Annotated in this window: 399 protein-coding genes, 3 tRNA genes and 2 riboswitches (2 of these 404 only partly in view); of the genes, 259 read left to right on the top strand and 143 right to left on the bottom strand. The window is 67.6% G+C overall.

Going from position 1 to position 461,373, the window contains the following annotated elements:
- A protein-coding gene (locus tag ASD42_RS08525; protein ID WP_056812415.1) for a WD40 repeat domain-containing protein crosses the window boundary here: on the top strand, nt 1-842 show its end. Its footprint begins 2,518 nt before the window's first position; 842 of the gene's 3,360 nt are visible here — the last part of the coding sequence; its start codon lies off the left edge, out of view; the stop codon is at nt 840-842.
- Between the two features lie 511 nt (nt 843-1,353).
- On the opposite strand, the gene ASD42_RS08520 is transcribed toward ASD42_RS08525, so the two are convergent.
- The gene (locus ASD42_RS08520) at nt 1,354-2,322 is read right to left on the bottom strand and encodes a cation diffusion facilitator family transporter (protein WP_056812412.1); all 969 of its coding nucleotides are present in this window, start codon (nt 2,320-2,322) and stop codon (nt 1,354-1,356) included.
- Nucleotides 2,323-2,536: 214 nt separating this feature from the next.
- Here ASD42_RS08520 and ASD42_RS08515 point away from each other — a divergent pair, with 214 nt between their 5' ends.
- From ASD42_RS08515 to ASD42_RS08505, 3 genes are all read left to right on the top strand, one after another.
- Nucleotides 2,537-3,634, top strand: coding sequence for a sensor histidine kinase (locus ASD42_RS08515; protein WP_200950392.1), 1,098 nt, complete (start codon nt 2,537-2,539; stop codon nt 3,632-3,634).
- Nucleotides 3,631-4,311: a response regulator gene (locus ASD42_RS08510; RefSeq protein ID WP_082843884.1), complete on the top strand. Its 681-nt coding sequence runs from the start codon at nt 3,631-3,633 to the stop codon at nt 4,309-4,311. The genes ASD42_RS08515 and ASD42_RS08510 overlap by 4 nt, the downstream gene beginning before the upstream one ends.
- Before the next feature lie 76 nt (nt 4,312-4,387).
- The gene (locus ASD42_RS08505; RefSeq protein ID WP_156677400.1) at nt 4,388-5,890 is read left to right on the top strand and encodes a nitrilase-related carbon-nitrogen hydrolase; all 1,503 of its coding nucleotides are present in this window, start codon (nt 4,388-4,390) and stop codon (nt 5,888-5,890) included.
- Here the strand turns inward: ASD42_RS08505 and ASD42_RS08500 are convergent.
- Entirely contained in the window at nt 5,881-6,216 is a 336-nt protein-coding gene (locus tag ASD42_RS08500; RefSeq protein WP_056812400.1) for a hypothetical protein, read from the bottom strand. The genes ASD42_RS08505 and ASD42_RS08500 overlap by 10 nt on opposite strands.
- A 229-nt stretch (nt 6,217-6,445) precedes the next feature.
- Between ASD42_RS08500 and ASD42_RS08495 the strand changes: the two genes are divergently transcribed.
- The 3 genes from ASD42_RS08495 to ASD42_RS08485 all read left to right on the top strand — a co-directional run bounded on the left by ASD42_RS08495 (nt 6,446) and on the right by ASD42_RS08485 (nt 9,841).
- Complete coding sequence (locus ASD42_RS08495; protein ID WP_056812397.1) at nt 6,446-6,982, top strand: sigma-70 family RNA polymerase sigma factor; 537 nt, start codon at nt 6,446-6,448, stop codon at nt 6,980-6,982.
- 187 nt (nt 6,983-7,169) lie between these two features.
- Nucleotides 7,170-8,732 (top strand): N-acetylmuramoyl-L-alanine amidase, encoded by a 1,563-nt coding sequence (locus ASD42_RS33705; RefSeq protein WP_056812395.1) that lies wholly within the window; start codon nt 7,170-7,172, stop codon nt 8,730-8,732.
- Nucleotides 8,733-8,809: 77 nt separating this feature from the next.
- The gene (locus tag ASD42_RS08485) at nt 8,810-9,841 is read left to right on the top strand and encodes a CobW family GTP-binding protein (RefSeq protein WP_056812392.1); all 1,032 of its coding nucleotides are present in this window, start codon (nt 8,810-8,812) and stop codon (nt 9,839-9,841) included.
- Nucleotides 9,842-9,844: 3 nt separating this feature from the next.
- Here the strand turns inward: ASD42_RS08485 and ASD42_RS08480 are convergent, their stop codons facing one another.
- From ASD42_RS08480 to ASD42_RS08470, 3 genes are read right to left on the bottom strand one after another with little or no spacing between them, the layout of a single operon-like run.
- Nucleotides 9,845-10,276 carry a molybdenum cofactor biosynthesis protein MoaE gene (locus ASD42_RS08480; protein ID WP_056812389.1) on the bottom strand — a complete coding sequence of 144 codons (432 nt, stop codon included), beginning with the start codon at nt 10,274-10,276 and terminating at the stop codon, nt 9,845-9,847.
- Nucleotides 10,269-11,339, bottom strand: a complete 1,071-nt coding sequence (gene moaCB / locus ASD42_RS08475) for a bifunctional molybdenum cofactor biosynthesis protein MoaC/MoaB (RefSeq protein WP_056812386.1) — start codon at nt 11,337-11,339, stop codon at nt 10,269-10,271. The genes ASD42_RS08480 and moaCB overlap by 8 nt, the downstream gene beginning before the upstream one ends.
- Nucleotides 11,336-12,541 (bottom strand): molybdopterin molybdotransferase MoeA, encoded by a 1,206-nt coding sequence (locus ASD42_RS08470; protein ID WP_056812383.1) that lies wholly within the window; start codon nt 12,539-12,541, stop codon nt 11,336-11,338. The genes moaCB and ASD42_RS08470 overlap by 4 nt, the downstream gene beginning before the upstream one ends.
- 142 nt (nt 12,542-12,683) lie before the next feature.
- On the opposite strand from ASD42_RS08470, the gene moaA reads away from it, so the two are divergent.
- Genes moaA through ASD42_RS08455 form a run of 3 tightly spaced genes read left to right on the top strand, consistent with a single transcriptional unit; the run spans nt 12,684 to nt 14,339 of the window.
- Nucleotides 12,684-13,742, top strand: a complete 1,059-nt coding sequence (gene moaA / locus ASD42_RS08465; protein WP_056812380.1) for a GTP 3',8-cyclase MoaA — start codon at nt 12,684-12,686, stop codon at nt 13,740-13,742.
- Complete coding sequence (locus tag ASD42_RS08460; protein ID WP_056812377.1) at nt 13,735-13,977, top strand: MoaD/ThiS family protein; 243 nt, start codon at nt 13,735-13,737, stop codon at nt 13,975-13,977. The genes moaA and ASD42_RS08460 overlap by 8 nt, the downstream gene beginning before the upstream one ends.
- A gap of 2 nt (nt 13,978-13,979) precedes the next feature.
- Nucleotides 13,980-14,339 (top strand): iron chaperone, encoded by a 360-nt coding sequence (locus ASD42_RS08455; protein WP_056812374.1) that lies wholly within the window; start codon nt 13,980-13,982, stop codon nt 14,337-14,339.
- 162 nt (nt 14,340-14,501) lie between these two features.
- Here ASD42_RS08455 and nadE read toward each other — a convergent pair whose 3' ends face one another.
- Nucleotides 14,502-15,326 (bottom strand): ammonia-dependent NAD(+) synthetase, encoded by an 825-nt coding sequence (nadE, locus tag ASD42_RS08450; RefSeq protein ID WP_056812371.1) that lies wholly within the window; start codon nt 15,324-15,326, stop codon nt 14,502-14,504.
- Between the two features lie 6 nt (nt 15,327-15,332).
- Nucleotides 15,333-15,980, bottom strand: coding sequence for a TetR/AcrR family transcriptional regulator (locus ASD42_RS08445; RefSeq protein WP_371852075.1), 648 nt, complete (start codon nt 15,978-15,980; stop codon nt 15,333-15,335).
- Nucleotides 15,981-16,076: 96 nt separating this feature from the next.
- Between ASD42_RS08445 and ASD42_RS08440 the strand changes: the two genes are divergently transcribed.
- The 4 genes from ASD42_RS08440 (at nt 16,077) to nrdE (ending at nt 19,912) form a co-directional block, all read left to right on the top strand.
- Entirely contained in the window at nt 16,077-16,646 is a 570-nt protein-coding gene (locus ASD42_RS08440) for an NAD(P)H-dependent oxidoreductase (RefSeq protein WP_056812368.1), read from the top strand.
- A gap of 387 nt (nt 16,647-17,033) precedes the next feature.
- Nucleotides 17,034-17,267: a glutaredoxin-like protein NrdH gene (nrdH, locus tag ASD42_RS08435; protein ID WP_056812365.1), complete on the top strand. Its 234-nt coding sequence runs from the start codon at nt 17,034-17,036 to the stop codon at nt 17,265-17,267.
- A gap of 30 nt (nt 17,268-17,297) precedes the next feature.
- Nucleotides 17,298-17,771: a class Ib ribonucleoside-diphosphate reductase assembly flavoprotein NrdI gene (gene nrdI / locus ASD42_RS08430; RefSeq protein ID WP_082843882.1), complete on the top strand. Its 474-nt coding sequence runs from the start codon at nt 17,298-17,300 to the stop codon at nt 17,769-17,771.
- A gap of 11 nt (nt 17,772-17,782) precedes the next feature.
- Nucleotides 17,783-19,912, top strand: a complete 2,130-nt coding sequence (nrdE, locus tag ASD42_RS08425) for a class 1b ribonucleoside-diphosphate reductase subunit alpha (protein WP_056812364.1) — start codon at nt 17,783-17,785, stop codon at nt 19,910-19,912.
- 50 nt (nt 19,913-19,962) lie between these two features.
- Here the strand turns inward: nrdE and ASD42_RS08420 are convergent, their stop codons facing one another.
- On the bottom strand, nt 19,963-20,499 hold the full coding sequence (locus ASD42_RS08420; RefSeq protein ID WP_056812361.1) for a hypothetical protein: 537 nt from the start codon (nt 20,497-20,499) through the stop codon (nt 19,963-19,965).
- 38 nt (nt 20,500-20,537) lie between these two features.
- Here ASD42_RS08420 and pnuC point away from each other — a divergent pair, with 38 nt between their 5' ends.
- The 3 genes from pnuC (at nt 20,538) to ASD42_RS08405 (ending at nt 22,885) form a co-directional block, all read left to right on the top strand.
- Entirely contained in the window at nt 20,538-21,179 is a 642-nt protein-coding gene (gene pnuC / locus ASD42_RS08415; protein WP_056812359.1) for a nicotinamide riboside transporter PnuC, read from the top strand.
- Entirely contained in the window at nt 21,176-22,240 is a 1,065-nt protein-coding gene (locus tag ASD42_RS08410; RefSeq protein WP_056812356.1) for an AAA family ATPase, read from the top strand. Before pnuC ends, ASD42_RS08410 begins: the two co-directional genes overlap by 4 nt.
- A 150-nt stretch (nt 22,241-22,390) precedes the next feature.
- The gene (locus tag ASD42_RS08405; protein WP_056812353.1) at nt 22,391-22,885 is read left to right on the top strand and encodes a DUF3558 family protein; all 495 of its coding nucleotides are present in this window, start codon (nt 22,391-22,393) and stop codon (nt 22,883-22,885) included.
- A gap of 32 nt (nt 22,886-22,917) precedes the next feature.
- On the opposite strand, the gene ASD42_RS08400 is transcribed toward ASD42_RS08405, so the two are convergent.
- Complete coding sequence (locus ASD42_RS08400; protein WP_056812349.1) at nt 22,918-23,910, bottom strand: LLM class F420-dependent oxidoreductase; 993 nt, start codon at nt 23,908-23,910, stop codon at nt 22,918-22,920.
- Between the two features lie 183 nt (nt 23,911-24,093).
- On the opposite strand from ASD42_RS08400, the gene ASD42_RS08395 reads away from it, so the two are divergent.
- On the top strand, nt 24,094-24,621 hold the full coding sequence (locus ASD42_RS08395; RefSeq protein ID WP_056812348.1) for a hypothetical protein: 528 nt from the start codon (nt 24,094-24,096) through the stop codon (nt 24,619-24,621).
- On the opposite strand, the gene ASD42_RS08390 is transcribed toward ASD42_RS08395, so the two are convergent.
- A complete protein-coding gene (locus ASD42_RS08390) occupies nt 24,600-25,286 on the bottom strand; it encodes a DUF899 family protein (protein ID WP_056812345.1) in 687 nt (228 codons plus the stop codon). The genes ASD42_RS08395 and ASD42_RS08390 overlap by 22 nt on opposite strands.
- A gap of 80 nt (nt 25,287-25,366) precedes the next feature.
- Between ASD42_RS08390 and ASD42_RS08385 the strand changes: the two genes are divergently transcribed.
- Both ASD42_RS08385 and mgtE read left to right on the top strand, forming a co-directional pair.
- Nucleotides 25,367-25,942 carry a TetR/AcrR family transcriptional regulator gene (locus tag ASD42_RS08385; RefSeq protein WP_056812342.1) on the top strand — a complete coding sequence of 192 codons (576 nt, stop codon included), beginning with the start codon at nt 25,367-25,369 and terminating at the stop codon, nt 25,940-25,942.
- Nucleotides 25,943-26,299: 357 nt separating this feature from the next.
- Nucleotides 26,300-27,748 (top strand): magnesium transporter, encoded by a 1,449-nt coding sequence (gene mgtE, locus ASD42_RS08380; protein WP_235569347.1) that lies wholly within the window; start codon nt 26,300-26,302, stop codon nt 27,746-27,748.
- On the opposite strand, the gene ASD42_RS08375 is transcribed toward mgtE, so the two are convergent.
- Both ASD42_RS08375 and ASD42_RS08370 read right to left on the bottom strand, forming a co-directional pair.
- Nucleotides 27,745-28,725: a hypothetical protein gene (locus ASD42_RS08375; RefSeq protein WP_056812341.1), complete on the bottom strand. Its 981-nt coding sequence runs from the start codon at nt 28,723-28,725 to the stop codon at nt 27,745-27,747. The two genes, mgtE and ASD42_RS08375, sit on opposite strands and share 4 nt — an antisense overlap.
- Nucleotides 28,726-28,839: 114 nt before the next feature.
- Entirely contained in the window at nt 28,840-29,784 is a 945-nt protein-coding gene (locus tag ASD42_RS08370) for a hypothetical protein (RefSeq protein WP_056812337.1), read from the bottom strand.
- 493 nt (nt 29,785-30,277) lie between these two features.
- On the opposite strand from ASD42_RS08370, the gene nrdF reads away from it, so the two are divergent.
- Nucleotides 30,278-31,240, top strand: coding sequence for a class 1b ribonucleoside-diphosphate reductase subunit beta (gene nrdF, locus ASD42_RS08365; RefSeq protein WP_056812336.1), 963 nt, complete (start codon nt 30,278-30,280; stop codon nt 31,238-31,240).
- A 29-nt stretch (nt 31,241-31,269) separates the two neighbouring features.
- Here the strand turns inward: nrdF and ASD42_RS08360 are convergent, their stop codons facing one another.
- On the bottom strand, nt 31,270-32,244 hold the full coding sequence (locus tag ASD42_RS08360) for a helix-turn-helix transcriptional regulator (RefSeq protein ID WP_056812333.1): 975 nt from the start codon (nt 32,242-32,244) through the stop codon (nt 31,270-31,272).
- A gap of 63 nt (nt 32,245-32,307) precedes the next feature.
- On the opposite strand from ASD42_RS08360, the gene ASD42_RS08355 reads away from it, so the two are divergent.
- Nucleotides 32,308-33,465, top strand: a complete 1,158-nt coding sequence (locus ASD42_RS08355; protein ID WP_056812331.1) for an epoxide hydrolase family protein — start codon at nt 32,308-32,310, stop codon at nt 33,463-33,465.
- 78 nt (nt 33,466-33,543) lie between these two features.
- Here ASD42_RS08355 and ASD42_RS08350 read toward each other — a convergent pair whose 3' ends face one another.
- A complete protein-coding gene (locus tag ASD42_RS08350) occupies nt 33,544-35,097 on the bottom strand; it encodes an AMP-binding protein (protein ID WP_056812328.1) in 1,554 nt (517 codons plus the stop codon).
- A complete protein-coding gene (locus tag ASD42_RS08345) occupies nt 35,091-36,383 on the bottom strand; it encodes a lipase family protein (RefSeq protein ID WP_056812325.1) in 1,293 nt (430 codons plus the stop codon). The genes ASD42_RS08350 and ASD42_RS08345 overlap by 7 nt, the downstream gene beginning before the upstream one ends.
- A 95-nt stretch (nt 36,384-36,478) precedes the next feature.
- Between ASD42_RS08345 and ASD42_RS08340 the strand changes: the two genes are divergently transcribed.
- The 3 genes from ASD42_RS08340 to ASD42_RS08330 all read left to right on the top strand — a co-directional run bounded on the left by ASD42_RS08340 (nt 36,479) and on the right by ASD42_RS08330 (nt 38,830).
- Complete coding sequence (locus ASD42_RS08340) at nt 36,479-37,156, top strand: TetR/AcrR family transcriptional regulator (RefSeq protein WP_056812323.1); 678 nt, start codon at nt 36,479-36,481, stop codon at nt 37,154-37,156.
- Nucleotides 37,157-37,256: 100 nt separating this feature from the next.
- Nucleotides 37,257-37,550: a helix-turn-helix domain-containing protein gene (locus ASD42_RS08335; RefSeq protein WP_056812320.1), complete on the top strand. Its 294-nt coding sequence runs from the start codon at nt 37,257-37,259 to the stop codon at nt 37,548-37,550.
- Nucleotides 37,547-38,830 (top strand): type II toxin-antitoxin system HipA family toxin, encoded by a 1,284-nt coding sequence (locus ASD42_RS08330; RefSeq protein WP_056812317.1) that lies wholly within the window; start codon nt 37,547-37,549, stop codon nt 38,828-38,830. The genes ASD42_RS08335 and ASD42_RS08330 overlap by 4 nt, the downstream gene beginning before the upstream one ends.
- A gap of 20 nt (nt 38,831-38,850) precedes the next feature.
- On the opposite strand, the gene ASD42_RS08325 is transcribed toward ASD42_RS08330, so the two are convergent.
- The 9 genes from ASD42_RS08325 to ASD42_RS08285 form a co-directional block, all read right to left on the bottom strand.
- On the bottom strand, nt 38,851-40,578 hold the full coding sequence (locus ASD42_RS08325; RefSeq protein ID WP_084787045.1) for an outer membrane protein assembly factor BamB family protein: 1,728 nt from the start codon (nt 40,576-40,578) through the stop codon (nt 38,851-38,853).
- Between the two features lie 93 nt (nt 40,579-40,671).
- Complete coding sequence (locus tag ASD42_RS08320; RefSeq protein ID WP_056812312.1) at nt 40,672-41,574, bottom strand: dioxygenase family protein; 903 nt, start codon at nt 41,572-41,574, stop codon at nt 40,672-40,674.
- Nucleotides 41,575-41,663: 89 nt separating this feature from the next.
- Entirely contained in the window at nt 41,664-42,749 is a 1,086-nt protein-coding gene (locus tag ASD42_RS08315) for an ABC transporter substrate-binding protein (protein ID WP_056812308.1), read from the bottom strand.
- A 56-nt stretch (nt 42,750-42,805) separates the two neighbouring features.
- The gene (locus ASD42_RS08310; protein WP_056812306.1) at nt 42,806-43,594 is read right to left on the bottom strand and encodes an ABC transporter permease; all 789 of its coding nucleotides are present in this window, start codon (nt 43,592-43,594) and stop codon (nt 42,806-42,808) included.
- On the bottom strand, nt 43,594-44,412 hold the full coding sequence (locus ASD42_RS08305) for an ABC transporter permease (RefSeq protein ID WP_056812303.1): 819 nt from the start codon (nt 44,410-44,412) through the stop codon (nt 43,594-43,596). The genes ASD42_RS08310 and ASD42_RS08305 overlap by 1 nt, the downstream gene beginning before the upstream one ends.
- On the bottom strand, nt 44,409-45,419 hold the full coding sequence (locus tag ASD42_RS08300) for a daunorubicin/doxorubicin resistance ABC transporter ATP-binding protein DrrA (RefSeq protein WP_056812300.1): 1,011 nt from the start codon (nt 45,417-45,419) through the stop codon (nt 44,409-44,411). Before ASD42_RS08300 ends, ASD42_RS08305 begins: the two co-directional genes overlap by 4 nt.
- Nucleotides 45,416-58,636, bottom strand: a complete 13,221-nt coding sequence (locus ASD42_RS08295) for a non-ribosomal peptide synthetase (protein WP_056812297.1) — start codon at nt 58,634-58,636, stop codon at nt 45,416-45,418. The genes ASD42_RS08300 and ASD42_RS08295 overlap by 4 nt, the downstream gene beginning before the upstream one ends.
- Nucleotides 58,637-58,779: 143 nt before the next feature.
- Nucleotides 58,780-59,190 (bottom strand): AMP-binding protein, encoded by a 411-nt coding sequence (locus ASD42_RS08290; protein WP_056812294.1) that lies wholly within the window; start codon nt 59,188-59,190, stop codon nt 58,780-58,782.
- Between the two features lie 145 nt (nt 59,191-59,335).
- Nucleotides 59,336-60,139, bottom strand: a complete 804-nt coding sequence (locus ASD42_RS08285; RefSeq protein WP_056812292.1) for a VOC family protein — start codon at nt 60,137-60,139, stop codon at nt 59,336-59,338.
- A gap of 298 nt (nt 60,140-60,437) precedes the next feature.
- Between ASD42_RS08285 and ctaD the strand changes: the two genes are divergently transcribed.
- The 11 genes from ctaD to ASD42_RS08235 all read left to right on the top strand — a co-directional run bounded on the left by ctaD (nt 60,438) and on the right by ASD42_RS08235 (nt 70,280).
- Nucleotides 60,438-62,180 carry an aa3-type cytochrome oxidase subunit I gene (gene ctaD, locus ASD42_RS08280; protein ID WP_056812289.1) on the top strand — a complete coding sequence of 581 codons (1,743 nt, stop codon included), beginning with the start codon at nt 60,438-60,440 and terminating at the stop codon, nt 62,178-62,180.
- Nucleotides 62,181-62,261: 81 nt separating this feature from the next.
- Nucleotides 62,262-63,491, top strand: coding sequence for a phosphoserine phosphatase SerB (serB, locus tag ASD42_RS08275; RefSeq protein ID WP_131816594.1), 1,230 nt, complete (start codon nt 62,262-62,264; stop codon nt 63,489-63,491).
- Nucleotides 63,492-63,570: 79 nt separating this feature from the next.
- Complete coding sequence (locus ASD42_RS08270; protein ID WP_056812287.1) at nt 63,571-63,996, top strand: protease inhibitor I42 family protein; 426 nt, start codon at nt 63,571-63,573, stop codon at nt 63,994-63,996.
- Between the two features lie 71 nt (nt 63,997-64,067).
- Nucleotides 64,068-64,850, top strand: coding sequence for an aminoacyl-tRNA hydrolase (locus tag ASD42_RS08265; protein WP_056812284.1), 783 nt, complete (start codon nt 64,068-64,070; stop codon nt 64,848-64,850).
- Between the two features lie 138 nt (nt 64,851-64,988).
- Nucleotides 64,989-65,147 carry a hypothetical protein gene (locus ASD42_RS34295; protein ID WP_156677399.1) on the top strand — a complete coding sequence of 53 codons (159 nt, stop codon included), beginning with the start codon at nt 64,989-64,991 and terminating at the stop codon, nt 65,145-65,147.
- Between the two features lie 18 nt (nt 65,148-65,165).
- Nucleotides 65,166-66,002, top strand: a complete 837-nt coding sequence (locus ASD42_RS08260; protein ID WP_056812283.1) for an ABC transporter ATP-binding protein — start codon at nt 65,166-65,168, stop codon at nt 66,000-66,002.
- Between the two features lie 146 nt (nt 66,003-66,148).
- Nucleotides 66,149-66,955, top strand: coding sequence for an NUDIX hydrolase (locus tag ASD42_RS08255; RefSeq protein WP_056812280.1), 807 nt, complete (start codon nt 66,149-66,151; stop codon nt 66,953-66,955).
- A gap of 10 nt (nt 66,956-66,965) precedes the next feature.
- Nucleotides 66,966-67,742, top strand: a complete 777-nt coding sequence (locus ASD42_RS08250; RefSeq protein WP_056815776.1) for an enoyl-CoA hydratase-related protein — start codon at nt 66,966-66,968, stop codon at nt 67,740-67,742.
- A gap of 107 nt (nt 67,743-67,849) precedes the next feature.
- Nucleotides 67,850-68,827, top strand: coding sequence for a class I SAM-dependent methyltransferase (locus ASD42_RS08245; protein WP_056812277.1), 978 nt, complete (start codon nt 67,850-67,852; stop codon nt 68,825-68,827).
- Nucleotides 68,828-70,006: a THUMP-like domain-containing protein gene (locus ASD42_RS08240; RefSeq protein WP_056812274.1), complete on the top strand. Its 1,179-nt coding sequence runs from the start codon at nt 68,828-68,830 to the stop codon at nt 70,004-70,006. It abuts the gene before it with no gap.
- A gap of 67 nt (nt 70,007-70,073) precedes the next feature.
- On the top strand, nt 70,074-70,280 hold the full coding sequence (locus tag ASD42_RS08235) for a helix-hairpin-helix domain-containing protein (protein WP_056812271.1): 207 nt from the start codon (nt 70,074-70,076) through the stop codon (nt 70,278-70,280).
- Between the two features lie 8 nt (nt 70,281-70,288).
- On the opposite strand, the gene ASD42_RS08230 is transcribed toward ASD42_RS08235, so the two are convergent.
- Both ASD42_RS08230 and ASD42_RS08225 read right to left on the bottom strand, forming a co-directional pair.
- Nucleotides 70,289-70,828, bottom strand: coding sequence for a DUF1697 domain-containing protein (locus ASD42_RS08230; protein WP_082843880.1), 540 nt, complete (start codon nt 70,826-70,828; stop codon nt 70,289-70,291).
- A 63-nt stretch (nt 70,829-70,891) separates the two neighbouring features.
- Nucleotides 70,892-71,638, bottom strand: a complete 747-nt coding sequence (locus ASD42_RS08225; protein WP_056812268.1) for an acyltransferase — start codon at nt 71,636-71,638, stop codon at nt 70,892-70,894.
- Nucleotides 71,639-71,759: 121 nt separating this feature from the next.
- On the opposite strand from ASD42_RS08225, the gene ASD42_RS08220 reads away from it, so the two are divergent.
- On the top strand, nt 71,760-73,052 hold the full coding sequence (locus ASD42_RS08220) for an outer membrane protein assembly factor BamB family protein (RefSeq protein ID WP_056812265.1): 1,293 nt from the start codon (nt 71,760-71,762) through the stop codon (nt 73,050-73,052).
- An 11-nt stretch (nt 73,053-73,063) separates the two neighbouring features.
- On the opposite strand, the gene ASD42_RS08215 is transcribed toward ASD42_RS08220, so the two are convergent.
- Nucleotides 73,064-74,077: a polysaccharide deacetylase family protein gene (locus tag ASD42_RS08215; RefSeq protein WP_056812262.1), complete on the bottom strand. Its 1,014-nt coding sequence runs from the start codon at nt 74,075-74,077 to the stop codon at nt 73,064-73,066.
- A gap of 163 nt (nt 74,078-74,240) precedes the next feature.
- On the opposite strand from ASD42_RS08215, the gene ASD42_RS08210 reads away from it, so the two are divergent.
- Nucleotides 74,241-75,554 (top strand): putative glycoside hydrolase, encoded by a 1,314-nt coding sequence (locus ASD42_RS08210; protein ID WP_235569346.1) that lies wholly within the window; start codon nt 74,241-74,243, stop codon nt 75,552-75,554.
- A 475-nt stretch (nt 75,555-76,029) separates the two neighbouring features.
- Here ASD42_RS08210 and ASD42_RS08200 read toward each other — a convergent pair whose 3' ends face one another.
- From ASD42_RS08200 to ASD42_RS08190, 3 genes are read right to left on the bottom strand one after another with little or no spacing between them, the layout of a single operon-like run.
- The gene (locus ASD42_RS08200; RefSeq protein ID WP_056812252.1) at nt 76,030-77,283 is read right to left on the bottom strand and encodes a glycosyltransferase family 4 protein; all 1,254 of its coding nucleotides are present in this window, start codon (nt 77,281-77,283) and stop codon (nt 76,030-76,032) included.
- Nucleotides 77,280-78,824, bottom strand: a complete 1,545-nt coding sequence (locus ASD42_RS08195) for a 1,4-alpha-glucan branching protein domain-containing protein (protein WP_056812250.1) — start codon at nt 78,822-78,824, stop codon at nt 77,280-77,282. The genes ASD42_RS08200 and ASD42_RS08195 overlap by 4 nt, the downstream gene beginning before the upstream one ends.
- On the bottom strand, nt 78,821-79,624 hold the full coding sequence (locus ASD42_RS08190) for a class I SAM-dependent methyltransferase (RefSeq protein ID WP_056812247.1): 804 nt from the start codon (nt 79,622-79,624) through the stop codon (nt 78,821-78,823). Before ASD42_RS08190 ends, ASD42_RS08195 begins: the two co-directional genes overlap by 4 nt.
- Nucleotides 79,625-79,811: 187 nt before the next feature.
- On the opposite strand from ASD42_RS08190, the gene ASD42_RS08185 reads away from it, so the two are divergent.
- The 5 genes from ASD42_RS08185 (at nt 79,812) to ASD42_RS08165 (ending at nt 84,777) form a co-directional block, all read left to right on the top strand.
- Nucleotides 79,812-80,597 (top strand): electron transfer flavoprotein subunit beta/FixA family protein, encoded by a 786-nt coding sequence (locus ASD42_RS08185; RefSeq protein ID WP_056812244.1) that lies wholly within the window; start codon nt 79,812-79,814, stop codon nt 80,595-80,597.
- Between the two features lie 37 nt (nt 80,598-80,634).
- The gene (locus tag ASD42_RS08180; protein WP_056812241.1) at nt 80,635-81,591 is read left to right on the top strand and encodes an electron transfer flavoprotein subunit alpha/FixB family protein; all 957 of its coding nucleotides are present in this window, start codon (nt 80,635-80,637) and stop codon (nt 81,589-81,591) included.
- A 170-nt stretch (nt 81,592-81,761) separates the two neighbouring features.
- Nucleotides 81,762-82,064 (top strand): Uma2 family endonuclease, encoded by a 303-nt coding sequence (locus tag ASD42_RS08175; protein WP_268793523.1) that lies wholly within the window; start codon nt 81,762-81,764, stop codon nt 82,062-82,064.
- Between the two features lie 113 nt (nt 82,065-82,177).
- Complete coding sequence (locus tag ASD42_RS08170; protein WP_084787118.1) at nt 82,178-83,752, top strand: protein kinase domain-containing protein; 1,575 nt, start codon at nt 82,178-82,180, stop codon at nt 83,750-83,752.
- A gap of 38 nt (nt 83,753-83,790) precedes the next feature.
- Nucleotides 83,791-84,777, top strand: coding sequence for an aminoglycoside phosphotransferase family protein (locus tag ASD42_RS08165; RefSeq protein ID WP_235569344.1), 987 nt, complete (start codon nt 83,791-83,793; stop codon nt 84,775-84,777).
- A gap of 25 nt (nt 84,778-84,802) precedes the next feature.
- On the opposite strand, the gene ASD42_RS08160 is transcribed toward ASD42_RS08165, so the two are convergent.
- Complete coding sequence (locus ASD42_RS08160) at nt 84,803-85,657, bottom strand: LysR family transcriptional regulator (protein WP_056812236.1); 855 nt, start codon at nt 85,655-85,657, stop codon at nt 84,803-84,805.
- 145 nt (nt 85,658-85,802) lie between these two features.
- On the opposite strand from ASD42_RS08160, the gene ASD42_RS08155 reads away from it, so the two are divergent.
- The 4 genes from ASD42_RS08155 to ASD42_RS08140 all read left to right on the top strand — a co-directional run bounded on the left by ASD42_RS08155 (nt 85,803) and on the right by ASD42_RS08140 (nt 95,701).
- Complete coding sequence (locus ASD42_RS08155) at nt 85,803-87,140, top strand: NAD(P)/FAD-dependent oxidoreductase (protein ID WP_084787042.1); 1,338 nt, start codon at nt 85,803-85,805, stop codon at nt 87,138-87,140.
- Nucleotides 87,141-87,389: 249 nt separating this feature from the next.
- Complete coding sequence (locus ASD42_RS08150) at nt 87,390-88,208, top strand: GNAT family N-acetyltransferase (RefSeq protein ID WP_056812233.1); 819 nt, start codon at nt 87,390-87,392, stop codon at nt 88,206-88,208.
- Nucleotides 88,209-88,254: 46 nt separating this feature from the next.
- Nucleotides 88,255-89,169 (top strand): lysophospholipid acyltransferase family protein, encoded by a 915-nt coding sequence (locus ASD42_RS08145; protein WP_235569343.1) that lies wholly within the window; start codon nt 88,255-88,257, stop codon nt 89,167-89,169.
- Nucleotides 89,170-89,548: 379 nt separating this feature from the next.
- The gene (locus ASD42_RS08140; protein WP_084787041.1) at nt 89,549-95,701 is read left to right on the top strand and encodes a non-ribosomal peptide synthetase; all 6,153 of its coding nucleotides are present in this window, start codon (nt 89,549-89,551) and stop codon (nt 95,699-95,701) included.
- 63 nt (nt 95,702-95,764) lie between these two features.
- Here ASD42_RS08140 and ASD42_RS08135 read toward each other — a convergent pair whose 3' ends face one another.
- The 3 genes from ASD42_RS08135 to ASD42_RS08125 form a co-directional block, all read right to left on the bottom strand.
- A complete protein-coding gene (locus tag ASD42_RS08135) occupies nt 95,765-96,616 on the bottom strand; it encodes a 3-hydroxybutyryl-CoA dehydrogenase (protein ID WP_056812222.1) in 852 nt (283 codons plus the stop codon).
- 145 nt (nt 96,617-96,761) lie between these two features.
- Nucleotides 96,762-97,406 carry a Rid family hydrolase gene (locus ASD42_RS08130; RefSeq protein WP_056812218.1) on the bottom strand — a complete coding sequence of 215 codons (645 nt, stop codon included), beginning with the start codon at nt 97,404-97,406 and terminating at the stop codon, nt 96,762-96,764.
- Between the two features lie 29 nt (nt 97,407-97,435).
- Complete coding sequence (locus ASD42_RS08125; RefSeq protein ID WP_056812216.1) at nt 97,436-99,001, bottom strand: flavin monoamine oxidase family protein; 1,566 nt, start codon at nt 98,999-99,001, stop codon at nt 97,436-97,438.
- A gap of 235 nt (nt 99,002-99,236) precedes the next feature.
- Here ASD42_RS08125 and ASD42_RS08120 point away from each other — a divergent pair, with 235 nt between their 5' ends.
- Both ASD42_RS08120 and ASD42_RS08115 read left to right on the top strand, forming a co-directional pair.
- Nucleotides 99,237-100,730: an APC family permease gene (locus tag ASD42_RS08120; protein WP_056815768.1), complete on the top strand. Its 1,494-nt coding sequence runs from the start codon at nt 99,237-99,239 to the stop codon at nt 100,728-100,730.
- Entirely contained in the window at nt 100,727-101,467 is a 741-nt protein-coding gene (locus ASD42_RS08115; protein WP_056812213.1) for an IclR family transcriptional regulator, read from the top strand. The genes ASD42_RS08120 and ASD42_RS08115 overlap by 4 nt, the downstream gene beginning before the upstream one ends.
- Before the next feature lie 8 nt (nt 101,468-101,475).
- Here ASD42_RS08115 and ASD42_RS08110 read toward each other — a convergent pair whose 3' ends face one another.
- Entirely contained in the window at nt 101,476-102,288 is an 813-nt protein-coding gene (locus ASD42_RS08110) for a thioesterase family protein (protein WP_056812210.1), read from the bottom strand.
- Between the two features lie 85 nt (nt 102,289-102,373).
- On the opposite strand from ASD42_RS08110, the gene ASD42_RS08105 reads away from it, so the two are divergent.
- Nucleotides 102,374-103,045 carry a TetR/AcrR family transcriptional regulator gene (locus tag ASD42_RS08105; protein WP_084787039.1) on the top strand — a complete coding sequence of 224 codons (672 nt, stop codon included), beginning with the start codon at nt 102,374-102,376 and terminating at the stop codon, nt 103,043-103,045.
- 77 nt (nt 103,046-103,122) lie between these two features.
- Here ASD42_RS08105 and ASD42_RS08100 read toward each other — a convergent pair whose 3' ends face one another.
- From ASD42_RS08100 to ASD42_RS08075, 6 genes are all read right to left on the bottom strand, one after another.
- Entirely contained in the window at nt 103,123-104,616 is a 1,494-nt protein-coding gene (locus tag ASD42_RS08100; protein ID WP_056812203.1) for an APC family permease, read from the bottom strand.
- Nucleotides 104,613-105,695 (bottom strand): Glu/Leu/Phe/Val dehydrogenase dimerization domain-containing protein, encoded by a 1,083-nt coding sequence (locus ASD42_RS08095; RefSeq protein WP_056812200.1) that lies wholly within the window; start codon nt 105,693-105,695, stop codon nt 104,613-104,615. Before ASD42_RS08095 ends, ASD42_RS08100 begins: the two co-directional genes overlap by 4 nt.
- A 114-nt stretch (nt 105,696-105,809) precedes the next feature.
- Nucleotides 105,810-109,283: an indolepyruvate ferredoxin oxidoreductase family protein gene (locus ASD42_RS08090; RefSeq protein ID WP_056815765.1), complete on the bottom strand. Its 3,474-nt coding sequence runs from the start codon at nt 109,281-109,283 to the stop codon at nt 105,810-105,812.
- A 156-nt stretch (nt 109,284-109,439) separates the two neighbouring features.
- Complete coding sequence (locus tag ASD42_RS08085; protein WP_056812198.1) at nt 109,440-109,925, bottom strand: Lrp/AsnC family transcriptional regulator; 486 nt, start codon at nt 109,923-109,925, stop codon at nt 109,440-109,442.
- 45 nt (nt 109,926-109,970) lie between these two features.
- The gene (locus tag ASD42_RS08080) at nt 109,971-110,552 is read right to left on the bottom strand and encodes a dihydrofolate reductase family protein (RefSeq protein WP_056812196.1); all 582 of its coding nucleotides are present in this window, start codon (nt 110,550-110,552) and stop codon (nt 109,971-109,973) included.
- A 93-nt stretch (nt 110,553-110,645) separates the two neighbouring features.
- Complete coding sequence (locus tag ASD42_RS08075) at nt 110,646-111,836, bottom strand: PucR family transcriptional regulator (protein WP_084787038.1); 1,191 nt, start codon at nt 111,834-111,836, stop codon at nt 110,646-110,648.
- A 288-nt stretch (nt 111,837-112,124) separates the two neighbouring features.
- On the opposite strand from ASD42_RS08075, the gene ASD42_RS08070 reads away from it, so the two are divergent.
- Both ASD42_RS08070 and ASD42_RS08065 read left to right on the top strand, forming a co-directional pair.
- Complete coding sequence (locus tag ASD42_RS08070; RefSeq protein WP_056812193.1) at nt 112,125-113,840, top strand: aldehyde dehydrogenase family protein; 1,716 nt, start codon at nt 112,125-112,127, stop codon at nt 113,838-113,840.
- Nucleotides 113,841-113,863: 23 nt separating this feature from the next.
- Nucleotides 113,864-115,438: a GMC family oxidoreductase gene (locus tag ASD42_RS08065; RefSeq protein ID WP_056815759.1), complete on the top strand. Its 1,575-nt coding sequence runs from the start codon at nt 113,864-113,866 to the stop codon at nt 115,436-115,438.
- A 12-nt stretch (nt 115,439-115,450) separates the two neighbouring features.
- Here the strand turns inward: ASD42_RS08065 and ASD42_RS08060 are convergent, their stop codons facing one another.
- Nucleotides 115,451-116,548, bottom strand: a complete 1,098-nt coding sequence (locus tag ASD42_RS08060) for an MBL fold metallo-hydrolase (RefSeq protein WP_056812190.1) — start codon at nt 116,546-116,548, stop codon at nt 115,451-115,453.
- Between the two features lie 102 nt (nt 116,549-116,650).
- Between ASD42_RS08060 and ASD42_RS08055 the strand changes: the two genes are divergently transcribed.
- Both ASD42_RS08055 and ASD42_RS08050 read left to right on the top strand, forming a co-directional pair.
- A complete protein-coding gene (locus tag ASD42_RS08055) occupies nt 116,651-117,274 on the top strand; it encodes a TetR/AcrR family transcriptional regulator (RefSeq protein WP_056812187.1) in 624 nt (207 codons plus the stop codon).
- Nucleotides 117,271-118,944: an FAD-binding dehydrogenase gene (locus ASD42_RS08050; RefSeq protein ID WP_056812184.1), complete on the top strand. Its 1,674-nt coding sequence runs from the start codon at nt 117,271-117,273 to the stop codon at nt 118,942-118,944. The genes ASD42_RS08055 and ASD42_RS08050 overlap by 4 nt, the downstream gene beginning before the upstream one ends.
- 110 nt (nt 118,945-119,054) lie before the next feature.
- Here the strand turns inward: ASD42_RS08050 and ASD42_RS08045 are convergent, their stop codons facing one another.
- Nucleotides 119,055-120,197, bottom strand: coding sequence for an epoxide hydrolase family protein (locus ASD42_RS08045; RefSeq protein ID WP_056812181.1), 1,143 nt, complete (start codon nt 120,195-120,197; stop codon nt 119,055-119,057).
- Between the two features lie 63 nt (nt 120,198-120,260).
- Here ASD42_RS08045 and ASD42_RS08040 point away from each other — a divergent pair, with 63 nt between their 5' ends.
- A complete protein-coding gene (locus ASD42_RS08040) occupies nt 120,261-121,244 on the top strand; it encodes a helix-turn-helix transcriptional regulator (RefSeq protein WP_056815756.1) in 984 nt (327 codons plus the stop codon).
- Nucleotides 121,245-121,453: 209 nt separating this feature from the next.
- Entirely contained in the window at nt 121,454-121,888 is a 435-nt protein-coding gene (locus ASD42_RS08035; RefSeq protein WP_056812178.1) for an ester cyclase, read from the top strand.
- A 53-nt stretch (nt 121,889-121,941) separates the two neighbouring features.
- Here ASD42_RS08035 and ASD42_RS33700 read toward each other — a convergent pair whose 3' ends face one another.
- A complete protein-coding gene (locus ASD42_RS33700) occupies nt 121,942-122,700 on the bottom strand; it encodes an alpha/beta fold hydrolase (protein WP_235569452.1) in 759 nt (252 codons plus the stop codon).
- A 153-nt stretch (nt 122,701-122,853) separates the two neighbouring features.
- Entirely contained in the window at nt 122,854-123,168 is a 315-nt protein-coding gene (locus ASD42_RS08025) for a DMT family transporter (protein ID WP_056812172.1), read from the bottom strand.
- Between the two features lie 10 nt (nt 123,169-123,178).
- A riboswitch (guanidine-III (ykkC-III) riboswitch) is annotated at nt 123,179-123,243 on the bottom strand.
- Nucleotides 123,244-124,014: 771 nt separating this feature from the next.
- Between ASD42_RS08025 and ASD42_RS08020 the strand changes: the two genes are divergently transcribed.
- The 4 genes from ASD42_RS08020 (at nt 124,015) to ligA (ending at nt 129,761) form a co-directional block, all read left to right on the top strand.
- Nucleotides 124,015-125,238 carry a cysteine desulfurase family protein gene (locus ASD42_RS08020; protein WP_056812168.1) on the top strand — a complete coding sequence of 408 codons (1,224 nt, stop codon included), beginning with the start codon at nt 124,015-124,017 and terminating at the stop codon, nt 125,236-125,238.
- Entirely contained in the window at nt 125,235-126,353 is a 1,119-nt protein-coding gene (gene mnmA / locus ASD42_RS08015; RefSeq protein ID WP_056812166.1) for a tRNA 2-thiouridine(34) synthase MnmA, read from the top strand. Before ASD42_RS08020 ends, mnmA begins: the two co-directional genes overlap by 4 nt.
- 142 nt (nt 126,354-126,495) lie before the next feature.
- Nucleotides 126,496-127,548: a methionine synthase gene (locus tag ASD42_RS08010; RefSeq protein WP_056815754.1), complete on the top strand. Its 1,053-nt coding sequence runs from the start codon at nt 126,496-126,498 to the stop codon at nt 127,546-127,548.
- A gap of 89 nt (nt 127,549-127,637) precedes the next feature.
- Entirely contained in the window at nt 127,638-129,761 is a 2,124-nt protein-coding gene (ligA, locus tag ASD42_RS08005; protein WP_442938640.1) for an NAD-dependent DNA ligase LigA, read from the top strand.
- A 23-nt stretch (nt 129,762-129,784) separates the two neighbouring features.
- Here the strand turns inward: ligA and ASD42_RS08000 are convergent, their stop codons facing one another.
- Entirely contained in the window at nt 129,785-130,138 is a 354-nt protein-coding gene (locus ASD42_RS08000) for a hypothetical protein (protein ID WP_131816591.1), read from the bottom strand.
- Between the two features lie 169 nt (nt 130,139-130,307).
- Between ASD42_RS08000 and ASD42_RS07995 the strand changes: the two genes are divergently transcribed.
- The 3 genes from ASD42_RS07995 (at nt 130,308) to ASD42_RS07985 (ending at nt 132,440) form a co-directional block, all read left to right on the top strand.
- Complete coding sequence (locus ASD42_RS07995) at nt 130,308-131,486, top strand: AAA family ATPase (RefSeq protein ID WP_235569341.1); 1,179 nt, start codon at nt 130,308-130,310, stop codon at nt 131,484-131,486.
- A 22-nt stretch (nt 131,487-131,508) separates the two neighbouring features.
- Nucleotides 131,509-131,853 (top strand): hypothetical protein, encoded by a 345-nt coding sequence (locus tag ASD42_RS07990; RefSeq protein ID WP_056812158.1) that lies wholly within the window; start codon nt 131,509-131,511, stop codon nt 131,851-131,853.
- Between the two features lie 71 nt (nt 131,854-131,924).
- Nucleotides 131,925-132,440 (top strand): GNAT family N-acetyltransferase, encoded by a 516-nt coding sequence (locus tag ASD42_RS07985; protein ID WP_056812155.1) that lies wholly within the window; start codon nt 131,925-131,927, stop codon nt 132,438-132,440.
- 4 nt (nt 132,441-132,444) lie between these two features.
- Here ASD42_RS07985 and ASD42_RS07980 read toward each other — a convergent pair whose 3' ends face one another.
- Nucleotides 132,445-133,095: a hypothetical protein gene (locus tag ASD42_RS07980; protein WP_056812152.1), complete on the bottom strand. Its 651-nt coding sequence runs from the start codon at nt 133,093-133,095 to the stop codon at nt 132,445-132,447.
- Between the two features lie 233 nt (nt 133,096-133,328).
- Between ASD42_RS07980 and gatC the strand changes: the two genes are divergently transcribed.
- Both gatC and gatA read left to right on the top strand, forming a co-directional pair.
- Nucleotides 133,329-133,625: an Asp-tRNA(Asn)/Glu-tRNA(Gln) amidotransferase subunit GatC gene (gatC, locus tag ASD42_RS07975; RefSeq protein ID WP_056812149.1), complete on the top strand. Its 297-nt coding sequence runs from the start codon at nt 133,329-133,331 to the stop codon at nt 133,623-133,625.
- Nucleotides 133,622-135,109 (top strand): Asp-tRNA(Asn)/Glu-tRNA(Gln) amidotransferase subunit GatA, encoded by a 1,488-nt coding sequence (gene gatA / locus ASD42_RS07970; RefSeq protein WP_056812146.1) that lies wholly within the window; start codon nt 133,622-133,624, stop codon nt 135,107-135,109. The genes gatC and gatA overlap by 4 nt, the downstream gene beginning before the upstream one ends.
- An 85-nt stretch (nt 135,110-135,194) precedes the next feature.
- On the opposite strand, the gene ASD42_RS07965 is transcribed toward gatA, so the two are convergent.
- Nucleotides 135,195-135,626, bottom strand: a complete 432-nt coding sequence (locus ASD42_RS07965) for an SRPBCC domain-containing protein (protein WP_056812143.1) — start codon at nt 135,624-135,626, stop codon at nt 135,195-135,197.
- A 40-nt stretch (nt 135,627-135,666) separates the two neighbouring features.
- Nucleotides 135,667-136,425: a hypothetical protein gene (locus ASD42_RS07960; protein ID WP_063893576.1), complete on the bottom strand. Its 759-nt coding sequence runs from the start codon at nt 136,423-136,425 to the stop codon at nt 135,667-135,669.
- A 167-nt stretch (nt 136,426-136,592) separates the two neighbouring features.
- Between ASD42_RS07960 and ASD42_RS07955 the strand changes: the two genes are divergently transcribed.
- Both ASD42_RS07955 and ASD42_RS07950 read left to right on the top strand, forming a co-directional pair.
- Nucleotides 136,593-137,756: a sensor histidine kinase gene (locus ASD42_RS07955; protein ID WP_056812137.1), complete on the top strand. Its 1,164-nt coding sequence runs from the start codon at nt 136,593-136,595 to the stop codon at nt 137,754-137,756.
- A 78-nt stretch (nt 137,757-137,834) separates the two neighbouring features.
- Nucleotides 137,835-138,500, top strand: a complete 666-nt coding sequence (locus tag ASD42_RS07950) for a response regulator (protein WP_056812133.1) — start codon at nt 137,835-137,837, stop codon at nt 138,498-138,500.
- Nucleotides 138,501-138,510: 10 nt separating this feature from the next.
- Here ASD42_RS07950 and ASD42_RS07945 read toward each other — a convergent pair whose 3' ends face one another.
- Nucleotides 138,511-139,407 (bottom strand): hypothetical protein, encoded by an 897-nt coding sequence (locus ASD42_RS07945; protein WP_235569340.1) that lies wholly within the window; start codon nt 139,405-139,407, stop codon nt 138,511-138,513.
- A gap of 155 nt (nt 139,408-139,562) precedes the next feature.
- Here ASD42_RS07945 and ASD42_RS35690 point away from each other — a divergent pair, with 155 nt between their 5' ends.
- Complete coding sequence (locus ASD42_RS35690) at nt 139,563-142,058, top strand: serine/threonine-protein kinase (RefSeq protein ID WP_327152866.1); 2,496 nt, start codon at nt 139,563-139,565, stop codon at nt 142,056-142,058.
- 59 nt (nt 142,059-142,117) lie between these two features.
- Here the strand turns inward: ASD42_RS35690 and ASD42_RS07935 are convergent, their stop codons facing one another.
- From ASD42_RS07935 to ASD42_RS07925, 3 genes are read right to left on the bottom strand one after another with little or no spacing between them, the layout of a single operon-like run.
- A complete protein-coding gene (locus ASD42_RS07935) occupies nt 142,118-144,610 on the bottom strand; it encodes an ABC transporter permease (RefSeq protein ID WP_056812128.1) in 2,493 nt (830 codons plus the stop codon).
- Entirely contained in the window at nt 144,607-145,329 is a 723-nt protein-coding gene (locus ASD42_RS07930; RefSeq protein WP_062986861.1) for an ABC transporter ATP-binding protein, read from the bottom strand. The genes ASD42_RS07935 and ASD42_RS07930 overlap by 4 nt, the downstream gene beginning before the upstream one ends.
- Before the next feature lie 27 nt (nt 145,330-145,356).
- The gene (locus ASD42_RS07925; protein ID WP_056812125.1) at nt 145,357-145,680 is read right to left on the bottom strand and encodes a hypothetical protein; all 324 of its coding nucleotides are present in this window, start codon (nt 145,678-145,680) and stop codon (nt 145,357-145,359) included.
- A 157-nt stretch (nt 145,681-145,837) separates the two neighbouring features.
- Here ASD42_RS07925 and ASD42_RS07920 point away from each other — a divergent pair, with 157 nt between their 5' ends.
- The 3 genes from ASD42_RS07920 to ASD42_RS35815 all read left to right on the top strand — a co-directional run bounded on the left by ASD42_RS07920 (nt 145,838) and on the right by ASD42_RS35815 (nt 150,728).
- Entirely contained in the window at nt 145,838-147,157 is a 1,320-nt protein-coding gene (locus ASD42_RS07920) for a sensor histidine kinase (protein ID WP_084465452.1), read from the top strand.
- Nucleotides 147,154-147,843: a response regulator gene (locus ASD42_RS07915; protein WP_131816592.1), complete on the top strand. Its 690-nt coding sequence runs from the start codon at nt 147,154-147,156 to the stop codon at nt 147,841-147,843. Before ASD42_RS07920 ends, ASD42_RS07915 begins: the two co-directional genes overlap by 4 nt.
- A 101-nt stretch (nt 147,844-147,944) precedes the next feature.
- On the top strand, nt 147,945-150,728 hold the full coding sequence (locus tag ASD42_RS35815) for a serine/threonine-protein kinase (RefSeq protein ID WP_200950433.1): 2,784 nt from the start codon (nt 147,945-147,947) through the stop codon (nt 150,726-150,728).
- Nucleotides 150,729-150,776: 48 nt separating this feature from the next.
- On the opposite strand, the gene ASD42_RS07905 is transcribed toward ASD42_RS35815, so the two are convergent.
- Both ASD42_RS07905 and ASD42_RS07900 read right to left on the bottom strand, forming a co-directional pair.
- Nucleotides 150,777-151,277, bottom strand: coding sequence for an NADPH-dependent FMN reductase (locus ASD42_RS07905; RefSeq protein WP_056812117.1), 501 nt, complete (start codon nt 151,275-151,277; stop codon nt 150,777-150,779).
- Nucleotides 151,277-153,604: an FdhF/YdeP family oxidoreductase gene (locus tag ASD42_RS07900; RefSeq protein ID WP_084787035.1), complete on the bottom strand. Its 2,328-nt coding sequence runs from the start codon at nt 153,602-153,604 to the stop codon at nt 151,277-151,279. Before ASD42_RS07900 ends, ASD42_RS07905 begins: the two co-directional genes overlap by 1 nt.
- Before the next feature lie 146 nt (nt 153,605-153,750).
- Between ASD42_RS07900 and ASD42_RS34870 the strand changes: the two genes are divergently transcribed.
- The 6 genes from ASD42_RS34870 to gatB all read left to right on the top strand — a co-directional run bounded on the left by ASD42_RS34870 (nt 153,751) and on the right by gatB (nt 159,780).
- A complete protein-coding gene (locus ASD42_RS34870) occupies nt 153,751-153,921 on the top strand; it encodes a hypothetical protein (protein WP_165610217.1) in 171 nt (56 codons plus the stop codon).
- 25 nt (nt 153,922-153,946) lie between these two features.
- Nucleotides 153,947-154,756, top strand: coding sequence for a formate dehydrogenase accessory sulfurtransferase FdhD (gene fdhD, locus ASD42_RS07895; RefSeq protein WP_056812114.1), 810 nt, complete (start codon nt 153,947-153,949; stop codon nt 154,754-154,756).
- 108 nt (nt 154,757-154,864) lie between these two features.
- Complete coding sequence (locus ASD42_RS07890; protein WP_056815736.1) at nt 154,865-155,749, top strand: hypothetical protein; 885 nt, start codon at nt 154,865-154,867, stop codon at nt 155,747-155,749.
- Between the two features lie 28 nt (nt 155,750-155,777).
- The gene (locus tag ASD42_RS07885) at nt 155,778-156,812 is read left to right on the top strand and encodes an ATP-dependent 6-phosphofructokinase (protein WP_056815734.1); all 1,035 of its coding nucleotides are present in this window, start codon (nt 155,778-155,780) and stop codon (nt 156,810-156,812) included.
- A gap of 38 nt (nt 156,813-156,850) precedes the next feature.
- Nucleotides 156,851-158,230, top strand: coding sequence for an alpha/beta hydrolase family protein (locus ASD42_RS07880; RefSeq protein ID WP_056812111.1), 1,380 nt, complete (start codon nt 156,851-156,853; stop codon nt 158,228-158,230).
- 44 nt (nt 158,231-158,274) lie between these two features.
- Nucleotides 158,275-159,780: an Asp-tRNA(Asn)/Glu-tRNA(Gln) amidotransferase subunit GatB gene (gatB, locus tag ASD42_RS07875; RefSeq protein WP_056812108.1), complete on the top strand. Its 1,506-nt coding sequence runs from the start codon at nt 158,275-158,277 to the stop codon at nt 159,778-159,780.
- Between the two features lie 55 nt (nt 159,781-159,835).
- Here gatB and ASD42_RS07870 read toward each other — a convergent pair whose 3' ends face one another.
- Nucleotides 159,836-160,957 carry a PQQ-dependent sugar dehydrogenase gene (locus ASD42_RS07870; RefSeq protein WP_056812105.1) on the bottom strand — a complete coding sequence of 374 codons (1,122 nt, stop codon included), beginning with the start codon at nt 160,955-160,957 and terminating at the stop codon, nt 159,836-159,838.
- Nucleotides 160,958-161,098: 141 nt separating this feature from the next.
- On the opposite strand from ASD42_RS07870, the gene ASD42_RS07865 reads away from it, so the two are divergent.
- Nucleotides 161,099-161,950, top strand: coding sequence for a DoxX family protein (locus ASD42_RS07865; protein ID WP_056812101.1), 852 nt, complete (start codon nt 161,099-161,101; stop codon nt 161,948-161,950).
- On the opposite strand, the gene ASD42_RS07860 is transcribed toward ASD42_RS07865, so the two are convergent.
- Nucleotides 161,943-162,434: a MarR family winged helix-turn-helix transcriptional regulator gene (locus ASD42_RS07860; protein WP_056812097.1), complete on the bottom strand. Its 492-nt coding sequence runs from the start codon at nt 162,432-162,434 to the stop codon at nt 161,943-161,945. The genes ASD42_RS07865 and ASD42_RS07860 overlap by 8 nt on opposite strands.
- 86 nt (nt 162,435-162,520) lie before the next feature.
- On the opposite strand from ASD42_RS07860, the gene ASD42_RS07855 reads away from it, so the two are divergent.
- Nucleotides 162,521-164,140 (top strand): DHA2 family efflux MFS transporter permease subunit, encoded by a 1,620-nt coding sequence (locus ASD42_RS07855; RefSeq protein WP_056812093.1) that lies wholly within the window; start codon nt 162,521-162,523, stop codon nt 164,138-164,140.
- Nucleotides 164,141-164,210: 70 nt separating this feature from the next.
- Here ASD42_RS07855 and ilvD read toward each other — a convergent pair whose 3' ends face one another.
- Nucleotides 164,211-166,052 (bottom strand): dihydroxy-acid dehydratase, encoded by a 1,842-nt coding sequence (gene ilvD / locus ASD42_RS07850; protein WP_056812090.1) that lies wholly within the window; start codon nt 166,050-166,052, stop codon nt 164,211-164,213.
- A gap of 291 nt (nt 166,053-166,343) precedes the next feature.
- On the bottom strand, nt 166,344-167,108 hold the full coding sequence (locus tag ASD42_RS07845) for a PH domain-containing protein (RefSeq protein WP_235569339.1): 765 nt from the start codon (nt 167,106-167,108) through the stop codon (nt 166,344-166,346).
- Between the two features lie 315 nt (nt 167,109-167,423).
- Between ASD42_RS07845 and ASD42_RS07840 the strand changes: the two genes are divergently transcribed.
- The 5 genes from ASD42_RS07840 to ASD42_RS07820 all read left to right on the top strand — a co-directional run bounded on the left by ASD42_RS07840 (nt 167,424) and on the right by ASD42_RS07820 (nt 173,653).
- Nucleotides 167,424-169,352: an acetolactate synthase large subunit gene (locus tag ASD42_RS07840; protein WP_056812088.1), complete on the top strand. Its 1,929-nt coding sequence runs from the start codon at nt 167,424-167,426 to the stop codon at nt 169,350-169,352.
- Nucleotides 169,349-169,852, top strand: a complete 504-nt coding sequence (ilvN, locus tag ASD42_RS07835) for an acetolactate synthase small subunit (protein WP_019048314.1) — start codon at nt 169,349-169,351, stop codon at nt 169,850-169,852. Before ASD42_RS07840 ends, ilvN begins: the two co-directional genes overlap by 4 nt.
- 75 nt (nt 169,853-169,927) lie before the next feature.
- Entirely contained in the window at nt 169,928-170,929 is a 1,002-nt protein-coding gene (gene ilvC, locus ASD42_RS07830; RefSeq protein WP_174551969.1) for a ketol-acid reductoisomerase, read from the top strand.
- Nucleotides 170,930-171,087: 158 nt separating this feature from the next.
- Nucleotides 171,088-172,185 carry a DUF4185 domain-containing protein gene (locus ASD42_RS07825; RefSeq protein WP_056812083.1) on the top strand — a complete coding sequence of 366 codons (1,098 nt, stop codon included), beginning with the start codon at nt 171,088-171,090 and terminating at the stop codon, nt 172,183-172,185.
- Nucleotides 172,186-172,294: 109 nt separating this feature from the next.
- Entirely contained in the window at nt 172,295-173,653 is a 1,359-nt protein-coding gene (locus tag ASD42_RS07820; protein WP_056812079.1) for a DUF2252 domain-containing protein, read from the top strand.
- Here ASD42_RS07820 and ASD42_RS07815 read toward each other — a convergent pair.
- Nucleotides 173,623-174,285, bottom strand: coding sequence for a hypothetical protein (locus ASD42_RS07815; RefSeq protein WP_200950391.1), 663 nt, complete (start codon nt 174,283-174,285; stop codon nt 173,623-173,625). The genes ASD42_RS07820 and ASD42_RS07815 overlap by 31 nt on opposite strands.
- A 109-nt stretch (nt 174,286-174,394) precedes the next feature.
- On the opposite strand from ASD42_RS07815, the gene ASD42_RS07810 reads away from it, so the two are divergent.
- Genes ASD42_RS07810 through ASD42_RS07800 form a run of 3 tightly spaced genes read left to right on the top strand, consistent with a single transcriptional unit; the run spans nt 174,395 to nt 177,432 of the window.
- Entirely contained in the window at nt 174,395-175,120 is a 726-nt protein-coding gene (locus ASD42_RS07810; RefSeq protein ID WP_056812076.1) for a TetR/AcrR family transcriptional regulator, read from the top strand.
- A 54-nt stretch (nt 175,121-175,174) separates the two neighbouring features.
- Nucleotides 175,175-176,062 (top strand): AAA family ATPase, encoded by an 888-nt coding sequence (locus tag ASD42_RS07805; RefSeq protein WP_056812073.1) that lies wholly within the window; start codon nt 175,175-175,177, stop codon nt 176,060-176,062.
- On the top strand, nt 176,056-177,432 hold the full coding sequence (locus ASD42_RS07800; RefSeq protein WP_235569338.1) for a vWA domain-containing protein: 1,377 nt from the start codon (nt 176,056-176,058) through the stop codon (nt 177,430-177,432). Before ASD42_RS07805 ends, ASD42_RS07800 begins: the two co-directional genes overlap by 7 nt.
- Nucleotide 177,433: 1 nt before the next feature.
- Here ASD42_RS07800 and ASD42_RS07795 read toward each other — a convergent pair whose 3' ends face one another.
- The 3 genes from ASD42_RS07795 to ASD42_RS07785 form a co-directional block, all read right to left on the bottom strand.
- Nucleotides 177,434-178,087, bottom strand: a complete 654-nt coding sequence (locus ASD42_RS07795; protein ID WP_056812070.1) for a hypothetical protein — start codon at nt 178,085-178,087, stop codon at nt 177,434-177,436.
- Nucleotides 178,088-178,212: 125 nt separating this feature from the next.
- A complete protein-coding gene (locus ASD42_RS07790) occupies nt 178,213-178,668 on the bottom strand; it encodes a nitroreductase family deazaflavin-dependent oxidoreductase (RefSeq protein ID WP_056815723.1) in 456 nt (151 codons plus the stop codon).
- A gap of 32 nt (nt 178,669-178,700) precedes the next feature.
- The gene (locus ASD42_RS07785; RefSeq protein ID WP_056812067.1) at nt 178,701-179,156 is read right to left on the bottom strand and encodes a carboxymuconolactone decarboxylase family protein; all 456 of its coding nucleotides are present in this window, start codon (nt 179,154-179,156) and stop codon (nt 178,701-178,703) included.
- 176 nt (nt 179,157-179,332) lie between these two features.
- Here ASD42_RS07785 and ASD42_RS07780 point away from each other — a divergent pair, with 176 nt between their 5' ends.
- The gene (locus ASD42_RS07780) at nt 179,333-181,822 is read left to right on the top strand and encodes a tetratricopeptide repeat protein (protein WP_056812064.1); all 2,490 of its coding nucleotides are present in this window, start codon (nt 179,333-179,335) and stop codon (nt 181,820-181,822) included.
- On the opposite strand, the gene ASD42_RS07775 is transcribed toward ASD42_RS07780, so the two are convergent.
- Nucleotides 181,782-182,309, bottom strand: coding sequence for a DinB family protein (locus tag ASD42_RS07775; RefSeq protein WP_056812061.1), 528 nt, complete (start codon nt 182,307-182,309; stop codon nt 181,782-181,784). The two genes, ASD42_RS07780 and ASD42_RS07775, sit on opposite strands and share 41 nt — an antisense overlap.
- A gap of 89 nt (nt 182,310-182,398) precedes the next feature.
- On the opposite strand from ASD42_RS07775, the gene ASD42_RS07770 reads away from it, so the two are divergent.
- Both ASD42_RS07770 and ASD42_RS07765 read left to right on the top strand, forming a co-directional pair.
- Entirely contained in the window at nt 182,399-183,358 is a 960-nt protein-coding gene (locus tag ASD42_RS07770) for a helix-turn-helix transcriptional regulator (RefSeq protein ID WP_056812058.1), read from the top strand.
- A gap of 37 nt (nt 183,359-183,395) precedes the next feature.
- A complete protein-coding gene (locus ASD42_RS07765; RefSeq protein WP_056812055.1) occupies nt 183,396-183,773 on the top strand; it encodes a hypothetical protein in 378 nt (125 codons plus the stop codon).
- Nucleotides 183,774-183,779: 6 nt separating this feature from the next.
- Here ASD42_RS07765 and ASD42_RS07760 read toward each other — a convergent pair whose 3' ends face one another.
- Complete coding sequence (locus ASD42_RS07760; protein ID WP_056812054.1) at nt 183,780-185,051, bottom strand: hypothetical protein; 1,272 nt, start codon at nt 185,049-185,051, stop codon at nt 183,780-183,782.
- A complete protein-coding gene (locus ASD42_RS07755) occupies nt 185,048-185,263 on the bottom strand; it encodes a hypothetical protein (protein WP_056812051.1) in 216 nt (71 codons plus the stop codon). The genes ASD42_RS07760 and ASD42_RS07755 overlap by 4 nt, the downstream gene beginning before the upstream one ends.
- A 970-nt stretch (nt 185,264-186,233) precedes the next feature.
- Here ASD42_RS07755 and ASD42_RS07750 point away from each other — a divergent pair.
- From ASD42_RS07750 to ASD42_RS34290, 4 genes are all read left to right on the top strand, one after another.
- The gene (locus tag ASD42_RS07750) at nt 186,234-186,932 is read left to right on the top strand and encodes a hypothetical protein (protein WP_056812048.1); all 699 of its coding nucleotides are present in this window, start codon (nt 186,234-186,236) and stop codon (nt 186,930-186,932) included.
- Nucleotides 186,929-188,206: a BREX system ATP-binding protein BrxD gene (gene brxD / locus ASD42_RS07745; protein WP_056812046.1), complete on the top strand. Its 1,278-nt coding sequence runs from the start codon at nt 186,929-186,931 to the stop codon at nt 188,204-188,206. The genes ASD42_RS07750 and brxD overlap by 4 nt, the downstream gene beginning before the upstream one ends.
- Nucleotides 188,203-190,311: a DEAD/DEAH box helicase gene (locus tag ASD42_RS07740; protein ID WP_056812043.1), complete on the top strand. Its 2,109-nt coding sequence runs from the start codon at nt 188,203-188,205 to the stop codon at nt 190,309-190,311. The genes brxD and ASD42_RS07740 overlap by 4 nt, the downstream gene beginning before the upstream one ends.
- 869 nt (nt 190,312-191,180) lie before the next feature.
- On the top strand, nt 191,181-192,770 hold the full coding sequence (locus ASD42_RS34290) for an ORC-CDC6 family AAA ATPase (protein WP_063893574.1): 1,590 nt from the start codon (nt 191,181-191,183) through the stop codon (nt 192,768-192,770).
- A gap of 361 nt (nt 192,771-193,131) precedes the next feature.
- On the opposite strand, the gene ASD42_RS07730 is transcribed toward ASD42_RS34290, so the two are convergent.
- Genes ASD42_RS07730 through ASD42_RS07715 form a run of 4 tightly spaced genes read right to left on the bottom strand, consistent with a single transcriptional unit; the run spans nt 193,132 to nt 195,798 of the window.
- Nucleotides 193,132-193,737, bottom strand: a complete 606-nt coding sequence (locus ASD42_RS07730) for a class IV adenylate cyclase (protein ID WP_200950390.1) — start codon at nt 193,735-193,737, stop codon at nt 193,132-193,134.
- Nucleotides 193,676-194,356, bottom strand: a complete 681-nt coding sequence (locus ASD42_RS07725; protein ID WP_056812034.1) for an SAM-dependent methyltransferase — start codon at nt 194,354-194,356, stop codon at nt 193,676-193,678. The genes ASD42_RS07730 and ASD42_RS07725 overlap by 62 nt, the downstream gene beginning before the upstream one ends.
- A complete protein-coding gene (locus tag ASD42_RS07720; RefSeq protein WP_084787033.1) occupies nt 194,343-194,912 on the bottom strand; it encodes an AAA family ATPase in 570 nt (189 codons plus the stop codon). The genes ASD42_RS07725 and ASD42_RS07720 overlap by 14 nt, the downstream gene beginning before the upstream one ends.
- Complete coding sequence (locus ASD42_RS07715) at nt 194,905-195,798, bottom strand: radical SAM protein (protein ID WP_056812031.1); 894 nt, start codon at nt 195,796-195,798, stop codon at nt 194,905-194,907. Before ASD42_RS07715 ends, ASD42_RS07720 begins: the two co-directional genes overlap by 8 nt.
- Nucleotides 195,799-195,955: 157 nt before the next feature.
- Between ASD42_RS07715 and ASD42_RS07710 the strand changes: the two genes are divergently transcribed.
- Together ASD42_RS07710 and ASD42_RS07705 are read left to right on the top strand one after the other, a co-directional pair.
- On the top strand, nt 195,956-196,693 hold the full coding sequence (locus tag ASD42_RS07710; protein WP_200950389.1) for an XRE family transcriptional regulator: 738 nt from the start codon (nt 195,956-195,958) through the stop codon (nt 196,691-196,693).
- Nucleotides 196,694-196,703: 10 nt separating this feature from the next.
- Complete coding sequence (locus ASD42_RS07705) at nt 196,704-197,171, top strand: NUDIX hydrolase (RefSeq protein ID WP_056812029.1); 468 nt, start codon at nt 196,704-196,706, stop codon at nt 197,169-197,171.
- On the opposite strand, the gene ASD42_RS07700 is transcribed toward ASD42_RS07705, so the two are convergent.
- Together ASD42_RS07700 and ASD42_RS07695 are read right to left on the bottom strand one after the other, a co-directional pair.
- On the bottom strand, nt 197,153-197,725 hold the full coding sequence (locus tag ASD42_RS07700; RefSeq protein ID WP_200950388.1) for an HD domain-containing protein: 573 nt from the start codon (nt 197,723-197,725) through the stop codon (nt 197,153-197,155). The two genes, ASD42_RS07705 and ASD42_RS07700, sit on opposite strands and share 19 nt — an antisense overlap.
- A 137-nt stretch (nt 197,726-197,862) precedes the next feature.
- Nucleotides 197,863-198,606 (bottom strand): AraC family transcriptional regulator, encoded by a 744-nt coding sequence (locus ASD42_RS07695; protein ID WP_056812026.1) that lies wholly within the window; start codon nt 198,604-198,606, stop codon nt 197,863-197,865.
- Nucleotides 198,607-198,660: 54 nt separating this feature from the next.
- On the opposite strand from ASD42_RS07695, the gene ASD42_RS07690 reads away from it, so the two are divergent.
- A complete protein-coding gene (locus tag ASD42_RS07690) occupies nt 198,661-199,866 on the top strand; it encodes an MFS transporter (RefSeq protein WP_056812022.1) in 1,206 nt (401 codons plus the stop codon).
- Nucleotides 199,867-199,907: 41 nt separating this feature from the next.
- Here the strand turns inward: ASD42_RS07690 and ASD42_RS07685 are convergent, their stop codons facing one another.
- Nucleotides 199,908-200,426 carry a hemerythrin domain-containing protein gene (locus ASD42_RS07685; protein ID WP_056812020.1) on the bottom strand — a complete coding sequence of 173 codons (519 nt, stop codon included), beginning with the start codon at nt 200,424-200,426 and terminating at the stop codon, nt 199,908-199,910.
- A 224-nt stretch (nt 200,427-200,650) separates the two neighbouring features.
- On the opposite strand from ASD42_RS07685, the gene ASD42_RS07680 reads away from it, so the two are divergent.
- Complete coding sequence (locus ASD42_RS07680) at nt 200,651-201,553, top strand: hypothetical protein (protein WP_056812017.1); 903 nt, start codon at nt 200,651-200,653, stop codon at nt 201,551-201,553.
- Nucleotides 201,554-201,570: 17 nt separating this feature from the next.
- On the opposite strand, the gene ASD42_RS07675 is transcribed toward ASD42_RS07680, so the two are convergent.
- A complete protein-coding gene (locus tag ASD42_RS07675) occupies nt 201,571-202,215 on the bottom strand; it encodes a hypothetical protein (protein ID WP_056812014.1) in 645 nt (214 codons plus the stop codon).
- 82 nt (nt 202,216-202,297) lie between these two features.
- Here ASD42_RS07675 and ASD42_RS07670 point away from each other — a divergent pair, with 82 nt between their 5' ends.
- Complete coding sequence (locus ASD42_RS07670; protein ID WP_063893617.1) at nt 202,298-202,735, top strand: NUDIX hydrolase; 438 nt, start codon at nt 202,298-202,300, stop codon at nt 202,733-202,735.
- Here ASD42_RS07670 and ASD42_RS07665 read toward each other — a convergent pair.
- Nucleotides 202,725-204,017, bottom strand: coding sequence for a hypothetical protein (locus tag ASD42_RS07665; protein ID WP_056812008.1), 1,293 nt, complete (start codon nt 204,015-204,017; stop codon nt 202,725-202,727). The two genes, ASD42_RS07670 and ASD42_RS07665, sit on opposite strands and share 11 nt — an antisense overlap.
- Before the next feature lie 168 nt (nt 204,018-204,185).
- Here ASD42_RS07665 and ASD42_RS07660 point away from each other — a divergent pair, with 168 nt between their 5' ends.
- Nucleotides 204,186-204,389, top strand: a complete 204-nt coding sequence (locus ASD42_RS07660) for a cold-shock protein (RefSeq protein WP_056815711.1) — start codon at nt 204,186-204,188, stop codon at nt 204,387-204,389.
- On the opposite strand, the gene ASD42_RS07655 is transcribed toward ASD42_RS07660, so the two are convergent.
- The gene (locus ASD42_RS07655) at nt 204,390-204,659 is read right to left on the bottom strand and encodes a hypothetical protein (protein WP_131816598.1); all 270 of its coding nucleotides are present in this window, start codon (nt 204,657-204,659) and stop codon (nt 204,390-204,392) included. It abuts the gene before it with no gap.
- Nucleotides 204,660-204,746: 87 nt separating this feature from the next.
- Nucleotides 204,747-205,529, bottom strand: coding sequence for an MHYT domain-containing protein (locus ASD42_RS07650; RefSeq protein WP_056812002.1), 783 nt, complete (start codon nt 205,527-205,529; stop codon nt 204,747-204,749).
- 421 nt (nt 205,530-205,950) lie between these two features.
- Between ASD42_RS07650 and ASD42_RS07645 the strand changes: the two genes are divergently transcribed.
- Nucleotides 205,951-206,154 (top strand): cold-shock protein, encoded by a 204-nt coding sequence (locus ASD42_RS07645; protein ID WP_056812000.1) that lies wholly within the window; start codon nt 205,951-205,953, stop codon nt 206,152-206,154.
- A 72-nt stretch (nt 206,155-206,226) separates the two neighbouring features.
- Here the strand turns inward: ASD42_RS07645 and ASD42_RS07640 are convergent, their stop codons facing one another.
- The gene (locus ASD42_RS07640; protein ID WP_200950387.1) at nt 206,227-207,030 is read right to left on the bottom strand and encodes a nucleotidyltransferase domain-containing protein; all 804 of its coding nucleotides are present in this window, start codon (nt 207,028-207,030) and stop codon (nt 206,227-206,229) included.
- Nucleotides 207,031-207,165: 135 nt separating this feature from the next.
- Here ASD42_RS07640 and serA point away from each other — a divergent pair, with 135 nt between their 5' ends.
- Nucleotides 207,166-208,764, top strand: coding sequence for a phosphoglycerate dehydrogenase (gene serA, locus ASD42_RS07635; protein ID WP_056811996.1), 1,599 nt, complete (start codon nt 207,166-207,168; stop codon nt 208,762-208,764).
- A 230-nt stretch (nt 208,765-208,994) separates the two neighbouring features.
- On the top strand, nt 208,995-210,002 hold the full coding sequence (locus tag ASD42_RS07630) for a 3-isopropylmalate dehydrogenase (protein WP_056811993.1): 1,008 nt from the start codon (nt 208,995-208,997) through the stop codon (nt 210,000-210,002).
- Nucleotides 210,003-210,156: 154 nt separating this feature from the next.
- On the opposite strand, the gene ASD42_RS07625 is transcribed toward ASD42_RS07630, so the two are convergent.
- Nucleotides 210,157-211,332, bottom strand: a complete 1,176-nt coding sequence (locus ASD42_RS07625; protein ID WP_056811990.1) for an MFS transporter — start codon at nt 211,330-211,332, stop codon at nt 210,157-210,159.
- Between the two features lie 301 nt (nt 211,333-211,633).
- Here ASD42_RS07625 and ASD42_RS07620 point away from each other — a divergent pair, with 301 nt between their 5' ends.
- From ASD42_RS07620 to ASD42_RS07605, 4 genes are all read left to right on the top strand, one after another.
- Nucleotides 211,634-212,407 (top strand): fumarylacetoacetate hydrolase family protein, encoded by a 774-nt coding sequence (locus tag ASD42_RS07620; RefSeq protein WP_056811986.1) that lies wholly within the window; start codon nt 211,634-211,636, stop codon nt 212,405-212,407.
- A 19-nt stretch (nt 212,408-212,426) separates the two neighbouring features.
- Nucleotides 212,427-213,902: a glutamate--tRNA ligase gene (gene gltX, locus ASD42_RS07615; protein WP_056811984.1), complete on the top strand. Its 1,476-nt coding sequence runs from the start codon at nt 212,427-212,429 to the stop codon at nt 213,900-213,902.
- A gap of 192 nt (nt 213,903-214,094) precedes the next feature.
- Nucleotides 214,095-214,166 (top strand) — tRNA-Gln (locus tag ASD42_RS07610).
- Between the two features lie 27 nt (nt 214,167-214,193).
- Nucleotides 214,194-214,266, top strand: a tRNA-Glu gene (locus ASD42_RS07605).
- A gap of 51 nt (nt 214,267-214,317) precedes the next feature.
- Here ASD42_RS07605 and ASD42_RS07600 read toward each other — a convergent pair.
- Complete coding sequence (locus ASD42_RS07600) at nt 214,318-215,019, bottom strand: IclR family transcriptional regulator (protein WP_056811980.1); 702 nt, start codon at nt 215,017-215,019, stop codon at nt 214,318-214,320.
- Nucleotides 215,020-215,082: 63 nt separating this feature from the next.
- Here ASD42_RS07600 and leuC point away from each other — a divergent pair, with 63 nt between their 5' ends.
- The 3 genes from leuC to ASD42_RS07585 all read left to right on the top strand — a co-directional run bounded on the left by leuC (nt 215,083) and on the right by ASD42_RS07585 (nt 217,954).
- A complete protein-coding gene (gene leuC / locus ASD42_RS07595) occupies nt 215,083-216,507 on the top strand; it encodes a 3-isopropylmalate dehydratase large subunit (RefSeq protein WP_056811977.1) in 1,425 nt (474 codons plus the stop codon).
- 34 nt (nt 216,508-216,541) lie between these two features.
- Entirely contained in the window at nt 216,542-217,150 is a 609-nt protein-coding gene (leuD, locus tag ASD42_RS07590) for a 3-isopropylmalate dehydratase small subunit (protein ID WP_056811976.1), read from the top strand.
- 156 nt (nt 217,151-217,306) lie between these two features.
- Complete coding sequence (locus tag ASD42_RS07585) at nt 217,307-217,954, top strand: HU family DNA-binding protein (RefSeq protein WP_056811975.1); 648 nt, start codon at nt 217,307-217,309, stop codon at nt 217,952-217,954.
- A 121-nt stretch (nt 217,955-218,075) separates the two neighbouring features.
- On the opposite strand, the gene ASD42_RS07580 is transcribed toward ASD42_RS07585, so the two are convergent.
- From ASD42_RS07580 to cofC, 3 genes are all read right to left on the bottom strand, one after another.
- Nucleotides 218,076-219,023 carry an NUDIX hydrolase gene (locus tag ASD42_RS07580; RefSeq protein WP_056811974.1) on the bottom strand — a complete coding sequence of 316 codons (948 nt, stop codon included), beginning with the start codon at nt 219,021-219,023 and terminating at the stop codon, nt 218,076-218,078.
- Complete coding sequence (locus ASD42_RS07575) at nt 219,020-221,188, bottom strand: RNA degradosome polyphosphate kinase (protein ID WP_056811970.1); 2,169 nt, start codon at nt 221,186-221,188, stop codon at nt 219,020-219,022. The genes ASD42_RS07580 and ASD42_RS07575 overlap by 4 nt, the downstream gene beginning before the upstream one ends.
- A gap of 72 nt (nt 221,189-221,260) precedes the next feature.
- Nucleotides 221,261-221,932, bottom strand: coding sequence for a 2-phospho-L-lactate guanylyltransferase (gene cofC, locus ASD42_RS07570; RefSeq protein ID WP_056811967.1), 672 nt, complete (start codon nt 221,930-221,932; stop codon nt 221,261-221,263).
- A gap of 31 nt (nt 221,933-221,963) precedes the next feature.
- On the opposite strand from cofC, the gene ASD42_RS07565 reads away from it, so the two are divergent.
- Together ASD42_RS07565 and ASD42_RS07560 are read left to right on the top strand one after the other, a co-directional pair.
- Complete coding sequence (locus ASD42_RS07565; protein ID WP_056811965.1) at nt 221,964-222,959, top strand: NAD(P)H-dependent glycerol-3-phosphate dehydrogenase; 996 nt, start codon at nt 221,964-221,966, stop codon at nt 222,957-222,959.
- Between the two features lie 44 nt (nt 222,960-223,003).
- Nucleotides 223,004-224,095, top strand: a complete 1,092-nt coding sequence (locus ASD42_RS07560; protein WP_063893616.1) for a D-alanine--D-alanine ligase family protein — start codon at nt 223,004-223,006, stop codon at nt 224,093-224,095.
- A 69-nt stretch (nt 224,096-224,164) separates the two neighbouring features.
- On the opposite strand, the gene ASD42_RS07555 is transcribed toward ASD42_RS07560, so the two are convergent.
- A complete protein-coding gene (locus tag ASD42_RS07555) occupies nt 224,165-224,917 on the bottom strand; it encodes a DUF3515 domain-containing protein (RefSeq protein WP_056811963.1) in 753 nt (250 codons plus the stop codon).
- 119 nt (nt 224,918-225,036) lie between these two features.
- Here ASD42_RS07555 and ASD42_RS07550 point away from each other — a divergent pair, with 119 nt between their 5' ends.
- Genes ASD42_RS07550 through ASD42_RS07540 form a run of 3 tightly spaced genes read left to right on the top strand, consistent with a single transcriptional unit; the run spans nt 225,037 to nt 227,037 of the window.
- Nucleotides 225,037-226,041, top strand: coding sequence for a thiamine-phosphate kinase (locus ASD42_RS07550; RefSeq protein WP_084465462.1), 1,005 nt, complete (start codon nt 225,037-225,039; stop codon nt 226,039-226,041).
- Nucleotides 226,042-226,052: 11 nt separating this feature from the next.
- The gene (locus tag ASD42_RS07545; RefSeq protein WP_056811958.1) at nt 226,053-226,736 is read left to right on the top strand and encodes a uracil-DNA glycosylase; all 684 of its coding nucleotides are present in this window, start codon (nt 226,053-226,055) and stop codon (nt 226,734-226,736) included.
- 49 nt (nt 226,737-226,785) lie between these two features.
- The gene (locus ASD42_RS07540) at nt 226,786-227,037 is read left to right on the top strand and encodes a hypothetical protein (protein ID WP_056815699.1); all 252 of its coding nucleotides are present in this window, start codon (nt 226,786-226,788) and stop codon (nt 227,035-227,037) included.
- A 202-nt stretch (nt 227,038-227,239) separates the two neighbouring features.
- Here ASD42_RS07540 and ASD42_RS07535 read toward each other — a convergent pair whose 3' ends face one another.
- The 3 genes from ASD42_RS07535 to rpmB form a co-directional block, all read right to left on the bottom strand.
- Nucleotides 227,240-228,028 carry an enoyl-CoA hydratase/isomerase family protein gene (locus ASD42_RS07535; RefSeq protein WP_056811955.1) on the bottom strand — a complete coding sequence of 263 codons (789 nt, stop codon included), beginning with the start codon at nt 228,026-228,028 and terminating at the stop codon, nt 227,240-227,242.
- A gap of 91 nt (nt 228,029-228,119) precedes the next feature.
- The gene (locus ASD42_RS07530; protein WP_056811952.1) at nt 228,120-228,620 is read right to left on the bottom strand and encodes a GNAT family N-acetyltransferase; all 501 of its coding nucleotides are present in this window, start codon (nt 228,618-228,620) and stop codon (nt 228,120-228,122) included.
- 96 nt (nt 228,621-228,716) lie between these two features.
- Nucleotides 228,717-228,908 (bottom strand): 50S ribosomal protein L28, encoded by a 192-nt coding sequence (gene rpmB, locus ASD42_RS07525; protein ID WP_039799620.1) that lies wholly within the window; start codon nt 228,906-228,908, stop codon nt 228,717-228,719.
- Between the two features lie 315 nt (nt 228,909-229,223).
- On the opposite strand from rpmB, the gene ASD42_RS07520 reads away from it, so the two are divergent.
- Nucleotides 229,224-231,068: a DAK2 domain-containing protein gene (locus ASD42_RS07520; RefSeq protein WP_056815696.1), complete on the top strand. Its 1,845-nt coding sequence runs from the start codon at nt 229,224-229,226 to the stop codon at nt 231,066-231,068.
- Nucleotides 231,069-233,327, top strand: coding sequence for an ATP-dependent DNA helicase RecG (gene recG / locus ASD42_RS07515; protein ID WP_056811949.1), 2,259 nt, complete (start codon nt 231,069-231,071; stop codon nt 233,325-233,327).
- A gap of 6 nt (nt 233,328-233,333) precedes the next feature.
- On the opposite strand, the gene ASD42_RS07510 is transcribed toward recG, so the two are convergent.
- On the bottom strand, nt 233,334-234,758 hold the full coding sequence (locus ASD42_RS07510; protein ID WP_200950386.1) for a short-chain fatty acyl-CoA regulator family protein: 1,425 nt from the start codon (nt 234,756-234,758) through the stop codon (nt 233,334-233,336).
- 348 nt (nt 234,759-235,106) lie between these two features.
- Between ASD42_RS07510 and ASD42_RS07505 the strand changes: the two genes are divergently transcribed.
- The 3 genes from ASD42_RS07505 to ASD42_RS07495 are packed head-to-tail and all read left to right on the top strand — an operon-like array spanning nt 235,107 to nt 238,689.
- Nucleotides 235,107-236,630, top strand: a complete 1,524-nt coding sequence (locus ASD42_RS07505; RefSeq protein ID WP_056811945.1) for an MmgE/PrpD family protein — start codon at nt 235,107-235,109, stop codon at nt 236,628-236,630.
- Complete coding sequence (gene prpB / locus ASD42_RS07500) at nt 236,630-237,544, top strand: methylisocitrate lyase (protein ID WP_056811942.1); 915 nt, start codon at nt 236,630-236,632, stop codon at nt 237,542-237,544. The genes ASD42_RS07505 and prpB overlap by 1 nt, the downstream gene beginning before the upstream one ends.
- Nucleotides 237,545-237,546: 2 nt before the next feature.
- The gene (locus ASD42_RS07495) at nt 237,547-238,689 is read left to right on the top strand and encodes a bifunctional 2-methylcitrate synthase/citrate synthase (RefSeq protein WP_056811938.1); all 1,143 of its coding nucleotides are present in this window, start codon (nt 237,547-237,549) and stop codon (nt 238,687-238,689) included.
- Nucleotides 238,690-238,759: 70 nt separating this feature from the next.
- On the opposite strand, the gene metE is transcribed toward ASD42_RS07495, so the two are convergent.
- Nucleotides 238,760-241,024: a 5-methyltetrahydropteroyltriglutamate--homocysteine S-methyltransferase gene (gene metE / locus ASD42_RS07490; RefSeq protein WP_056811935.1), complete on the bottom strand. Its 2,265-nt coding sequence runs from the start codon at nt 241,022-241,024 to the stop codon at nt 238,760-238,762.
- Nucleotides 241,025-241,165: 141 nt separating this feature from the next.
- Nucleotides 241,166-241,351, bottom strand: a riboswitch (cobalamin riboswitch).
- 301 nt (nt 241,352-241,652) lie between these two features.
- Between metE and ASD42_RS07485 the strand changes: the two genes are divergently transcribed.
- The 3 genes from ASD42_RS07485 to coaD are packed head-to-tail and all read left to right on the top strand — an operon-like array spanning nt 241,653 to nt 246,100.
- The gene (locus tag ASD42_RS07485) at nt 241,653-245,051 is read left to right on the top strand and encodes a pyruvate carboxylase (protein ID WP_056811932.1); all 3,399 of its coding nucleotides are present in this window, start codon (nt 241,653-241,655) and stop codon (nt 245,049-245,051) included.
- A complete protein-coding gene (gene rsmD, locus ASD42_RS07480; protein ID WP_056811929.1) occupies nt 245,048-245,611 on the top strand; it encodes a 16S rRNA (guanine(966)-N(2))-methyltransferase RsmD in 564 nt (187 codons plus the stop codon). The genes ASD42_RS07485 and rsmD overlap by 4 nt, the downstream gene beginning before the upstream one ends.
- A 3-nt stretch (nt 245,612-245,614) precedes the next feature.
- On the top strand, nt 245,615-246,100 hold the full coding sequence (coaD, locus tag ASD42_RS07475; protein ID WP_056811926.1) for a pantetheine-phosphate adenylyltransferase: 486 nt from the start codon (nt 245,615-245,617) through the stop codon (nt 246,098-246,100).
- On the opposite strand, the gene ASD42_RS07470 is transcribed toward coaD, so the two are convergent.
- Nucleotides 246,097-246,642 carry a GtrA family protein gene (locus ASD42_RS07470; RefSeq protein ID WP_056811923.1) on the bottom strand — a complete coding sequence of 182 codons (546 nt, stop codon included), beginning with the start codon at nt 246,640-246,642 and terminating at the stop codon, nt 246,097-246,099. The two genes, coaD and ASD42_RS07470, sit on opposite strands and share 4 nt — an antisense overlap.
- A gap of 252 nt (nt 246,643-246,894) precedes the next feature.
- Between ASD42_RS07470 and ASD42_RS07465 the strand changes: the two genes are divergently transcribed.
- The 10 genes from ASD42_RS07465 (at nt 246,895) to ASD42_RS07425 (ending at nt 257,135) form a co-directional block, all read left to right on the top strand.
- Complete coding sequence (locus ASD42_RS07465; protein ID WP_056811920.1) at nt 246,895-247,668, top strand: DivIVA domain-containing protein; 774 nt, start codon at nt 246,895-246,897, stop codon at nt 247,666-247,668.
- A gap of 87 nt (nt 247,669-247,755) precedes the next feature.
- Complete coding sequence (locus ASD42_RS07460) at nt 247,756-248,361, top strand: YceD family protein (protein WP_056811917.1); 606 nt, start codon at nt 247,756-247,758, stop codon at nt 248,359-248,361.
- An 80-nt stretch (nt 248,362-248,441) separates the two neighbouring features.
- Nucleotides 248,442-248,624, top strand: a complete 183-nt coding sequence (rpmF, locus tag ASD42_RS33685) for a 50S ribosomal protein L32 (protein ID WP_040708879.1) — start codon at nt 248,442-248,444, stop codon at nt 248,622-248,624.
- A gap of 24 nt (nt 248,625-248,648) precedes the next feature.
- Entirely contained in the window at nt 248,649-249,380 is a 732-nt protein-coding gene (gene rnc / locus ASD42_RS07455; protein ID WP_056811913.1) for a ribonuclease III, read from the top strand.
- Nucleotides 249,381-249,383: 3 nt separating this feature from the next.
- Entirely contained in the window at nt 249,384-250,244 is an 861-nt protein-coding gene (mutM, locus tag ASD42_RS07450; protein ID WP_056811911.1) for a bifunctional DNA-formamidopyrimidine glycosylase/DNA-(apurinic or apyrimidinic site) lyase, read from the top strand.
- 64 nt (nt 250,245-250,308) lie between these two features.
- Nucleotides 250,309-250,890, top strand: a complete 582-nt coding sequence (locus ASD42_RS07445) for a dihydrofolate reductase family protein (protein WP_056811908.1) — start codon at nt 250,309-250,311, stop codon at nt 250,888-250,890.
- A gap of 5 nt (nt 250,891-250,895) precedes the next feature.
- Nucleotides 250,896-251,933: a PHP domain-containing protein gene (locus tag ASD42_RS07440; RefSeq protein WP_056811905.1), complete on the top strand. Its 1,038-nt coding sequence runs from the start codon at nt 250,896-250,898 to the stop codon at nt 251,931-251,933.
- A 93-nt stretch (nt 251,934-252,026) separates the two neighbouring features.
- Nucleotides 252,027-253,538 (top strand): PstS family phosphate ABC transporter substrate-binding protein, encoded by a 1,512-nt coding sequence (locus ASD42_RS07435; RefSeq protein ID WP_056811902.1) that lies wholly within the window; start codon nt 252,027-252,029, stop codon nt 253,536-253,538.
- Nucleotides 253,539-253,824: 286 nt separating this feature from the next.
- On the top strand, nt 253,825-254,994 hold the full coding sequence (locus tag ASD42_RS07430; RefSeq protein WP_056811899.1) for a glycosyltransferase family 4 protein: 1,170 nt from the start codon (nt 253,825-253,827) through the stop codon (nt 254,992-254,994).
- Nucleotides 254,991-257,135: an amylo-alpha-1,6-glucosidase gene (locus tag ASD42_RS07425; protein ID WP_056811896.1), complete on the top strand. Its 2,145-nt coding sequence runs from the start codon at nt 254,991-254,993 to the stop codon at nt 257,133-257,135. The genes ASD42_RS07430 and ASD42_RS07425 overlap by 4 nt, the downstream gene beginning before the upstream one ends.
- Nucleotides 257,136-257,190: 55 nt before the next feature.
- Here the strand turns inward: ASD42_RS07425 and ASD42_RS07420 are convergent, their stop codons facing one another.
- From ASD42_RS07420 to ASD42_RS34280, 4 genes are all read right to left on the bottom strand, one after another.
- Nucleotides 257,191-258,060, bottom strand: a complete 870-nt coding sequence (locus tag ASD42_RS07420; protein WP_056811894.1) for a potassium-transporting ATPase subunit C — start codon at nt 258,058-258,060, stop codon at nt 257,191-257,193.
- A 1-nt stretch (nt 258,061) separates the two neighbouring features.
- Complete coding sequence (gene kdpB / locus ASD42_RS07415) at nt 258,062-260,197, bottom strand: potassium-transporting ATPase subunit KdpB (protein WP_056811891.1); 2,136 nt, start codon at nt 260,195-260,197, stop codon at nt 258,062-258,064.
- 1 nt (nt 260,198) lies between these two features.
- Nucleotides 260,199-261,869: a potassium-transporting ATPase subunit KdpA gene (kdpA, locus tag ASD42_RS07410; RefSeq protein ID WP_056811888.1), complete on the bottom strand. Its 1,671-nt coding sequence runs from the start codon at nt 261,867-261,869 to the stop codon at nt 260,199-260,201.
- An 83-nt stretch (nt 261,870-261,952) separates the two neighbouring features.
- Nucleotides 261,953-262,036, bottom strand: coding sequence for a potassium-transporting ATPase (locus ASD42_RS34280; protein ID WP_067449012.1), 84 nt, complete (start codon nt 262,034-262,036; stop codon nt 261,953-261,955).
- A 279-nt stretch (nt 262,037-262,315) separates the two neighbouring features.
- On the opposite strand from ASD42_RS34280, the gene ASD42_RS07400 reads away from it, so the two are divergent.
- The 10 genes from ASD42_RS07400 (at nt 262,316) to smc (ending at nt 273,444) form a co-directional block, all read left to right on the top strand.
- On the top strand, nt 262,316-262,480 hold the full coding sequence (locus ASD42_RS07400; RefSeq protein WP_156677398.1) for a hypothetical protein: 165 nt from the start codon (nt 262,316-262,318) through the stop codon (nt 262,478-262,480).
- On the top strand, nt 262,477-264,999 hold the full coding sequence (locus tag ASD42_RS07395) for a sensor histidine kinase (protein ID WP_056811882.1): 2,523 nt from the start codon (nt 262,477-262,479) through the stop codon (nt 264,997-264,999). The genes ASD42_RS07400 and ASD42_RS07395 overlap by 4 nt, the downstream gene beginning before the upstream one ends.
- Nucleotides 265,000-265,129: 130 nt before the next feature.
- On the top strand, nt 265,130-265,801 hold the full coding sequence (locus tag ASD42_RS07390; RefSeq protein WP_235569449.1) for a response regulator: 672 nt from the start codon (nt 265,130-265,132) through the stop codon (nt 265,799-265,801).
- Between the two features lie 90 nt (nt 265,802-265,891).
- Nucleotides 265,892-266,335, top strand: a complete 444-nt coding sequence (locus ASD42_RS07385) for an OsmC family protein (protein WP_056811880.1) — start codon at nt 265,892-265,894, stop codon at nt 266,333-266,335.
- A complete protein-coding gene (locus tag ASD42_RS07380; protein WP_056811877.1) occupies nt 266,332-266,667 on the top strand; it encodes an acylphosphatase in 336 nt (111 codons plus the stop codon). The genes ASD42_RS07385 and ASD42_RS07380 overlap by 4 nt, the downstream gene beginning before the upstream one ends.
- 30 nt (nt 266,668-266,697) lie before the next feature.
- Nucleotides 266,698-267,441 (top strand): hypothetical protein, encoded by a 744-nt coding sequence (locus ASD42_RS07375; RefSeq protein ID WP_056811874.1) that lies wholly within the window; start codon nt 266,698-266,700, stop codon nt 267,439-267,441.
- Nucleotides 267,442-268,605, top strand: a complete 1,164-nt coding sequence (locus ASD42_RS07370) for a glutathionylspermidine synthase family protein (RefSeq protein ID WP_056811869.1) — start codon at nt 267,442-267,444, stop codon at nt 268,603-268,605.
- Between the two features lie 37 nt (nt 268,606-268,642).
- The gene (locus tag ASD42_RS07365) at nt 268,643-269,098 is read left to right on the top strand and encodes a DUF350 domain-containing protein (RefSeq protein WP_056811866.1); all 456 of its coding nucleotides are present in this window, start codon (nt 268,643-268,645) and stop codon (nt 269,096-269,098) included.
- Nucleotides 269,099-269,185: 87 nt separating this feature from the next.
- Nucleotides 269,186-269,662, top strand: coding sequence for a DUF1707 SHOCT-like domain-containing protein (locus ASD42_RS07360; RefSeq protein ID WP_063893571.1), 477 nt, complete (start codon nt 269,186-269,188; stop codon nt 269,660-269,662).
- Nucleotides 269,663-269,817: 155 nt separating this feature from the next.
- Entirely contained in the window at nt 269,818-273,444 is a 3,627-nt protein-coding gene (gene smc / locus ASD42_RS07355) for a chromosome segregation protein SMC (protein ID WP_056811863.1), read from the top strand.
- Between the two features lie 22 nt (nt 273,445-273,466).
- Here smc and ASD42_RS07350 read toward each other — a convergent pair whose 3' ends face one another.
- The gene (locus tag ASD42_RS07350) at nt 273,467-274,387 is read right to left on the bottom strand and encodes an NmrA/HSCARG family protein (RefSeq protein WP_056811861.1); all 921 of its coding nucleotides are present in this window, start codon (nt 274,385-274,387) and stop codon (nt 273,467-273,469) included.
- Nucleotides 274,388-274,510: 123 nt separating this feature from the next.
- On the opposite strand from ASD42_RS07350, the gene ASD42_RS07345 reads away from it, so the two are divergent.
- Entirely contained in the window at nt 274,511-275,299 is a 789-nt protein-coding gene (locus ASD42_RS07345; RefSeq protein ID WP_056811857.1) for a TetR family transcriptional regulator, read from the top strand.
- Here ASD42_RS07345 and ASD42_RS07340 read toward each other — a convergent pair.
- Nucleotides 275,283-275,672 (bottom strand): DUF2237 family protein, encoded by a 390-nt coding sequence (locus ASD42_RS07340; RefSeq protein WP_014987060.1) that lies wholly within the window; start codon nt 275,670-275,672, stop codon nt 275,283-275,285. The two genes, ASD42_RS07345 and ASD42_RS07340, sit on opposite strands and share 17 nt — an antisense overlap.
- Nucleotides 275,673-275,826: 154 nt before the next feature.
- Here ASD42_RS07340 and ftsY point away from each other — a divergent pair, with 154 nt between their 5' ends.
- The 6 genes from ftsY to ffh all read left to right on the top strand — a co-directional run bounded on the left by ftsY (nt 275,827) and on the right by ffh (nt 283,917).
- Nucleotides 275,827-277,284: a signal recognition particle-docking protein FtsY gene (gene ftsY / locus ASD42_RS07335; protein WP_056811854.1), complete on the top strand. Its 1,458-nt coding sequence runs from the start codon at nt 275,827-275,829 to the stop codon at nt 277,282-277,284.
- A gap of 315 nt (nt 277,285-277,599) precedes the next feature.
- Nucleotides 277,600-278,946: an ammonium transporter gene (locus tag ASD42_RS07330; protein WP_056811851.1), complete on the top strand. Its 1,347-nt coding sequence runs from the start codon at nt 277,600-277,602 to the stop codon at nt 278,944-278,946.
- Between the two features lie 5 nt (nt 278,947-278,951).
- Complete coding sequence (locus ASD42_RS07325; protein ID WP_056815692.1) at nt 278,952-279,290, top strand: P-II family nitrogen regulator; 339 nt, start codon at nt 278,952-278,954, stop codon at nt 279,288-279,290.
- Between the two features lie 89 nt (nt 279,291-279,379).
- Nucleotides 279,380-281,824 (top strand): [protein-PII] uridylyltransferase, encoded by a 2,445-nt coding sequence (locus ASD42_RS07320; protein ID WP_056811848.1) that lies wholly within the window; start codon nt 279,380-279,382, stop codon nt 281,822-281,824.
- 132 nt (nt 281,825-281,956) lie between these two features.
- Nucleotides 281,957-282,271 (top strand): hypothetical protein, encoded by a 315-nt coding sequence (locus tag ASD42_RS07315; protein ID WP_235569337.1) that lies wholly within the window; start codon nt 281,957-281,959, stop codon nt 282,269-282,271.
- A gap of 80 nt (nt 282,272-282,351) precedes the next feature.
- Nucleotides 282,352-283,917: a signal recognition particle protein gene (gene ffh / locus ASD42_RS07310; protein ID WP_056811842.1), complete on the top strand. Its 1,566-nt coding sequence runs from the start codon at nt 282,352-282,354 to the stop codon at nt 283,915-283,917.
- Nucleotides 283,918-283,979: 62 nt separating this feature from the next.
- Here the strand turns inward: ffh and ASD42_RS07305 are convergent, their stop codons facing one another.
- The gene (locus tag ASD42_RS07305; protein WP_056815689.1) at nt 283,980-284,771 is read right to left on the bottom strand and encodes a 3-oxo-5-alpha-steroid 4-dehydrogenase; all 792 of its coding nucleotides are present in this window, start codon (nt 284,769-284,771) and stop codon (nt 283,980-283,982) included.
- Between the two features lie 104 nt (nt 284,772-284,875).
- Here ASD42_RS07305 and ASD42_RS07300 point away from each other — a divergent pair, with 104 nt between their 5' ends.
- The 6 genes from ASD42_RS07300 to trmD all read left to right on the top strand — a co-directional run bounded on the left by ASD42_RS07300 (nt 284,876) and on the right by trmD (nt 288,983).
- Complete coding sequence (locus ASD42_RS07300) at nt 284,876-285,694, top strand: nuclear transport factor 2 family protein (RefSeq protein ID WP_056811839.1); 819 nt, start codon at nt 284,876-284,878, stop codon at nt 285,692-285,694.
- 100 nt (nt 285,695-285,794) lie between these two features.
- A complete protein-coding gene (locus ASD42_RS07295) occupies nt 285,795-286,889 on the top strand; it encodes a metal-dependent hydrolase family protein (protein ID WP_056811838.1) in 1,095 nt (364 codons plus the stop codon).
- A gap of 208 nt (nt 286,890-287,097) precedes the next feature.
- The gene (gene rpsP / locus ASD42_RS07290; RefSeq protein WP_056811836.1) at nt 287,098-287,535 is read left to right on the top strand and encodes a 30S ribosomal protein S16; all 438 of its coding nucleotides are present in this window, start codon (nt 287,098-287,100) and stop codon (nt 287,533-287,535) included.
- The gene (locus tag ASD42_RS07285) at nt 287,535-287,777 is read left to right on the top strand and encodes an RNA-binding protein (protein ID WP_056811833.1); all 243 of its coding nucleotides are present in this window, start codon (nt 287,535-287,537) and stop codon (nt 287,775-287,777) included. Before rpsP ends, ASD42_RS07285 begins: the two co-directional genes overlap by 1 nt.
- Nucleotides 287,778-288,302 (top strand): ribosome maturation factor RimM, encoded by a 525-nt coding sequence (gene rimM, locus ASD42_RS07280; protein WP_056811830.1) that lies wholly within the window; start codon nt 287,778-287,780, stop codon nt 288,300-288,302.
- A gap of 3 nt (nt 288,303-288,305) precedes the next feature.
- Nucleotides 288,306-288,983 carry a tRNA (guanosine(37)-N1)-methyltransferase TrmD gene (gene trmD / locus ASD42_RS07275; protein ID WP_056811827.1) on the top strand — a complete coding sequence of 226 codons (678 nt, stop codon included), beginning with the start codon at nt 288,306-288,308 and terminating at the stop codon, nt 288,981-288,983.
- Nucleotide 288,984: 1 nt separating this feature from the next.
- On the opposite strand, the gene ASD42_RS07270 is transcribed toward trmD, so the two are convergent.
- Together ASD42_RS07270 and ASD42_RS07265 are read right to left on the bottom strand one after the other, a co-directional pair.
- Nucleotides 288,985-289,353 carry a VOC family protein gene (locus tag ASD42_RS07270; RefSeq protein ID WP_056811825.1) on the bottom strand — a complete coding sequence of 123 codons (369 nt, stop codon included), beginning with the start codon at nt 289,351-289,353 and terminating at the stop codon, nt 288,985-288,987.
- 402 nt (nt 289,354-289,755) lie between these two features.
- Entirely contained in the window at nt 289,756-290,601 is an 846-nt protein-coding gene (locus tag ASD42_RS07265) for a helix-turn-helix transcriptional regulator (RefSeq protein ID WP_056811823.1), read from the bottom strand.
- 97 nt (nt 290,602-290,698) lie between these two features.
- Here ASD42_RS07265 and ASD42_RS07260 point away from each other — a divergent pair, with 97 nt between their 5' ends.
- The 14 genes from ASD42_RS07260 (at nt 290,699) to ASD42_RS07195 (ending at nt 305,044) form a co-directional block, all read left to right on the top strand.
- Nucleotides 290,699-292,312 carry an AMP-binding protein gene (locus tag ASD42_RS07260; protein ID WP_056811820.1) on the top strand — a complete coding sequence of 538 codons (1,614 nt, stop codon included), beginning with the start codon at nt 290,699-290,701 and terminating at the stop codon, nt 292,310-292,312.
- Nucleotides 292,312-293,925 carry an AMP-binding protein gene (locus tag ASD42_RS07255; protein ID WP_056811817.1) on the top strand — a complete coding sequence of 538 codons (1,614 nt, stop codon included), beginning with the start codon at nt 292,312-292,314 and terminating at the stop codon, nt 293,923-293,925. Before ASD42_RS07260 ends, ASD42_RS07255 begins: the two co-directional genes overlap by 1 nt.
- 206 nt (nt 293,926-294,131) lie before the next feature.
- A complete protein-coding gene (locus tag ASD42_RS07250; RefSeq protein ID WP_082843970.1) occupies nt 294,132-296,513 on the top strand; it encodes a Tex family protein in 2,382 nt (793 codons plus the stop codon).
- Between the two features lie 28 nt (nt 296,514-296,541).
- Nucleotides 296,542-297,429, top strand: coding sequence for a hypothetical protein (locus ASD42_RS07245; protein WP_056811815.1), 888 nt, complete (start codon nt 296,542-296,544; stop codon nt 297,427-297,429).
- Nucleotides 297,430-297,586: 157 nt separating this feature from the next.
- Nucleotides 297,587-297,928 (top strand): 50S ribosomal protein L19, encoded by a 342-nt coding sequence (gene rplS, locus ASD42_RS07240; RefSeq protein WP_056811812.1) that lies wholly within the window; start codon nt 297,587-297,589, stop codon nt 297,926-297,928.
- Between the two features lie 86 nt (nt 297,929-298,014).
- Complete coding sequence (gene lepB, locus ASD42_RS07235; RefSeq protein WP_373864353.1) at nt 298,015-298,779, top strand: signal peptidase I; 765 nt, start codon at nt 298,015-298,017, stop codon at nt 298,777-298,779.
- A 78-nt stretch (nt 298,780-298,857) separates the two neighbouring features.
- On the top strand, nt 298,858-299,562 hold the full coding sequence (locus ASD42_RS07230; RefSeq protein ID WP_084787031.1) for a ribonuclease HII: 705 nt from the start codon (nt 298,858-298,860) through the stop codon (nt 299,560-299,562).
- 46 nt (nt 299,563-299,608) lie between these two features.
- A complete protein-coding gene (locus tag ASD42_RS07225) occupies nt 299,609-299,914 on the top strand; it encodes a DUF2469 domain-containing protein (protein WP_011210678.1) in 306 nt (101 codons plus the stop codon).
- 91 nt (nt 299,915-300,005) lie between these two features.
- Nucleotides 300,006-300,362 carry a YraN family protein gene (locus ASD42_RS07220; RefSeq protein ID WP_056811805.1) on the top strand — a complete coding sequence of 119 codons (357 nt, stop codon included), beginning with the start codon at nt 300,006-300,008 and terminating at the stop codon, nt 300,360-300,362.
- Nucleotides 300,362-301,870, top strand: coding sequence for a YifB family Mg chelatase-like AAA ATPase (locus tag ASD42_RS07215; RefSeq protein ID WP_056811802.1), 1,509 nt, complete (start codon nt 300,362-300,364; stop codon nt 301,868-301,870). The genes ASD42_RS07220 and ASD42_RS07215 overlap by 1 nt, the downstream gene beginning before the upstream one ends.
- Nucleotides 301,867-303,048: a DNA-processing protein DprA gene (gene dprA, locus ASD42_RS07210; RefSeq protein WP_084787030.1), complete on the top strand. Its 1,182-nt coding sequence runs from the start codon at nt 301,867-301,869 to the stop codon at nt 303,046-303,048. Before ASD42_RS07215 ends, dprA begins: the two co-directional genes overlap by 4 nt.
- A 66-nt stretch (nt 303,049-303,114) precedes the next feature.
- Nucleotides 303,115-304,038, top strand: a complete 924-nt coding sequence (locus ASD42_RS07205) for a tyrosine recombinase XerC (protein WP_056811800.1) — start codon at nt 303,115-303,117, stop codon at nt 304,036-304,038.
- Nucleotides 304,039-304,382: 344 nt separating this feature from the next.
- Nucleotides 304,383-304,748: a YidH family protein gene (locus ASD42_RS07200; protein WP_056811797.1), complete on the top strand. Its 366-nt coding sequence runs from the start codon at nt 304,383-304,385 to the stop codon at nt 304,746-304,748.
- On the top strand, nt 304,745-305,044 hold the full coding sequence (locus tag ASD42_RS07195) for a DUF202 domain-containing protein (RefSeq protein WP_056811794.1): 300 nt from the start codon (nt 304,745-304,747) through the stop codon (nt 305,042-305,044). The genes ASD42_RS07200 and ASD42_RS07195 overlap by 4 nt, the downstream gene beginning before the upstream one ends.
- A 539-nt stretch (nt 305,045-305,583) precedes the next feature.
- On the opposite strand, the gene ASD42_RS07190 is transcribed toward ASD42_RS07195, so the two are convergent.
- The 3 genes from ASD42_RS07190 to ASD42_RS07180 form a co-directional block, all read right to left on the bottom strand.
- Nucleotides 305,584-306,096 carry a DUF1990 family protein gene (locus ASD42_RS07190; RefSeq protein WP_056811791.1) on the bottom strand — a complete coding sequence of 171 codons (513 nt, stop codon included), beginning with the start codon at nt 306,094-306,096 and terminating at the stop codon, nt 305,584-305,586.
- Nucleotides 306,097-306,157: 61 nt separating this feature from the next.
- Nucleotides 306,158-306,640, bottom strand: coding sequence for a M23 family metallopeptidase (locus ASD42_RS07185; RefSeq protein ID WP_371852086.1), 483 nt, complete (start codon nt 306,638-306,640; stop codon nt 306,158-306,160).
- 295 nt (nt 306,641-306,935) lie between these two features.
- Complete coding sequence (locus tag ASD42_RS07180; RefSeq protein ID WP_156677397.1) at nt 306,936-307,382, bottom strand: hypothetical protein; 447 nt, start codon at nt 307,380-307,382, stop codon at nt 306,936-306,938.
- A gap of 586 nt (nt 307,383-307,968) precedes the next feature.
- On the opposite strand from ASD42_RS07180, the gene rpsB reads away from it, so the two are divergent.
- The 5 genes from rpsB to ASD42_RS07155 all read left to right on the top strand — a co-directional run bounded on the left by rpsB (nt 307,969) and on the right by ASD42_RS07155 (nt 312,438).
- Nucleotides 307,969-308,865 (top strand): 30S ribosomal protein S2, encoded by an 897-nt coding sequence (gene rpsB / locus ASD42_RS07175; RefSeq protein ID WP_056811784.1) that lies wholly within the window; start codon nt 307,969-307,971, stop codon nt 308,863-308,865.
- Between the two features lie 248 nt (nt 308,866-309,113).
- On the top strand, nt 309,114-309,938 hold the full coding sequence (gene tsf, locus ASD42_RS07170; RefSeq protein WP_056811781.1) for a translation elongation factor Ts: 825 nt from the start codon (nt 309,114-309,116) through the stop codon (nt 309,936-309,938).
- Nucleotides 309,939-310,106: 168 nt separating this feature from the next.
- Nucleotides 310,107-310,835, top strand: a complete 729-nt coding sequence (gene pyrH / locus ASD42_RS07165; RefSeq protein WP_056811778.1) for a UMP kinase — start codon at nt 310,107-310,109, stop codon at nt 310,833-310,835.
- Between the two features lie 49 nt (nt 310,836-310,884).
- A complete protein-coding gene (frr, locus tag ASD42_RS07160) occupies nt 310,885-311,442 on the top strand; it encodes a ribosome recycling factor (protein WP_056815675.1) in 558 nt (185 codons plus the stop codon).
- Nucleotides 311,443-311,553: 111 nt separating this feature from the next.
- Entirely contained in the window at nt 311,554-312,438 is an 885-nt protein-coding gene (locus tag ASD42_RS07155) for a phosphatidate cytidylyltransferase (protein WP_056815673.1), read from the top strand.
- Between the two features lie 3 nt (nt 312,439-312,441).
- Here ASD42_RS07155 and ASD42_RS07150 read toward each other — a convergent pair whose 3' ends face one another.
- Nucleotides 312,442-312,813 carry a LapA family protein gene (locus tag ASD42_RS07150; RefSeq protein ID WP_056811775.1) on the bottom strand — a complete coding sequence of 124 codons (372 nt, stop codon included), beginning with the start codon at nt 312,811-312,813 and terminating at the stop codon, nt 312,442-312,444.
- A gap of 101 nt (nt 312,814-312,914) precedes the next feature.
- Here ASD42_RS07150 and rlmN point away from each other — a divergent pair, with 101 nt between their 5' ends.
- Nucleotides 312,915-314,024: a 23S rRNA (adenine(2503)-C(2))-methyltransferase RlmN gene (gene rlmN / locus ASD42_RS07145; protein ID WP_056811772.1), complete on the top strand. Its 1,110-nt coding sequence runs from the start codon at nt 312,915-312,917 to the stop codon at nt 314,022-314,024.
- A 12-nt stretch (nt 314,025-314,036) separates the two neighbouring features.
- Here the strand turns inward: rlmN and ASD42_RS07140 are convergent, their stop codons facing one another.
- A complete protein-coding gene (locus ASD42_RS07140) occupies nt 314,037-314,840 on the bottom strand; it encodes a transglutaminase-like domain-containing protein (protein ID WP_056811769.1) in 804 nt (267 codons plus the stop codon).
- A 115-nt stretch (nt 314,841-314,955) separates the two neighbouring features.
- Here ASD42_RS07140 and ASD42_RS07135 point away from each other — a divergent pair, with 115 nt between their 5' ends.
- From ASD42_RS07135 to ASD42_RS07120, 4 genes are all read left to right on the top strand, one after another.
- Nucleotides 314,956-315,378 (top strand): uL11 family ribosomal protein, encoded by a 423-nt coding sequence (locus ASD42_RS07135; RefSeq protein ID WP_056811765.1) that lies wholly within the window; start codon nt 314,956-314,958, stop codon nt 315,376-315,378.
- Between the two features lie 113 nt (nt 315,379-315,491).
- Entirely contained in the window at nt 315,492-317,108 is a 1,617-nt protein-coding gene (locus tag ASD42_RS33680) for a serine/threonine-protein kinase (protein WP_084787029.1), read from the top strand.
- Between the two features lie 98 nt (nt 317,109-317,206).
- Nucleotides 317,207-318,346, top strand: coding sequence for a serine/threonine-protein kinase (locus ASD42_RS07125; RefSeq protein WP_082843975.1), 1,140 nt, complete (start codon nt 317,207-317,209; stop codon nt 318,344-318,346).
- A gap of 43 nt (nt 318,347-318,389) precedes the next feature.
- Complete coding sequence (locus ASD42_RS07120; RefSeq protein WP_056811762.1) at nt 318,390-319,352, top strand: LysR family transcriptional regulator; 963 nt, start codon at nt 318,390-318,392, stop codon at nt 319,350-319,352.
- A 62-nt stretch (nt 319,353-319,414) separates the two neighbouring features.
- On the opposite strand, the gene ASD42_RS07115 is transcribed toward ASD42_RS07120, so the two are convergent.
- Nucleotides 319,415-319,684 carry a DUF2631 domain-containing protein gene (locus ASD42_RS07115; RefSeq protein WP_056811759.1) on the bottom strand — a complete coding sequence of 90 codons (270 nt, stop codon included), beginning with the start codon at nt 319,682-319,684 and terminating at the stop codon, nt 319,415-319,417.
- 95 nt (nt 319,685-319,779) lie between these two features.
- Between ASD42_RS07115 and dxr the strand changes: the two genes are divergently transcribed.
- The 5 genes from dxr to ASD42_RS07090 all read left to right on the top strand — a co-directional run bounded on the left by dxr (nt 319,780) and on the right by ASD42_RS07090 (nt 326,369).
- Nucleotides 319,780-320,973 (top strand): 1-deoxy-D-xylulose-5-phosphate reductoisomerase, encoded by a 1,194-nt coding sequence (dxr, locus tag ASD42_RS07110; RefSeq protein WP_235569335.1) that lies wholly within the window; start codon nt 319,780-319,782, stop codon nt 320,971-320,973.
- Between the two features lie 147 nt (nt 320,974-321,120).
- Entirely contained in the window at nt 321,121-322,317 is a 1,197-nt protein-coding gene (locus ASD42_RS07105; protein WP_056811755.1) for a M50 family metallopeptidase, read from the top strand.
- Between the two features lie 108 nt (nt 322,318-322,425).
- Nucleotides 322,426-323,580 carry a flavodoxin-dependent (E)-4-hydroxy-3-methylbut-2-enyl-diphosphate synthase gene (gene ispG, locus ASD42_RS07100; RefSeq protein ID WP_056811752.1) on the top strand — a complete coding sequence of 385 codons (1,155 nt, stop codon included), beginning with the start codon at nt 322,426-322,428 and terminating at the stop codon, nt 323,578-323,580.
- Between the two features lie 87 nt (nt 323,581-323,667).
- Nucleotides 323,668-324,522 carry a GNAT family N-acetyltransferase gene (locus ASD42_RS07095; RefSeq protein WP_371852087.1) on the top strand — a complete coding sequence of 285 codons (855 nt, stop codon included), beginning with the start codon at nt 323,668-323,670 and terminating at the stop codon, nt 324,520-324,522.
- Between the two features lie 56 nt (nt 324,523-324,578).
- Complete coding sequence (locus tag ASD42_RS07090) at nt 324,579-326,369, top strand: penicillin-binding transpeptidase domain-containing protein (RefSeq protein WP_056811749.1); 1,791 nt, start codon at nt 324,579-324,581, stop codon at nt 326,367-326,369.
- Here ASD42_RS07090 and ASD42_RS07085 read toward each other — a convergent pair.
- Both ASD42_RS07085 and ASD42_RS07080 read right to left on the bottom strand, forming a co-directional pair.
- Nucleotides 326,363-326,521, bottom strand: a complete 159-nt coding sequence (locus ASD42_RS07085; protein ID WP_156677396.1) for a hypothetical protein — start codon at nt 326,519-326,521, stop codon at nt 326,363-326,365. The two genes, ASD42_RS07090 and ASD42_RS07085, sit on opposite strands and share 7 nt — an antisense overlap.
- Nucleotides 326,522-326,822: 301 nt before the next feature.
- Nucleotides 326,823-327,320: a peroxynitrite isomerase gene (locus ASD42_RS07080; protein WP_056811743.1), complete on the bottom strand. Its 498-nt coding sequence runs from the start codon at nt 327,318-327,320 to the stop codon at nt 326,823-326,825.
- 116 nt (nt 327,321-327,436) lie between these two features.
- Here ASD42_RS07080 and ASD42_RS07075 point away from each other — a divergent pair, with 116 nt between their 5' ends.
- From ASD42_RS07075 to ASD42_RS07055, 5 genes are all read left to right on the top strand, one after another.
- A complete protein-coding gene (locus ASD42_RS07075) occupies nt 327,437-328,783 on the top strand; it encodes a TIGR03118 family protein (protein WP_235569334.1) in 1,347 nt (448 codons plus the stop codon).
- A 257-nt stretch (nt 328,784-329,040) separates the two neighbouring features.
- Nucleotides 329,041-329,484 (top strand): hypothetical protein, encoded by a 444-nt coding sequence (locus ASD42_RS07070; protein WP_056811738.1) that lies wholly within the window; start codon nt 329,041-329,043, stop codon nt 329,482-329,484.
- Nucleotides 329,485-329,710: 226 nt separating this feature from the next.
- The gene (locus ASD42_RS07065) at nt 329,711-330,622 is read left to right on the top strand and encodes a thioesterase domain-containing protein (RefSeq protein WP_162256195.1); all 912 of its coding nucleotides are present in this window, start codon (nt 329,711-329,713) and stop codon (nt 330,620-330,622) included.
- The gene (locus ASD42_RS07060; protein WP_084787027.1) at nt 330,616-331,488 is read left to right on the top strand and encodes an ABC transporter permease; all 873 of its coding nucleotides are present in this window, start codon (nt 330,616-330,618) and stop codon (nt 331,486-331,488) included. The genes ASD42_RS07065 and ASD42_RS07060 overlap by 7 nt, the downstream gene beginning before the upstream one ends.
- Entirely contained in the window at nt 331,485-332,294 is an 810-nt protein-coding gene (locus ASD42_RS07055) for an ABC transporter permease (RefSeq protein WP_056811730.1), read from the top strand. The genes ASD42_RS07060 and ASD42_RS07055 overlap by 4 nt, the downstream gene beginning before the upstream one ends.
- Here ASD42_RS07055 and ASD42_RS07050 read toward each other — a convergent pair.
- A complete protein-coding gene (locus ASD42_RS07050; RefSeq protein WP_056815662.1) occupies nt 332,288-333,166 on the bottom strand; it encodes a helix-turn-helix domain-containing protein in 879 nt (292 codons plus the stop codon). The genes ASD42_RS07055 and ASD42_RS07050 overlap by 7 nt on opposite strands.
- Before the next feature lie 398 nt (nt 333,167-333,564).
- On the opposite strand from ASD42_RS07050, the gene ASD42_RS07045 reads away from it, so the two are divergent.
- Nucleotides 333,565-333,924, top strand: a complete 360-nt coding sequence (locus ASD42_RS07045; RefSeq protein ID WP_056811727.1) for a DUF4254 domain-containing protein — start codon at nt 333,565-333,567, stop codon at nt 333,922-333,924.
- 4 nt (nt 333,925-333,928) lie between these two features.
- On the opposite strand, the gene ASD42_RS07040 is transcribed toward ASD42_RS07045, so the two are convergent.
- Nucleotides 333,929-334,651, bottom strand: a complete 723-nt coding sequence (locus tag ASD42_RS07040) for a GntR family transcriptional regulator (protein WP_056811724.1) — start codon at nt 334,649-334,651, stop codon at nt 333,929-333,931.
- A 97-nt stretch (nt 334,652-334,748) separates the two neighbouring features.
- Here ASD42_RS07040 and ASD42_RS07035 point away from each other — a divergent pair, with 97 nt between their 5' ends.
- The 6 genes from ASD42_RS07035 (at nt 334,749) to ASD42_RS07010 (ending at nt 340,687) form a co-directional block, all read left to right on the top strand.
- Nucleotides 334,749-335,876, top strand: a complete 1,128-nt coding sequence (locus ASD42_RS07035) for a TIGR03364 family FAD-dependent oxidoreductase (protein WP_056811720.1) — start codon at nt 334,749-334,751, stop codon at nt 335,874-335,876.
- A 9-nt stretch (nt 335,877-335,885) separates the two neighbouring features.
- On the top strand, nt 335,886-336,572 hold the full coding sequence (locus ASD42_RS07030; RefSeq protein ID WP_056811718.1) for a phosphonatase-like hydrolase: 687 nt from the start codon (nt 335,886-335,888) through the stop codon (nt 336,570-336,572).
- Between the two features lie 91 nt (nt 336,573-336,663).
- Nucleotides 336,664-337,710, top strand: a complete 1,047-nt coding sequence (locus ASD42_RS07025; protein ID WP_056811714.1) for a 2-aminoethylphosphonate ABC transporter substrate-binding protein — start codon at nt 336,664-336,666, stop codon at nt 337,708-337,710.
- A 28-nt stretch (nt 337,711-337,738) separates the two neighbouring features.
- Nucleotides 337,739-338,938 carry an ABC transporter ATP-binding protein gene (locus ASD42_RS07020; protein ID WP_056811711.1) on the top strand — a complete coding sequence of 400 codons (1,200 nt, stop codon included), beginning with the start codon at nt 337,739-337,741 and terminating at the stop codon, nt 338,936-338,938.
- A 52-nt stretch (nt 338,939-338,990) separates the two neighbouring features.
- On the top strand, nt 338,991-339,887 hold the full coding sequence (locus tag ASD42_RS07015; RefSeq protein WP_056811708.1) for a 2-aminoethylphosphonate ABC transporter permease subunit: 897 nt from the start codon (nt 338,991-338,993) through the stop codon (nt 339,885-339,887).
- A gap of 2 nt (nt 339,888-339,889) precedes the next feature.
- Nucleotides 339,890-340,687, top strand: coding sequence for an ABC transporter permease (locus ASD42_RS07010; protein ID WP_056811706.1), 798 nt, complete (start codon nt 339,890-339,892; stop codon nt 340,685-340,687).
- Between the two features lie 45 nt (nt 340,688-340,732).
- Here the strand turns inward: ASD42_RS07010 and ASD42_RS07005 are convergent, their stop codons facing one another.
- Both ASD42_RS07005 and ASD42_RS07000 read right to left on the bottom strand, forming a co-directional pair.
- Nucleotides 340,733-341,497, bottom strand: coding sequence for a glucose 1-dehydrogenase (locus ASD42_RS07005; RefSeq protein WP_056811703.1), 765 nt, complete (start codon nt 341,495-341,497; stop codon nt 340,733-340,735).
- Between the two features lie 116 nt (nt 341,498-341,613).
- Nucleotides 341,614-342,474 (bottom strand): helix-turn-helix transcriptional regulator, encoded by an 861-nt coding sequence (locus ASD42_RS07000; protein WP_056815659.1) that lies wholly within the window; start codon nt 342,472-342,474, stop codon nt 341,614-341,616.
- 104 nt (nt 342,475-342,578) lie between these two features.
- Here ASD42_RS07000 and ASD42_RS06995 point away from each other — a divergent pair, with 104 nt between their 5' ends.
- Nucleotides 342,579-343,265: a TetR/AcrR family transcriptional regulator C-terminal domain-containing protein gene (locus ASD42_RS06995; RefSeq protein ID WP_056811700.1), complete on the top strand. Its 687-nt coding sequence runs from the start codon at nt 342,579-342,581 to the stop codon at nt 343,263-343,265.
- A gap of 29 nt (nt 343,266-343,294) precedes the next feature.
- Here the strand turns inward: ASD42_RS06995 and ASD42_RS06990 are convergent, their stop codons facing one another.
- On the bottom strand, nt 343,295-344,356 hold the full coding sequence (locus ASD42_RS06990) for an NAD(P)H-dependent amine dehydrogenase family protein (RefSeq protein WP_056811697.1): 1,062 nt from the start codon (nt 344,354-344,356) through the stop codon (nt 343,295-343,297).
- Between the two features lie 287 nt (nt 344,357-344,643).
- Complete coding sequence (locus ASD42_RS06985) at nt 344,644-345,249, bottom strand: DUF6461 domain-containing protein (protein ID WP_056811694.1); 606 nt, start codon at nt 345,247-345,249, stop codon at nt 344,644-344,646.
- A gap of 206 nt (nt 345,250-345,455) precedes the next feature.
- On the opposite strand from ASD42_RS06985, the gene ASD42_RS06980 reads away from it, so the two are divergent.
- Nucleotides 345,456-346,508 carry a hypothetical protein gene (locus ASD42_RS06980; protein ID WP_056811690.1) on the top strand — a complete coding sequence of 351 codons (1,053 nt, stop codon included), beginning with the start codon at nt 345,456-345,458 and terminating at the stop codon, nt 346,506-346,508.
- Between the two features lie 32 nt (nt 346,509-346,540).
- Here ASD42_RS06980 and ASD42_RS06975 read toward each other — a convergent pair whose 3' ends face one another.
- Complete coding sequence (locus tag ASD42_RS06975) at nt 346,541-346,891, bottom strand: HNH endonuclease (RefSeq protein WP_056811687.1); 351 nt, start codon at nt 346,889-346,891, stop codon at nt 346,541-346,543.
- A gap of 117 nt (nt 346,892-347,008) precedes the next feature.
- On the opposite strand from ASD42_RS06975, the gene ASD42_RS06970 reads away from it, so the two are divergent.
- From ASD42_RS06970 to ASD42_RS06960, 3 genes are all read left to right on the top strand, one after another.
- Entirely contained in the window at nt 347,009-347,368 is a 360-nt protein-coding gene (locus ASD42_RS06970; protein ID WP_056811683.1) for a VOC family protein, read from the top strand.
- A 195-nt stretch (nt 347,369-347,563) separates the two neighbouring features.
- The gene (locus tag ASD42_RS06965) at nt 347,564-348,535 is read left to right on the top strand and encodes a DUF6630 family protein (RefSeq protein WP_131816602.1); all 972 of its coding nucleotides are present in this window, start codon (nt 347,564-347,566) and stop codon (nt 348,533-348,535) included.
- Between the two features lie 146 nt (nt 348,536-348,681).
- Nucleotides 348,682-349,362: an AIM24 family protein gene (locus ASD42_RS06960; protein ID WP_056811677.1), complete on the top strand. Its 681-nt coding sequence runs from the start codon at nt 348,682-348,684 to the stop codon at nt 349,360-349,362.
- Between the two features lie 10 nt (nt 349,363-349,372).
- Here the strand turns inward: ASD42_RS06960 and ASD42_RS06955 are convergent, their stop codons facing one another.
- Together ASD42_RS06955 and ASD42_RS35155 are read right to left on the bottom strand one after the other, a co-directional pair.
- Nucleotides 349,373-349,690 (bottom strand): hypothetical protein, encoded by a 318-nt coding sequence (locus ASD42_RS06955; protein ID WP_056811674.1) that lies wholly within the window; start codon nt 349,688-349,690, stop codon nt 349,373-349,375.
- Nucleotide 349,691: 1 nt separating this feature from the next.
- On the bottom strand, nt 349,692-349,760 hold the full coding sequence (locus ASD42_RS35155; protein WP_235569441.1) for a TetR family transcriptional regulator: 69 nt from the start codon (nt 349,758-349,760) through the stop codon (nt 349,692-349,694).
- Between the two features lie 321 nt (nt 349,761-350,081).
- Here ASD42_RS35155 and ASD42_RS06950 point away from each other — a divergent pair, with 321 nt between their 5' ends.
- Nucleotides 350,082-351,020 (top strand): PE-PGRS family protein, encoded by a 939-nt coding sequence (locus tag ASD42_RS06950; RefSeq protein WP_156677395.1) that lies wholly within the window; start codon nt 350,082-350,084, stop codon nt 351,018-351,020.
- A gap of 132 nt (nt 351,021-351,152) precedes the next feature.
- Here the strand turns inward: ASD42_RS06950 and ASD42_RS06945 are convergent, their stop codons facing one another.
- Complete coding sequence (locus ASD42_RS06945) at nt 351,153-352,286, bottom strand: protein kinase family protein (RefSeq protein ID WP_235569333.1); 1,134 nt, start codon at nt 352,284-352,286, stop codon at nt 351,153-351,155.
- A gap of 205 nt (nt 352,287-352,491) precedes the next feature.
- Between ASD42_RS06945 and ASD42_RS06940 the strand changes: the two genes are divergently transcribed.
- Both ASD42_RS06940 and ASD42_RS06935 read left to right on the top strand, forming a co-directional pair.
- Nucleotides 352,492-353,421 carry an SDR family NAD(P)-dependent oxidoreductase gene (locus ASD42_RS06940; RefSeq protein WP_056811669.1) on the top strand — a complete coding sequence of 310 codons (930 nt, stop codon included), beginning with the start codon at nt 352,492-352,494 and terminating at the stop codon, nt 353,419-353,421.
- A 76-nt stretch (nt 353,422-353,497) separates the two neighbouring features.
- A complete protein-coding gene (locus ASD42_RS06935) occupies nt 353,498-354,106 on the top strand; it encodes a DUF4126 domain-containing protein (protein WP_056811666.1) in 609 nt (202 codons plus the stop codon).
- Nucleotides 354,107-354,117: 11 nt separating this feature from the next.
- On the opposite strand, the gene ASD42_RS06930 is transcribed toward ASD42_RS06935, so the two are convergent.
- Nucleotides 354,118-355,128, bottom strand: a complete 1,011-nt coding sequence (locus ASD42_RS06930; RefSeq protein WP_056811663.1) for an LLM class flavin-dependent oxidoreductase — start codon at nt 355,126-355,128, stop codon at nt 354,118-354,120.
- Between the two features lie 114 nt (nt 355,129-355,242).
- On the opposite strand from ASD42_RS06930, the gene ASD42_RS06925 reads away from it, so the two are divergent.
- From ASD42_RS06925 to ASD42_RS06910, 4 genes are all read left to right on the top strand, one after another.
- A complete protein-coding gene (locus ASD42_RS06925) occupies nt 355,243-355,719 on the top strand; it encodes a MarR family winged helix-turn-helix transcriptional regulator (protein ID WP_056811660.1) in 477 nt (158 codons plus the stop codon).
- Between the two features lie 72 nt (nt 355,720-355,791).
- The gene (locus ASD42_RS06920) at nt 355,792-357,222 is read left to right on the top strand and encodes a DHA2 family efflux MFS transporter permease subunit (RefSeq protein ID WP_056811658.1); all 1,431 of its coding nucleotides are present in this window, start codon (nt 355,792-355,794) and stop codon (nt 357,220-357,222) included.
- An 80-nt stretch (nt 357,223-357,302) separates the two neighbouring features.
- Nucleotides 357,303-358,382: a class 1 fructose-bisphosphatase gene (locus ASD42_RS06915; protein WP_056811655.1), complete on the top strand. Its 1,080-nt coding sequence runs from the start codon at nt 357,303-357,305 to the stop codon at nt 358,380-358,382.
- Nucleotides 358,383-358,393: 11 nt separating this feature from the next.
- A complete protein-coding gene (locus ASD42_RS06910; RefSeq protein ID WP_056811652.1) occupies nt 358,394-359,269 on the top strand; it encodes a phosphoribulokinase in 876 nt (291 codons plus the stop codon).
- Nucleotides 359,270-359,288: 19 nt separating this feature from the next.
- On the opposite strand, the gene ASD42_RS06905 is transcribed toward ASD42_RS06910, so the two are convergent.
- From ASD42_RS06905 to rpe, 3 genes are read right to left on the bottom strand one after another with little or no spacing between them, the layout of a single operon-like run.
- Nucleotides 359,289-359,978: an HAD-IA family hydrolase gene (locus tag ASD42_RS06905; protein ID WP_056811648.1), complete on the bottom strand. Its 690-nt coding sequence runs from the start codon at nt 359,976-359,978 to the stop codon at nt 359,289-359,291.
- Nucleotides 359,975-361,954 carry a transketolase gene (gene tkt, locus ASD42_RS06900; RefSeq protein ID WP_056811646.1) on the bottom strand — a complete coding sequence of 660 codons (1,980 nt, stop codon included), beginning with the start codon at nt 361,952-361,954 and terminating at the stop codon, nt 359,975-359,977. Before tkt ends, ASD42_RS06905 begins: the two co-directional genes overlap by 4 nt.
- Complete coding sequence (gene rpe / locus ASD42_RS06895; RefSeq protein WP_056811644.1) at nt 361,951-362,649, bottom strand: ribulose-phosphate 3-epimerase; 699 nt, start codon at nt 362,647-362,649, stop codon at nt 361,951-361,953. Before rpe ends, tkt begins: the two co-directional genes overlap by 4 nt.
- A 134-nt stretch (nt 362,650-362,783) precedes the next feature.
- Here rpe and ASD42_RS06890 point away from each other — a divergent pair, with 134 nt between their 5' ends.
- Both ASD42_RS06890 and ASD42_RS06885 read left to right on the top strand, forming a co-directional pair.
- Nucleotides 362,784-363,452 (top strand): response regulator, encoded by a 669-nt coding sequence (locus ASD42_RS06890; protein ID WP_056811641.1) that lies wholly within the window; start codon nt 362,784-362,786, stop codon nt 363,450-363,452.
- A complete protein-coding gene (locus ASD42_RS06885; protein WP_056811638.1) occupies nt 363,449-364,621 on the top strand; it encodes a GAF domain-containing sensor histidine kinase in 1,173 nt (390 codons plus the stop codon). Before ASD42_RS06890 ends, ASD42_RS06885 begins: the two co-directional genes overlap by 4 nt.
- Before the next feature lie 84 nt (nt 364,622-364,705).
- Here the strand turns inward: ASD42_RS06885 and ASD42_RS06880 are convergent, their stop codons facing one another.
- Complete coding sequence (locus ASD42_RS06880; RefSeq protein WP_056815655.1) at nt 364,706-365,701, bottom strand: class I fructose-bisphosphate aldolase; 996 nt, start codon at nt 365,699-365,701, stop codon at nt 364,706-364,708.
- Between the two features lie 36 nt (nt 365,702-365,737).
- Entirely contained in the window at nt 365,738-366,649 is a 912-nt protein-coding gene (locus ASD42_RS06875; protein ID WP_063893570.1) for a LysR family transcriptional regulator, read from the bottom strand.
- Between the two features lie 105 nt (nt 366,650-366,754).
- Between ASD42_RS06875 and ASD42_RS06870 the strand changes: the two genes are divergently transcribed.
- The 8 genes from ASD42_RS06870 to ASD42_RS06835 all read left to right on the top strand — a co-directional run bounded on the left by ASD42_RS06870 (nt 366,755) and on the right by ASD42_RS06835 (nt 377,231).
- The gene (locus ASD42_RS06870) at nt 366,755-368,218 is read left to right on the top strand and encodes a form I ribulose bisphosphate carboxylase large subunit (protein ID WP_235569332.1); all 1,464 of its coding nucleotides are present in this window, start codon (nt 366,755-366,757) and stop codon (nt 368,216-368,218) included.
- A gap of 13 nt (nt 368,219-368,231) precedes the next feature.
- Nucleotides 368,232-368,657 (top strand): ribulose bisphosphate carboxylase small subunit, encoded by a 426-nt coding sequence (locus tag ASD42_RS06865; protein ID WP_056811635.1) that lies wholly within the window; start codon nt 368,232-368,234, stop codon nt 368,655-368,657.
- Between the two features lie 4 nt (nt 368,658-368,661).
- Entirely contained in the window at nt 368,662-369,639 is a 978-nt protein-coding gene (locus ASD42_RS06860) for an AAA family ATPase (RefSeq protein ID WP_056811632.1), read from the top strand.
- 144 nt (nt 369,640-369,783) lie between these two features.
- Entirely contained in the window at nt 369,784-372,060 is a 2,277-nt protein-coding gene (locus ASD42_RS06855; protein WP_056811630.1) for an FdhF/YdeP family oxidoreductase, read from the top strand.
- Between the two features lie 89 nt (nt 372,061-372,149).
- Nucleotides 372,150-373,013, top strand: a complete 864-nt coding sequence (gene map, locus ASD42_RS06850) for a type I methionyl aminopeptidase (protein WP_056811628.1) — start codon at nt 372,150-372,152, stop codon at nt 373,011-373,013.
- Nucleotides 373,010-374,635 (top strand): cobyric acid synthase, encoded by a 1,626-nt coding sequence (locus tag ASD42_RS06845; RefSeq protein WP_056811625.1) that lies wholly within the window; start codon nt 373,010-373,012, stop codon nt 374,633-374,635. The genes map and ASD42_RS06845 overlap by 4 nt, the downstream gene beginning before the upstream one ends.
- 209 nt (nt 374,636-374,844) lie before the next feature.
- Nucleotides 374,845-376,482 carry an AMP-binding protein gene (locus tag ASD42_RS06840; protein ID WP_056815647.1) on the top strand — a complete coding sequence of 546 codons (1,638 nt, stop codon included), beginning with the start codon at nt 374,845-374,847 and terminating at the stop codon, nt 376,480-376,482.
- 185 nt (nt 376,483-376,667) lie between these two features.
- Nucleotides 376,668-377,231 (top strand): hypothetical protein, encoded by a 564-nt coding sequence (locus ASD42_RS06835; RefSeq protein ID WP_056811621.1) that lies wholly within the window; start codon nt 376,668-376,670, stop codon nt 377,229-377,231.
- Nucleotides 377,232-377,290: 59 nt separating this feature from the next.
- Here ASD42_RS06835 and ASD42_RS06830 read toward each other — a convergent pair whose 3' ends face one another.
- The gene (locus tag ASD42_RS06830; RefSeq protein WP_056811618.1) at nt 377,291-378,313 is read right to left on the bottom strand and encodes an alpha/beta hydrolase; all 1,023 of its coding nucleotides are present in this window, start codon (nt 378,311-378,313) and stop codon (nt 377,291-377,293) included.
- 234 nt (nt 378,314-378,547) lie between these two features.
- Here ASD42_RS06830 and mqo point away from each other — a divergent pair, with 234 nt between their 5' ends.
- From mqo to ASD42_RS06795, 8 genes are all read left to right on the top strand, one after another.
- Complete coding sequence (gene mqo / locus ASD42_RS06825; RefSeq protein ID WP_084787025.1) at nt 378,548-380,077, top strand: malate dehydrogenase (quinone); 1,530 nt, start codon at nt 378,548-378,550, stop codon at nt 380,075-380,077.
- Nucleotides 380,074-380,514 carry a GNAT family N-acetyltransferase gene (locus tag ASD42_RS06820; RefSeq protein ID WP_056811615.1) on the top strand — a complete coding sequence of 147 codons (441 nt, stop codon included), beginning with the start codon at nt 380,074-380,076 and terminating at the stop codon, nt 380,512-380,514. The genes mqo and ASD42_RS06820 overlap by 4 nt, the downstream gene beginning before the upstream one ends.
- Before the next feature lie 208 nt (nt 380,515-380,722).
- Nucleotides 380,723-382,792 carry a magnesium chelatase subunit D family protein gene (locus tag ASD42_RS06815; RefSeq protein WP_056811612.1) on the top strand — a complete coding sequence of 690 codons (2,070 nt, stop codon included), beginning with the start codon at nt 380,723-380,725 and terminating at the stop codon, nt 382,790-382,792.
- A gap of 120 nt (nt 382,793-382,912) precedes the next feature.
- The gene (gene cobO / locus ASD42_RS06810) at nt 382,913-383,527 is read left to right on the top strand and encodes a cob(I)yrinic acid a,c-diamide adenosyltransferase (RefSeq protein ID WP_056811609.1); all 615 of its coding nucleotides are present in this window, start codon (nt 382,913-382,915) and stop codon (nt 383,525-383,527) included.
- Nucleotides 383,521-384,975 (top strand): cobyrinate a,c-diamide synthase, encoded by a 1,455-nt coding sequence (locus tag ASD42_RS06805; protein ID WP_056811607.1) that lies wholly within the window; start codon nt 383,521-383,523, stop codon nt 384,973-384,975. Before cobO ends, ASD42_RS06805 begins: the two co-directional genes overlap by 7 nt.
- 22 nt (nt 384,976-384,997) lie before the next feature.
- The gene (locus ASD42_RS06800) at nt 384,998-385,417 is read left to right on the top strand and encodes a cobalamin biosynthesis protein (protein ID WP_084787023.1); all 420 of its coding nucleotides are present in this window, start codon (nt 384,998-385,000) and stop codon (nt 385,415-385,417) included.
- Between the two features lie 64 nt (nt 385,418-385,481).
- Nucleotides 385,482-385,547, top strand: a tRNA-Pro gene (locus ASD42_RS34275).
- 274 nt (nt 385,548-385,821) lie between these two features.
- On the top strand, nt 385,822-387,420 hold the full coding sequence (locus ASD42_RS06795; protein WP_056811604.1) for a TROVE domain-containing protein: 1,599 nt from the start codon (nt 385,822-385,824) through the stop codon (nt 387,418-387,420).
- Between the two features lie 65 nt (nt 387,421-387,485).
- Here ASD42_RS06795 and ASD42_RS06790 read toward each other — a convergent pair whose 3' ends face one another.
- Nucleotides 387,486-388,577 carry a hypothetical protein gene (locus ASD42_RS06790; RefSeq protein ID WP_056815640.1) on the bottom strand — a complete coding sequence of 364 codons (1,092 nt, stop codon included), beginning with the start codon at nt 388,575-388,577 and terminating at the stop codon, nt 387,486-387,488.
- Nucleotides 388,578-388,591: 14 nt separating this feature from the next.
- A complete protein-coding gene (locus ASD42_RS06785; RefSeq protein WP_056811601.1) occupies nt 388,592-389,716 on the bottom strand; it encodes a phosphotransferase family protein in 1,125 nt (374 codons plus the stop codon).
- A gap of 194 nt (nt 389,717-389,910) precedes the next feature.
- On the opposite strand from ASD42_RS06785, the gene ASD42_RS06780 reads away from it, so the two are divergent.
- Nucleotides 389,911-391,266, top strand: coding sequence for a hypothetical protein (locus tag ASD42_RS06780; protein ID WP_056811598.1), 1,356 nt, complete (start codon nt 389,911-389,913; stop codon nt 391,264-391,266).
- A gap of 10 nt (nt 391,267-391,276) precedes the next feature.
- On the opposite strand, the gene ASD42_RS06775 is transcribed toward ASD42_RS06780, so the two are convergent.
- On the bottom strand, nt 391,277-391,723 hold the full coding sequence (locus ASD42_RS06775) for a nucleoside deaminase (RefSeq protein WP_056815638.1): 447 nt from the start codon (nt 391,721-391,723) through the stop codon (nt 391,277-391,279).
- A gap of 175 nt (nt 391,724-391,898) precedes the next feature.
- On the opposite strand from ASD42_RS06775, the gene cobA reads away from it, so the two are divergent.
- On the top strand, nt 391,899-393,140 hold the full coding sequence (gene cobA, locus ASD42_RS06770) for a uroporphyrinogen-III C-methyltransferase (RefSeq protein WP_056811595.1): 1,242 nt from the start codon (nt 391,899-391,901) through the stop codon (nt 393,138-393,140).
- A 78-nt stretch (nt 393,141-393,218) separates the two neighbouring features.
- Nucleotides 393,219-394,679 carry an MFS transporter gene (locus tag ASD42_RS06765; RefSeq protein ID WP_056811592.1) on the top strand — a complete coding sequence of 487 codons (1,461 nt, stop codon included), beginning with the start codon at nt 393,219-393,221 and terminating at the stop codon, nt 394,677-394,679.
- 18 nt (nt 394,680-394,697) lie between these two features.
- Here the strand turns inward: ASD42_RS06765 and ASD42_RS06760 are convergent, their stop codons facing one another.
- The 3 genes from ASD42_RS06760 to ASD42_RS06750 are packed head-to-tail and all read right to left on the bottom strand — an operon-like array spanning nt 394,698 to nt 398,010.
- A complete protein-coding gene (locus ASD42_RS06760) occupies nt 394,698-395,111 on the bottom strand; it encodes a PPOX class F420-dependent oxidoreductase (protein ID WP_235569331.1) in 414 nt (137 codons plus the stop codon).
- 53 nt (nt 395,112-395,164) lie between these two features.
- A complete protein-coding gene (locus tag ASD42_RS06755; protein ID WP_056811585.1) occupies nt 395,165-396,502 on the bottom strand; it encodes an aspartate aminotransferase family protein in 1,338 nt (445 codons plus the stop codon).
- A 17-nt stretch (nt 396,503-396,519) separates the two neighbouring features.
- Nucleotides 396,520-398,010 carry a CoA-acylating methylmalonate-semialdehyde dehydrogenase gene (locus tag ASD42_RS06750; RefSeq protein ID WP_056811582.1) on the bottom strand — a complete coding sequence of 497 codons (1,491 nt, stop codon included), beginning with the start codon at nt 398,008-398,010 and terminating at the stop codon, nt 396,520-396,522.
- Nucleotides 398,011-398,119: 109 nt separating this feature from the next.
- On the opposite strand from ASD42_RS06750, the gene ASD42_RS06745 reads away from it, so the two are divergent.
- On the top strand, nt 398,120-399,745 hold the full coding sequence (locus tag ASD42_RS06745; protein ID WP_056811580.1) for a PucR family transcriptional regulator: 1,626 nt from the start codon (nt 398,120-398,122) through the stop codon (nt 399,743-399,745).
- Nucleotides 399,746-399,792: 47 nt separating this feature from the next.
- Here ASD42_RS06745 and ASD42_RS06740 read toward each other — a convergent pair whose 3' ends face one another.
- Nucleotides 399,793-400,434, bottom strand: coding sequence for a LysE family translocator (locus ASD42_RS06740; protein ID WP_056811577.1), 642 nt, complete (start codon nt 400,432-400,434; stop codon nt 399,793-399,795).
- A 45-nt stretch (nt 400,435-400,479) separates the two neighbouring features.
- Between ASD42_RS06740 and ASD42_RS06735 the strand changes: the two genes are divergently transcribed.
- Nucleotides 400,480-401,193: an NADPH-dependent F420 reductase gene (locus ASD42_RS06735; protein WP_327152864.1), complete on the top strand. Its 714-nt coding sequence runs from the start codon at nt 400,480-400,482 to the stop codon at nt 401,191-401,193.
- Between the two features lie 127 nt (nt 401,194-401,320).
- Nucleotides 401,321-401,953 (top strand): HD domain-containing protein, encoded by a 633-nt coding sequence (locus ASD42_RS06730; protein ID WP_056811572.1) that lies wholly within the window; start codon nt 401,321-401,323, stop codon nt 401,951-401,953.
- Between the two features lie 15 nt (nt 401,954-401,968).
- On the opposite strand, the gene ASD42_RS06725 is transcribed toward ASD42_RS06730, so the two are convergent.
- Nucleotides 401,969-402,658, bottom strand: coding sequence for a type 1 glutamine amidotransferase domain-containing protein (locus ASD42_RS06725; protein ID WP_056811569.1), 690 nt, complete (start codon nt 402,656-402,658; stop codon nt 401,969-401,971).
- Between the two features lie 50 nt (nt 402,659-402,708).
- Between ASD42_RS06725 and ASD42_RS06720 the strand changes: the two genes are divergently transcribed.
- The 3 genes from ASD42_RS06720 (at nt 402,709) to ASD42_RS06710 (ending at nt 404,405) form a co-directional block, all read left to right on the top strand.
- Entirely contained in the window at nt 402,709-403,656 is a 948-nt protein-coding gene (locus tag ASD42_RS06720) for a LysR family transcriptional regulator (RefSeq protein ID WP_056811566.1), read from the top strand.
- 75 nt (nt 403,657-403,731) lie between these two features.
- Nucleotides 403,732-404,013, top strand: coding sequence for an ArsR/SmtB family transcription factor (locus ASD42_RS06715; protein WP_056811563.1), 282 nt, complete (start codon nt 403,732-403,734; stop codon nt 404,011-404,013).
- The gene (locus ASD42_RS06710; RefSeq protein ID WP_056815635.1) at nt 404,013-404,405 is read left to right on the top strand and encodes a VOC family protein; all 393 of its coding nucleotides are present in this window, start codon (nt 404,013-404,015) and stop codon (nt 404,403-404,405) included. Before ASD42_RS06715 ends, ASD42_RS06710 begins: the two co-directional genes overlap by 1 nt.
- Here the strand turns inward: ASD42_RS06710 and yaaA are convergent.
- Genes yaaA through ehuB form a run of 5 tightly spaced genes read right to left on the bottom strand, consistent with a single transcriptional unit; the run spans nt 404,395 to nt 408,196 of the window.
- On the bottom strand, nt 404,395-405,141 hold the full coding sequence (gene yaaA, locus ASD42_RS06705; protein ID WP_056815633.1) for a peroxide stress protein YaaA: 747 nt from the start codon (nt 405,139-405,141) through the stop codon (nt 404,395-404,397). The two genes, ASD42_RS06710 and yaaA, sit on opposite strands and share 11 nt — an antisense overlap.
- 57 nt (nt 405,142-405,198) lie before the next feature.
- Complete coding sequence (gene ehuA, locus ASD42_RS06700) at nt 405,199-405,954, bottom strand: ectoine/hydroxyectoine ABC transporter ATP-binding protein EhuA (RefSeq protein ID WP_056811559.1); 756 nt, start codon at nt 405,952-405,954, stop codon at nt 405,199-405,201.
- Between the two features lie 4 nt (nt 405,955-405,958).
- A complete protein-coding gene (gene ehuD, locus ASD42_RS06695) occupies nt 405,959-406,606 on the bottom strand; it encodes an ectoine/hydroxyectoine ABC transporter permease subunit EhuD (RefSeq protein WP_056811556.1) in 648 nt (215 codons plus the stop codon).
- Nucleotides 406,603-407,319 carry an ectoine/hydroxyectoine ABC transporter permease subunit EhuC gene (gene ehuC, locus ASD42_RS06690; RefSeq protein WP_056811553.1) on the bottom strand — a complete coding sequence of 239 codons (717 nt, stop codon included), beginning with the start codon at nt 407,317-407,319 and terminating at the stop codon, nt 406,603-406,605. The genes ehuD and ehuC overlap by 4 nt, the downstream gene beginning before the upstream one ends.
- A gap of 7 nt (nt 407,320-407,326) precedes the next feature.
- Entirely contained in the window at nt 407,327-408,196 is an 870-nt protein-coding gene (gene ehuB / locus ASD42_RS06685; RefSeq protein ID WP_056811552.1) for an ectoine/hydroxyectoine ABC transporter substrate-binding protein EhuB, read from the bottom strand.
- A 274-nt stretch (nt 408,197-408,470) separates the two neighbouring features.
- Between ehuB and ASD42_RS06680 the strand changes: the two genes are divergently transcribed.
- A complete protein-coding gene (locus tag ASD42_RS06680) occupies nt 408,471-410,219 on the top strand; it encodes a proline--tRNA ligase (protein WP_056811549.1) in 1,749 nt (582 codons plus the stop codon).
- A 258-nt stretch (nt 410,220-410,477) separates the two neighbouring features.
- Nucleotides 410,478-412,229 carry an acyl-CoA dehydrogenase family protein gene (locus ASD42_RS06675; protein WP_056811546.1) on the top strand — a complete coding sequence of 584 codons (1,752 nt, stop codon included), beginning with the start codon at nt 410,478-410,480 and terminating at the stop codon, nt 412,227-412,229.
- 51 nt (nt 412,230-412,280) lie between these two features.
- Here ASD42_RS06675 and ASD42_RS06670 read toward each other — a convergent pair whose 3' ends face one another.
- Nucleotides 412,281-412,712 carry a ferritin-like domain-containing protein gene (locus ASD42_RS06670; protein WP_056811543.1) on the bottom strand — a complete coding sequence of 144 codons (432 nt, stop codon included), beginning with the start codon at nt 412,710-412,712 and terminating at the stop codon, nt 412,281-412,283.
- Nucleotides 412,709-413,464 carry a hypothetical protein gene (locus tag ASD42_RS06665; protein WP_235569330.1) on the bottom strand — a complete coding sequence of 252 codons (756 nt, stop codon included), beginning with the start codon at nt 413,462-413,464 and terminating at the stop codon, nt 412,709-412,711. The genes ASD42_RS06670 and ASD42_RS06665 overlap by 4 nt, the downstream gene beginning before the upstream one ends.
- Nucleotides 413,465-413,621: 157 nt before the next feature.
- Here ASD42_RS06665 and rimP point away from each other — a divergent pair, with 157 nt between their 5' ends.
- The 7 genes from rimP (at nt 413,622) to ASD42_RS06635 (ending at nt 420,845) form a co-directional block, all read left to right on the top strand.
- Nucleotides 413,622-414,266, top strand: a complete 645-nt coding sequence (gene rimP / locus ASD42_RS06660) for a ribosome maturation factor RimP (protein WP_056811542.1) — start codon at nt 413,622-413,624, stop codon at nt 414,264-414,266.
- Nucleotides 414,263-415,291 carry a transcription termination factor NusA gene (gene nusA, locus ASD42_RS06655; protein ID WP_056811539.1) on the top strand — a complete coding sequence of 343 codons (1,029 nt, stop codon included), beginning with the start codon at nt 414,263-414,265 and terminating at the stop codon, nt 415,289-415,291. Before rimP ends, nusA begins: the two co-directional genes overlap by 4 nt.
- A gap of 70 nt (nt 415,292-415,361) precedes the next feature.
- Entirely contained in the window at nt 415,362-415,673 is a 312-nt protein-coding gene (locus ASD42_RS33670; RefSeq protein WP_084787114.1) for a YlxR family protein, read from the top strand.
- A gap of 108 nt (nt 415,674-415,781) precedes the next feature.
- Nucleotides 415,782-418,811: a translation initiation factor IF-2 gene (gene infB / locus ASD42_RS06650; RefSeq protein WP_056811537.1), complete on the top strand. Its 3,030-nt coding sequence runs from the start codon at nt 415,782-415,784 to the stop codon at nt 418,809-418,811.
- A gap of 93 nt (nt 418,812-418,904) precedes the next feature.
- A complete protein-coding gene (locus ASD42_RS06645) occupies nt 418,905-419,198 on the top strand; it encodes a DUF503 domain-containing protein (protein ID WP_056811534.1) in 294 nt (97 codons plus the stop codon).
- An 82-nt stretch (nt 419,199-419,280) separates the two neighbouring features.
- Nucleotides 419,281-419,727, top strand: a complete 447-nt coding sequence (gene rbfA, locus ASD42_RS06640; RefSeq protein ID WP_056811530.1) for a 30S ribosome-binding factor RbfA — start codon at nt 419,281-419,283, stop codon at nt 419,725-419,727.
- A 119-nt stretch (nt 419,728-419,846) separates the two neighbouring features.
- Complete coding sequence (locus ASD42_RS06635; protein WP_056811527.1) at nt 419,847-420,845, top strand: DHH family phosphoesterase; 999 nt, start codon at nt 419,847-419,849, stop codon at nt 420,843-420,845.
- Nucleotides 420,846-420,847: 2 nt separating this feature from the next.
- On the opposite strand, the gene ASD42_RS06630 is transcribed toward ASD42_RS06635, so the two are convergent.
- Nucleotides 420,848-422,014 carry an MFS transporter gene (locus tag ASD42_RS06630; protein WP_056811523.1) on the bottom strand — a complete coding sequence of 389 codons (1,167 nt, stop codon included), beginning with the start codon at nt 422,012-422,014 and terminating at the stop codon, nt 420,848-420,850.
- A 311-nt stretch (nt 422,015-422,325) separates the two neighbouring features.
- Between ASD42_RS06630 and ASD42_RS06625 the strand changes: the two genes are divergently transcribed.
- Nucleotides 422,326-423,678: an MATE family efflux transporter gene (locus ASD42_RS06625; RefSeq protein ID WP_056815628.1), complete on the top strand. Its 1,353-nt coding sequence runs from the start codon at nt 422,326-422,328 to the stop codon at nt 423,676-423,678.
- 1 nt (nt 423,679) lies between these two features.
- Here ASD42_RS06625 and ASD42_RS06620 read toward each other — a convergent pair whose 3' ends face one another.
- Nucleotides 423,680-423,988, bottom strand: a complete 309-nt coding sequence (locus tag ASD42_RS06620; RefSeq protein ID WP_056811520.1) for a putative quinol monooxygenase — start codon at nt 423,986-423,988, stop codon at nt 423,680-423,682.
- 90 nt (nt 423,989-424,078) lie between these two features.
- On the opposite strand from ASD42_RS06620, the gene ASD42_RS06615 reads away from it, so the two are divergent.
- The 4 genes from ASD42_RS06615 to truB all read left to right on the top strand — a co-directional run bounded on the left by ASD42_RS06615 (nt 424,079) and on the right by truB (nt 427,135).
- Nucleotides 424,079-424,381 (top strand): ArsR/SmtB family transcription factor, encoded by a 303-nt coding sequence (locus tag ASD42_RS06615; RefSeq protein WP_056811517.1) that lies wholly within the window; start codon nt 424,079-424,081, stop codon nt 424,379-424,381.
- A gap of 42 nt (nt 424,382-424,423) precedes the next feature.
- The gene (locus ASD42_RS06610) at nt 424,424-425,380 is read left to right on the top strand and encodes a metallophosphoesterase family protein (RefSeq protein ID WP_131816633.1); all 957 of its coding nucleotides are present in this window, start codon (nt 424,424-424,426) and stop codon (nt 425,378-425,380) included.
- 151 nt (nt 425,381-425,531) lie between these two features.
- Nucleotides 425,532-426,203, top strand: coding sequence for a 4'-phosphopantetheinyl transferase Npt (npt, locus tag ASD42_RS06605; protein WP_056811511.1), 672 nt, complete (start codon nt 425,532-425,534; stop codon nt 426,201-426,203).
- On the top strand, nt 426,203-427,135 hold the full coding sequence (gene truB, locus ASD42_RS06600; RefSeq protein ID WP_056811508.1) for a tRNA pseudouridine(55) synthase TruB: 933 nt from the start codon (nt 426,203-426,205) through the stop codon (nt 427,133-427,135). The genes npt and truB overlap by 1 nt, the downstream gene beginning before the upstream one ends.
- A gap of 92 nt (nt 427,136-427,227) precedes the next feature.
- On the opposite strand, the gene ASD42_RS06595 is transcribed toward truB, so the two are convergent.
- The gene (locus ASD42_RS06595) at nt 427,228-428,688 is read right to left on the bottom strand and encodes an FAD/NAD(P)-binding protein (RefSeq protein ID WP_056811505.1); all 1,461 of its coding nucleotides are present in this window, start codon (nt 428,686-428,688) and stop codon (nt 427,228-427,230) included.
- 159 nt (nt 428,689-428,847) lie between these two features.
- Between ASD42_RS06595 and ASD42_RS06590 the strand changes: the two genes are divergently transcribed.
- From ASD42_RS06590 to ASD42_RS06580, 3 genes are all read left to right on the top strand, one after another.
- Nucleotides 428,848-429,963, top strand: a complete 1,116-nt coding sequence (locus tag ASD42_RS06590) for a helix-turn-helix domain-containing protein (RefSeq protein ID WP_056815626.1) — start codon at nt 428,848-428,850, stop codon at nt 429,961-429,963.
- 93 nt (nt 429,964-430,056) lie between these two features.
- Nucleotides 430,057-430,479 carry an EF-hand domain-containing protein gene (locus ASD42_RS33665; RefSeq protein ID WP_056811502.1) on the top strand — a complete coding sequence of 141 codons (423 nt, stop codon included), beginning with the start codon at nt 430,057-430,059 and terminating at the stop codon, nt 430,477-430,479.
- 115 nt (nt 430,480-430,594) lie between these two features.
- The gene (locus tag ASD42_RS06580) at nt 430,595-431,437 is read left to right on the top strand and encodes a hypothetical protein (protein WP_056811498.1); all 843 of its coding nucleotides are present in this window, start codon (nt 430,595-430,597) and stop codon (nt 431,435-431,437) included.
- Nucleotides 431,438-431,456: 19 nt separating this feature from the next.
- On the opposite strand, the gene ASD42_RS06575 is transcribed toward ASD42_RS06580, so the two are convergent.
- On the bottom strand, nt 431,457-432,218 hold the full coding sequence (locus ASD42_RS06575) for a metal-dependent transcriptional regulator (RefSeq protein ID WP_235569328.1): 762 nt from the start codon (nt 432,216-432,218) through the stop codon (nt 431,457-431,459).
- Between the two features lie 101 nt (nt 432,219-432,319).
- On the opposite strand from ASD42_RS06575, the gene ASD42_RS06570 reads away from it, so the two are divergent.
- From ASD42_RS06570 to ASD42_RS06545, 6 genes are all read left to right on the top strand, one after another.
- Nucleotides 432,320-433,288 carry a bifunctional riboflavin kinase/FAD synthetase gene (locus ASD42_RS06570; RefSeq protein ID WP_056811495.1) on the top strand — a complete coding sequence of 323 codons (969 nt, stop codon included), beginning with the start codon at nt 432,320-432,322 and terminating at the stop codon, nt 433,286-433,288.
- A gap of 127 nt (nt 433,289-433,415) precedes the next feature.
- Nucleotides 433,416-433,685: a 30S ribosomal protein S15 gene (gene rpsO, locus ASD42_RS06565; protein ID WP_056811493.1), complete on the top strand. Its 270-nt coding sequence runs from the start codon at nt 433,416-433,418 to the stop codon at nt 433,683-433,685.
- A gap of 399 nt (nt 433,686-434,084) precedes the next feature.
- Nucleotides 434,085-436,361: a polyribonucleotide nucleotidyltransferase gene (locus tag ASD42_RS06560; protein ID WP_056811491.1), complete on the top strand. Its 2,277-nt coding sequence runs from the start codon at nt 434,085-434,087 to the stop codon at nt 436,359-436,361.
- A 588-nt stretch (nt 436,362-436,949) separates the two neighbouring features.
- Complete coding sequence (locus ASD42_RS06555) at nt 436,950-459,428, top strand: non-ribosomal peptide synthetase (protein WP_056811488.1); 22,479 nt, start codon at nt 436,950-436,952, stop codon at nt 459,426-459,428.
- A gap of 198 nt (nt 459,429-459,626) precedes the next feature.
- Nucleotides 459,627-460,958: a M16 family metallopeptidase gene (locus tag ASD42_RS06550; RefSeq protein WP_056815619.1), complete on the top strand. Its 1,332-nt coding sequence runs from the start codon at nt 459,627-459,629 to the stop codon at nt 460,956-460,958.
- A 47-nt stretch (nt 460,959-461,005) separates the two neighbouring features.
- Nucleotides 461,006-461,373: the start of a tetratricopeptide repeat protein gene (locus tag ASD42_RS06545; protein WP_056811485.1), read on the top strand. 1,150 nt of this gene lie beyond the right edge of the window; the window shows 368 of its 1,518 coding nt (coding positions 1-368); its start codon is at nt 461,006-461,008; its stop codon lies off the right edge, out of view.

Below are 461,373 nucleotides of genomic sequence, written 5' to 3'. Positions count from 1 at the left end.
GGGCGGTGACCAGAACCGAATCCACGATCCAGGTCTGGGACATCGCCGACCCGGTGAATCCGCGCCGCGTCGGCGTGCCGCTCAGCGCGGCAGGCGTCGACATCCGCGCCATCACGTTCAGCCCTGACGGTGCCTTGGCCATCGGTCGCAGCATGACCCAGACCGTCGAGATCTTCGATGTCTCCGGCGAACCCCGATTGCTGTCGAATATCCGATTCGGCCGCGGCTACCCGACCTCGCTCGCCTTCAGTCCGGACGGCAGCATGCTCGCCGTCGGCAGCCACCGTACCGGCAACGTCAGCGTCTTCGCGACCACATCCGATGCGCCGCCGATCGCGGAACTGTCCGATCTGCAAACCCCGGGCCAGACCATGTCGCTGGCCCTGAGCTCGCGCAATACCCTCGCTGTCGGCACTCTCACCGGCGCGTTCGTCTACGAGATCGGCAAGCCGGGTCGTCCGCCGCGCGCCCTCACCGTTCCGGTCGGCGCCAACGGCTCGGCGGGTTCGGTGGCCTTCGATCCGGGCGGAACCCGACTCGCCGTCGACGACATCCTCAGCGGCACCATTCTGCTCTGGGATTACAGCGACCCCGCGAACCCCACCGCTTACGCCACGATCACTCGCGGTCAACGCCACCGCCAACCCACGATGCTGGCATTCGCCGCGAACGGGGCCGTCCTCACCGAATCCGCCGTCGACGGCACCCTGCGTCGATGGCGCACCGACGCCGCCGTCGAGGCCGACCGGATCTGTGCCAGCGGCACCACCCCGATCACCCGCGAGGAATGGGCAGGCGCTCTTCCCGGCCACGCCTATGTGAACACCTGCCCTGTGCGCTGATACATAGCAGCTCTACCGGCGGTTTTCACATTTGTCTGTGACAGTATGTAGCGGTGCCCCTATTTCTTGGGGCAATGGAAATGCGGCCTTATCGGATGTCGCAATACAATTCTCATCGAGTTCTCAGAATTAATTAAGACACAGTGGGTATCGCGCGAAAATGCCAGCTGGGGGCGGCGTTGTGGCCGAACTGTTACCAGTGTCACTAAATCAAGAAATCCGTAACCCGCGATGTTCGGGCGTCGATATGCCATTCGTAAGCCAGCTCCGGCTGGGCCTATGCGAGAAACAGAGGAATTACTATGATCCCCGTTATCATCGACACCGGTAGCGCTGCCCTCGGCGGCCTCTTCAATACCTTCGGCGCAGCACTGCAGGGCCTGGTCGACACCCTGTGGACCGGTTCCTTCGGCGGCTGATACAGCCCCATAGGTCGATGAAACGACCTGGTCCTCGCTAGCGCGTGACCGACGAGAAGGCCTCGCACCTGACGGTGTGGGGCCTTCCCTCGTCAGTGGGTGTGGGGGGCCGGTTCGGGCACATGCTTCGGGCCGTGCGAGTCGGCGCACGGGTGGGAGTCGCGGTTGCCGATGTCGAGGAGTTTCGGGCTGGCGTGGTCGACCTGCAGCGTGACGTGCTCGATGTGGTGGTCGTGGTCGAGCATGTGCGCGATGTCCTCGCGGACCGCGTGGCAATCGCGACCGGGCTGCACGAGAACATGGGCCGACAGGGCGGGGGAGCCGGACGTGATTTCCCAGATGTGCAGGTCGTGAACCTCGGTGACGCCCTCGCGCGCGGCCATGTCGCGGCCGATCTGCGCGGGGTCGAGGTTCTCGGGCGCGGCCTCGAGGAAGATCCGGCTCGACGCCTTGATCAGGCCGATTCCGGCCTTGATCATCAGCACCACCACGATCAGCGTGGCGACCACGTCGGCCTGGACCCAGCCGGTCAGGACGATGATCAGACCGGCCACGGCGGTGGCGATGAACGCGAACAGGTCGTTGAGGATGTGCTGGTAGGCGCCTTCGACATTGAGGCTGGTGCGATCGGCGCGGCTGATCATCCAGGTGGCGAGCACGTTCACGACGATGCCGACCAGTGCGGTGATCAGCACCAGCCAGCCGTGCACCTCCGGCGGCTCGAACAGTCGGCGGATCGCCTCGTAGCCGAGCCAGAGTGCCAGCAGCAGCAGCGTCAGCCCGTTGGCCTGGGCCGACAGGATCTCGGCCCGCTTCCAGCCGAACGTCATCCGCCCGCTCGCCGGTCGCGCCGCGAGCCGAATGGCCCACAGCGCCAGCGCGATCGAGGCGGCATCGGTGGTCATATGCGCCGCGTCGGAGAGCAGTGCGAGCGAATCGGCGATGATGCCGACGATCACCTCGCCGATCAAGAAGGTGACGATCACCGCCAAGGCCCCCGCCAGCCAGCGTCGATCGCTGTCGGCCGATACCCCGTGGTCGTGCCCGTGCCCTGCGCCCATCACGTTCCCCTCTTCTGCGGTTCGATCGGTCGCAATCATATGCACACATCGCTATGTATGCAATTCGTTCTTGGTCGGGGGTGATCGTCGCTGGTCACCGGATGTTGCCGCGTCGGATTCCAGCCTATGCCTGAGCGTACGGGCGCGGTAACGCGCGCCGAATCACTCTCGAGAGTGAGGTGCGACGGACTGTTTCCGGACAGACTGGCACGTCGTGGGACTACCTCGGGAACATCCATCACCGCTCGACGCGCTGATCGCCGCCATGGTGACGGCCGCGACGGTGGTGCCCGCGCTCGCGGTCGCAGCCTCATGGTGGATCGTCGGGCTGTCGGTCCTCGCGTCGGTGCCGGTGTTGTGGCGGCGTCGGGCTCCGGTGGGTGTGCTGTTCGTGGTCGGTCCGGCGATCACCGCGCTCGGCTGCGTGCACGCGTTGCCGATCCTGCCGTTCGGCACGGTCGTCTGTGTGTACACGATCGCGGCGTACTGTTCCGCGCGGCAACGACGTACGACCTTTGTGCTGGTCGTGGTGGGAATTCTGGTGTCGCTACTGGTGCCACGCGAGACCGCCGACTCGTACGCCTATGCCGCGATGTCGTTCATGACGGCATGGGCACTCGGGTCGGGGGTCCGTGCGAAGCAGGCGCAGATCGACGCACTCGCCGAACGGACGCGCCGCCTCGACGACGAACGCCAGGCCGCTGTGGTTCGTGAGCGGCTGCGGATCGCCCGGGATATGCACGACGGGCTCGCCCATGCGGTCGGTGCGATGATCGTGCGCGCCGAGACCGGTCCGCTGCTCGATCGGGCCGATGCCGACGCGGCGTTCGCGGCGATCGCCGACGGTGGGCGTGCTGCCTTGCGGGAACTGCGCCACAGTATCGGTGCGCTGCGCGAGGACGATCCGCCGCATCAACCAGGGGTGGCCGCCATCGCCGATCTTGTCGCGCTCGCCGAACATCGGGGTCTGGTCGCCCGTTTCACCGAACACGGAGCCCGCGTGCCGATCTCACCGCAAGCCGACGCCGCCGCGTATCGGATCGTGCAGGAGGCGCTGACCAATACGGGCAAGCATGCGAAGGCGACGCGGGTCGACGTGGCGCTGAGCTGGTCATCGGGTCGGCTCGGGGTGCGAATCGCCGACGACGGCACCGCGGTGGAAGGCGGTCGGGTGGGTGACGCCGACACCACGGGCTTCGGCTTGGTCGGGATGCGGGAACGGGTGCACGCGTGCGGTGGCGTGTTGCGGGTGGAGCCCACACGGTCTGGGTTCGTGGTATCGGCCGATCTGCCTCTGGCACAGGGGAGTTGACGATGCGAGTACTCGTCGTCGACGACCAGGAATTGTTCCGCACCGGGTTTCGGCTCATCCTGGAATCCGAACCCGACATCGAGGTGGTGGGGGAGGCTTGCGATGGTGTGGACGCGGTGACGGCGGCCCGGCGGCTCACCCCCGATGTGGTGGTCATGGACGTGCGGATGCCGCGGCTGGACGGAGTGGCCGCCACTGCGCGGATCTGCGCGGAGACGGCGGCAAAGGTGCTGGTACTCACCATGTTCGACATCGATGAGTACGTTTACGCCGCACTGCGGGCCGGGGCGAGCGGGTTCCTGCTCAAGGACGCGCGCAGGGCCGAATTGATCGGTGGGGTCAGAGTTGTCGCCGCCGGTGACGCGCTGCTGGCCCCCTCGGTGACGAGGCGGCTGATCGCCGAGGTCACCGCGCGTGCGAGTCCGCATCCGGTAGCGTCCACGCAGTTGGCCACGCTGACTCCGCGGGAACGCGACATTCTGCGAGAACTCGCCGCGGGCCGCTCGAATACCGAACTCGCGGCTCGGCTGGTCGTCACCGAACACACCGTGAAAACCCATGTCAGTTCCGTTCTTTCGAAGCTGGGACTGCGCGACCGGGCCCAGGCGGTGGTCTTCGCCTATGAATCCGGGATGGTGGCTCGGGGGGACAACCAATTGCCGGGCGGTGCGAGGTGATCTCACTCGCGTGAGGGAGGCGGGTTCGCTCGTACGGGCGATGTGCTGAAGCCGCCTCCACCGCGACGATCAAGGGGTGACATCTACTGAAGAGGCTGTGCGCGAGGGGTTCTCCGGGCGAATCGAACGTCGATGGCTCGGGCCGTCGACGATCTGGTTGGTCGCCACCATCGGCTCGGCGGTGTTGTGGAGTATCGGCACCGGCCTGCATCCGATTCCCGGAATCGCCCTGCTCGCACCACTTCCGGTGTTGTGGCTGGCCCCGCGGCAATCCGCGTCGGTGGTGTACGCGGCAGCGGCGCTGTCGTGGTTCGGCGGTAACGCGAGGTACTGGTCCTACTTCATCGATACCCTGGACCAACCTGCGACTATCCCTGTAATTCTGCTTGTCGGCGGCGCACTGACCTTCGGGGCGTGCATCGCCCTCTTTCGAAAGCTACTGATACAGGGCAGGTTTGGATGGGCCGTGCTCGCCCTACCCGCCCTGTGGACCTCGGTGGAGTTCCTGGTCAGCATGGTCGGCGGGATCGGCGCGTGGTGGAGCATCGCGTACTCCCAGGCCGAGGTGGCGGCGATCGTGCGCGTCGCATCGATCACCGGCGTGTGGGGGATCAGCTTCCTGCTCCTTGCGGTGCCCAGCGCCGTTGCCGCGCTGATGGCCCCCGGAATCCGAACGGCACGCGGGTTGACGGTGGTCGGTGTGGCGGCGGGAGCGGTGATCGTCGCCATCGGTGCAGGTCAGTGGTGTTCCGAGGCGGCAAGCGGCGGCCCGGTGACGAGGGTGGGTTTGGTCGCCGTCGCGCAGCCGCCGATGTACGTTCCGGTCGCCACGCCCGATGGTGCGCGGATGATCACCGAAGCGGTCGCCGCCGTCGACCAGCTCGCCGACCAGGGCGCCGAAGTCATCGTCTTCACCGAGAAGGCTTGGCATGCGAGACAATCCGAGCTCTGGTTGTTGCGCGACCCACTCAGCGCCGTTGCTGCTCGCCGTGGCGTCCATCTGGTCGTAGGTCTGGAACTCGAACAACCCAACGGCACTGTCAACGCCGCCATCGCCTATCCAGGCGAAACTGTCTACGCGAAGCGCTTTCTCGTCCCCGGCCTCGAATCCTCGCTCCAGCCAGGAACGACCTCGGTCCGGATTCCTGGTCGTTCCTGGGCGCTGGCGATCTGCTTCGACCTCGATCGTCCTGCCCTCGTCCGCCAGAACCGCACCGACGGCGCGACGCTGATCCTCGCTCCCGCACTGGATTTCACCGTCGACCACTGGTTACACAGCCGAATGGCAGTGCTACGAGCCGCCGAGTCAGGCATCGCCATCGCCCGCCCCGCCCAGCTCGGCGAACTGGTCGCCGTCGACGCACAGGGCGCCGTGCAGGCGTCGGTCCGCACCGACCTCACCGAAACCCGCATGGCGCTCGCCGACATCCGTACCGCCGGGGATCGCACGCCTTACGTTCGCTGGGGCGACTGGTTCGCAGGATTGTCGATCATGCTCGCCGTGGCCGGTGGACTCGCTGCCCTCCGTCGTCCGGTCGCTCAACCGAGGAGGCCTCGTGAATCGGTCGATCAGTCCTGATCGGGCCAGGTATCGGCGACGACCAACTTGCCCGCCGCCAGGATCAGCGCGTAGTGCTCGGCGACCACGCCGGACGGATAGGTCGGCCAGAACGACACCGCCCCGGTCGCCTTGTCGATGACGTACACCGAGCCGCCGATCGGGATCGGCCGATCCGGGGGCGCGTGCAACGGCGCGATCGCGAAAACGGTGAATCCGTCGGCGAATTCGACGATCTGCCGATCGTGCCCCGGTTGCTCGGCGGGTAGGTGTTCGGCCGCGAGGCGGGTGGCCTCGGCCCGGTCGACCGGCGTCTGCGCGTCGGTCGGATATGCATGGATGTCCACGGTGTTCGCTCCTCGTGGCGATTGTCGTCGCCCTGGTGCGATCGTGCTCGACTTCGCTCGAATGCGCGAGCCCGGAAAATAGAACGAGCCCGGCGTCCCTGCTCCCCCCTCCTGGAGCAGGCCCTGCCGGGCTCGCAAGAACTACTCTCCGGTATCGGCCCAGCAGGATCCTGAAGAGTCGCTTAACGCGCGGCGTTGTCATCGACGCGGTCCACCGCGATAACCCCATATGAAGGACAACTCCTGCGGTGCGCACTGTGCGCGCCTGTGTACCAGGGACGGGCTGGCCGAGGTGCTTGCCACCGATCGCGGTCTGCTGCACTGGCGGGCTGTGCGCAGTCTCGGCGATGCGGGCCTGGCCGAGCACGCGGTGCAGGAGACCCTGCTGCGCGGCTGGCGTTCCTGTCAGGACTTCGACGATCGCAAAGGCAGCGTGCGAACCTGGCTGCTGGCGATCGAACGCAACGTCGTCATCGACATCCTGCGGGCCCGAGCCATTCGGCCCGGTGATGTGGGCTGGGACGACATCACCGAGGTATCGGTCTGTGGCAGACCGGATTTCGCCGACGGACTGGTCGACGGGCTGCTCGTCGACGACCTGCTGGCCAGGCTCCCGGAACCGCAGCGCGCGGCGGTGACCGAGGTGATTCTGCACGACCGCGGGTACCGGGAGGTCGCCGCGGATTTCGGTGTTCCGGTCGGCACTGTGAAGACCCGGGTGCACTACGCGTTGCGGTCTCTGCGGCAATTGCCAGAAGTTGCCTGAGAGTCGTCGCTGAGCGCTCATCTGGGCATCCGAACAGCGTCTTTTCATACTTCCATCCAGTTACATTTCGGTAACTGTGCTTGCCCTGTGGTTGCCAACGTTGCAAGAGTGAACCACTGGGTTTGGTGTTACCAGGTGTTACCAATGGGAAGGGAGGGGTGCTCCGGTCCCGGAGCACCGACCGAACATGCAACCAAACATCATCAAGGCCGGAATCTGCTCTACCGTCTCCGCCGCGGTGGTGGTGTCGCTGTCGGGATTGATCCCCGTGACCGCCCACGCCGCTCCTGAACCGGCGACCAGCGCGCAGCTCGCCGGTAAGACGATCTTCCTCGACCCCGGTCACCAGGGGTCGGCGCATTCGGAGGACCTGAGCCGCCAGGTCGACAACGGCCGCGGCGGTACCAAAGACTGCCAGACCACCGGCATGACCTCACTCAACGGCATCCCCGAGCACACCATCAACTGGGATGTCGCCCAGCTCGTGCGGGCGTCCCTGGAGGCGCTGGGCGCCGAAGTGGTGCTGAGTCGTGCCGACGACACCGGGTGGGGCGGCTGCGTCGACGATCGCGCCCGCGCCGCCAACCAGTCCGGCGCCGACGTGGCGGTGAGCATTCATGCCGACAGCGCGGGCCCCGACCAGCACGGATTCCACATCATCGTGCCGCAGCTCCCCATCCCCGACTCGATCGCCGACAAGGCGCAGTCCGGCGGCGGGCGACTCGTGTCGAGCGCGGTCCGTGACGCCTACCTGGCGGCCGGCTTCTCGCCCGCGAACTACGCGGGCGTCAAAGGGGGTCTGCAGACCCGCGAGGATGTGGCAGGCCCGGCGCTGACGCAGGTGCCGCTGGTGTTCGTCGAGATGGGCAACGGCGCCAATGTCGGCGATGCCGCTCGGCTGGAATCGCGCGAAGGCCAGCTCGAGCACGCGGTCGCCATCGCGACCGGCGTCGTCGGGTTCCTGCTGAACAAGCCGATCCCCGCCTACGCCGCCGCACCGGGTCGGGTGCCGGTCGCGACCACCACACAGACACCGAAGCGCGCACCCGCAGCCGAGCCGGCGCCGACCACTGACCCACCCGCGCCGCCGGCCGCGAACCAGAACGGCGCGTCCGTCCCTGACGAGGACCCCAGCGGTGCCGGAACGCCCGCCGAGGGCACGAATGGGGCTTCGGCGCCCACCACCGCCCCGGCTGACTCCTCACAGCCCTCGAAGAAGCCCGGAGGGACCACCGCGTCGACCCCGGAGTCCGAGGCGCCGGCTCCGACCTCGACGACAGCGGCACCCCACGCGGTCGCCCCGGCGCAGGTTCCCGCACCCGAGCAGGCACCGGCTGATCCGCCCGCGCTGCCCAGTGGCGCGAGCGACCAGACGGCGCCGACCGAGGATCCGGCCCCCGCCGACGCCAACGGTCCCGCGACCGGCGCACCGATCCCCGCACGATCCCCGATCGCCGATCCGGTACCGGTGGCCCCCGTCCGCACCGCGGCCCCCGGCGACCCGCCCCGCACGGCGTCACCCCAGGCGCCCGCCGCACCCGCTCCGAAGAAGCGCGGCACCACACCCAAAACCGAGGCCGCGCCCGAAGAGTCCGAGCTCGATCTGAGTACCCTCGGCGGCCCGATCACCACCGTCATGACGCTGCTCATGCCTTTGGCCCAGGCCCTCGGCATGGACGAATCAACCATTCCCGGCCAGCTGATAAATCTGGTGTACACCCTGGTTGGCATGGTTTTCGGTCCGTCCTGACAGTTCATCGCACCTACGCCGCCCACTCCTGATCCAGGGGTGGGCGGCGTGCTGTGTGGCCGGGGGTAGGTGGCACCATGGGTGCGGTGATTCCTGTCGTGATCGTTGCTGGGTTTCTCGGTTCGGGGAAGACGACCCTGCTCAACTACCTGCTGCGCAACAATCGGGGAACCCGGATCGGGGTGGTGGTCAACGACTTCGGGGCCGTGAACATCGACGCGATGCTGGTGGCGGGGCAGGTCGACGCGATGGTGTCGCTCGGCAACGGGTGCGTGTGCTGCGCGGTGGACGTGTCCGAACTCGACGATCTGTTCGCGCAGCTGGCGCAACCGCGCAGTGCGGTGGATGTGATCGTGGTGGAGGCGAGCGGGCTGGCCGAGCCGCGCAACCTGATCCGCATGGTGATCGCCAACCCGAACCCGCGTATCGCCTACGGCGGATTGGTCGAAGTGGTCGATGCCGAGCAGTTCACCGCCACCAGCACGCAGCATCCCGAGCTGGTGACCCATCTGCGGATGGCGGATCTGGTGCTGGTGAACAAGGCGGACCGCGTCGGAGCCGAGGCGCTGGCCGGTCTGCGGGCGCAGTTGGCCGACTGGGTCGGGCAGGTACCGGTCTATGCGACGACGCACGGCCGTATCGATCCGGGCCTGCTGTTCGACGATCGGGCGCCCGATCAGCCGAGGGTGGCCGAGCAGCTGAGTTTCGACACACTGCTCGACGAGCACGACCACGATGATCCCGAGCACCGGCACCTCCACGATGACTACGTCTCGGTGTCGTTCACGACCGAACGCGCCTTGAATCCCCGTGCGCTGGTGGGCTTTCTGGAGGATCCGCCGCCAGGTCTGTTCCGCGCCAAGGGGTATGTGACGTTCGCGGTGGCGGGCGAGCGACGCAAGTTCGAAGTCCACCTGGTCGGCAGACACGTGGTCTTCACCCCCGGCAGCTGGGCGCGCGGCGAGCAGCGCGTCTCGAACCTGGTACTGATCGGCGCGGGGCTCGACGCGGACGGGGCGCTGAAACGCTTGCACGACACCGTGTTCGACGGTGAGACGCTCTTGGACGAGCAGGAGATGCTCGGTGTATGGCGCTACACCGTGCAGTGACCGTCAGCCGCAGGCGTTGACCCACTCCGAAAGCCCGTCTGCGAACAACTGCCGCTTCCAGATCGGCACCTCGTGCTTGATCCGATCGACGAGCTCGGCGCACACCGTGAACGCCTCGGCCCGATGCGGCGCGGCCACCGCGACGACGATCGCCAACCCACCGATCGTGAGCGACCCGATTCGATGTGTCGCCGCGACCGGAAGTCCGCTCGCCTGCGCCACTTCCGTGCAGATCGCGTGGAGGAACCGCTCGGCCTGGGGGTGTGCGGAGTACTCCAGCGACGTCACCGCCTGCCCACCGTCGTGGTTGCGCACCTTGCCGGTGAACACCACCACCGCGCCGAATTCCGGTCCGTCGACAGCGTTTTCGACGGTGAGGGGGTCGAGGTCCTGATCGCTGATGGTCGCCAGCCGAACGGCACCGAAGTCACTCATGGTTGCCGCCTCCGGCTACTTGCGCGAGCAGATGATCCAACAGCGGTTCCAGCACCGCGATCCCGTCTTTCACCCCGCCGGGTGAACCGGGCAGGTTCACGACAACGGTGCGACCGGCCAGCCCGGCGACGCCGCGACTCAGTGCGGCCAGGGGGAACTTCGCGGTCCCACGCTGCCGGATCGCATCGGCGACACCCGGCAGCTCACGATCGAGCACGGCGCGGGTGGCCTCGGGCGTCGCATCGGTGGGGGAGGCGCCGGTGCCGCCGGTGGTCACCACCAGCGCGGGCGCCGCGCTCAGTGCGTCGGCCAGCCCGGCGGCGATCTCCGCATCGGCGTAGACCAGCGGCCCACGGACCGAAAACCCTTGTGCGGTCAGCCAATCGACGAGGACGGGACCGGTGGTGTCGGTGCGGGTTCCCGCCGCGGTGCCGGTGGACGCGACGACCACGACGGCTGTCCGTGAAAAGTCCTGGGAGTCAGCCGATTCCGTCGCAGCATCGGTCCGCGTCGACAATGTGGGCTCGACACCGGCACCCGCGTTCACCTGCGCCAACCGATCGAGCGCCGGTGCGCCGGTCTCGGAACGACTCTCCGGCCGAACCCAATGCCCGTGCTTTCCACCCTCTTTGGTGACAAGCCGGACCCCGTTCATCACCGCGGCGGGGTCCACCGCCTTCACCATGTCGTGCAAGGTGAGCCCCGCGACGGCCACCGCCGTCAGCGCTTCCATCTCGACGCCGGTCGGACCCTTCGTCTTGGCGGTCGCCTCGACGGTGATGGTCGTCTCGGTGAACCCGAACTCCACCTTCACCGATGACAGCGCCAGCTGATGACACAGCGGGATCAGCTCGGAAGTCTTTTTCGCACCGGCGATTCCGGCCAACCGCGCAGTCGACAACACGTCGGCCTTCGGCATGCCCTCGGCCCGCACCAACGCGATCACCTCGGCGGTGGTCTGCAATTCGCCTGCGGCGACAGCGATCCGGGTGGTGTCGGCTTTCGCGCTGACATCGACCATGCGCGCGCGACCCTCGCGGTCGACGTGGGACAACTCGCTCATAACGACAAGATTCGCACAGGGACACCGGCGGCCAGCGAGGTGACCTCGGCGGGAACATCGACGAGCACATCGGCCCACGCCATCGCCGCGATGAGATGTGAGCCGGGCCCCGAGATCACTTCGACTCCGTCCTCGGTCAACAGGCCGCGCAGGTATTGGCGACGACCGGCAGGGGAGCGCAGCGGCGTGCGCAGGGTCGTTTCGCCGCTCACGAGTTCCGGCAGTCCGGCCAGCGCGCGCACGGCGGGGCGCGCGAACACCGCGTACGACACCATCGTGCTCACCGGATTGCCGGGGAAGCTGAGCACGGGGACCTCGTCGACCACCGTGTAGCCCTGTGGTCCGCCGGGTTGCACCGCGACCGAGCCGAACGTCCCGCCGAGCGGACCCAGCACATCCTTGACGACCTCGAAGTCGCCCTTGGACACGCCACCGGAGGTGAAGACCACGTCGGCGGCGGCGGTCGCGGCGTTCAGCACCGAGGTGAACACCGCGGGGTCGTCGGTGCTGTGCGCGACCTCGACCACCTCGACACCGTCGGCTCGCAGTGCCGCGGCCAGGGCGATGCCGTTCGAGTTGTAGATCTGACCCGGCGCCAACACGCTGCCCGCGGGCTGGAGTTCGTCACCGGTCGTGATGCAGACCGCGCGTAATCGACTCAGCACCGACACGGCAGGCAGGCCGACAGCGGCCAGCGCCGCGATATGGCGGGGGGCGAGTACCGTGCCCGCCCGCGCGACGAGCTCACCGGTCCGCACATCGGTGCCCGCCTCGCGCACGAATTCGCCGCGCCCACGTCCACGTTCGACCACGATCCGACCGTCTCCGGCCTGTACATCCTCGACCGGCACCACACAATCGGCACCGGGCGGTATCGGCGCACCGGTCATCACCTTCACCGCCGAGCCGACGGGCAGCGCGTCGGTGCCCGGCTTACCCGCCGCCACCACGCCGACAACAGGCAGCGTGACCGGCGTGACGGCCACATCGGCCGCGCGCACCGCGTATCCGTCCATCGCCGAGTTACGGAACACCGGCAGGTCGATCGGCGACACCACATCAGCCGACAGCGTGCGGCCGAGCGCGTCGGGCACCGCCACCTGTTCATCGGGGCGGTCGGCGAGCGGGGCCAGCAGCGCGGCGACGGTGTCGCGGTACTCGTCGACGCTGCGTGCCGACGCGGTAGCGGGCCGGGGAGTCATGCTGCCAGCTTAATCTCCGCCGTCCGGGCCGGTCGGGGTCGCGTTGCTCACGGTGGGGGCTTGCCTGTGGTGAGCTGACGAGTTCGCGAAGAATCGGCCCGGCGCAGGGAATGTGACGGGCCTTACGGGTCATACTGTAGAGATGACGCTGGTCGAGATGGGGATACCCGCCGTGCGATCGGAGCGGCCGTCCCTGGACGGCAGGCCCGAGACGCCGTTCCTCGTCGACCGTTTCGGCCGGATCGCCCGCGATCTACGCGTGTCCATCACCGAGAAATGCTCGCTGCGCTGCACCTATTGCATGCCGGAGGAGGGCCTGCCGCCGATTCCGCGCCAGGAACTGCTCACCGCCGACGAGATCGTGCGGCTGGTGTCGCTGGCCGTGCGCGAGCTGGGTGTGCGGGAGGTGCGGTTCACCGGCGGCGAACCGCTGATGCGCCGCGAGCTGGAACAGATCATCGCGGGCTGTCACGCGGCGGTGCCCGGCACCCCGCTGGCCATGACCACCAACGGCGTCGGCCTCGAACATCGCATCCACAAGCTCGCTGCGGCTGGCCTGACCAGGGTGAATGTCTCCCTCGATACCGTCGACCGGGAGGATTTCACCCGTCTCACCCGCCGCGACCGCCTGGAATCGGTGCTCAACGGCATCCGTGCCGCGCGCGACGCGGGCATGGCGCCGGTGAAGGTCAACGCCGTGCTGATGCGCCAGAATCTGGCGGGCGCGGCCGACCTGCTCGCGTGGTGCCTGGCCGAACAGTGCGAGCTGCGCTTCATCGAGGAAATGCCCCTCGACGCCGACCACGAGTGGGCCCGCGATCACATGGTGACCGCCGCCGACCTCCTCGACGTCCTCGGCGAGCGCTTCACCCTGACTCCCACCACCCGCGCCGACCCCTCGGCTCCGGCCGAGAAATGGCTGGTCGACGGCGGACCGGCGACCGTCGGCATCATCGCCACGGTCACCCGCAAGTTCTGCGACAGCTGCGACCGTACCCGGCTCACCGCCGATGGCATGCTGCGCTCGTGCCTGTTCAGCGACCAGGAGTTCGACGTGCGCAGCGCGCTGCGGGCAGGCGCCGACGACGACGAGGTCGCCGAGCTGTGGCGCGGTGCGATGTGGCAGAAATGGGCCGGTCACGGTATCGACGCCGCCGGTTTCGTCCCCCCGGAACGCACGATGGGAGCCATCGGTGGTTGAGGTCCGCTATTTCGCCGCCATCGCCGACGCGGTCGGCAAGAACACCGAATCCCTCGACCTACCCGACGGCGCCACCGTCGCCGACCTGCGCGCCACCCTCGCTGCCACCTACGGCTCCGACATCGACAGCCTCGTCGGCGTCTGTGCCTTCCTCATCGGCGACGAGCTCACCCGCGATCCGTCGGCCATGCTCCGCGACCGAGTCGACGTTCTCCCGCCTTTCGCGGGCGGCTAGTCGTGGTCCAGAGCAAGGCCGCCGACGTAGCGACCTACCTCGCCGAACTCCCGCAGGATCGCCGCGAGGCGCTCACCAGGCTGCGCGACCTGTGCCTCCAGGAGCTGCCGGGCTTCACCGAGGTGATGTCCTACGGCATGCCCGCCTACGAACGCGACGGCACCGGCGAGGTCGCCTTCGCCAGTCAGAAGCAGTACATCTCTGTCTACGTACTCCGCTCCGACGTCCGCGCAGCCTTCGCCGACCGCCTCGCGGGCCGAGACATGGGCAAAGGCTGCCTACGCTTCCGCAAAGAACCGGACTACACCCTCGTCCGAGACTTGTTGCGCGCCACAGCATCCAGCGAAGGCGCAGTCTGCTGATCTAGTTGACTCAGTCGCCCGACCCGTGACACCTGATCTCGTAAGAACATGGGTAACTCCCCGGGAACACCCAAAACAGCACCCACGCCCCACCGCATGCCCGATCAGCAACCCACCCACCACCACAGCCGTCGGCAAAATACCCGGAGAGGCGGCGGAGCCCTAGCGCCACCAGGTGTCGAGCGGGGTGACCGGGACGGTGCGCTTGTGGCGGGTGTTGGTGAAGATCGACTCCACCCGCGTGGCCACCTCGGGGGTGACGTCCTTGCCCTCGAGGTAGTCGTCGATCTCGGCGTAGCGCAGGCCGAGCGCGTCCTCGTCGGCGAGGGCGGGACGGTCGTCCTCGAGGTCGGCGGTGGGGACCTTGGACCAGATGCTCGACGGGGCGCCCAGTTCTTGCAGCAGGGCCGCGCCCTGACGCTTGGTGAGACCGGTGAGGGGCGTCAGGTCGACACCGCCGTCGCCGAACTTGGTGAAGAATCCGGTGACCGCTTCGGCTGCGTGATCGGTGCCGACCACCAGCAGGCTTTCCTGGCCCGCGAGGGCGTACTGGGCGACCATCCGCTCGCGCGCCTTGATGTTGCCGCGCACGAAGTCGCGCAACCGCTCGTGATCCAGCGCGCCCGCGACCTCGATGCCCACGGCGTCGGCGCTGGGGCGGATGTTCACCACGACCGTGCGATCGGGGTCGACGAAGTTCAACGCGATCTGCGCGTCGTGCTCGTCGGCCTGCATGCCGTAGGGCAGCCGCACCGCCAGGAATTTCGCCTCGACGCCCTCGGCCCGCAGCTCCTCGACGGCGAGCTGGCACAGCCGACCGGCCAGCGCGCTGTCCTGTCCGCCACTGATCCCTAGGGCGAACCCTTTGGCCGGGGTGGTGGCCAGGTAGTCCTTCAGGAAGTCGACGCGCTGCCGGACCTCCTGCTTCGGCTCGATCTCGGGCTGTACACCCAATTCGGCAATGATCTGTTCACGCAGTGTCCCCATGCCGTCTCACTCTACTTGTGGGGCAGGGGAAATGACCCGGCGAACCAGCCATTCCCAGTTGTCGCCGATCTGCTCGCGCGAGTAACCCAGCACCTCGACCTGGTGGATGATCAGCGCCGCCGACAGCGTGGACAGCAGCGAGTCGGCGATCAGCGCGACTTCACCGTCGACCCCGGCCGCGCGCAGCAGCAGCGTGACGTGCGCCTTGTGCAGGGCGTACGGCCCGCCGCCGAAACGCCCGTTCTCTTCGGCGGCCCGATGCAGATCGCCCTCGACCTCGACATCGAGCAGCCGAGTCCGCCCGAACGCGATCAGCCGCTCGACCGGGTTCGCCTCGGGGCCGAGCGGCGCCGGGCCGAACATGAACGCGGCCTGGAACTTCTGCTCGGAATGATCCAGCAGCGCCAGCATCAGCCCGGTGCGATTGCCGAATCGGCGAAAGACCGTGCCCTTGCCCACTCCCGCGCGCTTGGCCAGGGCGTCCATCGTCAGACCGTCGACGCCGTGCTCACGCACCAACTGCTGGGCCGCGTCGAGCAGTAGCGCGCGATTGCGCGCGGCATCGGCACGTTCGACGGGTTCCGCGCTGCCGGGCAGCGGCTGTCCGATCCCCAGCAGGGGCGGCTCGTCGGATCTGGGTGTGCCGTAGCTCACGCCGCTCACACGTCCTCCGCGGGAAGTAATCGGACCGAGGTCCGGTTAATGTCGGATGAAACTTGGATCATTCCACTGAGTACACCAGGAGTCGCAATGAGCGAGACCCGCATCCTTACTCTCGTCGGAAGCCTGCGCGCGGGCTCCATCAATCGCCGCCTGGCCGAGGCTGCCGTGCAGACCGCGCCCGCCGACGTCGACATCACCATCTACGAGGGTCTCGGCGAGATCCCGTTCTACAACGAAGACCTCGATGTGCCCGACGCCGTGCCCGCGCAGGCCGCCGCGCTGCGTGCCGCCGTCGCCGCGGCCGATGCCGTCCTGCTGGTCACTCCCGAATACAACGGCACCCTGCCCGCCGTGCTGAAGAACGCCATCGACTGGGCCTCGCGGCCGTACGGCGCCGGCTCGATCAAGGGTAAGCCGGTCGCCGTGGTGAGCGCGTCGATCAGCCCGAACGCCGCGGCGTGGGCGCACGGCGACACCGTCAAATCCGTGGGCGTAGCGGGCGGCGTCGTCGTCGAGTCGGCGCACGCGCAGTTCGCGACCATCGGCGAGCGTTTCGCGCAGACTCATCCGACCGAGGACGCCGAGGCGCTGACCCAGCTCGGCGCGACCGTCCACGAGTTGGTCGCCGCAGTGAACGGCACTTTGGTCTCGGCGTAAGCTGAGCGTTCGGCAGGGCGTCGCATCCGTCACGGATGCGACGCCCTTCGGCTGTCCACGGGGTTTGCTGAAGACTCGCCGGTAGATGAAATCGTGATCTGAACCACTGTTTTCCCTGCTGGCCGGTGGCCCGTCCTGGGACTTACCGCGTGGGAATTACATCCGTGCGACTCGCAACACCTTGTGTTGTTCCCATCTGTCGGACACTAGGTGTAGTGTCTGTCGTACTGGAAGACGGTGTGAAGCCACCACTGATCGGGCCCAAGGGAAGGGGTTGCGAGCAGGGCTTTCTTCGCTAGATCCAGGAGTTTGCGCAGCATCACCCGTTCGTGCATTGCATACGGATCACAGGCTGTGGATCAGGCATAGGAGAGAGGGACTTCCATCATGACCATCACCGTGTACACCAAGCCCGCTTGCGTGCAGTGCAACGCCACCTACAAGGCGCTCGACAAGGTCGGGGTGGACTACGACGTCATCGACATCTCGGAGAACGACGAGGCGCGTGATTTCGTCATGGCACTGGGCTACCTGCAGGCGCCGGTCGTCGTCGCGGGTGAGGATCACTGGTCGGGCTTCCGTCCCGACCGCATCAAGTCGCTCGCCGTCGCGGCTGCGTAGTTCGCGCCGGTTCGCCGGTAAGGAGGCGCCATGCCCGAGCAGATGTCTCCGGGCGGGCTGGTCTACTTCTCCAGCGCCTCGGAGAACACCCATCGTTTCGTCGAGAAGCTCGGTCTCCCGGCTACTCGACTTCCACTGCACACATCATCTGATCCGCCGCGGATCGACGAACCCTACGTGCTGATCACCCCCACCTATGGCGGTGGTCGGCACGTCATGGGTGGACAGCGTCCCGACAAGGACCTCGTTCCGCGGCAAGTCGCCAAGTTCCTCAACGACCCACACAACCGCGCGCTGCTGCGCGGGGTGATCGCGGCCGGCAACACGAACTTCGGCGATACCTATTGCGTTGCAGGAGACATCATCTCGCAAAAATGCGGGGTGCCGTATCTGTATCGCTTCGAACTCATGGGAACCGCTGAGGACGTCGCGCGCGTCCGAGAGGGATTGGGATTGTTTTGGCAACAGCAACCACAGCACCGGCAGGCAAGTCAGCACGCCTAGAGCAGTCGGCGGTGCGCGGCGAGGCGGGCGAGGTGCTCGACTACCACGCCCTCAACGCGATGTTGAACCTGTACGGCCCCAACGGTGAGATCCAGTTCGACAAGGATCGAGAGGCCGCGAACCAGTACTTCCTCCAGCACGTGAACCAGAACACGGTCTTCTTCCACAACCTGGACGAGAAGCTGGATTACCTGGTCAAGGAGAACTACTACGAGACCGAGGTGCTCGACCAGTACGGTCGCGCCTTCGTCAAGCAGCTGTTCCAGCAGGCCTACGCCAAGAAGTTCCGGTTCCCGACCTTCCTCGGCGCGTTCAAGTACTACACCTCGTACACGCTCAAGACCTTCGACGGTAAGCGCTACCTGGAGCGGTTCGAAGATCGCGTCTGCATGGTCGCGCTGACGCTGGCCGCCGGTGACGAGGTGCTGGCGAGCAACCTGGTCGACGAGATCATCGACGGCCGGTTCCAGCCCGCCACCCCCACCTTCCTCAACTCCGGCAAGAAGCAGCGCGGCGAGCCCGTGTCCTGCTTCCTGCTGCGCATCGAGGACAACATGGAGTCCATCGGGCGCTCCATCAACTCCGCGCTGCAGCTGTCCAAGCGCGGCGGCGGCGTCGCCCTGCTGCTCAGCAACATTCGTGAGCACGGAGCCCCGATCAAGAAGATCGAGAACCAGAGCTCGGGTGTCATCCCGATCATGAAGCTGCTCGAGGACTCGTTCTCCTACGCCAACCAGTTGGGTGCGCGTCAGGGCGCGGGCGCGGTGTACCTGCACGCGCACCACCCCGACATCTACCGCTTCCTCGACACCAAGCGCGAGAACGCCGACGAGAAGATCCGCATCAAGACGCTGTCGCTGGGTGTGGTGATCCCCGACATCACCTTCGAGCTGGCGAAGAAGAACGAGGACATGTACCTGTTCTCGCCGTACGACGTCGAGCGCATCTACGGTGTGCCGTTCGCCGATGTGAACGTCACCGAGAAGTACTACGAGATGGTCGACGACAAGCGCATCCGCAAGTCGAAGATCAAGGCGCGCGAGTTCTTCCAGACCATCGCCGAGCTGCAGTTCGAGTCGGGCTACCCCTACATCATGTTCGAGGACACGGTGAACCGGGCCAACCCGATCAAGGGCAAGATCACCCACTCGAACCTGTGCTCGGAGATCCTGCAGGTCTCCACCCCCTCGGAATTCAACGACGATCTGTCCTATTCCAAGGTGGGCAAGGACATTTCGTGCAACCTCGGTTCGCTCAACATCGCCAAGGCGATGGACTCGCCCGACTTCGGTCAGACCATCGAGACCTCGATCCGCGCGCTCACCGCTGTCTCGGATCAGACCCACATCTTCTCGGTGCCCTCGATCGAGCAGGGCAACAACGAGTCCCACGCCATCGGCCTCGGCCAGATGAACCTGCACGGATACCTGGCGCGTGAGCGGGTCCACTACGGCTCCGAAGAAGGTGTGGATTTCACCAACATCTACTTCTACACCGTGGTCTACCACGCGATTCGGTCCTCGAACCTGATCGCCAAGGAGCGCGGCTCCTCGTTCGGTGGGTTCGCCGAATCCAAGTACGCCAGCGGCGAGTACTTCGACAAGTACACCGAGCAGGCGTGGGTGCCCAAGACCGACAAGGTGGCGCAGATGTTCGCCGAGGCCGGCGTGCGCATCCCCACCCAGGACGACTGGCGTCTGCTGAAGGCCTCGGTGCAGGAATACGGCATCTACAACCAGAACCTGCAGGCCGTGCCGCCGACGGGTTCGATCTCCTACATCAACCACTCCACCAGCTCGATCCACCCGGTGGCGTCGAAGATCGAGATCCGCAAGGAAGGCAAGATCGGCCGCGTCTACTACCCGGCCCCTTACCTGGACAACGACAATCTCGAGTACTACGACGACGCTTACGAAATCGGCTACGAGAAGATCATCGACACCTATGCCGCGGCCACCCAGCACGTGGACCAGGGCTTGTCGCTGACGCTGTTCTTCAAGGACACCGCCACCACCCGAGACCTGAACAAGGCGCAGATCTACGCATGGCGCAAGGGCATCAAGACGCTCTACTACATCCGCCTGCGCCAGATGGCCCTCGAGGGGACTGAAGTCGAGGGTTGCGTGTCGTGCATGTTGTGAGCTGAGCTGACGATAAAGGGCGGTCTCCCTGGGAGACCGCCCTTTTCGCGTCAGGGGGCACTGTCGAAGAGGTCGAAGCAGGACCAGCCGCCGCGGAACCACTGGCCGATCAGCTGCCAGGTCGACGGGTAGGTGCCGTCGGCGTACCGCAGTCGGAGTCCGTATGAGCACTTGCCGATCGTCGTCCGGGTGAGCCGTTGGACGATCGTGCGGTGCAGGAAGGACGCGCCGAGCCAGGCGAGGATGCCGTACAGAACGGCCGTCGTGCCGGACGCGATGTACCAGGCGGTGGCGCCGATCGCGGCGTGCAATGCCATATCGATGAGGAACGCGGGTATCACGCCGGTCTCGTCGCCGCTGGAAGTGCTTCCGGTGAGCGGGAATTCGTCCGTCGGGCGCCGACGTGGCTCGCGAGCGGTGCGCGTCGGTTGCGCGTCGGCGCCACGGAGTATCCGCCGTTCCTTGCCGCGTGCCGGGGCGGTGCTGCGTTGCTCATAGGGCTCAGCGTGGTCGACGCCGCTTAACAAGCACCCGCTGCCGACCTTGTCGACCTGATCACCGGGGTCTCTTGCGGCCGAGCCTCGCATGAATTATGGTCAATCTGACTAATAGTCAGGGGTGGGAGATGAACGTGCTGGATCTGGTTGCCGCACTGCAGCAGCCGTTGTTCACGGTGCTCGGTACGGCGGTGAGTTGGACCGAGGTGCTCGGGTTCGGCAGCGGAGCGCTGTGCGTGTGGTTGGTCGCTCGCCAGCACATCGCGAACTGGCCGATCGGCATCGCCAACAATGTGTTCTTCATTCTGTTGTTCACCCAGGCCGGGCTTTTCGCTGATGCGGGGTTGCAGGTGGTGTTCATCGCGCTGGCCGGGTACGGGTGGTGGACGTGGGTGCACGGGTCCTCGCGCACCGAGCCGCTGCCGGTGCGTCGGACGACGCGGGTCGAATGGCTGTGGCTCGCGGCGTGCGGGGTGCTCGGTACCGCCGCGATCACCGTGCTGCTCGACACGGCCACCGAGTCCACCGTGCCGTTCTGGGACGCGCTCACCACCGCGCTGTCGCTGATGGCGACCTACGGGCAGTGCCGTAAACGGCTGGAGTCGTGGTGGTTGTGGATCGCGGCCGACATCGTCTACATCCCGCTGTATGCCTACAAGGGCTTGTTCCTGACGGCGCTGTTGTACCTCGGATTCCTCGCGTTGTGTGTTCGGGGGTTGATCGCTTGGCGTCGTGATGTGGTCGAGGTCCCGGTGGCGGTCGCGGCATGACGCGGTATGGGCACGGGCTGGTTCTCGGCAAGTTCTATCCGCCGCACGCGGGTCATCACCACCTGGTTCACACCGCCGCCGCCCGCTGTGAGCGGCTGACCGTGCTGGTCTGCGCGTCGTCGGTGGAGTCGATCCCGCTCGCCGACCGCGTGGCCTGGATGCGCGAAATGCATTCTGATCCAGCTATTTCCGTCGTCGGCGCCGTTGACGACGTGCCGATGGACATCACCGACCCCGCCATCTGGGACGCCCACATGGCGGTGTTCTTCGCCGCTGTCGCAGACCCCGTCGACGCGGTCTTCACCTCGGAGGCTTACGGCGACGAGCTGGGCCGACGCTTCGGCGCCGACGCGATCTGCGTCGACCCGCGGCGACTGCGCCACCCGATCTCGGCGACCGAGATCCGCCGAAACCCCCTCGCGCACTGGGACTTCCTGTCCCCACCGGTCCGCGCCGCGATGACCAAGCGGGTGGTGGTGCTCGGTGCGGAATCGACCGGAACCACGACCGTCGCGCACGCGCTCGCCGCGCACTACGGCGCCCGCTACGTCCCCGAGTACGGCCGCGAATACAGCGAACGAAAGCTGGCCGGACTCGGTCCCGGCGGGCACTGGTCCGATATCGAATTCACCTCGCCGGAATTCCCGCTGATCGCCGCGCACCAGCAGGCGGGCGAGGATCGCGCGGCCCGCGAAACCGGCCCGGTACTCGTCTGCGATACCGATGCCTTCGCCACGACCATCTGGCACGAACGCTATCTCGGCTATACCCATCCCGGCATCGTCGCCGAGCACCGCCAGCACCTGTGGCTGCTCACCGACCATGTCGGTGTCGCGTTCGAAGACGACGGTCTGCGCGACGGCGAGCACCTGCGGCCGTGGATGACCGAGCGTTTCCGTGCCGAACTCACCCGCACCGGCCGGCGATTCACGATGCTGACCGGGCCACCCGAAGAGCGCCTCGCCACCGCCGTGGCCGCTGTCGACGCGCTGCTGGCCGAAGGCTGGAACATCGCGGACCCGCTGCCGGAGCGCGCCACAAACGAACGGGCGTGCACCTAGGACGCGGACCGAGCGCAACGTGCGAGTTCGTCACAGCATCGGGTGCGGGGTTGTGGTGATCGGCCCAGGCTTGGCGAACGACGGCTCGGGGCGGCCGCGAACCTTGTTACCGTGGCCGCGTTTTGCGATGCACGGTGAGAGGGAACACGGATGAAGCGCGCGCTCATGACGGTGGCGACCGGGGGATTGGCGTTGGCGGCGCTCGTCGGATGTTCGAGCGAAGGGCAGGAGCCGACGGCAACGACAGCGTTGTTCGAACCGTGCACCGGAGTAACCGCGGACGCTCTGCACAAGGCCGGTGTCGACCCCGTGACGAAGGTCGCCGCCGGCTCTGTGTCCGCAGGCTGGCAGACCTGTGAGTGGACCGGCGACACCGCCTACCTGCGAGTGTTCTCCACCTCGCGAACCCTGAAGGAATTCGAATCGGAATCGGGCGAAACAGCTTTCGCCGACTACACAGTCGCGGGCCGTACCGGACGTCGCCTCGGAGGCGCTCCCACTACCGGCTCCTGCGACGTCCTCTTCGCCGCGGACCAGGGCGTGATCCGCCTGGTCGTAGTGAACAACCCCGCCCACCAGAGCGACGACGCCTGCGCGACTCTGCGCCAGATGGGTGAGTCGATCGTCCCGAACTTTCCCGCCTGAACCAGCGGGAAGTCGGGTCACCGGGTCGCTCATTACGCCAATGCCGGGATCACCTCGCGTTCGAAGAGTTCGATGCCGGAGGTGTCGTAGGCGGCTTCGGGGAAGTTGACGATGGTGTAGGCGAGGCCGAGATCCTTGACCTTCGTGAGGCGTTCGACGATCTGCTCCGGGGTGCCGACGGCCGCGCTGGTGGCGAACTGTTCGTGCACACGGGCTTTGGCCACATCGGCGCCGAGGAAGGGGGTGAAGCGGTCGACGATCGTCGAGAGCCGTTCCTGCACTTCGGTTTCGGTGGCGCCGACGATGGCGTTGAAGTTCGAGCTGCGGGTGATGTCGGAGAAATCGGTGCCGACCTCCTCGCAGTGCTGACGCAGGATGTCGGACTTGCGGGCGAACTCGTCGGGGTCGCCGCTGAAGTTGGTGTAGTCGGCGTATTTCGCGGCGATGCGCAGGGTCTTCTTCTCGCCGCCACCGGCGATCCAGATCGGGATGCCGTTCTCCTGCAACGGTCGTGGGTGCACGATGGCGTCATCGACCTCGTAGTACTTGCCGTTCAACGTTGCCCGGCCGGTCTGCCACGCCTGGCGGAAGATCTGCACGCCCTCGTCGAGGCGGCCGAGCCGCTCACCGGCGGACGGGAAGCCGTAACCGTAAGCGCGCCATTCGTGTTCGTACCAGCCGCCGCCGATGCCCATCTCCACCCGGCCGCCCGAGATGAGGTCGACGGTCGCGGCCACCTTGGCCAGGTAGGCGGGGTTGCGGTAGCTCATGGCAGTACACATCTGCCCCAGCCGCACGCGCGACGTGGTGGCCGCGAACGCCGCCATCAACGACCACGCCTCATGGGTGGCCTCGTCGGTGGGAACGGGCGTGGTGTGGAAGTGGTCGTAGACCCAGATCGACTCCCAGTCGGTGCCGGTGTCGAACCGCTGGGCGAGCTCGCGCATCACCGACCACTGGTCGGCCGGTTCGATACCGACCAGATCCAGCCGCCAGCCCTGGGGAACGAAGATGCCGAAGCGCACAGGTTTTCTCCTGGATTGAGTAGAACTCGAGCGGCGCCACACGCCGCGGGTGTCGAGAACCACTGTTCCACTTCTGCGCGCTCAGGCAACTATTGTGCGCGCACCGCGCTGAACCCTGGACCGGCCGTTATGCACCGAAATTCGGTTGGCACGCGGGGCGAACCCGGGCATGCTGGCAGGCGTATGAACAATATTTCTCCACCCCGCCTCGGCGTCGACTTCGGCCGGGTGATCCAGGGGGCCGCGCTCACCCCGGGCGCCGCGGACACCGTATTCCTGTCGGGCGGCTTCGACGAAGCGATGAGCACCCCGCCGAGTCCCGACGCCTTCGCAGTGCTCAACCGGCTGGTGAGCGGTTTCGACGGCAACGCCTGGGTGATCTCGAAGTGCGGTCCGCGCATCGAGCAACGCACCAGGCAATGGCTCGACCACCACGACTTCGCCGCCCGCACCGGAATCCCCCGAGAACACTTGCGCTTCTGCAGAACTCGCGCAGGCAAGGCGCCGCACTGCACCGAACTCGGTATCACGCACATGATCGACGACCGGCTCGACGTGCACGCGATCCTGCGTGATCTGGTGCCCCGGCTGTACCTGTTCGGCGCGCAGAAGGGGCCGATCCCATCATGGCTGACCCACACGCCCGACTGGCCCGCGGTCGAGCGTGCGGTCGGTGCGGATCTCGCGGGTCAGGCGCTCGGGTCGCCGTAGGACGCGGCGATGTCCTTGCTGCTCGGCCAGCCGCTGTAGGTCGGTGATTGCGGCCAGCCCTCGGGGCTGTCCTGCCATTCCTCCTGGCGGCCGTAGGGGAGCGCGTCGATGAGGCCGAAGGTGTAGGCGAGTTGTTCGGTGCCACGGCCGTCGGTGTGCCAGCTGCGGTAGACGGTGTCGCCGTCGCGCAGGAAGGTGTTCACGGCGAAGCCCGCGTCGGGGCCGGCGCCCATGTCCGCGCCGAACGGGCTGTCGGCGGTCGAATACCAGGTCATCGCGTTGCCGACGCGCTTCTTGTACGCGAGTACCTCGTCGATTGGCCCCTGCGTCACGATGACGAATCGCGCGTCGTAGCCGTCGAGGAAGTCCAGCCGGGCCCACTGCGCGGTGAGGCCGGTGCAGCCGGGGCACTGCCAGGTGTTTCCCGGCGTCCACATGTGGTGATAGGTGATCAGCTGGGAGTGTCCGTCGAAGACCTCGGCGAGCGAGACATCGCTGCCGTCTTCGGCTTTCAACGTGTAGTCGGGCAGGCGGACGGCGGGCATGCGCCTGCGCTGGGCGGCGACGGCGTCGAGTTCGCGGGTCGCGGCCTTTTCCCGGAGCCGGAGCTGATCGAGTTCGGCCTGCCAGGCGTCCTGATCGACGATGGTGGGCAATGCGGGCATAGTGAGCCACCCTTCGATGTGTACGGCGTGCACATTTGATATGTTCACACCGTATACTTCATCGAAAGGGAGTTCAAGGGTTGGCCTATCACCACGGTGACCTCGCGGCGGCATTGGTCGAGGCCGGGCTGGAGCTCACCCGATCCGGCGGCCCCGACGCGCTGACGATCCGCGAAGTCACCCGTCGGGTCGGCGTCACGCCGAATGCCGCCTACCGGCACTTTCCTGACCGGCGAGCGCTGTTGCGCGCGGTCTCGGCCGCGATCGAGTCCAGGATGGCCGAGGGTATGGAGCGCAGCCCGGCGGCGCCGCGTGCGAGTCTGCGCGCGGTCGGGCTCGGCTATATCGGCTTCGCGCTGCTCGAACCGGGCTGGTTCGCGGTCGCGTTCTTCGGCGCCGGTGACATCTCGCCGGAGTCGGTGGTCGACTCGCCCGCCTACCTCGCCCTCGCCGACGCGCTCGACATGATGGTGCACGTCGGCGACCTCGCTCCCGTGGCGCGCCCCGGCGCGACCTGGAGTTGCTGGTCGACCGTGCACGGATTCGCGGAACTGGCGTTGCGCGGGCCGTTGCGGCACCTGGACCGCGCCGAGCTGTGGCCGCTCGCCGAACAGGCCGTCGACACGGTTATCGCGGGGCTGCCGTCGGCGGTGTGATCGGTGTCACTGTGACCAGTGGTACGCAAGCTGAAGGTGAAACAAGTGTGGCCCGCATGTATTCTCATGGGCGGAAGGGTGTGCCCGTGTGGGTGCTCCAAGCGATTCGCGGAGAGATCACCCGCGGCGACTGCGAGGAGGTGGGGTTGTCATGCACAACGAACCTCCCAGTCGAAGGCCGCGCGGCGTCGCCCCTTCGTCCTTGCACCACACATCCTGACCTGTTCGGTCCGGTCTGTGCGTGTCGGCCTCGGCGGTGGACGCCCCGCGGTGTGAACCACCGTCACTCGTTCCCCTTCTCGCACATCCTGTAGCTGTGCCGCAGGCGTGTGCGCTGTCACGCCAGAGGACTCGATCATGTCGAACGTCGATCTCGTTACCGCCCGTCATGTACCCGCCGAAACCGTTGTGCCCGAAGTGATTTCGCCGCGCCGCAGGGCCGTCGAAGACCATGCGGTCACCGAGGCGCTCGAAATCCTGTCCGAGTCGGTGCGCGACATCGTCGAGACCCATCGGGTCTGTAGCGGCCTCGACTGGCTCGACAACCGTCCGCCGCACGTCATCGCCGACGCGCTGGCGCGCATGGACGCCGTGCAGGCCGGTGTCGTGTTCCGGTTGCTCGACAAGGAGCGCGCGCTCAGTGTGTTCGAGGAGCTCGAGCCGGTCGACCAGCAGCAGATCCTGCAGGGACTGCGCGAGAAGAGCTTTCGCGATCTCGTCGAGGCGATGGACCCCGACGACCGCGCCCGCATGCTGCACGAAGCACCCGCCAAGGTCGCCAAGAAGGTACTCGCCGGGCTGAGCCCGCGCGAGCGCCGGATGACGGCCACGCTGCTCGGCTACCCCGAGGGCTCGGTCGGGCTGTACATGACGCCGGAAGTCGTTGCGCTGCCGGACAATCTGACCGTCGCGCAGGCGCTGGGTTGTGTGCGCGCCAAGGGCGGCAACGCCGAGACGGTGTACACGCTGCCCGTGGTCGATCGCGGCCGCCGCCTCACCGGCATCGTCGAACTGCGCGAGCTGGTGCTGCACTCCCCGGACGCGATGGTGTCCGAACTCGTCGTCACCGAGCCGCCGTTCGTGCGGGCCACCGATGCCGCGGAGAAGGCCGCCCGGCTGATGAGTTCCACCAACCTCATCAACCTGGTGGTCGTCGACAGCGAGGATCGAGTGGTCGGGCTGCTCACCATCGACGACGCGATGGAGGTGCTCGAGGCCGCCGACAGCGAGGACGTCGCCAAGCAGGCCGGTTCGGCGCCGTGGGAAGGCCATTACATGGCCGCCAAGGTGTTCCAGCTGGCGCGCTACCGCGCGCTGTGGCTGACGCTGCTGCTGTTCGCGGCCACGCTGACCGTGAGCGTCACCGACATGTTCGCCTCGACCCTCGAACAGGCCGCGAGTCTGGCGCTGTTCATTCCGCTGCTGATCGGTGCGGGCGGCAACGCCGGTGCGCAAGCGGCGACGGCGTGCGTGCGCGCGCTGGCGGTCGGCGAGGTGCGCGTCTCGGATCTGTTCAAGGTGATCTGGCGCGAATGCCGGGTCGGGCTGGTGCTCGGCACCATGCTGGCCGCGGCGGGCCTGCTGATCGGCACGGTGTTCGTCGGGCCGAAGATCGCCATCGTCGTGGCCATCACCCTGGTGGTCATCTGCGGTTGGGCGGCGACCATCGGCGGCACGATGCCGTTGCTGGCCAAGAAGTTCCGGATCGACCCCGCGGTGGTGTCGGCGCCGATGGTGACCACGCTGGTCGACGCGACCGGGCTGATCATCTACTTCACCACCGCGAAGCTGGTGCTGGGAATCTAGCGCTGCGGGAAGAGCGTGAGCGTCTGCGCCATGACGTCCTTGGCGACGTCGTCGGTGGCGGCGACCACCTCGACAACCGGAATACGCCTGCCGAACGCGGTGGATTCGGCGGGCAGTTCCGGGCCGACAGCCGCGGTGTAGATCGGGATCGAGCTGTCGTACACCGAGACCGAGCGGTGCACCGTGCGGCCGTCGATTCGGTCCTCGGTGCTGTTGGCGGCCAGATATTCGGGCACGCGGTACTCGTAGCTCACGGTGATCTTCTCGCCGCGGTAATTGAACAGGCACTGGGTGAGTCGCAGTTCGTCGTCCGGGACGGCGCCTGCCAGTTTGCCCCGGACCGTGCACGGATCGGCGCCGAGCAGCACGGTCGGTGTGGTGTCGGGGGAGGTGCCCTGCGGCGGTGATTGCCGCCAGCGGTCGACCATGCCTGGCATCAGTTCGTCGGCGACGATGCAGGGGTTCTTGCCCGGGGTGGAAAGGCCGAGGTAGAAGGCCGCGCTGGACGGGAACTGGGCGGTCGCACCGCAGGCGCGTGGTTCGCCGGTCTCGCGGTCGGGAACCGTGCGGACGGTCGCATCGCCGATCTGCCTCATGATGCCTCGGCCGCTCGTGGACACACTGCTCAGCAGGGTGGCGTGCCAGGTCAGGGTCGAGCCCTCACCGGCTTTGTCGCTGCCGAGAAGGGCCCGGCACGAATCCAATCCGACGGTCACGCTCTTGACCTCGCCGAGCTTCGCCAGGACGTCGCGCGGTAGCAGCGCGCAGACGTCGACCTGGCGGGTCGCCTGGGCTACCTCGGCGCGCTGGTTCGGATCCTGAGGAACCTTCGACCAGAACTCGGGGGGCTGGGCGGGAATCACCGGTGCGGGCGGCGGCGGCAGTTCCCCGTAGTCGGGGGGTTTGCCCGCGTCGTCACTCCCACATGCGGCGCACACGAGCAACGCGGCAGCGGCCAGCGCCATCCTGCGATACATTGGCACCCCTGTCCTCGACAGATCCGGGCCCGGACTCGCGCCCGACCACCGAGTCTGCCCGCGACGGCAACATTCGTGCAAACATCGTGCCGGGTCGTTCTCAGAACGTTGTCGTCAGCGCACCAGCGGCAGGGTTTCGCGCATGACCTTCTCCGCGATCGCCGAATGGGCCGTGACCGAAACCGTCGGCACGCGCCGACCGAGCAGCGCGTCGGTCGGCCCTGGCGCGAGGCCGGGGCCGACGACGGCCGACAGCGACGCCATGTCGGCCTGGGCCGTGTCGAATCGGTACACCTGGCGGGAACCCACGGTGAAGGCCGGGGTGTCGTCGATGATCGAGCGTTCCTCGTTGTAGTCGTAGGTGACGATCGCATCGCGCCCGTCGACATTCAATTTGCACGTGGTGACACCCTGATCGGCCACCGGCACCCGGACACCGAGCAGCGGCGCGACCGCGCACGGATCGGCCCCGGTGACCACCGCCCGGTCCGAATCCGGCGAGGTACCCTGCGCGGGCTCCTTGCGCCACTCGGTCAACGCGATCCGCACCAGCGTCCGCGCCGACGTGCACGCGTCCTGCGGCGCCCGCACGCTGAACGACAGATCGGCCCCCGCCACGAACCGCGCCCATGCCTGGCAAGCCCCGCGCACCTGTGGATCAGCCGACGCCGCCGGCTCGTCGTTGAACTGCACCCGCACGTCTCCCATGGACTCCTCGTCGACCGGCCCGTCCATGCTCGGCTCACCCTCGAACATCACCCCGGTACTCCAGGTCGCGTCGATGCCGGTGAGATGACCCGGTACGGAGATGCTGAGTCGGCACTGATTCGGATGCACGTTCTCGATATCGCGCACGGTGCCGAGGGTGCCGAGCGCCGCGCGGGGGAGCAAGGCGCACACATCGATCGCCCTGACCTTGCGCAATGTCGCGATCTTCTCCTGATCGGAAACCGCTGCGGTGGACCAGAAACCACCCTCGGGCATGGAGTCCGGTGCGGGTTCGCTCCCGCAGGCGACCATCGTCAGCACTGCGGCGGAGAGCAGGATGAGCTGTCGCACAGGGGTTCTCCTTGTCCGGTTCAGGTGGCGGGAAATTCGGGGCCGACCACCACGGTGTAGCTCGTGCCGTCGATCACGTGGGCGGCCCGGCCGTCGAGTCCACGCAATCGCATCGGAAATCCCCCTCGCGCGAGACAGTTCCCGCTCCTACAGACCCGCTTCGAATGCCAGTGTGCCGGAATTGGCGCCCCGCACCCGCACCGGGCCCGGGCGTGCCGGGCAGTGGCGGCGCTCACCGGCGAAGTGGGAGTCGGCACACATGTGGCGAATCACTGGCGATGCGATGGTGGTGAGATCGCGATCGTGCCGCACAATGGGGGCCGCGTGTGTGGTGTGGGTGTTCGGCCGGTCGGGTCGAGTTCTCCGCGCCGCAACACAAGCTGTAGTGCTCCCCGAGGTTGTCACCCACTACGAGTAGTGTTCGTGGGTGAAGGGCTTCGCGCACGGCGGCGGGTGCGGGTCAACAGGTCTGGCGGAAAGGTGTGGAGGCGGAATGAAGCTCATCGATCGGGCGTCGGCCATCAATTGGAATCGGGTGCCCGATGAGAAGGATGCCGAGGTCTGGGATCGGCTGACCGGCAACTTCTGGTTGCCAGAGAAGGTCCCGGTGTCCAACGACATCCCGTCCTGGAACACCCTCACCCCGGACGAGAAGCAGCTCACCATGCGGGTCTTCACCGGCCTGACGCTGCTCGACACGATCCAGGGCACTGTCGGCGCGGTCTCGCTGATCCCCGACGCGATCACCCCGCACGAGCAGGCGGTGTACACCAACATCGCGTTCATGGAGTCGGTGCACGCCAAGAGCTACAGCTCGATCTTCTCCACCCTGTGCTCCACCAAGGAGATCGACGAGGCGTTCCGCTGGTCGGAGGAGAACCGCAACCTGCAGCGCAAGGCCGAGATCGTCCTGGGCTACTACAACGGTGACGACCCGCTCAAGCGCAAGGTCGCCTCCACGCTGCTGGAGAGCTTCCTGTTCTACTCCGGCTTCTACCTGCCGATGCACTGGTCCTCGCGGGCCAAGCTCACCAACACCGCCGACATGATCCGCCTGATCATTCGCGACGAGGCCGTGCACGGGTACTACATCGGCTACAAGTACCAGAAGGGTCTGGAGCTGGTCTCCCAGGCCGAGCGCGACGAGCTGAAGAACTACACCTTCGAGCTGCTCTTCGAGCTCTACGACAACGAGGTCGACTACACCCAGGACCTCTACGACGAGGTCGGCCTCACCGAGGACGTCAAGAAGTTCCTGCGCTACAACGCCAACAAGGCGCTGATGAACCTCGGCTACGAGGGCCTGTTCCCGAAGGACGAGTGCGAGGTGAACCCGGCCATCCTGTCGGCGCTGTCGCCCAACGCCGACGAGAACCACGACTTCTTCTCCGGCTCGGGCTCGAGCTACGTCATCGGCAAGGCGATCAACACCGAGGACGAGGACTGGGAGTTCTGAGCGAACTCGACTGGAACGGCGGCGGAGCGTTATCCGCCGCCGTTCTGCTGTTCCGGGGTGGTCGCGCGGGTGAATCGCGCGGCGAGCAGGCGCAGGTGCTCGACCAGTTCGGGGCCGTGTTCGATCTCGAAATCGGTGTCGAGGGCGCCGAGCAGGAAGGTCAGGCCGCGCGGGTTGTCGGCGCCGATCTCCAGGCGGCAGGTGTCGGCGTCGATCGGTTCGACGGTGCCGTAGGTGGCCGCGGAGCGGGCCGGTTCGGAGTCGGCGGGTACGTGTAGTCGCACAACGGCGCGGTAGGGCCACAGCTGGGCGACGCCGTTCGCCACGTGCGCCGCGGCGTCGCCACCGGGGATCTCGCGCGGCGAAAAGCGTGGGCCCACGGGAATTCTGGGCTGCATCCGGTCCACGCGGAAGGTGCGCCAGTCGTGGCGGTCGATATCCCAGGCGACGAGATACCAGCGCGGGCCCCAGGTGACGAGTTCGTGCGGTTCGGTTTCGCGACGGGTTTCGCGCCCACCGCTGCGATAGTCGAATCGCAGGCGTTGACGGTCGCGGCACGCGGCCGCGATGGCGGACAACACCGCCGGATCGACATCGACGCGGGCCCGGCCGGGGGTCTGGACGGTCGAGACCTGCATGGCGTGCACGCGATGCCGCAACCGGGCCGGCAGCACCTGCTCGAGTTTGACCAGGGCGCTGAGCGCGGTCTCGCCGATATCGCTCACCCCGCTGATCGAGGCCGTGCGCAGGGCGATCGCCATCGCGACGGCTTCCTCGTCGTCGAGCTGCAACGGCGGCAGCTGCGCGCCCGCCTCGAGGTGGTAGCCGCCGTCGATGCCCTTCACCGCGCGCACCGGGTAGTCCAGCGCGCGCAGTTTGTCGACATCGCGGCGCACCGTGCGGGTGCTGACCTCCAGGCGCTCGGCGAGCTCGTCGCCGGACCATTCGCGCCGGGTTTGCAGCAGTGCGAGCAGCCGAAGTAGCCGCGCCGAAGTTTCTTTCACGAATTCGACTCTGCCAGTTCTATAGGACAGAAGGTGTCCGCTTGTGCTCATAGTGTTGTTCTTATGAGCAACGAGATCACCCCGTTCCAGATCGAGATCCCGCAGTCCGAGCTGGACTACCTCCAGGCCCGGCTGACCGACGCCCGCTGGCCCGCCGAGCAGCCGGGCGCCGAGTGGAGCCGCGGTGTGCCGGTCGCGTATCTGCGCGAGTTGGCCGAATACTGGCGGACCTCCTACGACTGGCGCGCCGCCGAGGCGGAGCTGAACAAGTTCGCGCAGTTCACCACCGAGATCGACGGCCAGCGCATCCACTTCCTGCACGTTCGATCGGCGAATCCCGATGCCACGCCGCTGATCCTGACGCACGGCTGGCCGGGTTCGGTCGTCGAGTTCCTCGATGTGATCGGCCCGCTCACCGACCCCGCGGCTTACGGCGGCGATCCGGCCGACGCCTTCCACCTGGTGATTCCGTCGCTGCCCGGCTTCGGGTTCTCCGGACCGGTCACCGAGGAGGGCTGGGATCCGGCCCGCATCGGCAAGGCGTGGGTCGAGTTGATGAGCAGGCTCGGCTACGACAGCTACGGTGCGCAGGGTGGTGACTGGGGTGCGTTCGTCACGCCCGAAGTGGGACGCGCGGGCGGCGACAAGGTGATCGGCGTGCACGTCAACGCCGCGACCTTCGGGTACATCCCGTTCGGCCCGGTCTCCGACGAGGAGAAGGCGACGATGACCGCGTCCGAACTGGCCCGGCTCGATCGCCTCGCGCTGTTCAAGAGCGAGGGCAACGGCTACTTCCGGATCCAGGCGTCCCGCCCGCAGACCGTGGCCTACGGCCTGCACGATTCCCCGATCGGCCAGCTCGCGTGGATCGTGGAGAAGTTCAAGGAGTGGACGTTCCCTGCCGCCGGCCTGCCGGAGGACGCCGTGGATCGGGATCGGCTCCTGACCAACGTGATGCTCTACTGGCTCACCGGCACCGCGGGTTCGTCGGCCGCGCTGTACTACGAGGCCACCCACGTCCGCTCCTGGCAGACCACGCCGCTCACCACGCCCACCGGCGTCGCTGTGTTCGCCGAGGACGTCGCGATCCGGCGCTACGCCTCCGCGGACACCGACATCGTGCACTGGTCGGAGTTCGACCGGGGCGGCCACTTCGCGGCGATGGAAGTGCCGGACCTGCTGGTCGACGACATCCGCGCGTTCTTCCGCGGACTGCGCTAGTCGCCCGCAGCGACGGGTCGGCGCGGTTTCTCGGCAGAGCGGGCGGCGCCGACCCCTCGTCGGCGCCGCCGAGTTCGGTCAGCCCAGCGCAGCCAGGCCGCGGCGGTCGATCTTGCCGGTCGGGGTGCGCGGTAGTTCGTCGACGAACAACACATCGCGGGGGGCTTTGAAACGGGCGAGGTGGGTTTTCACGTAGGTGCGGACGGTGTCGGCGTCCAGCTCGGCTGCGGCGACGACGAACGCGGCGAGCCGCTGGCCGAATTCCTCGTCGGGCACACCGATCACGGCCGCTTCGGTGATCGACGGGTGCTGGTAGAGCAGGTCCTCGATCTCGCCGGGGAAGACGTTCTCCCCACCGGAGACGATCATGTCGTCATCGCGTCCGTCGATGAAAAGCCTTCCACCGGAATCGAAGTGACCGAGGTCGCCGGTGCTCATCAGGCCACCACGGATCTGCTTTGACCCGCCGCCGGAGTAGCCGTCGAAGGCGATGGTGTTGCCCACATAGACGGTGCCGACCGCGCCGGGCTCGCTGATCCGGGCGCCGTCGGCGTCGTAGAGCGCGACGGTGATCCCGACCGGCGCCTTCCCCACGGTGCCGGGGGCGGCGATCCAGTCCTGCGGGGTGGCGATGGTGGCTGTGCCGGTTTCGGTGCAACCGTAGAAGTTGTAGACGACCGGGCCGAAGGTCTCGATCGCCTTGGTACCCAACGACGAGGGCAACGCCGCCCCGGCGGTGAACACGATCCGCAGAGAGCTGGTGTCGTTGGCGGACAACAACTTCGGGTCCAGATCGAGGATGCGACGCAGCATGGTGGGCACCAGCACCACCATGTCGGCGCGATGCTCGGCGATCTGGGCGAGCGCGCGGGCGGCGTCGAACCGGCCGTGCAGCACGATCGTCGATCCCAGATTCAGCGAGAGGATGAACTGGGACAGCGCGGTGCCGTGGAACAGTGGCGCGCACAGCAGCACTGTCTGCCCGCGTCGCAGGGGCACCCGGTCCACGAATTGCGCTGCGGCCAATGGGGATTCCACTCGTCGCGGTGCGCCCTTGGGGGTGCCCGTCGTTCCGCCGGTGAGCAGGACGAAGCCACCCTGCTGTGCGGGCGGCCGTAGCGGTGCGGTGCTGGGTCGAATCATGTTGTCCAGCAGCTTGATCCGTTCGGGCAGATCCTCGGCAGCCACGGCCGAGGCCGGGTCGAGCACGAGAGCCTTGACGCCTTCGCGTTCCAGTACGTCACGCAGCTGTGCCGCACCGAACCCGGTATTGAGCAACACCAGGCGCGCGCCGAGTTTCGCTGTGGCAGCCATGGATTCGACGAGTCGCACCCCATCGGGGCAGAGCACGCCGACCGTGTCGTCTGGGCCGAGGCCCTCGGCGTGCCAGGTGGCGGCGAGCGCATCGGTGCGTTGGTCCAGCTCGCGGTAGGTGATCCGCTCGTCGCCGCAGATCAGTGCGATGCGGTCGGGTGTGCGCCGTGCCGAGGATCTGATCCCACCGGCGATCGGGCCGAACGCGCGCATGGTGCGGGCGGTGCGCAGGATCTGTGCGGGGTTTCGCGGATCGATGATCCCGGCCCTCGCCAAGGCGCGGATCTGGCGCAGCGAGGTCGTGGCGGCGCTCAACATACTCGCGGCCCCGGGTCGGCGCCCGCGGCGACCGCGAGCAACCAGGCGACAGTGCCCAGCTCGGGGACGATCTCGGCGCTGATGTGCTCCGAGAACGGCACTCGGATCATCCGCATGTTCACGCCGCGCGCGCAGTAGTCCGCGGAGATCTTGTCGATCGCCAGTTCGGCGGGCAACAACTGGTCGGTGGTCGAATGCCACATCAACAGCGGCATATCGGGGGTGTTCTCCGGTGCGCCGAAACTCGCGGCGGTCAGGGCGGGCAGTGCGGCGGCCAGTGCGGCATCGGGGTGGGTCAGATACTCCGCCATCGGGCGGAGCAGGGTGGTTGCCACGGAGGTGTAGAGACAGCGTTCCCGCAGGTCTTCGGCAACTCGCCGACCCTCCGGAGTCAAGTACTGCTGCAGTTGCTGTTCGAACTCGGGGTATTCGCGCGCCAGTCCGAGCACGGCCAGCCAGCCGGTGAAGTTGGCTTGCGGCTGTCGGCCCGAGATCGCGAACGGTGCGATCGCGACTTTGTCGCCCGGGATGCCGCCCTGCACACTGCCCTTGATCTCGAGTTCGGGAGCGTAGTGGCGACGTTGCTCGGCAGCCGACGCGGACGCATTGCCGCCACCGGAATAGCCCCACAATCCCACCGGTGCGGCCTCGAGCCCGAGTCCGCCGCGCTTGGCCGCGCGGATGCCGTCGAGCACCATCCGGCCCTCGCTGGGCGACATGATCGTGTTCTCTTTACCGTCGAAATCGGTGGTCACCACCGCGGCGCCCGCGGAAAGGAACTGGCCCATGATGGCCACCTCCTTCTGGATTCCCGCGCGCAGGGTGTAGGACGGATTGCACTGCTGGCCGAGGCTGTCGATCGCCTCCTGATACGAAATCAGTGGGCGCGCACCGGGGCCCAGCCACGGGATGCCCGGTATCAGCACGGTGGTCGCGGTCGCGATCGGGTTGTCGTGCACGTCGGAGGTGCGCAGCAGCAATTGCGTGGTGTGCACCGGGGCGGGAATGCCGAGCACGTGGGTCTGCACGACCCGGCTGCGGATCACCTCGCCGTTGGCATAACCGGTGAGATCAACCGGATCGGCGTACCAGGGGTCGTGCTTCGGTGTGGGGATCGGCACGACCGCCGGATACACCTGCGCCTCGTTCGGCAGTGGGGGCAGTTCGAAATCCTCGGCGTTCACGGGCCCCGCTGCCACCAGCGCTGTTATCGCGAGCAGAGGCAGGGCTCGGGCACCGAGCCGTGGGAGCCGGGGCGACCGGCAGGTGGCCGTGCTGCGCTGCATGGCATCTCCTTCGATTGGTGATGCTGATTACAGCACGACGTCTTGTTAAGAACAAGAGTCCTTGTTTTTATTTGGCAATCTGTAGGCTGAGCTGCGTGACGTCGACCGACAAGAGCCAAGTCCGCTCCCGGCGCATCCAGGGCCTGGACGCCGAGCAGCGCCGTGCGCGCAGGCGTGAACAGATCCTGGCCGCCGCCTTCGACCTGATCGCCGCCGACGGTTACGTCAACACCGCGATCGAGCAGATCTGCCAGACCGCCTTCGTCGGCAACAAGGCCTTCTACGAGCTCTTCGACAGCAAAGAAGACTGCTACCTGGCGCTGCTGCAGCAGCAGAGCGAGCTCTCCAAGGACAGGGTCGCCGCCGCGCTGTCGGCCTCCTCGGGCGCCCGCGACGACGTGGTCGCCGCCGTCATCGGCGCCTTCGCCCACTCGATGGTCGACGACCCCCGCGTGGCGAAGGTGACTTTCGGTGAGGCCAGCGGCATTTCGGCCAAAGTCGAACAGCAGCGCCGAGCCAACCGCCGCTGGGCCGCCCAGTTCCTCGAAACCCTGTGGCGCGAATACGGATTCGTCCCCCCCGAAGGCATCGGCATCGACCTGCACGCGCTGGCCGTCTCCGCGATCGGCGGCCTGTTCGAAACCGTCGCCGACTGGCTCCACACCGACGCCGGTGCGACAGGCGACATCGACGTGCTGATCAGAGACCTCACAGCTTTCATCGAAATCGTGCACCTGGGACTAGCCGCCGCCGCGAACGGTCCAGGGCGCTGAGGGTGCAGTCCTGAGGACAAATTTTCCGCGCCACGGAGGACGACTTCGGTGAGGGTTCGCCCTCTTGTCGTTGTATGGCGACAAATGATATTGTCTTCATATGGCGACAATCGAGGTATTCCGAGCGGACGACCTCGGCCCTGCCCTACGTGAGGCGCGAATTGCCGAAGATCTGACTCAGCAGGGCCTGGCCTCGATCGCCGGAGTCGGTCGCCAATGGCTCAATGCGTTCGAGGCCGGGCAGAAGGGCTCCGCCCCGCTGGACATGGTCATGCGTGTGATATCCGCCCTCGGTGTATCAGTGACGCTGTCCCGCCGAGCACCGGAACTCTCATTCCAGGTCGATGACGAGCCCATCGACCTCGACTCTCTTGTCGACGGCCCGCACCAATGACGCAATCGAACGATCACGTCCTCTATGTGGTGATGAACGGCCGGGTGATCGGCGATATTCAGCGCTCGAGTCAACGCAGAATGAGACTCCGTTACGCGGAACATGTGCCAGGCCGATTCACTCCGCTGTCTGTGTCGATGCGGGGTCCCATGGGCCGCTATCGGGAGAGCGTCCTGGCACCTTGGCTGGAAGGGCTGCTTCCGGACCGTCCAGAAACCTTGCGCCAGTGGCGCCGTCGATTCGGTATCGCCGGTGACAACAGTTCCTTCTCGCTGCTCCGACACGTCGGCGAGGACGTTGCCGGCGCTGCCCAGTTCGTCCGACCGGACCGGCTCGACTTCATCCAGGAACGGCAAGGTGAGCTCGGTGAACTGGGGCCGACTCAGATCGCGGAAATGCTGCGCCGAGCGAAGGCTGACCTCCCGATCTCGGCCGCTGACGACACGTCCGGCAAGTTCTCGCTCGCTGGAGCCCAAGCAAAGATCGCCCTCCACCGGACCCTCGATGGCTGGAGCGACCCGGCTGGTGCCATCCCGTCGACACACATCATCAAACCTCCCGTCCCCAACATGCTCGACCAGGACTTAGCAGAGGCGGTCACTCTGAGAACTGCGGCCGACCTCGGTCTTCGCGCCGCGTCTTGCGCCATCGAGGAGTTCGATGACGAGCGCGCCATCGTCGTCGCCCGCTACGACCGAATTCTGCGTAACGACCAGTGGCAACGCGTCCATCAGGAGGATATGTGCCAAGCGATGGCGATCTGGCCGATTCACAAGTACCAAAGTCAGGGCGGCCCAGGCGCCGAGACGATTGCGGACCTCATCCGCACCAGTAGTCATCGCCCTGAGGAGGACAACCGCCGTTTCGCGCAGGCACTCGTCTTCAATTGGCTGATCTGCGGCACCGACGCGCACGCGAGAAACTATTCACTGTTGCTCAGCGGTGAATCGGTACGACTCGCACCGCTCTACGACCTGAACTCGCACCTTGCTTACTCTGACGGCACAGGCAACGACCTGTCCATGAGCATGCATCAGCAGTTCCGCGCCGAACAGATGACCGTGACCGACTGGCTTCGATTCGCGTCCGCCATTCACGTCGAGCCGGACTGGCTGCGCGAGGAGATCGACCGCCAGTCCGACGGGTTGATGAATGCCATGACGACTGCTACCCAGCAAGACGACATCGCGCGATACAACAGCCCGACGATCACGAGACTCCTCAGCAATACAGAACGATGGATCGACAGGGTGGTTTCGGGACCGCGATTTCAGCGCTGACCGACGTGCAAAGCCGTTGGTCAGGGTGCGAATCCGATCAGCTGTAGGCCTGCGGATTTGTCGTCGAAGGGGATCAGGATGATGCCGGGGGCGGCGATGATCTGGGAGGCCTGTCCGGATCCGAGGGGTACCAGGGGCGTGTTCTCGATGAGGTCGGCGCGTCGCCACGTACGCAATTGCGCATCACCGACAGCGATCAGTTCGTCGGTGAGCAGTTTCGAGTCGAACGGTGAGACACCGCCCAGCCCGGCATCGGGGTCGGTGAGCGACCGGTATGACGCTCCGCCCTGCGACAGCGTGATCCCAGTACTCCAGGAGTTGGTGACGAGGGTGCCGGTGGCCGGATCGTTGGCGATCACCTTGACATAGTCGGCTGCGACGGGGGCAGTACCGAGCAGTCCAGGAGCCGAGACGACCAGGTGGTCGAGTGGTGCGTTCCGGTAGGCCCAGTCAACCGACAGCGCATCCTCCTGTACAGAAACCTTCGGTGCGCGATCGGGGTCGGGATTAGGGAGATCACGCTTCGCCGTCTCCGCGCCCGTGGCTGGATCGAGCGCGAGGACGGTAGTCCACGCGGACAGCTCATTTCGGCATACCCGCACCTGGTAAACCGCAAGCGAGGTGATGGCGATCCGCGACTTCATGTTGTCGCAGCCATCCGGTGTGGCGGGCTCGGACCACATGTGTCGCCCGGTGCGCGCGTCATACCGGGCGAAGTTGCCGTACGAACTGCCGAAGAGTTCGTCGTCGACCAAGGCCAGCATCGGTTCGCTCGAGGCGCCGAAGCCGCTTGCGACTCGCATCGCGGATCTGCTGTCGTCGGCGAATTCGGATTCGGTCCAGAGCTTTTCGCCAGTGGTGGCGTCGAATGCGATCCACCCGAGGTGGTTCCAGCTGGTGAGGACGGTGTTCTCGGAGGGGATGGAGAGCAAGTTGCTTTCCTCGTGGTGCACGCCGTCTTCGGCTGCGTCCGGTCGTAGGTAGTGCCAGCGGGCGCTGCCGGTTGCTCCGTCGTAGGCGGTGATGCCGGTCGGCGTGCCGATGATGAAGCCGGGTCCACCGACGACCACCGTGCTCTCTTTTGGTAGAGCGATGCGAAATCGCTCCTGCCCGAGTCGATTCGGGATCTGCGGCGCGACTACCGAAGCGGCGGTGCGATGGTCGATGAACCGGTCGTCGTCACCGACCCACAGCGCCCCGCCGGTGGCAAGCGCGCACAGCAGCAAGCCGATCGTGGCAGGCACCGCGATCGTGCGCGCCGTCGGTGTGAAACGTGGTACGGCGGTGAGGGGATAACTGATGACAAGGATGCCGAGGCACACGAGAACCCAGGCGGCGAGCGCGGTGGGCAGCTGGGGAAAGGCCGCGTAGTGCTCGAATATCTGCTCAGCGACGGACGGGACGTGTAGTTGCATCGTGCGCACGATGGCGGCGGCCAGGACCAGATATATCGTCATGCCGGGGTTGCCGAAACCCGCTGCGCGCAGTCGTCGCGCCGACAGCAGAACGGCAGCAATGATGAGCAGTGCCACGACGCCGACCACGATGGCGGACATTCCCAGGGCATCGGGTAGCTCGGCTCGCGCCTCGTCTCCTGGCGTGACCGGGTTCGCGGCGGCGAGGAACCGACTGTAGAGGCCGAGAGCGACACCACCGATCAGTACCGCGGTACCGAGGGCTGCGGTAATCGTCGCCGACCGCGAATAGTCCGGTAGCCGTGGCAAAGACGTAGTCCGGCTGTTGTTCATCGACCCTCCCCAGCGATGTCGCGACGAAGTCGCGTCCTGAGGATAGCGGGCTCACGGCTACCGGTCGTTCGGGAGTCCGTACCCGCGGACTCTTCAGCGGGGTGCTGGGCCGCCGGGGGGTGGGCCGCCCGGTGCGCCGTTGCCCGGGGGCAGCGAGCCCGGGAAACCGTTGTCGGACTGGGTGTTCTGGGATTTCGCTGCTACGCTGACGGTGAGGGAGACCGACATGGTGGTGGTGGGTGTGCCGGTGACCGTGGCGAGTTCGGCGTCCCAGCCGTCGCCGAAGACGCCGTCGGAGGACAGGGTGACGCCGGACAGGTTGCGGGTGCTGTTCACGTATCCGGGGTCGGCGTCGAAGACCGCGGTGCACGCGTCCTGGGGGAGGGCGATCTGGGAGGTGAGGCGGGCGTTGTCGCCTGCGACCGCGGTGGAAAGGGAGTCGTAGACCTCGAAGTGGATGTGAGGCCAGCGGCCGGCGTAGCAGGCGGGGAAGATCGAGGTGAAACGTACGGTGCCGTTGTCGTCGGCCACTTGGACGCCGCGCAGGTAGTTCTGTTCGGTGGCGCCCTCGGTGTAGAGGGAATAGCGGCCCTCACGGTCGCAATGCCACACGTAGACCGCCATTCCGGCGCCTGCCGCGTTCTTCACGAGGTCGCGCAGGTTCAGGGTGAGCGTCATCGGAACACCCTGGGCGGTACCGGAATACGCGCCGAAGCTGGTGGTGATGTCGGAGCGCACCACGCCGGATTCGATCAGGACATTGGGTCCGTTGGAACCGTCACCGGGATAGGGGCCCGCCGTTTCCTGCGGCGCCGCCGCGGGGGTTTCCGCTGACGCGGAGGTGGTGGCCTCGGCCGAGCTCGAGTCCTTGCTGTCCGTTGAGGTCGCGCAGCCCGCCGCCGCTGCCGCGACCCCGGCGACGCCGAGAAAACTCAGCGCCCGCCGACGTGACATCACTCGGAGATCGTGCCCGAGTCCCAGATCGTGCTCACCCATCGCTGCTCCTTCGCCGGTGTCGTGTTGTCGACCACGCTAAGTACGTGGACTGCGCCGCGACTGCGAATACGCTGGGAGTTAGCTGCGAGTCAATCGGTGACGTAGCCGTTGAGGCTGTTGCGGAGGTCGGTGAGGACCGCGCGGGCCGCGGTGAGACCTGTCGTGTGCCAGACGTTGTTGTCCACCGCGAAGACGCGCTTGTCGGTGGAGGCGCTGAGTTCCTCGAAGGGAGTCGAGCGCAGGACCTGTTCGCCGTGCTCCTCGCCGTCGGGGCCGTCGAACATCACGTAGATGACATCGCCCTCGGCTTTGGTGGCGAGGTCGGCTTCGGTGATGTCGAAGGACCGGCCGCGCTGAGCGGTCGGGCGTTGCACCCCGACATCGGAAAGGACCTGGGCCGCAAAGGTTTCCGAGCCCTGGACCTGGGTGGCGTCAGCGGTGAAGCGCAGCACCGAGGCCTGCGACTGGGTCGCGTTGAGGGCGGGGCCGAGGTCGTGGGCCTCGGTGAGGTAGTTCCGCAGGGCGGTGTCGGCGGCGTCGTCGCGGTTCATGCCCGCGGAGTAGGCGGCGAAATCGGACTGCCAGCTACCGCCCGCGCCGATCAAGACCGTAGGGGCGATCTTGCTCAGTGCCTCGTAACCGCCGGCGGCCGGGGCGACGTCGCCGAGGATCAGGTCGGGCTTCAGTTCGGCGATCCGCGCCGGATCGGGCTGACCGATCGGGCCGACGCTCGGCACCTTCACCACGCCGTACCCCAGATACATCGGCTGCGAACGATCGCCGTCGAGGGTGACCGCGCCCGCGACCCGCTCCCACAGGCCCAGCGCGCAGGCCGCGTCGAGTGCCGAGGTGGTGAGGACGACGATGCGCTTCGGGTCGGCGGGAACCTGCGAGACCCCGGCGGTATGGGTGACCGTGCGGGTCGCGCCGGAGCCCGCATCGGGCGCGCTGGGCAGCGGGCACGCGGTCGCGGTGTCGCGATCGGTGCCGACCACCCCCGCACCCGCGATATTCGTAGTGGTGCGGATGATCGTGCTCGCGTCGTCGTGCTTGTCCGCGCACCCCGTGGCGAGCAGTGCGGCACACAGCAACGCGGCAGCCGCGACGACACCGCGCGAGCGGACAGCCTCGGCGGTGCGACTCAATCGGGTGCGGTCTCGGGCGCTCACCGGCATGCGCACGAGGGTACTGCGTTGCTCCAGGTGCGAGTGCCGCGGGTTCGCGGGCCGGACTACCGGCGGCTCGCGCGCCGGAAGCCGATGGCCGCGGGCACGGCGAACAACAGCAGGGCCGCGCCGGACCAGGCGAGGGTGAGCAGCAGGGGCCGGGCGATGGGACCCTCATCGGCCAGGCCGCGCATCGCGTCGACGGCAACCGACATCGGCTGGTTGGCGACCACCGGCTGAATCCAGGTCGGGAAGGCGACGAGCGGCACGAATCCGGTGCTGAAGAACATCATCAGCGAGGCGAGGATCGTGATGCCCTCGACCAGTGAGGCCTTCGCGCTGTAGACGGCGACGGCGGTGACCATGGTGGCGAAGGCGAGTCCGAACACCACGGGGATCGCCAGGAATACCAAGGCGGCCAGTGGACCGTGGTGGAAGCGGAAGCCGAGCAGATAGCCGACGATCAGCACCGTCAGGGTGCCGAGCAGGATGCGGCAGCCCTCGGCGAGGATGCGCGAGATCAGGCCCGAGGCACGATGCACGGGCAGCACCCAGAATTTGGCCAGCAGGCCGGCGTCGCGTTCCCGGCCGAGCAGCACGCCACTGGCCACGGCGCCGGACAGCGCGCCGACGAGGGCGACCATCGGGACCGAGCCGTAGAGGGCATCGTCACCGGTGAACTTCTCGATCTGACCGCCCACCACGATGTTGAGCATCATCAGCAGCAGACACGGGATGAACAGGGTCTCCAGTAGCGTGACCGGGTTGCGTGCCCAGCGCACCAGCAGCCGTTCGGTCTGGATCAGCGTGTGCCGCAGCAGCGACACCGCCGAGGTCTCGACTTGTTCTGCCATCAGGCCCTCCTCGAACTCAGCCGGATGGCCACCGGCGTGCAGATCGCCAGCATCCCGGCAAGCCACAGCAGCGACGGGGTCACCAGCGACCAGGTCACCGTCCCGGCATTGCCCAGGGTGTCACCGGCCAGCGCGCGCAACACGATCGCGAACTGGGAGACCGGTTGATTGCGGACGAACCACTGGATCCACTCCGGGAACTGGCTGGCGGGGGCGAGACCGGTCGAGAGCATGCCGAAGATCAGCGGGGGTAGCAGCAGTGCCTGCGAGGTGGCTTCGGGGCTCTTGGACAGCGTGCCGATCACATCCGCGCCGAGGGTGAACGCGAGTCCGATGAGGACCGAGAACGCCAGATATCCGAGAGTGTGCATGGCGTCGAGCCGGAACCGGAAACCGATCACATAGCCCGCGGCGATCCCCGCGGCCAACGAGATGAGCAGCCGGAACAGGTTGGCCGACATCCGCGCCGCGACCGGAACCAGCGGGCGCAGCGGCATCGCGCCGAAACGGCGGTTGAGGCCGGCCACGGAATCGGTGGCCGAACGGAACGCCGCCGAGATGGCGGTGAACGCGGCGGCCTGCAGGATCACCAGCGGCATCATGTACTGGGCATAGCTGCTGAAACCGTTGCCGGAGAACGTCATCACGGTTTTCAGCGGGATATAGAAGCTGGCCGTGAAGGCCGCGGGTGCGAGTACCGAGGCGAGGAACTCGCCGGATTTGATCGAGGGCACGATCAGCCGGGTGCTCAGGACCCACCACTGCTGCACTGTCTCCGGTGTCGCGCGCGCGGAGGTGTTCCAGGTGGCGGCGGTCATGCCGTGGCCTTCGATTCGTCCTCGTTCGAGGCCAGGTGACCGGTGAGCTGCAGGAACACATCGTCGAGCGAGGGCCTGCGCAGGGCGATGTCGACGAGTTCGACCGAGGCGTTGTCGAGTCGGCGCAGTGCCTCGGCGAGCGTTTTGGCACCGTCGGGCGCGGGGATGGTGATGCGGTCCGATTCGGGAGTGAGTGCGGCCAGGTTCTCCGCGGGAAGCAGCGAGCCGAGCGCGGCGACGATGGTCGGCAACCCTTCCAGATCCAGCGGCACGATCTCGCAGTAGCTGCCGCCGGTGCGATGTTTCAGCTCGTCCGCGGTGCCGGAGGCGATCACCACGCCGTGATCGATCACGATGATCTGATCGCTGAGCGCATCGGCTTCCTCCAGATACTGGGTGGTGAGCAGGGTGGTGATGCCCGCCGCCTTGAAGCCGCGCACCAGGTCCCAGACGCCCTGCCGGCTGCGGGGGTCGAGTCCGGTGGTCGGCTCGTCGAGGAAGACGACGTCGGGTCGCACCACCAGCCCGCAGGCGATGTCGATGCGGCGGCGCATGCCGCCCGAGTAGGTGCCGACGCGCCGGTTCGCCGCCTTCTCCAGGTCGAATTCGCCGAGCAGTTCTCTGGCCCTGGCCTGCGCCGCCGGTTTGCGCAGCCCCATCAGTCTGCCGAACATGACCAGGTTCTCGTAGCCGCTGAGCATGTCGTCGAGCGCGGCGTACTGCCCGGTCAGCATGATGCGTTTGCGGACCGCGGCCGGGTCGTCGACGACATCGTGTCCGGCGACCACCGCCCGACCGCTGTCGGGCGTGACGAGGGTGGACAGGATATTCACCATGGTCGTCTTGCCCGCGCCGTTGGGACCGAGGATGCCGAGCACCTCACCGGGGGCGGCCTCGAAATCGACACCGCGTAGGGCGTGGACGTCGCCGAAGGACTTCTCGATCCCTTCGACCACGACACCGCCGGTGCGCGGGTTGCTCTGCACGAGAGTGTTTTCGACGCTCATATCCGGTCTCCTGCTTCCAAGTGGTCGTCGAGCAATGGTGAGATCACCGACAGTGCATAGGGATTGGTCAGTTCGTCGTGGGTCACATCGACGTCGTGGTTGGTGATGTCGCCGGTGACGTAGGCCCGCCAACCGTCGGGCCCCATCCATTCGGCGGGGTTCACCGTGGCGCTGAAATAGACGACGTCACCGTGGTAGACCGGTCGCTGATATCCGGTCCGCGTGCCCGCGGAGGCGTTGTAGGAGCCCGCCATTCGCTCGATCGTCGCCGCGTCGACGAGTTCGACCCCGCCGAGCCGGGCGGTGATCAGCTCGGCCGCCTCCTCGGCGCTCGATTCGGCGGGGACGTCGTCGATGCCGAAGACGGCGCCGAAGGTGTTGATGAACGCGCCCGCCGACAACCGCTCGATGGTGTCGCCGTCGATATCGGCGGTGTCGGTGTCCAGGAGCGCGACGACCCCCACCTGCTCGCCCGCGGCGGACAGTTCCACCGCCATCGCCTGGGCGATGAGACCACCGAACGACCAACCGAGCAGGTGATAGGGGCCCCTCGGCTGCACCGCGCGGATCTCGCGCACGTAGCGCTGGGCGAATTCCTCGATCGAGCGTGCCGACGGCTCGCGACCGCTGAGGTCGGGGGCCTGGAGCCCGTAGATCGGTCGCCCCGGTCGTAGCTGTTCGGCCAATCCCAGGTAGCTCCACGACATTCCGGAGGAGGAGTGGACGCAGAACAGCGCGGGTCGATCCCCGCCGGGGCGGATCGGAAGCAGCACATCGAGGCCGAGACCGCTCGGCCCCGGCTCCGTGATCGCCGCCGTGTGCGCGGTCATGGCGGCGGCTTCGTCGGCCGAAGCAGCTTGGGCAGCAGGGGTTTCGGCGAATCGTGCTGCCGCGCCGAGCGCCTCGACCCACAGATCCGCGAGTTCGGCGACATCGTCGCGGGCCAAAAGCCGAGCCGCGTAACCGAAGTCGGCCTGGAGGCGGTCGCCGACCACCATCGCGTTGATATCGATCGCCGACATGATCGGTACCTCTGGGTGTTCGGCCGCCTCGAGATCGCCGAGCGCGTCGGTGGGTAGCCAGCCCAAGCCCTCCAGTCCGGCGGGTGTGTCGACCGAGGTGTGCCTGCCGAGATAGTTCACGCAGATCTGACCGGGGAGCCGCGCCGGGAGTTGTTCGGCTGCTTCGGGATTCAGATAGCGCAGCAGACCGAATCCGATGCCCTTGTCCGGAACCGCGGCGAGGTCGTGCTTGGCTCGGCGGATGGCCGTGCCCATGGCGGGTCCGCCGGACAGGGCGTCCTCGACGTCGATGTCGGCGAGGTCGAGCCGTACCGGGTACAGGTTCGTGAACCAGCCGATGGTCCGTGACAGGTCGGCGCCGGGCACGACTTCCTCCTGCCTGCCATGGCCTTCCAGGCGCAGCAGCGCCGAGGGCTCGTCCACGCCTCGGCGGGCACGCCATCGCACCAGCGCCAGGGCCAGGGTGGCGAACAGCGCGTCGGTGACGCTGCCGTGGAACAAACGGGGCAGGGTGGTGAGCAGAGCTGTGGTGGTGTTCTCGTCGACCTCGATGTCGAGGCGGCGGACCGTCCGCCCCTGGTCGATGGCCGGATCGAGGTGGCGGGCGCCGAGCAGCGGGTCGGGGCCGTTCACCACCTGTTGCCAGTACGGGAGTTCGGCCAGGCGCCCCTCGGACCGGGCCTGCTCGGTCAGCGCATGCGACCAGCGCCGCATCGAGGTGCCGATCTCGGGCAGCGCCGGGGTGGCGCCCGCCGCTACCTGGGCCCAGGCGGTGATCAAGTCCTGCACCAGAATCCGCCAGGAGACGCTGTCGATCGCGAGGTGGTGTGCGACGACGATCAGGCGTCCCGGTCGGGTGTGCGAACCGGCGTCGCCGACGGGATCGAGCCAGACGAATTGGAGTACGACGCCGTCGGCGGGATGCAGGCGGTTCATCGCGGAGTCGAGTTCGGTCTGCGCGTATTCGCGCAGGTCGATCGAGTCGGTGGCGTCGAAGGCCGTGCGGTGCACGAGTGCGTCGACGTTCACCGAGCCGGGGTCGGCCACCCGCAGCCACCAGCCGTCGTCGTCTGCCCACAGTCGCGCTCGCAGCATGTCGTGTCGGTCGATCGCGGCGGTAAGTGTGGTGACGAGTTGCGCGCGGTCGATGCCGACCGGCAGCTCCAAGACCGCTGTTTGGGCGAACCGGTCGAAATCGCCGCCGCGTTCGATCATGTACCGGACGATCGGGGTGAGTGGCAGGTCGCCGGTGCCGCCGCCGGGCAGTTCCTCGAGTGCCTCGAACGTCTCGGCGGCATCGACAACCGCGCCCAGCGCCGCGACCGTGCGGTGTTCGAACACCTGCAGCGGTGTGCAGTGCACCCCGCGCAGCTTCGCCTGGGTGACCAGCTGGATGGCGAGGATGCTGTCGCCGCCGAGGGCGAAGAAGGAGTCGTCGATGCCGACCTGCGCGCGGCCGAGCAGTTCGGCGAAGACCTCGGCGAGCACCAGTTCGGTCGGCGTCTCCGGTGCGCGGTACGGGGTGTCGTCGGTGACGAACACCGGTTCCGGCAGTACTTTTCGATCGAGCTTGCCGACCGCGTTGATGGGGATCTCGTCCAGGACGACAAAGGCGGCGGGGACCATATAGGCGGGCAGGGCGTCGGCCGCCGTGGCACGGATGTGCGCGATATCGAGCTCGGCGCCGGGCATCCGCACCAGGTAGGCGGCGAGGGCGGTGGCACCGGTCGGACCCGGAACACCCAGTGTCACAGCGAGATCGACACCATCGATGGCGCCGAGCACCGCGTCGATCTCGCCGAGTTCGATGCGCTGGCCACGTACCTTCACCTGGAAGTCGGTGCGACCGAGGTATTCCAGCGCCAATCCGGCGGGCGTGCGAATCCACCGCACCAGATCGCCTGTGCGATAAAGGAGTTCACCGGAGCCGCCGAACGGGTCGGCGACGAATCGCGCTGCGGTCAAGCTCGGCCGGGCGTGGTAGCACCGCGCGAGGGCGGTGCCCGTGAGGTACAGCTCGCCCGCGACGCCGACCGGTACGGGGCGCAGTCGGTCGTCGAGGACCAGCACCGCCGCACCGCGAACGGGAGTGCCGATGGTGACCGGTGCGGTGGCCGAGAGCGGCTCGGATCCTGTTGCCCAGATGGTGTATTCGGTCGGGCCGTACAGGTTGACCATCGTGCGCCCGCCTGCGTCGCCGCACCAGCGGGCGACCAGATCGGGGCCGACCGCCTCACCCGCGACCGCGAGGACCCGAAGGCTCGACACCTCGGAGGGATCGATGGTGGCCAGTGCCGACGGCGTGATCACCATGTGGGTGACCGACTCGGCGGCGATCAGTTCCGCGAGCGGTGCGCCGCCGAAGACCTCCGGTGGGGCGATCACCGAGGCACCACCGCCGCCGAATGCCATGAGCGCCTCGAAGATCGACGCGTCGAAACTCGGTGAGGCGACCTGCAATACCCGGGCGTGTTCGTCGAGGGTGAGGTCGGCGCGCTGGGCGGCGACCAGGTCGGCCAGGCCGCGATGGGTGACGGTGACGCCCTTGGGAGTGCCGGTGGAGCCGGAGGTGTAGATCATCCAGGCCGGGTTCTCGACCCTGATCGGGACCGGCAGTTCCTCGGTGGTGAGGTCGGCGTCATCGGTGGCGTCCAGGCGCGCGGCGAACTCGGCGTCGTCGAGGATCAACCAGCGGGTGGTGTCGGAAAGTTGTGGTCGGTATTCGGCGAGGGTGATCCCGACCTGGGCACCGGAATCGGTGAGCATGTGGTCGATGCGGTCCGCCGGATGCTTCGGGTCGACCGGCAGGAAGGCCGCGCCCACCTTCGCCGCCGCCCAGATGCCGGTGTGCAGCTCGGCGCAGCGGGGCAGGCCCAGCGCTACCACGGTTTCGGTATGGGCCCCCGTCTCGATCAGCAGCCTGGCCAGCTGGTTCGATCGGGCATGCAGCGCGCGGTAGGTGGTGGTGCCGGGTATCCGCGCGGTGGTGTCGGTGACCAGCGCGGGCCGGTCGGGGAAGGCGGTGGCGGTGGCGGTGAGCAGCTCGGCCAGGGTGGTCGTTCCCGCGGTGGCGGGACCGCGGACCGGAATCAGCTCCGCGCGTTCGGTTTCGGCGAGGATGTCGATATCGGCGAGGCGGATGTCGATGTCGGCGAGGACGGTGGACAGGACCTGCCGCCATCGGGTCGCGAACGCGGTGACCGTGCTCGCGTCGAACAGGTCCGTCGCGTAGGTCAGGACGCCGTCGATGCCTTCGGGTCCTGTTTCGCCGAACCGTTCGCGCAGGTCGAGGGTGAGGTCGAAGGCCGAGGAGCGGCGGTCGAAGTCCTCGACTTCGAAGCGGAGTCCGGGCAGTTCCAGCACCGGCTCGATGAAGTTCTGCAGCGACAGCGATACCTGGAACAGCGGGTGGTGGGCGGTCGACCGGGTGGGGTCGAGTGCCCCGACGAGCTGCTCGAACGGCACGTCGGCGTGGGCGAAGGCGTCGAGATCGGTGGAGCGGACCGACGCGAGCAGTTGCCGGAAGCCGGTGCCGGGATCGACCGGCGTGCGCAGGGCCAGAGTGTTCACGAACATGCCGACGAGATCGTCGAGGGCGGCTTCGCCGCGACCCGCGATCGGGGTGCCGATCACGACATCGCCGGTGCCGCCGAGCCGGGCCAGCAGGACCGCGAGTGCGGCGTGGACCACCATGAACACGCTGACGTTGTTCGCGGCGGCGAAGTCGATCAACGCGCGATGGGTCTGTGCGTCGACGGTGAAGTCGACGTCGTCGCTGCGCATCGACTGCACCGCGGGGCGGGGGCGATCGCTGGGCAGTTCCAGGGCATCCGGGGCGTCGGCGAGGTTCTCGCGCCAATACTGGATCTGCTGTGCGGCGACGGAGTCTGCCTCCGTGCCGGCGCCGAGCAGTTCGCGATGCCACAGGGCGAAGTCGGCGTACTGCACGGTGAGTGGAGGTCGGCTGGGTGCCGCGCCCGATACCCGCGCCGAGTACGCGGCCACCAAGTCGGTGGCCAACGGCGCCATCGACGCGCCGTCGGCGCTGATGTGGTGCACCACGAGGACGACAACATGCTGCTGGGCGGCATGGGACCCGTTGGTGGAGCTAGTGGAGTCCGCACCGGCGAGGCGGTACAGGCCGACCCGCAACGGGAGCTCACGGGTGAGATCGAATCCGGTTCCCGCCAGTTCGTTGATCCGATCCCGCAGTGGCGCACCGTCTTCGGTATCGATCAGTGGCATCGCTGGGGTGGAACTGTCGATGCCGACGACGACCTGGCGTGGGCCTTCGGCGTCGGCGGGGTAGCGCGTACGGAGACTTTCCTGGCGTTCGACCACGTCGGCGAGTGCCTGGCGCATGGCCTCCACGTCCAGGGATCCGGTGAGGCGAAGGGCGATCGCGATGTTGTAGGCCGACGACTCCGGGTCGAGCTGGTTGAGCACCCACATGCGCTGCTGGGCGGGGGACAGCGGGACGCGGTCGGGGCGCGGGCGCGGGGCGAGGGCCGGGCGACCCGCGCTGCCCTCGGCGGCGGGGACGACCCGTGAGGACAGCTGGGCGACGCTCGGTGCGTCGAACAGATCACGCAGGGCGATGCCGGACCCGAGTGCCGAATTGACCCGGGCCACCACCTTTGTCGCGCTCAGCGAGTTGCCGCCGAGCTCGAAGAAGGACTGGTCGACGCTCACCCGCTCGCTGCCGAGTACCTCGGCGAACACCTCGGCGACGGCCTGTTCGATCGGCGTGCGCGGCGCGAGATAGGACTGCTGAGTCACCGAGAAGTCAGGTATCGGAAGGGCTTTGCGGTCCAGCTTGCCGACGGGGGTGAGCGGGATGTCTTCCAGGACAACGACATAGGCGGGCACCATGTACCCGGGCAGTTCCGCCGCCACCTGCGCGCGCAGTCGCTCGGTGTCGAGTTCGACAGTCGGCACGGGAAGCACGTAGGACACGAGCACGGTGGCGCCCGCCGGTCCTTCACGACCGATCGTCACCGCGTAGTCCACCTCGTCGACGCGCGAGAGCACCGCGTCGATCTCGCCGAGTTCGATCCGCAGGCCGCGAATCTTGACCTGGAAGTCGCTACGGCCCAGGTATTCCAGGGTGAGCGCGGCGTTCTCGCCCGCGACCCAGCGCACCATGTCGCCGGTCCGGTACATGCGTTCCCCGGCGATGCCGAAGGGGTTGGCGACGAACCGGCTCGCGGTCATCTCGAACCGGTTGAAGTAGCCACGCGCCAGCGCGGGACCTGCCAGATACAGTTCGCCCGCGATGCCGATCGGCACCGGCCGCAACCAGCTGTCCAGCACCACCAGCGCCGCACCGCGAATCGGTCCGCCGATGGTCACCGGCTCGCCCGCGACCAGCTCGGCGGGGCCGGTCGCCCAGATGCTGAATTCGGTGGGGCCGTACAGGTTCACCATCCGCCTGCCCTCGGCCCACTTCTCGATGAGCTCGGGGGTGGCCGCCTCGCCTGCCACCGACAGCACCCGCAGATCGGTGAGATCGGTGGGTTCCATCGTTGCCAGCGCCGACGGGGTGATCACCGCGTGGGTAACCCGCTCGGTGCGCAGCAGCGTCTCGAGCTCGGTGCCGCCGTAGACCTCCGGCGGCGATACGACCAGGCGTCCACCCGCCGCGTGCGCGGTCAGCATTTCGAAGACGGAGGCGTCGAAACTGGGGGAGGCGACCTGCAGCGCGCTGGCCGACGGGTCGAGTGCCAGGGTTTCCCGCTGGGCGGTGATGAGATTCGCGATGCCGCGGTGGCTGAGCAATACCGCCTTGGGCTTGCCGGTGGAACCGGAGGTGTAGATCAGGTAGGCGGTGTGATCGATATCGATTGCGCCGCCGCGTTCGTCATCGGTGATCGGCGCGTCGGAGACCAGCATGGCGCGGCGCATGGTGTTCAGGTCGTCGAGCAGCAGCCAGTCGATGGAGCCGGGCAGGTCGTCGCCGGTGGCCGTCACTGTGACGCCGATCGGGGCCTTCGAATCGGTGAGCATGTGCTCGATCCGTTCCACCGGATAGCTCGGATCCAGCGGAACGAAAGCCGCACCGGTCTTGGCCAGCGCCCACACGGCGACTACCGATTCCAGCGACCGGGTCAGCGCGAGCACCACGAACACCTCGGGGCCGATCCCGCGACGGAGCAGGACCCGGGCGAACCGATTGGACCAGGCGTCGAGTTCGCCGTAGCTCATCCGCAGCTCGCCCGCGCTGACCGCGATCGCGTCGGGATCTATGCGCGCGCCCGCCGTGAGGACGTCGGCCAGCGTGCGCATCGGCAGCGGCGGTGGGCCGTGAACCGGTGCGAGCGCGGCCGTTTCGGCATCGCTGCAGTACCGCAGCTGCGACACCATCGCATGCGGGTTCTCGCCGAGTTGCGCGAGGAGTCGGATGAAGCGGTCGAGGAGTGACTGCGCCGCAGTGTGTTCCAGCTGATCGGCCATGAACTTCACCGTGATGCGCAGGGCATCACCGGCACCGGCCTCGCCGCGCAGCGGAATCACCATGAGGTTCAACGGGTACGGCGTCGCGTCGGTGCCCTCGATGTCGAGCACCCGCATGCCCGCGATATCCAGGGCCTGGGACAGCGCTTCGCGATCGATGGGGTAGGACTCGAAAACGGTGAGGGTGTCGAACAATTCGGCCAGACCGACGGCGCGGTGGATGGCGGCGAGGCCGACGTGCTGATGGTCCATGAGCCGAGCCTGTTCGGCCTGCACGCGGGCGAGCAGGTCGGAAACCCGCTCCGACGGATCCAGCGTCACCCGCACCGGCACGGTGTTGATGAACAGCCCGACCATCTCCTCGACCCCGGGCAGTTCCGGCGGCCGACCGGACACCGTGGCGCCGAACACCACATCGGTGCGGCCGGTGAGCATGGACAGCAGCATCGACCAGCCGGCCTGGACCAGGGTGTTCACGGTCGCACCCGCTGCCCTGGCGGCCGACTCGAGTACCGCGACCGTGTCGGCGGACAGATCGTGCGAGAGCATCCCGGTCTCGGTCGACTCGATCCCCGCGAGCGTGGGGACGGCTCGGGTCGGCGTGTCGATCCCGGAGAGGGCCAGTTTCCACGTGTCCAGCGAGGCTTGGGCGTCCTGGTCTTCGAGCCAGGACAGGAATTCGCGGTAGGACCGGGCGGGCGGCAACATCGACGCGTCGCCCGCGGTGACGTACAGCGTGAGCAGTTCCCGAACCAGCAGCGGTGTCGACCAACCGTCGAGCACCAGATGGTGATTGGTCATCACGAGCCGGAAGTGCTCCGGGGCGGTCCTGATCAGCGTGAAGCGCAGCAGCGGGGGATTGGTCAGGTCGAAGCGGGTCAGCGCGTCGAGTTCGATCACCCGGTCGAGTTCGCGCGCTCGCTGCTCGTCGTCGGCGATCTCGGTGAGATCGATGTCGTTCCAGCGGATCTCGGCCGACGACAGGACCAGTTGGCGGGGTCCGTCGTCGGTCTCGACGAAGGCCACGCGCAGATTCTCGTGCCGATCGATCAGCGCCTGTGCCGCGCCGCGCAGCCGGGTGGCGTCGACCGTGCCCGCCAGGGTGAGCAGCGATTGGACCGTGTAGCCGTCGGCGGTGTCGGAGTCGTAGAGCGCGTGGAAGAGCAGGCCGTATTGCAGCGGCGACAGCGGCCAGACGTCGGTGAGCTTCGGGTAGGCGTGCTCCCAGCGTTCGATCTGAGGCTGATCGACCGTGACGAGCTCGAAGTCCGAGGGGGTCCGGCCACCCGCGTCGCCGGATCCGGCGTGGGTGACCAGCGCGCCCAGGGCCTGCGACCACAGCTCGGCCAACTCGCGCACCTCGGCCTCGTCGAGCAACCTGCTCGCGTAGGCCCAGGTGACCTCCAGTCCGGCATCGGTGAGCACCGCGTTGATGTCGACGACAGCGGCCAGCGGCGCGCGGTCGTCGTTGGTCGCGGCGAAGCGTTGCGGTACCCAGGGATCGCTGCCGGTTACCGCCCTGCCGAGATAGTTGAAGCTCAGCTGGGGTGTCGGCGCGTCCGCCAGCACCGCGGCGGTCTCGTCGTCCAGATAGCGCAGCAGGCCGAAGCCGACACCGCGATCGGGGACCGACCGCAACTGCTCCTTGGTCACCTTGATCGCCGAACCCGCCGCGCGTCCACCGGCGAACGCGTCGCCGAGATCGATCTCGGTCAGGTCGAGCGCGACCGGATACACGCTGGTGAACCAGCCGACGGTGCGCGCGACATCGGCGCCGGGTAGCAGGGATTCACTGCGGCCGTGGCCCTCCAATGTCAGCAGGGCGCCGGTGCGTTCGCGCCACCGGCACACGGCCATGGCGAGCGCCGCGAGTAGTACTTCGTCCGCGCCGCAATGGAATTGCTCGGGCACCGCGTGCAGCACGGTGTGTGCGAGGTCGGCCGGCACCGTCGTCTGCCATTGCGCCATGGTGGTGACCACGTCGACGGCCGGATCGAAGGTGGCGGGCTGTGAGGCGAGGGCGAAGGACGGATCGGGTGTGGCCAGGATTCGCTGCCAGATCGGCAGTTCGTCGATGCGCGAGGCGGCGTTCTCGACCTGGCCGTGCGCCCAGCGGCGGAAGGAGGTGCCGACGGGGTCGAGTGCGCCGCCGAAGGCCGCGGTGGCCAAGTCCGGCAGCAGGATTCGCCACGAGACGCCATCGGTGACCAGGTGGTGCAGGACCAGCCAGCACAGTGGGTCGGCGTCGGCGCGCTCGATCATGACGAACCGGGCAACAGCGCCCACGGTGGGATCAAGGTGATCCGCGGCATCCTGTAGGGCCCGGTCGACCGCGTCGTCGGTGTCGGCTCGGACCACGTCGATCAGCGTCGCGGCGTCGACCGAACCACGTTCGGCGACAATCCATTCCCAGCCGTCCGGGGTTCGGCGCAGCGACGAACGGAGCAGATCGTGGTGTTCGAACAGGACCTGTAGCGCCGCGGCGAGCCTCGGGCGGTCGAAGTCGGCGGGCAGCCCGATGAGCACGGCCTGTCCGTAGCGACCCCAGGTGTCGCCGTGCTCGACCATCGCGTGCACGATCGGGGTGAGCTCCACCGCGCCGACGCCGCCACCCGGCAGTTCGTCCACCACCACGACCTCGGCCTCGTCCGCGACCGCGGCCAGCGCGGCGACCGTCTTGCGTTCGAAGACATCGCGGGCGCTGAACGAGATACCGGCGGCCTTCGCGCGCGAGACCAGCTGGATGGAAACGATGCTGTCGCCACCGAGGGCGAAGAAACTCTCGTCGACCCCGACGGTATCGAGTCCGAGCACTTCGGCGAACAGGGCGGCCAGAGTCTGCTCGCGCGGCGTGGACGGCGCGCGGCTCGTGACGGTGCGGGCGGTGAAATCCGGTGCGGGCAAAGCCTTTCGGTCCACCTTGCCGAGTGGGGTGAGCGGAACCTCGTCGAGCACCATCACCACAGCGGGCACCATGTAGGCCGGAAGACGTTCACCGACAGCGGCTTTCACCGCTTCGGGATGGACCTCCGCGCCCGGCTCGGTCGTGACGTAGGACACGAGCGCGGTCGCGCCGGTGGCGGTCTCGACGCCGAGGGTGATCGCGAAATCGATCTCGGGAAGCCGCTGCAACGCGGCGTCGATCTCGCCCAGCTCGATCCGGTAGCCGCGCACCTTCACCTGGAAGTCGCTGCGGCCCTGGTATTCCAGCGTGAATCGCCGGTCGCGGTCGGCCCATCGCACCAGATCGCCGGTGCGATACATCCGCTCGCCGGGCGCGTGCGGATTCGCGACGAACCGGCTCGCGGTCAAGCCGCTGCGCCGGTGGTAGCCACGCGCGACGCCCGGCCCGGCGAGATACAGCTCGCCCACGGTTCCCGCGGGGACCGATCGCAGCCAGGAGTCGAGCACCAGACCCGACACGCCACGGACGAGGCTGCCGATCGTCACCGGGGCGCCGGGGACCAGCGGTTCGGTCAGGGTCGTGGTGACGGTGGTTTCGGTGGGGCCGTAGCCGTTGATCAGGGCGCGCCCTGCCCACTTCGACACCAGCTCCGGCGGGCAGGCGTCGCCGCCGACAACGATCGTGCGCAGATCGGGCAGGGTCGCCGGGTCCAGGGAACCGACGACGGCCGGGGTGACATTGAGATGGGTGACGCGATGCGTGCGCAACACCTGCGCCATGTCCTCGCCCGCGTACGCCGACGGCGGGACCACCGCGAGGGTGGCACCGGCCGCCAGGGTCACCAGGATCTCCTCGACGGAGATATCGAAGCTCGGCGACACCGCGTGGGCGACCACGGAGTCGGCGTCGACGCCGAATCCGGCCCCCGAACTCGCGGCGAGATTCGCCAGGCCGCGATGTGAGACCAGGACGCCCTTGGGTAGCCCGGTCGACCCGGAGGTGTAGATGATGTAGGCGACCTGATCGAGCCCGATCGCGGCGATTCGCTCGGCATCGGTGATCGGGGCGACGTCCTGTGCGGCGAGGTCCGCGACAGTGGCTTCGGCGTCGAGGGCGAGCCAATCGACCTTGTCGGGCAGGGACTTACGGACCTGGGTGACGGTCAAGCCGGTGACGACACCGCTGTCGTCGATCATGTGCTCGATCCGGTCATCGGGATAGGTCGGATCGATCGGGACGAACGGCGCGCCCGTCTTGGCCACCGCGATCGTGGCGAGCGCCGATTCCGCGGAGCGTGGAATAGACAGTGCGACACCGTGTTCGGGGCCGGCTCCCGCGTCGATCAGCAGGCGGGCCAGCCGATTCGTGTAGTCGTCGACCTCGCGGTAGCTCAGGGTGTCGTCGGTACCCCAGCGCAGGGCGACAGCGTCCGGATCGATCGAGGCGCCCGCGGCGAGGATCTCGGGCAGGGTCTTCGGCTCGACTCCGGCCGGACCACGCGCGGGCACCGAGGCCGCCTGTTCGGCGGCCGAGAGGACCGGCACCGTCGACAGTGGGGCATCGGGTCCGGCGACGAGGAATCGGTGCAGGAACATCAGGAAGCGAGCGTGGTGGGCCGCCAGCTCGGCGTCGCTGTAGAGGTTGCCGTTGCCCTGCAGGTCGATGTGGGTGCTCTCGCCGCCCACGCCGGGGTACAGGTTGACGAACAGGTCGTCGATCAGGCCCGAGGTGAGCACATTGAGCCGTCCGACCACCGGACCGAGCGCGATCCTGGTGTCCACCATCATCAGATTCACCGCAGGACCGAACGACGCCGCCTCGTCCATCGCCCAGCCGAGATCGCGGACGATGTCCTCCTGGCGATAGCGCTGACGCCGCAACGCGCCGGTCAGTTCGGCCTGCACCGCCAGGATCGCCGCGCCGACGGTCGTCGTGGGATCGAGGGTGACCCGCAGCGGCACGACATTGGCGAGCATGCCGCCCGAACGGCGCAGGGTCGCCGAGGTCCGCGCGGACACCGGCAGGCTCAAGACCACCTCCGGTGCGCCGGTCATCGCGGCGAGATAGGCGCCGAACGCGGCGACCACCGTGGGCGCGACGCCCGAGTTCACCGCGGCGGCAACAGAATCCAGCAGGGCGGTCGTCTCCGCGGGCAGGGCGCCGGAGACCCGGTTGGGGTGGCCGTCGACCTCGGCGTCACGGCCGGCGAGGGTGACCGGATCGGCGAGCTCGGCCAGGTGATCGCGCCAGTACTCGCGGTCGGTCGCGAAGCGGGTCGAGGTCCGGTAGGCCAGATCGGCCTCGACGATCTTCTGCAACGGCTCGGCCTTGGTCGGCGGCGGCTCGCGGCCGTCGAAGGCGGCGTTGTAGAGCTCGCCGGTGCGCTGGACGAGGGCGAGCGCGCCCATCCCGTCCAACACGATGTGGTGCATGCGCGCATACCAGAACCAGCGGTCCTCGGCGACCCGCAGCATGGCGAGGCGGACCAATCGGTCGCGCATCACGTCCAGCGGTGCGGTGTACTCGGCCCGCATCCAGGCGTGCGCGGCGGCTTCCGGGTCGGGTCGGTCGCGCAGATCCACTCGGGCGATCTCGTCGTCGAGGGACAGGTCGACGATCTGATGCGGCCGGCCGTCGACGTCGACCAGTCGCAGGTATCCGGTGCCGAACTCACGGCCGGTCTGCCGGACCGCCTCGGTGAGCAGCGTGTGGTCGATCTCGCCGGACAATTCGACGTATTGGGCGATGGAGATGGGCGTATCGCCCGCGATGTGCTGGGCGAACCAGATGCCGCGCTGGGCGGCGGACAGCGGAAAAGGTCCTTCTGGTGCGATCATGAGCGAACCTGCGTTCTCATGTCTCGAGCTCGGTGTTCACGATGTGTCCCGACCGTCGGGTAGCTACCTGGGTGGTAGTACTCGCCGTTGCGTACTGCGCTCTATGTTCATTCTGAACCAGCGCGGACCACATCGGAATGGGTTCAGGAGACTGCGGCCAGTTCGATGGCCGCCAGCGGCGCGTCGGAGCTGACCAGATAGCGCTGCAGGGTCGAGCGATCATCGAGCACCAGCCAGTTGCCGCTGTCGGCGAGCTGGGCCCGAGTCGCCTTGGTGGTGATCCCGAAACCGGTCGCGGCACCGTTGGCCGGCGACACCGGGATCGCGCCGATCTTGCGCACCGCGGCCTCGGCGACGACCGCCTCGATCCGGGGATCGACCGCGACGGCGATCCGGTCGCCCGCCTCGGCGCCGCGACCGAGCAGCACGCGGGCCAGGCGGTTCGCCCAACGATCCAGATCGGCGTCGGCGAGCTGCCCCGCGACGATCGGCGCGTCGGAACGGCGACGCAGCTGGATGACGTTGTCGGCGGGTGCGGTGACCACGGTGCTCATCGGATTCCCCTTGAAGGCTTGTCGGCGGGTGCTTTTTGCTACACCTCTAATCTCGTCTTCGAGAGGGGAACCCGACAGCAACCCCAGCGTTGGTGGGCCGACTCCAAGGGGGATCGATTACCACCCCTAGGGGGTCGAACCTCGGTCAGCGGGCGTTTCCGCCGATGCTGAAATGCGCGCCCGTGGGGTCGATCAGGCCGGCTAGGCGGCCGTAGGGGGTGTTCATGGGTTCGAAGGCGACGGTGCCGCCGAGGGCCACCGCGTGTTCGGCGGACTTGTCGACGTCGTCGGCGCCGAAATAGACCGTCCACGAGCCGGGGATGCCCTCGGCGAGGTGGCCGCCCGCGTCGAGGACGCCGCCGCCCATGGGCGGGACGGCGTGAATGGTGGTGTAGCGGAAGTCCGCGGTGTCGGCGATCGTCAGGGTGTCGGCCCAGCCGAAGACGTCGCGGTAGAAGACCAGGGACTCGTCGTAGGCGCGGGTCGTCAGCTCGAACCAGGACGGCACGCCGACATGGTCGGTCCAGGTGCCGTCGGCGACGAGGCCGACCGCTTCGAAGCCGGCGAAGGTGTCGGCCTGCCAGACCCCGACACCGATACCGCCGACATCGGCGAGCACCGCCATCGATCCGAGATCGGCGACCGCCATCGGCTCGACGATCACGTTGCCGCCCGCCGCGCTCGTCTTCGCCGTCGTCGCCAGCGCATCGGGGGAGTTCAGATAGACGGTCCAGCGGTCGGGATAGGGGTCGCCGGGATCGTCGTGGCGGCCCATCGCGCCCGCCACCGCCCGACCGTCCTTGCGCAGGGTGGTGTAGCCGCCGAATTCCTCGCCGCCGCGATCGGCGGTCCAACCGAACAGTTCGCCGTAGAAGGCGATCGCGCGGTCGAGATCGGTGGTGTAGAGATCGACCCAGGTGGGATCACCGGGTTTCGGGGTCAACGACATGACTTCTCCTCGGCTGAAGGGGGAGCTCGATCGAGACGCTGGCACGTTCGTGTGTCGGCATCGATCATGACGCGCCGACCGCCGAAAAGTCATCGCCGACAACCATTGCACCCACGCGACCTGCGGAGGAAGATCGGGATCGCGAACTACGGCGCGCCGAATACGACACAGAGTAGGACCCGCGCGGAATGCTGCGGCAGCACGGTTTACGATTCACTCCAACGCATGTCTGCTGCTGTCCGTCCTTTCAGGCGCGGCCGACGCTGCGAGTGACGTACAGGCATCTTCAGGAGGATCAGTGACTGCGGTAGAGCCCAGGCCAGTCCCTCAGTTGGAAGCGACTCGACCGTATCCGGCCCGGACCGGGCCGAAGGGCTCGTTCCTCTACAAGGCGGTCACCACCACCGACCCCAAGGTGCTCGGCACCATGTACTTGGTGACGGCGATCAGCTTCTTCATGATCGGCGGCCTCATGGCGCTGCTCATGCGTGGTGAGCTCGCACGTCCGGGTCTGCAGTTCCTCTCGCCCGAACAGTTCAACCAGCTGTTCACCATGCACGGCACGATCATGCTGCTGTTCTACGCGACGGCGATCGTGTTCGGCTTCGCCAACATCGTCCTGCCGCTGCAGATCGGCGCTCCCGACGTCGCCTTCCCGCGACTGAACGCGTTCAGCTACTGGCTGTACCTGTTCGGCGCCTCCATGGCGACCGCGGGCTTCGTGACCCCCGGCGGTGCGGCGGACTTCGGCTGGACGGCCTACGTGCCGCTCACCGACATCCTGCACTCGCCCGGTGTCGGCACCGACCTGTGGATCCTGGGTCTGGCCGTGTCGGGTCTGGGCACCATCCTCGGTGGCGTCAACATGCTCACCACCGTGGTCTGCCTGCGCGCACCCGGTATGACCATGTTCCGCATGCCGATCTTCACCTGGAACATCGCGGTCACCTCCGTGCTGGTGCTGCTCGCGTTCCCGCTGCTCACCGCGGCGCTGTTCGGTCTGGCCTACGACCGCCACCTGGGCGGTCACATCTACGACCCGGCCACCGGCGGCATCCTGCTCTACCAGCACCTGTTCTGGTTCTTCGGCCACCCCGAGGTCTACATCATCGCGTTGCCGTTCTTCGGCATCGTGTCGGAGATCTTCCCGGTGTTCAGCCGTAAGCCGATCTTCGGTTACACCACGCTGGTCTACGCGACGCTGGGTATCGCGGCGCTGTCGATCGCGGTGTGGGCGCACCACATGTACGCCACCGGCGCGGTGCTGCTGCCGTACTTCTCCTTCATGACCTTCCTCATCGCAGTCCCGACCGGTGTGAAGTTCTTCAACTGGATCGGCACCATGTGGCGCGGACAGTTGACGTTCGAGACACCGATGCTGTGGTCGATCGGCTTCCTGGTGACCTTCCTCTTCGGTGGTCTGTCGGGCGTCATCCTGGCCTCGCCGCCGCTGGACTTCCAGGTCACCGACTCGTACTTCGTCGTCGCGCACTTCCACTACGTGCTCTTCGGCACCATCGTGTTCGCGACCTTCGCGGGTATCTACTTCTGGTTCCCGAAGATCACCGGCCGCATGATGGACGAGCGTCTGGGCAAGTGGCACTTCTGGACCACCTTCGTCGGCTTCCACACCACCTTCCTGGTCCAGCACTGGCTGGGCGCCGAGGGCATGCCGCGTCGCTACGCCGACTACCTGCCGTCCGACGGTTTCACCACGCTGAACACGATCTCCACGATCGGTGCGTTCATCCTGGGCTCGTCGATGCTGCCGTTCATCTGGAACGTCTTCAAGAGCTTCCGCTACGGCGAGGTCGTCACGGTCGACGATCCGTGGGGCTACGGCAACTCCCTCGAGTGGGCCACCACCTGCCCGCCGCCGCGCCACAACTTCTACGAGCTGCCGCGCATCCGGTCCGAGCGTCCCGCGTTCGAGCTGCACTACCCGCACATGGTCGAGCGTATGAAGGCCGAGGCGCACGTCGGCTGGGGCTCGGGTAAGCACAGCACGCACGTGTCAGAAGGCGCGCTCGCGAAGAAGTAGGACACCACCGAACGACAGGGTGTGCACCTGCTGGGTGACCAGCGGGTGCACACTCTTTTTGTGGGTAATCGAACGGAGCAGATCGACTTGGCCGACACCACAGTTCTCGTGACCGTCACCGGCCCCGACCGACCGGGCGTCACGTCGGTGCTGCTGGCGACGTTGTCGCGGCACCAGGTGAGCTTGCTGGACGTGGAGCAGGTGGTCATCAGGGGACGGCTCACCCTCGGGGTGCTGGTGTCGTGCCCCAACGACCCCGAGGCGTTGCAGGACGAGCTCGAAGAGGCCATGAACACCGTCGGCATGCAGGTCGACGTGTCCGTGGACGCGCAGATCGGCAAGCCGCCGATGTCGACCCACGCGGTCGTGGTGCTCGGCGCCCCGGTCACCGCGAAGGCCTTCAGCGCGATCTCGCGGGAACTGGCCACCGGCGGCGCCAATATCGACTCCATCCGTGGCATCGCCGACTACCCGGTGACCGGCATGGAACTGATGGTCACCGCGACCGACACCAGCGACGAAGGCGACGCGCGGCTGCGAACGGCCCTGGCCGAGGTCGCGGTCGCCGAGCGGGTCGACATCGCGGTGGAACGGGCGGGGCTGGCCCGCCGGGCCAAGCGCCTCATCGTGTTCGACGTCGACTCCACCCTGATCACGGGCGAAGTGATCGAGATGCTGGCCGCGCACGCCGGTGTGGAGGACCAGGTCCGCGAGGTCACCGAGGCCGCGATGCGCGGCGAGCTCGACTTCGCCGAATCGCTGCGTCAGCGCGTGGCCACCCTCGAAGGTCTCGACGAGTCGGTGATCGAGGAGGTCGCCGACCGGATCGAGCTCACCCCGGGCGCGCGCACCACGATTCGCACCCTGCGCAGGCTCGGCTTCCGCTGCGGCGTGGTCTCCGGTGGGTTCCGGCAGGTGATCGAGCCGCTCGCGCACGAGCTGGAACTCGATTTCGTTCAGGCCAACACCCTGGAGATCATCGACGGCAAGCTCACCGGGCGGGTCGTCGGCGAGATCGTCGACCGGGCGTTCAAGGCGACCGCGCTACGCAAGTTCGCCGCCGAGGCGGGGGTGCCGATGGAGCAGACCGTCGCGGTCGGTGACGGCGCCAACGACATCGACATGCTCAACGCGGCCGGGCTAGGCGTGGCGTTCAACGCCAAGCCCGCGCTGCGCGAGGTGGCCGACACGGCGCTGTCGCATCCGTACCTGGACGCGGTCCTGTTCATCCTCGGCGTCACCCGCGACGAGGTGGAAGCGGCCGACGCGCGTGACGGTGGCGTACGCCGGGTTCCACTGCTCGGCCGGTAGCGTCACGCGGAATCGCGACCTCACCGACGTAGAGTGACCGCACAGGCACGTCGTCACCGCTCGTCATCGGGAGGTTGTTGTGCGCAGGTCATTTCTCGTCCTGGTCGCCCTGGCGGGTCTCGGCGGATTGACGGCCGGATGCGGTGGCGACGAGACCGAACCCTATGACGTCACCCTCCAGCCGACCGCCGTTCCGCAGTCCGCGGTCGAACCGCTGACGATCGAGCTGGCCGCCAACGGCAGCACGGTCGTGGCCACGGTGGGCCAGCGCCTGCTGGTGCGTCTACCGCGGGATCCCGCGTCGACCGGTGAGTGGGGCCTGGTCAACGCCGAGAAGGGCATCCTGATCGCCGACGGTGGGCCGACCAGTGAGGGCAACGCCACAGTGTGGCCGTTCCGGGCGATCGAGCGGGGCGTGACCGCGCTGCAGTTCACCTACGGGCCGTCCAACGAACCGTCGATCGGCCCCGAGCCGACCTTCATGGTGGATGTCCGGGTGAGCTGAACGCGGTAAGGCCACGCCCCCCGCGATTAGGCTGGCGGGCGGACCGGTGTCGATCGAACGGGTGTTGTGGCATGAGTAGTGGGTTGGAAACCGAGGAGCAGGCCGAGGCGACGGTTCGCGACGAGGCGGCCGAATTCGCCGCTGCGCATGCGGAATTGGCACAGGGCTACGGTGGCATCGGCGACCCCGACGATCCGGCGATGGTGCAGGCGATGCAGATGGTGTTGCACATTCCCAAGGTCGATCCGCCCGCCCGCAGCGCCCTGCTGGAAGCCGCCGCCGCCGCGGCCGTCGCGGTGTGCCTCGACCCACGTTCGGGGCCGGGTGGGGAGTGGGAGCCGCGGTATCTCGCGTGGAAGCGGTCGCGGATCAGGAAGGTCGCCCGGCGCGCGCGTGGCGCCCAGTGGGTGGCCGCGGGTGACGTCGACGGGGTGACTGTCGATGTCGACGGCGCGCAGGCCCGTGCGTTCGTCCCCGGTCCGGTCGGGGAGATCGATCAGCGTGTCCGCAAACTCCAGATCGGCGGAACCGATCTCGAACACGACGAGCCCGGCCCGGTGGATCCGACGTTGCCGGTGCTGTGGGTGAACGCGGCGTTGAAGATGTCGGTGGGCAAGGCGGCCGCGCAGGTCGGGCATGCGAGCATGTTGCTGGCGGGTGCGCTGCCCGTGGACGAGGCGGCCGCGTGGGCAGGGCGCGGGTTCCGGTGCGCTGTGCGCGACGCGGACGAACAGCAGTGGGTGGGCTTGGTGGCCGAGGTGGCGGCGGGTCGTGCGGTGGCTGTGCGCGACGCCGGTTTCACCGAGGTGGCACCGGGCTCGATGACGGTGATCGGGGTGCCCTCACGGGAGTGATCGCAGCCGCATACCAGACGAATCCGGCAGCTACGTTGCGGTTTTCGCGACTCGCCGCGATAACGCGGTGTGGCGTGGGTGCCTCGGGGGTATACGTAACGGACAGCTTGGCACGTCGAGGTACAGGGAGGTTCCGCGATGATGACGACAATTGTGGTGATCCTGATCGTCTGGGTCGCGCTGTCGGTGCCTGTCTCTTTTGTCGCCGCGCGGATGTTGCGTAGCGAAGTTCGCACTGCGAATGACCCGTTGACGACCAGGATCGACGAATCTCGTACGGGCCGGTCGCTGCGCTGAGAGCCCACGTGGGCCAAGATGGAGCGCGTGTCGCAACCCGATCCCGATTTGCTCATCGACTTCTCCGACGTGACCATCCGCCGCTCGGGCCGAACCCTGGTCGGCCCTGTCTCTTGGCAAGTAGAGCTCGACGAACGCTGGGTGGTGCTCGGCCCGAACGGCGCGGGCAAGACCTCGCTGTTGAGAATGGCCGCCGCCGAACTCCACCCGACCTCTGGTAACGCGAATCTGTTGGGGGAGACGCTCGGTCGCGTCGACGTCAGCGAACTGCGACCACGCATCGGCTTGTCCTCGGCGGCGGTGGCCAGCCGGATCCCGGTGGACGAGAAGGTCAGCGACCTCGTGGTCTCGGCCGGCTACGCGGTGCTCGGCCGCTGGCGCGAGCGCTACGAGGACATCGATACCGAACGTGCCGTCGACATGCTGGAAACCCTGGGCGCCGAACATCTTTCCGACCGCACCTACGGCACCCTGTCCGAAGGCGAACGCAAGCGGGTGCTGATCGCGCGCGCACTGATGACCGATCCGGAACTGCTGCTGCTCGACGAACCGGCCGCAGGCCTGGACCTGGGCGGGCGCGAGGAACTCGTCGAGCGTCTCGGCGATCTCGCCGCCGACCCCGACGCGCCCGCGATGGTGTTGGTGACCCATCACGTCGAGGAGATCCCGCCCGGCTTCACCCATGCGCTGCTCCTCAAGGAGGGTGAGGTGGTCGGCCAGGGGCTCCTGGGCGACGTGGTCACCGCCGAGAATCTGAGCAGAGCCTTCAGCCAGTCGATCGCCCTCGACCGGATCGACGGTCGCTGGTTCGCGCGGCGGGCGCGCCGTTCGGGCGGGCATCGGCGCCGGAACTGACCGCTGAGGGGAATCTCTCCGCACCGTCGACCAAGCGGGCGTTAGGGTGCTGAGAGGTCGGCTGCGCTCGCGGAGGTAGCCGAGTGCGGCCGGGAGGCCGCGGTGTCGGTCGCCGAGCAGTCGGTTCGGTGGTGGAGAGGAACGGTATGAGTGAGTCCGGGGTCCCCGCGCGGGACGCGTCGACCGTGATGCTGGTGCGTGACGGCGAGGCCGGTATCGAGGTGTTCCTGCAGCGTCGAGTCAAGGCGATGGCGTTCGCCGCGGGGGTGACGGTGTTCCCCGGCGGTGGTGTCGACGCTGCCGACGGAACAGCCGATATCGCCTGGACGGGCCCCGAACCCGCATGGTGGGCGAAGCGTTTCGCCACCGACGAACAGACCGCGCAGGCGCTCGTCGCCGCTGCCGTGCGAGAAACGTTCGAGGAATGCGGAGTGCTGCTCGCCGGTCCGACCGCGGACACCGTCGTCGACGACTCGGCGCGCTATCGCGAGGCGCGGGGCAAGCTCGAGCGCCGCGAACTGTCGCTCGCCGATTTCCTCGCGAGCGAGGACCTGGTGTTGCGCGCCGATCTGCTGCGGCCGTGGTCGAACTGGATCACTCCCGAGGCCGAACCCCGCCGCTACGACACGCGCTTCTTCGTCGCGGTGCTCCCGCAGGGCCAGATCGCCGACGGCGCCACCTCCGAGGCCTCCCAGGTGATCTGGCGGACCCCGCAGGACGCCCTGGCGAACTGGCGCGAGGGCGAACATGTGCTGATGCCACCGACGTGGTCGCAGCTCGACGCGCTGTGCGGGTTCGCCGACACCGCGGCCGTGCTGGCCGCCGAACGCGTCATCGAGTCGATCATGCCGAAGTACTCGCCGGGAGCGGGCGGTCGTCCGCTGTCGGACTTCCCCGACAGTGAACGGTATTTCGACGAACTGCCGCAGTTGGGTGCGTTCGGCGGCCGGTAGGTTGTGGCCCATGGCCGAATTCGTGACCCTCGAACTGCCCGCCGAGCCGACCACCCGTGGCGTCGCGCTGCTGCGCATCGATCGTCCGCCGCTGAACCTCGTCGACGCCCAGCTGGCCCGTGAGGTGGCGGCCGCGGCGGCCACGGTGGCCCAGCATCCCGGGGTCTCTGCCCTGATCGTCTACGGCGACGAGCGGGTGTTCAGCGCGGGCGACGAGATGTCGGAGCTGGCCGCGCTCGACGCCGGACAGGCCGCCGCCATGGCCGCCGATCTCCAGGCCGCGCTCGGTTGTCTCTCGCGGGTTCCGCAGCCGACGGTCGCCGCGATCACCGGCTACTGCCTCGGCGCCGGTCTCGAACTCGCGCTCGGCGCCGACCACCGGATCATCGGCGACAACGTGAAGCTGGGTCTTCCGCAGATCAAAGCCGGACTGATCCCGCTCTCCGGCATCCGCAGGCTCTCACTTCTCATCGGCGCCAGCCGCGCCAAGGACATCGTCTATACCGGCCGTTTCGTGGATGCCGAGGAAGCCGCGAAGATCGGGCTGGTCGACGAGGTGGTAGCCCCCGACGACGTTCTCACCGCCGCCCGCGCCTGGGCCGCCCAGTTCGTCACCGCCGCCCCGCGCGCCCTCGCCGCCGCCAAGGCGGTCTTCGAATCCGGGCCGCACGGCCACTCCACCGCCGTCACCGAGTGGTCGGCCCTGTTCGACACCGACGACGCCCGCCTCGGCACCCGCACGTTCGCGGCCGACGGTCCGAACAGCGCTACCTTCACCGGAAAGTAGCAACTTACCGATAAGTTAATACCCGTTCCGGGCCGACCGGACGAGTGAAAGGGCCGTCCCTCGTCCCAGCAGCGGCGTGCCGAGACACACATATTAGGCTGGCCTCTATGACGGTCCATCCCGACGACCCGGCGCCGAACCCCCACGCCACCGCGGCCCAGGTCGAAGCAGCGCGCAAAGACACCAAACTCGCCCAGGTCCTGTACCACGACTGGGAAGCGGAGACCTACGACGACAAGTGGTCGATCTCCTATGACGAACGCTGTATCGCGTATGCGCGCGGCCGGTTCGACCTCGCCGTCGGCCCGGCTCCGCTGCCGTACGAGCGCGCGCTCGAGCTGGGCTGTGGCACCGGATTCTTCCTCCTCAACCTGATGCAGGGCGGCGTCGCCAAGTCCGGTTCGGTCACCGACCTCTCGCCCGGCATGGTGAAGGTCGCGCTGCGCAACGCCGAGCACCTCGGTCTGGATGTCGACGGTCGCGTCGCCGACGCCGAGACCATCCCGTACGACGACGACACCTTCGATCTGGTCTGTGGCCACGCCGTGCTGCACCACATCCCCGACGTGGAGCTGGCGCTCAAGGAGTGCCTGCGCGTGCTCAAGCCGGGCGGACGCTTCGTGTTCGCCGGTGAGCCGACCACCATCGGCAACATCTACGCCCGTCGCCTCGGCCAGGCCACCTGGAAGGTGACCACCGAGATCACCAAGCTGCCGTTCCTGTCCGGCTGGCGTCGTCCGCAGACCGAGCTGGACGAGTCCTCGCGCGCCGCCGCGCTCGAGGCCGTCGTCGACCTGCACACCTTCGACCCGAGCGATCTCGAGAAGAAGGCGAAGTCCGCGGGTGCCGTCGATGTGAAGGCCACCACCGAGGAACTCGCCGCCGCCCTGTGGGGCTGGCCGGTGCGCACCTTCGAGGCCGCCGTTCCCGACGAGAAGCTGACCATGCCGTACCGCCTGGCGCAGTACCGCGCGTGGCTGGGCCTGAGCTGGCTGGACGAGAACGTGCTGCGCAAGGTCGTGCCGCGCGAGTTCTTCTACAACGCGATGATCACCGGCGTGAAGCCGGGCGCGGCGCAGAAGTAGGTGGGCTACCGCTTCGGCCGCGACGATGTCGCCCATCTCGGCAGTGCGGCAGGCCGTGCCGCGCTCGCCGAGGTCGACCGGCTGGAGCTGACCCCCGCGACGCACCTGCGCGATATCGAGCAGGTGCGTCGTTCGCACGGTGACTCGGCGCCCGCGCTGATCGAGACCGTGCGCTTGCGTCGCAAGGCTGTGGTGAAGCTGCCCGCGGCGGGCGAGTGGTTGTTCACCGACGACTCGCTGCAACAGGCGACACCCGCGCTGGTGGCCCGGCATCGGGCCGCTCGATTGGCCGGTCGCGCGGTCCACGACGTGACCTGCTCGATCGGTGCGGAACTGTCCGAGCTGGCGGCGGCCTGTCCGGCGGTGGTCGGCAGCGATCTCGACGATGTCCGCTTGGCCATGGCCGCCCACAATCTCGCAGCGGTCGGTCGAAACATTGTGTTGGCCAAGGCCGATGCCCTCGTCCCGACCACTCGCGACACCGTGATCATCGCCGATCCGGCTCGTCGAGCAGACGGTCGCCGGACCTACGATCCCGCGAAGCTCCAACCCCCGCTGCCGGATCTGCTCGCCGCCTACGCGGGCCGCGATATCGCCGTGAAGTGCGCTCCCGGTCTGGATTTCGATCGCCTCGGCTGGGACGGCGAAGTAGAGGTCGTCTCCCTCGACGGCGCCGTGCGCGAAGCCTGCCTCTGGTCACCCGGCCTCACCGAGCCCGGCGTCACCCGCCGCGCCACCGTCCTGGACTCCCGTGGCGGCGCGACAACTCTCACCGATGCCGCCCCCGACGACATCCCCGATCGCGCCCCCGGCGAGTGGATCATCGACCCCGACGGCGCTGTCGTCCGCGCCGGTCTCGTTCGCCACTACGCCGCGAAACACGGTCTCTGGCAACTGGACCCACAGATCGCCTACCTCACCGGCGACGCGGTCCCCACGGGCACGCGCGGCTTTCGCATCGAAGGCCGCTTCGAGCTCCGCGAGAAGACCCTGCGCCAGGAGCTCGCCCGCCGCGACTGCGGCTCCCTGGAAATCCTCATCCGCGGCGTGGACGTCGATCCCGATGCCCTGCGCAAGAAGCTCAAGCAGCGGGGCTCGACGCCGTACACCCTGGTGATCACCCGTATCGGCCGCGCCGGCGTCGTGTTCCTCTGCCGAGCAGTCGCGCCCACCCGCTGACAGCTCACGTGTCGGTGCCCGCACCTAGTCTGTCGTCAGAGACAGCCGGACACGAAAGGTGCGCACAATGGCGGATGCGGTGGCCGAGACAGAATTCCCCCGGGGGATCGGCAAGGTAGCGACGCGAGAGCTGGCGGCGCACGGCTATACCAGCTACGCACAGCTCACCCAGGTCAGTGCGAAACAACTGCTGGCTATCCACGGCGTCGGACCCAAGTCCATCCGCATCCTCGGCGAGGAACTGGCGGCCCGTGGGCTCGCCTTCGCCGACTGAGGTGCCGGTCAGGCTTCCATCTTCTTCACCACGCGCTGCACCGTGAGCCAGGTGCGGGTGGTGATGTCCTTGCCGTAGGTCTTCTCCAGCCGGGCCATGAAGTCGGGGGTTGCGCCGGTGCTGTTGTCGAGGACGGTGAGGAAGGCGCGGGCCTTGCGGTCGTAGCCGATGACGCGGGTGAGGGGGTCGTCGTCGAAGGCTTTGGTATCGGCTTCGCGCATCTTCGCCTTGAAGAAGGTGACGGTGAGGTAGGAGCCGCGTTCGTGGGGGAGGCCTTCGAAGGGGTCGCGGTCGAGGAGCGCGCGCAGTTCGGAATGACTGCGGATGATGGTGCCGCCGGGGATGCCGAGTTCGGCGTTGAGTGCCTGCTGAATGCGGGCTTCCAGGTCGGCGGGGTCGTCAGCGGTGCGGAAGACGACATTGCCGCTCGTGAGCACCGAGGCGACCTTCTCGAAGCCCAGCCCCTCGAACACCCCCCGCAATTTCTCGTTGCGCATGTTCGGGTTGGTCGGCATGATCCCCCGCAGCAACGCCGCATAACTCTCCACGGGCTGACCGTACCGACCCCCACCGACAGACACTTCGCTTCCGACGCCCGTGTCCGCGAAATGCTAGGTCTCGGCCGCAGCCTTCTTCTTGCGCTCGATATCGGCCAGCGCCGCCATGTAGGCCTCGCGCTCCTCGGCGCTCGCATCCCAGGCGACCTTGCGGTTCTTCACGACCTTGGCGGGAGCGCCGACGGCGATGCTGAAGTCGGGGACGTCCCCACGCACCACCGCGTGCGCGCCGAGCACGCACCCACGCCCCACCCTGGTATCGCGCAGCACGGTGACCTTGGCCGCGATCCAGGTGTCGGGACCGATGCGCACGGGGCTCTTCACGATGCCCTGGTCCTTGATGGGCATGTTGATGTCGTCCATGCGATGGTCGAAGTCGCAGATGTAGCACCAGTCGGCGACCAGGGTCGACTCACCGATCTCGATGTCGAGGTAGGTGTTGACGACGTTGTCCTTGCCGAACACCACCTTGTCGCCGATGCGCAGCGAGCCCTCGTGGCAGCGCAGGGCGTTGCCGTCACCGATGTGTACCCAGCGGCCGATCTCCATGCGCGCGAAGTCCGGGGTCGCGTGGATCTCCACATTGCGGCCGAGGAAGACCATTCCGCGCAGCACGATATGCGGGTTGGCCAGGCGGAACTTGGCAAGGCGGTAGTAACGCACCAGGTACCAGGGCGTGTAGGCGCGGTTGGCGAGCACCCAGCGCAGCGAATCCCTGGTCAGAAATCGGGCCTGCTGCGGATCGCGGCGGCGTGATCCACGCCAGCGCGCGCTCAGCGGCGCGCCCCACATGCTCGTCACGAACTACTCTCCCGTCATGATCCGCCGGGCCTGCCCCGGGGATTCGGTCGTCGGGTACACAGAGTACTTTCGCAGGGCACACTTACCGTGCCATACCCCGATAACACAGGGAGATCAGCAGGTGCGAACTCGGACTCGCGTCGTTGCCTCGCTCGCTGCCGCCGGTGTGGTGGCGCTGGCCGGGTGCGGTACGGATGTGGACGACATCACCGTCGGTGCCGGAAAGGGTTGGCCCGCAACGCATCACGACGGCGGCAATGCGAGCAGCAGTCCGGTGTCGGGGGCGGAGTCGGTGTCGCTGAGCTGGTCACGTCCGGTGGGTGGCCCGATCGCCCAGCCGTTGACGATCGGCGCCGACGGCCAGATGTTCGTCACCACGAGCACCGGCAACTGCGCGATCTTCTCGTTCCAGATGCTCACCGGCCGCAAACGCTTCTGCAACCCGCTCGGACCGTCGACGATCGAAGCGCCGACCGTGCTCGACGGGGTCAGCAATGTCTACGTCGGTGACGACGGCGCGGTGAATTCGTTCAACTACCTCGGCCAGCCGCGCTGGCGCACCCCCGTCGCGGGCGTCCCGGTGGCCATCCAGTTCACCGGCGACGGCAAGCTGCTGACGGTGACCCAGTCCGGCCAGGTCGACGTCCTCAGCCGTCAGACCGGCGGTCGTGAGGTGCCCACGGTGCAGTTGCTCGGCGAACCCGACTTCCTGAAATACCCCGGTCTCACCCGCCCCGCCTCCGGCGACGGCCTCGACGACTGCCAGGTCGGCGGCCCCCGCTGCGCCGTCGCGAATACCACCGCCGTCGACCCGTCGACCGGCCGCTTCTTCGTCACCGTCTGGGAGCCGGGCAAGCAGGCCGCCGCCCTGCGCGCGATGCGCTACGGCAACGGCACCGTGACCCAGGAGTGGAGCGCCGAGATCCTCACCGGTGGCAGCGCGACCAGCCCGACCCTGTCCGCCGACGGCGACACCGTCTACATCGGCGACAACAGCAAGCGCCTGATCGCCCTCGACACCGCCGATGGCGCCACCCGCTGGGTTCAGCCCCTGCCGTGGGCCCCTCGCGGTGGCATCTCCGTCGCGGGCGATCTGATCATCCCGGCGGGCGACGACGGCTACCTGACCGCACTGCGCGACAACGGTGACAAGGGCGAGATCGTCTGGGAGCGCAAGGATCTCACCCTCCGCGGCACCCCGGCGCAAACCGCGGGCGACATCGGCTACACCGTCGCCGCCATCGGCGCGGGTCTGAATCTCATCACCTTCGACACCGGCACCGGCAACACCGTCGACTCCGACCCACTTCCGGCGGCCACCGGCACCACCACGGGTACCTCCATCGGCCCCGAAGGCGAAGTCGTCGTCGCCACCCGCCTCGGCGAGATCTTCGCCTTCACGCCGGACGCCTGACCGGGTCCACCTCAGTACGGGTTGGCTCGGTCCTGCCAGCGCGCGTCGAGTTCTGTCGCGCGCTGCCGGGTGAAGGAGATGCGCGTGGGGTCGCCGTCGGCGGTGTAGCGCTGGTCCGGGTTCGCGGCGAGCCAGTCCAGCCAATAGACCGAATCGAACGGGACCGCACCCCGGCCCGATCGGATGCGCGGCACCGCGCCGGGGTCGACCGCGCCGTACGGGGCCGGGGCGGGGTTGGAGCCCACCAGCATCACGGCGTCGAAGCGGTAGGGGGTGCCGTCCCAGGCGCCCGCCGTGGCCAGCGCGTGATCGCGGGGAAAGACGCCGAGCGGTAGCGCCATGGTGCGTACGGTGACGCCGGGCGCGGCCGTGGTCACCGCGCGCACGTTCTGCACGAGTTCGCGTTGCACGTTGTCGGCGTCCAGGCTCGCGAGGTTGGCGTGATCGGCGGTGTGCGCGCCTATTTCGTGGCCGTTGGCGATCAGCCATGGCAGCGCGCGCGGGTCGCCGCCGAAGGGTTCGTTGTTGACGTAGAAGGTGGCCACCGGCCGGAAGTCCGGGTAGCGGGCGCCGAATTCGGCGAGGATGCCCGCGGCACTGTCCGGGGCCACCGCGCCGGAGTCGGTGAAACCGACTTGGCTGCTGGTGGAATCGTCGAAGGTGAGCACCACCGGGTGGGTACCGGCAGGCAGGTCGAGGTCGCCCGCGATGTAGTGCGCGGCGGTCACCGGGCGATAGTTCTCGCGGTACAGCCGTTCCAGTTCGTCGCGGAACTCCGCCGGGGTCTGGTCGTATTCGCCTGCCGGGTTCGGTGCGATCTGGTGGTACATCAGCACCGGAACGAATCCCAGTTCGTTGGCGGCGATCTCGGCCGGATTCGGTGGTGCGGGTTTCGCTGTGGTCACGGGCGCGGCCGGTTGACCCGTCGACACCGCTCCGTTGTCCACCCCGGCACAGGCCGTGAGTGCGGCGGCCAGCGTTATCGCCGACGCGAGCCACAACATTGTGTTCGAACCGCCCATCATCAATGCGATATTACGCCGCGGCGACGGATTACAGTCGATCTATCGATACCGAGTACACCCTCTCGGAACTGCGAAATAGTTGGCGCGTCAATGTTTTTGGAAGGCGGTGTTGACGTTGGGATTGCAGCTCCGATGGGCCGATCGACGGCGATGGATGGCCCCGGTGATCGGTGTCGGTCTCGCGGCGTTGATCGTCTCCCTGGTGGCCGGATTCGCACTGAGTAGATCGGCCGAGTTGCCGTCCGCGGATACCGTGCCGCCGACGCTCCGGATGGCGCCGCCCGAGCCAGTGAGCTCCTATCGCGCGCCGGTCGTGGTGCGCGGCACCGCCGTCGACGCGGTGCGCGTATCCATCGGACCGGATTCGGTGGTCCCCGCCGCCGACGGGACATTCGAGCTCTCGGTGCGATGGGCCCCGGCTTTCGAGGTCGTCGCGGTGGACGCCCAGGGCAATCAGGCCAGCAGCACCCTGGTCACGCAGAGCGCGCTGCCGAGGATGCGCGCGGTGCACGTCACCGCGCACGCCTGGTCGCACGAGGGCCTGCGCGAAGCTGTCCTCGACCTCGCCCGCGAAGGCCGTATCGATACCGTGCAGCTCGATATCAAAGACGAGGACGGCGTGGTCGGCTACGCCTCCCAGGTACCACTGGCTGTCGAATCCGGCGCCACCGCAGCAATTTACGATGCCCCGGCGGCCCTGCGGCAATTGCACGACATGGGCCTGCAGGTGGTCGGCCGCATCGTCGCGTTCCGCGACCCGACTCTCGCGAGCTGGGCCTGGCACAACGGACGGCCCGACTGGGTTGTCCAGAATCCGTCCGGGCAACCCTATTCCAGCCACTACGGACCGGTCGCGTTCACCAATTTCGCCGATCCCGAAGTGCGGCAATACAACATCGCTCTCGCGGTGGAAGCCGCACAGCTCGGCTTCGACGGCATCATGTACGACTACGTCCGCCGCCCGGACGGCAGCCTGACCAGCATGAATTTCGCCGGACTCGCCACCACGCCCGCCACCGCGGTCGCGGACTTCCTCGCCGAGAGCCGCTACCCCGTGCACCTGGCGGGCGCGCACCTGAGCGCCGCGGTCTACGGAATCGCCTCCACCCGCCCCGACGAGATCGCCCAGGACATCCCCCTGATGTCGCGTAGCGTCGACTTCGTGGCGCCCATGATCTACCCATCGCACTGGGGCGCCGGCGAATACGGCGTCGCGAACCCCAACGCCCAGCCCTACGACATCGTCTTCCGCTCACTGCAAGACTTCCGAGCGGCCACTGCGGGCACCGGCGCGAAAGTAGCCCCCTGGCTTCAAGACTTCAGCCTCGGCGTCACCTACGGCGACGCCGAACTCCGCGCCCAGATCGACGCCACCCGAGACGCGGGCATCGACAGCTTCTTCCTCTGGAACGCCGCCACCCGCTACCACGGCGGCGGCCTTGTCCCTACCTTTCCTGACCCGCTCCCACCCCGATGACCGAGAACAAGCGAGCGGGTTGCCAGGTATTTGACGCGGCCCACTTGAATCCGATCGGGTCGGTCTTGCGCACCACGCGCCTGGTGGTCGCTACGCTGCGGGTCGGCGCCAGCGCTGTCGCTTCGGCACAATGAGTCCGGCGCGACGGTCGTGGGGGTTCGGTGTTCTCGTCCAAGACCCGAAATCGGTTGCCGCCCGGACAATCCGGACTACCGGGACTATGTCAGGCCTTTCCGAATCGCTGGAACGCAGCCTGGCGGGTTGTGTCCAATGCCGTGCCGATGACGGTCCAGGAGTTACCCTCCGTGTGCGCATCCCGCAGTTCTGCCTCGGCTTCGGCGATTCTCTTCCGTGCGGCGATGATGCGGCGGAACTGAGTCGCGTCGGTCGCGGGGGTGGTGGCCGGATACAACTGATCGAGGCCGGTGTCGTCGTTACGGGGCGCGGTGGTAAGGCTTTCGCCGGGATCCGGGCGCTACTTCGGATCTCGTTCCGGGAGTGGGCGTTCCACGATGTCGGGGCGGCCGAGGGAGGTGCGGACTCGGCGTTTGGCGGCGGAGTAGACCTGGGCGGTTTCGGCGGCCACTACGTCCCAGGCGAAGTCGGCGGTGAGGCGTGCTCGGGCCGTGCGGGCGCGGGCCTGGGCGGTGGCCGGGTCGTCGAGGACGGCGCGGGTGGCGTCTACCAGGCCGTCGATGTCGGCGGGGGCGAAGGAGGCGCCGGTGACGCCGTCGATCACGGCTTCGCCGAGGCCGCCCGCGGTGGAGGCGATCAGCGGTACGCCCGCGGCGGCGGCTTCCAGGGCGACGATGCCGAAGGGTTCGTAGCGGCTCGGCAGGACGATGGCGTCGGCGCCGTGCAGCCAGCCCAGGAGTTGTTCGTGGCCGAGGCTGCCGACGAAGTGGACCGCGCGGGCGACGCGGTGGACGCGGGCGCGTTCACGCAGCCACTCGAACTGGGTGCCGATGCCGGCGATGGTGAGCGTGGTGCCGGGGTGGGCGCGGCGGATGCGGGGGAGCGCGGCGATCGCGTCCTGCACGCCCTTCTCGTACTCGAGGCGGCCGACGTAGAGCAGACGCGGCGGACCGGAGCGGGGCGCGCGAGGACGGAAGGTCCACGAGCCGACGTCGATACCGTTGCGGATCACCGTGATCGGGGGAAGTTCGGGTCCGTAGAGGCGTTCGACCTCGTCCTCCATGGAGGACGAACAGGTGATGAGCTGATCGGATTCGTTGGTCAGCCACCACTCGACCGAGTGAACCTGCTTGTTGACCCGGCCCGAGACCCAGCCGCTGTGCCGCCCGGCCTCGGTGGCGTGGATCGTCGAGACGAGCGGCACGTCGTAGTACTCGGCGAGCGCGATCGAGGGGTGCGCGACGAGCCAGTCGTGCGCGTGCACCACATCGGGCGTCCAGCCCTCGCCCACACCGGGCTTGCCCAGTGCCACTCCGGCACGCACCATCGCGTGCCCCATCGCCAGCGTCCAGGCGAGCATGTCCTCGCCGAAGTCGAAGCACGGCGGGTCCTCGGCCACCGCGACGACGAGCACGCCGTCGGCGATGTAGGAGTGCGTGGGGTGGGTGACCGAGTCGGTGCCCGTCGGCCGGCGTGCCAGGACGACGACCTCGTGACCGGCCGCGGCCAGCTCGACGGCCAGGTGATGCACATGCCGACCGAGCCCACCGACCACGACCGGCGGGTACTCCCACGACACCATCAAAATCTTCATGCGGATCCTTCAACGGCGGCCGACGGGACAGCGGTCGGCAACCGCCGCGCGTCCAGACCAGGGAAGAATCCGTCGGCCATCGCCCATCCTGCCGCGAGACGGGTCGCTTTGGCGAACTGTCCGGCGCCGATCGCCTCGGCGAGCTCGCGGACGGCGTGCGCGTGTTCATGCGCCCGGTCGCGGGCGTACCCGGCGGCGGAGTCCTTGCTGACCATGAACGCCCAGTCACTGGACACGGTGAGGATCGCCTCACGCAGCAACTGATCGGCGACCGGGTCGCGCAGGGAGCCGTCGCGACGCACCTTGTCGAGGGTGTCCAAAGCCAGGCGAACGATGTCGGCGTTGAGCTCGACGAGGTCGGCCACCTGGTCGCCCGCCCACACCCGCCAGTCCTTGCCTGAACCCCACGAAGAGTCGTTGAGCTGCACGGGTTCGCCGACGAAGCCGTTCTCGCGGGCATCGGCGAGGGTGCCGACCCGCACGCCCGCTTCGGGCAGAGCGCGCAGCACCTGCTCGAGCCACTGCGGCCCCTCGTGCCACCAGTGCCCGAACAGTTCGGTGTCGAAAGCGGCCACCACGAGGGCGGGCCTGCCGATCCGCGCGGACTCCTCGATCAGCCGCGCGCGGACGGTCTCGACGAAGTCGGCGACGTCGCGGGTGACCGCTTCGGCCGCCAGTTCGGGATCGTAAGGGGCCTTGTCAGGACCGTCGACGGTCTTGCCGGTGACGCGGGAGGGTTTGAGCCCGGTCGCGTGGTCGTAGTGATGGAAATCGCGGTAGGCGCTCTGGCCGGGGTAGCCCTGTTTCGGCGACCAGACCCGGTAACTCACGGCCAGGTCGCGCCCGAAGGCGAGGACCTCGGAATCGCGGACCGGCCTGCCGAGCGAGGTGTCACCGCGCAGCGACGGACCGTCGACCATGAAGTGGGTGATGCCCGCGGCGTCGTAACCGCGTTCCATGCCGGGGGTGTAGCCGCATTCCGGCGCCCAGATGCCCGTCGGCGTGGTGCCCCAGCGCAGTCGCGCGTCGGCCAGGCCCTCGGTGAGCTGGAACTGGCGCAGGCGTGGGTCGAGCAGCGGCTGGAACGGGTGCGCGAGGGGTCCGCCGAGCAGTTCGATCGCGTCGGCGTCGATCAGCGAACGCCATACCGGCGAACCGCCGTGCTTCCAGTTCTGTTCGAAATCGGCCAGCGCTGTCGCGGCGAGCCGATGTTCGTGACGACCCAGCGCCACGTTGCCCGACATCGACGCCTCGTCGGCGCGCAGCTGCCAGTTGCCCAGCCAGTGGTGCATGCCCGCGAGGCAGTGCGGATCGTCGAGCTGCGCGGCGAGCACCGGCGTGATGCCGAGGCTGAGCAGATGCGAACGCCCTTCGGCGGCAAGATTTTTCAGCGCCCGAACCAACGGCAGATAAGACGCGGCCCAGGACTGGTAGAGCCATTCCTCGCCGACCGGCCAGCGCCCGTGATGGGCGAGCCAGGGCAAGTGGGAGTGCAGGACCAGCGTGAACTGACCCGGCACGGCGGAGCGGGAATCGGTCAATTTCTTGCCTGCCCGACCTCTGCCTTTGCGGCGATCGCGACCAGATCCAAGCTCGCGTCGATATCGCCTTCGCGCAGGTCGAAATCGTCGATGGTGACGGCGGCGACGTCGGCGGTGAGGTCGGCGGGCCACGGCTCACCGGCCAGCGCGCGCTCGATCTGGGCGTCGATGAACGACCCACCGTGCTTGGCGTCCAAGGCTTTCAGGCTCGCGCCGTGGTGCACGCCCAGCATCTCGGAGACGGTGAACCCGGCCTCGACGAGCAGTTCGGTCAGCTCGGCGGCACTGAGTTCGCGGGTGTGGAACGGGTTGAGCGGGGTGTCGCGACCGGGGGAGAAGGTGATCCGATTCGGGGTGCTGATCAGCAGCACGCCGCCGGGGCGGAGCACGCGCAGGCATTCGCGCAGGAACTGTCCCTGGTCCCAGAGGTGTTCGATGACTTGGAAATTCACCACGACGTCGACGGATTCGTCGTCGAGGGGCAGCGCGGCCAGGTTGCCCTGGATCATCTCCACGCGCGGGTAGCGCGCGCGAACGTGCGCGACGGCGCTCTCGTCGTAGTCCAGACCCGTGACGCGCTGGGCGACGCCCGCGATCATGTCGGCGCCGTAGCCCTCGCCCGCGCCCGCCTCGAGCACGATCTTGTCGATGCAGCGGTCGAGCAGCCGGGCATAGGCGATCTCGTGCCGACGGAACCAGTAGTTCTCCTCGGCGATGCCGGGCACCGTCCGCTCGCCGGTCAACGGCAGTGGTTCATGTGTTGCGGCCACGGGTGCGGCAGGGATCACAGCCTCGCTCATTGGTCCGAGGTTACTGGTACCGCCGGTTCACGCAGGAGTCAGGGACCTCTTGCGCAGGTAGGTTACCCACGAGTAACTTAGCGTAGGGTAGTGTTCCGATCTGAGCTAGATATCTCACACGGACGTACGGCTGAGCTCGTGCGGCCCCACCACACACGTGTCCCCAGAAGGAGGTCGACGAAGACCGATGCCGAACATCGTCGTACTCATCAAGCAGGTCCCCGACACCTGGTCCGAGCGCAAGCTGACCGATGGTGACTACACCCTCGATCGCGAGGCCGCCGACGCGGTGCTCGACGAGATCAACGAGCGCGCCGTCGAGGAAGCGCTGCTGATCAAGGAGGCTCAGGGCGGTGAGGTCACCGTGCTGGCCGCCGGTCCCGACCGCGCCAACGAGGCCATCCGCAAGGCGCTGTCCATGGGCGCCGACAAGGCCATCCACATCAACGACCCGGCGATCCACGGCTCCGACGCCGTGCAGACCGCCTACGTGCTGGCCGCCGCGCTCGGCCAGGTCGAGGGTGTCGAGCTGGTCATCGCCGGTAACGAGGCCACCGACGGCCGCGCCGGTGCCGTGCCCGCGATCATCGCGGAGTACATCGGCATCCCGCAGCTGACGCACCTGCGCAAGCTCACCGTCGACGGCGACAAGATCACCGGCGAGCGGGAGACCGACGAGGGTGTCTTCAAGCTCGAGGCGTCCCTGCCCGCGATCGTCTCGGTCACCGAGAAGATCAACGAGCCTCGCTTCCCCTCCTTCAAGGGCATCATGGCCGCGAAGAAGAAGGAAGTTCTGGTCTTCACCCTGGCCGACCTGGGCGTCGACCCGGAGACCGTCGGTGTCGCCAACGCGGGCACCAAGGTCACCAGCGCCACCCCGAAGCCGGCTCGCACCGCGGGCGAGAAGATCGCGGACGAGGGCGAGGGCGGCAACCAGATCGCGTCCTACCTCATCGGTCAGAAGATCATCTGATCCGGCGCCGTCCGAGACTTCTAAGGAGAAAGAACTAATGGCTGAAGTACTTGTGCTCATCGAGCACGCCGACGGTGCCGTGAAGAAGGTCAGCACCGAACTGCTCACCGCCGCCCGTGCGCTGGGCGAGCCCGCCGCCGTCGTGACCGGCCCCGCCGGTACCGCCGACAAGCTGGCCGCCGCGCTGGCCGCCGGTGGCGCCGAGAAGATCTATGTCGCCGAGTCCGACGACATCGAAGGCTTCCTGGTCACCCCGAAGGTCGACGTCCTGGCCGGCCTGGTCGATTCCGCCGCGCCCGCCGCCGTGCTGGTCGCCGCCACCGCCGAGGGCAAGGAGGTGTCGGGCCGCCTCGCCGCGCGCATCGGCTCCGGTCTGCTCGTCGACGTCATCGGCGTCAACGCCGACGGCACTGCCGTGCACTCCATCTTCGGTGGCGCGTTCACCGTGGAGGCCAAGGCCACCGGCGACGTGCCGGTGATCTCGATCCGTCCGGGCGCCATCGAGTCCGCTCCGCAGGCCGGCGCGGGCGAGCAGGTCGTCGTCGAGGTTCCGGCGCAGGAAGACGGCGTCGTGAAGGTCATCTCGCGTGACCCGATCGTCGGTGGCGACCGCCCCGATCTCGCCGAGGCGAGCATCGTGGTCTCCGGTGGCCGCGGTGTCGGTTCCGCCGACAACTTCTCGGTCGTCGAGGCGCTGGCCGACTCGCTGGGTGCCGCTGTCGGCGCCTCGCGTGCCGCCGTCGACTCGGGCTACTACCCGGGCCAGTTCCAGGTGGGTCAGACCGGTAAGACCGTCTCCCCCCAGCTCTACATCGCACTCGGCATCTCCGGCGCTATCCAGCACCGCGCCGGCATGCAGACCTCGAAGACCATCGTCGCTGTCAACAAGGACGAGGAAGCACCCATCTTCGAGATCGCCGACTACGGCATCGTGGGCGACCTGTTCAACGTCTCCCCGCAGCTGACCGAAGCGGTCAAGTCCCACAAGGGCTGACCACCGTCCGGTCGATTCGACCTCGGCCCGCGAAACCTGTTGCTGCGCCAGCGCAGCCCGGTTTCGCGGGCCGTTGTCGTATGCGGTGGACTAGCATATGCGTATGTCCCCGCCCGATGTCGAGCGTGCTGACCTGCCGGAATACATGACTTCGTGCCGCCGACACGGTTCTGGTCGGCGAGGTGCTGTCGCCGTCGAACACCCCTGCCGAAATGGAAGCGAAGAAGGCTCGATATGCGGGTGCCGGAATCCCGTCGTATTGGGAAGTCGACCTGACGCCGGATCTGACCGGTATCGGAGCCCTTCGCGTGTACGTCCTCGAGGTCGGTCACGCCGAACTCCCACCCGGCGTACGCCCGCTCCGCAACGCGAACTATCTATTGGCAGGCCAATGGACCCCCGATTCCTGCGCGGGCATTTCCTTCCCGTACCCCTTCTCGCTCGAGATCCCTTGGACCGCACTGGCCTTCTGAGTGGTCGACTTCGGAACATCGAGCGGTGACTGTGCCGAAGTCCGCCACTGTCGCGAATGCGTGTGGCGCAGGTACTTCGGTGGACCTCGCCGTCGGCGGGTAGCGTGCGAGTCGTGTTGGAATCGGGGGCGGGCTTCGCTGGATATCGCTTGGAGCGGGTGCTCGGGCGAGGGGGGATGGGGACGGTCTATCTGGCCGAGCATCCTCGGTTGCCGCGCAGTGTCGCGCTGAAATTGTTGAATCGGGAGTTCTCGGCCGATCAGGAATTGCAGCGGCGGTTCGAGCGGGAGGCCGATGTTGTCGCGCAGCTGGATCATCCGAGCATCGTGGGGGTGTACGACCGCGGCCGCGACGACGGGTATCTGTGGATCGCGATGCAGTTCATTCGCGGAACCGATGCCGCCACATGGGATTCGCGTGCGCACGAGCCCGGGGTCACCGCACGCCTGATCGGCGAGACGGCGTCGGCGCTCGACTACGCCAACCAGCACGGAGTGCTGCACCGCGACGTCAAGCCGGGCAATATCCTGATCGCCGAGGCCGAGCACGGACGCGAAATCCGTGCGGTACTCACCGATTTCGGGATCGCTCGGGTCGCCACCGCCAACACCCAACTCACCGCCACCGGAACCTTCACCGCCACCCTCGCCTACGCCTCACCCGAACAACTCTCCGGCGAGCTCGTCGACCACCGCAGTGACCAGTACTCGCTGGCCTGCACCCTGTTCGCGATGTATGCCGGGCATCCGCCCTACACCGCGACCAACCCCGGCCAGGTAGTAGCGGGACACCTGTCGCACCCGGTACCGCGACTCACCACGGTCCGAACCGATCTGCCGCCCGCGGTCGACGATGTCATCGCCCGCGCGATGGCCAAGCGGCGTGACGAGCGCTTCAGCAGCGCAACGGAATTCACCGATGCGATCCGGGATGCCCTCGAGGGCAAACATGTCGCCGCGCGGACCCTGCGTCAGCCGTGGACCGCCCCCGCGCACCAGGTCCCCGGATCCGGTGAACACGCGCAGCGACCGTGGACCGATCCTGCCCAACAGTGGCACGGCTCCAGCGGACATCCGCAGCAGCCCGCCCTCCCGGCGCATGGTCACGATGTACGGCAACACAGTCCACAGGCGCAGGGCTCCGGTGGGCACCTGCAACCGGGCTGGGGGCCTGCGGAATACGGTGCACCGGTGGGTGATCCGCGGATGTACCCGATGGCGGCGGGCCCTCAGTGGTACCCGACGCCGGTCGGTGGCCCGGAGCCGTCGAAGGCCACCGCGTTCTTCGTCGGCATCGTGACACTGCTGTTCAGTCTGGCGATCGCCGCCTTCCTGGTCTACGGCATCACCGAGACACTCGAGGAGATCGACGAGGGCAAGGATCCGAGCGGATCCTTCATGGCGATCGCGATTCTCACGGTCGTCGTCGCGTTCACCGGCAGTGGCGCCGTCCTGCTGCTCTGCGCACGCACCGCCGGTCGTGTCATGTCGATCATCTCGGCGGTGCTCGTCGGGCTCTTCGCCCTCTTCGGGGTCATCGGGTCCGCAATCGGCGAGGTCTATGCCGCGACCGCAGCCGCCGCCGCGGTGTTCGTGCTCGCGGCGGCGTTGGTCGGTTTCGCTGCGTCATCGTCGACCGGGCGCTGGATCCGGTACCGCAAGGCGGTGCGCGAAAGTCGGTGGCGATGAGGGGAAGCGGCGTGCGCGGTGGTCAGTAGGGTGGGTTGATGTCGTTGGGGCGTCTGCCGGTGGTGTTGCCGTCCTCGGTCGAGGACACGGTTCGCGCGGTGTTCGGGGCTGCCGGGGCACGATGGATCGATGAGTTGCCCGGTGTCGTGGCGGGGTTGGCGGCTCGGTGGGGGCTGACGGAGTTCTCCGCGCCGTTCGGTGGCGGAACGCATGCCTATGTCGCGTCCGCGCGGCGCGAGGACGGCGCGTGGGCGGTGTTGAAGGTGCCGATGGTCGACGAGGAGAACCTCGCCGAGGCCACCGCCCTGCACAGCTATGACGGCGACGGTGCGGTCCGGCTGCTCGATTTCGATCCGGACAGCGGTGCGCTCCTGCTCGAATGGGCGCGTCCGGGAACAGAATTGCTCACGCAGCCGGGGTTCCCCAGCCTGGAGGGTCGACCGGAGAACGCCGACAAGGTGGCGTTCGCCTGTGGGCTGTATCGCCGACTGCGGCGACCCCCGACCGCGACTCCTGTCGGCTTCCCGGAACTACCAGAGGTCACCGACATCGTGGCAGGTCTCCGCGCACGCCTGGCCGATCCGGAACCCGCACTGGCCGAACATATCTCACCGCTGCTCAGAGAGCGGGTAGCGCACTGGTGTGCCGAATTGAGTGAGCCGACCGGCGACCTGCTGATCGTCAACCGCGACACCCACCTCGGCAATATCGTTGCCGCCGAACGCGAACCGTGGCTCCTGATCGATCCGAAACCCTGTCTTGGCGAAGCCGCCTTCGACGCGGGCTTCCTGATCATGATCCAGGTGCAGTCCACGCCGACCCCCGAGCACGCGGGCGCCGTCGTCGCCACGACCGCGCGGCACCTCGATGTCCCGGTCGACCGCGCGGGCGGCTGGGCCTTCCTGCGTGCGATCGAGGAGATCGTCTGGTCGGTCGAGGACGGCGACGACGAAACTCTGGCACTGCACCTGGCGGTCGCGACGGCGCTGGCCGACGATCCATGGCGATCCGGCGACCCGACCTGAGCGGCCGGACCACACGCGAGGTCGCTCACGGTCGGTGCAGAGCGTCCAGCAGGGTCTGCACGATCGGATTCTCCCTGGCCTCCTCGCGCAGGACAGCCGACACCGGGATGCGCAGGCGGTGGTCGGTGAGGTCGAGGGTGAGCAAACCCTTCGTCGGGCCCTCGTAGAGGATCGTCCAGGATTCGGGACGGTTGAGCAGTTCCATCGTGGCGGTGTGGTCGGGCGGGATCGGCGGGCCGAAGGTGGGGCCGGTCGGGAGGTCGGCGAACGCCGAGCGGATCAGTGTGTGCAACAACACCTGTTCCTGCTCGGGCGGGAGCAGCAGGGGATAGGGGCTCAGATCGGCGAGGGTGACCGCGCCGCGCTCGGCCAGCGGATGACTGCTCGAGATGGCGATCACCAGGTCCTCGACCCACAGCTGCTCCACCGCGAGACCGGGCTGGTCGACACTGCCGCGGATCAGCGCCAGATCGCAGTCACCGTCGGACACCGCCGTGATCCGCTGACGGAACGGTTTAATCACGTACTCGATCTCGGCGTCGGGGTGCGCGGCCCGCGCGGTGGCGATCGCCGACAGCGACGGCGCGGCGAAAGACATGTTCGCGGCCAGGCGAATGCGCGGTCCGGTGGTGCGCACGGCGGCCCGGATCGCCGATTCCAGACTCAGCATCTGCTTGGCCAGCGGCAGCAGCCGCAGGGTCGCGTCGGTGGGGACCACGGCGCGGGTAGTGCGCTCGAACAGTTGCGCGCCGAGGTCACGTTCCAGTCTCGCGATCTGATGGCTGATCGCGGACTGGGAGATGAAGCACCGGTTGGCCGCGCGGCTGAAACTGAGCTCCTCGCAGACGGCCACGAAGTAGGCCAACTGTCGAAGTTCCACCAGGTACCTCCCATTGATTAGTTATGCAGATAAGAGTCATCTCTATTATGCGCCCAGGCAGTGGAAACATCTTCGTTCCGCATCGCGTTTACTCATAGGAAAGGATTTATTACCGATCTGGAACGCGATCTTGGAGCGAGTGATCATGGAACACACAGATGTCGTCATCGTCGGCTCGGGCTTCGGAGGCCTGGCCGCAGCCAAGCAACTGGCCAAGTCACGAGTCGGTGTCGTGCTGATCTCGAGCACACCCGAGCACCTGTTCCAGCCGCTGCTCTATCAGGTGGCGACCGGTGTGCTCGCACCCGAGGAGATCGCGCCGCCGATCAAGAACGTACTGCGCCGCCACCCCGAGATCGACGTCCGGCTCGGCAAGGTCACCGGCATCGACGCCGACAACGCGGTCCTCACCTACGAGACCGCCGACGGCCCTCGGCAGATCGCCTACGCCTCGCTGATCGCCGCCACCGGCGCCAGCCAGAGCTACTTCGGCCGCGACGACTTCGCCGAGAAGACCTACTCGCTCAAGACCATCGACGACGCTCAGCGCCTGCGCGACCAGATCGCCCACGTGTTCGCCCTGGCCGAGAACGCCGACGAGGTGACCAGGCACCGGCTGCTCAGCTTCGTGGTGGTCGGCGCGGGCGCGACCGGCGTCGAGGTGGCGGGCCAGATCAAGGAACTCGCGAAAAGGCACTTCCACCAGCAGGTTTCGGTAACGCTGGTCGAGGGCGCCGACACGGTGCTGCCGCCCTTCGGCGGAGGGCTCTCGGAATACGCGAAGCGCTCGCTCACCGACAGCGGCGTGGAGGTGCTGCTCGGCACCTTCGTCACCGATATCGACGAGGGCAAGGTGACGGTCAAGGACAAGGAGGGCATGGAGCGCCGGATCGCCGCCGAGACCGTGGTGTGGTCGGCGGGCGTGCAGGTCGGCGGCTTCGCGACCCTGCTGGCCGAGGCCACCGGCGCCGAGACCGACCGCGCGGGCCGCATCCTGATCAACCCCGACCTGACCGTCGGCGGCCACGCCGACATCTACGCCATCGGCGACATGACCTCGCTCAACGGCTACCCCGGCCAGTCGCCGGTCGCCATGCAGGAAGGTCGCCACGCCGCCGACATCATCCGTCGCAAGAAGGACGCGGGCACGCCGTTCGTCTACTGGGACAAGGGCAGCATGGCCGTGATCAGCCGCTTCAGCGCGGTGGTGAAGCTCAACGAGCGCGTCACGTTCAAGGGCACCATCGCCTGGGCGATGTGGCTGGCCGTGCATCTGATGTACCTGGTCGGCTTCCGCAACCGCTTCGCGGCGGTGGCGGGCTGGCTGGTCGCGTTCATCGGAACAGCGCGCCCGGGCTTCGACGAGATCGAGCGCGCGGAGGTCGATCGTACGAAGGTCGAGCCCGTCAAGGCTGCGCCGGCGAAGGCCGATCGCACGGATGACGCCGCCGAGGTGACCGACAAGGAGCGGGTGCACGTCTGATCCGGCCCACGAAACAGCCCGCCGAGGAATCGGCGGGCTGTTGTCGTCGCGCGACCCTCGAAATACCCGATCGCGCACCGGGTCCAGCGCCGAAATCGGTCGTGTTCGGCTAGAAACCCGCAGGTGGGCGAACGATGGGCAGCGGGTCGGTAAACGCCCGGTGTGACCCCCATCTCGTTCACCGAACGGGCATCGGCACGACACTGAAGTGTCGCTCCGATGCCAGCTCGGGCTGGCTTCATCAGCAGTATGACAATTTCGTCCGTGTTGACCGCCCCGGCGCCGGACTCCGGGGTGGGGAAATCTCGGTACTCCTTGGTCGTCGCGTCTGATGCCGAGCACCGGGAAGCCGCGCAGCGACTGCGCTACCAGGTGTTCGCCTCCGAACCCGGTTTCCAGATGCCGGAGAACAGCACCGGCCTCGATGCCGACAGGTTCGACGAGCACTGTGACCACCTGCTGGTTCGGGACGAGTTCTCCGAACAGTTCGTCGGCTGCTACCGCATGCTGCCGCCGGACAAGGTCGACGCGGCGGGCGGGTACTACACCGCCACCGAGTTCGATCTGACCCAGCTCGATCCCACGGGCAACCGGATCGTGGAGATGGGCCGGGCCTGTGTGGTGCCCGATCACCGCAACGGCTCGGTGCTCACCCTCATGTGGGCGGGCATCCTGCACTACATCCAGCTCACCGGCTACGACTGGGTGATGGGCTGCGTGTCGGTGCCGATGCAGGATTCGCCCACCGATCCGGCCGGGGTGAACGTGCGCGGCGTGCGCGACCAGCTGCTCGGCCGCCACGCCTGCGACCCCGAGCGTCGCGTGCACCCGTACAACCCGGTGATCGTCGACGGACTCTCGCTCGACCAGATGATCCCGCCGAGTCGTCCCAAGATGCCGCCGCTGTTGCGCGGCTACTTACGCCTCGGCGCCGAGATCTGCGGCGAACCGGCACACGATCCCGATTTCGCCGTCGCCGACTTCGTCGCGCTGCTCGGCATGGAAACCATCAACACCCGGTATCTGGAGCGGCTGCAGAGCGCGGCCGCCAATTTCGACGGGAAGTAAAACCATGGTGTTCGACGCGCCGCCCGCAACGCACTCTCATTCGTGGATGCCGTCGAGCCCCTGTGGTTCCGGCTGCATCGAGCCGATCGACGAGGTCGGCACCGCCAGGATGTTCGCCCGCCTGGCCGGAATCGCCGGGCTGGTGCTCAGCTTCCCGGTGTTGACCGTGGCCACCCCGAAGTCGCGCCGCGAACAGGTGCAGCGTCGCTACGCCAGGGCGGCGCTGGGTTGCCTCGGGATGCGGCTGCGCATCATCGACAACCGTGCGCCCGAGCAGGGCGCGTCGGCGGAGGGCTTCGCCGATACCGGCACCGCGGTGATGATCGTGGCCGGGCACATCGGCTGGGCGGATGTGGTGGCGCTGGCCGCGGTCCAGCCGGTCAGCTTCGTCGCCCGCGCCGACATGGTCGAATGGCCGCTGCTGGGCAAGCTGGCGAAGCTCACCCGCGTCATCCCGATCGAGCGGGCACGTCTGCGTGAGCTGCCCGGCGTGGTCGCGCAGGTGGCCGATCGGCTGGCCTCCGGTAACCGGATCGTGGTGTTCCCCGAGGGTACGACGTGGTGTGGCCGGGCCTACGGCTCGATGCGGCCCGCCATGTTCCAGGCCGCCGTCGACACCACCACCCCGGTCCAGCCGGTGCGTCTGCGCTACCTGGACAGCGACGGAATGCCCTGCACCGTACCGGGTTTCGTGGGCAGCGATACCTTCGCCGATTCCGCGAAGCGAGTACTGCGCAGCAAGGGCATGGTCGTCGAGATCGTGCTCGAGCCGCTCGAACATCCCGGAGTCGACCGCCGGGACCTGGCCCGGCGCTGCGAGACGGCGGTGCGCGGCACCGACCGTTCCCGCCACGGGGTAGCCGATACCCAGTGGATCGAAGCGGGCAACACCCGCGTGCAGGACCCCTCGATGGCGGAGCAGGAGCAGATTCGCCGACCGGTAAGGGCTACTGCCTGGTAACCATTTCTGGTCGCATTCATCGACTGCCGGAGGCCGTGTGCGCGGTCTCCGGTTTTGTCGTTTGTGTCGGGCGAATCGTCACAGATAGCCAGGTCCATGGTGAGGCGGCGCCTCGGCGGAATGTGAAAATCTCGCGTCCGCTCGAATGTCCTTCGCCCCGCGTATGACCTGCGTATGAGCTGTGTAACAAACTGTTCAGTCGGCTATACCCAGCGATTTGTGAGTTGAAACGACCAAATTGCCACGACGTCAAAATTGATGAGATATTTGCGGTACCGTCACGCAGGATTTTTCCGATACCCCCGTGTAGCCGAAAATCCAGGCGACGTGAGAGATGCGCGATCGCATGCTTGATCCATGGTGAAGGGAAGCGTTTCCGGTGACTGAGCAAGCTCCTGGCGTCCGCCGACGAGCCACGCGCCGGGTTCGCCGTGCGCCGGTGTCGTCCACGCTGCCGCGGCTGCTGCTGGCCGCCGTCGAGCGAGCCCCGGAAGCGCCCGCGCTGCGGTTCGACGGGCAGACCCTCACCTACACCGAACTCGACCAGTGGTCCTCGCGCCTGGCCAGGGTGCTGATCGCGCGCGGCCTCGGGCCCGGCGACCGCTTCGTCCTCGCGCTGACCCGCTCGATCGAGTCCGTGGTCGCGGTGTGGGCGGCGGCCAAGACCGGGGCCACCTTCGTGCCGGTCGATCCGCGGTACCCGGCCGAACGAGTTGCCCACATGCTCACTGATTCCGGTGCCGGGTTCGGGCTGGCGAAGGCGGCGGACGCGGCACGTCTCGACGCGGGAATCCAGTGGCTCTCCATCGATTCCGACGAGTTCCACGCCGAGTCGGCCGCGATGTCGGACCAACCGGTGAGCGCGGGCGAACGCCTGCGCAGGCTCTCCCCGGACGATCTCGCCTACATCATCTACACCTCCGGCTCGACCGGCGTCCCCAAGGGCGTCGCGGTCACCCACACCGGTCTGGCCGGGCTGTGCGCCGAGCAGGTCCGCCGCTTCGGTATCACCGGCGACTCGCGCACCCTGCACTTCGCCTCGCCCAGCTTCGACGCCAGCATGTTGGAGATGCTCCTGGCGATCGGGGCGAGCGCGACGATGGTGATCGCACCGCCCGATGTCTACGGCGGCGACGAACTGACCGAACTACTGCGCGCCGAACGCGTGACCCATGCCTTCATCACCCCCGCGGCCCTGGCCGGGCTCGACGCGGCGGCGCTGCCGGAACTGACCGCGCTCGCCGTCGGCGGCGAGGCGTATCCGCCCGAGTTGATCGCACAGTGGGCGCCGGGCCGCGCGTTCTTCAATGTGTACGGCCCGACCGAGACCACCATCGTCTGCGCGATGAGCGATCGACTGACCGCCGACGACGTGATCACCATGGGCGACACGATCCCGGGAATGACGGCACTGGTCCTCGACGGCCGATTGCGTCCGGTTCCGGACCGTGTGCCCGGTGAGCTCTACCTCGCGGGCGAAGGTCTGGCCCGCGGCTATCACGACCGGGCCGGGCTCACCGCGAGCCGGTTCGTGGCCGACCCGCTCGGTCGCGGCAGGCTCTATCGCACCGGCGACCTGGTGCAATGGGTTCCGGTGCCCGGCGGGGTCGGCCTGAAATTCCTCGGTCGCACCGACGCGCAGGTGAAACTGCGAGGCTTCCGCATCGAACTCGGCGAGATCGACGCGTTGTTCGCCGCCGACGACACGGTGCGCTTCTGCGCCACCCTCATCCGCACGCTGCCCAGCGGGGAGAGCGCGCTCGTCTCCTATCTCGTCGCGGCCGCGGGCGCCACCATCGACACGGCGGCGCTGACCAGGTTGGCCGAGCAGCACCTGCCCCAGCACGCGGTGCCCGCCGCGATCGTGGTGCTCGACGAGGTTCCGCTGACGCCGGTCGGCAAACTCGATCACCGGGCACTGCCCGCGCCGGAACTTGTCGCGCGCGAGTTCGTCGCGCCACGCGGCGCCACCGAACTCACGGTGGCGGAAGTCTTCGCCGAGCTGCTCGGCGCGGACCCGATCGGGCGCGGCGACGATTTCTTCGCCCTCGGTGGCAATTCACTGCTCGCCACCCAGCTGGCTGGTCGTCTCGGTGCCGCGGTCGGTGTGCGAGTCCCGGCCCGCACCGTTTTCGAACACGGCACGGTGGCCGAGCTGGCGACCGCGCTCGACGCGCTGGTCGGTGACGCGTCGGTACGCGTGCCGCTGACCCGGCGTGACCGCGGAGCGCACGTCCCGCTGTCGCTCGCCCAGCAGCGCATGTGGTTCCTGGCGCGACTGGATCCCGAATCCAGCGCCTACAACATCCCGGTCGCGCTTCGCCTGTCCGGCCGACTCGACACCGCCGCGCTCACCGCCGCGCTCGACGACGTGCTCGAACGGCACGAGGTGCTGCGCACGGTGTACCCCGAGCACGAGGGCGCGGGCTTCCAGCAGGTGCTGCCCCTGGCCCAGGCAGGTCTCGACGTGCTGGTCGACCCGATCGCGGAATCCGACCTGCCGAGCGAACTGGCCCGGCTGACCTTCGGTGGGTTCGATGTGTGCCGTCGAGTTCCCGTGCGCGCGGCCGTGTTCCAGCTCTCCGCGACCGACCACGTGCTGGCCGTCGTGGTGCACCACATCGCCACCGACGGCTTCTCGCTCGGCCCGCTGACGCGCGACCTGATGACCGCCTATGCCGCCCGTGCCGGCGGCGTCGCGCCGGGCTGGGAGCCGTTACCCGTGCAGTACGCCGACTACACGCTCTGGCAGCAGGAAATGCTCGGCGCGGCAGACGATTCCAGCTCACTGCTGGCCGCGCAGCTCGGGTTCTGGCGCACGGCGCTCGCCGGTGCCCCCGCTCTGCTCGAGCTGCCCACCGACCGCCCGCGTCCACCGGTCGCGGGCACCCGCGGTGCCGCACAGGACTTCGCTGTTTCCGCGCAGGTGCATACCGCACTGGAAACCCTTGCGCGCGAACACAACGCCTCGCTGTTCATGGTGGTGCGTGCCGCGCTGTCGGTGCTGCTGGCGCGGGTCGCCGGGACCGATGACGTCACCGTCGGCGCTCCCGTCGCGGGCCGTGGTGAACCCGAGCTCGACGATCTCGTCGGCATGTTCGTCAACACCGTCGTCCTGCGCACCCGTATCGACGCCGCCGAATCCTTCGCGGCCCTGCTCGATCGGGTCCGCGATATCGACTTGGCCGCCTTCGCCCACGCCGATGTGCCCTTCGAACGGCTTGTCGCCGAACTGGATCCGCCGCGCACCCAGGCCCACCACCCGCTGTACCAGGTGGCGCTGTCGTTCCAGAACTTCGGCGCCACCCGCCTCGAGCTGCCCGAGTTGACGGTGTCGGCGGTCGATCTGGGTGAGGAAGCCGCGCCGGTGGACCTGCAGCTCACCGTCGTTCCGCTCGAGGACAGCGACGGACCCGCCGGTCTGCGCTGCTCCTGGCGCTACGCCACCGACCTGTTCGACGCCTCGACCATGGAGACGCTCGGCACCCGCCTGGCCGGGCTGCTCGCCGCGGCCGTCGCCGCTCCGCACCGGCCCGTCGGCGACCTGCCGCTGCTGACGGCCGCCGAGCTGACCGAGCCCTCGGGCGAACTCCGCCCCGTCGCGGACTCGACGTTGCTCGACGAATTCCGGGCCCGTGCACAGCATCGTCCGGACGCGCCCGCGGTCACCTTCGGCGAGGTCACGCTGAGCTACGGCGAGCTGGCCCGTCGCGTCAACCGACTGGCCCGGCTGCTCGTCGCCGACGGCGTGGGTCCCGGAAGCACTGTGGGCGTGGCGATTCGGCCGTCGATCGAGCTCGTCGTGGCCATGTACGCGGTCTTCGCGGCCGGTGGCGCCTACGTGCCGCTCGATCCCGATTCACCCGCCGAACGTCGCGCCGATATCCTCGCCGCCGCGCAGCCGGTGTGCCTGCTGACCACCACCGCCGACGCGATCGAAGCCGACGGCCTGCCGGTCGTGTCGGTGGACCGGGTCGCGCTGTCGGCCTTCTCCGACACCTGGCTGACCGATGCCGACCGCCTGCGCCCGCTGCGCACCCTCGACCTGGCGTATGTGATCTTCACGTCCGGCTCGACGGGCAAGCCCAAGGGCGTCAGCGTACCGCATTCGGCGATCGTCAACCAGGCCGCGTTCATGGTCGGCGAGTACGGCGTGGGGGAGTCCGACACTGTCCTGCAGTCGATTCCGTTCACCTTCGACGCCTCGATGATCGGTTTCGCCACCCCGTTGCGCGCGGGCGCGCACATGATCGTGGCCGCCTCACACGGGCTCACCGATCCGGCCTATCTCGCCGAACTCATTGCCCGCCACCGTGTTACCGGCACCACGATCGTGCCCTCGGTGCTCCAGATGCTCCTGGATTCCGCGCCGACCGGCGCGCTGCGGTCGGTGCGCGCGGTATGGGTCGGCGGTGAAGCACTGCCGAACGCCACCATCGAACGCTTCACCACCGTCACCGCGGGCCGTCTGCACAACCTGTACGGTCCCACCGAGGCCACCGTGTCGATCACCGGCGCCGACGTGACCGAGGTGGGCGACGGCATCGTTCCGATCGGCCTGCCGCACTGGAACTCTCGCGCCTACGTACTCGACGCGCGGCTGCGGCCGGTGCCCGTCGGCACGCCCGGCGAGCTGTATCTTGCCGGTGCGCAACTGGCCCGCGGCTACCTCGGCAGCCCCGACAAGACGATGGAACGATTCGTCGCCGACCCGTACGGTCCGGTCGGCGAACGCATGTACCGCACCGGCGATCTGGTGCGCAGGCTGCCGTCCGGTGACCTGACCTACCTGGGCCGCACCGACGTTCAGCTCAAATTGCACGGCCTGCGCATCGAACCCGGTGAGATCGAGGCGGCGCTGCGCACGCATCCGGCGGTCGCGGGTGCGGCGGTCGCGGTGCACCACGAGCAGCTGGTCGGCTACGTGACGCCCCTCGATGCCGCGGTGGACACCGCCGAGGTGCTGGCCACCATCCGAACCCTGCTGCCCCCGTACATGATTCCGCACCGCCTGCTGGTGCTCGACGAGTTCCCGCTCGGTGCCACCGGCAAGCTCGACCGCAAGGCGCTGCCCGCGCCCACCGTGGAGATCCGCGAATACCAGGCGCCTGCCACCGCCGACGAGCAGATCGTCGCGACGGCGATCGCCGAGGTTCTCGACCTCGAACGGGTCGGCCGCGACGACGACTTCTTCGTGCTCGGCGGCACCTCCCTCGCGGCGATCCGGGTGCGCGCCACCCTCGCCGAGCAACTGGGCATCGAGGTGCCGCTGCGCCTGCTGTTCAGCTATCCGCTGGTCAGCGACCTGGCACTGGCCCTGCGCGACGAGTCCTCGGCCTCGGCCGCCGGGCCGGATCCGGCCGTCGACGCGATTCTCGACCCGTCGATCGACCTCACCGGCTGCGCACCGCAGCGCATCGGCGCACCGGCCACGCTGCTGCTCACCGGCGCCACCGGATTCCTCGGCAGCTTCCTGCTGCGGGAACTCCTGGAGCAGACCTCCGCGACCATCCACTGCCTGGTCCGCGCCACCGATGACGCGGGCGCGGTGGATCGCATCGTCTCGACCGCCGCGAAGTACCGCATCGACCTGACGCCCTACGTCGACCGAATCGTCGGCGTACCCGGCGATCTCGCGCAACCGAACCTCGGCATGGACCCGCTGCGTTTCGCCGAGCTCGCGGCGAGGGCCGACGCGATCTATCACAACGGCGCGCTGGTGAACCACCTCGAACCGTATGCGCGGATGCGGGCGGCCAATGTCGGCGGCACCACCGAGGTGTTGCGCCTGGCCACCACCACCCGGGTCAAGCCGATCCACTATGTGTCGACCCTGTCGGTGCTGGCGGGGGTCCCGCAGGCCAACGGTGTGCCCGCCGGTCTGCCCGGTTACGCGATGACCAAGTGGGTCGCCGAGCAGCTGGTGCACACCGCGATCGAGCGCGGCGTTCCCATCGCCGTCTACCGCCCCGGCCTGATCACCGGCGACTCCCGCACGGGCGTGGCCCCTTCCGAAGACGCCTGGTGGACGATGTTGCGGTCCATGCTGGTGCTCGGGGTGGCTGTCGATGTGCGCGCGATCGCCATCGAGATGGCCCCGGTCGACCATGTCGCGGCGGGGATCGTCAGCCGATCCCGCCAGGCGGCGGCCATCGGCAATATCTTCCGGGCCGCTGGTGCGCAGGTGCCGCTGCAGGTCGTCTACGAGGAAATCCGCAGCCGCGGTTACCGTTTCGACTTCATCGACCCGATGGAATTCGGCCTGCAGCTCTCCACTGCCGCCGAACGCCCCGACGCGGACCCCATCCTGGCTCGGGCCTCCGCGCTGAGCGGCAACTACGCGGCCGCTCTCGCCAAGGCGAACCCGGTGGCGGTGCTGAGTGAGGTGGAATCGGCCCCGGTCGAGCCCTTCCGCGGCCTGCCGATCGAGTTCCCCGCGGTCGACGCCGAGGTCATCGCCCGCTACTTCGACCACTACATCGACATCGGCTTCTTCCCCGCGCCCGATGCCGAGAACCTGGCGCGGGCCTGAATCCAGGACCACTGCTGTGGCGGAGGCGTCCCGCAGGAGCACGAGCTCCTGCGGGACAGCGGATCACTTCGCGTAGTCGTAGAACCCACGCCCGGTCTTGCGGCCCAGTCGGCCCGCGTCCACCATCCGGCGCAGCAGTGCCGGCGGCGCGTAGTGCGGCTCGGCGAACTCCGCGTACAGCGACTCCGACGCCGCGAGGGCGATGTCGAGGCCGACGGTGTCGAGCAGCGTCAGCGGGCCCATCGGGTAGCCACAGCCGCCCTTCATCGCCGCGTCGATGTCCTCGGCGGTGGCGTAGCCCGACTCGAGCATCCGAATCGCGGAACAGAGGTAGGGGATGAGCAGCGCGTTGACGATGAACCCGGAGCGGTCACCGGCCTGCACGGCCATCTTGCCGAGGGTGTTCTTCACGTAGTCGGTGACGGCCGCGGCCGCTTCCGGCGCGGTCACCAGGGTCGAGATGATCTCGACCAGCGGCATCACCGGCACGGGGTTGAAGAAGTGCACACCGACGACCCGCTCGGGCCGCTCGGTCGCGCCCGCCACCTTGATCACGGGGATCGAGGAGGTGTTGGTGGCCAGGATGCCCTCGGGCTTGACGATCTTGTCCAGCTTGCCGAAGATCTCGTACTTGAGCGCCTCGATCTCCGGCGCCGCCTCGATCACCAGGTCGCGATCGGCGAACTCGTCCATGTCCAGGGTCACGCGCACCCGCGCGAGCACGGCGTCGGCCTCGTCCTGGGTGATCTTGCCCTTGGCGACGCCGCGGGCGATCGAGGTGGCGATCCGGTTCTGCGCCGCCTCGGCGAACTCCGGCTTCGTCTCGAGCACGAGCACCGAGCTGCCCGCCTTGGCGCACACCTCCGCGATACCCGCACCCATCGTGCCGCCGCCGATTACACCGATCAACTCCATTGCCGAACTCCCAACATCGCATTGCCCTGGTTGTCCCGGGGATTATTTCACCCGGGCTGGCACTCAGTGCCACAGGCTGCCGGAACGTGAGCTATCGCACGGGCCGGACATGCCCCTGAACAGGGAATTCGTCAGGCGAGCCGATTCACTTACTCGTTGGGTACACCGCGTCGACTTCGACTTCGACCAGCCATCCCGCCACCGGCAGACTCGCTACTTCAAGGGCGAAGCGGCTCGGCCGTGCCGCGTTGCGGACCAGGGGCGCGGCCGGTGCCGCGGTGCCGAGGGGGACCAGCTCGGTGTCGCCGGTGGTGAGATTCGTATTGGCGAAGAACTGCCGGTAGGCGCGGTTCCAGCCGGCGTAGTCGGCGCGGTCGGTGCCGGGGGCGTTGTCGAGGAACACGCGCATGCTGATCACGTTGTCCAGCGTCAGGCCCTGCGCTTCGAGGTTCTCCCGGATTCTGGCCAGCACCGACATGCCCTGTGCTTCGGTGACGGTGACACCGGCGGGCAGCTTCGCGTCGGCGAACTGCTGGGTGTCGATGAAGGATTCGGGGCTGCCGGTGGGGGCGGCTTTGTTGGTGGCGGTGGGGCCAAGGCCGCTGGTCTTGTAGACGGCGGCGTCGGCGGCGATCGTCACGCCCTGGGCGATCATCGGATTCGCCTGTCCCACTTCGAGAACCGACGTACTCGGCGCGCCGGTCGGCTTCGACTCGACCGGATCGGCCGAACAGGACGTGAGGGCGAGCGCTGCGAGGGTTGTCACGGCCAGGGTGATCGTCGTCTTCATGGTCGATACTCCTTGTCGGGGTGAGAGATTCAGGCGGCGACGCGAGCATGCAGCGCGGTCACCACATCGCGGGCGGAGGTGAAGGCGCCGTGCTGCCAGGCGATCGCATTGGACAGGTGGTCGCCGGCGAAGTAGATGCGCTCCACGGGGGCAAGGAGTTTCGTGTACTCGGCGGTGGCCTCGCCGCCGTGGGAACCGCTGCCCGACCAGCCGACCCACGCGCCCTCGGAGTACTTCGTTCGTCGCCAGCTGCCGGAGAACGACGAGGCGATGTCGCTGCGGTACCTGTCGCCGTGGATCGCCGCGCCTTCGTCGACGGCTTTCGCCAAACGTTGCCGGTGCGTGAGTGATTCGAACCCTTGATGGCGTTTGCCGGTGTTGTAGTAGCCGACCACCACGCCACGGTCGCCGTTGTAGTGGTCGTACGGGAACATGATCTGTGCGATGTCTTTGTCGGTGTTGCTGGAGCCGCCGTAGATCCGGTCGTCGAGCTCCCACCAGCGGCGCGAGTATTCGATGCCGAGCTTGCCGGAGGACACCGGGATCGCGGCCTTCAGCGCGGTGAGTACGTCAGCGGGCAGGTTGTTGGCGAGGCGACCGACGAGATTGGGCGGCAGCGTGCAGATGCAGTAGTCGGCATCGAGGGACTTGTTCGTGCCGTCCTGGGTGTATTCGATCCGCACACCGTCGGGGGTGTTCTTCATCGCCGACACCTCGGCGCCGAAATGGATGCGCTCCTTACCGATTTCGCGCTGGAAGGCGGCGTAGATGCGGTCCATGCCGCCGACCGGAGTCATCATCATCATGGCCTGGTCGTAGCCGAATTCGAAGCTGAAATTGCGGCCGAGGCCGCTGCGGATCGTGTCCGACAGGGGGAACGGCGCCGGCTGTTCGCCGAAGTTCAGGCCCGCACCGGGCTCGGAGGTGTAGCCGCGCCGGGTCGAGCCGAGATAGCGGCCGTCACTGGAGAGGTCACCGAAATCGCGCAGGAACGAGGACAGCGCCTCCTTGTCGGCGCCGGAGAGTACATCGTCGAGTGCGCCACGCGACGCGGCCTTTTGCAGCAGTTCGGACATGTAGCCGTACATATCCGCTTTGGCCGCGCGGTATTGCACCGACTGACCGGAGATCGAGGTGCCGCTCTGGTAATTCACGAGGGTGTTGGCGTTCTGATTGCCGAACGGCTGGATCTCGACACCGAGTTCGCGACAGTAGTCGAGGGTGATGTGGCTCTGCGGGATTCGCGTGGCGCCCAGGTTGAAGTAGTGCCCTTCGGCGAAGGTGCAACTCTGGGTTTCGCCGTTGAGATCGGTTTCGGTGGTGCCGTTGCGCACCGACCACACCCGCCCGCCCGCGCGCTTCCTGGCTTCGAGCACGGTCACGTCGTAACCGGCTTTGCCCAGTTCGTAGGCCGCGCACAACCCCGAGGGCCCGCCGCCGAGGATCGCCACCTTCGCGCCACCGTCGGCCTTGCCGATGAGGTCGCCCATGGCGGGCGAGCGGAACGACACCTGCGCCGTCGCGGGCGCGAGGCCGAGGGTCGACATCGCGCCGTAGGCGAGACCGGCACCACCGGTGATGCCGAGACTCTGCATGAATGATCTTCTGGTGACTGCCATGGGAAGCTCCGTCCGCCGCGATATCCGTTCTGCGACAGCGTCCGTCGAGGGTGGGTCGTGGCCGCTACGCCGTGGAAAACGTTCACCGATCGGTGAGTGAGATCGCCGTCGGCACTTTCTCGCTCGGTGTCCATCGCTTGACTCGCGCCCGCAATACCCCCGAAACCAGCTCTGGTTAACCTCGCCCGCACCGGCAACTGGGAGGTGTGTGGTGACGGCATTGGCCGACGCGGTCGCGCGGTCGTTCGCGGCGGGGGAGCCCGAGCGACCTGCCGTGTCGCCGTTGCGCGCGCTCGGGCGCAGGCAACTGTCCGGGGTGGCGCTGCTCGGTCAGTCGGTGGCCACCACCGCGCCCGCCGCGTCGATGGTGCTGTTGCCGGTCACCATGCTCACCCACGACACGCTGCTGCCCGGGGTGGTGACGATCATCGTGGCCACTCTGGTCGTCACCCTGATCGCGTTCTGCGTCGCACAGTTCACCCGGCGGCTGTCCGCGGCGGGCGGCCTGTATACCTTCGTCAGCCATGGCGCGGGACCGCGTGCGGCGCTGACGTGTGGTGTCGGAATGCTCGTGAAGTATCTGGGCAGTGCGTCTTTGACGATGTATCACGGGTCGCAGACCGCGCTCGCGTTGGCGGCGCAACTGGGAATCACGCTACGCGGCTGGCAGATCGGGGCGGTCTACCTCGGCATCGCGGTGCTGGTCGGGGCGGTGCTCGTGCGCGGCGTGCGGTTCGCCGCGATCGCGATTCTGGCGGTCGAGGCGTGTTCGCTGGCCTTCATCATCGGCCTCATGCTGGTATCGGGGCCCGCCGTCGCGATCACGCCGACCGCACCGAATGTTCCCGCGGTGCTGGCGATCGCCATGTCGGCGCTGTTCGCGCTCGCGGGCTTCGAGAGCGCCACCTTCTTCGCACCGGAGACGCGACGTCCGCTGGTCACCGTTACCCGCACCGTGCTGCTCACCCCGGTCCTGTGCGGGGCACTGTTCATCTTCGCGTCGTGGGCGGCCTGGTCCGGGCATGCGGGAGCGGTGGTCAACGCGTATCTGCACGGGACGGCCAGTGGGTCGAGTCTGCTCGTGGTGATCTTGCTCGACGCGGGGCTGACGTGCTCGTGGCTCGGATCGTCGATGGCTTCGTCCAACGCGGCGTCGCGACTGGTGTATTCGATGAGTGTGGAAGGTGTGTTGCCACGGCTTTTCAGCCGGGTCGGGACTCGATTGCGGACCCCGCACGTGGCGTTGGTGGTGATCATCGGAATCGTAGCGACGGTCGGTTCGGGCTTCGTCGCGCTCGACGGTGTGCCCGCCGTGGCCAAGACCGTCATGCGCACGGCGCTGGCGCTGTCCTACATCCTCGTCGCGGTGGGCGCTGTGCTGTTCCTCGGCCGTATTCACGAGCTGAGCCGGGCCGACCGTTTCGCCGGGTGGATCGGCAGTGGCGTACTCGCCGCGGTGCTGGTCTGTCTGACGGTGTCGGATGCGAGCGACGGTGTGGTGGTCGCGCCCACGACCGTGCTCGCGGTGCTGGTGGTCGGTGCCGCCTGGTACCGGTATCTGCGCGACGCCCGTCCCCGAACGCTCACGGCCATCGGTGTTTTCGACAGTCCCGAATCCGCTGACGTGCTGCCCGGTGCCGGGGTGTTCGCCGTCAACGCCCGCGGCGCGATGGCGCTGGTGGGGGCGGACCGCGGCCAACAGTGACAACGACGACCCGCCGCGACGGCCCGACCGGGCACGAGCCGAGGGCTGTCCAGAAGGCACTGGCCCTGCTCGAAGCGGTGGCGCAACTCGGCTCGGGCGCCACCGCGAAAGACATCGCCGCGCAGACCGGCATCGCCCCCGCGACCGCGTACCGCCTCCTGAATCTCCTTGTCGCCGACGGCTATCTGGTGCGGATCGAGGACCTGTCCGGCTTCGCCCTCGGCCGCCGTACCCGCGAACTCGCCGGGGCGGCCGCGCCGGAGCCTGCCTCAGGCAATTCCCGCATCCTCGGCGAACTACGTGCCCAGCTGCGCTTCGGCATCCATCTCGCCTCCTTCGCCTGCGGCCGGATCAGGATGATCGACAAGGACCCCGACCACGAGCTGAGCGGGGAGAAGGTGCTGGTCAACTATCCGCACGCCTCCGCGATCGGCAAGATACTGATGGTGCGGCACCCCGAATTCGCTGCCGAGGCAACCCTGCGCAAGGTCACCACCTTCACCATCACCGAAGCTGCCGACCTCGCCGCCGAACTTCGCCGAGTCGCCGTGAACGCCGTCGCTGTCGAGGTGAACGAATGCCGCCTCGGCCGCAGCGCCGTCGCCGTTCCGATCCGCACCGCCGACGGCACCATCACCGGCGCCCTGGCCGCGATCGGCAAGACCGGCCGTCTGCCCGTGCACGACCGCGACCTCATCGACCTGCTCACGTCCTCCGCTGACCAGCTGACGCTGTGACAGCGGCGCTATTTCTCGCTGTCCGGCTGTGGTCGAACGGTGAGGATCTGCTCGGCGCGCCCGACGGGACCGCGAATGTCGTGCAAGACGGTGCTCGTGATGCCTTGGCCGGTGTGGCCGAAGGTGACAGTGGTGTCGAGGCCCGTCCACCCCGCCTCGGGTTGCCGGTAGAGGTGAATGGTCAGATCCAGGTTGGGGAACATCCATTTGGTGGGTTCTTGGCGGACCGCGATGCCGTTGGCCGTGTCGACCAGGGCTACATACGACGCCAGGGCGCTTGCCTTTTCGCCCGCGACCAGATCGAGAGGTGTGGACAGCCACGCCGTGGTGCGTCCGGGCTGGGGGATACCGACCGGCCGAGTCTCGAGTGAAGCGACGTATCCGCCGGGCCACACGGAACCGAGCGGCCACGGCGACAGCGATTCCGGCGCGGGGAGTCGGTCCGGCTCTCCGCCCGCGACGGCGCAGGTGTCCTCGGCCGTCATCAGCCAGGCGCGCGCCGACACAGTGACACTGCCCGCGATGGTGACCGTCGCCTCGACGAGTTCGATCGTTCGACCCGGACGGATGGTTTCGACGTGAATATCGAACTGCTCGAACGTGTTTCGTCCGAGGATATCGAAACTCAAGCGGCTGATCAGTAGCTCGGCTCGTCCTTCGTCGGCTCGCGCTCGTTCGATCTCGTGGACCAGCAGCCCGCCGAGCGGGCTGAAGTGCTGCTCATCGACAGCCCAGGCCCCTCTGGCGTGAACCGTCGGCACGAAGCTGTGCGCACCGACCCGTTCGAAATAACTGGGTCGCGGTTGCGCCGTATACGTCACCGGGTTGCGCCTTTCGATCAATTCTCGTTCTCGCCACCGATATGACCACGCGGTCATATCGGTGACTCGACTGTAAGCTGGGGCGGTGCGTCAGGCAACCGGATCGGGGACCAAAGGGGTGCCGCGTCAGGAACGGGAGCGACGAATACTGGCCGCTGCCACGCTCCGTTTCGGCACCGACGGATATCGGCGAACGTCATTGGAGGCTGTCGCCGCGGAGACCGACATTTCCAAGGCGCTGATCTTGAGCTTGTTCGGCAGCAAGGACGCCCTGCATCTGCGGTGCGTGCAGGAGGCTGGTGAGGTGCTGGTCACCGCGATCACCGGAGTGCTCGCCACCAGTCCGGCCGAATACATGGCTTCCGACACCCTCCGGTGCATCTTCGAATCACTGCGTGACCGGCGATACGACTGGGAACTGCTCCACGACACGACGGTGCTGGAGACCACGGCCGGCGGGCGGGCAGCGCTGACCTACCGCGCGTCGATCCGCGCACTCGCGATGGACGGAACCTTGGCGTTGCTCGGTCCTCGGGGCCCGGTGGATCCGACCGACCGCGAGATCCTCGCCGACGTGTGGCTGGGGATCCTGTCGGCACTGGTGAGCTGGTACCAACGCCATATCGATGAGGTGAGCATCCCCGAGATGCTGGTGCGGTGCACCACGGTCGCGACAACCGTCGGTGATGTCGCGTCGATCGCGGGCCGCGAATCCTTCAGCCCTCGGGTCGACAGCGATGCCCGGAACGCGTTCTGACCGAACGGTTTCCGGAACGCTCGGGGGTCGGCGATCCGGTGGGAGCGCCGACCCCGACGAGCGTGCAGCGGTTTCGGTTATCTGACCGGCGTCAACTCCGGCTCCGCGGATTCTGGTTGTCCGCGTCCGAGGATCGAGTGCCTGCGACCGTACGCGAAGTAGACGATGACACCGAGTGCCATCCAGATCACGAAGCGCAGCCAGGTCTCGATCGAGAGGTTGACCATCAGCCACAGGCAGGCCAGGGCGCCCAGGATGGGAACCACCGGTACGAACGGGACGCGGAATCCGCGCGGCAGATCCGGACGGGTCCGGCGCAGCACCAGCACCCCGATCGACACCAGCACGAAGGCGACCAACGTGCCGATATTGACCATTTCCTCCAGCGTGCCGAACTCGACGAAGCCGGCCAGCAGCGCGCACACCACACCGACGAGCACGGTCAGCCGAACCGGCGTGCCCTTCTTGCCGGTCTTGGCCAGACCTCGGGGCAGCAGACCGTCACGGGCCATGGCGAACAACACCCGGGTCTGCCCGAGGAACATCACCATCACCACGGTCGACAGCCCGGCCAGCGCGCCGATGGCGATGATGTTCTTCACCCAGGTCGCGCCCTGGATGGCGAAGGCGGTGGCGAGCGTGGCGTTGCCGTCGGCGAGTTCGGTGTAGGACACCATGCCGGTGAGGACCACCGAGACCGCGATGTAGAGCACCGTCACGATCGCCAGCGACGCCAGGATGCCGCGCGGGATGTCGCGCTGTGGGTTGCGCGTCTCCTCGGCGGTGGTGGCCACCACGTCGAAGCCGATGAAGGCGAAGAACACCAGGCTGGCCGCGGCGAGCAGTCCGTACCAGCCGTAGCTGGTGCCACCGGATCCGGTGAGGAAGGCGAACAGCGACTGGTGCATACCCTCGGCCTTCTCCGACGGTTGCGCGGGCGGGATGTAGGGCGTCAGGTTCGACGGCTTGAAGTAGGTCGCGCCGACGACCAGCACCAGCGCGATCACACCCAGTTTGATCGCGACGGCGACGGCCGAGACCCGCGACGACAACTTGGTCCCGGTCGCCAGCAGCACGCCGACCACCGCGATGATCAGCACCGCGCCCCAGTCGAAGGTCACCGATCCGAGGTGGACCACCGGCGCCGACGACCCGAGCACTTCGCCGAGGTATTGCGACCAGCCCTTGGCGACCACCGACACCGCGAGCGCGAACTCCAGGATCAGATCCCAGCCGATGATCCAGGCGATCACCTCACCGAAGGTGGCGTAGGCGAAGGTGTACGCGCTGCCCGCCACCGGCACGGTCGAGGCGAACTCCGCGTAACACAGGGCCGTGAGCCCGCAGGCGATCGCGGCGAAGACGAAGGCCAGCGAGACCGCGGGTCCCGCCACCGTGCCCGCGGTGCGCGCGGTGAGGGTGAAGATGCCCGCGCCGATCACCACCGCTACACCGAAGATCGTCAGGTCCTTGGCCGTCAGATCCTTACGCAGCTTGGCATCCGGATCGTCGGTGTCGCGGATCGACTGTTCGACGGACTTGGTGCGGAACAGTCCGCTCTTCGACATCATCGCAGCGACCTCGGAATGGCATCGAGACGGCGCTCGGCGAAGCGGTTGGCGGCGGCGCCGGTCCCGATTCCCTCGGTGACGGCGGCGGCGATGATCTCGCGGCAACGCGGGTAGATGTCGGCGACCTCGGCTTCGACCTCGGCGGGCGAGGCGGCGCGCAGTTCACCGGCCACCTGGATGAGGCCACCGGCATTGGCGACGAAATCGGGCACCCAGATGATGCCGCGCTCGGTGAGCGCCCGCTCGACTTCGGGGGTCGCGAGTTGGTTGTTGGCCGCGCCGCAGATCAGCTTCGCCTCGATCGTCGCGGCGCTGGCCGCGGTGAGGGTGGCGCCCATGGCGCACGGTGCGTACACGTCGACCGGTGCGGTGGACACCGCCGACAGCAGCCGCACGGCGGGCAGTTCGTCGGTGATGCGCGCCAGCGCCGCCTCGTTCACATCGGTCACGCAGACCTCGGCGCCGTCGGCGAGCAGCAGGGCCGTGAGCTCGCGGCCGACCTTGCCGACGCCCTCGACGCCGACCGTGCGACCGGCCAGTGTGGGTGCACCCCAAACGAATTCGGCACCGGACCGCATCGCGTGGAACACGCCGAGCGCGGTCAGTCGGGCGCTGTCACCGCTGCCGCCCGCGCCGACGCTGCGGCCGGTGACATGGCGGGTGTGCCTGCCGATGACGTCGAGATCGTCGGTGTCGGTGCCCACGTCACCGGCGGTGATGTAGCGCCCACCGAGGGTTTCGACGAAGCGCCCGTAGGCGGCGAGCAGGTCCTCGCTCTTCATGGTGGCCGGATCGCCGATGATCACCGCTTTGCCGCCACCGAGATCCACCCCCGCCGCCGCGGCCTTGTAGGTCATGCCCCACGACAGTCGCAGCACGTCCTGCAACGCGGCGGATTCGTCGGCGTAGGGGTAGAAGCGGGTACCGCCGAGGGCGGGGCCGAGCGCGGTCGAGTGGATGGCGATGATCGCCTTCAGCCCGGACCTGTCGTCCTCGCAGAACACGACCTGCTCGTGGGCGCGGGCACTGAGCTCGTGCGATCGGCCGAAGACTCCTGCCTCGGTGTGCACAACGGTCACTGTCGATTTCCTTTCTTGTTACCGCGCAGCAAGGGTCGTGCCCGGCGTGCGACGGTGTTGTGGTGGTGCCGCGGGTATGCGGCGGTGTGGGTGCGCGGCAGGTGCCGGAGGGCTTCAGTCCTCGATGCCGAGATCGCGCAGTCCGGCGCGGTACAGCTCGACGTTGCCGAGTTTGATGTCCTCGTAACCGCGCACTACATCGGTCAGTGCGGCTGCTGCGGTGGCTGTGTCGTAGTTCTCGGTGGTCAGGCCATCAGCCAGTCGTCGCACCATGTCGGTGTAGTGGGCCAGCAGTTCGCGTTCGACCTTGCGGACGTGGGCGTAGCCGAAGGGGTCGAGCAAGGTGCCGCGCAGGAACTTCCCCTTGGCCAGAACCTTCAGCGCCACATGCGACTTCGGCGTGAGTCCGATCTTCTTGTCCCGACCCAGTGCGCGCAGCATCGGCGGGTGCAGCTTGTAGGTGAGCTTCTCGCCACCCGGCACCTGGGCTTGCACGTCGGCGAGGAAGTCCGGGTCCACGAGCAGTCGGGCCACCTCGTACTCGTCCTTGTACGCCGTGAACTTGAACAGCCCGCGTGCGACCGCCTCACTGAACTCGGTGCGCTCGGTGACAAAACGTTCTGCCGCCCAGACTGATTCGACCGTCTCGAGGTAGCGGCGCGCCACCTTCGCGTTCTGGTAGCCGATCAGCTGCGCTGCTCGCAGTTCCGCGAGCCGGCGCACCTCGCCCTCGAAGCTGGTGTGTGCCAGCAACTCCGCGGGCGCCACCGGCTGGGTGCGCCGCGGCCGACCTGTTGCGACCGCCGCCGCGAAGGCCGCCGGATCGGCGACGGCGACCCGCCCCCACCGGAACGCCGCGATGGTGGCGTTCACCGCGACACCGTTGATCCCGATGGCTTCCTCGATCGCCGCGACGGGCAGTCGCAGCCCGCCGGTCTGCACGGCCGCGCCGACGATGAGGAAGTTCGCCGCCGCTGTATTCCCGAACAGGGTCAGCGCCGCCGCGAGCGCGTCGAAGTGACTGATCGAATTCGTTGCCGTGGCAAGCCGATCCAGCAGCGTGTCCGTCGCGGGGTAGGTCACCGACTTGTCGAAGACCATCTCACCGGTCGGGGTCTGGCTCGTCGACGCGACCGCCACCGTGCTCGCCGCATCGCCGTACTGGAGGTAGCGGGGGTCGGTGGCGGTCAGCAGGTCGACGGCGAGCAGACAGTCCGCGCTGCCCGGGGTGAGCCGGTTGGCGGGCTCCAATTCCGTTGCGGAGAAACGCAGGTGCGACAGCACCGGACCGGCCTTCTGGCTCAGGCCGATCTGGTCCAGGCTCTCCACCTCGTAGCCGGCGCGCAGGGCGGCGGTGGCCAGCACCTGGTTCACCGTCACGATGCCGGTGCCGCCGATGCCGGCGATCAGTACGTTCTGGGTGCGTTGCGGTGCGTCCACGGCCGGATCGGTCACCGCGGGCGGCTCGATGGTCTTGCGCCGCTCGGCTTTCCCCTTGTCCGGAACCACTTCCACCGTCACGAACGACGGGCAATCGCCGTCCAGGCAGCTGTAATCGGTGTTGCACGAGGTCTGGTCGATGCGGGTCTTGCGCCCGAATTCCGTCTCGACCGGCTGCACGGACAGGCAGTTCGACTTGGCGCCGCAGTCGCCGCAGCCCTCACAGACGGCCTCGTTGATGACCACCCGGGTGTTGCGGACCGGCAGCGTTCCGCGCTTGCGCTGCCTGCGGGCGTCGGCGGCGCAGTGCTGGTCGTAGATCAGCACGGTGACGCCCTCGATCTCACGCAGCATCCGCTGCGCCTCGTCGAGCCGGTCGCGATGCCACAGCAGCGTGCCCTTGGCCAGTGCCCGCTTGTGGTGGCGCTTGGGATCATCGGCGCAGATGATGATCTGTCCGACGCCCTCGGTGGTGAGCTTGTGGGTGAGCTGGGCGACGGTGATCCCGCCCTCCACGTCCTGGGCGCCGGTCATCGCGACGACCTCGTTCCAGAGCAGCTTGTAGGTGATGTTCACCTTGGCCGCCACGCATGCCTGCACGGCCAGCTGGCCGGAATGGAAGAAGGTGCCGTCGCCGATGTTCTGGAACAGATGCGGGACGTCGGTGAACGGCGCCTGCCCGATCCACTGGCTGCCCTCACCGCCCATCTGGGTCAGCCCGGTGACCGCGCTGTCGGTGCGCCCGGACATGGTGACCAGCGTGTGGCAGCCGATGCCGCCGCCGCCGATCGAGCCGTCGGGCAGGGCGGTGGAGCGGTTGTGCGGGCACCCGCTGCAGAAGTAGGGGGTCCGCTTGGCGGAGAGGACTTCGAGCGGAAGTGCCGGTGGCGCTGCCCTTTTCAGTTCGACCCGCCCGCGCAGCACCCGGCGCAGCGGGGCGAGCAGACGTCCGGCGGTGAGTTCGCCGTCGACCGGCATCAGTCGCGCGCCGCGCTCGTCCTGCTTGCCGAGTACCCGCGGCGCGTCCGTGGTGCCGTAGAGGATCTCGCGGACCTGGGTTTCGATGAACGCGGTCTTGTCCTCGACGACGATCAGTTGCTCCAACCCGCGGGCGAACTCGGTGAGTGCGGCCGAGCCGAGCGGATACGGCATGCCGATGCGCAACAACCGGATTCCGGCCTGGTGCATGGTTGCCTCGTCGACACCCAGATCCAACAGTGCCTGGCGGACGGCATCGAAGGTGGTGCCGGTGGCCGCGATCCCCACCTTCGCCTCGGCCGGGTCCACCTCGATCACGTCGAGGGCGTTGGCCGCGCCGTAGGCGTGCACCGTGGCCCAGCGCGGTCCGTACAGGTCCGCCTCGGCGAGCACGCTGTCGGTCGGCGCCGCCATCGGCCGCTGCCGGTAGACGAAAGGCTTTCCCTCCCACTGCACTTCGGGCACCGTCACGGCCAGATCGGCCACGCCCGCGTCGACCGTCCAGGCGCCGTCGGCGACATCGGCGACGATCTTCAGCGCCACCACACAGCCCGACGCCCGCGACAGCGCGATGCCCTGCATGCCCAGGGTGATGATCTCCTCGGCATTGCGCGGGAACAGCACCGGAACGCCCATGGCGGCCAGCGAGCGTTCGCTCACCGCGGGCACGGTCGACGACTTCGAGGCCGGATCGTCGCCCACCAGCAGCAGCACGCCGCCGCGCGGGTTCACCCCATACATGTTGGCGTGCCGGATGGCGTCGGTCGCGCGGTCGACGCCGGGGCCCTTGCCGTACCAGACGCCGACCACGCCGTCGTGGGTCGGCCGTCCGGCGGGCAGCTCGGCCTGGCTACCCCAGACCGAGGTGGCCGCCAGCTCCTCGTTGAACCCGGGAACGAAGGTGATGTCGTGCTCGGTGAGCACCTCCGGCATGCCGAGCAGCATCTTGTCCACCCCGCCCAGCGGGCTGCCCTGGTAGCCGGAGACGAATGTGGCGACGCGGCGACCGGCACGGATATCGCGCACGTGCTGTTCCACCATCAGCCGGGCGATGGCCTGGACCCCGGTCAGCAGCACCGGGCCCGCGCCGGAGCGGTAGCGATCGGCGAGGTCGTAGGGTGCGGCCGGGTCGGCCAGCGGTCGGGCGGTGGAACAGACGACGCTGGTCATGATCACCTCACTGCGCGAAGGAACTTGCTATCGGTGCAGCGAAATGTGCCGGTGATGGGTGATCTGTGTCAACAGTCGGCCGAAAAGTTGATCAGACTGCTCAAAAGTGATCTGCGCCACTGACTCGAATGCGTCAATCTGCTCGAGTCGCGAGACCTAGGTCACATCGCGGGTGTTCGTCAGATGCTCGACCAGGGGCAGGCTCCGGTACCCGATCGGGGTGGCCAGCGCGAGCATCGTCTCGGTGTGTTTCACGCCCTCGATGGCGTGGACCCGCTGGATGATCTCCAGCAGGTCCTGCTGGGATCGTGCGGCGATGCGGACCAGCAGATCGGCGCGGCCGGTGGTGGCATGCACCTCGAGTACGTGCGGGAACCCGCGCAACGTCTCGATGATCGGATCCATCTTGTTCTGGTCGAGTTCGATGCCGAGGAACGCGTGCACCGCGAACCCGATCGCCTGCACATCGATATCGGGCGGATACCCCCGCACGGCGCCCGAGGCCTCGAGCCTGCGCATCCGCGCCTGCACGGTATTGCGGGCGACCCCGAGCCGTTGCGCCAGCTCGAGGATCGGCGCCCGCGGATCACGGGCCAGTTCGGCCAGCAACGCGGCATCGAGTGCGTCGAACTTGATGGTCATGGGCGCATTCTGACACGCCGCGAACCGGCTGACTTCACACCGGACTCAGCCGTGCAGGGTCGGTCGGTAGACGAGTTCCTGGATGTCGCCGTCGAGCGTGCGGTGCTCGAGCAGTTCGAGGTCGAAGTCGGCCGCGCCCCGGAAGATCGGGTCGTCACCGGTCTGTCCGGTGATCACCGGGAACAGCGTCACCTGGACTCGGTCTACGAGTCCCGCGGCCATCAGCGCCCGGTTCATCGACACACTGCCGTGGGAGCGCAACGGCACCGCGGACTCCTCCTTGAGCCGGGCGACGACATCGACCGCGTCACCGCGCACGAGGGTTCCGTCCGGCCAGTCGAGCGGCCCCTCGAGGGTGTTCGACACCACCGTCGCCGGGAGATCGCGCATCCGGGTGACCCAGGGGTCGCGCACCTCGTCCACGTCGCCCGCGGCCAGCATGTCCGCGAACGCCCGATAGGTGTTGGGCCCGAAGATCATTCGCTGCTCCACCTCGAACTGGGCGAGGCGGTGTTCGAGCAATCCGGGGCCTTGCTTGCCCCAGTACCCACCCCAGTCACCATTACCGTTGTAGCTGCCGAAGCCGTCGAGGCTGGAAAAGACATCGAAGGTGTAAGTGGTCGCCATCGGGTTCTCCTGATCGTCTGCGGGTTGTATCGATGCAGACGAGCTCACCCGGGCAAACTCATCGCCCGATGCCGCGTTCCCCGGCCGATCGGGTTACGACGGCCCGAGGAGGGTGACCGCTTGCAGCGCCAGATGCAGCTCCGCCGACTGCACCGGGTCGGCGGTGTCGCGGCCGGTGAGGTCGCGGATCTTGCGCAGGCGGTAGCGCACCGTATTGCGGTGACAGTGCAGCTGTTCGGCGGCGGCGGCGGTCGATCCGCGGCAGTGATACCAGGCATCGAGCGCCCCGATCAGATCGTCGCGTTCGGCTGCGGGCAGTCGAAGTACGGGCCCGAGGATCTGGGTCGTGGCACGCCGACTCGCCTCGGGCACCGTGACGAGCAGGTGGGCCACGGGCTCGCTGCCGAACCGGACGACGGTGTGCGCGCCGGGTCGCGCGCTGCGGGCGGCGAGGCGTGCCTCGGTCAGTGCGCCGGGAATGAAGGTCGGGCTGGTGAAGGGGGCGCTGAGGCCGGTCCGCCCGTCGACGAGCTCGGCCAATGCGATGGCGGCCCGTTCGACCGCGGCGGGCGTCGCCGAGGACAGCAGCCCGGTGTGTGAGTCGATCTGCGAATCCCACACGGATCTGGCGCCGATATCTCGCAACGCACCGACCAGGCTGCCGGGGAGGGTGGCGCCGGGGTCGGTGGTCTCTATCGACACGACAGCGAACGTGCCGCTCTCGGACAGGCCCAAGGTGCGCAGCGCGGTCAAGGTGTGCGCGGGATTGTCGGAGTGGTCGTCGAAAAGCGTACGTACCAAACGGTTCTGGGATTGCGCGTCGACATGCGCGAGCATGATCTCGGTCTCGCGGTAGGCCTCGACCGCCGCGTCGGAGAACGAGTCGATCAGTTCCCACAGTGCGGTGGCGAGGTCGTGCAGGCGCGGATCGCCCGGACCGGTGGACCGGGCCGTGAGTTCCTCCCAGAGCAATCGGCCGCCGAGCCGGAAGGCGTGCAGCAGCGCGGCGATCGGGACTCCACGCTCGGCCTTGAGTCGTCCGACCGCGCGCGCGGTGTGCAGCCGCGTCGGCTCGGCTCCGGACAGGGTGGTGATGATCGCCGTGAGGTTGTCCAGGCATGCCTGCTGGAGTTCCTCGGCCGTGAGCAGCCCCGGATCGGCATAGGAACGGTCCGCGGCGGCGATGCGACTCACCAACTCCTCGGCCAGCTGCTCGACCGAGTCGAGCAGCTGTGCGGCCGGCTCGAAGGTCGACGTGGCGGTGGTCGGCAGTGGTGCGGTCACCCCTCGATGTTAGGTGACACGACATGATCCACGCCACCATAGATTTGTGCACGGGCACATCAAGTGAATCGACCAGCGGAGTCGACATCGGCCGTACTCGGGATCGATGGCCAGAGCGCGCGGATCTCGACATGACCCGCATCACGTCGTCGTTGTGCCCGCACACAACTGAGGTGGGGGTCGATCCGCAACGAGCGCACATGGTGCGCGCCGGGTCGGCGGCGAGAGAATTGATCCATCTCGTCCGCTGCGCCGTGGACCGTACCGAACAGTTGTGGAGGATCGTCAGTGGTCACCAAGAAGGCAGAGTCCGCCCGTGCCGCGGTGGATATCGCGTTGTCCGAACTCGCCGAAGGCGAGAAGAAGTGGGCGGCCACCTCGCTGCCCGGCAGGCGCGCACTGCTGGATCGGGTGCGTGAGCTCACCGGGCGGCACGGTCAGGAGTGGGTCGACGCCGCCGTCGGCATCAAGGGGCTCGACGCTTCCTCGCCGTTGGTCGGTGAGGAGTGGATCTCGGGACCGTATGTGATGGCCGCCGCACTCGGCGCGCTGGCGAAGACGCTCGACGTCCTCGCCCGCGGCGAAAGTCCGCTCCACAACGCCTCTTTCGGTAGCGCGGGCGACCGGACCACCGTCGATGTGCTGCCCGCGAGCCCGTTCGACGCGCTGCTGCTCAACGGTTTCAGCGCCGAGGTGTGGTTGCAGCGCGGCGTCAGCAGTGCCGCCGCGAAGGCGAATGCCGGTCTGGCCCAATTGGATCCGAGCCGAACGCAGGGGATCGGAGCGGTGCTCGGCGCGGGCAACATCACCTCGATCGCGCCGTTGGACGTCCTCTACGAGCTCATCGCGCACAACCGGGTGGTCGCGCTCAAGCTCAATCCGATCACCGATCCGATGCTGCCGGTGTTCACCAAGATCCTGGCCCCGCTGATCGAGCTCGGCGCGGTGCGGCTGCTCACCGGTGGCGCCGAGGTGGGCGGCTATCTGGTCGACAACGATCTCGTCGACCACGTGCACATGACCGGCAGCGCGCGCACCCACGACGCGATCGTCTGGGGCGCCGATGCCGAGGCGGCCGAGCGGAAGCTGGCGGGCACGCCGAAGCTCACCAAGCCGGTCACCAGCGAGCTCGGCGGCGTGTCGCCGACGATCGTGCTGCCGGGCGACTGGAACGCGGCCGATATCGGCTACCAGGCCGAGCACGTCGCCACCCAGCGCCTGCACAACGGCGGCTACAACTGCGTCGCCGCCCAGGCGCTGATCATCTCCGCCGATTGGGCGCAGAAGGACCAGTTCCTCGCCGCGCTGCGCGACGCGCTCGCGAAGGCGCCCGCCCGTCGCGCGTACTACCCGGGCAGCGACGATCGCGTGGCGCGGGCCTTCGAGTCCTATCCCGGGGCCGAGCGGCTCGGACCGAGCGGTGAGCGGCTGCTGGTCACCGGGGTGGCGCCGTCGCCGGTCGAGCCGCTGCTGGCCGAGGAATACTTCGCGCCGGTGCTCGGCGTAGTCGAATTGCCCGGAACCGGAGCGGAATTCACCTACGCGGCGGCTCGCGCCGCGAACGAGGCCTTCGTCGGCACGCTCGGCGTCAACGTGATCGCCGCGCCCGCCACGATCTCCGAGCTCGGTACGGCCTTCGACGAAATGATCGAGGATCTGCGCTACGGCACGGTGGCGATCAACGCGTGGACCGGCGTCGGCTACCTGACGCCGACCGCGTCGTGGGGCGCCTTCCCCGGCCACACCGTCGACGACGTGCAGAGCGGCATCGGCGTCGTCCACAACGCGTGGTTGATCGACCGGGTGGAACGCACCGTCGTGCGCGGCCCGTTCCGTCCCGCGCCGCGGTCGCTGCTGCGCGGCGAACTCGCGATCTCGCCGAAGCCGCCGTGGTTCGTGGGCAACAAGACCGCCGCGAGTACGGGCAGATTGCTCGCCGGGTTCGGCGCCGACCCCGGCTGGCTGCGCCTGCCCCAGATCTTCGCTTCCGCCCTGCGCGGCTGAGCCCGACTTCCTTGGAGAATCAGATGAACAACAGCATCGCCGACTACGTCGTCGTCGGCACCGGTTCCTCGGGCGCGGTGCTCGCCGCACGGCTCAGCGAGCGCTCGGCCACCAGCGTCATCGCCCTGGAAGCCGGTCCCGAGGACAAGAATCAGGCCGTCCACATTCCGGCAGCGTTCTCCAAGCTGTTCCAGACCGACCTCGACTGGAACTACCTGACCACCCCGCAGTCCGAACTCGGTGAGCGCCAGATCTTCTGGCCGCGCGGCAAAATGCTCGGTGGGTCCTCGTCGATGAACGCGATGATGTGGGTCCGTGGTTTCGCGGCCGACTACGACGAGTGGGCGCGCGCCGCCGGGCCGGACTGGTCGTTCGCGAACGTGGTCGAGTACTTCCGGCGCATCGAGTCCGTCGAGGACGCCACCGAACCCGACGAGGGTCGCTCCGGACCGCTGCGGATCTCGCACCAGCGCAGCGCGCGCCGGTGGACCGACGACTTCCTCGCCGCGGCCGAGCACGCCGGTTTCAAGCGAGAGCGCGCGAATCTGCCCCAGCCCGAAGGTTTCACGCAAACCATGGTGAGTCAGAAACGCGGCGCCCGGTGGAGCACCGCGGATGCCTATCTGAAGCCGGCGCGCAAGCGTTCGAATCTGACCGTGCTCACCGGCGCGCAGGCGACGCGGATCCTGTTCGAGGGCACCCGGGCTGTCGGCGTCGAATACCGCAAGGACGGCATCACCCAGATCGTGCGCGCGAGTAAGGAAGTGGTGCTGTGTGGTGGGGCGATCAACAGCCCGCAGCTGCTGCAGCTCTCCGGTATCGGTGACCGGGAAGAGCTCGGCCGCCACGGCATTCCGGTGGTGCACCACCTGCCCGAGGTCGGCCGCAACCTCACCGATCACCTCATCTCGCTGCTCGGCTTCGCCGTCGACTCCGACACGCTGTTCGACGCGGAGAAGCCGTGGGAGTTGCTCAACTACCTCGCCCGCCGCAAGGGCATGCTCACGTCCAATGTCGGTGAGGCGTACGGCTTCGTGCGCAGCAGCCCCGAACTCGAACTGCCGGATCTCGAGATCATCTTCGGGCCCGCACCGTTCTACGACGAGGGGATCGGCGTCGCGCCCGGCCACGGGATCGCGGTGGGCCCGATCCTGCTCCAGCCACGCAGCCGCGGCACGGTGACCCTGGCCTCTGCCGACCCGACGGCCAAGGCGCTCATCGACCCCAGGTACCTGTCCGACCCCGACGGCGCCGACCGCGCCGCGCTGCTCGCCGGCCTGCGGATCTCCCACCGCATCGCGACCGCCGAGCCACTGGGCTCCCGAATCGGCGGATTCCTCCGGCCCAGACGCGAGCAGTCGACGCTCGCGGAAACCCTCGAAGAGGCCCTGACTTGGCAGTCTCACACTCTTTACCACCCCACCAGCACCTGTCGGATGGGTACCGACGCAGCCAGTGTCGTCACCCCTGACCTGAAGATCCGCGGCCTCGATGGTCTGCGCGTGGCCGACGCCTCGGTGATGCCGACCATCATCCGCGGCCACACCCACGCGCCGTCGGTGGTCATCGGTGAGAGGGCAGCCGATCTCCTCCGCTGAAACCGCCGTCGCTCAGAGGGCGAACGTCAGGGCGTCCGGTCGAAGGTAGTCGCCGGGATCGGAGAGGAAACGCAAGGTCGGGCGCCCCTGCGCGGGAATGCGTTCCAGCTCGCCGCGCAAGGTCTGCTCATAGGTGTCACCACGCGCGGTGAAGCCGGGAAGCCAGTTGTCGTGATGGCTGGGCACGAACATCGCCGGTCTGATCGCCTCGATGTACTGGCGCACATCGCGTAAACCGTTGAGCGGCTGGTTGAAACCCTGGATGGCGCCCAGTTGCACGTCGCTGCCGGGCAGCGCTCGCAGAACGTCGAACACCTCGGGTGCGGCTTCGGTGAGCGGCCCGGCGGAGTCGTGCCAGGTGAGGGTGAAGCCACCCACCCGGAACTGGTAGAGCAGGCTGCCGCCTTCCTGATCGGACAGCGAGGACCCGAGTGCGACGAGATCGCACAGTTGCGGCGGGTTCGCGATCGAATCACGAATGTCGGGCACCGGAAAGAACGGCGCGGAACCCTCGCCGCTGCGGTCGGGAGGTTTCGGTCCCGAGTGCACATGCCGGACCGCTGTCACCTCGACCGGTCCGACCGAATGGTGATAGGTCTGGCCGAGCGCCGACGTAGCGTCACCGAGCACTACGGTGCGCAGGGCCGTCGCCCCGACCTGGCGCTGGACCTGGGCACAGTGCTCGGCCGTGCCGAACAGCACCGCGCCGGAGGCCTGCGCCAGAGCGGCCGCGTCACCGGCGTGGTCGAAGTGTCCGTGGCCGAGGAAGATCGCCTCCGGGCGGAGCTCGCCCACCTGCGCCACGGTGGTCGGGACGTATCCGCTGTGGGCGCCCCGGGGAACCCACGCGTCGAGCAGGACCACGGTCCCGCCCAGTGCCGCGGCGAAACTCGTGCATCCGAACCAGGACAGGATCACTCGATCGCCGCGTACCGCGCCGGTCGCCGGATCGACGTTGTCAGCGCCGAAGAAGCGGGTGCGCGCGGCGATCATGCGCTCGCCCGGATCCGCGAGGGCCCGGCCCGCTGTCGCGACCAGCCCGGCGGCGATCGCGCCGCCGAGGAGAGTGCGCCGGGCGAGGGGGCGCGGACTGTGTGAGAACTCTGACACGTGGTCATCCTGACAGCTGTCGGAAACGGGCACCGGCCTTCGGGCAGTTCGCCGTTGACCTCATTGAATACTAAAAGGTATCCGATACTTTATAGTATCCACATGGTAGAGAAGTCCCCTCCGATCAGTCGCCGTCGCCAAGAGACGCGTCGGCGACTGATCGAAGCCGCGCTGGACGTCTTCGCTGAACGCGGCTTCGGCAGCAGCACGGTGGATCAGGTGTGCGAACGAGCCCAGTTCACCAAGGGCGCCTTCTACTCCAACTTCGCGGCATTGGACGAACTGTTCCTCGCCGCGTGGGAGCAGCGCTCGGCGCAGATGCTGGCCGCTGTCGAGGCGTTGGTCGCCGATCGGGTGTGCGCACGGGTCTCATCGACGCGCGATGTCGTCGAGCAGGTGCTCGAAACGATTCCCGTCGACGACAAGTGGTATCGCCTCACGGCCGAATTCACCGCCCACGCTCTGCGTAACCCGTCGCTCAAGCGGGTGGTGGCCGCACGTGAGGAGACCATCCTCGCGACACTGATGCCCCTGCTCGAGCTGCTTGTCGCGCAATTGGGGCGCGAAATCACCGACGCCGCGGCGTTCGGTTCCGCCTTGGTCGCGGTGCACGACGGCACGACCGTGCAGTGCCTCATCGACTCCGATACCGACGCCGCGCGAGCCCGTCGGACCGATCTGTTCGTCCTGCTCGTCGAGCACCACACCAGGGAGATCCGTTCATGACCGACACATTCGAACCCGATGTCATCGTGGTCGGCGCGGGCCTGGCCGGCTTGGTCGCCACCCACGAGCTGGCCGCCGCGGGGCGCCGGGTGCTGGTCCTCGACCAGGAGAACCGCGACAACTTGGGCGGGCAGGCGTTCTGGTCTCTCGGTGGACTGTTCCTGGTCGACAGCCCCGAGCAACGCCGCATGGGCATCAAGGACTCCTACGAACTCGCACTCCAGGATTGGCTGGGTTCGGCGGCCTTCGACCGGCTCGACGGCGAGGACATCTGGCCGCGCCGGTGGGCGGAGGCGTATGTCCGTTTCGCGGCGACCGAGAAGCGTCGATACCTGCACGACCTCGGGCTGCGGTTGGTGCCGTTGGTGGGGTGGGCGGAGCGAGGCTCCGGGTCGGCCACCGGTCACGGCAACTCGGTGCCTCGGTTCCACCTCACGTGGGGAACCGGTCCGGAGGTCGTTCGGGTGTTTCGCGAACCCGTCGAACGCGCCGAGCGGGCCGGGCTCGTCCGATTCGCGTTTCGGCATCAGGTCGACGAGCTCCTCGTCGAGGGTGAAGCCTGCGTCGGCGTCCGCGGCACCATCCTGGAAAGCAGTGCCACGGCACGCGGCGTCGCATCGTCGCGATCCGAGGCCGGATCTTTCGAATACCGCGCACCGGCCGTTATCGTCACCTCCGGGGGTATCGGCCACAACCACGACCTGATTCGGAAGAACTGGCCGACCGAACGCCTCGGCGCCGCGCCGAAGCACCTGATCTCGGGGGTCCCCGCGCATGTGGACGGACGGATGCTCGCGATCAGTGAGCAGGCCGGGGCCAGCATCGTCAATCGCGACCGTCTGTGGGCCTACACCGAAGGCATCCACAACTGGGATCCGGTCTGGCCCGACCACGCGATCCGGATCATCCCCGGTCCGTCGTCGTTGTGGTTCGACGCGACCGGACAGCGCATGCCTGCACCACATTTCCCCGGTTTCGACAGCCTCGCCACGATGAAGCAGATCCTGGCGACGGGGCACGACTACTCCTGGTTCGTGCTCACCCAAACCATCATCGAAAAAGAGTTCGCGCTGTCGGGATCCGAACAGAACCCCGACATCACCGGCAAGAGCATTCGCCAAGTCCTCAGCAATCGTCTCGCCAAGGGTGCGCCGGGACCGGTGGAGAAGTTCAAGCAGAACGGGCAGGACTTCGTGGTGGCCGATACCCTCGCCGAACTCGTCGAAGGCATGAACAAGTTGGCCCGGGGGCCGCAACTGGACGCCGCCGACATAGAACGTCAGATCGTGGCCCGCGATCGCGAACTGGACAATCCCTTCAGCAAAGACCTTCAACTGATGGCGATCGAGAACGCCCGCCGATCACGCAGCGACCGACTGGCGCGGGTCGCCGCACCGCATCGGATCCTGGACCCGGCGCACGGCCCGCTCATCGCTGTCCGCCTCAATATCCTGACCCGAAAGACCTTGGGCGGTATCGAAACCGACCTCGACAGCCAGGTGCTCCGCCCCGACGGCACGCCACTGACAGGGCTCTACGCCGCCGGCGAGGTAGCGGGCTTCGGCGGGGGTGGTGTCCACGGTTACAACGCACTCGAAGGCACGTTCCTGGGCGGATGCATCTTCTCCGGTCGCGCGGCCGGTCGCGCACTCGCCCGAAAATCGGTGTGAGCGTGCGCCGACGCCCTATGCGGCTATAACTACGGAACCGAGGTCCTCGATGCGCCGATCCGGCCGGGCCTCGATTGAGCCTTCGTGGCCCGGCCGACTTTGACATGGGGTCAGGAGATGCCCCGGAAGAACGTGCGGATGTCGTCGGCGAGCAGTTCTGTCTCCTCCATCGCGGGGAAGTGACCGCCCTCGGTGAACTCGCTCCAGTGATCGACCGCCTTCCACGGGTCCAACGCACGGCGCATGAGCGGGTGGGTGTCGAACACGGCCCATCCTGACGGCACGCCGGAGGCCATGACCCAGTCGAGTCCGGAGTGCTCGCCCTCGTAGTAGAACTGCGCGCTCGACGCACCGCTGCGGGTGAACCAGTACAGGCTGATGTTGGTGAGGAGCTGGTCGCGGTCGACCGACTCGTCCGGCGTCCGGAAGGTCCCGCCGGTCCTGGTCTTGAACTTCTCGGCGATCCATGCGAGCTGACCGACCGGTGAGTCGGTGAGCGCCGCACCGATCGTGTCGGGACGGTGGTTCTGCATCTCGAGATATCCGCGCTCGGCCGCGTCCTCGGCGCGCACTGCCTCGATCTGGGCGATCTCGTCCTCGGACAGATCCTCGGGGTAAGGGAACTTGTCGCCGACCAACCCGAGCCACCGGGGGTCGGCGCCGATGTGCGTGCCGATGACGCGCTCCGGGTAGATCGCCGCGAGGCGACCGGTGGTGCCCGAACCGATGTCGGTGCCGTGGGCAGCGAACCTCTCGTAGCTCAGACGCGTCATGATCTCGGCATAGGCCTCCGTCGTCCGCGCCAGCTCCCAGCCGGTCCCGGACAGTGGGGTGGAGAACCCGAAGCCGGGCAGTGCCGGGACGACCACGTGGAACTCGTTGGTCAGCAGCGGGATGAGGTGCTGGTACTCGACGAACGAGCCCGGCCAGCCGTGGTTCAGGATCAGCGGGATGGCCTCAGGGTTCGCCGATCGCGCGTGGACGACGTGGAACGTCTGGCCGTCGACGACTGTCGTGAACTGTTCGTACTCGTTGAGCTTCGCTTCCTGCGCACGCCAGTCGAACCCGTCGCGCCAGTACTCGGCGAGCTCCTGCAGATACCCCAGCGGAATGCCCCGGCTGAAGTCGGAGCGATCGTCACGGCCCGGCACGGGGATCGGCCAGCGCGTGCGTGCCAGCCGGTCGCGCAGGTCGTCGACGTCGGCCTGCGGGATGTCGATGCGAAACGGTGTGAGTGCGTTGTTCTCGGTCATGACATCCACGTTCCGGGGTAATGCGGCGGGTTAGCTTCCGCAATTGCTGAAATGATCGAGAACATGTTGGAGACCTCGGCCCGCCTGCTCGAACTGCTGTCGTTGCTCCAGCTCAAGCGCGACTGGACGAGCTCCGAGCTCGCCGGTCGGCTCGAGGTGAGCACCAGGACCGTGCGCGCCGACATCGGCAAGCTGCGCTCGCTCGGCTATCCCGTGAACGCGCGCCCCGGCGTCGCGGGCGGGTACCGGCTGGCCGCCGGCACGGCGATGCCCCCACTCCTGCTCGACGACGACGAGGCCGTCGCCGTGGCGGTTGGACTGGGTGCGGTCGCGACCCAGCGGCTCGGTGTCGAGGAGACATCGCTCACCGCGCTCGCGAAGCTGGAGCAAGTGCTGCCCTCGCGCCTGCGTCGGCGCGTCGAGGCGGTCCGCGAGGCGACGAGCGTCGTGCCAGGGGCTGAGCCGCCGCTCGATCTCTCGGTTCTCGGCGCGGTCGCCGCCGCGATCCGCGGCCACGAACGGATCCGGTTCGGCTACACCAAGTACGGGGGCGGCGAAGGCGCCCGCCACACCGAACCGCAACGGCTGGTGAGCTGGGGGCCGTTCTGGTACCTGCTCGCGTGGGATATCGACCGGGACGACTGGCGGGTCTTCCGTGTCGACCGCATGGTTCCGCGCGCGCCGACGGGTGCGCGGTTCCAGCCGCGGGTGATCCCGGCCGACGATGCCGTCTCCTACGTCGTCGGACGCGTCAGCAAAGCGGGCTGGAAATACCGCGCCCGGGTACTCGTGCATGCCCCCGCCGCTGAGGTCGCCGCGAAGATCACCATCCCGGTCGATATCGAGGCGGTCGACGAGTCCACGTGCCGTGTCGAGCTGGGTTCCGACGACCCGGACCGGCTCGCGCTGTGGCTGACACAGCTCGACGTCGACATCGAGGTGATCGACGGAGACGAGCTCGCCATGGCCTTCGATCGCCTCGCGACGAGATTGCGTCGCGCGGCCGGCGCCGGCCCTTACCTTGTCGGCGAAAAAGGCGCAGAATGATGTGCGTATACCGGCTTCAAGGTTTGCGACCGGTGGGCACTGAATGCCTACCGGGCACCGCCGGGGCGGGCATCCTGCCGCGATCGCAGCGCTCTACTGCATCGCCCCCGAGCGTCACACCATGCTGAATGCCGGGCGCGGCGAAGGCTGCCTGTGGTGATTGCGAGCCCCCTCCGCCGGTTCGGCGTAACTATTAGTTGGGAAACGCCATGTCAGAGCAGAACAAAGCTACAGCCAAGCGCCTTTTCGACGCGTGGAACGCGCGAGACCTCGATGTATTCGACGAGCTGATGTCCGCCGACGCCATCGACCACGATCCGCAGAATCCGTTCGCCGAGGTCCATGGTCCCGACGGCATCAAACGACTCGTGCAGATGTATCTCGCCGCTTTCTCGGATCAACGATTCCTTGTCAACGAACAAATCGCCGAAGGCGACTTCGTCACTACCCGTTGGACGGGAACAGGAACCAATGACGGCGAAATGATGGGTATGCCCGCCACCGGCAAATCGGCAGTCGTTCAAGGAATTACGATCAATCGTTTCCGCGACGGCAAGATCGTCGAGAGTTGGGCGACCTGGGACACGCTCGGGATGATGCAGCAACTCGGAGTCGTCCCGTCGGCACACTCTGCGACAACCTGACCCGTGACAGGGCGCTGAGCCGCAGCCCGGCGCGCTGGACTCGCGGGTGTTCCCTAGGTGAGAAAGGCGCTGATTTCCGCTGCTGTCTCTGCCGGACGTTCGAGGTGTGCCAGATGCCCGGTATCGGGTAGGTCTACGCGGCGAACGTCGGGAACCATCGCCGCGACGATCTCGGCGATGACGCGAAAGTCCTCCACATCGTCGGCGCCGGTGATCAGTAGCACCGGCATGGCCAGATCTGGCAAGCACTCGATGTGGGGTCGCGCCAGTGGTATCTCTCGATCGGCGTCCACCCAGACGCGGCAGGCATCCGCGGCGATGGTTGTCCGCAGTTGGGCGGCCATCCCCGGATCGCGGCGGGTAGTGGTGAACAACGGGTGGTGGAACCACATGTCCCTGGCACGTTCGAGGTCTCCACTGCGGGCGGCCCGGCTCAACTCGAGCCAGTGCGCCCGCCACTTGTCCGACCAGTCCCAGTCGGCAAGTCCTGGACTGATCAGCACCAGGCGATCGACCCGATCCGGATAGGTGAGTGCGAAGTCGACAGCGATCCTGCCCCCCATGGAGGCACCGGTCAGTGAGGTTCGCTCGATGCTCAGTCCGTCGAGCAGTGCGGCCAAGTCGTCGGCATGACGAAACTCCGCGGTAGTTCGGTCCTCTGATGCGCCACAGCCGCGGAGGTCATACCGCACGCAGTGGTGTGTCGCCGTGAGCTGTGGCCACAGCGGGTCCCAAGTCGCATGGTCTCCCCCCGCTCCGGGTACGAGGACATGCGGTGGGCCTTCCCCGGTGACTTCGGCCCATAGTTCCACGCCCGATGCCGCTGTGATCCGATGTACTTCCGGCACGGCATCTCCTTGACGTAACCCTCGCGGATTCGCAATCTCGTTGTCCCGCAAACTGATCAGAGGCGGGCCACCTGCAAGACTGACAAGCGATCGTCGCACAACTGCGCGGGGTTCGCGTCAGTGCGCCATTTTGAGCCCGACCACACCGGCAACGATCATCACCAGGAACACGGCCTTCACTACCGAGAACGCCTCCGCGCCGGTGACCATGGCATAGGTGACCGTCAGGACCGCGCCGATCCCCACCCAGACCGCGTACGCGGTGCCGAGGGGGAGATCGCGCATGGCCAGCGCCAGCCCGGCCATGCTGGCTGCCAGGGCAACACCGAACACCACGGTCGGGACGATTCGGGTGAACCCTTCGGTCCGACCCAGCGCGGTGGCCCACACTGCTTCCAGCACACCGGAGATGACGAGCAGAATCCATGACATGACGAGCCTCCTGTGGCCGTCTTGTCGCGTTCCGGGTACGGCTACCCTCGTCCGGGACCCCTGTTCGGGCTCATTGCCAAGCTGTCACACCGGCAATCTCTTGGCAAGCGGGTGGTGGGTGAAGTCACCACCCGCCGCGACAGCTCAGCCAGGCACGGGCGTTCTGCGTCTGAGGGGCAGGACACGATCGTCCCGGAACGCGGTCCCCGGGTTCACCATGATGGCTGGCGCACCCGGAACCTGTTGTGTGACAAGGGAAATGGCACAGGGAGTGTCCTGTCGTGACCGAGAAGACCAAGTATCCGCGATCGCCGAACGCGCGATCGGCGATCGCATCATCGGTGACTCGTTCTTCCGGGAGGGCGCCGACGCGCTGCGGTGTCGGAGCCGACAACGACACCAACGACGGTCGACCTCGATGACACGGATACCCCTCGGTCAATCCTGACGGGAGTGCCGCGGTCGCGTCCGAGCCGCAGCCGTCATGGCAGCTCATGAGTCCTCGACTGCGGGCGATGCGAGCGTTCGGTGCGGTCGAACGCGGCAGCCGAAGGATCGTGCGGGGACCGTGTGGCAAGAAGGGCCAGTCTCGTTGTCGTGCGTTCGAAGGAAGCTGATGGTCCCGGATGCGATGTTTCGGATGAGTCGCGCCGGGTGTAGTAGCGGTTCTGACGTGTGCGCTCCATGCCTGCTCTGGGTGGTTATCGACCCGTTGTGGGACGCGTCGGGGAATATTCGGCAGCGGCGCTCGGGTTGAGGATCCTGGGTAAATCGTCGAAAAATCGTAGAAAGGTGGGGTGGACCCCGAAGATGACCAGGTCAGCGGTGGTATAGGCTTTGTCGGTCATGAAGTCGGCTTATTCGGGTCCGGTCAACGGTGCGCCCAGGACGGTCTACCTCGATCACGCGGCGACCACTCCGATGTTGCCCGCCGCCGTCGAGGCGATGACGGCTGCCCTCGGGGCGGTCGGCAACGCGTCGTCGCTGCACGGGTCGGGGCGAGCGGCGCGGCGGTCGTTGGAAGAGGCGCGCGAGTCCATCGCTGCTGATCTGGGTGCTCGACCGTCCGAAGTGATCTTCACTTCCGGGGGCACCGAGAGCGACAACCTGGCCGTGAAGGGGATCTTCTGGGGGCGTCGCGCGGCTGATCCGCGGCGCACCAGGATCGTCACCAGCGAAGTCGAGCATCACGCGGTGCTCGATGCCGTCGAGTGGCTGGAGAAGCACGAGGGCGCGCAGGTGAGCTGGCTGCCGGTCGACGCCGAGGGCGTCGTCTCGCCGCAGGTGCTGCGCGAGGTGCTCGCCGCGCATGCCGACGAGGTGGCGCTGGTCAGTGTGATGTGGGCCAACAACGAGGTCGGCACCATCGAGCCGATCACCGAATTGGCCGCTGTCGCACAGGAATTCGATATCCCGATGCACAGCGACGCCATTCAGGCGGTGACCCAGATCCCGGTCGACTTCGCCGCAAGCGGCCTGGCCGCGCTCAGTGTGGCCGGGCACAAGGTCGGCGGTCCGCACGGAATCGGTGTGCTGCTGCTGGGCCGCAGTGTGCCGTGTGTGCCGCTGGTCCACGGCGGCGGACACGAACGCGACCTGCGCTCCGGCACCTCCGATGTGGCCGCGGCGATCGGGATGGCCGCCGCGCTGCGCGATGCCGTCGGTGAGCTGCCCGCGCGCACCGAACAGTTGCGGGTGCTGCGCGACAAGCTGGTCACCGGTGTCCAGGTGGCTGTGGCCGACGCCGTGCTCAACGGTCCGGCCGAACGACTGCCCGGTAACGCCCACTTCACGTTCCCCGGTTGCGAGGGTGACTCGCTGCTGATGCTGCTCGACGCCGCCGGTATCGAGTGCTCGACCGGTTCGGCCTGCAACGCGGGGGTCGCCTCGCCCAGTCACGTGCTGATCGCGATGGGTGTGCAACCGTGGCAGGCGCGCAGTTCGCTGCGCTTCACCCTCGGTCACACGTCGACCGAGGCCGATGTCGAAACACTGTTGACCGTGCTGCCGCAGGTCATCGATCGAGCCAGGGCCGCGGGCCTGGCCGGCGCTAGAGGAGGTGTCAGATGAGAGTTCTCGCCGCGATGAGTGGTGGTGTCGATTCGGCGGTGGCCGCGGCGCGGGCCGTGGACGCGGGCCACGAGGTGGTCGGGGTGCATCTGGCGCTGTCGGCGAACCCGGGCACGCTGCGTACCGGGTCGCGCGGTTGTTGCTCCAAGGAGGACGCCGGTGACGCGCGACGCGCCGCCGACGTGCTCGGAATCCCGTTCTACGTCTGGGATTTCGCCGACCGCTTCAAGGAAGACGTGATCGACGATTTCGTCGCCGCCTACGCCGCGGGGGAGACCCCGAACCCGTGCTTGCGCTGCAACGAGAAGATCAAGTTCTCCGCGCTGGCCGACCGCGCGCAGGCCCTCGGCTTCGACGCCGTGGTCACCGGGCACTACGCCCGGCTCGACGAGGGCGTGCTGCGTCGTGCCGTCGACGCCGACAAGGATCAGTCCTACGTGCTGGCGGTGCTCACCGCCGAGCAGCTCGCGCGGGCGATGTTCCCGGTCGGTGACACCCCGAAGCCGCGGATCCGCGAGGAAGCCGCCGAGCGCGGGCTGGCGGTGGCCAACAAGCCCGACAGCCACGACATCTGCTTCATCCCCTCCGGTGATACCCGCGCGTTCCTCGGCGCCAAGATCGGCATCCGGCCCGGCGCCCTGGTCGATTCCGACGGCACGGTGCTCGGCAATCACGAGGGTGTGCACGGATTCACCGTCGGCCAGCGCAAGGGCCTCGGCCTGAGCCACACCGCCGCCGACGGCAAGCCCCGCTACGTCACCGGGATCGACCCAGATTCGGGCACCGTCAAGGTCGGTTCGGTCGAGGATCTGCAGGTCGACGTCATCACCGCCGACCGCGCGATCTGGACCTCCGGCGTTCGCCCCACCGCGTCGGTCGAATGCGTCGTGCAGGTTCGCGCGCACGGTGGGACCGCGCCCGCCGTCGTCGAGCCCGAGGGCGACGGCTTCGTCGCCAGGCTGGGCGAGCCGCTCACCGGCGTCGCGAAGGGCCAGGCCATCGTGCTGTACCTGCCCGATGACGAGGGCGCCGACACCGTGATCGGCAGCGGCACCATCAACGGCACCGACCGCACCGCGGGCATCGCGTCCGATTCGTCGGCGGCCTCGGCCTGATCGCGTCGTGGCGGGTGCGCCGAACTGCGGGGCACACGGCAGGATGACCACCGACCCATACGACACGAAAGGTGTTGAGCGCGTGACGTTGTGGCGTGGCAGCGAGCAGTCCGACGACCCGGCCGCAGCGGAGCCGGTCGACCTGCTCGCCGGGGCGTTCGCCACCGGCATCGGTTCCTGGCCGGGCACCGACCCACTCGAAGCGGCGACCACCATCATCGGTGAACTGCCGGAACTGCCCCACCTCGTCGAACTTCCCGAACGCGGGATCGGCGCCGATATGATCGGCCGCGCCTCCGCGCTCCTGGTCGACCTGCGTTTCGACGCGACCACCCGCGGCTACCGGCTCGCCGACCGACCGGGTTCGATCTCTCGCAAGGCTCGTGACTTCGTGCGGGTGGATCTCGATGCGATCGAGGAAGCCTGGGAGACAGCGGGTCTCGTCGGCTCCGGTCGAGCGATCAAGATCCAGTCGGTCGGACCGCTCACCCTCGCCGCCGAAGTCGAACTGCCCGGCGGTCATCGCATCCTCACCGATCGCGGTGCGCTGCGCGACCTCGTGGACTCGCTGGCCGAGGGCTTGGCCCTGCACGCTGCCGAGATCGGTAAACGACTCGGAGCGAAAGTGGTTGTGCAGCTGGATGAACCGCAGCTGACAACGGTGCTCGATGGATCGCTGACCGGCCCGAGCGTCCTCAATACCGTCCGCGCTCTGCCCGGCCCCGAGGCGATCCACTTCCTCGACGTCGTGATCGACGCCCTGCCTGGCCCGGTCATCCTGCACACCTGCGCCTCCCGCCCCGCCTTGGCCACCCTGCGCCGCACCGCGGCCACCGCCCTGTCCTTCGACGCGGCCACCATCACCACCGCCGATTTCGACGACATCGGCGAGGCCGTGGACTCGGGCAAGAAGCTGGCTCTCGGCCTCGTCCCCACCGAACCGCCCACGAGCCCGCTCACCTGGCGCGCTGTCGCCGAACCCGCGGTCCGACTCGTGGACGACCTCGGTTTCCCGCGTTCGGCTCTCACCCAGGTTCTCGTCACCCCCACCTGTGGCCTGGCGGGGGCCCCGCTCGCCTGGTCTCGCAAGGCCCTCGCCCTGGCCGCCGACGTTGCCCGCGCGTTCGCCGAAGACCCGGAGTCGCTCACCGTCGAGCGCCCGGAACAGTCGCGGGCGGGTCGGAATCGTCGGTGACGCGGTCCCGGTCGCACTGCACGAAAACTCGCTGCGACGTGCGGGAACGTTCGGCGGATGTGTCGGTGGGCTCGACTAACCTCTAGTGGGTGAGTGACAGCGACAGCGTGGTTTCCGCGAGTGCCGAAGCGGCTACGCCCGAGCAGCGGGTGCGGTGGCAGCAGTTGGCCGACGAGGTGCGGGGGCATCAGTTCCGCTACTACGTGCGGGACGCGCCGATCATCACCGACGGTGAGTTCGACGCCCTATTGCGCGAGTTGCAGGCTCTCGAGGACGCCCAGCCGGATCTGCGGACTCCCGATTCGCCCACCCAGTTGGTCGGCGGCGGCTTCGCGACCGAGTTCACCGCGGTCGATCATCTCGAGCGGATGCTGTCGCTGGACAATGTGTTCGACTACGACGAGCTGCGCGCCTGGGCGAGCAGGGTGGAAGCCGAGACCGGGTCCGCCCTGCACTATCTGTGCGAAGTCAAGATCGATGGCGTCGCGTTGAACCTCGTGTACGAGAACGGCAAGTTGGTGCGCGGCGCGACGCGCGGCGACGGGCGCACGGGGGAGGACGTCACCCTCAACGCGCGCACCATCGAAGACATCCCCGCCGAGCTCACGCCGACCGAGGAATTCCCGATCCCGGAGCTGCTCGAAGTACGCGGCGAGGTGTATTTCCGGCTCGAGGATTTCGAGACGTTGAATGCCCAGATCGTCGCCGAAGGCAAACCGCCGTACGCGAATCCGCGCAATACCGCCGCCGGTTCGCTGCGTCAGAAGAACCCCGCGATCACCGCCCAGCGCAGGCTGCGGATGATCTGCCACGGCTTCGGCCGCATCGAGGGTTACCGCCCGTCTTCTCAGCACGAGGCGTACCAGGCGCTCGCCGCGTGGGGCCTGCCGGTCTCGGCGCACACCCGCCTGGTCGAGGGCATCGACGCGGTGGTCGAGCGGGTCGCCTACTGGGGCGAACACCGCCACGACATCGAGCACGAGATCGACGGTCAGGTGATCAAGGTCGACGAGACGGCCCTGCAACGCCGCCTCGGCTCCACCTCACGCGCCCCACGCTGGGCCATCGCCTACAAGTACCCGCCGGAAGAGGCCACTACCACCCTGCTCGATATCGCGGTGAACGTCGGCCGTACCGGTCGGGTCACCCCGTTCGCGGTGATGGCGCCGGTCTCGATCGCCGGTTCGACCGTGTCGATGGCCACCTTGCACAACGCCTCCGAGGTGAAGCGCAAAGGCGTGCTGATCGGCGACACTGTCACCATCCGCAAGGCCGGTGATGTGATTCCCGAGGTCCTCGGGCCCGTCGTCGACGCGCGAACCGGCGCTGAACGCGAATTCGTCATGCCGACGCACTGCCCCGAGTGCGCCACCGAACTCGCACCGGCGAAGGAAGGCGACGCCGACATCCGCTGCCCCAACCAGCGGCACTGCCCCGCCCAGCTGCGTGAACGCGTCTTCCACCTGGCCGGTCGCGGCGCCTTCGACATCGAAGCCCTCGGCTACGAAGCCGCCAACGCCCTGCTCACCTCGGGCGCGATCACCGACGAAGGCGACCTGTTCGCCCTCGACGCCCAGGATCTGCTCGGCGTGCCGCTGTTCACCAAACAGGACGGCGCCCTCTCGGCCAACGGCGCCCGCCTGCTCGACAACCTGCACGCCGCCAAGGACACTCCGCTGTGGCGGGTGCTCGTCGCACTGTCCATTCGCCACGTCGGTCCGACCGCGGCCCGCGCGTTGGCCGCCGAGTTCGCCAGCCTCGAGCGCATCGAATCCGCGACAGCAGAAGAACTGTCAGCCACCGACGGCGTCGGCCCCACCATCGCCGCGGCGGTGCTGGAATGGTTCACCGTCGACTGGCATCGCGCGATCGTGGACAAGTGGCGAGCGGCCGGGGTGCGGATGGAGGACGAGCGCGATCAATCCATCGAACGCAACCTCGACGGCCTGTCGATCGTCGTCACCGGTTCCCTGCAGACCTTCACCCGCGACGGCGCGAAGGAAGCGATCCTCGTCCGCGGCGGCAAGGCTGCCGGCTCGGTCTCGAAGAAGACCGCGTTCGTCGTGATCGGCGAGGCGCCCGGTTCGAAAGCCGCCAAGGCGGAGGAACTCGGCGTCCGGATCCTGGACGAAGACGGCTTCCGACTGCTGCTCGACGGCGGTCCCGACGCGGTCAGGATCGACCCGGTCGAGGATTCGGGCGTTAAGGACTAGCCGGTCGCGCCGCCGCGGAACGCTCAGTTCGGCGTCACCGTGACGGTGTTGCCGATCTGGGTCTTCATATCGAACGACGCGCACTGCCCGTTGCTGAGCTCCTGGGTGCGCAGGGGCCGCTTCTTGATGTTGGTCTGGATTTCGACCGTCACGTCGGTGCTGGTCATCGAGCACACCTTCGACACCGGCGCCTCGGCGTAGGACACCGTCCCCGCACCCTGACAGGAGTTGGTCGAGTTACCCAGGAACACCCGTGCGGTTCCGGTCGGGCACGGATCGGCCATTGCACTCGGTGCGCTGAGCAGCGCGGCCGGAACCAGCGCTCCCGCCGTCACTGCCGCAACGACAACTCCGCGAACCACCACTCGAACGGCCATCACACTGTCCTGCCTCTCCGCGAATTTTGGTCAGCCTACGGGACCGGGCGACCTCATGGTGCGTCAAGCGGTGCGCAGACACGGTGACTCGGCCGCGTCGGCGAGAACCCGCGTCGCCTAGTCTTTCCAAGAATCTCGGAGAGGCGGACCCTTGCTGCGCAGTTTTCAGGTGACGAACCACGGATCGCTGGCTCGAGCTCAGCAACTGCGGCTGACCAAAGGCGCGGGCGGCCCGTTGGCGGTGCCGGTGACTGCGGTGCACGGGGTGGCCGCCGCGGGGAAGACGAGCTTGATCGACGCGCTCGGGCAGATGCGCGACGCGGTGCTGAACTCGGTGAGCGGGTGGGACCCGTACGCGGGCCCGGTGCGCCGACCGCATCTCGGGTTCGCCGATAGCCCAACGGAATTCGTCGCGGGGTTCGTTGCCGAAGGTGTGCCTTATACCTATGGGTTCCGGCTCGACAACGCGGATGTGGTCGCGGAGTGGTTGTATACCCATCCTCGGTCGCGCAAGCGGATCGTGTTCGAACGTATCGGTGACGAGGTGAAGATCGGGCCGATGTTCGAGGCGGCTCGTTACGGTGTGGCGGCGCTGGTGCCGTTGCTGCGGCCGAACGCCCTGCTGTTGAGTCTGGCGGGGCAGCTGTACGCCGAGGCGCTGGTGCCCGCGTATCGGTGGTTCGCGGCGAATCTGGCTGTGCAGCAGGGTGATGTCGACACCGACACGCTCGCGCACGACCTCGGCAGCCACATCTCCCGTTCGCCCGACAACGCGGCGCGTCTGTTGATGCTGCTGCGCACGGCCGATCTGGGGATCGAGGACCTGCTCGTCGCCGAACACGATCCGATGTACGCGGACTACCTGCGGGATCTGGATGCCGAAATCGGTGCGCTGGCAGGTCATCTCGACCACCCCGAGCAGATTCTGGTCGACCGCGAACTGAGCACCCTTCGGGCGGCTCGGGACGCGCTGTACCGACGGATGGTCGACCGTCGCGGCGCGGGGCTGAGCCTGGTGCACGAAGGCATCGACGTCCCGTTCGAGCTGGCCGACGAATCTACCGCCACGCGTTCGCTGCTGCGCGTGCTGCCCGCGATGCTGGAAGCCCTCGACGCCGGCCAGGTGCTCGCGGTCGATGATCTGGGCGTGGGCCTGCCGGTCGAGGAGACCGACCGGCTCGTCCAGTTGTTCCAGAACCCGGAGACCAATGCCCGTGGCGCACAGCTGATCTACACCACCGCCGATCGGGCGCTGATCGACCGCGGCAACGGACGCTCCCAGCGCACCCGCACCGCCGTGTGGCAGGTGCGTCGCGAGCGGGGGGTCAGCGAGCTCACACCCCTGTAGGAGGGGGGCCTAGCATGGGCGCATGCTCGAAGTGGTGATGGCGGCAGCGCTGGTGACGATGCTGGTGGTGACGATCGGCGCCGTCGTCGCCGGACGGACCGGCCGGGGGAGGGCGAACCTCGAACACGGGTCGCTGTATGTGACCGGGGTCAGCCCGCTGCCCGCGATGACCGGCGAGCACTACGTGACGATCACCGGCACCGTCACCGGCCCGTCGATCACCGGCAAGGTCGTCTACCGCCGCTTCGCCTGGGACGCCGCCCACTGGCCCGCCCCCGGCGACCACCTCGCCATCGCCTACCCGCCCCACAACCCCGACGACTGGCACGCCGAGCACCCCGGTCTTCGCCCCTACCTCGGCTCCTGAGCGACCTCACCGGGCTCTCCCAGGTGTGGGTGAGTTGGAGCTCACAAACGTCCAGGTGGGATCATTTCGGGATGCACGGTACCGACGACCAGACCACCGGACTCCTGATCCGCCCCGCTCACTCCGACGAGTACGACGCGGTCGCCGCGCTGACCGTCGATGTGTACGTGGGTGACGGCTACGTCACCGAGCGCGACGACTACGTGCGCGAACTCGCCGACGTCGCGCGCCGGGCGACCGAGTCCGAGATACTCGTCGCCGTGCACGACGGCCTGGTCGTCGGCTCGCTCACTGTCGCGAAGCCCGGCACGCGGTACGCGGAGATCGCCCAGCCCGGTGAACTCGAGTTCCGCATGCTCGCGGTATCGAAGCAGGCGCGCGGACTCGGTGTCGGCACCGCGCTGGTTCGCGCCGTCATCGACGAGGCGAAATCGAGCGGCTTCGAAGCGGTCGCGCTCACCACCATGTTCTCGATGGTCGACGCCCACCGAATCTACGAGCGGCTCGGCTTTGTCGGTGTCCCCGAACGCGATTGGGCCACCCACGACGGACTGCAGCTGTTCGTGATGCGGCTCGCGCTGAGCTGAGCGATCAGTTCAGCACGGTGGCGACGATGCCGGCGAGGTAGCCGAGCCGCGCCACTTCCGACGGCCGGAAGTCGGGTCCGCCGGGGCGGCCGAGCAACAGCGATCTGCCGGTGTTGCCCAGCGGAGCGGCGGCGAGTTTGGTGTCCATGTCGCGCCAGATCTCCGGCACCCAGTCGGCCTCGCCGTCGAGCCACATCGGCTTCTCGATGGGCATCCACGGGGCCGAACCCGCTTGTGTCTCAGGGGCACTCGGGCTGCCGACGATGCGGTAGGCGCCCGCGGGGCCCAAGCCGATGATCGTGGACCAACCGACGCGCAGCACGCGGGGGCAGCCGTCGACGAGAACCTGGAGGCGGTCGTCACGGGCGCTGGCGACCTGGTCGATCAGTTCGAGTTCGCGGTGGGTGTCGAGGACGCCGGAGTACGGGCGAATGGAGTCGACGCTCACATCGCGCACCGATTCCGCGGCGGTGATGAGGGTGTCGGGCAGTGCGCCGGTGGGGACTTCGACGACGAGATCGTCGATCGCGAAGCCGGCGCCGCGTTCCACGACATCGAGCGAGAGGATGTCCGCGCCGACCCCGCCGAGGGCGAGTGCGAGGGAGCCGAGGCTTCCCGGTCGATCCGGAAGTTGCACGCGGAGCAGGTATGACACGTGCGTTCCTTTCCATAACGGCCGGGGTTGTTCGAGACGAATACCCGGTGAAGCAATACTTACACCCCTGAACGCGGGTTCTCGACCCGAAGTATGACCCCATCGGCGCGACATGCGCGAACTTTCGTGTGAGCGGGTGCGTCCGAGGTGCGGGGACGGGCGCGTAAAAACCTCGAGGACCCGCCAATTAGGCTGTACCGATACTGCCCACCGAAGCCGAAAGGGGTCCCGCGGTGCCCGCAATCTCCCGCGACGAGGTCGCTCACCTCGCCCGGCTGTCCCGGCTGGCGTTGACCGACGCCGAACTCGACCAGTTCGCCGGTCAGCTGGATTCGATCCTCAGCCACGTGCAGACCATCACCGAGGTCGCCGCCGATGTCCCCGCCACCGCGTCGCCGAACCCGACGACCAATGTGACCAGGCCCGATGTGGTCGTCACCGGCCTCACTCCCGAGCAGGCGCTGGACCAGGCGCCCGCGGTGGAAGAACAGCGTTTCCTGGTCCCGCAGATCCTGGGAGAGGGCGAATGACCGAGTTGACCCAGTTGTCGGCTGCGGAGCTGGCGAGCAAGATCCACGGCGGCGAGGTGTCCTCCACCGAGGTCACCCAGGCGCATCTGGATCGCATCGGCAAGGTCGACGGTGAGCTCAACGCCTTCCTGCACGTCGCGGGTGAGGAGGCACTGGCCGCGGCCGCCGTGGTCGACGCCGCGCTCGCCGCGGGCGATAGCCCTGCCTCGTCGCTGGCGGGAGTTCCGTTGGCGCTCAAGGACGTTTTCACCACCACCGACATGCCGACCACCTGCGCCTCGAAGATCCTCGAAGGCTGGATGTCGCCGTACGACGCGACGGTCACCTCCCGGCTGCGCGCCGCGGGCATCCCGATTCTCGGCAAGACCAACATGGACGAGTTCGCGATGGGCTCCTCCACCGAGAACTCCGCCTACGGCCCCACCCGCAACCCCTGGGACACCACCCGCATCCCCGGCGGTTCCGGCGGCGGTTCGGCGGCGGCACTGGCCTCGTTCCAGGCGCCGCTGGCCATCGGCACCGATACCGGTGGCTCGATTCGTCAGCCCGCCGCGGTCACCGCGACGGTCGGCGTGAAGCCCACCTACGGCACCGTCTCCCGGTACGGCCTCGTCGCCTGCGCATCGTCGCTGGATCAGGGTGGCCCGTGTGGTCGCACCGTGCTCGACACCGCGCTGCTGCACGAGGTGATCGCCGGGTACGACCCGCGTGACTCCACCTCCCGCAACGTCGCGGTGGCGCCCGTCGTCGAGGCTGCCAAACAGGGCGCCAACGGTGACCTGACCGGCGTGCGCGTCGGTGTGGTGCGCGAATTGCACTCCGACAGTTACCAATCCGGCGTGCTCGCCTCCTTCGACGCCGCGGTCGCGGTGCTGAAGGAACTGGGCGCCGAGGTGGTCGAGGTGTCGTGCCCGAGCTTCGAGTACGCGCTGTCCTCGTACTACCTGGTGATGCCCTCGGAGGTGTCGTCGAACCTGGCGCGCTTCGATGCCATGCGCTACGGCCTGCGCGTCGGTGACGACGGCAGCCACAGCGCCGACCAGGTGATGTCGCTGACCCGTGAGGCCGGTTTCGGCCCGGAGGTCAAGCGCCGCATCATGATCGGCACCTACGCGCTGTCGGCGGGCTACTACGACGCCTACTACGGTCAGGCCCTCAAGGTCCGCACGATGATCGCGCGCGACTTCGACGCCGCCTACGAGCAGGTCGACGTGCTCGTCTCGCCGACCAGCCCGTTCACGCCGTGGAAGCTGGGCGAGAAGGTCGACGACCCGCTGGCCATGTACCTGTCGGACCTGTGCACCCTGCCGACCAACCTGGCGGGCCACCCCGGCATGTCGGTGCCGTCGGGTCTGTCGGCCGACGACAACCTGCCGGTGGGTCTGCAGATCATGGCGCCCGCGCTGGCCGATGACCGCCTGTACCGGGTGGGCGCGGCCTACGAGGTGGCGCGCGGCGCGCTGCCGATCCCGAGCGCTGTCTGAGAGAAGTCGCACAAGCGGGGCGCGCCGATTCGAAAGAATCCGGCGCGCCCCGCTTGTTTGTCGGTTGCCTGTCGGTGATGGGCGCCTACGCCACCGCGCGCTTGCCCACGCCCGCCGTCATCGCGGTGAAACCGGCCCGCAGATCCTTGCCGAGCGCCAACGTGACGACGGGGCTCAACCAGCCCGCGAGGGTGAATCGGGACTCGTAGCGGCACCGGTCGGGGCCGAGCGGCACGACGGTGTGCGAGCGCAGGCTGTGCAGTGCGCCCAGCGGCACCGGCTTCATCGTGTAGCTGAACTCGACGCCCGGGGTGTGGGTGCGAATCCATTCCCGCTGTGGCCGGCGGTTGTTGCCCAGCTTGACCTGCATGTCGATGGTCGAGCCCGGTTCCAGCGTGCTCGACGCCTCGTAACAGAAGGTGTTCCATTCGCCGTAGCGCTCGAAATCCGTGAGCACCTCCCACACCTTCGCGGCGGGGGCGTCGATCTCGATCGTTTCGTCGATGACTAGAGACATGCGTGAAAACTAGGACATGTTCTAGTTTTCGGCAACTGCATCACGCGAACCGGCGGCGTAGTTTGCGCATCGCGTCGATGATCACGGCCGAGGCCGCCGTCACCGCGAACAAACCGAGGACCGTGCGGGCGAGCGGCCAGAGGTTGGGCCGGTCGGCCGGGTCGGTCTGGGCGAAGACGTTCTCCACCACCGGTGCGCCGTACTCCTGGCGTCGTGAGTTCACGTCCACGGCGGTGAACGCGATATCGGCCATCACGCCGCAGCGGGCCCGGGAGAACTCGTCGTCGCGCTGCTGGCAGGAGGCGTGGATGCGCCGGTTCAGCGCCGCGTCCACCGAGCGGCGCGCCCATCCACCGAGGGGTTGGTCGAGCCGCTCGGCGTAGCGCAGCACGTCGTAGCCCAGGTCGTGAGCCTTGCACGCCGACTCGAACTCGGCGGGCAGCGTCACCGGCGAGGAACAGCCGCCGTTCGGGTTCACCAGCAGACCGTCCAGCGGCGCGGGGTCGTAGCCGAACTTGTAGCCGAAATCGCGGGGGATGAGCGAGGTGGCGTCCGGGCTGTCGTCGATGAGCGCGCGTACCGCGGCGGCGGCCGCGACGTTCTCGGTGCCGCCCGGGGTGGTGCCCATGGCGCCCGGCGCCGACATGACCACAGCGGCGGCCATGGCCAGCCCGGCTGTGCACAGCGCGACACCGCTACGACGGCGGTGCTGCGAGGCAGCGGGGGACGGCGCGGAGGCGGCGGAATCTGCGGTACGGGCCCGAGCGGCGGCGGGTACCGGGCGAAGCGGGGTGTTCATGGCCTCCGACAGTAAGGAGCGGGTCTCGCCGCGGGTATCCCGCTGCGGACCGGTTTATCGGGGCGCGCGGGTGGCATGCCCGGCGCCGGGGTCACACCAGGGTAGGGGGTCGTATTCGGTTCGTGGGTATGAGGTCCGGTGACCGGACGGTTCGTAGGCTGACTGTCATGTCCGCACCACCACGCTCCGCCGCGCGAGGAATACCCGCGCGCACCTGGTTCGACTTCGCAACGGTGCTGGTAGCGCTGATTTTGTACAGCATCGCGTGGCCGACGCTGTTCGTGACCCACGAGGTCTCGCCGGTTGTGGCGCCACTGCTGTCGGCACTGGCGGCCTTGCCGATCCTGTTCGTGCGGGTCAACCCGGCGATGGGCTGGGCGATCTCCGCGGGGGCCGCGCTGCTGTTCTCGATCGGCCTGCAGCCGAGCGCGGACAACGACCTGCCCTTCCAGGTCGTCCACGTCATCGTGCTGTTCGTGCTGCTGTTCGCGGTGGCGTTGCGAGCCTCGGTGCCGATCGTGGTCGTCGCCTGGGCGGCCACCTCGATGCTGTTCGCCACGACCATGCCCGGGTCGCAGAGCGGTCCGCTCTGGGGCTGGGCGATGGGGTTCGGCGCGCTGGCGCTGTTCGGCTATCTCGTGCGGATCCTGCTGGCCTCGCGGCGCAAGCTGGAGCGGCAGGAAGAGGTCACCGAACTCGAGCGCGCGCGTCGGGCGATCCTCGAGGAGAAGGCGCGCATCGCCCGTGACCTGCACGATGTGGTCGCCCACCACATGTCCATGGTGGTGGTGCAGGCGCAGACAGCGCCGTACCGGATCACCGACCTCGACCAGGCCTCGCGGGCCGAATTCGAATCCATCGGCGCGACCGCCCGCACCGCGCTCAACGAGATCCGTGGCCTGCTCGGGGTGTTGCGCAGCGATGGCCAGTTGCCCGAACACGCGCCGCAGCCGCGTGCCTCGGACGTGCTCGCCCTGTGCGCGTCGGCGCTGCGCGCGGGTCTGCCGGTCGACTGGACGGTGACCGGGGATCTGGATTCGGTGCCGGAGACGACCGGGTTGGTCATCTATCGCGTGGTACAGGAGTCGATGGCCAACTGCGCCCGGCACGCACCGGGCGCGGCGGTGCAGGTCGCGGTGGCGGTCGAGCCCGGCGTGGTGAGCGTGACCGTGCACAACGCCGCCACCGCCACCGTGCCGCAGCCCGGCGCGGGCGGCGGTCACGGCATCGACGGCATGCGCACCCGCGTTGTCGCGGTCGGCGGTGAACTCCACGCGGCGCCCACCCTCACCGGCGGATTCGAGGTCTCCGTGAAACTGCCCATCCACTAGGGCGTACCTCCGCCTTCGCTCCGAACGTGCGCGAAAGACCGAGGAACGCTTCGTGTCTGCGCCCTCTAAGGTGGTTGGGTGGCTATTACCGTGTTGATCGCCGACGACCAGGCGATGGTTCGCCAGGGTTTCGGTGCCCTGCTGGGCGCGCAGACCGATATCAGCGTCGTCGGCGACGCACCCGACGGCAAAGTGGCGGTGGCCGAGGCCAAGCGGCTGCGTCCCGATGTGGTGCTGATGGATGTGCGGATGCCGCAGATGAACGGTCTCGACGCCGCCCGTGCGATCCTGACCGCGAATTTCGATCCGCCGGTGCGGGTGCTCATGCTCACCACCTTCGACATCGACGACTACGTCTACGAGGCGCTGAGCATCGGCGCGAGCGGATTCCTGCTCAAGGACGCGCCCGCCGAGGAATTGGTGCGCGCGGTACGGGTGGTCGCCGACGGTGAGGCGCTGCTCGCGCCCACCATCACCCGCAGGCTCATCGCCGACGTCACCCGCAGGCGCAATTCGGTACGCGCAGCCCCGGCGCCCGCGCTCGGCACGCTGACCCCGCGCGAACGCGAGGTGCTCGAGCTGGTGGCCAAGGGGTTGTCGAACACCGAGATCGCCGCGGCGCTGTTCGTGGCCGAGCAGACCGTGAAAACCCATGTCTCCAAGGTGTTCTCGAAGCTCGGGCTGCGCGACCGCGCCCAGGCCGTGGTCCTGGCCTATGAATCCGGCCTGGTCGTTCCCGGCTGAGCCGGCGCGCTCAGCGCGGGCAGACCCCGCCGCGCAGTTCCGGCAGGTGCCGGGCCAGCAGCAGCGCCAGCCGGTCGAGCAGCGCGGTGGTGTCGTCGAACGATCCCGAATCAGCTTGCGCGGCAAGGGCTACCGCGAGCTGACCGCTGCCGACGGGCACCAGTCCGAACTGGCGCACGGTGTAGATTCCGGTGATGTCGTCGGGGCCCCAGCCGCCTTTGAACTCGGTGTCGTCGAGCAGACCGAGACCCCAGCCCTGTTCTTCGGTGATCTCGCCCATCAGCGTGGTGACGACCTCGGCGTGCGGCAGGCACGGCAGCCGCGACGCGAACCGCACCTGGTTGGCCAGCGACCACTCGGTGCCACCGAAGGAGGTGCCGTCGAGTTCGGTGCGGGTGCCCGTCTTTCCGGTGGCCGCGTCGCCCGCCTCGTCGAGGATCTGCTGCACGGCGTCGGCGGCCTCCGGTGCGTCACCCAGGGATTCCCACAGACCTTCGGCCGCGTCGTTGTCCGACACCGTGATCGCGGCCTGCGCCATCTCGAAGATCGACTGGTCCTGATCGTGGCGCAACGCGGCGACCGCGAGCGGGATCTTGATGGTGGACCAGGCGATGCCGGTGGTCCAGTCGCCGTAGATCGTCATCCGGCCGCCACCGACCGGCATCAAGGCCATGCCCACCTGTCCGGGGAGATTCGATTGCAGCTGGGTGAACTCGGCGGCCAGCGAATCGGGCAGCACGATGGACAGTCCCGGATGCCAGGCGTCTTCGCTGTTGACGGTGACCGTGGGCGCGCTCACTGCCGTCGGGGTGCCGGGCGTGGCACACGAGGTGGCCAGCGCGGCCGTTGCCAGCGCCCCACAGAGCAGCAGCCTGCGACAGGCAGCCGCCTTTCCGGTCGACTTCACCACCGAATCCTCCCCACCACCCAGTGCGCGTGTGCTTCGGCGGTGCAAACTTCTCGTCGAGCGCGTCCGGACGCTACCGGACGACTGTTAGCAAGTTTCACCGATTTTCGGCGAGAATTCGAATGAGCGTGGTCACACGGTCGGAAGGGGGTCACATGCACGACATCGGTGAGGTGTTCGCCGGGTTCACCATCGAGGCGATGTTGGGCCAGGGCGGCATGGGCACGGTGTATCTGGCCCGGCATCCGCGCCTGGATCGGCTGACCGCGCTCAAGCTGCTCAACCGGGATCTGTTCGCCGACGAACGAGTTCGCGCGCGGTTCGAACGGGAGGCCGACCTCGCCGCCCAGCTCGACCATCCCGGCATCGTCACCGTCTACGACCGGGGGACCGAGGGCGAACAACTCTGGATCAGCATGCAGTACGTCGACGGGATCGACGCCGCGACCGTCGACCCGATGGCGTTGCCGCCCGAGCGGGCCGTGCAGATCATCGAGGGGGTCGCCGACGCGCTGGATTACGCGCACGGCAGGGGAGTGCTGCACCGCGATGTGAAGCCCGCCAACATCCTGCTGGCCCGCTCCACCAGTGGCCAGGGCGAACGCGTCTTCCTCACCGATTTCGGCATCGCCCGCCTGCGCGCCGACTCCACCCACCTCACTCAGCAGGGAATGTTCACCGCGACACTGGCGTACGCGTCGCCGGAACAGATGACCGGCGCCGACCTCGACCACCGCTCCGACCAGTACTCGCTCGCGTGTTCGCTGTACTGGTTGTTCACCGGGTTGGCGCCCTTCGACTCCGCCGACCCGAACGAGATCATCCGCGGAACCCTCTACGCCGCGCCGCCGCCCCTCGCGCTGCGCCGTGCGGGTCTACCGCCGATCATGGACGCTGTTCTCGCCGCCGCGATGGCGAAACATCCTGCGGCCCGCTTCGATTCCTGCGCGTCGTTCGCCAAGGCGGCCCGCCAAGCGCTGACTTCCACGACGCCACCGGTCCTGCCGCGCCCACCCGCCAACCCTGCGCCCGGCTATTACCCACCGGTTCCACAGCAGGCGCCTGTCGCGCCTTTCGCTCAGCCAGGCATGGCCCAGCCCGGCTACCAAGCTCCGCCGATGCCGCCTGCGCCACAACCTCATTGGCAACCGCCCTCCCGGCCGTTCGGGGCCGTCCCGCCGGTCGTCCAGCGCCCAGCCGCGCCCAGCCCCGCGGCGCCGCCTGGAGAGGTGCCTCCGGTGGTCCAGCGTGCGGTGGCGGGTCCCGTTGCCGCACAGCCGAATGTGGGGCAGTCTGCGCCTGCTCCCGGTGCGACGCCCATGCCCGCTGCTTCGTCAGCGGTCGCGCCGTCAGCTGCGGCACCGTCATCGGTCGGCGCACAGTCTGCCCCGGTGGCCGCCGAAGCGACTCCGGTGCCGGGGGAGGATTCCGGAATACGTTCCAGCCCAGTGTCTCTCGACAAGCGGCCTGTCGAAGCGGCTCGATCGGATAGCGGGGAGGCGTCCGCCGACGAGGTATCAGCCACCGCGGCAACCGATGTGGTGTCCATGCGCGATGCGGGCGAGTTGGACGCGGCGAACGCGGCGGCCCTGACCGAGGTGACGTCGATCGTCGGGGCATCCAACGCGGCCTCAGCGGGGCCCGCGGCGCCGGACGCGGCGGCAGGGCAGTCCAGCCAGGCAAACCAGCCGGGCAGTGCACCGCAGACCCATCCGGGTCAGCCGGGCGGTGCGGGGCAGCCAGGCAGTGCCGCTCAGCTGGGTGGTCCAGCTCAGTCAGGTGGCGCGGGGCAGCCGAGCGGTGCGGGTCAGCCGGGCGGTGCGGGCTCACATGGTGAGGGCGGCCGGCCGGTTGCGGCGGGGCAGCCCGGTGGGGCGGTTGTGCCGGGGGGCCCGGGTCCGCAGCCGGGTGTGGCGCGACCCGGTCAGCGAGGGCCTTTTATGGTGCCCCATCGGGGGTATTGGCCGGTGCCTCGGCGGATGTCGGGGATACAGCGGTTCGGGTGGGTGTTGTTGGTGGCGCTGGTACTGGTGCTGGTGGCGTTGGTCGTCGCGCTGGTTGTGGTGGTGTTGCCGGGGGACGGCGACGATCTCGACGCGGAGGGTGGCGCGAACGGTCCGTCGAATTCGGTGGCGGAGGTCGCGGATTCGTTCGCGGAGAGCCGACGGGTCTTTCCGACCTTGGTTCCGCAGGGGGAGATGAGCGACGGTGTGGGGTATCGGGGGGCGCGGTGTGTGGGGGTGCGCAATGTCAGTGAACTGGCGTGGAAAGAGCCTGCGCTGCAATGGACTCCGATCACGACCGGGTGGCAGTGCGAGCGCGCCGACAATCAGGTGGGTGCGGTGAGCTACCTGGTGCTGGAGTACGCGAACACGAGCCAGGCGCGGTCGGTGTTGGAGGCGCTGCCCTCGACGGTTCGCTACGCGGGGGACAAGGACGGCGTGCCGTTCTCGTTGCAGCGGTGGGTGGTTCAGGATCCGGCGAGCACCCGCACGCAGACCGCGCATCAGGTGCTGAGCTTCCCCGACGACTCGGTCCGCGCGAATTACCTTGTCGTGGTGAGTCGCCGGGGCAGCAGCGGCATCGGCGGAGCCCCGCGCCCCTCCGCGCAGGACGAAGTCGTCGCGTGGTGGGACGAAGTGCCCCTCTGATCTACCGCGCCGGTCGCTGCGGCGCCGGGCAGACCCGCCCGACGCCGCAGCGACCTACCTCAGTCGACGGCCAGGGCGGCCACGATCGGCATCCTGGCCGCGCGCAAGGCAGGCGGGATCGATCCCAGCAGTGCCAGTACCAGCGCGACCGCACCGTAGACCGCGATCAGCGGGCTCGGGCGGTAGACGATGTCGATGGTCATCGCGTGGCCGATCGCCACGGTGGCCAGATACTGCACCGCGATGCCGACGACGAGACCGATTGCCGCGCCGATGAATCCGATGCCTGCGGCTTCGGCCAGCACCGAGCGCAGCAGGAACTTGCGGTTGGTGCCCATGGCCCGCAGCACCCCCAACTCTCGACGTCGCTCCAGCACCGACAGCATCAGGGTGTTCAGCAACGCCACCGTCGCCACCAGCACGACGATCCACAGGATCATGTTGCTCATCGCCGCACCCTGCTGGACGCTCGACGAGATCGCATCGACCATGTCCGCGCCGGTGTCGACATGGATTTCCTGGGGCACCATCGCGCGGACCGCGGCGTGCACCGTGTCGGGGTCCGCGCCGGGCGCGTAGTGGATCGACAGGATCGTCTCGCCGGGCCGCTGATACCACTCCCGCATCTGATCGAGGTTCATCATCACCACGCCGGAGACCGCGGTGAAATACGGAATCACCTGCAGCACCGACGTTTTACGCTCGCCGGAAGGGGTGGGCATGGTGATCTCGTCGCCGACGGCGAGCGAGAGCGAGCGTGCCACGTCACGGGTGATGACAACGCCTTCGCGCCGCTCCATCCGATCGATCACCGCCCGGTCCACCGCGCCGAGGCGAGTGTCGGCGGTGCTCGGCGGATAACCCTGCAACATCACCCGACCGCTGCCGATGGTCGCGAAGGCCATCTGGCTGGGGTTCACCCGTTCGACACCGGGCACCGTCGCCACCCGGGCTGCCAGGCCGTCGGGCAGCACGGGGCCGGTCGGGAACTGTTCGACGGGGCTCGGGCTCACGTAAAGGTCGCTGTCGCCGAGGCTTTCGAACGAATCGGTCGCCGACTTCACCATGTTGCCCGACGCTCCACCGAGCGCGACCACCGCCGCGACCCCGATCATCACCGTCATCGCGGTCGCCCACACGCGGCGGGGCGCGCGTTCCAGCGTCGTCGCCCCGAGCGCGCCCGGCGCACCGAACCAGCGGGCGATCGCCGCGGACCCGCGCACGATCGGCCCCGTCGCGGCGAAACACAGGAACACCGTCGCGGTGAACGACATCGTGATCGCGGCCAGCGAGAGCCGCCCGAGATCGAGGAACGCGACAGCGACCGCCCCGGCGCCGAGGAGCAGCCCGGTGGCCAGCCCCACCCAGCGCAGCGTCGAACCGGTGGCTGCGGCATCGCTGGCCTCGACGGGGGCCAGTGCCTCGACCGGGGCCACCTTGTACACCTGCCTGGCCGCGATCGACGCCGCCAGTACCGTCGCCACCACACACGCGGTGATCGCCACGGGAATCGCGTAGTTCGGCACCTGGAATTCGGTGCGCGCCTCGACCGATTGCACGATCGCGGCGGGCAGCCTGCCGATCGCGAACCGGCCCATCAGCGCACCGATCCCGGCGCCGATCGCCCCACCGATCAGCCCGAGCAGCGCCGCTTCGACGAGCAGATCGCGCACCATCGGCGCACGCTTGCCGCCGATCGCGCGCAGCAGCGACAGCGTCGGCCTGCGTTGCGCCACCGCCATACTCATCGCGTTGTAGATCAGGAAGGCCGACACGATCAGTGCCGCCGCCGAGGACATCAGCGTGGAATACCGCATGATCTGGATCGCGCCACCGGCCTGCGCGGTGCGCAGGCTCGGCTCGGCCACCACGGCACGCCCGTCCACCGCTTCGGTGAGCGCGGTGCGCAGGGCCTCCACGTCGGTGCCGGGCCGCACGACGATCTGCACCGAATCGAGCTTGCCGACCCGGTCGGTGAGGATCTGGATCAGCGGCAGCGGCCCGGCCACCACGTGGCCGCTGTTGAGCCGGTCGGTCGCCTCGGAGTCGAGGACGGCGGCCACCTTGGCCGTGCCTGCCCCGATCCGCACCGGGTCACCCTCGCGCAGGCCCATGGCCGCGCCGACCAGCACGCCGCGCTCTGTGCTGAGCAGCTTGGTGGTGTAGTGCGACATCGGCCCGGCCAGATCGCTGCCGAGTGCGCCCATCGTCTGATCGGCCCCGATCAGCAGTGCCCGATCGGGGCCGGCGCCCAGCGTCCCGCGCAGCATCGGCACCGCTGTCGCCACCCCGGGCGTCGCCGCGATCCGGGGGAGCAGGGACTGTTCGAATCCCGCGTCGGTGATGCCGGTGACCTCGAGCTCGGCGGTGCCCGCCAGGCCCTTGGTGAGTTTGTCGACCGATCCGGTGACCGAGCCGGAAATGCTCAGCACCGCCACGATCAACGCCGCCGATACCCCCATCACCGCCCCGGACATGAGGGTGCGGCCGGGATGGCGGATCAGTTCACCGAAGTTGAACAGCCGCAGCCGATCCCATGCTGCGCCGATCACGCGTCGACCCGCGCGGAGGACAGCTCGTCGGCGCCGATCCGGCCGTCGCGCAACGTGATCACCCGGTCGCAATAGTCGATCGAACTCATGTCGTGGGTCACCATCACCACCGAATTGCCTTGCGCCGTGATGTCACCGAGCAGGGCGAGGATCGCGGCGCCGGTCTTGGAGTCGAGGTTGCCGGTCGGCTCGTCGGCCAGAATCAGCGGCGGATCCATGATCAATGCCCGGGCCACCGCCACCCGCTGCATCTGCCCACCGGACAGTTCCCCCGGCCGATGCTGAGCCCGATCGCCGAGGCCGACGAGGTCGAGGAGTTCCAGTGCGCGCGGCTTCGCCTTGCGTAATCCGGTGCCGTCCAACAATTTCGGGACGGCCACGTTCTCCCACGCCGACAGGGTCGGCAGCAGGTTGAAGAACTGGAAGACGAAGCCGACCTGTTCGAGCCGGAACGCGGCCTGCTTGTCCTCGTCGAGATCGCCGATCTCGGCGCCGCGGAAGCGGATCGAGCCCTCGTCGGGGCGGTCGAGCGCGCCGAGCAGGTGCAGCAGGGTGCTCTTACCGGAACCCGAAGGCCCGATGATCGAGGTGAACTGGCCTGCTTCGATGCGCATGCTCACCTCGTCGAGCGCGCGTACCTCCTGATCGCCGACCCGGTACTGCTTGACCACCCGGGTCAACTCCAGCATCGGCTGCTGCGGCGATTCGATGTCGGGCATATCTTGTCCCCCAGGGAGTTTCGGATTTCAGCGTACGAGTGCGCGGTCGCGGGTAGTCTGCCCGATCGCCGTGCGTGCGTCGAGAATTGCACGCAGCGCCGGTTGTTCGGCGGCCAGCTCGAGATAGGCCTCCATCGGGGTGCGGCCGTCGATCTCGGCCAGTTCGAGCTTGACGCGCAGATGGTTGTCCCAGCGGTTGGCCAGGGCTTGCAGTAGTCCGTCGACGCCGCCGAAGAGTGTGTCCAGTTCGGCGATGTCGGCGAACAGCGCCGGGTCGTTCGGGTCGATCGTGGCCCTGGCGAGCACGGTGTGCACGATCTCGGTGCGGTGGTGCAGATCGGTCCAGGTCATGGGCTTCACCTTCCGTGAGCGGGTGAACCGAACGCTACGGGCGGTGAGAGGTCGAATCGTCGTGCCGGGGACCCGACTTCTTCTCCTACTGCGGTAGGAGATCGGTACCGTTCGCGGGACGATGCTACGCCCGGTCGGTGGCGACTAGCCTTGGATCATGGATGTGAGCCACGCCATCCCCGCGAAGGCGACGGGCCGTGCGAGCCTGCGGCAGCGGTTCGTGGCCAAGGCCGAGGCGTCACGTCTGTTCACCACGGTCCGCGAGCGCATCGAATCGTTGCCCTATGACTATCCGCCCGCGGTGATCGTCGGCGCCGACCTCGCACTGCTGGTGGTCACCGGTGCGGCGGTGATCCAGCGACATTCCTACTTCCCGAGCCCGCTGCCGTTGCTGGCGATGGCCGCCGCGTTCCTGCCGATCCCCCTGTTCGCGATCTTCGGCGTGAAACCGCACCCCTTCCTGTTGAAGTCGAGCGCGCTGCTGTCGTGCGGCTTGTTCCTCTTGCAGCCGGTCAACGCCGACTTCGCGCCGTTCGTGCTGGTGATCGTCGCCGGTGAGGTGGCCGCGGTCGCCTCGCGTGGGATGACGGTGGGGTTCACCCTGCTCGCGATCCTCGAACTGGTCGCCTTCGACCTCGCCGGGCATGTGCACTGGGGTGAGCCGGGGCAGCGGTTGCAAGGGCTGCCGATGTACGTCATCGGCATCCTGCTCGGCATGTTCGTCGGGGTGCTGCTGCAGTATCAGCGGCGGTTTCTGTACCAGGAACGGGAGAATCAAGCCATTCGCTCCGGCAAGGCCGCCGACGAGGAACGGCGCCGGATCGCTCGCGAAGTCCACGATGTGATCGCGCATTCGCTCTCGATCACCCTGCTGCACCTGACCGCCGCCCGGCGCGCACTACAGACCGACGACGATCCCACCGAGGCGGTGGAAGCGCTCGTCGAGGCCGAACGCCTCGGCCGCCAGGCGATGGCCGACATCCGGCGCACCGTCGGCATGCTCGACGCGGGCCCGGCGCAGATGGCCCCCGAGCCGGGCGCCGCCGATATCGACGAGCTCGTCGGCGACTTCCGCCGCGCCGGGCTCACCGTCGACTACGCGCGCACCGGTGAGCTGGCCACCGTCACCGGCGCCATCGGCCACGCGCTCTACCGGATCGGCCAGGAATCGCTGGCCAACGTCACCAAACACGCGCCGGGCACCGCCGCCACGGTCCGCCTCGAGGTCACCGCCGACGCGGCGGTGCTGGTCGTGTCGAATCCGCTTCCGCTCGGGCCCGCGCCGCGCCGCGACACCGGGATGGGACTGCGCGGCATGCGCAAACGCACCGAACTGCTCGGTGGGAAGATCACCGCGGGAAACGGCGACGACGGCTGGACGGTGCGAGTCGGCTTCCCGCTGCGATCGGGCGCGTGCACCGCCATCTCGACCATGCTGCCGGGCAAGCTCTGGAACAAACCCCAGGAGGACACGTGACGACCGCCTCGCCGATCGAGCAGTTGGTGACAGTGCTCGTGGTCGACGATCAGGAACTCGTGCGCGGTGGATTGCGCCGCATCCTGCGCCGTCGCGACGGTTTCACCATCAACGAGTGCGCCGACGGCGACGAGGTCGCTGCCGCCGTCGCCACCCAGCGGCCCGATGTGGTGCTGATGGATCTGCGGATGAAGCGGGTCGGCGGCATAGATGCGACCCGGTTGCTGCGCGCCCGTCCCGACGCTCCGCCGGTCCTCGTGCTCACCACCTTCGACGACGATCAGCTGCTCTCGGGTGCCTTGCGCGCGGGCGCCGCGGGATTCCTGCTCAAGGATTCGCCCGCGGAGGATCTCATCCGCGCGGTCCGCACCGTGGCAGGCGGGGGCGCGTGGCTCGATCCCTCGGTGACCGGACGGGTGCTCACGGCCTACAGAACAGTGAAACCGGTCGGTACCCGAACCGACCGCCGACTCGGCGAACTCACCGCCCGCGAGTACGAAGTGCTCGAATTGATCGCCTCGGGCCGGGTCAACAGCGAGATAGCCGCCGAACTCGGGATCTCGGAAGTCACCGTGAAAAGCCACGTCGGACACATATTCGGCAAGTTGGACCTACGTGACCGGGCCGCCGCGATCGTGTTCGCGTTTGACCACGGCGTAGTGACACCGGGAGAATCTTCCTACTGAGAAGCAGGCCCGGCGGACCTGCCAGAAGTGGGAGGCGGACGCTGGTGCAAGCACCTGGGTCACGGGCGGGGACCAGATTCGGCCCGTACGAGTTGCGGTCGATGCTGGGCAAGGGCGGGATGGGCGAGGTCTACGAGGCCTACGACACCGGCAAAGATCGAGTGGTCGCTCTGAAGTTGCTGTCGCAGGAGCTCGCGCAGGACCCGGCCTATCAGGTCCGGTTCCGCCGCGAATCCCAAGCCGCGGCCAAGCTGGCCGAACCGCATGTCATCCCGATCCACGACTGGGGTGTGATCGACGGGGTCCTCTTCATCGACATGCGCTTGGTGCCCGGCAACGACCTGCGGACTGTGCTGCGCGGGGGCGGGCCGATGAGCCCGGACCGCGCGGTCGCTGTCGTCGAGCAGATCGCCGCGGCGCTGGACGCCGCCCACGCCGGCGGCCTGGTGCATCGCGATGTGAAGCCCGCCAACATCCTGGTCACGCCCGCCGATTTCGCCTACCTCGCCGACTTCGGCATCGCGCACACCGAGGGTGACAGCGCGGTGACCCAGGCCGGGATGGCGGTCGGCTCCTATATCTACATGGCGCCCGAACGCTTCGACGTCGGCCCGATCTCGCATCGCGCCGACGTGTACTCGCTGGCCTGTGTGCTGCACGAATGCCTCACCGGCGCTTCGCCTTTCCCCGCCGCGAGCATGAGCGTGCTGGTTCGCGCGCACCTGTCCGAGGCGCCGCCGCGGCCGAGTGAGTTACTCCACGGGATACCCGTCGCACTCGACGACGTCATCGCGACCGGCATGGCCAAGGACCCGGCCGATCGGTATGCGTCGGCCGGTGAGTTGGCTGTCGCCGCTCGCCGAGCGCTGGCTTCGGCCGTGCGCGACGGTGGCGCGCCCGCACCCGCACCGTCGGGTGCTTTCGCGTCGTACGCCGGGGCCCGCCGAGTCCCCGGTGGGCATGATGTAACTCCGGGTTCTGCGCAAGGGCCCACGCTCCGTGGGCCCGCTGGTGCTCCGGGCCGAGCGCCCGCTGGTTCAGGCTCCGCGCCCGGGGCCGGACGCGGGTTCGCCGCCGCGGCCGGGTTCGCCGCCGGTGCGGGACGTGGTGCCGCCGGATCGCCGCCCGGTGTCCCTGGCGCCGAGCGTGGCGTCCCCTCCGCGCCCGGTCCGGCGCGGGCTGTGCCCATCGGTTCCGCGAGTGGCGCCCGCAAAGCAACGCCCGACTCGGACGAGCCGCACAACGTCGAACAGGTGCCGACGCCGACGGGGGAGTTCCGAGTGATCGGCGCGGTGACCGCGACCGGTGGCGTGGAGACCTCGCGCAGCCAGTCGGCCGCGACCGGCGCTCAGCCGACGTTGATCATCCGCCCACCCGCCGAGACACGTCCCGGGGCAAACGACACCACCGGTTTCCGCCGCATTCCCGCCGAGGGCACGGGCGAGATCTCGATTCCCGCGGTGATCCAGCCGACGGGCCCCGCCGAAATCCGGCCCGCCGACACCCACTTCACCCCCCTCCCGTCGGCCGATGAGCCGGAAGCTCCCGAGCCGCCCCCGGCCTACACACCCGACCAGGGCCTCCCACGGATGCGCCCGTTCCCGGACGCGCACCTCTACGACGGCGCGCAGCCGGGCGAAACGTCGGCACCCCTCCTGCAACCACCGCGGCCCACCGGGGCCACCCCCTACCCGGCGCCCACCGGCCCGCACCGCCTCCCGCCTCAGCATGTCGTCCAGGAGCCCCACCGGGCAGCCCCTACTCAGCGCTACTCCGCCGAACAGCCCCTCCCCGCCGCGTACACCCCGCCGACCGAGCAATACAACGCCCCGGCCTCGAACCCCGACCCCCGGTTCCCCGCCCCGGCGCCGTTCGGCCCGCCGACCGAGCAATTCACCGCCCCCGCGTCGAATCCGCCGGCGGGCTTCGCGCCGCCGACGCAGAAATTCGGTGCCGACCTCGACGATCCACACGACCGATTCGGCGGTCCCGCCGAGCATTTCGACGATTACTCCGAGGACCGGTTCGGCGGCCCGCCCGGGCAGTTCAGTCCGCCGACCGAACAGTACGACCCCGCCGAGATGCAACGATCGGCACCGACCCAGCATTACGGCGCCGACGAACCGGATCCGCAGCGCTCGCAGCCGACGCACCGATACCGTGGCGGCGCGGCACCTTTCGCCGCGCATCAGGCCCCGCCGGAGTTCGACGATCCGGCGCGCTCGGCCGCGACCCGGCAGTACGTGGGTCAGGAGAACGCGTACTCCAACTACGACGAACCGCCCAGTGCCTACGGTGATCACGCCTACCGCGACCAGGCCTACGATCCCGGATACGGTCCCGATCCCGCCTATGGCCCCGACCCGGCGTATGGTCCCGATCCGGCCTGGGCGCACGAGGATTCGGGTCGCCGTCGATCGGTCCTGCTGCCGGTACTGGCCGGCGTCCTCGGCGTGGTGGTACTGGCGGTCGCCGGTGCGATCGGCTGGCACATGATGTCGGCCGTCGAACCCGACCAGACCTCTACCGCGGCAGCGACTTCGCAGGCGCCGGGTGGTTCCGGCCAACCCGCGGGCACCACCCCCCGCGCGACCACCGCCGCTCCCACCACCTCGGCGGGACCGGTCACCCTGCCTGCGGGCGCGCAGCTCTGTGAATCAGGTTCTGGCACAGGCTCTTACAGCAAGGTCGCGGTCGGTAGCGGGGTCACCAGTTGCGGTTTCGCCGAGGCGGTCCGGGAGGCCTACGCCGGTGGCGGCTCGGGAGCGCGGTCGGTGGTGGCGACTAGCCCGGTGACCGGACGCACCTACACGATGACGTGCGCCCCGGAAGGCAAGCTCGTCACCTGCACCGGTGGCGAGAATGCCGTGGTCTACGTCTACTGACGTCCAACGGCCGCGGCTCCGACTTCGGGGCCGCGGCCGACAACGATCTCAGCTCGCCGAAGCGACCGCGACCACCGTGTCCCCGAGCAGACTCACCGTGTCCGGATCACTCCACGACCCGGTGATCGACACACCGTCGGCCACCACCTCGGCGCCTGCCTCTCGCAACTCGTCGGCCAGGTCCTGATTGACCGCCTCGCCGGGTCCCACCGTGATCACCGCGACCGGTTTGCCCGCGACAGTCGCCGCCGACTGGGGATTGGCCAGCCAGGCGATCACATTCGCCGCCAGCGGCGGCACGCTCGCCGCCTCGGCCGCGAACAGCAGCACACCGTCGGCTTCCAGGGCGGAGCGGCGCAGCTGGTTCGCGATCAGCGGTCGCTCGTCCTCGGTATCGATCGCGGGACGGTAGGTCGGCAGGGTGTCGAGCTCGGCCAGGCTCACCACGTCGACGTTGTTGCGGATCGCGACCCGCTGGGTCTCGCTCGCCAACTGTTGCACGGTGGAGTTCTCGCCGGGTTCGGCGACGAGTGCGAGCAGATATGCCATCAGTTGTCCTTCGACGGTGTGACAGTCACTTTCACGCTTTTCATCATCGGCTGATCGCTCTCGGTGCTGTAATCGCCGATCGCACACAGCACGTTCATCTCCGGCATGTACCCGGCGGCGCATCCCGGCGGAATGTCGTAGGTGACGACCTTGTACTTGTAGAGCGACCGCGTCGACCCGTCACGGGCGGTGCTGGTGATGTCGACCTCGTCGAACTCTGTCAAGCCGCGGTCGTGCATGTCGCGAGAGTTCATGAAGACCAGCGTGCGCAGGTTCTTCACTCCGCGATAGCGATCGTTGTTGGAGTAGATGGTGGTGTTCCATTGGTCGTGCGAACGCTGTGTCGCCAGGGTGAGCACCCCGGCCGGGTTGGTCGTATCGGGCAGTGTCGCCGCGGAGAACTCCGCCTTGCTCGACGGGGTGAGGAAGATCAGCTCACGCGCGGGCTGGCGGATCCGGAATCCGAGCCCGAGCCGCACCCGCCGGTTGTAGTCCTCGAAACCGTCGAGGACCTTCGACATGGTGTCGCGGATGCGGTCGTAGTCCTCGACGTAGTACTCCCACGGCGTCTTCGTCCGCGGCAGTGCGGCTTTGGCGATACCGGCCAGAATCGCGGGCTCCGACAACAGATGCGGCGACGCGGGCTTCTTCATGCCCTTGGACAGGTGCACCACGGCCATGCCGTTCTCCATGGAGACCACCTGCGGGCCACTGCGTTGCTCGTCGTATTCGGTGCGCGCGAGGCAGGGCAGAATCAGCGCCCGCTTGCCGTGCACGACGTGGCTGCGGTTGAGCTTGGTGGAGACCATGACGGTGAAGTCGGCCTTCTGGAACGCCTCGAAGGTGTAGGCGCTGTCGGGTGCGGCCTGGACGAGGTTGCCGCCCATGCTCATGAAGAACTTCAGCGTGCCCTTGTGCATCGCCTCGATGGCGCCGACCACGTCGTAGCCGTTGGCGCGTGGCACGTCGATCCCGCACACCGCGGCCAGCCGGTCGAGGAATGCGGCGGGCGGATTGTTGTCGATGCCGCAGGTGCGGTTGCCCTGCACATTGCTGTGTCCGCGCACCGGCGACGGGCCCGCGCCCTCGCGACCGAGGTTGCCGCGCAGGAGAAGCAGATTGACGATCTCGCGGATCGTCTCCACGCCGTGCTCGTGCTGGGTGACGCCGAGACACCAGCTGATGATGCTGCGGTCGGAGTCGCAGTAGATGCGGGCGGCCTTGCGGACCTCGGCTTCACCGAGTCCCGACTCGGTCTGGATATCGGCCCAGGTGGTCGCCTCCACCTCGCGCACGTACGCCTCGAAGCCCACGGTGTAGCGCTCGATGAACTCGTGATCGAGGGCCTTGTGGTCGGTCGCGGACTCCTCGAGGACGGCTTTGGCCATGCCGCGGATCAGCGCGAAGTCGCCGCCGATGCGCACCTGCAGGTTGAGCGTGCCGGTCTTGGTGGGGTGGAAGGTGGCCATCGCGAGGAAGTCGTGCGGGATGATCGTGTTGCGCGAGCCCGCTTCGATCAGCGGATTGACGTGCACCACCTGGGCGCCGCGCTGATAGGCCTCGGCGAGCGAGGTCAGCATGCGTGGCGCGTTCGAGGCGACGTTGAGGCCCATGACGAACAGGGCGTCGGCCTTGGCCCAGTCCTCGAGGTCGCAGGTGCCCTTGCCCGTGCCGATCGCGGCCTGTAGCGCGCGGCCACTGGCTTCGTGGCACATGTTGGAACAGTCGGGCAGATTGTTGGTGCCGTACTCGCGCACCATCAACTGGTAGAGGAAGGTGGCCTCGTTCGCGAGTCGGCCGGAGGTGTAGAACGCGGCCTCGTTCGGGTCCGCGAGCTCGCGCAGCGCCTTGCCCGTCATCTCGAACGCGTCGGCCCAGCTGATCGGCACATAGTGGTCGGTCTCGGGGTCGTAGACCATCGGCTCGGTGAGCCTGCCCTGGTCTTCGAGATCGAAGGAACTCCAGGTGGCCAGCTCGGTGACGGTGTGCTGGGCGAAGAACTCGGGGGAGCAGCGCTTGTGCGTCATCTCCCAGGTGACGTGCTTGATGCCGTTCTCGCACACATCGAGGACCAGGCCGTCGGTCGCGTCGGGCCACGCGCAGCCGGGGCAGTCGAAGCCGCGCTCCTGATGGTTCATCTTCAGGATGGCCTTGGTGCCGATGAACGGCTCGTGCTCCTTGCCGACCATGAATTTCCCGACCGCGATCGCCGCGCCCCAGCCCGCGGCGGGGTGACGGTAGGGCTTGGCTTTCGGCACGGCCGCCCGGTCGGCTTCTCCGCTCGGACCTCGATCAGGATCCCAGGTGGTGTACGGACCGTCAGCCATGACAAATCTTCCCTTCGCGTGCATGCGGGTCGAGAAAGATGAGCTCTGTCCAGTGCCTCGCTTGGATTCTCTACCGCCGAGATCACGAAAAGGCTCAGGTACCCACCTTCGAGACGTCGGTATGCGAAACGTTGCATACTGTCGGCATGGCTGACGACAACGAGTGGTACTACTGCCTCAAGCACCACAAGGCCGAACAGGGCAAGGCCTGCTGGTACGGCGACCGCATGGGCCCCTACCCGGACCAGGCCACCGCGGAGAAGGCGCTCGAGATCGCGAAGGCGCGCAATAAAGCGGCCGACGACCAGGACGACTGACCCACACAGTGAGCAGAGTCATGGGATGAGCAGAGTCACCGCACGGCGCAAGACGACCCGCCTTTCCCCGGCCGGGCGGATCGAGCGACCCGACACGCTCGCCGTCGAGGAACCACTCGAAATCCGGGTCGACGGGCGATCGCTCACCGTCACGATGCGCACCCCCGGCAACGACATCGACCTCGTCCACGGCTTCCTGTTCGGTGAGGACATCATCGGTTCGGCCGATGACATCGTCACCGCCCGTTACTGCGCGGGTACCGACAGCGAAGGCCGCAATACCTACAACGTCCTCGACCTGCGCCTCCGTAACCCGGTGCCGATCCACCCGCGCAAATTCCTCACCACCGGCGCGTGCGGGCTCTGTGGCAAGAGCGCCCTGGACGAAGTGCGCACCCGCAGCCGCTTCCCGATCCCGCACGAGTCCGTGTCGATCGGCACCGGCACCCTCGGCGAGCTGCCGAAACACCTGCGCGCCGGGCAGAAGTTGTTCGACGCCACCGGTGGACTGCACGCGGCGGGTCTGTTCACCGCCGACGGCACTCTGCTCGCCCTGCGCGAGGACATCGGCAGACATAACGCCGTCGACAAGGTGATCGGCTGGGCGGTGCGCGAGAACCGCGTGCCCGCACACGATCTGGTGCTGGTCGTGAGCAGTCGGGCGTCGTTCGAACTGGCGCAGAAGGCGGTGATGGCCGGGATCCCGATCCTGGCCGCGGTGTCGGCGCCCAGCTCGCTCGCCGTCGACCTGGCAGCCGAGTCCGACCTCACACTGGTCGGCTTCCTTCGCGGCGAAACGATGAATATCTATACAGGCGAACACCGTCTGACCTGAGGTTCGGTGCTCGAAGTGGGCGATCGGCATATGTCGCAGTACGGTAACGGTACGGGTCGCCAGCACCGAACGCCCCGGGGGAGTTTACAAAAGAAAATGCTTCAGATAATGAACAATGAACGACGCCACCGCGTCCGGGTGGCGCTGTCCGCGTTGCTGGGCGCGGTCGCGCTCCTTACCGCGGGTTGCGGTAGTGAGCCGAAAGCCGCTCGACCGAGCGTGACGACGACTGTCGCCGTCGCCGATCCCGGCGTCGACAGCGGAGCTATTTCCGTCGCGGTGCCGGGCAGCCTGGCCGCCGATTTCACCGAACTCCAGCAAGGATTCCGCGGTAGCGCGGGGTTGGCGATCATGCCGGTGGGCGGCAAGAAAATGGTGACCTTCGGCAACTGGTCCTCCGGTCCGGCCTGGTCGACGATCAAGGTGCCGCTCGCCATCGCGGCCCTGCGCAACAGCGCCTCCTACGCCACCTATGCCTCCGCTGCCATCACCGCGTCGGACAACGGCGCCGCCGACACCCTCTGGGACTCACTCGGCGGCGGCGGCGCCGCGGCCCAGGCAGTGCAGAATGTGCTGCGCGAAGGCGGCGACGTCCGTACCACCGTGCCGCCGACCCGCACCCGAGCCGACGCGTCGATCTACGGCCAGGCCGAATGGACCCTGGCCGATCAGGTGCGCTTCGCCTCGCAACTGCCGTGCATACCGCAGAGCGAGCGCGTGGTCGGGCTGATGCAGCAGATCATCGCGAGCCACCACTGGGGTCTCGGCGCGTTCGGCAGCGCCGAGTTCAAGGGCGGGTGGGGTCCCGACCCGGCGGGCAAGTACCTGGTCCGCCAGTTCGGCCTGATCGATTCGCCCACCGGCCGGATCGCGATCGCCTTCGCCGCGCAACCGGATTCGGGTGGTTTCAGCGACGGAACGGCCATGCTCGACAAGATGGCGACGCTCATCTCGGGGCACCTGAGCGAGCTCGCCGGAGGTCACTGCTCCTGATCGGCGCCGGTGCGGCAAGATGAACAGCATGCGCATCGGAGTCTTGACCGGAGGCGGGGACTGTCCAGGTCTGAACGCGGTGATCCGGGCTGTGGTCCGCACCGCGAACGGACGCTACGGCGATGCCGTCGTCGGTTTCGAGGACGGCTGGCGCGGCCTACTCGAGGATCGAAAGATCCGCATCCACAACGACGATCGCACCGACCGCCTGCTCACCAAGGGCGGCACCATGCTCGGCACCGCACGGACCAACCCCGACATGCTGCGCGCGGGTCTGCCACGGATCCAGCAGACCCTCGACGACAACGGCATCGAAGCGCTGATCCCCATCGGGGGCGAAGGCACCCTCACCGCCGCGAGCTGGCTCGCCGACGAGGGCGTGCCGGTGGTCGGCGTGCCCAAGACCATCGACAACGACATCGACTGCACCGACGTCACATTCGGCCACGACACCGCGCTCTCGATCGCCACCGAGGCGATCGACCGCCTGCACACCACCGCCGAATCCCACCAGCGGGTGATGCTGGTCGAGGTGATGGGCCGCCACGCCGGCTGGATCGCGCTGAATTCCGGAATCGCCGCCGGCGCCCATCTCACCCTGGTGCCCGAGGAACCGTTCGACGTGTCCCAGGTGTGCGCGATGATCAAGGCCCGCTTCCAGCGCGGTGACAAGAGCTTCATCTGCGTGGTCGCCGAGGGCGCGCATCCCGCGCCGGATTCCGGATTCGCGTTGCGCGAGGGCGGGATCGACGAGTTCGGGCACGAGCGGTTCACCGGGGTCGCCCAGCAGCTGGGCTCGGAGATCGAGCGCCGCATCGGCAAGGAGGTCCGAACGACGGTGCTGGGCCACATCCAGCGCGGCGGCAGCCCGACGCCCTACGACCGGATCCTGGCCACGCGGTTCGGGGTGCATGCGGCCGAGGCGGTGCATGCTGGGCATTTCGGTCAGATGGTGGCGCTGCACGGCACCAATATCGGGCTGGTTCCCCTGTCGGAGGCGACCAAGCAGCTCAAACGCGTTCCGCCGGAACGGCTCCGTGAGGCGTCGGCCTTCTTCGGCTGAGCGCGGCTCGGTTCTCGCACAGTCGGTACGGTGGGTTCATGCGCACCGGTCGAGTGGTCGTCTCGGTTCTGTTCGTCGTCGCCGCACTGGTCGCGGGGTGCTCGCAGGCCTCGGACGACGCGGCGGCCCCCACGGTGTACGGCAGCTGGCACGGTGACATCGAGGTGCCGGGGCAGCCGATCGCGATCGGGGTGAATTTCGCCGAGGACGGGTCGGCCACCATCGACATCCCGATCCAGGGTGTGCGCGAGGCGCCGTTGAAAGACGTTCGCACCGAACCCGACCGCGTGGAGTTCGATCTGCCCGACGTGCCGGGCGAGCCGGGTTTCCGCGGCAAGCTCGACGGTGACCGGATCACCGGCGACTGGGTCCAGTCCGGGGAGAAAGCGCCGGTCACGCTGCAGCGCGGCAAGATCGAGGGCCCCGCCCGCCCCCAGGACCCGAAACCGCCGTACCCCTACCGCAGCGAGGACATCACCTATCGCAACGGCGACATCACCATCGCGGGCACCCTCACCGAACCCGAAGGCACCGGCCCGTTCCCGGCGATGCTGCTCATCACCGGCAGCGGCCCGCAGGACCGCAACGAAGAGCTGATGGGCCACCGCCCGTTCCAGCTGCTGGCCGACACCTTCACCCGCGCGGGCTATGCCGTGCTGCGCGCCGACGACCGTGGTGTCGGCGGCACCGGCGGCACCCTCGACGACACCACCTACCCCGAACTCGCCGCCGACGCGGCCGCGGGCGTCGCGTTCCTGCGCACCCGCGCCGAGATCGATCCGGCTCGGGTCGGTCTGTTCGGGCACAGTGAAGGCGGCTACCTCGCGCCGATGGTCGCCGCGCTGCCCGGCACCGATATCGCGTTCGCGGTCCTGATGGCGGGCCCGTCGGTGCCGGGCGCCGACGTGCTGATCGAGCAGAACAAAGTGATCATGGCCTCGTCGGGCGCACCGCAGGACCAGATCGACCAGCAGGTCGCCTACGTCACCACCTGGTCGACGCTGCTGCGCTCGGGCGACATCGAGGGCGCGAAGGCCTTCACCCAGCGGCACAACGATTCCCTGCCGGAGGCCGAACGCGCGCCACAGCAGGTGGTCGACGGGTTCAACACCGCATACATGACCTCGTTCATCACCCACGACCCGAAGCCGACGTTGCAGGCGCTGCGCGTGCCGGTGCTGGCGTTCTTCGGCGACAAGGACCAGCAGGTCCTCGCCACCCAGAACGAGGGCCCGATGCGGGAGAACCTCGCCGGCGCCCCCGACGCGACCGTGCACACCTTCCCCGGCCTCAACCACCTGATGCAGCCCACCGCGACCGGCAAACCCAGCGAATACTCCACCATCGAGACGACCGTCGACCCCGCCGTGCTCACCTACGTCACCGGCTGGCTCACCCAGCGCGTTCCGCCTCGCTAGGACCACCGGCCGAGTGCGTCGGCGGGCTTACCTAGACTGCTCGTATGAGCGCACCCACGGTCGAGTTGATGGATTACGCCGATGTCATCTCCCGGTACGAGCCGGTGCTCGGCATGGAGGTCCACGTCGAGTTGTCCACGGCGACCAAGATGTTCTGCGGTTGCCCCACCGAGTTCGGCGCCGAACCCAATACCCAGGTGTGCCCGGTGTGCCTCGGTCTGCCCGGCTCGCTGCCCGTGGTGAACGAGAAGGCCATCGAATCGGCTATCCGCATCGGCCTCGCGCTGAACTGTTCGATCACCCCGTGGGGCCGGTTCGCGCGCAAGAACTACTTCTACCCCGACCAGCCGAAGAACTACCAGATCAGCCAGTACGACGAGCCGATCGCCACCGAGGGCTACCTCGACGTGACCCTCGACGACGGGTCCATCTTCCGTGTCGAGATCGAGCGCGCGCACATGGAGGAAGACACCGGCAAGTCCCTGCACGTCGGCGGCGCGACCGGTCGTATCCACGGCGCCAGCCACTCGCTGCTCGACTTCAACCGCGCGGGTGTGCCGCTGATCGAGATCGTCACCAAGACGATCACCGGTGCCGGTGAGCGCGCCCCCGAGGTCGCTCGCGCCTATGTCACCGCGCTGCGCGAGGTGCTGCGTTCGCTCGACGTCTCCGATGTGAAGATGGAGCAGGGTTCGCTGCGCTGCGACGCCAACGTGTCGCTGATGCCGATCGGCGCCAAGGAATTCGGCACCCGCACCGAAACCAAGAACGTGAACTCGCTCAAGAGCGTCGAGGTCGCGGTGCGCTACGAGATGCGCCGCCAGGCCGCCGTGCTCACCGCGGGCGGCGAGATCATCCAGGAGACCCGCCACTTCCAGGAGGCCGACGGTTCCACCGCGGCCGGTCGCCGCAAGGAGACCGCCGAGGACTACCGCTACTTCCCCGAGCCCGACCTCGAGCCCGTCGCCCCGGCGGCCGAGTGGGTCGAGGAACTGCGCTCCACCATCCCCGAGTACCCGTGGCTGGTGCGCGCCCGCATCCAGGCCGACTGGGGCCTGTCCGACGAGGTCATGCGCGACCTCGTCAACGCCGGCGCCCTCGACCTCATCATCGCCACCGTCGAGGCGGGCGCGCCCGCCAACGAGGCGCGCTCCTGGTGGGTCGCCTACCTGACCGAGAAGGCCAAGGAACGCGACATCGCCCTCGCCGACCTGCCCATCACCCCCGCCCAGGTCGCTGCGGTGATCGCGCTGGTGGAGGCCAAGACCGTCAACAACAAGGTCGCCAAGCAGGTCGTCGACTTCGTCCTCGCCGGTGAAGGCGAACCCGCCGCCATCGTCGAAGCCAAGGGCCTCGGCATGGTCAGCGACGACTCGGCCCTGCAGGCCGAAGTCGAGAAGGCCCTCGCCGCGAACCCCGACATCGCCGAGAAGATCCGCTCCGGCAAGGTCGCCGCCGCGGGCAAGATCGTCGGCGACGTCATGAAGGCCACCCGCGGCCAGGCCGACGCCGCCCGGGTCCGAGACCTGGTTATCGCGGCTTGTAGTTGAGGATGAGAAGCGGCCGCCCGTCCTGCGTTCGCAGGACGGGCGGCCGCTTCGTTTCCTAGTCCGGGCCGCCTGCTCCGCCCTGGGGCGGTGGGATGCGGACGACGCGGTCGTCGAATTCGCCTGGCTCGCCGTCGGTTTTGTTGGTGGTGGTCACCCAGATGCTGCCGTCGGCGCTGGCGGTGGCGCCGAGGAGCTTGCCGTACTTGTCCTGGGCGATCAGGGTGGGGGCGGTGGTGACGGCGAAGGTGGTGGGGTCGGCGGCGACGGCGGCCAGCGCCTTGCCTTCGTTCAGTGCGATGCCGACACCGTCGCCGGTGGCCGTGCAGCCGCCGACGCCGGGGCGGTCGGGCCAGGTCCAGGAGACGCTGAGAGTGCCGTCGGCGCCCAGGTGTTGGAGACGGTCCTCGGCGGCGGTGCGGTCGGTGACCCACATGCCGTCTTTGCCGTCGCGGCAGATGTCACCGGCCGAGCCGATGCCCGACGCCACCACCTGCGGTTTGTTCGCACCCGCCGACGGCGATTCCAAGCGAAGCAGTTTGCCGCCGAGCGAGCCGGGATCGGCTGCGGCGCCGGGGTTTCCGGCGTCGCCGGTGAGGATCATCAGCTGCGTCGGCGTCGCCCATTCCAGCGCGCCGCGATTTCCGCTGGCGCCCTTGGGAATTCCGGTGAGGATCGGCTTGGCCGCCCCGCCCTTGGACAGTCGGACGACCCGATTGTCGCTACCGGTGGTGATGTAGGCGTACATCAGCCCGTCCTCACCGAAGGTGGGGGAGAGCGCGATATCGGAGATGCCGCCGTCGGTCGACCCGTCGACGGGCACGCTGGCGATCTCCACCGGCGTCTCCTGTGGTGTGCTCGCGTCGACCGGCTTCACCTGCAGGATCCGCCCGGTCTTGCGCTCCGCTACGAAGGCGCCCTCGCCCACGGTGATCAGCCCGGCGCCCGATTCCATGCAGGTCGCGATGACGTTGGGATCGGGATCGATACACGGCCCGGTCGGACGCGGCGGCTGTGACGGCTCGTCCTGCGGCTTCTTCGGCTCCGCACCGGACCCGCCCAGCTGCGGTTCGGTGGTGAACGGACTCGAGGCCGACTCGTCGAAACGGGCGCACCCGGCTAGCAAAACGGTGCTGAGTGCCACCCCGACTGCCACGCGGCCCGCGATTCCCGAACTCATACGTCAGACGTTACCGGCACCAGTGCGGGCCCGACGCGCCCGTAGCGTCCGGATGCATCTGCCACCGGTAGTCGAGCGGGGCTGACACGCCCGTTGCCACGAAGGGCGGCACACCGCGACCACACGTCATAAGGTGAGTCGGTGACCGACAAGTCGAATGACACTCCGAAGGCCGAAGGTTCGGCACCGGCCGGGCAGGGCCCGTCGGCGGCGGGTCGCCCGGTGACCAGCCCGTTCGATTCGCCGACGACGCAGATGCGCAAGCCGGATCCGAAGGACGTTCCACGCACCGACGAGGACCTCGGTCTCGACCCCGGTGACGAGGTTCCCGGCGCGAGCACCGCCAAAACCGGTCCTGGTGGCGGCGACGACGCAAACGGGTACGCGACGATTCCGCCCGCGTCCGCGGCCTCGGCGGCCACCGTCCGTTTGCAGCGCCGCAACCGTGAGGCCCGCCGCGGCACCCTGGATCTCGGCCTGTTCGTGCTGCGCCTGGTCGTCGGCTACACCTTCATCTACCACGGCCTGCAGAAGCTGACCGGCTGGTTCCACGGCCCCGGCCTCGACGGCACCGAAGCCATGATGGAAAGCGGCGGCTGGGACTACCCGTCACTGTCGACCGCGCTGGTGATCGCCGGTGAACTCGGCGGCGGCATCCTGCTGGTGATCGGCCTGGCCACCCCGCTCGCCGCGGGCGCCGTCCTGGCCACGATCTTGAACGCGTGGATGTGGAAGCAAGGGATGGTCCCGGGCTTCCAGTACAACGCGGGCACCCCCACCGGCGTCGAACTCGACTCCGTCCTGGCCGGTTCCGCCCTGGCGATCATCCTCACCGGCCCCGGCCGCTGGTCCTTCGACCGCACCCGAGGCTGGGCCACCCGCCCCTCCTACGGTTCCTTCGTGGTGGTCCTACTCGCCATCGCCGCCGCCATCCTCACCTTCTGGTTCCTGCACGGCGGCAATCCGCTGAAGGGCATCGGCCCGTTCAACTGACCTGTGGCTGCGGCGGGGCCGGTTCGGTCAGGTGGGCGGTCATCGTGGCTTGTAGCTCGGTCACGAACGCCTCGAACCGCCGCAGTTCCTCGGGGGAGTAGTTGCCCATGACCGTGTCGACCTTCGCGCCGAGCGGACCGAAGAATTCGTCGGCGAGGGTGTGGATGCGCGGTGTGCTGCGCAGCGTGATGACGCGACGGTCGTCGTGCTCTCTGCTGCGCACGATGTGACCCGCCTGTTCGAGCCGGTTCAGCAGCGCGGTGGTCGCGCTGTTGGACAACGAGATCCGTTCACTGAGTCGTGCCGGTGAGAGCGTGCTCCCGCGTTCCTCCGCGGTGAGGATCTCGATCAGCGCCTCGGCGTCGGTGGAGTGCAACCCGAGCCAGGTCGCGAACCGGCGGGTGAACTCCCGATAGTTCGCGCCGTAGGCGCGCAGGCCTTCGTCGAGCCGTTCGTGCTGGGCCCGAGCGTCCGTCTGGCTCATAGGTTCCTTTCGCATCGTTTGACATCCTATTGCTCCGAAGATATTTTGACCATGGAAATATTCCACCATGGAACTAGGAGTGTGCGATGAGTCAAGAGTCGTCCATCCGCCGATGGCTCGGCTTGATCGCCATCGCCCTCGGCGTGGCGCTGATCGTGGTCGACACCACGATCGTGAACGTGATCATCCCGTCGATCATCAGTGACCTGGATACGGGTTCCACCGAGGCGCAATGGATTCAGGAGTCCTACGCGATCGTCTTCGCGGCCCTGCTCTTGGTGGTCGGCCGGATCGCCGACATGGTCGGGGCGCGCCGGGTGTTCGTCGCCGGTGTCGTGGTGTTCGGCGCGACCAGCATCCTGGCCGGGCTCGCCCCCGACGGGGGACTGCTCGTCATCGCCCGATTCCTGCAGGGTGCGGGCGCGGCGATGATCCTGCCGACCTCCCTGGCCCTGCTCAATGCCAACTTCACCGGCAAAGCCCGTGGTCAAGCGTTCGCGGTGTGGGGTTCCACGATCGGCGCGGCTGCCGCACTCGGTCCGCTGCTCGGTGGCTGGCTGGCCGAGCATGTGTCGTGGCGCTGGGCGTTCGGCATCAATGTGCCGCTGGCCGTGTTGATCGTGGTCGGTGTGCTGGCGTGCATCGCGCCGTCGCCGAAGGTCGCGGGCCGACTCGATGTGCTCGGGTCGATCCTGTCGGTGCTCGGTCTCGGGCTGCTCGCCTTCGGGCTGGTCGAGGGACGTACCTACGGCTGGATCACCACTATCCATCCATTGGGCATCGCCGGATTCACCTGGGGGAGTGGGCCTTCGCCGGTGTTGGTCGCGCTCGTGCTGAGCGTGCTGGCGTTGGGCGGTTTCGTCGTCCGGCAGGTGCTGTTGCGCCGCGGCGGCAATGCCGACAAGGCGCTGATGGACCTGAGCCTGTTCTCGCTCGCCTCGTTCCGCAACGGCAATATCGCCACGCTGATCATCGGTCTCGGCGAGTTCGGCATCGTCGCGGTGCTGCCGCTGTGGTTGCAGTTCACCCTCGGTTACAGCGCCCTGCAGGCCGGTCTCGCCCTGGTGCCGATCGCCATCGGCAGCTTCATCGCCAGCGGCGCCAGCTTCGGCATGGCGGGCAAGGCGTCGCCGCTGAACATGGTCCGCCTCGGCCTCGGACTCGAGGTCGTCGGTCTGGCGGCGCTCGGCTTCTTCGCCGCCACCGACAGCTCGTGGTGGTCGATCGCGCTGGTCCTGTGCGTGTACGGCATCGGCGTCGGCTTCGCCACGGCCCAGGTGACCAATGTCGTCCTGGCCGACATCCCCGAAGCCGACAACGGTCAGGCCTCCGGCATCCAGAGCGCGTTCCGCCAACTGGGTTCCGCCCTCGGCATCGCCCTGCTCACCACCATCTTCTTCACCACACTGAGCTCGAACGTCGATGACGACCTCACCGCCACCGGCACTCCACCGGCCCAAGCCCAGCAGTACGCCCACGCCATCACCGGCAGCGCGGGCGCGGCGATCGAAGGTTTCGCCGCCCAACCGGATACGCAAGAGGTAGCCACCGCAGGCCGATCCGCCATGACCGCCGGCGTCAACCTCGGCGCCTACCTGGCCGCGGGTTTCGTCCTGCTCGGCCTCGTCGCCACTGCCCTGATTCCCTCCAGAACAGGCCGCGACGACGAGTCGTCGACGTCGACAACACAACCCGCCCTCGTCTGATCCAGATCCCGGAGAAGACGCGAACGGCGTCCCTCGAATTCGAGGGACGCCGTTCGTCTTTCGGCATTTTCTACGGCACGTGCCGGACCGCGCCCTTGTCGGCGGAGGTGGCGAGCGCCGCGTAGGCGCGCAGGGCGGTGGTGACCGTGCGCTCGCGGTTGAGCGGCTGCCACGGGCGCTCCGAGGCTTCCATCTTCGCGCGGCGTTCGGCCAGGACCTCGTCGGAGACAAGGACTTCCAGCGCGCGGGTGTGCACATCGATGCGGATGCGGTCACCGTTCTGGACCAGGCCGATCACGCCACCGGACGCGGCCTCGGGCGAGACGTGCCCGATCGACAGACCCGAGGTGCCGCCGGAGAAGCGTCCGTCGGTGATCAGCGCGCAGACCTTGCCGAGGCCGAGGCCCTTGAGGAACGACGTCGGGTGCAGCATCTCCTGCATGCCCGGACCACCCGCGGGGCCTTCGTAGCGGACGACGACCACGTCACCGGGCTGGATCTTCTTGCCCAGGATCATCGACACCGCCTCCTCCTGTGACTCGACCACCACGGCCGGGCCTTCGAAGGTGAACAGGTCTTCGTCGATGCCCGCGGTCTTGAGGATCGCGCCGTCGGGGGCGATATTGCCGCGCAGCACGCACAGCCCGCCCTCGACGGTGTAGGCGTTCTCGATGTCACGGATGCAGCCGCCCGCGGCATCGGTGTCGAGCGAGGACCAGCGGTTGCTGGTGGAGAAGGGTTCCACCGTGCGCACGCCACCGGGGGCCGCGTGGAAGAGCTCGACGGCCTCCTCGGAGGCCTTGCCCGAGCGCACATCCCAGGTGTCGAGGTACTCCTCGAACGAGGTGGTGTGCACGGTGGTGACGTCGGTCTCCAGCAGCCCGCCACGACGCAGCTCACCGAGGATGGCGGGGATGCCGCCGGCGCGGTGCACGTCTTCCATGTGGTAATCGGAGTTCGGCGACACCTTCGCCAGGCACGGCACCCGGCGGCTGATCTCGTCGATGCTCTGCAGATCGAAGTCGATCTCGCCCTCCTGCGCGGCGGCGAGGGTGTGCAGCACGGTGTTGGTCGAGCCGCCCATGGCGACGTCGAGCGCCATCGCGTTGCGGAAAGCCTTGGCGTTGGCCACGTTTCGCGGCAGCACCGAGGCGTCGTCGTCCTGGTACCAGCGCTTGGCGATATCGACGATCACCGTGCCCGCCCGCTCGAACAGCGCACGTCGCGCGGAGTGGGTGGCCAGGGTGGAACCGTTGCCGGGCAACGCGAGTCCGAGCGCCTCGGTCAGGCAGTTCATCGAGTTCGCGGTGAACATGCCCGAACACGAACCACAGGTCGGGCACGCGGACCGTTCGACCTCGTCCAGTCCTTCGTCGGACACGGCCTGGCTCGCGCTCGCGGAAATCGCGGTGATCAGGTCGGTCGGCGCCTGGGCGACACCGTCGACGATCACGGCCTTGCCCGCCTCCATCGGTCCACCGGAGACGAACACGGCGGGGATGTTGAGGCGCATCGCGGCGTTGAGCATGCCGGGAGTGATCTTGTCGCAGTTGGAGATACACACCAGCGCGTCGGCGGTGTGGGCGTTGGCCATGTACTCCACGGAGTCGGCGATGATCTCGCGCGAGGGCAGCGAGTAGAGCATGCCGCCGTGACCCATGGCGATGCCGTCGTCGACGGCGATGGTGTGGAACTCGCGCGCGATGCCACCGGCGGCGGCCACCGCCTCGGCGACGATCTCGCCCATGTTCTTGAGGTGCACGTGACCCGGAACGAACTGCGTGTACGAGTTCGCGATCGCGATGATCGGCTTGCCGAAGTCGGAATCGGTCATGCCGGTCGCGCGCCAGAGCGAGCGCGCGCCCGCGGCATTGCGGCCGATGGTGGTGGTGCGTGAACGAAGCGGTGGCATTGAAGTCCTCGTAGTGTCGCTGGGTGCGTGGCAGGCGTGCGAGCAGGGGGCTGACCTGCGTGGCACGTGCGTGTACGCGGTGCGTCCGGCAAGCCGCAACGTTACTCCGGCGGGCGATGGTCGCGTCGCGCCGGTGGTAGGTCCGCGGATGATGGAACCGGGGCTCGAGGCGGGAGTGTCGCTCCGTGAGGTGTCGCCGCGGTGGTGCCGTCGGCGCGGGGTTGCCCGGTCGCCGTCAGCTTACCGCTACAACGGCCGACGCCGTCGAGCTGATTCCCGCAGTGCCCACGGTCACTGCTCGGACTTCGGCTCCGCGTCCGGTTCGGCCTTCGCGTCGGCCTCGGCCTTCGCGTCCGATTCCGCCTTCGCCGTAGCCCGCTCGGCGGCAAGGCGTTCGGCCTCGGCCGCCTCGGCGGCGGCGAACACATCGGGCAGCCGACCCCCGGACGCCTCGATCAGCTCACGCAGCCGGTCGTACCCGACCGCGGGCAACTTCACCTCGGAGTCGTCGTCGAGCCGGGCTCGCACGTATCCGCGCTTGGGAATGCTGATCCCCTTGACCCTCGCCCAGTCGAGGTGCTTCTTCTTGGTCATCGAGCTCAGGTCCAGCCCGGCCTCGGACACGGTCGTGTGCGTGCGCACGACCCACCACACCGCGACGACCGGGGCCAGCAGCAGCGGCCACAGCGCCACCGGCCACCCGACGAACGGGAAGAACACGCAGAACGCCAGCACCAGCACGCCGATATAGGCCAACCGGGGAACACCGATCACGTGCACACCGGGGGTCGGCGTGTTCGTATTGCGCGGAACCAGCAGCCAGACGATCACGGCGACGGGCACGATCAACCCGATCCGCACCCCCAGCGACCAGTCCTGCACGGTCCCGACGACGACGAAGATCAGGTACGCGAGTACCACTGCTCCGATCGCTGCGAGCCGCCCCGTGCCGGCCGCGCGCAGGCCGCCGGGTCGCGACGGGCGACCCGTATCGGTTCCCTCGTCGGTGGTGTGGGACGATTTAGCCGGTGGCACGGACTGATGCGGTGATGACACCCTCCTATCCTCGCATCTTGGTACACGGACCCACGCAACCACTCGAGTCCCACAGAATGGGACCGGAGCGGAAAGCCTGTTTGACTCGACGCAGTACGCGCGCCTAACGTCGTACGTGTGATTCGAAACGAGCTCGTAATCGGCCGGCGCGTCCAGCGTCGAGCCTGACTGTCTAGTCAATACGTCAGCTCGCGTTTGCGACGCGCCACCCTCGAACAGCCATGTGCTGGGCGGGGGCTTTTTTGTGTTCGGGCGAATGCCAGCGGCCCTTCCGGGCCAGTCCGAGTCAGAACGAGACAGTGAGGAACCAAGACGGTGAGTGCACCAACCGCACGACCCGGGCCATCGGCCCGCAGGTCAGCGCCTTCAGCTACCCCCGGTAGTACGGCTACCGACCCCGCCCGTCGTCAGGTCGCGCCCGAGCGCGTCACCGGCGCGCAGTCGGTGGTCCGGTCGCTCGAAGAGCTCGACGTCGACACGGTATTCGGCATTCCCGGCGGCGCGGTCCTTCCTGTCTACGACCCGCTGTTCGACTCGAAGAAGGTCCGTCACGTCCTGGTGCGCCACGAGCAGGGCGCCGGTCACGCGGCGACCGGTTACGCGCAGGCCTCGGGCAAGGTCGGTGTGTGTATGGCCACATCCGGCCCCGGCGCCACCAACCTGGTGACCCCGCTGGCGGATGCCCAGATGGACTCGGTCCCGATCGTGGCGATCACCGGTCAGGTGCCGTCGAGCCTGGTCGGCACCGACGCGTTCCAGGAAGCCGACATCTCCGGCATCACCATGCCGATCACCAAGCACAACTTCCTCGTCAAGGACGCCGCCGACATCCCGCGCACCCTGGCCGAGGCGTTCTACCTCGCCGCCTCCGGTCGCCCCGGCGCCGTCCTGGTCGACATCACCAAGGACGCCCTGCAGGCCCAGACCACGTTCTCGTGGCCGCCGGAGATGCGTCTGCCCGGCTACCGCCCGGTCACCAAGCCGCACGGCAAGCAGGTGCGCGAGGCCGCCAGGATGATCCTGGAGTCCAAGCAGCCCGTGCTCTACGTCGGTGGCGGCGTCATCAAGTCCGACGCCTCGGCCGAACTGCTCGAGCTGGCCGAACTCACCGGCATCCCGGTGGTCACCACCCTGATGGCGCGGGGCGCGTTCCCCGACAGCCACACCCTCAACATGGGCATGCCCGGCATGCACGGCACCGTCGGTGCGGTGGCCGCGCTGCAGAAGTCCGATCTGCTGATCACCCTCGGCGCTCGTTTCGACGACCGCGTCACCGGTCAGCTGGACTCCTTCGCCCCCGACGCGAAGGTCATCCACGCCGACATCGACCCGGCCGAGATCGGCAAGAACCGCCACGCCGACGTCCCGATCGTGGGCGACGCGCGTGAGGTCATCGTCGAGCTGATCGAGACCCTCAAGGCAGATCCGCAGTCCGGTGCCGCACCGCTGCTGACCCTCACCGAATGGTGGGCCTACCTCAGCGGCATCCGCGAGAACTACCCGCTCGGCTGGAAGACCCCCAGCGACGGCTCGGTCTCGCCGGAGTACGTCATCGAGACCCTCGGTCGCCTCGCGGGCCCCGAGGCCGTCTACTGCGCCGGCGTCGGCCAGCACCAGATGTGGGCCGCGCAGTTCATCAAGTACGAGAACCCGCGCACCTGGCTCAACTCGGGCGGTCTCGGCACCATGGGTTACGCGGTTCCCGCGGCCATGGGCGCCAAGATGGGCGCGCCGGAGAAAGAGGTCTGGGCGGTCGACGGTGACGGCTGCTTCCAGATGACCAACCAGGAACTGGCCACCTGTGCGATCGAGGGCGTGCCGATCAAGGTCGCCCTGATCAACAACGGCAACCTGGGCATGGTTCGCCAGTGGCAGACCCTGTTCTACGAAAAGCGCTATTCCAACACCGATCTCGGCACGCACTCGCTGCGCATCCCCGACTTCGTGAAGCTGGCCGAGGCGCTCGGTTGCGTCGGCATCCGGGTGGAGAAGGAGTCCGAGGTCGAGGACGCGATCCGTCAGGCCCAGGCCATCACCGACCGCCCGGTCGTCATCGACTTCATCGTCGGCAAGGACGCCCAGGTCTGGCCGATGGTCGCCTCGGGCACCAGCAACGACGAGATCATGTTCGCCCGCGGTATCCGTCCGCTCTTCGACGAGGACGAGTCGGTGTCCGAACCGGCCGTCATCCACGAGGCGATGGAACGCGAGCAGGCCGCATTCGAGAAGGGCGACGACGAATGAGCACCACCCACACCCTGAGCGTCCTTGTCGAGGACAAGCCGGGCGTGCTGGCGCGAGTCGCGAGCCTGTTCTCGCGCCGTGGCTTCAACATCGAATCCCTCGCCGTCGGTGGCACCGAGATCCCCGAGATCTCGCGCATGACGATCGTCGTCACCGTCGATGATCTGCCGCTCGAGCAGGTCACCAAGCAGCTCAACAAGCTGATCAACGTCATCAAGATCGTGGAGCAGGACGCCGACGCCTCGGTGGCCCGCGAACTGATCCTGGTGAAGGTGCGTGCCGACGCGTCGGTGCGCACGCAGGTGATCGAGGCCGTGCAGTTGTTCCGCGCCAAGGTGATCGACGTCTCGCCCGACGCGCTGACCATCGAAGCGACCGGCACCCGCTCCAAGCTCGACGCGCTGCTGCGCATGGTCGAGCCGTACGGGATCCGCGAGATCGTGCAGTCGGGAGTCGTGGCCGTCGGCCGCGGGCCCAAGTCGATCACCGCGACCCGCTGAATCGCCCCCAGCAACCTCCGCGATAACTTTTCCTAACCATCATTTTCAGAAGGGACCAATCAAGTGGCAGTCGAGATGTTCTACGACGACGACGCTGACCTGTCGATCATCCAGGGCCGCAAGGTCGCCGTGATCGGTTACGGCAGCCAGGGCCACGCGCACTCGCTGAGCCTGCGCGACTCCGGCGTCGACGTCCGCGTCGGCCTGGCCGAGGGTTCGAAGTCTCGCCCGAAGGCCGAAGAGGCCGGTCTGACCGTCGGCACCCCCGCCGAAGTCTCCGCGTGGGCCGACGTGATCATGGTGCTGGCGCCCGACACCGCGCAGGCGTCGATCTTCACCAACGACATCGAGCCCAACCTGAAGGACGGCGACGCGCTGTTCTTCGGCCACGGCCTCAACATCCACTTCGGTCTCGTCAAGGCTCCGGCCGGCGTCACCGTCGCGATGGTCGCCCCCAAGGGCCCCGGCCACCTGGTGCGTCGTCAGTTCGTCGACGGTAAGGGCGTTCCGGCTCTGATCGCCGTCGATCAGGACCCGACCGGCGAGGGCCAGGCGCTGGCGCTGTCCTACGCCAAGGGCATCGGCGGCACCCGCGCCGGCGTCATCAAGACCACCTTCAAGGAAGAGACCGAGACCGACCTCTTCGGTGAGCAGGCCGTGCTCTGCGGTGGCACCGAGGAACTGGTCAAGATCGGTTTCGAGGTCATGGTCGAGGCGGGCTACGCCCCCGAGATGGCCTACTTCGAGGTCCTGCACGAGCTCAAGCTGATCGTCGACCTGATGTACGAGGGCGGCATCGCCCGCATGAACTACTCGGTCTCCGACACCGCCGAGTTCGGTGGCTACCTGTCGGGCCCGCGCGTCATCGACGCCGGCACCAAGGAGCGCATGAAGGCGATCCTGACCGACATCCAGGACGGCACCTTCGTCAAGCGCCTCGTCGCCAACGTCGAAGGCGGCAACAAGGAGCTCGAGGGTCTGCGCAAGGAGAACGCCGAGCACCCCATCGAGGTCACCGGCGCCAAGCTGCGCGGCCTGATGAGCTGGGTCGACCGCCCGATCACCGAAACCGCCTAAGGTTTCACCGCGTCTCGAAAGGCCCGTTCGCCACGTGCGAGCGGGCCTTTCGGCATGCTGACGTAACCTGGTGGCGTGACGGAAACAACACCGGCCCAACGACTTCGGCTCGAGCCGACCGGGGTGGGTGTGTCATCCGCATCACGGATCTGAACCCTGTGCCTTCGGCTGACCTCGGCGGTGGCGATCTCGCGATTCCGTTCGAGCTGCCCAACGGCGATGTCGGCTTCATCTGGGGCGACTCGTTCTCCGGGGACGGCCCGTACGGCCCACCGATGGGTGGCATCGGGAACTGGCGTTCCCCCATCATCACGCGCACATCTCAGCGCGACCCCGCCGAGCCGATCGTCATGGCCATCTCGCCGGGCACCGACGGTCGCCAGCTGTGGGACTACCAGCACGACAACGCCGAATACTCCACCGTCCTGCCGTGCGACGCGATGACCGTCGACGGCCGGATCTACCTGTGGGTCATGTACACCCAGGGCCTGGGCAACGAGAAGTGGTGCGAGGTCTGGACATCCGACGACAGCGGCATCACCTGGGCGCGCAGCGGTTCGAAGTTCTGGTGCGGCGCCTTCGCCGGCAAGCGGGTCATGATCTCCTGGGCCAAGGACCCGCACAGCGACTGGGTGCACATCATCTCCACCGGCGGCCTGGCCAGGAACAAGGACATGCTGCTGTGGCGCGCGACGGTCGACGGCCTGTCCGATCCGCACGCCTGGCAGGGCTGGGGCTGGGACGGCGACAACTGGGCCTGGAACCGTGAGCCGACGCCGATCCTGCCCGGTTGGCAGTTCGGCGAGATCTGCCTGCGCTATGTCGAGAACAGGGCCGTGATCTCCGGATTCGACGCGGGGGACTACTCGATCTTCGTCAAGGTCGGCGACCGGATCGACAACACGAACTGGATCACGACCCACACCCATCGGCCGATCACCGGGATGCCGCGCGGTGTCGACACGGTCCCGCGCCTGTACGGCGGCTACATACACCCCTACAGCAGGCTCGAGGACGGCAAGTTCACCCTCATCGTCTCCGAGTGGGCGCAGAACGGGAATCCCTATCGGGCGACCCAATTCACCTGCACCGGGATTCGCCGCAAGGTGCTGGTCCCGGTACCCGACCCCGAACCGACCCCGGAGCCCCAGCCGACGCCCGATCCTCGGCCGACCCCACCACCGGACCCGCATCGGACCTGGTGGCAGGAGCTCGTCCGCCGAGTCGACGAGTGGCGCAGGCGGCTCGGTCCGTAGCGCCACCCCTTGCTGTCGGCGGTCGATAGCTGGGCGGTGGCGCACTCTGTCACCGCATGGTTATCCGCTGGTCCTTGCCGTAGCGGCCCGGTAGCGCGAGACTTGCTCGATGACGACGGTTGAGGATTTCGATCGGCAGGCGGCGGAGATCGGCAAAGCGGCGCGGAAGCGGGTTTCTCGTACCGCGTTGGGGGAGTGGAAGCCGGGTCCGGGGCGGGAGGACCCGGTGGCGATTCTGTTGAAACAGAACGAGAGCCGGGTGCCGTCGCTGGTGCCGATCCGGATGGCGCGAATGGCGGTGTCGCCGTTCACCTTTCTGCGGGGTGCCGCGGCGGTCCTGGCCAGTGACCTGGGGAGCGGTCCGGATACGGGGCTCATCACGCAACTGTGCGGCGACGCGCATCTGTCGAACTTCGGGCTCTTCGGCACTCCTGAACGCAATCTCGTGTTCGATGTGAACGACTTCGACGAGACGCTGCCCGGCCCGTTCGAGTGGGACGTCAAACGCCTGGTCGCCAGTGTCGCGGTCGCGGCGCTCAATAACGGCTGTTCCGATGAGGACGCGGCATCGGCGGCGGAGGCGACCGCCCGCGGCTATCGCGAGGGCATCGAGGCGATGACAGAGCAGGACAGTCTGGAGATCTGGTACGACCGGGTCGACTCCGACAAGGTTCTCGAGCTGGTCCAGAAGAAGAAGGGCCGCAAGCTGGCTGAGAAGACGATCGCCTCGGCCAAGAAGCGCACCAGTCTGCAAGCACTGGACAAACTCACCGAACCCGATGCCGACGGCATTCCGCGGATCAAGAATCAGCCGCCGCTGCTGGTACCCATCACCTCCCCCGACGCGGCGACCGTCAAGTCGGTGTTCGCCGAATACCGGCGCACGCTGCCCGACCACATGCGCGTGCTGCTCAACCGCTACACCTTCGTCGAGGCCGCCGTGAAGGTTGTCGGTGTGGGCAGCGTCGGTACCCGATGCTTCATCGCGCTGCTGATGGACAAGGAGTCCGGCACTCCGCTGTTCCTGCAGTTGAAGGAGGCCGACATCTCGGTGCTGGCGCCGTATCAGAAGGCGAGCCGATACAAGCACCAGGGACATCGCGTCGTCGCCGGTCAGCGCCTGATGCAGGCGTCGAGCGATATCTTCCTCGGCTGGGCCACCGGGCCTGCGGGCGTGCACTACTACTGGCGTCAGTTCCGCGACATGAAGGGCTCCGTCGAGATCGACAATCTCACCCACGGGCAACTGGCCAACTATGGCGCCGCCTGCGGCGGGGTGCTGGCTCGCGCCCACTGCCGCTCCGGCGATCCGCTGGCGATCGATACCTATATCGGCGGCAGCGAGAAGTTCGATACGGCTCTGAGCGATTTCGCGATGTCGTATTCGGATCAGAGCTTGGCCGACTACCGCCTGCTGCTGGCCGCGATCAAGGACGGTCAGGTGGAAGTGGCCGACAACCCGTACTGATCGGCCCGGTTCGGGCTCGACCGAAACAGCGCGATCCCGATCGCGAACAACCACAGCATGGTGAGCCCGCCGACGGTCGCCGTGGTGCCCCACCCGTTGGCCGCATAGAACTCGGCCGGCACGTTCCCGAAGAACAGCGACGGCACGAACGCGAAGTTCACCGCCGCGAGCGCCCAACTGGTCACGGTGCACCAGCGGGGCAGTAGCCGTGCGGCGGCGATGGCGAAGGCCACGAGGAACAGTCCTTCCAGCAGGCGCGAGACGGTTCCGTACAGGATGTAGGTCCCGGTGACGGTGATGGTGGGATCGATCGGTTCGGGCGCCGCGATCACCGCACCGACTTCGAGGCCGGTCGACACGAGAACGGCGGTGAGCCAAGCGGTTCCGGCCGCGGCGGCCAGCGCCCCGAACCACTCACGTTCCGGGTCGCGGTGTCGCACCACAGCGGCGAGCCCGCTCATGAACACCACGAACAGCGTCACGCCGATCAGTCCGAGCAGGCATCGGGTGAGCACATTCGCGTCCGGCGGTGCCCCCGAGTACACGAAGTACAGCGGCAGTTCGATCAGCGTGCATGCGGCTCCAGCGAAAGCAGCTGCTCCGGTGACGCGCTGAATCTGGTTGATGTCCACAGTTGTTCGCCCCTCGCCTCCGAGCCACCCTGCTCGGTCAGAATTAGTATAAGACTTAAACTATAACCCCTATGTTAAGTTGGGGGAACCCCGAACGAATGAGGAGACGGTGACCAGTAAGCAGTCAGGTCCGGCTCGACCGCGCGTCGGACGTCCGGCCGAACTGGACGCGGACCGCATCGTCGCAACGGCCATCGCGCTCGCCGATCGCGAAGGTTTGCGCGCCGCTTCGCTGACGAAAGTGGCTGCCGCGCTGGGTGTCACACCGATGTCGCTCTACCGCCACATCGGCTCGAAAGACGGCCTCACCGACCTGATGGCCGACACCGCCTTCGGCCCGCCGCCCGTCATCGGTCCGGGCTGGCGTCCTGCCCTGCGCGCGTGGGCGACCGGTCAGCGAACAGTGTTCGCCCGCCATCCGTGGCTGACCCAGATCCCCATCACAGGCCCACCCCGGGGTCCCAACGCCCTCGCGTGGATGAATGCCGGCCTCGCCGCCTTGCGGGAGACCCGGCTGGACTGGGGCGCCAAGATCGGTGCGATCACCGTGATCGGTGGCTACGTCCGTCAGGCGTTCGTCACCGACCGTCACATGGCCGAGCAGCGCGGCGCCGAACAGCGCAGCGAGGCTCAATCCCTCGAGGTCTACCAGCGCGACGTGTCGACCCTCGACCTGTCCGGCTTGCCCGAGATCGCCGCCCTCTTCGCGGATCAGGCTTTCGCCGAGGTCCCCCCGGACGAAGAATCGGCGGCCGGTGATTTCGCCTTCGGTCTCGACCTCATCCTGGACGGCGTCGCCGCCGCAGTCGTCACGGCCGAAAAGCCGCGGTCGTAGTCACCGGGACTCGCATCGCCGCCGTGTGGGCGGCAGTGGATACACTCATTACCGATGAGTAACTTCTTTTCCTCGGTGGACCAGGTAACCGACAGGCTGACAGCCGCCGGTTACCTGCCGTCCCTCGATATCGCGACCGCGGTCTTCCTCGCCGACCGCCTCGGCAAACCCTTGCTGATCGAGGGACCGGCGGGCGTCGGTAAGACCGAGCTCGCCAAGGCTGTCGCCGCCGCGGTGCGCGCCGAGCTCATCCGCCTGCAGTGCTACGAGGGCGTGGACGAGGCCCGTGCCCTGTACGAGTGGAACCATGCCAAGCAACTGCTCCGGATCACCGCCACCTCCGGCGAGGACTGGGACAGCGCCCGCGACCACGTCTTCACCGAGGAGTTCCTGCTCGCGCGTCCGCTGCTGGCAGGCATCCGCAACCCCGACCCCACGGTCCTGCTCATCGACGAACTCGACAAGGCCGACGTGGAGCTCGAGGGTCTGCTGCTGGAAGTCCTCGGCGACTTCCAGGTGAGCATCCCCGAACTCGGCACCGTCACCGCCGTCCGCAAGCCGTTCGTCATCCTCACCTCCAACGCCCACCGCGACCTGTCCGAAGCGCTGAAGCGTCGCTGCCTGTATCTCCATATCGACTATCCGACAGCGGAATTGGAGAAGGCGATCGTCGCGCTCAAAGTTCCCGAGCTCGACGCCGCGCTGGCCGAACCGGTGGTGGCGACGGTGAGCGCGCTACGGCAACTCTCGCTGCGCAAGGCGCCCTCGATCGCCGAAACCGTGGACTGGGCTAGGACTTTGGTCGCGTTGGGAACGCGGACACTGGCCGGCGGTGTGGTTCGCTCGACACTCGGGGTGCTGCTGAAGTACCAGTCGGACCATCGCATCGCCATCGATCGGCTCGGTCTCGACGACCAGTCAGACGGCAGCGTGCGGTGCTGAGCCCTTCGCGCGTCGTTCCCACGAGCGCTCGGCTCGTCGATTTCGTCACCCTGCTGCGCGAGCACAACATTCACGCGGGTCCCAGCGAAACTATCGACGCGGCAGCCGCGATCGTAGCCCTCGGTGACGCCGACCCCCGCGTCCTGCGCGCGGGTCTGGCCGCGTGCCTGCTCCGCCGCAACGGCCAACGCAAAGTCTTCGACCAACTCTTCGACCTGTACTTCCTCGGCGTCTCGCTGCCACCCGCACGCCCGAGCGAGAACGCCGAAGACCTGCGCGAACGTCTGATCGCCACCCTCGTCCAGGGTGAGGACACCGCCGAACTGGCCCGCGAAGCACTCAACACCTTCGGCGCCTACGGCGGTGCGGGGGAGAGCGCGGGCCGGGTCACCCAGGCCTCCGGCGCGGGCTGGTCCTCATACCTGACCATGAAATCGCTACGCCCGGATGAGATCTCCGAGCAACTCGCTCAAACCATGGGTGGCACAGGGCAGTTCGACACCGCGGTGCGCACCATCGAGGCCCGTCGCCGCGTCGATCAGTTCCGTACCGATGTGCAAACCGAGGCGCGCCTGCGCTCGGCCGAATTGCGCGGCACCGACTACATCGCCCGCCGCGGCGTCGAGAACTCCGCGGACCGCACGGATTTCCTCGGTGCCCGCGAACAGGACCTCGCCGAGATGCGCCGCCTCGTGCACCCACTGGCCCGCAAACTCGCCACCCGACTGGCGGTGCGCCGCAAGAAGGCGGTCCGCGGCCAGATAGATCTGCGCCGCACCCTGCGTCGTTCCATGGCCACCGGTGGTGTCCCGGTCGATCCGGTACTGCGCGCCCGCAAACGCGGTCGCCCCGATCTCGTTGTGCTGGCCGATGTTTCGGGCTCGGTCAGTGGTTTCGCCGAATTCACCCTGCAATTGGTGCAGGCCCTGCAGGACCAGTTCAGCAAGGTCCGCAGCTTCGGCTTCGTCGACACCTGCGCCGAGATCACCCAGTACTTCACCCCCGGCGAACCGCCACCGCCGGGCTTCGCGCAGAACATCGTGCGCGAAGGCGGCGTCGCCCGGTTCGGATCCAGCAATTACGGCGAGGTCCTCCAGGGTTTCGTCGACCATTACCTCGACGCGGTCGGCCCACGCACCTGCGTGCTGATCCTCGGTGATGCCCGCACCAACCGCACCGACCCGAATCTCGCCGCGCTGCAAGCGATCACCGAGCGCGCGAAGGCGGTCTACTGGCTCAACCCGGAGCCGTCGCGCTCGTGGTCGACCGGTGACTCGGCCGCCGAGGACTACACCGAGATCGTCACCATGCACGAATGTCGCAATGTCGCCCAGCTCGCCGAGGTGATCGGCAGACTGCTGCCCGCCTGATTCAGCGGTACTTCGTGGTGCCTGCCGAGGTGCGCGAATTGCTGACGAGTTTCGCGAAGCACTCGTCGACGGGGATCGCCCTGGCATCGCACCAGACATTGGCAGAGTCGGGATCGCTGTAGGTTGTTCCGGCCAGCGTTATCCACCATCCCTGCAGGTCGAACGTGGCCCAGTCGTCGCTCCAGACCAGTCGCGCCCCGGGATACTGGGCGCGCATCCGTTGATGTTGGGCGAGGATCTCGCTGCTGGTCCAGTTCACCATGTGCCCGTCGACGTCGGGCGCGACCAATCCCGGCTGTTTGGCCGAGAGCTGAGGCACCCACCGGTTGGCCACCCCCGCACTGACGAAGGGCTGGTCGGCATCGGCTTGTGCGCGCAAGGTAGCGAGAGCCTGGGCTTGGAGGTCTATGGGGGCGGGCGCCGGGACAGGGGCAGGCACCGGCACGGGTGCCGAGGCCGCAATGGTCGCGGCGGTGGGGGAAGGGGCGGCGGTCGAGGAGTTGCGGTCCTGTTGCAGAACGATGATTCCCGCCGCGATCACGCCGACTCCCAACGCCATGACAACCACCAGTGCCCCCAGAATCCACGGCCACGGTGACGGCCGTTGCGGCGGTGGCATGGCTTGCTGGTATCCGGGATAGCCGGGATAGCCCATGTTCGCCTCCGCTCTCGCAGCGGCCGAACGGTCCCCATCAGGCGCTCGGTCGCCCGTGCCTGCTGAGCAGTCTATGACTGTTCAGCAGGTCATTCGGCTTCCGTTGCGCAACCGACATCCGTATTTCAGGCGCTCAGCCGCACGACGGCGTACTCGCGCCCGGCCTTGGTCTGGTACTTGTCGTAGCGCGGTTGGGCGGTGGTGATGTGTTCCCAGGCGGTTGCCCGCTCGGCACCGTCGAGCACGTGCGGTGTCACCGCGACGGCATCTCCGCCTGGTAGCTGAATAGTTGCCTGATCGGGCTGATTCATCAGGTTGAGGAACCAGTCGGGGTGACCGTCCTTGCCGCCGGAGGCGACGAGCAGCCAGGACTCGTCCTCGCCGGGGAACCAGGAGATCGGGGTGTCGCGCGGCTGGCCACTGCGGCGGCCGACCGTGTGCAGGATCAGCACATCCATCCCCATGAAGGTGCCTTTACCGCGGCGGATCTTGCGGTTCATCCGCGCGTTCATCCTGTGCTGCATCCAGCGCGAGAACCCGCTGTGTGAGTTGCTCTTGCTCGCTTGCTGATTCGAAGACATGGTGACATTTCCTTTCACGGGGAGGGGGAGCCTCAGCCCCAGGCGCCGGCGATCTGACGGGTGCTGGCATTGAGCCGGTTGAACATGTTGGTGACGCCGATCATCAGCACGATCGAGGCGAGCTGCTTCTCGTCGAAGTAGCTGGCGGCGCTGTCCCAGATCTCGTCGGTGACCGCGTCGGGACGGTCGGCCATCCGGGTGGCGGCCTCGGCGAGTTCGAGGGCGGCGCGCTCCTCCTCGGAGAAGAACGGGGTCTCGCGCCAGGCCACCACCGTGGCGAGGCGGTCTTCGCTGACGCCCGCCTTGCGCGCGGTGGTGGTGCCACCGAGTACGCAGGCGCTGCAGCCGTTGATCTGGCTCACCCGCAGGTGCACCAGCTCCAGGATCTCGCCGTCCACGCCACCGGTCTCCACGGCCTTGAGGACCTGCTGGATCGGGCCCATCGCGTCGGTGAGGACCATGGCCGGGTTCTTCATCCGAGACTGCATGTCGTTCTCCTTGTTCGTTGCTTGTCCGCTGCTTGCGGTGTGTCTCAATAACAGCCCGTGCGAGGCTGGAACAGAATGGCTGTGGGACACTGTGGGACAGCGAAAAACGGCCCTGACCACCGGCTTGTCGGTCGTGAGATTTCTGGTGCAGGCCGGGACAACGGGAGTGGAACACGGTGGTTGCGCAACGGCAGACGGCACGGGCATACCCGCAGGACGAGCTCGCTTCGCGCCTGCGACTGATCCAGGAACTCTCCGGCCGTGGCGTGCGCGCCCTGGCCCGCGACACCGGCCTGAGCTCGTCCTCGCTCTCGCGCTACCTCAGCGGCCAGACGGTCCCGCCGTGGCCCGCGGTCCTCGAGCTGTGCCGCCTGGTCAAACGCGACCCGCGCCCGCTGCGCCCGCTCTGGGAGCGCGCCAACAACCCCCTGCCCGCCCCGCCGAAGACCAGCCGTCAGCCCGCCCCGCCGAGCCCACCGGCCGACGCCCCACCCCCGCCACGCAACGACCTGCCCCGCGACGTGCCCGACTTCACCGGCCGCGAGCAGGCGCTGGCCGACGTGCTCGCCGCCGTCCGTGCCGACCGCGTGGTCGCGATCGACGGCATGGCAGGCGTCGGGAAAACCTCCCTCGCCGTGCACGCCGCGCATCAACTCACCGCCGAATACCCTGACGCCCAGCTGTATCTGGACCTGCACGGCTTCACCGACGGACGGCAACCGCTCGACCCCGACGCCGCCCTTCGTGCGCTGCTGGCCGCCTTGCAGGTGCCCTCGGAGAAGGTGCCCCAGGACGGGGAAGTCGAACTGCGAGCGGCCTGTTGGCGTTCGGAGCTCGCCCGGTTGCGCGCTGTCGTCGTGCTCGACAATGTCGCCGATGCCGCGCAGGTCAGCCACCTGTTGCCGGGCGCGGGCGAGTCGGTGGCCATCATCACCAGTCGCAACCGGTTGCTCGAACTCGACGAGGTCCCGCCGGTGACCCTCGACGTGCTCACGCCGGAGGAGAGCGCCGAACTGCTGGTGCGGGCCAGCGGCGACGCTCGCGTCGGACGACTGGCCAAGGAGCCCGAGCAAGCCGCCGAAGTGCTGCGCCTGTGCGGCAACCTACCCCTGGCGCTGCGCTTGGCGGCCGCTCGTCTCCGGCATCGCCCGGGCTGGTCGGTCGGCATCCTCGTGGAGCGAATGGCCGAGGGCGCCAGCGAATTCGACACCGCCTTCGGCATGTCGGTCCGCCAGCTCAACCGCGACCAGCGCCGCCTGTTCCGGCTGCTCGGCCTGATCCCCGGCTCCACGTTCACCGATTACGTCGCCGCCGCGGTGGCCGACGTCTCGCTGCGCAGCGCCCGCGCCATGGTCGAGGACCTCCTCGACGCGCATCTCGTCCAGCAACCCGCCGACGGTCGCTACCGCCTCCATGACCTGGTCCGCCAACACGCCCGCACCGCGACCTTCGAGCACGACACCCCCGCCGACCGCGAACGAGCCCTGCACCGCGTCCTCGACTACTACGTACACACCGCGGCCGCCGCCGACGCCGCCATGCCGTTCCTGTCGCCGACCCGCCCCGTCTCCGCCGGTTCGCCGCCCGCCGAACTCCCGCATTTCCCCGGTCGTGACGCCGCGTTCTTCTGGTTCGTCTCCGAGTACACCAACCTGATGGCTGTGTTCTACGCCGCCGTCGAAGCCGGCGCCGACACCCACGTGTGCGAACTGCCCCGCTTCATGCGGGCCTTCTTCGCCCGCCGTTGTGGGACCACGCATCTCAACGCGCTGTTCGAGCAATCCCTCACCGCCGCACAGAATCTCGGCGATCCACGGCAACTCGCCGAAGCGCACAGCGATCTGGGTTTCGCCCGCTACAATGCGGGCCGCATGACCGAAGCGGCCGCCGCCTACGCCGCCGCCGCGCCCCTGGTCGTCGAAGTGGGTGACCCGCTGCCCCGCGCCGAACTGACGATGCGCTGCGCCCAATTACGCTGGGACGAAGGCAGTATCGAAGAACCGCTGGAACTGTTCCGGCAAGCCCGCGACCTCTACACCACCGGCGGTTGCCCGACCAGCGCCGCCGATGCCATCGCCGGCGAAGCCTGGGCCATGCTCCAGCTGGGGCAGCGCGACCGGGCCGCCCAACTGGCCCGCGAAGCCCTCGCCGTCCCCACCGTCCACCCGTCGCTCCAGGCCCAGATCACCCTCGGCGTGGCGATCGCGGCCGACGAACCCGAAGAAGCCCTCGGCCACCTGGACCGCGCCCTCGCCCTCGCCCGCGAGGACGGCCACAAACACAACGAAGCCTGGTGCCTGAACTGCCGGGGTGTCGCCCTGCGTGAAATGGGTCGCTACGAAGAAGCACTCGCCAGCCACCGAGAAGCCTTCGCCCTGTTGGACGCCCTCTTCGAAGACCACTGGAAGATCCACTTCCTCAACAGCTACGCCGAAACCTGCCGTCTCGCAGGACTACCCGACGAAGCTCTTGATCTCTATCGCCAAACCCTCACCCTGGCACCGGAACTGGGCCATCGCTTCGAGGAGGCGACAGCCCACCAGGGCATCGCCGACGTCCTCGACGCGACCGACCCGGCCGCCGCCACCGAACACCGCGCGGCAGCCGAGTCCCTCTTCGCCGACATCACCCCATCGACTTCGCTCCATCCAGCGACTCCCGGATGATGTCGGCGTGGCCGGAGTGCTGGGCGGTCTCGGTCATGATGTGCATCAGCGTGCGGCGCGCGGTCCAGCGTCCCCCGGGCTCGAACCACGGCGCCTCCGGCAGGGGCTGACTCACGTTCAGATCCGGGAGGGTGCGCACGAGCTCATCGGTGCGTGCGGCCACCTGCTCGTATTCGGCCAACACACCCTCGAGCGTGTCGCCGGGCAGCATCCGGAAGATATCGCTCCACTGCGCGATCTGCTCCTCGGTCATCGAGTCGAAGTCGGGGGCTTTCGCGGGCCCGTCGATGATGAAACCCGCCCAATTCGCTTCCACCGCGGCCACATGCTTGATCAGTCCACCCAGGCACAGCTCGCTGGCCGTCGTGCGCAGACCCGCCTGCTCGTCGGTGAGGTCGCGGACGGTGTAGCGCAGGAAGTGCCGGTGCTTGGCGAGCATCTCGAGGATGTCGGTGCGCTCGGTATCGATCTGGGTGCTCGTGGTCATGTCCGGATCCTTTGCTTGTCGGTGTTGTGAAACCCAAGGTAGAACCCATTGCGGCCAGTTTCTGACCGCAATTGCGAGATAATCGGAATATGGCCGATACGAGCGCACGCACCCTTCGACTGCTGTCGTTGCTGCAGACCCACCGCTATTGGTCCGGAACGGAACTCACTGAGCGCCTTCGTGTTTCGGCCCGCACCCTGCGCCGCGACATCGACCGCCTTCGTGAACTCGGCTACCCGGTCGACGCCCGCCCCGGTGTCGACGGCGGCTATCAACTGGCTGCGGGCGCCGCCCTGCCACCCCTGGTCCTCGACGACGACGAGGCCGTAGCCATCACCGTCTGCCTGCAAGCAGGCTCCCAGGGTGCGGGCGACGGCCTGGCCGAACCCTCGATCCGCGCACTCGGCAAATTGGTCACCGTCCTACCCACCCGCCTACGCAGTCGCGTCGATGCCCTGCGCGCCATGACCGAATCCTCGGCCTGGACCGCCGTCCCCCTCTCCGACGTCGACCCCGCCGTCCTCACCGACCTGGCCCTCACCTGCCGCCGCGAAGAACGCCTCACCTTCACCTACACCGCCGCGGACGGCCGAACCAGCACCCGAGAAGTGGAACCCCACCGCCTCGTCTCCCTCGGCCGCCGCTGGTACCTCGTCGCCTACGACCTCACCCGCCACGACTGGCGCACCTTCCGCGTAGACCGCCTCACCGCCTCCGCGACCACCGGCGCCCGCTTCCGCCCCCGCACCCTCCCGGCCCCCGACGCCGCCACCTTCGTCCGAAACGCCGTCGGCGCCCGCCGCTCCGGCTACACCGTCACCGCTGAGATAGAAGCCCCCGCCACCGACGTCCACACCCGAGTAGGCCGCTGGTGCACCATCACCGCCCTCCCCGGCGACCGCACCCACATAGAATTGACCGTAGACAGCCTCGACTGGCCGATTCTGTTGCTGGGCAGGGTAGAAGCGGATTTCCGCGTCCTCGGCCCACCGGAACTGGTTACGCAGCTGCGGGAGTGGGGGAACCGCTTCACCCGCACTCAGCCATGAGTTCGCCCTGTCTGCCTCGGCGCGCTATACCTAACCCATGAATCTGTCCCAGCTGAGCTCGGCGATCGAGGCGGCTGTCGCCCAACATCTCAACGAACTCGGCAAAGCCGTCGGATTGCTGCCCTTGACCTGGTTCGTCGCGCCGTCGGTGACCAGCGACGACAGCATGGAGGCCGTCCTGTCCGTCGAAGGTCAAGCCGGTAGCCATCTTTCGCAACACCCGGGCCGGGTGGTCGATCAATGGGCCAACGTCCTCGGACTACGCCGGGTGTTCTCTCCGACCCCCGGGGTGCACGCGGTGGAAGGTCTCCTCGAGCCTCAGCCCGGGGAATATCGGTTCGAGATCCGCATCTGGGGTGTCGTCGACCCCGCTGTGCTGCACGCTCAACGGGATTGGGGCCGGTGGCAGGGCTGACCCGGGTCAGCCGCGATACCGCCCCTTCTGCCGCCGCTGATAGAACAGCAGATCCACCTCCACCGGCTCGACCAAAGCCGTGATCTCGGCCAACCTGGTGTCGTACCGGAGCTCGGTGATGCACCGATGCAGATAAGCCCGCCGCTCCGGGCCCAACTGCGCCCAGATCGCCCCGAACCGCGACTGCCCCCGCTCCCCGGAGACCGCAACGAGATCGAGTAACGCAGGCCAGCAACCGGTTTCGGTCGCCCGCGCGGGCAACTCCGCCACCGCCGACTCCGAGAGCAAAGCTAGCGCGTACCCCACAGCGCTCCTGACATCGTCGTCCATCCGAGACATCAGCGTGAACAGCCCACGCCAACTCTCCGCATCCTCACGCCCGTCCATCGGCGCGACCAGATCGACCCCCACATCCGGATCGTTGAACACGGGATTGCCGACCAACGTCCACAGCCCCAGCGGCGTGAGATATCCGGCCAGCGTGAGGAATTCGGGCACCGCGCCGAGGGCGAGCGCGTTGCGCACCAGCCGGGCGACATCGCCGGGCTGCGCATTCCCGAACAGGATGTCGCCCACCCGGCGGATCACATCGGGCGCGCACCGCGAAAACACCGACAGCGCAGCGTGTTGCAGGTCGGAAGAACCCGACAACACCGTCTGCGCCATCCGCGGAACCCGCTTATGTGGCCCATCGAGCAGCTGACGAATAACCGCACTCAGTACGTCCACGTCATAGGAAAACGCCGCCGAGAAGATCAGCCCGGCATCATCCCGCACCCCCACCTCGACAGCGGCGAGCACTTCCGGTGTGGCACAGGCCAAGAACGGCCCCACCGTGACGTAGTCGCGCCGCCGCAGCAACTCGTTGAGGATCCCGACGATCGGCCCCGGCGCCATTCGATCGACCAACTGCTCGATGGCCCGTGGATCGAGATAGGGCGCACAATCGGCCGCATACCCCGCATCGAGCAGCATCAACGTCTCAGCGGCCTTGCCCGGATGATCCAGCCCCACCGACCCCGCTGCCCGCCCCGTCATCATCGGCGGAACCAGCTTCTGCACCAACGGAATCGAGATCGTCAACGGAATGAACGGCACCAACGCGCTGATCCGCCGAAACGTCTCCGTGTGCTGATCGAACAACACCCCCGAAATCTGCTGATTCAGCGCATGCAACCGATCGGCCCCGAGATACCGCAGGTGATCCAACCGCTGAGGATGGACATGCAACGTGCGAGCCAACAGAATCAACTGCGCCCGAGTGATCAGGTCGGTCATCTGCCGCCGAACATGATCTTCTTCGTCACCCGGCGCAACGGCCGAGGCAACGCGGAGACCATCGAATCGATGGACTTGTCCAACGCGGCCGCCTCGAACGTACTCGCGGCCCTCATCAACTCGAACAGATCCCGAGCCTCATCCGCCGGCAGCTGCTCCAACGCGGGCAGTGTCTCCGGCAAGCCACCTTCACGGTCACTTCTGACAGTCATGCGGCTCCTGGGTAACGCGATCCTCTCCTCCGAGGGTCCCCTGTCCCTCTGTTCCGCGCTACAACTTCGCCGAATCACTGTGCATGACAACGAAAACCCCAGCCCAGGTACATGTAAACCGACGTACCACTTTTGGTGACGCGCGGGTGTGATTCCGCTGGGAGTGGGAGAGCGGGGAGTGCAGGGGCACCCCGGTACCGCGAGGTACGGATGCACCCTGACGTGAGCTCCGCCGGTCGGTCGTCGCTGAGTCGTTTGGTGATGCACGCCCGCCGGGCATTACTCGGCCGGGGCCGGGACTGGGTTGCTGCACAGAGTCAGGAACACCCAGGGAAGTCCTGGTATCCACGCCACCAACCACGGTGGAGCCGTCCGAGTCCGCCTTTACCGGCCGACTCTGTGTCATCGGAATGGTTGCAGCGGCCCCTCTGACGGGCGACGACTGCGCGAGTAAGGCGCATCACCCGCACAACTCGCCCGGGCGCACAGCGGCAAGGGGGGAGGTTGGCGGAGACGCCAGAATCATCGGTAGGCTTCCTGCCTACGGCGGTGAGTCTGCTAGTACCAGATTCTCGCCCAGGGCCTCGGCGGTGTTACAGCACCTCCGGGGCCTGACTTGTGCGCCGACCGTACCATAGCCGTCGGCTATCCAAGAAACGTCGTCAAATCCCCAGACCACTGATCCTGTTCTGACACAGCCCTTTTCCACCCTTTCAGTGGCGGCCATGGAACACCCCAGCCTGCCAGCACGGTTCGAGTGAACCCGCCCTTCGGTGTCTGGTTCGCAGTCAACTCCTCTGGGGAGACGTACCGTGTGGGCACCCAATCGGTCACGCATCGATTATGCGGAGTTCGGTCGAGCGTCGAGCGGTAGCGAACTACGGTGGCGCCGTCTGGGTTCAGGCGATCTGGCGGCGGTAACCTAGCTCGTAGTTGACGACCGAGGCACGTGATGGGGGTGTAGGCCGCGATGGCGCGCATTTCGAAGGTCCTGCCGAGCATGCAGCAGATCAGGCCTCACAATGTCGAGGACCAGGTCGAATGCGAGTGGAAGATCATCGTCGACACCGACGGCTCTCCGTTGCTGCATCTGAGCACATTCGGATCGAGCAACCGCGCGTCCAAACGCAAAAGCAGTCAGTCGATTCAACTCAGCGCGGGGGTGGGCCATGCCCTGATCGCGATTCTCGTCGAAGCTTTCGGCACCGAGCAGAGCTCGTCGTTGGGAGCTCTGTTGTCGGATACACGAAATGGGCTGGAGGTGCCTGCGAGTGATCCGGCCAGTGAGCAAGCGGTGGAGCGGGGTGTCTCGACCAGCGCGCCCGCGCGCGATCCAGTCGAGGTCCCGTCGACCGAGCATCCCCTTGTCGCGGAACTGCTGAACAGCGAGACATTCGACCTTCAACGGCGACTTGCTGGTCGTGTGTCGGTGCCTGATGCGAAGATCGGTGACCTGGTTGGTGCGCTCCTGAACACACGGTTCCGCGAGGTGACTCGCCTCCAGGCTGCGACTCTCTTGGGTGTTCCGCTGGGTCGGGTGAGCGGCGCTCTGTCTCAAGCGCAGAAGATTCTCGATGTGGAGGGGTATGAGGTGTTGATCCTCGGGAATGACGACGTGGTGCACCTTGATAAGGGTGCGATGGTCGAGCAGTTCGGGTTGAGCCGGTGAGCCAGGTCTCGCACCGGAGGCGCCGCGAGATCCTGGACGCGCTACGGGTCGGCACCGTTCCGGCAAACGGCCTCGATCAACTGGCGGTCGGACTCGAGAAGTTCGACGTGGGGGTCACTCAGGACCTCGGCACCCTTGCTCAGGGCGGTTCGGTATTCAAAGCTGTTCGCGGTGATTACGGGTCGGGAAAGACCTTCTTCTCCCGATGGATCGGCGATCGCGCTCTGAAGATGGGCTACGCGGTGGCCGAGGTCCAGATCAATGAGTCCGACACTCCGCTGTACAAGCTGGATTCGGTCTACCGCCGGGCGATCGAATCGCTGCGCATGGCCAGCGTTCAGCCGAGTGCGCTGCGGACGCTCTTGGACGCATGGCTGTACACGGTCCAGGATGAAGCCGACGAGCAGGGGATAGGTGTCGATATTCTTATCGACCGCCGGCTCGCCGCGGTTAGCGACAAGGCGCCGATCTTTCCTTTGGCGATCCGGGCGTACCGAAAAATGGTCGAGGTTGAAGACCGCACCGGCGCCGATGCGATGGTGGCCTGGATCGGGGGCCAACCCAACGTGGCCGCAACGATCAAGCGACAGGCCAATATCCGCGGTGATCTGACCAACGAACTCGCACCGAGCTTCTTTCGCGGGCTCCTTGCCGTGCTCAAGGATGCTGGACACCCCGGCCTGATCCTTGTCCTCGACGAGGTGGAGACGGTTCAACGCATGCGTTCTGATACGCGTATGAAGGCGCTCAACACCCTCCGTCAATTCATCGACGAGGTTCATAAGGGCGAGTACCCGGGCCTATATTTGCTGGTGACCGGGACACCTGCACTGTTCGAGGGGCGTCAGGGAATTCGACTTCTGCAACCACTCGCGGAACGGCTGCATACGGACTTCTCGCCGGATCCACGTTTCGACAACGTGCGCGCGCCTCAGCTGCGTTTGACCGCATTCGACCTCGAGAAGCTGATCGAACTCGGTACTCGGGTACGTGAACTTTACGCGTCAGGCGCGGACAACCAGGATCGGGTTCGCTCAGTTGCCACCGACGTCTTCATCAAGCAGCTGGCGACTGCTGTGGCTGGCCGACTGGGTGCCCAGGTGGGAACCGCGCCCCGGATCTTCTTGCGCAAGTTGGTCGACGTGCTCGACAAAGTCGACCAGTTCGAAGCATTTGATCCGATGAGTGACTACGAGCTCCAAATTTCGGACTCAGAGTTGGATGACGCGGAGAAGGCCGCTGTGAGTGCGAATGATGTGCAGTTGGACCTATGACCGTCGATAGCTCCGACGAGGCGTTTTTACTGCTTCATCCAGATGTCCAACACCACATCGCAAACACGCTGCGGTGGGACGGGCTGCGGGAGTCTCAATCTGCTGCGATCGCCCCCGTACTTTCCGGCCAGGACTTGGTGATCGTGGCGGCGACTGCCGGAGGAAAAACGGAAGCTGTTGTCTTTCCGCTACTTTCGCGAATGGCGTGGGGGGGCTGGCAAGGTGTTTCGGTCATCTACGTGTGCCCACTTCGTGCGTTGTTGAACAACCTCGGCCCCCGGGTTGCGGAGTACGCGACCTGGTTGGGCCGAACGGCCGCAATCTGGCACGGCGATGTCAGCCAACCCGAACGTCAGCGAATCGTCGCAACTCGTCCAGACATCCTGTTGACCACGCCCGAATCCCTCGAAGCGGTTCTCGTCTCGACAAGAACGGACCACGGCGCTCTCTTCGCTGATCTGCGGGTTGTCGTTGTCGACGAAGTGCATTCCTTTGCTGGCGACGACCGAGGCTGGCACCTGCTCGCAGTGTTGGAGCGGATGTCCCGCCTTGCGAAGCGTCCTCTTCAGCGGATCGGACTGTCGGCGACAATCGGAAATCCGGCGGAGATGGTCGAGTGGCTCCAAGGGGGGAGCAAAAACCGTCCGCGGGCTGTCGTCGAGCCGGCACCTCAGAGTCCACTGGTACAACCAGTGGTCGAAGCCGATTACGTGGGTTCGATCCCGAACGCCGCCAGGGTGATTGCCGCCTTGCATCGTGGCGAGAAGCGACTGGTGTTCGTCGACAGTAGGCGGCGAGCCGAGGAACTCGGTGCTACGCTCCGTGAGGTGGGTGTCGAAACCTACCTGTCTCATTCCTCGTTGTCGGCGGCAGAACGCCGACGATCCGAGGCCGCGTTCGCGGACTCGCGCGATACGGTCATCGTCGCGACGTCAACCCTCGAATTGGGTATTGATATCGGCGACCTTGACAGGGTGATTCAGGTCGGGCCGCCTCGAACGGTCGCATCATTTCTCCAGCGACTGGGCCGTACAGGTCGCAGAACCGGTTCAGTCCGCAATTGTTTGTTCCTCGCGATCGACAGCGAGGAGGTCTTGCCAACCTTCGGCATGCTGCATTGTTGGGCCAGCGGTTGGGTAGAGCAAGTCGTGCCGCCGCCTGTACCGCGACATATCGTCGCGCAACAACTCCTCGCTCTGTGCTTGCAAGAGAGGAAGCTGACATTCGACAGCGCGAGCCACTGGTGGGGATCGCTCTCGGTCTTCGACGATGACACTGCAGCCGTCCTCGACCACCTCCTACGAGCGGGTTTCTTGGTCCGTGACGGGAACTATCTCATCGTCGGGCCCGAGGCAGAACGACGCTTCGGCCACCGGTACTTCTCGGATTTAACCGCGGTTTTCAGCGCACCACCGGAGTTCGTTGTCCTCGCCGGCAATGACGAAATTGGAACTGTCGGAACAGATTTGCTCGCTGAACGCCGAGACGATGCGACGGTGTTGCTGCTAGCGGGGCGGTCGTGGCAGGTGGAGAACATAGACTGGCGGCGTCGACGATGCTGGGTTGTAGAGGTCGGTGACGGTGGCCGGGCGAAATGGTCGGGAACGGCGTCCGATTGGGCATATGAATTGGCCCGCGGAATGCGAGCGGTACTCCTGGGACAAGACGTACCCGGAGTTCAGGTAACTGATCGGGCGGCGCGGGTACTTGCCGCCCAACGCTCCACATTCTCGCAGGCCGTTTCACCGGACCGACTGATCGTCACCATGTCGGACGAGGAAGGCGCCCGATGGTGGACGTGGGCCGGCACCGCTGCGAACCGCACCCTGCACGCCTCGTTCCCAGACCTCTTCGAACCTGCTCAGCGGATCAACGAGAAGGCGATTCGGCTTCGTAGCGGTCTGGAACTCGAAGACTTGGCAGCGCTACGGGGTGGACGGAAACTGGTTCTACCGCGCGTGGATAGGAATGCGCTTGCAGGACTGAAGTTCTCGACGGCACTTCCCGAGGCCCTCGCTATGGATACGCTCGCACGTCGGCTGGGCAACCTGTTGGTCGCACAGTCAGTGATCGCTGAACGCCGGCAGATTCGTTCGGACTGCTGACTGGCACTACAGTGCCGGTCAGCCGGTCAGCCACCACCGACCTTCCGGTATGAAAATGACTGTGCTACATCTGCTTTGAGGTCGCACCGGTCGATATAGAGCCACAAAGATGTTACCTTATGGCCATGCAGAGGCGGGGTGAAGAACATGCCTTGGACGTTGAAAAATCAATGCTTAGGCTTCATGAATCATGCAGAAGGCACATCGAGCAGGCGACGAGCGCTGACAGGACAGGAATCGGGCGAGTCCTACATCTAGAGGCTGATCTGGCTACTTGGTTAGAAGTGCTTGAACCGCGACCCGAGGTTCGTCAACTACAGTCTGCGCATCGCGATTTCGGATTCGGATTCTACGCAGCGATGACTGGGCTTTATCGCCAGGCATTCTCAAGTCTCCGATCGTTCCTTGAGGTTTCGGTTGGCGCTGCCTTCTTGAGCGCACATGAGCTGCGACGGCGCCAATGGGTAGATGGAGTTATTGATATTAGTTGGTCGGCGATCACATCCACCGATGAAGGATTGTACTCGCCGGCGTTTCTGAAGCAGTTTTGTCCGGAGTCGATGGACGAACGCGGAGAAATGTTACAAGCAGTCAAGGAATCGTACCGAGAATGTTCGGAATACATTCATGGGAATGTATCGACATCGGAGCTATTGCCTCAAAGTATCTCATATAAGGGCGCGATCGTTAGCGAGTGGATCATGGCCGCAGAGTCAACCCTCTCTAGCGTCTTGTATTGCTTCATGATTCGGTACTACAAAGATCTTGAGTCATCGGCTAAAGGCTCTGTCGAAGGGCTGATCGAGGACCATTTCTCACATTTAGTCTCGGCTCGGTATTTGCTCGGGCTTCCAGTCGAAGGACAGTAATTGAACGGGAATGAGCTTCACTTCCGAACCGAAGATCTCACTTTGGAAGATGTGGGCAAATATTTCGTGGAAACAGAGTTTGACAGATCGGCAATAGATTCTTTGAAGAGCAAAAAGACGGTAATTCTTCAAGGTGCTCGCGGTGTCGGCAAGTCGTTTCTACTAAAGATGGCACAGAAGGAGATTAACGAGGACTTTGCGAATTCAAAAGTTCTCGCAATTTACATAACCTTTAACAAAGCGGGGCTGCTTCAGACATCTGATCCAGACCGGTTCAAAAACTGGATGCTCGCAAAGATTTGTGACAGAATAATTCGAGAGGCGCGAAAGCAAAAATTGCTGCCCTCAAGGAGTAGTATATTTACGATTCTGGCTAGTGATCAGAATGACGACGGCACGGCTTCCCGGCTAGAATCACTTTGGATGAGCTTGGAGGACTCGTGGAAAGCTGATTCTGAATCGCTGGATTCGGATTCAGGTATCGACCCGGGGCGGATAAAAGACGCGGTCGAAGATCTTTGTGATCAGTCCGGGTGTAATCGAATCGTACTGCTTATAGATGAAGCCGCACACGTCTTCATCCCTGAGCAGCAGCGTCAGTTCTTCACCGTAATGAGGGATCTGCGTAGTCCCTATCTCTCTGTTAAGGCCGCCGTCTACCCTGGCGTCACGTATTTCGGGGACTCCTTTCAGCTAAGCCACGACGCAGAGTTGATCAGTGTGAATCGAAATATTCTCGACGCGGAGTATTTAAAGTCTATGCGCGAGATTGTTATTCGACAAGATCCAAGGCTGGAGGATTCAATACTGCGGAATGGTGCGGTATTCGATGCTATGGCCTTCGCGTCTAGTGGCAATCCTCGTACGCTGTTGAAAACCATATCCGGGGCCGCTCCGCTTAATACAGCACGAGCGCAATCTGTTATGAAAGAATACTATCGGGAAACGATCTGGGGTGAGCATTCAGCCTTGGGTGAGCGCTATATTGGACACCGTCAGGTAATTGACTGGGGTAGGGATTTCATTCAGGTCCATGTCATTCCGATGTTGCGGAAGCGCCACGAGGATCGACGAGTTTACATATGGATTCACCGGGACGCCCCCGTCGCAGTAAAGGAAGCGCTTCGCCTGCTGTGCTATAGCGGCATTTTGCATGAGGCTGGGAGCGGATTGGTTGCGACACGCGGGCTCACGGGTACCAGGTACATGCTTAATGTGGGAACCAGAACGGTGGTCGAAGCCGATCCGATTGCTGCTACCAATACGTTGCGAAAATCGGTGTCAATTAAGAGGATGATCGAATTTGGCGCAAATCATGAATTGTACGAAGGGATCGCTCGGCTGGACATCGAGAAACTCGACGAAGAGCGGCAGCAATTTATAAAATCGCAATTGGGACGATCTGTCGACGAACTAGAGATGACCGCCTTCGCGCGCCGGGCCCTAAAAAAGATCGGCTGCGATACAGTCGGCAAAATTCTAGCGGCGTCGGAAGCTGATTTTCAGAGGGTGAAATGGGTTGGTGAGGTTAGGTCACGGAATATGATGAATATCGCAACCGCTGCAGTGATGGAGTACCTTTCTGGCTAGTTTCAGTGATTCAGCCATTACGCCCCGTGTGACATCTATGGCTATTTTAGACTTGATCGGTGGACCTCGTTCGTATTGCACGGCTTGGACATGACCGGCCGTGTCGAATCGAGGTCCTTGGGTCCCGCGTGTGCGATCGATAAGCTGAATCGAGAGATCCCCGACCTCAAACTCTATAATCGGTCTGAGTGACTGAACCCCCCGTTCCTCCAACCAACCGGCCTGGGCGCGTTTTCAGCAAACTGGCAAAACTGATGCGCTATATGCAAGATTTTCGAACGAAGCGCGCGCCCAGGCCCGCGCTCCACAACTGAAGTGTGTCACGGCATACGACAGGATTCGGGTGGATGAGCGGGGCGGTCTACTCGGCGAAATCGTTGAACAGCAGGGTCGGCTCAGAGAGGATGTCGCGGCCTGTCTCTACTCGGTAAATGGTGTCGACACTGCCGAACTTCGCCTGGCTGTAGTCGAGTCCGAGGTCTGCCGCGGCTCGGCGGACCGCAGACTCGTTGGGTCCCTCGATTTCGAGAAAGGTAGGTAGATCAGGCCAGGTGTCCAGGTCGAAGATGACGTCGCCGAGGCGCCACTCTTCACGGTAGTTCTCCTGGTAGCGGACCTCTCTCAGTCCGATGGTGACGAGGAATTCGGCCATCGAGTCGAGATCGCCGACCACGGTCTCGATCTCTGTGGTGCCGTCGATGGTGGTGGAGTCGGTGACTTGTTTGAGCGTCAACGTTGTGTGGGGACCTTCGTCTCTGAGGCGAACCCAAGCGCCGATGGGCAGCGCATCGCCGTCGAAGATTTTGCGGGTCAACAGGGTTCGAGGGAAGGCCTGGATCGCGCCGAGCGCAGTCAGTTGTGCCCTGATCGCTTCTACGTCGATCGCCAAGAAGGTCGCTTCGTATTCATGCTTCATCGAGCTCGCGCCCTTCGTCGAGGTGTTCGCGCTTTGCAGCGAAAAATACACCAATGCGATGCGTGTGGTCGTGGAGCTGTCCGACATGTGGTCGTTCGATGAAGGGGTCGGTGCGCAAGGTGAGCAGTACCTCCCAAGTGTCACAGGGGAAGCGGCGGAACAGCTTGTCCGGCGTTGTGTAATGCTCGATGAGGTAGTGGTGGTCCTCGACCGGCATCATGAATTCGGCGCCGAGAAGCCCGCCCGGCTCGAGGAGATCCTGCAGCCGTCCGATGAATTCGCGAAGGGGACGGCGGTAGTTGACGCTGTAGTGCCACGAGCAACTCGTCCAGACCGCGTCGGCTTGAAGTTCCGTCAGAGTGACGTCGAAGAAGTCGTGCGGTTCGATCCTCACCTGACTTGTCAGCCCGGCTTCTTCTACGCGTTCGGCCAGGCTGGGCGCATAGGCGAAACCGGCGACCGGCAGGAGCACATCGCCACCGTGCAGCGCTTGCGGATCGTTCTCGACCGCGATGACGCGGTAGCCTGCGGCTGCGAGTGGCAAGACGAATTTGCCATCACTGGCGCCGATTACGGTCACAGTCGAGCCTGGCGCGCAGCGATCATTCAGTTCACGGACGAACTGTGGAAAGAACGTCAGGGTCTGCTCCCACAGGCTAGCGGTCTGCATGTTCTACCTCGCTTAGATCGAGTGACAGGATTGTTCGGACAACCTCGGCCGGGGTTGTCGCCGTGGTGTCGATGTAGTGCGTGGTCCATGCGTTGGTCGCTTCGGTGAGGCTCTGGGCCTTTTGCTCGGCCAAAACGTCCCATTTGGTCATCGGCTTGTCGCGCTGGGCTAGCCGACGAAGTCGTTCGTGAGGTGCGCATGTCAGCTGATAGGTCACTGGCTCGGGAAGGTCGGAGGGGAGCGCGATGCCGAGCCGGGCACCGAACTCCCGGTGGGTGGTGAGGCAGCGGGCGAAGTAGCTTTCGACAACGACAGGGATCCCCGCATCGAGGTAGCGAAGGATCTGGTCCGTCGCAGTGAAGAGTGCGGATAGGAACAGGCACATGCGCGCGTCAGGGTTGCTCGCGTGGTCCAGTTCCCGGCGTAGCGGCTGAAAATTCGGCGGAACTGTCCGGACCAGAACCGCCTGGCGGGCCTCGGCAAGTAGAGGTGCGACGGTGGTCTTGCCGGTCCCGGCGATTCCCTCGATGCTTTCGAACATGCGGCGATCAGACATGGCCGTACACCACGTCGGGAATTCCGAGAGCGATCTCATCGTGCGCAGAGGGCCGGTATTCGATGCGGTCGTACGCCTTGTCGTACCAGAAGGCGTGTGAGTCGTTGCCCACTGCCTTGCAGGACATAGTGAGTGCGCCGCGAGGATCTGACTCGATACGGTCAATTGTGTCGTTGACGCTCGAGGGCGCGCAGGCGGGCTCTTCATTGAGGTCGTCGTCGAGGATCACTTCGATACCCAGTCGGGCCTCGCCGAGTTTACGGCGGAGCCGGGTGTAGGCAGCGGAATCGGCGATCAGCATGTCCGGGTGTTGTTTTGCGTGGCCGACCGGTCGGAGTTGGTGCAGCTTGAGTTGAGTCACTTGGAGGGATTGAAGAGTCTCGGCGAGGCGGACTACTTCATCGACGTTGTATCGGTTCACGGTGAGGGTCGCGCCGGTCGGTATACCTAGGGTGTTCGCGAGCGCGATGGACTCCATCGCAGCGTCGTAGCTTCCTGCACGGCGGATACGATCGTTGGTCGCGCCGATCCCTTCGAGCGAAATTCTCAGCAGGTCGATGCAAGGCGCGACCTCGCGCAGCTGTCGGCCGATCCGGTACCCGTTTGTACAGATTTCGACTTTCATTCGCAGCGTGTGCTTGGCGTAGCGCACCACCCGGGGCAGATCCTTGTACACGAACGGCTCGCCGCCCAGCAGGACCACCTCTTCCGTGGCGTACTCGCGCTGCATACGTCCGATCAGGTTGCACGCCTGTGCGGCGGTGAAGGCATCGGCATGTTCGAGTCGCTCGCCGTGAAAACAGTGCAAGCACTCGAAGTTGCAGCGATAGAGCAACTGCAGGTACAGCCGTCGGATGCTGAGTATCCCGGTTCGCTCGTTGATCATGCTGGCTCCCTTGGGTTTCGGCGAGGTCAACATCGTGGCTGTCGGGCATTGGACTGCGTAACCGCGTTTGGGACGTCAGCGGGGACGTCCCGGGACGTTTCGTGGTCACGCCCGCGTGTGCTTGCTCGCGTCCGTTTCTTCGGCTTCTATTGGAAGCGTGAATGTCCGGCTGCAGACCGTGCTCCACCAGCGGGGGATCGCACCCGAGTCGCTTGCCGATGTCTGTGAGGTTGATCCGAAGACGGTCGGGCGCTGGCTCGGTGGTCGCGTACCTCACCCGCGGCACCGGCGACGGGTCGCGCATCACCTGCGGGTAGAGGAAGGATTCCTTTGGCCGCCAGTCTTGGACGAGAGAGCCGCACCGGCGAATGTCGAACTCGTCGCTACCTACCTCAACCGTGCTGAGGTACCACGCGAGACGTGGTTGTCATTGTTGGACAACGCAACTGAGCAGATCGATGTGCTCGTGTTCTCGGGCACCTTCTTTGCTCAATCCAACCCGCGGGTCGCCCATTCGCTTGTCGAACGAGCAAGACAAGGTGTGCGGATTCGGCTATGTTTCGGCAATCCGTGCAGCAGGGTAGTCGTCGACCGTGGCGGTGAAGAGGGGCTCGGCCCGGACACTCTTGCCGCGAAGATCCGCGCCTCGCTCACCTACTACCGTCCACTGCTATCGGTCGATCGATGTGAGGTCCGACTGCACGAGACAACTCTCTACAACTCGTTGTTTCGCTACGACGACACTCTGCTGGTCAATCCCCACATCTGGGGTCAGCCGGCTAGCGCCAATCCCGTCTTTCAGCTCAGGCGAGTCAATGATGTCGGCTGGTTCGACAACTATGCCGAAAGTTTCGACGCGATCTGGGCTGACGCGCAGCCCTGGATTCCGGACTGAGAGGTCAACGATGGGCAGAATCGAGTACTACCACGATCCAAAAGCTCCGAAGCCGAATTCTCTTGTGGTGGCATGCAATCTGCTGGTAGCTGATGGGTCAGGGGCGATCCTTTTGCAGCGGCGGCGTGATACCGGGCAATGGGCGCTGCCCGGTGGAGCCATGGACTTCGGCGAAACTGCTGCCGAATGTGCTATCCGGGAATGCCGGGAGGAAACGGGTATCACAGCTCAGATCACCGGATTCCTAGGCATTTACAGCAATCCGCACCACATCGTGGCCTACACCGATGGTGAGGTGCGGCAGCAGTACGAGAACACTTACATCGGGCGACCGGTGTCAGGCGAACCGACGATCAATGATGAAGCCGATGGTGTTGTCTTCGTTGCTCCGGATGATTTGGGCGACTACGACATCCACCCGAGTATGCGCCAGCAGATCGGTGACTTCGTGTCTGGCAGCTACCCGTATCTGGGCTGATTCGCCATCGCTTGTTCGATTCTCGTCGCGGCTGCCATGATTTCTGGTTCGGCGCGTTGAATGAACTTGCCCACCAAGGTATCCGGTCCGTAGCGGCCGATGATCTCGGCGATCCGCGCGGAGGGGGCCGTCGGACTTCCGTCGGGTGTTGTGGTCATGTCGGCGTAGATCAGTGCGTCTACCAGGAGATCATTGTCGGGGAGCGGGAACTCGCTCTCCAACTCGCGGCGTAGTCCGCGCTCCTCGGCCTCGAGCAACGCGCAACTGTGGTTGGCGACCAGCCGCGTCAACTGTTCGTCGGCGCCGTGCTGGTCACGGAGGAATCGAGCGCCGTCGAGTGGGTGAAATCCGGTCAGTGCCAGGTCAGGGGCGTAGCCGACATCGTGCAGAACGGCGGCTGCCCACAGTAGGTCGTTGTCGTTGCCCACGATCGCGGCCAGAGATTCAGCTGCGCGAGCGACGCCTTGGGAGTGGGACCAGCGACGAGGCAACGCATGCTGCAACTTTGACCGTGCGGTGGACTGCGCCCACTCGACGTCGATGCGACAAGCCACAGGAAAGAAAACTACCGGAGTGCTGTTCGGAAATGGGGTCGACCAGTCGAATCCGAGACCTTGCAGCATTCGAGCTCGGCGCGCGTCGGAGGTTTGCGAACCGAGGTGGGTGGGTTCGCGCGGTGATCGACGACCCCTCAGCGTGGTTGGCGCGTGCCGGGGGTGTGTCCGAAGGTGCGGCGGAAGACATCGATGAACGCGCTGGCGGAGGACCAGCCGCAGAGGTGCGCCACTTTGGTCACCGGAGTGTTCTCGGCGAGTAGGACGAGGGCGTGATAGAGGCGCAGTTGGGTGCGCCATTGCGGAAAGCTCATCCCGAGATCGGCTTTGAAGAGGCGGGACAGCGTGCGGTCACTGGCACCGATCTGTCTGCCCAGCGCGGCCAGGCTGCGGTCGTCGGCAGGGTTCGCGTGCAGGAGCTCGCACAGTGCTTGCAGCTGAGGGGTAGTCGGTGTGGGCAGATGCAGGGGCTGCTGGGTTGAGGCTCGCAGTTGATCGAGCAGTACCGCGCGCAGTCGTTCGCGTTCGGGGTTGTCGTCGTCCGGGTTGTGGGTGTAGGCGAGGATCAGGTCCCGGAGGAGGGGGCTGACGGCGAGGACGGTCGGGTCGTCCAGGCCGAGCGGGTTGTCGGCGGCGGGTAGGCCGACTAGGTGCAGTTCGAGCTCGCCATGAGCCCGGTGCGCGTGCGTAGTGCCCGCGGGCACCCAGATGGCGCGCGTGCTCGGCGCGATCCATGAACCAGCGTCGGTCGTCACGGCCAGTACGCCGCGGCCCGCGTAAATGATCTGGTGGTCGTCGTGACGGTGCGCGTCGATGGCGCCTCCGGGCATCAGCCATTGAGTGCGGGTCGGTGCTACTGGCGTGTGGCGGATTTCTGACATTTATTGGCAGTTTATCGGAAGCGCGACACGTCGCTCGTCGATGAGCATGGTGACGTGGCAAAGAACCGCTCGATCATCATGCTCTCGACCTGCCACGCATGCGTGGACATCTACCAGGGTTCGGTCGCCGCGCTCGTGCCGTTCTTCGTCGCAGAGCATGCTTACAGCTACGCCGCGGTGTCGGGCATCGTGCTCGCTGCGACGCTGCTGTCCTCGGTTGCCCAGCCGACGTTCGGTCTGCTCACGGACAGATGGGCGATGCCCTGGCTCCTTCCGGTCAGCACCATCGTCGCCGGGCTTGGCATCGCGCTGAGCGGACTGAGTGGCTCGTACGCGCTGACGCTGGCGCTCGTGGCCGTGTCAGGGGTAGGAGTAGCGGCTTACCACCCGGAGTCCGCTCGCGTCGCGCGGCTCGTCAGCCAGGGCAGACACAGCGCGATGGGTTGGTTCGCTCTCGGCGGCAACCTCGGCTTCGCGGCGGCGCCGCTCATCGTCACTGCCGTCGTTGTTTCCGGCGGCCTGCGCTTCTCGCCGCTGCTGATGGTGCCGGCGTTGGCAGGCAGTGTGCTGTGTCTGCCTGTCCTACGCGCATTGCGCAAGCCGGCCTTCGTCGTTTCCGGTAACGCTGTCGGCGCGGGTACCGACGACAAGGCGTCGTTCGTGAAACTGCCACTCGCCGTGGTCTTTCGATCCATCGCATTCGTCGGCCTGAGCACGTTCATCTCGTTGTACGCCCAGCAACGTATGGGCGGGGACGTGGCGGCGGGTACCGCGGCGCTGTTTGTGCTCTACCTCGGTGGCGCGGTGGGCTCGGTGCTGGGCGGCGCGCTGGCCGACCGATGGGAACGGGTCACCGTCGCCCGCTGGTCCTATCTGCTGACCGTCGCCGCCATCGCCGGGATCGTGTTCGTTCCCGGACCGGCGATGTACCTTTTCGTCGCGCTGACCTCTGTCGGCCTATATATCCCGTTCTCCCTGCAAGTGACCCTCGGCCAGGACTACCTGCCTACACGCGTGGGCACCGCCAGCGGCATCACCCTCGGGCTGACCGTCAGTATCGGCGGCTTGGCCACGCCCGTTATCGGCAGCATTGCCGACGCAACGTCCCTCCGAACCGCGCTGACCCCACTGATTCTGATGCCCGCCCTGAGCTGTCTGCTGTTGCGCACACTGCCCGAACCTGCTGCGCCGAAATCCGTGTCCGCAGTGGAGCGTCCGAGCCCACCAGCGACATCACCGATACCGAGGTATCAACCATGAACGTTTGGGGAGCGCAGCTTCTGGGCGACGCAACTTTTCGTCTACGAGATCACCAGGCGGAGTGGGCGGGGAATCGTGGTCAGCACCTTGCGGCGGCGTTCACCCTCAATGTCCCGCAGCAGCCACGAGTAGTAGGACCGAATACCGCGGAGTCCGATGCGGCGGCGCATCTCTCGGTCGAGCAGCGACCATTCTCGGTCGTTGATCAAAGGCAGAGTTTCTTGCTCTTCGTGCCGCAAGTGGTTGTGCAACAGCTCGGACAGTGCCACAAGCGTCGGTCGCGCGGCGTCCGGCCCCGCGGTATCGAATGTCCGATTCACCTGTGCCAGTAGGGGATCGATCCGGTCGTGTTCAGCGGCCATCTGCTCGACCAACCGCGCGTCCACGCCGCGGCGGCGCAGACTCGGCCAGAGCACGACGTCCTCCGCAGTGTGGTGGACGGACAGTTGGGTACGAAACTGCGTCCAGCGCTCACGATCCGGGGCGGCGGTAAGCGCTCGGAGATCGCGCCGGAACGCGTCGTGTGCTGCGTACATCATGGCCACATCGCGTTCGGACATCTACCTGACCTTTCGTCTTGCGGGTGATCCGCGTCTTGGATCAATTACATCCACGCGAGACGAGGCGGAACATCGTTCATTCACCCAAGTCCATACGCGAGCGTCTCCGGACTCGAGCCGACGATTCTCAGCGACCAAGTGTTGAAGCGCCTGTGCCGCAAGGCAGTCTGTGTGTGCCCATTGTCCGATTCGAACTCTCGTTCGAAGATTGATAGCCTTCGCGCATGGTCAGCTCATCGCATGAAGCGATGCATGGGATCTTCACTCACAACGCCGCGGCGGTCGGTCATGCCTTCCGTGTGCTCGACCTTCCGTTCCCTGATCCCGTTGCAGTGGAACAGATTTCGGTCGACCTGACGGAGACGGCGCCGGTTGAACGGCGGGCGGACACGATCCTGCGGGTCACGACCGCGGTGGATGAGTTTTTGCTCATCGTGGAGGCACAATCGAGCAGCGACAACTCGCGGGTAGCCGCGTGGTCGTACTACGTGACTTTCCTGCACAACAAGTATCGGTTGCCTGTTGTGTTGGTGGTCGTCTGCCATGACAAAGAGACCGCCACCTGGGCGAGCAAGCCGTTGACGCTCACGTATCGGGGCTGGACGTGCTTCACTCTGCTGCCCATCGTCCTCGGCCCACACAACGTGCCTGCCATCACTGACCCGGCGGATGTCCTCGCCGACCTGCCTCTTGCTGCGCTGTCGGCAATTACTCACGCCCGTGAGCCCGAGATCGGTGCGATACTGGAGTCGATCATCATCGCTTTCCGGCGACACGGATTAGATGGTGAGACCGCGTTCTACGCTGAACTTATCGAACAGGGAATTTCACATACCGACGCAGCCCAGCTTTGGAGGGACAAAATGGAAACGGATCTGTCGTTCTTCCGTTCGGAATCTGCTCAGCGGCTGCGCGCCCAGGGACGCGCCCAGGGACGCGAGGAGGGCCTCGAAGCGGGGGTCGGTTTGGGAGTCGCACGCTCGGTGCTGACGGTACTCACTGGTCGCGGAATCGAGCTCTCGGCGGCCCAGCGCGAGCTGCTCGCCGGCACGACCGACCTCGACCAGCTCAACGCTTGGTTGTTGCAGGCAGTGACCGCGACCAGGGCCAGCGAACTCTTCGACTGAGCGGTTTCCCGCGCGGATCAGTCCGTCTGGCGGACCTTGATGGCGTCTCGGGAGATGTAGACGTCGTATTCGCCGGGGGTGGCGATGGTGGCGTTGCCGTAGGCGGAGCGGACGAAGGGGTTGGTGTACCAGCGGTCTTCGTTCATGTCTTCGAAGAAGTCGCGGTCGCCGCCGTTGAGGAAGGTGTGGTCTTGGGCGGGGGACTTGCCGTCGAGGCGTTGGCCGTACAGGCGGCTGAGCTTGTAGCCGGAGTGGAAGCCGAGGGCGTTGACCCACGGTTCGAGTTCGACGATGTTGGACTGTAGGGCGAACATGTCGCCCTCGATGCGATGGGTTGTCGGCTCACCCGCGTTTCCGTCTTCGTCGAACTGGGTGAGGACGAGATCGAGTTGGTGTTCTTGGCCGGCAACGGGTTTGGCGACTACGTGGGCGGCTTTGATTTCGCCGGTGAGGCCGAGGTAGGTCTGGAGGAGAGTGGCGATCCAGAGTAGGAGGACCGCGACCACGAGGATGGCGGCGCCGGGGACCGCGCGGCCGAGAACGGCTCTGGGTCCGCGACGGCGGGTGGCGGCCAGTGCGGCCGTGATCAGCAGGACGACGGCGAGGGCGATCATGGCCAGGAGACCGACCTGGGCCAACCCGAAGGACACCGGGAAACTCATGATGTGGGTATACCCCGAAACTACTGTGGCAGTCGCGGTCTCGAAGTTCTCGGGTGGGGAATTCGATCAAGGAGGGGTGACGGTGGACAAGTATCGGGTGCTGGTGGGGGTTCATCTGGTGTTGGTCGATGTGGCGGGGCGGGTGTTGTTGGGGCGCAGGGCGAATACGGGGTTCGGGGACGGGTTGTTCCATGTGCCCGCGGGGCATCTGGAGGCGGGGGAGTCGGCGGTGGCCGGGTTGATCAGGGAGGCGCGCGAGGAGGTGGGCATCGACATCGATGCTCGCGATGTGGAATTCGCGCATGTGTTGCTCAGTGACGAGCGGGTGCAGATGTTCTTCACCGTGCGGCGCTGGACGGGTCCGGTCACCAATCGCGAGCCCGAGAAGTGTTCGGAACTCGCATGGTTCGATCCCGCGGGCTTGCCCGGCGAGATCGTCGACTACTGCCGGGTGGGCATCGGCAAGGTGGTGGTGGGGCAGGCGTTTTCGGAATACGGGTGGGAATCGACTACGGGCTGACGGTCGGGGTCGCGGCGCGGCGGCGCATCAGGGCCAGGACCGCGATCGCGCAGCCGAGGGCCACGACGATCGCGACCACGCCGGGACCGGCACCTCGGTCGACGTCCGCGGTGCGGTACCAGGACGACGAATAGGCGAGGTGGCCGAAATTGCTGTCGCTCAGGGCGACTCCGACCGAGGGCACGAACAGGATCGCCAGGCCGACGGTCGCGGACGGGGGGCTCTGCGGAACCGACGTGCCGAGACAGTATCCGGCGACCGAGCCGAGGGCGAGGCAGCCGAAAGCGGCGGTGAGAGTGGCGGGTGGGGCGAAGACGTCGGCGGCGAGGACGAAGCAGGCCAGGGCGAGCACGCTCATGGCGGCTACCAGCGGACGTGGTGTGCGCATGCCGATCAGGAGGCCGGCGGCCGTGGCTGCCAGCGTGGCGAGGTCGATCCAGCCCGAGCGCGGCAGCGTGATCACGAGGCTGCCCGCGACGGAGAAACTGCTCATCAGCAGGACCAGAAGGCCGTCGCGTCCCGGCAGGATCAGCGCGGCGGCGACCGCGGTCGCGATGGCGGCGATCGAGGCGATGATCAGATAGGGGGCGCTGGTCTTGTGGGAGGCCACGGCGAGTGCGGTGATGATGGTCGCCGTGTAGGCGACGACGGCGGCGAACACAGGAGCCAGCGGGATGGCGGTTTCGGTGCTCCAGCGGGGCGAGGCCGCGGTGGTGAGCGCGAAGTAGGCGAGGGCGAGCACGCTGGCCGCGATGAACCACAGGGGCAGCGTGCCGCCGAGCGCGCTGCTGAAACCGTCGGAGTTCGGGTCGGTGGGCGACTGGGTCAGGTCGCCGAGGATGGTGCCGCCGAGCGTGCCGAACAGGTAGACGGTTCGCAGCAGTGGTTCGTTCCAGACCGCGATCGCGAGCGCGCCGATGACAACACCCGCGAGCAGCGCGTCGATGAACTTCAAGGTGGGCAGCGACAGGACGTCGAGGTGACCGTCGGCGCTGTCCGGAATCAACGCGAGATGGTTCACCAAGATGCCGACCAGCGCGGTCAGCGCGGTCCAGCGGGCCGTTCGCGGGCTGCCGATGGCCACCGTGACGGCGGCGGTGATCACCGCGATGAACGCCGCTCCGGTCATCGCCCGCGGAACGTTGAACACCAGCAGGTCGACATGCAGTGATGCCGCCAACGACGAGAAACTGATCGGCAGCATGATCGCGAGCGCCGCGACCGAGGTGGCGACGAAGATCGTGACGGTTTCGGCCGCGCGGCGAACGGTCGAAGGCTGCACCGAATCCCCGTTCTCGCGGCTGACCCGATCCGGGCGGACCGTGTCCGGAGCATAGCCATTTCGTCACCGGGCGATCGGCTCCTCGAATCGAATGCCGTTCGTGTCGCGGGCGCCGGCATGCGACGATTGACGAATCAGGTTGGCAGGCACAGGAGTCGGAGGCCGATGATGCCAAGCGGGGTTGTGACCTGGTTCGACAGCGGCAAGGGTTTCGGGTTCATCACTCCCGACGCCGGTGGACCAGACGTGTTCGTCGAGTACACCGAGCTGGCCGGCGGGGGATGGCGCACGCTGCGCGACGGTCAGCGGGTGGAATACACCGTCACCGAGACTCGGCGCGGACCCGAAGCGCACGATGTGCGGGCCGGGTGATCAGAAGACAGCCACCGCGTAGACGGCCAAGCCCGTTGCCGCCAGCGAGACGACCGCGCTCAGGATCAGCAGCTGATTGTTGAGGCGGTGCAGACGGTCGTGCCTGGCGCGGTGCGCGAAAAAGGAGTTCGTGGGGTTGCCGTCGCCGACGAAGCACGACCGGGAGTCGTGCAAGGCGCGGTGGGCGCGGGTTTCGGCGACCGTGGCGGCGAACAGGCTGAGGGCGGCGAGGACCGCGCAGATTATGGCGACGACAATGACAATCGGCATCTGAAACTCCCCCGTGAATTCGGCATAGCCGCAGCTCATGCCGGTGTTTTCTACCTCCCTTATTGTCTCATCGGGGTCTGACAGGTTTCAGTTCTGGCCGCTCGGCCAGAAGCGGCTCGCGCGCTGACCGTGGACCGGGCGGGTGAGGTTGGGATCCTCGGCCTCGGTGATGCCGACCTGCATCAGCAAGATCATGGTCACCATGCTGATACCGATGATCAGCGGCGTGAGCAGCTGGGCGGCGCTGGCGCCGGCGGCGTGGGCGGCGTGGGCGCTGGTGTGCGCGCTCATCGAGAACATGCCGGTGTAGTGCATGCCGGTGACGGCCACGCCCATCAGCAGGGCGGCGCCGATGGTGGCGAGGAAGCCGTGGATGTGCAGGGCGAACCACAGTGCCGCGATCGAGGCGATCACCGCGATGGCGAGCGACGCGGCGACCACGACGGGGTCGTAGATGATCTCGGCGTCGGTTTTCATCGCGTACATGCCCGCGTAGTGCATGGCCCCGACGCCGAGTCCGGTGATCGTGCCGCCGACCGGTAACGCGACGCTGTCCCAGCTGCGGCGCACCACGATCGACAATCCGAGCCACACCACACCCATGGCCACGGCGGCGCTGAACAAGGTGATGGGGACGTTGTAGCGGATGGTCACGCCGTGCACCGAAAAACCGAGCATCGCGATGAAATGCATGACCCAGATACCGGTACCACCGAGTGCGATCGCGGCCGCGGTGAGCCAGCCGCCGTGCATGCCTGATGCGCGCGAGCGAACCATGCAACGCAGCGCCAGCATCGACCCGACGACCGACATGACATAGGCCAGCAGGGGGGTCACCCAGCCGTAAGTGAAATGGTTGATATCCAGCACCGTCTACTCCTTGCGTGATTTCTCGGCGAGGCGTGCGAGCCCTCACGAACTCGGAAAATACGCTGGTAGAGAATTTGCCGTACTGGGTTTATCGAAAATGTAAAGGGTTGCTGACGGTGTCTCGTCACAAATACGTAGGGTGCTCGATGGTGAAGCGTTCCAGTCGGTTCGGTACGTGCGTCCACAGCGGATCCGGCATCCGCGGAGCAACTACCTCGGCATACGCTGAGCATCCGCCCGAAAAAGCGGGCTGCGTCACGTCCGTGGCAGCGCCGGCCGGCGGCATCCGAGGGTTGCGTTCCTCACAGTTCGCACACTTCGCACTGTGCGATGTGGCCGAATTCGTCGGATCATGGCATGGTGGACACCGAGACCAGGGCCGGACTATTAGGACCTAGCTCATCTACAGAAGGTTTTTGAAATGGCACAGGGTGTTGTTAAGTGGTTCAACGGCGAAAAGGGCTTCGGCTTCATCGCCCAAGACGGAGGCGGCCCGGACGTCTTCGTTCATTACTCCGCGATCGGCGGCTCCGGCTTCAAGTCCCTCGAAGAGGGCCAGCGCGTGGAGTTCGAAGTTGGTCAGGGTCAGAAGGGCCCGCAGGCGCAGGACGTTCGCGCCATCTGATTCTGCGCTGACCAGCGTACGAATGTGAAGCTCCGCACCGGATGGTGCGGAGTTTCTGCTATTCAGGGGTAGTCACCGCAGCGCTTCGGCGCGGAAGAACTCACCGGTGACGGCCATCGATGCGGTGAGATCGCGTGGTCCGCGCGCGGCGAATTCCACTCTGGCTGTCTCGAATTCGGCGTCGATGAACGCCGTGATCAGCGCGGGCGGGGCCGCCGAACCCATCTCTCGCGTCTGCGACTTGAGATCTGTCAGCTCGGTGATCGCGGACACTAGGTCGGTCGGCAGCGCGCACTCGGCGATCAGCGTCGGCAGGTGCATCGGCGCCACCGCGGCACCGGGGTGCTCGCGCAACCAACGCAGCGCCATCGCGGGCCGCAGCGCGTAGAACACCTTCTTCAAGCCGCCGTTGCGCTCGAACAGCGCCCACTGGCGCGCGCCCAGGTGCAGGTAGTGCCGGGCGATCCGGTCGCGATCGGCGACCTCCGTGGCCACCTCGCGCAGTCGGGTGCGAAACGACTCGTCGCCGCGGTAGACGATCGGCGACATCAACCATTCGACGAGCACCGCGTTGCCCGCCACCAACAGACGCAGCGCCTTCGCCAGATCCCAGCCGTTCACGTCGAGCAGGCCGACCAGCGGTGTTTCGATCACATCGCGGGTGCGCCACGGGGACAGGTAGGTGTCCAGGCCGGCCACATACACGAAACGGCAGTCGTAGTCGGAGTCCGGCGAGGGGAAACCCCAAGCACGGCTGCCGCTTTCGATGGCGAGCCGGATGGACACGTTGTGCTCGGCCGCCACCCGATCGAGCTCGGTGTCGACGGCGGCCACCACGGCCGGGTCCATCGATTCGGGGACGGTGCGCAAGGACATGCGGTGATGGTAGAGGGGGCGGCGCCCAGGGTTCACCCGGTTTTCGGGCAGGGGGGTAAGGGCAGCCGAAGTTCGGGCGACTATTCTGGTCGGCGGTAACTGCCGACCCCCATTCTTCCCCAGGAGTACCCCACAGTGAGCCAAGCAGGCCGTCCTGTAGTTCTGATCGCCGACAAGCTCGCCCAGTCGACCGTCGACGCACTCGGTGACGGTGTCGAGGTTCGCTGGGTCGACGGACCCGACCGCCCGGCGCTGCTCGCCGCGGTCCCCGAGGCCGACGCGCTGCTCGTGCGCTCGGCCACCACTGTCGACGCCGAGGTGCTCGACGCGGGCAAGAAGCTGCAGATCGTCGCCCGGGCCGGTGTCGGCCTCGACAATGTCGACGTGCCCGCCGCCACCGAGCGTGGCGTGATGGTCGTCAACGCGCCGACCTCCAACATCCACACCGCCGCCGAGCACGCCGTCACGCTGCTGCTCTCGGCCGCGCGCCAGATTCCGGCCGCCGACGCGACCCTGCGGGAGAAGACCTGGGCGCGCAGCAAGTTCAACGGCGTCGAGATCTTCGGCAAGACCGTCGGCGTGATCGGCCTCGGCCGCATCGGTCAGCTGTTCGCGCAGCGTCTGGCCGCTTTCGAGACCAAGATCATCGCCTACGACCCCTACACCTCGCCCGCTCGTGCCGCCCAGCTCGGTATCGAGCTGCTGAGCCTGGAGGAGGTGCTCGAGCGCGCCGACTTCATCTCCATCCACCTGCCGAAGACGCCCGAGACCAAGGGCATGCTCAACGCCGAGACGCTGGCCAAGACCAAGCCGGGCGTCATCATCGTCAACGCCGCCCGTGGTGGGCTGATCGACGAGCAGGCGCTCGCTGACGCCATCAAGTCCGGCCACGTGCGGGCCGCCGGTCTGGATGTGTTCGAGACCGAGCCGTGCACCGACTCGCCGCTGTTCGACCTCCCGCAGGTCGTCGTGACGCCGCACCTCGGCGCTTCCACCTCGGAAGCCCAGGACCGCGCGGGCACCGATGTCGCCAAGTCCGTGCTGCTGTCGCTGGCCGGTGAGTTCGTGCCGGGCGCGGTGAACGTCACCGGTGGCGCCGTGAACGACGAGGTCGCCCCCTGGCTCGACGTCGTCCGCAAGCAGGGCGCGTTGCTGGGCGCCATCGCCAGCGAGCTGCCCGTCAGTGTCGAGGTGCAGGTCCGTGGCGAGCTGTCCGCGCAGGACGTCGCCGTGCTGGAACTGTCCGCGCTGCGCGGGGTGTTCTCGGCGCTGGTCGAGGACCAGGTCACCTTCGTCAACGCCCCGGCGCTGGCCAAGGAGCGTGGCATCACCGCCACCGTCACCACCGCTTCGGAGAGCCCGACCCACCGCAGCGTTGTCGACCTGCGCGCCGTGTTCGGCGACGGTTCGACGCTGAACGTGGCAGGCACCCTGACCGAGCCGAACCTGGTCGAGAAGATCGTCAACATCAACGGCCGCAACTACGACATGCGCGCCGAGGGCCTGAACCTGGCCGTGCTGAACTACAGCGACAAGCCGGGCGCGCTGGGCAAGATCGGCACCCTGCTTGGCGAGGCCGAGATCGACATCCTGGCCGCGCAGCTGAGCCAGGACGTGGATGCCGAAGGCGCCACCGTGGTGCTGCGGGTCAATGCCGAGGTTTCCGCCGACGTGCAGACCGCGATCGCCGAGGCCGTCGGCGCCTCGAAGGTCGTCCTCGTAGACCTGGTCTGATTTATCGGAGCGCTGGCGCGCTCGAGTCGCGGCCGTCCCGACGAAATGCGGGGCGATACTCGCGCCTTCGGCGCATTGTCTCGCCCCGCATTTCGTCGAGACGGCCGCGACGCCCGCTGCGCGGGCAAGCCTCCTCGGGGTCGGCCTCGACGGGGCTGGGTCGGTGCGTAACGGCACCGCTTACGGTTGGTCGTGGCGACCGCCGATTCTCTGAACGGGAGCTGGACTTCATGAAACTCGCAGTTATCGCCGGTGACGGCATCGGTCCCGAGGTCATCGCCGAGGCGCTCAAGGTGCTCGACGTGGTGGTGCCCGGTGTCGAGAAGACCGAATACGACCTGGGCGCCGCGCGCTACCACCGCACCGGGGAGATCCTGCCGGAGTCGGTGCTGCCCGAGCTCAAGCAGCACGACGCGATCCTGCTCGGCGCGATCGGCGATCCGTCGGTGCCCAGCGGTGTGCTCGAGCGTGGGCTGCTGCTCAAGACCCGTTTCGCGCTGGATCACCACGTGAACCTGCGTCCGTCGAAGCTGCACGTCGGTGTCACCAGCCCGCTGTCGGGCAACCCGAATATCGACTTCGTGGTTGTGCGGGAGGGCACCGAGGGTCCGTACACCGGCACCGGCGGCGCGATCCGCGTCGGCACGCCGCACGAGGTGGCGACCGAGGTCTCCAACAACACCCGCTTCGGCATCGAGCGGGTGGTGCGCTACGCCTTCGCTACCGCACAGGCCCGCCGCAAGCACCTCACCCTGGTGCACAAGAACAATGTGCTCACCTTCGCCGGCTCGCTGTGGCAGCGCACCGTCGACGAGGTCGCCGTCGAATTCCCCGAGGTGACCACGGCTTACCAGCACATCGACGCTGCCACCATCCACATGGTGACCGACCCGGGCCGTTTCGACGTGATCGTCACCGACAACCTGTTCGGCGACATCATCACCGACCTCGCCGCCGCCGTCAGCGGTGGCATCGGCTTGGCCGCCTCGGGCAACATCGACGCCTCGGGCGTCAATCCGTCGATGTTCGAGCCGGTCCACGGCAGTGCCCCCGACATCGCGGGCCAGTCCAAGGCCGACCCGACCGCCGCCATCCTCTCGGTGTCGCTGCTGCTCAACCACCTCGGCAACACCGAGGGCGCGGCCCGCATCGAATCCGCTGTGGCCAAGGACCTTGCCTCGCGTACCGGTACCGCCTCCACCGTGGAGGTCGGCAACCGCATCGCGGCCATCGTCTGATTCCACCGCACGTAAAAGGCTCGCTCCGGCTGAATGTCGGAGCGAGCCTTTGTCATCTGCGGGTAGGAACGGAACTCGTTCGGCGAGTGGGGAATACAGGTGTTCGGTTGTGCCGGAACGCAATTCGCGGGCCGGGATGCCCCCTGTCGCGCAGCTACCCTCGGGGTCCTCGGGGTACCAAGGGCACCGCTGCCAGCGCGGCGACCGCCGCCAAGGCGTACACCACGGGGAAGCCGGTTGCTGTGATGACGGCACCGAAAAGTGGTGGGACGGCCGCTATTGCGAGGTTCTGGCCGGTGTTCTGGACGCCGAGACCTCGGCCGCTCCAGAACGGGCCCGCGATTTCGGCCACGGCGGTGAAGGCCAAGCCGTTGTCGGACACCGAGATCACCGAAGCCGCGACCATCAACGGGACAGCGGCCCACCACCAGTCGGTCCAGGCGGTGATCGTCAGGGCGGCCATGGCGACCGCGGCGGCGACGGCTACCTGGCGCAGGGGGCCGAGGCGGGAGCCGACGCGGTCCGACCAGGCTCCCGCGCCGATTCTTCCCGCGGCGCCCAGGAACTGGGTGGCGGTCATCAGCGCGCCCGCGGCGGCCAGTGACCAGCCCAGGTCGACGTGCAGCCACAGCAGGCCGAAGGTCCACAGGGTGGCCTGGGGGACGACCAGCAGGATCGAGACGCCGTGGATGCGCCACAGGGTGGAGTCCCCGCGATAGGGGTTGGCGCGGTCGGCTGCCTTCGCCGCCGGTCGCGGTGGGTCGACGATGCCGACCAGGCAGCCGATCGCGGCGACACCGGCCATCAGCGCGGGCACCAACAGGGCCGCGGGGATGCTGTGGTGCGCGGCCACCCACGGGATGGTGAGGGCGCCGATGCCGACACCCAGCGGTTGCGCGGTCTGGCGGATACCCATGGCCAGACCACGCCGATCCGGCGGGAACCAGCCGACGATCACGCGGCCACTGGCGCCGTTGGAGCTGGCAGCGCCGATACCGCCCACGAACAGCAGCACGCCGAACGCGACCGGGTTGTCCACCACGGCCGCGCCGACGCCTGCCGCGAACATCAGCAGCGTTCCCGCTACCAGCACGATGCGTTCGCCGATCCGGTCGACCACGTACCCCCACGCGATCAGGGTGCAGACCAGACCTACGGTCGGTAGTGCCACCAGCGCGCCGGCGGACGCGAGCGAATTGCCACGAGCGGTGAGCGCGGGCAGCAGAAACGGGGTGCCGTGGATGAAGATCGAACTCGAGGTCTGCGCGAAGACGCCGAGGGCGAGCATCGACCAGCGTCTGCCGTCACCGATCTGCGTTACTTCGGCCATCGGCCGCGCGTCTGTCACGATTCTCACCTCGCCGGATTGCACGATTGCATCTCACTATCTGAGATTGATGTCTCATTGCTTGAACATTGATGATTACGCTACACCTGTGACCCGTGGATGTTGCCCACCGAAGAGGTGTCTGACGGGTCACATCGCGGCGCGCGAATCCCGCACGCGGGCAGTGGCTTCGAATCACATCGGTGTGAGCTTGTCCACACTTTTCCCGAACCGCTATCGAGCGGCTCCGGTCGCATCACGGGCGCGTTCGGGCAGGTAGCCCCGTCTCGATAGACTCCGGGGCATGCGCTTAGGTCGAGTTGCCAGTCCCGATGGAGTCGCTTTCGTGAGCATCGAGGGTGACGGAAGCGATGCCGTCGCCAAGGAGATCGCCGAACATCCGTTCGGCTCGCCGACGTTCACCGGGCGGAGCTGGCCGCTGGCCGATATCCGCCTGCTGGCGCCGATCCTGGCGAGCAAAGTGATCTGCATCGGCAAGAACTACGCCGCACACGCGGCCGAGATGGGCGGCGAGGCGCCGGTGGACCCGGTGATCTTCATCAAGCCGAACACCTCGATCATCGGCCCGAACGCATCGATCATCCTGCCGCCCAGCTCTTCTCAGGTCGATTTCGAGGGCGAGCTGGCCGTGGTGATCGGCCGTCCGTGCAAGGACGTCTCGGCGGCGAAGGCATCCGAGGTGATCCTCGGCTACACCGTCGCCAACGATGTCACCGCTCGTGATCAACAGCGCCACGACGGCCAGTGGACCAGGGCCAAGGGCTACGACACGTTCTGCCCGCTCGGCCCGTGGATCGAAACCGCGCTGGATCCAAGCGATCTGGAGATCACGACCGAAGTCGACGGTGAGGTCCGCCAGCGCAGCCGCACTTCGCTGTTCCTGCACGATATTCCGAAGATCATCGAATGGATCAGCTCGGTGATGACCCTGCTGCCCGGTGACGTGATCCTCACCGGCACACCGGAAGGCGTCGGTCCGCTGCAGGCTGGGCAGAACGTGTCGGTCACCGTCGAGGGCATCGGCACCCTCACCAATCCTGTTGCCACCAAGCGCTGATACAGCGGAGAAGAGAGTCATGACTGAAGTCCGGGTTCGTTTCTGCCCGTCGCCGACCGGCACGCCGCACGTCGGCCTGGTGCGCACGGCGCTGTTCAACTGGGCGTACGCGCGCCACCACGGCGGCAAGTTCGTGTTCCGCATCGAAGACACCGACGCCGCACGCGATTCCGAGGATTCCTACCGCGCGCTGCTCGACGCGCTGCGCTGGCTCGGGCTCATCTGGGACGAGGGCCCCGAGGTCGGCGGACCCTACGAGCCCTACCGGCAGTCGCTGCGCCGCGATCAGCACCTCGACGTGGTGCGCAAGCTGCTGGAGGCGGGCGAGGCGTATGAAGCGTTCTCGACGCCGGAGGAGGTCGAGGCCCGGCACCGGGCGGTCGGTCGCGATCCGAAACTCGGCTACGACAATTTCGATCGCGATCTCAGCGCCGAGCAGATCGCGGCGTACAAAGCCGAGGGTCGCCCCGCCGTGGTCCGACTGCGGATGCCCGACGAAGATCTCGGATGGAACGATCTCGTTCGCGGGGAAACCACCTTCAAAGCCGGTACCGTTCCCGATTTCGCCCTCACCCGTGGCAATGGCGACCCGCTCTACACATTGGTGAATCCGGTCGACGACGCGATGATGAGGATCACCCATGTGTTGCGGGGCGAGGATCTGCTCTCCTCGACGCCGCGTCAGCTCGCGTTGTATGCCGCGCTGCAGCGTATCGGGGTCGCCGAGTTCACGCCCGAGTTCGGGCATCTGCCGTTCGTGATGGGCCAGGGCAACAAGAAACTGTCCAAGCGCGACCCGGAATCGAATCTGTTTCTGCACCGCGACCGCGGATTCATCCCCGAGGGTTTGCTGAATTACCTCGCCCTGCTCGGCTGGAGCATCGGCGAGGACCGCGATGTGTTCTCCATGCTGGAAATGGTCGCGGCTTTCGACATTTCCTCGGTGAATTCGAATCCGGCCCGCTTCGATCAGAAGAAGGCCGACGCGATCAACGCCGAGCAGATTCGACTTCTCGAGCCCGGCGATTTCGGTCACCGTTTGCGTGAGTTCCTCACCGCGCAGGGCCACATCGGCGCCGAAATCGACGAGAAGACCTTCCTGGTCGCCGCCGAACTCGTGCAGACCCGCATCGTGGTGCTCGGTGACGCGTGGGACCTGCTGAAATTCCTGTTCGTCGCGCCCGAGGAGTTCGCGATCGACCAGGCGGCGGGCACCAAGAACCTCGGCGCCGAGGCCGACCCGGTGCTCGACGCCGCGATCGCCGCTGTGGAGCCGCTGAGCGAGTGGACCACCCCGGCACTGGAGGAGGCGCTGAAAAAGGCGCTGATCGACGATCTGGGGCTCAAGCCGCGCAAGGCATTCGCGCCGGTGCGGGTCGCGGTGACGGGCTCGCACATCAGCCCGCCGCTGTACGAGTCGATGGAATTGCTCGGCCGCGAGGCCTCGCTCGACCGGCTGCGTGCCGCGCGTGGTTGGGCTCCTGCCGCGCAGTAGCTGTGCGGAGCGGGTGCGGCCACTGCGCCGCATCCGCTCCCAAGGGCGCGAAAACAGCCGAAAAGTGGGTTCTGACCAGGCGATTTGTAGTTTACCCCCTAGTGTTTGGTAATCTTCTCATCGCCGCGGAACACGGCCTCGCAACACCGACAACCACTCGGTGGAGATTGCAAGGTCGGGCGTTTCGGTCTTTGGGGTATGGTGTAATTGGCAACACAGCTGTTTCTGGTACAGCCATTCTAGGTTCGAGTCCTGGTACCCCAGCAAGGTTTCACACTGTGAGATCGTCCTGGCCCCGTCGTCTAGCGGCCTAGGACGCCGCCCTCTCAAGGCGGTAGCGCGGGTTCGAATCCCGTCGGGGCTACAAAGCAAAGTAAGGCTCCCGGTCGAATCCGACCGGGGGCCTTCTTCGTTTCTACAATCGCTTGTGCAATGCCTCGGCGGCCGCGACGAGATCGGCGGCCCAGCGCGCGCCCGGCCTGCGGCCCATTCGATCGATCGGTCCGGATACCGAAACGGCGGCCACGATCACCCCACCGGCATCGCGCACCGGCGCCGACACACTCGCCACACCCTGCGCGCGCTCGGCGGCGCTCTGCGCCCAGCCCCGCTTGCGTACCTCGGCCAGTGCCCGGTCGCCGAACACCGCGTCGGCGAGGACCGTGCGCTGCAACTCGGGATCGGCCCACGCCAGCAACACCTTCGCCGCCGAACCCGCGGTGAGCGGTAGCCGCGAACCGATCGGCACGGTGTCGCGCAGGCCGACCGGCGGCTCCAGCGCCGCGACGCAGACGCGTGCGTGTCCGTCGCGGCAGTACAGCTGGACGCTTTCGCCGGTGATCTCGCGCAGACGGGGCAGAATGGCAGCGGCGGCCTCCACCAGTGGATCGGCCGCCCCCGCCGACAGCTCGGTGAGCGCGGGCCCCGGCCGCCACAGTCCGTTGCCGTCGCGCGCCAGCAGCCGGTGCGTTTCCAGCCCGACCGCCAGCCGGTGCGCGGTGGCACGCGGCAGGCCGGTGCGGGTGCACAGGTCATTGAGACCGCAGGGCTCGTCGGCGACGGCGTAGAGCACCGCCACGGCTTTGTCGAGAACACCGATACCGCTATGCTGTCTCATAGAACGATACTAACGTCTCAAATGCTGAGATACCAAGTATGCCCGTCGAAAGGTGATCAAGCAATGGCCGAGCGCGCTCGCACACTGGCCGAGAAGGTGTGGGAACAGCACGTCGTCGCCAAAGGCGAAGGCGATGGTTCCTCCCGTGAACCGGACCTGATCTACATCGATCTGCACCTCGTGCACGAGGTGACCAGCCCGCAGGCCTTCGACGGGCTACGCGCGGCGGGCCGTCCGGTGCGCCGAACCGATCTCACCATCGCCACCGAGGACCACAACGTCCCCACCGCCGATATCGACAAGCCGATCGCCGACCCGATCTCGCGCACCCAGGTGGACACGCTGCGCCGCAACTGTGCCGAATTCGGCGTGCGCCTGCATTCGATGGGCGATGTGGAGCAGGGCATCGTGCACGTCGTCGGCCCGCAGCTGGGCCTCACCCAACCCGGCATGACCGTCGTCTGTGGCGACAGCCATACCTCCACCCACGGCGCGTTCGGCGCACTGGCGATGGGCATCGGCACCAGTGAGGTCGAGCACGTGCTCGCCACCCAGACGTTGTCGCTGCGCCCGTTCAAGACGATGGCCATCACCGTCGACGGCGAATTGGCGCCCGGCGTCACGAGCAAGGACCTGATCCTGGCCGTGATCGCCGAGATCGGCACCGGCGGCGGTCAGGGCTATGTGCTGGAGTACCGCGGCGAGGCGATTCGCAAGCTCTCGATGGAAGCGCGGATGACGATCTGCAACATGTCGATCGAAGCGGGCGCTCGCGCCGGCATGATCGGCCCCGACGAGGTGACCTACGAATTCCTGAAGGGCCGCCCGCACGCTCCGCAGGGAGCCGACTGGGATGCCGCAGTGGCCTCCTGGGACGCGCTGGTCACCGAGGAAGGCGCGGAGTTCGACGCCGAGGTCCACATCGACGCGAACACGCTGACCCCGTTCGTCACGTGGGGCACCAATCCCGGCCAGGGCCTGCCGCTGGGCGCGAATGTGCCCGACCCGGCCCAGATCACCGACGAGAACGAGCGTGAATCCGCCGAGAAGGCGTTGCGCTACATGGACCTGACGCCGGGAATGCCGCTGCGTGAGGTGAGTGTGGACACCGTATTCGTCGGCTCCTGCACCAACGGCCGGATCGAGGATCTGCGCGCCGTCGCCGATGTTTTGAAGGGCCGCCAGGTCGCCGACGGCGTGCGAATGCTGGTTGTGCCGGGCTCGATGCGGGTGCGCGCGCAGGCGGAAAAAGAAGGACTCGGCGAGATTTTCACCGCCGCGGGCGCGGAATGGCGTCAGGCGGGCTGCTCGATGTGCCTCGGGATGAATCCCGATCAGCTCGAACCGGGCCAGCGCTGCGCCTCGACCTCGAACCGCAATTTCGAGGGCAGGCAGGGCAAGGGCGGTCGCACGCACCTGGTCTCACCGCTGGTCGCGGCCGCCACGGCGGTCCGTGGAACCCTGTCCTCGCCCGCTGATCTGGCCTGAGCCACCGATCACCGCAGATCGAAAGGGAATCGTTATGGAAGCCTTCACCGTTCACAAAGGCATCGGTGTGCCGCTGCGCAGGTCCAATGTCGACACCGATCAGATCATCCCCGCCGTTTACCTGAAGCGCGTGACCCGTACGGGTTTCGAGGACGGCTTGTTCGCCGGTTGGCGTACCGATCCGGAGTTCATTCTCAACAACGAGCCGTTCAACCGCGGCAGCGTGCTGGTGGCGGGCCCGGATTTCGGCACCGGCTCTTCGCGAGAGCACGCTGTGTGGGCGCTGTCGGACTACGGCTTTCGGGTGGTCATCTCGTCTCGTTTCGCAGACATCTTCCGTGGAAATGCGGGTAAGGGCGGGTTGTTGGCCGCACAGATGTCACAGAACGATGTCGAAATGCTCTGGAAGCTGATCGAGGAACAGCCCGGCATCGAATTGGTTGTCGACCTGTCCGCTCGCACCGTCACAGCGGGAACCGTCGTGTTGCCGTTCGATATTGACGACTACACCCGCTGGCGTCTGCTGGAGGGTTTGGACGACATCGGCCTCACGCTGCGACAGGCCGACGTCATCGGCGAGTTCGAAAAGGGAAGGCCGTCATGGAAACCCGTGACGCTGCCGGAGCCTATTTCACGGGCGTAATCAGCTGGGGCGCTTAGGCGGGCTTCCCGGGCGGCGGTAGCTGGACGTGTGCTAAACCACATGAATTTTGGCGTGGCACATAGACTCTTGCTCAAACTGGGTTTACCGTGGTACCTAGTCGGTCCGACGACGGGCCATTAGTCTGCGGAGGATTCAATGAACAAGGCGGAACTGATCGACGTTCTGACCGAAAAGTTGGGTACGGACAGGCGGACGGCTACTGCGGCTGTCGAGAATGTTGTCGACACCATCGTCCGTGCCGTGCACAAGGGTCAAAGCGTCACCATCACCGGATTCGGTGTGTTCGAACAGCGCAAGCGTGCTCCCCGGGTTGCCCGTAACCCCCGTACCGGTGAAACCGTGAAGGTGAAGGCCACTTCGGTGCCTGCCTTCCGACCGGGCGCACAGTTCAAGGCGGTCATCGCGGGTAAGCAGAAGCTGGCCTCGTCCGGGCCTGCCGTCAAGCGAGGCGTGAATGCCCCGGTGGCGGCGAAGAAGGCGGCAGCCAAGAAGACCGCGGCGAAGAAGACCGCGGCCAAGAAGGCGACGCCGTCGAAGGGTCCCGCGAAGACCACGGCCCGCAAAGCCGCCACCAAGGCACCTGCCGCCAAGAAGACCACGGCGGCAAAGAAAGTGACGGCGGCCAAGAAGGCGCCCGCCAAGAAGGTGACGGCGGCCAAGAAGGCGCCCGCCAAGAAGGTCACAGCCGCCAAGACCACGGCGGTCAAGAAGACCACTGCTGCGAAGAAGGCTCCCGCTAAGAAGACTGCTGCTAAGAAGACTGCCGCCCGTCGTGCTCGTTGATCCTGCCGCAGCGGGATCAGGTCGGGGAATGTGCACGTAGGCCGCATCACCCACCACTGGACCGAGAACGGCCCCGGGAATCCCGGGGCCGTTTCGGCTGTTTCGAGCCCGTCCGATGGACTCAGGTGGTGACGATTGCCGTCGACAGCGAACGGTCCATATGGTTCGCGGCGACCAATCGGTCCCCGACGAACGACAATGCCCAGACGCTGCCCTTGCGATTGCGTGCCGAGGGCAGCGTGAGCCCGCCCTGCTCGGCCAGCCACTGTGTCAGATCGGGAATCACCCCGCCCTGACTACATACCACCGGCACCCCTCGATCGGTTACCAACGACAGAAATCGTTGTCGCGCGGCGTTTTTCGCTGAATCGTAACCTTGCTCGGAAAACATTGGCTCGCAATTGATTTCGGCATCGAGCTGTTCCGCCAACGGGGTCACGGTTTGGACGCAGCGCAGTGGATCGGCGGAATAGATCTCGGATGCGCCGAACGCCAACAGATTCGGCGTCAATCCCTTCGCCTGCTGTTCCCCGGAGGCTTCGAGCGGACGCAACTCGTCGGGTCCGTCGAAGCGGTTGCGCTTGCCGGCCTTCGCGTGGCGCACCAGCAGCACCGTGTTGGTGCGGGCGGGCAGCCGAGCGAAGATCCGGACGATCTGGCGATCCATCGGATACGACAACTGGTCCATCACCTCGGCGAGGGGGAACCACCGCATCTGGTCGACTTCGTTGTTGACGGCGAAGTCGCCGTCGGCGGCCTCGGCGGCCCAGTAGTCGACCCGCTTGAGCTGACGGTGGCCCGGGATCGGATAGGTGACATGGCCGAGATAGCGCCCCAGCGTGGCCGGTAGACCGGTTTCCTCACCTACCTCACGCACAGCCGCGACCACCGGGGTCTCGCCGGGATCGAGCTTGCCCTTGGGCAGCGACCAGTCACCGTACTTCGGCCGGTGGATGACGCCGATCTCCGGGCCGACAGCGCCCGCACGCCACAGGACCGCTCCTGCCGCGTGAATATTGGGCCTTACCCGCGGGTCTCGCAACGACGCGTCCTTGCTCTGCGCGCTCATGGCTGGTCGGGGCGACGCAAACGCATGAGGAAGGCTTGGTGGTCACGTACCTGGTCGGCTTCGACATCGGTCGGACTGGCCTGCCAGGTTCCGTCCGGGAGCAGGATCCAGCAGCGAGTGGCCGGATCGAGCGCGGAATCGAACACCTTCCCGAGTTGGTCGACCAGCTTGGGATCTTTCACCTGCACCATCACTTCGACCCGGCGGTCGAGATTGCGGTGCATCATGTCGGCGCTGCCGATCCACGTCTGTTCCTGCGCGCCGAATTCCATCACCCGGGAATGTTCGAGGAACCGGCCGAGGATCGAGCGCACCTCGATGTTCTCGCTCAGGCCGGGCACACCGGCGCGCAGGCCACAGATGCCGCGCACCACGATCTGCACCGGCACCCCCGCCAGCGAGGCGCGGTAGAGCGCGTCGATGATCTGCTCGTCGACGATCGCGTTGGCCTTGATCCGGATCCGGGCGGCCGAACCTTGACCGGCCAGCTCGATTTCGCGATCGATCCGCTCGATGATGCCCGCGCGCACGCCGAGCGGCGCCACCATCAGGTTGCGATAGTCCTCCTTGCGGGAGTATCCGGTCAGCGAATTGAACAGGTCGGTGAGATCGGCGCCGATTTCCGGTGCGGCGGTGAACAGACCGACGTCTTCGTAGAGGCGTGCGGTCTTGGGGTTGTAGTTGCCGGTGCCGATGTGGCAGTAGCGCCGGATCGTCGAACCCTCGCGACGCACCACCAGGCAGGTCTTGCAGTGGGTCTTGAGGCCGACCAGACCGTAGACCACGTGCACGCCGGCCTGTTCCAGTTCGCGCGCCCACTTGATGTTGGCCTGCTCGTCGAAGCGGGCCTTGATCTCTACCAGCGCGACGACCTGCTTGCCCGCCTCGGCGGCCTCGATCAGCGAGTTGATGATGGGGGAGTCGCCGGAGGTGCGGTAGAGCGTCTGCTTGATCGCGAGCACCTGCGGGTCGGCGGCGGCCTGTTCGATGAAGCGCTGCACGCTGGTGGAGAAGGAGTCGTAGGGGTGGTGCACCAGCACGTCGCCCTCGCGCAGTGCGGCGAAGACATTGCGCGGGGTCTCGCGCTCGCCGAAGGCCGCCGGGGTGGCGGGCACATACGGCGCGTCCTTGAGCTCGGGTCGGTCGACGCCGTAGACCTGCCACAGGCAGGACAGGTCGAGCAGTCCGGGCACCTGGATGACATCGGCGGGGTCGACCTCGAGCTCACGTAATAGAAGCTCCAGCATGTGCTCGGTCATGTCGTCGGAGACCTCGAGGCGCACCGGCTTGCCGAAGCGGCGGCGGGCGAGTTCGCGCTCCATCGCCTGCAGCAGGTCTTCGTCGCGATCCTCGTCGACCTCGAAATCGGCGTTGCGGGTGATCCGGAACGAATGCGTCTCCACCACGGTCAGACCGGGGAACAACAGGTCGAGGTGGGCGGCGATGAGGTCTTCCATCGGCAGGAACGCCGCGATCGCCGACGGCGCGCCGGTGCGGCGCACACGCACGAAGCGGTCGACGTTGTCGGGCACCTTCACGCGGGCGAAGTGCTCGCCGCCGGTGCCGGTGTCGCGCACGGTCACGGCGAGATTGAGGCTCAGGCCGGAGATGTAGGGGAACGGGTGCGCCGGGTCGACGGCGAGCGGTGTGAGGACCGGGAACACCTGGTCGGTGAAGTAGTTGGAAAGGCGTTGGCGCTCATCGTCGTCGAGATCGCTCCAGCCGATGATGTCGATGCCCTCGGCGGCCAGTGCCGGGTTCACCTCGTGGATGAAGACGTTGGCGTGCCGCTCGGCGAGTTCTTGGGCGCGGGCGGTGATCATCTCCAGTTGCTCCGACGGTGAGCGACCGTCGGCCGAGCGCACCGACAGGCCGGTTTCGGCCCGGCGTTTCAAACCGGCGACGCGCACCATGTAGAACTCGTCGAGGTTGGACGCGAAGATCGCGAGGAACTTGGCCCGCTCCAGCAACGGCAGCGAGGCGTCCTCGGCCAGCGCCAGGACGCGGGCATTGAAGTCGAGCCAGCTCAGCTCGCGGTTGAGGTAGCGATCTCGCGGCAACCGCTGCGTGCTCGCGTCACCGCCCGAGGCGAGGGCGGCCGCAGGTGGCGGGGAAATCGGGGGCAGCTGCTTGATGGTTTCCGTATCGCTCACGAGATCAATCATCCCTCGAGGAAGGGCCGCCGCGCATCACGACATCGCACGGATCGTTCCGCTCGGTCCGAACGTGGCGATCAGCTAGCACACACTGCGAACGGGATCACTTCTGTGCGGCGAGAATCCGATCTCGCGCAGCGTCGAGGTGGTGAATTCACCGACGCCGAGCGCGCGGACGATCTCCAGATCCTCGGGGGTGTCGACATCGCAGCGCAGGCCGGGCCAGTGCCCGGACAGCGGCACGGCACCGCCGTCGCGGTGTGCGCGGGCGGAATCGGCGCCGAAGCGGGGCGACAGCAACGCGGCGGTATCGCGGACCAGCAATGCGGCGGTGCCGGTGCCAGTGTGGTCGATCACCACCGATCGAGCGCCGACGGCGACGGTGAGCACGTCGGCCAGCTCGGACGGGCGAAGGGCGGGCAGGTCGGCCTGCAGCGCGAGCAGGTGGGTGGGGCCGTAGCGATCGCGCACGTCGGCGGCGCCGGCGGCGAGCGCGGTATTGAGCGGATCGGCACCGGCCGCGGGCTCGTCGATCACGTGCGCGCCGAGCTCACGGGCACGGTCGGCGACCAGGGGATCGGGGGTGACCACGGTCAGCGACGACAGCTCGGGTACGGCGGAAGCGGCCACGACAGTGTCGGTGAACATGGCCAGCACGAGCTGGGCGCGCTGCTCGGTGCTCAGCAGGCTCGCCAGCCTGCTCTTGGCCCGGCCGATGTGTTTGACCGCCATCACGGCGTGCACGGTGTGCATGGCTTCGATCCTTGCATGGCATATTGGGCTGATGACGAGGGCGGCGGTTATGGGTGCGGGGTCGTGGGGTACGGCGTTCGCGAAGGTGTTGGCCGAAGCAGGGACCGACGTGACGATCTGGGCCCGGCGCGACGAGGTGGCGCGGGCGCTCGATACCGAGCACCGCAATCCGTTCTACCTACCCGGCGTTCAGCTGCCGCCGGTGCGGGGAACCGATGATCACCGGGTCGCTCTCGACGGGGCCGACCTGGTGGTGCTCGCGGTTCCGTCGCAGTCGCTGCGGGCGAATCTGGATCTGTGGAAGGGCGATATCGGATCCGACGCCACCCTGCTGAGTCTGGCCAAGGGAATCGAGACCGGGACACTGCTGCGGATGAGTCAGGTGATCGCGGAGGTCACCGGGGCCGAGCCGGGGCGCATCGCGGTGTTGTCGGGTCCGAATCTGGCGCACGAGATCGTCGAACGTCAGCCCGCTGCGACGGTGATCGCCTGCACCGATACCGAGCGTGCCGGAGTCGCGCAGCGGGCGTGTGCCACCGGATATTTCCGGCCGTACACCAACACCGATGTGATCGGCTGCGAGATCGGTGGTGCGTGCAAGAACGTCATCGCGCTCGCGTGCGGCATCGCTTCGGGAATGGGACTGGGCGACAACACGGTGGCCAGCCTCATCACGCGCGGGCTCGCCGAGGTGATCCGGCTCGGTGTGGCGCTCGGCGCGCAACCGGTGACGCTGGCCGGGCTCGCGGGCGTCGGCGATCTGGTGGCTACCTGTACATCGCCGTTGTCGCGCAACCGGTCCTTCGGGTACGCGCTCGGCGCCGGTGGCACGATGACCGCCGCGCAGGAAGCGACCAATGGGCAGGTGGCCGAAGGTGTGAAGTCGTGCACATCGGTGCGGGCCCTTGCCGCCGAGCACGGGGTGGAGATGCCGCTCACCGACGCGGTGCACAGGGTGTGCCATGAGGGGCTATCGGTGAGCGAGGCGGTCGGCAGCCTGCTCGGTAGGCGGATCAAGCCCGAATAAGGGCGATAGCGCCATGGCGGCGAGAACCTACTACGGTGACGTTCATGACGGAACGGATCAGGGTGGCTGTGGTGTTCGGCGGGCGCAGCAGCGAGCACGCCGTCTCGTGTGTGTCGGCGAGCAGCGTGCTGCGCAACCTCGATCCGACGCGCTACGAGGTGGTGCCGATCGGCATCACCCCCACCGGCGGCTGGGTGCTGGCCGACGGGATCGGCGATTTGGCGCTGAGCCACGGTGTGCAACCGCAGGTCGACGCGTCGGGAACCGCCCTCACGCTGGCCGCTGACCCCGGTCGCTCCGGCGCGCTGGTCGCGCTCGACTCGAGCGCCGTGCTCGGCAACGTCGATGTCGTGTTCCCGATTCTGCACGGTCCCTTCGGGGAGGACGGCACGTTGCAGGGGATGCTCGAACTGGCCGGGCTTCCCTATGTCGGCGCGGGCGTGCTTGCCAGCGCGGCGGGCATGGACAAGGAGTTCACCAAGAAGTTGCTGGCGGCCGAATCGTTGCCCGTCGGCGTGCAGGTTGTGCTGCGTCCCGGCGTCGAAACGCTGGCCGAGACCGACCGGGCCCGGATCGGTCTGCCCGCCTTCGTGAAGCCCGCGCGCGGTGGTTCCTCGATCGGCATCACCAAGATCACCGACTGGGCCGATCTCGATGCGGCCATCGCCGTCGCCCGTGCGCACGACCCGAAGGTGATCATCGAAGCGGGCATCGTCGGACGCGAAGTCGAGTGCGGCGTACTGGAATTCGCCGACGGCGAGGTGCGTGGCAGCGTCGTCTCCGAGATCCGGATGCCCGATGCCGACGCCGCCGCGCCCGAGTTCTACGACTTCGCCACCAAATACCTCGATGACGTGTGCGAATTCGATGTGCCCGCCAAGCTCGACGACGATGTCGCCGACGAGATCCGTGAGCTGTCGGTGCGCGCGTTCCGCGCGCTGGACTGCCAGGGGCTGGCGCGCGTCGACTTCTTCGTCACCGAGAACGGTCCGGTGATCAACGAGATCAACACGATGCCCGGCTTCACGCCGATCTCGCAGTACCCGCGGATGTGGGAAGCCACCGGCATCGACTACCCGACGCTGGTGTCGACGCTGATCGAGACGGCGGTCACCCGCGGAACCGGTCTGCGGTAGGAGTTCTGTTCGGCCGCAGGGCTTTCGGCGGGGTCGTGCTCGAAAGCCCTACGGCGCCAGCTGGTTAGCTCAGAGTTCGCCCGGAGTCGGTTCGCGGGCAGGCAGATTCGCAGTGATGGTGTCGGATACGTTCTGCACGGCGCTGGTGCCGGAGCCGTCGGGGACGGTCAGGGCGATGTAGGTCTCGCGGTCGACGGCGAACCAGGTGCCGGTCTTGCCGACCTCGTCGCGGACCTGGAACCACTTCACGCCGTCGATCACCGTCAGCGGGGACGCGCGGTTGAATTCGAGGGGACGGTCGAGGCCGCAGCGCAGCGTGATCGGGTCGCCGCCGTCGGGGAGCTGCCAGGCGCGGGTGGCGGGCGGGCTGGGTTCGACGAGGGTGGCCTTGGTGTAGTCGCCGAGTTCGGCGGGCAGGGCGGGGAGCAGGGCCTGGCAGGCGGGACCGTCGGCGGCGGGGGCAGGCACGGGTCCGAGGGCGAGGGGTTCGCGTTCGACGGGGGCGCGCAGGGCGATGAAGGCGGCGACCAGCACGGCGACGATCAACACGACGGGCAGGGCGACCGCGGTGGCGATGAGCGCGGGGGAGTGATGCGACTCGAAGTCGTCATCGTCATCGTCATCGTCGGAGTCCGCGTCCGGCTCGGCGTCGGAGTCCGCGTTCGAGCCGTCGTCGGCCGGGGCGGAATCCTCGGCGGTCGCGTCGGCTGATCGCGCGGTGGTGGCGGACGTCGGCTCGTCGCCCGACGATGCCGCGTCGGCAGTGGCGGTGTCGTCGGGGGTGCTCGCCTCGTCGCGATCCTCCGGTGTCGAGTCCGCCATAGCTGTGTGGTCCTTCCGTTCGCGGGTTCGCCTGCGCCGTCGGTGGTGCCCGATCGCCTTCGAAAGGGTACCGTCGGGGCGATTTCGTCGGTCACCAGCACAGCGGGAAGGGGTCGGTCATCAGCGAGGACAGCCGTCCGCAGACGGTGCGTGAGCTGGGCGAATTCGCCCTGATCGACCGGATCAACGCCGGTCGGGAGCAGGCCGCGCACGTACTGATCGGACCCGGTGACGATGCCGCGCTGGTCGCCGCGCCCGACGGTCGGTTCGTGGTGAGCACCGACATGCTCGTCGAAGGCAGACACTTCCGGCTCGACTGGTCCTCGCCCGTCGACATCGGCCGCAAGGCCATCGCGCAGAACGCCGCCGACGTGGTGGCGATGGGCGCGCGGCCGACGGCGTTCGTGGTCGCGCTCGGCTGCCCCGCCGACACCCCCGTGTCGGTGATCGAAGGGATCGCCGACGGGATGTGGATCGAGGCGAGCCGCGCCGGGGGTTCCATCGCGGGCGGCGATCTGGTGCGCAGCGAACAACTGGTCGTCTCGGTGACCGCGTTCGGCGACCTCGGTGGGCAGAACGCGATCACTCGATCCGGCGCCGCCGTCGGCGATATCGTCGCGGTGGCAGGCGAACTCGGCTGGTCCGGTGCCGGGCTGGCCGTATTGACCGGTGGCGCGGACACATCCGATCCGGACTTCACCTATGCCCTTGCGACCCATCGTGTTCCGCAACCGCCCTACGCCGCGGTCCTCGACGCCTTCGGCACGCACACCCCGACCGCGCTCACCGATGTCTCCGACGGCTTGCTCGCCGACCTCGGCCACCTCGCCGCCGCCTCGAACGTCGCCATCGACGTCCACCGCGCGGCACTGACCGACCCCGATCTGGACGCTGTCGCGAAATTGCTCGATGCCGATGCGGCGCAATGGATTCTGGCCGGCGGCGAAGACCACGCCTTCGTCGGAACCTGGCCCGCCGGTGTCTCGGTTCCCGCGGGCTGGCGGCCGATCGGCGTAGTAACCGCAGGCAGTGGCGTCACCGTCGACGGCGTGTCGCCCACCGGTGGCACCGGCTGGGAATCGTTCCGTGGGGTGGACGCCATACCCACCGACGACGAACGATAGGTTGTGCGGTCATGGGTGCGAAACCACTGTCGGAGATCATCGATCCGGGCTGGGCCCGGGCACTGGAGCCGGTCACCGACCGCATCAGTGAAATGGGCGAGTTCTTACGTGAAGAGAACGCGGCGGGCCGCGGCTACCTCCCCGAAGGGGAGAACGTATTGCGCGCCTTCCAGCGTCCGTTCGACGCGGTGCGCGTGCTCATCGTCGGCCAGGACCCGTACCCCACGCCCGGCCACGCGATGGGACTGAGTTTCTCTGTCACGCCACAGGTTTCGCCGGTGCCGCGCAGCCTGTCCAACATCTTCGCCGAATACAGCAAAGACCTCGGCTTCGATACCCCGACCTGTGGTGACCTGAGCCCCTGGTCGGATCAGGGTGTGCTGCTGCTGAACCGAGTACTCACCGTCGCCCCCGGCGCGCCCGCCTCCCATCGCGGCAAAGGCTGGGAAGCGGTCACCGAGCAGGCGATCGGGGCACTGGTCGCCCGCGACGAGCCGCTCGTAGCCGTGCTGTGGGGCAACGACGCTCGTTCGCTGAAGCCCACCCTCGTCGCCGCCGAGGTGCCCTACGTCGAATCGGCGCACCCCTCACCGCTTTCCGCCTCGCGCGGGTTCTTCGGTTCCCGACCCTTCTCCCGGGTCAACGAACTGCTCGACGAACTCGGCGCCGATCCTGTCGACTGGCGGCTGCCCTGACCCGGGGCGTCGCCCGCACCAGAAGAGAATGATGAAGGAGCACAACCCGATGCACATCTCCACCGTTCGCGTTGCCCTCGCGACCGCCGCCGTGGCCGCCGCCATCACCGCGGGCGCAGGCTCGGCCACCGCCGCAGGCCTGCAGCTCGAGCCCTACGACGAGCAGGCCGCCCCGGTGGCCACCACCCAGGTCGGCGAGGAATGGACCTCTACCGGCACCTCCACCATCTCGTCCGGCGTGAACGCGAAGGTGACCTGCCTGCTGCAGAACACCTTCAGCGCCCTCGGCGCTGCGTGCTGAGTTATTAGCGGCTGGCGCCGCGGGGTTTTCGGCCCTGCGGGCCTCGCATCCGAAGGGCGATACTGCGCCTTCGGCGTTCCGTCTCGCCCTTCGGATGCGAGGCGGCCGAAAACCCGTGGTGGCTGAGTTCCGGCGTGGCGTTGGTCGCGCCGGGATGGTCAGTTCAGTCGCTGGAGTGGGGGCTTCTGAGTGAGTCCCACTTCTATGTGAGGCCGACGTAGTTCGGCTTGCGCTTGCCTACGAAGGCGTCTACGCCTTCGCGGCCGGTGTCGCTGTTCGCGGCGGCGGAGATGCTGTCGCGTTCGGAATCGAGCTGCTGGTCCAATGTCGCCGTCGGTGACTGGGCCAGCAGCTTTTTCATGGCAGTGTAGGTGGGGCGGGGGCCCGTGACGAAGGTCTGCGCCACGCGGAACGCTTCGGCGCGGATGTCCTCGTCGGCGACCGTGCGGCTCAGGACGCCGAGGCGCACTGCCTCTTCGGCGTCGAGTACGGCGTCGGTGAGCAGGATCTCGGTCGCCCGGCTCCGGCCGACGATGCGGGGCAGCGACCAGGACATGCCGCCGTCGGGGGACAGGCCGATGCCGGGGTAGGCGGGGCGCAGCTTCGTCGAGGGGCCACCGATCGCGATGTCGGCGGCACAGACCAGGCTCATGCCCGCACCCGCCGCCCAGCCCTGTACGGCGGCGATCACGGGGACAGGGGCGTCCGCGAGCGCGCGGACGAAATCGTGGAGTTGGTCGGCCAGCTCGTGCAGGTAGGCACCGCGGTCATCGGAGGCGGCGAAATTGCGGACATTGCCGCCCGCGCAGAAGTTCGCGCCCGCGCCGGTGAGCAGCACGGCCCCGACCGACGGGTCGAGTGCGCGCAGGGCGGCGGTGCCCGCGTTGATCAGGTCGAAATCCATCGAGGTGCCTGCGGCGGCGGTGGCGATGGTCAGCTGCAGGACGCCGTCGATGACCTCGGCGGCAAGGACCGGTTCGGTGGTACTCATGGGCGTCACCTTAATCGGGCCCGCACGCGCGGCGTTCCGCAGCCTTTGCGCACGGCCGAAGGTACGCCCCCCGGTGCGGCAGCAGCGTTTCTCAGTCGCGGCGCCACAATTGTTCGGGCAGCAGGGTGAACGGATCGGTTCGTCGGATGCCGGTGTCGGTGAAACCGTGCCTGCGGTAGAAGGCGTGGGCGCGCGGATAGTCGGCGAAGACCCACAGGGTGCACGGTGATCCGGGGGTGGCGGCTTCGATCAGAGCGTCGGCGATACCGGTGCCGTGCCAGGCGCTGCGGACGTAGAGCGCTTCGAGTTCATCCTCGGTGGACGCCGACCGGCCCGGCTGTCGACCGGGGACGGACGACTTCGTCCCGGAGGCGAAGCCGATCAGCCGGTCGCCGACCAGCGCGACCGGCAACTGGTGGATCCCGTCGACGCGACGACGTTCCCAGGTGAGCGCGGAGCGTTCGAGGTCGAAGCCGTCGAGGATGTGACCGGGGACGAGCGTTCCATAGGCTTCGCGCCAGCTGGCGATGTGACAGGCGGCGAGTTCGGTGACCCGGGTCGCCGTCAGCGGCGCGATTCGCCAGTCAGACACGGCGAGCCCGTTCGATGCTCGGCGGTTGTACGACAAAGCCCCGGATCACCCGCGAGGGGTGCCGGGGCACTGTCGGCAGAATGTACGGGCTGAAAATCAGCCGCGGGCGACCTTGCCCGCCTTCAGGCAGGAGGTGCACACGTTCATCCGGCGGGTGTTGCCAGGGGCAACCTGCGCACGCACGGTCTGGATGTTCGGGTTCCAGCGACGGTTGGTGCGCCGGTGCGAGTGCGAGACCGACTTCCCGAAACCGGGGCCCTTGGCGCAGACGTCGCAAACGGCAGCCATGTCGCGAGCTCCTTCATGTCATAAGCGGACAGCGGCGCACGTATGCCCGCTGAACCGGAAACTGATGTCGTCAAATGCCTTGCCGACTGATGTCGGCCAGCGCAGACCCACGTGGGCCGCACGAGGCAACCCTGCAAGACTAGCGGGCCGGGCCTCGAACTTCCAAACCGGGGTATCCCGGTCGACAGGCCGAGCGTAGCCCGGATGAGGGCCCTTCCGAGGTCAGCATAGCGCTGTCGGTCGCTGGCGCTAACCTGGCGTGCGTGCTCGGCGCGCGAGCACGCAGAACGGGGAAGCGAGGTGGCGGTGTCGCACGTGCGGGAGTCTCTCGACGGCCCCGATCTGCTGGTCTGGGCTCGCGGTTGCCGCACCGACCTGGAACTACGCCGCGCCGAGATCGACGCGCTCAACGTGTTCCCCATCGCCGACGCCGACACCGGTACCAATCTGCTCGCCACCATGCGAGCGGCCGTCGCGACGGCCGATCAGATCACCGACCACGCACCTTCCGCTCATCTGATCGCGCAGGGCTTGGCCCGCGGCGCGACGACGGGCGCGCGGGGAAACTCGGGGATCATCCTGTCCCAGGTCCTGCGGGGCATCGCCGAGGCCGTCACCGCCGGTCCGCTGACCGGTGAACGTCTGCAGGTGGCACTGCGGCGCTCGGCGGTGCTCGTCCGGACCGGGCTGAGTGCCCCGGTCGAGGGCACCATTCTGACCGTGCTCGAGCGTGCCGCGGTCGCCGCGGCCGAGTCGGCCGATCAGTCGCTCGTGACCGTCGCCCGCCGCGCCGCCGACGGCGCCGCGCGCGCGTTGAGCGAGACGCCGGCCCAGTTGGGTGTGCTTCGCGCGGCGGGGGTGGTCGACGCCGGGGCGCGGGGACTGCTGGTGCTGCTGGACTGTCTCGTGGCCGAAGTCTGCGGTGAACCGACCGACCGGGTCAGGTACACGCGGGGCGAACGACCCGACCACGGGCCGCATCGGCGACCGGTCGACGGACACGACGAGAGCGACCCCGGTGAGATCGGTCACGACGACGAAGCGGACAGTCGACGCGCGATGGCGGACGGTCACGAGCGCCGGACCGCCGACGCCCGCGTCGACAACGATCACCGGGATCAGGACGCCGATCCGCACTTCGAGGTCATGTACGTGATCTCCGGCACCGACGACACGGCCGCGAGCGGGTTGCGCGATCGGCTCGCGGTGCTCGGGGACTCCGTGGTGGTGGTCGGCGATGGTGCGACCACCTGGTCGGCCCATGTGCACTGCCGCGACGCGGGGGCTGCCATCGAGGCGGGCCTCGCGGTGGGCACCGTGACGGGCATCCGGATCGAGAGTTTCGCCGTGACCGCGCCCCACAGCGGCAACCACGGGCACGGCGCCGACGCGCTCGGCCTCACCCACCACACGCACGTCGACACGGTGACGATCGAGCCGCGCACGCACCACGACGGCGACCGGCCACCCGGTCTCACGGACCGAGACGTCGCCACCCCCGACGCGGACCGCGGCGTGCTGGCGGTGGTGGGTGGTGCCGCCGCCGCGCGCCTGTTCGAGGACGCGGGCGCGGTGGTGTTGCGAGGGGATCGGCAGCTCGACACGAACACCCTGCTGCGGGCGATCCGCAGTATGCCCAATCGTGAGGTGCTGGTCCTGCCCAACGGGGCCCTGCCCGCGCAGGAACTCGTCGCGGTCGGTGCGGCCGCGCGTGACGGGTCGCGTGATGTGTTGTTGCTGCCGAGCGCGTCGATGGTGCAGGGCCTCGCGGCCTTGGCCGTGCACGATCGGGGACGGATCGCGGTCGACGACGCGTTCGCGATGTCGGAGGCGGCCGCGACCACCCGGTGGGGTGCGCTGCGCGCGGCGCGGGTGCGGGCGCTGACGATGGTCGGAATGTGTTCTCCGGGCGACGGATTGGGTCTGGTCGGCCACGATGTGGTGGTGATCGACCCCGACGTGGTCGGCGCGGGAAGCATCCTGCTGGACCGAATGCTCGGTCTCGGTGGGGAATTGGTGACATTGCTGATGGGCGTCGACGCGGGGCCCGAGTTGGCGCAGGTGCTCGCCGATCATGTGCGAGCCGGTTTCCCCGGTGTCGAGGTGGTCGTGTATTCCGGTGGACAGCAGGCGGATCTGGTGCAGATAGGGGTCGAGTAGATGGCGACGTTGAGTGACCGGCTCGACCACGTGCTCGGCGTCAAGGCGGCCGACCGGCTGACCGAGGCGTTCGACATGACCACCGTCGAGGATCTGTTGCGCCACTATCCGGTGCGCTACGCGACCCAGGGGCAGCCCCTCACCGAGGAGGAACCCGAAGAGGGCGCGCACATCACCGTGATCGGCCGCATCGCGAAAACCGAACTGCGCCCGATGAAGAATCGCCGTGGCTCGCTGTTGAAGGTGCAGCTCGACACCGGCGCCCAGCGTCCGCTCGAGGCGACTTTCTTCAATGGCGACAAGGTGCGCTACCTGGTGAAAGAGGGTGTGCGAGCGATGATGTCGGGCACCGTGCACTGGTGGCGCCCCGACCGCTGGAACCTCTCGCACCCCGACTATCTGATCCTGCCCGACAAGCCGGAAGCCGGCGTGGAGGAACTCACGTCCGTGCGTGGCAGCGGTGCGCTGCGCGGCCTCGCGCAGAGCGCGAAAGGCGCGGGGGGAGTGGATGCCTCGTTCTTCGAACGCGAATTCGTACCCGTGTATCCGGCGACCGCCAAGGTCCAGAGCTGGGACCTGTTGGCCTGCATCCGCCAGGTGCTCGACCAGCTCGACCCCATCGAGGACCCGCTGCCCGCCGACCTGCGCGAGGAACGCCAACTCCTCCCGTTGTCGGAAGCGCTGCGCCTGATCCACCTTCCCGAGCACAAGCTGGACATCGAGAAGGCAAGGGACCGGCTCCGTTTCGACGAGGCGCTCGCCCTGCAGCTCGTGCTGGCCGAGCGCCGTCACGAGGTGGAGGGCCGCACCGCCCCGGCCTGTCCGCCGTCGACCGAGGGAATCGCCGCCGCCTTCGACGAACGGTTGCCCTTCGAGCTCACCGAAGGTCAGCAGCAGGTGCTCGCGGAGATCTCGCGAGACCTGTCGCGTACCCGCCCCATGCACCGGCTGCTCCAGGGCGAGGTGGGCTCGGGCAAGACGATCGTGGCGCTGAACGCCATGCTGCAGGTGGTGGACTCGGGCCGCCAGTGCGCGCTGCTCGCACCGACCGAAGTCCTCGCCGCGCAGCACTATCGGTCGCTGCGCGCCATGCTCGGTGACCTCGGCAACGCGGGCGAACTCGGCGCCGCCGAGAACTCGACCAAGGTCGTCCTGCTCACCGGATCGATGTCGACGGCCGCGAAGAAGGCGGCGCTGCTGGACGCGATGACCGGTGAGGCGGGCATCGTCATCGGCACCCACGCGCTCATCCAGGACGCGGTCGAGTTCTACGACCTCGGCCTCGTGGTGGTCGACGAACAGCACCGCTTCGGCGTCGAGCAGCGAGATGCGTTGCGCGCCAAAGCGAAAGACGGCATCAGCCCGCATCTGTTGGTGATGACGGCGACGCCGATCCCGCGCACCATCGCGATGACCACCCTCGGCGACCTCGAAACCTCCACTCTCACCCAGCTGCCCAAGGGCCGCTCGCCGATCGTGTCGAAAGTCGTTCCGCGCAAACTGCATCCGGGGTGGGTGGATCGCGCCTGGGAACGCATCGTCGAGGAGGTCGGCCAGGGCCGACAGGCCTATGTCGTGTGCTCGCGCATCGGCGAGGACCCGGACGCGCCACCGGCCAAGGGCAAGAAGGCGGAGAAGGAAGGCCCCACCACTGCGGCCGCTGTCGAGATGTACGAGACGCTGGGCGCCGGTCCGCTCGCCGGTGTGCGTGTGGGCCTGTTGCACGGCAGGCTGCCCTCCGACGAAAAAGACCACGTGATGCGCCAATTCAACGACGGCGCGATCGACGTCCTGGTCTGCACCACTGTCGTCGAGGTCGGTGTCGACGTGCCGAACGCGACCGTGATGGTGATCGTCGACGCCGACCGCTTCGGCGTGAGTCAGCTGCACCAGTTGCGCGGTCGCATCGGCCGTGGCGAGCATCCCGGTCTGTGCCTGCTGGTCACCGATGCCGCGCCCGGCGGGACGGCGATGGCGCGGCTCGAGGCGGTGGCGGCGACCACCGACGGCTTCGAACTCTCGGTGCTCGATCTGCGCCAGCGTCGCGAAGGTGATGTCCTCGGCTCGGCGCAGTCCGGTACCGCCCGGTCGCTGCGCCTGCTCTCGCTGCTCGACGACCTCGAGGTGATCACCGCCGCACAGGAACTCGCTCGCCAGGTCGTCGCCGAGGACCCCGGTCTGGTGAACCACCCGGGCTTGGCGGGCATGATGTCCGCCGCCGTCGACGGCGAACGCATCGAATACCTCGCCAAGTCCTAGACGAGGTCAGCGAGGTACGCGCGGGTACGGCAGGTCGGTGCTGGTGTGTTCGGTCACGGCCAGTGGACGCCCGATCTGCGGGAACGCGCGCTGTGGGCACGCGGGCCGCTCACACACCTTGCACCCGGCCCCGATCGGCACCGCCACCTGCGGATCGTCCAGCTGCAGCCCCTGCGAATACACCAGCCGGTCGGCGTATTCGATATCGCAGCCGAGCCCGATGACGAAGTTCTTCGACGCCGCCCCGAACCCCTGCGCGGCGGCGGGGGTGGTGCGCGCGATCCACAGATACCGGCGCCCGTCGGGCATCTCCGAGACCTGGGTGAGGATGCGGCCGGGGTGCGCGAAGGCCTCGTGGGTGACCCACAGCGGGCAACTGCCGCCCACGCGGGAGAAGTGGAACGCGGTGGCGGACTGCCGCTTCGAGATATTGCCCGCCCGATCGGTGCGCACCAGGAAGAACGGCACACCGCGCTGACCCTGCCGCTGCAGGGTGCTGAGCCGATGGCAGACCGTCTCGAAGCCGACTTCGAAACGCAGCGCGAGCAGGTCTACGTCGTAGCGCAGTTCCTCGGCCGAGCGCAGGAATCGCCCGTAGGGCAGGATCAACGCCCCGGCGAAGTAGTTGGCCAGCCCGACCCTGGCCAGCGTGCGGGATTCGCCGGTGAGCACCCGGGATTCGGCGAGCACGTTGTCGATCTCGCGGCCGTAGAGCAGCAGACCGAGAGTGGTCGCGATCTGGAAGGCGCGCTGCCCCGGGCGCAGTCGCCTGGCCAGCGTGAGGGTGCGGGTATCGGGGTCGTAGTGGCGTTTCGGGATGGCAGGGTCGGCGCCGTCCCCACGTACCAGCACCGTGACGCCCGCGCGTTCCTCGGCGATCCTGGCCAGTTGACGATCCAGCGAGCCGATGCTCAGCCCGGATTCCTCGAACAGCTGCTCGGCGGCGTGGTCGAGGGTCGAGATGTGGTTGCGATGGTCGTAGAAGAAGTCGCGCACGTCCTCGTACGGCATGGGTGTGCCCGGCGCGCCCGCGGGCGTGTCGACGCGCGAGGACAGCAGGTCGAGCTGGTCGGTGGCCGCGCGCAGCCGCCGGTGCATCGCGATCACGATGCGCGCCACCTCGGGCAGTCTGGTCGCCAGTTCCTCGACCTCGGTGATCGGTGCGGTATCGCCGCCGCCCGCGGCTTCGACCAGCACCTCGTGCAGGTCCGAGACCAGCCGCGCATCGGAATCGGCGGCGAAGAACTGCACGTCGAGGTCGAAGGTCGAGTTGAGTTTCAGTAGAACGGGAATGGTCAGCGGACGCTGATCACGCTCTAGCTGGTTGAGATAGCTGGGTGAGAGGTCCAGCGATTTCGCGAGCGCTGCCTGGGTCATCCGCCGTTCTTCGCGCAGCCTTCGTAGCCTGGCCCCCGCGTACATCTTCCGCACGTCGCAGATCCTAACGCGAGCTGTTCGCAATGTTTGCTGAAAGTGGCGAATGCCTCGGGAGAAGTCCAGTGCTGCAAGGGATTTTACCTGTGACTACCCGTGCGTAACATGCGAAGGAGTAGGCGGGGGCATGAGAAAGTTTCGCTCGCGACAACGGAATCATCGAGAGAAAATCACCATAGCGCTTCGGTATCACTGATTCGAGGCTGATCGAAAATCTTCGCAATAGTTGCTGATCTGTCGTCCATCGCACACAAAAATACGCTTGTTCAGCCTATATCCAGTGGTTTCTCCGATGCGTAGCGTGCGAATCATGGCTGGGATCGACCGGCTGGAATCGGAGGATCAATGAAAACCCATATCGTGCGCAGCGTCGGGGCCGCCGAGGACTTCCCGCGGTCGCAGCATCTGGCCACGCTGATCGCGGAGGTGGCTGCCGATCCGGTGGCGGTGTCCGGCGAGGTCACCGAGATGATCGTGAACCGAATCATCGACAACGCCGCGGTGGCCGCGGCGTCGGTGCTGCGCGGTCCGGTCCGTACCGCCCGCGCGCAAGCGTCGGCGCATCCGCTGTCCGCCGCCTCGTCACGCCATGGCGCCACCGTGTTCGGACTGCCCGGCGCGCAGCGTGTTTCGCCCGAGTGGGCGGCATGGGCGAACGGGGTGGCGGTGCGCGAGCTCGACTTCCACGACACCTTTCTCGCGGCGGAGTACTCGCATCCGGGCGACAACATCGCGCCGATTCTGGCCGTCGCCCAGCACGCGGGGCGCGGCGGCGCCGAGCTGATCCGCGGTCTCGCCACCGGCTACGAGATCCAGATCGACCTGGTGCGCGCCATCTGCCTGCACGAACACAAGATCGACCACGTCGCTCACCTCGGCCCTTCGGCCGCCGCGGGCATCGGTACCGTGCTCGGTCTCGACCCCGAAACCATCTATCACGCCGTCGGCCAGGCGCTGCACACCACGACCGCGACCCGGCAGTCGCGCAAAGGCGAGATCTCCAGCTGGAAGGCATACGCGCCCGCGTTCGCCGGGAAGATGGCCGTCGAGGCGGTCGACCGGGCGATGCGCGGTGAAGGTGCGCCCGCGCCCATCTGGGAGGGCGCCGACGGAGTGATCGCGTGGCTGCTCGGCGGCACGGACGCCGAGTACCAGGTGCCGCTGCCGAGTCCGGGCGAGGCCAAGCGCGCCATTCTGGACAGCTACACCAAGGAGCACTCGGCCGAATACCAGAGCCAGGCCCCGATCGATCTCGCGCGTCGACTGCGCGACCGGATCACCGATACCGCCCGCATCGCCTCGATCGTGCTGCACACCAGCCATCACACGCACTCCGTGATCGGCACCGGATCCGGCGACCCGCAGAAGTTCGATCCGCACGCCAGCCGCGAGACCCTCGACCACTCGCTGCCCTATATCTTCGCGGTCGCCTTGCAGGACGGCACCTGGCACCACGAACGCTCCTACGCGCCAGAGCGTGCCCAGCGGCCCGACACCGTGGCGCTGTGGCGCAAGATCGCCACGGTCGAAGATCCCGAGTGGACCCGCCGCTATCACGCGACCGATCCGGCCGAGAAGGCCTTCGGCGCCCGCGCGGTGGTGACCCTGGACGACGGTGAGGTGATCGTCGACGAACTGGCGGTCGCCGACGCGCATCCGCTGGGCGCGCGGCCGTTCGCGCGCGAGCAGTACCTCGAGAAGTTCCGCGTCCTCGCCGACGGTGTGGTCACGCCCGCCGAACAGGACCGCTTCCTCGATGTCGCCCAGCGCACACCGGAACTCGGCGCCGGTGAGCTCGATCAGCTGAGCTTCGCGGTCGACCCCGCGCTGTTCGACCGGCTGCCCGCCGCGCGGGAAGGGCTGTTCTGATGACTGTTTCGGGACTGCTCGCCGCGCACACCACCGACGCGCAGAAGCGCGCGACCTTCCGTACCGGGCTGGCTTCCGGTCGGCTGCAACGGCTGCCCGGAGCGGTGAACCCGCTGGTGGCCAAGCTGATCCAGGAGATCGGGTTCGAGGGCGTCTATGTGTCGGGCGCGGTGATCTCGGCCGAGCTCGCCCTGCCCGATATCGGTCTGACCACGCTCACCGAGGTCGTCGAACGTGGCCGCCAGATCGCGCGCGCCACCGATCTGCCCGTTCTCATCGATGCCGACACCGGCTTCGGTGAACCGATGAACGCGGCCCGCACGGTGACCCTGCTCGAAGACGCCGGCCTGGCCGGATGTCATCTCGAGGACCAGGTCAACCCGAAACGATGCGGACACCTCGACGGCAAGGCCGTCGTCGACACCGCCGAGATGGTGCGCCGCATCCGCGCCGCCGTGGCGGTGCGCCGCGATCCGGACTTCGTGATCTGCGCCCGCACCGACGCGCGCGCGATCGAGGGTCTCGACGCGGCGATCGAGCGGGCCAGGGCCTATGCCGACGCGGGCGCGGATCTGATCTTCACCGAGGCGCTGGCCGAGGAAGCCGAGTTCGCGAAGTTCCGCGCCGCCGTGGATATCCCACTGCTCGCGAACATGACCGAATTCGGCAAGACCCCGCTGCTGAGCGCGCGGACACTGACCGATCTCGGCTACAACGCGGTGATCTACCCGGTCACCACGTTGCGACTGGCGATGGGCGCGATCGAGGACGGCCTGCGCGAGATAGCCACGGCTGGAACGCAATCGGCATTGCTTGATCGCATGCAGCACCGGTCGCGGCTCTATGAACTGCTCGGCTACCGGCACTACAGCGAATTCGACTCCGGCATCTTCGATTTCACGGTGGGTGAGTGAGCATGACCAGTGGACAAGCAACGCCCTCCGTCATCGCCAAGGGTCTGGCCGGGGTGGTGGTCGACACGACGAGCATCTCCAAGGTGGTCGCCGAGACCAACTCGCTGACCTACCGCGGCTACCCGGTGCAGGACCTGGCCGCGCGGTGCGGTTTCGAGGAGGTCGCCTACCTGCTGTGGCACGGCGAACTCCCCGACGACGACCAGCTGCAACTGCTCTGCCAGCGAGAACGCGCCCAGCGCCGGATCGACCGGTCGGTGCTCGCGCTGCTGGAGAAGATGCCCGACACCTGCCACCCGATGGACGCGGTTCGCACGGTCGTGAGCTACCTGGGCACCGAGGACGCCGCCTCGGAAAGCGAGAGCGAGCGCGAAAGGCTCGACGCCGCACTGCGATTGACCGCTCTGCTGCCGACGGTGATCGCGACGGCGATGCGCAGGCGGCGCGGGCTCGACCCGATCGCACCGCATTCCCAGCTCGGCTTCGCCGAGAACTTCCTGTACATGTGCTTCGGCGCGGTTCCGGAACCACGGATCGTGCGCGCGTTCGAGATCTCGCTGATCCTCTACGCCGAGCACGGGTTCAACGCCTCGACCTTCGCCGCGCGCGTGGTGACCTCCACCGGCTCGGATATGTACAGCGCGATCACCGCGGCGATCGGCGCGCTGAAGGGTCGCCTGCACGGCGGCGCCAACGAGGCGGTGATGCACACGATGCTGGAGATCGCTGATCCCGCTCTAGCGAAGCTCTGGGTCGCCGAAACACTCACCGCCAAGCGCAAAGTGATGGGCTTCGGGCATCGCGTGTATCGCAACGGCGACTCCAGGGTGCCGACCATGAAGGCCGCCCTCGACGAAGTCGCGGCGGTGACCGGTGGACAGCAGTGGGTCCGTATGTACGACGAACTCGCCGCCGCGATGGACGACAAGACCGGCATCGCGCCGAATCTCGACTTTCCCGCGGGACCGGCCTACTACCTGATGGGCTTCGATATCGAGATGTTCACGCCGATCTTCGTGATGAGCCGGATCACCGGCTGGACCGCGCATATCGCCGAGCAGTCGGCCGCCAACGCGCTGATCCGGCCGCTGTCGGAGTATCGCGGCGTGGCGCAGCGCCCGGTTCCGGTCGCCCGGGCGAGCTGAGTCGCCGACCACACTGCCCCGGACGGAGATCCTTCGTCCGGGGCAGTGGTCTATGGACTGATCCGGTCGGTCAGCGCAGTGCCGCGGCGGCTGTCACCAGATTCCGCAGCGACGCTTCGACCTCCACCGGTCCGCGAGTTTTCAGTCCGCAGTCCGGGTTCACCCAGAGGCGCTCGGCCGGAACAGCTTTCAACGCCGCTGACAGCGAGGCCGTGATCTCCTCGACCGACGGCACCCGCGGCGAGTGGATGTCGTAGACGCCCGGCCCGACGCCGAGCGCGAAACCGGCCGCGTTCAGATCGTCGAGGACCTCCATGTGCGAGCGCGCCGCCTCGATCGAGGTGACATCGGCGTCGAGGCCCGCGATCGCCGAGATGACCTCGCCGAACTCCGAGTAGCACAGGTGGGTGTGTACCTGGGTGGTGTCGGCGACCCCGGCGGTGGCCAGGCGGAACGAATCCACCGACCACCGCAGGTACGCGGGCTGTTCGGCGGCACGCAGCGGCAGCAGCTCGCGCAGGGCCGGCTCGTCGACCTGGATGATCCGCGTGCCCTGGGCTTCCAGGTCGACGGTCTCGTCCCGGATGGCGAGCGCGACCTGGCGGGCCGACTCACCCAGCGGCTGGTCGTCGCGGACGAACGACCACGCCAGGATGGTCACCGGGCCGGTGAGCATGCCCTTGACCGGCTTGGTGGTCAACGACTGGGCGTACCCGATCCAGGACAGCGTCATCGCCTCGGGCCGGGTCACATCGCCGAACAGGATCGGCGGGCGCACGCAGCGAGTGCCGTAGGACTGCACCCAGCCCGCGTCGGTGACGGCGAAACCGTCGAGCAGTTCGGCGAAGTACTGCACCATGTCGTTGCGTTCGGGTTCGCCGTGCACCAGCACGTCGAGACCGAGCTTCTCCTGCAGGGTGATCACGTCGGCGATCTCGGCCCGCATCCGCTGAACATACTCGGCCTGGTCGATCTCGCCCTTGCGCAGCGCGGCGCGGGCCAGCCGGATGGCGGAGGTCTGCGGGTAGGAGCCGATGGTGGTGGTCGGCAGCACCGGCAGGTCGAGGTGATCACGCTGCAGGGCGCGACGCTCGTCGGCGGGGGAGCGGGTCAGGTCGTTCTCGTCGAGCGCGGCCAACCGGGCCCTGACCTGCTCGTTGTGCAGCCGCGGGTCGGTTCGGCGTGAGTCGGCGGCGGCGCGGGCCGCGGCCAGTTCGTCGGCGACGGTGTCGACACCCGCGGTGAGCGCGGTGGCCAGGACGCGCACCTCGTCGACCTTCTCGGCGCCGAAGGCCAGCCACGAGCGCAGCCGCTCGTCCAGTCCGGTCTCGGGGACCAGCGAATACGGCACGTGCAGCAGCGAGCACGAACTCGACACCGCCACCGCGTCGGCGCTGCCGAGCAGCGTGCCCAGAGTGCCGAGGACCGCGTCGAGGTCAGCGCGCCAGACATTGCGGCCGTCGACCACGCCTGCCACCAGCAGTTTGCGAGCCAGGGCGGGCAGCGCCGCGACCGTCGAGAGATCGGCTCCCGCGGTGAAATCGAGAGCGACACCCTCGATCTCGGTCTCGGCCAGCACCGCCAGGGCGGCATCAGGGTGCCCGAAGTAGGTGGCGACCAGGATCGCGGGCCGGTTCTGCGCGGCCGACAGCACGCTGTAGGTCCGGCCGACCAGGGCGATCTCCGCCTCGGCCAGGTCGGTGACCAGCACCGGCTCATCGAGCTGTACCCACTGCGCGCCCGCGTCCGCCAGCTGGGCCAGCAGGTCGAGGTACAGCGGCACCAGCTCGGGCAGGCGCTCCAGCGCGGCACCACCGGCGGCCTTGGCCAGCTTCAGGAAGGTGATCGGACCGATCACCACCGGACGCGCGGGGACGCCGAGCTCGATCGCCTCGTCGAGTTCGGTCAGCAGCTTGCCGGGATGCAGGGAAAACGTAGTGGCCGCGTCGATCTCGGGCACCAGGTAGTGGTAGTTGGTGTCGAACCACTTGGTCATCTCGAGCGGAGCGACCGTGTCGGTGCCGCGCGCGGCCGCGAAATAGCGGTCGACCGGATCGGCGATTCCGGCGACGCGCGGCGGTAGCGCGCCGAGCAGTTCGGCGGTATCGAGCATCTGGTCGTAGTAGGAGAAGGTGCCCACCGGCACCGAATCGAGTCCCGCCGCGGCCAGTTCGGTGAGCTGGGCTCGACGGAGCTGCCGGCCGACCGCGTGCAAGTGCGCGGCATCGGCGCGGCCGGCCCAGTAGGACTCGGTGGCGCGCTTGAGTTCCCGGTTCGGGCCCACTCGCGGTAGGCCGAGAACCGTTGCGGTGAAAGGAGTGTGCGAAACAGTCACGGAGATTCTCCAGTGTGGTGCGGGGAGAGCCGTCGCCTTTCGCGGGCACACGCCACAGGACCGGACACGTCGCGACAGGTACGACAGGTCGGCATCGGTGGTCCGCGCGCCCGATCCACGAGGCGGTGGCCGCCGGATACGGCGTATCCGGCACAGTCGGCAGGTCTTCGGACTCGCGGGCACCGGTCGTGTGATCGACCGACCTACTGGCCGTCGCTTCCCAGGCATGCTGCCCAGTGCTGATGACGGCGGTCGTTCCTGCTCACCGCTGCGGGACAGTCCCGGATTCTCACCGGGTTCCCTCTCACCCGGTGCGGAACATGATCCGCACCCGGGTTTCGACGCCTACGCGGGAGGTCGGGGCTCCGACTCTTCCACCGCGCGGGCGAACCAGCTGCGCCCTCAGCATAGGCCCACATGGGGGGCGCGGGACACCGCCCCGTGGCGAACAGGGCCGTGACCTGCGGTTGCGCCGAGGTCGACCACGCGCACCGCGAGCGGCTCCGCGCGGTGAGATGTGACGGCCTGATGAACGCAACTTCGCAGGTGGGCGGGTGTGCGGTGTGAAGATTGCTGCGAAGCCACCTTGCGTGTCCGACCCCGCCTCACGGCCGGGTACCGTAAGCAAATGTTCTCGAAAGTCTTGGTCGCAAATCGTGGTGAGATCGCTATCCGTGCCTTCCGCGCGGCCTACGAACTCGGCATCGGAACGGTCGCGGTGTTCCCGTACGAGGATCGCAACTCGGTGCATCGCCTCAAGGCGGCCGAGTCCTACCAGATCGGCGAAGAGGGCCACCCGGTTCGCGCGTATCTGTCGATCGAGGCGATCATCGAGGCCGCCAAGAGCGCGGGCGCCGACGCGATCTACCCCGGCTACGGCTTCCTGTCGGAGAACCCCGACCTCGCCGCGGCCTGTGCCGCCGAGGGCATCACCTTCATCGGCCCCACCGCCGCGATCCTCGAGATGGCGGGCAACAAGGCCACGGCCATCGAAGCGGCCAAGGCGGCCGGGCTGCCGACGCTGAAGTCCAGCGCGCCCTCGGCCGATATCGACGAATTGCTCACCGCCTCAGCCGAACTCGAATACCCGATCTTCGTCAAGGCCGTCGCCGGTGGTGGTGGTCGTGGCATGCGCCGGGTCGCCACGCCCGAGCTCTTGCGGGAGTCGATCGAAGCGGCGTCGCGGGAAGCGGAGTCGGCGTTCGGTGATCCGACGGTGTTCCTCGAGCAGGCCGTGGTGAATCCGCGCCACATCGAGGTACAGATCCTGGCCGACCAGCACGGCAATGTGATGCACCTGTTCGAACGCGACTGTTCGCTGCAGCGTCGGCACCAGAAGGTGATCGAGCTCGCGCCCGCTCCGAACCTGTCTCCCGAACTGCGCGAACGGATCTGCGCCGACGCGGTGGCCTTCGCCCGCCAGATCGGCTACATCAACGCGGGCACCGTGGAGTTCCTGCTCGACGAGCGTGGCAACCACGTGTTCATCGAGATGAACCCGCGCATCCAGGTGGAGCACACCGTCACCGAGGAGATCACCGACGTCGACCTGGTGCAGTCGCAGCTGCGTATCGCGGCGGGGGAATCCCTCGCAGACCTGGGTCTGAGCCAGGAAACGGTGCAGATCCGTGGTGCCGCGCTGCAGTGCCGCATCACCACCGAGGACCCGGCCAACGGGTTCCGCCCCGACACCGGCCGTATCACCGCCTACCGCACACCGGGCGGCGCGGGCATCCGTCTCGACGGTGGCGCGAACCTGGGCGCCGAGATCGGCGCCTACTTCGACTCGATGCTGGTCAAGCTCACCTGCCGTGGTCGTGACCTGCCCGCCGCCGCCGCTCGCGCTCGTCGCGCGCTGGCCGAATTCCGCATCCGCGGCGTGACGACCAACATCCCGTTCCTGCTGTCGGTGCTCGACGATCCCGATTTCCAGGCGGGCCGGGTGACCACCTCGTTCATCGACGAGCGTCCCGAACTGCTCACCTCGCGCGGATCAGCCGACCGTGGCACCAAGATCCTGACCTATCTGGCCGACGTCACCGTCAACAAGCCCAACGGCGACCGCCCGACCACGGTGTACCCCTACGACAAGCTGCCCGCCGTCGACCTGACGCTGCCGCCGCCGGACGGCTCGCGCCAGCGACTGATCGCCCTCGGGCCGGAGGGTTTCGCCCGCGCCCTGCGCGAGCAGAAGGCGCTCGGCGTCACCGACACCACCTTCCGGGACGCGCATCAGTCCCTGCTGGCCACCCGCGTGCGCACCAACGGTCTGCTCGGTGTGGCGGGACACGTCGCGCGACTGACCCCCGAACTGCTCTCCATCGAGGCGTGGGGTGGCGCGACTTACGATGTGGCACTGCGATTCCTGCACGAGGACCCGTGGGAGCGCTTGGCGGCCCTGCGTGAAGCCGTGCCCAACATCTGCCTGCAGATGCTGCTGCGCGGTCGCAACACCGTCGGCTACACGCCCTACCCCGAACAGGTCACGCGCGCGTTCGTTTCCGAAGCCGCCACGACCGGTATCGACATCTTCCGCATCTTCGACGCGCTCAACAACGTCGACCAGATGCGTCCGGCGATCGACGCGGTCCGCGAAACCGGTACCGCCGTCGCGGAAGTCGCGCTGAGCTACACCGGCGACCTGCTCGACCCGAACGAGTCGCTCTACACCCTCGACTACTACCTGAAGCTGGCCGAGCAGATCGTCGACGCGGGCGCGCACGTCCTCGCGATCAAGGACATGGCCGGTCTGCTGCGCGCCCCCGCGGCCGCGAAACTCGTGACCGCGCTGCGCAGCAACTTCGATCTGCCGGTGCACGTGCACACCCACGACACCCCCGGCGGACAGCTGGCCACCTACCTGGCGGCGTGGCAGGCCGGAGCCGACGCGGTCGACGGCGCGTCCGCGGCGATGGCGGGCACCACGAGCCAGCCCGCGCTGTCGGCGATCGTGGCCGCCACCGCGCACACCGAGCACGACACCGGCCTGAACCTGCAGAACGTATGCGATCTGGAGCCGTACTGGGAGGCGCTGCGCAAGGTCTACGCGCCGTTCGAGTCGGGCCTGCCCGCGCCGACCGGGCGCGTGTACACCCACGAGATCCCGGGTGGTCAGCTGTCGAACCTGCGTCAGCAGGCCATCGCGCTCGGCCTCGGCGACCGGTTCGAAGAGGTCGAGGCCAAGTACGCGGCCGCCGACCGGCTGCTGGGTCGTCTGATCAAGGTGACCCCGTCGTCGAAGGTGGTCGGTGACCTCGCGCTGGCGCTGGTCGGCACCGGCGTCGGTATCGAGGACTTCGCCGCCGACCCGGGCCGCTACGACATCCCCGACTCGGTGATCGGCTTCCTGCGCGGCGAGCTCGGCACCCCCGCGGGCGGCTGGCCCGAACCGTTCCGCAGCAAGGCGCTGGCCGGGCGCAACGAACCCAAGCCCGAGACCCCGCTGAGCCCGGCCGACCAGAAGGCGCTCGACGGCTCCTCCGACGAGCGCCGTGCCACGCTGAACCGGCTGCTGTTCCCCGGCCCGACCGCCGAGTTCAACACCCACCGCGAGAAGTACGGCGACACCACCGGGCTGTCGGAGAACCAGTTCTTCTACGGCCTGCGCCGCGGCGAAGAGCACCGCGTGCAGCTGGAGAAGGGCGTCACCCTGCTCATCGGCCTCGAGGCGATCTCCGAGCCCGACGAGAAGGGCATGCGCACGGTCATGTGCATCATGAACGGGCAGCTGCGCCCGGTCGCGGTGCGGGACAGGTCCGTCGCCTCCGAGGTGCCCGCCTCCGAGAAGGCCGACAAGAACAACGCAGGCCACATCGCGGCGCCGTTCGCCGGTGTGGTGACCCTGGCGGTGTCCGAAGGTGACGAGATCCACGCCGGTGACACCGTCGGCACCATCGAGGCGATGAAGATGGAAGCCGCCATCACCGCGCCGCGCGGCGGCGTTGTCGGCCGGATCGCGACCGCCAAGGTGCAGCAGGTCGAGGGCGGCGACCTGCTGGTGGAACTGGTCGCACGCGAGTCGGAATGACACGCATCGTCGCGGGTGTGGCGGGCGGGCGGCGCTTGAAGGTGCCGCCCGCGGGCACCCGGCCCACCTCGGATCGGGTGCGCGAAGCCCTCTTCAGCGCGATCGACGCCCGCCTCGATCTGGACGGCACGCTCGTCCTCGACCTGTACGCGGGCTCGGGCGCGCTGGGTCTGGAAGCGCTCTCGCGCGGGGCCGAACAGGCGTTGCTGGTCGAGTCCGACCGCAAAGCGGCCGAGGTGGTGCGCGCCAATATCGCCGAGCTCGGTCTGCCCGGTGCGGAACTGCGGCTCGGCAGCGTCTCCTCGGTGTTGAAGCAGACCGCGCCGAGGGCCTACGACGTGGTGTTCTCGGATCCGCCGTACGACGTGAGCACCGAGGACGTGATCGCCGACCTCGCCGCCCTTGCGGACAACGGCTGGCTCGCGACCGGCGCGCTGGTGGCGGTGGAGCGGTCCAGCCGTTCCCCCGAAATCACTTGGCCCACAGGCTATGTGGCGTTGAAGGTGCGCAAGTACGGGGAGACCAGGGTCGAGCTCGCCGAGTTCGGTGCTAGCGTCTGAGGTATGGCTGCAGCACTGTGCCCCGGCTCCTTCGACCCGGTCACCAATGGTCACCTCGACGTGTTCGCCCGCGCGGCCGCACAGTTCGACGAAGTGATCGTCACGGTGAACGTGAATCCCAAGAAACAGGGCATGTTCACCGTCGAAGAGCGCATGGAACTCCTGCGCGAATCGGTCGCCCACCTGCCGAACGTGCGCGTCGCGTCCTGGCAGGGGCTGACGGTCGATTTCGCCAAGCAGGAAGGCATCAGCGCGATCGTCAAGGGTCTGCGCGACGCGGGCGACTTCGGCTACGAACTCCAGATGGCCCAGATGAACCACAAGCTGGCAGGCGTCGACACCTTCTTCATCGCCACCAACCCGTCACTGAGCTTCCTGTCCAGCTCGCTGGTCAAGGAAGTGGCCGCCTATGGCGGCGACGTGAGCGATATGCTCCCGCCGGCCGTCCACAAGCGTCTACTCGACCGCCTCGCCGAACGTAAGGGCTAGGCCGTCGCGGGCAGGCGGAACAAACCACGCAGGGCGAGGAACCGCATGCCGCCGACCGCAGCGGTGATCGCGAGGACCGTCAGTGCTTGCGTGATGTCACCCAGGCTGGGCGCCCAGAAATCCAGCCCGGCCAAACACGCGGTCGTGATCGCGAGGCCGATCAACGCGATCCCGCCGCCTTCCCATTGCGCGGTGAACCAGGTGACCCGGTCCGTGGCGTGGAACGTGAGCTGGCGGTGGAATTCATTGGCGATGATCGTGCTGACCACCGATCCGGCCACATTGGCGACCAGCGGGCCGATGCTGTGCATCGCGAAGAACAGCAGGACGTACGCGATATTGCTCGACCCGCCGACGAGGGCGAATCGGAAGAGCTGGGGCAGCGCCCGGTCGCCGCGCAGGTAGGTGAGCGCGCCCTCGAACTGCGGGCGCAGCGCGGGTGCGACTTCACTCGGCGTCACCACGGGGAACGGGCCGGTCCAGGGAGTGAACATGCCCGCGACGTGCGACACCGGACTCCTAGGTGTTTCCAGGAGGGTCATGTTCGACTCCGATCCCACATGAACAGACGTCGAGGAGTACAACAGTGAAGAGGTTGCGGTGCTTCCCGGCGGACGGCGTTGTCGTGCTCACTGATGGTAGCCGAAGTGGAGGGCTGCACTCCACTTGATATCTGTGCGATCTTGGACACTGTCGCGACACACCGCGTCGACATTCGGCACAGCCGCCCGAGACGGGCACACTGGGCGTCGGCGGTAGTGGTTTCGCCGTGAGTCCGCAGGAGGGTAGTGAGCATGTATCGCGTATTCGAAGCACTCGACGAACTGGTCGCCATCGTCGAAGAGGCGCGCGGCATCCCGCCGACCCGCAGCTGCATCGTGCCGCGCGGCGACGTCCTCGAACTTCTCGACGATGTTCGCGACGCGCTGCCCGGTGAACTCGACGACGCCCAGGACGTGCTCGATCACCGCGACAAGATCGTCGGTGACGCCCGCAGCGGCGCCGAGACGACGGTCACCACGGCCAACGAGCAGGCGCGCGCCACCATCGACTCCGCGCGGGCCGAGGCCGATCGCATCCTCGCCGACGCCAAGGACCACGCCGACCGCATGGTCGCCGAGGCCACCGCCCACGCCGACCGCCTGGTGACTTCGGCCCAGGCCGAGGCCGATCAGGTCGTGGCCGACGGCAACGCCGAATACGACGAGCTCACCGGCCGCGCCCAGATCGACGCCGACCGGGCCATCGAATCGGGCAAGGCCTCCTACGAGCGCTCGGTCGCCGACGGCAAGGCCGAACAGGCTCGCCTGGTCGCGCAGACCGAGGTGGTGCGGGTAGCGCACGCCGAATCCGCCCGCCTGATCGACGAGGCGCAAGCCGAGTCCGACCGGGTGCGCACCGAATGCGACGACTATGTCGACGAGCAGATGGCCGATTTCGGCAACAGGCTCGCCGCCATGGAAGAGACGCTCAACACCACCCGGCGCTCGATTACTCGTGGTCGTCAACAGATGCGCGGCGGACCGGCCGCCGAATACCCCGAATACGCTGCTGAGCACCGCCGCTGAGCCGAGCGCGCGTTTTGAATTCCGGCGGGGTCCTGCCGTACTGTGGAGTGGTTGCCCATTATCCCCTCGACGGTAAGTGAGTCAGTGATGTCCGCCGGTTCCGGTTCGTCCGCGCGTCCACGCAAGACCAATGGTCCTGTGTCGGAGGCGGGTTTCGTGCTGGACGTCCGCAATCTCGGCCGTCGGCCGGGAACCATGCGGGAGCTGCATCGCACAGTCACCGACCACGAGCGGCTGGGTCTCGACCTGATCGCCATCCCGGCCGACGCCGAGGTGGAACTCGACCTGCAACTGCAGGCCGTCTCGGAGGGTGTGCTGGTCACCGGCACGGCATCCGGACCGACGGCTGGGGAGTGCTCGCGCTGCCTCGAACCGTTCGACGACCAGGTGGAGATTCGTCTGACGGAGTTGTTCGCCTATCCGGACAGCACCACCGAGCAGACGACCGAGGACGCCGAGGTCTACCGCATGGAAGACGACCTCGTCGACCTCGAACCGGTGATTCTCGATGCCATCGGGCTGGAGCTTCCGCTGCAGCCGCTGTGCTCCCCGGACTGCGCGGGCCTGTGCCCCGAGTGCGGCGTGCGGATGGCGATTGCGGGTCCTGATCATGGGCATGAGATACTGGACCCTCGCTGGGCGAAGTTGGCGAATTTCGCCACTGAAGAGCCCGGTACCGGCGACCCCGCCTGAGGGTTCCACCACCAAGACCAAACCGCTGCCGCGGCATCTGATGCCGGTGTAGTCAGCGAAAACCAAGAGGAGAAGTAGCCGTGGCTGTTCCCAAGCGTCGGATGTCGCGTTCCAACACCCGGTCGCGTCGCAGCCAGTGGAAGGCCACCGCGCCGACCCTGGTCACCTGCCCGAACCGCGCGTGTGGTGAGAAGACCCTCCCGCACATCGCGTGCCCGTCCTGTGGCACCTACAAGGGCCGCCAGGTCACCTCTGCAGTCTGATCGTTGTAGATCATTCCTAGCAACGTGACAGCCAGTAAAGACAATGTAGGCGCGGCGGATCACGCCAGCCTTCTCACCGCCCTCGGTGTCGACGTACGACCGGAGCTTCTGCGCCTAGCGCTGACGCACCGGTCGTACGCGTACGAGAACGGCGGTTTGCCGACCAACGAGCGCCTGGAGTTCCTCGGCGACTCGGTACTCGGCCTCAGCATCACCGAGCGCCTGTATACCGAGCATCCGGAGAAGTCCGAGGGTGAACTCGCGAAACTGCGCGCCAGCGTGGTGAACATGCACGCGCTCGCCGAGGTGGCGCGTGGTCTCGGCGACGGCGGACTCGGCCAGTATCTGTTGCTCGGTAAGGGCGAAGAGCTCACCGGCGGCCGTGACAAGCCGAGCATCCTCGCCGACGGCATGGAATCGCTGCTCGGTGCGGTGCACCTCGAGCACGGCATCGAAACCGCGCGCGGCGTGGTGCTGCGGCTGTTCGCCGACCTGCTCGAGCGTGGCCCCCGCATGGGCGCCGGCCTCGACTGGAAGACCAGCCTGCAGGAGCTCACCGCCGAACGCGGTCTCGGCGTGCCCGCCTACGAGATCACCTCCACCGGACCCGACCACAACAAGGAGTTCACCGCCACCACGGTGATCGCCGGTCATGCGTACGGTTCGGGCATCGGCCGTTCCAAGAAGGAAGCCGAGCAGAAGGCAGCCGGTACGGCCTACAAGGCTCTGACCGACGAATCCACGACCGAAGCCTGATCCGTGCCCGAATTGCCCGAGGTCGAGGTCGTTCGGCGCGGTCTCGCCGATCATGCGGTCGGCCGGGCGATCGAGACCGTCACCGTCACCCACCCGCGTGCCGTGCGCAGGCACGTCGCGGGTGGTGCTGATCTGGCGGCACGGCTCACCGGACTGCGGATCGACTCCGCGCAGCGACGCGGAAAATATCTCTGGCTCACCTTCGACGAGCCCGATACCGCCCTGGTCGTGCATCTGGGCATGAGCGGTCAGATGCTGGTGCAACCCGCCGACGCGCCCGTCGAGAAGCACGCGCACATCCGGGCAGTGCTCGGTGACGGCGCCGAATTGCGATTCGTCGACCAGCGCACCTTCGGTGGTTGGGCGCTGGCCGACCTCGTCGAGGTGAACGGGACCGTGGTGCCCGATTCCGTGGCCCACATCGCGCGCGATCCACTCGACCCACTCTTCGACCGCGAAGCCGTGGTCGCGGCCATCCGCGCCAAGAACACCGAGATCAAACGCGTGCTGCTCGATCAGACGGTGATCTCGGGCATCGGCAACATCTACGCCGACGAGGCGCTGTGGCGGGCCGGTCTGCACGGCACCCGCGTCGCCGCCGATCTCACCCGCCCGGTCCTGCGCACCCTGCTCGACGGGGTCACCGCGGTCATGACCGAGGCGCTGGCCGTCGGCGGCACCTCCTTCGACGCCCTGTATGTGAATGTGAACGGCGAATCCGGCTATTTCTCCCGGTCATTGGCCGCCTACGGGCGCGAGGACGAACCGTGCGATCGGTGCGCGACGCTGCTGGTTCGGGAACAATTCATGAATCGGTCGTCGTTTTCCTGTCCCAAGTGTCAACGGAAGCCGCGCCGCCGCTGATCCGGGCACGCTAACGTTTCTCCTGACAGGTCGTGACAGACCGGGTCCGTGCAGGGAGGACGTTATGCGCAAGCTGACCTATTTCGTGGCATCGACAATCGACGGCTTCATCGCCGCCGAGGACGGAACGCTGGACTTCTTTCCGGTAGGCGGTGACCACGGTCCCGCGATCATCTCGCAGTATCCGGAAACCCTGCCGACCAAGGTGCGCGAGGCCCGCGGGATCGCGGCGGGCAACATCTACTTCGACACCGTGATCATGGGCCGCAAGACCCACGATTTCGGCGTCCGCACCGGCACCGCCAGCCCGTATGAGCACCTGCGCCAATATGTGGTGTCCACGACGCTGCCCGAAGCGCCGGCGCCGGGCGTGGAACTGATCGCCGAGGACCCGACCGCCGCGGTGCGCGAACTCAAACGCGAGGACGGACTGGGGATCTGGCTCTGCGGTGGCGGTGAACTGGCGCAGACGCTGCTGCCCGAGATCGACCAGGTGTTCTTGAAGCTGCACCCGGTGGTGCTCGGTACCGGAAGGCCGTTGTTCGGCGGCGGGGCGAAACTGCCCGCGCCGGAGCGGTTCCGGGTGATCACCAGCCGGGTGTACGCCGACGGCGTCGCGTTCCTCAAGTACGGCCGGATCAAGTAGCCGCGATGATATCGGCGGCGAGTCCGGGTCCGGTGGCGGCGCTGCGTGAGGTCGGGTTCTGGCTCGAACGCGGTCGTGCCGAAACGCACCGGGTGAAGGCCTACCGCCGCGCCGCCGATGTCGTCGCCGGACTCGCCGACGCCGAGTTCGCCACTCGCGCGAGCGAACACAGCTGGCGCGAGCTCGCCGGGATCGGGCCGAAGACGGCGGCCATCATCGAACAAGCCTGTGCCGGTGAGGTTCCCGACTATCTGGCCGAGCTCCGCAAGGAGGCGAAGCCGATCGCACCGGCGGGCGAGGAGTTGCGCGCCGCGCTACGGGGGGATCTACACACCCACTCGGACTGGTCCGATGGTGGAAGTCCGATCGCGGAGATGATGGGTGTCGCGGCCGCGCTCGGCCACGAATACTGCGCGCTGACAGACCATTCGCCCCGACTCAAGGTCGCCAACGGCCTGTCCGCCGACCGGCTCCTGCGTCAACTCGACGTGATCGCCGAACTCAACGAGCAGATGGCGCCGTTTCGCATCCTCACCGGCATCGAGGTCGACATCCTCGACGACGGCACCCTCGACCAGCGGGCAGATCTCCTCGAACGCCTGGATGTCGTTGTCGCCAGCGTGCATTGGCACCTGCGCGACGACAGCGCCACCATGACCAAACGCATGGTCTACGCGGTCGCGAACCCCAACGTCGATATCCTCGGCCACTGCACCGGCCGCCTCGTGGAAGGGGCCAGAGGCACCCGCCCCGAGTCGTCGTTCGACGCCGAACTCGTCTTCGAAGCCTGCCGCCGCTACGGCACCGCCGTCGAAATCAACAGCCGCCCCGAACGCCGTGATCCACCTGGGCGTTTGATCGAACTGGCCGTCGAGATGGACTGCCTGTTCAGCATCGACACCGACGCCCACGCACCGGGCCAACTGGCCTGGCAGGGTTACGGATGCGAGCGGGCACTGGCCCACGGGGTCACCGCCGAGAAGGTGATCGACACCTGGCCGGTCGAGGAGCTGCTGGCCTGGTGTCGGGAATCCGTTGGGTGAAGTCTTGCCCAACAACTGATCTCACCTCCGATCGGTCGTCGGCGGCCTGGTAGATATCAACTCAGCCGATGGTGGCTGAGTGCGGGGGGTCCGATGAACGTTCCTATTGAGATCGTGCTGTCCGGGGCGGGAATCGTGGTCGCGTCGGCCGCATTCGTGCGCGAGTTCGTCCTGGTCGGGCGTCGGCGGCTGGGTTACCGCGTGCAGATGGATACGCCGGTCACCGGTGAGACCGAATCCGCTTCGCTGGTCGGCGCGCTGCGGAATCTGAGCACCCCGGAGATCCCCGGAATGCCGCTGGATCTTTCGAGGCTGTCGGTGGTGCTGGTTCGCGTCGAGAACAGTGGCACCCTCGCTATCGACGCCGACGACTACCGGATGCGCAGCCCCGAATCCGCGCTGATCGGGCTGCACGTCACCTTTCCCGGTCGGGAGGTGATCGGCATGGCGGTGACCGAACTCGAGGGGGTATTGCCCGACAACCTCGGTCCGGGTTCTGGCATCGGGAAGCGGACGCGGGGCGAGGGCCCGCGCTTCGAGGGCATCATCGACCTGCCGAAGGTGCCACTCGAACGAGGCCAGCATTACAAGATTCTGGCGGTGCTGAGGCGCGAACACGGCACAGGAGTGCCGGCGGAACCGATCCTGACCGGGGCGGTCAAGGGCGGCAAGGTTGTCGAGACCAAGAGCAAGACGGGGCCGTCGCGAAAGCTCATGGCGCTGTGCGGATTCCTGGTAGCGCTGATCACGGTCCAGGCTGTTCTCGCGCTGCAACCGGATCCGCCGCCGCGCGACTGTGCCGCAGGTGAACTCACCGTCGTCGGCTCGACGGCGATGGCGCCGATGATCCGCAAAGCCGCGCAGGACTACGAGAAGACTTGTACCGAAGCGAAATTCACCTTCGCGTTCGCGGGGACCGAACCGGGTCTGCGTACCCTGGCTCGCGGCGGTCAGACGCAGAACACGCTCGCGATCGGTGACGGCTCCAAGGGCAATTCCTTCGAAGCCCTGACCGAACGTCCACTGGCGCTGGGCTCGTTCTCGATGGTGGTGCACCCCGGCGTCGGCCTGACGAACCTCACGGCTGCGCAGATCCGAGGCCTCTACCGGGGAGATGTGCAGAACTGGAACCAGATCGGCGGCCCCGACCTGCCGGTGGTGCTGATCGATCGGACCGCGGGCTCGGGTACCCGGCGCGCGCTCGAATCCCGCCTACTCGAGGGCAACCGCAAGGTGTTTCCCTACACCAGTTGCATCGGGATGGCGGCCGGTGGTGCGCAATGCGAGGTCGACCTCACGGACGAAGTGGCAACATTCGTTGCCAAAATTCCTGGCGCAGTGGGCTACATGGAGACCTCAGCCGTCGGCGCCGACGTCAGGGCGGTGTCGATCGACGGTGTCGGTGCTTCGGCGGACTCGATGCGGGCGGGTCGGTATCCCTTCGTCGGAGTCGAGTACGCCCTCACCCACGGTCCGGTCGCCGGTGATTCGCTGGTAGCCCAGTTCATCGACTATCTGACCCACGGTAAGGCCAGGCTCACCATGATCGAGTTCGGAAATATTCCGTGTGTAGATCCCGTAGAGCCCGCCGTCTGTACGCCGTAGACCGCATCTGACCGCGTAATCTCCTGTCAGGCTGTAGGAATCGAGACCGAACATTTCCAGCAACACGCTGGTTTACTCTGCGGTAGCGGGGTACGTTCCTTGACGGCCCCTCTGTTCAGGCGGGCACCCGAAACGGTGCGCATTGCGTCTGGCCAGGCCAACCATGCCCCATGGACGGCGGTGAAGCTCTCGTCTCCACCTCCGCCGAGGCGGCCATCTCTTGTTCGCGCAAGTGTTGCGAGGTTGCGTCCCTGGAAGGAAGGTCATGAGTACAGACACGTCGGCAATGTCGCCGACCGGTTTGTCCGCGTCCGATCTCTATTCGATCGATCACCACGGTGGTCCACTGCGGATCGCGATGGTTGTCCCACCCTATTTCGATGTCCCGCCCAAGGCCTACGGCGGCGTCGAGGCCGTAGTCGCCGATCTGGTCGACTCGCTGTGCGAGCGCGGCCATCACGTCACACTGTTCGGTGCGGGTATAGATGGTACCCAAGCGAACTTCGTTCCGCTGTGGGACCGGATTCAGCCTGAACGTTTGGGCGATCCGTTCCCGGAAATCGTGCACGCGCTGCGGGTGCGCCGCGCCATCGAGCGGCTGGCCGATACCGAAGGCATCGACCTGGTCCACGACCACACTTTCGCGGGCCCGCTGAACGCGCCCGCCTACGCCAATCTCGGGTTGCCGACGGTGGTCACCGTGCACGGCCCGGTGCAGGACGACTGCTACCGCTATTACAAGGAACTGGGCCAGGAGTGTTCGCTCGTCGCGATCAGCGACCGTCAGCGCGCGCTGGCGCCCGATCTGCCGTGGGCGGGCCGGGTGCACAACGCGCTGCGGCCCGATCAGTGGCCGTTCGAGACCGAGAAGCAGGACTACGCGCTGTTCCTCGGCCGTTTCAGCGACGACAAGGGTCCGCATCTGGCGCTCGACGCCGCCCACGCCGTCGGCATGCCGCTGATCCTGGCGGGCAAATGCAGTGAGTCGCCCGAGAAGGCCTACTTCGAGGAGTTCGTGCGCCCGCGGATGACCGACCAGGATCAGATGTTCGGTCTCGCCGACGCGGCCGCCAAGCGTAAACTCCTGTCCGGAGCAAAGTGTCTGCTGTTCCCCATTCGATGGGAGGAGCCGTTCGGCATGGTGATGATCGAGGCGATGATCTGCGGAACGCCGGTGGTCGCGTTGCGCGGCGGTGCGGTGAGCGAAGTGGTGGTCGACGGGGTGACGGGGCGGATCTGTGACGATCCCTCCGAACTGCCCGCCGCCATCGCCGAAGTCCAGACCTACGATCCGGCCCTGTGCCGGAAGCACGTGGTCGACAACTTCAGCGCCGACACCCTCGGCCGCGGCTACGAACAGGTGTACCGGGAACTGCTCGCCCGCACCACGATCGGTTACGACACCGCGTATGCGATGCCGTTGCCCATCGGGGTGGCGGCCAACGGGCGCGCATGAGCACGGACAGCGCCTCGGCGCCGAGCCCCTTCAACGCGGGGGAACCCGCGGGGCTCGGTGGCGGTGGCGGCAACATCACCCTTGTCGAAGGCGGCACGTTCTGCCTGTCCGACCGACTCGGCGATATCGAGCCGGGTAAGCCGCAGGGCCTGTTCTTTCGTGACGCCAGGGTGATTTCGCGCTGGGAGCTGATGATCGACGGCAAACGGCCCGAGGCGCTGTCGGTGCTGAGCCCGGAGGCCTTCGCGGCACGGTTCGTGCTGCGCAGGCCTCCGCAGCAGGGTCGGGCCGACAGCACCCTGCTCGTGGTGCGTGATCGGCTCGTCGCCGAGGGCATGCACGAGCTGATCACGCTGGAGAACATGAGCCGCGAGGCGACGGCGGTGGTTCTGGAGCTGCACGTCGACGCCGATTTCGTCGACCTGTTCGCGGTGAAGGAAGGCCGCACGCACGGGCGCCGCGCGGAGATGACGACCACCGACGGTGAACTGCTGCTCCACGACCGTGCCGATCTGTCGCGTGGGCTCGCGCTCACCTCGACCATCGAGCCGATGGTGTTGCCCGGCACCATGATCTGGCGGGTGGTGGTCCCGGCGGGCGGGCGCTGGCAGACCGAGATCACCGCACAACCGGCGGGCGCCGCGCAGCGCCCGCAGACCAGCGGCACGCCGGGCGAGCGCTACCGGGCGAGCGAGCCGGTGCGCAAGATCCAGGCGTGGCGGGCCACCGCCACCGATATCTCCGCCGATTCGGGTCTGCTCAACCAGATCCTGCGCCGCAGTGAAAGCGATCTGGGCGCGTTGCAGATCCACACCGATTCGGGCACCAACCGGCCCTTCGTGGCGGCGGGCGCGCCGTGGTTCATGACGCTGTTCGGCCGCGACTCGCTGCTCACGGCATGGATGTCGTTGCCGCTGGAAACCGATCTGGCACTGGGTACTTTGCAGCAGCTGGCCGAGTTGCAGGGCCAGACGATCGACCCGCTCGTGGAGGAGGAGCCGGGCCGGATCATGCACGAGATGCGGCGCGGCCCCTCGGTGGGTCAGGTGCTCGGCGGGCAGATCTATTACGGAACGGTCGACGCCACACCGCTTTTCGTGATGCTGCTCGCCGAATGTCTACGGTGGGGCGCGGATCCGGGATCGATCGCCACCCTGCTGCCCGCGGCCGACGCCGCGATCAGCTGGATCACCGATTTCGGTGACCGCGACGACGACGGTTTCGTCGAGTACGTGCGCGCCACCGACCGCGGCCTGATCAATCAGGGCTGGAAGGACAGCTTCGACGGAATCAACGACGCCGCGGGACATATCGCCGAAGCGCCGATCGCCTTGGCCGAGGTGCAGGGGTATGTGTACGCGGCGTTCCTTGCCCGCGCGGAACTGGCCGACCAGTTCGACGACCCCGATCTGGCCGTGCGGATGCGGGAGCGGGCCGACGAGTTGCGCACCAAGTTCGCCGAACAGTTCTGGCTACCCCACTACGGCTGGTACGCGGTGGCCTTGGACGGTCGCAAGCGTCAGGTCGACGCGTTGACCAGCAACGCGGCGCACTGTCTGTGGTCGGGCATCGCGACCGACGAACACGCCGAGATCCTGATCCGGAATCTGGCTCGGGCAGAGATGGATTCGGGATTCGGCCTGCGGACCTTGGCGTCGGATATGGGCGCCTACAACCCGATGAGTTACCACAGCGGGTCGATCTGGCCGCATGACACGGCGATCGCTGTCGCCGGGTTGATGCGATACCAGCATGTGCCGGGCGCGGTGGAACTGGCCACGAAGCTGTCGGGTGGGCTGCTCGATGCCGCCGCCGCGTTCGACGGTCGACTGCCCGAGTTGTTCTGTGGTTTCCCTCGGTCGAGATTCGCGGCACCCGTGCCGTACCCGACCTCGTGTTCGCCGCAGGCGTGGGCGAGTGCGGCGCCGTTGCTGCTGGTTCGATCGTTCCTCGGGCTCGATCCCGATGTGCCGGCCAAGACATTGACGTTGCGGCCGCAGGTGCCCCCGGCGTGGGGGTGTGTGCGGATGTCGGAGTTCCGGCTGGGCGAGGGGGTGACGGTGGATCTCGAAGTGTGTGGGTCCGCGGTGACCGTGACCGGTCTGCCGGATGGTTGGGCATTGGTGACAGACGAGGACTAGCGCGACAAGCGAATCGGGGCCGGATCTGTCCAGATCCGGCCCCGATCGCTGTTATTCAGCCCGCGAACGGGTAGCGGGCGTCGAGATCGAGGTTGAGTTCGACGACGTTCACTCGCGGCTCACCGAGGAAACCGAGTGTGCGCCCGTCGGTGTGCGCGTCGAGGAGCTCACGGACCTGCGTGGCGGTGATGCCGCGCGCCTTCGCCACCCGCTCGACCTGGATGGCCGCGTACTCGGGGGAGATATGCGGGTCGAGGCCGCTGCCGCTCGCGGTGACAGCGTCGGCGGGCACCGCTGGATCGGCGGAGGCGTCCCCGATGATCGGGATGATCCGGCCGACCGAGTAGTCCTCACCTTCCTTCGCGCACTCCACGGCGACACCGCGGAACGTGGTGAGGAACGGTTGCGCGGGGCAGAGTTCGTTGACGCTGACCACCTGCACCGGCCGTGACACATCACCATCGGTGTCACGCGGGCCGATCACCGAAAGCACGGAGCCGACACCGTCTTTCGTGCAGAACTGGCGGGTGCCGTCGACCCCCTCACGGTCGCCGACCTCCTTCGAGCGCGCGCACACGGTGGTGAGCAGGCTCGTGCGATCGGCCGAGTCGACGACATCTTCCGGACCGAGGTTGCTCGCGCCGGTGGACAGCGGGTCATAGCCGTCGCCCGCGGCAGACGGGCGACTCTGGAAGTACTGACCCATCGCCTTGCCGTCGGCGTCGGTGAACGACTGCCCGATCAGGCTGGAGCCCATCAGTTTGCCGTCCCGCTCGATGAGCGAGCCGTTGGCCTTGTCGTCGAGCCCGGGCAGCTGCGCGATCGCGAAAACCGCCACGGGATACACGATTCCGGTGATCACGGTCAGCACGAGCAGGGCGCGCAGGGCGGCCAGGTGCTGGCGGATCCAGGTAGACATACGCATTTCAGGACATCCCGGGGAGGAGTTGGACGAACAGATCGATGATCTTGATGCCGAGGAACGGCGCGATGATGCCGCCGAGGCCGTAGATCGTCAGGTTGCGGCTCAACAGCTTCGAGGCATTGCTCGGCCGGTAGTTGACACCGCGCAGCGCCAGTGGAATGAGCGCCACGATGATGATCGCGTTGAAGATGACCGCGGACAGGATCGCCGACTGCGGGCTGGCCAGGCGCATGATGTTGAGTGCGTCCAGGCCGGGGAACAGTGCCACGAACAGCGCGGGAATGATCGCGAAGTACTTGGCGATGTCGTTGGCGATGGAGAACGTGGTGAGTGCGCCGCGGGTGATCAGCAACTGCTTGCCGATCTCCACGATCTCGATCAACTTGGTCGGGTCGGAGTCCAGATCGACCATGTTGCCCGCCTCTTTGGCGGCCGAGGTACCGGTGTTCATCGCTACGCCCACGTCGGCCTGCGCCAGCGCGGGAGCGTCGTTGGTGCCGTCGCCGGTCATCGCGACGAGTCGGCCACCGTCCTGCTCCTTCTTGATCAGGGCGAGCTTGTCCTCCGGCGTCGCTTCGGCGAGGAAGTCGTCCACGCCCGCTTCGTCGGCGATCGCTTTGGCCGTCAACGGGTTGTCGCCGGTGATCATCACCGTGCGGATGCCCATGCGGCGCATCTCGTCGAAGCGTTCCCGCATGCCCTGTTTGACGACATCCTTGAGGTGGATGACGCCGAGCAGTCGTGGGGTGCCGTCCTTGACCTCACCGACCACCAGCGGTGTACCGCCGGACGCGGAGATGCCGTCGACGATTGCCGAGGCCTGCTCGGGAACCGAACCACCCTGGGCGCGAACCCATTCGATGACGGCGCCAGCTGCCCCCTTGCGCAGTTGGTGCCCGTCGGCGAGGTCGACACCCGACATGCGGGTCTGCGCGGTGAATTCCACCCAGGTGGCACCCGGCAGTTCCCCCGCGCTGCGTTCGCGCTTGTTGAACGTCTGCTTGGCGAACACGACGATCGACCGCCCCTCCGGCGTCTCGTCGGCGAGGCTGGAGAGCTGGGCCGCGTCGGCGAGTTCGTCGTCGAGAATTCCTGGCACCGGCACGAATTCGGCGGCCTGACGGTTGCCGAGGGTGATGGTGCCGGTCTTGTCGAGCAGCAGCGTGTTCACATCGCCCGCGGCCTCCACCGCGCGGCCCGACATGGCCAGCACATTGCGCTGCACGAGGCGGTCCATCCCGGCGATACCGATGGCCGAGAGCAGTGCGCCGATGGTGGTCGGGATGAGGCAGACCAGCAGCGAGACCATCACGATCCCGGTGATGCCGTGCGCGTCCAGTGCCGAAGTATCCGGCACCCCGGGGTTGTTCGACTTGGCGAAGATCGCCAAGGGCTGCAGCGTGGTCACCGCGAACACGAAGATAATCGTGAGGGCGGCCAGCAGGATGTTGAGCGCGATCTCGTTGGGCGTCTTCTGCCTGCTCGCGCCTTCGACGAGCGCGATCATCTTGTCGATGAAGCTGGCCCCCGGCTCCTGGGTGATCTTGACGACGATCCGGTCCGAGAGCACCGTGGTGCCGCCGGTGACCGCGGAACGGTCGCCACCGGATTCGCGGATCACCGGCGCGGACTCACCGGTGATCGCCGATTCGTCCACCGAGGCGATGCCTTCGACGACGTCACCGTCACCGGGGATGACCTGGCCGGCCTCCACGACGACGAAGTCACCGCGACGCAGTTCGGGCGCGGCGACCCGTTCCTCGACAATTCGCCCACCGGGTGTCCAGTCGGCCAATCGGCGAGCGACGGTGTCGGTCTTGGCTTTTCGCAGGCTCTCGGCCTGCGCTTTGCCGCGTCCTTCGGCGACGGCCTCGGCCAGGTTCGCGAAGATGACCGTAAGCCACAGCCAGACGACGATCGCCCAGGAGAAGAAGCTCGGATCGGCGATCGCCAGGATGGTCGACCACACCGCGCCGATCTCGACGATCAGCATGACGGGGTTCTTCCACAGTGTCCGTGGGTCGAGCTTGCGGACCGCGTCGGGCAGTGAGGTGAGCAGCAGCTTCGGGTCGAGGACGCCCTTGCGCACGCCCTTGGTCCGCGGCGTGGCCGGGGATTCGAGTGCGGGAGTTGTCATTTCAGTGAATTCCTTCGGCGAGCGGCCCGAGCGCGAGGGCGGGCAGGAAGGTGAGCGCGACCAGGATCACCGTCACACCGACGACCATGCCGACGAACTGCGGCCGGTGCGTCGGCAGCGTGCCGATCGACGCGGGCGTGGTGCCCTGTTTGGCGAGTGAACCGGCCAGTGCCAGCACGAAGATGATCGGCAGGAACCGGCCGAACACCATGGCCAGGCCGAGCGCGGTGTTGTACCACTCGGTGTTGCCGGTGAGACCGGCGAAGGCGGAACCGTTGTTGTTGGCCGCGGAGGTGAAGGCGTACAGCACTTCCGAGAGGCCGTGTGGACCGCTGTTGAGCATGCTCGCCCGTTCGCCGGGCAGTGCCATCGCGACGGACGTGCCGATCAGCACGATCAGCGGGCTCACCAGGAAATAGGAAGCGGCCAGCTTGATTTCGCGTGGAGTGATCTTCTTGCCGAGGTACTCGGGCGTGCGACCGACCATCAGACCGGCCACGAACACCGTGATCACCGCGAGGATCAGCATGCCGTAGAGGCCGGAGCCGACACCGCCGGGCGCCACCTCGCCCAGCTGCATGTTGAACATCGTCATCATGCCGCCGAGGCTGGTGTAGGAATCGTGGAACGAGTTGACCGCGCCGGTCGAGGTGAGCGTGGTAGCGCCGGCGAAGGTGGCCGAATCGGCCACGCCGAAACGGGTTTCCACGCCTTCCATCGACGCGCCGATCGCGGTCGGCACCGTGCCGTGGGCCCGCAGCTGGAAGAAGTTGGTCAGCGTGATGCTGGCCAGGGCGATCGTGCCCATCACCGCCACGATCGCGTAGCCCTGCTTGGTGCTGCCGACCATCCGGCCGAACGTGCGCGGCAGCGAGAACGAGATCACCAGGAGCAGGAAGATCTCCAGGAAGTTCGTCCAGGTCGACGCGTTCTCGAACGGGTGCGAGGAGTTGGCGTTGTAGAAGCCGCCACCGTTGGTGCCGAGTTCCTTGATCACTTCCTGGCTGGCCACGGGCCCGCCGGTGATCGTCTGCTCGGCGCCGCCGATGGTCTGCGCGACCTGGTCGTGCAGGTGGAAGTTCTGGATGACGCCACCGGCGACCAACACGATCGCGAACACGAACGCGATCGGCAGCAGGATGCGCAGGGTGCCGCGCACCAGGTCGACCCAGAAATTGCCCAGCTCACCGGTGTGGCGGCGGGCGAAACCGCGCACCAGGGCCACCGCCACCGCCATGCCGACGGCCGCGGAGACGAAGTTCTGCACCGCCAGACCGGCCATCTGCACCAGGTGGCCCTGGGTGGACTCGCCGGAGTAGTTCTGCCAGTTGGTGTTGGTGACGAAGCTGACCGCGGTATTCCACGCCAGCGCCGGGGTCATCTCGGTGCCCGGATCGTTGAGATGCAGCGGCAGCGCGCCCTGGACCAGCTGGAAGAAGAACAGGAACAGGATGCCGACCGCCGAGAACGCCAGCACACTGCGGGCGTAGACACCCCAGGTCTGCTCGACCTCGGGTTTCGCGCCGATGGCCCGGTAGATCAACCGCTCGACGCGGGAGTGCTTGTCACTGCTGTAGACCCGGTACATGTAGTCGCCGAGCGGCACGTGCACCAGGGCCAGCGTGATGACCAGGGCCGCTACGAAGGCGATCCCCGCTGTTGTCGTGTTCACCTAGAACCTCTCGGGGAAAAGCAGGGCCGCGGCCATGTACACGGCGACGAGAACGGCCAGGACGAGACCGACAAGGTTCGCGATCACAGCTTCTCCACCCCCCGCTGGATCAAGCCCAGCAGCGCGAAGATCGCCACGGTGAGCACCGTGAACACCACGACAGACATTTCCAACCTCCTTGTGCTCCGAGGTGGAGCAACTAAGTGAGTGAAACGCCGGACGGCGGCTCGGCGTGGTTTCCTTACGACTCCTTAGCGCCCGGCGGCCCGGCCTTTGCGGAATGTTGACGCGGGCGACCAGCTGATGTGAGGATGCCGTCAAGGCCGGGCCGATAGCCGTCAACACACCGTAAAGATCGAGATCAACCCGCATATCGCGCGGTAGGAATTGGTGTACCGGGAGGCGAAGGGCGCCCGGGTCCCTTGTTCATGGAAAGTGAGATCGCGGTGTCTGTTGTGACCCTTGCGGTGATCTTCGGTTTCGTCGGGTCGCTGCTGCTGATCCGCGTACTCGGTCGGTTGAACGCCTCGCACGCGCCGATGATGACGGTCGGCGTCCTGCCGGTGCGCCGTTCGGCTCCGGCTCGTCGGCACGCGATGATGGACAGGTGAAACGCGGACAACTGCGCATCTACCTCGGTGCGGCGCCGGGCGTGGGCAAGACCTACGCCATGCTCGGCGAGGCGCATCGGCGCCTGGAACGCGGCCGGGATGTGGTCGCGGCCGTCGTGGAGACGCACGGGCGTAAGAAGACCGCCGAACTGCTGGAAGGCATCGAGCGGATTCCGCCCAAGATGGTCTCCTATCGAGGGACCGAGCTGCCCGAACTCGATGTCGACGCGGTGCTCACGCGCAAGCCCGCGGTGGTGCTGGTCGACGAACTGGCGCATACGAACGCACCGGGCAGCGTGCACGAGAAGCGCTGGCAGGACGTGGAGCAACTCCTGGCCGCGGGTATCGACGTGATCTCCACGGTGAACGTGCAGCACCTCGAGAGCCTCAACGATGTGGTCGCCCAGATCACCGGTATCGAGCAGCGCGAGACCGTGCCCGATGCCGTGGTGCGCGGCGCCGATCAGGTGGAACTGGTCGATCTGACACCGGAAGCGTTGCGGCGCAGGCTTTCCCACGGCAATGTCTACGCCGCCGACAAGGTCGACGCGGCGCTGCGCAACTACTTCCGGCCCGGCAATCTCACCGCGCTGCGTGAACTCGCGCTGCTGTGGCTGGCCGACCAGGTGGACGCGGCGCTGGCCCGGTACCGGGCCGACCACAAGATCACCGAGCTGTGGGAGGCGCGCGAACGCGTCGTCGTCGCGGTCACCGGTGGTCCCGAGTCGGAGACGGTGGTGCGCCGGGCCGGGCGGATCGCGTCCAAGTCCAGTGCCGATCTGGTTGTGCTCCACGTGGTGCGCGGCGACGGGCTGGTCGGGGTCTCGACCGAGCGGATGGCAAAGCTCCGTGATCTCGCCGCCGGTCTCGGCGCCTCGCTGCATACAGTGACCGGCGACGACGTGCCCTCCGCACTGCTCGATTTCGCGCGCGAGGTCAACGCCACCCAGTTGGTGCTCGGCACCTCACGACGTTCGCGCTGGGCGCGGATGCTCGACGAGGGCATCGGCTCCACCGTGGTGCAGCGCTCGGGCAAGATCGACGTGCACATGGTGACCCACGAGGAAGCCAATCGCGGGCTGCGCAGGCATTGGCTGCGTCCGCGGCGGCCGGTGAGCGCGTGGCCGGCCGCGATCGTCGTGCCGGTGCTGGTGAGCGTGATCTGCGGGCTGTTGCTCGACGGGTGGCTCCAGCTCGGCGGGCTCAGCGCCATGTTCTTCGTGGGTGTGGTCGCGGTCGCGCTGTTCGGTGGGGTGCTGCCCGCTGTCATGTCGGCGTTGCTGTCGGGACTGCTGCTGAACTGGTTTTTCACCTCACCGCGCTACAGCCTCACCATCGCCGAGCCGGACAACTTCGTCACTGTGGTCGTGCTGCTCATCGTCGCGGTCGCCGTGGCAGCGCTCGTCGATGTGGCCGCCAAGCGAACACTGCAGGCGCGCAAGGCATCTCGGGAAGCGGAGCTGCTGACGATGTTCGCCGGATCCGTGCTGCACGGCGCCGACCTGCCCAACCTGCTCGAGCAGGTTCGCGAAACCTATGGCCAGCGCGCGGTGAGCGTGCAGTGCGGGGACCAGATCGTCGCCGCGGTCGGCGCCGAGCCGCCGACGCGACCGTCCGAAGCCGAGACCGTCATCGAAGCGGGTGACGCGCAGAGTCACTTGCTGCTGGCCGGGCGGGCGATCGACTCCACGGATCGGCCGGTGCTCAACGCCGTCGCCAACCAGGCGGTCGGGCTGGTGCGTCAGGCTCGGCTGGCGGAGGAAGCCAGTGCGGCGGCGGCGCTCTTGGAAGCCGACCGGCTGCGCCGCGCGCTGCTGTCGGCGGTCAGCCACGACCTGCGCACGCCATTGGCGGGGGCGAAAGCGGCCGTGTCCAGCCTGCGCAGCGACGACATCGAATTCTCGGCCGAGGACACCGGTGAACTGCTGGAAGCGATCGAGGAGTCCGTCGACCAGTTGACCGCGCTGGTCGGCAACCTGCTCGACTCCTCGCGACTGGCCGTCGGGGTCGTCACGCCGCAGTTGCGGCAGGTATACATGGACGAGGCGGCGCATCGCGCGCTGGTGAGCGTCGGTATGGGCACCCGTGGGCTGCGCCGGGCGGCGATGGCGCGGGTGAAGGTCGAGGTCGGTGAGGTTTCCGTGCTGGCCGACAGCGGCCTGCTCGAACGCGTATTGGCCAACCTGATCGACAACGCCCTGCGGCATTCGGGCCGCGAGTCGCCCGTGCGGGTCACCGCCGAACACGACGGCGACCGAGTGTCGATCGCCGTCGTCGACATCGGCCCCGGGGTCCCGTCGGGCACCGAGGAGCAACTGTTCGAACCCTTCCAACGCCTCGGCGACCGCGACAACACCACCGGCGTCGGCCTCGGCCTCTCGGTCGTGCGTGGTTTCGTGGAGGCGATGGGCGGCACCGTCCACGCCGAGCCGACCCCGGGCGGCGGCTTGACCATGCTCGTCGACCTGCCATCGGGAACACCCGCGGTGGACCCCCCAGTCGACGCCCGAGGAAAGTGAGCACATGGGTAACCCACCGGGGACCGGCGCACCTGCCGGCGCCCACGACCGCCGGTCGCCGACGTCGCACGACGACGCGAGTGAGACCGGCTCGCCGACGCGGGCAGGCGGGCAGGCTCCGCCGATCAAGGTGCTGGTGGTGGACGATGAGCCGCAGATCGTGCGTGCTCTGCGGATCAATCTGTCGGTGCGCGGGTACGAGGTGATCACCGCGGGCAACGGGGCCGCCGCCTTACGCGCCGCCGCCGAGAAGCATCCCGACGTCGTCATTCTCGATCTGGGCCTGCCGGACCTGGACGGGATCGAGGTGCTGGCCGGGCTGCGCGGGTGGACCTCCGCGCCGGTGATCGTGCTGTCGGCGCGGACGGATTCGGCCGACAAAGTCGAGGCGCTCGACGCGGGCGCCGACGACTATGTCACCAAACCGTTCGGGATGGACGAACTGCTGGCTCGGCTGCGGGCCGCGGTTCGGCGTGGGGCCAGCGCGACCGACGCCGTCGATCCGGTGGTGGTCACCGACTCGTTCACCGTCGACCTCGTCGCCAAGAAGGTCACCAAGCAGGGTGCGCCGGTGCACCTGACGCCCACCGAGTGGGGCATGCTCGAGATGCTGGTGCGTAATCGCGGAAAGCTGGTGGGGCGCAAGGAATTACTGCGTGAGGTGTGGGGGCCCGCCTATGCGACCGAGACCCACTACCTGCGCGTCTACCTCGCGCAGTTGCGGCGCAAACTCGAGGACGATCCGGCCAACCCGCGCCATCTGCTGACGGAGGCTGGGATGGGATACCGCTTCCAGGAATGAGCGTGCGCCCGGTCACGTGCCCGGAATGCCGGGAGTGGCGTGGACGTTCCCAGGCGTAGATCGACCTCGAGCGAATGGCAGGATCTAGGCATGGCTGAGCAGACCGCACCCGTGACCAACGCCCCCACCGAACTGTGGGTCGAGCGCACCGGAACCCGTGCCTACACCGGGCGCAGCAACCGTGGCGCGGAGGTCTTGATCGCCTCCCAGGGTGTCCCCGGCGCCTTCACGCCCGGTGAGCTGCTCAAGATCGCGCTGGCCGGATGCACCGGGCTCAGCTCGGACCTGCCGTTGTCGCGTCGCCTCGGCGACGAGTTCGACGCCACCATCCGCGTCTCGGGCGATGCCGACCGCGAGAACGAGCTCTACCCGCAGCTCGACGAGGTCCTCGAACTGGATCTGTCCGAACTCGACGAGGCCGCCCGCGAACGACTACTGGTCACCGTGCAGCGTGCTGTCGACAAGGTGTGCACCGTCGGTCGCACGCTCAAAGCGGGCACGAAGGTGACGTTGACCTTCAATATCGACGCATGAGCGAAGAGCCGGTTCGGCTGAGCGCGTGGGTGCACGGCTACGTGCAGGGCGTGGGATTCCGGTGGTGGACGCGGTCGCGCGCACTGGAACTCGGCCTCGTCGGCTACGCGCGCAACCATCGCGACGGTCGCGTCCACGTTGTCGCCGAAGGACCACGAACGGCGGGCGAGAAATTGCTGGAACTGCTACGGTCCGGCGAAGCGCCCGATAGCTCTCGAGCCGTCGGGCACGCGACACATGGTCTGTCCGGGCGTGCTCCTGGGCGGGTAGACCTGGTTGTGGAAAGCTGGGAGCCCGCGCGGGGCGACATGACCGGATTCGAGGAGCGCTAGTGGTGACTTCGGGGGCTAGGGGCGGCAGCGGTGAGCACACAGAACCCCGGACCGCCCGATCGACCGGAACAACCCTCGAACGGCGAGCCGGGCAGGTCCCCGTGGACGCCACCCGATCCCGGCGCGGGATGGTCCGCACCGGAGGCGAGTTCGACGCCGTCCGAACCCGACGCAGGGTCGACGCCGCCTGCTTTCGGCACCGGCGGGCATCCCGTCGGCCAGCCGCAACCCGGCCGGATGGCGCGGCAGGAACCCGGCGTCACCCAGCCGCGTCCGCCGACCGTCGGCGAGGCGCGCGCCCGAGACAAGGCCCGTAAACAAGCCGAAGAGGCCGAGCGCGCGGCGGCCGTGGCGGCGGAGGAGAAGCGGCGCAACCGCAAACGCGTGATGATCGGCGGTGTCGCCATCGTCGGCGTCGCCGCGCTCGTCGGCGGCGGCTACCTCGCCTACCGGGCGATCACCGCACCCGACCAGGTGACGGCCTCGTGCGTGCAGATCGACCAGAACGGGCAGGAAGTCGTTGTCCCCGACGAGAACTGCGGCGACGGCAAGACCAATTTCCGCAGTGAGGGCTCCGGCGGTCACGGCGCCGGACTGCTGATTCTGGGCTGGCCGCAGTACCGCTACCACTACGGCGGCACACCGACCATCGGCAAGCCACCGACGGGCGGCACCTCGGTGAAACCGCGCAATGCCCAGATCACGACCAAGAGCGGCACCACGGTGCAGCGCGGCGGACTCGGCAGCAAGTCGACCGGCGGGAGTGGGTCGTAGATGCGGCGCAACAAGAGCACCCCACGCCGGGACTGGCAGCAGATCGTCGAAAAGCAGGGCCTCGTCTACGGTGCGCCGGGGCGCGATGCCAGCGGTCAGCCACGGCCGTACTGGGACGAGTCGGTGCACTACGAGTTCTCGATGGACGAGATCCTGGCGCTGGAAGCCGATGTGGAACTGCTCCAGTCGATGTGCCTGCACGCGGTCGAACACGTGGTACTCACCGAGCGTTTCGCCGATTTCGGTCTGCCGGAATGGACGTGGGCCCCGATCGCTGAATCATGGCGTCGCAGTGACCCTTACGTGTACGGCCGCTTCGATCTGCGCTACGACGCGCGTCGCCCGGCCAAGCTGCTCGAGTACAACGCCGACACTCCGACCTCGTTGCTCGAGGCCGCGATCATCCAGTGGCACTGGCTCCAGCAGGTGCATCCCGGTGGCGACCAATGGAATTCGCTGCACGAGAAGCTGGTGGAGCGCTGGACCGAACTGCGCGGCGTGCTGCCCGGTACCGAACTGCACTTCACCTGGTCGGGCGCCGACGCGACCGGCGAGGACAACGTCACCACCGCCTACATGCAGGAGACAGCGGCCGAAGCCGGTTTCGACACGGTTGCGCTGCCGATCGAGGAAGTCGGTTTCGACACCGAGCTGAACCGGTTCGTCGATCTGGCCGAGGCGCCGATCGAGGCGATCTTCAAGCTGTATCCGTGGGAGTGGATCCTCGACGACGACTTCGGCAAGCGCGTGGTCGCTAGCCTGCCCGCGACCGCGTGGATCGAACCGCTGTGGACCACGCTGCTGAGCAACAAGGCGATCCTGGCGATCCTGTGGGAGATGTATCCCGGCCACCCCAACCTGTTGCCCGCCTACCTCGACGACCCGCACGAGCTCACCGAATACATTCGCAAACCCAAGCTCGGCCGCGAGGGCGCGAACATGACCATCGTCGGCCCCGGGATGGAGACCGCGACCGGCGGCGTCTACGGCGCCGAGGGTTTCGTCTACCAATTGCTCGACCCGCTACCGGAATTCGACGGGATGCGGCCGGTGCTCGGCGCCTGGGTCGTGGGTGACACCGCGGCGGGGCTCGGCATCCGCGAGACCGCCGGCCTGATCACCGATGACGGTGCCGCGTTCGTCCCGCACCGCATCGTCGACTGAAACCACTGACCTCACAACATTGTTCGAAAGGACCACGATGACCGCCCTCGCCCTGGAATCGGGTTATTGGAGTGCGCTCGGTGAAGGCGTCGGCGCCATCATCCTGTACTGCCTGATCGGCCTCGCGCTGATGCTGATCGGCTTCTTCGCCATCGACCTGACCACGCCCGGCAACCTGCGCGACCTGGTGGTCGCGGGCAAGCCGAACGCGCTCATCGTCTCGGCGGCCGGAATGATCAGCATGGCGTTCATCGTCGTGTTCGCGGTGCTGGCCACCGGCGGCAGCGGCAAGCTGTCGGAAGGTCTGATCGCGGCGATCATCTACGGCCTGGTCGGCATCATCGCGCAGGTGATCTCGGTGCGGGTGATCGAGAAGGTCACCGGCATCGACATCGGCCGCACCCTGCACGCCGAGACGTACACCCCCGAGGTCCTCGTCGTCGCCGCCGCGCACTTCGCGCTGGGTCTCGTGGTGGCCTTCGCCATTCTCTGAGCCGGTACGATCGGTTGACATTGCACTGTGGAGGGTGGACGCTGGAAACCAGCACTCCACCGTGGATGTGACCGAGAGGACGTCGGCATGGATATCACCCCGGGTACGCGCGCGTCCGACGCCGAACGCAACGCGATCGTCGCCCAGTTGGGCACGCATCTGGCCGACGGCAGACTCGACCTGGGCGAATACGATCTGCGGGTGGCCAAGGTCTACGCGACCGCCACGCGTGACGAACTCGCCGTCGTCCTGTCCGACCTGCCGCCGTTGACGACACAGCAGCAGGCCGCGGCGCCCGCCGAGCGAAAGCCCGGTACGCGGTTCCCGATCTGGCAGCGCATCGAGGCGGGCAGCTGGCTCGGCGTGAGCGTGATCGTGCTGGTCATCTGGGGTCTGATCTCGCTCACCGCGGGCGAGCTCACCTACTTCTGGCCGATGTGGGTGATCGGCCCGTGGGGCGCGGTTCTGGTCTTCCGCGTGATCACCGGCTGGGAAGCGAGCCCTGGTACCGCAACCCATATCCGTCAGCTGCAGAAGCAGATGAAGCACATCAACCCGCACTGACCGCAAACCTGCCGCTACGTCCGCTAGGCTTTCGCGAGCACATGGGTAACTCGTCGGGAACCGGCTGCCCGAGTCACCCCCATCACCGCTGGCCGCGTGCGATGCCTGCACGCACCTAGGTCTGGCCTGAGTCGCGGAGAGGCGGACGAGTTCTCTTGCATCTGAAGAGCTTGACGTTGAAGGGTTTCAAGTCCTTCGCGTCTGCGACCACTTTGCGCTTCGAACCGGGCATCACCTGCGTCGTCGGGCCGAACGGGTCCGGCAAATCCAATGTCGTGGACGCGCTCTCCTGGGTGATGGGCGAGCAGGGTGCCAAAGCGTTGCGGGGCGGGAAGATGCAGGACGTCATCTTCGCCGGGACCGTGGGGCGGGCACCGCTGGGTCGTGCCGAGGTGACGCTGACCATCGACAACTCCGACGGCGCGCTGCCCATCGACTACGCCGAGGTGTCGATCACCCGTCGCATGTTCCGCGACGGCGCGGGCGAGTACGAGATCAACGGCAGCACGTGCCGGTTGATGGATGTGCAGGAACTGCTGTCCGACTCCGGTATCGGGCGCGAGATGCACGTCATCGTGGGTCAGGGCAGGCTGTCGGCGATCCTGGAATCGCGGCCGGAGGATCGGCGCGCGTTCGTCGAAGAAGCCGCGGGCGTGCTCAAACACCGCAGGCGCAAGGAGAAGGCGGTCCGCAAGCTCGACGCGATGCAGGCCAACCTCGCCCGGCTCACCGACCTCACCACCGAACTGCGTCGCCAGCTCAAGCCGCTCAGCCGCCAGGCCGAGGTCGCTCGCCGCGCGCAGACCGTGCAGGCCGATCTGCGCGACGCCCGGCTGCGCCTGGCCGCCGACGACCTGGTGACCCGCCGTGGCGAGCTGGAGTCCCAGCTCAGCAAAGAGGCCTACGCCCGCGAACAGCAGATCAACGTGCAGACCGAACTCGACGCCGCCAATGCCGCACTCGCGCAGCAGGAGTTCCAGCTGTCGCGGCTCAGCCCCAGCGCCGAGGCCGCCGCGCAGACCTGGTTCCAGCTCTCGGCGCTGGCCGAACGGGTGAACGCCACCATCCGCATCGCCAGCGACCGGGCCAGGCATCTGCACACCGAGGCGCCGGTCGGCACCGGCCGCGACCCGGAGCAGCTCGAGGCCGAGGCCGAGCGGATCGAAGCCGAAGAGGCCGAACTGCGGTACGCGGTCGAGATGGCCACCGAGACCCTCGAGGCCGCGCGCGAAGCCCTCGCCGAGCGGGAACACGCCGCCAAGGCCGCCGAACAGGCGCACCTGGCCGCTGTGCGCGCGATCGCCGACCGCCGCGAAGGGCTGGCCCGGCTGTCGGGCCAGGTCGACACGTTGCGCACCCGCGCCCAGTCCGTGGACGCCGAGATCGCGCGCCTGTCCGTGGCCATCGCCGACGCCCGGCACCGCGGTGAGACCGCGCAGGTCGAATACGACTCGGTGCAGGACGAACTCGGTGAACTCGACGCGGGCGAGAAGGGCCTGGACGCCCAGCACGAACACGCCGTCGCCGCCCAGGGCCTGGCCGACGAGCGCGTGCGGGAACTGCGGGAACTCGACCGGGAGGCGAGCAAGCTGGTCGCCCGGCTCGGCGCCCGCATCGAAGCGCTCGGCATGAACCTGGCCCGCAAGGACGGCGCGGCCTGGCTGCTCGAACACGGCGTGAGCGGGCTCGGCGGGCGGCTGTCGGGCCTGTTGCGCGTGCAGTCCGGCTTCGAGGCCGCCGTGGCCGCGCTGCTCGGTCCGCTGGCCGATGCCATCACCGCCGATACCGCGACCGCCGCCGACTCGGCGGTGCGGGAACTGCGCAGTGGTGACGGCGGTCGGGTGGCGTTCGTCTTCGCCACCGACCGGGCGATACCGGCCGAGCGTTCCGCGTTGCCCGCCGGTGCGCAGTGGCTCGCCGACGTACTCGAAGGCGATGAGCAGGTGCGGCCCGCGCTGGCCGCGCTCACCGCCGACGTCGTGGTCGTCGATGATCTGGCGACCGCCACCGAACTCGTCGCCCTGCGCCCGGAACTGCGGGTGGTGACCCGCGACGGTGACCTGGCCGGTGCGGGCTGGGTCGTCGGCGGCTCCGAACGGATGCCGAGCCAGCTCGAGGTCCAGGCCGATATCGACGCCGCCACCGCGGAACTGGCGGCGGCGCAACGGCGGGCCGAGGAGTTGGAGGCGGCGCTGGCCGGCGCGCTCGCCGAACAGACCGACCGCAAGGACGCCGCCGACCACGCGCTGATGGCGCTGCACGAATCCGATCAGGCGCTGCTGGCGATCTACGACCGACTGGCCAGGGTCGGGCAGAGTGCGCGCGCGGCGCAGACCGAAGGGGAGCGGCTGGCCACCCAGCGCGCGGAAGCCGAAGCGGCGCGGGAGAAGTCACTCGCGTCCCTCGCCGAACTCGAGGACCGGCTGCGTCACGCCGAGATCGAACACGACGGCAGCGACGACAGTTTCGGCGCCGCGAGCACCGAGACCGCGGGGTACGCCCGGGAAGAAGCCGCCGCCGCGCTCGCCGAAGCCCGGACCATGGAGGTCGAGGCTCGACTGTCCGTGCGCACCTCGGAGGAACGCGCGGAATCGGTGCGCGGCAAAGCGGATTCGCTGCGCAGGGCCGCCCGTGGCGAGCGGGAGGCCAGGGCCCGCGCCGAACGTGCCCAGGCCGCTCGGCGCCAAGCGGCCGCCGTGGCCGCGGCGGTCGCCGAGTCGGGTAGCAAGATCAAGCACGAACTCGAGCAGGTCGTGGCCACCGCCGCGGCCCGACGTGACGAACTGGTCCGTCGCCGTGGCGAATGCGCCGCCGCGCTGGAACAGGTGAAGGAACGCGCACGCGCGCTGAACACCCAGCTGGCCCAGCTCACCGACGCCGTGCACCGCGACGAAGTCGCCAAAGCCCAAGCGGCACTGCGCATCGAACAGCTCGAGACGACCATCTCCGAACAGTTCGGCATCGCGCTGGCCGACCTCGTCGCCGAATACGGGCCCGACGTGGTGCTGCCGCCCTCGGCGCTGGAGATGCACGAGTACGAGCAGGCCAAGGAGCGCGGCGAACAGGTCAGCGCGCCGCAGCCGATGCCCTACGACCGGCCGACGCAGGAGCGCCGCGCCAAACGGGCCGAGAAGGACCTCACCACACTCGGCAAGGTGAATCCCCTTGCGCTGGAGGAGTTCGCGGCCCTCGAGGAGCGCTACACCTTCCTCGCCACCCAGCTCGAAGACGTGAAGAACGCGCGCAAGGACCTGCTCGACGTGGTCGCCGAGGTCGACGCCCGCATCCTGCAGGTGTTTACCGAGGCCTACGCCGATGTGGAACGCGAATTCGTCGGCGTCTTCGGAAAACTGTTCCCCGGCGGCGAGGGCAGGCTGGTGCTCACCGATCCGTCGGACATGCTCACCACCGGCATCGAGGTCGAGGCTCGTCCGCCCGGCAAGAAGGTCAAGCGCCTGTCGTTGCTCTCCGGCGGTGAGAAGTCGCTCACCGCAGTGGCTCTGCTCGTGGCGATCTTCCGCGCCCGCCCCTCACCGTTCTACGTAATGGACGAGGTCGAGGCGGCGCTGGACGACACCAACCTGCGCCGCCTGATCGGCCTGTTCGAACAGCTGCGGGAGAAGAGTCAGCTGATCGTCATCACCCACCAGAAGCCCACCATGGAGATCGCCGACGCCCTCTACGGCGTGAGCATGCGGGGCGACGGCATCACCCAGGTCATCTCGCAACGCCTGAACCGGGCCGAGGTCACCGACCCCGACCCGGTGTCGGCCTCCGCCTGAAGCCGGGGAGGCGACCAGAGTCTCAGTGGAGCCCGCTCGCTGGCGCCGTGGCGTCGATCCGGTCGAGGATCCGTTGGGTGCCGCCGCGTGCCAGCCAGTCGCGCAGGGAGGTCAGCTCCGGGTACAGGGCGCGTAGGGCGGGGATGTCGGCGTGCCAGCCGCCGGTTTCGCGGATCAGGCGCCAGGTGTTGCCGAGTTGGGGGCCGATCGCGTCGGCTTCCTCCTCGCTGATCTCGCGGTAGTGGACGGGGTGGCCGATGGCGGCGCTGATGGTGGCGGCCGCGTCGACCGGGGTGATGCCGTCACCCGCCAGTTCGAGGGTGCGGGCGTGCCAGGTTTCGGGGTCGGCGAAGGCCAGGGCGGCGAAGGCGCCGATGTCGTCGATGGCGATCATCTGGAGCGGGCGATCGGCGGGGAACAAGTGGGCGTGTTCGCCGCCTTCGCGGATGCCGTCGACGGGCGAGCCATGGAGGAGGTAGTTCTCCATGAAGCGCACCGGCCGCAACACGGTGTAGCGCAGGCCGGACGCCGCCAGGGCTCGCTCGATCTCTTGTTTGCCCCGCTGACCCCACGATCGCGCGTCGCCCATCGTGGCGACGCCGGTGAATACGATTTGCTCGACGTCAGCGGCGCGGGCCGCGTCGATCATGGCGATGCCGCGGCGGCCCTCGGTGTCCTCGCCCCAGCCTTTCACGCTGTAATCGGCTGGGGGAACCAGGAATACGGCTCGTGTTCCGGTCGCCGCGACACGCAGGGATACCGAGTCGTCGAAGTCGCCGACCGCCAGTTCGGCGCCCGCGTCGGCCAATGCGCGGGCGGCGGGGGAGTGGGGGTCGCGGACCAGAGCGCGAACATCGTGTCCCCGGCTGAGCAATCGGTGGGCGGTCGCGCCGCCCTGCTTGCCCGTCGCGCCGGTGACCAGAACGGGAAGTACTGATGTCATTGCGGAGGAGCTCCGTTTCGTGATCGATCGTGTGCCTACAATCGGGTCGGTCGACCCGTATTCCGGACGGTACGGGTGGGCACACCCGGTTGGCCAGGTCCGGTGCAGGGAAGGCGTAACGAAATGACGGTCGACCACGACGCGGAACCGGCGATCCGATCCGACGCGCGTCGCAACCGCGCGCTGATCCTGGCCGCCGCCCAGCGGGCGCTCGCCGAACGCGGCACCACGGTCTCGCTGGCGGAAGTGGCTCGCCGCGCGGGTGTCGGCGCGGGCACCGTCCATCGGCATTTCCCCACGAAAACCGATCTGCTGGAAGCGGTTATGCAACAGCGCGTCGATCGACTGGCGGCGTTGGCGGCCGAACACCTCACCGATCCGGACCCGGGTGCGGCCTTCTTCGCCCTGTGCACCCACGTGATCGTGACGACGCCCGGCAACAAGGACCTGTGCGACCTGGTGCAATCCGACGACGGCTGGCCCCGCGCCCTACTTCGCGACGCGGGCAACCGCTTCCACCGGGCACTGGGCGCTCTACTCGCCTCGGCCCAACGTCAGGGCGCGGTCCGGCGCGATGTGGTGATCACCGATGTCTTGGACATCTTCACCGGATGCGTTGCGATCCAACGACATCGACGGGCCGAGGATCCACTCGCCCCGGCCGTCGTCCTCGTCCTCGACGCGCTGCGAACGCGCCCGTCACCCGTAACGGAACTCGCGAAAATCGACCGTAACGAAACGACGGAAAGTAACGAAACCTCGGCTCCCTGCCCCATCTGTGGCGCGCCCGTCCGCCGACCGGGTATCGGTAGACCGGCCCGCTACTGCTCCCCGGCCTGCCGCCAGAAGGCGCACCGCCGACGCGATCTGCGAAACACCCGGGGCGGCGGGGGAGCTAGAGCAGATCGCTGACGTCGTCGGGGACGTCGACTGCGTATTTTCGCAGGATATCCATGGAGATGACCTCCAGCGCGTTCTCGTGGGTTGCGGCCAGGACCACGGGTGCGGCTACGCCGTCCTCGTGGGCGTGCAACCAGCGGACCGCCACCACGCACCAGCGGTCGCCCGGTTGCAGGCCGGGAAAATTGTTCTCTGGGCGGGGGGTGCTGAGGTCGTTGCCGATGGAGGCCTGATGCTCCAGGAATTCCGCCGTCACGACGGTGCACACGGTGTGGCTGCCGAGATCCTCCGGACCGGTGCTGCAGCAGCCGTCCCGGTAGAAGCCCGTGAGAGGATCGGCGCCGCACTCTTCCAGCGGCCCCCCAAGCACGTTTCGATCGGTCACTCCGCCGATCCTATGGGGCAAGCGCCAGAAGTTCCGCAGGACAACGAATCTGTAGTGTTTCCGCCATACCGCGACGCGCCCGGATACGCCTCCTCGACCTGCTGCGCAGACGCCGCCGACGTGCGGTAACTCCCCGCACGAATAGACTCGCCGGGTGAGTTCGCAAGCGTGGATCCTGATCGCCGCGATCGCCGCCGTCCTGTTGGTGGCGCTCGTCGCGGGTTTCGTCCTGTACAAGCGACGCCAGATTTCGCTGGCCCCGCCCGAGCCGGACAAGGAGTTGACGGACCGCTCCGGTGGTTACACCGCGTCCGGGGGGTTCAACTTCAGCCAGGGCGGCTCGACGGCGACAGTGATCGAGCCCGAACCCGTCCCGGAGCGCACCGATACCGACGGTCAACCGCACGTCGGCGACGACGCCGCGATCCCGCGTGACGCCCCGCGCCGCGGCATCACCGATGTTCCGCTGCCCGAGGGCGATGTCGTCATCGACGAGACTGTGGTCGTCCCGGACGACGCGTCCGCCCTCGACACCGCCGCACCGGCCGAGCCCGACACCGAGACCGCGCCTTCTGACGCTGCCCCCACGCGGGAAGCGCCCACCGACTCCGCGCCGACCGAGACTCCTTCCGCACCGGCTCCGGCCGAGGTCGACCCGGTCACCACCGCGATCGAAGAGATCGACCCCACCACGGGCCGTCTCGTCCGCCTGCGCGGCCGTTTGTCTCGCTCCCAGAACGCGGTCGGCAAGAGCCTGCTCGGCCTGCTCGGCGGCGGCGACCTCGACGAGGATTCGTGGGAGGAGATCGAAGACACCCTGGTGCTGGCCGATATCGGCACCGCGAGCACCGCGAAGATCGTCGAACGCCTGCGCGAAGAGATGGCCTCACGCAGCGTGCGCACTCCCGAACAGGCCCGCGCCGCCCTGCGTGACGTGCTCGTCGAGGCCCTGCGCCCCGAGCTCGACCGTTCCATCCACGCCCTTCCGCACGGCGACAAGCCCGCGATCCTGCTCGTGGTCGGCGTCAACGGCACCGGTAAGACCACCACCACCGGCAAACTGGCCCGCGTGCTCGTCGCCGACGGCCGCCGCGTGCTGCTCGGCGCCGCCGACACCTTCCGCGCCGCCGCCGCCGATCAGCTGCAGACCTGGGGCGAACGGGTGGGCGCCGAGACCGTGCGCGGTAAAGAGGCCGCCGACCCGGCCGCCGTCGCCTTCGACGCGGTCACCGCGGGCATCGACCGCGGCGTCGACGCGGTCCTCATCGACACCGCGGGTCGCCTGCACACCAAGACCGGCCTGATGGACGAGCTGGGCAAGGTCAAGCGGGTCGTGGAGAAGAAGGGCGAGGTCGACGAGGTGCTGTTGGTCCTCGACGCGACCGTCGGCCAGAACGGCCTGATGCAGGCGCGGGTGTTCGCCGACGTCGTCGATATCTCCGGCGTGGTGCTCACCAAGCTCGACGGCACCGCCAAGGGCGGCATCGTGTTCCAGGTGCAGCACGAACTCGGTGTGCCGGTGAAACTCGTCGGCCTCGGCGAGGGCGCCGACGACCTGGCGCCCTTCGAGCCAGGCGCGTTCGTCGACGCCCTGCTCGGGGGCACCGCGTAGCGGTTTCGTCGATGCCCGTCCGATCCAGCGATCGGGCGGGCATCACTGCTTTTCAGGGGCTGACATCACGGTTTCCGGGCAACGGCGTCGAGGCGAATCGCCGCGCGAACTCGTGGCGAATCGCACATCCGTACCGATCTCACCGTGAGCTGACAGGCTCATGCCAACCACACGAAACGTGGATGCAACACAACAGCGCTATCCGTTCACTCAGGTGAAACACCACAGCTCAACGGATGAAACACCGAGTGGCGACCCTTCTGTACAGGTCCTTTTGCCGTCATCGGCAGGGCCCGAGATGAGGAGGAACACAAGGTGGCATTTCCACTGATCGGCGCACCGGACGCCGGTGACACCGCCTGGATTCTGGCGTCGGCGGCCCTGGTGCTGTTGATGACGCCGGGTCTGGCGTTCTTCTACGGCGGTATGGTCCGTGGCAAGAACGTGCTGAACATGATCATGATGAGCGTCTCCGCGATGGGCCTGATCACCATCCTGTGGTGTCTATACGGCTTCTCGATGGCGTTCGGCGAGGACAAGGGCAAGCTGGTCGGTGATCCGCTCCAGTACTTCGGCCTCAAGGGCGTCCTTGGCGGCGACTATCTAGCGACTACCGACCCCGCGGCCCCCGCCGCCATCCCGCTGTTCGGCACGATCCCTCTCTCGGTGTTCGTCGCCTTCCAGCTCATGTTCGCGATCATCACGGTCGCACTCATCTCGGGCGCGGTCGCCGACCGCTTGAAGTTCGGGTCGTGGCTCGTATTTGCCGGAATCTGGGCCACGGTCGTCTACTTCCCCGTCGCGCACTGGGTGTTCGCCTTCAGCGGCTACACCGGTGAGAACGGCGGCTGGATCGCCAACAACCTCAAGGCGATCGACTTCGCCGGTGGTACCGCGGTCCACATCAACGCCGGCGCCGCCGGTCTGGTGCTCTGCCTGATCCTCGGCAAGCGCAAGGGCTGGCCGAAGACGCCGTTCCGTCCGCACAACCTGCCGTTCGTGATGCTCGGCGCCGGTCTGCTGTGGTTCGGCTGGTACGGCTTCAACGCGGGTTCGGCGCTGAGCGCCAACGGTGTCGCGGGTGCCACCTTCCTCACCACCACGATCGCCACCGCCGCCGCGATGATGGCCTGGCTGCTCGTGGAGAAGATCCGCGACGGTCACCCGACCTCGCTCGGCGCTGCCTCGGGCATCGTCGCCGGTCTGGTCGCGATCACCCCGGCCTGTTCCTCGGTCAACGTGGTCGGCGCCCTGGCTGTCGGTGTCGTCTCCGGTGCGCTGTGCGCCCTGGCTGTCGGCCTGAAGTTCCGCTTCGGCTTCGACGACTCGCTCGACGTCGTCGGCGTCCACCTCGTCGGTGGTCTGGTCGGCACGCTGATCGTCGGACTCGTCGCTACCAGCGAAGCTCCCGCAGGTGTCGATGGACTGTTCTACGGTGGTGGAGTCGAGCAGTTGAAGCTGCAGGCTGTCGGTGCCTTCGCCGTTCTCGCCTACTCGCTGGTCGCCACGGCCATCATCGCGTATGCGATCAAGTTCACGATCGGCCTGCGCGCCAGTGAAGAGTCCGAGGCTGCGGGCCTCGACGAAGCCGAGCACGCGGAAACCGCATACGATTTCGCTGCTGTGGGTGGCACGGCACGCACGCTCGTCAAGGAGGCATGACGAACATGAAACTGGTTACGGCAATCGTCAAACCGTTCACGCTCGAAGATGTGAAGTCCGGGCTGGAACAGGCAGGCGTGCTCGGCATGACCGTCAGCGAAGTCCAGGGATACGGCCGGCAGAAGGGCCACACCGAGGTGTACCGCGGTGCTGAGTACTCGGTGGATTTCGTTCCCAAGGTCCGGGTCGAGGTCGTCGTGGACGATGCGTCGGTCGAGAAGGTCGTCGAGGTGATCGTGGAGGCCTCGCGGACCGGCAAGATCGGTGACGGCAAGGTATGGGTGACCCCGGTGGACACCATCATCCGCGTCCGTACCGGCGAACGCGGAACCGACGCACTGTAATTCGGTCAGTCACGCACGAGGAATCGATCGAGCGGCGGCCCCGCTCCCACCGGTGAGAACTCCGGTCGGGGCGGGGCCGCCCGCATGAAATGGTGGTGTGGGCTGTGGCACAGCGGAACGGCGGTATTCAGAACAACGGAGCGGCGGATCTGGTCAAGGCCAGGGCGCAGCTGCTCGACGGAGCGGGCACCCGCAATCCGCGGCTCGATCCGGAATCGTTGCGCGAGGCCCTGGTCGACCTGTTCGAACTGTGGCTCACCAGTAAGGGCAACGAACTCGGCATCACCGCCGACAGCGGCCTGTCGGTCGTGGCGGTCGGCGGACTCGGCCGACGCGAGATGCTGCCGTACTCCGATCTCGACCTCGTGCTGCTGCACGACGACGTCGACCCGAAGGTGGTCTCCGAGGTCGCCGATCAACTCTGGTATCCCCTGTGGGACGCCCACATCAAGCTCGACCACAGCGTGCGCACCGTGCCGCAGGCGTTGCGAGTGGCCGCCGACGACATGATCGCCGGGCTCGGCCTGCTGGAAGCTCGCCACATCGTCGGCGACCAAGACCTCAGCAATCTGCTCATCGGCGGCGTGCGCCGGGAATGGCGCACCGGCATCAGGTCGCGCTTCGACGATCTCATCGCCCAGGCCACCGCACGCTGGCAGCGCAGCGGCGAGATCGCCCACCGCGCCGAACCCGATCTCAAGAACGGTCGCGGCGGGCTGCGCGATATCCAGCTGCTCGACGCGCTCGCGATCGCCCAGTTGACCGACGCCATGCCGGGTTTGGGCCCCGAGGTCCCCGGCGGCGGCCTGAAACAGGCACACCGGCGACTGCTCGACGTGCGCACCGAACTGCACCGGGTCGCCGGCCGGGCCCGCGATCAGCTGCGCGCCCAGGACGCCGATGAGATCGGCGCCGCGCTGCGCATCGGCGACCGTTTCGATCTCGCCCGGACATTGACCGATTCGGCGCGTACGGTGAGCTATTCGTGCGACGTCGGTCTGCGCACGGCCGCCAACGCGCTCCCGCGGCGCGGCCTGGCCAGACTGCGCCGCATGCCGGTGCGCCGACCACTCGATGAGGGGGTGGTCGAGCACTCCGGCGAGGTGGTGCTGGCCAGAGACGCCCGCCCGCAACGCGATCCAGGGCTGATCCTGCGGGTGGCCGCGGCGTCGGCACAGACCGGCCTGCCGATGTCGGCGACCACGCTCAACCGCCTGTCCGAGGACGCGCCCGAACTGCGCGAACCGTGGCCCAAGGACGCGCTCAACGATCTGCTCGTGCTGCTCGGCGCGGGCCGAGGCAGCATCGACGCGGTCGAGGCGCTCGATCGAACCGGATTGTGGGGCAGACTCTTTCCCGAATGGGGCGCGGTCCGCGATCTGCCGCCGCGCGATGCGATGCACACCTGGACCGTCGATCGGCACCTGATGGAGACCGTCGCCTTCGCGAGCAGCCTGAGCACCAGGGTCGCCCGGCCCGACCTGCTCGCGCTCGGCGCGCTGCTGCACGACATCGGCAAGGGGCGACAGGGCGACCACAGCATTGTCGGCGCCGAACTCGCCACGCATATCGGCCGCAGGCTCGGAATGTGGCCATCGGACGTGCGCACCCTCAGCGCGATCGTGCGCCACCACCTGCTCCTACCCGACACCGCGACCCGGCGCGACCTCGACGACCCGGCCACCGTGCAGCACGTCGCCGACGCGCTCGGTGGAGACGTCGGCCTACTCGAACTGCTGCACGCGCTGGCCGAGGCCGACTCGATGGCCACCGGCCCTGGTGTCTGGGGCGACTGGAAGGCCTCGCTGATCGGGGAACTGGTGCGTCGCTGCCGACTCGTCATGGCGGGCGAGCCACTGCCGCAACCGGAACCGATCGACCCGGAGCTGCTGGACAAGGCCAGGGCAGGCGGCGTACACGTCACCCTCGCGCCCGGCGACGGCAAGCACACCTTCGTGGTGACGGTGATCGCCCCCGACGAGCCGGGCCTGCTCTCCGACGCCGCCGGTGTTCTGGCACTACACGCGTTGCGGGTGCTCTCGGCCTCGCTGGGCAGCGCCGGGGATTCGGCGATCAACACCTTCGTGGTGATGCCGAAATTCGGCGATCCGCCGGACGCGGGCCTGCTGCGTCAGGAACTCATCCGGGCCACCACCGGCGCGCTCGACCTGCCCGCGGTGCTGGCCAAACGCGAAACCGACGCGGTCGGGACCGGGCCCGGCCGGTACGCGCGCGCCGCGCCGCGCCTGATCTGGTCACCGATCAGCACTCCCGGACAGGTGATCCTCGAGCTGCGCGCCGACGACCGGATCGGTTTGCTGAGCAGACTGGCCGGTGCCTTCGCCGCGACGGGAGCCAACGTCCGGTGGGCCAAGGTGGTCACGATGGGCTCGGCCGTGGTCGACGCCTTCTGCCTCGATCTGGGCGACGCCGACAGCCCGGCCCTGCGTGACCGCATCGAGAAGGCCGTCCTGGAGGTGGTTCCGCAGCCCGCTCCCGCCCCGCCGCCGACCGCGACAACCGAGGCCGACTGACACCGCAAGGACACGGTTTACTCACTGATTGCTATCAGGTTGCTACACGGCGTCCTCGCGGCCCGATAAGTCGATATGGGACCTATAGCATTCCCCTGGTCCGGCTGTCACTCGTACGAGGGGAGCTGATCCGTGGCTATCGAAGTCGTTTCCGCGTCAATGATGACCAGCGACGCGACCGCGCACATCGCGCGGTGCGTCGGTGGTGACCTGTGGGTGGTTTCGTGGTTGCCGGGTCGCACCCTCAGTGGTGCGCAGGCATTGGCCGCGATGACCATCGCCTCGACCGGCGCCCATCACGCCGACAGTGCCGATTCCGAATGGCTTCGGATCGAGGCACTGTCCCGGGAACTCGGCCTCACCGGCAGAGAAGCGGTGTACCTGGTGGACATCGAATCGCACGAGTTGCGCCGCACGGCGCCACCGCACGTGCAACATACCGAATAACCTCCATTACCCTGGGAGGGCAATAGACGTCCGACTTCGGTCAGACGACCTGAGACCCTTTCAGATCAGGAGCGCGATCGGTGTTCGAATCCCTGTCCGACCGGCTTACCGGTGCACTGCAGGATCTGCGCGGTAAGGGGCGTCTGTCACCGGCCGACATCGACGCCACCGCGCGCGAGATCCGCCTCGCACTCCTCGAGGCCGACGTCGCGCTGCCCGTGGTGCGCGGCTTCATCGCCAACGTCAAAGAACGCGCCAAGGGCGCGGAGGTCTCCGGCGCGCTCAATCCCGCGCAGCAGGTCGTCAAGATCGTCAACGAGGAACTCGTCGCGATCCTCGGTGGCGAGACCCGTCGCCTCAACCTCGCCAAGAACCCGCCGACAGTCATCATGCTGGCCGGTCTGCAGGGTGCGGGTAAGACCACGCTCGCGGGCAAGCTGGCCAAATGGCTCAAGGGTCAGGGGCACCAGCCGTTGCTGGTGGCCTGTGACCTCCAGCGTCCCGGCGCGGTCACCCAGCTGCAGGTCGTCGGTGAGCGGGCGGGCGTGCCCGTGTTCGCCCCGCACGGCGGCACCTCCATCGGTGGCGGCGAGAACCCGCTCGGGATCACCGCGGCCGACCCGGTCGCCGTCGCCGCGGCCGGTATCGAAGAGGCCAAGGCCAAGCAGTACGACGTGGTGATCGTCGATACCGCCGGTCGCCTCGGTATCGACGCCGAGCTGATGCGCCAGGCCGCGGGCATCCGCGATGCCGTGCAGCCGGACGAGACCCTGTTCGTGCTCGACGCGATGATCGGTCAGGACGCGGTCAGCACCGCCGAAGCCTTCCGCGACGGTGTCGGGTTCACCGGCGTCGTGCTCACCAAGCTCGACGGTGACGCTCGCGGTGGTGCGGCGCTGTCGGTGCGCAATGTCACCGGTGCGCCGATCATGTTCGCCTCCACCGGCGAGAAGCTCGAGGACTTCGACGTCTTCCATCCCGACCGGATGGCCTCGCGCATCCTCGGCATGGGCGATGTGCTCACCCTCATCGAGCAGGCCGAACAGGTCTACGACGCCGAGCAGGCCGAGGAGACCGCGCGCAAGATCGGCAGCGGCGAACTCACCCTCGAGGACTTTCTCGACCAGATGCTGGCCATCCGCAAGATGGGCCCGATCGGCAATCTGCTCGGGATGCTGCCGGGCGCCGGTCAGATGAAGGACGCGCTGGCCGCGGTCGACGACAAGCAGCTCGACCGGGTGCAGGCGATCATCCGGGGCATGACCCGCGCCGAGCGGGACAACCCGAAGATCATCAACGCCTCGCGGCGCCTGCGAATCGCCAACGGTTCCGGGGTGCAGGTCTCCGAGGTCAACCAGCTCGTCGACCGGTTCTTCGAAGCCAAGAAGATGATGGCGATGATGGGTCGGCAGATGGGGATGCCGGGAGCTCGCCGCGGCAACAACAAAAAGGGCGGTAAGAAGGGCAAGAAGGGTGGGCGTGGGCCCACTCAGCCGAAGATGCGCGGTGGGTTCCCCGGAATGCCCGCCGGGATGCCGGGGTTGCCGCCGGGCATGGACCTGTCGAACATGCCGCCCGGTCTCGATCAGCTGCCGCCCGGCCTGGAGGGGATCGATCTCTCCCAGCTGAAATTCCCCAAGAACTGAGTCGTTCGCACTGATAAAGCCGTGGCGGGTGATCGATCACCCGCCACGGCTTTATCATGCGCTCAGATCACGCCGGGGATCAACGCTTTGCGGGTGGTGGGGTAGTCGGCGAACTTCTCGCGGTACCACCGGTGGGTGGCGAAGGCGCGTGGCACCAGGTTCCCCGCGGTGATCAAGAAGATCGCGACGCCGGCCAGCGACCAGGTGAGCAGGGCGAATCCGGCCCAGGCGATCAGTTCGCCGAGGTAGGCAGGGCTGCTGACGAAGCGGAAGCCCGCGCCGTGCGGAACCTGGTACTCGGCGGCGCCGGGGTTGTTCTTGTCCCGCAGATTGCGCACGATCGCTTCGGACCGCACCAGCAGTCCGAAGCCGCACAGGTACACGACCAGCCCGATCAGAAAGCGCGGATCGGTGAGCCAGGCGGTGCCGTACTGGTTGTTGTAGTCGTTGCTGAAGAACGCGCCGTTGAGATAGCCGTGCAGCGCCGTCACGAACACGCCCGCCGCGACCACCGAGACATTGAAACTGCTCGTCTTGCCCGGCACCTGCCGGATGGAGAGCGGGAAGAACCAGCCACGGTTGCCGTAGTGCAGCAACCAGATGGCGGCCAGCACCAGCGGCACGGGTTCGAAGCGATCGGGGCCGCTGAGATAGAACACCGCGAACACGACGGTCGCGGGCAGTTCCATCAGCCACCAGCCCAGTTTGGGGTTGAGATTGAAGCCGACCTTGTTCGAGGCGAAGCGGCCGTAGGGGCTCTGCGCGAACAGTCCGCCGACGATCACGAACGCGGCGAAGCCGAAGGCGATGGCCAGCACGGTGTCGTAGGTGGTGTTCCCGGTGTACCAGTCCATCGAGATCCTCTTGTCCAACAGGCGCCGGGCACGATCGCCGACGCAAAACTAGAACACGTTCTATCATGGATCGCGCAGGGGAAGCGTGAGTATGGAGGACGTACATGCCGTTGGATCGGACCGCCGAGGACCTGCTCGCGGCTGTGCAGGCATCACCGCGTGCCGTTGCCGCGCACGACAAGACCGCTTGGGTCGGGCTGTTCGCGGAGACGGCCGCGGTGCACGACCCGTACGGCTCGCGTGAGCACATCGGCCCCGACGCGATCTCGCGCTTCTACAACGTTTTCATCGCGCCGAACTCCATCGCCTTCCGCATCGATCGCGACCTCGTCGCCGGGTACACGGTGGTGCGTGACCTGCACATCGAGACCACGATGTCGACCGGCGCCACCGTCACCGTGCCGATGCATCTGCGCTACGACCTGGTCGGCACCGACGGCGGCTGGCGGATCGCCCGGCTCGCCGCGCACTGGGAGCTGGGGGTGATGATCGCGCGACTGCTGCGCACGGGGCCGTCCGGAGTGCTCGCGGGCGCGAAGCTCGGACCGCAACTCGTCGCCGAGCTCGGAATCGGCGGTGCGATGGGAATGATGCGAGCCCTGCGCGGTGTGGGCGGGTCGGGCAAGCGCCTCGTCCGCAGACTGTTCGCCGCGGCCGCATCCGGCGACTCGGGTGGCGTGCGGGCGCTGCTCGATGAGCGGACGGTGATCGAGCTGCCCGTCGGGCACCCGATCTCGGTGGCGGAATTCGCCGACCGCGCGCGAGACATGGAGTGGGACAAGATGATCGCCGCAGGGCGCACCGTCAGTGTGAGCGTGAGAGTTGGTGCGTCGCGAGGCGTGGCCTTCATCGATTTCGCGCCGGACCGGCCGCGTATCACCGCAGTGCGGGTCTTTCTCGACGGCGATCCTTCGGACGACTGACACTCGCCCGGTTCTGCCGCGATGAGTGGTGCCTCGGCGCGTGTGCGGGTGCTGATCGTGCGCGGTAGGTTCGGTCTCAGACCGACTACTGGAGGTTCGTGTGCATCTGCGAGGTGTGGTTCTTCCCGACGACCGGGAGCGCGATCTCTGGGTCGTCGACGGCGTAGTGACGTTCGAGCCGATGCGCGGTGCCGAAACCCTGTGCAACGCAGGGTGGATCGTGCCGGGCCTGGTCGACGCCCACTGTCATGTCGGGATCCGCTACGGCGGCGGCGACGAGACCCACGAGGGCGCGATCGAGCAGGCCGAGACCGAACGTGACGTGGGCGCGTTGCTCCTGCGCGACGCGGGCTCGCCGATCGACACCCGATTCATCGACGAGCACGCCGAGCTGCCGCGGATCATCCGCGCGGGCCGCCATATCGCCCGGCCCAAGCGCTACATCCGTGAACTCGGCATCGAGCTCGACGACGAACGCGACCTGCCCGAGATCGTCGCCGAGCAGGCCCGCTTCGGCGACGGCTGGGTCAAGATCGTGGGGGACTGGATCGACCGAACCGTCGGCGACCTGCGGCCGCTGTGGAGTGACGACATCCTGAAGCAGGCCATCGACGCGGCCCACGCGAACGGAGCCAGGGTCACCGCGCACGTGTTCGGTGAGGACGCGCTGCCCGGCCTGATCAACGCGGGCATCGACTGCCTCGAGCACGGCACCGGCATCACCGACGACACCATCGAGCTGATGGTGGCCAACGGCACCGCCCTCGTTCCCACCCTGATCAATATCGACACCTTCCCCGGCATCGCCGACAGCGCCACGAAGTTTCCGGTCTACGCCGCCCACATGCGCGATCTGCACCGCCGCGTCCGCGACACCGTCGGCAAAGCCCACGAGGCGGGCGTGCCGATCTACGCGGGCACCGACGCGGGCGGTTCCATCCGGCACGGCCGCATCGCCGACGAGATCACCGCTCTGTCCGGCGCGGGCCTGTCACCCCACGAGGCCCTCGGCGCGGCCTCCTGGAACGCCCGCACCTGGCTCGGCCGTCCCGGTATCGAAGAGGGCGCCCCGGCCGATTTCGTCGTCTACGCCGACGACCCCCGGGTGAACCCCCAGTCGCTCACCGACCCACAATGGGTTGTCCTGCGTGGCCTGGTGGTGAAGACCCCCGATCCGGTCACCGGGCATCGCTGAATCGGCGTTGCGCGGCATTAGCGGAGGCGATTTCCGGCCGTCGCGGGTCGTCTGGCAGAATGAACCCTCGTCCTTCCTGGACAGTGTCAGCCCGTCTCCGGTTACGTACCGCGCGGCGGTCACGCACACATGCGCGAAACCGGACCCGCAGACCATGTGGGTCGCCGAATCGCGTGGTGACCAAACTACTGAAAGAAGACTGAACAGCATGGCTGTCAAGATCAAGCTCACTCGTCTCGGCAAGATCCGCAACCCGCAGTACCGCGTCGTCGTCGCCGACGCCCGCACCCGTCGTGACGGCCGGGCCATCGAGTCCATCGGCCTGTACCACCCGAAGGAAGAGCCTTCGCTGATCCAGATCGACGCCGAGCGCGTCGCGTACTGGCTGTCCGTCGGCGCGCAGCCGACCGAGTCGGTGCAGCGTCTGCTGGAGATCACCGGCGACTGGCAGAAGTTCAAGGGCCTGCCGGGCACCGAGGGCACCCTGAAGGTCAAGGCCGAAAAGGCCTCCAAGCTGGACCTGTTCAACGCCGCGCTCGCCGCCGCCGACAACGCGCCCACCACCGAGGCCGTCACCCCGAAGAAGAAGGCCGCCAAGAAGGACGAGGCTGCCGCTGAGGAAGCCGCCACCGAGGCTGCCGAGTAATGACTGCTGTTGTTGCCGATGCCGTCGAACATCTGGTTCGCGGCATCGTCGCCAACCCTGACGACGTCCGTGTCGAGCTGCTCACCGGCCGTCGTGGACGCACTGTCGAGGTACACGTCCATCCTGAAGACCTGGGCAAGGTGATCGGGCGCGGTGGTCGTACCGCGACCGCGCTGCGCACCCTGGTCGCCGGCATCGGCGGCCGTGGGATCCGGGTCGACGTGGTCGATACCGACGCCTAGATGGAACTCGTCGTAGGTCGGGTCGCCAAGTCGCACGGCGTGCGCGGCGAACTCGTCGTCGATGTGCGCACCGACGAGCCGGACGTCCGGTTCGCACCGGGCGTCACGTTGCGCGGCAGGATGCCGAAGTCCTCGGCGACCCGTGACTACACCGTGAAGTCGGCCCGAGAGCACTCGGGCCGACTTCTGGTGTACGTCGACGGTATCGACGACCGCACCGCCGCCGACGCCCTGCGCGGCACGTTGTTCGTCGTCGACAGCGATTCGCTGCCGCCGTCGGAGGATGACGACGCCTTCTACGACCACGAACTCGAAGGTCTTCGGGTCGAGTTCGCCGACGGCACCCTCGTCGGCACGGTCACCGAGGTGCTGCATTCGGCCGCGGGAGAACTGCTGTCGGTGCGTGCCGCCGACGACGGTCGCGAAATTCTCATTCCCTTTGTCACCGCCATCGTGCCGACGGTCTCGCTCGCCGATGGACTGGTGGTCATCACACCGCCCGAGGGCCTGCTCGATCCGGAGTAATTCGTGCAACTCGACGTCGTCACGATCTTCCCGGAGTATCTGGAGCCGCTGCGCACCGCGCTGCTCGGTAAGGCCGTCGACAAGGGCCTGATCTCGGTCGGTGTACACGACTTGCGCAACTGGACCCATGACGTGCACAAGTCGGTCGACGACTCGCCCTACGGCGGTGGTCCCGGCATGGTCATGAAGCCCACCGTCTGGGGCGACGCCTTGGACGAGGTGTGCCCCGACGACGCCCTGCTCGTCGTCCCCACTCCGGCCGGTGTGCCGTTCACCCAGGCCACCGCGCAGCGCTGGGCCACCGAGAAACACCTCGTCTTCGCCTGCGGGCGCTACGAGGGCATCGATCAGCGCGTGTTCGACGACGCCGCCCGCCGCGTCCGCGTCGAAGAGGTGAGCATCGGCGACTACGTCCTCATCGGCGGCGAGGCCGCGGTGCTCGTGATGACCGAGGCCGTGGTGCGGCTGATTCCCGGCGTGCTCGGCAATCAGCAGTCCCACCAAGAGGATTCGTTCTCCGACGGACTCCTCGAAGGTCCCAGCTACACCCGGCCGGTGTCGTGGCGCGGCCTCGACGTACCCCCGATCCTGCTCTCGGGCGATCACGCCAAGGTAGCCGCGTGGCGCCACGAACAGTCACTGGAACGCACCGCGCGGCGTCGGCCCGACCTGCTGCCCTGACCTATCCCGCGATCACGCGGGTGGTGATACAGAACGGGTGGCCTGCGGGGTCGAGCAACACCCGCCAGCGTGGATCCGGTTGTACCGGTGCGGGTTTCGCGCCGATCGCGAGAGCGTGCTGTTCGCATAGATCCAGATCGGCATCGGCGGCCAGGTCGAGGTGTACCGCGGCGGTGCCCGGCCACTGCGGCGGATAGTAGTCCGCCACGTGCTGTGCGGCGATGGTCAATCCCGACGGGATGCGGATCCCGACGCTGTGCGCGTCGTTCCACAGGACACGGCCACCGAGCAGCCCGAGGTAGAAGCGGGCGAGGGACTCGGGGTCGTCACAGTCCAGTGAGAGGCCGGCCAGTTGAAAAGGCTCCGTCATCGGACCGACGGTACCGGGCCGGATGCGCCCCGAGATTGTTTTGTCCCAAAGACATTTGGGTATCCATTGAGGTCATTCGTTGTGTGAACGTCCAAAGTGAGGATTGCTGGTTCCATCCGGAATCGGTTCGGCCCCTGCGTCTTTCGGCACGATCGCATCCGGTGCGGTGGATCCCAACCGGCGGTGCGTCGATGTTCCCAGTACAAGCATTGCATCCGTGGACGATCGGCCGTTGCCGACGCGCGCGTGGCGCGACGTTCGATGTCGGTGGCTCGCGCCGCCGCGCGCGATCGAGTCCGCCCGGGTGGCCGTTGCCTGGCGTCGAAACATTTGTGTCGCCCGAATAAAAGTGATATATCGCACATACCGGACAGCGGGTGAAGGGGCCGGTGCGGCGGCGGTTCAGGGCAGCAAGCCGTGTCGACGTGCCAGCGATACAGCTTCGTGGCGAGTGCTGGCATCGAGCTTGCTCATCGCCTGCCGCAGATAACTCTTGACGGTTTCGGCCCCGAGCGAGAGCCGAAGCGCCGCTTCCTGATTCGTGCAGCCGAGGGCGATCTGGGCCAGCACATCGAGCTCGCGCCGCGACAGCCGCGGCGTCTCGGCGCCGGGCCCGCCGGTCAGCACCCCGGTCAATCGGTCGCACACCCCGGAAAGCTGTTCGCGCAGTACGGGATCGCCGGTCGCGGTCGCGAGGGCGCGAAGTTCGGCGTGGATCTCGCGCAGCTCCTCGGTCACCGCGGGCGTGGACGTGGACGGCGGCGTCGCGAGGTCGAGTAGTCGGACTCGCCGGTCCACTTCGTCGCGGACGGCGATCTCGGCGGCCAGCCTTCTACCCGCCTGCAGGATCACCTCGGCGGTGCGGTCGCCGAGCGGGGTCGCGCCACGGGTGGCCGCGTAGAGCACCGCGCGAGGCCGGTCGGCGACCAGGACCGGCACGGCCATCACCGACCGCAGCCCCTCGCCGACCACCGCGGCGTCGTAGTGGTGGGTGATGGTGGAGGCGCCCCGATAGTCGGCCACCGACGCGGGTCTGCGGTACTCCATGGCCTGCCCGCCGAGCCCGGAGGTGCGGAGCACCGACAGCCCGCGCAGGCCTGTGGTGACGGTGCCCGCGAACTCGGTGAGCAGCAGGGTGTCCTCGTCCACCGCGCCGCCGAACACCACCGGGACGCTCGCCCGGCGCGCCACCCAGCGGATCTCGGCGCGCAGCGCGTCACCGTCGCGCGGGCGCAACAGGGAAGTCATGGATCACCCCTTTTCGGGGGTAGTGGTCGGCGTGAGCTATGCCACATTCTAGGTCACACCCGGGCGGCCGTTGCCCGGGCGTTGAGGAGAAACTGCGATGACTACCGACCTGGACGCGCGGGTGCGCGACCTACTCGACCACTACGACGGACCGGAGGCCTGCGCGGCCGAACTGCTCTGCGATCGGCATCCGGCCACGCAGACCGCGTTCACCGTGGTCGAAGCCGATCTGAGCGCGCACGAGTTGACCTACGGCGAGCTGCGGGAACGCTCGGCTCGGTTCGCCGCCGCGCTGGCCGAACTCGGCGTCGAGCCCGGCGACCGGGTCGCGACGCTGATGGGAAAGTCCGCCGAGCTCGTGGTGGCCCTGCTCGGCATCTGGCGCCGTGGCGCGGTGCACGTCCCGTTGTTCACCGCCTTCGCCACACCCGCCATCGAGTTCCGGCTGAGCGCGAGCCACACGAAGGTCGTTGTCGCCGACGCCGACCAGGCGCCGAAGCTCGCCACGACCGACTACCGGACGATCATCGTCGGCGCCGCCGAGATCCCCGGCGCGCTGCTGTTCGATGAGCTGCTCGCCCGGCACCGGTCCGACGATCCGCGCGCGAGGCCGGTGGCGGTCGGCGGCGACGGTCTGCTGGTCCAGTTGTTCACCAGCGGCACCACCGGAACCCCCAAGGGCGTACCGATCCCGGTCCGCGCGCTGGCATCGTTTCACGCCTACCAGGAATTCGCCCTCGACGTGCGCCCCGAGGACGTCTTCTGGAACGCGGCCGACCCGGGCTGGGCATACGGCCTCTACTACGCGATCCTGGGACCGCTGGCCACCGGCGCGCGCAGCCTGCTGCTGCACGCGGGCTTCTCGGCGTCGCTCACCTGGGACGTGCTGCGACGCTTCGGCGTCACCAACTTCGCCGCGGCGCCGACCGTCTACCGGGCGTTGCGCGCCGACAGCGATTCGGCTCCGGACGGATTCGCCCTGCGCAGAGCGTCGTCAGCAGGGGAGCCGTTGACCCCGGACGTGGTGGCGTGGTCGCAGCGGACCCTCGGTGTGGCGGTGCGCGATCACTACGGCCAGACCGAGCACGGCATGGTCATCTGCCACGCGTGGCACCCCGCCCTCGATGCCGCCGCCCCGCTCGGTTCGATGGGCCGACAGCTGCCCGGGTGGTCCTGTGCGGTCCTGGCCGAAGGCGCCGACGTCGAGGCGGCACCCGGCGAGTTCGGCCGGGTCGCCATCGATACCGACCACAGCCCGCTGCTCTGGTTCCTCGGCTACCTCGACGATCCGGAACGCACCGCGACCCGATTCAGCGCCGACGGACGCTGGTATCTGACCGGTGACGTCGGCGCCCGCGACGCCGATGACTGCTTCCACTTCAGCGCCCGCGACGACGACGTGATCATCATGGCCGGCTACCGGATCGGCCCGTTCGAGGTCGAGAGCGTACTGGTCCTGCACGACCAGGTCGCCGAGGCCGCCGTCCTCGGGATGCCCGACGAACTGCGCGGCGAGGTACTGGAGGCCTTCGTGGTGACCCGCGCCGGCACCGAGGGCAGTGCCGAGCTGACCGCCGAACTGCAGCAACTCGTCAAGGACGAGTTCGCCGCCCACGCCTATCCGAGGAAAGTCCACTTCGTGGACAGTCTGCCCAAGACGCCGAGCGGCAAAGTGCAGCGATTCCTGCTGCGCGGCAAGGAGATTTACTGATGTCCGAACTCAGTTACACCTGTGGTCCGGCCGATACCCCGCTGCTCGGTGACACCATCGGCGCGAACCTCGACCGCACCGTCGCGGCCCACCCGACGCGCGAGGCGCTCATCGACTGTCCGACGGGACGCCGCTGGACCTACCGCGAGCTGGGCGTCGCTGTCGATGCCGTCGCGACCGGTCTCACCGCGCACGGCATCGGCCCTGGTGACCGGGTCGGGATCTGGGCGCCCAACTGCGCGGAATGGCTGCTCGTGCAGTACGCCACGGCGAAGATCGGCGCGATCCTGGTCAATATCAATCCCGCCTACCGCACCAGCGAACTGGACTACGTCCTCAATCAGGCCGGGGTGTGCCTGCTGATCGCCGCACCGGAGTTCAAGACTTCGGACTATGTCGCGATGATCGAGCAGGTCCGGCCGAACTGTCCCGCCCTGGAACAGGTGCTGATTCTGGGCACCGACCAGTGGCGGCAGGTGGTCGAGACGGTGCCCGACGCCGAACGGTTGGCCGCGATCGCCGAGACGCTGTCGGCCGACGATCCGATCAATATCCAATACACCTCGGGAACAACGGGTTTCCCGAAGGGCGCGACATTGAGCCACCACAACATCCTCAACAACGGGTTCTTCGTGGGCGAGCTGTGCGGATACACCGAAGCCGACCGCGTTTGCATCCCGGTTCCGTACTACCACTGCTTCGGCATGGTGATGGGCAATCTTGCGGTCACCTCGCACGGTGCGGCCGTGGTGATTCCGGCGCCGTCGTTCGATCCGGCCGCGACGCTGGCCGCCGTCGCCGCCGAACGCTGCACCTCGCTCTACGGTGTGCCGACGATGTTCATCGCGATGCTGTCCGAACTCGACAGCGGCGCCGCACCGGAGCTGTCCAGCCTGCGCACCGGCATCATGGCGGGCTCGCCGTGCCCGGTGGAGGTGATGAAACGAGTGATCGACCGGCTCGGCATGGCCGAGGTCGCGATCTGCTACGGCATGACCGAGACCTCGCCGGTCTCCACGCAGACCCGTCGCGACGACAGCATCGACCGCCGCACCGCCACCGTCGGCCGGGTCGGCCCACACCTCGAGGTCAAGGTGGTCGACCCGGCGACCGGGCGCACCGTGCCACGCGGCGAACCGGGTGAACTGTGCACCCGCGGCTACTCGGTGATGCTCGGCTACTGGGACCAGCCCGACAAGACCGCCGAGGCGATCGACGCCGCCCGCTGGATGCACACCGGCGACATCGGCGTCATGGACGACGACGGCTACCTCTCGGTCACCGGCCGGATCAAGGACATGGTCATCCGCGGTGGTGAGAACGTCTACCCCCGCGAGATCGAGGAGTTCCTCTACACCCATCCCGACATCGTCGATGCCCAGGTCATCGGCGTCCCCGACGACAGATACGGGGAGGAACTGATGGTCTGGATCCGCCTGCGCGAGGGCGCGGAAGTCCTCGATGCCGCCGCCGTGCGAGCCTTCTGCACCGGTCGCCTCGCCCACTACAAGATCCCGCGCTACGTGCATGTGGTCGACGAGTTCCCGATGACGGTCACCGGCAAGGTCCGCAAGGCCGAGATGCGCGAACTAGCCAGGGAGATCCTCGGCTGAGTGGCTGCGGCGCACCACGATTCGATCCATCACGCATGCTCGCGCTGGGTGTCGACCGGCCGACGTCGGTGTTGACCAACAGCCAGATCGAGCAAGTCGGTGATGCCGAACCCCTCACTCGATGCGTTCTGGCAGTGGGCAGTGACGGCAATCCGCTGACCTGGGTGCCAGCGGGGTGTCGGTCATGAGCTGTAGTCTCTGCGGCTGTGACGACAGCGCCTGAGATCGCCGACAGCACGACCACCATCGCCAGCGTAGGCAGGCGGATCGCCGATGAACTGGGGGTGCGCGAGACCCAGGTCCGCGCCGCCGTCGAACTGCTCGACGGCGGTTCGACGGTTCCGTTCATCGCGCGGTACCGCAAGGAGGTCACCGACGGGCTCGACGATGCCCAGTTGCGCCAGCTCGAGGAACGACTCGGCTATCTGCGTGAGCTCGACGAGCGCCGCGGCGCGATCATCGAATCCATCCGCGGCCAGGGCAAACTCGATCCCGCCTTGCACTCGCAGCTCATGCTCGCCGAGACCAAGGCGCGTCTGGAAGACATCTACCTGCCCTACAAACCCAAGCGCCGCACCAAGGCTCAGATCGCGCGCGAAGCCGGACACGAGCCGGTGGCCGACGCGCTGATCGGCGACCCGAGCACCGATCCGGCCGCCTACACCGCCGAACAGCTCGACGGTGCCCGCTCGATCCTGGTCGAACGCTTCGCCGAAGACGCCGACCTGGTCGGTGAGCTGCGCGAGCTGATGTGGAATCGCGGCCAGGTCACCTCGACGGTGCGCGCGGGCAAAGAAGAGGCCGGGGCCAAGTTCTCCGACTACTTCGAGTTCAGCGAGCCCTTCCACAAACTGCCCTCGCACCGGATCCTGGCGCTGCTGCGCGGGGAGAAGGAGGAGATGCTCACGCTGCATCTCGACGCCGACATCGACGAGCCCGCGCCCGGCGAGCGCACGATCTACGAGGGCCGCATCGCGGTCGCCTTCGGCATCGCCGACAAGGGCCGCCCGGCTGATTCCTGGCTGCTCGACACCGTCCGCTGGGCCTGGCGCACCAAACTGCAGGTGAGTCTGGGGATCGACACCAGGATGCGGTTGCGTCAGGCGGCGGAGAAGGACGCGGTCGATGTGTTCGCCGCCAATCTGCGCGACCTGCTGCTCGCCGCGCCCGCGGGTACCCGCACCACCATGGGCCTCGACCCGGGCTACCGCACCGGCGTGAAGGTCGCCGTCGTCGACGCCACCGGTAAGGCCGTCGCGACCGAGGTCATCTACCCGCACAAGCCGCAGGGGCAGACCGAGAAGTCGCTGGCGGTGCTGGCCGCGCTCGTCGCCCGCTTCGGTGTGGAGCTCATCGCGATCGGCAACGGCACCGCCTCCCGTGAGACCGATGCGCTTGCGGTGGAACTGATCTCGCGGATCCCGGAGAACAAGCCGACCAAGATCGTGGTGTCGGAGGCGGGCGCCTCGGTGTACTCCGCCTCGGCCTACGCCTCGGCCGAACTGCCCGACATGGACGTGTCGCTGCGCGGCGCGGTCTCCATCGCCCGGCGTCTGCAGGACCCGCTCGCCGAACTGGTGAAGATCGATCCCAAGTCGATCGGCGTCGGCCAGTACCAGCACGACGTGTCCGAGACGCTGCTGGCGCGCTCGCTGGGCGCGGTCGTCGAAGACGCGGTGAACGCGGTCGGTGTCGACGTGAACACGGCCTCGGTGCCGCTGCTCTCGCGCGTGTCGGGCGTTTCCTCGTCGGTGGCGGAAAGCATTGTGGCCCACCGTGATCAGAACGGGCCCTTCGACAGCCGCAAGGCTCTGCTCGAGGTTCCGCGCCTGGGGCCGAAGGCTTTCGAACAGTGCGCGGGCTTCCTGCGCATCCGCGGCGGTGTCGACCCGCTGGACACCTCCGCCGTGCACCCGGAGGCATACCCGGTGGTGCGCCGCATTCTCGAGCACACCGGCCGGGAGATGGCCGAGGTCATCGGCAACACCAGCACCCTGCGTGCGCTGAAGCCTGGCGACTTCACCGACGAGAAGTTCGGTGTGCCCACCGTCAGCGACATCATCGCCGAGCTGGAGAAGCCGGGCCTCGACCCGCGTCCGGAATTCAAGACCGCCGAATTCGCCGCGGGCATCGAGAAGGTCGCCGACCTGAAGCCCGGGATGGTGCTCGAAGGCGTCGTGACGAATGTGGCCGCGTTCGGCGCATTCGTCGATGTCGGCGTCCATCAGGACGGGCTCGTGCACGTGTCGGCGCTGTCGCACACCTTCGTCAAGGATCCGCGCGAAGTGGTGAAGTCCGGCGACGTGGTGAAGGTGAAGGTCCTCGAGGTCGATGTCGCGCGTCAGCGGATCGGACTCACCTTGCGTCTCGATGACGAGCCGGGCAAGCCCGCGCAGGGGGACAATCGTGGTGGCGGTGCGCCGCGCGGTCAGGGTCGTGGGCAGCAAGGCGGGCGTGGTCCTGCTCCTGCCCGTAATCAGGGACAGGCCAGGCAGGGCAACGGCGGTGGCAACCAGCGCAAGCAGGCCGCCGCACCGACCGGATCGATGGCCGACGCGCTGCGCGCGGCAGGCTTCGGCAACAAGTAGGTAGGAACTCGAAGACAGGGCGGGCGGCATGCGACGGTGGCTCGAGGACGAGGTGATCGCGCACGGCCGCCTGCCCCTGCTCTGTTTCCTGCTGGGGTTCATCCTCGGCTTCGTGGTTATCCGGGTCAGCGTGCGGATGATCCGGGCGCAGGTGCGCTGGTGGCCGGGCAATGTGAAAGCCGGCGATACCCACATCCATCACATGGTGTTCGGTGTGATCACCGTGCTGCTGTCCGGCATCGGGCTGATCGCCACCGCCGAGGACTCCACCCAGGTCACCTCGAGCGTGCTGGCCGCCGTGTTCGGGATCGGTGCCGCGCTGGTGCTCGACGAATTCGCGCTGATCTTCTATCTGCGTGACGTCTACTGGTCCGAACAGGGCCGCACCTCGGTGGACGCGGTATTCGTCGCGCTCGCGGTGACCGGTCTGCTGTTGCTCGGCGTGCAACCGGCGACGTTTCTGGACTACGACGACTTCCGGGCATCGAGCGGTATCGGGGTGCGGGTCGGCGTGGCCATCACGATCGCGGTGAATCTGTTGCTCGCCGGGGTGGTGATCGGCAAGGGCAAGATCTGGACCGGGCTGTTCGGCATGTTCTTCACCCCGCTGCTGCTGATCGGCGCGGTGCGGTTGAGCAGGCCGGGCGCGCCGTGGGCGCGTTGGCGCTACGGGCACCGGCCCAAGACCATGAACCGGGCGATCGAGCGGGAACGGCGATATCGCCGCCCGGTCATCCGCGCGAAGATCTTCATCCAGGACCTGATCGCCGGCAAGCCCGACGTCGAGCACGCCCGCAAGGCCGCCGAGGCGGAGTTGGCGCGTACCGTCGTCCCGGCGCCGTCGGCCCCGGCGCCGCACCCGCACCTGCTGCCACGCCGCCGAGCCGACCCAGCCGACCGAGCCGACGAGCAGTAAGGCCCGATTTCGATCGCTGCTATCCGGTCTGGCACAATGAGCAGGTTGCCTTGGACGAGTCATGTCCGAGAGCACTCCTGTTCTGAGCATGAACCGGTCGAGCGCGCGAGTGCCGCCAGGTTCCTCTGTTCACGCAAAGAATCCGAAAAGGTGGAAAATGAACACCCTTGATTTCGTCGACGAGAAGTCGCTGCGTAGCGATGTCCCCGCGTTCCGTCCGGGCGACACCCTGAACGTGCACGTGAAGGTCATCGAAGGCTCGAAGGAGCGCATCCAGGTCTTCAAGGGCGTCGTGATCCGGCGTCATGGCGGCGGCATCGGCGAGACCTTCACGGTCCGCAAGGTGTCCTTCGGCGTCGGTGTCGAGCGCACCTTCCCTGTGCACAGCCCCAACATCGACCACATCGATGTCGTGACCCGCGGTGACGTGCGTCGCGCCAAGCTGTACTACCTGCGCGATCTGCGCGGTAAGGCTGCCAAGATCAAGGAAAAGCGCTGATCTCGCAGTAGCACTTCGCAGTACCAGAATTCTTCAGGTAGCCCGGTACCCGACTCACGTCAGGGTGCCGGGCTACTCTGTTCGGCGTGGCAGACGAAAGTGGGTCGGTGTCGGTGTCCGATTCGGGTGACGAAGGTGGACGGCGCAGAAAAAAGCGCGACGACAAGAAGCAGCGCCCGTTCTGGCAGGAGCTGCCGATACTGGTCGTGATCGCGGCTGTGATCGCCGCGCTCATGGTGACTTTCGTCGGTCGGCCGTATGTGATCCCCTCGCAGTCGATGGAGAACACGCTGCTGATCGGTGATCGCATCTACGTCCAGAAGATCAGCTACTACGGCTCCGAACCCGAGCCGGGCGAGGTGGTGGTCTTCGTCGGACCTCCGTCGTGGAACGGGCACTACAAGTCGGTGCGCTCAGACAACTCCGTCGTGCGCGGACTGCAGAACTTCCTGTCCTACTTCGGGCTGGTGCCGCCGGACGAGAACGATCTGGTCAAGCGCGTCATCGCGGTCGGCGGGCAGACCGTGCAGTGCTGCGATCCGCAAGGCCGCGTCATGGTCGACGGCAAACCGCTCGACGAGCCGTACATCAAAAAGGATTACCCCTGGTACACCGACCGTCCCAACGCCGTGTACCCGGCGGGTCGGGTGTTCGGCCCCGTGAAGGTGCCGGAGGGCAATCTGTGGGTGATGGGTGACAACCGCAACGAGTCGGCTGATTCGCGCGCCCACGTCAGCGACGATCTGCAGGGCACCGTGCCGGTGGACAACGTCCGAGGTAAGACGGTGTTCAAGATCTGGCCGCCGAACCGAATAGGTCCGGTCAAGACCCAGAACGCACAAGAGAACTGACACGGTGAGGACGGGCGTCGCGGGTCGAGTGCGTACCCGCGACGCCCAGCGGAACTGACGCGACGGGACAATCGAACTGTGGGGCAGGATCGGACCAGTTGGCCGCCGCGAATGGTGATGCGCCGGGCGAGCGGACTACGCACGCTCGAGGCGGCGCTCGTGCGCGGTGGCCTCGCGCCGGTGGCCGGTGTCGACGAGGCGGGGCGCGGACCCTGCGCGGGCCCGTTGGTGGTCGCCGCGTGCCTGCTGGCGCCCAAGGCCTACGACAAGCTGGCCGGGCTCGACGACTCGAAGAAACTCACGGAGGCGGCTCGTGAGGAGCTGTTCCCGGTGGTTCAGCGATTGTCGCTGGCCTGGAGCGTCGTCGTGGTGCCCGCGTGGGAAATCGACTCGATCGGCATCCACGTGGCCAATATCGAGGGCATGCGCCGAGCCGTCGTCGGCCTCGAACGCACTCCCGGCTACATCCTGACCGACGGATTCAAGGTCCCCGGCCTGCCCGCTCCGTCGCTGCCGGTGATCGGCGGCGACGGCATCGCGGCCTGCATCGCGGCCGCCAGCATCCTGGCGAAAGTGACCAGGGACCGGATGATGGTCGAGCTCGACGCACAGCTGCCCGGCTACGGTTTCGCCACGCACAAGGGCTACAACACGCCCGAGCACACCGCGGCCCTGCGGCAGCTCGGACCGAGCACCGAACACCGTCGTTCCTGGCGGAATGTGCGCGAGCTCGAGGTGCCCGGAGGTAGCCGAGTGGCTACTCGGGCCGCACATGCGCGATGATGTCAGCAATGAACGCGGCGCTGCTAGCAGGAGGACGTCCCACCCGATGAGTGCTGAGGACCTCGAGAAGTACGAAACCGAGATGGAACTGTCGTTGTACCGCGAGTACAAGGACATCGTCGGCCAGTTCTCGTACGTGGTGGAGACCGAACGGCGCTTCTACCTGGCCAATTCTGTCGAACTGCGACCGCAGAACGCCGACGGCGAGGTGTATTTCGAAGTGCGGATGAGCGATGCGTGGGTGTGGGATATGTACCGCCCGGCCAGGTTCGTCAAGCACGTTCGGGTGATCACGTTCAAGGACGTGAACATCGAGGAGTTGGAGAAGCCGGACCTGCGCCTGCCGGAGTAGTTGTCCACAGGGGCGCGGTTATCCACAGGTTTTCTGTTTGCCCAGCTCGCGTGGGTCAGTCACGCGAGGGCTTGTGGCCATGCTTTCGCTCATGGCACACAAACAGGCGCTCGGCGCATACGGGGAGAAGCTGGCGGCGAACTATCTCTGCGAGACCGGGATGGAGATCGTCGCCCGCAACTGGCGGTGTCGATACGGTGAGCTGGATCTGATCGTCCAGGACCCGTCGGTCACCGCATTCGTCGAGGTGAAGACGAGGTCGGGGCTGGGGTTCGGCACTCCCGCCGAGGCGGTCACCTTCAGCAAGCAGCAGCGGATTCGGCGGCTGGCGCTGCTGTGGCTGGCCGAGCAGGACGGGCCGTGGCGGCGGATTCGCTTCGACGTCGTCTCGGTGCTGGTCGCGCGCGGACGCGGGCCGGTCATCGATCACCTCACCGCGGCCTTCTGATGGCACTCGGGCGGGCGTTGTCGGTGGCGGTGACCGGGGTCGACGGACAATTGGTGGAGATCGAGGCCGATATCGGTCAGGGTCTGCCCTCGGTGAATCTCGTCGGTCTGCCCGATACCGCACTGCAGGAATCACGCAATCGGGTGCGGTCGGCGGTGGCGAATACGGGGGAGAAGTGGCCGGATGGTCGCGTGATCCTGGCGCTCTCGCCCGCGACGCTGCCGAAGGTGGGCAGTGTTTACGACCTCGCACTGGCCGTTTCCGTGCTCGATGCCTCCGGTGCGGTGCCCGCTGATCGGCTGGTGAAGACGGTGCTGCTGGGGGAACTGGCGCTGGACGGTCGGGTTCGTCGGGTGCGTGGGGTGCTGCCCGCGGTGATCGCGGCGCGGGCGGCCGGGCTGCCCACGGTTGTCGTGCCTGCCGAGGCGGTGGCGGAAGCGGGGTTGGTCGAGGGGATCGAGGTACTCGGGGCGACGAGCCTGCGGGCGGTGGTGGCTTGGCTACGCGGGGAGGGCAAGCTAGTCGAACCCGACGGTGTGGTGCCGGGGGCGCAGACGCCGTGCGGTGACCTCAGTGATGTGGTCGGTCAGGACGAGGCGCGCTGGGCGTTGGAGGTCGCGGCGGCAGGCGGGCACCACTTGTTGCTCACCGGACCGCCCGGTATCGGCAAAACGATGCTGGCACAACGTCTTCCGGGCCTGTTGCCGCCGTTGTCGGAAGCGGAATCCCTGGAGGTGACCGCGATCCACTCGATGGCGGGATCGCTCTCGGCCGAGCAGCCGCTGCTCACGCTGGCTCCCTTTGTCGCGCCGCATCATTCGACGTCGGTGACCGCGATGATCGGCGGCGGTTCGGGCATGGCCCGACCCGGCGCGGTGAGCCGCGCGCATCGCGGGGTGCTGTTCCTCGACGAATGCGCCGAGATCGGCACGAAAGTGCTGGAAGCACTGCGGACCCCACTCGAAGAGGGCGAGGTGCGCATCGCCCGTCGCGACGGTGTCGCCCGGTACCCGGCCCGATTCCAACTGGTACTGGCGGCCAATCCCTGTCCGTGTGCTCCGGCGCGCGATGTCGACTGCATCTGTGCGCCGTTGGCTCGTCGCCGCTACCTGGGCAAACTGTCGGGACCGCTGCTCGATCGCATCGATATCTGGGTCCAGATGCACGGGCAGGCGGGCGCGACGTTCGGCGACGAGCAGGCCGAGAGCAGCACCACGGTGGCCGCGCGCGTTGCCGGAGCCAGAGCCCGCGCCGCGCAGCGGTGGAGTGCGGACGGGTGGACGACCAATGCCGAAGTGCCGGGCCATGTCCTGCGCAAGCGATTCAAGTTGCCACGGGAATCGATCGCGCCGATCGAGACAGCTTTACGACTGGGTCGAATGTCGGCTCGTGGCGCCGACCGGGCGATCCGGGTCGCCTGGACGGTCTGTGATCTGCGCGACGGGGATCTGCCCACCGTGCAGGATGTGATGTCGTCGTTGAACTTCCGGCAGCGGGGTGCGCAATGAGTGGGTCGCGTGCGGTCGGTGACGTGGTGGATCTGGACGGTGATCCGGACGAACGCCGGCTCGCCTGGGTGTACCTGTCGCGGGTGGTGCTGGGGCCGTGCGCACCACTGTCGGCATTGATCGCCTCGGTGGGGGTGTGCGAGGCCGCCCGTGCGGTCCGCGAGCACGAGTTGCCCGCGGCTTTGCGTGGCCCTACCGCCATGCGGCGCGAGATCGACGCGGCGGAAAAAGATTTGGAGACCATCGCGCGCCTGGGCGGACGGGTCATCACCCCTGATGACGAGGAATGGCCCGGCTGGCGGATGCTCGGACTCGATCAACTCGACACCGAACGCGATCGTGAGGCCGCCGTCCCGCTGGTGCTGTGGGCGCGCGGGCCCCTCTCGCTGCATACCGCGTCCGAACGTGCTGTCGCGGTAGTCGGTTCGCGGTGTAGCAGCGGATACGGATTGCAGGTAGCGAGTGAGATCGCGTGCGACCTGGCCGGTCGGGGGTGGACGATCGTTTCCGGCGCGGCCTTCGGCATCGATGCGGCGGCGCATCGCGCGGCCTTGGCTGTCGGCGGGACAACCGTGGCGGTGCTCGCCTGTGGGGTCGATCGGCCATATCCGGCTCAACACGACCGCCTGCTCGCTGCGATCGCCGAGAGCGGTCTCGTCGTCAGCGAATACCCGCCGGGCATCTCGGCCCAGAAACACCAGTTTCTCGCCCGGAATCGGTTGATCGCCACGCTCGGGGACGGTGTCCTGGTGGTCGAAGCAGGCCTGCGCAGCGGTGCCCGCAACACCGTGAAGTGGGCCCGCAGGCTGGGCCGACCGGCCATGGCTGTGCCGGGACCCGTCGGCTCGGCCTCCTCGGCAGGGTGTCATCGAATGATCAGAGAGGGCGAAGCCCTCCTGGTAACCCGCGCCGAGGACATCATCGACGAAGCGGGCCCGCTTCGCCTCCCGGTCGCCGAAGGCAACCCGGTGGACCCCGTCGCACACCTTCGCGGCGCCGAAGCCGAAATCTATGCGGCTCTCCCCGCCATCGGCTCGCGCGTTCCCCGCGAACTGGCTCAACAATGCGGCCTGGACCTGGCCACAGTCCGGGCGGTCCTGCCGAGCCTGGAACTCGCCGAATTGGTCGGCTGCGACTCCGGTGGATGGTTTCGGACATCCAGTCGACGGGCGAGCTGACGGCGGCACCCGGCAGGGGCGGCGTGGTGGGTTGCGTGGGGGGCGGGGAAGGGTGACGGTGGGGTCATGGATGTGCTGCCTGATGATCTGACCGCGTTGCTCACCGAGTTCGGGCGGCATCTGCGGTTGGGGCGGAATCGGTCGGCGCACACGGTGCGGGCGTACCTGGGAGATGTGCGGTCGCTGCTCGAGCATCTGTACGCGCGGTCGGCGGATTCGGCGGTGCGAGAGCTGGATCTGCCGTTGTTGCGATCGTGGCTGGCCGAGCTCGCGGCGGCGGGAGTGGCGCGGACGACCCTGGCTCGACGTGCCTCGGCGGCAAGAACGTTCACCGCGTGGCTGACCGAAACCGGTCGGCTCGGTGTCGATCCGGGCTTGCGCCTGCAGGCCCCGAAAGCGCATCGCGTGCTGCCCGCGGTTCTCGGCCGCATTCAAGCCGAACAGGCGATGGGTGCGGCGGAATCCGGAGCGGCGCAGCAGGATCCGATGGCGTTGCGGGATCGCCTGGTCGTGGAGATGTTGTACGCCACCGGAATTCGTGTCAGCGAGCTGTGCGGCCTCGATATCGATGACATCGATCGGGAGCGCCGCCTGGTTCGGGTGCTCGGCAAGGGCAACAAGGAACGCTCGGTGCCGTTCGGTGGTCCTGCCGACACCTCGCTCGACGCCTGGCTCCGCGCCGGTCGCCCGTCCCTGGCCAACGACCACTCCGGCCGCGCCTTGCTCCTCGGTCAGCGCGGCCGCCGACTCGACCAACGCCAAGCCCGCTCCGTCGTCCACGAGGTCATCGCCGCCATCCCGGGCGCCCCCGACATGGGCCCCCACGGCCTACGCCACACCGCCGCCACCCACCTCCTCGAAGGCGGCGCAGACCTCCGCGTCGTCCAGGAACTCCTCGGCCACGCCAGCATGGCCACGACCCAGCTCTACACCCACGTCTCCGTCGAACGCCTCAAACGAGTCCACGACCAGGCCCACCCCCGCGCCTGACCGTCGCGAAACGTGCTCGATGCCGAGACGTAGCAGTCCGCGCAGGTCGTAGGCGTTGGTGGCGGACCGCACTGGGGCCAGGCCGATCGCGCCGGGCGAGGATCATCGGCAGGCCCTGTGCCGTGCCCGCTTGGAGACTGCGCCCTGGGAACGAGTCCGGTGTGGGATTGTGCCGCGCCTTTGAGCAGCGGGGGCATAGCCGCGGCATCATCGAGTGGCCGAACGACCGAACGTGGGCGGCATAGTGGCGAATAGATCGGCGGCGACATGGCAGACGCTCCGCTCGCAACGCTGACGAGCGTAGGGATCGCGGTAGCGCATGATGGGGGCAGGAGGTGGTGGTAGTGACGTTGCCCGAGGTCGGGGCCGAATCCGGGGATGGTGAGGAAGAGGTCGACTACCGGTTCACCCTCGCCAATGAACGCACGTTCCTGGCGTGGATCAGGACCGCGCTCGGTCTGCTCGCCGGCGGTGTCGCGGTGCACGCCCTGGTCCAGCCGACTCGGTTGGCCGGTTTCGCCGGTGTGATCGCGATGATCTGCCTGATCATGGCGCTGACCGTCGCGCTCGCCGCCTTCCGGCACTGGCGCCGGGTGAACCTCGCGATGCGCGCCGGGGGACCGCTGCCGGGAACGGCCCTGGTTCCCGTTCTCTCGGTCGGCGTCGCGGTGGTCGCCGCACTCGCCTGCGTGGCGGTAGCGCTGTCGTGACCGCACCCAGCCTGGCGATGGAGCGCACGGCCTTGGCCTGGCGGCGCACGTCCCTCGGTGCGGCCGCCTGCGCCCTGCTCCTTGTCCACGAAGCAACCACCGACGCTCGGCCGACGTGGGTGCTCCCACTCGCGGCCGCCGCGGTCGCGCTGCTCCTGGCGATTGTGGGTTGGTCCCGCGGCCGCGCACTCGACCGCGGGCGTGTGGGCGCCGGTCACCGATTCGTCGGGACCACCGCCGTCGCCGTCGCGACCGTATCCCTGATCGCCGCGGTCGCGGTGCTGCTCAACGGCTAGCGCGACCGGCTCGGCTCCCACGTTGGTGTTCTGCGCAACCGATGGTCGGATCGTGCCGACTCGCCGCGCTCGTCAGCCGTTAAGGCCGACTCGCTGGGGCGTCTGCCAGCGTGGCAACCTGGCGTAAGGGAGTAGCGCAACCACATGACGCGCAGAACGATTTGCGGTTGGACACCGAGGGGAATGCGGCGCGCGGCGCGCGGGGTCATCGGGCAGCTTCCGAGCATCGCGTGCGAGCCCCGCCGACGCAGAACTCGGTCGGCGAGCGCTGCACCGGGTGCCGAACGTAGCGCCGACACGGCGCCGAGGTCGCGGGCCGTGCCGCAGGTCGCGGGCGGTGCCCCGGTAGCCGGTAGCAGACCGGCCACGCGCAGCTCGCTTTCCAGTGCCCGCCGGATTGGCCATCAGGTGGGTTGGCACGGTCGATATCAACGGTGCCGGAGTCGGCTGCACCTCGAGACCCGTCAGGTGTGCAGCGTCGCCGCTACGTCACCACCTCGGCCTGCGACATCGAGCGCAAGGGCTGAGCTCGTGACGTGTCAGCCGTTGGTGGGCAAGGTATTCACGTAGCGGTGGGCGAACCAGCGCTGGATCAGGCGGACCACGGGGCCGCCGAGGCGGACGTACCAGGCGCCGGGCTTGGAGAAGGCGGCGACCAGGCCGTAGACGGTGTCGTCGGTGGCGTCGTATTCGACGGCGAACAATTCCTCGCCGACCTCCGGATGACCGGGCAGGGTGCCGTAGGCGAAGCCTCGGCGGTCGGGTTCGTCGAGGACGTAGACCACGCGGCAGGGCGCGCTGAAGCTCAGTGGCCAGATTCGGAGGACGACCGTCAATTCGGTTCCGGGCCGCGCGGTTTCGGTGTCGGCGCCGCGAAAGATGTCAACGCCCTTCTGTATCCCGAAGTCGAGGATGTGGGTGGCCGCGCGGTCGAACAGGTCGCGACCGTGGCCGATCGGGCGCCGATGCCGGAACCGGTGGTATCCGTCGGGCATGGTGGCGCGGGTGGCACCGATCTCGGGGTAGGTGAAGGGCGCTGGTTCCTTGGGCACGTCTCGATTGTCGTCTCCGGAATGTCGGCGTAGGGCCCGGCTGGTGGAGTGGTTCGTCACGTCACGGCTCCAACGGTTTCAGGCGGACCGGCACCTCGTGCAGGAGTCCGAGCGGGTCGACGTATTCACGCCGATTGTGGGCACCGGACTCGCGGCGGGCACCCCAGTGCAGGCAGGCGGTGGCCGGACACCCCTCGTGTCCGGCCACCAGCGTGCCGATAGGCGCACCTCTGCTCACCCGGCTTCCCACGCTCACCTGCGCGCGAACCGGTTCGTAGGTGGTGCGCAAACCGCCGGGATGATCGATGGACACCACCGATTTGCCTGCCACGTCCCCCGCGAACACCACGATGCCCTCGCCCGCCGCCAGCACGCTCTGCCCGGCGACGCCCGCCAGATCGACGCCACGATGCCCCGGCAACCAATTCCGCTCCGGTTTGTCGAACTTGCGTTCCACCGTCGGCCGCGGCCGCAACGGCCAACCGAACTGCCCGGATTCAGCGGCATCGGCCGGTACCGCACCACTGAGAACAATCGCCACCAGACAGACGACGCCAAGGACCCGCCCGAGAACCGACCGCACCAGGCGCGCGGCACGACGCGCGTTCCCGGGTCTGCGAGGCCACTCGTCGGGGTCGGGCACGTTGGACCGCGCTGAAGGCGGGGACCGATGGGGCCGGTGAACGCGCGTCGGTACATTCCGCCCGCGATCGGGCTTCATGCCGCAGTCGGTCACCTCGAGGCGAACCGAAATGCCGGCCCGCGCTCGATCGAGATGGTGAAGGTGAGTCGGCACCTTCGGCCAGGCGTCGAGCTTCTCGAACATCGCCGCCACGACCTCAGCGATGCGGCCGCGGCGTCGGCACACGTTGCTGCGCCGCCAGCACCCGCAACATCTCCCGCAGAACCGTGGGCACTTCGGCCGCCGACCCACTGCCACCCCCGGCCCGTACCACGATCTCGATCTCCGACCGGGCCCCCGCGCTCGATTCGGTACCTTGTGCCCGGGCGGGAGCGGAGCCGAGATCATGCACTGTCACCTGTACCGGAACCGGCGCGGGCACAACCACTCGCCGTGGCACGACGATCACGGGCACCACGGTCGTCGCTCGACCGCAGGGGCCCGCCGCCCCGGTGTTCGGTGGGAGGCCCTCCGCTTCGAGTCGGGTGCCTGTCGAGGTCGGTCCGCTCTGGAGCTGCGGCGCTACCGGAACCGCGCCGGGCACAGCCGCACGCAGCGGTGGGAGAATCGGCCGACCGATCCGCTCGGGTGGCCGGGCGAGCACAACGGGTCCCCTTGGACCGCCTCCGGCGCATCGCGGATGGTCAGGACTGACCGTAGGTCGAGCGGCCGGCGGAGCGCCTATATCGGGATGCGCAGCCGCAGGCGCGGCAGCGACACCAGCCGCGCAGAGCAGCGGAAACGTACTGATCAGGGTGCGTGTCAACGTGTTCATGCCCCAACTCTGGGCGCTGGACAACCCCGCCGGGACAACGATTTCGGGATTGTGGACAACTTTCCCGCTTGTGGATATCGCCCACTTCATCCACGAATAGGCGGCCGTTGCCCAGGGGCGATTTCGGAGCTGGCCCTGGTCCGCGTAGACTGAACAAGCGGTTTGTGCTCAGCAGCCATTGCGTGTGCACAGCACGGACCGACTTCGCGCGCCACCCGTGCTCGTCCATCCGGTCGTCGCTCGCAAAGCAGACGGTCCGCGAGGGCATGTCAGCGCGAGTTCTCCATCGGATGAACAGGGAAATCGTCGGCTGGTCCCGGATTCTTAGAATCGGGTCCGGCGGTTTCGGTGGCGCCAGGGCAGTCGATCGCCGATCGACCGCGACAACCGGCAACGAAAGAGAGATACGAAGGCTATGCCTGTCGTAACTATGAAGCAGCTGCTCGACAGCGGCGCGCACTTCGGCCACCAGACTCGTCGGTGGAACCCGAAGATGAAGCGGTTCATCTTCACCGACCGCAACGGCATCTACATCATCGACCTGCAGCAGACGCTGACCTTCATCGACAAGGCCTACGAGTTCGTCAAGGAGACTGTCGCCCACGGTGGCACCGTCCTCTTCGTCGGTACCAAGAAGCAGGCCCAGGAGTCGATCGCTTCCGAGGCGCTGCGCGTCGGAATGCCCTACGTCAACCAGCGTTGGCTGGGTGGCATGCTCACCAACTTCTCCACCGTGCACAAGCGCCTGCAGCGCCTCAAAGAACTCGAGGCGATGGAGCAGACCGGTGGCTTCGAGGGTCGTACCAAGAAGGAAATCCTCATGCTCACGCGTGAGATGACCAAGCTGGACCGCACCCTCGGTGGTATCCGTGACATGGCCAAGGTTCCCTCGGCCATCTGGATCGTCGATACCAACAAGGAGCACATCGCCGTCGGCGAGGCGCGCAAGCTGAACATCCCGGTCATCGCGATCCTGGATACCAACTGCGACCCCGACCTGGTCGACTACCCGATCCCGGGTAACGACGACGCGATCCGTTCCGCCGCACTGCTCACCAAGGTCGTCGCCTCCGCGGTGGCCGAGGGCGTGCAGGCCCGCGCGGGCCAGGCTTCCGGCGACGCGAAGCCCGAAGCCGGCGCAGGCGAGCCGCTGGCCGAGTGGGAGCAGGAGCTCCTGTCCTCGGCGACCCCGGCTGCCGAAGCCGATGTCGCTGCCGCGACCGAGGCCCCGGCCGTCGAGACCCCGGCCGAGGCCGAGGCCGAGGCCGAGGTCAAGGCCGACCCGGCACAGCACACCCCGGCCGACTTCTGAGCTGACCGGTAGCACACTGTTCACCTTGCCGGCCCGTCTGAATTCAGATGCGGTCGGCAAGGTGGCGTAATACCGAACGAAAACTGCATGGCCTATGGCCGAGAATTCCCTTTTTTGATTCTCGGCCGCCTCGATCTGGACTGACCAGAGGGTGCGACGAAGGAGTGCCCGGCGGGAGGGAAGATCGAGGTTCCCAGGCCGAGAATCCGCGGCGCCAGCCGCCAAAAATTACAGGAGGCTCGCCCCCGATGGCGAACTACACCGCTGCTGATGTGAAGCGGCTCCGGGAGCTCACCGGCTCCGGCATGATGGACTGCAAGAACGCGCTGGCCGACTCCGACGGCGATTTCGACAAGGCTGTCGAGGTGCTGCGCATCAAGGGCGCCAAGGACGTCGGCAAGCGTGCCGAGCGTGCGACCGCCGAGGGTCTGGTCATCGCCAAGGACGGCGTCATGGTCGAGATCAACTGCGAGACCGACTTCGTCGCCAAGAACGCCGAGTTCCAGCAGCTGGCCGACGCGATCGTGACCGCGGCCGCCGCGGGCAAGCCGGCCGACCTGGACGCCCTCAAGGCGCTCAAGCTCACCGACGGCACCGTTGACGACGCCGTGCAGGCGCTGTCGGCCAAGATCGGCGAGAAGCTGGAACTGCGTCGCGTCGTGTCCTTCGACGGCCCGGTCGCCACCTACCTGCACAAGCGTGCTTCGGACCTGCCGCCCGCCGTCGGCGTGCTGGTGGAGTACGAGGGCACCGGCGACGGCGCTGCCGACGCCGCGCGCGCCGCGGGTATGCAGGTCGCCGCGCTCAAGGCGAAGTACCTGACCCGCGAGGAGGTGCCCGCCGATGTCGTCGACGCCGAGCGTCGCATCGCCGAGGAGACCGCGCGCGAAGAGGGCAAGCCCGAAGCCGCGCTGGCGAAGATCACCGAAGGCCGTGTGAACGGCTTCTTCAAGGACGTCGTGCTGCTCGAGCAGTCCGCCGTCACCGACTCCAAGAAGACCGTCAAGGCGCTTCTGGAAGAGGCGGGCGTGAACGTGAAGCGTTTCGCTCGTTTCGAGGTCGGCCAGGCCTGATCCGCCTGAATTCCACGAAAAGCCTCTTCGGCGCGGTGTGATCCCGCGCTGGAGGGGCTTTCCTCGTCGATCGACCGACCCCACTTCTGGGTGACCGCAACCTGATAGGGCAGGATGGATGCCGCCTGCTCGCCCCGCTCTCGACCTCGCCGAAGGAGACCGACACCCATGACCGACCCGGGTAACGACCGCCCTGGATACCACCGGGTGCTGCTCAAGCTGGGTGGGGAGATGTTCGGTGGCGGTGGGGTGGGCCTCGACCCCGACGTCGTGCAGACGGTGGCCGAGCAGATCGCCGAGATCGTCGAGACCGGCGTGCAGGTGGCCGTGGTGATCGGCGGCGGCAACTTCTTCCGCGGCGCCGAGCTGGAGGAACGCGGCATGGAGCGGGCCCGTTCCGACTATATGGGCATGCTCGGCACCGTGATGAACAGCCTTGCCCTCCAGGATTTCCTACAGCAGCAGGGTGTGGACACCCGCGTGCAGACCGCCATCACGATGGGCCAGGTCGCCGAGCCCTACCTGCCGCTGCGCGCCAAGCGCCACCTCGAGAAGGGTCGCGTCGTGATCTTCGGCGCAGGCATGGGCATGCCCTACTTCTCCACCGACACCACCGCCGCCCAGCGCGCGCTGGAGATCGGCGCCGATGTGGTGCTGATGGCCAAGGCGGTCGACGGCGTGTTCGACGCCGACCCGCGCGTCGACCCGAATGCGAGCATGTTCACCGAGATCACCCACAAGGAAGTGATCGAAAAGGGCCTGAAGGTGGCCGATGCCACCGCGTTCAGTCTCTGCATGGACAACCAGATGCCGATGCTGGTGTTCAATTTGTTGATCAAGGGCAATATTGCCCGCGCGGTCGCCGGTGAACCCATCGGCACCCTGGTTCGGTCGTGACCCCGCACCCGCGGACGATGACGATGACGACGCTGTGGAGGATTCGGTCGTGATTGATGAAGCGCTCTTCGATGCCGAAGAGAAGATGGACAAGGCCGTCACGGTGGCGAAGGACGACCTGGGCAGCATTCGCACCGGTCGCGCCAACCCGGGCATGTTCACCCGCGTGCTGATCGAGTACTACGGCTCGCTGACGCCGATAACCCAGGTCTCGAGCATCACCGTGCCCGAGCCGCGCATGGTCGTGATCAAGCCCTACGAGCAGAGCTCGCTCGGCCTGATCGAGAACGCCATCCGCAACTCCGACCTCGGCGTGAACCCGACCAACAACGGTGACATCCTGCGCATCTCGGTGCCGCAGCTCACCGAGGAACGTCGCCGCGAGATGGTGAAGATGGCCAAGAGCAAGGGCGAGGACGCCAAGGTCTCGATTCGCAACGTCCGCCGCAAGGCGATGGACGAACTGAGCCGCATCCAGAAGGATGGCGAAGCGGGTGAGGACGAGGTCGGGCGCGCCGAGAAGGAACTCGACAAGACCACCGCCAAGTATGTGACCCAGGTCGACGAGCTGGTCAAGCACAAGGAAGCCGAACTGCTCGAGGTCTGAGCGCCAGATCTCGCCAGTCCCGCTCGTGCGGGGGATGAACGGAACGACGAGTTGAGCGACGGGACAATCGTGGCCGAAGACGCCGCCGCCACCGGGGCGGCACCGGATCCCATGCCGGACAAGGTCGAGGAGACGGCGATCGCGGCCACGCCGCAGGACGAGCAGCCGCCTGCCCCGACGTCACGGGCCGGGCGCAACCTGCCCGCGGCGCTGGCCGTCGGTCTGACGCTCGGGCTGTCGCTGATCGCGATCCTGCTGTTCGTCCCGAAGGTATTCATCGCGGTCGCGGGGCTCGGCGTGGGAGTCGCGACCTGGGAGGTCACCAAGCGGCTGCGCGAAGCAGACGTGCTGGTGCCGCGGATTCCGCTGCTGGTGGGCGGTCAGGCGGTGTTCTGGCTCGGCTGGCCGTGGGGGGCGAGCGGGGTGCTGGGCGCGTTCGCCGCCACCGCGCTGGTGTGCATGGTGTGGCGCCTGTTCGATCACGGACTCAGTACCGCGCCGAAGAACTTCCTTCGCGACACGGCGATCGCCGTGTTCACCCTTACCTGGATCCCCCTGCTGGCCGCGTTCTCGACGTTGCTTCTGCTCGAACCCGACGGCAACCTGCGGGTCCTCACGTTCATGATCCTGGTGGTGTGCTCCGATGTCGGCGGCTATGTCGCCGGTGTGCTGTTCGGCAGGCATCCGATGGTGCCCGCGATCAGCCCGAAGAAGTCGTGGGAGGGTTTCTGCGGTTCGCTGGTGTTCAGCGTGATCGGCGGTCTGCTGACCGTCACCCTGCTGCTCGAGGCCAACTCGATGATCGGTGTGGTGCTCGGTGTCGGCCTGGTGGCCGTGGCGACCATCGGTGACCTGATCGAATCGCAGATCAAGCGGGAACTCGGCATCAAGGACATGGGGACGCTGCTGCCGGGACACGGCGGCATCATGGATCGCCTCGACTCGATGCTGCCCTCGGCGTTCGTCTCCTGGCTGGTCCTCAGCGCGCTGATCTGAGCGTCACGACCTCTTGGCTGCGTGCCGCAGTTGCAGGATGCGGACCCCGCCGACCAGGCCCATCACCAGCGCGCCCGCGATCACCGACAGCAACACGGTGACGCCGAGCGGCAGTTCGAAGTGCCAGAACAGCAGGTTGGTCCGGACCTTGTCGAGATTCTGGATGATGAAGATCAACAAGACGATGCCGAGCAGGGCCGCGGCCAGCAACGCGATCCAGGTGTAGCCGGTGCGCGATCCGTGCACGGCGTCGCGCGGGACCGATTTGGTCGCGGGCTTCGCCGGTTCGGCGGGCTTGCTGTGCTTGCCGGTGAGATCGGTCGGCGGCGGGTCGTGTTCGGCCGGTGACGCACCGGATTCAGCGTGTGTACTCATAGTTCGATCATTGCCGACTGCTATGGCTCGTGCACGCATCTTGTCGATAACGTTGCCCGGCGTGGTGGCCACGACGGTGCGTTTGGGACAATGGTGAAACTATGGCCATCTCCCCGCCCCTCGTGTTCGATGCCCCGCGCCGCGGCATGCCGCCGCGCCACCTCGCCGATCTCGACTCGGACGAACGCAAGGCCGCGGTGCAGGAGCTGGGATTGCCGAAGTTCCGGGCCGACCAGTTGGCCCGCCAGTACTACGGTCGCCTGCAGTCCGATCCGGCGCTGATGACCGACCTGCCCGCCGATGTGCGCGCGAAGGTCGGCGAGACGCTGTTCCCGCCGCTGCTGTCGGTGGTGCGCAATATCGCCTGCGACGAGGGCGATACCCGTAAAACGCTGTGGAAGGCGCACGACGGGACGCTGTTGGAGAGCGTGCTCATGCGCTACCCCGACCGCAATACGCTGTGCATTTCCAGCCAGGCCGGGTGCGGTATGGCGTGTCCGTTCTGCGCGACCGGGCAGGCGGGGCTCACCCGTAACCTGTCGACCGCGGAGATCGTCGACCAGGTGCGCGCGGCCGCGGCCGATTTGCGCGACGGTGCGGTGCACGGTGGTCCGGGCCGGCTGTCCAACATCGTGTTCATGGGGATGGGCGAGCCGCTGGCCAACTACAAGCGGGTGGTGAACGCGGTGCGCCGGATCACCTCGCCCGCTCCCGACGGGCTCGGCATTTCGCAGCGGTCGGTGACCGTGTCGACCGTGGGCCTCGCGCCCGCGATCCGCAAGCTGGCCGACGAGGACATGTCGGTGCGCCTCGCGGTGTCGCTGCACACCCCCGACGACGAACTGCGTGACACCTTGGTGCCGGTGAACAACCGCTGGTCCATCGCCGAGGTGCTCGACGCCGCACGCTATTACGCCGACAAGTCCGGGCGTCGCGTGTCGATCGAGTACGCGTTGATCCGCGATATCAACGATCAGCCGTGGCGGGCGGACCTGCTCGGCAAGAAGCTGCACAAGGCGCTCGGCCCGCTCGTGCACGTGAACCTGATCCCGCTCAACCCGACACCGGGCAGCGAGTGGGATGCCAGCCCGAAGCCGGTCGAGAAGGAGTTCGTGCGTCGCGTGATCGCCCAGGGCGTGTCGTGCACGGTGCGCGATACCCGCGGCCAGGAGATCGCCGCCGCCTGCGGTCAGCTCGCCGCCGAGGGCTAGGCGCCGCGCCCATCAGACGATGCTGATCGGCGCGACGAAGTCGTCGTAGGGGAGTGGGCCCGCGACGAAGGCGTTGACCGACATGAAGTTCAGGGTGATGTCGCCGCCGTGGTTGTCCAGGAAGGCGATGTCGGAGGCGTCGCGGCCGGTGGCGATGCGCACCAGGCTCGAGCGCGGCGCGAGGCCCGTCGGGTCGTAGGTGCGCCACTCGCCGTCGATGTAGGCCTCGCAGACGGCGTGGAAGTCCATCGGTACGCAGCCCGGCGCGTAGACCGCGGCGACCCTGGCGGGGACGCCGACGGCGCGAAGCAGCGCGACCATCAGGTGCGAGAAGTCGCGGCAGACGCCGGTACCGGACAACAGCGTCTCCACCGCGCCGTCGATGGGCGTGCTGCTGCCCGAGACGTAGGTGATCCGTCGGCCGATCCACGACGAGACGCGGTTGGCCACCTCGGGATCGGCGATGCCGTAACCGAATTCGGCCGCCGCGAAGCCGAGTAGCTTGTCCGACTCGGCGTAGCGGCTGGGTCGTCGGTACAGCGCGAGGTCGTAGTCGGAGGGCGGCTCGAGAACGGCGGTGCCGAGGACGGTCGCCTGATAGTCGATGCGGAGGGTGCCCGCCCGCACGTCGAGGACGTGGATCCGGGAACCGTGCGCGCCCACCACTTCGCGCGGCGTGAGGAACTCGCCGTTGAGCGAGCACGTCATGGACTCGATCAGATCGAGCCCGGGCTGGCGGGCGACAGCGATCTGACACTGCAGCACCGAATCGGCATGGACCGCGACCTCGAGGCGAGCGGAAACATCACGTTTCACGCCCACAGACTGACAGGCGAATCGGAATCAGGCGAACCGAACCGCTCGAGCGGGTTGCGGCCCAGGCGTTATCGTCGCGGGACCGGATCGACGCGTGCGTCCGAGATCGTTGACTATGGTGCGCGAAACAGCCTCTGTCACAGTCACTCTCGAGCTCGAAGCCGGGAACGCCTCACTGATGATCCTCGGCAAGATGCTCGGTCCGACCGGCGTCCCACCCTTCGAGGTCAAACGACGATACGACGCCGCGACAGCCGACCGGCGCGGCGAGATCATTCCCGCCGTCATCACGATCGACGCCCGCAAACGCTGGACGATGCGCCTGAAGACCCCACCGACGGCATCCTTGATCCGAAAGGCGCTCGGCCAACCGGGCTCACCGCGGCCCGGCCACAAACCGGTCGGCGCGCTCAGCCGGGACCAATTGCGCCGCATAGCGATCCGCAAACTGCCCGACCTGAATACGACCGATGTGGAGGCGGCGATGCGCATCGTCGCCGGCACCGCGCGGTCGATGGGTGTGCGGGTCGAGGAGTGAGCCGAGGCCGTGATGGCGGTCCTCGGTACTCGCGCCGCTAGGGTTGGTGGCGGTCGTCTGTGCGGATATCCCGTCGGCGGCCGGGGAACTGATTCAGTGGACAACGGGGGACCATGCTTACGACGGGGGACGTCTTCGCCGGGTACGCGATCGAGCGGCAGCTGGGGCGCGGCGGGATGGGGTCGGTGTATCTGGCCAGGCATCCGCGCCTCCCACGGCAGACCGCGCTGAAACTACTGAACCCGGAGTTGTTCGCCGACACCGAGATTCGTGCCAGGTTCGAGCGCGAGGCCGACCTCGCCGCGCAACTGGAGCACCCGAACATCGTCACGGTCTACGACCGCGGCATCGATGACGGGCGCCTCTGGATCAGCATGCAGTTCGTCGACGGCGTCGACGCGGCGACCGTCGAGCACCCCGTCGCTGCCGAGCGTGCCCTGCATATCATCGAGGCCACGGCGGCGGCGCTCGACCACGCGCACCGCAACGGCGTCCTGCACCGCGACGTGAAACCCGCCAACATCCTGCTCGCTGATGTCGACGGCAAAGAACGCGTCCTGCTCACCGACTTCGGCATCGCCCGCCCGCGCGACGACGTCCACCACCTCACCCAGACGGGCTCGTTCACCGCCACCCTCGCTTACGCGGCCCCCGAACAACTCACCGGCGCCCATCTCGACCACCGCGCCGACCAGTACGCCCTCGCCTGCACCCTGTACTCGTTGCTGACCGGCGTCTCCCCGTTCGATGCGACCAACCCCGTCATGGTCATCCAGGGACACCTCCAGAGCCCGCCGCCGTCCCTGCACGCCCGCCGACCAGATCTACCCGCGGGACTGGACGCCGTCCTCGCCCGCGCCCTGGCCAAACGCGCTACCGACCGCTTCGACTCGTGTGCGGAGTTCGCGGCCGCGGCGCGGCGTGCGCTCAGCGAAACCGGTGCGCAACCCACTGTGTTCGCCGGGCGCTCGATGCCCCGAGTCCCGCAGCAGAGTCACCTCGCTCGACATCCGCAGGCGTCACACGCAGCTGTGCCCCAACCGTATTCGGGGTATGCGCAGTCCCCGTTCGCTATGCCCGCGCAGCCGAATCCAGGCCATCCGATGCCGGTTCGGCGACGTAGTCGGATGCCGATCGTCCTCTTGCTGGTGATGGCATCGGTACTCGGGGCCGGGTATTGGGTGTGGCAGGACGAGCACTCCGCTCTCGCCGACTTGCTGCAGCGATCACAGGGGCACAGGGACCTGGACGCCCTACACGAGGCCTTCCCGCAGATGATGCCCGCGGGCTACGGCAACGGGCACGGTTTCGGGGGTCGAAACTGCTCGGCCACAGTGAAGCCGCTGAGTTACGGCTATCCGTGGACGAAGACGTTCGGCGGCTACGCGGCGAGTCGTAGCTGCGGCGCCGAGAAGATGGTCGATACCCACTACACGTTCTACACGTACCCGACTGCCGAGGCCGCCGCCGCGGTTGTCGCACGGTTCCGTCAGGAAACGAAGGACCATGGCCAGACGTCGACCGGTACTCGCACCGATGACCGCAGGGAACAATCCGCCGATGGCCAGTACAACGGCTCCGCGATTATCTCGACATTCTCCGAACCGGCACGCGCCCGCTGGGTGCTGCTGTTCTACCGTGGTTCCGGCGTCACGCCGTTCCCGGGCCACACGGTGGAGACGAACATGCCGATCCTTGTCGCCGACGTCGCGAGCTTTCCGCTGGGCTGAGTTCACGCCCACTTCCGCCGCACCGATGCCCGCGACGTCGCGAACGGCGCTTTGGTAGGGTCCAGCCGTCGGACGAAGAGCGAGATTCGGGGGTCAGAGTGGTTTCTGACGGGACGGTGTTCGCCGGCTACACGATCGACCGGCAGTTGGGTCAGGGCGGGATGGGGTCGGTGTATCTGGCCAGGCATCCGCGTCTGCCTCGGTGGACGGCGCTGAAGCTGCTGAATCGGGAGTTGTTCTCCGACAAAGAGATCCGGGCCAGGTTCGAGCGGGAAGCCGATCTGGTCGCCCAGCTCGATCATCCCAATATCGTGACCGTGTTCGATCGCGGGGTCGAGGGTGACCAGCTGTGGATCAGCATGCAGTACATCGACGGGATCGACGCCTCCTCGCTGGATCCGCACACGCTGCCGCCGGACCGGGCGCTCCAGATCATCGGTGAGACCGCCGCCGCGCTCGACTACGCGCACCGCGCGGGTGTACTGCACCGCGACGTGAAGCCCGCCAATATCCTGCTGGCGCGTTCGAGCAGCCAGGAGCGGGTGTATCTCACCGACTTCGGCATCGCGCGTCTACGCGACGATTCGGGTCACCTGACCGAGACCGGCTCGTTCACCGCCACGCTGGCCTACGCCGCGCCCGAACAGCTCACCGGCGCCGCCCTCGATCACCGCGCCGACCAGTACTCCCTCGCCTGCACGCTGTACACACTGCTGACCGGCAGCGCACCCTACGAATCGACCAGTCCGGCCGCGGTGATCACCGGTCACCTGCAAGCGCCTCCACCTCCGGTGAGTCCACGTCGCGCGGGTCTGCCGCAGGTGCTCGACGCGGTGATGGCTCGTGCGCTGGCCAAGCGACCCGCCGACCGGTTCACCTCGTGCGAGGAGTTCGTCGACGCCGCTCAGCGGGCAGTGCGCACCGGAACCACCGGTGCCCGCCCGCTCGCCCGCCCGACCTCGGGTGCGCACGCTCAGCCGTTCGTCGGCATGCAGCCCATGCGCCCGGTGAGTTCGACGGGCACGCCCATCCCGCAGTACAACCCCGCGCCGATGCCCGCGCGGGCGCCGCAGCCGCAGTACGCGCCCGCGCCGCAGTATTGGCAGCAGCAACCGGCCCGGATTCCGAATCCGCCGCCGCAACGAGGTGGCTGGGGATCGGCCCTTGGCACCTATGCGCTCATCCTGGTCGTGATCATCGTGGTCGCCGGAGTGATCGCGCTGCTGGCAAACCTCTGATCGGCCCGCCGGGCTGATCGGCGGGTGCCATATTCTGGTCAGAATGAGCGACTTCGACGTCACCGCCGCCGACTCCATCGACCTCGACCGGTTGCGTCGTTTCGTCGCCGTCGCCGAGGAGTTGCACTTCGCGCGCGCCGCCAAAGCCCTCCGGATCCCGCGGCAGGCACTGAGCGCCACCGTGATCGAACTGGAGGAAGAACTCGGCACCCGCGTGTTCGTGCCCGGCGCCTCGCCCACTCAGCTCACCGACGACGGCAACGCTCTCCTTGCCCGCGCCAGAGACCTGATCCGCGTGCAGGAGCAGGCCGATCGGGAGCAGAAGCCCGACGCGCCCGCGAGCCTGCGGGTGGGGTTCGTGCCGGGGGTGACGGTGTCGAAGTGGGCGCGGATCTGGGGTGAACGCCTGCCGGACCATCCGCTCGAGGTCGTCGGCGTCGCGCAGGGTGAGCAGGAATCGGCGCTGCGCGAGGGCCGCATCGATCTGTGCTTCGTCCGGTTGCCCATCGACCGGACCGCCACGAACGCGATTCCGCTGTGGCAGGAGACGCCGGTCGCGGTCGTGCGGAAGGAGGACGCGCTGTCGCTGCTCGAGTCGATCAGCCCGGCGGATCTGGTCGACGAGACGATCCAGGACAGCGCCGATCTCGATCAGGCCGTCGACACCCTCGCCATGGTCGCCGCCGTCGGTGGCGCGGCGATCATGCCGCAGTCGATCGTTCGCCTGCACAATCGCCGCGACCTCGTGTACCGCCCGATCAGCGACACCGAGTTCACCGAGATCGCCCTGGCCTGGCCCGCCGGGACCGACAGCGATCTGCTCGAGGAGTTCGTCGGCATCGTGCGCGGTCGGTCGGCCAACAGCTCGCGCGGCGGCGTGGCGGAACCGGAGCAGCGCGCCGCGGCTCCCGCTCGCACACCGGCGGCGAAGAAACCCGCCGCCAAGAAACCGGCGCCGAAGAAGCCTGTCGCGCGCGGTCGCAAGCCTGCCCGCCGCGGCCGCTGACACACGAAAACGCCTGCGGCGCAGAATGATTGCCGCAGGCGTGGACGTTCTCGGGCGAGGAGCTACCTCGGCATACGCCGGGTGAGCGAGTCGGCGACCAGGATGAGCGCCATCAGGGCGGCCAGGCCGACGAGGAAGATGTCCTCGACGTGGCCCTGGTGGTTACCGATGGTCATGCCGAGCAGGGCCACGATGACCACCCACGCCGCGATGCGGAAGGTCTTGCGCGACTCACCGCTCCAGCCCCATGCTGCCGAGGGCACCTCGGCGGGGTCGACACTGGTGGCGACGGCACGCTCGGTGCTGGCTTTATCGAGGTCCGTGGCTGCCACGATCGCTCCTAAGGGCTCGAGTTCTGGTTGGGCGAGTGAGCATATCGTGGCATACGACCGTCCGTCGTAGCCAGCAGCCCTGCCACAATGGGCCCGTGTCCCACCCCACAACACGTGCCGCGCACGACAGTTCCCCGTCCACCGATCGGGTGAAGGTGCTGCTTCTCGGCAGTACCGGGTCGATCGGTACTCAGGCGCTCGAGGTGATCGCCGCCAATCCCGACCGTTTCGAGGTGGTCGGTCTGGCGGCGCGCGGCGGTAATCCCGCCCTGCTCGCCGAGCAGATGGCGGCCACCGGCACGCGCAATGTCGCCGTCGCCGATCCCGCCGCCGCTCAGGCGCTCGATCTCGAGCTCGGCGGCCCGGACGCGGTGACCGAACTGGTCCGCCGCACCGACGCCGACGTCGTGCTCAACGCCCTGGTCGGTTCGCTGGGGCTCGAACCGACCCTGGCCACGCTGCAGGCGGGGACCCGTCTCGCACTGGCGAACAAGGAATCCCTGGTGGCGGGCGGCTCGCTGGTGACGCGCGCGGCCGCACCCGGCCAGATCGTGCCCGTCGACTCCGAGCACTCGGCGCTGGCCCAGTGCTTGCGCGGCGGTCGCGCCGAAGAGGTCGACCGCCTCGTTCTCACCGCATCGGGCGGACCGTTTCGCGGCTGGACCACCGAGATGCTCGAATCGGTGAACCCCGCCGAGGCGAAAACCCACCCGACCTGGTCGATGGGCCCGATGAACACGCTGAACTCCGCCTCACTGGTCAACAAGGGCCTGGAGCTCATCGAGACGCACCTGCTCTTCGGCGTGCCCTACGACCGCATCGACGTCACCGTCCACCCCCAGTCGATCATCCACTCGATGGTCACCTTCGTCGACGGTTCGACCCTCGCGCAGGCCAGCCCCCCTGACATGAAACTGCCCATCGCCCTGGCGCTCGGCTGGCCCGACCGCATCCCCGGCGCGGCCGCGGCCTGCGATTTCGGCACCGCCTCCACCTGGACCTTCGAGCCGGTCGACGACGAGGTCTTTCCCGCGGTCCGCCTGGCCCGGCAGGCGGGTGAAGCGGGCGGCAGCGTGACCGCGGTCTACAACGCCGCCAACGAGGTCGCCGTCCAAGCATTCCTCGACGGCAAGATCACCTTCCCCGCCATCGTGCGCACCGTCACTCGCGCGGTAGAGGCCGCCGACCGTTGGCACGCCGAACCCGATACCCTGGACGACGTCCTCGCGGCCGACCGCTGGGCAAGGGAGTACGCGGCAGCGATCATCGCCGGGAAAACGACGCCCTGACCCGGACGAACCAGCGAGACCACCACGTTTTCGGCCGCCCCGGATCCGAGGGGCGAGACGGAACGCCGAAGGCGCAGTATCGCCCCTCGGATTCGGGTGACGAGGCCGAAAACACGCGGCGCCAGCCGCCAGGAACACAGGAGTCACATGGTTTTCGCGCTCGGGTTCGCACTGTTCGCTCTCGGCATCACGATTTCGATCGCGCTGCACGAGTGCGGGCACATGTGGGCCGCGCAGGCCACCGGCATGAAGGTGCGCCGGTACTTCATCGGTTTCGGGCCGAAGGTGTTCTCGTTCCGTCGCGGTGAGACCGAATACGGGCTCAAGGCGCTGCCGCTGGGCGGCTTCTGCGATATCGCGGGCATGACCGCACTCGACGAGCTGGAGCCGGAGGAAGTCGACCGGGCGATGTATCGCCAGTCGACCTGGAAGCGCCTGGTCGTGATGTTCGGCGGCATCGGCATGAACTTCCTGCTCGGGTTCATCCTGCTGGTGGCCCTGGCGATCGGCTGGGGTCTACCGCAGCTCGAGCAGCCACCGGAGACCGCGCTCGGCACCATGAGCTGCGTCGCGCAGGAGACTCCGGAAAAGACCCTGGCTCCCTGCACCGGCGACGGACCCGCCCAGCGCGCCGGATTGCAGCGTGGTGATGTGGTGAAGGCCGTGAACGGCGTCGAGGTGACCACTTGGGCACAGTTCCAGGCCGAGACCCAGAAGCAGACCGGCCCGTTCACCTACAAGGTCGAACGCGGCGGCGACACACTGACGGTGTCGGTCACCCCAGAGCGGGTCGTGCGCTCGCCCAAGGAAGGCCCGAGCCGAGAGGTGAGCGCGGTCGGCGTCGGCCCCGACTACGCCGAGCCCAAGCAGTACGGCCCGATCGCCGCGATCCCGGCCACTGTCTCGTTCACCGGTGATTTCTTCGTCGAGACGGTGAAGTCGCTGGCGAAGATGCCGCAGAAGGTGTCGGCGCTGTGGGAAGCGGTCACCGGCGGCGAGCGCGACCCGGAGACCCCGGTCAGCGTCTACGGTGCCAGCCGCATCGGTGGCGAGACCGCGGAGCGTGGCCTGTGGGGCATGTTCATCCTGGTCCTGGCCAGCCTGAACTTCTTCCTCGGCGCGTTCAACCTGCTGCCCTTGCTGCCGCTGGACGGTGGGCATATCGCGGTGGTGCTCTACGAGAAGATCCGCAACACGATCCGTGGCTGGCTCGGTAAGGCCCCCGGCGGTCCCGTCGATTACCTCAAGCTGCTCCCGGTGACCTACGTGGCGGTAGTGATCGGTGGTGCGTTCATGCTGCTGACCCTGGCCGCCGACATCGTCAACCCGATCCGACTGCCGTGACAGCGAGATGACCGGTGTCGTGCCCCTCACAGGGCGCCCGGTTACCCTGCGCGACTAAGCTCGGCAACAACAACCCAGGTCGATCCGTACGAAAGAAGGCAGCCGAACGTGACCAGCACAATCGGATTGGGGATGCCCGCCGCCCCCGCTGCTGTTCTCGCACCCCGGCGCAAGACCCGCCAGCTGATGGTCGGCAATGTCGGCGTCGGTAGCGATTCGCCGATCTCGGTGCAGTCGATGACCACCACCAAGACCCACGACATCAACGCCACCCTGCAGCAGATCGCCGAGCTCACCGCCTCGGGCTGCGACATCGTGCGGGTGGCCTGTCCGCGTCAGGAAGACGCCGACGCGCTCGCCACGATCGCGAGGAAGTCGCAGATCCCGGTGATCGCCGACATCCACTTCCAGCCGCGCTACATCTTCGCCGCGATCGACGCGGGCTGCGCCGCCGTCCGTGTCAACCCGGGCAACATCAAGGAATTCGACGGCCGCGTCGGCGAGGTCGCCAAAGCCGCGGGCGCCGCTGGCATCCCGATCCGCATCGGCGTCAACGCGGGTTCACTGGACAAGCGGATGCTGGAGAAGTACGGCAAGGCGACGCCCGAGGCGCTGGTGGAGTCGGCGCTGTGGGAGGCGAGCCTGTTCGAGGAACACGGCTTCGGCGACATCAAGATCTCGGTCAAGCACAACGACCCGGTGATCATGGTGGAGGCCTACCGCCAGCTCGCCGCGCAGAGCGATTACCCGCTGCACCTCGGCGTCACGGAGGCGGGGCCGGCGTTCCAGGGCACGATCAAGTCTGCGGTGGCCTTCGGCGCGCTGCTCAGCGAGGGCATCGGCGACACGATCCGCGTCTCGCTCTCGGCGCCGCCCGCCGAGGAGATCAAGGTCGGCAGCCAGATCCTGCAGTCGCTGAACCTGCGCCCGCGCAAGCTCGAGATCGTGTCCTGCCCGTCGTGTGGACGCGCACAGGTGGACGTGTACACCCTGGCCGACGCGGTCGCCGCCGGTCTGGACGGTTTGGAAGTGCCGCTGCGCGTCGCGGTGATGGGCTGTGTCGTGAACGGACCGGGCGAGGCGCGCGAGGCCGACCTCGGCGTGGCCTCCGGTAACGGCAAGGGGCAGATCTTCGTCAAGGGCGAGGTCATCAAGACCGTGCCCGAGCATCTGATCGTGGAGACCCTGATCGAAGAGGCGATGCGCATCGCCGAGGAGATGGGCGAGCAGCCGGGCGCCGAGCCCGTTGTCTCCGTCAGCTGAATCCCGCTCCTCTCACAGTCCTACGACGGATTCGGCGGACCCGTACCGCTCGGCGTGCTTTCGTGGCAGGCTGGTGCCGTGCGGAGTCTGCTGGAGCCGACGCGACGGTCCAAAACCGCTCCCGCGCGTCCGGTGGCCGTGCGAGACCTGGCTGAAGTGCTGCGTGTCCTCGATACCGATCCGGTGGCCTCGTGCATGATCGCCGCCCGCGTGCAGGAATTCGGGCTCGACTCCCGAACCGGCGCCGGTGAGCTGTGGAGCCGCGGCGGACCGGCCGACTCCCTGTGTTTCTCCGGCGCCAATCTGGTTCCGCTGCGCGGTGACCAGCAGGCCTTACGCGCGTTCGCCGATCGGGCAGGCCGCTGGCCACGAGTGTGTTCCTCCGTGGTCGGCAGGCAGGAGCTCGCCCTGCCGCTGTGGGAAATGCTGCTCCCGTCCTGGGGGCCGGCGAGGGAGTTGCGTGCCGATCAACCCCTGTTGGCGATGGCCAGGCCCGCCGCCGCGCGCGCCGACGGGGGAGTGCGCCGCGTGCGACCCGACGAGATCGACCGCTACCTGACCGCCGCGATCGCGATGTTCATCGAGGAGGTCGGCATCGACCCGCGCGCCGGTGACGGCGGTCGCGGCTACCGGCGTCGGATCAAGAGTCTCATCGAATCCGGCAGGGCCTGGGCACGTTTCGAAGACGGCGAGGTCGTCTACAAGGCCGAGATCGGCGCACTGTCGCGACGCACCGGCCAGATCCAGGGCGTGTGGGTGCATCCCGACTACCGGGGCGCGGGGGTGGGCACCGCGGGCACCGCTTCTGTCGCCAATGCCGTTGTGGCGACAGGCCGTACGGCCAGCCTCTACGTCAACGACTACAACCGGATCGCCCGCCGCGCCTACAGCCGAGTGGGTTTCCGCCAGATCGCTACCTTCGCAACTGTATTGGTGGACTGAAACTTCGGCGCGTGGCGTCGAGGTCAGCGGGCTCTTCGCCGCTACCATCGGTGCCGATGAGGACACGGATGCTCACCACGTGCGCGGTGGCCGCCCTCGCCGTTGCGGCGACCGCCTGTTCTTCCGGCGCCCAGGGGCCGGTGCCCGCTGCCGACGCCTTCGCGGCGGCGTTCGCCGAACACGATCTCGCCGCGGCGGCGGCGCTCACCACCGCGCCCGAGAAGGCCACGGCGGCACTGACTTCGACATGGCAGGCGTTGCAGGCGGAGAAGTTGTCGATCCGCACCGGCGACGCGCGCGTCAACGGTGACACCGCGACGGTCGACTACACCTACGAGTGGACCCTGCCCAAAGGTCGCCAGTGGACCTATTCCGGCGAACTGCAGATGGGCCGCAGCGACGGACGTTGGCTGGTCCGCTGGAGTTCCGCCGACATCCACCCCAAACTCGGTGACACCCAGAGCATGGAACTGCGCACCCGCCCCGCGCCGCGTGCCAGGGTCAACGAGGCGGCAGGCAGCGACGTGCTGGTTCCCGGCAAGGTCTCCCGCGTGAAGTTCACCGTGGCAGACGCCCCCGACCCCAGTCGCGTCGCCGGTGCGCTCGCCGCGGCGCTGAGCCGCATCGACCCGGTCGCCTACACCCCGCAGACCATCCTCAGCTCGGCGCGCAAGACCGACGGCGCGCACACCGTGGTGCTGCTCAACGAATACGAGGCCGAGACCATCGGCGGCGAACTGATCGGCCTGCCTGGCGTCACCCTGACCCAGGAGTGGGACATGGTGCCCACCGACCGCAAGTTCGCTCCCGACCTGCTCACCCAGGTCCGCAAGACGGTGATCGCCGAGGTCGACGGGAAGGCGGGCTGGAGCGTGGTCACCCGCAATGCCGACGGCGCCGATCTCGATGTGCTGCACGAGGAAGCGGCCGAACCAGCACCGTCGTTCGCGTTGAGCATCGACCGGTTCGTGCAGAACTCCGCCCAGCACGCCGTGGATCTGCGCACCGAGCAGACGATGATGGTGGTGCTGCGCCCGTCTACGGGCGCGATCCTCGCGGTGGCCCAGAACAAGGCCGCCGACCGCGACGGTCCGGTGGCCACCAGCGGACAGTATCCACCGGGGTCGATCTTCAAGACGGTCACTGCCTCGGCGGCGATGGCTTCCGGGCTGGCCACGCCCGAGACTGTGCTGCCCTGTCCGAGCAGCACCATCATCGGTGAACGGACCATCCCCAACTACAACATGTTCTCCGTCGGTGACGTGCCGATGGCGACGGCCTACGAGCGGTCGTGCAACACGACTTTCGCCAGGCTGGCCAGCAAACTCGAACCCGACGCGCTCACGCAGGCGGCGGCACGCCTCGGCGTCGGCCAGGACTACCGGGTCGAAGGACTGCCGACCATGTCCGGTTCGGTACCGAAAGCCGACGGGCTCGTGCAGCGCGCCGAGGACGGGATCGGGCAGGGGCGAGTGGTGGTGAGCCCCTTCGGGATGGCGGTGATGGCCGCGACTGTCGCCCACGGGGCCGCACCGGTGCCGTATCTGATCACGGGCAGGCCGACCGAGGTCACCGGTGATCGGCCCGCGATCGCGCCGGAGGTGGTCGAGGGGCTGCGGTCGATGATGCGCATGGTGGTCACCGGTGGCACGGCCGAACGCATCAGGGATCAGGGCGAGGTCTACGGCAAAACCGGCGAAGCCGAAGTCGACGGTGGATCGCACTCGTGGTTCATCGGCTACCGCGGGGATATCGCCTTCGCGACACTGTTGGTCAAGGGCGGCAGTTCCGACAACGCGGTCGCCGTCACCCGGGATATGTTCGCCGCACTGCCCGCCGGCTACTGAGTCGTCAGGCCCCGCACTACTGCGAGCGACGTGCTTTCGGCGTGCGATAACGCCGTGTCGTGCAGCACGTTGTAGCTGACAACGGGCTCGGGTGCGGCCCCCATGGCCGCGCTGTCGAGGACATCGATGGCGGCCGCGCCGCCGAGGATCATCCCCGCAGTGGTTAAGATCAGAGTAGAACGCCTCATAATTCGTCTCCCACATTCAGGGTTTCGACGTGTTCGCGGGGCAGCAGTTCGATTGTCTGAGGATTAGCTGATAGACCACCGTAGAACGGCCGTTACTTCGGCAACAGGCGACGTCAGCAAGCGACACACAATTGTTGCCCTATGTGCGGGCGTGTTCGAACGCAACCGCTACCGAGCCGTGATGAAAAGGTGAATTATCGGTTTCGATTGCGCAAAGGCACTGTTCAGAGGTTGTGTACGGGTAACTTCCCGAATTGCACGCGACTCAGCCGCGTTGCAGAGTCGCCGCTAGGTGATGCTGCAAAGATTCGCCGACCGCCGCCATCCGCACCGTGTACTCGATGGTGTCGCCGGTGACATGGAATGAGCGGCCCACCGCGGTAACCGGTTTCGCCGATTCGCTCAGGCCGATATTCGTGGAGTTCAATTCCAGACGAATTCCGTCAACCGTTTCGGTGATCGTGCCTTCGCAGATCTCGGTGATTCCGGTCGGATGGGCGAGTATGAGCTCGACCCGGCCGGGGGCCGGACTGCGCAGGTAGCCGGTCTCGGCGTGCAGCGGCCTGCCGTCGGAGCCGGCCTTGGTCCGCTGCTGGTAGGTGAGGAACGGTTTGCCCAGGTGCCCGAAGGTGATCTCCTCGACGTAGTCGAAGGATTCGATGGTCGGGTATTCGCCTCTGCCCCGACCGCGCCAGGTACCGAGTAGTGGTGCCAGGGCGGCGATGTCGGGATGCGGGGCGATGTTGGGGGAAGGTTCGACCACGGCCGACAGCGTAGCCCTGCGCTTCCTGCCACGGTCACGGCACACCACCGCATCACCCACGATAAGGTCAGCCTCGCCTGAACGCCGTCCGGCGGAAGGTCGAAAGGAAAAAGATCGTGAACGGACATGTGAGGGGCGCCCGTGGGGTGCGGTCCGGGCTGGTGCGCGGCGCGGTACTCGGTGCGGCAGTGTTGCTCGCCGCGGCGTGCTCGAATACCGAGCCCTCGACCGACGACGTGGCCGCAGTGGACGGCAACCGCTACAGCCAGACCAACCTGGCCGCCGACAAGGACTCCTATCATGCCCAGTTCACGCTGCCCGGCATGGTCAATGCCTGGGGCCTGGCCGATCGGCCCAAGGGCGCGGGCGGGCATTTCTGGGTCGGCGCGGGCGGCAAGTCGTTCCAGTTCCTCGGCGATGTGCAGTCCTCCTCGGATCCCAAGTTGCAGAAGCTGACCCAGGACCAGCTCAAGCTCGTCGGCATCCCCGGCGCCGATGCCGACACCTCCGACAAGAGCATCGGCAAGGCCACCGGCGTCGTGTTCAACCCGGCGCCGATCACCTCGGATCTGTTCGTGGTGCGCGACCAGTGGGTCGATGTGGACGGTATGCCGATCCCGCTCGGCGGTTCCGCGCGCTTCATCTCCGCCACCGACTCGGGCAAGATCTCGGCGTGGACCGAGCAGGCCCCCGACGGCGCGATCGTGCGGCGTGACGGCGGCGCGAACCAGGTGTTCGACGGTTCCGCGCAGGGCATGGCCTTCTTCGGTATCGCGCTGGCGCCCTCGGGTGACAAGCTGCTGGCCGCCGATTTCGGCGCCGACCCGCAGGTCCGCACCTTCGACAAGAACTGGCAGCCGGTCGCGGCCACCGGTTTCGCCAACCCGTTCGCCACCGGTGAGGTGATCGACGCCTCCTCGCCCGAGAAGGGCAAGAAGGCCGTGCCCGGTGACCCGGCGCCGTTCAACATCACCACCCTCGGTAGTCGAGTGTTCGTCTCCTACGCCATGACTCGGCCCGACGGGGAAGACCCGAAGGTCTTCGACAAGGCCGAAGAAGCCTCGCTCGACGCCGACAAGGACAAGGGCTCCCACGGCAAGCCCGACAAGGGCAAGGTCGCCGAGTTCGACAGCACGGGCAAGCTGGTGCGCATCATCGACGACGGCGGCAGACTCAACGCGCCGTGGGGCGTGGCGATCGCGCCGTCGAACTTCGGGGCACTCTCGGGCAAGCTGCTGATCGGCAACTCCGGTGGCCTCGGCCGCGTCCTCGCCTACGACGACACCACCGGCACCTTCGTCGACTACCTGCGCGACGGTGAGGCGAAGCCGGTGGAGATCGCGGGCCTGTGGGCGCTGAAGTTCGGCAACGGTGAAAGCCTGGGCGACGCGAACGCCCTGTACTTCACCGCAGGCCCCAGAGACGAGAAGGACGGCCTCTTCGGCAGCCTCCGCCTGCAGTAGCTGGTACGAGATCGGTGCGGACGGACAAGGGAGGCGCACCGGACAATGTGAGTGTCCGGAGGAAAACGTCTCGCGCCGACGGCGTTGTCGGGGACAGTTGTGGCGGAATAGTTGCCGGGTGTGCGCGATTCGCGCGGGCTCGCCGTGCTCCACCCGCACGCTGTGGCATCCCCGCCGGGGTGTCGTGCCCGAGTCGGAGGTGTGCCAGATGAATGTTTCACGCGTTGACGTCGTCGGCTCGGCGGGGGAGCGGTGAAATGCGCCATTCGGGACGAGGGGCGATGCTGCCGGGCCGGGACGTCCTCCTGGCGGCCTTCCGCGGTTTGCCACATGATGACCACCCCATCCTCGACGCCGCGGGTGAGCTCGCGCTGCTGCACCAGTTGCGCGAGCGAACCCCGCTGAGCGAGTCCGAGCGCATCGACCGCCGCCGCGCCCAGTTGATGCGGGCGATCGACCGCTGGGTCATCCTGGCCGCTCCCGTGCCGCCCGCCGCGGCCGACGAGCACCCCGAAACCCTCGGCTATCTGGTCGATCGCCTCGCCAAACACTGCTTCCTGACTTTCGTCGCCTTGGCAGGTGCCCCCGAATCGGTCTTCTACGACGAGTGGGTCCGCCTCGACGACCTAGCCGACAGCTACGAACGACTGATCGAGGACCTGTGGTCCGGTGTCCGCAGCCTGCCTGTGACTACCTACTGATCCCCACGGCCTCCGCGGCTCGACACCCTTGGGTGGTTTCACCGCCACCTGGGTGGGCGTGACCGGGCCCCTGGGTTGGTTGGGGTCGGGGCCGTCCTGCGCGACAGTGGAACTCACACCATCTGTCGTCGGGTCGGTGAAGGAGGTTCGGATGCGCGTTCGGTCAGGTGTGAATGCCCCTGAAAGTATTGGGCTGCTGGGGTTTTCGCACGACATATCATTTGTTGTGAGCCCTCGCGATGATCCGGCTGTTACGCCCTACCGGTCGATGGCCGATCGTCCCGATTCCTGTTCGGCGGAACCCGCCGTCGACGGGCGCGCCGAGTCGGCGGCGACGGCCCTCGTGCTGCCGATCCGCCCGCGTACCGCCTCCGTCGACGGCGCGCCACTGTTCTGTCTGGCCGGTGAAGCAGTCCTGGCCTGGAACTATGTGGACCTCGTCGCCCACCTCGACGCCCGCGTCCCGATCTACGGCCTGCAGGCGAGCACCGAACCACGCACCATCCGCGAATACGCCACCCGCTACCTCGCCGAGATCCGCCGCATCGCTCCGCACGGCCCGTACCAGCTTCTCGGTTGGTCCGCAGGCGGTTTCGTAGCCCACGAAGTCGCCGTCCGACTCCGCGCGGCGGGCGAACACGTCCGCGTCGTCCTGCTGGCCACCGACCCCGCGGCCCCCGCGCCCGCGTCGCTGTCCGCCGACCGATTCGCGGCGCAGTTCGGCGCCGATATCGATAGCCCAGCCCTCGACCCACCTGCCGCCTCTGGCGCGAGAACCTCCACCCCTGACGCAGCCACCGCGGCGATCAATGCCGCCACGGCGGGAACGCTCGACCTCACCGGTAGCGACCTCGACCGCATCACCGACGTGAGCCTCGCGGCCACGGGCATGGTGACCGGCCACCGACCCTCGTGGCTGCCCGGTGACCTCACCGTATGCGTGGCGGGCCGCGGACCCGACGGCGCCGATCGCCTCGACCCCGGTGCCACGGTTCGCCATTGGCGCCCCTACGTGGAGGGCGCGATCACCGGCTACGTCCTCGACGCGACCCCTGACGAACTCACCGCACCCGACCTTCTTCCCGAGATCGCCCGGATACTGGCGACCACCCCCACCTCGGCGCGCACGACATGCTGACCGAGTTCCCCGGCACCACAGGCCACATCGACCACGATGGGGACGTGCGGACCACCGACGAGCCTGTTGCCGACCGATCGCCGTCGGTGGCGCTCACCCAGTGGTGGGTGCTCGCGCGCCGGTTGATCCGCCCGGCCTGGCGCACCGGCGAGATCTTCACCGCCCTGCTCGCTCCCGCGGTGTTCACCATCGGCTTCTACGTCCCGCTCAACCTCGTGATGACCGTCTACGGGCACGGACTGAGCAGCTACGCCCAGTTCCTGATGCCGATGATCATCATGCAGGCGGTCTCGTTCTGCGCCATCGCCGCCGCGTTCCGTTCGGCCACCGATGCCCGCGAGGGCCTCGACATCCGTTTCGCCACCATGCCGATGCCGCGCGGGGTCCCCTTCGCCGCCAGGATCACCGCGGCCGCCCATCGCGCGGTGATCGCGGTCGGCGCCGCGCTCGTCTGCGGCGCCGTCATAGGCTTCCGCTTCTACGGAAGCTGGTGGCACACCGCGGGGTTCATCGCCTTCTCCCTGCTGATCGCGACCGCCCTGTGCTGCGGCGCCGACCTGCTCGGCAGCATGTCCGCCAGCCCCGAGGCCACCACCCAGATCCTGGTCCTGCCCCAGCTGATCTTCGGCATGGTGTCCACCGGATTCGCGCCGGCCAGTCAGTTTCCCAGCTGGCTCCAGGGTTTCGTTCGCAACCAGCCCGTCTCCCAGTTCGTCGACGGCCTACGCGCGCTGGCGGGCGATTCGACCGGCAACGCGGGCACGGTCGACATCGCGACACTCGGCCCCGGCCTGGCTTGGGCGATCGGCATCCTGGTGGTCTGCGGCGGCCTGGCCTGGCGACACGCCGCGCGGCGGGTGGCATGACAGTCATCGCGCTCCCCACGGTCACCCGTCGCACCGAGTCGCTGCGGATGCTGCTGCCACAGAGCATGATCCAGACCAAGCGGCTGCTGACGCGCTGGGCCAGGGACCCGTTGACCATGATGCAGGCCCTGTTCTTCCCTGCGCTGCTGCTGGTGATGCTCAATGCCGTGCTGGGCAAACAGGTCTCGTCCTTCGCCGGTGCCGACGCCCTCTACGGCTCGGTTCCGATGGTCTCGTTGGTCGGCGTGATGTCGGGCTCTCTGGCCGGAGCCGTCACCCTCGGCCGCGAGCGCGATGTCGGACTGCTGTCGCGATTCTGGGTTCTGCCGGTCCACCGCGCCTCGGGCCTGCTGTCGCGAGTCGTCGCCGAAGGCGTGCGCATCCTGCTGTGCACCTTGGTGATCTTCGCCGTCGGCGTCGCACTCGGATTCCGCTTCACCCAGGGTCCGCTCGCGGCGATCGCGCTGTTCACCATCCCGGTGTTATACGGCCTCGGTTTCTCGACCATGGTCACCGCGCTGGCCGTGTACACCGCGAAAGCCGCGCTGGTGGAGGTCGTCTCGCTGGGTTCGTCGATGCTGATGTTTTTCAGTACCGGGTTCGTTCCGCTCGCCGCCTACCCCGGCTGGGCGCGCCCGATCGTGGAGCACAACCCACTCACCCACGCCATCGACACCATGCGTGGACTCTCGCTCGGCGGTCCGGTGCGCGGCCCACTGCTGGCCACGCTGGCCTGGTCGCTCGGCGCGATCGTGGTTTTCGCCCTACCGGCCGCGATCGGGTTCCGCCGGGCCAGTCGTCACTGAGCAGTCGGGGACCGGGTGATCGCGTCGCGCGCTTCGGTGATCAGCTTCGCGGAGTCGCGAGGGCTCAACGCCATCGCCCGCAGCTGATCGAAGATCACGCCGAACCGGCGGATCTCGGAGTGTCCCTCGACCAGGTCGTGCACCGACATGCTCTCCACGTACACCAGTTCGGGGTCGACCGGATTGCGGAAGTCGAGCAGGGTGAACGAGCCTGCCATGCCGGGATGCGCGCCCGCGTCGAACGGAAGGACCTGCAGGATCACGTTCTTGCGCTTGGTCTCGTCGAGCAGCCGGTCGAGCTGGCCTGCCATGGTCGCGGGCCCGCCGACCACCCTGCGGATCGCCGCCTCGTCCATCACCACCCACAATTCCAGCGGGTCGTCCTTGGTCAGGTTGGTGGCGCGATCCATGCGCGCCTGCGCCCTGCTCTCCATCACCGAGGCGTCGAGGCGCGGCATGGAGGTGTCGATGACCGCGGCCGCGTACTCGAAGGTCTGCAGCAGGCCGGGCACCGTCGAAGTCTGGTACTGCCTGGCCGACAATGCTTCCGCCTCGAAGTTGATGTAATTCGCATACACCTCCGACACCGCGCCTTCGTAAGGGCGCGACATGCCGGGTTTCAACGCGTCGGTCAGCAGGCTGAGTGCTTCCTCGCGCATTTTGTCGTCGACCTGATACAGGTCGAGCATGGCGCCGAGAGTGCGGCGTTGCGGGCGCGCCTGAGCCATTTCGATCCGGTACAGCGTGGTGACGTTGATACCGGTTCGCGCGCTGACGTCTTCCTTGCTCAGCTGAGCGCTTTCCCTTAACTCGCGCAACATGGCCGCGAGTCGGCGAAGCCGGACGGTCAGTGTCGTTCGCTTGCCTGCCATGAATCGCATTATTGCGCTGTGCGGCCGCGATGTCACGCGATCGGCGAAGACAGCGACGTAGGTACTGTCATGGTGTTCGGCGAGTCCGCGAGGCACGCCGGAAGCCCGTGCCGCACTGCCGATGTGACCCCCGGTTCTGTCAGGGTGGCTTTACTGCAGGAGTGATAACGCAATCTTGCGTTTCGTCTTCTGAACGAGCATGATCCAGTTAGCCTGGTTGCGAACAATCCGAACAGATGACCGGGACAACCGAATCGAGAGCCAATCATGTTGGTAGACAAATCTTGGGTGTCGGGTGAATTCGGGGCCTTGCGATGAGCGCGCCGGTGATGGGGATACTTCCGACCGCTCCGCAATTGTTGTGTGCATTTCAGGGGCGGCGATTTCAAGATCGCGAATTGTTGAGATCAGCGCACGCGCTCGCCGAACTGCACGAACGGCGGGGGCAGGTGCGCGACACGGCATTGATCGCCGAGATCGATTGCCGTCGAAGTGAACTCGTCGACGACATCAATGACTGGTGTGTCCAGGAGATCCCGTTGCATCGCCACGGCGCCTCGCTGCATACCGAAAGCCTCGGTGCGGTCGTCGACCGGATGGCACGTAGCTGGGTGGATGCCAACCAGGCCATCGACATCGATGGCGCGCGAAGCGACAACACCCACAAGCACTGGTACCACCTTGCCGAGCTTGTGGATGGCTACACGGATCTGGTCACCGATGTGGCGGGCGGACGGCGGCGGCTGCCCGAACAGTGAGGGGCTACGCCGGCTCCGGTGACAGCCTCGCCTCGAAGGCGATGCGGTCACCACGGTAGAGCGAGCGCACCCGTTCGATGGGTGCGCCGTCGGCGTCGACACTGCGCCGGTGCAGCAGCAGCATGGGTAGTGCGGTGGTGCATTCGAGCAAGCCCGCCTCGCGCGGGGCGGCGAGTACGGTTTCGATGCGTTCGCGCGCACCGGCGAGTTCGACGCCGGTGGCGCGGATCGCGGCGTACAGCGAAGTGGTGGGGTCATAGGTGCCGCGCAGGGCGGCGAAGCGGTGCAGCGGTAGGTAGGTGCTCTCCAGTCCGACGCGTTCACCGTCGGCGAGCAGTACCCGTTCCAGGTGCATCACTTCGGTGCCCAGCTCCACCTCGAGGTCGGTGGCTGTCGCCGCGTCGGCGGCGACGTCTTCCCACGCGACCAGGATGCGGCCGGGGGTGCGGCCGAGGCTGATCGCGCCCTCGGTGTAGGAGCGCAGCGACAGCGGCTGCGTGAGCTTGGGCCGGGAGATCACCGTTCCACGACCCTGCCGCCGAATCCTGCCCTCTACCAACAGCTCTCGCAGTGCCTGCCGCACGGTCTCGCGGGCGACGCCGAAGCGGGTGGCGAGGTCGCGTTCGGAGGGTACCGGGTCGCCCTCGGTGAGATCGGCCAGGAGTAGATCGATTTCGGTGCGAACCAGGAACACCTTCGGAACTCGGGTCGTCTGCGGCGAATCCATGCCACCAAGCCTACCTGGATTGGTCTATACCAAAAATTAACTTGCCGTTCTCACGGCCAACACCTATCGGTCTAGACCATTTGCCACTATCGGTGCCATGCGATTGGTCATCATCGGTGGAGGGATCCTCGGCACCGCACATGCCTGGGCGGCGACAGCCCGCGGACACGAGGTCGTCCACCTCGAACGTGAACGCGAGGCCCGTGGCGCGACGGTCCGCAACTTCGGCCTGGTCTGGGTATCGGGCCGGTCGGCGAACGAGCTCGAGCTGACGCTGCGTTCGCGCGAGCTGTGGGAGGAGATCGGCGGCCGGGTCGCCGGCGTCGGCTTCCGGCCCGCTGGCTCGATCACGCTCGTGCGCACTCCCGCCGAACTCGCCGTCGCCGAGGCCGCGGCCGCCGGTGACACCGCCGATGCCCGCGGGTTCGCCCTGCTCGACCCCGACCAGGTGCGCGCGATCAACCCGGTCGTGCGCGGTAAATACCTCGCGGGCCTGCACTGCTCGACCGATGCCGCGGTGGAGTCGCGCCAAGCGCTGCCCGCGCTGCGCGCCCACATGGCCGCGACCGGTCGCTACACCTTTCACGAGGGCACCGAGGCCCGCTCGGTGCTCGACACCGGTTCAGGCGCGGTGGTGGTCGACGATCACGGTCGCCGCCACGAGGCCGACCTCGTCATCCACTGCCCCGGCGCCGCCCACTCGGGGCTCACTCGCGAGTTGGCGGGCGAACTGCCGGTCCGCCGCGTGCGGCTGCAGATGATGCAGACCGCCCCGCTGGGCGAAACCCTCACCACCGCGATCGCCGACGGCGACAGCTTCCGCTACTACCCGGGTTTCGCGGGCCCGCAAGTGGATTCGCTGGCCGCCGAGCAGTCCCAGACCGCCACCGCCGCCGAGCACAAGATGCAGCTGCTGTGCGTGCAGCGCCTGCACGGCGGCCTGACCATCGGCGACACCCACGAGTACGCCGAACCGTTCGCCTTCGACGTCGACGAAGCGCCCTACGACCACCTCACCGAGGTGACCGAGGAATTGCTCGGCCGCGCGCTGCCGCCGATCGTGCGGCGCTGGGCGGGCGTCTACAGCCAGAGCGTCGACCCAGGCGCCGTCGTCACCCGGGTGCGAGCCGATACCAACGTCTGGGTCGTCACCGGCCCCGGTGGTCGCGGTATGACGCTCGGCCCCGCCATCGGCGAACAAACCGCCGACCAGATCGGACTGTGAGGAACACCTATGTCGAACAACAAGATTCAGCTCGCCGCCCTCGACATGGCAGGTACTACCGTCGCCGACGGCGGACTGGTGCTGCGCGCCTTCGAGAGCGCCGCCACCACCGCCGGGATCGAGACCGAGGGCCCGCGTCGTGAACAGGCTCGCCGCTACGTGCTCGACACCATGGGCCAGTCCAAGATAGAGGTGTTCCGCGCCCTGCTCGACGGCGACGAGGTCGCGGCCCACCATGCCAACCGTGCGTTCGAGGCCGCCTACGACGCCCTGGTCGACGAGGTCGATATCGCGCCGATTCCCGGTGCGGTGGAAGCGATCACCGCTTTGCGTGACGCCGGTGTCCGGGTCGCGCTGACCACCGGATTCAGCCGCGGCACACAGGACAAGCTCCTCGCCGCGCTGGGCTGGGCCGACCTGGTCGATCTCACCCTCGCGCCGTCCGATGCCGGACGCGGACGCCCGTACCCCGACATGGTGCTGGCCGCCGCGCTGCGCCTCGGTGTCGACGCCGTCGACCGGATCGCCGTTCTCGGTGACACCACCAGCGATATCGCCACCGGTCTCGCCGCAGGCGCGGGCATCGTCGCGGGCACCCTTACCGGCGCGCACACCGCCGATCAGTTGCGTGCCGCAGGCGCCACCCACGTCATCGACTCCGTCGCCGCGTTCCCGGCGCTGGTGCTCGCCCACTGAAGCTTGCCGTCGCGGTAATCGCCGCGGCGTCGCCCTCCGATCCACCCGTCCCTGCGATTCCCCCGACATCTGAACGAAAGTTGCTGTAATCGTGCGTACTCCACTCACCGCGCGCCGCCTGTCCAAGGCCGCGCTGCTGCTGGTCGGCGTCACCGCCGTCGCGTTCACCGGCGCCTGCGGTGGCACCGGTACCGAATCCGCGGACGGCAAGACCGTCACCGTGTACTCCGCCGACGGTGTCGGCGGCTGGTACAAGTCCCAGTTCGACGCGTTCACCAAGGAGACCGGCATCGCGGTCAACCTGGTGGAGGCGGGTTCCGGCGAGGTGGTGAACCGGGTCGACAAGGAGCAGTCCAATCCGCAGGCCGACGTCGTCGTCACCCTGCCGCCGTTCATCCAGAAGGCCAAGCAGTCGGGTCTGCTGCAGCCCAGCGGCATCGACACCGCCGCTGTTCCGGCCGCGGCCAAGGACGCCGAGGGCAGCTACGTGACCCTGGCGAACAACTTTCTGTGCTTCATCGCCAACCCCGCGGTCGACGCCTCGGCACTGACCTGGGAAGACCTGCTGAAGCCGGAGTTCAAGGGCAAGCTGCAGTACTCCACACCGGGCCAGGCCGGTGACGGCACCGCGGTGCTGGTGCTGTTGCAGCAGCTGCGGGGCAAGCAAGGCGCCCTCGATTATCTGACCGCGCTGCAGGCCAACAATGTCGGCCCGTCGTCCTCGACCGGCAAGCTGCAGGCCAAGGTCGACAAGGGTGAGCTGCTCATCGCCAACGGTGACGTGCAGATGAACCTGACCACCGTGAAGGAGAAAGGCTCCAAGTTCAACGTCTTCTTCCCGGCTGCCGGCGGCAAGCGGTCCACCGTGGCTGTCCCGTACATGATGGGTCTGGCCAAGGGCGCCCCGCACAAGGACGATGCCACCAAGCTGATGAGCTTCCTGATGGCCCCTGCCGCGCAGGCGAAGCTCGGCCCCGAGGCTTTCGCCGTGTCGCCCCGCACCGATGTGCCCGCCCCGGCCGATGGTGGTCCCGCCGCCGCGTTGACGGGTGTCGAGGTGGTTCCGGTCGACTGGAACAAGGTGCTCACCGAGCTGGACGCCGATGTCGCGGCGTACCAGAAGGCAACCGGCAGCTGAATGCGGCTGTGATCCAAGGGAGTTGACGATGTCCGACGGTGACCTCCAGATGAAATCCGCCACCCCGGTGGCGGCAACCAACGAACCCGCGATCGTGTTCGACCGGGTCGGGGTCAGCTACGGCAGGGGCCGCAAGGCCGCCGTCGCGCTGGCCGATTTCACCCTGCGCGTCGCCGTCGGCGAGACCGTCGCGCTCCTCGGCCCGAGCGGGTCGGGCAAGTCGACCGCGCTCAAGGCGCTGGCCGGTTTCGTCCGGCCCACCTCGGGCGCGGTCCGCCTGGGGGGCCGCGACGTCACCGATCTCTCGCCCGCCAAGCGTGGGATCGGTGTCGTCGTGCAGTCTTACGCGCTGTTCCCGCACATGAACGTGCACAGCAATGTCGCGTTCGGCTTGAAATCGCATCGGGTGCCGCGTGCCGAGATCTCCACACGCGTCGCCGAAGCGCTCGACATGGTCGGCATGGCCGGCTACGCGCAGCGACTCCCGCGCGAATTGTCCGGCGGTCAGCAGCAGCGAGTGGCGATCGCCCGCGCGCTGGCCATCAAGCCCAGCGTGCTGCTGCTCGACGAGCCGCTCGCCGCGCTCGACGCGCAACTGCGCCATTCGATGCTCGGTGAGCTGCAGACACTGCGAAAAGCCTTGCCCGACACCGCGATGCTCTATGTGACCCACGATCAGGCCGAGGCGCTGGCGCTGGCGGATCGGATCGCGGTGATGCGCGATTCCCGGCTCGTCGACATCGACACCGCCGAAAACCTGTGGCAGCGCCCACCCACCGACTTCACCGCCGCTTTCCTCGGCGGCGCGAACCTGGTGCCCTGCACGGTCGACCACGTCAGCGGCACCGCCGCCCTGGTCACCGCGGGAACCAACACGCTGCGGGCGCAGGCGCCACAACCCGGCGTGGCACTAGCGGATTGGGCCTCCGGCGACGACGCCCTGCTCTGCGTCCGCCCGCACACGATCACCCTCGGCAAGCCCGGCGAGCGGGACGCCCTGCGCGCCACCGTGCTCACCGCGGTCTGGCGTGGGGCGTCGACTCGCGTGGAACTGTCCGTCGACGGACTTCCCGGCGACATCGCCGCCGACGTGCCGGGCCACTTCACCACCGAAGTCGGATCCGTTGTCGGTGTGCGGTTGCCGGACCCGGCGGGCGTTCTGATTCCGCGCGCGATCGGTGAGAGTTCCACTGAGGTAAGCGGTTCAGACAAGGAGAGCACGCTGTGAACGCGCGGGTTCCAGCACTCAGCGGCTCTCTCGATACCAGGGGAGTACTGCGGTGAGCGCGGCTCTTCTCGATCATCCGGAAGTTTCTCCGCCAGTGAAGGACTCCACACCACGCAGGTCGTGGTTGCCGATTCTGTGGACGTTGCCGCCCGTGCTGGTGGTGCTCGGAATCGCGGGTTATCCGATTCTGCGGGTGCTCACCGAATCGACGCAGACCCCGACCGGGCGTGGCACCGAGGTATGGACCTCGGTGCTCGGATCGGAGGCGTTCCGGGAAGCGTTGTGGCGCACCGTCTCCATCGCGGTCTGTGCCACCGCGGGCTGCCTGGTGTTGGGTACGTTCCTGGCGGTTGTGCTCGCGTTCGTGCCGTTCCCCGGCTCCGGACTGGTCGGCCGACTGATCGACACGATCCTGACGCTGCCGTCGTTCCTGATCACCCTCGCCTTCACGTTCCTCTACGGCACAGCGGGCGCGGTCAACGCCCTGATCTCCGAATTGACCGGCGCCACCACACCGGTCATCGACTTCCTCACCACCCCGCTGGGCGTGATCCTGGCCGAGATCACCTACTTCACCCCCTTCGTGGTGCGTCCCGTTCTGGCCGCGTTCGCGCAGATGCCACGCGAACAACTCGATGTGGCGGCGAGTCTCGGAGCTTCACCGTGGCGGGTGCTGCGTCAGGTGGTGCTGCCCGAAGCGTGGCCCGCGCTCGCGGCGGGCGGCAGCCTGGTGCTGCTGCTCACGCTCAACGAGTTCGGCATCGTGTTGTTCACCGGTGCGAAGGGCGTCATCACCCTGCCCGCGCTGATCTACACCCGCGGCATCGTCACCTTCGACCTGCCCGGCGCGGCGGTCCTGGCCTCGGTGCAGGTGCTGCTCTCGCTGAGCCTCTACCTCGTCTACCGGTTCGTGTTCGCCCGTTTCATCGCCCGCCCGAAGGGGGACTGATCGTGCTCGTCTGGACTCCGCGCGGAAAAACGCTGGTACTCGGTGTTTTCGCGCTGGTCGTGGTGGTGGTCTTCGTAGCCCCGATCGCCACGGTGATCGCTGCGGCCTTGGCCGGCAGCTGGACCGGCCCGCTTCCTTCCGACCTCGGCTTCACCAATATCGGCAACGCGCTCAGCGGCGAGCAGGCGGCCAGCCTCTCGGTGAGCCTGCAAACCGCCTTGCTCGCCGGCGCGATCTCCCTCGTCCTCGGCACCTGGGCAGCCCTCGCTTCGCGCGAAGCGCCCTCCTGGTTGCGCCGCCTGACCGACGCTGTTTTCCACCTTCCCGTTGCCGTCCCCTCGGTAGCGGTCGGTCTCGGCGTACTCATCGCTTTCAACGAACGCCCGCTACTGCTCGGGGGCACCAAGTGGATCGTCATCGTCGCCCACACGGTGCTGGTCCTGGCCTACGCCTTCAGCGCGGTCTCCGCCGCCCTCGACCGCCTCGATCCGGCCTACCGCCAGGCCGCCGAATCCCTCGGCGCCGGACCGGTCCGAGTCCTGTGCCAGATCACCCTGCCGCTGCTGTTGCCCGCGCTCGGCGCCGCTGCGGGCTTGGCCGTCGCACTGTCGATGGGCGAACTCGGAGCCACGATCATGGTCTACCCCGCCACCTGGAAGACGTTGCCGGTCAGCATCTTCGCCCAAACCGATCGCGGTGAAGTGTTCGACGCCGCGGCAGGCACCACCGTCCTCGTCGTGGTCACCTTGGTAGTGCTGGTCGTCCTCGGTCGAGTACGCGGTCGCGCCGCCCTGCGCTGATCGGGCCAGGCGGGCCCCTCCGATCCGGACCAGCCTCGGATTCGTTCACAGCAGTGCCGCGGCATCGACCGCGGTGAGTCCGCCGTCGACTCGGAGATCGTGCCCGTTGACGAACGCGGCATCCGCTGACGCCAGGAAGGCGACGGCGGCCGCCACATCCTCGGAGGTGCCCACTCGGCCCGCAGGTGACAGCGCGGCGACTCCGGCCTTGGCGGCGTCGGAGAGCTCGGCGCGGAAGGCCGGGGTGTCGATGTAGCCGGGGCTGACCGAGTTCACCCGGATGCGACGGGGCGCCAATTCGGCTGCGAGAGTGCGGGTCAGGTTGTGGACAGCGGCCTTGCTCGCCGAGTAGAGGGCAGCCCCGGGGACGCCCCGATGGAGCCCGAAGGACGCGTTGATGATGATCGCGGCATGGTCGGGAAGCAGCGGCAAGACCTTCTGGATGGTGAAGAAGGCGCCTTTGAGGTTGCTGCCGATCACCTCATCGAAGAGCGCGCCGGTGACCTGGTCGATCGGCTGGAACGAGCCGATGCCCGCGTTGGCGAACAGCAGATCCACGTGTCCGAAACGGTCGGAAACAGCCGCCGCGAGAGTATCGAGCTCGCCGAGATCGGTCGCGTCACCCGCGATTCCGTGCGCCTGACCACCGAGCTCGGCGACGGCCGCATCGAGGCGTTTCTCGTCCCGCCCGGTAACCACGACGCGGGCCCCCTCCGCGATCAACCGATGCGCGGTAGCCAACCCCATCCCACTACTTCCGCCGGTGATCAGCGCGGTCTTGCCATCGAATCGAGAACCGTTGTGCGTCATGGATTCAGCGTGGGCGGTGGTCGAGCGAATAGACAGTGCGCAGTTATCAGGGGTGTATCACCACCAGGATCCGCCCCGACCCCTAAGTGAACCGCAGGCTCGCGCATGGCAGACGGTCACGCCGATTCGGAGAGGCGCAGTCGCGGGAGTCCGGCCAAACGTTCTGCCGTATCGGTATTCGGTTTCGGGTTGTAGAGCACCAATGACCAGTTCGGGTGGTCGGCGACGGTGAGCGTGGTGGCATCGAAGTAGAGATCACCGACTTCGGGGTGATGCAGCGCGTTCACCGCTTGGAGCGGCGCGCCGACCTCGTGGCGTTCCCAGAGTTCGGCGAACTCGGGCTCGGCAGCAGCGAGTTCGTGTGCGACACGCTGGAATTCGCTGTCGTGCGGAACCAGCGCCGCATCCGCGCGATAGGCGGCGACCACGCCGGGAGCGGCTTCGGCCCACAGTTCGGGCAGTCCCCGGTACCGGGGACTGGTGAAGAACGTGACCAGACAATTGTGCGGTTCGCCGTCCGCACAGCCGAACACGCGCCCCGCGAGCATGTTGAACGCCAAGATGTTCCAGTACCGATCACGCACGATGGCAGGCCCCCGATCCCACCCATCGACCACCGCCCGCACCTCCACACTCACCTCGGTCGCCGACCCACACGCAGGCGGCGGATTGAGCCCCGCGAGCAGATACAGATGCCGCCGCTCCGGCTCACTCAACCGCAACACCCCCGCCACCGCGTCGAGCACCTCACCCGACACCGTGATCTCCCGCCCCTGCTCGAGCCACGTGTACCAAGAGACCCCGACCCCCGACAGCTGCGCCACTTCTTCGCGGCGCAGACCGGGCGTGCGCCGACGCGAGCCCGGCACCAGGCCCACATCACCCGGGGTGATCTCGGCGCGACGTGATTTAAGGAACGCACTGAGTTGGGCTCGGCGTTCGGTACGCACCGAGCGCGTGTCGACCACTTCGCTCATCTCCCGATCGTCGCCGATAGCGATCCCGGTATCCAGGTGGTACCCATCGCTCGCGGCACGATCCCGGCAGTCGCCGAGCATCTGTCGGGCAATAGGCTGGGACGGTGAGTGGGGAAGCGTCCGGGACGCCCGAGGCGGTCGACGGCGCGGGCAAACGGCGACGGCGAGGCCGTCCGGCCCGGATCAGCAGGGAACTGATCACCTGTGCCGCCAGGGAACTCGCCCCGGAAGCGTTGACGATGCAGGCCGTCGCGGATGTGCTCGGCGTCGATCCCAAAGCCCTGAATTACCACGTGGGAGATCGAGAGGGTTTGCGCGAGCTGGTGGCGTTGGACGTCTTCGAAACCGAATTGGCCCGGGTCACGCTGCCGGTCGGCCGCGACTGGCAAGCGGTGGTCCGCTCGTATGCGATGGCGCTGCGTGACGCGGTCGTCCGGCTCGGCCCCCTGGCAACCTCCATCCGGCTGCCGGGCGACAACGGACTCGGCACGCTGCGGCCCGTGGAGTGTGTGCTCCGTGCGCTTGTCGGTGCGGGCTTCTCGACCGACGATGCGGGTCGCGGACTCACCCTGATCACCGACACGGCCTTCTCCGCAGGTCTGAGCGCCGTGCGGGCGGCGAAGGACCCGGTGCATCCCGACGTGCCCGGGGTGATCAGCGCCTTGCAGGCCGCGGGCGAGGAGGAACTCCCTCTGCTCCGCGAAGTGGTCGCGGGTGGACCGGCCGGTGATCAGCTCGAGTTCGCGTTGACCGTGCTCCTGGTCGGCCTGGAAGAGCTGCGAAGTCGGTGACCCCCGGCTTCCGAGTGTGATCGAGGGCTTCAACCCGGCCGGACGACGCCGCGCGGCATGATCAGCGGCAGATCGGTATAGGTGAGAATGCCCGGTGCGGCGGCAACCACCGCCGGGATCGCGTGCACGGGGGGCATCGCGGTCATGATGTGTCCGAGCACCATGAAGTCCGCGATGGTTTCGGCCTGGAAGTCCGGCGGCGGGAGGAACCCGACGGTCATGTTCACCGTGGGTCGTCCGTCGACCGTGATCTTCCAGCCGTCCCCGTCCAGCTTCCAATCCGGATCCAGGGTCTGCCCCTTACGCCAGCGGACATTGATGTCGATGACCGTCCGGTCCCCGATCCGGCCCTGCCAGCTCGCGTGCACACCGGCGACGCAGCCCTTCCGGATCGTCCAGGACCCGAGATCCAGATCCGCTGTGGTCTGGGCATATTCGGCCACGCACCGGACGTCGTCGAGTTCGAGCCCGAGGGCATCGCCGACCAAACGGACGGCCTCGGCGAAGATGGCCGTGCCCCGCGCGGCCATGCCCGCCAGCTTCGGGTCATCGATCGGCGTGCCGAAGCCCACCGGTCGCTCGGTGGCCGGGGAGTCGTAGAAGGTGGTGTCAGCGGACTCGGCGATGGTGACCTTGTCGATGCGGTCGCAGGCACTGCCCGCCACGATGGCGAGCAACTCGGCGAAGCCGGGGCTCACCCCGGAACCGAAGATGCTCGACCCACCCTGGCGGCAAGCCTCGTCGATCTCCGCGCGGTCAACGCCGAGATTGTGGCCGGTGATGAACGATGCCGTGGTCACGACATTCACGCCCGCGGACAGGATGCGGACCACCTCGTCGACGTCGAACCACATCGGGTTGTAGACCACACAATCAGGTTTCAGCGCCAGTAGCGCGTCGGCGTCATCGGTGGCCAGGATGCCGATCGGATCACCACCTAGCAGCTCGCCGACATCGCTGCCGATCTTGCTTCCCGCCCAGGCGAAACAACCCACCAGTTCGAACTCGGGATGCGCGGCAAGCGCCCGGGCGGAACTCTTCCCGACGTTGCCGGTCGTCCACTGGACAACCCGATACTTGGTCGATGACATCGGAACCTCATTCAGTGTTCAGCGCGCGCGTTGTCCGGGCCCGGCCGATTGCCGCGCACCGGACCGCGAGGTAGGACGAATGTCGTTCTACCCCTTCATATGTCGCTGCTTGTAAGGCCCATACTCGCACCCCGCGCACCCGCCGTGCGCGCTTTCGACATAATTTTTTCCCGAACAGAGAATAATAGGGTGAGATCACCACAGCCGACCCTTCGCCCGCCTCCCCGAGGTGGCCGCCTTCGCTGTCACCAGCGCCGACGTCACCCACGGCACGGCCTGGGCGGCAGCTACCGTGAGGCTGGGGGCAGGAGTCGGCCGCTGAGGACGGGACGGTTGGTGAGGTCGTACTCCGGGATGCCGACGCCGAGACTCTCTGCAAGCCTGTAGAACATTCCGCGTGACCCCCAGGGGCCGTATTCGTATTCTTCGGGTCGGGCGCCGAGTGCCTGGATCTCGGTGTCGAAGCGGTGCGGGTTGCTGCCTGTCCTTGCGAGGCTGCTGTCCGTGGTGTCGAGTCCGGTGATGAGGCGACCGTCTTCGGCGTACCGGAACACCGCCCCTGGTTTCCCGCCGGTGTACAGCACCAGTGCCGCGGTTCCGATAGAGGCGCGCAGGACGAGGCCGCGGTCTTCGATGACTTTCCAGCTACCGTGCTCCCACGCCCAGGCCCAGCTTCGGTAATGCCCTGCACTGACCACATATCCGTCGGATTCGTAGAGAAGGCCGCCCAACTCGTAGTGGAAGTCATCCGGCTGGCGCGCCGCCACGGTGTTTTTGTCGACGCCCATTCGCTCCAATAGCTCCTGGGCGTTGATCTGACGCGCGAAGGTGAGGCTGAGCAGCGGCAGATCCCTGCCGTACATCCACCCGAGGCCACCGGTCGTGGTGTTCACGAGGCCCCCAGTCCATGATCCTGGAACCAGGTGCCGTCATCCGCTGATGCAGTCACAGCGGCTGACACTGCCAGGGGCTACCGACATCTATGGCCGAGGCCTGAGCGCCACCGCCCTCGCGCCCGGAGTGGCGGCGTGCGATCGGCAAGTCCGCAGGGCAGACTTGCGCGGTCCAGAGCTTCATCGCCCCCGACACCGAGGCAACGATGACACCGATTCCGGCTGGTATCTCGCTCGACGCGCTGTCCGAACTCCCTCAATACCCCACCGGGACGTCATTCGGTCCCGACATCGACACTGCCCATGAGGTTCTGCTGTCCGACGCCGGTGTGGACACGAAACGCGAGGCGTTCCTCGCGTGGGTCGCACGACACCAGCCGTGCATCTTCGGCCGGATGGCTACGAAGTCCGGCACACCCGCGCACGGGCTGGCGATGAATCTGTGCTGGATCGATGAGGAGGTGCTCGCGGCCGGACCACACGCGGTCGCCGCCGCGGTCGCCGCGGACCGACAGAGCTGGAAGGAACGCGCCGCGCGCGGGGAAAGCAGTGCCTTCCTCGTAATTTTCAACAGCCGCCGCCTCGCCCATGCCCGACCCGGCCCCGAATTCGCCCGGCTGTGTACCGATCTGGCCTCCCTGTATCTCACCGAACTGGCGCCCATCCGCCCCGACGTGATCTACACCGAGGCCCTCCCGCTGCGCGGGCGTGACGGTGTCCTGCGGCTGTTCAAAGGCAGTGTGCAGCTATTCCACACCGGTGCCCACCTGCGCCGACATCACGACCGCCGGATTCCAGGCGGGGTGATGATCTCGGTGAACGGACCCGGCCACTACGCCAATTCGCTTGTCACCCAGGGTGTGTGCGCGGACCTGACCGAATCCGCTCCGGTCGTCCGTCGCCTGGCCGCTCGCTCGATCGGCGCCGGCGGACTCGGCGACGACCGCGCAGTGAGTACTACCTGGCATCGCGACTCCCGACCTGCCGAACGTGACACCGCGCGGTGGTTCTCCGCGGCCTACCACCTCGACGTCCTTGTCGAATCCGACGTAGTAACCGACCCCGGCCTACGCACCGGCCCCTGCCCGGCCCACCAGCAATGGTCCTGGCTACATCTGGACTACATCGACGACCACGAGACCACTCCCGCCGACCGCACCCACGGATGGTTCCACGGGACTCCCATCCACGAACGCGACCTACACCACAACCCTTGGCCGCCAGTCGTTCCCATCGACGCGCCGGACTTCAACTACTGACGTTGCCACTGCCGCGAACTCGTACTCACGCTCTAGGCGAACCGCGTAGTGAGCTCGGTCGCGATCTCGTAGTGGCGCACGAGGAACGAGCGTTCGTCGAGCTTCTTGCGTCGCAGCCAGCTGGTCACTTCCGCGTTGCACTTGCTGGCGTTGCACGACCCACACGCGGGCACGACGTTGCCGAGCGTGTAGCGACCGCCACGCGAGATGGCCCGCACGCAGTCCTTCTGCAGCGAGGTAGCGGGGGAGCGACAGTACGCACACCCGCCCCACGAGGCCTTGAGTGCGTCCCACTGCGCATCGGTGAGGTCGTGGATGACCTGCGCCATCCGCTTCTTGCGCTTGCGCGCGGCACGAACCTGTTTGCTACCGCCAGTCGGCACGAAAGGAGACAATACGCGTCGCGATGGTCGAAGTGATCACCCTGGGCAAACGAAACGTCTGGATTCTCGAGCCGAGGTCAGCGATGAATTCGCCGATATCGAGTAGTCCATACAGGTATGGATATCAACTCGTTGTTCTTCGGCTTGGCCGTGACCGATTTCGCGGCGGCAGACAGCTGGTACAGCCGCTTGTTCGGGCGTGTGGCCGACTTCGCGGTGGTGCCGGGAGCCGAGGCGATGTGGCAGCTGAACGACACCGCCTTCCTTTACATCGTGGTCGATCCCGAGCACGCCGGTCAGGCTCTGGTGAACATCGCCGTGTCCGACCTGAACGACGCCGTTGCCGAAATCGCCTCGCGAGATCTCGATCCCGGACCCTTCATCCTCGTCGGGCCCGGCGGCGCGGCGGGCAGGAAAGCACCCTTCACCGATCCGGACGGCAACTCGATCTTTATCATCGAAATTGCCGCCCCCTGAGTCGAGCTGCGGCCAGAGACAAATCCCACGCCGGATACCTAGCCTCGCGGTCACCGTGGTGGGCCGGTTCGAGCGGTAGCTTTGATCGTGTTTACGGTGACGATGAACGACCGAGCGACGAAACTACTCGGTCTGCGGGATGGCTTCGGTGGCCTGGATCCAGAAGAAGGCTTGGCGTCCGGCTTGCGGAGATGGGTGGACGGCGGGATCGGAAGCTGCGGCGAGGTGGTGTGCTGGGCCCCGGTTCCCGTGCACGCTGATGACGCACCAGGGCGTCACTTCGACCTCACCGGGTGGGAATGTCTCCAAACTGTCTTCCACCTGGAAGATTTTGTGCCCGTTGCGAGTACGTACGACGAGGGGCCGATCCTAGGTGTCGACGCGCAGCGGACCCTCCTTCGGCAAGGGATCGCACTCGCTCGGGAGGTCGGGCGGCTGGCCGGTGAATTGAGTTCGCCGATTCCGCTGCGATGCATCGTTGCGACCAACGAAACCAACGGCACGTTCAGATTTCATCGGATCCGGACCGATGAAAGCTGGCTATCCGATGATCTCGACGGTTACGGCCGAGACTATGTAGTGGTCATCGACTTCCTGCCTCGGCCCCTCGACAGGTTCTCCAGTGCGCACGTTGCGGCGACACAACGCGCGGCGCTTTTCGACCTTGTCGAGCTCATTGCACCCGACGCCGAGAAAGCTTGTGGCAGATTGGAATACGTCCTCGAGAATGCGTCGTGGTCGGCCTTCGATCCGGAAGACGCACTGATCGAGGTCTTGTTCGACGGCTGTGACGGTGGCTTGGTCTACTTCGATCGCGAAGTCGCCGATCCCTACGCGATTCGCAGTCGGCTTGCGCTGCTACCCACCTGTCCGGAAGGGCTGACCTGGGACTGGTACGACGGCGATATCTGCAAGACCGAGACCGATCTCCAGACCTACCTTCGGTTGTCGGCCGATCACTGCCGTACGGTCGGCACCGCGTTGATCGGTGTCGTCACCGGCAAGAACGGACTGGTGCTCGGGTTCCTGCCTTCGAACAAGCTCGAGCAGTTCATCGAGCTCGCCGCGTCGGCCGATGCGGAGATCGTCATCTACGGCACAGTGGAGCCGGGCGCGCACTGGCCGAACCGGCCATCCGGCAGGTCCGAAATCAACGGCCCGACTTGATCGCTCGTTGGCGAGGCCGATTGTCCACCTGTGGTCACCGATCCGGAGGGTCGGTATCGTGGGTTGGCGCTCGGCAGTAGAGGACTGAGCACAAGTCCCGGGTCCGAACAGGCTTCGCCCGCAATTTTTCAGGAGCACCGACCCGTATGCGTAGCGATATCTTCCACGCGAACAATATGGCCCAGCAGGCCACTCAGCTCGGCCTCACGCTGCAGCACTCGAAGTGTGTGAAGGCGTGTGTCAACGGCGAGGTCTATGCCCGCCAGGGCGCCATGATCGGCTACCGCGGGCAGTTCGCGTTCGAGGTCAAGAGTCAGGGTCTGGGCAACCTGGTCAAGCGGTTCGCGACGGGGGAGGGGGTGCCGTTGATGAGCTGCCGTGGGCAGGGCGAGGTCTGGTTCGCCCACCATGCCTCGGATTGCTTTCTGATCGACCTCGATCCCGGGGATTCACTCTCGATCAACGGCAAACACATCCTCGTCTACGAGCCCACCCTCGGCTATGACATCCAGATGGTGTCCGGCGCCGGTGCTTTCGTCGGCGGCGGTCTGTTCAACTGTGTGTTCCAGGGGCAGGGTCGGCTGGCGATCACGAGCCACGGTCAGCCGATCGTTGTGCCCGTCAGCCACCAGCAACCGGTGTTCGCCGATTCCGATGCCCTGATCGGCTGGTCCTCGGGCCTGCAGACCTCCATCGTGCGCACCCAGAGTTTCGGATCGATGCTGCGCGGCGGGTCGGGCGAGGTAGCGCAGGTGCGATTCGTCGGCGAGGGGTTCGTCATTCTCCAACCCTCGGAATTCAACTTCGGGCCGACAAGCTCGAAGTAGCCACACCGCGCTACCAGGTGAGATCACGGTCGGGGACCCGGTGCTCCCCGAACCAGATCGCGACCATCTCAGCGGTGGCCGCGATGAGTTCACGGTGCTCGCGGCCGTCGACATCGAGAGCCGAGGCGCGCAGCACCGCGGCGAATCCGGTATTGACCACAACCGAGGCCATCACGTCGTATTTGTGGTCGTCACCGGCACCGAGGATCTGGATGACCAGCATCTTGATCATCAGCCGCAGGCGCGGCTCGAACTCGGGCAGGCCGCTGCTGTAGAACTGCACGCCCGCGATCAGCGCCCGCACCAGCCCCGCGTTGGCGACCAGCACATCAGGGGTACACGGTACCGATACTGACTCCCGCCGCCGCCGCGATCCGATTGGTCGAGGTCTCGGTGATCCCGCGCTCTCCGAACAGGTCCGCCGCGGCGTCGAGGATCTGGTTCCGCGTCGCTTTGGCTCGATCCTGCGTGGGCAGACGGCGACTACGAGGGGCGGAGGCACGCTCTTGATCCTTACGTTCACACCATTGAGCCGCAGCACAGCGTATGCGTTATCTCGTCCGTTGAACGAAGGACGACGCGCACGCGGAAACCTTCCCCGGTTGGGACCGAGTGAGACCCTGTTCGGCGCGCACGCCCGGCTCTGGTTGTGCGTCTGGCGCGAGCAATCCAACGTCAATGGTTGCCGTGCCCGCCTGTGGTGGTGAAACCTCTCGGGAATGGTAGAAGCGATCGAGCCTTTGGTGTTCGAAGCGATCAGAAGCGTTGAACCTGAGCCGATCCGCGAGCATTGGGTGGTTGTCGCGAACAAGCGCTATCCACCTAAGCAGGTGTATCAGCTGATCACCGGATTGCCGCGCTCGGCGTTTACATCGCATCGTGCCCTCGCCGAGTTGCGTCGATTGGGGCTGTCCACCAGCGTCTACACGCCGCCGCGGGCAGATGCTGACACGGCCGAAGCCTCCGGCGGATCCGGTGGCGTCGATGGATTGGCTGAATCATTCGCGACGTTGTCGCGGTTTCTCACCGAGCACGATCTGACAGCGCACCTCGCCGCCGCGGAGGCTGATTTCCAGCATGCTGGATCTGCAGCGAGTCGTGAGGTGATCGCCAGGTACGGATTCAGCGACGACCTCCTCGACGCCGCGCTGGCTGTGCGCGCACGCGTCGGGCGCCTCAACGACGTCATTCATGCGACCGTCATCGCGCGTGTGCTACCCGCCATCTTGGAAGAAGGAGAGGTTGTCAGCCGACGGCCCTCTCTAGGAGCGGGAAATGATCCGTCGCGACCGTTCGATCTGGAAACAGATCGTCGGATCGCCGAGTTCAAAGTCGCACAGTGGAAGGGTGCCGACACCATGCGCAAGCGAGGTGTCGTCTCCGACTTGGTTCATTTGGCGCTCGATGAAAGCGGTCGGCGTGCCCAGCTTTTCGTGGTCGGTGCGCTGCCTGTCAGGTTTCTTACGGCATCCAAGTCGACGATCGCATGGGCGCTCGGCCGATCGTCTCCGCACACCAGAGCCCGGTTCGAGCAACGCTTCGGACCTGCAACCGATTTCACCGTCGCGGATTTCGCTCGTGTGCACGGCCGACATATCGAGCTGGTCGACTTGGCAACACTCGTCCCGTCGTTGGCACTTCCGCCAGAGCTGATCTGACCGCACCAGCATCGCCAATGTCCCATCGCTGCATTGCAGTCACACCGAATATCCACCCATGCCGCCCGCAGACCGCAGCCCGTCCAGGTCGTCGGCCGGGTATCTCGCCGAGCCCACCCGCTTCCGGGTTCGTCACGTCGGCTGAACGAACACCCCGGCCTGGTCGTCCAGCAGGCGGCGGATTTCCTCGTCCGGATACGGGGTGCTTCGGCTCGCCTGCTGGAACGCACGCATGAACGCGGACATCGCCGTGGCGACCGGCGCATGCCGGGTGAGGAGCGCGGCGGCTCCCTCGGCGATGCCATGGGGAGGCTTGCCCTCGGCGATGGCGCGCACCATCGTGGCGCGTGTCTCCCGGTCTTCCCGTCGGAGCCCGTACAGGGCGGTGATCAGCCAGTTCGTCAGGTAGGTGGCGGTGAAACCGTGGTCATAGCTCTGGTTCTGGTCGAAGAACGCGGCTTCCTGCGGTGAGAGGTCGAACCCGGAGGAGAGTGCGAGGCCGTAGTCGGCGAAGTAGAGGCGTCGACCGTCGGTCAGGATGTTCTGGAAGTGCGCGTCCAGGTGCAGGAGCCCACGGCTGTTCATGAACGCGGTGCCCGCGGCCAGTTCCCGCTCCACCATGGCGCAGGCCCGGTCGGTGGCCTCGTCGGCCGCCTCGATCTGGGTGTTCAGCCAGTCGTGCAGGGTGGTCGGGATGTACTCCAGGAACAGCGCGATGCTCGCCGAAGAGTCACGCAGGGCCTCGATCCGGTGTCGTACCTCGGGTCGGTCGTCCCAGTAGGCGACGGTGCGATCGATGTCGGCGAGCTCGGCAGGCAGCGGCGTCGTGTCCGGGAGCACCCGCCAGTGGTACATCAGCGGGAAGCCCTCGTGTTCGGCGGCGAGCACCCAATTCGTCGTCATGGTGTGCACCGCGAGCTCGCGCCAGGCTCCGAAGCCCGCTCCGCCGATGAGGCCGACGCCGTAGTGGTAGAACAGCGGCACATCGAACAGGTTCGCCGTGGACCGGACGTGTTCCGGCTGCCGTTCCAGGTCGGAGAGGGGCACTCGCTTCACGAAAACCGGAGTTCCCGCGATCTCCAGTAGCGCTGATTTTCCGCCGATACCGGCACCGATCGGCTCGGCCGCATCCACGAGCTCGCGCAACGCATGATCGCTGTGCAGTGCCAGAGCGGTGGAGACGGCGCCGTGAACGCGCAGGCGCTTCGGGAGCGACATGTCACGAGTCGCCGCCGCGTCGCGGGACATCGCCTCGCTGCCGCGCATCACCACGATCAACCCTCCCCGTCGCAGTCGCGATCGACAGTCAGCCTATCGCGATCATCGACCTGTCGAACGTCCGGAAAAGTCGCTGTTCGGAGATCCGTAGAACCGGTGCGGTGGGGCTGAGCAGGTACTCCGAGTCGGTGTCCGAGCTGCGCGCCAGTGGCGTGTAAGGGCGGTGCAAGAAGCCGCAGTAAGAGTCGATGACATGACGTGGCACAACGGCCGACAGGCCGAGAGAAAGACCATGCTGGTTACCGGCGCCAACGCGGGCATCGGGTACTTCACCGCCGAGCAACTCGCGGCCACCGGTGCCACCGTGGTGCTGGGCTGCCGTGACACCGCCAAGGGCGAGCTCGCAGTGCGGGCGATCCGTGCCCGGGTTCCCGATGCTCGATTGCGTTGCGTGCGTATGGATCTGGCGGATCTGTCCTCACTGCCTGCGACAGTGGACGCCCTCGACGTCGACAGCCTGGACGCGGTCTTGCTCAATGCCGGGGCCCATCTGTCTGGTCCCGAACGCCGCATCAGCGCTCAGGGGCACGAATTGATGCTCGCCACAAACCATCTCGGGCACTTCGCGCTGGTCGCACATCTGATGCCGATACTGACCGCGACAGCGAACAGTCGGGTGATCACGGTGGGCAGCTTCGCCGCACGGTCGGAGCGACTCGATCTCGGTGATCTGCAATCCGAGCGGGACTATCGGCCCAAGCGCAGCTACGGACGATCGAAGCTGGCCCAAATGCTGTTCGGGTTCGAGCTGGATCGCCGCCTGCGCGCGCACGGTGCCGACACCGCCAGCATCGTCGTCCATCCCGGCGGTGCCTTGGACTCACTCACCCCGTCGCGGCCACCGCTGTTCGTCCGCACCACCGCCCAGCGCCTGCGCGGACTCCCCGCCGGCCTCGCGCTGCACGGCAAACACGCGGCCGCCACAACCGTTGTCCGAGCCGTTCTGGACGACGGGATAACCGGCGGGCAACTCTGGGGGCCAAGGGTCTTCGGTCTCCGTGGCCGACCCCATCGGGAAACGCCCCACGCCCATATGGCCGACCTCGATACCGCCGCCGAGCTGTGGACCGCTAGTTCCGCACTCGCAGCCGTCGACCCGCTCGTACGTCCGTCCCCACACTGATCCGCCCTGTGTCCTGCCCGCCGCGACGGGGCGGCGGTTGACAGGTTGTGTCAGTGGGCGGGCTTACGCTGGGCTTGTGTCGGTACTCCCTCTGATCTTCACCGCGGGCTGGGCCAGCGGGATCAACGCGTACGCGGTGGTGTTTCTGCTGGGGTTGTTCGGGCGGATCGGGTGGGCTGGTGACGTGCCACCGGGGTTGCAGCGCACCGATGTGCTCGTCGCCGCCGGTGTGCTGTTCGTGATCGAGGCGGTGGCGGACAAGATTCCGTACCTCGACTCGTTCTGGGATGCGGTGCATACCGTGGTTCGGCCTGCTTCGGGCGCGATCGTCTCGGCTCTGATTGCGGGGCAGGACGATTCGCTACCCACCATGTTCGCCGCGGCGGTCGGTGGTACCACCGCCTTGCTCAGTCATATCGTCAAAGCGGGCACCCGGATGGCGATCAATACCTCCCCGGAACCGGTGACCAATGTCGTGATGAGCACCGCCGAGGACTTCACGGTCGGCGGTGTCCTGACCCTGGCGGTGTTCTTCCCGGTGCTGGCCGCGGTGATCGCGGCTGTCCTACTGGTGATCGGCCTATCGGTAGTCTACTTGTGCGCCAGCCGAATCAGCCGCTATCTCCGACGCAGACGAGAACGCCGAGCCGCGCGGAACAGCGGCGTCGACCCGGCCCTCGAATAGCGCAGCGGCACTCACCGCACCTGCGGCGCCACTTTCGTGCCGAGCAGATCGATGCTGTGCAGCACCTGCTCGGGCGGCAGGGTCCCCACGCTGGTGTGCAGCATGAAGCGATCGAGGCCGAGGGTGTCGCGGACCTCGGCGATCTTGCTCGCCACATAGTCGGGGGTGCCGACGAACAGCGAACCGTTCTGCGAGCGCAGGACGTCGAACTGCGCACGTGTCATCGGACCCCAGCCGCGCTCGCGGCCGATGGTCGACATGGCCAGTGCGTAGGGCTCGTAGAACTGCGCGACGGCCTGCGCGTCGGTATCGGCGACATAGCCGTGCGCGTGCACCGCCACCGGTTGCTTCTCGTGTCCGCCCTCGGCGAGCGCGCGGTGATAGAGCTCGACCAGCGGCTTGAACCGCGCGGGCTCACCGCCGATGATCGCGATGGCGAGGGGCAGTCCGAGCAGTCCGGCGCGAATCACCGACTCGGGACTGCCGCCGACCGCGATCCATACCGGCAGGGGGCGATCGTCGGTGCGCGGATACACCGTCGCGTCGTGCAGCGGCGCCCGGAATCGGCCCGTCCAGGTGACGGGGCCTTCCTCGCGCACGCGCAGCAGCAGTGCCAGCTTCTCCTCGAAGAGCGCGTCGTAGTCGGCCAGGTCGTACCCGAACAACGGGAACGACTCCGTGAAAGATCCGCGCCCCGCCATCAGCTCGGCGCGCCCGTTCGACAGTCCGTCCAGCGTCGCGAAGTCCTGATACACGCGCACCGGATCATCGGAGCTGAGCACGGTGACGGCGCTGGTCAACTGGATGCGCTCGGTCCGGGCGGCAGCGGCGGCCAAGACGACGGCGGGGGCGGACGCGGCGAAATCCCGGCGATGATGCTCGCCCACGCCGTACACATCGAGTCCGGCGGCCTCGGTCGCCACAGCCTCGTCGACCACCTGACGCAGCCGCTCGGCGGCGGTCGGCGCGGGCCGGTCGGCGGTGGGGTACAGCTCGGCGAAGGTGGTGAGCCCCAGTTCCATGTGAACCCTCTCTTCGGGATGCGGTCCTCTTATAAACGGACCGTAGTCCGATAACATTCCTCACCGATTTATGGATGAATGCGGATTATCTATGACGAAACTATAGTGAGTGGTATGACCGCCCTGGCGACCACGCGCACCGAACCCGACCTGTCCTTCCTGCTCGACCGCACCAGTCATGTCCTGCGCACGCAGATGGCGGCGGCGCTGGCCGAAATCGGGCTCACGGCCCGCATGCACTGCGTGCTGGTCCACGCGCTGGAAGCCGAACGCACGCAGGCCCAGCTCGCCGAGCTCGGCGACATGGACAAGACGACCATGGTGGTCACCGTCGACGCGCTGGAAAAGGCCGGTCTGGCCGAACGTAAGCCGTCGAGCACCGACCGCCGCGCTCGCATCATCTCCGTGACGCCCGCGGGTGCGGAACTCGCCGCGCGCAGCGCCGAAATCGTCGACGGCGTCCATCAGGGCGCGCTCGGTTCGCTGCCGAAGGCTGAGCGTGAATCCCTGGTACGGGCGCTGAATCACCTGGTGGAGGGGCATTTGTCGGCGGCGGTCGAGGCTGCGCCCGCGCGCCGCGCCAGGCAATAGTCCGTTATAGATTGTCTATTACGAAACTATCTAGTACGGTCTCTCTTGTTCGCTTCCAGCAGGAGATGACCCATGACAAAGTCCCAGCGCACCGCCCTCGCGGTGCTGTCGGCCGCGATGCTGATGACCATCCTCGACGGCAGCATCGTCACCGTCGCCATGCCGGCGATCCAGGAGGACCTCGGCTTCTCGCCCGCGGGTCTGAGCTGGACCGTGAATGCCTACCTGATCGCCTTCGGTGGTCTGCTCCTGCTGGCCGGGCGCCTCGGTGACCTGATCGGCCGCAAGACGATGTTCGTCACCGGCACTGTCGTCTTCACCGCCGCGTCGGTGCTGGCGGGCGTGGCGACCACTCCCGCCGTGCTGATCGCGGCCCGATTCCTGCAGGGCGTCGGCAGCGCGATCGCCGCCTCGGTGGTGCTCGGCATCCTGGTGACGATCTTCACCGAGCCGCGCCAACGGGCAACGGCCATCGGTGTTTTCAGCTTCACCGGCGCTGCGGGCGCCTCGATCGGCCAGGTGCTCGGTGGCGTGCTCACCGATGCGCTGAACTGGCACTGGATCTTCCTGATCAATGTGCCGATCGGCGCGCTGACGGTGCTGGTGGCAGTGAAGTCACTGCCCACCGACCGTGGTCTCGGCTGGTCCGCCGGTGCCGATGTGCTCGGCGCCGCCCTGGTCACCGCCGGTCTGATGCTCGGCATCTACACTGTCGTCGAGGTCGAACGCTACGGCTGGGTCTCGGCCCACACCCTCGGCCTCGGCGCGCTGGCCGCCGCACTGCTCGCCGCTTTCGTCGCCCGTCAGGCCACCGCGGTCAACCCGCTGCTGCCGCTGCGAATCTTCCGCTCCCGCACGGTCTCCGGCGCCAATGTGGTCCAGATGCTCACCCTGGCCGCCATGTTCGCCTTCCAGATCATCGTGGCGCTCTACCTGCAGAAGGTGTTGGGCTACAACGCATTGCAGACCGGCCTCGCCATGCTGCCCGCCGCTGTCGCCATCGGCGGGGTGTCACTGTTCGCCTCTGCCCGCCTGATCACCCGCTTCGGGGAGCGGACCGTGCTCATCGCCGGTCTGGTGCTGCTGCTGGCCGGGATGTCGTGGCTGACACGGCTGCCCGTCGACGCCGGTTACCTCACCGACGTGCTGCCGGTGATGGTGGCCGTCGCCGGTGGCGGGCTGGTGTTGCCCGCACTCACCGCGCTGGGCATGTCGGGCGCCGAAGCCGACGACGCGGGCCTGGCCTCGGGGCTGTTCAACACCACGCAGCAGGTCGGCATGGCGATCGGTGTCGCGGTGCTGTCCACCCTGGCCGCCGCGCGGACCGGCACCGAACTGGTGGCCGGCGCCTCCGACGCCGCAGCCCTGACCAGCGGTTACCGGCTGGCATTCACGGTCGCGGCCGGTCTGCTCGCCGCCGCGCTCGCCGTCAGCGCCACCGTCCTGCGCAAGCAGGACAGCGGCGAAGCGAAGCCGGTCGCCGAGGCCGTGCCTGCCTTCTGAAGTGACGAATCGCCGGGAACCACCCCTGCGGTTCACCCCCCGGGTGGATGTCCGCCCGGGGGGTTCGGTGGTGTCCTCGAATGATGCTGACCGATCGCACGACGTTGACCCAATTCCTCATCGAAGAGCGCCGCCGCCATCCCGGTTCCAGCGGTGAACTCAATTCCCTGATCCTCGACGTCGCACTGGCCTGCAAGGCGATCTCCAAGCGCATCGCCTCGGGTGCGCTCACCGGCGTCCTCGGCGGCGCCGGGGTGGTGAACGTGCAGGGTGAGCAGCAGCAGAAGCTCGACGTGGTCGCCAACGATCTCTTCCTGCATGCCTGCGAGTGGGGCGGCCACCTGGCCGGCATGGTGTCGGAGGAACTCGACGACCCCTACCCGATCCCGCCCGACTATCCGCGCGGCAAATACCTCCTCGCCTTCGATCCACTCGACGGCTCGTCCAATATCGACGTGAATGTCGCTGTGGGCAGTATCTTTTCGATCCTGCGCGCACCGACCCCCGGCGTGGACGCGACGATGCGGGACTTCTTGCAGCCCGGCACCGAGCAGGTCGCCGCGGGCTATGCGATCTACGGTCCCGCGACGCAACTCGTGCTCACCGTCGGAACCGGTGTGCATGCCTTCACCCTCGATCCCGAGCTCGGCGAGTTCTTCCTGACCGGACAGAATCTGCGCCTGTCGGAGTCCACGTCGGAGTACGCGGTCAACAGTTCCAATCGCCGCTTCTGGGAACCGGCCGTGCGCCGCTACATCGATGAGTGCCTGGCGGGCGCGACCGGCCCGCGCGAGAAGGACTTCAACATGCGCTGGGTGGCGTCGCTGGTGGTCGAAACGCACCGCATCCTGACCCGGGGCGGGGTTTTCCTGTACCCGCGCGACTCGAAGGACCCGTCCAAAGAAGGCAGGTTGCGCCTGCTCTACGAGGCCGCTCCCATCGCCTTCCTGATCGAGCAGGCCGGCGGTCTCGCCTCGACCGGCCGTGACCGGATCCTCGAGGTCGTCCCCACCGAGCTGCACCAGCGGATCGCGTTCATTTTCGGTTCCCGCGACGAGGTAGCCCGCATCGTGAGGTACCACGCCGAAGCCGCCGAGGAGCCCGACGGCCAGTGGAGCCCGCTGTTCGGTCTACGCGGTCTCTACCGTTCCACCACCTGAGGAGGAGATTCATGTCCGCCAAACACCCCGTCGTCGCCATCACCGGATCATCCGGAGCCGGAACAACGTCGGTGATGCGCACATTCGATCAGATCTTCCGCAGGGAAGGCATCGATGCCGCGTACGTCGAGGGCGACAGCTTCCACAAGTTCGACCGGGTAGGCATGAAGGAGGAACTGGCGCGGGCCTTGTCCGACGGCGACCACACCTTCAGTCACTTCGGTCCCGAGGCGAACCTGTTCGAAGAACTGGAGAAGTTGTTCCGTGGCTACAGTGAGTCCGGCACCGGGCGGGTGCGAAAGTACCTGCACGACAAGGAAGAAGCCGCGCCCTACAACCAGGAGCCGGGCACGTTCACCCCGTGGGAGGAGATCCGCCCCGACACCGACTTGCTGTTCTACGAGGGTCTGCACGGTGCGGTGGCCAACGAGCAGGTCGATGTCGCGCAGTACGCCGACCTGCTCATCGGGGTGGTACCCGTGATCAACCTCGAGTGGACCCAGAAGTTGCACCGCGACAAGGACAAGCGCGGCTACTCCACCGAGGCGGTGACCGAGACGATCCTGCGCCGCATGCACGACTACGTGAACTTCATGTGCCCGCAGTTCTCCCGCACCCACGTGAACTTCCAGCGGGTTCCCGTGGTGGACACCTCGAATCCGTTTGTCGCCCGCACGATTCCGACTCCCGATGAATCTATGTTGGTGATCCGGTTCGCCGATCCGCACGGCATCGACTTCCCGTATCTGCTCTCGATGCTGCACGACTCGTTCATGTCCCGCTCGAACACGATCGTGTGTCCGGGCGGGAAGATGGACCTGGCGATGCAGCTGATCTTCACACCGATGCTGTTGCGGCTCATGGAACGTCGCGGCCGCACCCGCTGAGCCGGAGTCGACGACCACCTCACGCGAGGTGGTCGTCGAACCAGGTCACCAGCTCCGGGTCGTCGAGACCATCGGCGACGAGCACCGCGGCCGTGAGGTCGTCGGTGCGCGTGTACGCGTTCTGCGCGGCCACACACCGCAGCCCCGCCGCGACCGCGGACCGCACGCCGTTCGCCGAATCTTCCACGGCAACTACGTGCTCGGCGGACAGACCGGTCTGGATCAGCACGTCCAGATACACCGCGGGGCTCGGTTTCAGCACGGGCACTTCGGTTCCGGTGGTCACGGTGTCGAAGGGCTCACCGAAAGCATGTTTCAGCAGGGGCTCGACCCACGCGCGGGTGCCGGTGGTCGCCACATGCAACCGAACGCCACGCGACCGGAGCCGCTCGATCAGCTCCCGCGCTCCCGGCCGGGCCCGAATCTGCCCGTCCGAGGCCATCTGCCGCATGATGCGGGTCTTGGTGCGGTGCACCTTGTGCGCGAGCTCGCGCGCCTGCTCGGTCGGCATGGCGTGCTGTTCGAACCAGAACGCCAGCCGCTGCGCGCCACCGGCGACCTTCAGCAGCTTCCCGTACTCCTCGACATCCCAGCGGTCGGGGAGCCCCGCCTCGGCGAATGCCGTGTTGAAGGCCACCCGGTGGCCGTCTCGTTCGCTGTCGACCAGGGTGCCGTCGACATCGAAGATCACCGCGCGCAGCTGAGTCATGGTGCGCCGTCGAGGTATTCGCGGACCCGGTCGAGGACGGACTCCACGGTGAACCCGTGGTGGGCCAGTACCTCGTCGCCGGGTCCGCTGTGTCCGAACTCGTCGATGCCGATCGTCAGGTCCACCAGCCCCGCCCAGCCCGCGGTACTGCCCGCCTCGATACTGATCGTGTGCGCTGAGGCATCAGGGGTGAAGCGGGACCGATCCAGCGCGGACACCACCCGCACGTCGTGTCCGTCGGTCCGTAGCCGATCGGCGACCGCCGCAGCCAGTGCGACTTCCGAACCGGTAGCGACGATTTCGATCCCGCGCGCGGTGGCGACATCCGGTTCGGCTGCCTCGCCGATGACTTCGGCACCGTCGACAATTCGTGGCCCGGTCCCAGCGGTGTCGAGCTGGGGCAGGGACTGGCGGGAAAGGATCAGCGCGGTAGGGCCGTCGACGCGCGAGAGCGCGAGTTCCCAGGCTAGAGCGGTCTCCGCATCGTTCGCAGGCCGCAACACCTGCACCCCGGGAATCAGCCGCAGCGACTCGATGTGCTCGACGGGCTGGTGCGTCGGCCCGTCCTCACCGACCGCGATCGAATCGTGGGTCAGCACATAGATCACCGGCTGCCTCATCAATGCCGACAATCGCAGCGCGGGCCGCAGATAGTCGGCGAACACCAGGAAGGTGCTGCCGAAGACCCGGAACCCACCGTGCAGGCTCATCCCGTTCAGCACGGCCGCCATCCCGAACTCGCGAATGCCGAAAGCGATGGCACCGGCGGTGAAGTCGCCGCGACTGACCACGTCGCCGCACTCCGTGCCGGTCGACCCGGCCAGGTCGGCCGAACCGCCCACCAATTCCGGCATCGTCGACAGCGCCGCGTGCAAACACGCCTGCGAGGACTGCCTGGTGGCGCGCGGCGCGTCCGCCGCCACGGCTTCCAGCGCAGCCGGCAACCCCGCGGGCAGCAGACGCGCAAGGGCACGTCGGAACTCGGCCGCACGCTCCGGCGCGGCAGCGTCGAACGCCGCGAATTCCTCGAGCCAGGTCGCATGTTCCTCGCCGCCGATCGCCGCGAGCACGGCACACATCGCGCTCACTTGCTCCGGCACCGCGAACGGCGGAAGAGTCCATCCCGCAAGCTCTTTGGCCTGTGCCAATCGCCGCGCTCCCAGTGGGGAACCATGTGCCTTGGAGGTGCCTGCGACACCGGGCGCACCATGGCCGATCACCGTGCGCACCGCGAGGAAGCTCGGCCGCGGATCGCTCTTCGCGCGGTGCAGAGCGGCGTCTATCGCCTCGATATCGGTCCCGTCGGCCACCACCTCGGTATGCCACCCATAGGCCGCGAAGCGTGCCACTTGATCGTCGCTACACGACCGTCCGACCGCGCCGTCGATGGTGATCTCGTTGTCGTCCCAGAGCACGATCAACCCGCCGAGTCCCAAATGCCCTGCGAACGAGGCGACTTCGTGGCTGACGCCCTCCATCAAGCACCCGTCGCCGACGATCGCGAACGTGCGATGTCCGGTGATCTCCGGATACCGGGCCGCGGTCATCCGCTCGGCCAGGGCCATCCCCACCGCCATCGCCAGCCCCTGCCCCAACGGCCCGGTGGTGCACTCCACGCCAGGCGTGTCACCGAACTCGGGGTGACCCGGCGTCCGCGATCCCAGCTGGCGGAACCGCCGCAGTTCCTCGACGGGCAGGTCGTACCCGAACAGGTGCAACAGCCCGTACAACAGTGCGGAGCCGTGCCCAGCCGAGAGTACGAACCGGTCCCGATCAGCCCACTCGGGGTCGGCCGGGTCATGGCGTAGGTGTCGGCTCCACAGTGTCCACGCCATCGGCGCCGCCCCCATCGGCATGCCGGGGTGGCCCGACTGGGCGGCTTCCACCATGTCGGCCGCGAGGAATCGCAGGGTATCGACGGCGAGCAGATCGGTGCGCACCGAGCGCGCGAAGGTCGGTGGTGCGATGTCGGTCATCGAACTGCCTCTCGCGCAAAGGTCGCGGCTTCGCGTAGCCGCTTGACCGCGGCCGCTTTGCCTTCGGGATAGCCGTACATCCAGGAGCCGGAGATGAAGACATCGGCGCCCGCCGCGGCAGCGCCCCCGATCGTGTCGGCCGTGATCCCGCCGTCCACTTCGAGCTCGATGGACCGGCCGGAGTCCTCGATCATCCGGCGCAACCGCGCGATCTTCGGTTCGACCGCCGGAATGTAGCCCTGCCCCCCGAAGCCCGGATTCACCGTCATGGCGAGGATCAGATCGGTCTCGGCCAGCACGTGCGCGACGACCTCGGCGGGGGTGTGCGGATTGAGTGCGACACCGCTGCGCACCCCGAGATCGCGGATTCTGGCGAGGGTCCGATGCAGGTGCGTACAGGCTTCGGCGTGCACGATGATCAGCTCGCACCCCGCGTCGATGTACTCGGTGAGCAGCTCATCGGGATTCACCACCATGAGGTGCGCTTCGAAGGCGACGGTGCTGTGCGAACGCGCCGACGCGATGACATCGGGTCCGAAGGTGAGATTGGGGACGAACACGCCGTCCATCACGTCCCACTGGATCCGGTCGACGCCCGCCGCGCACAGATCACCCACTTCCTCGCCGAGACAGGAGAAATCGGCGGGTAAGACCGACGGCACTATGAGTGGCCGACGAACTGAGGACTCCGGCATGGCGCGGCCTTTCTGATCAGGTCAGTTCATCGCACCGCATCGACGCGGCCGGGCACTCCCCCTGGAGGGTGGGCACCCGGGTGAGATCTCGTCAATGCCGGTAACCGCGATGTCGGTCGCCGTAGGGTGGGGGAATGCCGGAGTTACCTCCGACCCCGTTGAAGCTTGTGCTCGTCGACGATCACGAGATGGTGCTGCACGGGCTCGACGCCATGCTCGGCCACTTTCCCGACGAGGTCGTGATCGTCGGCCAAACCACCACCGACACCGCCGCTTTGGGGATGGTGGCCGAGCATCGGCCCGATATCGTCCTGTGCGATGTGCGCATCGGCAAGGCCAGCGGCCTCGACCTGTGCCGCCAGATCACCCTGCAGTACCCCGACACCAAGGTTGTGCTGCTCACTGTCTACGACGACGAGCACTACCTGTATCAGGCGTTGCGGGTGGGGGCTTCCGGGTACATTCTCAAGCGCGTCGACGGGCGCGAACTAGTCGCCCAGCTGTGCCGGGTCCGCGAGGGCGAGACAGTGGTCGACGCCGCACTGGCCGGGCGGGTGGCGCTGGCCGCGGCCAGGCTCAGTGCGGGCCAGTTCTGGTCCGGCGCGCACCTCGGGCTGACCCAGCGTGAATCAGAAGTGTTGGGGCTGTTGGTATCCGGTCATTCCAATCGGGCGGTCGCGAGCAAGCTGGTGGTCAGCGAGGACACCGTGAAGACCCATATTCGGGGTCTGTATCGCAAGCTGGGCGTGTCCGATCGCAGCGGTGCGATCGCGGTCGCGTTGCGGGAGGGGCTGTTCCGATGAGCAACGCCGGCGGCGCGGTCCCCACGGCGGCGGAGCTGGCCCCGCGGCTCGGTGCCGAAGGTGTGCTGCTCTACGCCGTCGACGGCCAGGATCTGAGCATCGTCGATATGTGGCCCGCGCATCCCTCGGCGAGTTCCTTGCGACTACAGGTGGGATTCGGGGTGACCGGGTTGGTGGCCCGTACCCGCAAACCGGTGCTGCTCGACAGCGACTCGCCACGTAATGCTCTGCACCGCAGGCTGTTACGCCTGGAACCTCAGCAAACGGTGGCGCGGATGTGCCTGCCGCTGCCGGGACTGGAAGGCGATGTGGTCGGCGTACTGGCCGTGCACCGTGGGCCGCGTAACCCGTTCGGGCAGCAAGACCTCGACGCCGCGCAACAATACGCCGCCGTACTCGGCCTGTGGTTGCACGCGCAGCGGCTGTTCCGCACCGTCAATCGGCAACGTAGCGAGCGGGATCGCCTGGTCGAGCAGGCGATCACCGCCCAGGAAGCCGAGCGTCGGCGCATCGCCTTCGACCTGCACGACGGCGTCACCACCGCCCTGGCCTCGATGTCGTTCCATCTGTCGGCCGCCGACCTCACCGTTTCCGAACTCCTTGGCCACGTCGATGTCGCCGACGAGGCCAGCCTGCGCGACCTCGCCCGAGCCCGCGCCGAACTCGTCAGCGCTCGTGAGCTGGCCGATTTCGCCTATAACGAGACCAGGGCGGCGATCTCGGGCCTGCACAGCCTCGTCCTCGACGACCTCGGCTTGGTCGCCGCGATCGAATCGCTGGTGCGCGCGGCGAGCAGCGACGGGCCCCCGACGATCGAGTTCCTCGTCGACCACGCCGCCGCGATCGACGACATCCCCGACTACGCCGCCGCCACGCTGTACCGGATCGCGCAGGAATCGCTCGCCAACGCCGTGAAACATGCCGGGGCGCAGCGGATCGTGCTCTCGCTTCGCCGGGTGGGCGACTCGGTCATCCTCGGATGTTCCGATGACGGTGAGGGGTTCGACCCGGCGCAGCGCCGCGCCAACCGCGCCGCCGACACCGACGGCGAACAGCACTTCGGCCTGACCTCGATCGCCGAGCGCTGCGCCATCATCGAAGCTTCCCTGCGCGTGGAGTCGATGCGGGGGCGCGGAACCACCTTGCTGGTGGAACTACCGCTGAAGTAGTCAACGGACGCAGCAGCGGTGCCCGAGGGGCGGCGCCGCCGCTGCGCGTTGCGGCCGCGCGCACCGAGTGCTCGGCAAGCCCACCTACTCGGCGTGCCCAGTGGCCTCGGCGGCGTCGCGGCAGTTTTCGAGCAGAACCTGTTGTGCTGCGCCAACTTCGGTCACTGATCCACCCCAAGTGTGCAGGGCCGCGCTCACGAGCGCGCGTCCGAATGAGAATGTCACAGGCCACGGCCGTTCGTCGAGGGCGGCGAGTTCGCGCAGGAACTCACACACTCGCGCAGTCGGATGCCCACCGGACAGGAAGGCGATTCCCGCCACGTCGGCGGGCACCAGCTCGCGCAACACCGTGCAGGTGGCGGCCGCGACCTCGGCGGGCGGGACGGGTGCGGCGTCCAGGCCAGGGGTGACGAAGTTCGGCTTGAGCACGATGCCGGTGAGATCCACCCCGGCGTCGACGAGTTCGGTGAACACCGCGCTCAGGGCGAGGCGAGTCGCCTTCTCCGAGGCCGCGAGGTCGTGGTCACCGGTGCACAGCACCTCGGGCTCGACGATCGGGACGATGCCGTGCTGCTGACACAGCGCGGCGTAGCGGGCCAGCGCGTGCCCGTTGGCGCCGGCGGAGTAGGGGGTGATCGTGTGCACGTCGAACACCGCCCGCCACTTGGCGAACGCGGCTCCGCGATCGGCGTAGGAGGCCAGCCGCGCGCCGAGTCCGTCGAGACCTTCGGTGATCAGCGCACCACCGTGACCGGGCAGTGCGGTGGGGCCGGTGTCGACTTTGATGCCGGGCAGGACGCCGAGTTCGCGCGCCGCGATCGGGAACGGGCGCCCGTCGGCGAGATCCTGGCCGAATGTCTCGTCGCACAGGATGATTCCGCTGATCGACTCCGACAGGCCCTCGGTGGTGAGCAGCAGTTCGCGATAGTCGCGACGGGCGGTCGCGCTCGCGGGAACACCCTCCTGTTCCAGGCGCGATGACATGGTTTTGATCGACTCGTCGGCGGCGAGAATGCCGCGGCCGCCGCTGGTGAGCTGCTGGGCGACGTCGGCGAGGGCGGTGGCGGGGAGTGTCGTCATGACGAACAGCATGGGGGCGCCCCGCACCCGCCGTCCTCACCCCTTCGGGCGAGACCGGGTGTGAAATGCGGCCGCGCCCACCTGCTCCGGATCGCACAGATGGGCCACGAACAACCGGGTCGCCGAGGTCGGTTCCGGGGTCGTGCAGACGTGCCACGGCCGGTCGAGGGGTGTTCCCGCCACGCCGTAGGAGACCAGTTCCCCCGAAGCCAGTTGCTCGCGCGCCGCTTCCTCGTGCACCAGCGTGACCCCGAGCCCTTCCCGCGCGGCGGCTACCGCGGCGCCCGAGGTGCCGAGGGTCAGCAGCGGCGGCGCGGCCTGCAACCGGCTCAGCAACGACAGTGCGGTATCGCGGGTGCCCGAGCCGATCCCGGTGAGCAACCAGGGCGTGGTGAGCGGGTCGCCGCCCAGGCCGGGCCGTCCGACCACGAGCAGTCGGTTCGAGCGCTGGGCGGCGGTGACCAGCCCGGACCCACGCGGCGGTCGACCGGCCAGGGCGATATCGAAGACGTGGTCGGCGGCGCGGGCGAACAGCTCGCCGCGCGTGAGCACCGACAGTGACAGCTCGACATGCGGATGGGCTCGGGCGAACGTGGCCATCAGCACCGGGAGCACGTACTCACTGGCCGTCGCGACGGCACCGATGCGCACCCGCCCACGGTCGGCATCGTGTACCGCTCCCGCCGCTTCGGCGAGCAGCCCGAGCAATCTGCGCACATATCCGGCGAAGATCTCGCCCGAATCCGTCGCCACGATGCCACGGCCGGACTTTCCGAACAGTCTGGTGCCCAACGCGTCTTCCAACGCGGCGATCGCGGCCGACACGGCCGGCGGCGTCACGTGCAACGTCTCGGCCGCGGCGCGCACGCTGCCGGTCTCGTACACGGCCAGAAAGGTGCGCAGCCGACCCCAGGTGGCGGCGGCGGGCAGGTCGGGGCTGGCGAACATCGTTCAATTATGTCTTAACAATGGTCAGTAAAGATTCCATTGTCGTTGAACAGTCCTCGCCACACACTGAGAGAGCTTCGTAGGCGTGACCCGAGAGGACCGGCGATGACGATGATCGAGAACGAGGGCCCGGCGACGAAAGAGCGTTGGGATCCGGGTGTACAGAGTTACGCCGGAATGGGTTACTGGAACCCCGATTACGTTCCCAAGGACACCGACGTTCTCGCCGTCTTCCGCGTCACTCCGCAGGACGGCGTCGACCCGATCGAGGCCGCGGCCGCCGTCGCGGGTGAATCGTCTACCGCCACCTGGACTGTCGTGTGGACCGACCGTCTCACCGCCAACAGCCACTACCAGGCCAAGGCGTACCAGGTCGACGAAGTTCCCGGCAGGCCCGGTGAGTACTTCGCCTACATCGCCTACGACATCGACCTTTTCGAGGAAGGCTCCATCGCGAACCTGACCTCCTCGATCATCGGCAACGTCTTCGGATTCAAGCCGCTCAAGGCCCTGCGCCTGGAAGACATGCGCATCCCCGTCGCTTACACCAAGACCTTCCAGGGCCCCGCCCACGGCATCGTCATGGAACGGGAGATGCTCAACAAGTACGGTCGTCCGCTGCTCGGCGCCACCATCAAGCCCAAGCTCGGCCTGTCGGCCCGCAACTACGGGCGCGTGGTCTACGAGGCCTGTCGCGGCGGCCTCGACTTCACCAAGGACGACGAGAACATCAACTCCCAGCCCTTCATGCGCTGGCGTGACCGCTTCCTCTACGCGATGGAGGGGGTGAACCGGGCGATGGCCGAAACGGGCGAGATCAAGGGCCATTACCTCAATGTCACCGCCGGAACCATGGAGGAGATGTACCGGCGGGCGAACTTCGCCAAGGAGATCGGCAGCGTGGTGGTGATGATCGACCTCACCATCGGCTATACCGCCATCCAGTCGATGGCGCACTGGGCACGCGAGAACGGGCTGCTGCTGCACCTGCACCGGGCCGGGCACTCCACCTACACGCGGCAGAAGACCCACGGCGTGAGCTTCCGGGTGATCGGGAAGTGGTCGCGGCTGATGGGCGTCGATCACGTGCACGCGGGCACCGTCGTCGGCAAGCTCGAGGGCGACCCGGCCACCACCCGTGGCTTCTATGACACGTTGCGCGACAACGATGTTCCCCGCAATCTCGGCAACGGCATCTTCTTCGATCAGGACTGGATCTCGATGCCGGGCGTCATGCCGGTGGCCTCCGGCGGCATCCACGCCGGCCAGATGCACCAGCTCCTCGACCTGTTCGGCGACGACGTGATCCTGCAGTTCGGTGGCGGCACCATCGGCCACCCCTACGGCATCGCCGCGGGCGCCGAGGCCAACCGGGTCGCGCTCGAGGCCATGGTCAAGGCGCGCAACGAAGGTCGCGACCTGCTGCTCGAGGGGCCCGGCGTGCTGCGCAACGCCGCCAAGCACTGCGCGCCGCTGCAGGCCGCGCTCGACACCTGGGGCGACATCACCTTCGACTACACCAGCACCGACGCGCCCGATGTGGTGGCGACTCCGGTGCCCTCGATCTGACAAGGAGCACCTGATGAAACTGCGCTACGGAACCTTCTCCTACTTGCCCGACCTCACCGACGACGAGATCGCGGCCCAGGTGAAGTACGCCCTCGATCACGGCTGGCCGGTCTCGCTGGAGTACACCGACGACCCACACCCACGCAATGTGTACTGGGAGATGTGGGGGCTGCCGATGTTCGACCTGGCCGAACCCGACGGCGTGCTCGCCCAGCTCGCGGGTTGCCGGGCCACCTTCCCGCAGCACTACATCCGGCTGCTGGCCTACGACGCGGCCCTGGGCAGGCAGTCCACCGCGATGTCGTTCCTCGTCCAGCGACCGGCGCACGAGCCCGGCTTCCTGCTCGAACGCGTCGAGGGCCCCGACCGCACCCAGCGGTATTCGGTGAAGTCCTACGCCACCGCCCGTCCGTCCGGCGATCGGTACGCGGGCGAGTGAACTGATGGACACACCAAAGGGATTCGGGTTCCACCGGCCGTCGGCAGGTGGTTCGGCGCAGACCACGGCAGTCGAGGACCAGACGCACGAGCCTGCGATTCTGGGCGACGACGAGGTGCTCGATCTCTCGGCCGACGAGGCCGCGGCCAGGGTGAGCGACACCCTGGCCGCACTCGATGCCGAGCTGGTCGGCTTGGCCGCGGTCAAGCGCCGGGTCCGCGAGATCGCCTCGCTGCTCCAGGTCGACCGGGCGCGCCGCCGGTTCGGGCTCACCACCACGCGGCCCACGTTGCACATGAGCTTCACCGGCGGTCCCGGCACCGGCAAGACCACGGTCGCGCTGCGGATGGCGGCGATCCTGCACGCGCTCGACTACATCAGGGCGCCGCGCGTGCACACCGTCACCCGCGACGACCTGGTCGGCCAGTTCATCGGCCACACCGCGCCCAAGACCAAGGAGGCGATCGCCCGCGCGGCCGGGGGAGTGCTGTTCATCGACGAGGCCTACTACCTGTTCCGGCCGGAGAACGAGCGCGACTACGGGCAGGAGGTCATCGAGATCCTGCTCACCGAGATGGAGAACGAGCGCGGTGATCTGGTGGTGATCTTCGCCGGCTATCCCGATCGGATGGCGACCTTCTTCGCCGCCAATCCGGGCCTGAGTTCCCGGGTGCCGCACCATCTCACGTTCGCCGACTACGACCACGCGGAGCTGACCCAGATCGCGGGACTGATGGTGGAGTCGGAAGGATTCGCCTTCGACGACGACGCGCACAAGGCGTTCGCCGAGTACCTCACGCTGCGCATGGAGCAGCCCCGGTTCTCCAACGCGCGCAGCGTGCGCAACGCGATCGAACGCTGCCGGCTGCGGCAGGCCCGCAGGCTGGTCGCGCTCGACCGGCCGCTGGGCAAGTCCGACCTCATCACCCTCACCAAGGAAGACGTCTACGGCAGCAGCGTGTTCGAGCCGGCACAGGACTGAGTCGGCACACGACCGAGCGGAAGCCCGATCACCGAGATCTATCCGGTGATCGGGCTCCCCGCGTTGACAAGGGCGGAGAATGTGAGAAGCCTTTTGTCACCTATGCCGACCGCGCGGTGCCGCAGAACGAAAAGAAGCTGACACATGACCTCGATCGATGATCCAGCAGATGATCTGAGCGTGACCCCGCCCAAGACCTGGGCGGTCGGCGTTCCGGCCGTAGCGCACGCGATCGAGTACTCGCTGTCGCAGAACTCCCCGGTCCGCACTGCGCTCACCTTGCTGAACATCAATCAGACCGACGGCTTCGACTGTCCCGGTTGTGCGTGGCCCGAGCCGAAACAACGGCACCGCAGCGAGTACTGCGAAAACGGTGCCAAGCACATCAACGACGAGGCCACCACGCGCCGGATCACCAGGCAGTTCTTCGCCGAGCATCCTGTTGCCGAGCTCGACACCATGTCCGATTACTGGCTCAACCAGCAGGGCAGGCTCACCGAGCCGATGGTGAAGCGTCCCGGCGCCACCCACTACGAGCCCATCGACTGGGACGACGCCTTCGACCTGATGGCACGCGAGCTGCGCGGCCTCACCACCCCCGACGAGGCCCTGTTCTACACCTCGGGGCGACTCAACAACGAGGCCGCGTTCCTGCTGCAACTGTTCGCCCGCTCCTACGGCACCAACAACCTGCCCGACTGCTCGAACCTGTGCCACGAGTCGAGCGGTTCCGCGCTGAACCAGACCATCGGCGTCGGCAAGGGCACCGTGTCGCTGGACGATATCTACGAAGCCGACCTGATCTTCGTCGTCGGTCAGAATCCCGGCACGAACCATCCGCGCATGCTGACGGCGTTGGAACAGACCAAACGCAACGGCGGCAAGATCGTGGCGGTGAACCCGCTGCCCGAGGCCGGGCTGATCCGGTTCAAGAACCCGCAGAAGGCGCGCGGGGTGATCGGACGCGGCACCGAGATCGCCGACATCTTCCTCAAGATCCGCCCCGGCGGCGACCTCGCCCTGTTCCAGATGCTGAACAAACTGCTCCTCGACGCCGAGGACGCGGCGCCGGGCACGGTGCTCGACCACGAGTTCATCGCCGCGCACACCACCGGCTTCGACGCCTTCGCCGAGCACGCGAGGACGCTGAGCTGGGAGCACGCGCTCACCGCGACCGGACTGGCCCGCGCGGAGATCGAAGCCGTCCACCAGCAGGTGCTCGCCAGCAAGAAGATCATCGTGTGCTGGGCGATGGGTTTGACCCAGCACAAGCACGGCGTGCCGACCATCCGCGAGATCGTCGACTTCCAGCTGCTGCGGGGCAACCTCGGGCGTCCGGGGGCGGGGGTGTGCCCGGTCCGTGGGCACAGCAATGTTCAGGGCGACCGCACCATGGGCATCTGGGAGCGGATGCCGCAGTCGTTCATGGACGCCCTCGGCAAGGAGTTCGAATTCACCCCGCCCACGGCCCACGGGCTGGACGCGGTCGGTTCCATCCGCGCCATGCGCGACGGCAAGGCGAAGGTATTCGTCGGTGTCGCAGGCAATTTCGTGCGGGCTACGCCCGACAGCGAGGTCACCGAGGCGGCCCTTCGGCAGTGCTCGCTGACCGTGCAGATCTCCACCAAACTCAACCGCTCCCACACGGTCTGCGGCGAGACGGCACTGATCCTGCCCACGCTGGGCCGCAGCGATCGCGATATCCAGGCCACCGGCGAGCAGTTCTGCACGGTCGAGGATTCGATGAGCCAGGTGCGCACGTCGCGGGGGCGGCTCGACCCGGCCGCACCGGACCTGCTGAGCGAGGTCGCGATCATCTCCCGGCTGGCGCGCAGCACACTGGGGACGGAGTCCACGATTCCGTGGGAGGAATTCGTCGCCGACTACAGCACCGTGCGCGACCGAATCTCCCGGGTCGTGCCCGGCTTCGAGAACTTCGGCGAACGGGTCACCGCGCCAGGCGGGATGCTGCTGGTCAATCCGGTCAACAAGGGCATCTACCGCACCGCGAGCGGTAAGGCCGAGTTCACCCGCAACGACTTCGACATGATCGACGCGCCGCCGGGATACCTTGTGCTGCAATCACTGCGGTCCCACGATCAGTGGAACACCATTCCGTACGCGGGCAACGATCGCTACCGGGGCATCCACAACGCCCGACGGGTGGTGATGGTCAACCCCGACGACCTCGCCGAGCGGGGGATCGCCGACGGTGCGCTGGTCGACATCGTGAGCATCTGGCACGACGGCACCGAGCGGCGGGCGGAGAAATTCGTCGCCGTGGGATATCCGGCCAGTCGTGGTTCGGCGGCCGCTTACTACCCGGAGACCAATGTGCTGGTTCCGCTCGACAGCGTGGCCGACGTCAGCAACACGCCGACGTCGAAGGGCATCATCGTCCGGCTGGAGCCTGTGGCCTGACGCACAGCGCATCCCCGGCGTCGCGGAATGCCCGCCGAGTGCACGGGCGGTGACGCACGGAGATCTGCGGGCATAGATACACTGCCCTTATGTCCGTGCGTACCCGCCAGCCACTAGTTCCCGGCACCCAGTCGCCGATCCGGGAAGTTCCCCGCTCCATCGAGCGGCCCGAATACGTCTGGAAGAAGACCGCGAACGAGGGCAACGAGCCCTGGGTGCAGACCGCCGAGACCATCGAGAAGATGCGGATCGCGGGCAAGATCGCGGCGCAGGCCCTCGAAGAGGCGGGCAAGGCCGTGGTGCCCGGCGTCACCACCGACGAGCTCGACCGGATCGCCCACGAGTACATGTGCGACCACGGCGCCTACCCCTCCACGCTGGGCTACAAGGGTTTTCCCAAGTCCTGCTGCACCTCGCTCAACGAGGTCATCTGCCACGGCATCCCCGACTCGACGGTGGTCGAAGACGGTGACATCGTCAATATCGACGTCACCGCCTTCATCCACGGCGTGCACGGCGACACCAACAAGACCTTCCTGGCCGGCGATGTCGACGAGGAGGTGCGCCTGCTCGTCGAGCGCACCGAGGAGGCCACCAACCGGGCGATCAAGGCGGTCAAGCCGGGTCGCGCCCTGAACGTGGTCGGCCGCGTCATCGAGGCCTACGCCAACCGCTTCGGCTACGGCGTGGTGCGTGACTTCACCGGCCACGGCGTCGGCCCCACCTTCCACAGCGGCCTGGTGGTGCTGCACTACGATCAGCCCAACATCGAGTCGGTGATCGAGCCCGGCATGACCTTCACGATCGAGCCGATGATCAACCTCGGCGGCATCGACTACGACATCTGGGACGACGGCTGGACCGTGGTCACCCAGGACCGCAAGTGGACGGCTCAGTTCGAGCACACACTCGTCGTCACCGAGACAGGCGCGGAAATCCTGACCCTGCCGTGACTCCGGCGGGCGCTCGCGCTGACGAGGCCGGCGTAGCGCCGCGCGGGGCGCTGCTCGTCGCGGGTACCACCTCCGACGCCGGGAAAAGCGTTGTGGTGGCGGGTATCTGCCGCATGCTGGCCCGGCGTGGGGTGCGGGTGGCGCCGTTCAAGGCGCAGAACATGTCGAACAACTCGGTCGTCACGCTCGACGGCGGGGAGATCGGGCGTGCGCAGGCGTTGCAGGCACGGGCGTGTGGGCTGGAGCCGAGCGTACGGTTCAATCCGGTGCTGTTGAAGCCCGGTAGTGACCGCCGTTCGCAGTTGGTGGTTCGCGGCAAGGCTGTCGGAACTGTCGGCGCGCGTGACTACTTCACCCGACGGCAGGAATTGCGCGAAGTCGTCGCGGCCGAATTGGCCTCGTTACGTGACGAATTCGACGTGGTGATCTGTGAGGGGGCGGGCTCACCGGCCGAAATCAACCTCCGGGCCACCGATCTCGCGAACATGGGGTTGGCGCGCGCCGCCGAGATCCCGGTCCTGGTGGTCGGCGATATCGATCGCGGCGGCGTCCTCGCTCACCTGTTCGGCACCGTCGCGGTCCTGGAACCCGAAGATCAGCAACTGATCTCGGGCTTCATCATCAACAAGTTCCGCGGCGACGTGTCCCTGCTGCAACCCGGCTTGGACCAGCTCGCCACCCTGACCGGCCGCCCCACCCTCGGCGTCCTCCCGTTCGCCGAGGACCTCTGGCTCGACGCCGAAGACTCCCTCGGCACCATCTCCGGTGCCCCGGTGGGCCGACCCGGCCCGCCCCACGGCGCCGATTGGCTCACCGTGGCCGCCATCCGGCTGCCTCGCATCTCCAACTCCACCGACATCGAAGCCCTCGCCTGCGAACCCGGCGTAGCTGTTCGCTGGGCCGACAGTCCCCACCAGCTGGCCACCGCCGACCTCGTCGTCGTGCCGGGTTCGAAAGCGACGGTCTCGGATCTGGAGTGGTTGCGCGCCAACGGGATAGGGGAAGCCCTCCGCTCCCGCGCCGCGGCGGGCCGCCCCATCCTCGGCATCTGCGGCGGCTACCAGATGCTCGGCCGACGCATCGTCGACGGCGTCGAGCACAGGGCCGCGCAATCACCGGCGCCCACGGCGACACCCGATCACGTCGGTATCGAATCCCTGGCGACCAGGCGGCCGACGGTGGCGGACGGCCTCGGCCTTCTCGAACTCGACATCGAATTCGCGGACCCCAAGATCGCCCGTCAGGTGACCGGCGCGGCGGGCTCGATTCCCGTGCACGGCTACGAGATCCATCACGGCAGGGTGACCCACACCGCCGACCCCGCCTGGCTGACCATCGAGGGCGACGACGAAGGCAGCGCGCGAGCAGCGATCTGGGGCACCCACGTCCACGGACTCCTCGAATCCGACGGGTTCCGCCGCACCTGGCTCACCGAAGTCGCCGCCCGAGCCGGACGCACCGGCTTCACCGTCGCCCTCGACACCTCGGTGGCGGCCGTCAGGTCCGCGCAACTCGACCTTCTCGCCGACCTCGTCGAGCGACACGTCGACCTCGCGGCGCTGGATCGGCTGATCCGCGACGGCGCCCCGGCCGACATCCCGGTCATCCGAACCTCCCGGTGATCCTGGCTCCGGGAGCTGCGGACGCGGCGCCGTGGTGCCGGGTATGCCGATACGGCACCACTGTTTTGTAACCTGTTCTACCATTGACGGCACCCATTGCTGGAGTCCAGGACGAGCTCATGCAGGACTGATTAGGTCAGCTCCGGCCAGGCAGTAGAACGTGTTCACGGCAGTGTGTAGTCGATGCCGATGGTCTACGGGGAGTGATTGTGCAGTTCAATCTGGCGGATGTCTTCGAAACGGTGGCCGCGGCCGTTCCCGACCGTGTCGCGCTGACCTATGAGGGTGAGAACGTCACCTACGCCCAGCTCGACGGCGAGGCGAACAAGGTGGCGGCGATGCTGTCGCAGGCGGGCATCGGGGAGGGCGACCATGTCTCGTTGTTCCTCAAGAACAGCGTCGAGCATGTCCATTCCCTCCTCGGCCTGATCAAGATCCGCGCGGTGCCGATCAACGTCAACTACCGCTACACGCCCGCCGAACTCGAGTACATCTTCACGAATTCGGACTCGGTCGCCGTCATCGTCGAACTGCCGGAGCACCAGCGAACGCTGGCGGAGCTCCTCGCGGCATGTCCGCTGGTCCGCACGGTGATCGTGATCGGTGAGCTCGATGACGAGCTGCGCGCCGCGGCGGCCGCTCGATCCGTCGCCGTGTTTTCCTTCGCCGAGCACGAAACGCTTTCGGCCGCAGTGGAGTTCGTGCCTCGCACGGGAGACGAGCTGTACGTGCTCTACACCGGTGGCACCACCGGATACCCGAAGGGCGTGATGTGGCGCCACGACGACTTCTTCCGCAAGCCGCTCTCCGGCGGAAATCCCTACGGCACCGACCCGCGCGCCGACCTCGCCGAGATCGCCGCCGCCGCGAAGGAGTTTCCGGAGCTGTCCTTCTTGGTAGCCGCGCCGCTCATGCACGGAGCGGCCCTGTATTCGTTGTTCACGTTCTTCACTCTCGGCGCCCGCGTGGTGCTCATGCGCGACTTCGACTCGCAACGCGTTGTCGAGGCGATCGAGCGGGAGCGGATCCAAGTGATCCTCATCGTCGGCGATGGCATGGGGCTACCGCTGGTCGACGAGATGGAACGCCGTCAGGGCCAGATCGACCTGAGCTCACTGTTCTCGATCACCTCCGGCGGCGCGATCTGGTCGGTCGGGGTGCGCGAACGGATGTTGGCGGTCAAGCCGGATCTGCTGCTGCGGGACAACTTCGGGGCCTCCGAATCCGGCAACGACGGCGCCTTCACCGTCGACGAGCAGGGCAACCTGCGCATGCCGTCGTCATCGACGATGCTGCTCGTCGACGAGGACCTCGCCGACATCGCGCCGGGCAGCGACCAGATCGGGTACATCGCCCGCGTCGGCAATGTTCCGCTCGGCTACTACAAGGACGAGGACAAGTCCGCCCGCACCTTCCGCACCCGCGTCGACGGCACGCGGATGTCGATCCTCGGTGACATGGGGCGCGTCGAAGCCGACGGCACCATCGTGTTCCTCGGGCGTGGTTCGCAGTGCATCAATACCGGCGGCGAGAAGGTGTTCGCCGAAGAGGTCGAGGCGGTGCTGCACGCCCACCCGTCGATCGCTGACGCGCTCGTCGTCCCGGTACCCGACGAGCGCATGGGGCAGAAGGTGGCCGCAGTCATCGCCACCTACCCGGACGCGCCGACACTGACGCTCGACGACGTCCAGCAGCACTGCCGAACGTCGTTGGCGGGATACAAAGTGCCGCGCGCGATGAGGACCGTCGTCGAGATCAAGCGAACCCCTGCCGGCAAAGCCGACTACCGGTGGGCCACCGAGGTCGCGCGTGGTCAGGCGCACATCGGAAGCGAGGCGACCGGGTGACTCGTGCTCGCGCGGATCACCCGCTGTGCGGCCGGTCTCCTCACAGCGGTGGGGTCGGCGTTGTGACAGGTTTGGCAATTTCGGCATCGCGGACAGTGAAAGCCCAGTACACGGGGGTGCGGCGATCGGCAGGGCGCGTCGGAACCGTCGGCGTAGTTCAGCCCGGCCGTGTACCGTAACCCGGCATGAAATCTCGGCAGATCACGGTCGGTGACCAGGCCAGGACGGTGCGGGTCGACGGACCCTCCTCGCGGCACAATGTGCTGCTGCTTCCCGATGCGGACGACCCTGCCGACGTGTTCGACACGGTGTGCACGCGGCTGCACGAGTCCGATTTGCAGACCATCGTCGTGGAGTCGACCGAGGGGCTCGACCCGGCGGGCGTGCTCACGATTCTCGACGAACTCGACCTGCCCTACGTGAACGTCGCGGGGCGTGGGTCGGGCGCGGAGTTGGCCTGGCGGGTGTGCGCAGGCCGGTTCGGGCGGTTCATGAGCCTGGTAGTCGCCGATCACGGACACCCGGCTGTTCCCGACGCCGACGGCCGCGTCCCCGACGCGTCCTGTCCGCCGCTGGAGCTGCCCGTCACCATGCTGGTCACCAAGAGCCTGCCCCGGGCCACCGCCGACGCCTCCGGCCGCTATGTCTACGGCGAATTCCGGGTCGTCCCACTGGAAGTCCACAACATCGCCACCGAAGCCGGCCACGAATTCGCCACCGAAATCGTCCTGCGCACCAGCCTCTGGTAGGCGCCGACCGAGATCACCGGGCTCTGACGTGGTGCGTCAGAGCCCGGTGTCGGTCCGGATCAGGACTTGCGGTAGGCCGCCAACCAGTCGAGCCAGTTGTCGGTTTCCTGGAATGCGTTGGCGCGCACAGCTTCCGAGGACAGGAACACGTCGTGGCGGGCGCCCTCGATCGGGACGATCGAGGTGCGTTCGCCCAGGCACCCCGCCCAGCGCTGGATCTGCTTCACATCGAGCACGGCATCGGCCACGTCGACGGCGGGGGAGTGCTCGCGGGCGAACTTGGTGATCCGTGAGCGCAGGATGAGCGCGGGTACGCCGATGGTCAAGCCTTGATGCAGCCGCGCGTGTCCTCGGCGGACGGCCCGCAGCCAACCCAGCCGCACCGGTTCACCACTGAGTGGCTTCCAGTCCAGGTTGTAATCCCACTCGCCCGAGCGGCTGGTGTGCAGGCTGTCGCCGTACGCGGTGTTGATGCCCGCGGGCAGCTGGGCGAAGGCACGGAACCTGCCGACCGTGTTGATCACCGGAGTGCCGATCGTGCGGTAGAAGGACGGCCCCTGCAGGTCGAACCAGGGACTGTTGAGCACGACGCCGACAACACCCGCCGCCGCGCTGCCACCGGCCGCCTCGAGCCGATCCAGCCACAGCGGCACGATCAATCCGCCGGTCGAATGCGCGACGATCAGCACATCGTTGCCGGTCTCCTCGCGCGCGATCCGCAGCGCCTCGTTGAGCTCGTCGTCGTAGAGCGCCAGGTCGCTGATGTAGTGCGCGCTCTGCCCCTCTCGCCGCGACCGACCACATTTGCGCAGGTCGAGCGCATAGAAGCGGTGCCCGCGGGCCGCGAAGTGCTCGGCCAGGTGCTCCTGGAAGAAGTAGTCGGTGAACCCGTGCACGTAGAGCACGGTCGGCTCGACCGCCGGCGCCGCGGAATCGGGCTGGTAGCGCACGAGCGTGGCCACCACTTCGCCCTCACCGTCGGGGTCGATCCCGAGCGGAAGGGTCCGCTGTTGATAGGCGGTGCCGAGAACATCGGGTTGCCACTGCTCGTCGGTGCGATCGGCGAGGGTTTCGTTCGTCACACTGCTCAATCTATCGCGCGGTCATGGTGACGTGCAGGCTTGGTTTTCATCACATTCGTGAGGTCCGTTGCAGAACTGTGCTCAGGTGAGGTGCACAATTGGCAGAAGGTGAACGACGGGTAACCTACCTCCCGGCGATTCACCGCGAGTCGCATCAACACCGCCAAAGCGCCCGCGCCAAGCGAACTCACCCGCCGGTGGGTAGCTGAGAAGGACAAGGAAGTCGATCTACCCGTGCCGAACGCTGCGAAGAGTGAAAAGACCGATGTAGTTCTCATCGGCGCAGGCATCATGAGTGCCACGCTGGGCGCGCTGCTGCGGCAGCTGCAGCCGGATTGGACGATCTCGGTGTTCGAGCGGCTCGACGCCGCCGCCGCGGAGAGCAGCGACCCGTGGAACAACGCGGGTACCGGCCACTCGGCGCTGTGCGAGCTCAACTACAGCCCGCAGAACGCCGACGGCTCGGTCGACGTGAGCAAGGCCGTCGACATCAACGAGCGCTTCCAGGTCTCGCGCCAGTTCTGGGCCTCCGCCGTCGACACCGGCGTGCTGGACGACCCCGCGGGCTTCATCAACCCCATCCCGCACGTCAGCTTCGTGCACGGCGCCGACAACGTCGAGTACCTGCGCAAGCGCCACGAGGCGCTGTCGCCGCACCCGCTGTTCCGCGGCATGGAGTTCATCGACGCCCCCGACGAGTTCGCCGCGCGCCTGCCGCTGATGGCCAAGGGCCGCGATTTCAGCGACCCGATCGCGCTGAACTGGTCCGACGGCGGCACCGATATCGACTTCGGCGCGCTCACCAAGCAACTGCTCGCCTACATCGGCTACTCCGGCGGCGAGATCGCCTTCGGCACCGAGGTCCGCAACCTCGACAAGCAGTCCGACGGTTCCTGGAACGTCACCGTCCGCAACCTGCGCACCTACCAGTCGCGCACCATCAACGCGAAGTTCGTCTTCGTCGGCGCCGGTGGTGCCGCGCTGCCGCTGCTGCAGAAGGCAGGCATCAAGGAAGCCAAGGGCTTCGGTGGCTTCCCGATCAGCGGCCAGTTCCTGCGCTCCACCAACCCCGAGCTGATCGCCGAGCACGAGGCCAAGGTCTACGGCAAGGCCGCCGTCGGCGCCCCGCCCATGTCGGTGCCGCACCTCGACACCCGCGTCATCAACGGCCAGAAGGGCCTGCTGTTCGGCCCCTACGCCGGCTGGACCCCCAAGTTCCTCAAGGACGGCTCCAACGCCGACCTGTTCAAGTCGATCAAGCCCAACAACATCGGTTCGCTCGTCGGCGTCGGTCTCACCGAGCTGGGCCTGACCAAGTACCTGGTCGAGGAGCTGCTCAAGTCGCAGAACGGCAAGATCGGCGTGCTCGGCGAGTTCCTGCCGCGCGCGCAGGGCCGCGACTGGGAGCTGATCACCGCCGGTCAGCGTGTGCAGGTCATCCGCCGTAAGGGCGTCGGTGGTGTGCTCGAGTTCGGCACCGCGGTCATCTCGGCCGAGGACGGCTCCATCGCCGGTCTGCTCGGCGCGTCGCCGGGTGCGTCGACCTGCGTCACCGCCATGCTCGACGTGATGCAGCGGTGCTTCCCGGAGCAGTACACGGGCTGGACGCCGCAGCTGCAGCAGATGATCCCCTCGCTCGGACAGAAGCTGTCGGAGAACCAGGCCCTGTTCCAGGAAGTGTGGGACTGGACCAGCAAGTCGCTGAAGCTGGACCGCACCAACGCGCCCGCGCAGGAGCAGGTCGCGAGCTTCGCGCAGGTGTGAACGCCGAGCTGAGACGGTCGTGGGCGGCGGATCTCGACGCCGCCACCCTCTACCGGCTGTTGCGACTTCGCGTGGACGTTTTCGTCGTCGAGCAGGAATGCGCCTATCCGGAGCTGGACGGTCGCGACCTGCTGCCGACCACCCGGCATCTGTGGCTCGACGACGGCTCCGTGCTCGGCACCCTGCGCCTGCTCGAGGAGTTCGTCGACGGGGTGCGGAGCTATCGCATCGGCCGGGTGTGCGTCGCGCCGTCTGCGCGCAAACACGGGTACACCACCCGTCTGATGCAGGCCGCGCTGGCTGAAACTGGTTCGGCCACTGTGCGATTGGATGCCCAGGCACACCTGGTCGGCATGTACGCGAAGTTCGGTTTCGCCGTCGACGGGCCGGAATACGTCGACGACGGGATCCCGCACGTGCCGATGCGGCGCGGCTGACGCGGTTCACCCGTGGCGTCGGATTTCGCTGGTTTCGAGCAGGTCGACGGTGGCGTCGGGCTTCGGCTCCCCGGCCCGTCGATGCCCGGGGGGGCTGCCGGGATCGCCGCGCGCATAGAGTTGGGGCGTGCCTGGTTTTGCTGATGTTGCCGCTGGTCCGCATACCGCCGCGCGCGTAGCGGGTGAGGCGGGGTTCCCGTTCTCCGCTGTGGTGGGGCAGGAGCGGCTGCAGCTGGCGTTGATCTTGTCGGCCGTGCACCCCGGAATCGGTGGGGTGCTCGTGCGTGGCGAGAAGGGCACCGCGAAGTCGACTGTGGTGCGCGCGCTGGCGCAGTTGCTGCCGCCTGTGGTCGACGAGACCGGAGCGCGGCCCGCGCGGCTGGTGGAGTTGCCGGTGGGTGCCACCGAGGACCGGGTGGTCGGCTCGCTGGATCTCGAGCGGGTGCTGCGGGACGGGGAACAGGCGTTCCGGCCCGGGTTGCTGGCCGCGGCCCACCACGGCGTGCTCTACGTGGACGAAGTGAACCTGCTGCACGACCATCTGGTGGACGTGCTGCTCGACGCGGCGGCGATGGGCCGGGTGCACGTCGAGCGTGACGGTGTCTCGCACTCGCACGAGGCGCGATTCGTTCTCGTCGGGACGATGAACCCCGAAGAGGGGGAGCTGCGGCCGCAGCTGCTCGACCGATTCGGGCTCACCGTCGACGTGGCGGCCTCGCGCGAGGTCGACGTACGGATGGCGGTGGTGCGCCGTCGCCTGGATTACGAGGCCGACCCCGCCGGGTTCGCCGCCCGCTATGTCGACGCCGATCAGGTTGTGGCCGAACGCATTCTGACCGCGCGGGACCGGTTGCCCGAGGTCATGCTGGACAATTCCGAGCTGCGGCGGATCGCGGCGCTGTGCGCGTCGTTCGATGTCGACGGGATGCGCGCCGACCTGGTGGTCGCCAGGACCGCGACCGCGCACGCGGCGTGGCGTGGCCGGGATCGGGTCACCGAGGACGATGTGCGGATCGCCGCGGAACTCGCGTTGCCGCATCGTCGTCGGCGGGATCCGTTCGATGAGCCGGGGATCAGCGAGCAGCAGCTCGACGACGCGATGGAGGCCGCGGCGGCTGAAGTCGAAAAGGCCTCGGGGGAAGAGGAATTCGACGGTCCGCGCGGATCGGGCGACGGCGGCGAGGACGAACTCCAGGCTGACGGTGGTGACTCGGCTCGCCCGGAGGGTTTCGACTCTCAGGACGACGAGCGGTCGCGGGGCACCGGTCCCGACGATGGTCCCGATGACGGTGGCCCGGACGACGGGGGTCCGGAGGGCGGTCCCGGCGGTGGTGGTCCCCACGATCAGGGGCCTGACGGCGGACCGAGCGGTGGTGGTTCCGGCGGCGACCGGTCGGACAGCTCCAGCCAGGACGACGCGGGCAACGGCTCGCGACCCGGGCCCGAAAAGCTGTCGGGTACACCGACTTCGGCGGCGAAGCCCGCGCCGCGCTGGGAGGTCCCCGGTATCGGCGAAGGTGCCCCCGGTCGACGTTCACGCGCCAGGACCCGAACCGGCCGGACTGTTCGTCCCGACGTCGACCCCTCGACCGGCCTGCACCTGCTCGGCACGGTCTTCGCGGCCGCGCCGAAACAGGTCGAACGCGGCAGGCTCCAAGGCCCGCTCGCCCTGGAAGCCGAAGACCTGCGCGGCGCCTATCGCGAAGGCCGAGAAGGCAATCTGGTCGTTTTCGTCGTCGACGCGTCCGGCTCGATGGCCGCGCGCGACCGCCTCACCGCCGTGACCGGCGCCATCGTCACCCTGCTGCGTGACGCCTACCAGCGCCGCGACAAGGTGGCCGTGATCAGCGTCCGCGGTAGTGAAGCCGAACTCGTCCTGCCGCCCACCTCCTCGGTCGACATCGCGGTCCGCCGCTTGGCAGGCATGCGCACCGGCGGTAAAACGCCACTCGCGGCGGGGCTGCTGAAGGCCCGCGAGGTGATCGCCCGCGAACACGTCCGTGACCCGCGCCGACGCCCCATGCTGGTGCTGCTCACCGACGGCCGCGCCACCGGCGGCACCGACCCCCTTCCGCGCGCCCGCACCGCTGCCAGGGTGCTGGCCGCCGAAGGCCACACCGCCATGGTCATCGACTGTGAACGCGGCATGATCCGCCTCGGCCTTGCCGCCGAACTGGCACGCGACCTGCGCGCCCGCTACCTGCGCTTGAACGAACTCACCGGTGAGACCGTCGCCGACGTGGTCCGCGCCACCGGCTCGCCCGCCCGCGCGGCGTAAAGCCGCCACGCCCCCGGAGGCCCCGGGCGCGCCCTGATAGAAATGGTGACGAGCCGGCCTCGCGGGCCACCGTGTGCCGCGAACACGCGCGTCAGTGCGACAGATGACGAGGAGTGACCAGTGCCCAAAGGTGTTCCCGAGAGTGTGCCCGAGGACGGCCTGACGACCCGTCAGCGGCGCAACCAAGCGGTGTTGGCGGTGCACACCGGACCGGGCAAGGGCAAGTCCACCGCGGCGTTCGGGATGGCGTTGCGGGCCTGGAACCAGGGCTTCGACGTGGCGGTCTTCCAGTTCGTGAAGAGCGCGAAGTGGAAGGTCGGCGAGGAAGCCGCGTTCCGAACCCTCGGGACCCTGCACGAGGAGACCGGCGCCGGTGGCGCGGTGGAGTGGCACAAGATGGGCGAAGGCTGGTCCTGGACCCGCAAGCACGGCACCGAAGAAGACCACGCGGCCGCCGCCCTGTCCGGCTGGCAGGAGATCTCCCGTCGCCTCGCCGCCGAACAACACCGCTTCTACGTCCTCGACGAGTTCACCTACCCCCTCAAATGGGGCTGGGTCGACATCGACGAGGTCGTCGACACCCTCGCCAACCGCCCCGGCAACCAGCACGTGGTCGTCACCGGCCGCGACGCACCCGCGGCCCTGATCGAGGTCGCCGACCTCGTCACCGAGATGACGAAGGTCAAGCACCCGATGGACGCGGGCCGCAAGGGCCAGCGCGGTATCGAATGGTGAGCGCTCCCGCCGTGGTGATCGCCGCCCCGGCATCGGGGAGCGGCAAGACCACGCTGGCCACCGGGCTGATCGGTGCGCTGCGACGGGTCGGGCACCGGGTGGCGCCGTTCAAGGTAGGGCCCGATTACATCGACCCCGGCTATCACGGGCTCGCGGCCGGGCGACCGGGGCGCAATCTGGATCCCGTTCTCGTCGGCGAGGATCGGGTGGTACCGCTGTATCGGCACGGCGCGCAGGGCTGCGATATCGCGATCGTCGAGGGCGTGATGGGCCTGTTCGACGGCCGGATCGACGAGAACCGCGCGGATGCGGTCGCCGAGGGGTCCACCGCGCAAGTAGCCGGGCTGCTCGGGGCGCCGGTCGTCCTGGTGGTCGACGCGCGCGGCCATTCCCAGAGCTTGGCCGCCCTGCTCCACGGCTTCGCCACCTTCGACTCCTCGGTCCGCCTCGGCGGTGTGATCCTCAACCGGGTCGGCAGCGAACGCCACGAACAAGTCCTGCGCGCGGCCTGCGACCGCGTCGGCCTGCCCGTTCTCGGCGCGCTGCCCCGCATGGCCGAACTGGAGGTCCCCTCCCGCCACCTCGGCCTCATCCCCGCCGTCGAACACGGCTCCGCCGCCACCGCCGCTGTCGACGCCATGACCGAACTCGTCACAGCACACGTGGACCTGCGTGCCATCGTCGCGTTGGCCGGTGGCTCGGTGCTGGGCGCCACGTGGGATCCGCAGGTCGAACTGACCGCGGCCGCTGAACATGCCACGGGCGGAACAAGTTCCGCGGGCGACGGCAGCGCGGACGACACGCGCGCAACGGACGCGCGGTCCGGAGTTGTCTCGGGCAGAGATCCCTTGATCGCGATGGCGGGCGGTCCGGCGTTCACGTTCGGCTATGCCGAGCATCGGGAACTGCTGGTCGCCGCCGGTGCCCGGGTGGTGGTGTTCGATCCACTGTCCGATGAACTCCCCGTTGGCACTGCGGGATTGGTACTTCCCGGTGGTTTCCCGGAGGAGCATGCCGGGCAGCTGTCAGCCAACGAGCGCCTCAGAACCGCAGTGGCCGAGGGTGCGGCGAGAGGCCTGCCGATCCACGCCGAGTGCGCTGGACTCCTCTACCTCACGCGCTCCCTCGACGGCCATCAGATGGCGGGCGTCATCGACGCCGACGCCGAATTCGGCCCACGTCTGACGCTCGGGTATCGCGACGCCGTCGCCCTGCACGACTCGGCACTCTGGCGAGCAGGAGCCCGGGTACGCGGCCACGAATTCCACCGCACCCGGCTGGCGCGCACCGGCGCGGAGAATGCCGCCTGGGGTTGGCGGACAACGGGTTCCGTGGCCGAAGGTGCCGTGGTCCGCCAGGTGCACGCCTCTTACCTGCACACCCATCCGGCGGGAAATCCTGACGCTATCGCCCGATTCGTCAGCGCCGCAAGACGATTCGACCGCTGATGGCGCGCAACGGCGTACGGCGATGACGACCTCCGACGGCGAGCGACAACCGGCGACGACCGGTGTCGCAGCGTCGGGTTCGGTGGTGGCTGTCGGGATCGGCGTACGGCCGGGTACCGATGGGGGCCGGATCGTTCGCGCGGTGCGGGCGGTGGTCGGCGACACCGCCATCAGCTGCTTGGCGACCCTCGACCGGCGTGCGACCGAACCCGGTGTCCTGGCCGCGGCGGCGACGCTGCGCGTGGTCGTGGTGGCGTTCACCGCCGAGCAACTGGCCGAGGTCGATGTGCCGCACCGTTCGGATCACGCGTCGGCGGCCGTCGGCACCCCCAGCGTCGCGGAAGCCGCGGCTCTGCTCGCGGGCCACGGCGAACTCGTGTGCGGCAGAACAATTGTCGACGGAATAGTGATCGCCGCAGCGACGGTATCGCCGCGTTCATGAATGCGGAATCAATTCAGTGGGCAAGTTCGATCATGGGCAGTAACGTCTTACTCAGCAGTTGCGAGGCGGACCGGATCTGATCGGTTACCACTCGGATTGGGGATGTCGCAGGTTCGAATCCTGCCCGCCATCGCGAGGTGGCGGTAGCTCAGCCTGGTAGAGCACCTATACCGGTCGGGACACACACGTCCGCCGAGCAACTGCCGATGTAATGAGCAGGACGGACCGGATTCGGTCGGTTATCTGGCACGACCTCAGGGTCCAGCGGGTTCGAACCCCGTGGCGGAAAGCGATTTCCGTTGTTCGGCCGTAAACACACGTCCGTCCGCTCATCACATCACCACATGTCCCGTTGGGTCCGGGACCGAATCATCGACGCCGGTATACGTATCGGAGGGGGAACAATGAATATCCTGTCGCGCATTTCTCGTCGCAGCACGCCGCAGACCCTGCCCGCCGATACCCGGCAGGTGGTCGACAATGCGGGCGGCTACGTCTTCGAGATCACCCCGCAGGCGCGGGCGCGCCGCTTTCTCACGCTCGGAACGGAATCCGGAACTTTTTACGTCGACGCGAAGGCGTTGACGGCCGACAATGTCGAATTCATCGCCGAGTACGCCGCCCAGCACACCGCCGACCTCGTTCGCGAGATCGTCGAGATCTCCACTTCCGGGCGTGCACCGCGCCCGAACCCGGCCCTGTTCGCGCTGGCCGCCGCCGCGTCACTCGGGGATGTCGACGGTCGCCGCGCCGCTCTCGCCGCGCTGCCGCTCGTGGCGCGGACCGGCACGCACCTGTTCCTGTTCGCCGGCTACGCCGAGCAGTTCCGCGGCTGGGGTCGTGGTCTACAGCGGGCCGTCGCGAACTGGTACCTGGACAAGCCGGTCGACGCACTGGCCTTCCAGGTGGTGAAGTACCGGCAGCGTGAGGGCTGGTCGCACCGCGACCTGCTGCGCCTGTCGCACCCGGCGACCACCGACGACGAGCGACGCAGGTTGTTCGACTGGATCTGCGGCCGCGCACCGGAACTCGACGGTGTGGCCCTGCTCGACGGTTTCCAGCGAGCACAGAACGCGCCGGTGGCGCAGGTACCGGAGCTGGTGCGCGAGTACCGGCTCAGCTGGGAGATGCTGCCCGATGCCGCGCTGAACACCGCGCCGGTGTGGGAAGCATTGCTGGACAACGGTATTCCGCAGACGGCACTGCTGCGGCAGCTGCCGCGCCTGACCCGTCTCGGCCTGCTCGATCCGCTCGGACCGCGTACCGCGGCGATCTGCGCGCAGCTCGCCGACCCGGCGCGGCTGCGCAAGGCACGGGTGCACCCGGTGTCGGTACTGATCGTGTTGCGCACCTACGCTTCCGGACGTTCGGCGCGCGGTGCGGGCACCTGGACGCCGTCGGCTCCGGTCGTCGACGCTCTCGATACCGCGTTCTACGCGGCCTTCGAGTCCGTGCGGCCGACCGGCCTGCGGCACCTGCTGGCACTGGACGTCTCGGGTTCGATGATGAGTGGGATCGGGGGACTGCCGATCTCGGCGCGTGAGGCCTCGGCCGCGCTCGCCCTGGTCACCGCACGCACCGAGCCGCAGCACCAGATCGTGGGGTTCACCTCGGGCGGCAAGGGGTGGCAGGGTGCGCGCGACCTGTCCCACCTGTCGATCTCGCCGCGGCAGCGTCTCGACGACGCGGTGGGGGCGGTGTCGGGATTGCCGTTCGGCGGCACCGACTGCTCGCTGCCCATCCTGCACGCGTTGGACAAGGGCATCGAGGTCGATGTGTTCTCGATCTACACCGACAACGAGACATGGGCGGGTTCGGTGCACCCGCACCAGGCGCTGGCCCGGTACCGCCGCGAGGTGAACCCGCGGGCCAAGCTCGTGGTGGTCGGCATGACCGCGACGAACTTCAGCATCGCCGATCCGGCGGACGCGGGCATGCTCGACGTCGCCGGATTCGATGCCGCGGTGCCGTCACTACTGGCCGACTTCGCCACGGCCGCATAAGAAATCGGAGCCGCCGCGACCTCGTTGTCGCGGCGGCGCCTTTTCTTCTCGCGCGAAGGGTTCCGTCAAGGAGCGACGGATGACCAATCGGCGAAACCTGTCGGGTCGTGGCGGCCCATGGAGGCGTGTTCGAACAGGCCCCAGCCTTCGGCGTCACCGCAGCGGGCATAGCCGATGTGGTCGATCACGCCGTAGGGGGTGCGAGCCTTGATCGCGGGGTCGGTGAGGTCGTAGGCGCTCGACAGCGACCAGTTCTCGCCCATCCATCGGCCGTGGGTCCAGTCGGGGTCGGCGCCGTAGCCACAGCCCACGTGCAGGGCGATGCCGGGGCGCGATTCGACCTCGACCTCGAGGGGTTTGCCGTCGGGCGTGGTCATGTCCAGACGCACCGACTTCGGGTGCCGGGTGCCGGGCTCGTAGGTCCAGTGCATGCGGGGCCAGCCCAGCTGTTCCTTGCGGCCGTCGTTCCAGATCCGGACCGCGTTGTTGAGCGTGCGGGTGCCGTCCGGTTCCTCCTGAACGATCACCACGATCGAGAAGTCCTGGAACCGCAGCGGCGCGTACAGCCACCAGAAACCGTCCATGCCGGTGGGTCGACCGGCGGGTTCCGGCTCACCGGACGGCCGGATGCCCCAGGATCGGTCCCGGCTGCCGGTCCAGACCGCCGGGTCGACCGTGTAGTCGATGCCGTCGACGGCGAGAGTGCCCGCCCACGATCCGAGTTGGGCGAACCGAGAGGCTTCGATGATCGGGCGGGTGCCGGACAGGATCAGGTGCGGCTGCTCCTGCACGGCGGGCTGCGCGCCGGTCCAGGTGAGGTCGAAACCGAGATCATCGTGCTCGCACACCACGCGCAACTTCTGCAACGGCTCGAGCACCTCGAGCCGGTAGCCACCGACGGTGGTGTTCAGATCGCGCGAGGTGAGCGCGTCGGAGAAACGCACGCTGCGCTGGGCGTCACCGTGGCGCACCACCGCGAAGGCGTCGACCACGCCCAGATTCGGGTACACGCCGAATCCGGTGATCAGCATCGCGTCGCCGGCCGGGTCGAAGGCGTTGAAGTAGTAGCGGTCGTAGAAGTTCCGGTCGCTGGTGGCCACCCTGGCCAGTGAAAGCGGGGTCTGGTGGACCGGGTATTCGTCCAGGGGAACAGGCATGATCGCGCTCATAGTCAGTCCCATTCGTAGGTGCCGTCGAGCAGCGCCTCGAGGCTGAGGCGATGCATCACGTAGTCGTCGAGCTCGGCGGGCACGGTGTCCTCGCCGAAATGGATCATCCGGCACTTGATCCTGGCCATCACGATCGCGTGCCGCAGCGCGGCGTAGACGATGTAGAAGTCCAGATCTCGGACCGAATGTCCGGTCAGTTCCTCGTATTTCGCCACCACCGCGTCGCGGCGAAGGAAGTCCGCGAGCCCGGGTTGGTCGAAGCGGGTCGCGATGTCCTGGAAGAACCTGTGGATGAAGATGGTCCAGCCCAGATCGAGTTCCCGTGGCGCCAAGGTCGCCATCTCCCAGTCGAGCACCGCCGTCGGGGTGAAGCCTTCGAACAGGATGTTGCCGGGGCGGGCGTCGCCCCAGTTCAGCACCTCGGGACCGGGATCGGCCGGCCAGTTGGCCTCGAGCCAGTCGAACGTTCGCTCGATCAGCGGCACCTCGACGTCGTGGTCGGTCAGTGCCCACTTGTACCAGGCGCGCTGGGCCTCGAAATGCCTGCGCAGCGCGGTTCCCTCGCCATCGAGCAACGGGAAGCGCTTGGCTACATCGTCGATGGCGTGCACCTGCGCGATCACCTCGACGGTCGCGTCCGCTATCAGCTCGCGCTCATCGGCGGTGGCGTCGAACAGCCAGCCGAAGAACACGTAGGGCGGATTGTCCGACGGCGCCCTGCCCTCGACCCGTTCCATCACGAGGAAAGGCGAGCCGAACACGGAGTCATCGAGTTCGAGCCAGCGCAGTGGTGGGACGGCGACCTCGGAGGCCGCGGCGACACCGGCCATCACCTGGTACTGCATGGCCAGGTCGTACGACTCGAACACCGGGAACGAGCTGTCCTCCGGCGCCATCCGGATGACGAAGGAGCCCTGTTCGGTGCCGCCGCCCGCCGACCACTCGGCGTCGAACAGGATGGTGGTGCTGGACATGCCGCCGCTGGACGGCTTGCTCAAATTGCTGACCGCTACGTCGCCGCCGACCTTGTCGGTCAGCCATCGCGTCAGCTGTCCGGCGAGCTCGTCCAGATCACGCTCGTTGACCGTGAGCGACACTCGAGCGGCGGGATCCTGATCTTCGGACATCTGTGCTGGCTCCCTGTCGACAAAACTGTAACGTGTGTCACTTCTGGGTACCCGAAGACTATCCGAAATGTAAGTCCGGCGTCGGTGAGTGGGATTCAGGGTTGACAGGGTAAAGATCAGGGTTTTCCCGGACGCGCTCGGTGGGGGATGCCGATTAGCTTCGGTAACAAAGGATCTCGACGGGGAGGTAACGGGTGTCTGTAGTGACCACGGAGCGCACGCACGATGAAGTCGCGAGCGCGCCACCCTCTATTCCGAGCTGGCATCCGGTCACCCGGCTCGCGTTCCGGTTCAGTGTCGCCTATCTCGGTTTGTTCTGTTTGTGGATGGCTCAGGTCACCTTCGTATTCCTCGGCGTCTTCGCGCTGTCGTTGCCCGAGGAGGCCATGCTCTGGCAGATGCTCGCGCTCGAGCCGGTGAGCGCCTGGATCGGTGAGCACGTGTTCGGGGTCGAGGCCGAGCTGGCGATGAGTGGTAGCGGTGACCAGGCGGCGATCTGGATCCAATGTGGCCTCGTGCTGATTGCCGCGGTGCTGATCACCCTCGTGTGGTCGGTGCTCGATCGGCGCAGGCGTGCGTATCCACGGCTGCTGAGCTGGTTCCTCACCGCGTTGCGGTTGTTCGTGGGCGGGCAGATGCTGTTCTACGGCTTCGCGAAGCTGATCCCGACGCAGATGCCGGAACCCTCGCTGATCGCCCTGCTCACGCGCATCGGTGATCTGACGCCGATGGCGATGTTGTGGACGCAAGTGGGATCCTCGCCCGCCTACGAGATCGCGTTGGGTACGGCCGAAGTGCTCGCCGGGCTGCTGCTGTTCTGGCCACGCACGGCGACGCTGGGCGCCATGCTGAGCGTGATCAGCATGGCGCAGGTGTTCCTGCTCAACCTCACCTACGACGTCCCGGTGAAGATGCTGTCCGGGCATCTGCTGCTGATGGGGCTGGTACTGCTGGCCCCGCAGGCCCGTCGAATGATGAATTTCCTCGTACTGGAACGAGAGTCGGAACCGGCCGTGCAGCCGCCGCTGTTCAGGTCCGAGCGTGCGAACCGATGGGCCACCGTGGCACAGGTCGCGGTCGGGCTGTGGATCACCGTGGGGATGATCTACGCCGGCGTAGAGAGCTGGCGTGAATACGGCGGCGGCGCACCGAAACCCGAGTTCTACGGCATCTGGGAAGTCAGCGAGTTCAGCATCGAGGGTGCCCCGATCCCGCCGCTCTCCACCGATCCGGTGCGCTGGCAACGCCTCGTCATCGACATCGGCACGGCGGGCTACCAGCGGATGGACGACACGATCGTGCCGGTGCTGGCCACGACCGACCTGGCGGCGCACACGATGACGCTCGCCGCCGCACCCACCGGCCCGGACCGGACCCCCGCGCCGTACGCGACATTCACCGTCGACCATCCCTCGGCCGACAAACTGACCCTGCGCGGTGAACTCGACGGCCGACCCGCGACGGTCACTCTCGATCGCGTCGACCTCGAGCGATTCCCGTTGCGCGGCACGAACTTCCGCTGGGTGCAGAACCAGCCGAATTTCGGCTGAGATCGACCGGCTAGACCGCGCCGATGTCCTCGAACCACAGATCGGGGCGGTCGGCGACGAACTCGCTCATCAGCGACACACAGCGCGGATCGTCGAGCACGAGCACCCGGACTCCGTGTTCGGCGAGCCAGTCGTGGCCGCCGTGGAAGGTCCGCGCCTCGCCGATGATCACGGTGCCGATGCCGAACTGGCGCACCAAGCCGCTGCAGTACCAGCACGGGGACAAGGTGGTGACCATGATCGTCGGGCGGTAGTCGCGGCGACGGCCCGCGGCGCGGAAAGCGTCGGTTTCGGCGTGGACGCTCGGATCGTCGTTCTGTACGCGGCGGTTGTGGCCGCGGCCGAGCAGGGTGCCGTCGGCGTCGAACAGGGCCGCGCCGATCGGGATGCCGCCCTCGGCCAGACCCTGGAGGGCTTCGTCGTAGGCGATGTCGAGGAGTACCTCCGGCTGGGTCATGGTCTCCACTGTCCTGCCTGCTCGCCGGGTGGGCAACGCGGAACGCCGATCGAGAGCGGCGAACGCGGGAGATCTTTTGTCGAGACCGGCCTCGAGGCGAAGATCGTGGATCGGCGGTGCGCCTGTCGGCGGGTGCGTTCGGGCCGCACCGAGCCAGGAACTAGGCTCCGACACTGTGCCGAACACCGCTGACACCGCATCGACCCCGCCCGCAGGCGACCCGAACTACCTGGTCGGGCTCGATCTGCGTGGCCGCAGAGTAGTCGTCGTCGGCGGCGGAACCGTTGCCCAGCGCAGACTGGGGCTGCTCGTGGCCTCGGGTGCGGATGTGCACGTGATCAGCCGAGTGGTCACCCCGGCTGTCGAGGGGATGGCTACGGCGGGGCAAATCGCCGTTGAACTGCGCGCCTACGCCGACGGCGATCTCGACGGCGCCTGGTACGCGATGGCCTGCACCGACGAGCCCGAGACCAACGCCGCCGTGGTCGCCGAAGCCACCGCCAAGCGCATCTTCTGCGTCCGCGCCGACATCGCCCGTGACGGCACCGCGGTCACCCCCGCGACCGCCCGCTACGACGGACTGTCGCTCGGCGTGCTCGCCGGGGGCGAACACCGTCGCTCGGCCGCGGTGCGCAACGGCCTGCTCGAAGCGCTGCAATCCGGTGTGGTGACCGACGATTCGGAACCGGTGACCCCCGGCGTCGCGCTCGTCGGCGGCGGCCCCGGCGATCCTGACCTGATCACCGTGCGTGGTCGCAGGCTCCTCGCCCGCGCCGATCTGGTCGTCGCCGACCGGCTCGCCCCACCGGAACTGCTCGCCGAACTGGGCCCGCACGTCGAGGTGATCGACGCCGCGAAGATCCCGTACGGCCGGTCGATGGCGCAGGAGGCGATCAACCTCGCCTTGATCGAGGGTTTCAAGGCGGGCAAGTTCGTGGTGCGGCTCAAGGGCGGCGACCCGTATGTGTTCGGTCGTGGGTACGAGGAACTCGAGGCGTGCACCGCGGCCGGTATCCCGGTGACGGTGGTGCCCGGTGTGACCAGTCCGATCTCGGTGCCCGGCGCGGCCGGTATCCCGGTGACCCATCGCGGGGTGACCCACGAGTTCGTCGTCGTGAGCGGACACGTCGCCCCCGAGCACCCCGATTCGCTGGTCGACTGGTCGGCGCTGGCCAAGCTGCGCGGCACCATCGTGCTGATGATGGCGGTCGAGCGGATCGACAAGTTCGCCGCCGCGCTGCTGGAAGGCGGGCGCCCGTCCGATACCCCGGCCGCGGTCATCCAGGAGGGCACCCTGCGCACCCAGCGGGTGGTGCGCGCCGACCTCGCCACGGTCGCCGACCGGGTGAAGGAAGAGGGCATCCGGCCGCCCGCGATCATCGTCATCGGCCCCACGGCGGGCTTCGGCCTGGACTAGCTTCGCGGGCCGCGCGCCCTCGGGCTGCCGTCGCGCCAATTACACTGCCTCGTTGTGCTCGATAAACCCGCTGCGACGATGCAGTATCCGGTGACGGGGCGGGCCTTCGGTCTCGCCATTCTCGTACTGAGCGGCCTGCAGTTCATGGTCGTGCTCGACGGCACTGTCGTGATCTTCGCGCTGCCGCGGCTGCAGGAGGAGATGGGGCTGTCCAGTTCGGGCAGTGCCTGGACGGTGACCGCCTACGGCCTGACCTTCGCCGGACTGATGCTGCTCGGTGGCAGGCTCGGCGATGCGTTCGGGCGTAAACGGATGCTGATCATCGGCGTCGGGGTGTTCACCGCGGCCTCGCTGGCCTGCGGTCTGGCCACTGGCGAGGCCATGCTGCTGATCTCGCGCGCCTTCCAGGGCGCCGGCGCGGCGATCGCGGCGCCGACGGCCTTCGCGCTGGTCGCAACCACTTTCGCGCCGGGGCCTGCCCGTAATCAAGCCATCGCGATCGTCGGTTCGATGGCCGGTATCGGGTCGGTCGGCGGTCTCGTTGTCGGTGGTGCGCTCACGGAGTTCTCGTGGCGGTGGATCTTCCTGATCAATGTGCCGATCGGCGCGCTCATCGTGGCGGGCGCGGTCTACAAGCTGTCCGACACCGAGCACCATCGCACGCCGCTGGATATCAAGGGCGCGATCCTGGGGACGCTGGCCTGCGCGACGATCGTGTTCGGCGCGACCGAGGGTCCGGCGATGGGTTGGACGAGCCCGGTCATCCTCGCCTCGCTGATCGGCGGGTTCGCGCTGCTGGTGATCTTCGTGGTGACCGAACGCCGCGAAGCCGATCCGCTGCTGCCCTGGTCGCTGTTCGACAGCCGCGACCGGGTCGCCACCTTCGCGCTGATCTTTCTCGCCGGTGCGATCCTCGGCGCGATGACCTTCTTCGTCGCCCAGTTGCTCCAGAATGTGCTCGGGTACAGCCCGCTGCAGGCCGGTGTCGCCTCGATCCCGTTCACCATCGGCATCGGGCTCGGCGGCGCCGTGGCGTCGAAGGCGGCGCTGGTCGTCTCGCCGCGCTGGCTGCTGGCCTCGGCCTCACTCGTGCTGGCCGTCGGTCTGCTCTTCGGCTCGACGCTGGATCAGCACGTGCACTACCTGCCGACGCTGCTGGTGCTGCTCGTGGTGATCGGCTTCGGCGTCGGCGTCGCCATGGTGCTGGCCCCGCTGTGCGTGCTCGTCGGGGTGTCGCAGTCGAATATCGGTCCGCTGGCGGCGGTCGGCCAGATGTTCATGAACCTGGCGACACCGATCGCGATCGGCCTGTTGAGTCCGATCGCGGCGTCGCGCACCCTCTCGCTCGGTGGCACCGACGGCCGCGCCGCGGACATGTCGCCGACCCAGATCGAAGCTCTGAACAGCGGATACACGCTGGTCCTGTTCGTCTGCGCGATCCTGGCGGTGCTGGCCGCCCTGGTCGCCTTGACCCTGCGGTTCACCCCGCAACAATTGGTGCAGGCACAGCAGGCGCAGGAAGAGGCCCAGCGGAGCTGACTCCGCCGGGCCCGCTGCTCACAAGCGTCCGGTGACCTTGGTCGGGCTGACGCGGATGACGACGCGTTCGGCATCGTCCACCGATGCCGGGTTGAACTCGCGATACGGCTTGCCGGTGTATTTGAGCGACATCTCGTCGGGCAGCGCCCGTTCGGGATCCGGTGTGGTGGTGGCGGTTCCGCGGACCTCGGCGTAGAGGAACGGCCGCTCGGGCGGGTTCACCATCACGGTGATCCGCGGGTCGCGCACCAGGTTCTTGGCCTGCTGTCGGGAGACGGTGGTGGAGAACAGCAGCTCGTCACCCTCGCGTTTGATCCAGACCACGGTCAGGTGCGGATGCCCGTTGGGCCCGACCGTGGCGACGGTCGCGTAGACCTTCTCCTCGTCGAGATACGTTTTCAGCTCATCGGAAAGCACGGCGGTATCAGTCACGCTCCGGTAGAACGCCGAACGCGGCGGGCGCATTCCGCCCGCCGCGTGGCGGGTCAGACGGTGTGCGCGTCGGCGACGGTGAGTGCCTGATCGAGGATGGCCAGCCCTTCCTTGGCCTCGGCCTCGGTGATCACGCACGGCGGGACCACGTGCAGGCGATTGAAATTGACGAACGGCAGCACCCCGCCGGCGCGGCAGGCGGTGACCAGTTCGTTCATCGCGGGGCTGGTGCCGCCATAGGGGGCGAGGGGTTCGCGGGTGACTCGGTCGCGGACCAGCTCGAGTGCCCAGAAAACGCCGAGCCCGCGGACTTCCCCGATGCTCGGATGCCGTTGCGCCAGTTCGCGAAGGCCAGGACCGATGACCTTCGCGCCGATGTCGGCGGCGTTCTCGACGATGCGCTCGTCGGCCATCGCGTTGATCGTCGCGACGGCCGCGGCGGCCGCGAGGGGATGACCCGAGTAGGTGAGCCCGCCGGGATAGGGCCGGTCGGCGAAGGTCGCCGCGATGGCCGCGCTGATCGCCACGCCGCCGAGCGGGACATAACCGGAGTTGACTCCCTTGGCGAAGGTGATCAGATCGGGCACGACCTCGAAATTGTCGATGGCGAACCACTTTCCGGTCCGCCCGAAGCCCGCCATCACCTCGTCGGCGATGAACACGATGCCGTGCTTGTCACACAGCTCGCGGACCCCGCGCATGTACTCCGTGGTCGGCACCATGATGCCCGCGGTGCCCGGCACCGACTCCAGGGCGATCGCGGCGATGGTGGCCGGGCCCTCCATCTCGATGGTGCGCTCGAGATGGGCCAGCGCCCGCTCGGTCTCCTGCGCCTCGTCGGTGGCGTGGAATTCCGAGCGGTACAGAAACGGGCCGAAGAAGTGCACGGTTCCGGTGTTGCCGTGGTCATTGGGCCAGCGGCGCGGGTCGCCGGTGAGGTTCACCGCCGTCTCGGTGCCGCCGTGGTAGGAGCGGTAGCGCGAGAGCACCTTGTAGCGGCCGGTGTGCAGGCGCGCCATCCGGACGGCGTGTTCGACCGCGTCGGCGCCACCGTTGGTGAAGAAGATCGTGTCGAGATCGCCGGGCGTGCGTTCGCTGATCAGGCGGGCCGCCTCCGAACGGACATCATTGGCGAATGACGGTGCGACAGTGCAGAGTTTGCCCGCCTGCTCCTGGATCGCGGCGACGACCTTCGGATGCTGGTGGCCGATATTGGTGTTCACCATCATCGAGGAGAAGTCGAGCAGGCGATTGCCCTCGCCGTCCCACACGTAGCAGCCCTCGGCGGCGGTGAGCACCGTTGGCGTGAGAGCTGCTTGCGCGGACCAGGAATGGAAGACGTGGCGGCGGTCGAGTTCGTAGGCGCGAGCGGCCTCTTCGGAAAGCGTCATGTCGAGTCTCCCTCGGGTTACTTGTTCTGTGGGAAGCCGAGTTCCAGCCCACCGTGGCTCGGATCGAGCCAGCGGGCGGTGACCGCCTTGGTGCGGGTGAAGAAGTGCACGCCGTCGGTGCCGTGCGCGTGCGAGTCGCCGAACAGCGAGTTCTTCCAGCCGCCGAAACTGAAGTAGGCCATCGGCACCGGGATCGGGACGTTGACGCCGACCATACCCACCTCCACCTCGTGCTGGAACCGGCGTCCCGCGCCGCCGTCGTTGGTGAAGATGGCGGTGCCGTTGCCGTAGCGGTTCGCGTTGATCAGCGCCACCGCCTCCTCGTAGGTGTCGACCCGCACGACCGACAGCACGGGGCCGAAGATCTCGTCGGTATAGACGCTCATGGTGGGCGTCACCTCGTCGAGAATCGTCGGGCCGAGCCAGAATCCGTCCGGCGCGCCGTCGACGGTGAGATCGCGACCGTCGAGAACCACACGGGCACCGGAGTTCTCGCCCGCGTCGATGTACTCGGCCACTCGGTCGCGGTGCGCGCGGGTGATCAGCGGGCCCATCTCCGCCCCGCCTGCGCCGTCGCCGGTGACGATGCTCGCGGCCCGCTCCCTGATCTTGGCGACCAGGTCGTCGGCCACCCCGCCGACCGCGACGACCACGCTGATCGCCATGCACCGCTCACCCGCCGACCCGAAACCGGCGTTGACGGCGGCATCGGCGGCCAGGTCCAGATCGGCGTCGGGCAGCACCACCATGTGGTTCTTCGCACCGCCGAGCGCCTGTACCCGCTTGCCCGCCACGGTGCCGCGCTGGTAGACGTACTTGGCGATCGGGGTGGAGCCGACGAACGACACCGCCTTGATCGCCGGGTTGTCCAGGAGTTCGTCGACGGCGACCTTGTCGCCCTGTACGACGTTGAACACACCGTCGGGCAGCCCCGCCTCCTGCCACAGCCGCGCCAGCCACAGCGCCGCCGACGGATCCTTCTCGCTCGGCTTGAGCACCACCGTGTTGCCCGCGCCGATCGCGAGGGGGAAGAACCACATCGGCACCATGGCGGGGAAATTGAACGGTGCGATGATCGCGACCGGGCCGAGCGGCTGACGGATCGAGTAGATGTCGACCTCGGTCGAGGCGTTCTCGGTGAACCCGCCCTTGAGCAGATGCGGGATGCCACAGGCGAATTCGACGACCTCGAGACCACGGGTCACCTCGCCGAGCGCATCGGCGGCCACCTTGCCGTGTTCGGCCGTGATGATCGCGGCCAGTTCCGTTCTGCGTTCGGCGAGCAGCTCGCGGAAGCGGAACAGCACCTGGGTGCGGCGGGTGAGCGAGGCGTCACGCCAGGACGCGAAGGCCACCGTCGCGGCGTCGATCGCGGCGCGGGCATCGGCCACGTTCGCCAGCGCCAGCTCCCCGGTGACGACGCCGGTGGCGGGATTGGTCACCGGTGCTGTCGTCTCGCTGGTACCGCTCACCGATTTGCCGTCGATCCAATGGCCGATGGACTGCATGAATGCCTCGATTCGCCAGGTGGTGTCGTGCCTCCACCCTGGTCCATCCGGAGCCCGGAAAGGGCCGACGATGTGTACACCATTGCGGCATTCATATTACGATTTGTCAATGCTGTTGACCGTGGCCGATGTGCTCGCGACGCCGGTGATGCAAGCCGGGCAACCCGAGGTCATCTGCGCCGCGAACCTGGACCGACCGGTGCGCTGGGTGCATGTCAGCGACCAGGCCGACGTCGCCGATGTTCTGGTCGGCTCGGAGTTGATCCTGACCACCGGGCAGGCACTCGCCGCTCCTGAGCAGGCGCGGATCGCCTACCTGCGATCACTGTCCGCCGCCGGGGTCGCGGGCCTGGTCGTGGAACTCGGCAGCTACGTGAGCGAACTCGGTCCCGTCGTCGCCGCCACGGCCGCTGAACTCGAGCTTCCGGTGATCGTGCTGCATCGGGTTACCCGCTTTGTGGAGATCACCGAAGCGGTCCACCGGGCGATCGTCGCCGACCAGTACGCCGAACTGGAGTTCGCGCGCACCGTGCACGAGACGTTCACCGAACTGAGTGTGCGCCGTGCCGCCCTGGCCGAGATCGTGCAGACCGCCGCGAGCATGCTCGACGCGTCGGTGGTGCTGGAAGACCTCTCGCATCGAGTGCTGGCGGCCACTGCCCGGCACGCCACTTCGGCCGCGCTGCTGGAGGATTGGGAGGCGGTTTCGCGGATGCTGCCCGACGGGGGATCCGGCGTGGTCGGCGTCGGACCGCACACGCAGCGCTGGGGCAGGCTGATCCTGCGCACCGACAGAGCCCATACCGCGCGGGTCGCCATGGTGCTCGAACGCGCCGCGCAAACCATCACCCTGCACCGGATGATCGACAAGGACCGCTTCGGGCTGCACCGGCAGGCCCAGACCGGCCTGATCGCCGACCTGGTGGACGGGCGGGTCTCCGACGAGCGCGACGCACAGGCGCGCGCCGCCGCGCTCGGTCTGCGCCGGCGTGCCCGCTATGTGCCGCTGGTGATCGAGATCGACACCGAGTCGACGACGGATCCGGTCGCGGCCCAACGACGGAGTGAGTCGATCGTCGAAGCGGTGACCCATGCCCTCGGCCTGGTCGACGCCTCGGCGCTCAGTGCGGCGGCGCACCGGCGAACGCGCGGTGGGACCGACGGCGAACAGGTCGCCGTGATCCTGGCGGTGGCTCGTGGCGGCGATGTCGATGACCACTTGGCGCCGGTGTGCACCGCGGTCCTGGCCGAGACCCGCCGGGTCGAGGGCGTGCGTCGTGCGGTCATCGGCGTCGGCGCCGACTCCGATTCTCTGCTCGACGCCGCGGGCGGACTCGCGCATGCGACGGGCGTGGCCGAGGTGGCCCGGTCGATGACGACGACCCCGAGCCGAATGTTCTTCCGCAGCGCGGATATTCGCCTACGCGGTCTGCTTTCGCTGATCCGCGACGAACCCGGCGCGCAGAGCTTCGCCGAGGCCGAACTCGGCGCGCTCCTGCGCTACGACATCCGCCACACCGCCGACCTCACCGGCACTCTGCGCCGCTTCCTCGACCTGGCAGGCAACAAGACCGAACTCGCCAAGGCGCTCGCGATCAGCCGACCCACGCTCTACGACCGCCTCGCCCGCATCGAACGCATTCTCGCTGTCGACCTCGACGACGGTGAATCGCGCACCTCCCTGCACGCCGCGCTGCTCGTGCGCGACGTGACCGCGGGCGGCGACAAGCTCTAGGCCGTGAGCCCGGTACTTCGGATCAGCGGGCGCGGCACAGTCGTGGTTCAGTCTTTGCGGCCGGTGAGAGCCAGTGACGTGCCGAGCCCGATCATCACCAGGCCGCTGGTGCCGCCGACGGCGGCGAGACGACGCGGCGACCGCGCGAACCAGGACCGGGCCGACCCCGCCACGAGCGCCCAGAGCGAGTCGAAGATCAGGCCGAACACCGGGATGCAGAGCCCGAGGATCAGCATCTGCTGCGGCACCGCGTGGGTGGTATCCACGAATTGCGGCAGCAGCGCCGCCAGGAAGACGATGTTCTTCGGGTTGGTGATCCCGACGATCAGCCCGTCCCGCAACGCCAGCGCTGGACGGTGCGCGTCCACGGTCTGCTCGGACTGGAAGGCCGTCCGCAGCGCGTCGCGATGTCGAATCGCCTGCACGCCGAGATAGACCAGATAGGCGGCACCGACGAGTTTGATCGCCGTGAACACCACCGCCGACGCCGCCACGATCGCGCCCAACCCGAACGCGACAGCGACAACCTGCCCGTACACCCCGATCGAATTGCCGAGCACCGTCATCAGCGCCGATCGCCGCCCCACGGTGAGCGCGCGGCCGATCGTGAACAAGACACTGGGACCGGGCACGATCACCAACAGAAACGCCAAGCCCGCGAAGGAAACGAGATGAGCCGAAGACACCATCGCTTTACGCTATCCGGCGGCTGAAGCGGGGACAATGACGGCAGTGTGGGGAACAACCATGCCCTGGTGGAGGTTGATCCGCGCATGACGACACTCGGATTGATCGGCAGCGGACACATCGGCTCCACCGTGGCGCGGTTGGCGGTGGACGCGGGCTATGACGTGGTGCTCAGCAACTCGCGTGGCCCCGAGACCCTGGCGGATCTGGTCGCCGAGCTGGGTCCGCGGGCTCGGGCGGCTACCCCGGCCGAGGCGGCCGGAGCAGGCGACTATGTGGTGGTCACCGTGCCGTTGAAGGCGTATCGGGACGTACCGGTCGCACCGCTCGCGGGCAAGGTCGTGTTCGACACGAACAACTACTATCCCGACCGCGACAGCGCCATTCCCGAACTCGACGCCGACGAGACCACGACCAGTGAACTGTTGCAACGCCACCTCCCCGAATCGAAGGTGGTCAAGGCGTTCAACAACATCGCCTACGCCAACCTCGCCGAACTCGCCCGCCCCGCCGGTGCCGCGGACCGGTCCGCCCTTCCCATCTTCGGCGACGACCCCGACGCCAAGAAGCTCGCTACCGATCTCATCGACGCCATCGGCTATGACGTAGTCGACGGTGGGTCCCTTGCCGAAAGCCGCCGCTCCCAACGGGATACCCCGGTCTACGTGCGCCCCTACGCCGCCGACGACAACTGGCCGCCCGCCCCCAAGCCCGCCGGCGCCGAGGAGGTGCGTGCGGCCCTCGCCGCCGCCGAGGTCTGACTGCTGGGCGTCGTTCGGCTGTCCGCAGCCGGACGACCAACGCCTGTTCGGGGCGATGGCGCGCAGCGGCGGTGACAGGCAGGATCGGGGGGTTGTGGGTGTCGGTGCCGACGACGAAACTTGTTGTATGAGTGCGCTGTCGCAGAACCTGCTTGACCGGTGGATCGCCTTGGCCGGGGTCGAGGCCGAGCAAATCGGCGCCGGGGTGGTGGGACGCTACAGCGAACCGCATCGCCGTTACCACACCGGCACCCACCTGGCGGTGATGCTCGCGGCGATCGACGAATTCGCCGGTGCCGCAGCCGATATCGAAGCCGTGCGATACGCGGCGTTCTTCCATGACGCGATCTACGCCGTCGCGCGGGCCGACAACGAGGAGCGCAGCGCCGACCTGGGCCGCGACATTCTCGAATCACTGGGCGCCGCACCGGAACTGGTCGAGGAGGTGGTGCGGCTCGTGGTGCTGACCCGCGGACACAAGCCGCAGCCCGGTGATGCGAACGGCGCGGTCCTCTGCGATGCCGACCTCGTCGTGCTCGGTGGCACACCCGAGGAATACGCCGCCTACACCGCCGCGATCCGCGCCGAATACGCCCACGTCCCCGACGACCTGTTCCGTGCGGGCCGCGCCTCGGTCCTTCGTAATCTGGCCGATCAGCCCCGCCTGTTCCGCACCGACCTCGCCCACGACCGCTACGAGGCGATCGCCCGGGCCAACCTCACGGCCGAACTCGCCGAGCTCACCGCCGACATCGGCTGACGGCCTGTTGCTTGTCTAGAGGGCGGTGAGTATCTCGGCAGCCAGCGGGCCCGCGGAGGCGGGGTTCTGCCCGGTGTAGAGATTGCGGTCCACCTCGATGTGCGGCGCCCACGGGTCGCCTTCGCGGTAGTCGGCACCGAGCGCGACCAAGCGATCCTGGAGCAACCACTTCGCCTTGTCGGCGAAGCCCGCCTGGGTTTCCTCGGCATTGCTGAACGCGGTGAGGCGGTAGCCGGCGAAGGGGGAGCTGCCCGACTCGGCGGTGGCCAGGAGCGCGGCGGGGGCGTGGCAGACGATGCCGAGCGGCTTGCCGGAGGCGAGCGCGTCGGTGAGCAGAGTGCCGGAGACAGGGTCGACGGCGAGGTCTTGCATCGGGCCGTGACCGCCGGGGTAGAAGACGGCGTCGTAGTCGGCGAGATCGACCTTGTCGAGGGCGATCGGACTCCGCAACGGGGTCGCGCCGGAGAGGATTTCGGCGACCGCGGCCGCACCCTCGGCGCCGCCGTTGACCTCGGGGGCCATGCTGGCCTGGTCGACGGTCGCGATCACGCCGTTCGGGGTTGCCACGGTGACGGTGTGGCCCGCGCCGGTGAAGGCCGCATAGGGCGCGGTGAATTCCTCGGCCCAGTAGCCCGTGGGATGTTCGGTGCCGTCGGCCAGTGCCCAATGATCGGTGCCGGTGAGAACGAACAGGATGTGTGCCATGGGATCAACGCTAGGGTCGATGGCATCCCCTGACCAATAGGATTGTCTATATGAGACATAGGACAGCCGATGGGTCGATGGATCTGGTGCAGCTGCGGACCTTTCTGGCTGTCTTCCGCACCGGTTCGCTCACCGCGGGCGCGGCCCAGGTGGGACTGTCCCAGCCGACCGTGACCACCCAGATCCAGGCGCTCGAGCGACACCTCGGCAGGCCGCTGTTCGAACGACTGCCCCGTGGGGTGACGCCGACCGCCGCCGGTCACGAGCTCGCGGCGCGGGTGAGTGGCCCATTGGAGGCGCTGGAGGCGGTCGTGAGCGGGGCGGTGACCGATCGTGCGGCGCCGCCCGAACCGCCGGTGCTCCTCGGCGGACCGGCGGAGATGCTCGCCGCCAAGGTGGTGCCCGCGCTCGCACCGCTGGTCGCCGACGGCGTGCGGCTCACTGTCAGCACCGGGATCACCGACGACCTGCTGGCCCGATTGCATTCGGGTGCACTGGATCTGGTCTTCGCCACTACCCGACCGCGTGGGCGTACCGTGCTGGCCGAACCGCTCGTCGACGAGGAATTCCTCCTCGTCGCAGCCCCCGAGATGGCCGACCGCATCGACACCGCCCGCCTGCGCGCCGAAGGTCCGATCGCGCTGGAGGGTATCCCGCTCGTCAGCTACGCCGCCGATCTGCCGATCCTGCGCCGATACTGGCGCCACGTGTTCGAGACCCGGCTGGAAGCCGAACCGGCGCTGATCGTCGGTGATCTGCGCGCGGTACTCGCCGCGGTCATCGCGGGGGCGGGGATCAGCGTGCTTCCGCACTACCTGTGCGGCCGGGAACGGGCCGACGGAACGCTGGTCACGCTGCTCGATCCCGTCGATCCGCCGATCAACACCGGATTCCTGGCGCGCCGGGTCGGTGCGCCCTCGCGACCGCACGTCGACCTGGTTCGCGCCCGGCTGGTCGAGGCGGCGCGAGGATGGCGGGTGGGGTGCGGTGCCGAATAGGCAAGTGGACACTTGCCCTTGACATGCAAGCGCGCACTTGCCTATGGTTCGAAGGGAGCGAACGGAGCGTGCGGAGTGACCGATATCTTCACCGCGTTGGCGGATTCGACACGACGCGCACTCCTCGACGAACTGGCCGATCGCGACGGGCAGACCCTGTTCGAACTGTGCGCCCGGCTCGTGAGCAAGCACGACATCAGCTCGTCGCGCCAGGCGATCACCCAGCACCTCGGCGTGCTCGAGGACGTCGGTCTCGTCCACACCCGTCGGCAAGGCCGCTACAAGTTCCATCACGCTGATTTCACTCCGCTGCGAGCGGTTTCGGTGCGATGGCCCATCCCTCAGGAGGACACATGATTCGCATCGGAGTGACGAGCGTCTTCGTCGACGACCAAGCCAAGGCCGAGGCCTTCTACACCGACGTGCTCGGCTTCCAGGTCAAAGACAAGGTGTCCCTCGGCGAATTCGACTGGCTCACCCTCGTCTCGCCCGCCGACGTCGACGGCATCCAGCTGCTGCTCGAGCCCGATCAGCACCCGGCGGCCAAGGCCTATAAAACGGCGCTGAGCGCCGAGGGCATCCCCGTGATCGTCTTCACCGTCGACGATCTCGATGCCGAATACCGCCGCCTGCTCGACCGTGGCGTCTTCTTCACCCAGGCCCCCGCCCCCATGGGCCCGGTGAGCACCGCGGTCTTCGACGACACCTGCGGCAATCTCATCCAGCTCATGGCCCCCACTACTGGGTAATGATGAGAAGTTCGGTGGGGGAGGCGATTTCGGCGCGCAGTCCGGCTGTGGTGGCCACCCGGGCGACGGCGCGGATGTCGGTGGGATCGGCGCGGGTGAGAACGAGGGCGCGGGCGAGCAAGCCCTTGTGATGTTTGTTGAAGTGGCTGACGACGGTGCGCGAGCCGTCGGGGTGCTCGGTGAGGACATTGGCGGTGATGGCGTCGGGGACCCGGCCCAGCTGCTGGTAGGTGCCCGAGCGTAGGTCGATGACGAGTTCGCCCGCGGCCTCGGTGTAGAGAGCGTCGGGCAGAACATCGCGCCACACCGCCGAAAGTGTCGGCAGCCCTGGAAGTTTGGTGCCGCCCGAGAGGCGGTAGGCGGGGATGGGGTCGGCTGCGCGGACCGCGCCGAACAGGGCCGAGCCGATGCCAAGGCGGGCGTAGGCCTTGGCGCGCTGCACCTTGGTGAACGACTTCGCGTCCAGTGCGTCGTAGAGGACCCCGGTGTAGCGCTCCAGGGCGGGGCGGGTCGCCGACGTGCGCAGGCTCGCGTTGCGGGCTATCTCCGCATCCGCGCCTTTACCGAGGCCGAGTACCCCGGCGGAGGCGGCGGGGTCGGCCGCCAGCTGCACCACCTCGGTGATCAGTTTGTCGCGAACCGCGCTGAGCTGCGGCATCGCCAGGACGTCGAGGTCCAGCGGCGCGCCCGATCCGCCGTCGGACTTGGTTTCGGAGGGAGGCAGCAGCACCAGCACGATCGTCAACGTTAATCGCCGTCGAAACCGCCACCGCGCCCCGCCCCGTCCGCGAGTTCAGCGCACGGCTTCGAGGAACTTGCGCGTGCGCTCATTGGTCGGCGCCTCGAAGATCTGCTCGGGCGGACCCTGTTCGACGATGCGACCGGAGTCGAACATCAATACCCGGTCCGATACCTCGCGGGCGAAGCGCATCTCGTGGGTGACGATCAGCATGGTGATATCGGTGGTTTCGGCGATCGTGCGCAGCACGTCGAGGACGTCGCCGACCAGTTCCGGGTCCAAGGCCGAGGTCACCTCGTCGAGCAGCATCACCTTCGGATCCATCGCGCAACAACGCGCGATCGCGACCCGCTGCTGCTGCCCGCCCGACAACTGCGAGGGATGCGCGTCGGCCTTGTCCGACAGACCGACGACCTCGAGCAGGTGCCGCGCACGTTCGCGCGCCTCGTCTTTCGACTTGCCGAGCACGTGGATCGGCGCCTCGGTGATGTTCTCCAGCACCGTCATGTTCGGGAACAGGTTGAACTGCTGGAACACCATGCCGATCTTGGTACGCACCGCACGCAGGTGTTTCTCCTTGGCGGGCACCAACTTTCCGCCGCGTTCGGTATGGGTGAGTGGTTCACCGTCGACCCAGATCACGCCGTCGCTGATCGTTTCCAGGGTCATCAGCAGCCGCAGAATGGTGGTCTTGCCCGACCCCGACGGCCCGATCAGGGTGACCTTCTCCCCGCGGCGGACACTGAAATCGAGCTGGTCGAGCACGGTGAGCTCGCCGAAGCGTTTGACCACCTGATCGAATCGGATCATCTCGTCAGTAGTAGGCAAGGCGCTTCTCCAGTCTTCTGATCAGCACAGACGTCGGGTAGCTGGCGAGGAGGAAGAACACCCCGGCCATCGTGATCGACTCCAGATACGCGAAGTTGCGCGCTCCGAATTGCTGTGCGGCGGTCACCAATTCGACGACCGAGATGGCGAACAAGAACGGTGTGTCCTTGAACATCGACACGGCATTGGTGCCGAGCGCGGGCAGGCTCGCCCGGATCGCCTGTGGCAGCACCACCGCGCCCCAGGTGCGCACCGGCGGCAACGACAGCGCGCGCGCCGCCTCCCACTGCCCCTTCGGCACCGCCTCGATCCCGGCCCGATACACCTCGGCCAGGTAACTCGAATAGTGGATGCCGAGTACGACGATGCCGATCTGCAACGCCGAGAACTGCGTGAACAGCGTGTAGGCGAACAGCAACTGCACGACCAGCGGGGTGAGGCGGACGAACTCGCTCACCGCGTGCACCGGCGCGGCGATCGGGCGCGGCATCGTGCGCCGGATCATCGCGATCGCCAGCCCGAGCACCGCGGCCAGCGCGAAGCCGAGCACCGTTGCCAGCAGGGTGATCTGGAAGCCGTCCCACAGCACCGGCAGCGCCTCGCGGGCGCGCTCCCAACTCCATTCCGCTCTCATGGCGCCACCTTCGTGTCATCGGGCGCCAGGCTCAGCACTTCCTTGAGCGTGGCCCCGCGACCCAGCTTGGTCTTGGCGCGGGTCTCGAGCAGGTTCATGCCCAGGGTGAGTACGTAGCCGAGGACGAAGTAGATGAGCAGGCCGACACCGAAGGAGAACAGGGTGTCGCTCGTGGTCTTGCGCAGGTCGCCGATCTCGTAGGTCAGGTCGTGCAGCGTGATGTAGGACGCCACGGCGGTGCCTTTGAGCAGGTGGACCAGCAGATTGGTCAACGAGGGCAGCATCAGCGCCCATGCCTGCGGGAACAGCACTCTGCGCATCCGCTGCCACGGACTGAAATTCAGCGCGACCGCCGCCTCGAACTGCGCGCGCGGCACCGCGTTGAGCGCCCCACGCACCACCTCGGCGCCGTAGGCGCCGTAGTTCAGGCCGAGCGCCAGGATGCCGCAGAAGAGCGGGTCGAGCTTGTAGCCGAGCAGCGGCAGCACATAGAACAGCCAGAAGATCTGCACCAGTAGTGACGTGCCGCGGAAGAATTCGATCATGACCCGGGCACTGCCGCGCGCCGCGAGATTGCGCACGCGGGCGGTGGTACCGAGGGCGAGGGCGAGGACGAACGCGAGGAGCGCGCCGCCGATGGTCAGCTCCAGCGTGACGACGATGCCCTGCCACAGCGCGGGAAGGGCATCGCGTACCGCATCGACATTGCTCATGGGTGGATCAGATTTCGCCCTTGCACAGCTTGGCCGTCGTGTACTTCGGATCGGGGAGCTCGCGCTCGGTGAACCCGAACTTGCCCACGATCGACAGGTACTTGTCCTTGTCGCCGGTGATCTTGGCCAGCTCGGCGTTGTAGGCGGCGAGCAGGTCGGGATCGGTGGTACGGAACACGGTGCCGCCGGCGCCGACCTGCGGCTTGCCGTCGATGACGGCCACGAACGACGGCGTCACGTCGACGGCGGCGTTCGGTGTGTGGCTCTTGAGCCAGTTCAGCGAGATCGCGGTGAGCGCGAACACGTCGGCGCGCCCGGAGGTCACCGCGTCCATCCCGTCCTGCGGGGTGGCGACCTGGGTGGCGTCGATGCCGAGCGAGCTGGCGTAATCGGATTCGATGGCGCCGGTCATCGCGGTCATCTTCGCGCCACTGGCCTTGATCGACTGCATATCGGTCAAATTCATCGGATTACCGGGTTTCACCATCAGCGCCGTGGTGTACATGAATTCCGGTTCGCTGAAAGATGCCTGTTCACAGCGTTTCGGCAAGATCGACATTCCGGCGCTGACCGCGTCGAAGCGATTGGCCTGCAGGCCGGGGATCAGTGCGCCGAACTCGGTCTGCACACCGTCGACGGTCTTGATGCCGAGGTTGGCGAAGATCTCTTTGTGCAGTGCCACGGTGGCGCCGGTGAGCTGGCCGCCGTCCTCGAACGAATAGGGCGCCTCACCGGCGAAACCCACGGTGATCGTGCCCTTGTCCTTCAGCGACTGCAGGAGTTGACCGCTCTCGGTGGTCTCGGTCTTGGTGCATCCGGCGAGGGCCGCGGCCACCAACGCGGCACCGGTGAACACCGCTGTACAGCGCTTCGACATGGATTTCGTCTCAGCCATTGTGACCTCCCAAGGGCAGCGTCGCCGCTGCCAATTTTCTGTTGTAAGTACGTAATTGACTTATAGAGAAAATGTAGTCACCAAATAATTGCCAGATGCGGTTACGTTATCAGGTTGTTATCTGATGATTGAAATGGTTTTGTAATGGGTAACCTGTTATCCGCTTTTATCTGCGGGTAGGTTTTCGGGGCGTAGGGAGCGCTCAGGTGGTAATCGGCTGTCGCCCCGCCCGGACCAGGGACTACCCTGTGCATCCGTGATCACCCGCCTCTCCCGCCTGTTCCTGCGCACCCTGCGAGACGATCCCGCCGACGCCGAGGTGCCCAGCCACAAACTGCTCGTTCGCGCCGGCTACGTCCGTCGGGTCGCCCCCGGCATGTACTCGTGGCTGCCGCTCGGTCTGCGCACGCTGCGCAAGATCGAGGACGTCGTGCGCCAGGAGATGGACGCCACCGGCGCCCAGGAGATCTCGCTGCCGACGCTGCTGCCGCGCGAGCCCTACGAGACCACCAATCGGTGGACCGAGTACGGCCCCGGTCTGTTCCGGCTCAAGGACCGCAAGGGCGGCGACTACCTGCTCGGGCCCACCCATGAGGAGCTGTTCGCGCTCACCGTGAAGGGTGAGTACAACTCCTACAAGGATCTGCCGGTCACCCTGTACCAGATCCAGACCAAGTACCGCGACGAGGAACGTCCCCGTGCGGGCATCCTGCGCGGCCGCGAGTTCGTGATGAAGGATTCCTACTCCTTCGATATCGACGACGACGGTCTGACCAACAGCTACGCCACCCATCGCAAGGCCTACCAGGCGATCTTCGAACGGCTCCGCGTCGAGTACGTGATCGTGGCCGCCACCTCCGGCGCCATGGGCGGCAGCGCGTCCGAGGAGTTCCTCGCCGCCAGCCCCGTCGGCGAGGACACCTACGTGCGCTGTGTCGAGTCCGGCTACGCGGCGAACGTGGAAGCCGTGGTCACGCCCGCGCCCGCGCCGCTGCCCATCGAGGGTCAGGCCGCCGCGGTCGAGTACGACACCCCGAACACCCCCACCATCGCGACGCTCGTCGACTGGGCCAACGAGGCGAAGGTCTTCGACCGCACGGTGACCGCCGCCGACACGTTGAAGAACGTGATGGTGAAGCTGCGCCACCCCGACGGCAAGACCGAGATCCTCGGCATCGGCGTCCCCGGTGACCGCGAGGTCGACGACAAGCGGCTCGGCGCCGCCGTCGAGCCCGCCGAGGTGGAGCTGCTCACCGAGGCCGACTTCGCCGCCAACCCGTTCCTCGTGAAGGGCTACATCGGCCCGAAGGGCTTGGCCGCCAACGGTGTTCGCTACCTCGTCGACCCCCGCGTCGCCGAGGGCACCGCGTGGATCACCGGCGCCGACGTCAAGGGCAAGCACGTTGTCGGCCTGGTCGCGGGCCGTGACTTCACCCCCGACGGCACCATCGAGGCCGCCGAGGTCCGCGACGGCGATCCCTCGCCCGACGGCGCGGGCCCGCTGGTGTCCGCGCGCGGCATCGAGATCGGCCACATCTTCCAGCTCGGCCGTAAGTACACCGACGCCTTCGATGTCGACGTGCTCGGCGAGAACGGCAAGCCGGTGCGCCTCACGATGGGCTCCTACGGCATCGGCATCTCTCGCATGGTCGCGGTGATCGCCGAACAGCAGCACGACGAGAAGGGCCTGCGCTGGCCCGCCGAGGTCGCCCCGTTCGACGTGCACGTGGTGATCGCCAACAAGGACGCCGCCGCCCGCGACGGCGCCGAACACGTCGTCGCGGGCCTGGACGCCGAGGGCCTCGAGGTCCTCTTCGACGACCGCACCGCCTCGCCCGGCGTGAAGTTCAAGGACGCCGAACTGCTCGGCATGCCCTGGATCCTGGTCATCGGTCGCGGCTGGGCCGAGGGCAAGGTGGAGCTGCGCAACCGCTTCACCGGCGAAGCCGAGGAAATCCCCGCCGAAGACGCCGTGAGCGCGGTAACCGCCAAGGTTCGCGGCTGAGTTTCATCGCGCATGAATCGCGCTGCCCCGCTTGATGTGGGGCAGCGCGATTGCTGTCTGTAGGGCCGGTTCGTACGCCCTGGGGCCTCTTCTCGGCGAGAGTTGCTCGACATCTGGGCGAGTTCGGAAACCTGGTCCTTGTTCGGTTGGGGGAAACAACAACACGTCGTTCGAACTTACGGCTACGTAGGCGAAAGTGCAGGTGAGGGAGTTGCGTGGGCGGCGTGGCGAGTGGGTGGCGCTGCTAAGTTAACGGGCATGACGAGTTCGCCCAGCCTGCTTTTCAACCCGGCCACCTACGACCCGCAGCACTTCGATGCCGAGACGCGGCGGCTGCTGAAGGCCACCATCGAGTGGTTCGAGTCCAAGGGCAAGGCGCAGCTGCTGGTCGAGGATCGCGACGCGGTGTGGACCTCGGAGTTCCTCGAGTTCGTCGGCAAGGAGAAGCTCTTCGCGACCTTCCTGACCCCGGCCGCCTACGCCGACGGCGACCCGAACAAGCGCTGGGACGCGGCACGCAACGCGGCGCTGGCGGAGATCTTCGGGTTCTACGGACTGGCGTACTGGTACGCCGAGCAGGTCACCATCCTCGGCCTCGGCCCGATCTGGCAGAGCGATAACGAGGTCGCCAAGCGCAAGGCAGCCGCCGACCTCGACGACGGTCAGGTGATGGCGTTCGCGCTGTCCGAGCGCGACCACGGCGCCGACATCTACAACACCGACCTGATCCTCACCCCGAGCGAGCCGGGCAGTGCCGACGCCGAGGCGGGCATCCTGTTCCGGGCGAGCGGCGAGAAGTACTACATCGGCAACGGCAACGTCGCCTCGATGGTGTCGGTGTTCTCGCGTCGCGCCGACGTCGAGGGTCCGGCGGGCTACATCTGGTTCGCCGCCGACAGCCGCCACGACGACTACCACCTGATCGAGAGCGTCATCCACGGTCAGATGTACGTCAGCCACTTCCGGCTGGAGAACTACCCGGTGACCGCCGCGGACCTGCTGCACGAAGGGCCGGAGGCCTTCTCGGCCGCGCTCAACACCGTCAACGTCGGCAAGTTCAACCTCTGCCACGGCGGCATCGGCATGGTCGAGCACTCGTTCTTCGAGGCCATCACCCACGCCAACAACCGCATCCTCTACGGCAACCCCGTCACCGACTTCGCCCATGTGCGCGGCAATTTCGTCGACGCCTACGCGCGGTTGATCGCGATGAAGCTGTTCAGCGACCGCGCCGTCGACTACTTCCGCAGCGCCTCGCTCGAGGACCGCCGCTACCTGCTGTTCAACCCGATGACCAAGTCCAAGGTCACCTCCGAGGCCGAGGTCGCGATGACCCTGCTGCTGGATGTGCTGGCGGCCAAGGGATTCGAGAAGGCCACCTACTTCGCACAGGCCTCGCGCTACATCAACCACCTGCCGCGCCTCGAGGGCACCGTGCACGTGAACGTGGGTCAGATCCTGAAGTTCATGCCGAACTACCTGCTCAACCCGAAGGAATACCCGGCGATCGGCACCGACCTCGCCCCCGGCGACCAGCCGTTCTTCTGGCGGCAGGGTCCGGCGCGCGGCGCGGGCAAGGTGCAGTTCGCCGACTGGACCCCCGTCTACGAGCAGGCATCCGAGGTCCCGAATGTCGGCCGGTTCTACGAGCAGGCCCAGGCGCTGCGCAGCCTGCTGCTCACCGCGGCTCCCGACGCGGACCAGCAGAAGGACCTGGATTTCATGCTGACCATCGGCCACCTGTTCTCCACGGTGGTCTACGGGCAGTTGATTCTCGAGCAGGCCGAGCTCACCGGGCTCGACCGCGATGTGCTCGATCAGATCTTCGACTTCCAGATCCGCGACTTCAACACCCAGGCAGCGGCGCTGCTCGGCAGGCCGTCGGTCACCGAGGCCCAGCGTGCCTGGGCGATCGGGGCCCTGCGCAGCCCGGTTGCCGACGCAGAGCGTTTCGGTCGGGTGTGGCAGCAGGTCGAGGCCTACGACGGCGCGTACGCGATGCGCCCGTAGTCGGGCCCTCGGTTCCGGGTGTATCGCCGATTCACCCGGAACCGATCTTGCCTACGCTCGCCCGGGGAAGGTGACGGTGACCGGGACCGATCCCAGAATCACCTGCCAGCGAGCGCGGCGAACGGCGGCTTCGGTGAGCGCCTCCGTCGCGGTGGCGCGCACCGATTCGGCGGTCGCGTTTTCGACGACCGCGTACCACGCTGCGGCGCAATCGGATTCGACGCTCACCGCCAGATGCGCCGCCGGAATCGGATTGTCGACCGGGGCGGGCGGGGTATAGGCGGCGCCGGGGGCGTCCGGTGCCGTGCCGTCGGCTTCGAGTAGCTCGATCGTGGCGTCGCGGCGGGCTCGATGCGCGGCGCTGAACTCGGCGACCATGCGGGACCGGTCGGCGTTGGCGTACGCGGCGATCAGGCCGTAGGAGTACACGGCGGCGTACTCGGCGTCGAGCGCGTTCTGCAAGGTCTTTCGCTGTTCGGTCATGTCAGCAGGACTCCTGCCTGGGTGGCGCAGGCCGCACTGATCGACGCGAGAAGTCCGGCGCGATAACCGGATTCGGTGCGGGCCAGGGTGGCGGCGGACTGTTGGGAGCGAACCAGCTGATCACGCAACTGTGCGACGGTGGTCGGCTGTGCGGCCGCGGTCTCGACCTCCGAAGCGGACACGGGGGAGCCGTCGGGGCCGGGCACGGTCAGCACGCCCGTGCGATGCACCGGGGTGGTGCCGTCGCCGTAAACGCCGAGCACGCGGTCGATTTCGGTGCGCAGCGCGTCGGCGTGCGCGGTGCGCTCGGTGGCGATCGTGCTCAGCGCGGCGTTCGACTGCGGCGCCAGCGCGATCGCGGCCGTCGCTGCGGCGGCATCGGCTCTGGCCATGATCTCTTGCGCGGCAAGAGGATCCGGCGCGTGCACGGTATCGTCCTCGGCACAGGCGGCTAGCACGGCCACCGCGGGAATGCCGATCGCGCTCGCTCCGACCAGACGGAACAGCGTGCGGCGGCGCCAGGTGGAGCGTGTGTCGGCTCGCGCGGGCGTGGAGGGTGAAAGCTGCTGCACCGGTGTGGGATGCGGCACTGCGACGGGTGGGTGCGACGAGTTCGCGCCGGTAGGAGCCGGGGTCGACCCGGCCAGGCGCGTGGTGGCAGGCTCGACCCGCAACTGCGGGGGGTCGTGCCGGTCGGCGCGCATGCCGGAAGGTCGCCCGGCTCTCGGCGGGACGGTATGGCGGTGGGGCACGAACACCATCGTGCCAGATGGCACGCCTCGGGCACGCCCGAGTCGGACCGGTGCGTGGCGCCCAGCGCCTGGTCCTTTACACTCTCTGAGCGCGTTACGCTAGACCTTCGGCGTAGATATTTCCGATCGCGTCACAACTGAACCAGGAGCCGCCCATATGCCGATGCCCACCGAGGAAAGGGTGAGCCAGCTAGTCGCTGAGCTCGTCGCACGCCGGGGTTTCGACCTCGAGGGCGTCGCGATCGTGGCTGCGGGCAACGGCGAGTTGGCTCCGGTTCGGGTGAAGGTCACCGTCGACAGCGACGGCCCCGCGAACCTGGACGCCATCGCCGCGATCAGCCGCGAGATGTCCGAACTTCTCGATGCCGCAGGCGATTTCGGCGATTCGGCCTACTTGCTCGAAGTGACCACGCCCGGCGTGGAGCGCCCGCTCACCACCGAACGGCACTGGCGGCGCGCGCAGGGCCGCAAGGTCCGCGTGAAGCTGGCCGACGGTGTCGAGCGGATCGAGGGCAAGGCCCGTTTCGACGCGCGCGTCGGCCAACTCGCCGACGACGCCGCGACCGGCGGCGCCACCATCGCACTCGTCATCGGCGGCAAGACGAAGCCACATCGCGTTCATGTCCCCGTCGCCGATATCGCCGAGGCTGTCGTCCAGGTCGAATTCAACGCACCTGGCGCCGCCGAACTCGAACTCGCCGGCGGCATCGCGCCGGGCCGCCCGGTACCGGGCGAAGAGCCCGCCGACCTAGCCGCGCCAGGACAACACCTTGACACTCCCACCGAAGGGGTTGCGGAATGAATATTGAAATCGAAGCCTTGCGGGCGATTGTCGCCGACAAAGGCATCTCGATCGAGACCGTGATCTCGGCGATCGAGTCGGCGCTGCTCACCGCTTACCGGCACACCGACGGCCACGAGGCCAACGCGCGTATCGACATCAACCAGAAGACCGGTGTGGTGCGGGTGATGGCGCGTGAACTCGACGCCGACGGCAACCTCGTCTCCGAATGGGACGACACCCCGGAGGGATTCGGCCGCATCGCCGCGACCACCGCCCGCCAGGTGGTGCTGCAGCGGCTGCGTGACGCCGAGAACGAGAAGTCCTTCGGCGATTTCGCCACCCACGAGGGCGAGATCGTCGGCGGTGTGGTCCAGCGCGACGCCAGGGCCAACGCCCGCGGCATCGTGGTGGTTCGCATCGGCAGCGAGGCCAACGGCGCCGAGGGGCTGATCCCGCCCGCCGAACAGGTGCCGGGGGAGACCTACGAGCACGGCGATCGCATCAAGTGCTATGTCTACGGCGTCTCGCGTGGCCCGCGTGGCCCGCAGATCCAGCTCTCGCGCACCCACCCGAATCTGGTGCGGCGGCTGTTCTCGCTCGAGGTGCCCGAGATCGCCGACGGTTCCGTCGAGATCGTCGCGGTGGCCCGCGAGTCGGGACACCGGTCCAAGATCGCCGTGCAGTCCACCGTGCCCGGCGTGAACGCCAAGGGCGCGTGCATCGGTCCGATGGGCCAGCGCGTGCGCAACGTGATGAGCGAACTGGCGGGCGAGAAGATCGATATCATCGACTACGCAGAGGATCCGGCGACCTTCGTCGGCAATGCGCTGTCCCCGTCGAAGGTGGTATCGGTCACGGTCGTCGATCCCGACGCCAGGGCGGCACGGGTGATCGTGCCCGACTTCCAGCTCTCGCTGGCGATCGGCAAGGAGGGCCAGAACGCCCGCCTGGCCGCCCGTCTGACGGGTTGGCGCATCGATATCCGCAGCGACGCGGCTCCGGAACCGGACGACTCCGTCCGGCCGGAAGCGCACCGTAGTTGATTCCAGGCACGTCGAATCCCTGCCTGCGGATGACATGTTCGTAACTTCCGGAGGGGAGGGGTTCGTCGTTATGACCGGGTCACCGGTAGAGTGGGTACAGGACCGGCCCGCGCAATCCGTTCGCACCTGTATCGGATGCCGTCAGCGTGAGCCGTCTGCCGACCTGTTGCGGATCGTGGCGCGGCATCGGAACACCGATGTCGCGATTGTTCCCGATCCGCGGCGCAGACTTCCCGGACGGGGTGCCTGGTTGCACCCCGTTTCAGTTTGTTTGCGTTCCGCAGAGCGGCGCCGAGCATTCGGCAGAGCCCTACGAGTGTCCGGAAATCTGGATATCTCAGCCCTGGAGCAGTACCTCGAGAACAGGCACGAGCACTCATGAGCACACCGTGAAGCACCAACGATGAACGTCCGTCGGAGATAACCCGAGGTCGTGCGGGCCCGCCTTACCTAGGCGGCGTCACTGCTCGACCTCTCAGTGAGGAGAGCAGTGGCAGGCAAGGCCCGCGTGCACGAGTTGGCTAAAGAGCTCGGTGTCACAAGCAAGGAACTACTCGCGAAGCTCAAGGAGCAAGGCGAGTTCGTGAAGTCGGCGTCCTCGACGGTGGAAGCACCCGTCGCACGTCGTCTGCGTGAATCTGTCGCATCGAAGTCCGCTCCGGCGGCCGATGCCAAGTCGGCGGCCCGTCCGGGCCCGTCGTCGGCAGCAGCAGCCCGTCCGGCTGCCAAGCCCACCCCCGGTGGCCCTCGCCCCGGTCCGCGTCCGGCCCCGGCCGCTCCCGCCCCGGCAGCTGCTGCTGCCGCGCCGGCCGCGCCGAAGCCGGAACCGGCCGCTCCGGTCGAGGCCAAGCCCGCTACTCCGGCACCCGCGAGCCCCGCTCCGGCCGCCGCGCAGCAGGCTCCGGCCACCAAGCCCGCAGGCGCCCCCGCGCCCGGCCCGCGTCCGGCTCCCGCCGCGCCGCGTCCGGAGCAGGCTCCCGCCGCTGGTCAGACCCGTCCGGGTCAGACCACTCCCGGTGCGGCCGCACCGGGTCCGCGTCCGGCAGGTCCGGGCCCGAAGCCGGGGCCCAAGGCTCCGCGCGTCGGCAACAACCCGTTCAGCTCGGCGCCCGATCGTGAGCGTCCGGCACCGCGTCCCGCCCCGCAGGGTGGCCCGCGTCCGACTCCGGGTCAGGGCGGTCCCCGTCCGGCTCCCGGTCAGGGTGGCCCGCGTCCGGCTCCCGGTCAGGGCGGTCCCCGCCCCGGTCAGGGTGGCGGCCAGGGTCAGCGTCCGGCCGCCGCGCAGGGCGGTGCCCCGCGTCCCGGTGGTCCCCGTCCCAACCCGGGTTCGATGCCTCCGCGTCCGAACCCCGGTGCCATGCCCGCACGTTCGGCACGTCCTGCTCCCGGTGGCGCGGGTCGTCCCGGTGGCGGCGGTCGTCCCGGTGGCGCTCCCGGCGGTGGCGGCGCAGGCCGTCCCGGTGGTGGCGGCGGTGGCGGTTACCGCGGTGGCGGTGGCGGTGCCCCCGGTGCTCCGGGTGCGGGTGCTCCCGCGGCCGGTGGTTTCCGTGGTCGTCCCGGTGGCGGCGGCGGTCGTCCCGGTGGTCCCGGTGGCCGTGGTGGCGCCGCGGGTGCCTTCGGTCGTCCCGGTGGCGCGGTTCGCCGTGGCCGTAAGTCGAAGCGGGCGAAGCGCGCCGAGTACGAGAACATGCAGGCTCCCGCCGTCGGTGGCGTGCGTCTGCCCCGCGGCAACGGCGAGATCATCCGCCTCGCCCGTGGCGCGTCGCTGTCGGACTTCGCCGAGAAGATCGACGCGAACCCCGCTGCTCTCGTGCAGGCACTGTTCAACCTCGGCGAGATGGTCACCGCGACCCAGTCGGTGAACGACGAGACCCTCGAGCTGCTCGGCGGCGAGATGAACTACGTCGTCCACGTGGTCAGCCCCGAGGACGAAGATCGCGAACTGCTGCAGTCGTTCGACCTCACCTACGGCGAAGACGCCGGCGGCGAGGACGACCTCGAGCACCGTCCGCCGGTCGTGACCGTCATGGGTCACGTCGACCACGGTAAGACCCGACTGCTCGACACGATCCGTAAGGCCAACGTCGCTGAGGGCGAGGCCGGTGGCATCACCCAGCACATCGGTGCCTACCAGGTGCTCACCAACCTCAACGACGAAGAGCGCTTGATCACCTTCATCGACACCCCGGGTCACGAGGCGTTCACCGCCATGCGTGCTCGTGGTGCGAAGGCCACCGATATCGCGATCCTCGTGGTCGCGGCCGACGACGGCGTCATGCCGCAGACGGTGGAAGCGATCAACCACGCCCAGGCCGCGGATGTGCCGATCGTCGTCGCGATCAACAAGATCGACAAAGAGGGTGCGAACCCGGACAAGATCAAGCAGCAGCTCACCGAGTACGGCCTGGTCACCGAGGAGTACGGCGGCGACACCATGTTCGTCAACATCTCGGCCAAGCAGGGCACCAACATCGATCAGCTGCTCGAAGCAGTGCTGCTGACCGCGGATGCCTCGCTCGACCTGCGGGCCAACCCGGACATGGACGCCCAGGGTGTCGCCATCGAGGCGCACCTCGACCGCGGCCGTGGCCCCGTTGCCACCGTGCTCATCCAGCGCGGCACCCTGCGCGTCGGTGACTCGATCGTGGCGGGCGACGCCTACGGTCGCGTCCGTCGCATGGTCGACGAGCACGGCGCGGACGTCCACGCGGCGACCCCGTCGCGCCCGGTGCAGGTCATCGGTTTCACCTCGGTGCCCGGTGCAGGTGACAACCTGATCGTGGTCGAGGAAGACCGCATCGCCCGTCAGATCGCCGATCGCCGCAATGCGCGTAAGCGCAACGCGCTGGCCGCTCGCAGCCGCAAGCGGATCAGCCTGGAAGATCTGGATGCCGCTCTGAAGGAGACTTCGGAGCTCAACCTGATCCTCAAGGGCGACAACTCCGGTACCGTCGAGGCCCTCGAAGAGGCCCTGCTCGGTATCGAGATCGACGACGAGGTGCGTCTGCGCGTCATCGACCGCGGTGTCGGTGGCGTCACCGAGACCAACGTCAACCTGGCGTCGGCCTCCAACGCGATCATCATCGGCTTCAACGTCCGCGCGGAGGGCAAGGCCACTGAGCTGGCCAACCGCGAAGGCGTCGACATCCGGTACTACTCGGTCATCTACCAGGCGATCGACGAGATCGAGAAGGCCCTCAAGGGCATGCTCAAGCCGATCTACGAAGAGGTCGAACTGGGCCGCGCCGAGATCCGCGCGATCTTCCGTTCGTCGAAGATCGGCAACATCGCCGGTTGCATGGTCACCTCCGGCTCGGTCAAGCGCAACGCCAAGGCGCGCCTGATCCGTGACGGTCGAGTGGTCGCGGAGACGATGACCATCTCCTCGCTCAAGCGGGAGAAGGACGACGCTCCTGAGGTTCGCGAAGGTTTCGAGTGCGGTATGACCGTCACCTACAGCGACATCAAGGACGGCGACATCATCGAGGCTTACGAGCTTCGTGAAAAGCCGCGCGACTGATCAACGCCATACCGTTCGACCCACGCCGCATCCGATTCTTCGGGTGCGGCGTGGGGTCTTGCGGGATCCCCATCTACCAGGAGGTGAGCACCGCTGTTCATCGGTGCGCTCGAATTCGATCTACTGCTCGGTGACGTGCATTCGCTCAAGGAGAAGCGGTCGGTGATCCGGCCGATCCTCGCCGAGCTACAGAAGCGCTTCGGCGTGAATGCCGCCGAAGCCGGAGATCAAGACCTGCACCGCCGGGCCCTGCTCGGTGTGGCCATGGTCAGTGCGGAAACGGGACACCTGAACGAGGTGCTCGACAAGTGTGAGCGGCACGTTGCCGCGCGTCCGGAGATAGAGTTGCTGGCAGTACGCCGCCGGATCTTCGGACCCGAAGACTAGGCTGCGGCACGGGTGTCACGGGTCCGCCAGGCGCAAGCCTGCGTAGGACCCCACCCGCGCCGCCGAAGAGAGGAGCTCAGCCATGGTTGATCAAGCCAGGGCACGTCGGCTCGCCAAGCGGATTTCCGCGATTGTGGCCACCGCGATCGAATACGAGATCAAAGATCCGCGGCTGCGGTTCGTCACCGTCACCGATGCCAAGGTGACCGGCGATCTGCGCGAGGCGAATATCTATTACACGGTGATGGGTGAGACCATCGACGCCGAACCCGACTACGCCGAAGCCGCCGCCGGGCTCGACGCGGCCAAGGGTGTGTTGCGGTCCAAGGTGGGCGCCGGTACCGGAGTGAAGTTCACCCCGATCCTGTCCTTCACTCTGGACAAGGTGCCCGAGGTGGCCCGCGAGATGGAAGAGTTGCTCGCCAGGGCTCGCGCCATCGACGACGAGGTGGCCAAGGTCGCCGCCAACGCCAAGCACGCGGGTGACGCCGACCCGTACAAGGTCGATCGCGACGACGAAGACGAGTAGGCAGGCATGTCCGGTCATCGCCCGGGGGCGGTAGCTCGAGTGACCACGCAGGGCGTCGCGTCCTGCCGGGTGGGCACCGCCCTGTCCGGCCGTGGACCGGTGGCCTGCGTGGACGCCGGATGACCAGCGTCCGCGACGGGACCGAACTGGGCGCGGCCGTCGCCGCATTGGCGGCGGCGCGTTCGGTGACCGTCCTGTGCCATGTGCAGCCCGATGCCGACACCGTCGGGAGCGGGCTCGCGCTGGCCATGGCGCTGCACCGGCGCGATATACCGGTGTGCGTGTCCTTCGCCGAGCCCGCCGAGCTGCCGGCCTCGCTGCGCACCCTGCCCGGCGTGCAGTTGGTCGTGCCACCGGCGCAGGTGCCGCGCGAGGTCGATCTGTTGATCGTCGTCGACTGTGGCGCGCGCAGCCGTCTCGGTGCGCTGGCCGACCGATTACCCGGCGCGGCAATGACATTGGTGATCGATCACCATCGCGCCAACGACGGCTTCGGCACCGTCGACCTGATCGACGAATCCGCGGCCTCGACCACCGAACTGGTGACCCGGCTTCTCGACGCCTGGGGCGTGGAGATCGACGCCGATATCGCGCACTGCCTGTTCGCGGGCCTGGTCACCGACACCGGTTCGTTCCGCTGGGCTCGTTCCGGCAGCCACGCCATGGCCGAGCGGTTGCTCGCCACCGGCATCGACGGCACCGAGATCACCCGCGTCCTGCTCGACACCCACCCCTACGCCTGGCTCCCGATGCTGTCGAAGGTGCTGTCGACGGCTGTGGTCGTGCCGTCCGCCGCCGGTGTCGGCCTGGTCTACGCGCTGGTCCGCGCCGCCGACACTCACGACGTCGGCCCCGAAGAGGTCGAAAGCGTCATCGATGTCATCCGCACCACCGCCGAAGCGGGCATCGCCGCCGTGTTCAAGGAGGCCCGCGGCCACAACGACCGCTGGACCGTCTCGCTGCGCTCCCGCGACTCCGCCCCCGGCCGCACCGACGGCGTCGACGTCGCCGCGGTCGCCGGCGTTTTCGGCGGCGGCGGCCACCGCTTCGCCGCGGGCTACACCACCTACGGCAACGCCGAAGACGTTGTGCGCGCGCTGATCGCCGCGCTGGGCTGACGCTAGGTCGCGGCGACCGTCTCGTCGCGTCGTAGGCGCAGCGTCAGCGGGACGCCGAGGATCGTTGCGGTGGCGCAGAGGGTGAAGGCCAGGGCGGGCTGGTCTACGAGGAGGCCGGTCAGGCCTGCTACGACGAGGCCGCCGAGGTTGCCGGTCATCCAGATGAGGCCTGCGGCAGTGCCTTCCGCGGCGCCGGTGTGGCGTTCGGCCATGGACAGGACGATCGGGAGGGCGGGCAACAGTGTCAGGCCGATGAGGACGAACGCCAGGAAACCTGTCGCCAGGCCGGGGGCTATGGCCACGAGCAGGCAGGCGGCGGCGCTGGCGGTGAGGCCGACCATCACGGCGGGTAGTTCGACGCCGCGGCGCAGGACCGTGACCGGTATCACCGCGCAGCCGACGACACCGGCGAGGACATTCACCAGCAGGACGATGCTGGCCGCGTCGGCGCTCACGCCGGACGGCTCCAGCAGTGCCTGGCCATAGGTCGCCAGCGCGACGAACGTGCCGAAGGGGAAGAACACGGCGACGCAGAGCCGGCGCACATATCGGTCGCCGATGGTCGCTCGCAGGGTGGTGAGCGAGGTCGAGGTGCTCGCCGTGGGTCCGGTGCCCGCGCGCAGCAACTCGACGGTCAGCGCGATCGCGGCCAAGGCGGCGAAGATCGTGCCGATGGCGGTGAGAGTGATGAGCTGGCTTTCCGCGGGCAGCGCCGCGCCGAGGACGAACGCCGCCGCCATACCGGCGAAGGTGCTCGCGGTGCCGACCGCGATGCCGGTCGGCCGGTCCTTCTCCTCGAGATAATGCCCGGCGATTCCGGTGATGGCGTTGAGCACCAGGGGTTGGGCGATCGCGACGACGGTCTGACCGATGAGCACGATCGCGAAGCCGCCGTCGAGCAGGCGCAGCGCCGCACCGATCGCGGTGAGCACCGCTCCGGCGATCAAACTGGGCCGGAACCAGCGATCCAGCGCGATTCCGGCGGGAACGGCCAGGACGACGTAGAGCAGCGGGAACATATTGGCCAGCCACCCGACCGCGGACTCGGACACCCCGAAGTGCTCGGCGGCCACGGTCGTCACCGGCGCGTAGGTGAGCCACACCAGCTGTGTCGCCGCGCCGACCAGAGCGAATGCCGTGATCACCCGCCATCGCTGCACAAACACCATCGTCGATCCTGAGTTGTTCGGGCGAACCGGGCGTCCGCGGTGTGACGTCATCCGCCCGAGCTGGGCGAACGACCAGTATTGCTGTCCATCTGCTCGCCGTCCATACTTCGTAGCCGCGATTTCGTGCTGATCGGCGGATGTCCGCAACAGCTGTCGATCGGCGATATCGCATGCTCTCGGCGAGGTTGCGGGTGTGGCGCTTCGTGGGTGATCGGTGTTGTCGGTGCCATGTGTCACCATCGGCGGGCCGGCGGCATTCGCGCCAAGGGTTCGTAGTGCTGTGGGAGGTCGGTGTGGAGTCCGCTGAGTCGATGGAGGAAGCCGTGTCCGGCGGCGAGGTCGACCGGGCGGGGCCACGGCGCATTCTCGGCATCGCCGTGCCCACGCTGGGAGTGTTGGTCGCCGAGCCGCTGTATCTGCTCTTCGACATCGCGGTGGTCGGCAGGTTGGGGGCGCTGGCGCTGGCCGGGCTGGCCGTCGGCGCGGTGATCCTCGGGTCGGTGAGCACCCAGTTGACGTTCCTGTCCTACGGAACGACCGCGCGCGCGGCCCGCAGACACGGTGCGGGGGACCGGACGGGTGCGGTCGAGGAAGGCGTGCAGGCCAGTTGGGTGGGTGCGGCGGTCGGTCTGGTGATCGTGGTGGTGATCCAGCTGTTCGCGGAGCCGTTGTGTTCGGTGCTGTCCGGAGGCGGGGAGATCGCCGACGAGGCGCTGATCTGGGTGCGGATCGCGTTGTTCGGGGTGCCGCTGATCCTGCTGTCGATGGCGGGCAACGGGTGGATGCGTGGCGTGCAGGACGTGCGACGGCCGCTGACGTATGTGGTGGTGGGACTGGCACTCTCGGCTGTGCTGTGTCCGGTCCTGGTGTACGGACTGCTCGGTGCGCCGCGGATGGAACTGGCCGGTTCCGCGGTGGCGAACCTCGTCGGTCAATCGGTCTCCGGCGTCCTGTTCGCCTATGCCCTGCTGCGCGAACGTGTTTCGCTGCGCCCACAACCCGCGGTGATGCGCGCCCAACTCGTTCTCGGCCGCGACCTCATCGTGCGCAGCCTGTCGTTCCAGGTCTGCTTCGTCTCCGCCGCCGCGGTGGCCGCCCGTTTCGGCGCCGCGTCGGTCGCCGCCCACCAGCTGGTCCTGCAACTCTGGAATTTCCTCGCCCTGACCCTGGATTCACTGGCCATCGCCGCCCAGACCCTGGTCGGCGCGGCCCTCGGCGCGGGAAACGCGCACGGCGCCAAGGGCATCGCCCGCAGGGTCACGGTCTGGTCCGAGATCTTCGCCCTGCTCCTGGCCGCCGTCTTCGCCGCGGGCGTGACCGTGATCCCCCTGCTGTTCACCGACGACCCTCAGGTCCTCGACCGCGCCCACGTCATCTGGTGGTTCTTCGTCGCCATGATTCCGGTCGCCGGTGCGGTGTTCGCCCTCGACGGCGTCCTGCTCGGCGCGGGCGACGCCGCGTTCCTGCGCACCGCGACCCTCGTCGCCGCCCTGACCGGTTTCCTTCCCTTGATCTGGCTGTCGCTGATCTTCGACTGGGGCGTCGCGGGAATCTGGTCGGGCCTGGTCGCCTTCATGCTGCTGCGGTTGGTCGCGGTCCTCGCCCGGGCGAAGTCGGGCCGCTGGGCCAGGGTGGGCGCCGACATACCGAGCGGGGCGGCGTGACTCAGCGCGGGTAGGGGCTGAGCATGTCGATCCAGCGGATGTCCAGATCGCGGGCCAGGTAGTCCAGGCGGGAGTTCCAGAAGTCCTGCATGTGGGGCAGGGCCAGGTGCCGGTCGAGGTCGGCTTTGCTGCGCCAGACCTCGTAGAAGACGAAGACCGACGGGTCGTCGCTGTCGACGTGGAAGTGGTATTCGAGGCAGCCCTCTTCGGCACGGGTCGGTTCGACGAACGAGAGCAATAGTTCGCTCAGGTCGTCGCGGCGTTCGGGCTTCGGGTGGGCGAATCCCACCAGGGCGTAGGTGCCCTCCATGATGCTCCTTAGGTACGATGTTGTACGTACCTGAGGACGGTAGGCGGCGGTTAGGTATGACGCAAGTCGTACCTATGTGGAGGTGGATGGGTGGACGAGAAGCTCGAGCTGGGAGCGGTACTCGGCGCGCTGGCCGATCCGCTGCGGCGTCGCGTGATCACCCTGCTCGCGCTGGATCCCGCGGACGGGGACCGCAGCTGCTCGTCGTTCGACTTGCCGGTGACGAAGGCGACCCGCACCCACCACTTCCGGGTGCTGCGCGAGGCGGGGCTGGTTCGACAGGTGAATTACGGCAATCGCAGCACCGTCGTCCTGCGGCGGGCCGATCTCGACGCGCGGTTTCCCGGGCTGCTCGAGCTGCTCGTCGCCGAGGCCTCCGACGCGCAGGGGTGAACCCGCCGGTGCCGCCGGCCCGGAGTGTGCCACTGTGGACAGGTGATTCCGAAGTTGATGGCGGTCAGCGATGTGCATGTGGGGCATCAGGGCAACAAGCCTGTGGTGGAGCAGATCGTTCCCGATTCGCCCGAGGACTGGCTGATCGTCGCCGGTGATGTGGGGGAGAAGGCCGAGGAGGTGCGGTGGGCGCTGGAGTTGTTGCGCGGCCGCTTCGCCAAGGTGATCTGGGTGCCGGGCAACCACGAGCTGTGGACCACGCCGAAGGATCCGGTGCAGATGCACGGCGCCGCTCGCTACGACTATCTCGTCGCGATGTGTCGTGACCTCGATGTGGTCACCCCGGAGGACCCGTTCCCGGTGTGGACGGGCTCGGGCGCCGAGAAGTACGGCGGCCGGGTCACCCTGGCGCCGATGTTCCTGCTCTACGACTACTCGTGGCGACCGGCGGGCACGAATACCAAGGCGGAGGGATTGGCGCTGGCGCGCGAACGCAATGTCGTCGCCACCGACGAGTTCCTGCTGACCCCCGACCCGTACCTCACCCGCGATGCCTGGTGCCACGCCCGTGTCCAGTACACCCAGCGCCGCCTCGACGCGCTGCCCGCGGAAACCCCGCTGGTGATGATCAACCACTTCCCCCTGGTCCGCCAGCCCACCGACATCCTGTTCTACCCGGAGTTCTCGCTGTGGTGCGGCACCGACCTGACCGCCGACTGGCACACCAGCTACAACGTGGTCTGCTCGGTCTACGGCCACCTCCACATCCCGCGCACCACCTACTACGACGGCGTCCGCTTCGAAGAGGTCTCCCTCGGCTACCCGCGCGAATGGAAACGCCGGGGCATGCCGGAACCGCTGCTGCGCCAGATCCTGCCCGAACCGGTCTACGCCGACGGTGACCTGAACTCCTGGGGCGGCCACTTCACGGTGACCCCGGAGATGGAGGCCGCGGCAGCGGAAATGCGCGAAAAGGCAGAGCGCAGACGAGGCATCTGACAGCAAATTTGCACGAGAACTCAACACCTGATTTCGTAACAACATCGGTAACTCACCGGGTACGAGCAAAACCCGCCACCCCGGTACCGTCAGACGCCAACGCTGCCCTACCCAGCACCTGAGTCTGGCCTGAATACGCGGAGAGGCGGACATGCTGGAGAGGATTTTGCCGAGGAGTGTGGCTTCGGCGGAGCTGCTGGTGTTTCCGGAGGACTTGAAGGCGCATCCCGCCGAAGAGCACCTCATCGCCAAATCCGTGGAGAAGCGTCGCCGGGATTTCATCGGCGCCCGGCACTGTGCGCGCCTGGCCCTCGAGCAGCTCGGTGAGCAGCCTGTCGCGATCGGCAAGGGCGAACGCGGAATGCCGCTGTTCCCGCGCGGCATCGTCGGCAGTCTCACCCATTGCGACGGCTACCGGGCCGCGGCGACGGCGCATTCACTACGTTTCCGTTCGGTCGGCATCGACGCCGAACCGCACGACACCCTGCCCGACGGCGTGCTCGATTCGGTCAGTCTGCCCGCCGAACGCGAGTGGCTGTCGGACACGCCGGGCGAGGGCCTGCACCTGGATCGGCTGCTGTTCTGTGCCAAAGAGGCCACCTACAAGGCGTGGTTCCCGCTGACGCTGCGCTGGCTCGGTTTCGAGGACGCGCACATCACCTTCGAGATCGACTCCCGCACAGACGATGCGGGCTCGGGTACCTTCCACACGAAGCTGCTCGTGCCCGGGTTGACGAACGACGGCGGCGCCGCGCTGACCGAGTTCGACGGCAACTGGTTGATCGCCGACGGGCTGATCCTGACCGCGATCGCGCACGGCTGATGGCAGCACGGGTGTCGCGGGTGGGCGAGCTCGGCGGTCTCGTGATCGTCGACAAGGACAGCGGGCTCACCAGCCACGATGTCGTGGCGCGCAGTCGAAAACTGTTGCAGACCAGGAAGGTCGGCCACGCGGGCACCCTCGACCCGATGGCCACCGGCGTGCTGGTGCTCGGGGTGGAGCGGGCTACGAAACTGCTGGGCCAACTGCTCCTCACCACCAAGGCCTACACCGCGACGATCCGGCTCGGCCAGGCTACGAACACCGACGACGCCGAGGGTGAGGTCACCGAGACCACTCCGGCACTGCACGTCACCGACGACGAGATCGCGGCCGGTGTCGCGGCGCTGACCGGGGACATCGAGCAGGTCCCCGCCACGGTGAGCGCCATCAAGGTCGACGGTGAACGGGCCTACGCGCGCGTGCGCGCGGGCGAAGAGGTGCAACTGGCCGCGCGCCCGGTCACGGTGTCGCGCTTCGACATTCTGGCCCGGCGCGACGTGGCCGACGGTGAATTCGTGGATCTCGACGTCACGGTCGAATGCACCTCCGGCACCTACATCCGCGCCCTGGCCCGCGACCTCGGCGCGGCCCTCGGTGTGGGCGGTCACCTGACCGCCTTGCGCCGCACCAGAGTCGGCCCTTTCACCCTCGAACACGCCCGCACCCTCGAAGAACTCGCGACCGCCGCCGACGCCGAGCAGCCCCTGCTCAGCCTCGACATCGACGCCGCCGTCCGTACCGCCTTCCCGCTCCGCGACATCGACGAATCGCAGGCCACCGACCTGCGCACCGGCCGCTGGCTCGAACCTGTCGGCATCAAGGGCGTCTACGCCGCCATCGACCCACGGGGCAGGGCCATCGCGCTCCTGGAGGAGAGCGGCAAACGCGCGGGATCGGTGATGGTGGTGCGCCCCAGAGGAATCGGCGACTGACGAACGGTTGTCGGTCGATGCTTCGACGGGCGATGCTCACTGTCCGGCCACCGGCGAGATCGGTGTCCGGGCTGTCGAACCCGCCCGCCGAGTCAGATGCCCACGGGTAGGCCGGATTCCTTCGTCAGGTGCTCGGCCAGCAGTGCCGCTTCGGCGGCGAGGCCGGGCGGGTTGGTGGCGATGAACATCGAATCCGCCGCCAGGTTGCCGAGGACGTGCCAGGTGCCGGCATGCAGCGCACGGGTACGTGGTTCCGCGCGGAGACCACCCGTGGGCGCGAATTCAGCGGTGCCGCTGCCGAGTAGGCGGGCCATCAGTGCCTCGGTGTCCTGCGGGGTGACATAAGCGGGTGGGTTCACGGCGTTGATCACGATGTCGGCCGTCCACACGGACTCGTCCGTCATCGTGAACCCGATGTTGTCCGCCGCGATCGCGGTGAGTCCGGTGCGCAATCGGACCTGACCCGAGTCCAGCAGGCACAGCAGGATTTCCGCGTTGTGCGGGACCATCGGTGAGCTGAGGCTGCTGATCGTGCGGTAGTGATCGGTACGCAGCATCCTCCGGTCGGCGTCGGTCATGGCAGGCCACAGGATCGGGCCTATCGTGCGAATCGCCATCGTGAGCAGGCGTCGGCCCAGCAGGGCGGAGTCGATATCGGCGAGCTGACGGCGCAGGCGAAGCACCGGGTCCTCGGCACCGGTCGCGCGGATCTCGGCGGCGAACTCGTCGAAATCCTCACCCAGGTCAGCCAATTCGGCACGCAGCAGCGCGACCACCGCGGTGAACTCGACCGGGCCGCCCGCGGCCAGGTCCAGTGCGGCGGCCGGGGTGAGGTGTCGCGGCGCCAATGGTCGTGGACGTTGCTGGACGAACGGCAGGATCCCGCTGCGCGAGAGGAGCGTGATCGGACCTCGATGGCCGTTCTCGGTCAACGCCGCCGTGATGTCGACGGCGGTCAGGCCGCTGCCGATCACCGCGACGTGAGCCTCGGGATCCACCTCGGTGAGCGTGCGCGCCAGCGGATACGGCTCGTCGAGGTAACCGGGTGAGCCGGTCAGTCCGTACTGGTCGCGGGGACGGCCGCTGCCGACGCAGAGCACCACGCGGTCCACCGGATACAGCACGCCGCCCTCGGTGCGTAGTACCACCGGCTGTTCCGCCGCGACGTCGGTGACCCGGTCGTTCACCACGCTGACCTGCCATCCGTCGCGACGCAACCGGTCGATCGACGCTCGTGCCGACTGTTCCAGGTACTCGCCGTAGAGCGCGCGCGGCACGATCGGCTGCCCCAACCCGGGGTCGAGGAAGCGCACCACGTCCGGTCGCTGTGCGAGCCAGTCCTGGAAGTGCCCACGATCGCTCGCCCGCGCGGACATCAACGCAGGTGGGGCGTTCACGCGCACCGCGGGCACATCGCGCTGATAGGCCCGTCCACGCCACAGCGCCGCGGACCCTTCGAACACGGTGATCGTGCCCGGTGTCCCTTCCGCACGCGCGAGCGCGTCGAGCAACCCGACCGCGGCCACTCCCGCACCGATGATCCCGATTCGCATATCGACTCCTGTCGTCGGAGGGCGTTGCCGCGCACTCTCATTCGATGGCGGGCACGACGTCGTGCCCGCTCGGTGATCAGCGTGGTCGCGCCGGAGTCGCTGCGAAATCCCACGTTTGCGGGATGGTCGGCGAGCACTGAACGCGACGACAATGGGCACATGACCGCCGCGGCTTCGCCTTCCCTGTCCGCTCTGCTCAGCGGGATCGCCGCGGCGCCGGATGCGCACGAGTTGTTCGAGCGGACGTCCACCCGATTGCGCCGATCCGTGGGGTTCGACGCCGCGGTGTGGGTAGCCACCGATCCGGTCAACGGGCTGACCACCGCGCCGGTGCGGGTGGAGAACCTGCACGAGGGCGGCTGCGGAACCTACTGGGAGTCAGAGATTTTCGCTGAGCACGTCAACCTGTTCCGCGATCTGGCGGTAGCACAGGTGCCGGTGGCCGGTTTGCGCGCGGTCACCGGCGACCGGCCGACGCTGAGCCCGCTGTATCGAAGTTTTCTGCGACCCCGCGGATTCGGCGACGAATTGCGGGCTGTGCTGCGCGTGGACGGCCAGGGCTGGGGACAGGTGAGCTTGTTCCGGGATCGAGGAAGGCAGGCTTTCGCCTCCGCCGATATCGCGGTGCTGCAAGCGTTATCGGCCCCGATGGCACGGCGCTTGCGCGGCTTCGCGCGACCGGCGACCACGGGCTCGGACGGCGTCCACGCGCCCGGCCTGCTGCTGTTCGGCGCCGACGGCGCCCTGCTCTCGGTGAACGACGAAGCCCGTGAGCTGCTCGCGCAGATGCCGCCCGGCCCGTCCACGACCACCGACTCCGGCCTCGAATTACCGCTGCCCGTCTGGATTCTCAGCACGGCGGGGCGCGCGCGTCTCACCGGCGACAGTGCCCGCATTCGTATTCGCACACTGACCGGGCAGTGGCTCGTCTGCCACGCCTCGTGTCTGCGCGATGCGCACGGCGAACCGACTACGACAGCGCTGGTGATCGAACACGCGACGCCGGCGGAGGTGGCCGCACTCGTGGCCGCGGCCTATGAACTGACCCGCCGCGAACTCGAAGTCACCGAACTCGTCGCGGCGGGACTGTCCACCGCCGCCATCGCCCGGCACCTGCTGGTATCGGTCCACACGGTGCGCGACCACGTGAAGTCCGTCTTCGACAAGACAGGCGTCACCAGTCGCGGTGAACTCGTCGCGGCCCTGTTCACCGAATACCGGCAACCGGCGGCCGAATCGGTCACCCTGCGCGTGCTCGACGGCCAGGCGAGCTGAGAGTCGCCCACTCGTTGTGCGCCGCACCCACTCCCAGGAATCCGTAGAGTGGCGTGACCGGCCGGTGGTGGCCGCGGAAGAGGGATTCGTGAGATGAGTGCAGAGCCGGTCGACACGTTCACGCTATGGGATCGCGACGGTGACGGGCTGGTGTCGGTGGATGATATCGCCGACGGAATCCGTTCCGCGGGAATCGAAGTCGACCGGGAAGCCATCGAACGCATGGTCGCCGCCGCGGACACCAACGGCGATTTCCTCGTCTCCCGTGCCGAATTCGATGCCGCCGTCGTCGCGGGGCGCATCGAGGTCACCGACGCCGACGCGGCGTTCCGGGTCTTCGACATCAACGGCGACGGCCGGATCTCGGTCACCGAGCTGGAATCGCTGATTCGCCACGTCGGCGCGGGCCACATCGACGAACCGGCCGCCGACCTGCTCGCGGCCGCCGACCAGGACGGCGACGGATACCTCTCGCTCACCGAATTCCGCGTGCTCCTGGATTTCCTGTCGCGCTGACCATGCCGGGCCAGTCGGTGGCATCGGCTGTCAGCGGCACTGGACGTGTCGCTAACGTCCGGTCCGATACCGGCGATAGCGAGGATGAATAGCTTTCGCGGCGGAGGGGCAGACCATGACTGCGATCGGGAAGACCTGGATCGGTGTTCTCGCCGGTGTGACGGTGTTGCTCACGGCGTGTGGGAGCGGTGATCCGCAGGGGCCGGGGTCGACCTCGGCGCGCTCGACGACCACGGTCACCGCGTCGATACCGATCGCCACTCCCAGCGCCGCTCCCGCCGTGATCCCCGGCGGGCCCGCGCCTACGGCCGGAGAGGGTGGCCCATCGAAGTCGGTGGGCGCGCCCACCGCTCCGGCGATGACCGCCACGCCGCCAGCGGCCGCGACCGGCACCGTCGTCCTGCGCACCGTGACCCTGTCCGGAGTCCCCGTTCCCGGTGTGCCGGTGCACCTTTCGCTGCAGCAGCCGTGTGATCCGTCGAACAACGACATCCCCCTCGGTGAGACGGTGGAAGCAGTGCGCCGCGACGGTGTCACCGACGAACAAGGCCGGGCGGCGTTCACCACCGAGATCGGTTGCTATTACTTCGGGATGACCGCGCCGTCGGGAACGAACCCGGTTCCCGAAGGCATGCACACGCTGTTCCTGGTCACCCCGGGCGGCACGGCCACCGGCGAACTGCGCTTCCAGGACACCTCGGTAGAACCCGCCCCCGTCTGCGCCGAATCCACCATCGAATCCGAACTCGGCGTCGATCCGGGACCCGCCGCCACCATTCCCGACTGCGACGGACAGTGGGGTGTCATCCGCTGGGATACCCCCGGCGACAACCAGCGCCTCATCACCCGCGCGTCGGGAACCTGGACCACCTATGTCAGGTTCCCCCACGACACCTGCTGGACCACCGCCACGGCCGACGGCGTACCGGCTCGCCTGCGCACCTATTTCAACTGCTGATCCGGCGCGCCTCGACAGATCAGGCGGTGAGCCAGATCGCTTCGGCGGCAAGGGTTCCCAGCTCGGTGGGAGTCTCGGACGAGGCGATGCGCACGGCGATGGTGCCGGCGAAATCGCGCCGTTCTGCTACTTCGATGGTGGTGTCGAGGGCGATGCCGACGGAGTCGAAATAGCGCAGCATGGCGGGGTCGGAGTCGGAGATACGGGCCACCCGGCCGGATTCACCCGTGGCGAAGTCGCTGAGTTGACGGGCGGGGGGAGTGGGTACGGCGCCGTCGGTGGAGGGGATGGGGTCGCCGTGGGGGTCGCGGTCGGGGTGGCCGAGTTTCGCGTCGATGCGGGACATGAGCAGGTCCGAGACGGCGTGTTCGAGTACTTCGGCCTCGTCGTGTACCTCGTCCCAGCCGTAGCCGAGTTCGTTCACCAGGAAGGTCTCGATCAGCCGGTGTCGGCGCACCATCGCGACAGCGGCGCGCCGGCCGTGCTCGGTCAGGGTGATCGCGCCGTAGCGGGCGTGCTCGACCAGGCCCTGATCGGTGAGCTTGCGCACCGCCTCCGACACCGTCGAGGCAGACACGCCGATTCGCTCGGCGAGCAGCTTGGTCGACACCTTCTCCTGCGACCACTCCTGGGCGGTCCAGATGACCTTCAGATAGTCCTGTGCCACCGCCGAGAGGTCGGGCGCGATCGTGGCGGCGAGTTCGGCCTGCTCGGCGGGCTGCGTCAGCGCGCTCCGGGTCGCGACATCTCGTTTAGCTGGCACATCACCAATGTTAGGCATCCCTGCCCCGAATAACACATCGGCGAACCGGCACGCCGTGTATCGGTGATCCGGTCACACCGGAATTCTGTTCGGGCACCGCTTTGCGTAGGCTTCGCTCTGTGCAGAGATGGCGAAGTCTCGACGACGTGCCCGCGGACTGGGGGCGTTGCGTTCTCACGATCGGCGTGTTCGACGGGGTACATCGGGGGCACGCGCAGCTGATCAGCCGCGCGGTCGCCGCGGCGGGCAAGCGTGGCGTTCCCTCGGTTCTGATGACCTTCGATCCGCACCCGATGGAGGTTGTGCGACCCGGTTCGCATCCCGCACAGCTGACCACGCTGCCCCGCCGCGCGGAGTTGGCTGCCGAGCTCGGGATCGATGTGTTCTGCGTGATGCCGTTCACCCAGGACTTCATGAAACTCACTCCGTCCGAGTACGTGCACGATCTGCTGGTCGAACGGTTGCACGTCACCGAGGTCGTGGTCGGCGACAACTTCACCTTCGGCAAGAAGGCCGCGGGCACCGTCGACACGATGCGCGAACTCGGTGAGCGGTTCGGTTTCGAGGTCGACGGGGTGACCCTGCTCGGCGAACACGCCGTCACTTTCTCCTCCACCTATATTCGTGCCTGCGTCGACGCGGGCGATATGGGCGCGGCGGCCGAGGCGCTCGGACGCCCGCATCGCGTCGAGGGCGTCGTCGTGCACGGCGACGGTCGTGGCCGCGGGCTCGGGTTCCCGACCGCCAACGTCGCCCCGCCGATGCATGCCGCGATCCCCGCCGACGGGGTCTACGCGGGCTGGTTCACCGTGCTCGGGTCGGGCCCGACCATCGGTGGCGCCGCACCGGGCGAGCGTGCGATGGCGGCGATCTCGGTGGGCACCAACCCCACGTTCTCGGGCCGCGCGCGGACTGTCGAAGCGTTCGTCCTCGACGGCGAGGCCGACCTCTACGGCCAGCACGTCGGTGTCGATTTCGTCGAACAACTGCGCGGGATGCGCAAATTCGACTCCATCGACGATCTGGTCGAGGCCATGGGCCGCGATGTCGAGGAAGCGCGCAAAGTCCTCACCGCCGCCGACGCTTGATCCCGGTTTCAACTTCTCGTCAAGGGTCGAGTAAAGTGGCTCCTCGGGTTTGCTGCGGTCCGCGGTGGCGCCCATCCCGGGTAACCGGACCTTCGAGCGCGGAACTGAAAAATAGGAGTCGAGCCACATGGCGCTGACCACTGAGCAGAAGTCGGCAATTCTCGCCGAGTACGGCCTGCACCCCACCGACACCGGCTCGCCGGAGGCGCAGATCGCGCTGCTGTCGAAGCGGATCTCGGACCTGACCGAGCACCTGAAGCAGCACAAGCACGATCACCACACCCGTCACGGCCTGCTGGCCCTGATCGGTCGTCGTCGTCGCCTGTCGAAGTACCTGCAGGCCAACGACATCAACCGCTACCGCTCGCTCATCGAGCGCTTGGGTCTGCGTCGCTGATCTGAATCGGACACGCCTCCTCGTCGAGGCGGTCGACACCTGGCCAACGGGAAGAAGTACACTTCTTCTCGTTGGCTATTCGTGTGTTCGGGGACCATCGGGTTCCCGACTGCATTACAACATGTGACAGCCGTGTGCATCCGTCCGCGTGGCGTCGGTCTTCGGTAGTGGCCTTTCGGCAGGCGTTTTTTCTCGCCGCCGTCGGGCTTCGATCGATGACCGCCTCCGCGTCGCCGCTTCCAAGGGGATACGGCCGGGTGCTGCGCGTGGCAGCCAGGAGGGTTTCCACGTGTCCGTGTCCGGTACGGCTGACGACAGCTGGGTTCGCGCCCACCATGGGAAAAGTACGCATGGAAACGGCAGCGCGACCAGCGAGACGAGAGGTCGAGAGAAGAAAATATGACGCAGACAACTGAACGTACTTCGACTGCGGTCGAGGTCGAGCCCGGTGTTTTCGAGTCGGTCGCGCTGATCGACAACGGTAGCTTCGGCACCCGCACCATCCGCTTCGAGACCGGCCGTCTGGCCAAGCAGGCCGCCGGCTCCGTCGCCGCCTACCTGGACGACGAGACCATGCTGCTGTCGGCGACCACCGCCGGCAAGTACCCCAAGGACCAGTTCGACTTCTTTCCGCTGACGGTCGACGTCGAAGAGCGCATGTACGCCGCGGGTCGCATCCCCGGCTCGTTCTTCCGTCGCGAGGGCCGCCCCTCCACCGACGCGATCCTGACCTGCCGCCTGATCGACCGGCCGCTGCGCCCGACCTTCATCGACGGTCTGCGTAACGAGATCCAGGTCGTCGTCACGGTGCTGAGCCTTGACCCCAAGGACCTGTACGACGTGGTGGCCATCAACGCCGCTTCGGCGTCGACTCAGCTCTCGGGCATCCCGTTCTCCGGCCCGATCGGTGGCGTCCGCGTCGCCCTCATCGGTGAGCAGTGGGTCGCGTTCCCGACCGTCGAGGAGCTCGAAGGCGCCGTGTTCGACATGGTCGTCGCGGGTCGCGTCACCGACACCGGCGACGTCGCCATCATGATGGTCGAGGCCGAGGCCACCGACAAGGTCATCGCGCTGATCGAAGACGGTGCGCAGGCGCCGACCGAGGCCGTGGTCGCCCAGGGTCTGGAAGCCGCCAAGCCGTTCATCGCGCGCCTGGTCCGCGCCCAGGCCGACCTGGCTGCGCTGGCTGCCAAGCCGACCCAGGAGTTCCCACTCTTCCCGCCGTACGGCCCCGACGTGTTCGAGGCTGTCGAGGGCACCTCGAAGGTCGAGCTGAACCAGGCGCTGAGCATCGCCGACAAGCAGGCCCGCGAGGCCCGCATCGACGAGATCAAGGCCGAGGTCCTCTCGCGTCTGGGCGAGGACTTCACCGGTCGCGAGAAGGAACTGGGTGCCGCGTTCCGCTCGGTCACCAAGAAGCTGGTGCGTCAGCGCATCCTCACCGACGGTTTCCGCATCGACGGCCGTGGCCTGGCGGACATCCGTCAGCTCTCCGCCGAGGTCGACGTGATCCCGCGCGCCCACGGTTCGGCGCTGTTCGAGCGCGGCGAGACCCAGATCATGGGTGTCACCACGCTGGACATGGTGAAGATGGCGCAGCAGGTCGACTCGCTCGGCCCGGAGACCTCCAAGCGCTACATGCACCACTACAACTTCCCGCCGTTCTCCACCGGCGAGACCGGTCGCGTCGGTTCGCCGAAGCGTCGCGAGATCGGCCACGGCGCGCTCGCCGAGCGTGCGCTGATGCCGGTGCTGCCCTCGCAGGAGGAGTTCCCCTACGCCATCCGTCAGGTCTCGGAGGCGCTGAGCTCCAACGGCTCCACCTCGATGGGCTCGGTCTGTGCCTCGACCCTGTCGCTGCTCAACGCCGGTGTGCCGCTGAAGGCGCCGGTCGCGGGTATCGCCATGGGCCTGGTCTCCGACACCATCACCAACGACAAGGGTGAGGACGAGGTCCGCTACGTCGCGCTCACCGACATCCTCGGCGCCGAGGATGCCTTCGGCGACATGGACTTCAAGGTTGCCGGTACCCGTGACTTCGTCACCGCCCTGCAGCTCGACACCAAGCTCGACGGCATCCCCTCGCAGGTGCTGGCCGGTGCGCTGAACCAGGCCCACGACGCCCGCACCACCATCCTGGACGTGATGGCCGAGGCCATCACCGACCCCGACGAGATGAGCCCCTACGCCCCGCGCGTGACCGCCATCAAGATCCCGGTCGACAAGATCGGCGAGGTCATCGGGCCCAAGGGCAAGATGATCAACCAGATCACCGAGGAAACCGGCGCCAACATCTCCATCGAAGATGACGGCACCGTGTTCGTCGGTGCGACCGATGGGCCGTCGGCCCAGGCCGCGATCGACATGATCAACGCCATCGCCAACCCGCAGCTGCCCAAGGTCGGCGAGCGCTTCCTCGGCACGGTCGTCAAGACCACCGCCTTCGGTGCGTTCGTGTCGCTCCTGCCGGGCCGCGACGGTCTGGTGCACATCTCCAAGCTGGGCAACGGCAAGCGCGTGGCCAAGGTCGAAGACGTGGTCAACGTCGGCGACAAGCTGCGCGTGGAGATCGCCGATATCGACAACCGCGGCAAGATCTCGCTCGTCCCGGTCGAGGACGAGGCTGCCGCGGCCGCCGAGCCGGCCGCTGTCGAGGAGACCGTCGACGCCGAGTAAGCGTCGCACCGTCTGACCGAAACCCCCGCCGTTGTACGGCGGGGGTTTTGTCGTTTCCGGGCGCCGCATCGTGCTCGTGATCTGGATCACGAAGATGCAACGGTGATGCAACGTTGCCTCGCCTAGTGTGTCTGGACACAGTAAGAACCTGTGTCGACAGCCATGATGCCGCTCATCGAGCAGCGCGTCCGACCGCTGTCGGCTCGGCGTACGCGGTCGGATCGCTGGACCGTTCTCAGCGTCGAAAAGTGAGTCTCCCAGGCGTGATTTTGACTGAATCCGGTCCGGTTTATTACTGAAACGAATACGCTTCTGCTCGTGTTCGGACGCGTGGTTCAGGTGTCGGGGTCGACGATGGAGGTCGGGAGATAACCGAGTCATTGCTGGTTGCGTGGCGGCGAGCCGGATTGCCGCGATCGTGTCATAGCCGATCGCACTGAATCCGGTGTGAGTGGGTGGATTTCGGGCAGGGTGCCCGAGGTTGGCCGCCCCGCGCCGATCCACCTCACCCCGTGTGAGCCGGGGAGTTCCGAGAGTTTGTGCGGCCGTGTGGCGTTGCCCGCGGTCGGTAATGGAAGGCAGTGTGCGATGACCAACCCCACTCCGGCGCGCGCGGAAACAGAACAGCTGGCAGCGCTGGTGGCGACGGTCGCGGCGATTGATCCGGCGCGGATCGCGGTCGAGTTCGATGGCGCCGCGGTGTCCTATGCCGATCTCGATGCCCAGCTCACGCTGATGGCCGAGCTCACCGGTGGGGCCATGGACGCGGACACGCTCGTGCAGGTGGTGCTCGCCGAGTCGTTCCCCGGCGTGGTCGATGCCGCCGACGGGGCCTTCGGCGCACTGCTCGATGCGCTCGCGGGCGATGCGATGGCAGCGCTGGGGATGGAACCGTCGGCCGCCGCGACGCTGGTCGATCGTTTCACCGCGCAGGTCGCTCGCACGCCTGATCGGGTCGCGGTGCAGTTCGGTGACGAGGTGCTGACCTATGCGGAATTCGATGCCAGGGTGCGGGTGCTGGCGGCGCGGCTGGTCGAGTTGGGTGTCGGGCCAGAGACGCTGGTCGGGGTGGCGCTGCGACGCAGCGTCGAGTTGATCGTCGCCGTGCACGCGATCGTGCACGCGGGCGGCGCGTATGTGCCGCTCGACCCCGATCATCCGGTGGACCGGTTGCACTATGTGCTCGAGGTGGCGCGGCCGGTGGTGGTCGTGACGAGAGTCGGCGATGAGCCGGATCTGAACGGCGCACCGTCGCTGCGCACCGATGACATCGACTGGGACGCGGTGCCCGGTGAGGTCGTGTCCGGGGTGCGAGCCGGCAATACGGCCTACGTCATCTTCACCTCGGGTTCCACCGGCCGCCCGAAGGGCGTGGCCGTGACCCACGGCGCGATCGTGGCGAACCTGGTGTGGCGGCAGCGTCGCTACGGCATGACCGATACCGATGTGGTGTTGCAGAAGACGCCCTACACCTTCGATGTGTCGCTGTGGGAGCTGTTCTGGCCTCTGCAGGTCGGTGCTCGGCTCGTTATCGTCGAGCCGGGTCGCCACGGTGATCCCGCGTATCTGGCGGCGTTGATCGCTCAGCACCGGGCCACGGTGACGCACTTCGTGCCGTCGATGCTGGCCGCGTTCGTCGGTGAATTGGGCCCCGACGTGGATCTGTCGTCGTTGCGGATGGTGTTCGCCTCGGGCGAGGCGCTGCCCGCCGCTACCGCCGCGCGGCTGCGCGCACTGTCGTCGACCGCGCTGCACAACCTGTACGGGCCCACCGAGGCGGCTGTCGACGTCACCGCGCACGAGGTGACCGCAGCGGACGAGGTGTCGGTGCCGATCGGCGGTCCGGCCGATCACACCGGGCTGCTGGTGCTCGACGAGAATCTCGATCGGGTGCCCGTCGGGGTCGTCGGCGAGCTGTACCTCTCCGGTGTCCAGCTGGCTCGCGGCTATGTCGCGCGGCCCGGACTGACCGCTGATCGTTTCGTGGCGAACCCGTACGACGTGGCCGGTGAGCGCATGTATCGCACCGGTGACCTGGTGCGGGAGTCGCGCGGTGAGCTGGAATACCTGGGGCGCACCGACTTCCAGGTGAAACTGCGTGGCTTGCGGATCGAGCTGGGGGAGATCGAGGCCGTGCTGGCCACGCATCCTCGGGTCGGCAATGCCGCGGTGGTGCTGCATCGGCATGCCGCCGGTGAGGCGCTGGTCGGCTATGTGGTGAGCGTCGACGGGGCGGAACTCGACGAGGCCGAGTTGGTCGCACACGCCAAGTCGTCGATGCCCGAGTACATGGTGCCCTCGCTACTGGTGCAGCTGGACTCGATGCCGACCAATGCGAGCGGCAAGCTGGATCGGAAAGCCCTGCCGGAGCCCGATTTCCGGGTTTCCGCCGCTGAGTTCCGGGAGCCGCGTACCGCAACCGAACGTGCTGTCGCCGCGTTGTTCGCCGAGCTGCTCGATGTGGAGACCGTCGGGTTGGACGACGACTTCTTCCGCCTCGGCGGCAACTCGCTGATCGCCACCCGTGCGATCGGCCGGTTGCAGGCGAATTTCGGTGTGCGGGTGAATGTTCGCGACTTCTTCGACAGCCCGACCGTCGCGGTGCTGGCGAAATTGGTCGAGGACGGTGTGGCCGACGACCGGCCCGCGCTCGTCGCGGGGCCGCGTCCGGCGGTGGTGCCGCTCTCGCCCGCGCAGCAGCGGATGTGGTTCCTGAACCGGTTCGATCCGGAGACCGGGGCGTACAACATCCCGATCGCGGTGCGGTTGTCGGGTGTGCTGGATCAGGACGCGTTGCGGGCGGCGGTCGGTGATCTGATCGTGCGGCACGAGGTGCTGCGCACGGTGTATCCCGAGGTCGACGGGGTGGGGACGCAGGTCGTCCTCCCTGTCGCCGAGGCGCTCGAATCGCTCGCTGCCGAACTGCTCGACCCCGTCGGCATCAGCGCTGGGGAACTGCCCGGCGTCTTGGCCGAGGTGATCCTGCGTGGATTCGATGTCGTCGCCGCGCCCCCCGTGCGGGTGCGGCTGTTCGAGGTCGACGGCGATCACGTGTTGGTGCTGGTGGTGCACCACATCGCCTCCGACGGCTGGTCGGCCGGTCCGTTGGTGCGCGACACGATGGCTGCGTACTACGCGCGTACCGAAGGCGCGGCGCCGCAGTGGGCGCCGTTGCCGGTGCAGTACGCCGACTACACCCTGTGGCAGCGTGCGCTCCTCGGCGAGGAAACCGATGCCGACTCCCGAGCCGGGCGTGAGATCGCGTTCTGGCGGGACTCGCTGGCCGGGCTGCCGGACGAGTCGAGCCTGCCGACCGATCGGCCGCGCCCCACCGTGGCATCGATGCACGGGCGTCGGGTCTTCTTCGAGCTCGATGCCGAGGTGGTCGCGGCGCTGAATGCTGTTGCCGCAGAACGAGGCGCGACCCTGTTCATGGTGCTGCACGCGGCGTTGTCGGTGCTGATCGCACGCCTGTCGGGCACTGCGGATGTGGCGATCGGCACGCCGGTCGCCGGACGCGGCGCCGCCGAACTCGACGACGTCATCGGCATGTTCGTCAACACCGCCGTGCTGCGCACCCAGGTGCGTGGCGCCGAACCGTTCGCCGAGCTGCTCGGCCGTGTCCGCACCGGGGACCTCGCCGCCTTCGACCACACCACTCTGCCGTTCGAGCGGCTCGTGGAGGTGCTCGCGCCGTCGCGTTCGGCCGGTCGCCATCCGCTGTTCCAGGTGGCGCTGTCGCTGCAGAACCTGCCGCCGACGACCTTCGAACTGCCCGGTCTGCGCGCTGCCGCCGTCGAAATGCCCTACGACATCGAGAAGTTCGATCTCTCGCTGACCCTGCGTGATTCCCCGGCCATGGGTCTGTCCGGCGAATTCTCTTACGCCACAGATCTGTTCGATGAGCCGACCGTCGCGCGCATGATGTCCCGCTTCACCGGACTGCTCACCGCGATCGCCGCTGCCCCGCAGACCCCCGTCGCCGATCTGCCCCTGCTGATCGACACCGAACTCGCCGAGCTCACCGCTCGCACCGGCGGCCCGTCCACCCCCGCCCCGCTGCTGCCACAGGTGCTCGCCCGCGCCGCCGCCGACCCCACCGCGATCGCCATCCGCGACGGCGCCCGCACCCTGACCTACGGCGAGCTCGACGCCGCATCCACCCGCCTGGCCGCCCGGCTCACCGATCTCGGTATCGGTGCGGGCGATGTTGTCGCCGTGAGCATTCCGCGTTCCGCCGACTCGGTCACCGCGATCTGGGCCGTCGTGAAGTCCGGCGCGGGCTTCCTCCCGGTGGACCCGAACTATCCTGCCGATCGCATCGCGCACATGCTCTCCGATTCCGGTGCGGCGGCGGGCATCACGATCGAGGCCGTGTCGGCAGACTTGCCCAGCACGGTGAACTGGCTCGCGCTCGATGGTCTCGGTTCCGCCGCGGCGACGACCGGTAGCGCCGCAGCCGGTCGCGCGGTGGATCCGCTGGATCCCGCCTACGTCATCTACACCTCCGGCACCACCGGTCTGCCCAAGGGCGTGGTGATTCCGCACGGCGCGGTCGCGGCGTATCTGCCCGTGCAGGCCGGGCGCTACCTGGCCGCCGCCGATGCGCGCGTGTTGCATGTGGCGTCGCCGTCGTTCGATATCTCCGTGGCCGAGCTGCTGCTGACGGTGACCGAGGGGTCGACGATGGTTGTCGCGCCGGCCGGGGTGTTCGGTGGGGCCGAGCTGGGAGAACTGTTGCGGGTCGAGCGGGTGACCCATGTGGTCATCACGCCCTCGGCGTTGGCGACGGTGAACCCGGACGGGCTCGACGAGCTGCGCGTGGTGGTGGTCGGTGGCGAGGCGTGCCCCGTGGAACTGGTGGCACGCTGGACTGCCGCGATCCCGGGTCTGATCTTCCGCAACGGTTACGGTCCGACCGAGACGACCATCGTCACCAATATCAGCGAACCCCTCGGTGCGACAACGCCGGTCACCCTCGGCGCGCCGGTGGAGGGCACGACCGAACTGGTGCTCGACGAGCGGCTGCGACCGGTGCCGGCCGGAGTGGTCGGCGAGCTGTACATCGCCGGTGCGCAGCTGGCGCGCGGGTACCACCGCAGGCCCGCGCTGACCGCCGGACGGTTCGTCACCAATCCCTTCGGCGCTCCCGGTGAGCGGATGTACCGCACCGGCGACACCGTGCGCTGGGTGCGGCGCGAGGACTCGTTCGATCTGGAGTACCTGGGCCGCAACGACTTCCAGGTGAAGGTGCGCGGTTTCCGGATCGAGCTCGGCGAGATCGACGCGGTTCTCGCCCGCCATCCCTCGGTGGACTTCGCCGCCACCATCGGCCACCGGACCGACGCGGGCACGACCCTGCTCGTGTCCTACGTGGTGCCCGTCGCCGGTGCCACGATCGACACCGCGACCCTCCTCGCGCACACCGCCGCGCACCTGCCCGCGCATATGGTGCCCGCCGCGATCGTCGCCCTCGACGCCGTGCCGCTGACCCCGGTCGGCAAGCTCGACCGGGCCGCGCTGCCCGCGCCGGTCTTCGAAACCGCCGCCTACCGGGCGCCGGAAACCGTGGCCGAGCAGGTGGTGGCCGCCGCGTTCGCCGAGGTGCTCGGGCTGGACCGGGTCGGCCGCGACGACGATTTCTTCGATCTGGGCGGCAACTCGCTACTCGCCACCCGACTGATGGCCCGCATCGGCACCGACCTCGACATCCGCATCCCGATCCGCCAGCTCTTCGACACCACGACGGTGCTGGCGTTGGCCGCGGCGGCCGACCGTCTGCGTGGCACCGGCACCGGCCCCGCGCTGGTGGCAGGACCGCGCCCCGATCCCGTTCCGCTCTCGCCCGCCCAGCAGCGCATGTGGTTCCTCAACCGCTTCGACCCCGGCTCGGCCACCGACAACATCCCGATGGCCGTCCGGCTCACCGGTGCGCTCGACATCCCCGCACTCCAGGCGGCGATCATCGACGTGCTGGATCGGCACGAGGTCCTGCGCACCCGCTACCCGGAACTCGACGGCAACGCCGTCGCCGAGATCCTTCCGGCGGTCGGCCTTGTTCCCGAGGTTCATCCCCGAATCGTGGGCGCGGCCGAGGTATCCGACGCCGTACGCACCTTCGCGTCCATCGGCTTCGACCTCACCGTCGACGCCCCGATCCGCGCGAGCCTGCTCCGCGTGGCCGCGAACACTGCGGCAGCGCCGGCGGATTCGTCGGAACCCGACGTCGATCGTCTGGCGGGCTCCGTTGGTGCGGAGTATGTGCTGGTCATCGTGTTGCATCACATCGCGGCCGACGGTTTCTCGTTCGGACCGCTGATCCGGGACGTGCTCACGGCCTACGGTGCGCGAGCCGTCGGTGAGCACCCGAGCTGGGCGCCGTTGGACGTGCAATACGCCGACTACGCCGTGTGGCAGCACGCGGTGCTCGGTGACGCGGCCGATCCGGAATCTCTTGTGGCGAAGCAGCTCTCGTTCTGGCGTGCCGCGCTGGCCGGCGTGCCGGAGCAGCTGGACCTGCCCACCGACCGGACCCGGCCCGCGATCGCTTCCCGGCGTGGTGCGATGCACAGCGTCGAGATCGATGGCGAAACCCATAGTGCACTGGCCGAATTCGCTCGGGCGCAGGGTATTACGGTCTTCATGGCGGCGCACGCGGTGTTCGCGGTGCTGCTGGCGCGGTTGTCGGCGACGACCGACATCGCGATCGGCACGCCGGTGTCGGGGCGTGGCGAACGCGCGCTCGACGATCTGGTCGGCATGTTCGTCAACACCCTCGTCCTGCGCGCCGACGTGGCGCCCGCGACCTCGTTCACCGAGCTGATCGCCCAGGTCCGCGATACCGACCTCGCCGCCTTCGGCCATGCCGACGTGCCGTTCGAACGCCTCGTCGAGATCCTCGATCCGGTCCGCTCCACCGCCCGCAACCCGCTGTTCCAGGTGATGCTGTCGCTCAACGAGGACACCCCGAGCGCACTCGCCCTCCCCGGCCTCACTGTCGCCGGCTTCGACCTGCCCACCGGCGTCGCCAAGTTCGACCTCGAGCTCACCCTCACCGAGCACCGAGACGAGAACGGCACTCCCGCCGGTATTTCCGGCGCGTTCCTGTACGCCACCGACCTGTTCGACGCCGCCACCGTCGCCGGTTTCGCCACCCGTCTGCACCGTGTACTCACCGCGGTCCTCGCCGACCCGGCCCGCCCCGTCGGCGACCTCGACTTCCTCGACCCGGCCGAGCAGACCCAACTCTTGACCACGTGGAACGACACCGCCACCGAGACCGACCACACCGCGACGCTCGCCTCGCTTCCCGCTGAGCAAGCTGTCGCAACGCCCCACGCGATCGCCGTGGTCGTCGACACGGAACCCACCGCGGCCGATGACGTGCCGACAGCGGCGCACGCGCTCGATGCTCGGGTGACCGCGGATGGCGCGCCCCTCGGAAGCGAGGTGTCCTCGAGCGCGATTTCCCGGCTCGAACACGCGGCAGTCGATGCTATCGCCGCACACCGTGCCGGGGGTGCGGTGTCAGAGGTGTCGCTGCGTTCCGCTGTCGATTCCCCAGCCGCAGTAGAGCTTTCGTACGCGGAGTTCGGTGCACGCGTCGCACGACTGGCCCGTCATCTGATCGGGCTCGGGGCGGGCCCCGGCTCGCTGGTCGCGGTCGCGATGCGCCGTGGCGCGGAGCAGTTGGTCGCCGTGCACGCTGTCCTCGCGGCCGGAGCCGGGTATGTGCCGGTGGATCCGGATCATCCGGCCGAGCGGACCGCCTATGTGCTGGCGCAGACGGCACCGGTCTGTGTGCTGACCGTTGCCGGAAGCGGTGTGGCTGTGGGGGAGTCGGTGCTGGAGGTCGATGCGCTCGACCTGTCGGGACTGTCCGGCGATCCGATCACCGATGACGAGCGAGTGGTACCGCTGCGTCCCGAGCACCTCGCCTACGTGCTGTTCACCTCGGGTTCCACCGGCAGGCCGAAGGGTGTGGCAGTACCGCACAAGGCCGTCGTGAACCAGTTGCGGTGGTTGCAGCGTGCCTACCCGCTCGGCGCCGACGACGTGGTACTGCAGAAGACGCCCTTCACCTTCGACGCGTCGGTGTGGGAACTGCTGTGGCCCTTGCACGTCGGGGCGCGGCTGGTGCTCGCCACCGCCGACGGGCATCGTGATCCGGGGTACCTGGCGGCGGCCACCGTGCGCCATGGGGTGAGCGTCGTCCAGTATGTGCCGTCCGTGCTCGCCGCAGTGGCGGCGGAACCGGCTTGCGCGCAGGCGGATTCGCTGCGACTGGTCTTCGCGGGTGGTGAGGCGCTGCCGACCGACCTGGCGCGACGGGTGCGCACGAGCACCGGCGCGACCGTGGTCAACCTGTACGGACCCACCGAAACCGCCATCCAGGTCACCACCCACGAGGCCGGTGACGAGCAGGGTGCCGTGGTGCCGATCGGCGCACCGGTCGCCGATACCCGCGTGTACGTGCTGGATTCGCGCCTGCACCCCGTCCCGGCCGGTGTCCCGGGCGAGCTGTATGTGGCGGGCTCGCAGCTCGCCGACGGTTACCACGGCCGCACCGACCTCACCGCGGAACGCTTCGTCGCCGATCCCCACGGCACCGGCGAACGCCTGTACCGCACCGGCGACCTGGTCACCTGGCGCACCGGTCCCGACGGCCCGGCGCTGCACTACCTGGGCCGCACCGACTTCCAGGTGAAACTGCGCGGCCTGCGCATCGAGCCCGCCGAGATCGAAGCGGCGATCGCCTCGGTTCCGGGCGTCGGTCGGGTCGCCGTCCTGGTCCGCTCGCACGAAGGCAGGCCCGATCAGCTCGTCGCCTACGTCGTCGGCGTCGACTCTTCGGCACCGCCCACCACCGCCGACCTCGACGCCGCGATCGCCGCGACCCTGCCCTCCTATATGGTCCCGGGTGCCTACGTCTTCCTCGACGAGTTGCCCGTCACCGCGTCCGGCAAGCTCGATCGTCGGGCACTGCCCGCGCCGGAATCGGGGCAGCTCGACTACCGCGAGCCCGCCACCGCCACGGAGCGGATCGTCGCCGCGACGTTCGCCGGGGTGCTCGACCTCGACCGCGTCGGTGCGGGCGACGACTTCTTCGCCCTCGGGGGTAACTCTCTGCTGGCGACCCAGGTGGCGGCGCGGCTCGGTGCCGCGCTCGACGCTCGGGTGCCGGTGCGGGAGCTGTTCGAGGCGAGCACCGTCGACGGACTCGCCGTGCGGCTGGACGCGCTGCGCGGGACGGGAAGGAGGCGGGGACCCGTGGCGGGCCAACGGCCGCAGCGGATTCCGCTCTCGCCCGCCCAGCAGCGGATGTGGTTCCTGCACCGCTTCGATCCGGACTCCGCCGCGTACCACATTCCGGTCGCGATCCGTCTCAGCGGCGAACTCGACACCACCGCGCTGCGTGGCGCGCTGGGCGACCTGATCGCCCGGCACGAGACGTTGCGCACGACCTATCCCGAATTCGACGGGCAGGCAACGCAACTCGTCGGTCCGGCCTTCGTGCCCGACCTCGCTGTGGCCGAGGTCGAGGCCGAAGACGTCCCCGCGGCGGTGGTCGACGTCCTCGCCGGTGGTTTCGAGATCACCACCGAGGTGCCGGTGCGCGCCGCCCTGCTTCGGGTGGCGGCGACGGAGCACGTGTTGGTGCTCGTCGTGCACCACATCGCGGCCGACGGCTGGTCGATGGGCCCACTCACCCGCGATCTGGTGACCGCCTACGCCGCCCGCGCGGCGGGTGCGCAACCGCAGCTGCCCGCGCTGGCCGTGCACTACGCCGACTACGCACTGTGGCAGACCGAGGGCCTCGGCAGCGCCGACGATCCGGACGCACCGCTGGCCCGCCAGCTCGACTACTGGACACACCGGCTCGCGGGCCTGCCCGATGTCCTGACGCTGCCCGCCGACCGGCGCAGGCCGCTGATCGCCTCCAACCGGGGCGCCACCTTCACGTCGACCCTCGACGCGGACCTGCATCGCGGCATCGAGGAACTGGCTCGCGCACACCGCGCCAGCCCGTTCATGGTGCTGCACGCGGGACTGTCGGTCCTGCTGGCACGGCTCTCGGCCGGTGGCGACATCGTCGTCGGCACACCCGTGGCCGGTCGCGGTCATCGCGAGCTCGACGACATCGTCGGCATGTTCGTCAACACGCTCGTGCTGCGTGCGCGGGTCGACGCCGATACCCGCTTCGGCGATCTGCTCGACGAGGTCCGCGCGGGCGACCTCGATGCCTTCGACAATGCCGATGTGCCGTTCGAAAGCCTGGTCGACGCGCTGAATCCGGCTCGTTCACAGGGCTACTCACCGCTGTATCAGATCTCGCTCGCCTTGCAGAACCAGCGCAGGACCGCGTTCGAACTGCCCGGCCTCACGCTGTCGGGGCTGACCCTGCCGGACGCGCCGATCGAAGTCGACCTGGACTTCACCTTCGTCGACCGCTTCGCCCCGGACGGCGCGCCCGACGGCCTCGACCTCGAACTGCGCTACGCCACCGACCTTTTCGACGCCGACACCATCGTGACGATGGTGGGCATGCTCGAGCGCCTACTGCGAGACGCGGTCACGGCACCCGCGACCGCGGTCGGTGACCTCGCCCTGCTCGCGGACACCGACGAGATCACGCTGCCGACGGGTCCGCACGGCGACGTGGTCGCACTCGACGGCGCACTGGCCGAGCTGGGCGTGCGCGCCCCGCTGGCCGCGCACCTGCTCGACGCGGCGGCCGCGCGTGATCCGCAGGCCGTCGCGGCGATCTTCGAAGGCGCCGAGATCACCTACGGTGCGCTCGCCGCCAGGGCCAACCGCTTCGCCCGCAGACTGATCGATTGCGGAGTCGGCCCGGAAACACCCGTGGCCGTGGCTGTTCCGCGCGGCATCGAACTGCTGGTGGTGCTGCACGGTGTGCTCGCCGCCGGTGGCGTATACGTGCCGATCGATGCGACCCTGCCCGCCGATCGCATCGGACATGTGCTGGCGACAGCGACCCCGCGACTCGTCGTCGTCGCGTCCGCCGGTGACCTCGACCATGTGGACAGCGGCATCCGATCCGCCACGGCCTCGGTGCATTTCGCTGCCGCGTCGCGTTCCGGGTTCCCGGTGCTGACCGTCGCACAGCTCGAGGAATCGGTGCCGGGCGCCGACGCGGGAACACCGCTCACCGATGCCGAACGCCTTGCGCCGCTGCACCCCGAGCATCCGGCCTACGTGCTGTTCACCTCCGGCTCCACCGGTACACCGAAGGGTGTGCTGATCTCGCATCGTGCCGTAGTCAACGAAATCTGCTGGCTGCGTGGTGAATACGGCATGACGGCGGCGGACCGCTTCCTGCAGCGCGCGCCACTCACCTTCGACGTCTCGCTCTGGGAGCTGCTGGCGCCCGCCCTGCTCGGCGCCCCGCTGGTGCTGTTGCGGCCCGGCGGACACCTCGACTTGGCGTATCAGGCGCGAGTGATCCGTGAACAGGCCGTCACCATCATGGAGATCGTGCCGTCGGTGCTGGCCGCGATGCTGGCCGAAGGGCTCGGCGATGCGCTGAGCGGACTGCGGATGCTGCACGTGGGTGGCGAGGAACTGCCCGCCCCGCTCGCGGCGACCGTGCTCGCCGCGATCCCCGGCGAGCTGCACAACACCTACGGCCCCACCGAAGTGGCGATCACCAGCACGTTCCAGCAGATCACCGCGCCGGTCGAGCAGACCGAGATGCCCATCGGCAGGCCGACCTGGAATGTGCGCGCCTACGTGCTCGACGAGCGGTTGCACCTGGTGCCCGGCGGCGTCGCGGGCGAGCTCTACCTCGCGGGCGATCAGCTGGCGCGCGGCTACCTCGGCAGGCCCGACCTGACCGCCGACCGCTTCGTCGCCGATCCGTTCGGGGTCGACGGTGCCCGCATGTATCGCACCGGCGACCTCGTGCGCCGCGATCGCGACGGCGCGCTGGTCTACCTGGGCCGCAACGACTTCCAGGTGAAGCTCCGCGGACTGCGGATCGAGCTGGGCGAGATCGAGGCCGCACTCGGCGACGCGCCCGGCGTCACCCACGCGACCGTGCTGCCGGCCACCGACGACGCGGGCCGCCAGTGCCTGGTCGGGTACGTCGCGGGCGATGTCGACATCGTGGCGGTGCGCGCGCACGTCGCGGGTCGGGTGCCCGCCTACATGGTGCCCTCGTACCTGGTGGTGCTCGATACCGTGCCGCTCAACTCCGCGGGCAAGCTCGATCGCGCCGCCCTGCCAGCCGCCGACCTGTCCACCACCACCGAATACGTGGCGCCGCGACCGGGTGCGCAGACCGCGCTCGCCGGTGTGATCGGCGAGCTGCTCGGGGTGGCGCGCGTCGGTGCCAACGACGACTTCTTCGCCGTCGGCGGCAACTCGCTGCTCGCGATGCGACTGGTGGCCCGAGCCAATGCGGCCCTCGGCAGTGCGCTGGACGTACGCGATGTGTTCGACGCACCGACCGTCGCCGGACTCGCCGAGCGTGCGGGCACCGGCCGTGAGCAGTCGCCCCCGCTGACGGTCGTGCGACCGCGCCCGGATCGCATCCCGCTGTCGCTGGCGCAGACTCGCCTGTGGTTGCTGAACCGGATCGATCCCGACTCGGCCGTCTACACCCTGCCGATCGCGCTGCGCCTGACCGGTGACCTCGACGCCGATGCCCTGTGGGCGGCGCTCGCCGATGTCCTCGACCGGCACGAATCACTGCGCACCGTCTTCCCCGAAGACTCCGACGGTCCGACCCAGGTTGTTCTCCCCGTCGACGCGGTGCTGCCCGCCACTGTCGTGCGAGAGATCACCGAGGCCGATCTGGCCGACACGGTGCGCACCATCATCGGCGAGGGTTACGACCTGACCACCCAACCCTCGTTGCGCGCCGCGCTGCTACGTCGCGCTCCGCACATCGAACCTGCGAGCATCCGATCGGGTGACGTGGTGACACGCCCCGGCGCGGTCGATTACGCAGGTTCGCAGGAGATCGAGCATGTGCTGGTGCTCGCGGTGCATCACATTGCCGCCGACGGTGTGTCGACCACGCCACTGGCCCGCGACCTGATCACCGCCTACGCCGCGCGTGCCGCGGGGACAGCTCCCGCGTGGGAGCCGTTGCCGGTGCAGTATCCGGACTTCACCCTCTGGCAGCACGCCGTGCTCGGCGATGCCGCCGAGCCGGAGTCGCGGCTGGCGCGGCAGCTGGCGCATTGGCGCGACGAATTGGCCGGGGTCGCACCGGCTCTCGAATTGGCGACCGATCGGCCCCGACCCACCGTGCGCGGCGGTGCGGGTGGCGCGGTCGGGTTCGATGTGCCCGCCGAGGTGGTCGCCGGGATCGAGGCAACGGCCCGTCGCCACGGGGTGTCCACCTTCATGGTGGTGCACGCGGCGTTCGCGGTGCTGCTGTCGCGTCAGGGCGCCGGCGCGGATGTTCTCGTCGGCACGCCGGTCGCCGGGCGGGCCGATGCCGCGCTCGACGATCTCGTCGGCATGTTCGTCAACACCCTCGTGCTGCGGACAGCGGTCGATGCCGGTGCGGGGTTCGCCGAGTTGCTCGCCGAGGTGCGGGCGGCCGATCTGCGGGCCTTCGCGAACGCGGACCTACCGTTCGAGCGGCTCGTCGACGAGCTGAATCCGGTGCGCTCCACGTCGTATTCGCCGATCGTGCAGGTGATGCTGGCGTTCGAGCATCGCGAGGACACCGTCATCGAACTGCCCGGGCTGCGGATCGACGAGTTCGCGCTGCCAGCTGCGACCACCCAGTTCGATCTGTCGCTGTCGATCAACGAGATCGTCGGCGCCGCAGGCGAACCCGGGATGCGCGGATGGCTGCGCTATGCCACCGACCTGTTCGATCACGACGCGGTCGCCGAGTTCGGCGCGCGTTTCGTGCGGGTGCTGAGCGCGGTCGTCGCCGATGACAGCACGGTGGTCGGCGAGATCGATCTCATGGATGCGGCACAGACCGCTCAACTCGCGGCGTGGAACGACACCGCCGCCCCGCTGGACGCCGACGCGACACTCGTCTCGCTGTTCGGAGCACAAGCCGTGCGTACTCCCGACGCCGTGGCGCTCGAATTCGAAGGGACGCCGATCACTTACGGCGAGTTCGCTGTTCGCGTCGCCCGCTTGGCGCGGTGGTTGATCGCGGAGCACGTCGGACCCGGTGCTGTTGTCGGTGTCGGGCTGCGGCGCGGCATCGATCTGCTGGTCGCGATCTATGCCGTGCAGGCCGCGGGCGCCGCGTACCTTCCGCTGGACCCCGATCATCCGGCCGACCGGATCGCCGATGTTCTCGCGACCGCGGCACCGGTCTGTGTGTTGGCAGCTGCCGACTTCCCCGACACCGGCACACGCGTGGTCGAGCCCGCCGCGCTCGACCTGTCCGGGTTCGCTACCGACCCGGTGACCGAGGCCGATCGGATCCGGCCCCTGCGTGGCGCTGACCTGGCCTACGTGCTGTTCACCTCCGGCTCGACCGGCAAGCCCAAGGGCGTCGCGGTGACCCACACCGCCATCGTCAACCGCCTGGTCTGGATGCAGGACGCCTACCGGCTCGACGCCGCGGGCACCGTATTGCAGAAGACGCCGATCACCTTCGACGTCTCGGTGTGGGAGCTGTTCTGGCCCTTGCAGATCGGCGCCACCCTGGTGATCGCCCGCCCGGACGGGCATCGTGATCCGGCGTATCTGGCCGAGCTCATCACCCGCACCGGAGTCGGCGTGGCCCACTTCGTGCCGTCGATGCTGGCGGCCTTCCTCGCCGAACCGCTCGCCGCCGACTGTGTTTCGCTGCGGCAGGTGTTCGCTTCCGGCGAGGCGCTGCCTGCCGTGGATGCCCAGCGCCTGCGCGCGCTGATCCCCGGTGTCGCCGTCCACAACCTGTACGGGCCCACCGAGGCCGCCGTCGACGTCAGCTTCCACGAGGTCACCGACGCCGACACCGTGACGGTGCCGATCGGCGCCCCGGTCGCCAACACCGCCCTGCACGTGCTCGACGCGCGCCTGCGACCCGTTCCCGTCGGCATGCCCGGCGAGCTGTACCTGGCCGGCGTCCAACTGGCGCGCGGCTATCTCGGCCGCCCCGACCTGTCCGCCGACCGCTTCGTCGCCAACCCCCTCGGCGCCCCCGGTGAGCGCATGTACCGCACGGGCGACCTCGTGGTCCGTACCCGCTCGGGTGAACTGAATTACCTGGGCCGCACCGACTTCCAGGTGAAGCTCCGCGGTCTGCGCATCGAACTCGGCGAGATCGAGGCTGTCCTCGCCGGGCTCGAGACCGTCGACCGTGCCGTGGTCACCGTCCGCGACGACGGCACGGGCGAGTACCTCACCGCCTACCTCGTTCCCGCGCAACAGATCAGGGACGGCGGGTCAGCCGACGATGACGACGCGAGCGCACCCGGGATCGCGGCGATCGACCTCGATATGGTGAAAGCGTCTCTGCAGAAGGCACTTCCGGCCTACATGGTGCCGAGTGCGTTCGTCGTGCTCGATGCGTTCCCGACCAATGCCTCGGGCAAGCTCGATCGGCGGGCGTTGCCCGCGCCGGAGTCGGTCGCTGGTGTATTCCGTGCGCCGGCGACGCCGTCGGAGCAGCTGGTGGCCGGAGTCGTCGCCGAGGTGCTCGGTGTCGAACTGGTGGGCGCCGACGACGACTTCTTCGATCTCGGCGGCAACTCGCTGATCGCGACCCGGGTCGCGGCGCGGCTCGGGGCGGCGTTGAACCGGCAGGTGCCGGTGGCGCGGATCTTCGAGGCACCGAGGGTGGCCGCGTTGGCCGCCGCGCTCGATGCCGACGGCGGCGCGGCCCGACTGGCGCTGGTGGCGGGGGAGCGGCCTGCTTCGATTCCGCTCTCGCCCGCCCAGCAACGCATGTGGTTCCTCAATCGGTTCGATCCGGATTCGGCCGGGTACAACGTGCCGATCGCGGTACGACTCAGTGGCGTGCTCGACCTGGACGCGCTCGCCGCCGCGGTGGATGACCTCGTCGGTCGGCACGAAGTACTGCGGACCTACTACCCCGAGACCGCCGACGGGCCGGAACAGCGGATCCTGCCTGTCGGCGAAGCCGGTGTCGCACTGCGGATTCGCGATATCGACGCGGCCGAGATCGTGGGGGCGGTGACGGCGCTGGCCGCCACCACTTTCGATGTCACCGCGGGTGTGCCGTGGCAGGTGGTGCTGTACCGGATCAGCGCCGACGAGGCAGTGCTGGCCATGGTGGTGCACCACATCAGCGCCGACGGCTCGTCGGTGCCGCCGCTGGTGCGTGACCTCATGACGGCCTACCTCGCACGCCGCGACGGTGCGGCACCGCGGTGGACGCCACTTCCGGTGCAGTACGCCGACTACGCGCTGTGGCAACGGGCTGTGCTCGGCGACGAAGCCGATCCCGGCTCGGTGGCCGCCCGCCAGCTCGACTTCTGGCGCGGCGAACTCGCCGACCTCCCCGACGAGCTGGCGCTGCCGCTGGATCGGCCGCGCCCGGCCGTGCGGAGCCTCGCCGGCGGGACCGTGCCGGTGAGGCTGGACGCCGACACCCACGCTCGGCTCGGCGCACTGGCCAGGGACGCCGGGGCCACGCTGTTCATGGTCGTGCACACCGCGTTCGCCGCGCTGCTCGGGCGGCTCTCGGGCAGTGCCGACATCACGGTCGGTACGCCGGTCGCCGGGCGTGGTGAGGCCGCGCTCGAAGATCTGATCGGCATGTTCGTCAACACGCTGGTCTTCCGTACTCGCCTGCGCGCGGGAGAGTCCTTCGAGGAGTTGCTGATTCGCCAGCGCGCCACCGATGTGGCGGTGTACGCGAATGCCGAGGTGCCGTTCGAGCGCCTCGTCGAGGTGCTCGATCCGACCCGCTCCACCGCTCGGCATCCGCTGTTCCAGGTCGGCTTCTCGTTCCAGAACTTCGAGCGTGCCGAATTGGCGCTGCCCGGGATCACCGTGTCGGGGCTCGACACCGAGAACGAGCTGTCGCAGTTCGATCTGCATCTCATCGTCAGCGACGAGTACGCGGCCGACGGGACCGCCGCCGGCGTCACGGGCGTGCTCACCTACGCGCACGACGTCTTCGACACCGAGACCGCCATCACGATCGGTGCCCGCCTGGAACGGCTGCTCGCCGCCGTCGCCGCCACCCCGCGCGCGCCGCTGGATTCCCTGGATGTGCTCGAGCTCGCCGAACGGCACCGCATTCTCGACGACTGGAATGCGACCGCGCACGAAATCGACCGCACCGCAACGCTGCTCACGCCCTTCCGGGCCCAGGTGTCGGCGCATCCCGCTGCTCTGGCGCTGGTCTTCGACGGCACGGAACTGACCTACGCGGCGTTCGACGACCGGGTGAACCGGTTGGCCCGTCACCTGATCGCCGAAGGCGTCGGCCCCGAGGTCCTCGTCGCCCTGGCGATGCGGCGCTCGATCGACCTCGTCGTCGCCATCTACGCGGTGCTCACCGCAGGCGGCGCCTATGTGCCCGTCGATCCCGATCATCCGGCCGACCGCATCGCCCAGATCCTCGACACCGCGCGCCCCCGGCTCGTGCTGACCACCAGTGGGGACGAGTTCGGCGATTCCTCGGACGAGCGAATTGTCACGGTGGACGAGATCGACACCGGCAGGTACCCCGGCCACCCGGTGACGGACGGCGAACGCCGTGCGCCGCTGCGGGATTCGAACGCGGCCTACGTACTGTTCACCTCCGGCTCGACCGGAAGGCCGAAGGGCGTGGCGATGAGCCACGCCGCGATCCACAACCAGATCGCATGGCTGATCGAGCAGTACCAGCTCGACGGTGACGATGTGTACCTGCAGAAGTCGGCGGCCGGATTCGACCTGTCGGTCTGGGGGTTCTTCGCCCCACTCGCCGCGGGCGCGACCCTGGTGCTCGCCACCCCCGAGGGGCACCGCGACCCGATCTATCTCGCCGAACTCGTCGCCGCGCAGCGGATCACCGTCGTCGACTTCGTGCCGTCGATGCTGGCGATGTTCGCCGCCCACGCCGACGCCGCCCAGCTGGCCAGTCTGCGGCTGGTCTTCGCGATCGGTGAGGCGTTCACCCCAGAGGCGGTCGGCGCGCTGCGTGCGAAATCGTCGGCCACCGTGCACAACCTGTACGGACCCACCGAAGCGGCCGTCTCGGTCACCGCCTGGCCCGCCGACGGCGCGACCGGACAGACCGTGCCGATCGGTGTGCCCGCGTGGAACACCAGGGTCTACGTGCTCGACGAGCGGTTGCGGCCGGTGGCCCCGGGTGTCGCCGGTGAGCTGTACCTGGCCGGTGCGCAATTGGCTCGCGGTTACCTCGGTCGGCCCGACCTGTCAGCGGACCGCTTCGTCGCCGACCCCTTCGCCGGGGCAGGGTCACGCTCCGGTGGCACGGCGGGCGCCCGCATGTATCGCACCGGCGACCTGGTGCGCTGGACTCGCGACGGCGTGCTCGTCTACCTGGCGCGCATCGACTTCCAGGTGAAGTTCCGCGGTCAGCGCATCGAGCTCGGGGAGATCGAGACCGCGTTGCGGGGATCGAACGGGGTCGGTCAGGCGGCCGCGGTGGTCTCGGCGAGCGCCACCGGTGATCGGCTCGTCGGCTATGTGGTGCCGACGCCGGGCGTCGAGCTGGATCCGGCCGCGCTGCGGTCGGCCGTGGGCGCGGTGTTGCCGTCGTACATGGTGCCGTCGGTGATCGTCGTGCTCGACGCGTTCCCGCTCAACACGTCCGGCAAGCTCGATCGGAAAGCCCTGCCCACACCGGAATTCGTGGCGCGGCCGTTCCGTGCCCCGGTCACGACGGCCCAGCGCGCGGTGGCCGAGGTGTTCGGTGAGGTGCTCGGGCGCGAGCAGGTCGGTCTCGACGACGACTTCTTCGAACTCGGCGGCAACTCGCTCATCGCGACCAGGGTCGCCGCCCGGCTCGGCGCGGCCCTGTCGACCCGGGTGCCGGTGCGGACCCTGTTCGAAGCCACTACGGTCATCGACCTGGCGGCCACGCTCGCCGTGCGGGCAGGCAGTGGCGTGGGGATCGCGCTGACAGCGGGTGAGCGGCCCGCGCGGATTCCGCTGTCGGCCGCCCAGCAGCGTATGTGGCTGCTCAATCGCCTCGATCCCGACACCGCCGCCTACAACATCCCGATCGCGGTGCGGCTCACCGGCGATGTGGATGCCGTCGCGCTGGCCGCCGCGGTCACCGATGTGCTCGACCGGCACGAGGTGCTGCGCACGGCCTACCCGGCGATCGATGGGATCGGGCATCAGGCGGTGTGGGAGTTCGTGCCGACGCCGGTGGTGGAGACGGTCGATCCGATCGCGGTACCGGCGATCGTCGCGGCCGAGATCGGGCGCGGATTCGATGTCACCGCCGCCCCGCCCGTGCGGGTGCGCGTACTGCGCTGTGCCACTGACGAAGTGGTGCTGGTCGTCGTGATCCATCACATCAGCGCCGACGGCTTCTCCGCCGGGCCGCTGCTGCGCGACACCACCGCCGCCTACCTCGCCCGCCGCGCGGGCGCCGAACCCGGTTGGGCGCCACTGGAAGTCCAGTACGCCGACTACACGCTGTGGCAGCGGGCGGTGCTCGGCAGCGAGGACGACGCCGAGTCGGTCGCCGCACGACAGCTGCGATTCTGGCGCGGCGAACTGGCCGGGCTGCCCGAACTGCTCGACATCCCCGCCGACCGGCCGCGTCCGGCGGTCGCCTCGCATCGCGGCGCGAGCGTCGACACTGTGGTGCCGCCGACAATATGGCAGCGGGTGGGTCAGGTGGCTCGTCGCGCCGACGGGAGCGAGTTCATGGTCGCTCACGCCGCGCTGGCCGCGTTGCTCGCACGACTGAGCGGCACCGGCGACATCGCGATCGGCACGCCGGTGGCGGGCCGCGGTGAGCAGGCCCTCGACGATCTCGTCGGCATGTTCGTGAACACGCTGGTGTTGCGAACCGGTGTCGATCCCGGCGCCTCGTTCACCGCGCTGCTGCGCGAGGCCAGGCGGGTGGACCTGGACGCCTTCGAGAACGCGGAGGTGCCGTTCGAGCGGCTCGTCGATGTGCTCGACCCGACCCGCTCGACCGCGCACAGCCCACTGTTCCAGGTGATGCTCGCCTTCCAGAACCTGGCCGCGAGCCCGGTCGAGGTGGTCCTGCCCGACCTCACCGTGACCGGACTGCACACCGATGCCGCCGTCGCCAAGTTCGACCTGGACCTGGTACTCGCCGACACCGCCGACGGTGGCTGCGCGGTGAGCCTGACCTACGCCACCGACCTGTTCGACGCCGCGACCGCGGCTCGCATCGCCGAGGGCTACGTGCGGATGCTCGATGCGGTGACGGCGAATCCGGAGGTCATCGTCGGCGATGTCGACCTGCTCACCGCCGACGACCGCCGGATGCTCGAGACCTGGTGCGACACCGCGCATGCCGACGCGGCGGGCATTCTGCCGACGGCCTTCGACCGCCAGGTCGCCGCGACGCCGGAGGCTGTCGCGCTCGTCGACGGCGACACCGTTCTCACCTACGCCGAGTTCGCGGCGCGAGTGAACCGGCTCGCCCGTCATCTGATCGAATACGGTGTCGGACCGGATCACGCGGTGGCGGTGGGAGTTCGGCGCTCGGCCGACCTGCTTGTCGGCGTGTACGCGGTACTGGCGGCGGGTGGAACCTACGTGCCGATCGATCCGGATCATCCGGCCGAGCGGATCACCCGCATCCTGCGGATCGCGCAGCCGGTGTGCGTGCTCACCACCAGCCGTGATGCCGCCGACCTCCCGGTGCGCGGGCACGATGTGGTCGCGCTCGACACCGTCGATCTCGCGGGCTTGCCGGTCGGGCCGATCGCCGACGCCGAGCGCGTGTCGCCCTTGCTCCCGGAGCACACGGCGTACGTGATCTTCACCTCCGGGTCCACCGGTCTGCCCAAGGGCGTCGGTGTTCCGCATCGCGCGATCGTCAACCAACTCGACTGGCTCGCGCGGCGTTTCGGGTTCGCCGCCGGCGACACGGTGCTGCACAAGACGCCGACGACCTTCGACGCCTCGATCTGGGAACTGCTGCTGCCGCAGCGGGTGGGCGCGCGCACGATCATCGCCCGGCCCGGCGGCCACGGTGATCCGGCCTACCTGGCCGAACTCGTCACCGAACACCGCATCGACACCGTGCAGTTCGCGCCGACGCTGCTCGCGGCCTATATCGCGCACCTGCAGGTCCGCCCCGACCTGGACGACACCGATCGAGCCAGCGGTCCGCTGCGGCGGGTGTTCGCGGGCGGCGAGGCACTGCCCGCGGCGCTGGCGCACCAGGTGCGGGCGCTGACCGGCGCGGAGGTGGTGAACCTGTACGGGCCCACCGAGACCGCGGTGCAGGTGAGTTCGCATGTGGTGACAGACGGCGACGTCGTGACGGTGCCGATCGGTGCGCCGGTGTGGAATACCGGGCTCTACGTGCTCGATGCGCGGCTGCGGCCGGTGTTGCCCGGGGTGACCGGGGAACTGTATGTCGGCGGTGCGCAGCTCGCGCACGGTTATGTCGGGGCGGCCGAGCTCACCGCGGAGCGGTTCGTGCCGGATCCGTTCGGTGCGCCCGGCGCTCGGATGTACCGCACCGGCGACCTCGTGCGTCTGCGTGGAACCGACACTCCCGCCCTGGAATACGTGGGTCGTGGTGATCTCCAGGTCAAGCTCAACGGTCAGCGCATCGAACTCGGCGAAGTGGAGGCCGCGATGCAGCGCCTGCCGGGGGTCGCGCAGGCCGCGGCCGCTGTGGTGGCCGGGGTCGGCGCCGACCGGCTGGTCGCCTACGTCGTCATGGCGCGTCGCCAGGAGTTCGGCGGTGCCGGAGTCTTTGCGGCGCAAGATGGTTCGGACTTCGACGCGGTGGCACTGCGTTCGGCGCTGGCCGCGGAATTGCCCGGCTACCTGGTGCCGACGGTGGTGCTCGAGCTGGACGCGTTGCCGGTCAACACGTCCGGCAAGCTCGACCGCGGCGCGCTGCCCCGACCGGAGCTGCGCCAAGCCACCTACCGGGCGCCGATCACCGAGACCGAGCAACTCGTGGCGGGCGCGTTCGCCCGGGTACTCGACCTGGACCGAATCGGCATGGACGACAACTTCTTCGACCTCGGCGGCAACTCCCTCACCGCGGTCCAGCTGTCCTCACGACTGAGTGAAGCGCTGGGCAGCGCGGTGCCGGTGGCGTGGTTCTTCACCGACCCCACACCCGCTGTCGTCGTGGAACGGCTACGCGCCGAAGTCGATTCGACCGACGACGCGTTCGCGGTTCTGCTGCCGCTGCGTGCGGGCGGCACCGGCGCACCACTGTTCTGCATCCACCCCGTGGGTGGTGTGTCCTGGTCGTTCGCCGGGCTCACCCGCCACCTCGACCCGCAGCGCCCGATCTACGGGTTGCAGTCGCCAGCCCTCACCGCCGACGAACCGCTGCCCGTCAGCATCGACGACTGGGCCAAGCGCTACATCGCGGCCATTCGCGAAGTGCAGCCCGAAGGGCCCTACCACCTGCTCGGCTGGTCGCTGGGTGGGCTGCTGGCCCACGCCGTCGCCACCGGCCTGCAAGCCGACGGTGCGCAGGTGGCACAGCTGGCGATGATGGACAGCTGGCTCGGCGACGGACCCGAACAGACCCCGATGCCCACCGTCGGCGACCTGCTCGGCGGCCTCGCCGGTGAGGATCTCGCCTTCGATACCGACGGTCTCGCCGACGCGGCCGCGAACATCGGCGGACCACTGGCCGCCCTCGACCGCGCCCGCATCGCCCGCATCATCGACGCCGCCACCGCCTCGATGCGGATGGTCGACGACTATCGTCCGCGCCGCTTCGACGGCGACCTCGTCTACTTCGCCGCCACTGTCGACGACCCCAGCGGGTCGCGCGGCGCGGCCAGTTGGACAGATGCTGTCGAGGGCGCCATCCACCGGCACGGCATCGACGCCACGCACTGGGCGATGGCGGGCGAGGCCGCGCTCGCCCGGATCGCCGACGTCCTCGACGGGAGCGGATCCGGTGCGAGCGAGGCCCCCACGACGAGGGCCGATGCACGGGCGGGGGCGATGGGCGCATAGAATCCAGGAGCCGGCCGTCGTGCCTGCTGCCTGCACGATGAGGCAATACGCGCACGTCGCCAGCTCCCGTTCGAGAGGTTGAGGACCCATGCCAGAACAGCCGTCCGGTGAGATCGGGTGACGAGGTCGAAGCACATCGAGTCGGATACCGAACCAGATGAGGACACCGCTATCGAGGATCGGGTGACAGAGCCGAAGTTGACCGAGTCGAGTTCCGAATCCGCTGACGCCGTGTCCACCGACGGTGGGGTGCGCCGCACCGTGCTGCCCGGTGGCCTGCGCGTGGTCACCGAGCACGTGCCGGGCGTGCGTTCGGCCTCCATCGGGGTGTGGGTGGGCGTCGGTTCGCGCGACGAAGGCCCCACCGTGGCAGGCGCCGCGCACTTCCTCGAACACCTGCTGTTCAAGGCGACCCCGACGCGCACCGCCCTCGACATCGCGCAGTCCATGGACGCGGTCGGCGGCGAACTCAACGCGTTCACCGCCAAGGAACAGACCTGCTACTACGCCCACGTCATCGACGAGGACCTGCCGCTGGCGGTCGACCTGGTCTCCGACGTGGTGCTCAACGGGTTGTGCCGCGCGATCGACGTCGACGTGGAGCGCCAGGTGGTCCTGGAAGAGATCGCGATGCGCGACGACGACCCCGAAGACCTGGTGGCCGATTCCTTCCTCACCGCCATGTTCGGCGACCACCCCATCGGTCGCCCGGTGATCGGCAGCGTGGAATCCATCGAGAACATGCAGGCCGCACAGCTGCGCGGCTTCCACCAGCGTCGCTACCGACCCGAGCGCATGGTGGTCGCGGTGGCGGGCAACGTCTCTCACGAACGTGTCGTGGAACTGGTGCAGCGCGCGTTCGGTCCCCATCTCGACACCGCCGCCGAACCCGCGCCGCGTCGCGAGGGGAAGTTCCGCGCCCAGGGCGCCCCCGGACTGATCAGGATCAATCGCGACAGTGAACAGACCCACCTCGCCTTCGGCGTGCGGGCCTTCGGCAGGCACGAGGGCCAGCAGCGTTGGCCGCTGTCGATCCTCAACACGATCGTCGGCGGGGGCCTGAGTTCGCGTCTGTTCCAACGTATCCGGGAAGAACGCGGCCTGGCGTACTCGGTGTACTCGAGCGTGGACACCTTCGCCGATACCGGCTCGTTCTCGGTCTCGCTGGGCTGCCAGCCCGAAAACCTCGGCCAGGTCACGACATTGGCGCGCGATGTGCTCGACGACATCGCGGCCAACGGCGTCACCGACGCCGAATGCGCCAGGGCCAAGGGCTCTTTGCGTGGCGGACTTGTACTCGGTCTCGAGGACTCGGCCTCGCGGATGAACCGCATCGGCCGCAGCGAACTCAGCTACGGCAATCACCGCAGCGTCTCGGCCACCCTGGCCCGCATCGACGCCGTGACCACCGAGGAAGTCAGCGACATCGCCGCCACCTTGCTCGCGCGCCCCTACGGTGCAGCGGTGTCGGGGCCGTACCAGCGCACCCGCGACCTGCCCGCCTCGGTGCGAAAGCTCGTCGAGCGCTGACCGATTCGGCTCGGGGAGCCGAACGACAGGGGGGGAGGGGATCGGTCATGCCGGTGCAGGTGGCGCTCGAGCGGGCGCGCGTGGCCCAGGAGATCGGACGGATCGAGGAGGCGCGGCGGATTCTCGGGACGGCGTTGGCGGACGCGCCTGACGACCCGCGCGTGCTGGTCGGGCTGGCGGACATCGCCTACGACCTCGACGAGTTCGACGACGCCGTGCGCTTCGCCGGACAGGCACTGCACGCCGATCCCGATTCCGCCCGCGCGCACCAGCTGGTGGCGATGGCCTACCCGATGCGCGAGGAGTGGGACCTGGCGCTGGAGCACGGCCACACCGCCGCCCGGCTGCGGCCACACGATGCGGGAACTCTGCTGTTGCTGGCGTGGTTGTACAGCAACGGCCCGCGCAAGGACCC

Origin of the sequence: Nocardia sp. Root136, from assembly GCF_001427185.1 — a bacterium.
In the GTDB taxonomy this organism is placed as follows: Bacteria; Actinomycetota; Actinomycetes; order Mycobacteriales; family Mycobacteriaceae; genus Nocardia; species Nocardia salmonicida.
The sequence above is the reverse complement of the archived record's forward strand: the minus strand, read 5'-3'. Positions and strand labels throughout refer to the sequence as shown.

Coding starts and splice junctions, on each gene's coding strand:
- cofC (WP_056811967.1), bottom strand. CDS start 221,932: ATGCACACCGTGCACGCCGTGATGGCGGTCAAACACATCGGCCGGGCC.
- ASD42_RS06875 (WP_063893570.1), bottom strand. CDS start 366,649: ATGTTCGCCAGCCCCGACCTGCCCGCCGCCGCCACCTGGGGTCGGCTG.
- ASD42_RS08100 (WP_056812203.1), bottom strand. CDS start 104,616: ATGATGTCGAAGAGCGGACTGTTCCGCACCAAGTCCGTCGAACAGTCG.
- ASD42_RS08235 (WP_056812271.1), top strand. CDS start 70,074: ATGGCGGATGCGGTGGCCGAGACAGAATTCCCCCGGGGGATCGGCAAG.
- ASD42_RS06865 (WP_056811635.1), top strand. CDS start 368,232: ATGAAACTGCGCTACGGAACCTTCTCCTACTTGCCCGACCTCACCGAC.
- truB (WP_056811508.1), top strand. CDS start 426,203: ATGGCAGCACGGGTGTCGCGGGTGGGCGAGCTCGGCGGTCTCGTGATC.
- rplS (WP_056811812.1), top strand. CDS start 297,587: ATGAACACCCTTGATTTCGTCGACGAGAAGTCGCTGCGTAGCGATGTC.
- ASD42_RS07220 (WP_056811805.1), top strand. CDS start 300,006: ATGGCACACAAACAGGCGCTCGGCGCATACGGGGAGAAGCTGGCGGCG.
- ASD42_RS07105 (WP_056811755.1), top strand. CDS start 321,121: ATGGTTTTCGCGCTCGGGTTCGCACTGTTCGCTCTCGGCATCACGATT.
- leuC (WP_056811977.1), top strand. CDS start 215,083: ATGGCCGAGCGCGCTCGCACACTGGCCGAGAAGGTGTGGGAACAGCAC.
- ASD42_RS07370 (WP_056811869.1), top strand. CDS start 267,442: ATGCGGCGCAACAAGAGCACCCCACGCCGGGACTGGCAGCAGATCGTC.
- ASD42_RS06945 (WP_235569333.1), bottom strand. CDS start 352,286: ATGCGCGGCAGCGAGGCGATGTCCCGCGACGCGGCGGCGACTCGTGAC.
- mgtE (WP_235569347.1), top strand. CDS start 26,300: ATGTCGAACGTCGATCTCGTTACCGCCCGTCATGTACCCGCCGAAACC.
- ASD42_RS07920 (WP_084465452.1), top strand. CDS start 145,838: ATGGATGTGAGCCACGCCATCCCCGCGAAGGCGACGGGCCGTGCGAGC.
- ASD42_RS08065 (WP_056815759.1), top strand. CDS start 113,864: ATGAACAACAGCATCGCCGACTACGTCGTCGTCGGCACCGGTTCCTCG.
- ASD42_RS08295 (WP_056812297.1), bottom strand. CDS start 58,636: ATGATCGCACCAGAAGGACCTTTTCCGCTGTCCGCCGCCCAGCGCGGC.
- ASD42_RS08310 (WP_056812306.1), bottom strand. CDS start 43,594: ATGGCAGAACAAGTCGAGACCTCGGCGGTGTCGCTGCTGCGGCACACG.
- ASD42_RS07300 (WP_056811839.1), top strand. CDS start 284,876: ATGCCGTTGGATCGGACCGCCGAGGACCTGCTCGCGGCTGTGCAGGCA.
- rsmD (WP_056811929.1), top strand. CDS start 245,048: ATGACACGCATCGTCGCGGGTGTGGCGGGCGGGCGGCGCTTGAAGGTG.
- ASD42_RS06805 (WP_056811607.1), top strand. CDS start 383,521: ATGGTGAGCGCTCCCGCCGTGGTGATCGCCGCCCCGGCATCGGGGAGC.
- ASD42_RS07545 (WP_056811958.1), top strand. CDS start 226,053: ATGGGTGCGAAACCACTGTCGGAGATCATCGATCCGGGCTGGGCCCGG.
- tsf (WP_056811781.1), top strand. CDS start 309,114: ATGGCGAACTACACCGCTGCTGATGTGAAGCGGCTCCGGGAGCTCACC.
- ASD42_RS07540 (WP_056815699.1), top strand. CDS start 226,786: ATGCACATCTCCACCGTTCGCGTTGCCCTCGCGACCGCCGCCGTGGCC.
- ASD42_RS06775 (WP_056815638.1), bottom strand. CDS start 391,723: ATGACCCAGCCGGAGGTACTCCTCGACATCGCCTACGACGAAGCCCTC.
- ASD42_RS07365 (WP_056811866.1), top strand. CDS start 268,643: ATGACCGCCCTCGCCCTGGAATCGGGTTATTGGAGTGCGCTCGGTGAA.
- ASD42_RS07420 (WP_056811894.1), bottom strand. CDS start 258,060: ATGCGTATGTCTACCTGGATCCGCCAGCACCTGGCCGCCCTGCGCGCC.
- ehuC (WP_056811553.1), bottom strand. CDS start 407,319: ATGAGCAATGTCGATGCGGTACGCGATGCCCTTCCCGCGCTGTGGCAG.
- ASD42_RS07320 (WP_056811848.1), top strand. CDS start 279,380: ATGGTGGTGTGGGCTGTGGCACAGCGGAACGGCGGTATTCAGAACAAC.
- ASD42_RS08185 (WP_056812244.1), top strand. CDS start 79,812: ATGCCGAACATCGTCGTACTCATCAAGCAGGTCCCCGACACCTGGTCC.
- ASD42_RS06575 (WP_235569328.1), bottom strand. CDS start 432,218: ATGCCTAACATTGGTGATGTGCCAGCTAAACGAGATGTCGCGACCCGG.
- ASD42_RS08035 (WP_056812178.1), top strand. CDS start 121,454: ATGTCAGAGCAGAACAAAGCTACAGCCAAGCGCCTTTTCGACGCGTGG.
- ASD42_RS08390 (WP_056812345.1), bottom strand. CDS start 25,286: ATGCCCGCATTGCCCACCATCGTCGATCAGGACGCCTGGCAGGCCGAA.
- ASD42_RS08480 (WP_056812389.1), bottom strand. CDS start 10,276: ATGAGTGACTTCGGTGCCGTTCGGCTGGCGACCATCAGCGATCAGGAC.
- ASD42_RS07225 (WP_011210678.1), top strand. CDS start 299,609: ATGAGTGCTGAGGACCTCGAGAAGTACGAAACCGAGATGGAACTGTCG.
- ilvC (WP_174551969.1), top strand. CDS start 169,928: ATGTTCTACGACGACGACGCTGACCTGTCGATCATCCAGGGCCGCAAG.
- ASD42_RS07685 (WP_056812020.1), bottom strand. CDS start 200,426: ATGTCCGAACGCGATGTGGCCATGATGTACGCAGCACACGACGCGTTC.
- ASD42_RS08125 (WP_056812216.1), bottom strand. CDS start 99,001: ATGCAGAGTCTCGGCATCACCGGTGGTGCCGGTCTCGCCTACGGCGCG.
- ASD42_RS08025 (WP_056812172.1), bottom strand. CDS start 123,168: ATGTCATGGATTCTGCTCGTCATCTCCGGTGTGCTGGAAGCAGTGTGG.
- ASD42_RS07990 (WP_056812158.1), top strand. CDS start 131,509: ATGCTCGAAGTGGTGATGGCGGCAGCGCTGGTGACGATGCTGGTGGTG.
- fdhD (WP_056812114.1), top strand. CDS start 153,947: ATGAGCAGAGTCACCGCACGGCGCAAGACGACCCGCCTTTCCCCGGCC.
- gltX (WP_056811984.1), top strand. CDS start 212,427: ATGACTGAAGTCCGGGTTCGTTTCTGCCCGTCGCCGACCGGCACGCCG.
- ASD42_RS07260 (WP_056811820.1), top strand. CDS start 290,699: ATGACTACCGACCTGGACGCGCGGGTGCGCGACCTACTCGACCACTAC.
- ASD42_RS07855 (WP_056812093.1), top strand. CDS start 162,521: ATGAGTCAAGAGTCGTCCATCCGCCGATGGCTCGGCTTGATCGCCATC.
- prpB (WP_056811942.1), top strand. CDS start 236,630: ATGACTGTTTCGGGACTGCTCGCCGCGCACACCACCGACGCGCAGAAG.
- ASD42_RS06635 (WP_056811527.1), top strand. CDS start 419,847: ATGACCAGCGTCCGCGACGGGACCGAACTGGGCGCGGCCGTCGCCGCA.
- ASD42_RS07925 (WP_056812125.1), bottom strand. CDS start 145,680: ATGACCTGGACCGATCTGCACCACCGCACCGAGATCGTGCACACCGTG.
- ASD42_RS07435 (WP_056811902.1), top strand. CDS start 252,027: ATGAACGTTCCTATTGAGATCGTGCTGTCCGGGGCGGGAATCGTGGTC.
- ASD42_RS07675 (WP_056812014.1), bottom strand. CDS start 202,215: ATGAGTTTCCCGGTGTCCTTCGGGTTGGCCCAGGTCGGTCTCCTGGCC.
- ASD42_RS06755 (WP_056811585.1), bottom strand. CDS start 396,502: ATGACGCTTTCCGAAGAGGCCGCTCGCGCCTACGAACTCGACCGCCGC.
- ASD42_RS07120 (WP_056811762.1), top strand. CDS start 318,390: ATGAGCGACTTCGACGTCACCGCCGCCGACTCCATCGACCTCGACCGG.
- ASD42_RS07070 (WP_056811738.1), top strand. CDS start 329,041: ATGCGCCATTCGGGACGAGGGGCGATGCTGCCGGGCCGGGACGTCCTC.
- ASD42_RS07030 (WP_056811718.1), top strand. CDS start 335,886: ATGTCGAACAACAAGATTCAGCTCGCCGCCCTCGACATGGCAGGTACT.
- ASD42_RS06675 (WP_056811546.1), top strand. CDS start 410,478: ATGACGAGTTCGCCCAGCCTGCTTTTCAACCCGGCCACCTACGACCCG.
- ASD42_RS07640 (WP_200950387.1), bottom strand. CDS start 207,030: ATGTCCTTGCGCACCGTCCCCGAATCGATGGACCCGGCCGTGGTGGCC.
- ASD42_RS07795 (WP_056812070.1), bottom strand. CDS start 178,087: ATGGGCTATCCCGGCTATCCCGGATACCAGCAAGCCATGCCACCGCCG.
- ASD42_RS35815 (WP_200950433.1), top strand. CDS start 147,945: ATGCTGGGCAAGGGCGGGATGGGCGAGGTCTACGAGGCCTACGACACC.
- ASD42_RS07020 (WP_056811711.1), top strand. CDS start 337,739: ATGTCCGACGGTGACCTCCAGATGAAATCCGCCACCCCGGTGGCGGCA.
- rimM (WP_056811830.1), top strand. CDS start 287,778: ATGGAACTCGTCGTAGGTCGGGTCGCCAAGTCGCACGGCGTGCGCGGC.
- ASD42_RS08250 (WP_056815776.1), top strand. CDS start 66,966: ATGGCCGAATTCGTGACCCTCGAACTGCCCGCCGAGCCGACCACCCGT.
- ASD42_RS08000 (WP_131816591.1), bottom strand. CDS start 130,138: ATGGCCGTTCGAGTGGTGGTTCGCGGAGTTGTCGTTGCGGCAGTGACG.
- ASD42_RS07695 (WP_056812026.1), bottom strand. CDS start 198,606: ATGTCAGAAATCCGCCACACGCCAGTAGCACCGACCCGCACTCAATGG.
- ASD42_RS06730 (WP_056811572.1), top strand. CDS start 401,321: ATGAGTGCGCTGTCGCAGAACCTGCTTGACCGGTGGATCGCCTTGGCC.
- ASD42_RS06925 (WP_056811660.1), top strand. CDS start 355,243: ATGACCGCCCTGGCGACCACGCGCACCGAACCCGACCTGTCCTTCCTG.
- ASD42_RS07565 (WP_056811965.1), top strand. CDS start 221,964: ATGACGAGGGCGGCGGTTATGGGTGCGGGGTCGTGGGGTACGGCGTTC.
- ASD42_RS06670 (WP_056811543.1), bottom strand. CDS start 412,712: ATGACCGAACAGCGAAAGACCTTGCAGAACGCGCTCGACGCCGAGTAC.
- ASD42_RS06910 (WP_056811652.1), top strand. CDS start 358,394: ATGTCCGCCAAACACCCCGTCGTCGCCATCACCGGATCATCCGGAGCC.
- ASD42_RS08145 (WP_235569343.1), top strand. CDS start 88,255: ATGCCGTCGAGCCCCTGTGGTTCCGGCTGCATCGAGCCGATCGACGAG.
- ASD42_RS07155 (WP_056815673.1), top strand. CDS start 311,554: ATGCCGGACAAGGTCGAGGAGACGGCGATCGCGGCCACGCCGCAGGAC.
- ASD42_RS06940 (WP_056811669.1), top strand. CDS start 352,492: ATGACGTGGCACAACGGCCGACAGGCCGAGAGAAAGACCATGCTGGTT.
- ASD42_RS08395 (WP_056812348.1), top strand. CDS start 24,094: ATGAACAATATTTCTCCACCCCGCCTCGGCGTCGACTTCGGCCGGGTG.
- rlmN (WP_056811772.1), top strand. CDS start 312,915: ATGGCCATCTCCCCGCCCCTCGTGTTCGATGCCCCGCGCCGCGGCATG.
- moaA (WP_056812380.1), top strand. CDS start 12,684: ATGACGCTGGTCGAGATGGGGATACCCGCCGTGCGATCGGAGCGGCCG.
- ASD42_RS06625 (WP_056815628.1), top strand. CDS start 422,326: ATGGAGGAAGCCGTGTCCGGCGGCGAGGTCGACCGGGCGGGGCCACGG.
- ASD42_RS33680 (WP_084787029.1), top strand. CDS start 315,492: ATGCTTACGACGGGGGACGTCTTCGCCGGGTACGCGATCGAGCGGCAG.
- ASD42_RS08300 (WP_056812300.1), bottom strand. CDS start 45,419: ATGAGCGTCGAAAACACTCTCGTGCAGAGCAACCCGCGCACCGGCGGT.
- rpsO (WP_056811493.1), top strand. CDS start 433,416: ATGGCGCTGACCACTGAGCAGAAGTCGGCAATTCTCGCCGAGTACGGC.
- ASD42_RS07495 (WP_056811938.1), top strand. CDS start 237,547: ATGACCAGTGGACAAGCAACGCCCTCCGTCATCGCCAAGGGTCTGGCC.
- ASD42_RS08330 (WP_056812317.1), top strand. CDS start 37,547: ATGACGCAATCGAACGATCACGTCCTCTATGTGGTGATGAACGGCCGG.
- gatB (WP_056812108.1), top strand. CDS start 158,275: ATGAGCGCACCCACGGTCGAGTTGATGGATTACGCCGATGTCATCTCC.
- nrdI (WP_082843882.1), top strand. CDS start 17,298: ATGCCCGAGCAGATGTCTCCGGGCGGGCTGGTCTACTTCTCCAGCGCC.
- gatA (WP_056812146.1), top strand. CDS start 133,622: ATGACCGAGTTGACCCAGTTGTCGGCTGCGGAGCTGGCGAGCAAGATC.
- ASD42_RS07955 (WP_056812137.1), top strand. CDS start 136,593: ATGTCCGCACCACCACGCTCCGCCGCGCGAGGAATACCCGCGCGCACC.
- ASD42_RS07630 (WP_056811993.1), top strand. CDS start 208,995: ATGAAACTCGCAGTTATCGCCGGTGACGGCATCGGTCCCGAGGTCATC.
- ASD42_RS06980 (WP_056811690.1), top strand. CDS start 345,456: ATGACACCGATTCCGGCTGGTATCTCGCTCGACGCGCTGTCCGAACTC.
- ASD42_RS06745 (WP_056811580.1), top strand. CDS start 398,120: ATGCTGTTGACCGTGGCCGATGTGCTCGCGACGCCGGTGATGCAAGCC.
- ASD42_RS08090 (WP_056815765.1), bottom strand. CDS start 109,283: ATGACCAGCGTCGTCTGTTCCACCGCCCGACCGCTGGCCGACCCGGCC.
- ASD42_RS07000 (WP_056815659.1), bottom strand. CDS start 342,474: ATGAGCGAAGTGGTCGACACGCGCTCGGTGCGTACCGAACGCCGAGCC.
- ASD42_RS07555 (WP_056811963.1), bottom strand. CDS start 224,917: ATGGCGGACTCGACACCGGAGGATCGCGACGAGGCGAGCACCCCCGAC.
- ASD42_RS07060 (WP_084787027.1), top strand. CDS start 330,616: ATGCTGACCGAGTTCCCCGGCACCACAGGCCACATCGACCACGATGGG.
- ASD42_RS07755 (WP_056812051.1), bottom strand. CDS start 185,263: ATGACTGTCAGAAGTGACCGTGAAGGTGGCTTGCCGGAGACACTGCCC.
- tkt (WP_056811646.1), bottom strand. CDS start 361,954: ATGACCGACATCGCACCACCGACCTTCGCGCGCTCGGTGCGCACCGAT.
- ASD42_RS07150 (WP_056811775.1), bottom strand. CDS start 312,813: ATGAGTACACACGCTGAATCCGGTGCGTCACCGGCCGAACACGACCCG.
- ASD42_RS08320 (WP_056812312.1), bottom strand. CDS start 41,574: ATGGGTGAGCACGATCTGGGACTCGGGCACGATCTCCGAGTGATGTCA.
- ASD42_RS08040 (WP_056815756.1), top strand. CDS start 120,261: ATGTTGGAGACCTCGGCCCGCCTGCTCGAACTGCTGTCGTTGCTCCAG.
- ASD42_RS07270 (WP_056811825.1), bottom strand. CDS start 289,353: ATGACGGAGCCTTTTCAACTGGCCGGCCTCTCACTGGACTGTGACGAC.
- ASD42_RS07350 (WP_056811861.1), bottom strand. CDS start 274,387: ATGACATCAGTACTTCCCGTTCTGGTCACCGGCGCGACGGGCAAGCAG.
- ASD42_RS06630 (WP_056811523.1), bottom strand. CDS start 422,014: ATGGTGTTTGTGCAGCGATGGCGGGTGATCACGGCATTCGCTCTGGTC.
- ASD42_RS08410 (WP_056812356.1), top strand. CDS start 21,176: ATGACGCGGTATGGGCACGGGCTGGTTCTCGGCAAGTTCTATCCGCCG.
- ASD42_RS08350 (WP_056812328.1), bottom strand. CDS start 35,097: ATGTTGAGCGCCGCCACGACCTCGCTGCGCCAGATCCGCGCCTTGGCG.
- ASD42_RS08180 (WP_056812241.1), top strand. CDS start 80,635: ATGGCTGAAGTACTTGTGCTCATCGAGCACGCCGACGGTGCCGTGAAG.
- kdpB (WP_056811891.1), bottom strand. CDS start 260,197: ATGACAACTCCCGCACTCGAATCCCCGGCCACGCCGCGGACCAAGGGC.
- ASD42_RS08420 (WP_056812361.1), bottom strand. CDS start 20,499: ATGCGAGGCTCGGCCGCAAGAGACCCCGGTGATCAGGTCGACAAGGTC.
- ASD42_RS07470 (WP_056811923.1), bottom strand. CDS start 246,642: ATGACCCTCCTGGAAACACCTAGGAGTCCGGTGTCGCACGTCGCGGGC.
- ASD42_RS06785 (WP_056811601.1), bottom strand. CDS start 389,716: ATGTCCGAAGATCAGGATCCCGCCGCTCGAGTGTCGCTCACGGTCAAC.
- ASD42_RS07715 (WP_056812031.1), bottom strand. CDS start 195,798: ATGATCAACGAGCGAACCGGGATACTCAGCATCCGACGGCTGTACCTG.
- ASD42_RS08150 (WP_056812233.1), top strand. CDS start 87,390: ATGACAATTTCGTCCGTGTTGACCGCCCCGGCGCCGGACTCCGGGGTG.
- ASD42_RS08255 (WP_056812280.1), top strand. CDS start 66,149: ATGAGTGAGTCCGGGGTCCCCGCGCGGGACGCGTCGACCGTGATGCTG.
- ASD42_RS08190 (WP_056812247.1), bottom strand. CDS start 79,624: ATGAGCGAGGCTGTGATCCCTGCCGCACCCGTGGCCGCAACACATGAA.
- ASD42_RS07090 (WP_056811749.1), top strand. CDS start 324,579: ATGAGGACACGGATGCTCACCACGTGCGCGGTGGCCGCCCTCGCCGTT.
- ASD42_RS06800 (WP_084787023.1), top strand. CDS start 384,998: ATGACGACCTCCGACGGCGAGCGACAACCGGCGACGACCGGTGTCGCA.
- ASD42_RS08520 (WP_056812412.1), bottom strand. CDS start 2,322: ATGGGCGCAGGGCACGGGCACGACCACGGGGTATCGGCCGACAGCGAT.
- ASD42_RS08335 (WP_056812320.1), top strand. CDS start 37,257: ATGGCGACAATCGAGGTATTCCGAGCGGACGACCTCGGCCCTGCCCTA.
- npt (WP_056811511.1), top strand. CDS start 425,532: ATGCTGGAGAGGATTTTGCCGAGGAGTGTGGCTTCGGCGGAGCTGCTG.
- ASD42_RS07805 (WP_056812073.1), top strand. CDS start 175,175: ATGAGTAACTTCTTTTCCTCGGTGGACCAGGTAACCGACAGGCTGACA.
- leuD (WP_056811976.1), top strand. CDS start 216,542: ATGGAAGCCTTCACCGTTCACAAAGGCATCGGTGTGCCGCTGCGCAGG.
- ASD42_RS07885 (WP_056815734.1), top strand. CDS start 155,778: ATGCGCATCGGAGTCTTGACCGGAGGCGGGGACTGTCCAGGTCTGAAC.
- ASD42_RS07245 (WP_056811815.1), top strand. CDS start 296,542: ATGCGACGGTGGCTCGAGGACGAGGTGATCGCGCACGGCCGCCTGCCC.
- ASD42_RS07785 (WP_056812067.1), bottom strand. CDS start 179,156: ATGCAGTCTCGGATGAAGAACCCGGCCATGGTCCTCACCGACGCGATG.
- ASD42_RS08020 (WP_056812168.1), top strand. CDS start 124,015: ATGAAGTCGGCTTATTCGGGTCCGGTCAACGGTGCGCCCAGGACGGTC.
- ASD42_RS06905 (WP_056811648.1), bottom strand. CDS start 359,978: ATGACTCAGCTGCGCGCGGTGATCTTCGATGTCGACGGCACCCTGGTC.
- ASD42_RS07820 (WP_056812079.1), top strand. CDS start 172,295: ATGACGACGGTTGAGGATTTCGATCGGCAGGCGGCGGAGATCGGCAAA.
- ASD42_RS07890 (WP_056815736.1), top strand. CDS start 154,865: ATGAACAATGAACGACGCCACCGCGTCCGGGTGGCGCTGTCCGCGTTG.
- ASD42_RS07790 (WP_056815723.1), bottom strand. CDS start 178,668: ATGTCTTCGAATCAGCAAGCGAGCAAGAGCAACTCACACAGCGGGTTC.
- ASD42_RS07345 (WP_056811857.1), top strand. CDS start 274,511: ATGACGGTCGACCACGACGCGGAACCGGCGATCCGATCCGACGCGCGT.
- ASD42_RS08085 (WP_056812198.1), bottom strand. CDS start 109,925: ATGACCATCAAGTTCGACGCACTCGATGCCGCGTTGCTGGCCGAACTG.
- ASD42_RS08325 (WP_084787045.1), bottom strand. CDS start 40,578: ATGAACAACAGCCGGACTACGTCTTTGCCACGGCTACCGGACTATTCG.
- ASD42_RS07705 (WP_056812029.1), top strand. CDS start 196,704: ATGGGCAGAATCGAGTACTACCACGATCCAAAAGCTCCGAAGCCGAAT.
- ASD42_RS06765 (WP_056811592.1), top strand. CDS start 393,219: ATGCAGTATCCGGTGACGGGGCGGGCCTTCGGTCTCGCCATTCTCGTA.
- ASD42_RS07485 (WP_056811932.1), top strand. CDS start 241,653: ATGTTCTCGAAAGTCTTGGTCGCAAATCGTGGTGAGATCGCTATCCGT.
- ASD42_RS06885 (WP_056811638.1), top strand. CDS start 363,449: ATGAGCAACGCCGGCGGCGCGGTCCCCACGGCGGCGGAGCTGGCCCCG.
- ASD42_RS07560 (WP_063893616.1), top strand. CDS start 223,004: ATGACGGAACGGATCAGGGTGGCTGTGGTGTTCGGCGGGCGCAGCAGC.
- ASD42_RS07425 (WP_056811896.1), top strand. CDS start 254,991: ATGAGCACGGACAGCGCCTCGGCGCCGAGCCCCTTCAACGCGGGGGAA.
- ASD42_RS06795 (WP_056811604.1), top strand. CDS start 385,822: ATGAATATCCTGTCGCGCATTTCTCGTCGCAGCACGCCGCAGACCCTG.
- map (WP_056811628.1), top strand. CDS start 372,150: ATGTCCGTGCGTACCCGCCAGCCACTAGTTCCCGGCACCCAGTCGCCG.
- ASD42_RS07880 (WP_056812111.1), top strand. CDS start 156,851: ATGCGCACCGGTCGAGTGGTCGTCTCGGTTCTGTTCGTCGTCGCCGCA.
- ASD42_RS07035 (WP_056811720.1), top strand. CDS start 334,749: ATGCGATTGGTCATCATCGGTGGAGGGATCCTCGGCACCGCACATGCC.
- ASD42_RS08135 (WP_056812222.1), bottom strand. CDS start 96,616: ATGGAGTTGATCGGTGTAATCGGCGGCGGCACGATGGGTGCGGGTATC.
- ASD42_RS07655 (WP_131816598.1), bottom strand. CDS start 204,659: ATGCCGATTGTCATTGTCGTCGCCATAATCTGCGCGGTCCTCGCCGCC.
- ehuB (WP_056811552.1), bottom strand. CDS start 408,196: ATGTCGAAGCGCTGTACAGCGGTGTTCACCGGTGCCGCGTTGGTGGCC.
- ASD42_RS34295 (WP_156677399.1), top strand. CDS start 64,989: ATGATGACGACAATTGTGGTGATCCTGATCGTCTGGGTCGCGCTGTCG.
- ASD42_RS06930 (WP_056811663.1), bottom strand. CDS start 355,128: ATGGAACTGGGGCTCACCACCTTCGCCGAGCTGTACCCCACCGCCGAC.
- ASD42_RS06595 (WP_056811505.1), bottom strand. CDS start 428,688: ATGCGAATCGGGATCATCGGTGCGGGAGTGGCCGCGGTCGGGTTGCTC.
- ASD42_RS07380 (WP_056811877.1), top strand. CDS start 266,332: ATGAGCGAAGAGCCGGTTCGGCTGAGCGCGTGGGTGCACGGCTACGTG.
- ASD42_RS06915 (WP_056811655.1), top strand. CDS start 357,303: ATGATGCTGACCGATCGCACGACGTTGACCCAATTCCTCATCGAAGAG.
- ASD42_RS06890 (WP_056811641.1), top strand. CDS start 362,784: ATGCCGGAGTTACCTCCGACCCCGTTGAAGCTTGTGCTCGTCGACGAT.
- ASD42_RS07265 (WP_056811823.1), bottom strand. CDS start 290,601: ATGACTTCCCTGTTGCGCCCGCGCGACGGTGACGCGCTGCGCGCCGAG.
- ASD42_RS08200 (WP_056812252.1), bottom strand. CDS start 77,283: ATGAAGATTTTGATGGTGTCGTGGGAGTACCCGCCGGTCGTGGTCGGT.
- recG (WP_056811949.1), top strand. CDS start 231,069: ATGGCGACGTTGAGTGACCGGCTCGACCACGTGCTCGGCGTCAAGGCG.
- ASD42_RS08355 (WP_056812331.1), top strand. CDS start 32,308: ATGAGCAACGAGATCACCCCGTTCCAGATCGAGATCCCGCAGTCCGAG.
- ASD42_RS07055 (WP_056811730.1), top strand. CDS start 331,485: ATGACAGTCATCGCGCTCCCCACGGTCACCCGTCGCACCGAGTCGCTG.
- ASD42_RS07930 (WP_062986861.1), bottom strand. CDS start 145,329: ATGCCCGACATCGAATCGCCGCAGCAGCCGATGCTGGAGTTGACCCGG.
- ASD42_RS08495 (WP_056812397.1), top strand. CDS start 6,446: ATGAAGGACAACTCCTGCGGTGCGCACTGTGCGCGCCTGTGTACCAGG.
- ASD42_RS07985 (WP_056812155.1), top strand. CDS start 131,925: ATGCACGGTACCGACGACCAGACCACCGGACTCCTGATCCGCCCCGCT.
- ASD42_RS07535 (WP_056811955.1), bottom strand. CDS start 228,028: ATGAGTACCACCGAACCGGTCCTTGCCGCCGAGGTCATCGACGGCGTC.
- ASD42_RS06590 (WP_056815626.1), top strand. CDS start 428,848: ATGACCGCCGCGGCTTCGCCTTCCCTGTCCGCTCTGCTCAGCGGGATC.
- ASD42_RS07960 (WP_063893576.1), bottom strand. CDS start 136,425: ATGAACACCCCGCTTCGCCCGGTACCCGCCGCCGCTCGGGCCCGTACC.
- ASD42_RS07580 (WP_056811974.1), bottom strand. CDS start 219,023: ATGAGCGCGCAGAGCAAGGACGCGTCGTTGCGAGACCCGCGGGTAAGG.
- ASD42_RS08080 (WP_056812196.1), bottom strand. CDS start 110,552: ATGGCGACCACTTACACCTTCGATGTCTTTTCCAGCCTCGACGGCTTC.
- ASD42_RS06790 (WP_056815640.1), bottom strand. CDS start 388,577: ATGCCTGTTCCCCTGGACGAATACCCGGTCCACCAGACCCCGCTTTCA.
- ASD42_RS34280 (WP_067449012.1), bottom strand. CDS start 262,036: ATGTCTGTCGTGGTGTTCACGGTGCTCACCGTGGCGATCTTCGCGCTG.
- ASD42_RS08050 (WP_056812184.1), top strand. CDS start 117,271: ATGACCGACACATTCGAACCCGATGTCATCGTGGTCGGCGCGGGCCTG.
- ASD42_RS07005 (WP_056811703.1), bottom strand. CDS start 341,497: ATGACGCACAACGGTTCTCGATTCGATGGCAAGACCGCGCTGATCACC.
- ASD42_RS06920 (WP_056811658.1), top strand. CDS start 355,792: ATGACAAAGTCCCAGCGCACCGCCCTCGCGGTGCTGTCGGCCGCGATG.
- ASD42_RS08375 (WP_056812341.1), bottom strand. CDS start 28,725: ATGTATCGCAGGATGGCGCTGGCCGCTGCCGCGTTGCTCGTGTGCGCC.
- ASD42_RS07360 (WP_063893571.1), top strand. CDS start 269,186: ATGGATATCACCCCGGGTACGCGCGCGTCCGACGCCGAACGCAACGCG.
- coaD (WP_056811926.1), top strand. CDS start 245,615: ATGGCTGCAGCACTGTGCCCCGGCTCCTTCGACCCGGTCACCAATGGT.
- ASD42_RS07680 (WP_056812017.1), top strand. CDS start 200,651: ATGGTCAGCTCATCGCATGAAGCGATGCATGGGATCTTCACTCACAAC.
- ASD42_RS07445 (WP_056811908.1), top strand. CDS start 250,309: ATGCGCAAGCTGACCTATTTCGTGGCATCGACAATCGACGGCTTCATC.
- ASD42_RS07215 (WP_056811802.1), top strand. CDS start 300,362: ATGGCACTCGGGCGGGCGTTGTCGGTGGCGGTGACCGGGGTCGACGGA.
- nadE (WP_056812371.1), bottom strand. CDS start 15,326: ATGGGGACACTGCGTGAACAGATCATTGCCGAATTGGGTGTACAGCCC.
- ASD42_RS08045 (WP_056812181.1), bottom strand. CDS start 120,197: ATGACCGAGAACAACGCACTCACACCGTTTCGCATCGACATCCCGCAG.
- ASD42_RS08055 (WP_056812187.1), top strand. CDS start 116,651: ATGGTAGAGAAGTCCCCTCCGATCAGTCGCCGTCGCCAAGAGACGCGT.
- ASD42_RS33665 (WP_056811502.1), top strand. CDS start 430,057: ATGAGTGCAGAGCCGGTCGACACGTTCACGCTATGGGATCGCGACGGT.
- ASD42_RS07620 (WP_056811986.1), top strand. CDS start 211,634: ATGCGCTTAGGTCGAGTTGCCAGTCCCGATGGAGTCGCTTTCGTGAGC.
- ASD42_RS07740 (WP_056812043.1), top strand. CDS start 188,203: ATGACCGTCGATAGCTCCGACGAGGCGTTTTTACTGCTTCATCCAGAT.
- ASD42_RS06870 (WP_235569332.1), top strand. CDS start 366,755: ATGACGATGATCGAGAACGAGGGCCCGGCGACGAAAGAGCGTTGGGAT.
- ASD42_RS07870 (WP_056812105.1), bottom strand. CDS start 160,957: ATGAGTTCGGGAATCGCGGGCCGCGTGGCAGTCGGGGTGGCACTCAGC.
- ASD42_RS07135 (WP_056811765.1), top strand. CDS start 314,956: ATGGTGCGCGAAACAGCCTCTGTCACAGTCACTCTCGAGCTCGAAGCC.
- ASD42_RS06950 (WP_156677395.1), top strand. CDS start 350,082: ATGGTAGAAGCGATCGAGCCTTTGGTGTTCGAAGCGATCAGAAGCGTT.
- pnuC (WP_056812359.1), top strand. CDS start 20,538: ATGAACGTGCTGGATCTGGTTGCCGCACTGCAGCAGCCGTTGTTCACG.
- ASD42_RS06970 (WP_056811683.1), top strand. CDS start 347,009: ATGGATATCAACTCGTTGTTCTTCGGCTTGGCCGTGACCGATTTCGCG.
- ASD42_RS33670 (WP_084787114.1), top strand. CDS start 415,362: ATGACCGGGTCACCGGTAGAGTGGGTACAGGACCGGCCCGCGCAATCC.
- ASD42_RS08165 (WP_235569344.1), top strand. CDS start 83,791: ATGTCGTTGGGGCGTCTGCCGGTGGTGTTGCCGTCCTCGGTCGAGGAC.
- ASD42_RS08130 (WP_056812218.1), bottom strand. CDS start 97,406: ATGAAGACGACGATCACCCTGGCCGTGACAACCCTCGCAGCGCTCGCC.
- ASD42_RS08215 (WP_056812262.1), bottom strand. CDS start 74,077: ATGATGGGCGGTTCGAACACAATGTTGTGGCTCGCGTCGGCGATAACG.
- ASD42_RS07505 (WP_056811945.1), top strand. CDS start 235,107: ATGAAAACCCATATCGTGCGCAGCGTCGGGGCCGCCGAGGACTTCCCG.
- nrdF (WP_056812336.1), top strand. CDS start 30,278: ATGAAGCTCATCGATCGGGCGTCGGCCATCAATTGGAATCGGGTGCCC.
- ASD42_RS08290 (WP_056812294.1), bottom strand. CDS start 59,190: ATGAGCACCGTGGTCACCGCACCCGCCGACAACGTCATCCAGCTGCGT.
- ASD42_RS07660 (WP_056815711.1), top strand. CDS start 204,186: ATGCCAAGCGGGGTTGTGACCTGGTTCGACAGCGGCAAGGGTTTCGGG.
- ASD42_RS07600 (WP_056811980.1), bottom strand. CDS start 215,019: ATGAGACAGCATAGCGGTATCGGTGTTCTCGACAAAGCCGTGGCGGTG.
- ASD42_RS07775 (WP_056812061.1), bottom strand. CDS start 182,309: ATGACCACGAGCACCCAGATCGATACCGAGCGCACCGACATCCTCGAG.
- ASD42_RS06880 (WP_056815655.1), bottom strand. CDS start 365,701: ATGACGACACTCCCCGCCACCGCCCTCGCCGACGTCGCCCAGCAGCTC.
- ASD42_RS08405 (WP_056812353.1), top strand. CDS start 22,391: ATGAAGCGCGCGCTCATGACGGTGGCGACCGGGGGATTGGCGTTGGCG.
- ASD42_RS07750 (WP_056812048.1), top strand. CDS start 186,234: ATGGCGCGCATTTCGAAGGTCCTGCCGAGCATGCAGCAGATCAGGCCT.
- ASD42_RS06555 (WP_056811488.1), top strand. CDS start 436,950: ATGACCAACCCCACTCCGGCGCGCGCGGAAACAGAACAGCTGGCAGCG.
- ASD42_RS07205 (WP_056811800.1), top strand. CDS start 303,115: ATGGATGTGCTGCCTGATGATCTGACCGCGTTGCTCACCGAGTTCGGG.
- ehuA (WP_056811559.1), bottom strand. CDS start 405,954: ATGATCCGATTCGATCAGGTGGTCAAACGCTTCGGCGAGCTCACCGTG.
- ASD42_RS06835 (WP_056811621.1), top strand. CDS start 376,668: ATGAAATCTCGGCAGATCACGGTCGGTGACCAGGCCAGGACGGTGCGG.
- ASD42_RS08315 (WP_056812308.1), bottom strand. CDS start 42,749: ATGCCGGTGAGCGCCCGAGACCGCACCCGATTGAGTCGCACCGCCGAG.
- ASD42_RS08485 (WP_056812392.1), top strand. CDS start 8,810: ATGGGTGCGGTGATTCCTGTCGTGATCGTTGCTGGGTTTCTCGGTTCG.
- ASD42_RS06960 (WP_056811677.1), top strand. CDS start 348,682: ATGCGTAGCGATATCTTCCACGCGAACAATATGGCCCAGCAGGCCACT.
- ASD42_RS07285 (WP_056811833.1), top strand. CDS start 287,535: ATGACTGCTGTTGTTGCCGATGCCGTCGAACATCTGGTTCGCGGCATC.
- nusA (WP_056811539.1), top strand. CDS start 414,263: ATGAATATTGAAATCGAAGCCTTGCGGGCGATTGTCGCCGACAAAGGC.
- rbfA (WP_056811530.1), top strand. CDS start 419,281: ATGGTTGATCAAGCCAGGGCACGTCGGCTCGCCAAGCGGATTTCCGCG.
- ASD42_RS06620 (WP_056811520.1), bottom strand. CDS start 423,988: ATGGAGGGCACCTACGCCCTGGTGGGATTCGCCCACCCGAAGCCCGAA.
- ASD42_RS07325 (WP_056815692.1), top strand. CDS start 278,952: ATGAAACTGGTTACGGCAATCGTCAAACCGTTCACGCTCGAAGATGTG.
- ASD42_RS06750 (WP_056811582.1), bottom strand. CDS start 398,010: ATGCAGTCCATCGGCCATTGGATCGACGGCAAATCGGTGAGCGGTACC.
- ASD42_RS07770 (WP_056812058.1), top strand. CDS start 182,399: ATGGCCGATACGAGCGCACGCACCCTTCGACTGCTGTCGTTGCTGCAG.
- nrdH (WP_056812365.1), top strand. CDS start 17,034: ATGACCATCACCGTGTACACCAAGCCCGCTTGCGTGCAGTGCAACGCC.
- ASD42_RS08285 (WP_056812292.1), bottom strand. CDS start 60,139: ATGTCGTTGACCCCGAAACCCGGTGATCCCACCTGGGTCGATCTCTAC.
- ASD42_RS07460 (WP_056811917.1), top strand. CDS start 247,756: ATGTCCGCCGGTTCCGGTTCGTCCGCGCGTCCACGCAAGACCAATGGT.
- ASD42_RS08345 (WP_056812325.1), bottom strand. CDS start 36,383: ATGCAGCGCAGCACGGCCACCTGCCGGTCGCCCCGGCTCCCACGGCTC.
- ASD42_RS07965 (WP_056812143.1), bottom strand. CDS start 135,626: ATGTCTCTAGTCATCGACGAAACGATCGAGATCGACGCCCCCGCCGCG.
- rimP (WP_056811542.1), top strand. CDS start 413,622: ATGCCGATGCCCACCGAGGAAAGGGTGAGCCAGCTAGTCGCTGAGCTC.
- ASD42_RS07905 (WP_056812117.1), bottom strand. CDS start 151,277: ATGGCATATCTGCTCGCACTCGTCGCCGAACCCGGCGAGAACTCCACC.
- ASD42_RS07575 (WP_056811970.1), bottom strand. CDS start 221,188: ATGATTGATCTCGTGAGCGATACGGAAACCATCAAGCAGCTGCCCCCG.
- ASD42_RS34870 (WP_165610217.1), top strand. CDS start 153,751: ATGGCTGACGACAACGAGTGGTACTACTGCCTCAAGCACCACAAGGCC.
- ASD42_RS07440 (WP_056811905.1), top strand. CDS start 250,896: ATGATATCGGCGGCGAGTCCGGGTCCGGTGGCGGCGCTGCGTGAGGTC.
- ASD42_RS06580 (WP_056811498.1), top strand. CDS start 430,595: ATGACTGCGATCGGGAAGACCTGGATCGGTGTTCTCGCCGGTGTGACG.
- ASD42_RS06720 (WP_056811566.1), top strand. CDS start 402,709: ATGAGACATAGGACAGCCGATGGGTCGATGGATCTGGTGCAGCTGCGG.
- ASD42_RS07720 (WP_084787033.1), bottom strand. CDS start 194,912: ATGTCTGATCGCCGCATGTTCGAAAGCATCGAGGGAATCGCCGGGACC.
- ASD42_RS35690 (WP_327152866.1), top strand. CDS start 139,563: ATGCACGACATCGGTGAGGTGTTCGCCGGGTTCACCATCGAGGCGATG.
- ASD42_RS07430 (WP_056811899.1), top strand. CDS start 253,825: ATGTCGCCGACCGGTTTGTCCGCGTCCGATCTCTATTCGATCGATCAC.
- ASD42_RS06740 (WP_056811577.1), bottom strand. CDS start 400,434: ATGGTGTCTTCGGCTCATCTCGTTTCCTTCGCGGGCTTGGCGTTTCTG.
- mnmA (WP_056812166.1), top strand. CDS start 125,235: ATGAGAGTTCTCGCCGCGATGAGTGGTGGTGTCGATTCGGCGGTGGCC.
- ASD42_RS08470 (WP_056812383.1), bottom strand. CDS start 12,541: ATGACTCCCCGGCCCGCTACCGCGTCGGCACGCAGCGTCGACGAGTAC.
- ASD42_RS07645 (WP_056812000.1), top strand. CDS start 205,951: ATGGCACAGGGTGTTGTTAAGTGGTTCAACGGCGAAAAGGGCTTCGGC.
- ASD42_RS07385 (WP_056811880.1), top strand. CDS start 265,892: ATGGCTGAGCAGACCGCACCCGTGACCAACGCCCCCACCGAACTGTGG.
- ASD42_RS07725 (WP_056812034.1), bottom strand. CDS start 194,356: ATGCAGACCGCTAGCCTGTGGGAGCAGACCCTGACGTTCTTTCCACAG.
- dprA (WP_084787030.1), top strand. CDS start 301,867: ATGAGTGGGTCGCGTGCGGTCGGTGACGTGGTGGATCTGGACGGTGAT.
- rpsB (WP_056811784.1), top strand. CDS start 307,969: ATGCCTGTCGTAACTATGAAGCAGCTGCTCGACAGCGGCGCGCACTTC.
- ilvD (WP_056812090.1), bottom strand. CDS start 166,052: ATGCCACCGCTTCGTTCACGCACCACCACCATCGGCCGCAATGCCGCG.
- ASD42_RS06560 (WP_056811491.1), top strand. CDS start 434,085: ATGACGCAGACAACTGAACGTACTTCGACTGCGGTCGAGGTCGAGCCC.
- ASD42_RS07040 (WP_056811724.1), bottom strand. CDS start 334,651: ATGGATTCGCCGCAGACGACCCGAGTTCCGAAGGTGTTCCTGGTTCGC.
- ASD42_RS08245 (WP_056812277.1), top strand. CDS start 67,850: ATGACGGTCCATCCCGACGACCCGGCGCCGAACCCCCACGCCACCGCG.
- moaCB (WP_056812386.1), bottom strand. CDS start 11,339: ATGAGCGAGTTGTCCCACGTCGACCGCGAGGGTCGCGCGCGCATGGTC.
- ASD42_RS07050 (WP_056815662.1), bottom strand. CDS start 333,166: ATGGCAGGCAAGCGAACGACACTGACCGTCCGGCTTCGCCGACTCGCG.
- ehuD (WP_056811556.1), bottom strand. CDS start 406,606: ATGAGAGCGGAATGGAGTTGGGAGCGCGCCCGCGAGGCGCTGCCGGTG.
- ASD42_RS07900 (WP_084787035.1), bottom strand. CDS start 153,604: ATGGCTGACGGTCCGTACACCACCTGGGATCCTGATCGAGGTCCGAGC.
- ASD42_RS07765 (WP_056812055.1), top strand. CDS start 183,396: ATGAATCTGTCCCAGCTGAGCTCGGCGATCGAGGCGGCTGTCGCCCAA.
- ASD42_RS06990 (WP_056811697.1), bottom strand. CDS start 344,356: ATGTCATCGACCAAGTATCGGGTTGTCCAGTGGACGACCGGCAACGTC.
- pyrH (WP_056811778.1), top strand. CDS start 310,107: ATGACCGACCCGGGTAACGACCGCCCTGGATACCACCGGGTGCTGCTC.
- ASD42_RS06860 (WP_056811632.1), top strand. CDS start 368,662: ATGGACACACCAAAGGGATTCGGGTTCCACCGGCCGTCGGCAGGTGGT.
- ASD42_RS07860 (WP_056812097.1), bottom strand. CDS start 162,434: ATGAGCCAGACGGACGCTCGGGCCCAGCACGAACGGCTCGACGAAGGC.
- ASD42_RS08265 (WP_056812284.1), top strand. CDS start 64,068: ATGAGTAGTGGGTTGGAAACCGAGGAGCAGGCCGAGGCGACGGTTCGC.
- ASD42_RS08305 (WP_056812303.1), bottom strand. CDS start 44,412: ATGACCGCCGCCACCTGGAACACCTCCGCGCGCGCGACACCGGAGACA.
- ASD42_RS07585 (WP_056811975.1), top strand. CDS start 217,307: ATGAACAAGGCGGAACTGATCGACGTTCTGACCGAAAAGTTGGGTACG.
- ASD42_RS06855 (WP_056811630.1), top strand. CDS start 369,784: ATGACCTCGATCGATGATCCAGCAGATGATCTGAGCGTGACCCCGCCC.
- ASD42_RS07255 (WP_056811817.1), top strand. CDS start 292,312: ATGTCCGAACTCAGTTACACCTGTGGTCCGGCCGATACCCCGCTGCTC.
- ASD42_RS08260 (WP_056812283.1), top strand. CDS start 65,166: ATGGAGCGCGTGTCGCAACCCGATCCCGATTTGCTCATCGACTTCTCC.
- rpmB (WP_039799620.1), bottom strand. CDS start 228,908: ATGGCTGCCGTTTGCGACGTCTGCGCCAAGGGCCCCGGTTTCGGGAAG.
- ilvN (WP_019048314.1), top strand. CDS start 169,349: ATGAGCACCACCCACACCCTGAGCGTCCTTGTCGAGGACAAGCCGGGC.
- ASD42_RS33705 (WP_056812395.1), top strand. CDS start 7,170: ATGCAACCAAACATCATCAAGGCCGGAATCTGCTCTACCGTCTCCGCC.
- rpsP (WP_056811836.1), top strand. CDS start 287,098: ATGGCTGTCAAGATCAAGCTCACTCGTCTCGGCAAGATCCGCAACCCG.
- ASD42_RS07760 (WP_056812054.1), bottom strand. CDS start 185,051: ATGACCGACCTGATCACTCGGGCGCAGTTGATTCTGTTGGCTCGCACG.
- ASD42_RS08440 (WP_056812368.1), top strand. CDS start 16,077: ATGAGCGAGACCCGCATCCTTACTCTCGTCGGAAGCCTGCGCGCGGGC.
- ASD42_RS06725 (WP_056811569.1), bottom strand. CDS start 402,658: ATGGCACACATCCTGTTCGTTCTCACCGGCACCGATCATTGGGCACTG.
- ASD42_RS07625 (WP_056811990.1), bottom strand. CDS start 211,332: ATGGCCGAAGTAACGCAGATCGGTGACGGCAGACGCTGGTCGATGCTC.
- ASD42_RS07465 (WP_056811920.1), top strand. CDS start 246,895: ATGTATCGCGTATTCGAAGCACTCGACGAACTGGTCGCCATCGTCGAA.
- rpe (WP_056811644.1), bottom strand. CDS start 362,649: ATGCCGGAGTCCTCAGTTCGTCGGCCACTCATAGTGCCGTCGGTCTTA.
- ASD42_RS08155 (WP_084787042.1), top strand. CDS start 85,803: ATGGAACACACAGATGTCGTCATCGTCGGCTCGGGCTTCGGAGGCCTG.
- ASD42_RS07085 (WP_156677396.1), bottom strand. CDS start 326,521: ATGATCCTCGGCGGCGCGGCCGCCATCGATGTCCTCGACAGCGCGGCC.
- ASD42_RS07305 (WP_056815689.1), bottom strand. CDS start 284,771: ATGGACTGGTACACCGGGAACACCACCTACGACACCGTGCTGGCCATC.